Origin of the sequence: Ochrobactrum sp. CGA5 (assembly GCF_006345815.1) — a bacterium.
In the GTDB taxonomy this organism is placed as follows: domain Bacteria; phylum Pseudomonadota; class Alphaproteobacteria; order Rhizobiales; family Rhizobiaceae; genus Brucella.
This window is the reverse complement of record NZ_VCIG01000038.1, coordinates 1-450,574: the sequence shown is the minus strand read 5'-3', so window position 1 is coordinate 450,574 and position 450,574 is coordinate 1. Positions and strand designations below refer to the sequence as shown.

Here is a 450,574-nt window from a genome sequence, read left to right as displayed (position 1 = left end):
GGTCTTCCTTCTTGCGAAGGCGAATGATTTCCTTGAAGGCTTTAGCGTCGAAACCGCTGCCCTTCAGTTCAGCAATGATTTCTTTCTGGTCATCGCTGATAGTTTTCTTTTCTTCTTCAAGGCGCTCGTAACGTTCAATGAAAGCCCGAAGCTGGCCAACGGCAATCGTCTGCGCTTCCGATGTGATATCGTCGCTCATTACACTGTTCCTGATAGGGTTGAAGGTTGCGGTTGTCGCGTAGAGGCTCGGACCTCTTTGCGGGATCGATGCGAGGCGAGCCACACATACGTGACGCCCTTTAATCCTCGCTTTGAACACGCTGAAACAACCTTATCCCAATGCTCAGGAGCGATACTGTCGCGCCGTCGCATCTGCCTCGCCGCTTCGTATCCGCAGCCAACATCCCGGGCGAAATCGGAAATTTTGCCCCAGCTATCAATCAGGTCGGTAATAGTGTCTGGCGTGTTCATCATGGCTGCATCGTACATAACGTACGACAGCAATGCAACATAAATCGTACACTATGAACGACAATACTAAGTCATAATGTACGAATGGAACCGAAAGACCGTTTGAAAGAAGCGCGCATTAAAGCCGGGTTTGAAACCCCGAGTGATGCCGCACGCGTGCTCAAAGAGATCAATAAGAACACTCTGATAAGCAACGAGAACGGAAATCGTCCAATCTCGCGCAAAGCAGCCGAAAAATACGGTGAATTGTTCGGCGTTGATCCCGGTTGGATACTTTTTGGTGAAGGTGGATCACCCGAAGATAAAATTAGCGGGGCAACACAGATAGAAGCCATGTTGCGCCGCATCAAAGGGCTTAACGATCAAGACATACTTGTCGTGATGAGCGTCATTATGAACGCAATTCGCGTGAATGGCGACGAACAAGAACAAACTCAGCCTGATGATCAATCTGGACTGACCACTGACCACCATAAAGTGAAGCCATAGTTTCAGCTAACTCGTTGGCTTTGAACTCAGCCTTTCTCATTGCGGTAAGAAGGCCACCATTCAGCGTGGCAACTCGCAAAAGCTCCAGCCTGTCACCTTCCTTACCCGGCTGAATGGTTACGAATTTAATCATTCATTCCTCCCGCCTATATCTTTTCCATTTCCGCCACTTCAGGCGGCAATCTGTCACCATGTGCATAGATGAGCTTCGGTTCTTCATAATCGCCGGTATCGGCATCGCCCTTGCTCACAAAGGCAACGACTGCGGGTTTGATTGATGCCAGCTTTTCCGCGATCCGGCGCGCATGGCTTACATCTTTCGCCAGAAATGGCGCATCGGCATTGATTTTGCCCTTGGGTGCCTTGCTATATGCCTGCACCACATACTGCGTTTGCATGCTCATACTCTTACTCCCTGTACGCTTGTTATGTGCGACAGGATGACTCAGATATGAGAACGAAACAAGAACATTTCTTAAATGAAGATCAATGGGGGATGGTCGACGCCTAAAACACTGTTCAGCGCTACTCCGTCCTGACGGCGCGCCGCCTCTTTCATTCCTATAACCGAAGGTTGCAAAGGCGACCAAGAATCATGTTACCACCCGTAGAATCATTGCGGGAGGACCGGATTGCTCTCCGGAAACATAATTTGAACAATCTCGACTGGACTAAATCAGTGTTCGAGGCGGTGAAGGGGCACCCTAAAGAAGCTCTTGCATGCCTCGCCATGATAATCGCCTGCATCCTCTACGCCCTGGATGCCGGTCCGATTGTCGCAGCTGGGATTCCAGCCACAATCTATTTACTTTACTTCGCTAACGGTTATATGGACAATGCACACAACCAGCGGCTGGCTGAATTAGACGTCGAGAAGACCGAAATAACACACGGTCAAAGGGCGCGAGCCAAGGCGCATAGGGCGCTTGAAAAGCGGAGAAATGCCAATGCTAAACGTTGATGCTACTTTGGTTATCGTTTCGATTGCCAGCGCAACGGCTGGTGCTGCAATGGCTTTGCATCTGGCTTCTTTGAAGGCAAAACGGCGAGCATTTGATTTGCGCACGGCCAACAAAGCCATGCGCACATATTACACTTTGATGGAAGAGATCGTTGATGATCCAGCTCTTCCGCTCGAAGCAGCTGAATTTCTCGCGTTCTTTTCTGAAGTATTGCCTGACAAAACAGGGTGCGCACACATTACTAGCTCGGTTGCCCACTCGCGCCGGAATCCTGCAAAGGGGAATGGGTCTAGAGAAAAGGCAAAAAATATGTTCGACACGATAGAAGAGTTGGGCGAGCATAGACCTGATTTACGCGATAAGTTTCATCGGGCCGTAGCCAGCGGTATTGTTGCAATTTTTCACAGATGGCCTGGGAACTCGTGGAAATTCTCCCAAGTTATGCAGGAGATTGCTTCAGACCCGAGAAAAGAGTTTCAGCTCGTCTACAGGTTCGCTCGGGACCGCGATATGACTAACACACAAAATCACCATGCCTTAGCTTAGGAGAAAGGATCGGCATCCACTCCTAGTTAGGACACTAAAACCCCGCTTCGGCGGGGTTTTTCATTTGCATCTGCTAAAACGGCATTTTGCCGCCGCTAGATGTTGTGGCTGATTTCGGAGTGAACATATAGACAGTTTTGAAAGCGGCGCTATCGCCGGAAGATTGGGAACGTATTAAGTGCGAATAGGGGCGCGCTTTTGCGCGTCCCCCTTAATGACAAGAAACTACTTCTCAATTTCGTCAAATATATCCCACTGATGATTTATCGGAACGGCTTGGGGGAATGCACGGTAGAAGCTTCTATCAAATGCGCCCCTGTCCTTAGCGCCTTCTCCTATACCGATAGTCTTCCATAGATGCTGACGAAAAGCGTTAATCCCAATTTCGTCACTTAAGAACTGAAAAAGTTTGTGCCGTCTTCCACCATTCTCGTACACGACAGGGTTTTTCTCATCGAGCTTTTCAAGGATGGCTCCCCGGCTATTTGCCAGTGGGTAATAAATGTATTTCCTTATGAAATGGCCGAAAAACTGTGGGTGCTTATTGCTATCTGGGCTGTGGCGCTTCAGGCCATGGAGCCTGTAAATCATATCGAAAAAACTGGGCGGGAACTCTTGTTCCCATTGCCTAAATTCATTTCGTACAAAAGTATCGAATAGCTGCCTATACTCATCTTTGCGCTTATCGACATACCCAACCGCTTCATCAACAAGTGCGATAATGCCGATCTTTGCAGCGGACCGCACAATGATCTCTGCCTGTTTTCCCAAGAACTCTTGAGACGAATGAAGCGCGAGCCTGTTTCTAGCGTCAATCAGCGCATCGCAAATTTCTATCAGGTCCTCGACATCGTATCCGTCTGCTAAATCCCCCTTTAAGGGCTTGAAATAAATAGGATTTTCGATCTTTTTTATTAGTTTTTCGCTGAAAACGGATCGTATACCTTTCCGAGACATGGTCCGCATGAAAGCGTTCCCACCTTCAGACTTCAATCCAAGTGCAGCTGCCATTGCCTTCTTGCTGATAACACGCCGCTCATCATCAAGTCGGTAAACGTCTAGGGCAACATCGCCAATCCAAAGTATGCCGTCGCTTTCTGCCTCGGGGATACGGTTCGGGTCCTTGATTTTCGCCCATCGTTCTTTTGCTGCGCGAATTGCGATATCGCGGCGCTCCTCGCTTGTTAGTTTTGCCGCCCTTGCCTCACCGCCGAGGCTCTGTGGCGTCTTATCATCATCCATTTTCGCACCTCATGCTTGCTTTGGTCGATGCAAAGTATGCATGCTGAATTCTGCGTTTGCAAGCATGACGCGCAACAAACATGTGAATATGCTTGCTACAAGTCCTGCTTCGTCGGGGTTTTTCATTGCTGATTTCCTTTAAGCGGAATCGCTCTAGCAAACCTTTGTTTTATATGAAAAAAATACTGATTTCCTCGCGATAAATGCCGAGTGGAATCACCCCATATTTTGGGCTTTGTCTCGAAGGTACTTTCTTAAAGCCGCATTATGTGAGCCGGTCGCTATATAGATATTATCTAACGAATAAGGTCCGGCATCTCCGAAGCGGCACATCATGTAGCCAGTACCGCGCCCACGCATATCCCACTTGCCAGACCACTTCCAGACCATCCACCAATCCCATAGGGATAACTCCCATTCAATATTTCGAACTCTCGCCTTTTGGCGTTGGGCCTGCCAAGCGCGTGTAGGGGTTTGGCCGATTGATGCCCCTCCCTTCATCATTGAGCGCCCAATCTCTAAAAGTTCTTCATGCTGCTCGGCAGTGCAGCCAAATAGCTCCAGTGCCGTCACGTCTCTTTTTGCCAGTTTCTCCTGGTGTAGTCGCAAGGATTCCAGCCTTCGGCGCGCCTCATAACGAGTTCTCGCGTCCTTCACCCCGGCTCTTCTGACAATCTGAGAGACGCGCTGGCGCGACACTGAGAACGAAATTCCGATCTCTCGCATACTCGCACCTTCTTGGAAAAGGCGAACCATTTCTCGATGAGCATCATGATGAATCTTCATTTTCTGTAACCCTGTTGATTCCCCTCATGATGACCACGGCGCGGGCTGGTGTCAAAAATAATCGTACATTTTGCACTATTATCGTACATTTTGTACTTGACTGCCGTTCGTACGTTTTGTACGGTTATCTCAACAAACGAGTTGGGAGTTTCCAAATGAACATTGCGGTTCAACTTACACATACCGACTTTGCCAATGCCCTTTCCGGGTTGACGAGCTCTGTCAAGAAGCCCCGCTACCTTTCAGACGTTCTGGAAATAAAACAGGCTCGCGGCGACGACGATATTGTCTTCTTCAAGCTGCAATGCCGCATGTTTCAGTCCCGCTTTGGCGCGACGATAGAAGGCGCTCACAAAACAGCCCTCAAGGGTGACGCAGCCCTGCGCATCTTCGCGGAAATGCTTGAGGAGTTCATGTGATGCCGGACCACCTCACCGAAACCGAGGTCAGGCGGCTGATCGCTGAAATTGAGCATCGGCTCAAGACCGATCCGCATGTACCGACCCGCCGCTATCTCGCTGAAAAGCTTTTCGAACTAACCGACCTTCTACAGGAACAGGAAGGAATTGCAGCATGACGCATACATACGAATACTGGACCGCCGCGCTTGCTAATCCTGAACAGATCGGGAAGGGCCTGCCTGTTCACGAAGGCGATGCGCAGCCCGGTTTTTACCGCAAGCGCAACGGCAAGGATGGGCCTTGGCTACCGGTCGCAATCTGGGAACAGGACGGCCAGCTTGTTGCAAAAATTGGCGACAAGATGGGCGACCCGATTGACCTCTGGTCATGGGTTTGCCGTTTCCCTGTTTCCGAGGCGGCATATCGCAAGTCCGTCGATGGCAAAGGTTGGGATGATGACGCGCCCGTCGCGTCTATCGGTCATAATCTGCCGGATGATCCCCACGAAGCTCTTAAGCTAGAATTCCAGGCCGAGAAGGAATTGGCCGATACCTTCCTGAAAACGCCTATCACCACTCAGGAGCAGGCCGATAGGGCGGCGGTTTGGTCGAAGAAGCTAGCCGGGATCGCCAAGAAGGCGACAGACCTGCACAAGGTCGAAAAGCAGCCTCATTTGGACGCGGGCCGCGCTGTCGATGACAAATGGCGCGACCTCAAGGAAGAACCGACCGACCTATCCAAGAAGCTCAAGCGCCATATGGACGCATTCCTGATCGAGCAGCAGCGCCTTGAAAACGAGCGCCGCCGTAAGGAGCAAGAGGAAGCCGACCGCCTGCGCCGAGAGGCTGAGGAACGCGCCCGCGAAGCAGAGCAAGGCAACGACGAAACGGCCATGGCCGAAGCCGAACAGCTAAAGGCAGAAGCTGCCGAGCGTGAAAAGGCCGCGCAGGCTACAAATGCTCACGCCGGTCGCACTGGCGCAAAGGTGAGCCTTCGCACGTTCGTCTCTGCCCGGATCGTTGATTACGACAAGGCATTGGTCGCCCTGAAAGACCACCCCGAAATGAAAGCTCTTGTCGAGCAGCTTGCCAACCGTGCTGTTCGCGCAGGTGTCGAGGTTGCTGGCGTCGAGCGCTTTGAAGAACAGAGGGCTGCATAATGAGCGCTGTCATCGAAATGCAATCGCGCCCGTCAAATGTTCCGGCCTTCATGGCCGGAGCGCAGGTTGGCGCAATCATTCCACGCAGCATCGAAGAAATGTGGCGCGTATCAACGATGGTCGTTCGTGCTGGTCTGGCACCGCAAGCGCTTGTCGGCAAGAAGGAAGGCGAAGAAGCTGTAAGCGCCGTGGCTATCGCCGTGATGGCTGGTGCCGAACTTGGCCTGCCGCCAATGGTAGCCCTTCGCAGCTTTACCGTTATCGGCGGACGCCCTGCGCTATATGGTGATGGCATCATCAATGTTGCCCGCCGATCCCGTAAGGCTGCTTATATTCGCACCGGATATGATGAAGCCCGAAAATGCGGATGGTGTGAAGCCAAGCGAGCAGACAGCGGGGAAGAAAAGCGCGTTGAGTTTTCTGAAGCTGATGCTCGGTCTGCCGGCCTGTGGGATGACCGCAAAATGGTTAGGCGCAAAGTTTATGGAGAATTCAAGGAAGTCCCGAACGATGCGCCTTGGTTCCGTTATCCGAAGCGTATGCTTGCTTGGCGCGCTGCCGGTTACTGCCTGCGCGAACTTTTTGCAGATGTTCTTGGTGGCATTACCGACGAATTCGAAGCAAACGAGATTGCCGGGAGCGATGAACCAGTAAACGTCACACCTCCGTCGCCGCCTAGCCCACCGTCCCCGCCTTCGCCGGCTATCGCAGCGCCCGAACAGGAACCCATTGAGGACGCTCATGTCATTGACGATGACGAAGCATTCGACCTTGAGGCTTTTCTGTCTGAACTGGACGAAGCCATGGCGACCGGCAAGACAGAGGACGAAATTGTAGAAATCTGGGATGGTTTCGACGTTGAAGCCACCTTGACCGAGGATGAAGAAGCGCTTCAGCGCGCCTTTGATCTTCGGAAGCACCAGATCGCCCGCGTTCTTCGCACGATGCTTAACTCTCACCCTGTCAATGCGGGGTGAGCCATGAGCAAGCGAGAAAAGCCCGTTTATGGTTTCGTCCGCAGGGGAAACGCTCTTGTTCCGGCCATGGAATTCGACATGGCCGCGCTGGACAGCATCCGCAACGGCGAACTGGTCAAGGTTGAAATCAAGCAATTTCGGAACGTCTCCCGCCATCGTGCCTATTGGGCAATGATACAGGAAGTCGTTGACGGGTACGGCCTCGACTATACCGCCGACCGTCTGCACGAAATCATTAAGCTTGAGAACGGCGTAGTTGATTTGGTCCGCCTGCCGGACGGCTTAAAGGTTCAACTCCCCGGCTCAATTTCCTTCGACAAGATGAGCGAAGCTGAATTCCAAGCTTTCTTCAAGAAGGCCGAGAAGTGGCTTGCCGAAACCTACGGCTATGTCCGTGAGGAGGTTGCGTGATGATCCCCTCTTTCATTGCAAAATTCTTCAACTGGCTTTTCCCCGAACCCGAGCGCCGCGACCTTCAGGCCGAGATTAACGCCAAGATCGCGGAAATCGAGAAGGCTACACGCCAGCACCGCCCGCGAAGCCACCTTTACGACGAACTCAACGGCCTGATGGCCGAGCAACTGGCCGAAGAACTCGGCTATGCGAGGCACTGATATGGCCCGGAAAGAATTCACCCGAAAAATCCGTAATGCCGCCATCGAGCGCGCTGCCGGTCACTGCGAAAAGTGCAAGGCCGCTCTCAAAAAGGGTGAGGCAGAAGTAGACCACATTTTGCCTGATGTTCTCGGCGGCGAGCCCGTATTGGCTAATGCTCAGGTGCTTTGCCAGCAGTGCCATGCTGAAAAGACGGCAGACGATATTCGCCGCACCCGCAAGGCCGACCGCCAGCGGGATAAGAACAACGGCGCGATCAAGCCTTCTTCCAAGCTGGCGAAAACCATCAAAGAGCCGAAGCGCCTTTCCAAGCCCCTCCCCGAATGGAAACGCCGCATTTACGCGAGCACGGAGGTCCAGCCATGACCACCCTACCGGAAGAAGCCGTGAAGGCGGCAATAGCCGCGCACAACAAATACTACGACGATCTTGCTATCTATCCTTCGGAGGAACCTACGCCGGAAGGAGCTTTCCACGCGGCGTTGAAGGGCGCACTCCCCTTCCTCCCCGTGCAAGGGGCTGTGAAGAAGCTGGAGTGGGACGAAGACGGGTGCGCGAAGACGCCGTTCGGAATGTATACCGTCGCGGAAAACGCCGAAGACACTTGGTCATTTACGTTCTACGACTACCCGTATGGCATTCCAGAAGGTGAGTTTGGCACACTTGATGAAGCCAAAGCCGCAGCACAGGCCGACTATGAGGCTCGCATCCTCTCCGCGCTAGAGCCATCCGCTCCCGATATCGGAAAACCGATAACGGCCCCATCCGCAGCGCGTGAGCTGGCATTGGAGGAAGCGGCACAGTTTATCGAAAGCCACATTTACACTTCGTCTCCTGACGGGGTTCGCTTGGTTCCGTCAAGGCGAGCCGGTCTTGATTTGCACCACCAAACGATTGCCTCCGCCATCCGCGCCCTATCCTCCCCGGACCATGCCGACGCCGTCAAGGTCGAGGGGGATGGAAGCCGTTGGCGCATTTTCGAAGCGGCATGTGCCCGAGGCTACTGGGGCATTGAGCTTGAACAGGCGAGCAACGATGATGAGCCGATTTTGTACCCCATTAAGGTGCATCGCGACACGCTTGCCCGGATAGTTGAAGCCCATAACGCCGGTCTCCCCTCTGCACCAGCTTCGGAGGGCGCGGAATGAGCCTCACGCGAAAAGAAGCAGATATGCTCGATCGCTATATCAGCGCAACACTGGCGGCGCGAGCATATCTCGAACCTCATCCGTCATGGGATCATGAGCGGCTTAGGAAGAAAGCTTTGACGGCAATTGCCAAAGCCTGCGGCCCTACTGCTGGAATGGATCATCATTACCCATCAGGAGGCGACCGTCATGGCTGATCACTATGGATGGCGCGCGCAGGGAGCAATCGGAGACTATCACCTTCCGCCACGCCCATTTCTATATCGCGTCCCTGTCATCAAGCGTTTCAAATATGCCTACGACATGTGGAAACTTGATCGATGGTATTCCGCCGTCCCAGGCATTCGTACCGGATATGACGAATGGTGCCTTTACGGCTGGTGGTATGGCCTGACCATGGAGGACTGTCATGGCGAGTGAACGTGATCGCGAAATCTGGGACGATGCGACGAACGCCGTCTGTCAGGCCATGCAAGAGCAGAAGATGTGCAATTGTCCTGATGGGGATTGCCTCGCGGCGAAGATTGATTTTTCGCCTGAGAAGATCGCAACAGCCACCCGCCCCGCGCCTGCCGCTACAGATACGGGACTGGAGACGGTCGAGCATCAGTATTGGCGTGACCAGACGCAAGAGTGGCTCCCGACTGGTTTCCCAGATCGATATCGTAAGGACGGTTTCCAGGTCCGCGAACTCGTCACCCGCTCGCAGGCCGAATCGGAGATTCGTAAAGTCAGTGAGGACGTCGAGCAGCTATTGGCGGCGAAGGACGAGCAACTGCGAGAAATCAATGAACTATTAGACGCCGGTCAAGGGGATGATGACGGAGCGCAAATTCTCCCTGATTTTGAAGATGGTATGTCGATACTTGGTAAAGTTGAAGCTTGTCTTGCCCTATTAGAAGATCGCCGCGACGTAATCGAAGGGTATGAAGCCAAGCTCGCGGCTACTGAAAAGGACGCGGCGACATGGGAAGCTAATTTCAAGGCGCTGAATGCTAAGACTGCCCGCGCCGTGCTGGGAGGGAGGCCGTCATGAGCCCGAAACTGAAGCGCGGGAGAACCATAGGCGATAAGTTATCTCGGTTCAGAAAAATCATTCGAGCAACCGGCGCTTGTCGCTTTTATCACAACGGAGACGGCGCTGGATTGGTCTGGAGATGGTGGCATCCGGTCGCTTGGATATGGGCACCTTTTAGTTTTCTGCTTCTTTGCGTCGTTGCAGGAGTGCCGGAAGCCATTCGTTGCCGCCATGAAATCGGCTTTGGCATGGACCCTTACTTTATCAAACACCCTGACAAACTCATTTGGGAGAGCGACGAATGACTTCTGACCTCATTATCCGCCTCTCCAAGCTAAACGCGCCTGACAGGGAAGCGGATGCGGAAATTGATCGCTCTTTCGGTCTTTTGGTGGATGAATATCCATTGTCAGGTCCGATGACGGATTATCCCGAACCGGTTGGATATGTAGAAACCAAACACTACACCGCCTCTGTAGACGACGCTATAGCGCTGGCTGAAAGGGTATTGCCCGTCGCTAACGTCCTTATCGGATGGGGCCAGACCGACGAGACCAAGCCATGGGCGCGGATCGGCGTCACACCTTCACACGATGCAACTGGCTTCAATCTTGCCACCGCCCTTCTGATCGCCCTCTTGCGCGCAGAGGAGGCCAGCAAATGACCAGCAAAGTCGCTCAAATCCGTGAAGCCATGAGCATCGCACAGGAGATGACCAAGGCGGGCATTCTGTTTGTAGCCGTCCCGGTTCTCAGCGACGCGGACCATACGAAGCTGAAGCTGTTGCAGGCTTCGAGAGTGGTGCAAATAGATCAGGAGGCCAGCCATGCCGAGTAAAGAACTGAAAACACAGCAGGCCAAGGCTTTCGTGATGATAGCACCCGGCAATTGGCTCATTGTTCCAAGCGCTCGATCCCGGCGACGGGAAGTTACTGCTTGGGCTGACAAACATATGCGAACTGGCGGATGGGAAGCATTGCGCAAACGCGGCTATCGGATCGAGAAAATGCTTCTCGTGCCACTTGGGGAGCAGAGCGATGGCTAAGCCCGAACTGAACGAATACGACCGCAAAATGCTCAGCATCTTCAACGGAGATTTGCCTGATGAAACGTGGGGTGCGTGGTGGACACCGTGCCTAGAATTTCTGTCCGGTCTTGGACTTTGCACCAAGGGGCCAAATTTCCAGATCACGAATGAGGGTCGCCAAGCCCTGAAAGGCGGTGAGTAGATGAATATCTCATCACAAGAATTTCGCACATTGCGCCAGTTGGATCGCCGACCAATCAAATACAGTCTGTGGTCTGCGTATGCCAGGGAGCAGTTTGCAGTTCGCAGGTGCTTATATGCACTGCGGCAGCGCGGTTTTGCCGAACCGAAATACGCCGGTCAGAGCACAACACGTTGGTTTATCACCGAAGCAGGCCGCGCCGCACTGCGGGAAAGGGAGTGAGGATGTCAGCGATCTTTTCCATGAACGAAGCCGCTGACCGTCTCAGGATTGGCCGGCGAACACTGCAAGAAATTATCAAGCGCCATGCGTTCTACTTCACAGTCGGTCACAAGAAGTTCTTCACTGAGAAGGACCTGGACGCGATTGTTGATGGATTAAGACGAGAAACGAAATGCCACTCAAGCTCATCCCTCCCCGTGCGGGCAAATCGCCGTACTACTACGTTCGCGGCACCCACTTCGGGGTCGCAATGGACAGAAGTACAAAGACGACTGACAAAGCTACGGCAGCAAAGCTCCTCAAACTCTGGAAAGAAGAAATCGAAGCAGGAGTTTTCAGGAAACCCGGAGAGCCGACCTTCTTAGATGCGGTGACGGATTACATCGCTGCTACCCATAATGAACGTTTTATAGAGCCGATCGTTGAAAGGATCGGCCATTACCGTTTGGCCGACATTGATCAGCAGTTAATTGATACGACGGCAATTGCCCTCTACCCCACCGCAAGCCCAGCAACGCGCAATAGGCAGGTCTACACGGTCATTTCAGCCATCCTGAAGCATGCAGGGCTTAACCAGCAATGGAAGCGTCCGAAAGGCTCCAGAGGCCAGATGAAAACCGATTGGATGACGGACAAGCAGGCATTCAAGATTCTGGACGCTGCTTACAAGAAGGATGCCGAGTTCGGAATATTCCTGCATACCCTGCTTTATACCGGCATGCGGCTCAGTGAGCTAACAACGCTTGAAATTGCCAGGCTGGATTTGACCGAAGGAATGGCATACCTGCCAGCAACAAAGAATGGGAAGCCCAGAGCGGTTCACCTGCCGCCGACTGTGATTGCGGCTATTGCGAATCATCCACGTGGGCTTGATCGAGAAGGAAAGCTATTCCGGTTCAGAAAGTCAGGACGACTTTACACATGGCTGGAAGAAGTGAAAACGAAAGCTGGCCCCGACGTGGACTTTGTGACGTTCCACGTTTTCCGGCACACATGGGCTACTTGGATGCGCAAGTACGGGGGATTGGACGTGCGTGGATTGGTAGGAACTGGCGCTTGGACAGATATGGCATCTGCTGCCAGATATGCGCACGTAGTGGCAACGGATGAGGCGAAGCGCTCGAATCTCTTACCGGTGTCAAAGAAGCTGGAACGGAAGAAGAACTAATCCCACGGATTTTACCCGCTTGGCTCGGCCATGTTCTGCTTTCGTTTTCCAGTGTTTGCCGAGATGACAAATTTGAAAACAACAAATTATGATTATATATCAATTAGATAAATGGTGGGCGTGACAGGGATTGAACCTGTGACCCCTCCCGTGTGAAGGGAGTGCTCTCCCGCTGAGCTACACGCCCGTTGAGCTGCGCTCAATCAAGGTGGTGCGGATATACTGGCCAGCGGCTGTCTAAGTCAAGCGTCTCGCATGCCTGTCTCCAAAGAGATTTCGATCTTTCCCTTGATAGTTGACGCCGCCAACGAAAAACGGCAATCGCCGAGGGACAATTGCCGTTCTACGTTGATGCGAAAGGGATTTCAGAGCGCTGCGAGGCGCGAAGCTGCGGTCTTGTCGAATGCTTTCTGCAATCCGGAATCACGGCCGTATACATCGCCGTAATAGTGGACTTTCCCGTCGGCTTCCGGCCATGCTGTGAAATAGGAAATAAAGACAGGTACTGGGTCCTTGACCTTGATGCCACGCTCATTCTTGCCGAAATATTTCCCGAGATCTGTCACCGATGTTCCCAGAACTGCCGCCGCCATGTCGCGCGGACGTTCCAGCCGGATACAGCCATGGCTCAAGGCGCGCATATCGCGGCTGAAATAGGATTTGGCCGGCGTGTCGTGCATGTAGATATCATGCGTGTTGGGAAATAGAATTTTGAGCTCACCTAGCGCGTTGTCGAGGCTCGGCTTCTGGCGAATACCGACATGCGCCTGGCCCGCAGCAACCGCTCTCCAGTTGACAGCACTTGCTGAAACTTTCTTGCCGTCTGCATAAACTTCATAGCCATTGCGATCGAGATAGCTCCTATCACGCATGACCTTGGGCAGCATCTCGTTCAGAATGATCGAACGCGGCACCCCCCAAGATGGGTTGAAAACAACCGTCTGGACTTTGTTGTAGAAGAAGTAGGTCTGATGCGTCGGAGAGCCGATGACCACATTCATTGCCAGCTTTTCTTTTCCACCCTCATAATATTCCGCCCGATAGGCTGGCTGATTGACCATCACGTAACGCGAGCCAAAATCATGCGGCAGCCAGCGCAGGCGCTCCATGGAATAAAGGATACGGTCACGTTTGATGGTAGACTGCTCGCCTTGAAGGGCTGACACTGTACTGCGGCCAATAATGCCGTCGGGCACCCTGCCCGCAAGCTTCTGGTAGTCCTTGACGGCTGCAACCAATTCCGGACCGTAGACGCCGCCGCTCGCATGGGTGTCCAGCACTTGCTTGTGCTCTGCCAGATAGCTGGCGGGCGCGTGTCTTGAAATCAGCGCAATCACCTTGCTGAGCTCGTCATTGGTATCACCCGGCTTGATAATTCCATTCAGCGAGATGTGAATTGGCTCCGCAGATGGTGGCTCGGTATTTGCCAATTCACGCTTCAATGCCGCATATTGCTCATTGCTCGGCTGGAAACTGTGGAGATAGGCAGCCGGATCATTATCCGATGCGAGTTTTTCGAGAACGGCCTTCGGATCGACCCGGTCACGCGGCAGATCGTGGAAGCCGCTGAGGCGGTCGGCGACTATGCGTCCTTCGCCTGCGTCTATGGCATAGCGCAGCGCGCGGGCGGACATGCGGATTTCGAACTCCGCGAGCTTCTGCTGACGTTCGGCTTCGACGGTGGCGTCAAAACTGTCAGCCGGAATTGTGACAGCATATTCATCTGGATTAAGTCCATCCTCATCGGCGCGGGCAAAGAAAGCTGCAACATCCTTGGCGCGCTCGAGTACCTTGTCGTCCGCCGACCACATGAAAGAACGATGGTTCGAATAATAATCGACAATCGCCTGAGCGATCTCTTTCTCGGCTTTGATATTGACGGATTTCAGATAATTCGTCGCCGCATCGAATGCCCGTTCGCCCGGAGTTTTTTCTTGAACTTGTGGGCGAATCGGCGACATGCTCGGTGTCCGTGGATCGCCGCTCGCTGGTTCGGTGGCCGCTGTTACCTGCATATCGAGCGCGCTGAAATCAACATTGACCAGAGCATCCGGCTTGTAATCGTAAACTTGCGGCCCCTTGACTGTTACCCGCTGAACTGGCGGAAGACTGCGCACGGCAGCGCGAGGAGCAGAGACAGCTTTCGGCGCTATATGAGCACGAGGCGCGACTTTCGGCTGGACGGGCTGGTCTGACTGCATCTGCTGCTGGCGGCGCTGCTGAAAAAGCTCCATCAGGGAGTTAGCGGCTTGAGCCTGCGTCATGGGGAAAAACACCGAAGCTGCCAGAGCTATCACGGTTGCGCGGCGAATGTATTGTCCGCGCCCGGCGCTGCTTTTCTGATCCATCTGCGAGTGCCTGGAAAACTGCATTTCAAACCGCCAAAGTTGATGCGTTCGCTCAAAAAGCGAAACCGTCCGAATCTGCCCGTAGAATTTATCAATCTCGTATAGAAACTTTTAACGCTGTTGTTTCCTGACGCAATTTTGCGATTTGCGCTTATCACAATTGTTTGAGGTATCGATCGAACGGAAAGCCACGAATGCCGGAATGAACAATGTGACGCAGTGGCATCCACCCCGCATCGCGCTAAAAGCCCCGGACTATGGTTCCGAAACTGATATTCGGAGCTTCGATCAACATATCGCGCGAGCCGGAAACAATCACGACCTCCGGCTGCGTAGCTGGCAAGCAAGCGAGGTACCGCGATGGCAGAAGCAAGCGCCGCCGATCTTTTTCCTCTTGGTGAAGACGACACCCCTTACCGCAAGCTGACATCCGATCATGTCTCTGTCGATACGTTCAAGGGACAGGAGGTCTTGACGGTTGATCCAGAAGGGCTTCGCCTTCTTTCAGAAGCGGCCTTTGCCGATATCAACCATTTGCTGCGCCCCGGCCACCTGCAGCAGCTTGCCCACATCCTTGAAGACCCTGAAGCAACCGACAACGACCGTTTCGTTGCATACGATCTTCTGAAAAACGCCAATATCGCCGCTGGCGGTGTGCTTCCCATGTGTCAGGATACAGGCACGGCGATCATCATGGGCAAGAAAGGCCGTCGCGTCTGGACCGAGGGCGGCGACGCCGACGCACTCGGAGCCGGTGTGCTGGATGCCTACAACAAGAAAAACCTGCGTTATTCGCAGTTAGCGCCGCTTTCGATGTTCGAGGAAAAGAACACCAAGAACAATCTTCCCGCACAGATTGATATCTATGAAGAAGGCGAAGACGCCTACAAATTTCTTTTTGTTGCCAAGGGCGGCGGCTCGGCAAACAAGACATTCCTCTATCAGGGAACGCCGTCTCTCCTGACGCACGACCGCATGATCGACTTCCTCAAGGACAAGATCCTGAGCCTGGGAACAGCCGCTTGCCCACCTTACCATCTGGCAATTGTCATCGGCGGCACTTCGGCTGAGATGAACCTGAAGACAGTCAAGCTTGCCTCTACGCGTTATCTGGACAGCCTGCCGACCAAGGGGTCGGAAACCGGCCACGCCTTCCGCGATCTCGAAATGGAAGCTGAAATCCATAAGCTGACGCAGTCTCTTGGCGTCGGCGCTCAGTTCGGCGGCAAATATTTCTGCCATGACGTCCGTGTCATACGCCTGCCGCGCCACGGCGCTTCGCTGCCAATCGGGATCGGTGTCTCCTGCTCTGCCGACCGTCAGGCCAAGGGTAAGATCACCAAGGACGGCATCTTTCTGGAAAAGCTGGAAACCAACCCTGCCAAGTACATGCCGGATATCGATGAGGAAAAACTGTCGTCGCATGTGGTCAAGATCGACCTCAACCAGCCGATGCAGGACATTCTCAAGGAATTGTCGAAACATCCGGTCAAGACGCGCCTGTCCCTCTCCGGCCCGATCATTGTGGCTCGCGATCTGGCCCATGCCAAGATTCGGGAGCGGCTTGAAAACGGCGAAGCCATGCCGGATTATTTCAAGAACCACCCGATCTATTATGCTGGCCCGGCCAAGACCCCTGCCGGTTATGCCTCCGGCTCGTTCGGGCCCACCACGGCGGGCCGCATGGATTCCTATGTGGACCAGTTCCAGTCTTTCGGCGGCTCGATGGTGATGCTCGCCAAGGGTAACCGTTCGCGTCAGGTGCGTGAAGCCTGCGGCCAGCACGGCGGGTTTTATCTCGGCTCCATCGGCGGTCCCGCTGCCCGTCTGGCGCAGGATTGCATCAAGAAAGTCGAGGTCGTCGAATACCCAGAACTCGGCATGGAAGCCATCTGGCGCATCGAAGTGGAAGATTTCCCAGCCTTCATCGTCATTGATGACAAGGGCAATGATTTCTTCAAAGAACTCAATCTGGGCTAAGAAAAGTTAAGGGCGGCGCGAGCCGCCCTTGTCGTTTCATGCTCCGTCTTGTTTCAGGCGTTTGCCCCACCGTCAACGGTGAGCGTGGCTCCCGAAACAAAGCGTCCTTCGGCGCTTGCAAGCCAGGCCACCAGATTTGCTATATCGTCAGGCGAACCGAAACTGCCGGTAGCGATGCGTTCGCGTTGCGGCTCCGCATGGTCACCTGCTGCCGGATTCATGTCGGTGTCGGTCGAGCCGGGCTGAACGACATTGACCGTAACGCCTTTTGGACCGAGGTCGCGCGCCAGACCTTTCGTCAAACCGATCAGCGCGGCCTTGCTTGCCGCATAAAGGCTGATGCCCGGCCATGGCACGCTTTCGGCCAGGTTGGAACCGATAGTGATGACGCGCCCGCCGGAACCGAGGTGTGGTCTGGCCGCTGAAACAGCAGCAAAGACAGCCCGAAAATTCACAGCCATCACTTCATCGAAGTCAGCAAGTGTGACCTCTTCCAGTGGGGCTGCATGCCAGATGCCAGCGCTATTGACCAATATATCCAGACGGCTGAAATCTTTGACGGTTTTCTCGATTGCAGCAACTATCTGGCTTGCATCGCGATTATCGGCCTTCAGTGCCTGAGCCTTGCCACCCCTGGATATGATTTCGGAAACCAATGCTTCGGCTTTTTCCTTGCCGTTCACATACGTTACGACAACTGCCGCGCCATCTTTCGCCAGCCGCTGTGCAATCGCTGCACCGATGCCACGACTTCCGCCCGTGACGAAGGCAACCTTTCCGTTCAAAGCTTGCGCTGACATGCCATTTCCTTTCTGTATCGATTGATACATAATTGCTGACAGGCTTGCGAAGAACCGTCAAGTGATTTATTTAATGATCGATACAGAAAGGTTCGGACGTGGCAGAAAAAGGACGGCCCCGCAGCTTCGACCGTGAAACGGCGCTTCGTGCTGCGATGTTTGTATTTTGGGAGAAAGGCTTCGACGGATCGTCGTTGGCCGATCTCACAAGGGCTATGGGTATCAATGCGCCAAGCCTATATGCCGCATTCGGAAGCAAGGACGAGCTCTATCTTCAAGCCCTCACCCTTTACGCCGGTGAAGTCGGTGTTGGAATCTGGTCAACACTGGACGAAACGCCGGATGTTCATAAGGCTTTCGAGCGTTTTCTGCATGCAACGATAGATGCCTATTGCGAGGAATCCGTGCCGCGAGGCTGCATGATTGCGCTGGACGCTCTGCATCGCACGCAGTCATGCGACAAGGTTTGCAACGTGCTGCGCAATCGCCGCCTGAGCAATATTGAAATCCTCAAAAAGCGGCTTGAGCGCGGCATTCGTGATGGAGATATTCCTGCGTCCGTCAATTGTGAAGCGGTTGCAACCTTCTACGCGACTGTCCAGAACGGCATGTCCATTCTCGCGCGCGATGGCGGAACACGAGAAGACCTCGCTGCAACGGCTTTGGGCGCCATGGCGGGGTGGGATAAACTGGTTTCCCCCAACGCACAATCAGGCGACCAGCCTTAACTTCGGGGCATCGTAGAGATAATCCGCCACGAGCGACGCCACTTCGGTGTTTGCGATGATGCGACGATGCCCTAGACCGTCCGCCCAGTGCACCTTGACGTGGGAGCCTGCCCTACCAGCCATTTCCGCGCAGATGGCGGGTACTTCCTTATCGTCATGCGCGTGGATGACGAGCGTCGGGATCCTCATGCGACGCAAATGAACATCAGTGTCGAAATCCGTGATCGGACGCGCCGCAATATAACGGACTTGTTCCTTCATCGCATTGCGCACGTCACGGTCAAGTCCGAGCACCTTGCCGAAACCGTCAAAGACGCCCGCCATGGAGTGAGGGGAAGCAATCGTCACAAGTTTTGTCGGGCGGTGTGACTGGTAGCACCCGAGAGAACCCGCAGCGGCATTGACGACGACCGCGCCGCCGAATGAATGACCGATCATCGAATTGAATGGACCATACTGCCGCCAGGCCACATCAACGGCCGCGATTGCCTGTATCATGTTGAGAGTACGGCCCGCCGAAGCGCCATGCCCTGGCAGGTCGATGGAAACAACCCGTTCGCCACGCGCAACAAGCTCGCGGATGATCGTCATCATATCCGCGCTGCGCGATCCCCATCCATGGACGACAAGCGACGTTCTTCCAACATAAACGTCAGGCTCGAACAGATAAGTTGCGATAAACCCGCGGTCTATAATCAGATCGAGCCGCTTTGCTTGTCTCAGTTCATTGCTCGCCTGCTGAAGCCGCGCAGCATAAGCCTTGTTCTTCGGCTTTCGGCTTGGCGTTCGACAGAAAATCCTGAATGCTGTGCGGCCTGCGGTGTTGGGATCGATGCGGCCGAGCAAACCTAGGCCGAATCGCGTAACCTTCAATGAAAACGATGTCATGACAGGGCCTCAATTATGTTCAATCCTGAACAAATAATTGTACAAGAATGAACAAAATGCAAGACGATACTCCAAAACTGCCTTGGGACAATCCGCGTTTTAAGAATTGGATTGCTGTTGCACGCGCTGGCAAGGCGGTGGAGCGCGCCCTCGCTCAGGGGCTGTCGGCCTTCGATCTCAAGATCGCAGACCTCGACGTACTGATGAATATTTATCGTCATCCCGGCGAATCCCAGCACGATCTTGCGCGCCGCATCCTTGTCGGGCGTTCGAACATCACGATGCTGCTGCCAAAGCTCGAAAAACGCGGCTTGCTGGTGCGCGAGGGAGACCCGGCGGACAAGCGCGTGATGCGACTGACGCTAACAGCCAAGGGCGAAAGGCTTCTGGGGCATGCGCTGACGGTTTACACTGACCTGATTGATCGTGTCATGGCGCAATCGACAAATGCGCAGTGCAACGCGATGGGTGATGTCATGCGCCGTATATCGGAAATGCTGGAAAAAGATTGATTGGCAGAGGCGATCAGCGATCTCGCTTCAGGCCTTTTTCGGCAAGCTCATCGAGATAGGTTTGCCATAACGTGTCCTTCTCGGTGCCAAGCTTGTGGAGATAAGTCCAAGAAAACAGACCTGTATCGTGCATATCGTCGAACGTTATGCGAACAGCGTAATTGCCGACCGGCTCCATCTTCATGATTTCGACATTGCGCTTGCCACCGACTGTTATACGCTGTTCCGGCGAATGCCCCTGCACTTCTGCCGAAGGTGACAGAACACGCAGCAACTCCGCGGTCAGCTCAAATCTCTGACCGTCCTCAAACGCTACAGTCAACAGTTTGCGATCTTGCGAAACACGCAACTCGGTTGGCCAGAACTCACTCATCACCGTTCTCCAGCTTGGATTTTCGCCAGCTTTTGATAGGCTCCGCGTTAAAATATCGCAATAGTCACGGTCATCATTGAAAGAGCTTCGCGCGCGTGAAACTGGACATTGACGCTCGCACATCCTATTTTTAGTGAGACGACGCGGATATTCCTCCGCATCCTGTGGAAACAACGGCTTAATGATGTACACAAACCGAGCCCAGCCACTTGTTTCCCCGACTGGACCCATGATTGATCCTTTCGGGCGCGCCATCACTTATCTTCGCGTTTCAGTGACGGATCGCTGCGATTTTCGCTGCACCTATTGCATGGCGGAACATATGACGTTCCTGCCCAAGAAGGATCTACTGACGCTTGAGGAACTGGATCGGCTGTGCACCGCCTTTATCGACAAGGGTGTGCGGAAACTGCGCCTGACCGGCGGCGAGCCTTTGGTGCGCAAGAATATCATGCACCTCATCCGGCAGCTTTCGCGTCATCTGAACTCGGGTGCGCTTGATGAATTGACTCTCACCACGAACGGATCGCAGCTTTCACGCTTTGCCGACGAACTGGCCCAATGTGGGATACGCCGTATCAACGTCTCGTTGGATACGCTTAACCCTGAAAAATTCCACCAGATCACCCGCTGGGGTGAGCTCGCCCGCGTTCTTGAAGGAATTGAGGCTGCACAACGCGCCGGCATCAGCGTCAAGATCAACGCAGTCGCTTTGAAGGATTTCAACGATCAGGAAATTCCTGAGTTGATCCGCTGGGCGCATGGCCGTGGCATGGATATGACGCTTATCGAAACAATGCCGATGGGCGAAATCGAGTTCGACCGTACCGATCAATATTTGCCGCTCTCGCAGGTGCGCGAAAACCTTTCGCAGCAATTTACGCTTTCCGATATTCCTTACCGCACAGGCGGCCCTGCCCGCTATGTAACGATTGCCGAAACAGGCGGTCGGGTCGGCTTCATAACGCCAATGACGCATAATTTCTGCGAAAGCTGCAATCGTGTCAGGCTTACCTGCACCGGCATGCTCTACATGTGCCTTGGTCAGAACGACGACGCCGACTTGCGCAAGGCGTTGCGGGAAAGCGAAAGCGACCTGCTGCTCAATCAGGCGATTGATGAAGCCATTTCGCGCAAGCCGAAAGGTCATGATTTCATCATTGACCGCGATCACAATCGCCCGGCGGTCGCTCGTCACATGAGTCTTACAGGCGGCTGAGCCATTTATACTTTAAAGTGCTAACGGCCTGAAATAATTGTCGCAAGATCGACTTTAAAACGGTATGCAGTTGCAAGGCTTAGAGCCTAAACTGGATTCTGTATCGTGCCGCAATCAGCAAACTTTCGTGCAAGTATTTTCATGCTTCTCGCCATGGGGACTTTTACCATCGGCGATACGATTACAAAATACCTGCTGACCGAGATGAACAGCGGTCAGTACATGTTGATCCGAGGCATATTCGCAACGGTTCTGATCGGTTTGTTGGCCTGGCGCCACGGCGCGCTGCGCGGTCTTTCACTGGAAAAGATGACCGTTTTGCGCGTTGCAGGAGAAGTCGCTGCCACCATCACCTATATTTATTCCCTCGGCCACCTGTCGCAGGCATTCTGTTCGGCTGTTTTTCAGGCAACGCCGCTGGTCGTGACGACGGGAGCCGCACTTTTTCTCAAGGAAAAAGTAGGCTGGCGTCGCTGGTCCTGTATTCTTGTCGGTCTTGTCGGGGTTCTCATCATAATCCGGCCAGGAACGGATGGTGCCGCAAGTCTTGTCGCTATTGCCGTCCTTCTTGCCAGCGTCGGGTTTGCAGCCACGCGGGATATTGCTACGCGCCGCGTGCCCGCCCACGTACCAACCCTTTACCTTTCCACGTTGACTGCCGGCGCTATCACGTTGACGGGCGGCGCGCTGACAGTGCCTATGGGCGGATGGCAGCCCGTTGAAGTAACAGCAATCGGCGCCATGGCCATTGCCGCCGTTCTCCTTCTGGTCGGTTATCATTTCATCATTTTGGCCATGCGCGAGGGTGAGGTGTCGTTTGTTTCACCGTTCCGCTATTCCAGCCTGCTTTGGGCAATCGGTCTCAGCACGCTGGTTTTTGGTGAAGCGCCCGACATATATACGATAGCTGGATCAATTCTGGTGGTCGGGAGCGGTGTTTACATGGTTTATCGCGAGAATGTCCTTAAAAAGCGGGAGCGCAATAAGAGCACGCTTGCGACGATTCCGACCGGCGTGGAACCATCATGATTGCAGGTGCCATTATCGCTGGTGGGCTTTCCAGCCGCATGCAGGAAGGTGGGGTCGCAGGAGACAAATTCCTTCAGCCGCTTGGCAGTAGCGGGACCATCATTTCTCATGTCGTCAAAAGGATCAAACCACAGGTTGACGCTCTGGTGATCAATGCGAATAGCAACGATTCGCGCCTGACTGATCTCGGTGTACCAGTGATGAAGGACCTGCCGGCGGAAAATGGTGGACCATTGGTCGGCATCCTGACCACGCTGAAGCAGGCAAAAGAGGCTTCGCTGTTGATTACGACGGCAGCGGATACGCCGTTTCTGCCCCGTGACCTCACCGCCCGCCTCCTTTCGCGCCGGCATGAAAGAGGAGCGCGGATCGTTCTCGCCAGTTCCCTTAACCGGGTTCATCCGATTTTCGGCCTGTGGGAAACCGCGCTTGCCGACGAACTTGCAACCTGGCTCGCCAATACCCGTAGGGCCAGCGTTTTTGCATTCGCAGAGCAGATCGGGTTTGAGACGGTCGATTTTCCGCTTGCCTTCATTGGCAGTAGCCAAGAAACATATGATCCGTTTTTTAACATCAACCGGCCAGACGACCTCGTCGCCGCCCGAAAACTGGCTGAGGTAATTGAATGAACCAGAAGCTGTTTGGTATCACTGGCTGGAAAAACTCCGGCAAGACGACGATGACCGAACGCCTGGTCACATGCCTCACCGCGCGTGGATACCGCATCGCCACGATCAAGCATGCCCATCATAATTTCGACATCGATCACGAAGGCACCGATTCCTGGCGACATCGAAAGGCAGGGGCAGCGGAAGTAGCTATAGTCTCATCGCAACGTTACGCAATCATGCACGAAGGTTTAGGTGAAGCAGAGCCTTCCCTATGGGAGATTGCGGCCAAGCTTGCACCTTGCGATTTGATTCTGGTTGAAGGTTACAAGCACGAGACACACAAGAAAATCGAACTGCGCCGCGCAGATGGCCATGCCGGACCATTCCTCTCAGCCGAGGATCCCGCCGTTGTTGCCATCGCCAGCGATAATCCCCAGCAAGGGGAAACAGTGCCAATCTTCGGTATCGACGATATCGAGCAAATAGCCGATTTCATCCAAGGCGAAATGCGTCTTTGAGGAAATCTCTATCATTGTCTCTTTCTACGACACAATTCCCCATACTATGGCAACGCTCTGCAGAAAACGCCGAGAAACTCCCCCTTGAGTCGCACAATTTAATTACACGGACCATCTTGCCAATCATCTCGAAATGGTGGGAATATTGTGGTCAGATTTGATGGTGGGGATGGAAGCGCGAAAAAATATTGCGCATGATCGGCTCAACCATCTATTGGTAGTGGCCTAGGGGAAGCCGCTACCAAACGTGTACTTTATGGTTTCACGGTCGTGACTACCCCTTAAGCGGCTGAACCAGAAGAAATAATCAGGGAACCAGCCAGAACAAAACGAGAGGACTGAAAATGCGCGTATTCAAGCGTATCGCCGCTGCTGCATCTGTTGCCGCGCTGGCAATCACAATCGGCAGCATGGCTGGCGGTGTTGCAAATGCAGAAGAGCCGCTCAAGCTCAAGATCGGCACCGAAGGCGCCTATCCTCCCTTCAACTTCATCAAGCCAGACGGCACCCTTTCGGGATTTGACGTCGATATAGCCAAGGCACTTTGCGATGAAATGAAGGCGGAGTGTGAATTCGTCACCCAGGAATGGGACGGTGCCATTCCAGCCCTTCAGGCTGGCAAGTTTGATGCCTTCATCGCCTCCATGTCCATCACGGATGAGCGCAAGAAGCAGGTCGACTTTTCCAACAAGTATTACAACACGCCTCCAGGCATTGCTGCTCCGAAAGACACCGACATCAAGGGTGTGACCAAAGAAGACCTTGCTGGCAAGACCATCGGCGTTCAAGTTTCCACTACCCACGCCAACTACTCGGAAAAGACCTTTACCGACAGCACGATCAAGGCCTATCCAACTGCTGAAGAATACCGTCTCGATCTCGCCAACGGTCGTCTCGACGCCGTTAACGATGATAGTGTAACCTTGGCGGAATGGCTGAAGACACCGGATGGTGCCTGCTGCAAGATGGTCGGCACCTTCCCGCCAGTTATCGAGATCCACGGCCCGGGCGCCGGCGTTGCCTTCAAGAAGGGGCGTCCAGAGCTGGTTGAAAAGTTCAACGCAGCCATCAAGGCCATTCGCGAGAACGGCAAGTATAAGGAAGTCAACGACAAATACTTTGACTTCGATGCTTACGGCGCCGAAAACTAATCAGAACTCACACCTATGCGCCGGTTTGCTTTCCCGCAAATCGGCGCAAAACATTTGCATGGGCTTGCCATACAAGTCTCGCTGGGCCAGTCCTCGCAGGCTATAAAAACACAGGCAAATGCCTTCAGAAAAAAGAACAGGCGCATGGAACATTACGCCACTTTGTTGAGTTTCGGTCCCAACGGTTGGGGCGCAAGTATTGCCTGGGGCCTTCTGGTTACCGTCTCGCTGGCGCTCGCGACACTTCCCATCGGTCTTGCCTTGGGGTTTCTGGTCGCGATCGGCAAACAATCCAGCGAACCATCGATCAGGCTTGCTTCAAACATATACACCACGATCTTCCGCGGTTTGCCCGAACTTCTAACCCTCTTTCTCGTCTATTTCGGTGCATCGCTTGGTCTCCAGCGGCTTTTGAGCTTGCTTGGCATTGAGGCCAACGTGGAAATCAATGCTTTCGGCGCAGGTATGGTCGCGCTGGGTTTTGTCTTCTCGTCATATTCGAGCGAAGTCTTTCTTTCGGCATTTCGTGCGATCCCTCGCGGTCAGTATGAAGGCGGATATGCAGTTGGCCTCTCGCACTGGCAGACCATGCGCAAGGTCATCCTGCCGCAGTTGATTCGCATCGCCCTTCCCGGCCTGGCCAATCTTTGGCTGGTGCTGCTGAAGGATACGTCGCTGGTTTCGGTCATCACTTTGTCGGATATTCTGCGGCAGACCTCCATCGCAGCTCGTGTGACCAAGGAACCGTTTCTGTTCTTTGGCCTAGCCTGCCTGCTCTATCTGGTCCTCGCAATCATCTCCTCTTACTTCATCGATCGTATTGCCCGCTGGGCCGATGCGGGCGCCAACCGTTCGCGAGGTGCATGATATGACCCAGACGGTTTCCAATATGACAATTCCTCCTATGGCTCCGCCGCCGGTAGTCAGGCAATGGACACGGACGCGCGTTGCTGGACATATCATCGTTGCTTTCTGGTTCCTTCTGTTCGCTGGCCTTGCAATCTATCTCTACAATGCATGGCGCATCGATCTGTTTGAAACCTATGGACCTCGCTATTGGTCAGGGCTTCTTATAACGCTGAAGCTGGTCTCGATATCGATTGTCATCGGCGCCCTGCTCTCGCTGCCGATCACGGCGGCGCGCATGTCCAAAAACCGATGGCTGCGCGGAATTGCTTTCGGCTACGTCTATTTCTTCCGCGGCACGCCGCTGCTGGCGCAAACATTCCTTATCTACTACGGCTTCGGAACTTTCCGTCCGTTTCTTGAAAGCATCGGACTCTGGGTATTCTTCCGCGATGCTTGGAATTGCGCTATCCTGGCGTTTTCTCTGAATACGGCTGCCTATCAGGCAGAAATTCTGCGCGGTGCTATCCAGAGCGTGGCACCGGGGCAATGGGAAGGCGCTGCGGCGCTTGGTATTTCCAAGCGCGTAACTTTCTGGAAGATCATTCTTCCTCAGGCTCTTATCGTAGCATTGCGTCCTTATGGCAATGAGATCATCCTGATGATCAAGGGCTCCGCGATTGTGGCCATCATTACGGTCCTCGATCTGATGGGAGAAACGCGCCGTGCATATTCACGGACATTCGATTTCCAGACCTATCTCTGGGCAGCGGTCATCTATTTGCTGATTGTCGAATGCTTGCGACACATCTGGGATTTCCTTGAGCGACGCCTGACCCGGCATCTCATTCGCTAAAAATTCCTAAACGAGCACAAAGCCAAAATATCGCCCTCGGCAGCCTTGCGGCTTCCGGGGGCGATCTGCTTAGAATGCACCCTCCAACATAACGTAACAGGTTGAGTCATGCTGAAAATCTGGGGCCGTATCAATTCCACGAATGTGAAGAAAGCGCTCTGGACAGCGCGTGAACTTAATCTCGACTATGAACAGATCGATGTCGGCGGCCAGTTTGGTGGATTGAATGACCCAGCCTACCTCGCCCGCAATCCGAATGGGCTGATTCCCTTGCTGGAAGATGGCAACACGGTGCTGTGGGAATCCAATACTATTACGCGTTATCTAGCAGCAGCTTACGGCAAGAATACGCTGTGGATCGAAGACCCGGCCAACCGTGCGCAAGCCGAAAAATGGATGGATTGGGCTTCCTCGTCCTTCTATACGAATTTCAGCAATGTCATGAAGCATTTGATCCGCTTGCCGGAAGCCGAGCGTGACCCGGCAATTCTGGAACACAGCCTTGAGGGTCTTGCTCATTCCATGCAGATTGCCAATGAGGGTTTGAAGGACGACCGATGGTTCTCTGGCGAGACGTTCGGTATCGGTGATATTCCCACGGGATGCTACGCTTATGCTTGGTTTGAGTTTCCAATTGAGCGCCCCTCTCTTCCGCACCTTGAAGACTGGTATGGCCGCCTCAAGCGGCGTCCGGCCTATCAGGCGGCCGTTATGACGCCTCTTACCTGATTTTAGAATTATCCAGAGGAATGAACGAATGACGACACCCGCTAAAGTTGCCTTTCTGGGCCTGGGTGTCATGGGATATCCCATGGCAGCTCACCTCAAGAACAAGGGCGGTCACGATGTCACGGTTTACAACCGCACGACGGCAAAGGCCGAAAAATGGGCAAAGGAATTCGGTGGCAGCTTTGCCGCAACACCTGCCGAAGCCGTGCGCGATGCAGACTTTGTTTTCGCCTGCGTTGGCAATGATGACGATCTTCGCGCCGTGACCGTCGGTCCGGAGGGAGCCTTTTCAACCATGAAAAAGGACGCGATTTTTATCGACAACACGACTGCATCCGCTGAGGTTGCTCGCGAACTGGATGCTGAAGCGCAAAAGCTCGGTTTCCATTTCATCGACGCCCCTGTCTCCGGTGGTCAGGCGGGCGCTGAGAACGGTGTGCTGACCGTCATGGTCGGCGCACCGGAAGCCGTATTTATGCGCGCCAAACCAGTGATCGACGCCTATGCACGCATGGTGGGCCTCATGGGACCGGTCGGCTCCGGGCAGCTCGCAAAGATGGTCAACCAGATCTGTATTGCCGGTCTTGTTCAGGGGCTGGCGGAAGGTATCCATTTCGGCAAGAAAGCGGGTCTCGATATCGAAAAACTGATCGCGGTGATCTCGAAAGGCGCGGCTGGGTCCTGGCAGATGGAAAACCGGTCTGGAACCATGAACCAAGGCAAGTATGATTTTGGTTTTGCCGTTGACTGGATGCGCAAGGATCTTGGCATTTGCCTTGAGGAAGCGGATCGCAATGGCGCGCTTTTGCCGGTTACGGCGCTGGTGGACCAGTTCTACAAGGAAGTGCAGAAGATTGGTGGCAATCGCTGGGATACGTCTTCTTTGCTCGCCCGGCTTGAACGGTCCTGAGATACGCAATCCCATCAAAAAAAGCCCGGCATTGCCGGGCTTTTTCATGTCTCATCCGTCAAGTTTAGAACTTGACCTTTGCCGTGAGCGACAGACCGCCGACAAAGTCGTTACCAAACTCGCCCTTGGAGCCGGTCAAACTAGGCTTGCCACCGACGACAGTATCGTCAAGTTCACCGGAGGATAGCCAGCCAGCAGCACCGGCCAAACGAACCTCGAAGTGTTCATTCGGCTTGTAGTTGGTGCCGAGACCAAACAGCCATACGTCAGTCTGCGACGTCAGGCCCGTACTGGTACCGCGATCCCAGGTTACAGTACCGGCCACCGACCACTGTTCGTTGAGCTTATGACCAACGCCACCGCTCACTGTCCAGCCATCCTGATAGTACAGGTTCAAACTGGTGATTGTCCTGCCCTTGGGAGCAACATTGCTGTCGGATGCGTTGAAATCCACGCGGGTAATGGATGACCAATCAGTCCACTTGACCGAGCCAAACGCAAGCCAATCTGGCGCGATACCGGTCTGGAACTTGAATTCAACCGACTGGGGTGTTGAGACGTCGCTTTCGACATTGATTGGAACCGCGCGTCCACCGATAATTGCCAGATTATCAATCGTGCCTTCAAGATTATATTTGACCTTGGATTGATAAACGAGCGTAGCGCGCATCGCATATTCTGGAATTTCATAGGCAGCGCCAAGACGCCAGCCTACAGCTTCGTCCTCTACGTCCAGAGACGCTATACGAAACTGCCCCGGGAATGGGAAATTCGTCGGATTGTTTCTTGGGTCTACGCCTGGAATCATACGGGTCTGCTCACCCCTAAGCTCCTGATAACTGACACCACCGAGAACGCGAAAATAACTTTTCTCGCCTGCCGCGAAGCGATATGAGCAGTTCACGCCGTAGTCCTGCGAAGATATTTTCTGATCGATGGCCGTATACATACGGACCGTATCCACACCAACGTCGGTGTGAATACCCCAAGGTTGGCGATATTGCGCCGCGCATGCAAGGTCATCGGTCAGATCGAACTTCGCGGATGCTTTCGGCACCCAGTAGCTCTTGGCCTCATCGACTTCGGTTTCGTATGGTTTCTTCGTGATCGGGTTCATTCCTCCCGACATCGCGCCAATACGGGAACCGTTGATATTCTTCAGTTTACGCTGAGGAGCAACATAGGTACCGGTCGTATCGACGACGTTGCCCTTCTCGAAGAGAATATCAAAATCTTGCGAGCTACGCTCGAATCCGCCCGCATTGGCCGCGACCGCGCTCCCAAGGAGAGCTGCAACCATTCCTGCCATTTTCGCGCGTTGTGCACTCATAAATGTCCTCCCACACAGCAACGATATTAACGTTGACGAAAACGTAAATCAGGAAGGATTCAGGCCGCAAGTCGCATTAATTTGGGTTGGTACACCGAACTTTCGATACATCTGTCAAAAATGGCTAAAACATCAATTATGTAGTCGTTTCATTGGAAAAAATCGGCCATGCACATGCCGAATTGGCGTAAATTGGCCAGTTTTATGCCTCTTTTTCGCCTTGTTGCGAAAGGGCAACATTGCTCAAAAACAATCGAAACCGCAGTTCGATTAACCGCTCTGGTGATTGAAACGCTCCCAAATCCGCAAAACCTGCAGCAAAACACCCGGCAGTGCAAAACACTGCCGGGTGGCTGATTCGGGCTTAAATCTCTTTCTTCAGTCAGGTCAACTCAGCCTGCATCACGGATGCGTGACTCGGCAGTCGCCACGCGCTGCGCGGCTTCCTTCAATTCAACCAGTCGCTCGCGCTCTGCCTCAACAACGTCTTCGCGCGCATTTGCGACGAATTTCTCGTTGGAGAGCTTTTTCTCGATACGGTCCATTTCGGCGGCAATCTTGCCAGCTTCCTTGGCGAGGCGCGCGGCTTCAGCCTTGAGGTCGATCAAATTGCCGAGCGGGATACAAATGGTCGCCTCCCCCAGCAACATCTGCGCCGAACCCTTGGGAGCTTGTGCTTCGAACGAAACACTCTCCACGCGCGCAAGGCGTTTGATCGCCGCGTCGTGACGAGCAAATCGATCGATGCTTGCGGCATTTGCATCCAGCACTACAACCGGAGCAATTGCTCCCGCCGGAACATTCATTTCGGAACGAACCGAACGAATTCCGGTAACGAGATCAACCAGCCAGTTGATGTCGGTTGCAGCTTCCTCGTCCTCGAACGACAATTCCGGCCAAGCTGCAAGTGCCAGCACCGTATCGCGCTTCTGCCCTTCGCCTGCGGTCAGGGTCCAGAGTTCTTCCGTCATGAAAGGCATGAAGGGATGAAGGAGCTTGTAAATCTGATCAAGGCAATAAGCTGCCGTAGCCTGAGCTTCAGCCTTCGCAGATTCATCGTCGCCCATGAAGATCGGTTTCAGCAATTCCAGATACCAATCGCAGAACTGGTTCCAAACGAAGCGATAGGCGGCGCCCGCCGCTTCGTTGAAGCGATAGGTGTCGATCCCTTCCGTCACGGCGCGGGTTGCCTTGGTCAGTTCGGTCAGAATCCATCGATTGACGGCAAGCTTGGCGTTTTCCGGCTTGAAACCGGTATCAAGCTTCACGCCATTCATCTGGGCAAAGCGCGTCGCATTCCAAAGCTTGGTACCGAAATTGCGATAGCCCGCAATACGTGCCGGATCGAGCTTAACGTCACGACCCTGAGCAGCCATGATTGCGAGGGTGAACCGCAGTGCGTCTGCGCCATATTCATCCATCAGCTCTAGTGGATCAATGACGTTACCTTTGGACTTCGACATCTTCGCGCCATGCTTGTCGCGAACCAGAGCATGCAGGTAAACCGTATGGAATGGAATCTCCTCCATGAAATGGAGGCCCATCATCATCATGCGGGCAACCCAGAAAAACAGAATATCGAACCCGGTGACCAAAACGCTGGTTGGATAATAGGTTGCGAGTTCTGGCGTCTTGTCGGGCCAACCGAGTGTCGAGAATGGCCACAGTGCCGATGAGAACCAGGTATCGAGAACGTCGGTATCACGCTCCAGTGCAACATCTTCCCCATAGTGAGCGCGCGCAGAAGCCTTCGCTTCCTCTTCGCTCTTCTCCACGAAACATTTGCCATCCGGGCCGTACCAAGCCGGAATCTGGTGTCCCCACCAAAGCTGGCGTGAAACGCACCACGGCTGAATGTTTTCCATCCAGTCGAAATAGGTCTTTTCCCAGTTCTTCGGGACGATCTGCGTGCTGCCATCGCGAACTGCCGCCATTGCAGGCTTGGCAAGTTCGGCTGCATTCACGTACCACTGGTCGGTCAGATAAGGCTCAATCGGAACACCCCCGCGATCGCCATGCGGAACTGCGTGGGTATGATCTTCGATCTTGTCCAGATAGCCGCGTTCGTCCATCAGCTCGACGATGCGCTTGCGAACAGCAAATCGATCCTGACCATCCAACTCCGCGATAAGTGCCTTCAACTCCGGCGTCAGCTGCAGGCCTTCAAGGAAATCATTATTGTCCTTGAGGGTTACCGCCGCCGCTGGCGTTAGAATATTGATGGCGCGCAGATCATTGCGTTTGCCCACTTCAAAATCGTTGAAGTCGTGTGCAGGTGTGATCTTGACTGCGCCGGAACCGGCTTCCGGATCAGCATAATCATCGGCAACAATTGGAATATGACGACCGACAAGCGGCAGCACAACATCGTTTCCAACCAGAGCGTGATAACGTTCGTCCTTCGGATTGACCGCAACACCAGTGTCGCCCAGCATGGTTTCCGGTCGGGTCGTCGCAACAACAATGTAAGTGTGTGGATTTTCCGGATCGAACGGGACATTCTCAAGCGGATAACGGAAGTGCCAGAGATGGCCTTTCGTTTCGCGCGACTCGACCTCAATGTCGGAAATAGCCGTCAACAGTTTCGGATCCCAGTTGACCAAGCGCTTGTCGCGATAGATGAGTCCCTGCTTGTAAAGCGAGACAAAAACTTCCCGAACCGCGCGCGATAACCCTTCATCCATGGTGAACCGCTCACGCGACCAGTCGCAAGAGGCGCCAAGACGGCGCAGCTGGTTGGAAATCATGCCACCGGATTCAGCCTTCCACTGCCAGATCCGCTCGATGAATTTCTCGCGGCCCATAGCATGACGGTTCGGCTCCTGCCGCTCCATCAACTGGCGCTCGACTACCATCTGCGTTGCAATGCCCGCATGGTCCATGCCGGGTTGCCACAACACGTTCTTGCCGCGCATGCGCTCGAAGCGAACCATAATGTCCTGAATCGTGTTGTTGAGCGCGTGGCCCATATGCAGCGATCCGGTAACATTCGGCGGCGGAATAACCACAGCGAACGGATCAGCTCCCGGCTTCGCGCCTGCACCCGCCTTGAATGCACCCGCTTCTTCCCAGCGTTCAGCAATTTTCGGCTCTATCGCCGCGGCGTCATAGGTCTTCTCAAGCATGGAAATATCCGGTCTTTATGCGCGATGAATGGATTGAAGGCTCAATAGCAACTAACAGCTGACAAATCACTTTAAAAGTGACTGTGCCCCTGACTGCCATCTTAAAATTGAAAACCCGCCTGTTGCACAGACGGGTAACATTTTAATAGATAAGCGAATGCCTGTTATCGTTCGCCGCGAACCACGCGTTCAATTTCTTCCCGAACGAGTCGCTCAACAAGCGTCGGCAGATTATTATCGAGCCAGTCTTGCAACATCGGGCGCAAAAGTTCCGCAGCTATATCGTCAAACGAACGGCGCGGTTCGGCCCGGACTGCATGGTTCAAGTCCTGAAATGCCGCAGCGACCTGACGTTCGGCGATCTGAGACAACATATGGGCAGCAGGCTGCATCTTTGCAACAGGCTCCACGACTGGTGCTGCGGCCTCGGGCTGAGCCACAGTCTCCGGCTCGGCGCCCGCAGGTTGAGTTGGTGCCTCAAGTTCGGGTTCGAGCAAATCATCGACAGCTTCTGCAATCCCGGATTCAACGGAAAGGTCGATTTCATTCAGCGATATGTCCACCTCGTCAGCCAGACCCAAGGGGGAGTTAGCCTGGGCGTGGGAATTATCGTCGTTCTCGGCGTTGAGGAAGACTTCATCCTCATCCTCGGCATCGATTTCCGATTCAGGCGTTACCTGTGACGGCTCACTGATCGGGCCTCGAAATGTCGGCTCATCCTGGAACACATTGCGCATCATTGCAGGCTTTTCAGGCTGTGCGATAGGCTGATCGGCAACTGGACGACGGAATTCCGCGACTTCACCACGAACAGGTGACGCCGCCACAACCGGCGCGGGCTGACGCGTGACATCGCTATCCTCAATGATCCTGCGGATGGACGCGAGTATCTCTTCCATCGACGGTTCACGTGCTGCGCTGGATGTCTGTGCCATGGCTACTATCCGCTTTCCTGTATTGCGACATTGTCTGCAAAAGACAGAGAATCAATGGATTAAGGGTAGCGAACGATCCACTGTTTGAGAATCCCCGGCCGAGGTGCAACAGTCCAAACTCACAGCTTTATGGATTTGTTAAGAATTGAAAGTGCCGACGAACACCGAATCAACGACAAAACAAAAAGGCACCCGAAGGTGCCTTTTGAATCTCATACAATAACGAACAATCAACGGCCGTCCGGCGTACGCAGACCGAACCACTTGTCCTTGACGGCATTGTAATGTTCTTCCGGCTTGTACTCGGCAACCTGCAAGCCCATCTGGCTGGCGGTCATGCGTCCGGTAGCATTCAGAAGAGCATAGCTGGCAACAACGACATTACGCTCGGATTCGACCAAAGCGATCTGTGCCGTGATGAGATCATTCTGCGCATTCAAAACGTCGAGCGTCGTGCGCTGTCCAACCTTACGCTCCTCAATAACGCCATCAAGAGCAAGCTGGGCGGCGGCAATACCGTCGCGATTTGCCTTGACCGACGCACGTGCAGCTTCGAGCTGCGACCATGCCGAGCCGATTGCCTGACGAACCTGATCGCGGACAACATCAACTTCGATGCGTGCCTGACCGAGCTGTTCCTTGGACTGACGAACCTGAGCCGAGTTGCGTCCACCAGTATAAATCGGGATGCTGACGCCGACGCCCACGGAGGCCGAGTTGCCGTCCGTTTGCGAGCCACCTTCTCCTGCATAGGTATCGAGTCGGCTGGCGCTTGCCGTTAGACCAACGGAAGGAAGCAACGCACCCTCCTTGGCCTTAACGTTATATCCAGCGGCATTAACGGCATATTGCGTAGCAAGAATGCCTGGATGCCCCGCCATTGCAACGTTGAATGCCTGGTTAGGCGAGCTAGGCAGGTTCTTGGCGGCAGATGCAGTCGCTAGTTTGTCAGGCTGAACGCCGATCACTTGTATATAGGTCGCTTCTGCCGACTTGACGTTTGCGCGCGCAGAATTCAAAGCCGCGACAGCAGTCGAACGACTGGCATCTGCCTGCGCAACGTCGGTGCGCGTACCTTCACCAACATCAAGGCGGGCGCGAGCAGCACGAACCTGTTCGTTCAGGGCTGCGAGGTTACGTTCACGCAAAGCCGCAATCTTTCGAGCCTGATATACATCCATATAGGCGGTTACGGCCTCGTAGAGTCGATTCTGCTCTTCGTTGCGGAGATTTTCGCGTTGGGCGAAGACCTGCGTTTCTGCGGCGGCAACGTTGTTTTTGGTTTGAAACCCATCAAACAACATCTGGTTCAGCTCGATGCCAAACGTACCAGTCGTACGATAACCCTGACTGGATGGTGTCTTGCCACGCCCTACATTATAGGAACCGGTGATCTGTGGACGATAGCCAGATTTGGCAATGGCCACGCCCTCATCCGTGACACGGACGCCTGCGCGGGAGTAGTTCAAGTTGGCATTGTTCTTGTAGGCTTTCACGAGAGCGCCGGTCAGCGTTTCCGAGAACGCCGCCTGCCCCGTCAAAATGGTGCCAGACAACAATGCTGCGGCCGCTACCAGTCCTTTGCACGTTTTGAACACCAGGTACCTCATTATAAGAACAAACGAATCCAATTATCGAACCGATCGGTTCGGACAAATCCTAATAACCTCTAAAATCGGTTATTTCCATCGTCCCCGCCAGAGCTTGCACAAAGAAATTCCACAGCGTTGCAGAATTGTATCATCCGCTAAAATTAAAACTCGAACTGCGCAACGCGCTCGAATCCTGGTAACGGACGAACCGCAGTGTTGAACACACCGCGTCCCGATGCAACACCATTTTCTTTAACGTAAATCCGCGCAACGCCGGCGTTCCCGCGGCCTTCAACTGCGACGAGGCGCCCGCCATCTTTCAACTGGGTGAGAAGTGCATCTGGAACGAAATCAACAGCACCTTCAATGACGATCACATCGTATGGGGCTTCGGATGGATAGCCTGCCGGCATGCCACCTGAAACGATCACAACATTGTCATAACCCAACTCAGCGAGACGGGCGGTAGCAGCAGCAGACAATACGGAATCACTTTCCAGACCGATCACCGAGCCAGCGAGCTTGGAGAGGATGGCTGCCGAGTACCCGGTTCCACAGCCGACATCGAGCACCACGTCGGTGTTCTTGATGCGCGCGAGCTGTACGAGCTTGGCGAAAGGAGACGGTTCCATGAGGTAGCGCGGCTGCGATCCTTCGCTTTCAAGGAGCTGATCTTCGTCGATATAGGCAAGAACCTGACGGGCAGCGGGAACGAAAGCCTCGCGCGGGACGGTCAGGAAAGCATCGATAACCGCCAGATCGGTTACGTCCGTCGTGCGGATCTGATTGTCGACCATCTTTGTGCGAAGATCCTGGAAATCGGCTGCCATAGCCCTGAACCCTTCCTTGTCGCGGAATGCGATGTTTTATGCCAATGGAGCCCGTGCGTCCTTTTGGAGCACAAGGGCCACCATAAACGAGATTTGCCGTTGATGTGGCAAAATTTGCGGGTCCAGTCAATGAAACACCGTGTTTGCGGCACTTATGCTCACGAATACCCACTTTTGTTACCAACATCAGGACATGAGAATGCCGGAAAGCTTGCGCCTCCCGACATCTCGGTGTCTGCTTTGACACACGGCCTGCCCGAAACGGTTTTTCACTTTGGGGCTCTACCGTTCGCAGCGCTTTGAAACAAGCACCCGTGAAATCACATTATTGAGCGTTCGATGCCGGATACCCGGCTGCAGCCAGTGCTGAGAGAACGGCCTCCGGCGAAACCTTGCTGTCGAATTCAATCTCTTTCTTGTCGAGATCGATTTCAATCGGTGCAGTCGCATCAAGCTTACGCAGCGCGACGGTAATGTTATCGGCACAACCGCCGCACTTCATCTTAGGAATGGAAAACTTCATCAACTCAGTCACTCCTCTTTAGGACCAACTATAAGATGGAGCTTCCCATCGTGGTAAGGTCAAGAGAGAATCCGCCAATTCTATCTATGGCGCCTCGCAAGTTTCCGGCACGCTCTTTTCCAGCTCAAGAGGCGATTTGGACAGCGACCCCGTCATGATCTGCATCGGCTTGAAAGGCGGTTCTTCCTGCATCGCGGGATTTGTGAGGCGAATGGTGTAGCAGCCCGTAAAGACTTGTTTTTTGCCATCCTTCATTTCGGCTTCGATGGCCAGCGGCTGACTCCAGTAAATCTGGCCTGCGCCCGGATCTGGATCAGTCTTGCGCAGCGCGACCTTTACGCTTTTGGTATTCTCATAGCCCTTTACGAAGGTCTCGAAGTCGGGCTCCCGCCCTTCCTCGGAGTAATAACCATAAGCTCGGGTATATTCCTTCCGATTGATCGCATTATAATAGGATTCGATCAGCGTCTGCGGTGTGGAGCGATCATCACGATAGTCCGGGACTGTTACGCCGCCAGCCGCATCCAGCGTCTGCTCGGAAGGTTTGGTTTCCTCAATCGGCTTCACGGCTTGATCGTGCTTTTCCTCAACGTTTCTTGGTGTTTCTTCGGGCGCGGCCTTCGGCGGATTTTGCGCCAGGGCCGTTCCTGTCGAAAGGCCTGCAAGTCCCGCACCCAGAAGGCCGAGCATGGCAGCCAGCATCAGAGGTTTCATCCCGCCATTCGACATTCGCTTCTCCTCTTCCTAGCAAACTTATTGTGGAACGCTTCGGCGGCGCTCCCGACTTGGTGTATTGCAGTAATGATGTTACAACACTAACTATAGTGAAAACGTGGCAGGCGCAGAGGAATCTCAGCCTGTTGCAACATGATTGGACGATTCTCCGTCCATATGCCAGCACGATACCGGAAGAGAGAAAATGGGCCGTTTCGCAGTCATGACCCTAACTGACAAGGCAGCTGATCGCGTTCGCGAGATCCTTGCATCGCGGGACGGCGCGCTTGGTATCCGCGTGGGTGTGAAAAAAGGTGGGTGCGCCGGGATGGAGTATACCATCGATCTCGTCACGGAAACCAAAGCAGGTGATGATGTGATCGAGAAAGATGGCGCAAAGGTTTTCATTGCGCCTGAAGCGGTTCTTTTCCTGCTCGGTACCCAGATGGATTTCGAAGTGACGACGCTTCGTACGGGATTTGTGTTCAACAATCCGAACCAGACATCAGCGTGCGGCTGTGGCGAATCCGTCGAGATCAAAGCTGCCTCTCCAGAAAGTCTGCGCCAGATGCAAGGCGCAGCTTAATTCAAGACAAGGTGTTCGCCGATGGATGACGAAGGCCTTCGCGATTTGTTGCAGGACTTCGGCCCCATCTGCATCCGCCGCATGTTCGGCGGCAAGGGCATTTATCATCAAGGCCTGATCTTCGCACTCGTCGTCCGCGACGAATTGCTCTTTAAGGCTGACGAGTTCACCATCCCGGAGTTCATTGACGCTGGCGCGACCCAATGGACCTATGAAGGTCGCAGAGGTGGCGATCCAATTGCGATGCCTTACTGGAGCGTACCAAGTGAAGCTTTTGATGACCCGGAAGTGATGACTCACTGGGCGCGCCTTGCCTATGACGCAGCCCTGCGGAGCGAGAAAAACAAGCCCAGAAAGAAATCGGCTGCGAAGCGCTAGCTTCGCAGCCGATCAATCCGCTTCCATTCTGCTGCAATCAGATTCCTGTCGGAATCAACATAAAGGCCGGAATGTCGTTGCCGAAACCAACAGGGGTCGGGCCGTCGTCGTCACGGTCACGACGACGCTTCTGTTCATGCTGCGGCTTGCCACGGCGCTCGTCATTGGAAGCGCGGATCGCATCGCGGCGATCACTGACTTCGAAGACTGGCTGCGGCTGCTCGGCAGGATCGAGAGCTTCGGCAGGCTTCGCCTTAACCTTGTCTTTCGGCTTGTCCTTGCTCTTGGCATCCTTACCTTTGCCGCGTGCATTCTTGCCCTTGCGTTGATCATCTGCCTCGTCAGAGGCTGGCAAGGTCGACAGATCACCGTCTAGCCATTCAATCTTTTCACCGATCATATTCTCGATGGCTGTCAGATACTTCGTATCGGAAGGCGTCACAATGGTGAATGCCTTTCCCGAACGCCCCGCGCGACCGGTACGGCCAATACGGTGAACGTAATCTTCCGAGTGGATTGGTACGTCAAAATTGAAAACGTGGCTTACATCAGGAATGTCGAGTCCGCGCGCAGCAACGTCGGAAGCCACCAGCAACTGCAACTTGCCTTCCTTGAAATTCGCCAACATGGTCATGCGAGCGCGCTGATCCATATCGCCATGCAAGGCACCGGCGTTGAACTCGTGTCGCGTCAGCGAGCGGAACAGTTCAGATACATCTTTCTTGCGGTTGCAGAAGATGATCGCATTCTTGAGTGTATCACCTTCGGCACGGATGAGATCGCGCAGGACCGCGCGCTTGTCCCAATCCTTCTTGCTGGACTTCACCAGACGCTGGGTTACGGTCTTGGCCGTAGACGAAGCTTTTGCAACTTCAATGCGCGTTGGCGAATGCAGGAACTGTTCGGTCAGTTTGGTGATTTCTGGCGGCATGGTGGCCGAGAAAAATAGGGTCTGACGTGTAAACGGGATCAGCTTGCAGATGCGCTCAATGTCAGGGATGAAACCCATGTCGAGCATACGATCCGCCTCGTCGATGACGAGAATTTCAACTCCAGTCAGGAGCAGCTTGCCGCGTTCGAAATGATCGAGCATGCGACCGGGAGTTGCAATAAGAACATCGGCGCCGCGCTCGAGCTTGCGTTCCTGTTCATCGAACGACACACCGCCAATCAGGAGGGAAACGTTCAACCGATGATTGACGCCGTATTTGGTGAAGTTTTCCTCCACCTGCGCCGCCAGTTCACGGGTCGGCTCCAGGATAAGCGTACGCGGCATACGCGCCCGCGCCCGGCCCTTTTCCAGAAGCGTGAGCATCGGAAGCACGAAAGATGCAGTCTTTCCCGTGCCCGTTTGCGCAATACCGAGAACGTCTCTGCGTTCAAGAGCTGGAGGAATGGCTCCTGCCTGAATAGGGGTGGGCGCAGAATACCCCGCCGCTTCTACAGCAGCGAGCACTTTCGGGGAAAGACCGAGTTCGGCAAATGTCGTCAATGGAGGCGCAGCTCTCTGGTTTGGAAATGATTTCCACCCATCCTGTCATTGCAGCCGCGTCATCGGGCGCAGGAACCAAGGCAGAATAAGGTGTCTGCAACGCAAAATGCGTTTTCTTGCAGCATCGCGTACGTCTACAGCGTGCAAAAGTCAACTAAAATACCATCGAAAGATATCAAATTGCTTCAATAGTGCTGCAACAATCGAAATCAATGCGAAACATGAACAAATTTATTCAAATTATCAAAAGCTAAAGAGCATTTGCGCGACTGAACCAGTCCAGCATTTATCTGCCGAAACTAGTGCCTGAACTGTTCTGTCAGGATGCGCTCATCCCAGGAATGATTTCGGTCGAAGAGGATGGCGACCTGGCTATTCGGTGCTTCTCGCACGGTTACAGACTTTACCGACTTGACCTCATTGTTGTCAGCGACCGCATTGACCGGGCGTTTTTCTGTCTCCAACAAATCCATACGAACAGTCACGTGCTTTGGCAGTAGTGCGCCGCCCCAACGGCGCGGACGAAATGGACTTACCGGCGTCAATGCCAGAAGCGGTGCTTCAAGCGGCAGAATGGGGCCTTGCGCCGAAAGATTATAGGCCGTGGACCCGGCAGGCGTCGCGACCATAACGCCATCACAAACGAGTTCGTTCAGCCGCACCTTGCCGTCAATCGTAATCCTGATCTTGGCGGCCTGATAAGACTGGCGGAAAAGAGAAACTTCGTTGATCGCCAAAGCCTCGAAAGAATGCCCCGATTCAGTTTCTGCGATCATCACAAGCGGGCGAATGGTTTCCATTTGGGCGGCCAGAATACGTTCCGGCAGATCGTCCACGCTGAACTCATTCATCAGAAAGCCGACAGAGCCCCGATTCATGCCATAGATCGGCTTACCGCTGTTCATGAAATCGCGGAGCGCCTGAAGCATGGTTCCATCGCCCCCAAGCGCGACGATAATATCGGCATCTTCTGCGGACACGTGGCCATAACGAGCAACAAGCTCTTTCTGGGCGACAAGTGATTCTTCGGTCCCCGATGACAGAAAATGAAGCGCGAGCGAACTATCTTCCATATTTAAAGTCCCGAATCTGGCCCAACTCTGACAAGTTTGCCACTGTTTCCCCAAGCTGCTATTGGCTATCACATGAAAAACTCGGTTGCCATGACCTGCATGCGATGAATTTTCGTTTTACACTCGCTGCATTTGTGCTAATCGGGCGCATGTGCCCTTATAGCTCAGTTGGTAGAGCACCTGATTTGTAATCAGGGGGTCGGGAGTTCGAGTCTCTCTGGGGGCACCACTAATCCTCTTCTTTTGAGGATAACTAGCGCGCTGAAACAACCGGTTATGGTTTGTTACCGCTTTTCAACCCACCTCGCCTACAGGCCCAGAATGGAATACGTATTCCGTTCAAGCGGTTGCGTGGGAAAATGCGCACTGCCACAAAACTGAAATGTACGTGCCTACCAGGAGGGCGATTTAGCGCGGCCGCAAGGCGCCACTGAAAGACTGTGGAGTCCCGTCACAGGTAATCGAACCTGCCAATTTTGGCTATGTCGATTGGGTTTTCTCCGGGCTGGGCGCTGAAAGGGCCTTTTAGAGCCCTTTTTTTCCACTACGAATCAAAATGCAGCCCAAAGAGCCGCATTTTGTGATCCCTGCAATATTTCAATACCAGCCGACGGCCACCTGCGCCTCTTCGGACATACGGTCCGGTGTCCACGGCGGATCGAATGTCATTGTGACTTCCACCATTGAGACGCCCTCGACTGCACTGACTGCGTTCTCGACCCATCCCGGCATTTCGCCTGCAACCGGGCAGCCTGGAGCCGTAAGTGTCATCTCGATCTTCACGGAGCGATCATCTTCGATGTCGATCTTGTAGACGAGGCCAAGCTCGTAAATATCAGCCGGAATTTCCGGGTCATAAACCGTCTTTAAGGCCGCGATGATGTCATCCGTCATGCGAAGGAGATCTTCCTGCGGGATAGCAGAAGCAGAAAATACCGAATTGCCTTCGGCCTTTACCCCGCCATCGACAGGCGGAATCTCGACTTTGTCCTGAACTTTCTGTTCCATATCGGTCATCCGAAAAACTTCCTTGCCTTTTCCAAGGCTTCCGCCAATGCATCCACTTCGGCGCGGGTGTTGTACAAGGCGAAGGATGCACGGCATGTAGAGGTGACGCCGAAACGTTTCAAGAGCGGCTGCGCGCAATGTGTTCCAGCACGAACAGCAACCCCTGCCCGGTCAATCACCATCGATACGTCATGCGCGTGAATTCCCTCAAGCGCAAACGAGATGATCGCTCCCTTGTCCGGTGCATTGCCAAAAATGCGCAATGAGTTGATCCGGCCGAGTTGTTCATGAGCATAATCGCGCAGATCTTCCTCATGCGCGAGGATCGCATGACGGCCGATTCTTTCCATATATTCGAGCGCGGCGCCAAGACCGATAGCCTGAACGATGGGCGGTGTTCCTGCTTCAAAACGATGGGGCGGATGGTTGTAGGTGACGTTGTCTTCCGTCACTTCCTCAATCATCTCGCCGCCGCCCTGGAAAGGACGCATCTTCTCAAGCATTTCCGAACGACCATAGAGCACGCCGATGCCGGATGGCCCGTAAACCTTGTGACCAGTGAAGACATACCAGTCGCAGCCGAGATCCTGCACGTCGACAGGCAAATGCACAGCGCCTTGGCTGCCATCCACCAGCACCGGAATGCCGCGTGCATGGGCAAGTTCTACGATCTTCTTGATCGGCGTAACGGTCCCGAGCGCATTCGACATGTGCGTGATCGCAACGAGCTTGGTGCGCTCTGTCAAACGCTTTTCAAACTCTTCAATGTGAAAGATGCCTTCATCATCCACCGGCGCGAAGACCAGCTTTGCACCCTGCCTTTCACGAATGAAATGCCACGGCACTATATTGGAGTGATGCTCCATGATCGACAAGAGGATTTCATCCCCCTCACCGATATTCGGCATGCCATAGCCATACGCGACAGTGTTGATCGCCTCTGTCGCATTTTTCGTGAAGACGATCTCGTCTACCGAACCGGCGTTTAGAAAGCGCCGTACCGTTTCACGCGACTTTTCATAAGCATCGGTCGCCGCATTCGACAAAAAATGCAGGCCGCGGTGAACATTGGCATATTCATTGGAATAAGCATGCGTCACAGCGTCGATAACGCTTTGGGGCTTTTGCGCCGATGCACCGTTGTCGAGATAGACGAGCGGCTTGCCATGCAGTTCTCGCGAAAGGATCGGAAAATCCTGGCGGATCGCTTCGACGTCATAAGCCGCAACAAGCGGATTTTTCTGGTCCATGATCGTTCCTCTTGCCGCTTCGGCAGGAAAAGGCAGAGCACGCACTTGCACAACTCTGCCTCAATCAATCAGGCGTGGGCGGCGAGCCAACTGGACAGCACTGCTTCCAGTGCCTCAACCAGCTTTTCGTCTTCCAGCTCCTCGATAATCTCAGCGATGAACGCCTTGATCAGCAGGCCACGCGCCTCGTTTTCCGGAATGCCACGGGCCATCAGATAGAATAGATAGTCCTTCGACAACTCAGTAACCGTCGCACCGTGACCGCAGGCCACGTCATCGGCGAAGATTTCGAGTTCGGGCTTGGCATCGAATTCGCCATCATCCGACAGCAAAAGCGTGTTGCATGCCATACGGGCATCCGTCTTCTGGGCGATCTGCGCAACGCGGATCATGCCCTGAAAAACCCCGCGCGCGCGATCCTTGACAACATTGCGGATGACCTCGGTCGAACGGGTGTTCTCTACCAGGTGACCGACCGTCATGGTCACATCTGTATGACTGTCATCAGCCAGCAGATTGAGACCGCGGAGTTCAAAGTCGGAGTCTTCTCCGGCAACGTTGACGTGCACTTCCTGACGCACGAGCTTGCCGCCCGCATTGACGATGTAGAGCGTGAGCTTGGAGTCCTTGCCCATCGTAGCATTGAACTGGGAAAGCTGTGTTGCCTGACCAAAATCACGCAAGATGATCCAGAGGATTTCGGCGCCATCGCCAACGGTCACGTGGTTGACAGAGGTTGAAAAGGCATCGCCCTCTCCACCATTCTGGCGTTCCACGATCGTGGCCTTGACATTGGCACCTATGCGAACCGGAAAACGTGTGTGTCCCTGTCCGGTCTTCTGGATGTTCTGAAGCTCCAATGGCGCTTCAAGTTCCGTGCCGTCGGCGATCGAAACCATCCAACCATCGCTGACATAGGCAGCATTGATCTGGCCGATCGTATCATCAAAGCCGCGTGGCCGAAGTTGAGTGACGAGCGAACCGTCAGCCAACGCCTCGCGAACCGGGGTCAGTGACACACCCTCAGGCGCTTTCGCAGCAAGAGCCACACCATTGCTCGCGGCAACGACGGACGAGCCGGAGATGAGCGCAGCCACTGCCTGTGTTCCAGCAGCAGCGTCGAAAGGCGCCACCCCCTTCAAAAGCGTACGGAAATCCGTGTAATGCCAGCTTTCGACACGGCGGGACGGAATGCCATTTTCCTTGAGCGTTTCAAGCGCTGCGTCACGTGCAACGACCACATCGCCATTCCCCGGCAAGTCGCCCATGCGGTCGGCAAAACTGTCGATCAGCGCGCTTTCAGCCGGCGTTCGCGGCTTGGCAGCCGGGGCGGTCTGGATATTCATGATCCATCCCCCCTCAGGCAGCTTCGCCGATTACATCGGCATAACCGTTTTCTTCAAGGTGCAGCGCAAGGTTCTTGTCACCGGACTTGATGACCTGCCCCTTGTAAAGCACGTGCACGCTGTCGGGAACGATGTGCTCAAGCAAACGCTGATAGTGCGTGATGACGATCACTGCACGATCCGGTGAACGTAGTGCATTAACGCCTTCGGACACAATCTTCAGCGCATCGATGTCGAGGCCGGAGTCGGTTTCGTCGAGAACGCAGAGGCTAGGTTCCAGAAGCTGCATCTGAAGAATTTCAGCACGCTTCTTTTCGCCACCCGAAAAACCGACATTGAGCGGACGTTTCAGCATGTCCATATTAATGCTGAGCTTGCCGGCAGCGTCTTTCACGCGCTTGATGAATTCCGGGATTTTCAGCTCCGGTTCGCCGCGCGCCTTGCGCTGGCTGTTCATCGCAACTTTCAGGAACTCCATCGTGGCAACGCCGGGAATTTCCATCGGATACTGGAATGCAAGGAAGATGCCCTTGGCGGCGCGTTCAGCCGGATCGAGTTCAAGGATCGACTCGCCGTTATAGAGAATGTCGCCCTCCGTCACTTCGTAGTCTTCGCGACCAGCGAGGATATAGGAAAGCGTGGACTTGCCCGAACCGTTCGGACCCATGATCGCAGCAACTTCACCCTTGTTCACGGTGAGGTTCAGGCCGCGGATGATCTCGGTATCCGTGTCAGCGATCTTTGCATGGAGGTTCTTGATCTCAAGCATGAATGTAAACCTTGTTCTAATGCCAGGAAAAGGCTGGCCAGAAAATCTGATGCGAGATGAAAGGAGCTCGTCGGTTAACCGACGCTGCCCTCTAGCGAAATACCGATAAGCTTCTGGGCTTCGACGGCGAATTCCATCGGCAGTTCCTGAATGACTTCCTTCACGAAGCCATTGACGATGAGGGCGATGGCCTCCTCTTCCGGAATGCCGCGCTGCATCACATAGAACAGCTGGTCCTCTGAAATCTTGGAGGTGGTTGCCTCGTGCTCGAACTGCGCCGTTGCATTCTTTGCCTCGATATAAGGCACCGTATGCGCGCCGCAATCATTGCCGATCAGGAGCGAGTCGCACTGGGTAAAGTTACGGGCATTTTCGGCCTTGCGGTGCGCAGAAACCTGCCCGCGATAGGTGTTATTCGACTTGCCAGCCGAAATACCTTTGGAAATGATGCGGCTCGACGTGTTCTTGCCGAGGTGCAGCATTTTAGTGCCCGAGTCGATCTGCTGATGACCGTTCGAAACAGCGATCGAGTAGAACTCGCCGCGCGAATTATCGCCACGCAGAATGCAGGACGGGTATTTCCAGGTGATCGCAGAGCCGGTTTCAACCTGCGTCCACGAAATCTTGGAATTATCGCCGCGGCAGTCGCCACGCTTGGTAACGAAGTTGTAGATACCGCCCTTGCCGTCCTTGTCGCCGGGGAACCAGTTCTGGACCGTCGAATATTTGATTTCGGCGTTTTCGAGCGCAATCAGCTCAACGACAGCCGCGTGCAACTGATTTTCGTCGCGCTGCGGTGCGGTGCAACCTTCCAGATAGGAGACATATGCGCCTTCATCCGCGATGATGAGCGTACGTTCGAACTGGCCGGTATTCTTCTCGTTGATGCGGAAATAGGTCGAAAGCTCCATCGGGCAGCGAACACCCTTCGGAACATAGACAAACGAGCCATCCGTGAAGACCGCCGAATTCAGAGTCGCGTAATAGTTGTCCGAAACAGGAACCACAGAAGCCAAATACTTCTGCACCAGTTCAGGATGTTCGCGGATCGCTTCCGAAATCGAACAGAAGATCACTCCCGCTTTGGCGAGTTCCTCCTTGAAGGTCGTGACGACGGACACGCTGTCGAATACGGCATCAACGGCAACGCGACCGGACGCATAAACGTTGTCAGAAGGATTGCCATCGATTTCGCTCGGCTCGCCCTGCTTGCGAACGCCGGCAAGGATTTCTTGCTCGCGCAGCGGGATACCAAGCTTTTCGTAGGTCTTAAGGAGTTCTGGATCGACTTCATCAAGAGACTTCGGGCCGGACTGGTTTTTCGGCGCCGCATAATAATATGCGTCTTGGAAATCGATCGTGGGGTAGTCGACGCGAGCCCATGTTGGCTCTTCCATGGTGAGCCAACGCTCATAGGCTTTCAGACGCCATTCCAGCATCCATTCCGGCTCGTTTTTCTTGGCGGAAATGAAGCGAATGATATCTTCGTTCAGGCCCTTGGGAGCCCTCTCGGCTTCGATCATCGTCTCGAAGCCATACTTGTACTGGTCCACGTCAAGGCCGCGGACCTGATCAATGGTCTCCTGCACTGCAGGCATTGGCGTTCTCCATCCTCGTCGGGGTCAAGGCCCGACAGTTGCAAACGTCAAGGTGATATGTCTTGAACAATACCGCCTCAATATAGTGTGCGTGGCCCTTCTTTAAAACCTCTCTAAACTGAATTTCAAGCACCGGGTTCAAATTTGCCCCTAAAAATGCCGATTAAAATGATCAACTTAATAAAAAGTCCGATCAAACGGCAATAGCGGCTGATCCGCCCTTAGTTTCAGGCCTTGATTTCCTTTGAAGAATTGCGCTGGCAGGGTAGCAATTCAGAATCATGCCTGCCCTTGCCTTGTATATGTAGGAACATAGATAGCCAAAGGAAGAGAGACTATGATGAGCATCCAGAACCTGCAGGACTATGTAAAGTTTCTCGAGCAACAGATAAATGACGAGGGCCGCACCGTCGTGCAACTGAAAATCTTTCAGAATGCCCATCACAAGTTCAAAATCTAAAATTCCAACGCCTCGGAGGATATCGCTGCCGCAAAGCAAAAGATGGGCCTCGTTCTTTGAAGCGCGATCACGTCTTCTTGGCGCGGCGCTCTATAATTTTGCGGAGAACTTCGAGAAACGTATCGACATGATCCGGCGTTGCTGTTGGCTCCAGCGAAACCCGGATCGCTCCGAGGCTTTCTCCGTGCCCCATGGCGGACAGCACATGGCTGGGACCGACTTTACCCGACGAGCAGGCCGATCCCGCAGAAAGGGCAATTCCGCCAAGATCAAAGGCGATCTGAACTGTTTCCGCCTTTTGATCCACAAGAGAAAAGAACGTGGTGTTCGGCAATCTGTCGACCGATTTTCCGTATATCACCGCGTCCGGGGCAATAGCCTCAAGACCGGTTTCCAACCTGTCACGCATCGCCGGAGACCAGCCATCGGCGTCCAGTCGTGCCTTGGCAACATCAGCCGCAGCGCCGAAGCCTGCGATCTGTGGCAGAGCTTCCGTTCCGGCTCTATGCCCCTTCTCCTGACCGCCGCCGCGAACAAGCGCGCGCGGCATCATGAGATCAGAAATGGCGATAATTGCGCCTACGCCTTTCGGCCCGCCAATCTTGTGCGACGAGACTATAAGATAATCACCGCAATTATCTGAAATATCTAATCTAATACGCCCTGCGGCCTGAACCGCATCAACAATATAAATGCCACCCGCATCCTTTACGATGGCAGCGATTTCCGCGACCGGTTGGATAACGCCAGTTTCATTGTTAGCAGCCTGTATCGCCACAAGCGGAAGCCCCTGGCTTTTGTCGTGACTGGCGAGAGCTGCCTTGAGAGCATTGAGTTCTATGATGCCATTCGCATCAACCGGTAGAACGGTGACATCCTGCGGTGGGAACTGGCCGCCGGACAACATGCACGGGTGATCCGTATCGCTCACATAGAGATGTGACAGACGGACCGGTGAACGCCCCATCACATAGTTAGGCGTCAGCAGCGTCGATGCGGCTTCCGTTGCTCCTGATGTAAAGAAAACATGGTCTGGCTTGGCATTGACCAGCGCTGCCACGCTACGACGCGCGGCTTCAACAAGGGCGCGCGCGGCGCGACCTTCACGATGCACGGAGGACGGATTGCCAGTAATGCCTAGAGCATTGATAACTGCTTCTCGTGCCTCATCAAGCAACGGAGCACTGGCGTTATAATCCAGATAGAGCCTCTTGCCGCTCCCGTTCACCGTACCTATCTCCTAAACAAAATACTGGAAGCGCAATTTTCTTGAAATTTCAATCAAGAAAAGCCTATTAAGCCCACATAGGAACTGAAACTCGCTTTCAGTCTGTCGAAATTCCAAACCGGTTCTAGAAGCGGCGTCCAACGACGTCAAGTTTCGTCGCCCCAGGCCCGGTCTTCCCGTTACGAGCGGAGTACACATGCCAGAAGTCATTTTCAACGGTCCTGCCGGACGCCTCGAAGGCCGCTATCAGCCCTCCAAAGAAAAGAATGCTCCAATCGCGCTTATTCTTCATCCACACCCGCAGTTCGGCGGAACGATGAACAACAAGATCGTTTATGATCTGTTCTATATGTTCCAGCAGCGCGGCTTCACCACGTTGCGCTTCAACTTCCGCGGTATTGGACGCAGCCAGGGCGAATTCGACCATGGCGCAGGTGAACTGTCGGATGCAGCCAGCGCGCTCGACTGGGTGCAGGCGCTTCACCCCGATTCCAAGACGTGCTGGGTTGCCGGTTATTCGTTCGGTTCGTGGATCGGCATGCAGCTTCTGATGCGTCGCCCGGAAATTGAAGGATTCATTTCCGTCGCACCGCAACCGAACACCTATGATTTCTCCTTTTTGGCGCCTTGCCCTTCGTCCGGCCTCATCATCCATGGCGATCAGGACAAAGTTGCTCCGCCGAAGGACGTGCAGGCTCTGGTCGATAAACTGAAGACCCAGAAGGGTATCACGATCACCCAGAACACGATTGCAGGCGCGAACCACTTCTTTACTGGACAGGGTGACGAACTCATCGAGGATTGTGCGGAGTATCTTGATCGCCGTTTGGCTGGCGAACTGGTAGAAGCGCGCCCGAAGCGCCTGCGTTAAGTTTACACGAAATAAGCAAGTCGTTTTCGCGATTTGCGGCGTCTCATCCGGCGGGTCTCCCGCCGGATTTTTTTGCGATTCTAGATCGAAATCCAGTGATTCGTTCCCTCCAATCCGTTCCATGAGCGTGACATGCCGGTTTATGCCATACTTGCTATCGCCATCGTGTCCGAAGTTATCGGAACGCTCAGCCTCAAGGCATCGGAAGGTTTTACACGGCTTGGACCGTCTTTGATCGTGGTCGTCGCTTACGGTCTGGCCTTCTATTTTCTCTCCATGACCTTGAAGAGCATCCCTGTCGGTGTAGCCTATGCAGTCTGGTCCGGGATTGGTGTTACACTTGTGGCGCTTGTCGGCTGGCTGCTGTTCGACCAAAAGCTCGACTTGGCCGCAGTGATCGGCATGGGATTGATTATTGCCGGTGTCATTGTGCTCAATCTGTTTTCAAACACGGCGCAACACTGAGACTGATGCCGAGCTCTTCCAATCGATGAAGCGAAATTACTGGTTCGCAACGCGCCTATTCGGGAGTTTCCTTGTTATTGGCGGTTGATTGGTGCTAAAGGCGGGCTTATCACATCGATGTAAGCAGCCGCTTGCGACTAGTTTCAACGTCGCCTTATCAGTCAGGGAAAAGGAATGTCCGGTTTCAAATCCGATTTTCTTCGCACGCTTTCCGAGCGTGGCTTCATTCATCAGATTTCGGATGAAAGTGGCCTCGACGAATTGATGGCCAAGGAAACCGTGACGGCCTATATCGGCTTCGATCCTACGGCTCCAAGCCTTCACGCAGGCGGCCTGATCCAGATCATGATGCTACACTGGCTCCAGCAGACCGGACACAAGCCTGTCGCGCTGATGGGTGGCGGCACCGGCATGGTGGGTGACCCCTCCTTCAAGGATGAAGCCCGCAAGCTGATGACGGAAGATACGATTGCCGAGAACATTGCGGGAATTAAGCGTGTTTTCGCCAACTACCTCACCTTCGGTGATGGCCCGACCGATGCTCTGATCGTCAACAATGCCGACTGGCTGCGCAACATTAATTACCTGGAATTCCTGCGCGATGTAGGCCGTCATTTCTCGGTCAATCGCATGCTTTCTTTTGATTCGGTGAAGACACGCCTTGATCGTGAGCAGTCCCTGTCATTCCTCGAATTCAACTACATGATCCTTCAGGCCTACGATTTCGTGGAACTGAGCAAGCGTTACGATTTGCGCTTGCAGATGGGTGGCTCGGATCAGTGGGGCAACATCATCAACGGTATCGATCTCGGTCACCGTATGGGAACGCCGCAGCTTTACGCTCTCACCTCACCATTGCTGACGACGTCCTCAGGCCAGAAGATGGGCAAGTCACTTGGCGGCGCCATCTGGCTGAACGCAGATATGCTGAGCGCGTATGATTTCTGGCAGTACTGGCGCAATACCGAAGATGCCGACGTTGAGCGTTTCCTGAAGCTCTATACAACGCTTCCGCTGGACGAAATCGCAAAACTGGCCGCGCTTGAAGGCGTCGAAATCAACGAAGCGAAGAAAATCCTCGCGACGGAAGTGACCGCCATGCTTCATGGTCGCGACGCAGCAGACGAAGCCGCAGAAACCGCGCGCAAGACTTTCGAGGATGGCGAATTGTCGGAGAACCTTCCGACAGTCGGCGTTCACAAGGCTACGCTGAACAGCGGCATCGGCGTATTGGCTTTGATGGTTCTGGCCGAGCTTTGCACGACCAATGGCGAAGCCCGTCGCCATGTCGAAGGTGGCGCCGTGCGCATCAATGACGAACCTGTCAGCGATCCCCGTATGACCATCGATGCGAGTGCCTTGAATGATCAGGGCGTTATCAAGCTGTCACTCGGCAAGAAGCGGCACGTGCTGATCCGTCCGGCTTAAACAAGACGGCGACTGAACGAACAAAGCCGGGCCTTGCGCCCGGCTTTTTGTTAGAACGCTCGCACCAATTCGCTTCCCGGAATGCGTCCTAGTTTCTTTTTAAAGCATAATCTTATCGGCGCTCGTTTCGCCCCCGGTCACGTTATGCTCTAGAACTCAAAGATCGAGCGGAATATGCCCGGCGCGATGACGGAGATTGGATTGACGATCACCTGCGGCTGCTTGGCGCTGCCCGCAAGCTTATAGGTAATTCCGATCAGGCCGCGATCACGCCCATTACCAAGCAAAGCGCCAACGATAGGGAGTTCTCCAAACAGCCGGTTGACGCCATAGGCAGGCATGAACGTGCCGGTAATCGACATATTGCCCTGCTTGTCATAAAGCGTTCCTTGAAAGGTGGTGCCGACAGTCGGGCCGCGCACCACGCCCTTGGACAGGTTCAGATAGCCGTTGCCCTTTTCAATCAGCGAGAAGCCACGTTCTATGTCAACACGCGAAACATCGATTTCGCGTTTTACAGCCTGACTTAGACTTGTTCCGCCGTTCGATGGTGAACTTGAAACGATTTTCGCAAGACGCGGTTCATTGATAATCGCGAAGTTGCGCGCATCGATCTGGCCACGCAATGGGCCATTGCCCTGTGCCGCCAGCCCAACCGTGATTTTGCCGCCGCGCATCTTGTCGTAAAAATCAAAGAAACGAAGAACTGCTCCTGCGTCGTTGGACTGCAACGAGATGGAGCGCGCATCGCCTTGATCGTTATTCGTGGCCACAAAGGGCTCCCCGGAAGACGTGACGGCATTGACCGACAAGCCCGAAACTTTGCTCCCCGAGCTTTCATAAGAAACAGCAACGTTGCGCAGCGTTTCACTGTTAAAGCCACTGACTTCATCGATCTGGGCACTGACAACCACGCGCGGATTGTCGGATTTATCACTGGCGCCCCCCTTCTCGCCCAGATCGGAAAACTGTTTGATGAGCGCTCGTGCATCGAACTGCGAACCACGCACATTGACCCGATAACCACCTCCGCTTTTGGTCGCCTTGACTGCGAGATTATCGTTTCTGTTCAAGCGTATTTCGCTGAAATTCGCCGATTGAAAGTCACCTTTTGCAATAGAAAGATCGCCCTTCGCTCCAAAGGCGTCGCCGGAGAAGACGAGATTACTAATGTCCATCCTGCTTTTATCGTCGCCGTTTTGAACCAGATCGAACGTCGCCTTAGCCGGTATACCCGCGCCCTTGCGCCAGCCGAGCCAGGGGAGATCAATCTGTGTTTTGCCGAGGTCGGCTGAAACATGGCGTTTACCACCTTGCTCCATGCCGAGATCAACCGACATGGGACCAGAAAAGATGGAATTGAGACCAGGAAAGACAGCATTGCGGGTCTTGTCGTCGATAGCCAACTTGACCTTCTGTTCGCGCTTGACCGGCCCGGAACGATCTACGGGTTCAACCATGTTGATCTGTGCAGGAACACCATCAAGCTTCGCGTCGGCAGTAATAATAGCTGCCGACTGATCGACTTTGATACTGCCCGTCGCATCGCTTACCGACGAACCAGCTATCTGCTTTGAAATATCCAGGCCGGTGAAGCCGATATCCGCGCTCCAGAGAAGCGTACCGGGCGGAGGGTCCTTGGAAACCGCAAAGTTCACCTTTACGCGCGACTTTACGTTGCCGGTCACGTCGTCAGGCAGAAACGGCACATTCTTTAGAACGTCGATCGGCTTGTTTCCGGCAACTTCTGCAATTGCCGAAGCCTCGCCGGAGACCCCCAGATCCAGTTCTGCAATCACCGGACGTTGCGGCCCCCAGGGAATGATCAGCGTACCGTCGGAAACATCAACCTTGCGATTATTTGGCGTGTAGGCCACACCATCCAGAAGTTTGATCGTTGTATAGGCACCACGAACCGATATTTCGCCATCGGCATCGCGCACAGGCGGCAACTCACCGACGACGTCAAAGCGCGTATCAAAAACTTTGAAGTCGGCTTTGATTTCATCGCCCGTCAGCGGCGGAGGCAGGCCCGGACCGTTGAAGCGACCACCTGCAAGCGAAATATCGATACGGCTGTCCTTCAGGGTTCCTCCGAAAAGGTTCTTTAAAACCCATTCACGTGCACCATCTGCCACATCAATCGGCCAAAGATGTTTGGCATCGGCAACCGGCATTTTGGGAATACGTAGCAAGAAAATCATTTCCGGCGAACCTGCGCCAAATCCCATGCTTCCCTGGCCAAACAACTCCCCGGTTTCCGTCTGCACATCGAGGTTGGCAAACTGGATGCGTTGCTGGTCCGCCAGATAACGCCCAGCTATCCGTGTAGCGAAGGACAATGGCGGATCGGTCGATTCCGAGGGCATGCTCGTCGCCGACGTTGTCAAAACCTCGAAGCGATACGTCGGTCCACCGGTATTGTTTTCGGTTTCCGGTTCTGGACCGAACGCACCGTTGAACTGTGCCTGTATTCCGCCAAGTTGCAGCCGTGACGACTTGATTTCAATTTTACGGCTACCAACCGTATGTTCGAGATTGAGACGAATACCACCACGCACATCCTCGACTTTGCCGAGTTGCATATCTATGCCGTCGACCGACAGTTCAGTCGCAAGACGCTCCGGCTGATCACCATCGGCTGCCGATCCCGTCAAGGATAAATGTGCCGATGCTTCCAACTCAAAATGGGCTGGATTGACGCGATTGCCGTTTATAACAGGTGCAACTTCTGGCGGAGAGCCCAATGACACGGGGATATTGCGGATATTGAGTTCAAAGCCGGAAAGACTGTTATCATCTTCATGGCGGTCGATCCTGCCGTTAAGTGCAATTTTCTTGCCTTTCCAGATGACGCTACCGGTGATGCCGATCTTTCCTCCACTTTCGACAAGGCGTGCCCGTTCGATATTCAGAACCTGCTGCTCGTCGCCGACCTTGAAAGCAATAGTACTGTTGAAAATACTGATGCCATGTGTTTCCTGCGCGCGCAAAAGCTCCAAACTGCGGCGCATTGCAGCGAAAAGCTCACCCGAAACGGCGTCGAAATCCAGAATACCATTTTCGTCGTAGGGCAGCGATTTCAAGAATCCTGGCCCTTCCGTTTCCGGCACCTCAAAGGAAACGCCGTCCACCTCAAGCTGAGCCACGCGCACCTTGCCCGCCAGAAGTGGCAATGGCGCCAGCCCTAGACGCACAGATTTGATACCACTGATTTCGACGCCTTGTTTCGGATCGGCGATCGAAACATCACGGGCTTCCAGCGCCACGTGGCTGTCCTGATCCAGCGACAGCGCTGCACTGCCAATGGAGGTGGATGCACCTTCACCAAGAATATGTGTCAGGCTTTTCTGCGCTTCATCGCGCAAAATATCGCTGTCAACACCGTTACGGAGGATTACAAAACCGGCGCCGATGATGAGAACCAGAAGAATACAGATCGACAAAGCTGCATGGGAACAGCGCAATAGCAATGAACGGCTCGACCGTACCGGGCCGGGCAAAAAGCCGTCTTCGCCGTCGGCGGCGAGGCGTTCGATTCTTTTCATCTCCCGCCTGCTGAAGCGGATCTTCTGCGATTTCTCTGTCAACAACCCAGCCAGAAAAAGAGTATGTTTCAATACGATCTTTTATCATTTACTTCATAAAGTGATCGTACTTGTCTGTTTTTAAATTACTTTCCACCCGTATCATACACTTGAAACGGCAGTCATGCGCCTCTCGGCCAGCAATATAATGAAGCCAGCATCAATGGTTGCACAAGCCTTACCTGAATGCGATAGCTCAAACTGTAACAGGTGGTTTCCATCCTAATCCACAAAAGAAAGGCACAGATATGGCTCATCCCCAAGTTGGCGATCCGGCACCCGATTTCACTTTGCCTTCGGATAATGGCGAAATCTCCCTTTCGTCCTTCAAAGGCAAGCCAATAGTTGTCTATTTCTACCCGAAAGACGACACTTCCGGCTGCACTAAGGAAGCTATTGCTTTCTCGCAACTGAAACCGGAGTTCGACAAGATCGGCGTTCGTGTCATTGGTCTCTCTCCTGATAGCGCGACAAAGCATGCTAAATTCCGCAGGAAACACGACCTAACTGTCGATCTTGCTGCTGATGAAGATCGCGTGGCGCTCGAAGCCTATGGCGTGTGGGTAGAGAAAAGTATGTATGGCCGCAAGTATATGGGCGTGGAGCGCACAACATTCCTGATTGATGCGGAAGGGCGTATCGCGCAGGTTTGGAACAAGGTAAAAGTCGATGGCCATGCCGAAGCTGTTCTGGAAGCTGCCCGCGCGCTTTGAAAAATGACAAGCAAGCTTTCCTACGAGCAAACGCTGCGCGGTAATGCCATTCGCGCCATATCTGCTGACAACCTCGACGAAAAAGTCCGACTGACAAGAGAAACCGCTGCTCGCTGGTTCGGGCGCACGCTGTCGATTCGTAGCCCCCTCGACCCGCCTTTGCCTGAGCGTCCCGGACGCCCTGAAAAGCCGGAACTCGTACCTCCCCGTATGTTGAGAAAGCGATCGCTCAACACGGAACATGGGCGTATCGCGCTGATGCATGCGCTTGCTCATATCGAACTAAACGCTATCGACCTTGCGCTCGACATCGTCGCCCGTTTTGCCGCCAAACAGATACCGCGCAGTTTCTTCGATGGCTGGATGAGAGTCGCCGACGACGAAGCACGGCATTTCATGCTGCTGCGTGATCGTCTGAGGTCGCTTGGGGCAGACTACGGCGACTTGCCCGCACATGACGGGCTTTGGCAATCGGCACACCAGACCCGCAACGATCTGGAAGCCCGCCTCGCTGTCGTACCGCTTATACTTGAAGCACGTGGTCTTGATGTGACCCCCTCTTTGCTTGAGAAGATGAATGAGGCCGGCGATCATGATACGGCAGCAATTCTTGATGTCATCTACAACGACGAGAAAACCCATGTCGCCGTCGGCGCTAAATGGTTTCGTTTCTTCTGCGCCCAAAACAAAATCGATCCGGCTGCTAGATTCCGCGAACTGGTTCGCGCCAACTTCCGTGGCGAACTCAAACCGCCCTTCAACGAGCTGGCGCGCGCCGAAGCTGGATTAACGCCATCCTTCTACCGCTCTCTGTCGCCGGTTTCTATCTAACCCGCACATCAAGAGCTTCTCCGTAAAAGTAAAAACTGCTCGAATGGCCCGCGCAAGCCTCGAATGTAAAAGTCTGTTAACCCTAATAAGTTGTAATCAAATGAAGGAACTGGGAAGGGGCATGCAGCGGGTATGATTGGGAAGCAGGCGAAAACATCGACCAAAAAGGTGTTCGGAGAGCGCAAGGAACCGCCTGTTCTGATTATTGCGCGCGGAGAGAAGATCAGCCATTTTACGTTCCGTCCATGGATGGCCGCTCTTGGAGGCGTTGCTTTTCTGACGCTTTCGGTGGGCTATCTTGGAGCAACCGCCTATCTGGTGCTGCGCGACGATCTGATGAACGCCGGTATCGCGCGTCATGCCCGCAATCAGCAGCTTTACGAGGATCGCATTTCGGCTCTCCGTACCGAAGTTGACCGAATTACCAGCCGGCAGATGCTTGATCAGCAGGTGATGGAGCACAAGGTCACAGAACTGATGCAGCGCCAGCGAACGCTGAACGCGCGCGACGGAAAACTTGCCCCTCTTCTGGAACGAGCCGCGCAAATGCAGCCCATGCCGGAAATCCCGAATGAAAGCGCCCCGACTCTTGAACAGCATAGCCAGCTTATCCCCGACGAAGCGATGGCGGGTCGCGATTTTCCGGGTATTGATCCAATCATAACCGGTCCCGTCCCTGTGAAATCGCAAGCAGGAAAGCCCGACCGTCGTGCTGATGCAGGCTCCATCGGGCTGCGCCTATCGGGTGGACCTTCGGGTGAATCGACACTTGAGACTTCCGACAAGATACTAGCCACGATCACCCAAAACCTTCATCGCATCGAAAGCGAGCAGAATACCAAGCTGCGCGTTCTGGTTGACGCAGCCTACGACAAAGCCGACAGCATTATCGACACTTTGAATACTGCCGGACTGCGTATCGAAACGCCAGCAAGTGCCGCCATGGGAATGGGCGGGCCGCTTATCCCGGTTTCGTCACCGGGTATGGTGATCAATGATTTTGACATGCAATTGCGCAATCTCGATGGCGCGCTTGATCGGCTTGATGAGGTGCGCAAACAGGTAAGCGCCCTGCCCTTAGCCAACCCGGCACCAGGTAAACCCGTTACCAGCCTGTTCGGTGTTCGTCGCGACCCCTTTCTCGGAACCGCTGCCTTCCACTCCGGTATCGACTTTCGCGCAGCCTACGGCCAGACAGTTAGATCTACCGCGGTTGGCAAGGTTGTGAAAGCTGGTCGTTTCGGCGGATATGGCAACATGGTCGAAATTGATCATGGCAATGGATTCTCGACCCGATTCGCCCATCTGAGCCGTGTACTTGTACGCGATGGCCAACAGGTTGCGGTCGGAACCGTTGTCGGCGAGGCAGGGAGTTCTGGACGCTCGACTGGTAGTCACTTGCACTACGAAGTTCGCGAGAACGGACGAGCGATCAATCCGATCAATTTCCTCAAGGCGGGTAAACAGATAGAACCGTTGCTCTGAGTTGCTGAAACGAGAAAACCCGGCCTTTGGCCGGGTTTCTGTATTTGATAACACTTGGCCGCGACCAATCAGTCGATATCGTCGATCATTTCGCCACCACCCTGGATACGGTGCGCCAGTGCCGCTTCCATGAAAGGCGTAACGGCGCCGTCCAGAACTTCCTGCGGATTAGTGCTTTCAACGCCGGTGCGCAGATCCTTGACGAGCTGATAAGGCTGCAAGACGTAGGAGCGAATCTGGTGCCCCCAACCGATCTCCGTTTTTGTGGCATTCGCCGCATCCGTCGCCGCTTCGCGCTTTTTCAGCTCCTCTTCGTAGAGACGAGCACGCAGCATCGACCATGCCTTTTCGCGGTTCTTGTGCTGCGAGCGCTCCGCCTGGCACTGCACTACAATCCCGGTCGCAATATGCGTGATACGTACTGCTGAATCGGTTGTGTTGACGTGCTGTCCTCCCGCACCGGAAGCGCGGTAAGTATCAATACGAACATCTGCCTCCGTAACCTGCACATCAATATTGTCATCGATAACAGGATAGACCCAAATGCTGGCAAAGGACGTGTGGCGACGGGCGTTGGAATCATAAGGCGAAATTCGCACCAGACGATGAACACCCGATTCCGTTTTCATCATGCCGTAAGAGTTGTGTCCCTTGACGAGAATGGTCGCGGACTTGATGCCCGCTTCTTCGCCTTCATGCACTTCCATCACTTCGACCTTGCGGCCATTGCGCTCGGCCCAGCGCGTATACATGCGCAGAAGCATCGACGCCCAGTCCTGGCTTTCCGTGCCACCGGCACCAGCATGCACTTCGACATAAGTGTCGTTCGCATCGGCTTCACCAGACAGGAGCATATCGATCTGGCGACGATCGATCTCTTCTTTCAATTCACGGATGGTGGTTTCCGCATCCTGAATGATCGACTTGTCGTCCTCTTCTTCGCCCATGGCGATGAGTTCGACACTGTCATTCAGTGTCTGCGTCAGATGGTTTATGCCATTGATGCTGTCTTCCAATTGCTGGCGCTCGCGCATCAGCTTCTGGGCTTCCTGTGCATCATTCCAGAGTGTGGGATCTTCAGCTCTCTGGTTCAGATAGCCGAGACGTTTAATTGCCTGATCCCAGTCAAAGATGCCTCCTCAGCAGGCTTATGGCCTGCTGGATTTCGTCAACCAGCGTCTCGATTTCCGCTCGCATGGGCAAATCGTTCCTTCAATATCAGTCTATTTATTTTGAGAAGCTGAACCGATCGTTACGAGGCTCAGACTTTCCGGCATGGACGAACAGTCCAAGCGCCGCGGACCATAGTGAGCACGCAGCACGGTGTAAAGCATAAAGCCCTGCTTTCCCGATCAGTAAAGTCCGCCAGAACCCGAGTTGATTGCACGTGTTGCCTGTGGTGACTGCGGCGCAACAGGAGAACCTTCGCGGAAGGTGCCCATGCCGATAACCGAATAGCTGTCCGATGGACCGGTCCCTGGCTTGAAAGCTTCCATGATGACATTCGGACCACCTGGATTGGCACGCATGCCAGTTTTGCGGTTGATCGCGATGACCGTCATGCCTTCCGGCACGCGGAAGTCGACTTTCGCCGTGCCAACCAAAGCCTGCTCCATGAAGGATTTGAACACAGGCGCTGCCAAACCACCACCGGTATTGCCACGACCAAGCGGCGTCGGCGTATCGTAACCCATGAAGACGCCGACCACGAGATCGGGAGTGAAACCAACGAACCAGGCGTCCTTTTCATCGTTGGTCGTACCGGTCTTGCCAGCAATCGGCCGATCAAGACTCTTCAAAATCTGTGCCGTACCGCGCTGGACGACGCCCTCCATCATCGACGTGATCTGATAGGCAGTCATGGGGTCGAGCACCTGATCGCGATTATCGATCAGCGTCGGTTCATCTTGATTTGCCCATTCCGGCGCATTGCAACCTTCGCACTGACGGGCATCGTGCTTAAACACGGTCTTGCCGTAGCGGTCCTGAATGCGGTCGATCATCGACGGCGTTATACTCTGACCGCCATTCGCAATTATGGAATAGGCCGTCACCATGCGCAGCACCGTCGTTTCGCCCGCCCCCAGCGCCATTGAAAGAACCGGCAGCATCTTGTCGTAAATACCAAAGCGCTCGGCATACTCAGCCACAAGCTTCATGCCCATGTCCTGTGCAAGACGTACGGTCATAACGTTACGCGACTGTTCGATGCCATATCGCAGCGTAGACGGACCGGAGAACTTGCCCGAATAATTCTTCGGTGCCCAGACGCCTAACGAACCACCTTGATCAACTTCGAGTGGGCCATCCAGAACCACTGAGGCAGGCGTATATCCGTTGTCGAGCGCGGCAGCATAGACGAACGGTTTAAACGAGGAACCTGGCTGACGGTAGGCCTGAGTTGCGCGGTTGAACTCCGATTCTGAATAAGAGAAGCCGCCGACCATGGCCAGGACACGGCCTGTATGCGGGTCCATGGCAACCAATGCGCCTTCAAGCTTCGGTGGCTGCTGCAGACGGAAACGGGATTCACCAGTCTTGGAGACGTAAATAATGTCGCCGACTTTCAGTACGCCTTCCGGGGACTTCGCGCTGGTACGCTTGCCAGCGATATTTACGACGCGCATCGCCCACTTCATATCTTCGGCAGCAATGAATGCGCGCTTGCGCTCCTTGCTGCGCGCACCCGATGCCTCTAGCTGCGGCTGCAAACCAATGTCTGCACCAGCTGCAGAAACATTGAGCACAATAGCGAGCTGCCATTCCGGCACATCAGCATAGGACTGCATGTCACCGAATGCAGTTCCCCAGTCATTGCCAAGCCCGACATTTTTCATCGGACCACGCCAACCGCGCGCTTCGTCATAGCGAATCAATGCCGCCTGCAAGGACCGCCGAGCTTCAACCTGTAGCTTCGGATTCAGTGTGGTGCGAACCGAAAGACCGCCTTCGTAAAGCGCATCCACGCCATATTTCTGGATTATCTGGCGGCGCACTTCCTCGGTGAAATATTCCGATGCGAACACATAATGAGCGTCTGAACGTTCCTTCACACCGAGCGGCTGCTTCTTGGCTTCAGCCGCTTCTTCAGCCGTGATGTAACCGTTCTCGTTCATCCGGTCGATCACCCAGTTGCGGCGTTCAATAGCGCGCTCTGGCTGACGGAATGGATGATAATTGTTCGGGCCTTTAGGCAGGGCAGCAAGATATGCGCTCTCTGCGATGGAGAGTTCACCGACCGACTTATCGAAATAGGTCAAAGCCGCGCTGGCAATACCGTACGAACCGAGACCGAAGAAAATCTCGTTGAGGTAGAGTTCGAGGATGCGGTCCTTGGAATAGGCCTGCTCGATGCGCATCGCCAGAATGGCTTCCTTGATCTTGCGATCATAAGTCTGCTTCGATGTCAGAAGAAAATTCTTGGCAACCTGCTGTGTGATCGTCGATGCGCCAACCGGACGGCGACCGGAGCCCATATTCTTGACGTTTGTTATCATGGCTCGGGCAAGACCCGCGAAATCGAGACCATGATGTTCGTAGAAGGTTTTATCTTCAGCAGAAACGAAAGCCGCTTTAACGCGGTTTGGCACGGCCTGTATCGGCAGATACATGCGGCGTTCCCGTGCGAATTCCGCCATCAGGCTGCCATCCGCAGCATGAACGCGTGTCATCACGGGTGGCTCGTACTTTGCGAGCACCTCATAATCTGGCAAATCCTTCGTGAGACTTCCGACGTAAAGGGCAACGCCACCTGCCACGAGGAGCATCAGCACCGTTCCGATCCCGAAGAAATATCCGATAAGCCTTACCATAAATGCGGAATCCTGCCTTCAGATTTTTGTATGATAAGGGTTCAGCCATGAAAGCCAACCCTTTAGCCCAATATGCCCTATGGCAACCATCGGCTTAGTGACCAGCAAATGAGTCAAAGGCAAGATGGTTTAGGTGTTTTTACCAATTTAACACGGTCACTTTGATCTGCACGACGAAAAACCGCAAAACTGTTGCATGCATGCATCTTATAAGCGGGAGCAAATTAAAGAAATCTCCTTGGTTGCCCCTACCCTTTACTCATGTTGGCAGGATGTTTCAATGTTTCGAACGCCTTGACCGCAATCGCCAAGCGGTCCGCAAGCTTCTTGCGCCATTCGGGATTGCTGATGAGTTTCTCATCCTCGGCATTGGACAGATAACCAATTTCGATCAGAACGGACGGCACATCCGGCGCGCGCAGCACCTGGAAGCCTGCAAAGCGATGCGGGTTATTGATGAGATTCACCTGCCCTTGCAGGGAATGAATAACCTTTTCGGCAAAACTCAACGAGAATGTATGCGTTTCGCGCCTTGTGAGGTCGAGAAGAATGTCGGTGACCTCGGGTTGCTCCTCTGGCACCGCGCCTGCGAGAGCGTCAGACTTGTTTTCACGCTCTGCCATGGCGCGCGCGACAGAGTCCGAAGCCTTATCGGAGATTGTATAAACGGTCGCGCCACGAATATCGTGTTGGTTGATCGTATCAGCATGGATGGAGATGAACAAATCTGCTTCGTGCTGGCGGGCAATACGCACTCGTTCTGACAGACGCAAAAAAGTGTCATCGTCGCGAGTCATCAACACTTTAATGTTCTGGTCCTGCGCCAGACGATCCCTCAACTCTCGCCCGAAGGCGAGCGTCAAATCTTTTTCCTTTATGCCACTAAGGCTCTCGGCACCACTATCGATACCTCCGTGTCCGGGATCGATCATAACTGTGAAAGGTCGAGCCGCTCCATTCTTTGCAGATGCTTGAACGGGTTTTTCACTGCGATCCGTGGAACTTGTTATTTCGGTGCGCTCCTTCAACAGGTCCGCAAACTCACGATCCGAAGTCGCAACAATATCAGCCACAAGGCGATAGCCCGATGCGCTTTCATTCTTCAGAACGCGCAGCCCCTCGACCTTGAACGGGCCTCTCAGCGTAAGAATGAGGCGCGAACGCCCCTTGCCCACCAGCCCATAACGAACCCGAGTTACGAGCCCCCGTGCTTCCAAGCTCTTATCATCGAAACCGAACCGCGTTTCTGGCAGATCAACAACAAGTCGATGCGGATTGTCGAGAAACATGGTCGACAGCTTTGGCTCCCGATCAAACATGATGACAATGCGCGTTCGAAGATCATCGCCAGCCATACGGAACGTCAGAGCTGATAACGGAGATGTCAATCGATCGGCAGCGGAAGCGGACACCGCTTGCAAAAGCAAAATCGACGAGAGAACAAACAATGCCAGGAGGCATCGTAAGCCCGACAATCGTGTCGTTGCGTTATCAGCGCTTCGAAAATGCATCGGCTGCCACAATCAAGAATCTCATTGAATGACCGGTATCAGAAACTGCCATACCGGCACGCTCGCCCCAGCACCATCTCGCCCGAATATCCATAAAACACTCGTACAGAACTATAATTAATGAAGGATTTCCAGCCGTAATTCGACCCTGAACACGACCTATACTCAGCTTTCGGCAAAATTGAGATGCGAATGTCAGATGATATTCGTACTTGTCATCGTTCAAACGACGCCATAAAAGCTATGAAAGGTTTTGGGTGAACTATCAGAATCGTTTGCCGGTTCTCTAAACGAGCCGCAAGGAATAATAGTGAAAACAGCGGCATATTTATTCGCCGCCCCCGATAACCAGCACAGAATTCAGCGGAGATGTGGCTCCCCCGCCCTCCGTTTCTATCGGCCGACTGCGCATCTTTAAGCGCTGTCGCCAACGCTCGAAAAGAGCAATGAGGTCGGCCCGGCTTTTTCGGGTCATATATGAGGTCGTTTCGTTCGGAACAGCTATGGGTCAAGCAAGACTGACCACTGCAAGCCTGAAGACCGTGATCGCCACGAGGCCATCGCGCGCGGAGGCAGCAGCTTTTATTCCGGCGAACCCAGAACCATCCGGCAGACGCAGCGCAGTGAGTACGACAGCCCTAAGGGTTTCGTCCGGCGCACGCGTTTTGCGTCTTCTCGCCGGCAGGAAAGACAATAATGTCCAACAAAATGCTTATAGATGCCTCCCACCCGGAGGAGACCCGGGTTATCGTCACTCGGGGCAACAAGATTGAAGAATTCGACTTCGAGTCGGAACACAAGAAGCAGCTGAAAGGCAATATTTATCTCGCACGTGTTACCCGTGTCGAACCCTCGCTTCAGGCTGCGTTCGTGGAATATGGCGGTAATCGTCATGGTTTCCTCGCCTTCTCGGAAATCCATCCGGATTACTACCAGATCCCGGTAGCAGACCGGCTTGCGCTTCTTGAAGCGGAAGCAAACGCCGCGCGCGCGGAAGACGAGGAAGACGAACCTCGCACCAAAAGCGAGCGCAGCGACCGGAATGATCGTTCACGCCGCAACCGCCGTCGCGGTCGTCGTGATGGGCAGGCCAATGCTGCCGACAAAGCACTGCCCGCCGCTGAGCCTGTCGGCCCAGCTTTCGAGAACTATGTGCCCGGCACACCAGCCATTGCCCTTTCGCAGAAAAGCGATGTGATCTCCGAAGCCATCGACAATGGCGACGAGGATGACATCGAACATGAAGAGGACATGGTTGAATCCGTTGGTTCGGAAGATGCGCTTGAAGAGCTCCCATCCCCCGCCCGCACCAATCGTCGCCAGTACAATATTCAGGAAGTGATCAAGCGTCGCCAGATTCTGCTGGTGCAAGTTGTCAAGGAAGAGCGCGGCAACAAGGGAGCGGCTCTGACGACCTATCTTTCGCTTGCCGGACGCTATTCGGTACTGATGCCGAACACCGCGCGTGGCGGCGGCATTTCGCGCAAAATCACCCAACCCCAGGATCGCAAGCGCCTGAAAGAAATCGTCAAGGAGCTCGAAGTGCCGCAGGGCATGGGCGTGATCCTGCGTACGGCTGGCGCGAACCGCACCAAGGCCGAAGTCAAGCGTGACTACGAATATCTGATGCGTCTTTGGGAAAACGTGCGCACGCTGACGTTGCAATCCACGGCGCCCGCCCTCGTCTATGAAGAAGGCAGCTTGATCAAGCGGTCGATCCGCGACCTTTATAACAAGGATATCTCGGAAATCCTCGTTTCGGGCGAAAACGGCTACCGCGAGGCTAAGGATTTCATGCGCATGCTCATGCCGAGCCATGCAAAGGTCGTCCAACCTTATCGTGAACAGGTTCCCATCTTCACACGCAACGGCGTGGAGGCACAACTCGACCGTATGTTGCTACCACAGGTCACGCTCAAATCGGGTGGCTACCTGATCATCAATCAGACGGAAGCCCTTGTCGCCATAGACGTGAACTCTGGTCGATCGACGCGCGAACATTCAATCGAAGACACAGCGCTCCAGACCAACCTGGAAGCTGCGGAAGAGGTTGCACGCCAGCTCCGCCTGCGTGACCTTGCCGGTCTGATCGTCGTCGACTTCATCGACATGGAAGAAAAGCGCAACAACCGCGCTGTCGAAAAAAAGATGAAGGACTGCCTGAAGGATGATCGCGCGCGCATTCAGGTGGGCCGCATCTCACATTTCGGCCTTCTGGAAATGTCACGCCAGCGTATTCGTGCATCTGTTCTCGAAAGCACGATGCAAGTCTGCCCCCATTGCGGAGGAACCGGCCATGTTCGCTCGGATTCTTCCATGGCGCTGCATATTATTCGCGGCATTGAGGACTATCTGTTACGTCACTCCGGTTTCGACATTCATGTCCGCACCCCGGTTGCGTCAGCACTGTATGTTCTTAATCACAAGCGCCAGCTCCTTGCCGATCTGGAAGGGCGCTTTGGCGTAGCGATCAGCATTGACGCCGATGAGAGCGTCGGTCACCAACATTTTGTCATCGACAAGGGCGCGCCGTCAACACGGCCGATCACCCAGCCGCCGGTTCAACCGATGGCCTATATTGAAGATGACATCGAAGACCCGGAAATCCCGGTCGATGAGGACGAAGCCGAAGAAGAAACCACGACAAGCGCTCCGGCTCGCGAAGATCGGGGCGAAGAAGGTGACCGCAAGCGTCGTCGCCGTCGCCGTCGTCGCGGTGGCCGCGATCGCGAGAACCAGGAACAATCTGGCAAGACCGATTCCGTTTCAGAAGACGATTCCGATGAAGAAAGTGAAGCAGATGATGCACAGGAATCATCTGCGAATGTTTCGCTAAGCGAAGAAGACCGCCGCAAGAAGCGTCGCCGCGGTCGCCGGGGCGGACGCAAGAACCGTCGCGACGACGAACCGCGTACGCGCAAGGTTCCTGATCCGGAATTCGTCGGTTACACTCCGGTCTTGCCAGTCAAGGCGGAGGAAGCCGTTGCAGAGGTAGCGGTGGAACAAGCGGCTGAAGCCCCCGAAATTACGGCTCCAGTTGCTGAATCTGCAGGCGAAGAAAAGCCCGCCAAGGCGGTCCGTAAGCCACGCACTCGCAAGTCTGCGAAGACTGAAGAAGTGGCTGAGGATGTCGTCGCCGCTGAAACAGAGGAAAAGCCTGCCAAGCCTGCTCGCAAGTCCCGCAGCCGAAAGAAGGCACCCGAAGAGGCTCCGGAGGAACCTGTAGCGGTGGCCGATGCACCGGAAGCGGAAATGGAGAAGCCAAAGCGGCGCACCCGCAAGGCCGCTGAGAAGCCAACTGTTGAACTGGAAGAAGCTATCACGATTGAAGCCGAAACAACGACTATTGCCGAGCCGCAAAAAAGCGCTGATCCTGTCGTGACTTCAAGTGAGAGCGATGACCAGAAACCCAAGCGGGCAGGCTGGTGGCAGAAGAAGGGCTTCTTCTGAGACCGGTTTCACAACCACAATTAAAAGAAAACCGGCGGAAACGCCGGTTTTTCTTTATCTTGTGATATTGATGAAAGGTTGGAGAAAGCCTGAACCGGCTCAGGCTTTCTGTTCTGGCAGCCAGCCTTCAAGGCGCTGGACAGCCTCTTCCATTTCCTCAATCTTGCCAGCATAGGAAAAGCGCATCGTACGATGCCCGTCCAGTGGATCGAAATCGAGTCCCGGTGTTGCTGCAATATTGATCTCAGCAATCATCCGGCGGGCAAATTCCATGCTGTCATTGGTGAAGCGCGAGACGTCGCAATAGGCATAGAAAGCACCATCCATAGGTGCCGCCAAGCTGAGGCCAATGCGTGGAAGATGATCCAGCAGGATGCGCCGGTTCTGGCGATAGCGATCCTTTACCCGCTCGAGTTCCGTCGTTGCATGAAAGGCTTCGATGGCTGCGCGCTGTGAAAGCTCCGGTGCAGAGATATAAAGGCTCTGGCTCAGTCGCTCGATTGCGCGGATATCGCTTTCAGGCAGAACCATCCAGCCGATCCGCCAGCCAGTCATGCAGTAATATTTGGAGAACGAGTTGATGACCGTTACATCGTTGGACATCTCCAGAGCCGTCATATCATCCGTTTCATAAGAAAGCCTGTGATAGATTTCGTCGGAAATGACGCGGATATCCAGATCACGCGCCGTTTCGATGATGGCTTTCAATTCCGCCTTGTCGATGACAGCGCCGGTGGGGTTGGCCGGACTTGCAAACAATACGCCCTTCAGAGGCTTTTCAGCATGTGCGGCGGCAAGTGCCTCAGCAGTCAGAGACGCCGATTTTCCACTGCCGGTCGGTATTTCCACAACCTCAAGCCCCAGCGCCATCAATATGTTGCGGTAAGCGGGATAGCCTGGACGTGTAATGGCAACCCTGTCACCCGGATCAAAATAGGCCACGAAAGCCAGATTGAAAGCAGCCGACGAACCGGTCGTGACCGCTATGCGCTCCGGCAAAACTGAAACACCGTAATGATCGGCGTAATGCGTAGCAATCGCCTCTCTCAGTTCAGTCAGTCCCAAAGCGTCAGTGTAACCGATGCGCCCGTCCTTCAAAGCACGTTCTGCAGCTTGTCGAACAACTTGCGGTGCCGGGTCTGCAGGCTGGCCTACTGCCATCGAAATGATCGGATGCCCGGCCGCTCGACGACGATTAGCCTCTGCCAAAACGTCCATGGCATGGAAGGGTTCGACTGCGCTGCGGCTGGAAAGGGTGACCAACTTTTACCTCCAGAAAATTGCGACTTTCGCACTCTGCATTCGCCGTACAATTGCCGGATTGGTAAAGCAACAGCACGTTGTGAGAAAATACGCCAAACTCGATATGGAGATTATCTCTCGTTCGCCTATCGATGCCGCCTATCGATGATTGAATGCAAAGGCTATAAGATTCGGACCAGTTTGAAGAAGGAAGAACAACACGATGGGGACGATGACCACACCATTCCCACCCAGAAGATTTTCTTTCCATAATTTGGTTCGCCGTTCTGTAGCAGTCGTGGCCGCAATGTCCATAGCTGTTACCAGTGTCCTGCCCGCGTTCGCACAGTCGCGCGGCGGTGGCGTACCCATCGTGCGGGATGCCGAGATCGAGGCCCTTGTTGCCGATTATGCTGCGCCGATTCTAAAGGCTGCTGGGTTGGGCGGTCGGGGTGTTCGCGTTATTCTGGTCAACTCGCAGAGCTTTAATGCTTTCGTCGACGGACGGCGTATTTTCATCAATACGGGCGCCATCATGAAGGCCGAAACGCCCAATGAAATTATTGGCGTGATCGCGCACGAATCGGGACACTTGGCAGGCGGACATCAGGAACGTTTGCGTGAACAGTTGAGCCGAGCCCGCAATATGGCGATCATCGGTATGTTGCTTGGTGTTGGTGCCGGTGTCGCAGGTGCAGCAAGTGGCAGCGGCAATGCAGCGGGAGCAGGTGCGGGCATCGCCATGGGCTCAGGCGAAATAGCTATGCGCAGCGTGCTCAACTATCAGCGCACCGAAGAAATGACCGCCGATCGCCTCGCCGTGAACTATCTCAATGCCACAGGGCAATCGGCCAAGGGAATGCTCAATACGTTTGAACGCTTCGCGTCGGCTTTATCGCTTACCGGTACGCAGATCGACCAATACCGCATCAGCCACCCCCTCCCGCGTGAGCGAATTGCCAATCTGGAAGAGCTTGCGAAAAAAAGCCCATACTTCAACAAAACCGATTCTCCGGCCTTGCAGATGCGCCACGATATGGCGCGTGCAAAGATTGCGGCCTATTCGGGCAACATGGGCGCACTTCAGCGCATGTTTCGCGGTAATCCCGGCGGGCTCCCTGCCCGTTATGGCAACGCAATCACGACATTCCTGAACGGATCGGCTCGTTCTGCGCTGCCGAAGTTCGATGCCTTAATCAAGGAACAGCCTAAGAACCCGTATTTCCAGGAAATGCGCGGTGAAGTCTTACTGAAAGCCAATGATGCTGCGGGAGCGGCAAAAGCATTCCAGAAGGCCGTTTCGCTCGATTCACGCAAGTCGCCCTTGCTGCGCATGAGCTACGGGCGCGCCCTCATGCTCACCGGCGCGAAGGCAAATATGCCGACGGCGATCAAAGAGATCAAGGCGGGCATAGCTTCAGATCCCGAGTTCCCAGGGGGGTACGGTTATCTGGCACAGGCTTATGGCCAGCAAGGTGACATGGCGCTCGCGGACCTCGCCACGGCGGACATGAACTACTATTCTGGCAAGCTTCAGCAGGCCAAGATCTTCGCCATCCGCGCACAGAAGCAGATGAAGCCCCGTTCACCGGAATGGCTTCGCGCGCAGGACATTATCAATACCAACAAAAGCAAGTAAGGTAGCAGTTTGCGCCTGAAACCGGTATTCTAGACAGATTGGAATTTGGAATGAAGAACGCAGTTTCCATAACAGTTGCCAGCGGCATTGTGGGCATAGCAGCTCTGGCAGTGGGTTATTATGCTGGCACTGTCCGGCAGACTCCAACTACCGTGGAAAGCTCTGCCGCCCCTTTAGCCTCTATGGTGATGAACCAGCAGGCCATTGAAAACGTCGTGCGGAACTATCTCATCCAGAATCCTGAACTGATGCTGGAAGTGCAAAGCGCACTGGAAACCAAACAGGCACATGCGGCGCAGGAACAGATCAAGCAGGTGCTGACCGCCAATCGCGCTTCCCTTTACGATCCAAAACATGACGCAGTCTTCGGTAATCCAGACGGCGATGTGACAGTCTACGAGTTCTTCGACTACAATTGTGGTTATTGCAAGCGGGCGTTACCGGATATGAAAGCGATCCTGAAAACTGACAAGAATGTCCGATTTGTCATGAAAGAATTCCCGATTCTTGGTCCAGACTCGGCGAAGGCGCATATCGTGGCACAGGCATTCAGAGCGCTGATGCCGGAAAAATATGCCGAGTTCCACCAAACGCTACTCGGCGCCCAGGAGCGCGCAACGGAAGATTCCGCTATCGCCGATGCAGTAAAGCTGGGGGCCGATGAAGCACAGCTGCGCGAGAAGATGAAAGATCCGGCCATTACCGGCTCATTCCAGCAGACCTATCAACTGGCACAGCAGCTCAACATTACCGGCACACCATCCTATATCATCGGCGATGAACTGATTCCTGGTGCGATCGGCGTCGATGGTCTGGCTGAGAGAATCGCCACTGCGCGCGCTGCTGCAAAAAATTGAGCTAACCAGCAGTGGTTTGACTGATCACTTTTGTGAAACAATTTAGGCGGTAGCATCAACTGTCTATGTTGCGAGAAGGGAAATTACCGTATTGCCTGCTTATTTTGCAAAGAATGGCGGGAAAAACCGGTACGGCAAAACCTCTGCAATGATTTAGAGGGTTTCGACTTGCGTCCAAGCCCTCTATATGAAATGCGAAGTGTACCGAAATTTCGCGGAAGCGCGTTATCAGTCGCGGACGGATATGACAAAAACGGTTTTTGTTTTGAACGGCCCCAATCTCAACCTTCTCGGCAAACGAGAACCGGGGATATACGGTGTTGCGACGCTCGAGGATATCGAAGCGGACTGCAAGCGTGAGGCTGAACAAATTGGACTTGATGTCGACTTCCGTCAGTCGAATTACGAAGGCGATCTGGTGACCTGGATTCAGGAAGCGGGCGAGAAAGACGCTTATGTCCTTATCAATCCTGCTGCCTATAGTCACACTTCGGTTGCTATTCATGATGCGATCCGTTCGGCCAAGGTAACGGTCGTGGAGGTGCATCTTTCTAACATTCATGCGCGTGAGGCTTTCCGGCATCACTCTTATGTATCCGCAGTCGCCAAAGGTGTTATTTGCGGCTTTGGCGCGGAAGGATATCTGCTCGGTCTGCGCGCGCTTGCGGCAATTGCCAAAGAAGAAGAAAACAACGGGCAAAGCGTTAAAGGGGCCTGATATGTCCAACAAAAATTCCGTTATTGATAAGGAAACGATCCGCGACCTGGCGGACATTCTCAACGAAACCGACCTGACCGATATCGAAGTGGAGCACGGTGATCTTCGTATCCGCGTTTCGCGCAAGGTCACGGTTCAGGCCGCAGCTACCGTTATGCCAGCAGCAGCTCCTATCGCCGCTGCGCCGGTGGCGTCGGCTGCTGTAGCCGCCGAACCTACCAAGGCCGATCTTTCGAAGAACGCCGTTCCGTCGCCGATGGTTGGTACCGCCTATCTCGCTCCTGCTCCGGGCGCCCGCAACTTCATCGAGGTTGGTGCTCAGGTCAAGGAAGGTCAGACGCTTCTGATCATTGAAGCCATGAAGACAATGAACCAGATCCCGGCCCCGCGTGCTGGTACGGTCAAGGCCATCCTCATCGAAGACGCTCAGCCGGTGGAATTCGGTGAGCCGCTCGTTGTAATCGAATAAGATTACAGATTACGGCTTATTCAATGAACGGGCAGCAAAGCGCAATGTTTCAAAAGATACTCATAGCCAATCGTGGCGAAATCGCTCTTCGCGTGCTCAGGGCTTGTAAGGAACTGGGCATCAAGACAGTCGCCGTTCACTCCACGGCAGACGCCGACGCGATGCACGTGCGTCTGGCAGATGAAAGCGTCTGCATCGGACCGCCGCCGTCGCGCGACAGCTATCTGAACATCCATCAGATCGTTGCTGCATGCGAGATCACAGGCGCTGACGCAATCCATCCAGGTTACGGCTTCCTGTCTGAGAACGCCAAGTTCGCGGAAATCCTCGAAGCACACGACATAACCTTCATTGGCCCTACCGCCTCACATATCCGCATTATGGGCGACAAGATCGAAGCCAAGCGCACTGCAAAGCGCCTCGGTATTCCGGTTGTTCCCGGTTCGGATGGCGGCGTAACGGATGACGCTGAAGCCGCTCGCATCGCGAAGGAAATCGGTTATCCGGTCATCATAAAGGCTTCGGCCGGCGGTGGCGGACGAGGCATGAAAGTCGCGCGCAGCGAAGAAGATCTTTCGGTGGCGCTGGCAACTGCTCGTTCCGAAGCGGGCGCGGCATTCGGTGACGACGCAGTCTATATCGAGAAATATCTCGAAAAGCCGCGGCACATCGAAGTTCAGGTCATGGGCGACGGTGCAGGTAATGCCATCCATCTAGGCGAACGCGACTGCTCGCTGCAGCGCCGCCACCAAAAGGTTTGGGAAGAAGCCAATTCACCGGCGCTCAATGCCGAAGCACGCGAAAAGATCGGAATGGTCTGCGCCAATGCCTGTGCGGAATTGGGCTATCGCGGTGCCGGAACGATCGAATTCCTATATGAAGACGGCGAGTTTTATTTCATTGAAATGAATACGCGCCTTCAGGTGGAGCATCCAATTACGGAAGCAATCACAGGTATCGATCTCGTTCACGAGCAGATTCGCGTCGCGGCCGGTCTCGGCCTGTCGGTAAAGCAGAAGGATATTCGCTTCTCTGGCCACGCCATTGAATGCCGTATCAACGCTGAAGATCCGCTCACCTTTGCGCCTTCGCCGGGCCTGATCACGCATTATCATACGCCAGGTGGCCTTGGCATCCGCGTGGATTCAGGTGTTTATTCCGGCTATCGCATTCCGCCTTATTATGACAGCCTTATCGGTAAGCTCATCGTGCACGGTCGCAATCGCGTCGAATGCATGATGCGTCTGCGCCGCGCGCTGGACGAGTTCGTGGTCGACGGTGTGAAAACCACCCTGCCGCTTTTCCAAGACCTGATTGCCAATCAGGACATCGCCAATGGCGATTACGACATTCATTGGCTGGAGAAATATCTGGCCAAGAAAACCAAAAGCGAAAGCGCCTGACGAAAGTGACCGCAGGAGTGTCCCCGGACGACTATTCAATCGAACCGGAGTTACTCCTGCGGGCCTATGCCACGGGAGTATTTCCCATGGCTGAAGAAGCCGACGATCCCGAGGTCTTCTGGGTCCGTCCAGAGAGGCGTGGTGTTATCCCCCTTGACAGCTTTCACATGCCGAAAAGCCTTCAGAAGACAATCCGCCAGGGTATTTTTGATATAAAGCTCGATAGCGATTTCGAGGGTGTGATTGAGGGCTGCGCCAGCGGAACGGGCGAGCGAGCGCGTACCTGGATCAATGGACCGATCCGCGAAGCCTATAAGAAACTATTTGAAGTCGGACATTGCCACACAGTCGAAGCCTGGCATGACGGACAGCTCGTCGGTGGACTTTATGGCGTCACGCTCGGGCGCGCCTTTTTCGGCGAGAGCATGTTCACGCGTAAGCGGGATGCTTCAAAGGTCTGCCTCGCCTATCTGGTCCAGCATCTGATCAGTCGAGGCTTCGTGCTTCTTGATACACAGTTCACCACACCACATCTCGAAAGATTCGGCGCTGTGGAAGTTCCAAGAGAAAAATACGAGAAACTACTGGAAAGCGCGCTCGAAGGAAACGCTTGCTTCTAATGAGCTACTGTCAGTTACGCTGATCCGGTGGTGGAACTTCCGACTTCTGCTTGCAGTCCTTCAGCCAGACATCATAGATCGGATGCTCGACAGCGTTCAGACCTGGACTATCAGCGAACATCCAGCCGGTAAAGATACGTCGAATCTTACGATCCAGCGTAATTTCGTCGACTTCAACGAAAGCATCCGTACGAGGCGCTTCGTTCTCCGTGCGGGAATAGCACACTTTCGGCGTTACCTGTAGGGCGCCGAACTGAACAGTCTCATTGATATAAACGTCAAATGTAGTGATGCGTCCGGTGATTTTATCCAGACCTGAGAACTCAGCAACCGGGTTGGTGATGCGTTCAGCCATGGCTGTCTGGAAGCTGCTGGTGGTCGCAATTAATGAAATCAGGGCAAGCTGAACAACCCTTTTGATCAAGTTTTTCCCGTTGCCAGCCGCGCCGTGAGATTGCTTCGTCAAAACGGAGATCCGCATCCAAAGGGTTTAAATTGAGCCGGAATAATTCCTAAGCATGAAATGTGACGATTCGTTGCCATGCCGCAAGCCGCAATGCTTCCATCGGTAGGCAGCGAGCCAACTATCCTCAAACCTTTTCCGCAATAGCGTCAAAAGGCTGACATATAAGAAATCCGGCGCGAATTAATGCGCCGGACAAATAACAAGCCTGATTATCAGTTGCCCGGCGTCCAAGCATCATACTCGCCAGTCACACGGGGGCGTTCCGCAGGTTCTGTACCTGGACGGGCGATAGCACCCTTGGGACGATAAGCCAACGGAGAACCGGTCAGGTTCTGCAGGTGCGGCTTCTGCCAGTCACGCGGCTTGTAGTCTTCCTTGGTAGGCGGCGTGTCGACGCGATGATGCATCCAGCCATGCCAGCCGGGAGGAATAGCACTTGCTTCCGCATAGCCATTGAAGATTACCCAGCGACGCGTGCGACCTTCAGAGTCCTTGCCGCCCTGATAATAGATATTGCCGAACTCGTCCTCACCAACCCGCTCGCCCTTACGCCACGTATGAAACCGTGTGCCTAGAGTCTGGCCGTTCCACCAGGTGAACACTTGCGTAATAAATTTCTTCATGACCTATTCCAGATCCATTATTGCCACGGGTGACCGAAACCACCGGGTTTTCTTGCTTATGGCCCTATCGACCGGCCAAGGCAAGGGTCAAGTTGCCGCTGTCACAAGAGTATGATGAGCTGCAAGCGTGCCCTTTCAGGCTTTCGAGTTCTCGCATATCCTGAACCCTAAACCGGTCCCAGTTGCGGAAAACTTATTTTACATATTCCAGCTTTCGAGCGATTTTTCCATCACCAGCACCGGTTCCTTGCAATTGGGATCACCCCAATCTTCGTTTCGGCCGACTTTGGCATAACCTTTGCGCTCGTAAAAATTTACCGCTTTAGCGTTTCTCTCGATCACTTCGAGCTTCATCGTACGAACATCGGGAAAAGCCATTTCGATTTCAGCGAGAAGCATCGTCCCGATACCCTGAACCTGTGTGTCGGGACGAACATAAAGCTGATGCAGCGAAGCCTTGCCTTCTTCCGACTGGCTGGCAAAAGCCATGCCGTCAATGCCACCATTACCGTTATCGGCGACGATGAATTCCGAATAGGGCTTCTTCAGATTGGCCTTCAGAACAGCAATGCTGTGCCATTGGGCGGTAACGGCATCCACCATTTCCCGCCCAAGGATATCATCAAAGGTCGCGTGCCAGGTCGATACAAGCAGTTCATGCACTGCCTTGAGATCGGCTTCGGTCGCGCTCCTGACCCACATCACTCTTCAATCCCGAGCTTGGCCTTGACCAGTTCATTGACGGATTGCGGGTTGGCTTTACCGCCAGTTGCCTTCATGACCTGACCGACGAACCAACCAGCCAATGTCGGCTTGGCCTTCGCTTGCTCAACCTTGTCCGGGTTGGCGGCGATAACGTCGTCAACGGCTTTCTCGATGGCACCGGTGTCCGTGACCTGCTTCATGCCACGTTCTTCAACCAGCTTCCTCGGGTCCCCCCCCTCATTCCAGACGATCTCGAAAAGATCCTTGGCGATCTTACCGGAAATCGTGCCTTCCTTGATAAGATCGATGACCGCACCGAGCTGTTCGGGGCTGACGGGCGATTCCTCTATGTCCTTTCCGGCCTTGTTCAGCGCACCAAGAAGGTCGTTGATCACCCAGTTTGCCGCAGCCTTGCCGTCACGACCGGCAGCAACTGCTTCATAATAGTCAGCAATGGCCTTCTCGGTAACCAGAATCGATGCATCGTAGATTGAGATGCCCTGCTTCTCTACGAGGCGCTGCTTCTTGACATCCGGTAGTTCCGGCAGATCGGCTGCCAGCGCATCCACGAATGCCTGGTCGAACTCCAACGGGAGAAGGTCAGGATCGGGGAAATAACGATAATCATGCGCTTCTTCCTTGGAGCGCATAGACCGGGTTTCGCCCTTTACAGGATCGAACAAGCGAGTTTCCTGATCGATGGAGCCACCGTCCTCGAGAATGGCGATCTGACGACGCGCCTCATATTCAATTGCTTGACCGACGAAACGAATCGAATTGACGTTCTTGATCTCACAACGCGTGCCGAATTCACCACCCGGACGGCGTACGGAGACGTTTACGTCAGCGCGCATGGAGCCTTCATCCATATTTCCGTCGCAGGTGCCGAGATAACGGACAATCGTACGGAGCTTGGTCAGATATGCGCGTGCTTCATCCGACGAGCGCAGATCCGGCTTCGACACGATTTCCATCAAGGCGACGCCAGAACGGTTCAGGTCCACATAGGACATCGTCGGATGCTGGTCGTGCATGGACTTGCCCGCATCCTGTTCCAGATGCAGGCGCTCGATACCGATTTCCACGTCTTCAAACTGGCCCTTATTGTCCGGGCCGACCGAAATCATGATCTTGCCCTCGCCAACGATTGGCTGCTTGAACTGTGAAATCTGATAGCCCTGTGGCAAATCGGGATAGAAATAGTTCTTGCGGTCAAAAACCGACTTCAGATTGATCTGAGCGTTGAGCCCGATGCCCGTACGAACCGCCTGCTTGACGCACTCCAGATTGATGACGGGCAGCATGCCCGGCATGGCAGCATCAACCAGAGAAACATTCGAATTCGGCTCCGCACCGAACGAGGTTGAAGCGCCGGAAAACAGCTTCGATTCTGACGTGACCTGCGCATGGACTTCCATGCCGATGACGACTTCCCAGTCGCCGGTCGCGCCGGAGATAAAGCGTTTAGGTTCAGGTGTACGCGTATCGATTAGGGACATTACTGGCTCGATAATACTGTGATTGGGCTGAAACTGATTGTTGTATTGGCTAGAGCAAAGCCCCACCGGATGCAAGCTTTTCAGCCACCAATTCCATGAACGAAAAACGAAAAGGCCGCGCTATGCGCGGCCTTTCCAAATTCATACCATAAGCAAAGATCAAGCCTCTTCAGACTTACCTTCGTCAGCTTTCTTCTTAGGAGCAGCCTTCTTCTTGGCAGCAGCCTTCTTGGCTGGCTTTGCCTCCGAAGCAGCATCTTCGTCTTCAGCCGTCAGCTCTTCCTTCGACACCTTCTTGTCGGTGACGTTGATGTTTGCGAGCAGATGGTCAACGACCTTCTCTTCAAAGATCGGGGCACGCAGGTTGGCAACGGCATCCGGCGTCTTGCGCAGGAATTCGTAGATTTCCTTTTCCTGCCCCGGATAGCGACGAACCTGATCATATACAGCGCGCTGCAGTTCTTCTTCAGAAACTTCTACACCTGCCTTCTCACCGATCTCCGACAGAACAAGGCCGAGGCGTACGCGACGCTCAGCAAGCTTGCGATATTCTTCGCGAGCAGCTTCTTCGGTGGTTTCTTCGTCTTCGAAGGTGCGACCAGCCTGCTGCAGGTCAAAATTGATCTGCTGCCAGATGTTATTGAATTCGGCATCAACAAGCTTCTGCGGCGTTTCGAACTGGTAATCACCGTCCAGAGCGTCGAGAATCTGACGCTTGACCTTCTGGCGGGTAATCTGACCGTACTGGCTTTCGATCTGCTCGCGAACAACCTGACGCAGGCGCTCAAGCGATTCGATACCAAGCTTCTTCGCGGTTTCGTCATCGAGAACGAGTTCATTTGGCTTGGCAACTTCCTTGACCTTGATGTCGAAGGTCGCTTCCTTGCCAGCCAGATGAGCGGCGCCGTACTCAGCCGGGAAGGTCACGGTGATGACCTTCTCGTCGCCAGCCTTGACACCGACGAGCTGTTCTTCAAATCCCGGAATAAACTGGCCGGAACCGAGAACGAGCTGCGCATCATTGTCCGCACCACCTTCAAACGGCTCGCCATCGAGCTTACCGAGATAGTCGATCGTGACGCGGTCTTCGTTTTCAGCCTTACCCTTCTTGGTTTCAAAGGTGCGGGTCGAAGAAGCGATGCGCTTGACCTGATCGTCGACTTCTTCATCTGAAATATCGACGACTTCACGGGTAACCGCGATCTTCGAGAAGTCTTTGACTTCAATGGCCGGGAGAACTTCGTAGTTCAGCGAGAAAACGAAATCGGCCTTGCCGTCGAGAACCTGTTCGGCCTCTTTTTCATCTTCCGACATGATAACTTCAGGCTGGGTAGCTGACTTTTCGTTACGTTCAGCGAGAAGCGAACGCGACGAGTCGTTGAGGATTTCGTTGACGATCTCGGCCATGAAGGATTTGCCGTACATCTTGCGCAGATGACCTGCAGGCACCTTGCCCGGACGGAATCCGTTGATGCGTGCGCGACCACGCGCAGTTTCGAGCCGCTCCGAGAGCTTGGCTTCGAGGTCCTTGGCCGGAACCACGACTTTGATCTCGCGCTTCAGCCCTTCATTGAGCGTTTCGGTAACCTGCATGTTCAAACCTTCACTTCTTGTCATTATCCCGCCGTCACCGGCTTGTTTGCCTTGTCGCGGGAGAGAAATTCTTTTGCCTTATGGCAGTTGGTGCGGATGGAGGGACTCGAACCCCCACGGTCTCCCGCCAGAACCTAAATCTGGTGCGTCTACCAATTTCGCCACATCCGCTTCTGAACCGAAGAGCATTCCTCAGAACGCACTATAATTCGTCTCAGATATTGAACCGCCCCTCGAAAGCGCGCGTCTCTATATCATCCAATTTTCCCGGTTCAAAGGAAAAAAGCCGCTTTCCCAGTAGAGAATTACCAGGCTCGATCAGGCTGAGCTCTTCCTACCCTTTCCGTCTCTATATAGCGATCTTGTCGCGTCAGCCAACCCTTATGAAACGAGGCATCATCACAGGATCAGTAAAGTGGCTCCTGATAAAGCTGCCGTCCATCTTCCTGCAAGGCTTTAATGACCGGCATTCCGTTCGGATCGACAGCCACTACGGCAGTGATCCGCTGCTCCCTCTGTCTGTCTTCGATCGCACGCCCCTGTCCCTCGGGTATATAATATCGTTCAATGCCGAAATTGAGACGAACACTTGATTCTGGATCATCGGAGATGGAATAGGCGGCCTCGCCGCGAATCTGCACTTCGCCCGCGTCGAGCCGTAAAATCGGAACGAATGACGCGCGTGAGAAACGCGCTATCCCAGTCGCATCGGGCTTCACCGCCACATAGACGGTTCGCGAACCGGCAGGACGCTCGCCTTGTATGTCCTTTCGTGACAGAGCAGAAATAGCGTAACGCAGTACAACGTAATCACCACGCATCAGATCGCGTGGGTCGAAAGGTTCCGTCTGAAGCGTCAGTTCCGTACCCGAGCGCAAAACAGAAGCGCGTCTTTCTATACCTGCATAAAGAATGCCGGTTTGCAGCAACGCCGTGACGGTCGCTCCGACATAAAGCCATTTGAGTCGAATAGTCATGGGCGAGACTCCATGCTGCTTTTCCTTCCGAAGCGATTTTCCATGCGCCTCACAAAAGCAGCAAGCAGCAGCACGAGAATGCCCGCAGTCAAAAAGAAGCCGGATGTTCCGATCATGGTGCCAACCGTCTCGAAAGCCAAATAGAGAACCTGAAACGAAAACGCAGCATAGGCGATAGAGCGTAGGCCACCATTGTTTCGACCGGCTACAGCAATAGCTCCGATCGCAAGCGCCAGTGTAAAGATACTATATAGAGTGTCCTTATCCAGATTTGCTGTGTCGCCAGAATAGGAAAACACCTGGTTGACCTGAAGCGTGACAAGCGCCAGCAGCGCGAGAGCCAGGCCGTAAGCGGCGAGCGGACGAGCAAAGCGAGTCAATCGTTGCACTGTGTCATGGGCAAAGCCGTCAGCCAGTATCAGGCCGATTCCCACCATCAGCATAAGGAACAGCACCGTATTGCTTTCATGCTCCGCATAGATGAGCAAAGCCCAGCCGATGGAAAACATCGCCCATAGATGTGCGGCATGTCGCGAGCGCGTGAACAAGGCCGCCCCAGCACCAAACAACAAAAGCAGCGGACCGATCCACCGATAGCTCAAATCGTCATAGGACGACGTATCAAATACGTAGGTCGAAAGATAAAAGCAGGCAACGCCGGCACCGAAAGCCGCCAGTACCGGTGCGCGTAAAAGAAAGGCCGAAACCAGAACGCCGACAGACCAATAGATTGCGGCGGAATGAATATCGCCGGACAGATGATACATTTGCCCCACAAGTGCCAGCCCGGCCCCGAATGACGCTGCACCTACAATATAGAGTGCCGCCGGCAACATCTTGTCACCACGAGATTGCCGCCATGCTCCGCCGAGATAACTCACCCATATCAGAACGAATATGAGGCCGATCCGCATGAGGCGTGGCATTTCCTGCCAGTTCGCAGCAACCAGCATGATAACCGCTGCGCCGAGAAGCAGCCCGCCAAGCGTGGCCAGTACGGAACCAAGGCTAAAAACAGAAGCACGCTTCTCAAGGTCGGCATTGAGTTTCGATGCGGTTTCCACATCGATCAGACCGTCCCGTTGCCATCTCTCGATCAGGCGTTCAACAGAAATGGAAAATGACAAATTAGCTCCTGGTCATTCTGTCAGTTGTCGGTATCGCAACCGTAAGCGTTTGAGAACATATAGGAAACTATACCGACGGCAAAGAGTGGGATCAGATCGCTTTGCGGCAATTTTGTGCCCCGCCAGTCTAATCGATTTAACGTGTCGTGCAGGACCCGCACAGCAGCTATGCAAACTCGGGTCTGCAACCTGCGAAAACAATAGCTTATATCATGGACAACAAACGAGATGAATTGAACAGAACTCCAGTTCCTCAACGATGAAGGAATAGCAAGATGAACCTCCTCCGCTCTTACAACAACTGGCGCCGTTATCGCGACACCGTCAATGAACTCAGCCAGCTCTCTACCCGTGAGCTGAACGATCTTGGCATCTCCCGCGCGGACATTCCGTTCGTGGCTCGCCAGACCAAGGCTCGCTAATTTAACGAGTCCCGCAGTTTCTCCCGATACGGGTTTCACCGAGTCTGGCTCCTCCTCCCACCAGGCTTGGTTCATCGCAAAGCCACCCTCCTCCCAGGTTTTGCGATAACAAGACCGGTTCTCCTCCTCCCAACGCCGGTCTTATTATAATGGCATCCGTCGCTCCTCCTCCCGCGACGGATGCCATTTCTTTTTCCGGCACGATTCCCCTTAGTGATGAGCCTTCTCCATTGAAGGCATCCAGCAAAGGCGATAAGGGAATGGCCCATGTCAAACACATCCGATCTCTCTCCCGTTCACGTCGTCGGCGGCGGTCTTGCCGGTTCTGAGGCTGCATGGCAGCTCGCGCAGGCGGGTGTACCCGTCATCCTGCACGAAATGCGCCCGGTGCGTGGCACCGATGCCCATAAAACCGAGCAACTGGCTGAGCTTGTATGCTCCAACTCTTTCCGCTCGGATGATGCCGAAACCAATGCCGTCGGTGTTCTTCATGCCGAAATGCGCCTTGCCGGATCGCTCATCATGGCTTGCGCCGATGCGCATCAAGTTCCTGCTGGCGGCGCACTGGCTGTCGACCGCGAAGGCTTCTCACAAGCTGTCACAGCTCGGCTTGAAACCCATCCGCTGATTATAATCCTTCGGGAAGAGGTTACCGGCCTTCCGCCAGAGGAATGGGGAACAACCATCGTTGCCACTGGACCTCTGACCGCGCCTTCGCTGGCTGAAGCCATTCAGAAGCAGACCGGTGCGGATGCGTTGGCCTTCTTCGATGCCATCGCGCCAATCATTCATTTTGATTCGATCAATATGGATGTCTGCTGGTTCCAATCGCGCTATGACAAGGTTGGCCCCGGCGGCACCGGAAAAGATTATATCAACTGCCCCATGGATAAGGAGCAGTATGAAGCGTTTGTGGCCGCATTGGTTGAAGGCGACAAGACCGACTTCAAGGAATGGGAAGGTACGCCGTATTTCGATGGCTGCCTGCCCATAGAGGTGATGGCCGAACGCGGGCCAGAAACCCTGCGTCATGGTCCAATGAAGCCTATGGGTCTTACCAATGCCCATAACCCGACGGTAAAACCCTATGCCGTCGTGCAGCTCCGCCAGGATAATGCACTCGGCACGCTCTACAACATGGTCGGTTTCCAGACCAAGCTGAAATACGGCTCCCAGACTGGCATATTCAAGATGATTCCCGGCCTGGAAAATGCGGAATTCGCCCGACTCGGCGGCCTTCACCGCAACACCTATCTGAATTCTCCCGTACTGCTCGACGGCACGCTTCGCCTGAAATCACGCGAAACATTGCGGTTTGCCGGTCAGGTGACGGGTTGTGAAGGTTATGTCGAATCGTCAGCCATCGGTTTATTGGCAGGTCGTTTCACCGCCGCAGAAAAGCTGGGTCAGCCGCTGACGCCGCCGCCGGGCACAACCGCGTTCGGTGCTCTGCTCGGCCATATTACAGGTGGACATATTGTAGCCGATGACGAACCGGGCAAGCGCTCGTTCCAACCAATGAATGTGAATTTCGGCCTGTTCCCACCCGTCGACGTTCCGAAACCGGAAGGAACGCGCCTGCGCGGCAAGGAAAAGACGGTTGCCAAGAAACGCGCGCTTTCCGCACGTGCGCTGGCAGATTGCCGTCAATGGTTGGGACTTGCCGATTAAAATCAACATAGGCTTCAGTTTGAATCGACTGAAGCCTATCTGCTCCCGCCATTCAGAAGTTTGCCCTGAACATGAGCCATTGTTTTCTGACGGCTGAAATATCTGCCACCTTTTCCGCAGCCTGCGCGCCTAGATTCTCAATTGCCCGCAGATAGGCTGGAACAAGCGCCAAAGGCAAGAATGCCGGAGCTAGACTCTTCGGTAACTCTGACTTGTTCTTCTCGAAAATCGCCAGATGTTCACGCGCGAAAGCCAGAATGATGCTAATGACGCGCTCTATCGCTGCTTTGTCTTCGCCCGCTATAAAAGTTTCGCGTGTGACTCCGACTGCCTGCAACATATCAGCGGGAAAATAAAGTTGCCCGCGCCGCCGATGAATAGGCATAAGGCGAAGCAAGCCGGTCACGGCTTGTGTTACTCCAGCATGGCCGGTTATTTCGGTCTGCGCCTGTGCGGCGTCTCTGTCCAGCACAAAACCCGCTAATTGGATTATAGCCGATGCGGTTTCGCCGCAATACCCCTCCAGATCATTGCGGCTAGGCATCGGATCGTCATAAAGATCGAAGATGCGTGCTTCGCAATAATTGTCAAAAGCAGTTTTAGGCAGCTCATATTTTTCAATGGTGCTTGTCAGCGCTGCCGCAATGGGATGCGCTTGCGCACTGCCCCTCGCCTCGCCGTTGATAAGATCGCGCCACCATTGCAGCCGAACTTCGCCGGGCAATGGCTCGTGCACGAGATCACGGATACGCGCAACCTCGGCGTTAAAGGCGTATAATGCAGCCAGACCGCCACGCCGATCTTCCGGTGCATAGAGCACTGAAAGATAGCGATCCCGGTCAGCTTCGCGAAGCAATGCCAGGCAATGTGCCTCATTCTCGTTCATGATGTTAGTCTACAGCAATCAAAGCCGCCGCGACCGCACGATCTTCGGCAAGTAGCACATTATAGGTACGCACGGCGGCGCCCGTGCTCATGGGATCAGAAGAAATGCGGTGTTCGCGCAAGATGGCGCGCACCTCTTCGGGGATACGGCGCAGGTCCATGCCCGTGCCCACCAGCAGAATCTCAATATCTGATGCCTGCTCTAGGACCATCTCCAGGTCGGCTTTGGCTAATACCGGCGGCGTCGCAGGTTCCCAGCCGTGAATTCCCGAAGGCAGGCAAATGATAGACCCGCGATGCGACATTTCGGCGAAACGGAAGCCTCCATTGCCATAGGCATCAATGGGAGCACGGCCTGGATAATGGGCTTCGCGTATCTCTATCCCTTTGGCCATTTTCAGCTTTCCAAATTCAGTGATTGCGCCAGTTCATCGTCCATAGAATCGCCCTTTTCGGGACCGCGCGGCTTGAGCCCGAACTGCACGAGCAATGGGGCGGCGATGAAGATCGACGAATAGCTTGCAACAATAATACCGACGCTCAGCGCCAGCGCAAAACTGCGTATATCAGCGCCACCGAAGGCGTAGAGCGGGATATGAGCGAGAAATGTCACGAAGGACGTCAACAGGGTACGCGAAAGCGTCTGATTAATAGAGGCATCGATGATGGCAGGCAGTGGCGCACTTTTATAGACCCGCAGATTCTCGCGCACACGGTCGTAGATCACCACCGTATCGTTGAGCGAATACCCAATGATCGTCAAAATTGCGGCAACGCTCCAGAGATTGAATTCCATGCGGAACACTATGAACATGCCTGCAAGGATGATGACATCGTGCAAGGTTGACAGCACTGCGCCAAGAGCGAGTTGCCAGCGGAACCGAACCCACACGTAGATGAAGATGCCGATCAGCGACAGAATAACCGCCATAATACCGGCGCGGGAAAGCTGTTCCGAGACCGTCGGTCCGACGACTTCAACACGCTGGAACGAATAATCCTCCTCGAATTCTCCGCGTAGCTTCACCGCGACGGTTTGTTCGGCATCATCACCGACTTCCTGGCTGCCGATAATGACAAGGGCAGAGCGCGGGGATTTTGCTGGTAAAACACGGGCGCTGTCGATGTTGAGTTCGCTGAGACGCTCGTTGATGTCTTCAAGGTTGGCGTCGCCGCTCCGGGCCTGCAATTCGACCATCGAGCCGCCACGGAAATCAATACCGTAATTGAAGCCTATATTTATGAATAGGGCGACTACAATAGCGCACGCCAGAACAGAAATACCAAGTGTCACAAACTGCAAGCGCATGAACGGAATATGCGTTACGGTCGGAACCAGTTTCAGACGACGCTTAGGCACTTCCTTCGGTTTGGCTGTACGCACCCATTGCGCGATAAGCAGCCGCGTGAATGTGAGCGTGGTGAAAAGTGTTGTGCCGATACCGACCGCAACTGTCAGCGCGAAACCGTGAACTGTTCCCGATCCAAGCAGGAACAGAACAAGCGCTGCGATAAGTGTGGTGAGATTGGCATCAATGATCGTAGAAAGAGCGCGATAAAAACCGGATTCCATAGCTTGAACGACGGAATAACCTTTGCGACGGTCTTCGCGCACACGCTCGTATATCAGGATATGAGCATCAACAGCCAAACCGATGGTCAGTACCAAACCGGCGATGCTGGCGAGACTGATCGAAGCGCCGATCAGTGATAATATGGCAGTGAGGATGATGATGTTGACAGCCAGTGCGACCATGGCAATCACACCAAGGATCCCGTAGGACAGGACCATGAACAGGCCGACCAGCAATGCCGCAAGCAAGGCTGCCAATGCGGCGGCGCTGGCATAGTCTTCGCCGAGAGCCGATGCAATCGTGCGTTCTTCCAGCACAGTAACATTCTGCGGAAGCGCGCCCGACCGCAGCACGACCGCCATGTTATTTGCGGCCTGAAGATCGAAAGCGCCTGAAATCTGGAGCTCATTCGTATCAAGCTTCTCGTCGACGGCGGGCGCTGAAACGACCTGATTGTCAACGACGATGGCAAAATTACCGCCAACGAGATGCGATGTTGCCTCTGCAAGGCTTTTGCGGCCTGCGTCGTCCAATGTCAGCGTAATGACGGGTTCGCTATCATCGTCGGAAAGTGTCGCCTTGGCGTCGGTTACATTGGCACCTGTCAGGATCGGTTGCTTCTTGACGAGGTAGCCGACAGGCGGGTCATCGTAGGAGTAGATGACTTCACTATCACCTGGTGGCGTACCACGGATGGCATCGTCCGGCGACATGGTGCTGTCTACAACGCGGAAAGAGAAATTGCCGCGAACGCTAAGAATGTCTTTCAGAAGTTGCGCATCATAAACGCCGGGAACTTCGACTCGAATCTGGTTGCGATTCTCCTCCCCCACGAGAGGTTTGCCATACCCGAGTTCTTCCAGGCGCTGCCGCATAATATTCGCGGTACGCTTGAGGTCATCTCGTCCAGGACTTTGCACCTGTAGCACCAGACGAGAGCCCCCGGAAAGATCGAGTCCTAGGGCGATCTGCTGCTTCGGCAGGAAGTTTGGTAGCTTTGCTAGCGTTTCACGCGAGAAAAAGTTAGGGGATGCGATGACGAAACTCACGAGAACCGCGAGCCAGATCAGGGCAGATTTCCAGCGTGAAAAATAGAGCATAGAGCAGCTTCCGTATCAGCTTGGATAGAGCAAGCCGGAGTTCGCCGATTGCGAACCGCTTTCCGGCGTCGTGGTACGCGCATCAGCGCTTACCGGATAATGCGCAGGCCCCGGTTATGGAAATCTTACCAGGGCCAGCGCGCCGTAAAAGATTACTTGTTCTTGTTGTCGGCGACGGGCTCGCCCTTGACACGAACATCCATCAACGTGCTGCGCATGACGCGAATGCGAACGCCTTCAGCGATTTCGACTTCCAGTTCGTTGTCGTCAACGACCTTCTGAACCTTGCCGACAATGCCGCCGCCGGTCACGACAGTGTCGCCGCGACGAACTTGACCCAGCATTTCCTGACGCTTCTTCATCTGGGTCCGCTGAGGACGGATGATAAGGAAGTACATGATCACGAAGATCAGGATGAACGGCAGAATGCTCATGAGCATATCTGGTCCAGCAGCGCCGCCGGATGCTTGAGCGAAAGCCGGTGTTACGAACATTAGGAACTCCTCTGAAGTCTCGAAGACAAATTATTAACGGCATTACAATGGTTAGCGCGCCAAATGCAACCGGCGATGATCCCGCCTGCGCCAAGGTCGCACACTTTTCGCCTCCGCTGTGACATGTTAAGCCGTTAGCCCTATCATCAGGGGCATGAAATGACGACCGAAGACATCCTCAGCCAAAAGCTGGACCGTTTGATCGCCGCTCTGGAACGCATTGCGCCGCCGGAAGCCAAAACACCCGATCTTGATGCTGCAGACTGCTTTGTCTGGGCTCCCGAACGACTGGCACTGGATCCGGTAAAGCGCGTTAACCGAGTGGATATCGCACTGATCCGTGGCGTAGATTTGGTACGTGACCAGCTCGTGGACAATACCCGGCGTTTCGCAAAAGGCTTCCCGGCCAATAACGTGTTGCTCTGGGGTGCGCGCGGCATGGGTAAATCCTCCCTCGTCAAGGCTGCACAGGCAAGCGTGAACGCAGAAATGCCGGACCGCGCTCAGCTCAAGCTGATCGAGATTCACCGTGAGGATATTGATAGCCTTCCGATATTGATGAACCTAATCAAGGACACAGACTATCGGTTCATTTTGTTCTGTGATGACCTTTCATTCGATCATGACGATACGTCCTATAAATCACTCAAGGCCGCGCTTGAAGGTGGTGTGGAAGGTCGCCCCGATAATGTGATCTTCTATGCGACCTCGAACCGACGTCATCTGATGCCGCGTGACATGATCGACAACGAGCGATCGACGGCAATCAACCCTTCGGAAGCCATCGAGGAAAAAGTATCGCTTTCTGACCGTTTCGGTCTTTGGCTTGGCTTCCACAAATGCAGTCAGGATGATTATCTCGCCATGGTCGACGGCTATGCAACGCATTTCAAGCTGGCTTACGATCCAGCCAAAATGCAGGCCGAAGCGCTGGAATGGTCGACAACACGTGGAAACCGTTCGGGACGTGTTGCATGGCAATATATACAGGATCTGGCAGGTCGCCTCGGAATTGCTATTTGAAACGACGAACTAACCATAAAAAGAAAGGCGGGCTTCTTGCCCGCCTTTTTGTTTATTCTTAGTCACGTTTCCAAGTACTTGGAAGGATTGACGGGAGCCGAATTCTTGCGCACTTCAAAGTGCAGCTTCGGAGATTTCGCGTTGCCGCTCATACCCGATTTCGCGATTTCTTCACCACGGCGAACCTTCTGGCCGCGCTGGACCAGTATCTGGCTGTTATGACCATAGACAGTGACAAGGCCATTGTCATGACGGATCAAAACCGTCTGACCAAATTCCTTGAGACCATCACCGGCATAGATAACGACGCCATTTTCAGCGGCTTTAACAGACGTTCCTTCTGGAACCATGATATCGATGCCGTCGCTCACCGATGTGCCGTCGCGCTGGCCGAAGCTCGCGAGAATGCGGCCACGTACCGGCCAACGCATTTGGGAAATGCCGGTTGAGGAAGGCGCTGCCGCCTGATCCTTTTCCGCTTCTTCAATGACTTTGTTGCTTGCCTGTGGCGGCGTATAAGGTTTCACATCGGCTTTCGCGGCCGGTGCGGTAGCCGTTTTTGCCGGGTTTTCTGGCTGCTGCGAAACCGCTGCTACCTGCGTTGCATTGCCTACTGCGGCAGAAGGAATGACGAGTGACTGACCGACCCGAATAGCGCCATTCGACAGACCATTTGCCTTCTTCAACTGTTCGACAGGAACGTTATGCCTCTGCGCGATTGAGAAAAGCGAATCACCGCTCTTAACCGTGTAGGTACCGTTTGGCGCTGGTGGCGTCGTAGCATTTGCGCCCGCCGAAGCCATATCGCTTGCCGAAGGCTTCTTGCCGTTGACTGCAGGCGCCTGCGGGACAACCGCAATATTGTTATCCGCTGGCCTTGGCATCGTTGGATTCGCCGGAAGCTGACCAAGCACCTTTTCCTGCGCGCCATTTACTGTATTGCGCGTAGATGTTGCCGCGCTGGCCACCTTGGTGCCTGCAGCATTGACCGTATTGTTCATACGGCTTGCGGCCATGTCCTGCGCCTGCCCGACATGATTCTGGATACTATTGGATGCCGTTGCGACTGGAGCCTGAACTGACTGTCGTGCTGCTGCGACAGGTGCTGCCATCGGCGCCGAAGACACCGGCGGCAACGAATTGCGCTGAACAGAACCACTCGAAGCAGGAGCCACGGGAGCCGCAGATGCATAAAGATCGCCGGCCGGCTGCTGCGCGACACGCTGACTGGACGTAGAGCCCGTACTGATACCATCAGTGAAGCGCATCGTATCGGCACTGCACCCGGCACCAAAACCGGCAATCAGAACGATCGCGACATTCCGCAGAAGACGTTCAGACGTGTGCTGCAAAATTTTTAAACGCATGTTCAACTCGCCCATACTCGAAACTCAGTAAGGTGATTAAAACGCGTTAATGTTACTCTCTGGTTAAGAACCGCAATTCTTCGAGAAAAGATTCACCAATTAAATACCATAAGCCCAAAAGAGGCTCATTACTCTCCCCGGCGTTTCCGATGAGAGCCTGATAGCCATCAACATGACGAATCGATACGCGTCGGTCACAAGACAGACGAGACACCTTCTATGAAAGGCTGGTAGCGGACCGTCATCAAGTCTTCCTGCTCGAATCGGCTACCGACCTTGGCGATGCGTGTCATAACCTGGGGACCGTCTCCTGGGCCAATGGGCGCGATCAATACGCCATGCGTAGCCAATAGATCAACGAAGTGACGCGGCACTTCATCGCAGGCGAGCCAGATCAAGATGCGGTCGAACGGACCGCCCGGCATTCCATGGCGACCATCGGCATGCTTCACCATGATGTTCTCGCGCTTCAGCGACACAAATTGCTGTAAAGCGAGGTCGCAAAGCTTTCGGTAACGTTCAACGGTCGTCACGCGACCGGCTAACGAAGACATAACAGCCGCCGTGAAACCGGAGCCTGTTCCGATTTCCAGCACCCGATGACCGGGTTCCAGCCTGAGCGCAGCAATGGCGCGCACCTGTTCATCGATACCTTCCATATACTCACCGCAATCAAGCGGTGCAGTACGTGGACTATAGGCGAGATGAGACCATGAGGACGCGAGAAAACTCTGGCGCGGGGTGGCCTCAATGACCGAAAACAGACGCGGATCGTCAATACCGCATCCTCGCATCCGCATGACGAAGGACGCAAATCCTTCCCTGTCCGAAAGCCGTGGGCGCTCAGACGTCGCCTGCCTCATGCTTCAACCCCAAGTGCTGCGCTCAATTCTGCTCGAACCTTATGCGCGGTCAGGTCCAGGTGCAACGGAGTTACCGAAATGCAATCGGAACGGATGGCCGCGATATCGCTGTCATCTGCGACCGGCGCTTTGCCCCGACCGAAATGCAGCCAGAAGTACGGGAAACCGCGCCCGTCACGACGTTCATCAAGGCGGGCGTCGTGGCTAAGCTTACCTTGAGCCGTGACGCGCGTTCCCTTGACTTCGTCCGCGCCGCAGTTCGGGAAGTTAAGATTCAGAAGCACACCTTCCGGCCATCCGGCTGCCATCAGCTTACGGATAAGGTCTGGTGCGTGGGTTTCCGCCGTTTCCCAAGGTACGATGCGGCGGTCGCCTTCGTATTCGTATTCCTGGGACAGCGCGATGGAACGGACGCCGAGCAGCGTGCCTTCCATGGCACCGGCGACGGTGCCCGAATAGGTAACATCATCTGCAATATTAGCACCGGAGTTCACGCCCGAAAGAATAAGATCAGGCGCACCCGGCAGAACGCGGCGCACACCCATGATAACGCAATCCGTCGGCGTGCCACGCAGGGCGAAATGGCGTTCGTCTATCTGGCGCAGACGGAGCGGTTCCGACAGCGTCAGCGAATGCGCGAGGCCGCTCTGATCGGTTTCCGGCGCGACCACCCAGACATCGTCGGAGAGCTTGCGTGCGATCCGCTCCAGAACTGCGAGGCCTTCAGCGTGGATACCATCATCGTTCGTCAGCAGAATTCGCACGTCGTCACTCCTTCATTAAGGCTATCAATAATTGTGATTCACGCAGCTTTTTCTATGCGCGTGAGGCCGCCCATGTATGGCTGCAATGCTTCAGGAATATGAATGCTGCCATCTTCTTCCTGATAATTTTCCATAACAGCGATCAGAGCACGACCGACAGCGACGCCTGAACCGTTTAGCGTATGCACGAAACGGGTCGATTTCTCGCCTTCCGGACGATAACGGGCATTCATGCGACGGCCCTGGAAATCGCCACAGACAGAGCAACTGGAGATTTCGCGATAGGTGTTCTGGCCGGGAAGCCATACTTCGATGTCGTAGGTTTTCTGTGCACCGAAACCCATGTCGCCAGTGCAAAGCACCACAGTACGGAAGGGCAGACCAAGACGCTTCAGCACTTCTTCGGCACAGGCAGTCATGCGCTCATGCTCTTCAACCGAGCTATCCGCATCGGTGATCGACACCATTTCCACCTTCAGGAACTGGTGTTGGCGCAGCATACCGCGCGTGTCACGACCAGCAGAGCCCGCTTCCGAACGGAAGCAAGGAGTCAGCGCCGTGTAGCGCTGGGGAAGCGACTTTGTATCGACAATTTCATCCGCGACTAAATTGGTCAGTGGAACCTCAGCCGTTGGAATAAGCCAGCGGCCATCCGTGGTGCGAAAAAGGTCTTCCGAAAATTTCGGCAACTGACCAGTTCCGTACACCGCCTCATCGCGCACCATCAGCGGCGGCATGGTTTCGGTATAGCCATGCTCGATAGTGTGCAGGTCGAGCATGAACTGGCCGAGCGCACGTTCCAGACGCGCAAGCGGCCCCTTCAACACTGTAAAGCGCGAACCTGCAAGCTTGGCAGCGCGCTCGAAATCCATGTAGCCAAGCGCTTCGCCCAACTCGAAATGTTCCTTGGGCTGGAAGGAAAAGTTGCGCTGATTGCCGACGCGGCGGACTTCGACATTGTCGCTCTCATCCTTGCCGAGCGGCACATCTTCGAGCGGAATATTGGGGATGGCTGACAGCGCGTCGTTCAGTTCCTTGGTTAGCCGACGTTCTTCATCTTCGGCCTGAGCAAGAAAATCCTTCAACTCGGCAACTTCGGCCTTCAGCTTCTCAGCCGTTGCTGCATCCTTCGCAGCCATGGCCTTGCCGATTTCCTTCGAAGCGGCGTTGCGACGCTCCTGGGCAGCCTGAACCTTGCCCACATATTCGCGGCGTCTTTCGTCCAGCGCCATCAATTCGGACGACTGCGACTGAGCCCCACGCTTAGCGAGCGCTTTGTCGAGGGTTTCAGGGTTTTCGCGTATCCATTTGATGTCAAGCATGGGAAAAGCCGTTTCGTGAAATTGAACAGAAGCGAGGCCGCACACCCTGCGACCTCACAGAATCAACGTGACAAATCAGGACGATGAAGTGTTGTTTTCGGCGTCGGTCGATTCCTGAGCCTCATCCCGCTTCTTCTCGATCATGCGCGCCACGATGATTGAAATCTCGTAGAGAAGGATTGTCGGCAACGCAAGGCCGATCTGGCTTGCCGGATCGGGCGGTGTCAGCACAGCCGCGACGATGAAAGCGATGACGATTGCGTATTTGCGCTTGTCTTTGAGGCCCGCCGAAGTCACCAGCCCGACCCGCGCCATAAGGCTGGTCACGACCGGCAGCTGGAAGACCAGACCGAAAGCGAAGATGAGCGTCATGATGAGGCTCAGATATTCCGATACCTTCGGTAGCAAAGAAATCTGGACTTCGCCGCTGCCGCCGGTTTGCTGCATTGCAAGGAAGAACCACATCACCATCGGCGTGAAGAAGAAGTAGACGAGCGCGCCGCCAGCCAGAAAGAGGATCGGCGATGCGATCAAGAAAGGTAGGAACGCCATGCGTTCGTGCTTGTAGAGGCCGGGCGCCACGAACTTGTAAATCTGTGCGGCAATCACCGGAAATGCCAGCACAATACCCCCGAACATGGCCACCTTGACCTGCGTAAAGAAGAATTCCTGCGGTGCGGTATAGATCAACTCGGCTTTCGAACGATCCATACCCGCCCAGTCGAGCGCCCATTGATAAGGCACAACAAGCAGGTTGAAGAGCTGTTTGGCGAAAGCGAAACAGACAATAAATGCCACGAAAAATGCCAGAATTGCCCAGATCAGGCGGCGGCGCAGCTCGATCAGGTGCTCAAGCAGAGGTGCTGCACTCTGTTCGATTTCGTCCTCGTCGCGTGTCACGCTTTGGTTCCTGTCTTCTTCGTGGTCTTTTTGGCGGGTGCGGCAGCAGCCGTGGTCATTCCACCCCTTGCTGTTTCCGACTTCGCTGCTGCGGGCTTCTTGGAAGCAGGTTTCGCGACGGAAGCCTTCTGCGGAGCAACTTTCGTTTTGGCTTCGCCCTCTGCCTTCGGTGTAGTCTTGCGAATTGTCTTCCTAGGCGCAGCGGCTTTCTCCGCAACAGCCGGAACCGGGGCGCCACCAGCATCCACCGGCGTCGTTACTTCAGCGACTTTATCAGGCGTTGCCGCAGACATGGACGACGTGGACTGAAGGCCCGCGCGCAAATCCTCGCCGGCACTACGAATCGGATCGAACACTTGCGTGATTTTCGACCGCGGATCGAGCTTGCGGGTCTCATCAATGATGGTCTTGACGTCATCAAGCTCAGCTTCTTTCAAGGCTTCGTTGAATTGTTGCTTGAACTCGTTGGCGGTTGCACGCATGCGTGCGGTTGCTTTGCCGAATGCGCGCAGCATTTTCGGCAAATCCTTGGGACCGACCACCACGATCATCACGATCGCAATAATCAGAAGTTCAGACCAACCGATGTCGAGCATTTTCTTGATACCCCGCGCAATTCGCGCGCGCGTCCCGTCTTTCGGCGGAAAACCGCACTTGTAAATGGCAAAATATGCTGCGTGCGACTTCTACGCACGCAACATGCTTTATCCGTTAGATCAGGACTTGGTGGTTTTCTTGACGTCGTTGGCCGTTTCGTCAGCCTTGGCATCGATTGTACGACCCGAATCCTTGGCGTCTTCGTCGGACATGCCCTGCTTGAAGTTCTTGATGCCCTTGGCAACATCACCCATCAGCTCGGGAATCTTGCCGCGGCCAAACAGAAGAAGCACAACCGCCAGGACGATCAGCCAGTGCCAGATGGAAAAGCTACCCATTTTATTCCTCTCATTGCCGCGAACGCGCGGCATGTTCCTGCAATGCCAGTTATGATTTAAGCGCTTTCAACAAATCTTTCAAACAGAAGTGTGACAGTGAACGGCTCTCCGGCAAATAAAATTCACTTGAAAGGCGAGACTGGGACTATTCACCACGTGGTGCAAGCAAGCCGAGGCTTTCCAGATCTATGTCTTCAAGCGGCTCTTCGTCTTCAGTCAGCTCATCTGGATCGACATTCGGCACCGGAACGGCAAAACTCGATGGCATACGCGCAGAGAGCAGCCCTGCCCCACGTAGCTCTTCCAGTCCGGGCAAATCGCGGATTTCAGGCAGGCCGAAATGGTCAAGAAAAGCATCCGTTGTTCCGTAGGTAACCGGACGGCCGGGAGTCCGGCGCCGACCGCGCAACTTGATCCAGCCCGTTTCCATGAGGACATCCAAAGTCCCCTTCGAAGTCTCCACGCCGCGAATGTCTTCCAACTCGGCGCGCGTGACCGGCTGGTGATAGGCAATGATGGCCAGCACTTCGATCGCAGCACGAGACAGTTTGCGTTGCTGCACGGCTTCGCGGCTCATGAGAAAGGCTAGATCGGGCGCCGTGCGGAACGCCCAAGCGCTGCCGACCTGAACAAGATGCACGCCGCGCGTTTCATATACTTTCTGTAAATGCTGCAAAACAGGAGCAACGTCCACATTTGCAGGCAGGCGTTCAGCCAAAGCACGTTCGGAAACAGGCTCGGAGGAGGCAAAAACGATGGCCTCGACAATGCGTGCGAGATCGGCAAGTCCCTGTGTCGAGATATGAGCCTCTGCTTCTAGCTGATCGCCGTCATTATCGATTTCAGCCAGATTTCGACGTTCCGCTTCAGACATCTTCGTCCTCATCCAATTCGCTTACATCTCCTGTCGCCCTTATGTAGATCGGCTCGAAAGGAGCACTCTGTCTGACTTCCAGTTTGCCTTCACGCACAAGTTCAAGACTGGCAGCAAAGGAACTCGCAAGCGCCGAAGCTCTTTCGCGGGGTGAAAGGGCATAATCAATCAGGAAGCGATCAAGCGATATCCAGTCCCCGACTGCCCCCATCAAACGCACAAGCGCCACCCGCGCTTCTTTCAATGACCAGACCGCTCGCTTGGCGATCTGCACCTGCGAAACAGACTGGCGCTGCCGCTGCGAAGCATAGGCGGTGAGAAGGTCGTACAGTGTCGCGGAAAACTGACTGGTCCTATCTACCATAACCATTTCCGGCATACCACGCGCGAAGACATCCCGCCCGAGCCTATTGCGATTGACGAGTTTTGCCGCCGCATCGCGCATGGCTTCAAGCCTTTTCAAACGGTAATGCAACGAGGCGGCCAGCTCTTCGCCGGTTGCTCCATCGTCTCCTTGCTGTTTCGGGATAAGCAGTTTCGACTTGAGATAGGCAAGCCACGCCGCCATGACGAGATAGTCGGCGGCGAGTTCGAGACGTAGCGCCCTTGCCTGCTCTACAAACTGAAGATACTGCTCCGTAAGCGCCAGGACTGAAATACGGGCAAGATCGACTCGCTGGCTTCGCGCCAGATGAAGCAATAGATCAAGAGGTCCTTCAAACCCCTGCACATCGATGAGAAGCGAAGGTTCACTTTCGTTGCCGCCGGAATCACCTTGCCACAGCGCGTCCATCGGCACGAGTGTGCCGTCTTTGCCGTCTGTGTCTGCCCCCGATGCTGCCAAACCCGTTTCCCTACTGATAAGATTTCACCGGCGGACGGTCCGCCGACGATCTCAGTTTACCAAGTTTTGACGATTACGCTATCCGTTCAAACATGGCGTTGAATTCTGCACGTAGTTCGTCCTCATCAGAAAGATCGGGATCGCCAGCATAAACTTCCGCCAAGTCGGCGCGGTGCTTCGATTTGCCCTCAAGAACCGGCACACGCGCTGCGACTTCTTTGAGTTCTTCCATCACACCTGCGCAATAGAGAACCATATCACAACCGGCACCGATGATGCCGTCTGCAATATCACCAAGTCCGCCGGAGAGCGCTTTCATGGAAATATCATCGCTCATGACAAGGCCGTCGAACTGGATAACGTCACGAATAATCGTATTGATGACAGTCGGCGACAATGTCGACGGGCGCTGCGGATCAATGCAATCGAACACGACATGCGCCGTCATTGCCATCGGTAGATCATTGAGTGCCTTGAATGGCACAAAATCATGCGCAACCAATTCGTTCAGTGGAACGGTGACCCGCGCCAGTTCCTTGTGCGTGTCTGTAAACGCACGGCCATGTCCGGGCATATGCTTGACCACAGGCAGCAAACCACCTGCTAGCAAGCCTTCCGCAGCAGATCGCCCCATCTCAGCGACAGCATGCGGATTCTTTGAATAGGCACGCGCGCCAATGACATCATGTGCACCTACGACGGGCACGTCCAGAACCGGCAGGCAATCCACATTGACGCCAATTTTCAGCAAATCGAATGCATGCAGGCGAGAATGCAGCCAAGCGGCGCGCACACCGGCTTCGCGATCACGCGCATAGATCGCGCCAATTTCCGAGGCCGAGGGATAATTGGGAACGAGCGGCGGACGAAGACGCTGCACGCGCCCGCCTTCCTGATCGATGAAAACAGGCGTCTGGTCCCGGCCCGTCAGGTCGCGCATATGCGCGGTCAGCTCGGAAACCTGTTCCAGACTTTCGACATTGCGAGCAAAGAGAATAAAGCCCCAAGGCCTTTCATCGCGGAAAAACGCAACTTCGTCCTCGGTAAGTTTCGTTCCTGATACACCGGCAATCCATGCCTTGCACTCTTTCATGCGCTCTTCCCCAAAACTGTCTGGAAATGCTTTATTCAAACAACCCTGTCCCGGTTTAACCGAAAAAACCCGGGCTTGGTAGTGGACCATAAAAAAGGGCGACCAAAGTCGCCCTTTCGAGTTTTTTGTCCAAGAGATTACCGCGTTACCAGACAGCTGCCACCGGTAGACTTAAGGCGCGCGCAGAGCGCAGACGCTTCTTCCTTGGAACCGGCTTGAACGCGGACACGATAGTAAGTGCCCTTGCCTGGAATATCGGCTCGCTTGATGTCGACGCTGCGTCCGCCGATCACGCTGCCATACTTCTGAGCCATGTTCGCATAAGACTTCTGCGCCAGCTCAGCAGATGGCTGCGAAGCAATCTGGATGAAATAGCCACCTGCTCCCGCTGCCGAAGCCACTTGAGGTGCGGCGGAAGCCGAAGTGGCAGCAGACGGAATCTGCGTGCGCTGCGGAACATTGCCAACAATGTTGACAGGCTGTTCAGCAGGCCTTGATCGTACCACTGGAGGATGAGCAGGAAGACGCGGCGCTTCTGTCGCAGGCTCCGCCTGCTGCGTCGGTGTTGGCGCAGCAGGTTCCGTAGGTGCATTGCCAGCGGCCAGCGCGGCGATCTCATCACCGCCAGCAGGAGCTATTGGCTGCGCAGTGTTCGCCGGAGTCAGTTGGGAAGCGGTTTCTTCCGGTGCCGGAGATGGCTGAACGATAGAGCCATCAGGGCGAACGATCATGGTTTCTACTTCACGTGGCTGAACCAACGGCTCATTATGGTTATTCTGGTTCTCGAGCGGAGCCTGGTTCGCCACTGGTTGCTCGTCTGACGTATTGCCGTCATTCGTGCTGGAAATGTCCACCGGCTCTTCACCGGAAGTGATCAGTGATTTTTGTTCCGGATTGTTCGGCAAGGTACCCGCAACGCGGTCGTAAACTGCCTTATCCTGATTTGGCACTGTTACACCGCCCGGATTTTCCGGCTGCACCTTGATCGGCTGATTGTCGGCCCGGATCACGACCGGTTCGCCGGAACTGCTACCCCCGAGAAAATGATAGCCAATCCCCCCCAAAAGCACCACCACACCGGCCACGCTAGCCAAAATGAGGCCGCGACGGCCCCGAACCGGGCGATTACGATAGGCTTCAGCGGCACTCCCAAGATCGTGTTCCGCTGGCATCGCCGCCCGGTCACCATAGTCGCCACCCTCAAAGGTCTGTGCCCCCTGAGCGGCCCAATGGTTGTAGAAATCGTCTTGATTACCCAATGGGTTAGAGGCTTTTGGCTGTACTGATTCCTGTGCCGTTGCCTGTGAGCGGCCATATACCCCGGCAGCTGCGGCAGCACCGACACCGGCAGCAGCAGCGCCCACGGCTGCACCGAGGCCGGCCCCGGAGTTAGGCAGATAGCTTGAAGCGCTTTCGCGGAAGATGTCTTCAAAAGCCCTGTCAGCTTCGCTCTGCGCGTCAGTTTTAGACGAGTCATCGACGCCAACCGTATTGAAGACCTCGGCGAATTCCGCTTCGAGATCAGTCAAACCGGCGTTAGCTTCTTCTTCGCCATAATTGACTTCCGGCAAATCGAGCGAATGCGTTTGCTCAACCTTTTCTTCGGCCACGCTCAACGTCTCGACTTCGGGCGCCGGGGCGCTGGCTGTGGCTGTATGAGCATTTCCAAACGGCAAAAACGAAGCCTGGGAAGAGTAGTGACTATCGTCCGCACGCATCGCGTGGGCATAGGTGGGTATTTCTTCCTCAGACTCGTTGTTCAGATTGAGATCGTCTTCAGTGAAAAAATCATCCTCATTGAAAGCGTTCTCATCCTGAATGCCGGAAACATCACCCGAAGTTTCATAACCAAAGTCATCCTCCGAAAGGCCGATTTCACCCAGCTCTAAGAGGTCGTCCTCAGTTCCTTCTGCAGCAATTACAGCGGTTGTTTCCTCAACATCGAACGAAAAATCATCATCGAAAGAAAAATCGTCTTCATCATTAAGCGCAGGGGCTGCGACTGCAGCAGGCGCTTGATCGGCCTGCGGTGCGGTTGCTACCGTATCCTGTGAAGCAACGCCCGAGGAAAAATTGCTCCGTGTATAGTACGGATATCCTGCATACGTAAATTGCGACAGAGGCTGAGCCGCATAAGATTCAACAGGTGTGGCGGCTTGCAGCGCAGAATCATAAGCCGGCTCGTTAAGCTGCGGATTCTCAAGATGCAGCTCTTCCAGCTCCTGTTCATCCTGGTATCTGGTATTCTGAACCGCCGCAGCGTCCTGGTGGGTGTATGTTTCCTCTACAGGCGCAACATGGGAAAAGTGCGCTTCCTCGTGGGAGACTGATTGCGGCTCATCGCCGAAAAGAAGATTCTGTAGTTCGTCCTCAAGTGATACCGGCGCCGTGACGGCAGCATAGGACTGCTCTGTGGGCTCAACCGCCTGAGCGTTCCAGTCATCATCGCGCGCAAGCTGGTAAGCTTGTTCATTCGGTTCTATGGCTGGCTGATAGATCGTCGGATCGTAATCGGTCTGATCGATGTGAAGCGTCTCGACGGTTTCTCGGCGAACATAGACCGACGAGGATGCGGCATAATTTTCTGCACTCGATTCACGCGCAGCCGAATAATCATTGTAATCGAATTGCGGTACGGGCTCTGTGCGATCGATTTCTTCGAACTCAAGTGCCTCAAATGAGGGTGCTTTCAATTCTGACGTCAGCTCAACCTCATCCATCTGAAGATCGAGTTCATCTTCGAGAGCCGAAGCAAGTTCGTCCTCATGTATCAGCGGGGCATCATCCGACAGATGAGAATCATCTCTCGTGCGGAGCTCCGCGAACTGTGACTGATCCGTAGGCTGAGAATAATCATTGAAGTCACCAAGCAATTCGCGCTCCAGATCCAGCGATGGATCGAAACCCGGCTCTGTCCGGCTCTCTTCACGATAACCAGATCGACGCTCATTCCAAGCGACGTTGTCACCAGCAGGCGTGCCGAAATCCATGATCCGCGACAGTTCCATCAGTGGATCGTCTTCGTGCAACGGACGCTCGCCGTAATTACGGGGATTTGCACTGCTGTCCGTCATAGCGTGTTCCTAACTCAAACCCTGGACGTCGCAAGACGTCTCCATACATTGCTTTGTAGCGAGGCAATGTGGGCAAAAGTTGACGGAAGTTTCCTGCGCCAGAAGGAAGACCGATGACTTGCATTCATCATGGCCTTCCGCCTGTTCAACTTGCCAACTTTTGCCTTTCAATCAGTCTTTCGACCTTAAAAGGCTTTGTGACAACCGTCTGAGCTCCGCAGTCATCTCGAACCGCATGGCGCGACCCGCACACTTTGGAGACCATCCTTCAAGTATAGTCCGTCTCGAAAGATATTCACCTTCAAACTATACTCTAGCGCATTTCCGCTGGAGCATCCGCACCGATTATCGTCAATCCGGAAGTCAGCACATCAGAAACAACCTGTACCAGCCCTAGCCTGGCTAATGACAAGTTTGGATCGTTAACCTTAATAAAACGTAAGTCCGGGTTCTCTGTACCCCTATTCCATTGCGAATGGAACGCGCTGGCGAGATCATAGAGGTAGAAAGCAAGCCGATGCGGCTCTTGATGAACGGCCGCAGCCTCGATCAGGCGCGGATATTCGGCCAGCTTGCGAATGAGTGCAATCTCGCTTTCATCAGTCAGCTTGTCGAAATGCGCAGCCATGCCGACTCGGTCGAGATCGGCAAGACCAAGCTGGTCCGCCGCCTGACGGAAAACCGAATGGCAACGTGCAGAAGCGTATTGCACGTAGAACACTGGATTATCTTTCGACTGCTCCGTCACCTTTGCAAAATCGAAATCCAGGGGCGCATCGTTTTTCCGGTAAAGCATCATGAAACGAACCGGGTCGCGACCAACTTCGTCGACGACGTCGCGCAGCGTGATGAATTCGCCGGCCCGCTTCGACATACGCACCGGCTCGCCATCGCGGAACAGCTTCACCAGCTGGCAGAGCAATACCGTTAGCTTTGCCTTGCCGTCGGAAACGGCCCTTGCAACCGCTTCCAGGCGCTTGACGTAGCCGCCATGGTCGGCACCCAACACATAGATCATCTCGTTGAAGCCGCGGTCATATTTGTCCTTGAAGTATGCCACATCGCCTGCAAAATAGGTGAAAGCGCCGTCAGACTTCATCAGTGGACGGTCAATATCGTCGCCCACTTCCGTCGAACGAAACAATGTCTGCTCACGATCTTCCCAGTCTTCTGGAAGCTGGCCCTTCGGAGGTGGCAGCTTGCCTTTATAGACGTGCCCTTTGAGCGTCAGATCATTGATTGCGTTGCGAATCGCCCGTGCATGATCGACATGCAGCTTGCGCTCGGAGAAGAACACATCGTGGTGCACATTGAGCGCATCGAGATCGGCGCGGATCATCGCCATCATCGCGTCAATCGTGCGATCCTTCACCAGAGCAAGCGCTTCAGCTTCCGGCATTTCCAGAAGCTTGCGGCTAAACTCCTTCGCAAGTTCCTGTCCGACTGGAACGAGATAATCGCCCGGATAAAGACCAGCCGGGATTTCGCCAATATTTTCACCAAGTGCTTCGCGGTAGCGAAGCATAACGGACCGGGCCAGCACATCAATCTGCGCGCCCGCATCGTTAATGTAGTATTCCTTGACCACATCATAGCCTGCGAACTTGAGCAGATTGGCCAGAACATCGCCGACAACGGCACCACGACAATGGCCGACATGCATCGGGCCGGTAGGGTTTGCCGAAACATATTCCACATTGACTTTCGATCCTGCACCAAGCTTGGAGCGACCGAAATCCGTGCCTTCGTTCAGCATCGAAGAGAGTTCGCGCTGCCAGTAAGCTGCCTTCAAACGCAGATTGATGAAACCCGGACCGGCGACATCGACAGTCTCAACGTCTTCGTCCAAGGCAAGAGCCTCGGCAATACGACCGGCAAGCTCCCGCGGGTTCTGACCGACAGCCTTGGAGAGCACCATCGCAGCATTGGTCGCAATATCACCATGGGAAGCATCTCGCGGCGGCTCGACACCGATGCGCGAGAAATCGAGTTCGCCACCATCTTTCGATTTTAGATCAATATCTTGCAACGTCTTTTTGATACGTGCGTCGAAATCTGCAAAGATATTCATGGTCTATCCTGTCAGGCTTGCGCCGGGATTCAAATTTTCTGCGAACTCGGCGTGTTTGCCGACTATGTCGCTTCGTTTGGCCCCGATTAAGCTAAATCGGGAGTGCGGTCAAACAATCGTCGGTGTTCTCGCACGGCATAATTGTCAGTCATCCCCGCCAGATAGTCTGCAATCCGCCGCGCTCGTGCCGCCTCATCCAACGTCTCGCAGCCCGATTGCCATTCCGGCGGCATGTTTGTCAGATCGGCAAAGCAGGCATCAAAAAGGTCTTGCAATATCTTATCAGCCGCATGCCTGCGTACCACGACGCTGTCGTGGAAATAGAGGTTCTTGAACAGGAACCTCTTCAGTACTTTTTCATCAGTACGCATGGCATCGGAGAAAGCCACCAATGCGTGCGAGTGGCCGTGGACGTCTTCCACGCTCTGTGGCTTTGCCACTGCCAGACGACGCTGTGCTTCTTCGATCACATCTTCCACCATGATGGTGATCTGCCTGCGGACCAGCTCGTGTCCGGTTCGCACGGGATCGAGATCTGGGTAACGCGTCCGCACGACATCGAGCAGACGTTTCGTCAACGGCACTTCATCAAGAGCGTCAAGGCTCAAAAGTCCTGCGCGTAGACCATCATCGATATCATGAGCGTTATAGGCAATATCGTCGGCAATTGCTGCGCACTGCGCTTCGAGACTGGCAAACCGCGTGAGCTCCAGATCATAGCGTTCATTGAAATCGAGAATCGGTAATGGCACAGCGGCATTCGGATGTGTCGCGTTTGCGCCCAACAGAGGCCCGTTGTGCTTGACCAGTCCTTCCAACGTTTCCCACGATAGATTGAGCCCGTCGAAGTCGGCGTATCGGTGCTCGAGTTTGGTCACGATCCGCAGCGACTGCGCATTATGATCAAACCCACCAAAATCCTTCATGCGCTCATTGAGGGCTTCCTCACCTGTGTGTCCGAAAGGCGTATGTCCAAAATCATGGACGAGCGCCACGGCCTCAGCGAGATCTTCATCAAGCCGCAACGCACGCGCCAGCGCACGAGCAATCTGGGCTACTTCTATCGTATGCGTAAGCCGCGTTCGATAATGATCGCCTTCATGGGCGATGAAAACCTGTGTCTTGTGCTTCAGACGACGGAATGCTGTCGAATGGATGATACGGTCGCGATCACGTTGAAACGGGGTGCGCGTCGGGCTTTCTGGTTCTGGCACCAGACGGCCACGGCTTCGTGCAGGATCACAGGCATAGGGCGCGCGTTCGCGATAACCAAAGCCTATTCCTTCCAGCGACATTGCGATGCTTCCTTCACTGTAATATGATTACATAAAACTGGTGCGGCCCCGGTACAGACATTGACTTCCGCAGTTCGCGTTCATAGCTATCAGCTAATCATGAAGGCAAGTATGCGGCTATCGGAAATCTGGAAAATCGCCCGGTTCGATATTCGCAATTGCAAACGGAACAAGGCAGATGACAGGCATTACCGTTTCAGATTCCGCAGCAAAGCGGATCGCCAAGATTCTCGGATCGGAACCGGGAAAGACTGCCCTTCGCGTTTCGGTCGAAGGCGGTGGGTGTTCCGGTTTCTCCTATAAATACGATCTCGTCGATGAGCAGACCGACGACGACATTGTAATCGAAAAGCTGGGCGCCAAGGTGCTGATCGATTCGATTTCTGTTCCCTATATGGATGGTTCGGAAATCGATTTCGTGGATGATCTTATGGGGCAGTCGTTCCAGATTCGCAATCCGAACGCCACTTCGGCTTGCGGATGCGGAACAAGCTTCGCAATCTGACTGGCGCGTCAAACAGGACGTTCAAAACCGGCTGCCGAATGGCGGCCGGTTTTTTATCGGTGCCGGGAAACAACCAGCCTTAAACCTTTATCGAAGCGACGGTCGCTTCGATGTGGTCCACCAGAGCATCCGGCAGACCAAGCCGACCGGCCAGCATATCCAGATATCCCCGTTCAGCCCGGTTGTCCGGATCTATAGCGAGACGTGACGCTGTATAGAGCTCAACCTTCTGCTCTTCAGTCTGCGCGGCTGAAACCAGAGCCTCGATATCAATGGGATCAGCGAGTTCTTTCTCCAGGAAGGTTTCCGCCTCATTGTCCAGACCAGAAATCCTGACCTTCTCCATGATGCGAGCCCGCTCAGCGTCATCGATATGGCCATCTGCCTTTGCAGCCGCGATCATCGCCTGCACAAGCGTCAGCGCAAAACTGTTGCTCATTGCGGGAGATTGCGGATGAAATGGAGAATCGGCTGGAGGTGAAGGAAGAAGTTCCGGCTGCTTCGCCGCTGGCTGTTCTGCCGTCTGCGGTGCCTGACCTGACTTGTAGTTCTTGTAGGCAAGATACCCCAGCCCGGCGATCGCAGCGATGCCACCGACGGTCGCAACATTGCCTGCGAGCTTGCGACCGGTCTTCGTGCCAAGGATGGCGGCGGCTATGGCACCCGTTGCAAGCGGGTTCTTCTTTGCCAGGTCTGTTACCTGCCCGGCCTTGTCGCGGACACTTCCCGATGTGCCGGGTATTTGTGATCCCAGAAACTGTTCGAGAAGTTTCTTGGCGTCGAACATTCGAATATCTCCTGTTTGGCTCCTGTCCAGAGCAAATAGGAATGCAAAACCGCCAATACAAATGATCCTGCTCCAAAATATAAGCGGATATTGAAATTGTAGCCGATGAAAAGCTGTGACGCGCAATCACACCGGCTTGCCCTCACCTCCCCAAGCGCATAATCATAATATTATGAAAATCGCGACCTGGAACATCAACGGCGTCAAAGCCCGCATAGACAACCTCCAGCATTGGCTGAAGGAGTCCTCTCCCGACATTGTCTGCCTACAGGAAATCAAGTCGGTCGATGACCAGTTTCCGCGCCTGGAGATTGAAGCGCTCGGCTATCACGTGGAAACACATGGTCAGAAAGGCTTCAATGGCGTCGCGCTTCTATCCAGGAAATCGCCGGATGAGATCAATCGCGGCCTTCCCGGCGACGAGAGCGATGAGCAGGCGCGTTTCATCGAAGGTGTCTATTCAACGGACCAGGGCGTTGTTCGAGTCGTTTCGCTTTACCTACCGAACGGTAATCCCGTGGACACAGAAAAATTTCCCTACAAGCTTTCGTGGATGCAGCGGCTTGAGCTTTGGGCGAAAGAGCGCCTTGCTCTAGAAGAGCCCCTGGTACTTGCCGGCGACTACAATGTCATTCCAGAGCCAGTTGATGCCAAAAACCCGGAGCAATGGGCTGGTGACGCGCTCTTCAAGCCACAATCACGCCAAGCATTCCGTAGACTTGAAAATCTGGGCTTTACCGACGCGATCCGCGCATCAACCGACGAGAGCGGCATTTACTCTTTCTGGGATTATCAGGCTGGTGCCTGGCAGAAAAACAACGGCATCCGTATCGACCATCTGATGCTGTCGCCGGAGGCCGCCAACCGACTCATATCAAGTGATGTGGAAAAGCACGTCCGTGCTTGGGAAAAGCCATCTGACCACGTGCCAGTGACGGTCAGGCTTTCGAACTGAGAATTGCCGCTAGCTCGAAACGAAGATCAGAAATCGCCCTTGGCGACATAGTCACTGGAAAGGGCGATCGCGTTACGACGGTCCGCTTCACCGGCAATCGAAAACGCCTGTTCCTGCATATCACGTATCCAGGGGCAATCCTCCGTGGGGCAGCGTTCAAAGGCCGCTGTCATCATGGCCAAGCCGCGAACGGTCTTGCCTGCCTGAAACAGCATATTGCCGAGCATGGCCTGCGCACCAGCATTACCTTTCTTGGCTGCAAGCTGGAACCACCGGGCGGCTTGCACGGAATTGCGTTCTCCGCCGTCGCCATCAAGCAGCATCTTGCCAAGCTCGAACTGGGCCGCTGAATCACCGAAATTAGAGGCAGCCTGCACATAGAGGTTGCGCGCCATACCCGGATTGGCGTGAACAGGTGAACCCGGAATGCCACGCTTCACATAACCGGCGAGCGCAACGAGGGCGTCAGCCACGTAGGAGTCATTTTCCGATCCCGGCTCCGCCCCTTCTCGAACGATTTTTTCAAAAATCTTGTAGGCTTCGTAGTCATTTTCCGGCACACCATCGCCATCGGCATACATGCGGGCCAGTTTCCACTTGGCGCCCTGATGACCGCGATCCGCAGCATAGCGCAGCGCCTTGATTGCCTCGTCCTTGTGACCGCTCTTGTATGCGGAGAAGCCAAACTTGAAGAGTTCGAACGGACTTCTCGACTTTTCGGAATCGTCATTAAGGTCGAAAGCAAAGGCGCTGTTACAGGCAAGGGCCAAGCCGAAAACCATAGCAAGCGCTCTATATGAAAAACTGCGGATACGCATCACAACGCTGGTCTTTCACACTCAGTGGAGGAAACAATCATAGAGGACAGAATGCACGCTATTTTCGTCAAGACTGAGACCCGATCTTGGCCGAAAAAAGCCTTACCACCATTGGAAAGAATAAAGGGGGCGCAAACAGGAAACATCCTGTTCCCAATCTGTTTGTTGTACAACAACGCGCCCTTCGTCATTCCTGCCTATCCTGTTGGAGCTTATCTGCTCCCAATACGTTGGTGGCCTCTGCCTTTCCATGATCGGTGACGCCAGTTTGTGGCGGGAAATGGGCAAAATGTGCCTGAGCTCTTTCTAACCTAAAGCAACGGTAAAGACTGTTGCTAATTGACAACAAACTGACTGTTGTTCCGATCAGTGATCTGCTCTTGTTGACGCAAACAACACCAACTCACAGTCTGTCACGCGATCAAGGACGTGAAGGATTCGGGAAAACTCCATGAGAAGATACCGTCCCCCCTATCGGCCTGCCCGCAAAAGCAACGGCATAAGTTTTCGCGGCATCTTGTTGACTATATTGCTTTTTTCCGTTCTCGTTACACTCATTGCCTATCTACCGATACCGTCCGGACCCCTAAAAACTTTGAATGGGCCGGTCTATGTGATCGACGGTGACACCCTGGTCCTCGGCAAAAAGCGTATCCGTCTCAAGGGCATCGATGCACCGGAGATTCAACAGCAATGTGTCCGGGCAGGAAGCGGCTACGACTGCGGCCAGGAAGCTCGCAACATATTGCGAGGCAGAATCGGCCGTTCCCCGATTCGATGCGAAACGGAAGGGCGAGATCAGTACGGTCGTGATCTGGCGCACTGCTATCTCGGTCAAACCGACCTTAACGGCTGGATGGTTGAACAGGGTTGGGCCGCTTCCTATGGAGACTATCAGCGCGAAGAAAGAGAAGCTCGCCGCAACCGACGCGGCATATGGGCCGGACAGTTCGAGCAGCCATCCCAATGGCGCAAGGAACATCGCAACGAGGAAGCCGATGACAAACCACTGCCGGATGTAATCGGCGACGCCTATACCTATATCAGGAAGCGTATTCGGACCTTCATTGAAATGATCCTGCCCCGAAACTGATACTATTGATGGAAAAACTAGACGTACTCACTCGCTCAATCCGGGCCTGCCGCATCTGTCGCGACACACCAGAATTTCTACCCCCCCTGCCGCACGAGCCCAATCCGGTCTGCATCGGCTCTGACACAGCGAGGGTTGCCATTTGCGGTCAGGCGCCAGGAATTCGCGTGCACAACACCTCCCTGCCATTCAACGATCCGTCCGGCGATCGCCTGCGGCAATGGCTCGGTGTGTCACGCGAGGAGTTTTATGATCCATCACGCTTCGCGATTGTCCCGATGGGCTTTTGCTTTCCCGGCTATGACAAACATGGCGGCGATCTTCCCCCACGTCGCGAATGCCGCCAGACCTGGCATGACCGTATTTTTGCGGCAATGCCGCAACTGAAGTTCATGCTTGTCGTCGGACAATACGCTCTGGCCTATCATCTGCCTGATTATAGTGGTCGCAATCTCACTGAAACCGTCAGGAACTGGCAGCGTTTCATCGATACGCCCAATCCGGCAGGCAGAATCACCCTACCCTTGCCGCACCCATCCTGGCGCAATAGCGGCTGGCTCAAGCGAAATCCATGGTTTGACGCAGAAGTTGTGCCTGCGATTCAGGCAAAAGTGCGAGAGCTCATCCAAGACGATAAATAATTTTTACTCCTCTCGTTTTCATAAGAATATTTTTCCTGTAAATTCGGATCATTGCGAACCATAAGGTATGACGTTTCATCTATTCGCAAAGTTCGGGAAACGATTTCTAAAACCGGGAACGGGAACGCATGGACAGGCTCGACAGGAAGATACTGCGCTTATTGCAGGAAGACGCGACACTTGCGGTGGCTGATGTTGCCAAGAAAGTTGGCCTTTCCACGACGCCATGCTGGCGCCGCATCCAGAAACTCGAAGAAGATGGCGTCATCAAGCGCCGTGTCGCCATTCTCGATCCCGTCCGCGTCAATGCACGGGTGACGGTGTTCGTGTCGGTGCGTACAAGCTCCCACAGTCACGAATGGCTCAAGCGCTTTTCCGAAGTGGTTCAGGAGTTCCCTGAAGTCATCGAGTTCTACCGCATGAGCGGTGATGTGGATTACCTGCTTCGTGTGGCTGTACCGGATATCGCCGCCTACGATGCGTTCTACAAGCGCCTTATAAGCAAGATCGAAATTCGCGATGTGTCTTCGTCCTTCGCCATGGAGCAGATTAAGTATACCACCGAATTGCCACTTGATTACATGGTGCTAGACAAAGACAACAACTGAGACTTTCAAGTTGTTGATTTAAAAGAAAAGCCCGCCATAGAGCGGGCTTTTTTGATGATCCTGAAGGTCGTTATTTCGAGCTGGATATTCCAGCCTGTTCAAACGTGGCCATACCGCTATGGCACAGTGCCGCCGCCTTGACGATCCCGGCTGCAAGCGCCGCACCGGTTCCCTCGCCGAGGCGCATTCCCAGATCTAGAAGTGGTTGCTTGCCCATTTTCTCAAGAAGCTTGCGATGGCCCGGCTCTGCGGAAACATGACCGAACAGACAATGGTCTATGGCTTCTGGATTGGCGACATAGAGTATCGCCGCAGCAGCGCTTGCCACGAATCCATCGACGATCACCGGAATTTTCTCCATGCGCGCTGCCAGAATTGCACCAGCCATGGCTGCGATTTCACGCCCGCCGAGACGGCTCAGCACTTCCAGCGGGTCTTGCAGATGTGCCTGATGGAGAGCGACAGCCTGGCGAACGGCGGCAAGCTTGCGCTCCAGCAGTTCACCCGTTGAGCCGGTGCCGGGGCCAACCCAGTCTTCCGCCGCCCCACCGAAGAGTGCCAGCGCGATTGCCGCCGCAATCGTGGTATTACCTATACCCATTTCACCGATGCACAGGAGATCGGTTCCACCGGCAATCGCTTCCATGCCGAAAGCCATGGTCGCGGCACAGGTGCGCTCGTCCATGGCAGGCTCTTCGGTGATGTCTCCGGTCGGGTGTTCCAGCGCCAGATCGAAGACCTTCAGCCCAAGATCGTTGGCGATGCAAATCTGATTGATTGCTGCACCACCAGCGGCAAAATTCTCGACCATCTGCGCCGTGACGCTTGGCGGAAACGGGGTGATATTCTTGGCTGTAACGCCGTGATTGCCAGCAAACACCGCCACCAGCGGGCGACTGATCTGAGGTGTGCGCTTGCCGGTCCATGCGGCCAGCCACGCCACGATCTCTTCCATGCGTCCGAGCGAACCGGCTGGCTTGGTCAGTGTAGCCTCACGCTCACGTACGGCCCTTTCCGCTCCCAGGTCGGGGCCCGGAAGATTTCGGATCAATTCTCGGAAATCGTCAAAAGGTAGGCCGCTGGCGCTCATAAGTTCAGTCCAATCAATGATGGGAGGTGTAAATTCGTTGGGCTCGTCCTATAAGCACTGACGCGAATTTTCAAATCACCTCTTTGAGTTGAAGCAATATTGAGGCGAATTATCGCGGGAATCCGTTTCGGGAAACAAAGTGGAACAGTCACTTGCAGCGAAATAGTCTCATTGGCGACACGATCCGGAGTCTGGGTTTTCTGAGCCGCCTGCCGCTTCCGCAGCGCTGGTTTGGAAACGGTGATGATTCGTTGCCCCGCAATGCCCGCGCCTTTCCGCTCGCAGGAGCGGTGCTGGGCCTGCTGGCAGGCGCTGTGCTTTTCGTGGCCTATAAAATGAACCTCCCGTCCCTTGCCTGCGCGCTGCTCGCGATTGGCGCCCTGGCGGCGATGACCGGCGCGCTCCATGAAGACGGGCTGGGCGATACTGCCGATGGCTTCTTCGGCGCATCTTCCGTGGATCGCAGGCTGGACATCATGAAAGATTCCCGTATCGGGACTTTCGCCGCGCTGACGCTGATTGTCTTCGTCGGTTTGAAAGCGGTTTTCCTGATGGCGATCATCGACCGTGCGGGTGCAGGATATGCGGCGCTTGCGCTGATCGGCAGCGAAGCAGCGAGCCGTGCAGCCATGCTGGCATTCTGGCATGCCCTGCCCTCCGTGCGTCCCGGCGGGCTTTCCGACAGTCTCGGCCAACCGCAATGGGAGACGGTTGTTTGCGGGTTCGTGATCGGGCTGGTCTTTCTTGTCTTCACGCTCATACCTGCGGGTGGGTTTCTTTCGTCCATCAATGCGCTTGTGCTGGTAGCAGTTCTGCTTATCGGCTTTGCCCGACTTTGCATGGCTAAAATAGGCGGGCAAACAGGCGATACACTGGGCGCAGTACAGCAGATCGCATCGGTTGCCGTCCTCGCCGGGCTTGTTATGGCCCTTTAACGCAACCACATTCCAGTCATGGACACGACAACCATCGAATCCCCGTGCATACTGGTTTGCACGATAGATACGGAAACCGGCTTCTGCCTCGGCTGTGCCCGGACGCTGGATGAGATCGCACGCTGGTCCAGCATGAGTGCGGAAGAGCGATTGGCCGTATGGGCGCTTCTCGCCGACAGGCACGAGATTATTGTAGAAAAGAGAATTGGCTGATGGGGCGCTTTTTCTGGCTCATTATTGCGGCAGTTGCGATTGTTGTCCTGCTGCTGATGTCCAACAATGACAGCGGCTCAACGCTTGGCATGGAGAATGACGTGTTTGCCCGCGCTGCCTATCTCGGCATATGGGGTGTCGTGCTTGCTGCCGGTCTGCTCGGCTCCGGCATCAAACTGACCGACTTTGCGCGCAACATGGCGATGTGGGCTGTGATTATTCTTGGCCTCGTTGCAGGCTACCAGTATCGATATGAGCTACAGGACGTCGCGAGCCGCGTCACAGCCGGGCTAATTCCCGGAAGCCCTATTTCTGGGCGCAATGCCGATGGCACCCTGACCGTTACGCTTGCAAAGGCTGCGAACGGCCATTTCGAGGTCAACGGGCGCGTGAATGGTGAACGGGTTCACTTTCTGGTCGATACCGGTGCTTCATCTGTCGTCCTGTCCCAGCAGGATGCAGAGCGCGCAGGCATAGACACCGCCTCGCTAAACTATTCCGTCCCGATTATGACGGCCAATGGCACGGCAACTGCAGCAGTCGTCAACATTGCCACATTGCAGATTGGGGATATCGAACGCCAGAATGTGCGCGCCATGGTGACGAAGGAAGGTTTGATGACCGGCAGCCTGCTCGGCATGAACTTCCTGCAAACTCTCGGCGGATTCACGGTTCGCGGCGACCAGCTTATTCTGATTGATTAAGCAGATTCTGTCGCCGCTTCAGTCACGACGGAATAGGCCTGACGCAGAACGTCACTGGCTGCTCCCGGCTTGGTGGCGTCTGTCGAAAGGATCTGCCGCCAACGCCGCGCGCCCGGCTGCCCGGCAAAAAGCCCGACCATATGGCGGCTCACATGCGAAAGCCTGCCGCCTGCCGCGATATGGCGATCAGTATAGGCGCACATTTTATCAATGATATTTGCTATCGAAATGTCGGATTGTTCGTCACCGTAAAGACGTGCATCCACCTCTGCCAGAAGTTCTGGATTGTGGTAGGCAGCGCGACCGAGCATCACCGCGTCGACAATCTGCAAGTGCCGCTCTGCTTCATCCAGTGTATTGATTCCTCCATTGATGCCGACGAAAACGTCACCAAGCCGTGCCTTGAGACGATAGACGCGATCATAATCAAGCGGTGGAATCTCGCGGTTCTCCTTGGGCGACAATCCTTTCAGCCAGGCTTTGCGGGCGTGAACCCAAAGCGCATCGGCGCCAGCGTCAAGCGTCAGATCGGCCAAAGTATCGAGCGCAACCTCCACGTCCTGATCGTCAACGCCAATACGACATTTGACGGTAACTGGCACGGAAACGGCCTCCTTCATGGCTGAAACGCAATGCGCGACCACGTCCGGGGTCTGCATGAGACAGGCTCCGAAGGTACCGGACTGCACACGATCCGACGGACAGCCGACATTGAGGTTGATTTCATCATAGCCGTAATCGGCACCGATCTTCGCGGCCTCTGTCAGTTTTGCCGGATCGGAACCACCCAACTGTAGCGCCACGGGATGCTCGGCGGCGTCGAAACCAAGCAACCGGTCACGTGGGCCGTGAATGATGGCATCCGCCACGACCATTTCGGTATAGAGCAATGCGTGCCTTGAAAAGAGCCGGTGAAAGTACCGGCAATGTCTGTCCGACCAATCGATCATGGGGGCAACGGCAAAGCGCGCGTTCGGATAGTTGGTTTTTTTTGATTTTATTTCAGTCATTTATACAACAATCCTGAGAATGCGATTCAGTCGCAATCGGCGCTTTCGACATTAACTTGAAACCGGAAAGGTGCCAAAAGCCACAATTGATCGAAATGATCAAGTTACGCTGATATTGCAGTCACCACTCGATATAGTGAGCCGAAGCGAGTTTTCATACCCGGTGTGGGGAGACTGGCTGCTCCAAAGACTGTCTTCTCACCCAATAAACATTATGATCGCTTGTAGAAGTATTCTACCGATTCTCATCTGCGTAATTAAAGGAAATTCGGCGTGACCTCCTTTTCCCCCTTCGGCAAATCATTCGATGCGTTCCTGTTCGACATGGATGGCACGATATTGAGTTCTATCGAAGCGACCGAACGCGTGTGGAGCGAATGGGCAATAGGCCATGGCATCGATCCGGTCACATTCCTGCCGACCATCCACGGTGTTCGGGCGGTCGAAACCGTCCGCCGGCTCGCTTTGCCGGGTGTGGACCCGATCCGCGAGGCACAGAGATTGCTTCAGGCCGAAATGGCAGATCTGGAAGGTATCGCACCTATCGATGGCGCATATGACTTCCTCAGTTCATTACCAGAAAACCGTTGGGCAATCGTGACCTCGGCACCGCTTGAACTCGCTACCCGTCGCGTTGCAGCGGCAGGATTACCAATGCCGAAGACCATTGTGTCCGCTGAAGACGTGGAGCGCGGCAAGCCTAGCCCTGAATGCTTCCAGCTGGGCGCGAAACGGCTTGGCTTCGATCCGCACAATTGTCTTGTGTTCGAGGATGCGCCTGCCGGTATCGTTGCCGGAGAAACAGCCGGAGCAAGCGTCGTCGTGGTGACCGCAACCCATCCGCATTCACCCAAAACATCTCATCTGAGCATCGAAAGCTACCGCTTCTTGCAGCTCGATATTCTGGATGACGGCAAACTGGCTCTGGAACCGACCGCTCCCTTTCCTGTCGGCTAAATCACTCGCCGTCCTTCTCGCCAGACGGTGCGGATGATCGGAACGTGATCAGCAATCTGCACCCTGACCAGATCGGCCCGTTTTTCGGCAACAATCTCGCCGCGATCCTCCAACCCTACCGCTTTGGCAGGGTTGGCGGCAACCAGACGAATGGCTTGCGGCAGCGAAATATTCTCGACGACATCGGCGAGAAAGAACGCAGATTGCATCATGCTGGCCGGAATATAGTCCGATGATATAATGTCGAGATTTCCAGCTTCAACCAGTTCACGCGCGGATACATTGCCCGAATGCGAACCACCGCGCACGACGTTTGGCGCCCCCATAAGCACTGACATCCCGGAATCCTTCGAGGCCTTAGCCGCCGTGTGTGTCGTAGGAAATTCTGCAACCCTTATTCCCTGCGCCTGCGCCTCTGCGACATGCTCTATCGTCGCGTCATCATGGCTGGCTAGAATTACTCCGCGTTGATGGCACAATTCCGCAATCGCCTTCCGTGTCGGCGCGGAATATTGCTGGGACTGACCGATACGTCGCTCGCAATAGAGCCGGAACTCCTCTTCCGAGAATTTCAGCTTGCGGATGAAATAGGTCTTGTAGGTTTCGATATCAGTAAATTGACGCTGTCCCGGCGCGTGATCCATCAGCGATACCAGCCTGACCAGCGCCTGATTGCCGAACTGCTCGAAAGCCGGAAGACAATCAGGTGCAGAAACTTCGCAACGCAAATGCAGGAAATGGTCAGCGCGCAGACGGCCCGCATCGCGCCCCTCGGCAATCGCGGACGAAAGCTTGCGCATGTCATCGATACCTGTCTCGGCGTCGTCATCGAAACCTATGCGCAATGCGTCGAAAACAGTGGTGATCCCGGAGGCGGCAATCTGCGCGTCGTGCGCCTGCACGGCGGCGATGGGGTTCCAACGCACTTTCGGACGCGGAGCATAGTGTCCTTCGAGATGATCCGTGTGCAGTTCTACCAATCCTGGGGTCAGGAAGTCGCCTTCCATATCGTCGCCAATAATGGATGCGCCGGTGGAAATATCGGCGATCTTGCCGTCAACAATCTTGAGGGAACCGAGAACGACATCGTCAGAGAGCACGATGCGGGCATTGCGCAGAACCGTTTCACTTCCCATTGCCTACGGCCTCCCAACCGCTCGCGGAGCCCGAGCAGCCCCTATCTTGCCGCCGGTCAGAGGATGCAGCGAATGAATCTCGAAAGGAGCCCCTTTCTCAGGTTCCACGAACAGAGCAAGATTCGCAACCTCTACCACATCGTCCAGCAGCGGTGTGAAGAACTCGTCCAGCGTCCGCTCCACCCGAGCGCGGTCCTTCTCCTCCACCGGACCGGTCAGGGTCATATGAAAGCGGAACTCTTCAAATACATAGGGATAGCCCCAGCGTTCGATGTTGTGGCGTTGTGTTTCGCTGAGACGCTCCGGCCTCCGCTTCGCAATTTCTGCCTCGGTGAGAGGAGCGCGAAAACGATCGAAGGCCACGACAACATCATTGGCAAGCTGATTCAGCTCGGCAACCGGCTCTTCCGGCACGAGAGCGAAAAACGGGCCAATTGCGTGAAGCTTCAAACGAGGAATGACAACCGGTGATGCCGACGACGCGAAATGCATCAATGCGGAAAGCAGGTCGTTTTCAGTGTGTTCGCCACCCAGACGGAAGGGAGCCTTCATCGTCGCATGGAAGCCATAACGCCGCGGCTCTTCGGTCAGCTGGAAGATTTCGTCGGTCGCAAGCGAGCGAATCGCCGGCATCTTGACCGGCTCGCCGCTGAACGCATTTCGCCCGAGCCAGTTTGCGGCAACCTTCAGAAGCGCATCATTGGATGGCGGCGTGAAATAAATCGCATAACGCATGTCAAATCCTTAGGCGAGGTTCGCTACACGACGTCAGCGGAACTCTAAATCAGGTAATGCATCGCGCTTCTAAAAATCTATCGCGATTTTGAGGGCGATGCAGTCGGCGGATGCTTACACAATGAATGTGGCAAGTCGATAAAGGCTGTATGACTGCCGACAAACCAATTTTACATAGCCGCAAATTGGTATAGGCGTTAGCCCCATCAGAATTGAGGAGACTGACATGGGCGGATTTGCGGCTATCGGCGAATGCATGATCGAGCTTTCTGGTAATGAAGGCGACCAATGGCGCATGGGTTTTGCGGGCGATACGCTCAACACCGCCTGGTACATGCGGGCACTGACGGATAAGTCCTACCCCGTCGAATATGTAACCGCTTTCGGCACAGACAGCTTTTCACAGAAACAGCGTGTATTTCTGACGTCGAACGGTATCGGCATCGCGCACAGCCCCATTATCGACGGGCTTCATCCCGGCCTTTATGCAATCACCCTCGACGGTGCCGAGCGCTCCTTCACCTATTGGCGCAGTGATGCCGCCGCAAGACGCCTCGCAAGTGACCGCGATGCCCTGGAAAAGAGCCTGACAGGCTGCGATATCATCTATTTTTCGGGCATTTCAATCGCCGTGATCCTGCCGGAGCATCGCGCTACATTTTTCAACGTCTTGCGGAAATGTCGCGCAGACGGTTCACGAATCGCTTTCGACCCGAATTTCCGTCACCAGCTCTGGCCCGACCGGAAAGTTGCGCAGGAGATCATCAGCGAAGCGATGCGCATTGCTGATATTGCCTTGCCAACATTTCCAGATGAACAGGCGCTCTTTGGCGACAAGGACGCTGGCACCTGTGCAGATCGTCTATCCGCACTCGGCGTAAAAGAGATCGTCGTCAAGGATGGCACGGAGCCCGCTCTGGTCGTCTCAGACAATAATAGAGAAACCGTACCGTCCGTGGTGGCCCAAGCCGTGGACACCACTGGCGCTGGTGACAGCTTTAACGGTGCTTATCTTGCAGCACGATTGAAAGGACTTTCTCCGGTCCAAGCCGCCCACAAGGCGCACCGGGTTGCAGCCCGTGTCGTTGAGATACGCGGCGCGCTCGCTCCCATGGAAACCGCACGCGCCGCTTTTGCTGACTAGCCTTCCTCGCGCGTGAAACGGAAATGACTGGTCTGGGCGTAAATCTCGCCCGGGCGTAATATTGCCTGCGGGAAATAGGGATATTCCAGCGATCCCGGCCATATCTGCGGCTCCAGGCAGAAACCTGCATGTCTTCCGTAGGGCTTGCCCGTGAGGCCGATACAATCATTGGCCATGGTATTGCCCGCATAGAACTGAATGCCCGGCTCGGTCGTCGAAACATCGAGACGAATGCCGGAACGAGCGCCTTTGACCGACGCACAGCGGCGTAATGGTCCTCGCGCTGCGGCTAAACAAAAGTTGCTGTCGTATTCAACCTGACGGCCATTTTCCTCGCAGCGAATCGGACGGAACTCACGGAAGTCGTAAGGCGTCCCTCTGACCGGCAGAACGCGCCCATCGGGAATGAGAGCATCGTCAACCGGCATATAGGCATCTGCTTCGATCTTGAGCTGATGATCGAGAATATCGCCCTCACCGCCGTCATCCAGATTGAAATAGCTGTGATGCAGCAGATTACAGACAGTCGGCTTGTCAGTGACTGCCTCCAGCCGCACGATGAGCGTCCCCTCGTCCGTAAGCATATAGGTACAGCTCACATTCAAATTGCCGGGGAAACCCATCTCGCCGTCAGGCATCACAGTCGCGAGCGTCACGAAATCCGGGCCGTTTCCGGTGATCTTCCAGACGCGGTTGCCAAGTCCTTTGCTGCCGCCATGCAGATTATGACGCCCCTGAAAATTCGGCTCAACCACGTAAGTCATCCCATCCAGATCAAACCGCGCATTGCGAATACGATTGGCCGACCGACCCGCAATTGCGCCCAGATGTGGTGAATGGGCCGGATAATCGGGAAAATCGCGATAGCCGATCACAAGCGGAGCAGCATGGCCCTTCATGCGCAGATCCTGAATCGCTGCGCCCCAATTTATGATCCTGGCCGTCAGCGGGCCGTTGGAGATCGTGAGCCGGTGAACCGCCTGTCCGTCCGGTGCATATCCAAAGATTTCCGAATTCACTTTTGTCCGCCTGTACATGATGCAGCGATGAGATGCACATGAAGCCGTATCATTTTGCGGGACGCAAGACGCATCATGATCAAATAATGATTTTGAACCAACTTTGTGTAGCCGCATGAGCGCGTAGTTTTCACACTATTTTCACATAAAGGACCGGTGCTATTCTGAGGGTATAACTTACTGCTTATTATCAATATTTACTAAATAAGGACTATTTCAATGAAAACAAATTTTCAAAAATTAATGCCCTATATCTTTAGTGAAGAAGGCGGGTACGTGGATAATCCCGCTGATCCCGGTGGTGCAACAAATATGGGCGTCACCATCGCAACCCTGTCGGCGTGGGAGGGGCATCGGGCATCGCCTGAAGATATAAAAGAGATGACGCAGGCGACCGCGACCGAAATCTATCAGGCCCAATTCTGGAATAAGATCGACGGAGACAACTTGCCCTCGGGACTCGACTACGCCGTGTTCGACTTTTCGGTCAATTCAGGTCCTGCACGTGCGGCACGAATGCTTCAAAGCGTTCTGGGCCTGCCTGAAGATGGAATAATCGGCGCGCAGACGGTTGCCGCCACCAAGACGCGGCCCTTGGATGAGGTAATCAATGCTTTGTGCGATGCGCGTACATCATGGTTGCGAGGATTGTCTACGGCATCCACGTTCGGAAGAGGCTGGCTTGCCCGTGTAGAACGGGTGCGATCCCGTTCTCTGGCGCTCGCCGCAAAATCACCGGTCACCCAACCGGCGGAACCGGTTAAGGATATAGCACCCAAGGCACGTCAGGGCGACATGGCAGTCACATCCGTTCTGAAGCATCCTGAGGCCATCAGTACGATGGGCAGCGTTGCATCAGGCCTCGTAGCGATTGCATCAAGGAATGGTCCCGTACAATACGCGCTGGCAATTGTGATGATGGCTTGTGCTGTTGCTGGTCTTTGGTACTTTGTCAGGCGGGTCAGAAATGAACCCTGATCTTGCCGCGATAACTCAGTTTTGAGAATATTTCCAAAACTAGAGTTAGCCTTTATGTTGCGCATCGCATGTTGCGCGCCTTATATGCGCTTTTGAAAGCTCGGTGCTTATGAAAGTAATATGACTTTCCCTATCACCGGAAAAACGCTAGACACGCGCAAACAGTCAGCTGCGTGCCAACTGTGGCACAGCCATGAATAAAGGAATCGAAACTTGTCCTCTACTTTTGACAAAGTCGCCGACATCATCGCCGAAACCAGTGAAATCGACCGTGATACCATCACGCCAGATAGCCACACTATCGACGATCTGGGCATCGACAGCCTCGACTTCCTCGACATCGTCTTCGCTATCGACAAGGCTTTCGGCATCAAGATTCCGCTTGAGCAGTGGACCCAGGAAGTCAACGAAGGCAAGGTTCCAACTGAAGAATATTTCGTTCTCAAGAACCTCTGCGCGAAAATCGACGAGCTGGTTGCAGCCAAAAAAGGCTGACCTGGCACATAATATGGCGGTATTGAGGGGTGAACAGAAATGTTCGCCCTGATTCCGTTTCTGGCAATACGAAATCTTCGTGTGCCGGGGCAGTCTCAGCATCGATGGACGAACGGGACCCATGCAGAACAATAAAGTCGTCATCACAGGTATCGGCATCATATCATCGCTTGGCGAAGGCGTTGATGTCCACTGGAATGCTTTCTCGAACGCAGGCACTGAGCCGCGCCTCGAAAAGGAAGCCTTTGCGCCCTACACTGTTCACCCTCTCGGTGAAGTAGACTGGAGCTTGCAGATTCCAAAGCGTGGGGACCAGCGCCAGATGGAAACCTGGCAACGTCTCGGCACCTACGCCGCCGGACTGGCGTTGCAGGACGCAGGCATGAAGGACGACGAAGCGCTTTGCGCGACCATGGATATGGTCGTGGGTGCCGGTGGCGGCGAACGCGATATTACCGTCGACATGCAGATTCTAGAGGAAGGCCGCACCCGTAACGACCGTGGCGTCATGCTGAACGAGAAGCTGTCTACCGAACTGCGTCCGACGCTGTTTCTAGCGCAGCTTTCCAACCTGCTCGCGGGCAATATCTCGATCGTCCACAAGGTGACTGGTTCTTCGCGTACCTTTATGGGCGAAGAAGGTTCCGGCCTTTCGGCCATAGAAACGGCAGCCGCGCGCATCCGCACCGGTCAGAGCACTCATGCGCTCGTCGGCGGTTCTTACAATGCTGAACATTTCGACATGATTCTCGGTCACGAGCTTGGCGGACTGCTCAAACATGACGGCTGGGCTTCGCTCTGGCAGCGTGATGGCTCCGCAGGCGGCGGCATGGTTTCCGGTTCCGGTGGCGTATTCCTCGTTCTGGAAAGCGCCGACCACGCGGCCAAGCGAGGCGCGCGCGCCTATGCGGAAGTGACCGGCATCGAAAGCGCACAGATTCGACGCGACAGCGCCGATCTTGCAAGAGCGATCCGCGAGCTCATCCTTGCTGCCAATGACGGCAAGGCGCCCTCCTATGTTGTCTCAGGTGCGTCCGGAGCCCATGACGCGACCGGCGCCGAGAAAACCGCGCTGGATGCTCTTTCAGCGACCTATCGCGGCATTTCAGGCATGACCGGTCATATGCGCGAAGCGCAGTTCCCACTGGCATTGGCCCTTGCGGCCATATCAGTCTGGAAGGGCGAGGCTTTTGCACCGCTGGATGCATCCGAAAAGGACGCTGAAGGCCCAATCAGCGAAGCAATTGTCACCATAGTTGGCGCTACCCGTGCCGAAGGCGCAGCAAAACTGGTGAGAGTATAAGATGACGAAATATACAGACCATCTCGGCCGTCCCATTGTCGCCATCACCGGCGCTGGTGTGGTCTCCTCGCTCGGTCAGGGCAAGGACGATAACTGGGCTGCATTGACCGGCGGAAAATCGGGCATCCATACCATCACGCGCTTTCCGACCGACAATCTCAACACGCGCTTTTCCGGTACGGTTGATTTCCTGCCGGAAAGCGAGGTGGGAGCATCGGCGCTCTCCGAAGCTCTGGCGCGGCTCGCCGGTGAGGAAGCTATCGCACAGTCCGGTCTTTCCGCGACCGATTTCGGCGGCCCGCTTTTTCTTGCAGCACCCCCGGTCGAACTGGATTGGAAAAGCCGGTTTGCGCTTGATGCGACCGTAAAGAATGAAGGACCGGCAAGCTATCAGCTTCTGCTGGAAGCCTGCCGCCGTGCGCGTCAGGATGATCTCTTCAACACGACCCAGTTTGGCTATATCGCCGAACGCCTGTCGGAAACTTTCGGCACGCGTGGCCTGCCTATCACGCTGTCGACCGCATGTGCCTCAGGCGCGACTGCAATCCAGCTTGGCGTCGAAGCCATCCGTCGCGGTGAAAGCGATCGCGTTCTGTCCATAGGAACCGACGGTTCCGTCTCTGCCGAAGCCCTGATCCGCTTCTCGCTGCTATCGGCTCTCTCCACGCAGAATGACAAGCCGGAAAAGGCTTCCAAGCCCTTCTCCAAGGATCGCGACGGCTTTGCCATGTCTGAAGGCTCCGGTGCGCTAGTGATGGAATCGCTTGAAAGCGCTGTAGCGCGTGGTGCCGAGGTTCTGGGCATTCTCGCCGGTTGCGGCGAAAAGGCCGACGATTTCCATCGCACACGCTCTAAGCCGGATGCCTCACCTGCCATCGGCACGGTGCGCGCCGCATTGGCCGATGCAGGTCTGACCGAAGAGCAGATTTCATACGTCAACGCCCACGGCACCTCTACGCCGGAAAACGACAAGATGGAGTATCTGGCGCTTTCGACCGTATTCGGCGATAAGCTTGCCTCCATCCCGGTTTCTTCCAACAAGTCGATGATCGGCCATACGCTCACCGCTGCTGGCGCTATCGAGGCTGTATTCTCCCTTCTGACGATCCAGACCGGAACGCTGCCGCCGACCATCAACTATGACAACCCGGACCCGGCTATTCCGCTTGATGTTGTGCCGAATGTGAAGCGTCAGGCCGAGGTTTCTGCCGTGCTTTCCAACTCGTTCGGTTTCGGCGGGCAGAATACGAGCCTTGTTTTGGCGGCAAATCCGAATTAATCGGTCCGGCTAATACGAATTTTCCCATGATCCCGGACGGTTCACCGTTTCCGGGATTATGTCTTGAAGAGGATTACTTCATGCGCGCCTTGCAGCTTCTTGATGACCGCCGCCTCGAAATCACCGATATCGCGCCGCCGCCTGCCCCTGGCATTGGCGAGGTGACGGTGAAGATCAAGGCTGTAGCGCTCAACCACATTGACGTGTGGGGCTGGCGCGGTATGGCGTTTGCCAAGCGCAAGATGCCGCTGGTTATCGGCGCGGAAGCTTCTGGTGTGGTCGATGCCGTAGGTCCCGGCGTTTCCAATCTCCTACCCGGCCAGCTCGTCTCGATCTATGGCGCACGGACCTGTGGACTTTGCCGTGCCTGCCGCGAAGGCCGTGACAATCTGTGCGAGCATGTCGGCGGCGTGCATGGTTTCCATCTGGACGGCTTTGCTTGCGAAGCCGTAAACCTGCCTGCCCGCTTGCTCGTTCCAGCACCTCGCGGTGTGGACGCCATCGGCGCAGCCGTTGCGCCTGTAACCTTCGGTACGGTCGAGCATATGCTGTTCGACAATGCCAAGCTGGAACCCGGCGAAACAGTGCTCGTTCAAGCCGGCGGTTCTGGCATCGGGTCAGCCGCCATCCAGCTTGCCAAGAAAATGGGCTGTACCGTCATCACGACAGTCGGTTCCAATGACAAGATCGAGAAAGCCAAGGCGCTCGGTGCCGATCACGTCATCAATTATCGTGAAGACCGTTTCGAGGGCGTGGTGCGCAAGCTGACCAAGAAGAAGGGCGTGGACGTGGTGTTCGAGCATGTGGGCGCGGACACTTGGGCCGGTTCGATGCTGTGCATGAAACGCGGCGCGCGTCTTGTCACCTGTGGTTCGACCTCAGGCGTTTCCACGAGCATGAACCTGATGCAACTTTTCCAGCAGCAGCTCAAGATCCTCGGTTCGTTTGGTTGCCGCATGGAAAACATGGCTGACGCCATGCAGAAGATGGCACGCGGCATCGTACATCCGGTCATCGACACTGTCGTCGGCTTCAATGATATCGATACGGCTTTGAAGCGCATGGAAGGTCGCGACGTCTTCGGCAAGATCATTCTCGAGATCGACTGAGTTGCCCACGTCCATGATGTTCAAGCTGAAACTTCTGCTCTTCCGCTGGACCCGCAAGCTGAAGCAGTTCAACTACTGGCTCTGGGCACAGGCCGTGTTTCTGCTGCTTGGACTACTGCGCCTTTTCCCGGCGAAGGCAGCAATCAGCTTTTCGGCTAAGGTGGCCCGCCTGGTCGGGCCGCTGACGCCGCGCCACAAGGTCGCCACCGATAATCTGCGTCAGGCCTATCCAGAGAAAAGCGACGCGGAAATTGAAGGTATCGCCCGCGAAATGTGGGATTCGATGGCGCGCCTCTTCGCGGAATATATCTTCCTCGACGCCGTTTTCGATTTCGATCCCTATTCCACGACGCCAGGATTGGTCGAGGTAGAAGGTATTCCGATTTTTGAACGCCTGCGCGACGAGAAGAAACCGCATATATTCTTCACCGCCCATACCGGTAATTTTGAGCTTCTGCCGATCTGCGCCGCGACGTTCGGTCTGAACGTCACGGCTCTCTTCCGTCCGCCTAACAATCCCTATATCGCCGACAAGGTTCTGAAAGCTCGTCGCACCAATATGGGGCATCTGGTGCCGTCGAAAGCCGGTGCGGCCTGGTCGCTTGCGCATATTCTCGATGAAGGCGGCAATGTGGGAATGCTGGTGGATCAGAAATTCCGCCGCGGCGTGCCTTCCACCTTCTTCAATCGTCCGGTGAAGACCAACCCGTTGTTGGCCAAGCTTGCACGGCAATATGATTGCGACGTCTACCCGGCGCGCTGTATCCGCCTTCCCGGCGGGCGTTACCGCCTCGAACTCTATGAGCGCATGGAATTGCCACGTGACGACAAAGGCGAGATTGATGTTGCCGCAACAGCACAGCTTCTGAACGATACCGTCGAGGCATGGGTGCGCGAATATCCCGGCCAGTGGATGTGGTTCCATAAGCGCTGGGGATAGGATTCACCGCTTTCATGTGATACGGGCATCGAACTGCCAAGGAGACAACCATGCGCCCCATCGCCATCGCCCCGTCCATCCTTTCTGCCGACTTCGCCCGTCTTGGCGAAGAAGTCGACGCTGTGCTGGAAGCCGGTGCCGACTGGGTGCATATAGACGTCATGGATGGCCATTTTGTGCCGAATATCACTTTCGGCCCGCAGGTGGTGAAGGCAATCCGCCCGCGCACCAAGGCATTCTTCGATGCGCATCTGATGATTGCGCCTTGCGATCCCTATTTGGCACCGTTTGCTGACGCCGGTTGCGATCTCATTACAATCCACGCCGAAGCCGGTCCACACACGCACCGTTCGCTGCAATCGATCCGCGCTCTGGGCAAGAAGGCCGGTCTGGCGCTGAACCCGGCAACACCTGCCGAGGCGCTGACGAACGTTATCGAAGATGTCGATCTCGTTCTCGTCATGACCGTAAATCCCGGTTTTGGTGGCCAGAAATTCATTGAGCCAATGCTCGAAAAAATCAAGCGCGTCCGCGAAATGGTTGGCGACCGTCCTATCGACATTGAAGTTGACGGCGGCATCACGCCGGAAACCGCAGGCTCTGTTGTTGCTGCTGGGGCCAACATTCTCGTAGCCGGTTCGGCAGTTTACAAGGGTAATTCGGTCGAGAGCTACCGCGCCAATATCGACGCCATTCGTGCCGCGGCTGAAGCTGCCCGCAATCGTTAAACTCCCACTTTCTACAGGATGCACCCATGATCCCGCGCTATTCCCGGCCTGAAATGGTCGCCATCTGGTCGCCCGAAACGAAGTTTCGCATCTGGTTCGAGATCGAAGCCTATGCCTGTGAGGCACTCGCGCAACTCGGTGTCATCCCGAAGGAAGCAGCAAAGACCATTTGGGAAAAAGGTAGCGTGGCGAAATTCGACGTCGCCCGCATCGACGAAATCGAAGCCGTCACCAAGCACGACGTTATTGCCTTCCTGACGCATCTGGCCGAATTCATCGGCCCGGACAGCCGTTTTGTGCATCAGGGCATGACCTCCTCGGACGTGTTGGACACCACGCTCAATGTCCAGCTTGTACGCGCTGCCGATCTGCTGCTTGCTGACATGGATCGCGTTCTGGAAGCACTCAAGAAGCGCGCTTTTGAACACAAGGATACGGTCCGCATCGGTCGCAGCCATGGCATCCATGCCGAACCGACGACGATGGGCCTCACCTTTGCGCGCTTCTATGCCGAAATGGCGCGTGGTCGCGCCCGCCTCGTTGCCGCCCGTGCGGAAATCGCAACCGGCGCCATTTCCGGCGCTGTCGGCACGTTCGCCAATATTGACCCGCGTGTAGAAGAATATGTCTGCGCAAAACTCGGCCTTGAAGCAGAACCGGTGTCGACGCAGGTGATCCCGCGTGACCGCCATGCCATGTTCTTTGCGACACTCGGCGTCATTGCATCTTCGATGGAAAACATCGCCATCGAAATCCGCCACATGCAGCGCACGGAAGTTCTGGAAGCCGAAGAATTCTTTTCGCCGGGCCAGAAGGGCTCGTCTGCCATGCCGCACAAGCGCAATCCGGTTCTGACCGAAAACCTGACCGGCCTCGCCCGTCTGGTGCGCATGTCGGTAACGCCTGCGATGGAAAACGTGGCTCTCTGGCATGAACGCGATATTTCGCATTCCAGCGTCGAACGTGCGATCGGCCCGGACACCACCATCACGCTCGACTTCGCGCTCAACCGCTTGGCTGGCGTGATTGAAAAGCTGGTCATTTACCCGGACAACATGCTTAAAAACATGAATAAGTTCCGTGGTCTGGTGCACTCCCAGCGTGTGCTTCTGGCACTCACGCAAGCAGGCGTGTCGCGTGAAGACGCTTATCGTCTCGTGCAGCGGAATGCTATGAAGGTCTGGGAACAGGGTGCCGACTTCCTTGAGGAGTTGCTGGCTGACGCGGAAGTACGTGCGGCTCTTTCCGAAGAACAGATCCGCGAGAAGTTCGATCTCGGCTATCACACCAAGCATGTGGACACGATTTTCAAGCGCGTCTTCGGTTGAGATTTCGGCTCACCATAACCAAAATCTGCGCTGCACCCTTTAATTGGTTCATAATTTGAATCCGAAAAAAGCCCCATGTTTATGAAAACATGGGGCTTTTTTACATTCTGAAGATCGGCTGGTTACGCCTTGGTCTTGACCGTGTTGACCACGTTGCCCCATGGGTCCACGAAAGTGCTGTTATTGCCACCACGCGTGTCTTCCAGCTCAATCCAGCCGAGGCCGGTCCGATCCTCATCACGCTTGCCCGCACCGGCGCTCTGCCAGGCATTGGCAGCGATATGGTGATGGTAGCGCCCGGTGGACATGAACACTGCCCGATCACCATAGGTTTGCACGGTTTCGAGGCCGAGTTCGCTGTGCCAGAAGGTTTCTGCTTCCTGGGCATTACCGACGCGCAGATGTACATGACCAACCACGGTGTTCTGTGGCGCGCCGTCCCATTCTCCACCCTCGCGGTTGATGACATCGAGCAGATTTCCGACATCGAGCGGATCAGTGCTCATTGCAACGCGGTCGCCATTCCATTGCCACTCATCGTTGGGACGGTCTGAATAGATTTCGATGCCGTTGCCTTCCGGGTCGGTCAAATAGATTGCTTCGCTCACCTTGTGATCCGATGCACCGCTGACCGCCAACTGCTTGTCGATGGCGCGGCGCGACCAGCGCGCGAGATCGCCACGGGTCGGCAGCAGGAACGCGGTGTGATATAGGCCGGCGCTGCGGGGATCATCCGGTTTGGCGGCTGAAAACTGCTCAATCTCCATCAGTTCGCGGTCGCCAGCACCTAATACAATCGATGCGCCACGGCGTGTCATCTCGCGCAAGCCCACGACGTCACGATAATACTCAGCCAATGTTTCGGCGTCGCGTGCCCTCAGGCCAACACGTGCCACACGCATTGGGGTGGTCATTGCGAATGGAAGCGGAGCAACCGGACGTTCGGCGTCGATTTCGCCTGCTCTTAAATGCTGTGTCATGACGCCCTCCTTCGACGGCATTTCTGCACGAACAGGAAGAATGCTGGCCATTGCAGCAGTCCCGGCAGCGCCGAGGATCTTACGTCTGCTGATTGCCATGTCATTTCTCCGTCGCGTTTCAAATCTTGCCTAAACATCACCATTTGGGGCGCATTTCACAAGATAGCGATCAGCGAACAGGCTGTTCATCATTCGCATACCTTCCATGCTAAGCATACAACAAGCACGGCTTGAAGAAATTACCAAGCCTCTCTAAATGGGAAGCCATGAAAGTCAAAGACGCAGATATCCTCATCATCCCCGGCTATACCAATTCCGGCCCCGACCACTGGCAGACCCGTTGGGAAAGCAAACTCTCCACGGCGCGACGTGTCCAGCAGGCCGAGTGGACCAAGCCTGTTCGCGAAGACTGGATCGGCGAAGTGGTCAAGGCCGCCGATGCAGCAACCAAGCCAATTGTTTTGGTCGCGCATTCGCTGGGCGTTGCAACCGCAGTTCATGCGTTGCCGCATTTCCAGCACAAGGTAGCCGGGGCCTTTTTCGTCGCCCCACCGGATGTTTCAAACGACAAAATCCGCCCCAAACATCTAATGACGTTCGGTCCCTACCCGCGTGAACGCCTGCCGTTTCCGACGATCACCGTGGTTAGCCGCAATGACCCTTTTTCCAGCTTCGAAGCTGCGGAGGATGTGGTCAAGGATTGGGGTGCAATGCTGATTGATGCCGGTGAATCCGGGCATATCAATTCTGAATCCGGGCATGGACCTTGGCCGGAAGGCTCCATGGTATTCGCCGAGTTCATGACACAACTGCAGGCGCCCAAGCATCACTGATGTTTTCGCATTGCATGCAAAAAGGCGGGCCATGGATCCGCCTTTTTTCTCCTATTCCGCGATGAAACTAGCCGAGAACCGCTTTCGTCAGCGTTTCCGCTGCTAGCCGGATATAACCGCCATCATTGCTGAGCGTCAGAAAACGGAATCCGAGCGGAATATAACGACGCGCAAATTCCGGCGACGGTGAATAGATGCCCGCGATCTTCCCGACCGCAGCGGCCTTGCGGGCAATATTGCCAATCGGCTCCACAATCGCATCGGAATTCGGATTGGCCTCACGCCCATTGCTCCATGCGATGGAAAAATCCGCCGGTCCCACGAAAACACCGTCAATACCGCGAACATCCAGAATGGCATCCAGCGCATCGTAGGCATCGCGCGTTTCAATCATCGCGAAGGCAAGTGTGTCATGATTTGCGGTGGTCAGATAATCGTTGGAACCCGGCGCACCATAATCCGCATTGGCCCGGAACACGCCCCACGAACGTTCGCCCACCGGCGGATACTTCATTGCGGCCGCAAACCGACGGGCATCCTCGACCGAGTTGATCATCGGAGCAATGACCGCCTGCGCGCCAAAATCAAGCGCGCGGCTCGCCATGTCAAAGCGCCCGACAGGAACGCGCACGACTGGCGGCTTTCCAGCGCTCAGGATGAGACCGAGAGAACGAAGAACACTCGCCTCGTCGTGACCTCCATGCTGCATGTCGAGCGTTACGGCATCGAACGCGCTATGAGCGAGAATTTCGACCGTCAGCGGTTCTGGAAGGGAAGACCATGCGGAAAGCACAGTTTCCCCGGCGCGAAGGCGCGAAGACAACGACATTCGAACTTCCTTCATTTCATGGCGCCGGGGCAGAAGTGAGCGAGGATGGAATTTGAGGTTTGATGCGCGTCCGATATTAATCTCGCGTCAAACGTCAAATTCGACAAATCCCCTCGCACTTCTGCCCCGGAACGTTCATCAATCCTGCTTCACTTGACGGATTGCCTCTTCAAGGAAAGCTAACATCTTCTCGCGGATGACGTCATCTGCAACGCTTACGCCTGCAGCATCAAAATCGGCGCGAACTTTGCGGAAAACATCCTCGTCGCCAGCTTCCTCGAAATCAGCGGCAACGACTTCCTTGGCATAGGCTTCGGCATCCCCATCCTTCTTGCCAAGCTGGTCTGCGACCCAGAGCCCCAGAAGCTTGTTGCGGCGTGCCTCCGCCTTGAAGCGCAGTTCCGCATCAAGCGCGAATTTCTTTTCAAAAGCGTCGCGGCGATCATCCATGCCAGTGGTCATTCGTAAAGCTCCCAGACTTACAAGTTAGACGAGATCGTCATTCGTTCTCTTGCCTAAAGCTGGCAAGGGGCGCAAGATTATACAAGAGCTAAAGAGTACTTTCTTGCGACTCATCCATAAACTTGCATCAGAAACAGCGAAAACGGGGGAACGGGCACAAAGCAGGATTGTTAAAAGCCCACAATTGCTATAGGTAGCCCGCGAGAATAGCGGCTTAGAGCCGATCACCATAAATATGGAAATCCGAGAAAAGCCATGAACCGTCGCCGCCGTATTTACGAGGGCAAGGCCAAGATTCTTTACGAAGGCCCTGAACCCGGTACGCTCGTCCAATTTTTCAAAGATGATGCAACCGCTTTCAATGCGAAGAAGCATGAAGTCATCGACGGAAAAGGCGTGCTGAACAACCGCATTTCCGAGCATATTTTTACCCAGCTCAACCGTATCGGTATTCCAACACACTTTATCCGCCGCCTCAACATGCGTGAGCAGCTGATCAAGGAAGTGGAAATCATTCCGCTTGAAGTGGTTGTGCGCAATATCGCTGCCGGTTCGCTGGCCAAGCGTCTTGGTCTTGAAGAAGGCACCGTTCTGCCGCGCTCGATCATTGAGTTCTACTACAAAGCCGACGCACTCGATGACCCGATGGTCACCGAAGAGCATATCACGGCTTTTGGCTGGGCTAGCCCGCCGGAAATCGACGACATCATGGCGCTCGCCATCCGCGTCAACGATTTCCTGACTGGTCTGTTCCTTGGCATCGGCATCCAGCTTGTCGACTTCAAGATGGAATGCGGGCGTCTTTGGGAAGGCGACATGATGCGCATCGTCGTCGCCGACGAAATCTCTCCAGACTCCGCGCGTCTTTGGGATATCACAACCAATGACAAGCTCGACAAGGACCGTTTCCGCCGCGATATGGGCGGTTTGGTCGAGGCTTACCAGGAAGTGGCACGCCGTCTCGGTATCATGAACGAGAACGACACGCCGCGCCCGGCTGGCCCTACGCTTGTGAAGTAAAATGATCCGCCCAGCCCGGGAGGGCACGACACCGAAAAGCGGGAACCGGTTTTCGGGATCATGCCAGATACGCCTTCCGGGCTGTTTCATTCGTTCTAAAATTGCAGGAACCACAGAGTGATCAAGGCACGCGTCACCGTTACACTGAAAAACGGCGTTCTCGACCCGCAGGGCAAGGCCATCGTCGGCGCACTCGGCAGCCTCGGTTTCGACGGCGTCAACTCGGCACGTCAGGGCAAGGTTTTTGACCTCGAACTCAATGGCTCTGACAAGAGCAAAGCCGAAGCCGACCTCAAGGCCATGTGCGAAAAGCTGCTCGCCAACACAGTGATCGAAGATTATTCCATCACCATCGGCTGATCAGGTAAAGGACAGAGACGCTCATGAAATCCGCAGTCATTCTCCTTCCCGGTCTCAATCGCGATCGCGACATGATCGCTGCGCTCACCAAGATCACCGGTCAGGCTCCGGTGACCGTCTGGCAGACGGATACGAGCATACCCGACGATGTGGACCTGATTCTGATTCCAGGCGGCTTCTCATACGGTGACTATCTGCGTTGCGGAGCGATTGCAGCCCGCATGCCTGTGATGCAGGCCGTTCGCGAGAAGGCCGATAAAGGCGTCATGGTCATGGGCGTGTGCAACGGTTTCCAGATTCTCGTCGAAGCCGGGCTTTTGCCGGGCGCATTGATGCGCAATGCTTCGCTGAAATTCGTCTGCCGCGAAGTAAAGCTCGAAGTCACCAACGCCAACACGTCGTTTACGCGGGGCTATAAGCCAGGTCAGATCATCCGCTGCCCGGTCGCGCATCATGACGGTAATTATTTTGCCGATGCCGAGACACTGAAGCGTCTTGAAGGTGAAGGCCAGGTTGTGTTCCGCTATGCCGAAGGCACCAATCCGAACGGCTCGATCAACGATATTGCCGGTATCGTCAACGCGCGCGGCAATGTGCTCGGCATGATGCCGCATCCAGAGAACCTGATCGAAGCCGCGCATGGTGGCGATGACGGCCGGGCGCTCTTTGCAGGCGCATTGGGCGTTGCCGCTTAAACTGGCAAAAAGATAAATGGAAAAGGCGGCTGCCATCGAGCCGCCTTTTTTGTTGCGCTTGCCTCTGCTCAAAACTGCACTGGCAAAGCAGCTATTTTCGTGGCAGCTTGGCTCCGGGAGGGTTCAGACCGAGATAAACGTCGGGATCATCCCATATTTGTTTCATGCGCATCCAAGCAAAAGCGTTCACATTTTTGCTGGCAATGCCTCGCACATTTTAGCGATAACGAATCAGGGGAACTTCATTTATGCAGCTTTATTCCAGACCTCTTTCCCCTTACTCGGCCTTTGTCCGCGGGGTTCTTTATCTAAAGGACCTGCCTTTCAAGCCGGTGAGCATGCCGTACCCGTTTCCAGCCGATTTTGGCAATGTAACGCCGCTTCGCCGTGTGCCGGTGCTGATCACCAGTTCGGGTGAAACGCTGTTCGAGAGCGCGGTCATTGCCGAATATCTCGAAGATCACTTTCCAGAAACACCCGTTCTGCCTGGCACACCGAGGGAGCGTGCACTCATCCGCCTGCTGGCGCGCGTGACCGAGATCGATGTGCTTGGCCCTGCGATGAAGCTTTTCATCCTTCTGAGCAAACCCGAGCGCGATCATGCAACCATCGAACGCCTGTTCGATAAGATGTATACCGGCCTGAAAGTGGTCGAGAGCCGTCTTTCAGACAAAGCCTATGCCGCCGGAGACGAACCAACGCTTGCGGATTGCTGGCTCTTGCCTGTGCGTTTTCTGATGGACCCGTTGAAGAAACTCTCGGACAAAGCGGATTTGCTGGACGAATTCCCAAAATTTGATGCATATGCCGCCAAGGCAAAGCAGCATCCAGTTTTTGAGCGCATCTGGAACGAGATGAGCGACGGACTGAAGGCTTTCATGCCCCAACTAGCCTGAATTCTGCCTATTCTTTCCATCTCTCATGCGTGCCTTTTTAAAGGCACGCACTATTGGAGCTCCTCCTTGAAGACCAAGTCTTTCGCTATTCTGACCCTTCCGGCCATTGCTTTGCTTGCAGCCTGCACCTCCAGCAAGCCCACAGGGCCCATCGCCGTCGACGCCAGCAAGGCGGCGCTGCCTACCATGGAGCGTATCGCCCTGGCAGCCAATAGCTGCTGGTTCAAATCCAAGGACAAGGATTTCCGTGGTTACTCCCTCGCGCCGGAATTGAATTCCTTTACCGGACGTCCGCGCATTCTGGTCGTACCTGCGCGTAACCCCACATCGCGTCCGCTGCTCGTCGTGCAAGCGCAAGGCAATCCCGCGCGCGTCGAGGCTTTCGGCCCCATGATGGGAGAGAGCCATGGCGGACGTATAGCCGCGGATGTCAACCGCTGGGTTTCGGGCCAAAGCGGATGCCAGTAATATCAAGCTGCATCGCGGAAACGCAGAATTCAGGCTTCCGCGATGCGGTTCAGCGAAGATGAAAGCGCACCTTGCGCGCTTCGCGCTCAGCTTCGTCGCGCTGTAGTCCGATGTCGCGTAACTGATCGTCTGTCAGCTCACTTAGTGCGATCCGGGTGCGCCGAAGCATCATTCGATAAGAGAGCCAATCCAGCACCTGCCGCACGAATCCAACTTTCGGCTGGGACGCCTCCGTCAGGTTGAGCTGCAATGCTTTTGGCAAGTCTGTGACCCTATCTGCCACAGGCACCGGAAGAATTGTATCTATTGTCTCGGTCTGCGGTCTAAAGTAGAACATTGGCTCTGTCCATTCATTGCTAGTTGGCCAATTGGGAACTGGAAGGCAGCCGAGGCAAATGACAATTTTGCCCACAAATCCGCCCATGCAGATGATTGTCACCAGATAGCGACGAATTGACTCTATAATTGACTTAGAAATAGGTACAATTTATATGTTGTCACCATGACAAATTGGATTCCAGATCTTGCCGGCAAATCCGGCCCATTTTACCTGCAACTCGCTGACGCCATCGAAGAGGCTATCGGAAGCGGCGGTCTGCCGGCTGGTGCCAAGCTTCCACCGCAACGCAATCTGGCGTTTGATTTAAAGGTAACAATCGGCACAATCGGGCGCGCCTATGCGCTGGCCCATGAGCGTGGCCTCGTGACCGGCGAGGTCGGTCGGGGAACTTATGTTCTCGGCGAAGAACCTGCAAACAATGCGCTAGCCGTCTCCGGTATCGCCGGCACAAAGCCTGCCGACATCCCGTCCGGGAAAATACGTTTCGACACGACGGCGGCGCCGAATGTGGGTCAGCACGAAGTCCTGGCCAAAATCAACGCTGACGTTCACCGGGATTTTCCGCAAGATATTGCGAGCTATTCGCGCTACTTCCCGCAACACTGGCTCGAAGCCGGGCAGAAATGGCTTTCGCGAGCAGGTTGGCAGCCAGAACTGGACAATATTGTCGTTACCAATGGCGCGCAGGCTGCAAGCATCGCCATTATCACAGCCTTCACCAATCCGGGTGACCGGATCCTGTTTGAAAACCTGACTTACGCCCAGATCAGTCGCTCCGTTCGCCTTCTGGGTCGTCGTACTATTCAGGCAGGCCTGGACGAATATGGTCTAATCCCGGAAGAGTTTGAACGCGCCTGCCGCCAGCAGCATCCGACACTCGCCTTTCTGATGCCAACCCTGCACAACCCGACACTATCCGTCATGCCGGAAGAAAGGCGTCGCGCAATTGCCGACATCGCAAGGCGTTACAATGTCTGGCTTATCGAAGACGATATCTATGCCGTTATGTGCGACAGCCAGATACCGCCACTGGCAAGCTTTGCACCTGAACGCACCTTCGTCGTCTCTGGCTTGTCAAAAGCTGTTGCGGCAGGGATACGCAGCGGATGGGTCGCCTGCCCTACGCATTGCGCCCAACGTGTGAAGGTAACGCACAAAATGGTCACGGGCGGCGCGGCGTTCCTGCTTGCAGAAACCGGCGCTCAACTTGTCTTGTCTGGCGAGGCAGAAGTTATTCAGGGCAAATGCCGAGAAGAAACGGTCATTCGCGAGAGAATGGCGAGGGAGATCTTCGACGGTTTCGATTTTGTATCGCAACCGACGGTGCCATTCCTGTGGATGGGACTGCCCGAGCCATGGCTTTCGGGCACATTCAAAGCAGCCGCCTATGAAAGCGGAATCCTGATTGATGACGAGGACGAGTTCAAGGCCGGACGCGTCGATCAAATCTATCATCGGGTGCGCGTCGCCTTTTCTTCTCCGGCTGATCGCAGTATCGTCGAAAACTGTTTTCGGACCCTTCGTCGCCTGCTCGAAAATGAACAGGCGGGATATGAAGGGAGCGTCTGACCGGCCTGGCCTCTTTTTATAGTTATTGATATATGATTGAGGCCGGGAAAGCGGTATTTTCCTGTCGCACTTCATGAAAACTTAGGTTAAAGAGGCGCCTTGAAACCTTAGGTGACCGTCCCTTAGGCATAGGGCGTCGGACGCCGCAGCCTGCGACGGGGTTCCCCATTTCCATGACTATTTCCAATACGCGAGACATCACGCCGGAATTGATCGAAGCGCATGGTCTTAAGCCGGACGAGTATCAGCGCATTCTTGAACTGATCGGACGCGAGCCCACCTTCACAGAGCTTGGGATTTTCTCAGCCATGTGGAATGAACACTGCTCGTACAAGTCCTCCAAGAAATGGCTTCGCACGCTTCCGACTACCGGGCCGCGCGTTATTCAGGGGCCCGGTGAAAATGCTGGCGTGGTCGATATCGGTGACGGCGATTGCATCGTCTTCAAGATGGAGAGCCATAACCACCCATCCTACATCGAACCTTATCAGGGCGCGGCGACCGGTGTGGGAGGCATTCTCCGTGACGTCTTCACTATGGGCGCGCGCCCTGTCGCTGCAATGAACGCGCTGCGCTTCGGCGAACCCGATCATCCGAAAACCCGTCACCTCGTATCGGGCGTCGTGTCCGGCGTTGGTGGCTATGGCAATTCTTTCGGCGTGCCGACTGTCGGCGGCGAAGTGAATTTCGACAAGCGCTATAATGGAAATATTCTCGTAAATGCCTTCGCTGCCGGTCTCGCCAAGACCGATGGCATTTTCTATTCCAAGGCCGAAGGCGTTGGATTGCCGGTCGTTTATCTCGGCGCAAAGACAGGCCGCGACGGCGTCGGCGGCGCGACGATGGCTTCGGCTGAATTCGACGAGTCGATTGAGGAAAAACGCCCCACCGTCCAGGTTGGCGATCCCTTCACCGAAAAGTGCCTGCTTGAGGCCTGTCTTGAGCTGATGGCTTCCGGTGCAGTTATCGCAATTCAGGATATGGGTGCTGCCGGTCTTACCTGCTCCGCCGTCGAAATGGGCGCAAAGGGCGATCTCGGTATTGAACTCATTCTCGATCATGTTCCTGTCCGCGAAGAGAACATGACAGCCTACGAAATGATGCTTTCGGAAAGCCAGGAGCGCATGCTCATGGTTCTGAAGCCTGAGAAGGAAGCCGAAGCACAGGCTATTTTCCGCAAATGGGGCCTCGACTTCGCCATCGTCGGCAAGACGACCGACGATCTGCGCTTCCGCATCATCCATCAGGGGGAAGAAGTCGCCAACCTTCCGATCAAGGATTTGGGCGACGAAGCACCAGAATATGATCGCCCATGGATGGAGCCAGGCAAACATGCGCCGCTCCCTGCCAGCAATGTGCCGCAGGTAGAGGATTATTCGGCTGCCCTTCTCAAGTTGGTGGGTTCGCCCGATCTTTCATCCCGTCGCTGGGTCTATGAACAGTACGATACGCTCATTCAGGGCAATTCACTACAGGTCCCAGGCGGTGACGCAGGTGTGGTTCGCGTAGAAGGCCATGACACCAAGGCACTCGCTTTCTCTTCCGATGTGACCCCGCGTTATTGCGAAGCCGACCCATTTGAAGGCGGCAAGCAAGCCGTTGCCGAATGCTGGCGCAACATTACCGCGACCGGTGCAGAACCGCTGGCTTCGACCGACAATCTGAACTTCGGCAATCCTGAAAAACCCGAAATCATGGGACAGCTCGTCAAGGCTATCGAAGGTATCGGTGAAGCCTGCCGTGCACTCGACTTCCCGATCGTTTCGGGCAATGTCTCGCTTTACAACGAAACCAACGGCCAAGCCATTCTGCCAACACCGACCATTGCAGGCGTGGGTCTGATCCCGGATTGGTCGCAAATGGCAAAGATCGGCGGCATGCAGGATGGCGATGTGCTCGTTCTGCTTGGCGGCGATGGCACACATCTCGGCCAGTCGATTTACCTACGCGATTTGTTTGACCGCGCCGACGGCCCTGCTCCGGCAGTTGACCTCGCGCTTGAAAAGCGTAACGGCGAGTTCGTCCGTTCGGCCATCCGTAACGGTCAGGTTACAGCGTGCCATGACCTTTCCGATGGCGGTCTGGCGATTGCCGTCGCGGAAATGGCCATCAAGTCCGGCAAGGGGGCAGAACTCGATGCCGGTGACGGCCTGCCGCACGCGATTCTTTTCGGTGAAGATCAGGCGCGCTACGTCGTTGCAGCTACGGCGGAAATGGCAAAGCTCATTGCCCTTAATGCCGAAGGCGCAGGTGTGCCGTTCCGCGTGCTCGGCACGGTTGGCGGCGATCGCTTGAAAATTGGCGATCTGGTCGATGTGAGCGTGGCCGACCTGACCGATAGCTTTGAAGGCTGGTTCCCAACCTTCATGAGTGGCGAACCGGTCAGCGATAACTGATCTGGTTTCCATTGTTGATACCTTTTGCCGCCCGGATAGAAAGCCTCTCCGGGCGGTTTGCTTGTCGGCTATTTAAGCGTTAGACAGATGTTAGTTGACGTTCCACGATGGCGCGTTACGATTCGACAGAACGATAAGAAAAGGCCGGAAACGGCGGGAGATTTTGCATGGCTATGGACGCACATGAGATCGAAAAGCTGATACGCGAGGGGATTCCCGACGCAAAGGTGACGATCCGCGACCTTGCCGGAGACGGAGACCATTATGCCGCAGAGGTTGTTGCGGAAAGTTTCCGTGGCAAGTCCCGTGTGCAGCAGCACCAGATGGTCTATGATGCGCTGAAGGGTAATATGGGCGGCGTGCTTCACGCACTTGCTTTGCAGACAAGCGTACCCGAATAACGGAAGGCCGTCTTGGGAAGTAAAGCTTGCTGCGGCAAGATGCAGCTCCCTTGGATGCGGATTTTCTGCGCATTTGACTTGCATTCACCCAAACGGGGTGGTTACCAGCATTCAAATGACTATATTGGGGAAGACTTCCCAGTTCGCGTCGAAATTTGCCTCGACGTGTTTGTTTAGCGCATAATCCTTTCCGAAAAGTCAGGCAACTTTTCGGAGTTATGCTTGGAAAGGACCACAAATGACCGGCATCAACGATTTCATCGCGAATGAAGTGAAGACCAACGACGTCGTGCTTTTCATGAAGGGCACGCCGGGTTTCCCGCAGTGCGGTTTCTCCGGTCAGGTCGTCCAGATCCTCGACTATCTCGGCGTGGAATATAAGGGCGTCAACGTTCTGTCCTCGGACGAGCTGCGTCAGGGCATCAAGGAATATTCGAGCTGGCCAACTATTCCTCAGCTTTATGTAAAGGGTGAATTCGTCGGCGGCTGCGATATCGTGCGCGAAATGTTCCAATCGAGCGAATTGCAGGCACTTTTTACCGATAAGGGTATTGCCACCAAGGCTGCTTGAGGATTAATTGCCGGTTATACGGCTTCAGCCTCACCTTTTTCCAAAGGCGCCGTTCTACGGCGCCTTTTGCTTTTGCTAGATGCTGCAAAGACGGATTCCATCTGTCTGCTTCTGCTTTGTAAATTTTGTCTTTCGCATCGTGTCTTTCAGACGCGATGCGTCACTTTGCCAGGGAATGCCAGTCATGCCGCTCGACATCAAGAACGGTTCATCGGACCAGAAGACCTCCATGCGTGGACGCGGCGAATTTATCGCGCTCATCGCAGCGATCATGGCCATCAATGCGCTGGCTGTAGACATCATGTTGCCGGGCCTACCGCAGATCGGTGCAAGCCTCGGCGTTCAGTCGGAAAACCACGTCCAGTTCGTAATCACTGCCTATCTGCTTGGGTTTGGCGTTTCGCAGCTCTTCTACGGTCCATTGAGCGATCGCTTCGGTCGCAGGCTGCCGCTGTTCGGCGGGCTCGTCATTTACATTCTGGCGGCTTTGGGATCAGCCATCGTCACCGATTTCACGACACTTATCATCCTGCGCGTATTGCAGGGACTTGGCGCTGCGGGAACACGTGTCATTGCCGTCTCCGTTGTACGCGACAAGTTCGCCGGTCGCCAGATGGCGGAAGTCATGTCGCTCGTCATGATGGTATTCATGATCCTGCCGGTCGTTGCCCCTGCAACTGGCCAGCTCATCATGCTTTTCGGCGAGTGGCACTTGATCTTCCTGTCGATGGCCCTGATGGCGCTTATCATTGGCATATGGGCTTTCGTTCGCCTGCCCGAAACCCTACCCGCATCCAACCGGCGTCCGCTGACGTTCAAGAGCGTAATCGGCGGCTTCGGGATCGTTCTCTCGAATCGCGTCGCCCTGTTCTACATGCTCGGCACGTCGTTCATCCTCGGCGCGTTGTTCGGCTACATCAACTCGGCGCAGCAAATCTTCGTTGATATTTACAAGCTCGGCGCTCTGTTCCCGTTGGCTTTCGCTGCTGTCGCCATGACCCTGGCGCTTGCGTCATTTCTGAATTCGCGTCTGGTCGGTCGATACGGCATGCGGCGAATTTCCCAAACCATGTTGCTGGTCTTCACTGCTTTCAGCCTTGTGTGGATGATACTGTCGGTCACGCTGGAAAACCCTGTGCCCTTTCCGATCCTGATGGCGATTTACATGGTAATCATGTTCTCCTTCAGCCTTGTGACCGCCAATTTCAACGCGCTGGCTATGGAGCCACTCGGCGAGGTTGCCGGCACAGCTTCCTCTGTTCTGGGCTTTGCCCAAACGGTGATCGGCGCAGCGTTAGGCGCAATTATCGGTCAGGCATTCGACGGCACCACAGCGCCGGTTTCAATAGGCTATTGCGTGCTCGGATTCATCGCTATCGGCTGCGTTCTGATGGCCGAACGCGGTCGGTTGTTCAGGGTTCAAAACCCGCCTGCAGAACATGTGATCTAATCAATCTTGCCATGCAAAACAGGAAAGGCCCGCCAGTATGGCGGGCCTTTGCATATTGTCGTTAATCAGCTTTATTCTTCCCAGAGCGCGGCCTGAATGGACTGCCAACTGTCCCTGCTTGGTGCCACGAGCAGCCCCCCGCCGGTGTGAGACGGCCGATAATCGCTTCCGTCCCAGCGGGCGAGATAGCCGCCCGCTTCCTGATGGATCAGGGCGCCCGGCAGATGATCCCAAGGCATCAGCTTGTTGTAGACAGCGAAATGCGCCCCGCCGGTTGCAATGATGCGATATTCGTGCGCGGCACAACGATAGCCGATCTGCGACAGAAACTTCGTATGATTGCGCGCCAGACGCGATCGCATCGGCTCAGCGGTGTATTGCCAGGAAATCGAGCCGGTCATCTGGTTGATTGAAGCCGGTTCAGCAACGCTGACCTTGGTCACATCTCCACGGGCATGGCGAATATAGCTTCCACCACCCTTGGAAGCCATAATCCAGTCATTGCCGACGGGATCATGAATGATACCGGCCACGGTTTCGCCTTTCGACACCACCGCAAGCATGACGCCAAAGAGCGGCACGCCGGATGCAAAGTTGAAAGTGCCATCGACTGGATCAATGGTGAAGGCAAGGTCCGCATCGTCGAGACCGGCCAGCAATGCTGGATTGTCAGAGCAGGCTTCCTCGCCGACGATCACCGCATCGGCAAAGCGCTCCTTGAGTCTGGCGGCGATCAAACGTTCAGCGTTCACATCCGCCTCCGTCACCAGATCGGCGGGGGAAGTCTTCTGCCGGATATCACCGACTTCCAGCCTGCGGAAACGGGGCATGATTTCCTGACGCGCCGCATCGGCCAGCAAATCGGCCAGCCAGTCCATTTGCCCTTCATCAAACCGCATGGTCACCCTCTCCCTCGCCATTTGGCGTCAATCCTGCAAAATCGAACAACTTGCGATCGAGCAGATGGCTCGGACGAACATTGGTCATAGCGCGGATCATCGTGTCCTTACGCCCCGGCATACGCTTCTCAATGTCGGTCAGCATGGCTTTCATCGCATTGCGCTGAAGCCCTTCCTGGCTGCCACACAGGTCACATGGAATGATTGGGAACTGCATTGCAGTCGCAAATTTCTCCAGATCGTCCTCCGCCGCATAAGCCAGCGGGCGAAAAACCATCAGGTCTCCTTCATCGTTCAGCAGCTTCGGCGGCATTGCAGCCAGACGCCCGCCATGGAACAGATTCATGAAAAAGGTTTCGAGAATATCTTCCCGGTGATGACCAAGAACAATCGCCGAGCATCCCTCTTCACGCGCGATGCGATAAAGGTTTCCACGGCGCAACCGCGAGCAGAGCGAGCAGTAGGTGCTGGTTTCGGGCAGCTTGTCGGTGACGATCGAATAAGTGTCCTGATATTCGATGCGATGCTCGATTTCATACCGTTTCAGAAAGTCCGGCAGAATGTGCTTGGGAAAGTTCGGCTGCCCCTGATCCAGATTGACTGCCAGCAACTCGACCGGCAGCAAACCGCGCCATTTAAGATCGAGCAAGAGTGCAAGCAGACCGTAGGAATCCTTGCCGCCGGATAGGCAGACCATCCAGCGCTCGCCGGGCTTTACCATCGAGAAATCCTCGATAGCCTGCCGCGTCAGACGCAGAAGACGTTTGCGCAGCTTGTTGAACTCGACCGTGGTCGGCACATCGCGAAAAAGCGCGTGGCAGCCGTCGCTGCCTGCGCCTTCCGCGATATCTGGATCGAAAGCGTTCATGATGCTTCCCGAAAAACGATTGAAGATGTTGAAGGCTTAATAGCGAAAACTGGCGGCGGGGAAAACCGCGAAACAACATTTGTTGACGAAAGACGCAGGACTGCTTCGCATTTCTGCTTGAAATGCTCAAAGAAAAAGCCGCGCTGCATATACAGCGCGGCTTTTCGATTTCGGCATAGTTCCGGCGCGCCAGAGCGCGCCTGGAAATTAACGCGAATAGAATTCGACGACGAGGTTCGGTTCCATCTGAACAGCGTAAGGCACGTCGGTCAGGGTCGGAACGCGGGAGTAGGTCGCAACCATCTTGTTGTGATCAACTTCGATGTAGTCTGGAACATCACGTTCTGCGAGCTGAACAGCTTCGAGAACGATAACCAGCTGCTTCGACTTTTCGCGAACTTCAACAACGTCACCGACCTTCAGGCGGTAGGACTGGATGTTGACGCGGCGGCCGTTCACATTCACGTGGCCGTGGTTAATGAACTGACGCGCAGCGAAGATCGTCGGAACGAACTTGGCGCGGTACACAACAGCGTCAAGACGCGATTCCAGCAGACCGATCAGGTTTTCACCGGTGTCGCCCTTGCGACGAGCGGCTTCTTCGTACGTCTTGCGGAACTGCTTTTCGGAGATGTCGCCGTAGAAACCCTTGAGCTTCTGCTTTGCGCGAAGCTGCACACCGAAGTCCGACAGCTTGCCCTTGCGGCGCTGACCGTGCTGACCCGGGCCATATTCACGACGGTTTACAGGGGACTTCGGACGGCCCCAGATGTTTTCGCCAAGACGGCGATCAATTTTGTACTTAGCGGATTCGCGCTTGCTCATCGCATTTCCTTCAAAATGTTATAGCGCCCGGAGGCGCTGGAGGAAACGCGCCCTCCTCTGCCCTCCTTTCGGAAGACTGACAGGATGAAGCGCGCGAGCGCAATCTTCATCCACGGGACACGTCAAATGAAACGCCGGCACGAAACGCACCAGCGATGGGCGGCTTTTAGTCATGCAGCCGTTGTCTTGTCAAGCGCCAGCAGCCGAAAAAGCCTGAAATACTGGCCCGCAAGGTCTGTTCCCTACCATTTGCTACGACCTGCCATCAAGCGTGAAGGAACGCCATGGCGTGTCTCAACATTGGGCATGACGGAACTGCTATTCATGAGGCGTCAATGGCTTTGTCTTTTTTCCTGCCCGGCAAGGGTGCATTCACCACTCTGATTACGCTCAGCCTTGTCGCGACGCCGTGTTTTTCCGGCATCGATTCCGATGAGGCACAGGCGCAAACTTTCATCGAACACATTCTGAAGCAGGACGCCCAAAAGGCAAAAAAACATCGTAAACGCCCGGCGGCAAAGCGCAGCCAGAAGAAACCGGCTCCGAAACAGCAGACAACAAAACAGCGGGAACCTGTCCCGGCAAACGCCGAGAGTAAACCCGTTCCCGGCCTCACAATCCCCGTTCCGATGCCTGCTCCGCGCCCGGAGGATACCGAAAACAAGGCTCCGCAACCGGAAACTCCACCCGTTCCAACGGCAAAGCCGGAAGCAGAGCCCGAAAAGCAACCGCTGGCCAAGCCTGGCCCTTCCACTCCGACAGAGGCAGAACCGCCAAAGCCGGAAAAGGACGAGCGTGTCTATCAGGTATCCTGCCCGGCACTGATCTCCGGCGATGTTACGGGCAAGCTGCTACCTCCGATCGAGGATGGCGAGCAATGCGGCGCCCACTCTCCTTTGTCCCTATCCGCCATTGGCAAGGACAATCCTTTGAAATTCGCCAATGCCGTCACTACAAATTGCGCCATGGCTGTCACGCTGGCTGAATGGAGCAGCGAGGTAACCAAAGCCGCCAAGGATGTTTACGGTCCGGATTTGAATATCTCGGAAATCGGCACCGGCTCGGATTACCAGTGCCGGAAGGTCAACGGCGCTTCCACAGGACGGGTGTCCGAACATGCTTTTGCCAATGCGCTCGACATCATGTCGTTCAAGTTTTCGGACGGCAGCAAGACGGAACTTGAAAGCGGATGGAACGGCTCCGACAAGGAAAAGGCCTTCTGGCGCGCAGTACATAGCGCAAGCTGCAAGCTTTTTATGACGGTCATCGGCCCGGAAGGCGATGCAGCCCATCGCACCAACATGCACCTCGATCAGGGGTGTCACGGCAAATCCTGTCTTGCACGTATCTGCCAGTAGGATATCGTCGTAAGCGTTGGAAATTCATAAAAAAATCAGAATCACGTCAGTAGTCTCTATTTCATTATCGATTCAATCCCGTCTCTCGTTTGCGAGTGACGGTTTCCAGAAGGACATTGGGCATGAAATCGACCAAATTTATTGTTTCCGCAATTTTCGCGCTTGGCTTTTCCGCCGCAGCCCATGCCGATGCAGTTCCGAAAAGAACGAAGGATTTTACGGGCAATTACCAGACATTGGTGAAAGATCAGCAGGCGGCTCCGCAAGTCGCTGACTGCATTGCCAGCGCCTATGATTACGTGAAGAAAAGCAAGAAGTATGACCGTCTCGGCTTCACCAAGGATGATATTTCTTCGGCTGAAACCAATGATAAATCTTCAAAATTCAGCACAAATGACCCGCGCAAGGTTTCCGCTGTTATCTCGGTCCCCGGAGAAGCACGCGCCAAGGGTGCTTCCGCGAAGTGGGACAGTATCACGTTGCGCTGCGGTATCACCAGCGGCAAACTGAAAGCAATCGAGCTTAAGCCAAACAAAGCGAGCAAGTAATCGTTTTGTTATTTGCGGCGAGTGCCATCTGGCACTCGCCAATTCCGTTCAGTGTTTTTTCTTGTCGTCTACGTGTTCCGGCAAGCCTTTGCGCTTGGTTTCGGCAAACTCTTCCAGTTCCTTCTCGGTCATCGATTCAAACATTTCCTTCGACGCACCGAAGAGTTCGCTTTTCTTGATTTCACCGCGCTTGGCAGCAAGTGCAGCACCGGCGGCCTTCTGTTGAGCCTGGGATTTTGCGGGCATCAGACTTTCTCCTGTTTGAAAGCCAAACGCAAATGGAGTGACGCCGGTTCCTTTCTATTCGACGCCTCCATCAAAACGTGATCGCGCGTCGCGAAGCAAATCGCGATTCCTGACGGCCCATTGCCCCAGCACATCAATCGGCACCGCCAGAGAATGTCCAAGTTCGGTGAGAGAATATTCCACCTCCGGCGGAGATGTCGGGCGAACATGCCGAGACACGAGGCCATCCCGTTCCAGCGACCGCAGCGTAACGGTCAGCATACGTTGAGAAATACCCTCAATCGTTCGTCGTAACGCATTGAAACGCATGGAGCCTTCCTGAAGATTGAAAATAACAAGAATACTCCACGTGTCCCCCACTCGGTCCAGTACTTCGCGGATCGGACAGGCGCCGTCCTCATCGGTTTTGAAAGCAGGTGTCGAGGAAAGCAACGGCGTCTTGCCATCTGGACGTGTCGGTATTGTCATCTTTTTCTCCAGGACAAGCGTTTGCCGGGTAATGCCTGAAACAAGCAGCGAGAGCGATCCTACGGTACCGTATCCGCTGGAGCCGCTCTGAAGCTTGCTTTTATAGCGGTTACTTCCATGTATCCTGCTCATGTAAAAGTGCGTTCTTCACAAGCACGATGGCACCACATATGTAGTTATCAGAAATAACCTGATTATGAAACATACCTTAATTCGTTCGATACGAGAAGGTTGAATAGGAGAATGCCATGACTAAGATCGCACTGATCGGCGCAACAGGCTTTGTGGGCGCTGCAATCCTCAAGGAAGCCGCTGCCCGCGGCGACCGGATTACAGCGCTTGTTCGCCACCCGGAGAAAGTCGAAAAACTTCCTCATGTGACGCCGGTAAAGGCTGACGTGTTCGATACTGAAGCACTCGCAAGTCAGCTCGTGGGGCATGACATTGTAATCTCTGCCTACAATCCAGGCTGGGCCGACAAGAACATCCGCGAAAACCACATCAATGGCAGCCGCTCCATCACCGAAGCCACCAAAAAGGCAGGCGTAAAGCGTCTTATAGCAGTGGGCGGCGCCGGCAGCCTTTCGATCGACGGGAACCAGTTGGTCGACTCGCCTGAATTCCCTGCCGAATGGAAAGAAGGTGCGCTTGGTGCCCGCCAGGCGCTCGAAGACTTGCGCGGCGAGAAGGAATTGGAATGGTCGTTTGTGTCACCGGCGATCATTCTTCAGCCGGGCGAACGCACCGGAAAATACCGTCTTGGCGGCGACGAACCCGTTTTCGACGCCAAGGGTGAAAGCAAGATTTCAGTTGCCGATCTGGCTGTTGCAATTCTGGACGAGGCAGAAAAAGGCCAGCACATTCGCAAGCGTTTCACAGCCGCCTACTGATAACAATCACAAAAACGACCTATTTTTGACAGGTGCTCGACACAAAATTCGGCGGTGAAACAACCACATCGCCACCGATTTTCGAGCAAAAAGGAGGGCAAAATAGGCATGTCCCTGCTTTGCCTCAATTATCGTAGAGCGCATCCCGAACAGTGTGAAACGGTGTTCGGGATGCGCGTTAAAACCAATAGTGAGAGCGACGATCTGACCCAATCAGATCGGCGCTCTAAACCAGCTCTACGTCCACAACGCCCTGAATGGATTTCATGGCGCTGGCGATCTGCGGACTGACCCGATAGCGATGCGGCAGCTCAATCTCGACTTCCCGCTGACCGTTATCCTTGATGACGATGAGGCTGACCTGCCCGTCGCCGCGCGTGTTGAAATGCGGTGCGATATGCCGAACCGCATCGGCCGAGCGCAAGTAAAGTCGCATCGCCTTCTGCATGCGACAGGCCTCGTCTTCAAGCGACTGCACCGTCTGGATACGCAAACCTATACCTTCGGGGCGATCTTCGGCCTGAACAGTGATCACCACCGATTTGCCGCTTTCCAGAAGATCACGATACTGCGCGAGCCCTTCGGAAAACAGGACTGCTTCGAACTGGCCGCTGGCATCCGAGAGCTGCACAATGCCCATTTTATTACCGGTGCGGGTTTTGCGCTCCTGGCGAGCGGTCACGGTTCCAGCCAGACGACCGGCATTGGCACCGCGCTTCACGGCTGCGGAAAAATCCGCCCAGCTTTGAACACGCATGCGGTTCAGCACGTCACGATATTCATCGAGCGGATGCGCCGACAGATAGAAGCCGACCGCTTGAAACTCTCGATGCAGCATTTCCGATGGCAGCCACGGCGCCGCCTGCGGCAGGATAAGCTTTTCCTTTGGCGCACCTGACAGGCCGAAAATATCGGACTGACCACTTGCGGCATTCTCCTGGGTGCGCTGGGCAAAGCCCATGATACGGTCCATGCCCGCACTCATGGCCGGGCGCTCACGACCGAAACAATCCATTGCCCCGGCATTGATGAGGCTTTCCAGCACACGCCGGTTGACGATGCGCGGATCAACCCGCTCGCAAAAATCTTCAAGGCTTTCAAAAGGCTTTTCGGCCCTTACATCGACAATATGATCAACCGCTGCCTCGCCCACGCCCTTGATGGCGGCAAGCGAATAGAAAATCTTTTTCTCGCCGACTTCGAATGCGCGGAAGGAAGTCATCACCGAAGGCGGGACGACCTCAATACCAAGACGGTTCGCTTCGCGACGGAAATCATTGAGCTTGTCGGTGTTCGACATATCGTAGGTCATCGACGCGGCGATGAACTCGACTGGATAATGCGCCTTCATATAGGCCGTCTGGTAGGAGACGATAGCGTAGGCGGCGGCGTGCGACTTGTTGAAGCCGTAGTCAGCGAACTTGGCAAGCAGATCGAAGATCATGTTGGCCTGCGCCTTGTCGACGCCGCCTTCAATCGCACCCTCCACGAAACGGACGCGCTGCTTGTCCATTTCCTCGCGGATTTTCTTGCCCATGGCGCGGCGCAGAAGGTCGGCTTCGCCGAGCGAATAGCCGGAAAGGACCTGCGCGATCTGCATCACCTGTTCCTGATAAACGATAACGCCCTGCGTTTCCTTGATCAGGTGATCGATCTTCGGGTGAATGGAAGCGATCTCCTCCTCGCCATTCTTACGTGCATTATAGGTTGGGATATTCTCCATCGGGCCGGGACGATAGAGCGCCACAAGCGCAATAATGTCTTCGATCCGGTCCGGGCGCATGCCGAGCAGCGCCTTACGCATGCCCGCACTTTCAACCTGGAACACGCCGACGGTTTCGCCACGCGACAGCATTTCATAGGTCAGTTCATCGTCGAGCGGCACGTGGGACAGATCGATTTCAACGCCCTTGCGCGCCACAAGTTTGACCGCTGTTTCAAGAACGGTCAGCGTCTTGAGACCAAGAAAATCGAACTTGACCAGTCCCGCCTGCTCGACCCATTTCATGTTGAACTGGGTGACCGGCATGTCGGAACGCGGATCGCGATACATCGGAACCAATTCCGACAACGGACGGTCACCGATCACGATACCGGCGGCGTGGGTCGAGGCGTGACGATAAAGCCCTTCGAGCTTGAGCGCCATATCGAGAAGCCGCCCGACGACCGGCTCTTTCTCGCGTTCCTCATTGATCTTCGGCTCGGTTTCGATGGCCTGTGCCAGTGAAACCGGATTGGCCGGGTTCTGCGGCACCAGCTTGCAAAGACGGTCAACCTGCCCGTAAGGCATCTCCAGAACACGGCCCACATCGCGCAGCACGGCGCGCGCCTGAAGGGTTCCAAACGTTATGATCTGCGCAACCTGATCGCGCCCGTACTTGCCCTGCACATAGCGGATCACCTCTTCACGGCGGTCCTGGCAGAAGTCGATATCAAAGTCGGGCATCGAAACGCGATCAGGGTTCAGGAAGCGTTCAAAAAGCAGCGAGAAGCGCAAAGGATCGACGTCGGTAATTGTCAGCGCATATGCGACAAGCGAACCGGCGCCCGAGCCACGGCCCGGCCCCACCGGAATGCCATGGGCTTTGGCCCATTTGATAAAGTCCGCAACGATCAGGAAGTAGCCGGGAAACTTCATGCGCGTGATGATGCCGATCTCATATTCGAGGCGTTCAGCATATTGTTCTGCCGTGTAGCCTTCGGCGAGACCGATGGTCTCCAGGCGCATCTTCAGGCCTTCGCGCGCCTGCCGGGCAAGCTCATCGGCTTCTTCCTGAACGGCAGCCTCCGGATCATCGGATTCGCCGGTAAAGCGAGGCAGGATCGGCTTGCGGGTCTGCGTGTACCAACTGCAACGCTCCGCAATTTCGACCGTATTATCGAGCGCTTCCGGCAGATCGGCAAAAAGCGCGGTCATTTCCGCCCGGCTTTTTAGATGATGGTCCGGCGTCAGACGGCGGCGGTCATCATTTGAGAGAATCTGACCTTCCGCAATGGCAAGAAGCGCATCGTGGGCTTCAAAATCTTCCGCCTTGAGAAAGAAGGCCTCATTGGTGGCCACGAGAGGCAAATCCATCTCATAGGCAAGCGCAACCGTTTTTGCTTCCAGCGCACGGTCGTAGCCTGCCTGACGCTGCAATTCGACATAAAGCCTGTCACCGAAAGCTTCCCGCAGGAAAGCGAGCCGCGCCTCTGCCCTGTCGGGGCGATCAGCGGCAAAGGCGCGACCGATTGGTCCCAGTGCGCCGCCGGAAAGAACAATGACGTCTTTCGACAATGGCGGCAGCCAGCCCGCTTCAACATGCACCGGATCACCTGCCGGTGTTTCCAGAAATGCGCGACTGACAAGCCGCACGATATTCGCATAGCCCTCTTCCGTTGCCGCGAGCAGCACGATTGGAGCAAGGTCAAGCGCGACCCGACGATTGGCGCTGCGGCCGTTATCGTTGTGATCGCCGAAGGCAACATCGACCTGACAACCGATGATGGGTTGCAACCCATCTTTCGATGCCTTCTGCGCAAACTCGAGAGCACCAAACAGATTGTTGGTGTCTGTGACAGCGATAGCCGGCGCATCGTCGGCAATCGCCTGCTTGATGATCTTGCCGAGCGGCAATGCGCCTTCCAGCAAGGAATAGGCCGAGTGTACCCGCAGATGCACAAAACCTGGCGTCAAAGCACCGCCATTTGCTGCATTGCCTGCTGCTGCGTCACTCATTCTCTATACCCCGATCAAACTGGATCAACGCGAGTGAAATACACCCGGTTGATGCGACCGCCAAATGAAATGGTTCCGGTCGCAAGCGACTCTGTCGCTTGAGGCTTTCAGTTTCGGGGAATGCTCCGGCGATGTCCAGTAAGACCGTCGCCGGTATTCCAAAGGTTCACAGAAGAACCCTCCCAGTCATTTCAGATCGCACTGACCCAGATGGCGAAAGTTGCAACAAACAGGCTGACGGAGACGAATGACAAAACGTCGTGGACGAGATCGGTCATGTGGAAAACTCCTCTTTGTTCACGTCTGTTTGTTTTTTGTTCTATTTTTGTTCCGAAGTCAACACCCTGTTTGAGCCGCCAGTTACTTTATGGTTTATGAATAATAAATATAGAGCCACAGGCGATGCGATCCGCCTGTGGCTTCAAAAGTTTGGAAAATGATTAGGCTGGCGTTTGGACCGATGGTCCTTAAAGGTCTACGACCTTGCCGTCCCTCAACGTCACGCGACGATCCATGCGGCGGGCGAGCTCGTGATTGTGGGTGGCAATCAAGGCTGCAAGCCCCGACTGACGCACAAGGGCTTCCAGAGCGCCGAAGACGTAAGACGATGTAGTCGGATCGAGATTGCCGGTCGGCTCGTCCGCCAGAAGAACGAGCGGCGCATTGGCAACCGCCCGCGCGATGGCCACACGCTGCTGCTCGCCGCCGGAAAGTTCAGACGGGCGATGCGAAGCGCGCTTGCCGATCTTCATATATTCAAGAAGCTGCTGCGCACGCTCCGCTGCGGCTTTCTTGGACAACCCGCGTATCATCTGCGGCATCATCACATTCTCCAGCGCGGAAAATTCCGGCAGGAGATGGTGAAACTGATAGACGAAACCGACGTCGTTGCGGCGCACTGCCGTGCGCTCATCGTCAGAAAGCTTGCTGCAAGAGCGCCCGTCTAGAAAAACATCCCCATGGTCGGGACGTTCAAGGAGACCTGCCGTGTGCAGCAAAGTCGACTTGCCTGCGCCCGATGGCGCAACGAGCGCAACCATTTCGCCGCGACGAAGCGTGAAATCGGCATCCTTCAGAATGACCAGTTCGCGGTCGACTTCTTTATAGGCGCGGCTGACACGCTCCAGCCGCATGATGATTTCTGCCGCCATTATTCGTACCTCAATGCTTCGACCGGATCGAGCTTGGCAGCGCGCCAGGCCGGGAAAATGGTGGCAATGAAAGACAGCACCAGAGCCATGACGATAACGGAAATCGTTTCGCCAGGGTCCATCTTCGCAGGCAACTGGCTCAGGAAATAAAGTTCCGGATTGAAGAGAGTTGTTCCCGACAACCACGAGAAGAACTCCCGTAGACGCTCGACATTGAGGCAGACGACAACACCAAGAATAACACCGGCTATAGTGCCAGTGACGCCGATGGCGGCGCCCGTCATCAGGAATATGCGCATCACTGCCCCACGGGTCGCGCCCATAGTTCGCAGGATCGCTATGTCATGTCCCTTGTCCTTCACCAGCATGATGAGGCCGGAAATGATGTTCAGCGCCGCCACGAGAACGATCAGAGTCAGGATCATGAACATTACATTGCGCTCGACTTCCAGCGCCGAGAAGAACGTCTGGTTACGCTGACGCCAATCAACAAGCGAGAGCTGGCGTCCAGCAGCCTCTTCCACAGGCGCGCGCATCGCGTCGACCTTGTCAGGATTATCGACGAAGATTTCAAGCGACTGCACCTTGCCTTCCTGATTGAAGAAAAGCTGTGCCTCGGAAAGCGGCATCATGACAATTGACGAGTCGTATTCCGACATGCCGATCTCGAAGATCGCGACAATCGGATAGGCCTTCACACGCGGATTGACGCCAAACGGGGTCACATCTCCATCCGGCGAAATCACCCGCAGCGTATCACCTATGGAAAGGCCTAGATTTTCCGCCATACGGGTTCCGATGGCGACACCGCCACTCTGGTCAAAACCTTTAAGCGTGCCCTGACGGATGTTCCCGGAGACGAGCTTGAGCTTGTCGAGATCCTCTTCACGCAGGCCACGCACCAATGCACCTGTGCCCGCGCCGATATTTCCTTGAACAAGCGCCTGCCCTTCCACCACGGGAATGGCGAACTTGATGCCGGAAATTCCGTCGATCCGCTTGATAAGATCGGCATAATCATCCAGCGGACGATCGATCGGCTGCATGATGAGATGGCCGTTGATGCCAAGAATCCGCGAAAGAAGCTCGGCGCGAAAACCATTCATCACCGCCATGACGATGATAAGGGTCGCCACGCCCAGCATGATGCCAGTGAAAGAAAACCCGGCAATCACCGAGATGAATGTCTCGCGGCGGCGCGCTCGCAGATACCGCCACGCGATCATCCGCTCATAAGCCGAGAATGGACCTGACTTCGGTGCCTTTTGAGCACCCTTTGCCTGATCCCCGGATTTTGCTGCCGCCGCGCTGCTCATGCGTCTGCCGTCAACAGATTGATTGCGGCTTCAACGCTCAGGTTCTGGCGCTCACCAGTCTTGCGATCCTTGATTTCGACTTCACCGGCGGCAACGCCGCGTGGTCCGACGATCACCTGCGTCGGCAGGCCGATCAGGTCCATCGTGGCAAATTTCGCGCCCGGACGATCATCCGTGTCGTCGAGCAGAGGATCGACACCTGCCTTGGTCAGCGCTTCATAGATCTTCTCGCTTACGCTGTCGCAGCCTTCGTCGCCCGGCTTCATGTTGACTATCCCGGCACCGAACGGCGCGATGGCCTTTGGCCAGATAATGCCCGCATCGTCGTGGAAGGCTTCGATGGCTGCCGCGACGAGGCGCGACGGACCGATGCCATAGGAACCCATGGAAACCAGATGTTCCTTGCCATCCGGGCCCTGCACTTTCGCGCCCATCGGTTCGGAATATTTCGTACCGAAATGGAAGATGTGACCGACTTCAATACCGCGTGCCGAAACCTGATCCTCCGGCTTGACCTTGGCCCAGTCGGCCTCATCGTGCATTTCGTCGGTCGCCGCATAAGGCGCCGTCCAGCGGTTAACGATATCGGTCAACTGTGCATCGTTGCGGAAATCGGTGTCCGCACCCGGCACGGCAAGATCCAGATAGGCCTTGTCGCAGAAAACCTGGCTCTCGCCGGTTTCGGCCAGAATAATGAATTCGTGGCTAAGATCACCACCAATCGGCCCCGTATCGGCGCGCATCGGGATAGCCTGCAGGCCAACACGCGCAAAGGTGCGCAGGTAAGACACGAACATGCGGTAGTAGGCCATTTTCGCGCCCTCATAGTCGAGGTCGAACGAATAAGCATCTTTCATCAGGAACTCGCGCGAACGCATAACGCCGAAACGTGGGCGCACCTCGTCGCGGAACTTCCACTGAATGTGGTAGAGGTTGAGCGGCAGATCCTTATAGGAGCGCACATACGAGCGGAAAATGTCTGTGACCATTTCCTCGTTGGTCGGACCGAAGAGCATATCGCGCTCCTGACGGTCCTGAATGCGCAGCATTTCCTTGCCATAGGCATCATAACGACCGCTTTCGCGCCAAAGATCGGCGGACTGGATGGTCGGCATCAGAATTTCATTGGCACCTGCGCGGTTCTGCTCTTCGCGAATGATATCGCAAACCTTGTTGAGAACCTTGAGACCGAGCGGCAGCCAGGCATAGATGCCCGCCGACTGTTGACGGATCATGCCCGAACGCAGCATCAGCCTGTGGGAGACGATTTCCGCTTCCTTGGGGTTTTCCTTCAGAATAGGCAAAAAATACCGCGACAGACGCATCATAACCACCAATCAAGAGGGACTGCCTGAGTGCTTCAAGAATCAGGCAAAAATTAAGCATATTCGTCGGTTTCTTACCGGGTTATACACCGGTTGGAAACCCGCCCCGAAAAGCTTTCGCGACAGCGGATTTCCCCATCCACAACCATAATAGCTTGCCGAAAGAACCAGAGACGGAGAATACGCTCTCCAGATTCACATTCAATTTCAATATATTACAGATATATCACGCTCACCGAGGAGAAATTACGAAAGAAATATGACGTTGCAGAAGATTTTTCGTGACAAAAGCTGTGCAGTTCGCTATTTTTTTCATCATAAGAGCAACAACGGAATAAAACCGTTGGTTACACGCGGTCAAAGTCTTGGGAGGATGGATCCAGGCGCGACTTTCGCAGCCGCCAGTCAAATGGAAACGGGTCGAACGCGTATTTGATTAGCAAGGCGAAAGCCTTGCTTTTTTTTTGGACTTGCACAATCTCCCCGCTTTCCGCAGCACTCCTATTTTGTACACCTCAATAACACATTGATTCTGTGGGATTTATCCCAATGCCCCTGCAGCCATCCAGATAGTGAGTTTCACTTAAGTATAAATCGATTTATTTGAAGAATAGTGCATACACGATCGGATCAGCGTCAGACATGATAACAGGTTGCGTGCGTCGAAAGTTCAATACGTCATGCGGAGTGGCTCAGTACCCAACACAACCCATGATAGTCGCGTCCACTTTTCTTTAAACAAATAAAGACCCGCCTATTTTTTAGGCAGGCCTTTCATTTCAAACCAGAATGCGCACCGGCTTTCAGGTCAGGTCCGGGAAGAAGTGCGGAATATTATCAAGGCCGAAACCTCTGATCTGCGTCATATAGTAATAGAGCAGGAAGATTAGTGTTGCGACGATGGTTGTCCGTAAAAAGGCCCGGCCGATGCGCGGCTTGGCCGGCGCGCTGGCCACGGTGCCCAAAGTCACTTCGTTTTCTTCTGCCTGCGTGCGCAAACCAACAGGCAGGAGAGCGAACAGCGTCGTCCACCAGATGATGAAATAAATCGCGATTCCCGAAACCAGAGACATGATTACACCTCTTCCAGTTCTATCAGCGTACCGTTGAAATCCTTGGGGTGCAGGAACAACACCGGCTTGCCATGAGCACCGGTCTTTGGCTCGCCATCCCCAAGGATACGCGCGCCTTCCGCCTTAAGCCGATCGCGAGCGGCAATAATATCCGTGACCTCGTAACACAGATGGTGCATCCCACCGGACGGGTTCTTTTCCAGAAAAGCCGAGATAGGAGACCCCTCGCCCAACGGTTCCAGTAATTCGATCTTGGTGTTGCCGACGTCGATGAAAACCACGGTTACGCCATGTTCAGGCAATGCCAGCGGCTCGGTGACCTTCGCGCCGAGTTTGCCGCGATAAAGCGCTGCCGCGGCATCAATATCCGGTACGGCAATCGCAACGTGGTTCAAGCGTTCGAGCATCAGCACCTCCCAGGCCGGTCATTTTGCAAGTTTGTGGAACTAACGTATCCTATTCACGAATACGGTCACCACCGGCTTTTTGCCCCATGCTTCATTTGCCGCAGCGCGAACAGCACGGCGAACGGATTCCCGAACGATCTCGATATCCTTGCGGCGAACGCGCGGAATGCTGTCGATGGCCTCGATGGCCGCATCCAGCAGAATGTCTTCCAACAGGTCACCCTGCGCGTTTTCTTCCGGCACACCGAAAGTCACGAGATCAGGCTCATCGATGATCTTGTGTTCGCGGTCCAGCAACACCGAAACAGCGACATGGCCGACATAGGCAAGCTTGCGGCGCTCGACCATGCCGATCTCTTCCTCGTCACCGATCAGTTTCCCATCCTTGTAGATGCGGCCAACCGGCGCCTCGTCGATGATCTCAGCTTTGCCGGGCGCCAGACGCAGCATGTCGCCATCACGCACCTGCGCGACCTGCTTGATGCCCTCCATCGCGCCAAGCGACCCTTGGGCCACCAGATGAGCGGCTTCACCATGCACCGGCACCAGAATCTGTGGCCGAACCCAGGAATACATGCGGCGCAATTCGCTGCGCCGCGGATGACCCGACACATGGACCAATGCATCCTCATCCCCGATAATCTTGATGCCGCGATCGATCAGGCGGTTCTTGATATCGAGAATGGATTTTTCATTGCCCGGAATGGCGCGCGATGAGTAGATCACCGTATCGCCCGGAGAAAGGGCAAGACTGCGCATCTCGTCACGTGCCAGCTTGGCGAGTGCCGCACGCGATTCACCCTGGCTACCGGTGAGGATCATCACCACGTTTTCGCGCGGAATATAGCCGTAATCCTCTTCGCTAAGATATTCCGGCAAGCCTTCCATATAGCCAAGTTCGGTTGCGACAGAGATCGCGCGTTTCATCGAACGCCCAACCACCAGTACCTGGCGGCCAGCGTCACGCGCTGCTTCTGTAATCGACCGGATACGACCGACATTAGAAGAAAAGGTTGTGATGGCCACGCGGCCACGCGCATTCTCAATCAACTCGCGCAGGCTTTCACCTACCTGGCGCTCCGAAGGAGATTCGCCCTCGCGCAAAGCATTGGTGGAGTCACAGATCAGTGCCAGAACACCCGCATCGCCGATGGCACGGAAACGCGCCTCATCAATAACCGGCCCCAGCGATGGTTCCGGGTCCATCTTCCAGTCGCCCGTGTGCACGACCGTGCCGAGCGGTGTCGTAATAGCCAGCGAAACCGGCTCGGGAATTGAGTGTGTTACCGCGACAGCCTCGACCTTGAAGGGGCCAATTTCAAACTTCTCGCCTGCCTTGTAAATCGTGATCGGAATTTCAGGTGCACCGTGCTCCGACTGCCGCTTGGTTTCGAGCAGGCCAGCAGTAAATGGCGTCGCATAGACTGGAACCTTCAAGCGCGGCCACAAATCGAGCAAGGCACCAAAATGATCTTCATGCGCGTGCGTGATAACGATGCCGCGCAGATTGTGCTTTTCAGCTTCGAGATAGCGAATATCCGGCAGGATGAGATCGGCGCCCGGCTGTTCCGGCCCCGCAAAGCTCACGCCCATATCTACAACCAGCCACTCACGGTTGTCCGCAGGACCGAAGCCGTACATAGCCAAATTCATGCCGATTTCGCCTACGCCGCCGAGCGGCAGAAAGACGAGTTCCGAAGTATTGGATCGGGCCATGAAATTTCCTCTGTGATTAATCCAGCCTTGCGGCATCAACTGGACCTAAACTTGTCCTGTTGCAACCCTATCAAGACAAACAAAGCAATTATTTGCGTATTGTAGCGGCAGTTCCGAAATAGACATCGCCAGCCGTTACTGCAACCCGCGGACCTTCATCTTCGCGAATAACAAAACGGCACATCTCGTCGATCGTCTCAAAACGACCTTCGATAATGCGGCCTTCCACTTGCATGGTAACGTGCTGGCCAAGACCGTGGGCGCGTTGTAGCCAGCGCTTGCGAATATCGTCAAGGCCGCGCCCCTCGTTCCAGACGCGATAGTTGATCGACCAGGCATCAGACAGGGCAGCGAACAACATCTCGGCATCGCATTTACTGCCGAGCGCCCGCAATGAGGTTGCCGGATAAGGCAGATCATCCGGGAAGGCGACCACATTGGTCCCGATACCAATAGCAATGGCGAACAAATCCTTCGCCAGAATGGAAGATTCAAGCAGGATGCCGGTGAGTTTGGCGCCGTTGAGCAGAACATCGTTCGGCCATTTAAGGCCTATTGTCGGCGGAGAAGCAGGACCGGCTGCAGCGAACACCGCGTCAAGGGCATCCGCAAGCGATAAACCTGCAACAAACCCAAGCGTTGCCGCCGTCTTCATTTCATAGGATTCAACGAGAAGAAGCGTGGAGGCGAGATTGCCCTCGGGCGTAGACCAAGCACGGCCTCGTCTTCCACGACCGCTTTCCTGTCTCTTCGTAACAAGCCAAAGCTTGCCCGGATCACCGCTAGCTGCCCGTTCCAGGGCAACTGCATTGGTGGAACCTACCGTCTCGAAAATTTCGAGACGGTAACCTTCATTTGCTGCCACAGGCGAAAGCGCAAAACTCATCCCAGCTTCCGCCTATAGCTTTGATTAGAAGAACGTCTTGGCCGCTGCTTCGGCGAATCCACCAATCGGACCGGCAAGGAAGACGTAGAAGAGTACGAAGGCACCCGTCACACCAAGCACAAGGCGAAGCTCGCCGGCGACAGGAACGAAACCACCCGTCGGCTCGTCGAACCACATGATCTTGATCATGCGCAGGTAGTAGAAGGCGCCCACGACCGAAGCCACGATGCCGATGATGGCAAGCGGATAGAGCCCCGCTTCAACGGCAGCCAGGAAGGTGTACCACTTGCCGAAGAAGCCAGCGAGCGGCGGGATTCCAGCGAGGGAGAACAGGAAGATGGTCATGATCGTTGCCAGCACCGGATTGGTGCGGGAAAGACCTGCCAGATCCTCAATGCTCTCAACATTGCCGTCCTTGGTGCGCATGGCGAGAATGAATGCAAAGGTGCCGAGCGTCATGGCAAGATAAATCGCCATGTAGATCATCACGCCCTTCACGCCGATCACCGTTCCGGCGGCCAGACCAACAAGCGCATAACCCATATGGCTTATCGAGGAATAAGCCATCAGACGCTTGATATTGCGCTGGCCGATAGCGGCAAAGGCACCGAGGATCATCGACGCCAGAGCGATGAAGATCACCACCTGCTGCCAGTCATGGGTGACCGGAGCAAAGGCTTCCGACACGACGCGGATGATAAGCGCCATGGCGGCCATCTTCGGAGCGGCAGCGAAGAATGCCGTTACTGGGGTCGGCGCGCCTTCATAGACGTCCGGCGTCCACATGTGGAATGGGACTGCAGAAATCTTGAATGCCAGACCGGCCAGAATGAAGACGAGACCGAACACCAGACCGAGTTCACGCTGACCACCGGAGATGGCCTGTGCGATTTCAGTGAAGCCGATATGGCCGGTGTAACCGTAGACGAGCGAGATGCCGTAAAGCAGCATGCCCGAAGAAAGCGAACCGAGAACAAAGTATTTCAAGCCAGCTTCCGTCGAACGGACGCTATCGCGGTTGAACGCCGCCAGAACATAGAGCGCCAGCGATTGCAGTTCGAGGCCGAGATAGAGCGACAGCATGTTGGAGGCCGAAACCATCAGCAGCATGCCGAGCGTGGAAATCACGATCAGGACCGGGAATTCGAACTTGTCGAACTTTTCCGCCTTGGCGAAACCGACCGACATGATCAGCGTCACGATGGAGCCGATCAGCGTCAGCACTTTCATGAAGCGGCTGAAACCGTCATTGACGATGGCTCCGCCGAATGCGGCGCCGTTCGTCGGGAAAAGGATGACCAGTGCCAGCGCCGCAATAAGCACCGCGACGGATAATCCGTTGACGAGCGTGGTCGCCCGTTCGCCGGAGAACACGCCAATCATGAGCAGTGCCAAGGCGCCGACAGCAAGGAGAACCTCCGGTGCTGCAAGGGTCAGATGAGCTATCAGATCAGTCTGCATGACCTACGCCTTTATTTCTTACTGTGCCGGCACGGCGCTCGCGGTGCCCGCGAGTGCTGCGTCGTAATGTTGGACCAGAGCGTTCACGGCACCGGCAGTCACATTGAAGACCGGGGTCGGATACACACCGAAGAAGATGGTGAGTGCCACAAGCGGGTAGAGAATGATCTTCTCACGCGGGCTCAAATCGAGGAGCGCCTTCAGGCTTTCCTTGGTCAGCGCGCCGAAGATCACCTGGCGGTAGAGCCACAGCGCATAAGCCGCCGAGAGGATGACGCCCGTGGTTGCGAACAGCGCCACCCAGGTATTGACCCGGAACACGCCGAACAGCGTCAGGAACTCGCCGATGAAGCCCGAAGTACCCGGCAGGCCGACATTCGCCATCGTGAAGATGAGGAAGGCCACCGCATATTTCGGCATATTGTTCACCAGACCGCCGAAAGCTGCGATCTCGCGGGTATGCATACGGTCATAGATTACGCCGACGCAGAGGAAGAGCGCGCCAGAAACGATACCGTGCGAGAGCATCTGGAAGATTGCGCCCTGGATACCCTGCTCATTGGCTGCGAAAATACCCATGGTCACATAAGCCATGTGCGCAACCGACGAATAGGCGATCAGCTTCTTCATGTCTTCCTGCACCATCGCGACAAGCGAGGTGTAGATGATGGCGATGACCGACAGCGCGAAGATGAAAGGTGCAAAGTCGGCAGAGGCAAGCGGGAACATCGGCAGCGAGAAGCGTATGAAGCCGTAGCCGCCCAGCTTCAGAAGAATACCGGCCAGAATGACCGAGCCCGCCGTCGGTGCTTCAACGTGCGCATCCGGCAACCAGGTATGGACCGGCCACATTGGCATCTTCACCGCAAAGGAAGCGAAGAAGGCGAGCCATAGCCATGTCTGCATACTTGCGGGGAAGTCATACTTCAGAAGCTCGACGATATTCATCGTGCCAGCCTGCCAATACATGGCCATGATGGCGATGAGCATCAGCACGGAGCCCAAGAGCGTATAGAGGAAGAACTTCAAGCTCGCATAGACGCGACGCTTGCCGCCCCACACGCCGATGATGATGAACATCGGAATAAGGCTTGCTTCGAAGAACACGTAGAACAGGAACAGGTCAAGCGCGCAGAACACGCCGATCATGAGCGTTTCCAGAATAAGGAAAGCGATCATGTATTCCTTGACGCGCTTTTCAACCGAAACCCAGCTTGCGAGAATGCAGAAGGGCATAAGGAAAGCGGAAAGCACCACGAACAGGACGGAGATACCGTCCACGCCCATGTGGTAGCTGATGCCGCTGCCCATCCAGTCGACTTGCTCGACCATCTGGAAGCCCGGGTTTGAATTGTCGAACCCTGCCCAGACAACAAGCGACAGGATGAAGACGAATATCGTCGTCAGCAAAGCGACATTGCGGATATTGCGGCGCGCCGCTTCGCTGTCGTCCTTGATCAGAAGGATCAGTAACGCGCCGACGAGCGGCAGAAACGTGACCGTTGAGAGAATTGGCCAGTCGGTCATCAGAAAGAGCTCCCGAGCATCATCCAAGTGACGAGCGCGGCGACGCCGATCAGCATCGCGAATGCGTAGTGATAAAGGTATCCGGACTGCATCTTGACGACGCGGTTGGTAACATCGAGCACACGAGCCGAGATGCCATCCGGGCCGAAGCCGTCAATCAGCCAACCGTCGCCCCCCTTCCAGAACACGCGGCCAAGCCAGCGAGCCGGACGTACGAAGAGGAAATCGTACAGCTCGTCGAAGTACCACTTGTTGAGAAGGAACTGGTAGAGGCCCCGATGACGGGCAGCCAGCGCCTTCGGCATTTCCGGCGAGCGGATGTAGAAAATCCAGGCGACGATGAAGCCGAGAACCATCGAGATGAACGGCGACAGCTTAACCCACAGAGGAACATGGTGGTATTCCTCAAGGATCTGGTTGGCAGCCGAGGTGAACAGCGCGCCCTTCCAGAACTCGGCGTATTCGTGACCGAAAAAGAATTCCTTGAACACGACACCGGCGAAAAGTGCGCCGACACCGAGGATCAGCAGCGGAACGAACATCACCGCCGGCGATTCATGGACGTGATGCATGACTTCGGCGGAAGCGCGGGGCTTGCCGTGGAAGGTCATGAAAATCAGACGCCATGAATAGAAGCTGGTGAAGAGTGCAGCAACGATGAGAAGCGTCGAAGCGTAGCCGCTGGCAGCGCTGTGCGAAGCGAAGACGGATTCGATGATCGCATCCTTGGAGAAGAAACCGGCGGTGCCGATAACCGTTCCCGGAATGCCGAGGCCGGTAATGGCAACCGTACCGATGACCATCATCCAGTAGGTGATCGGGATAAGCTTGCGCAGGCCACCCATACGGCGCATGTCCTGTTCTTCCGAAACGGCGTGGATGACCGAACCGGCGCAAAGGAACAGAAGCGCCTTGAAGAATGCATGGGTGAACAGGTGGAATACGGCGGCACCGTATGCACCCACACCAAGCGCTGCAAACATGTAGCCGAGCTGCGAACAGGTCGAATATGCGATCACGCGCTTGATGTCATTCTGCACGAGGGCAACCGTTGCCGCAAAGAAGGCAGTGGTGGCGCCGATGATTGTCACGACCAGAAGTGCGGTCTGCGACAATTCAAAGATCGGTGACATGCGTGCGACCATGAACACGCCTGCGGTAACCATGGTAGCGGCGTGAATGAGAGCCGAAACCGGAGTCGGGCCTTCCATGGCGTCCGGAAGCCAGGTGTGCAGCAGGAACTGCGCCGACTTACCCATCGCGCCCATGAAGAGCAGCAGGCAGGTGATTGTGATCGCGCTCTGCTTGTCGAGCTGATAGCCGAGGAAGTTCAGAACGACCTGATTGGCATCGGCAGCGCCTTCAGCCGGCAGATAATTGGCTGCGGCTGCGAAGATCGTGTTGTAGTCGACAGACTGGAACAGCGCGAACACACCGAAAATGCCGAGCAAGAAGCCGAAGTCACCAACACGGTTGACGACGAACGCCTTCATGGCGGCGGCATTGGCCGAAGGCTTCTGGAACCAGAACCCGATCAGGAGGTAGGAAGCCAGACCCACGCCTTCCCAACCGAAGAACATCTGGACCAGATTGTCCGACGTGACCAGCATGAGCATGGCGAAGGTGAAGAGCGACAGATAGGCGAAGAAGCGCGGACGGTGCGGATCGTGGTGCATATATCCAATGGAATAGATGTGCACCAGAGCCGACACCGAGTTCACCACCACCAGCATGACGCCGGTGAGCGTATCGATGCGCAATGCCCAGTCGAAGGAAAGCGTGCCCGACGTCACCCAGTGAAGAACCGGGATGCGGACGGTTTCCGCGTCGTGGCCGAGCGGAATCTGGAAGAACACGACCCAGGACAGGATCGCGACGATGACCATGAAACCGGAAGTGATGTATTCGCTCGCCTTGGCTCCGATCTGATTGCCGAAAAGACCGGCAATCAGGAAGCCGAGAAGCGGAAGGAAGACGATCGCGTAGTAGAGCATTTGCCCGTCAACCTTTCATAACATTGACGTCTTCCACCGCGATGGAACCGCGATTACGGAAGAAAACAACGAGAATTGCCAGACCAATCGCCGCTTCAGCAGCAGCAACAGTCAGAACGAAAAGGGCGAAGACCTGCCCGACCATGTCGCCGAGCTGGCTGGAGAACGCCACGAAATTGAGATTGACCGACAGAAGGATCAATTCGATCGACATCAGGATAACGATGACGTTCTTGCGGTTCAGGAAGATGCCGAATACGCCAAGCGTGAACAGGATGGCCGAAACGGTGAGATAATGGGAGATACCGATTTCCATATGCTTATCCTCAGATGCCTTTGCCCGTCTCGACCTTCTTGATCTCGATCGCCGTTTCCGGCGTGCGAGCTACCTGGGCCGGGATGGACTGGCGCTTGACATTCGGCTTGTGCCGTAGCGTCAGAACGATGGCGCCGATCATCGCAACCAGAAGGACAAGACCGGCAACCTGGAAGTAGAAGACGTAGTCGGTGTAGAGAATGTCACCGAGAGCAGCGGTATTGGTCCGCTCAGCGATATTCGGGATCGGCACAGCACCCTGCCCTAGCTTCGGCGCAAACATATTGCTTGCAAAGACGAAGATGAGCTCTCCGAGCAGGATAAGGCCGACAAGAGCGCCGACCGGCGCATATTGCAGCGCGCCGCGCTTCAGTTCGGCAAAGTCCACATCCAGCATCATGACGACGAAGAGGAAGAGAACCGCCACTGCGCCGACGTAAACAACGAGCAGGATCATGGCGAGGAACTCGGCCCCCGTCAGCAGGAATAGAGCTGCCGCATTGAAGAATGTGAGGATCAGAAACAGCACCGAATGCACGGGGTTGCGTGCCGCGATCACCATAAACGCGGATGCGATCATGATGAAGGCGAACAGATAGAAGAACGCTGCCGCAATACCTGTCAGCATGGGGATCCCCCAACACCTTTCCGTGAGCAAAGCCTTATTGCCTCGCTCGCTCTAGTCTTTGTTTGCCGCGAATAATCGCGAAACTTAAATTCCAGCAACAAGATGGGCCGCCCTTCATGTTGCCGCTTCTCAAACCGGATGCCGAAACGGGGTTTCAGCAAAACCAATCAGCGATATGGCGCATCCATCGCGATATTTCGCGCGATTTCGCGTTCCCAACGGTCGCCATTGGCAAGGAGCTTGTCCTTGTCATAATAAAGTTCTTCGCGGGTTTCAGTCGCGAACTCGAAATTCGGACCTTCCACGATGGCGTCCACCGGGCATGCTTCCTGGCAGAAACCGCAATAGATGCACTTCACCATATCGATGTCGTAACGCACCGTGCGGCGGGTTCCGTCATTGCGACGCGGTCCAGCCTCGATGGTGATGGCCTGCGCCGGGCAGATCGCCTCGCAAAGCTTGCAGGCGATGCAGCGTTCTTCGCCGTTGGGATAACGGCGCAGTGCATGCTCTCCGCGAAAGCGTGGAGAAACCGGACCCTTTTCATGCGGGTAGTTCAACGTCGCCTTCGGCGCGAAGAACTGACGCATGGAAAGAAAGAACGCGCCGACGAATTCCTTGAGCAGGAGCGATTTGGCTGCTTGAGCGAATGAAGCCATGTTTATTACTCCTTACGCCAGACCAAAGACTTTGAGGAACGTCGCTGTCGCGACAACCATGAAGAGCGAGATCGGCAGGAACACCTTCCAGCCAAGGCGCATCAGTTGGTCGTAGCGATAACGCGGAACGAAAGCCTTCACCATTGCGAAGAGGAAGAAGCAGAAGCAAAGCTTCAGCATGAACCAGATGATGCCCGGAACCCAGTTGAGGAACCACACGTCCACCGGAGGCAGCCAGCCGCCAAGGAACAACGTCGTCATCAGGGCGCACATCAGCGTGATCGCCACATATTCGCCGAGGAAGAACAGAAGGAACGGCGTGGACGAGTATTCGATCATGTGACCAGCCACGAGTTCCGATTCAGCTTCGACCAGGTCGAATGGCGGACGGTTCGTTTCAGCAAGCGCCGAAATGAAGAAGATCACGAACATCGGGAACAGGCAGAGCCAGTTCCAGTCGAGGAACGAAGCAGGCAAACCGAGCATGGTTCCAAGACCGGTGTTCTGCGAGAGCACAATGTCGGTGAGGTTGAGCGAGCCAACCGTCAGCAGAACCGTGACAATCACAAAGCCGATGGAGACTTCATAGGAAACCATCTGCGCAGCAGAACGAAGAGCGCCAAGGAACGGATACTTCGAGTTCGATGCCCAGCCGCCCATGATCACGCCGTAAACTTCAAGCGAAGAAATGGCGAAGATATAGAGAATGCCGACATTGATGTTGGCGATTGCCCAGCCTTCATTGACCGGAATGACCGCCCAGGTTGCCATTGCGAGAACAGCAGAAACGAAAGGCGCAAGGAGGAAGACCCCCTTGTTTGCGCCAGACGGAATGATCGGCTCCTTGAAGACGAACTTCAACAAGTCGGCAAAGGCCTGGAAAAGACCCCAGGGTCCGACAACGTTCGGACCGCGACGAAGCTGTACCGCTGCCCAGATCTTGCGATCTGCGTAAAGCAGGTATGCGACGACGATCAGCAATACAACGAGCAGAACGACCGACTTCAGCGCTATGATAAGCGCGGGCAAGACGTAAGCTGCAAAAATTCCTTCCATTGTTCCGTCTCTCTCTCGCTTACTCAGCTGCCTGTTGGAAGCCGCCGGCCGCGAGCGCCGAGCATTCGGCCATAACGGCGGAAGCGCGCGCGATTGGGTTCGTCAGATAGAAGTCCTTGACCGGGGAGACGAACGCAGCGCCGCCGCCCAGGTTGGATGCCTTAGCTGCCAGCGTGACGAGATCGTCGGCGGAAGCAGGGGTAATGGTGTCGATAGCCAGCATATGCGGGTAGTCTGCATAGAGCTTGGAGCGAAGCTGTTGCAACGAATCGAACGGCAAGCGCTTGCCGAGGGCGTCGGAAAGAGCACGCAGGATTGCCCAGTCTTCCTTTGCCTCGCCCGGTGCGAAACCGGCGCGACTGCCAAGCTGCACACGTCCTTCGGTGTTGAGCCAAGTGCCCGACTTTTCCGTGTAGGCTGCGCCCGGCAGGATCACGTCGGCAGCGTGTGCACCGGCATCGCCGTGCGTACCGATGTAAACGACGAAGCTCGAACCCTTTTTGGTCATGTCGAGTTCATCTGCACCAAGCAGGAACACAACATCCAATTGGCCAAGCATATCTCCAGCAGCCTTGCCGCCCTCACCCGGCACAAAGCCGAGGTCCAGAGCGCCAACGCGCGAAGCGGCGGTGTGCAGAACGGAGAAGCCGTTCCACTCGTCCTTGATCGCACCGACGTCCTGCGCAAGCTTGGCGGCAGTTGACAGAACTGCCCGACCGTTCTCACCGGTGAGTGCGCCCTGACCGATGATGATCAGTGGACGCTCAGCCTTGACGAGAACGTCGCGGAATGGGTTCTTGCCAGCAGCTACGGCAGCGAGCGTCTCAGCGCCAGCGCCCAGATAATCGTAATTGTAACGCAGTTCAGCCTGTTCACCGATCAGTGCGACCGGGAAATGCCCCATGCGCTGACGCTTACGGATGCGGGCGTTCAGAACAGCAGCCTCAATACGGGGATTGGAACCGATGATGAGCAAAGCATCAGCGTTTTCAATGCCTTCGATCGAGGCGTTAAAGAGATAACTTGCGCGTCCCAGAGCCGGATCGAGAGCAGCGCCGTCCTGGCGGCTGTCGATATTGGCAGAGCCGAGCGAGGTCATCAGGCCCTTTAGCGCATAGATTTCTTCAACCGAAGCCAGATCGCCAGCCACTGCGCCGATCTTTTCAGCCGACGTTGCAGAGACCCTGGCCGCAATCGCAGCAAAAGCTTCTGGCCAGGTTGCCGCAACCAGACGGCCATCCTTGCGGACATATGGGCGGTCGAGACGCTGTGTGCGCAGGCCATCCCAGATGAAGCGGGTCTTGTCGGAAATCCACTCCTCGTTCACCGCTTCGTTGACGCGCGGCATGACGCGCATCACTTCACGGCCACGGGTGTCGACGCGGATGTTGGAACCAACCGCATCCATCACGTCGATGGTTTCGGTCTTGTTCAGTTCCCACGGACGCGCCTGAAACGCATAAGGACGTGAGGTCAAAGCGCCAACCGGGCAAAGGTCAATGACATTGCCCTGCAATTCCGAGGTCATGGCGCGTTCGAGATAGGTCGTGATTTCAGCGTCTTCGCCACGGCCAATGAGGCCGAGTTCGGAAATGCCCGCAACTTCCGTCGTGAAGCGGACGCAGCGCGTGCAGTGAATGCAGCGCGTCATCACCGTCTTGACGAGCGGGCCGATATATTTGTTTTCAACGGCACGCTTGTTCTCGCGATAGCGCGAACCGTCAGTGCCGAAGGCCATAGCCTGATCCTGCAGATCGCACTCGCCGCCCTGATCGCAGATCGGGCAATCCAGCGGGTGGTTGATGAGCAGGAATTCCATCACGCCTTCGCGGGCCTTCTTGACCATCGGCGTGTTGGTGAAAATTTCAGGCGCTTCGCCATTCGGGCCGGGACGCAGATCGCGTACGCCCATAGCGCAGGATGCCGCTGGCTTCGGCGGCCCGCCCTTTACCTCAACCAGGCACATACGGCAATTTCCGGCGATGGAAAGCCGTTCGTGGAAACAGAAACGCGGCACTTCCGCGCCCGCGGCTTCGGCAGCCTGAAGGAGCGTATAGTGATCGGGTACTTCGATCTCTGTGCCGTCAACCTTGATCTTTGCCATCGCTTATCCAAACCTGCGGCTTAAGCCGCATCTTCCAGATCTCAAACTCTAGTTCCTGCCTTTGTATTGGCATGGCCTTTTCCGAAAACCGCCAGGCACTTTTCGGGGCCATGCCCTGCCGGGCAGGCTCACAAAACCTATTCAGCCGCTTCCAGACGGATATTGCGGCTCTGAACGGCGTTGCGGGTATAATCGTCAATGCGCTTTTCAATTTCCGGGCGGAAATTGCGGATCAGTCCCTGAATAGGCCATGCAGCAGCATCGCCAAGCGCGCAGATCGTGTGACCTTCAATCTGCTTGGTCACGTCGAACAGCATGTCGATCTCGCGCTTCTGCGCGTTACCCTTGACCATGCGTTCCATCACGCGCCACATCCAGCCGGTGCCTTCACGGCACGGCGTGCACTGGCCGCAGCTTTCATGCTTGAAGAACGCTGCCAGACGGGCGATTGCCTTGATGATGTCGGTAGACTTGTCCATCACGATCAGCCCGCCGGTGCCGAACGACGATTTCTTGTCGCGCATACCGTCAAAGTCCATGATGGCGTCCATCATGTCTTCGCCCTTGATAACCGGGCACGACGCGCCGCCGGGAATAACCGCCAGCAGATTGTCCCAGCCGCCGCGAATGCCGCCGCCATGCTTTTCGATCAGCTCACGGAACGGAATGCCGAGGCCTTCTTCGATGACGCAAGGCGTGTTCACGTGCCCCGAAATCTGGAACAGCTTGGTGCCGACATTGTTCGGGCGTCCGATGGATGAGAACCATGCTGCGCCACGACGCAGGATCGTCGGCGCCACGGCAATCGATTCCACGTTGTTCACAGTGGTCGGGCAGCCATAAAGGCCCATATTTGCCGGGAATGGAGGCTTCAGACGCGGCTGGCCTTTCTTGCCTTCAAGGCTTTCGAGCAGAGCCGTTTCTTCGCCGCAGATGTAAGCACCTGCGCCGTGGGATACGAGAACATCCATATCCCAGCCGCACTTGTTATTCTTGCCCAGAAGACCAGCTTCGTAGCACTCATCGATTGCGGCCTGAAGGGCTTCACGCTCACGCATGAACTCGCCGCGAATGTAGATATAGGCAGTATGTGCGCCCATGGCGCAACCGGCGATCACGCAGCCTTCGATCAGCGTATGCGGATCGTGGCGCAGAATTTCGCGGTCCTTGCAGGTGCCCGGCTCGGATTCGTCGGCATTGACGACCAGATAATGCGGGCGACCGTCGCTCTGCTTGGGCATGAACGACCACTTGAGGCCCGTCGGGAAGCCAGCGCCACCACGGCCACGCAGGCCCGAAGCCTTCATCTCGTCGATGATCCAGTCACGGCCCTTCTCGATCAATCCCTTAGTGTTGTCCCATTGGCCGCGTGCCATGGCACCCTTCAGGGACTGATCCTTGAAGCCGTAAATATTGGTGAATATGCGATCTTTATCAGCCAGCATGTCTCACCTGTTTCCGTTCGTGTTTGCCAATATCGAAGTCATCATACCGGCTTCTTTCCGAATACCTTGATGTATTCCTCGACGCCGCCCTTGGCCAAAGCCTTAGCCTGCTTTACCCAGTCTTCACGCTCGATACGACCGTGGAAGCTGAGATAGCCGTCGACCCATTCGCGCTCGGCCTTTTTCCAGGACGCGACCTGCTTGAAGGTGAAGATGCCCAGCTCATGCAGGGTTTCCTCGATCTTCGGGCCAACGCCCGAAATAAGCTTCAGGTCATCGACGGCCTCCGGACGCTCCATGGCAACCGGACGGTTCTTGTCGTCGAGCTTGAAATTCTGCTTGGTATCAACCGAAGCGGCCTTTTCGGCAGACTTCGACACCTTTACATCCGACGGCGTCTTGAGCGCTGGATCTGTTTCCGGTGCATTGGTCACGGGCTTTGCAGCATTGGACGGAGCGACGCTCTTCGCTTCCTCGGCAGCTTTTGCAGCGGCTTCCGCTTTTGCCTTCTCGTCAGCTTCGGCCTTCGCCTTGGCTGCGGCGGCATCGGATGCCTTGCGGGTTTCAAGACCGACCTTCTTGTAGTCTAGATCTTCGGTCAGGGCTGTCAGACCGCCGAGCGGCTCAGACGTCACGCGGTCGATCTGCGGACCCGGCTTGACGGTGTCGCCCTTGCCGGCTTCAAAAGCGTCGATGATTTCGGCAAGACGTTCCGGCGTCAGATCTTCATAGGCGTCCTTGAAGATCATCACCATCGGCGCATTAGCGCAGGCGCCTTGGCATTCAACTTCTTCCCACGAAAGCGTTCCCTCGGCATTCAGCTCGAACGGATCGTGGTTGATCTTGTGACGGCAGACATCCATCAGCGCTTCCGAACCACGCAGCATGCATGGCGTCGTCCCGCAAACCTGAATGTGAGCGCGCGTGCCCACAGGCTTAAGCTGGAACTGCGTATAGAAAGTCGCGACTTCCAGAACGCGGATCAACGGCATATCAAGCATGCCTGCGACATGTTCGATAGCTGCCTTCGTGACCCAGCCATCCTGCTCCTGCGCACGCATGAGCAACGGAATGACAGCCGACTGCTGACGGCCATCAGGGAATTTTGCAATCGTCTTGTGCGCCCAGTCCTGATTTTCCGCGTTGAACGCGAAAGCGGCTGGCTGGACGGCATCATCTGCGAGACGGCGAACGGACATCAGCGGTCAACCTCACCAAACACGATATCGAGCGAGCCAAGAATTGCCGACACGTCAGCCAGCATATGGCCGCGGCACAGGAAATCCATGGCCTGAAGATGGGCAAAGCCCGGAGCGCGCAGCTTGCAGCGATAAGGCTTATTGGTGCCGTCCGACACGAGGAAGACGCCAAATTCACCTTTCGGAGCTTCGACTGCTGCGTAAACTTCACCGGCAGGCACGTGATAGCCTTCCGTATAAAGCTTGAAGTGGTGGATGAGCGCTTCCATCGAGCGCTTCATCTCGCCGCGCTTCGGCGGCACGATCTTGTTGTCGGCATTGGAAACCGGACCGACGCGCTCCTTGCCGAGCAGAAGATCGACACACTGGCGCATGATACGCGCCGACTGGCGCATTTCTTCCATGCGGATCAGGTAGCGATCATAGCAATCGCCGTTCTTGCCGATCGGAATATCGAATTCCATCTCGTTGTAACACTCATAAGGCTGCGACTTGCGCAGATCCCATGCAGCGCCCGAACCACGAACCATGACGCCCGAGAAGCCCCATGCCCATGCATCTTCCAGCTTCACGACGCCGATATCGACGTTACGCTGCTTGAAAATACGGTTCGGCGTGATGAGGTCATCAAGATTGTTGAGCGTCTTGAAGAACGGATCGATCCATTTGCCGATGTCTTCAACGAGCTGATCCGGCAGGTCCTGATGGACGCCGCCCGGACGGAAATAGGCTGCGTGCATACGTGCGCCACAAGCGCGTTCGTAGAACACCATCAGCTTTTCGCGCTCTTCAAAGCCCCAGAGCGGCGGCGTCAGTGCGCCAACGTCCATGGCCTGCGTCGTCACGTTGAGAAGATGGTTCAGGATACGGCCGATTTCGGAATAGAGAACGCGGATAACCTGACCGCGCTTCGGCACATCGATGCCAAGCAGGCGCTCAACAGCAAGCGCGTAGGCGTGCTCCTGGTTCATCGGTGCAACATAATCGAGGCGGTCGAGATAAGGTACAGCCTGAAGGTAGGTCTTGGCTTCCATCAGCTTTTCGGTGCCGCGATGCAGCAGACCGATATGCGGATCGACGCGCTCGACGACTTCGCCGTCGAGTTCAAGCACCAGACGCAACACGCCGTGCGCGGCAGGGTGCTGCGGACCGAAGTTGATATTGAAATTGCGGACCTGAGTCTCAGCCATGTTCAGCTTCCTGTTTGGCTGCAAGAGCCGCCAAGAACTCCTCACCGGTCATCCGGTGGGTGTCGTTGGCAAAATCGTAATTCGCAGGCTTGTTATCGATGAAGATTTCTTCGGCGAAATGGAAGCGTTCCGGCTCGGCAAAAGCCTGCATCGAAACGACCGTCATCCCATCATGGATACCGCGCCAGAACAGCGACGAACCGCACTTCGAGCAGAAGCGACGCTCACCCCATTCCGAAGACGAAAAGGTGGACAGGGCGGCTTCATCTTCGATTTCAACTGAAGTGCCGCAGTTGACGGCCATGAAAGCACCACCCGACCAACGCCGACACATGCTGCAATGACAGACATCCATTTCCATCTTTGCTGGAACAGCGGTGAATTTCACCGCTCCGCAAAGACACTGACCATTCAATCTTTCGCCTGCGCCCATGAGTATGCCCTCAGTTCGCCTTAGCTTTCTCGTCGCCCGGCAGAACATAATCTGTCCCTTCCCATGGCGAGAGAAAATCGAAATTGCGGAATTCCTGGCGGAGCTGCACAGGCTCGTATACGACGCGCTTCAGCTCGTCGTTGTAACGAACCTCAACGAAGCCAGTGAGCGGGAAGTCCTTGCGCAGCGGATGGCCTTCAAAACCGTAGTCCGTCAGGATGCGGCGGAGATCCGGGTGGCCGGAGAACAGAACGCCGTACATGTCGTAGGTTTCGCGCTCAAACCATTCCGCGCCGACAAAGACAGGCACTGCGGAAGGCACCAGCGTATCTTCATCGGCCTGAACCTTGACGCGGATGCGCTGGTTCTGACGCGGAGACATCAGTTGGTAAACGACATCAAAGCGCTTTGCGCGCTGCGGATAGTCCACACCCGAAATATCCGTCAGGTTGACAAACTGGCACTGCACATCGTCACGCAGAAAAGTCAGAACGTTGATGATGCTTGCTACCGGAACCGACAGCGTCAACTCGCCATAGGCAAGCTTCGCCTCTTCGATCGCGTCGCCGAGACGTTCCTTGATGTAGCCGGAAAGTTCACCGAGAGCTTCTTCGCTCATAATCAAATGTCCTTGTCTTCGGCCTTAGCGTTCAATGGTGCCGGTGCGGCGAATCTTCTTCTGCAGGAGAAGAATGCCGTAGAGCAGCGCTTCAGCAGTCGGAGGGCAGCCCGGAACGTAAATATCGACCGGAACCACGCGATCGCAGCCGCGCACCACCGAATAGGAATAGTGGTAGTAGCCGCCGCCGTTGGCACAGGAACCCATCGAAATAACGTAACGCGGCTCAGGCATCTGGTCGTAGACCTTGCGCAGAGCGGGCGCCATCTTGTTGGTCAGCGTACCGGCGACGATCATAACGTCGGACTGACGCGGCGATGCGCGCGGCGCGATGCCGAAACGTTCGGCGTCGTAACGCGGCATGGAGATATGCATCATCTCCACGGCGCAACATGCCAGACCGAAGGTCATCCACATCAGCGAACCCGTACGCGCCCAGGTGATCAGAGCGTCAGCGGACGTGACGATGAAACCTTTATCGGAAAGCTCGCTGTTCAGATCGTTGAAGAATGCATCGTCGGAACCGACAGGCTTGCCCGTGCGCGGGTCAAGAATGCCCTTCGGCTGCGGAGCCACGAGCGTCGTGTTGGCTGAGGTCAATCCCATTCCAGCGCTCCCTTCTTCCATTCATAAATGAAGCCGATGGTCAGAACCCCAAGGAACACCATCATCGACGCAAAGCCGAACCAGCCGATTTCACCAAAGGACACAGCCCATGGGAAAAGGAAGGCGACTTCCAGATCGAAGATGATGAAGAGAATCGACACCAGATAGAAGCGGATGTCGAACTTCATACGGGCATCATCAAAGGCATTGAAGCCGCACTCGTAAGCAGAAAGCTTTTCGGGGTCAGGCTGTCTATAGGCGACAAGAAACGGCGCAACCAGAAGGGCTACACCAATTACCATCGCAATGCCGAGAAAAATGACGATCGGCAGGTAGGAACTTAAAAGCTCGTTCATGGTCCTTTATCCGGCTTGAATACGAGGCTGCGCCGCCTGTCATAAGCTTTTTGGAGCTGACGACCATGCGACACATTGCATCTGTTGCAACCCCGTCGCCCCAAGCAGCTTCAAAAGGCATGCCGTGCGAACTAAGCGCTTTTCGCCGGGACGGTTATCGCAGCGCGTGCGCAAGCGCAACCCCTCCGGCACGATCTATTGGGCAAAGACGAGCCAAGATGCTTAACAAGCCATGGCATCAAGCCCGCTTACCCCCTGAAAACCCGTATAACATGAAAAGATCATAATTTCGTGAGGAAAAGTCGCATGGACTCATCAGCTTGGCAATTGCCGGGAGAATCAATTGCCTGCAAGCCGGTAATGAAAGTTGGGGGTTTCAGCACTCGCTTTAAAATGAACTCATGGAGCAGCCGAAGCACCTGCCCCAACCAACCTGCCCGGCAGATAAAGCACAAGCGAAGCGGCGCCCTTGATTGCGGAAGCGCCGTCTGCCAGCACCGCCTGTCCCGTCGGCTGGTTCTCCCGTCCGTTCAAAGCACCCAGCGATAGAGTACCGTCATTGACCAAAGCCATCAGCGATGGCGAAGACGCAAAGACATTATGTGCGCCACCATCCACATCTGTCGCGTCTATCACAGCGATTCCGTATCTCTGAAGCGTGGGAATACTGGTGCCGTCCCCTACCCGTGCATGGCCGCCGGTGATGAAGGAGGAGACCCCAAGCGCGCGGTCGCTGCGCGACGTCATCACCGCCGTCGGATGCGGCATGGGATCAATATCCTTGACCTGCTTTTCAAACACGTCCAGATCGATGTCGGGCGCGGCCAGCAACAGTGCACTGATGCGGCGCAGCACATTCTTTTCGCCACGCAGGGATAGTGTTCTTAAAGCTTCCATGGTGACGAAGCTACCCATGGAATGCCCGACGAGAACGATGCGCTCCGCCTTGCTGCGGGCGACGAGCCGCAGCAATCGCGCCAGACCGTCGCGCGCGAAATCCGCGCTATCACGATCATAGACATAAAGCCCCAGATCGCCACCCGATGGCCATGCATATTCAACCGCCACCGACTTCATTTTGTAGTCATGGACAAATTGTGCAGTACGAAACGTACTGTCGGCAAAATTATTGTTGTAGCCATGCACGAAGATCAGGATTTCCTTATCTTTCGGTCCCTGCTTCGCGAGGGCGGCATTTAGCTGTGCGAGAAACTGTTCTGAATTGTCGTAAGGCTGGAACGATGTGGCCGCGAAATGCTTGGTGGGATCAGGCTTATAGCCGGTTGACTCAACCTGTCCTTTGACATGAGCGGCAGGAATACCAACGTCGACCTGCGCAAAATTCAGCGTGTCCGAGCGCTTTGAACTGTAAGGTTGCGAGAAATTATCCGAACGCTGGCGGCTCGTGGCAACGTAGATAGGGACCACCGCCGCCGGTTTCGCAGGCTTGACGATGGCGGCTTGAGCTGCCGCCACCGATTGCGGGCTTGAATTCGGTCCGTGCCACAACACAGCGCGGGGCGCGCCGCATCCGGCCAGAATCAAAAACATTGCAAGCAGAGCAAGATAGGCGTGCCTGGTCATCGTCACAGCGATCCATCCCTGTCATCCGATTCCAAGCGATTGAAAACAGGAAATTCGCCCTGTGGCAATGCATTGGCGCAGCCTCTGGGTTTTCATCATGCAAACCGCTCTAGAAGACAAAAGGTCCGCAGATGAAAATTCCGTCCCCGTTCGCGGGTAAAGTTGGAATGGAAACGTTGTCAATGCTGAAAGCTTTGCGAAGCCATGCCTTCAGATCGGATTCGCCCCAGTTATCATGAAACAAATTGCCGGCCAAAGCATCGCAAGGAGGTGACGCATGAGCCATTATCTGCTCGCCAGCGGCGATCTTCTCGTCATTGCAGCGATCATTCTTTCGGTCGCATATCTGTCCTGGAGACAATTTTCCAAATAGCAAACATGCGGTTCGGCGAAGTGACTGCGCCCCGGCAATTCTCATGAAATTTCTTGAAGAGAAGACGGCACCATAACACAGGCGGTGGGCGCCACTTTCGTGTCAACGTTCAATCTATCGATTTGTTGAGAGGAAAGTGGCGCGAGTGACGGGGCTCGAACCCGCGACCTCCGGCGTGACAGGCCGGCACTCTAACCAACTGAGCTACACCCGCGCATTTCTCGGCAACCTTGCGGCTGCGTCGCACCAGCGTTTCCGTCCGGTGTGAGCGGTCGTTTAAGGGGTTCTAGAACAAGTGTCAAGCGCGTGTTTCGTGAAGAAATGCGATATTGCAAAAATCATTCACAGGGCATTCAGTGCCTGCTCACGATCAGCAATTCCAACTTGATGAAGAAGCGAAAACGACGGTGGGCGCCACTTTCGTGTCAACGTTCAATCTATCGATTTGTTGAGAGGAAAGTGGCGCGAGTGACGGGGCTCGAACCCGCGACCTCCGGCGTGACAGGCCGGCACTCTAACCAACTGAGCTACACCCGCGCATTTCTCGGCAACCTTGCGGCTGCGTCGCACCAGCGTTTCCGTCCGGTGTGAGCGGTCGTTTAAGGGGTTCTAGAACAAGTGTCAAGCAAGGGTCATGAAGAAAGAATAAGAATTTTCGATTTTGCTGTCGAACGCCTGATTTCCGGGCTTTTTCATTGAAATCAAACTTATCCACAAACCCGGCCAACCCCTCGATATCGCTGCGGCTTTCAGAATCATCCACATCGCGCCTTCCAAAAGCCCCGCCTTACGGCAACGAGCAAACTCCGATTACTTGCTTGATTTAATACCAACCGGTTGGTATTGTTTAATCAGGAGCAAGATCATGGCACGCAAACAGAACCCGCAGACCCGTTCCAACCTGCTTGATGCAGCGTTGAGCGTTATTCGCACCAAAGGCTACGCTGCAACCACGGTGGATGACATCTGTACGAAGGCCTCACTGTCGAAGGGCGCTTTCTTTCATCATTTTTCGAGCAAGGAAGATCTGGCCGTCGCCGCAGCCAACTACTGGTCGGAAATGACCGGCGCGCTCTTTGCGGATGCTGACTATCATGCTCCCGAAGACCCGCTGGAGCGCGTGCTAGCCTATGTCGAGTTTCGCAAGCAACTGATTCAAGGCGAGCTGCCAAACTTCACCTGTCTCGTTGGTACCATGACGCAAGAAGTTTATGAGACCAATTCCGTAATCCGGGATGCCTGCTGGAACAGCATTTCGAGCCATGCGGACACGCTTGTCCCCGATATTGCGGCTGCCATGGAGCGTTATGCCGTTCCAGGAGATTTCACCGCTGAAAGCCTCGCGCTTCATACGCAGGCGGTGATTCAGGGTGCCTTTATCATCGCCAAGGCCAGTGGCGACCCGCTGCACGCGATCGAAAGCATCGACCATCTCAAGCGATATATCAGCCTGCTCTTCAAACCGTCTGCCAACACCCACTGAACTGAGAATCAACAAAGGGAGGAAACCATGCCCAACACCATTCGCCTGCACCGCGTCTTCGCCGCCAAGCCGGAGAAGGTTTATCGCGCATTCATCGAGCCGGACGCCGTGGCAAGCTGGCTACCGCCATATGGGTTCACCTGCACTGTCCACGAGCTGGACGCAAAGGTCGGCGGCAAACACAAAATGTCGTTCCGGAATTTCACGACCGGCCACAGCCACTCTTTCGGCGGCACATATGTCGAACTCGTTCCGGGAGAACGGCTGGTTTATACGGACAGTTTCGACGATCCGAACCTGCCGGGCGAAATGAAAGCCACGATAACGCTGAAAGCCGTTTCAGTCGGAACGGAAATCAACATCGAACAGCAAGGCGTCCCCGACATTATTCCCGCTGAGGCCTGCTATCTCGGCTGGCAGGAAAGCCTGGAGAAATTGAAGAAGCTCGTTGAGCCGGAAATCAACCAATAATACTGTTCAGGCAGTAACGTGCAAGGAGTGGGTATTCGAGATCCCACGCGTCGAAACGCACATAGGTAGGGTCTCGATCTGATTGGATCAGATCGAGACCCTACCTAATTCAATTTCAAGCACAGTCTTGGTCATCCTCGTTCCGCTCAAGTCGGATTATGCTCTCAACAGGATATCTGACAGAAATTCCGATCTTCTTTGAGATACAACAAATCCGTTTTGCGCCTGTCACTCTAGAATGGCTCGAATGATGATACGGCTGTCATCATCATACTTCGAAGCCTGACAGCCATGGAACAATATGATGTCGGCAGAACCTGTCCCAATATCCCCCGTACTTGATGTGCGCACCATACCGCCCATTTCGCGGCATGCGACGATCTTCTCGATGATCGATTCGCTTGAACCCGGCGAAGCACTGGAAATCGTCAACGATCACGATCCCGTCCCGCTGCGCCACCAGCTTGAAACTCGCAATCCGGGTGCATTCTCGTGGGTCTACAAGGAAACTGGCCCGTTGTGGCGGGTCGAGATCGGTCGCCGGAAAGGCCATCATGGCGCTGACCATGAGTGCACCTGCGGCAATCACTGAAGTCTTATAGGCACAATGTCCGGGACGAACTGAGATGATCGGCGCGACGCTTTCCCGTTGGACCCTCTCCTACTTCGCCGCTTCGCTTGCTTTCCTCGTCTTTGGACTTGCGTTGATGGCAGGCGGTTTCGGCTATCCGAGTCACGGAATTCGCGCGGCTGAAACACTTATAATCGTGCACGCCATCTCCATTGGATGGCTTGCACTGCTCATGAGCGGCGCACTTCTACAATTCGTGCCCGTTCTGGTGAACCGAACCCTGTCGGGAAGCAGGGCAAGCCTCCCCGCCTTGCTTCTGCTGGTGGCCGGACTTTCCGGTCTGCTCGTTGGCTTTGCAGGCATGGCCGGACTTACGGAAAGCCCGGCATGGCTGCTACCGGTCTCCGGCATCCTGTTGACCTGCGGATTTTCCATCATTTTCGCAATACTGGGCATGACGCTCTGGCTCGCTCGCCCGATCGCCATGCCCGCACGGTTTGTTGCGGCAGGCATCTGCTGTCTTCTGATAACAGCACTGCTTGGCAGTATTTTCACCTTCGCGCTCTCTGGCTTCACGGAGCAAGCCGTTCTGCTCGATATTGCGGGTGCGGCATTGCCGGTTCACGCCGCACTTGGCCTTGGCGGCTGGATGACATTCACGGCTATGGGCGTGAGCTACAGATTGCTGACAATGTTCATGCTGTCCCCCGATGCAGCGCGGCAGACAAACAGAATTATCTGGTGGGAAGGCGCTGCGGCCCTGACCATCCTCGCAGTCGGAATTGTCGTTGTGGCCTTGGAAATGGGATCAATCGAGACAGCCGTGACAGCGGCCCTCATTCCCGGAATCGCCTGCATCACGCTCTATATCGTCGATATTCAGATGATCTATCGGCAGCGCAAACGCAAGACGATAGAATTGAACAGCGCCGCCAGCATTCCAGCCTTCATCGCGCTTGGGCTTTCGCTTCTTTTGGCAATTGCACTGTTCTGGACGGGCGCCACCGATGCGATGGTTGCCGGACTTGTCTATCTGTTCACCTTCGGTTGGCTGACCGGCCTCAGCCTTGCCCAGCTCTACAAGATCGTACCGTTTCTGACCTGGCTCGAATGTTACGGCCCCGTCATGGGGCGTGCACCGACCCCGCGTGTGCAGGATATGGTCAGCGAACGCCGCGCACGACAGTGGTTCGCTCTTTATTATACTGGCGTTGCAGTCGCTACGCTGGCTTTGATTGCCGAATATCCAACCGTATTTCGTTTGGCCATTATGCTGAACCTCATGGCGATCCTTGCATTGATCGTGCACTTCTTCCGCGCCCGGCGGCTTCTCGATGTACCGAACGGCCTGCGCCTGCCAAAAGGGGCAACCCTGCCGCATCTCATTTATGCCGGTGAACCAATTCTCAGGAGATCGAAATGACAATCTCAGTTCAGGACATCACGCACCATGTGCTGGACGTACGCCCGCTGATCAAGGGCGGCGTGGAGCCATTCAATGCCATCATGGAAGCAGTCGATGGTCTTTCGCCGGGACAAAGCCTCCTGCTGATCGCCCCGTTCAAACCGGCACCGCTTTTCAGCGTTATGGAGCGAAAAGGGTTTTCGGCAGAAGCGGAGCCTCTGGATAATGGTGAGTGGCAAGTCCTTTTCAGCCCAGTGATGAATGCCACGTCCGAGCTACAGTTCTCTGACAATGTCGTATCGCCGGATGTCTGGCCTGAACCATCGCGCTATCTTGATTGTTCGGACATGGAGCCGCCGGAACCGATGGTAAGCATTCTTGCAGAGATCGAAGAGATGCCTGCGGGGGCGGTTCTGTTCGCGCTGCTGCATCGCGAACCTCTGTTTCTCTTTCCCGAACTCGAAAACCGCGGTCATGAATGGGTCGGCAATTTCGATGAGACCGGAACAGCCTATCGTATAATGATCCGGGTTGGAAACGCGAGGTAGCGGTCATGTCACACGAAACACATGGCCAGATGGAGAAGCAGATCATCGAAAGCCTTCGCCTGGTGCTCGACCCCGAACTTGGTTTTAACCTCGTTGACCTTGGCATGATCTACAGCATCGACATTCGTGATGGCGGGAATGTCTGTATCAGCATGACAACCACAACACCCGGCTGCCCGGCTGCCGGTTACCTGACCGATGCCGTTCGTGCGAGCGCGGCATCGGTTGAAGGTGTTCATGCAGTGAATGTGGAACTGACCTACGAACCGGAGTGGATTCCAGAGATGGCGATGCCTGAAGTGCAGGCTCGATTTGGAGATTAGAGCGCCCTGAACTGCGAGAAACTGCTTAAAGAAGCCCCGTAATCGAAACCAGTGAACAGTGCCGATCTGTTCGCTGGTTTCTCTTTTGAACACTCCCTTTGTTCCAGCGCAAACATAGATCGAATACATTCACTATCTATTTGAAATTTAATAATAATTTCTATCAATCTTTCTGCGTCACCTTGATCGCAGTCAAGGAGCACTGAAGTATCTCTTTCTATAGTCGATGTGACAGAGCAGGAAATGCTCGGTCCTATCGTAAAGGAGAGTATCGATGGCCGACCAGATGCAAATCAGCCGCCGCAGCATATTGGCAGGAGCTGCCCTCGCAGGCGCGCTTGCGCCGATTCTGGCAACCACATCCGCCTGGGGACAAGGCGCAGTGAGGAAGGCTACCGCCGCAGAAATAGCGGCACTCCCGCGCCAGAAAGTCGAGTTAGTGGACCCTCCCTTCGTGCATGCCCACAGTCAGGTTGCGGAGGGCGGACCCAAGGTGATCGAATTCACCATGGTGATTGAGGAAAAGAAGATTATCATCGATGATGCGGGGACCGAAGTTCACGCAATGGCGTTCAACGGCACTGTTCCGGGACCGCTGATGGTCGTGCATCAGGACGATTATGTGGAGCTGACCCTCATCAACCCCGAAACCAACACGTTGATGCACAATATCGACTTCCATGCTGCGACCGGTGCATTGGGTGGCGGCGGACTGACCGAGATCAATCCGGGTGAGAAGACCATTCTACGTTTCAAGGCGACCAAGCCCGGTGTCTTCGTCTATCATTGTGCACCTCCCGGAATGGTTCCCTGGCACGTCGTATCGGGCATGAACGGCGCTATCATGGTGCTGCCGCGTGAGGGGCTACACGACGGCAAGGGAAAGGCACTGACCTATGACAAAATTTATTATGTCGGCGAGCAGGATTTCTATGTGCCGCGCGACGAGGACGGGAAGTACAGGAAATACGATGCGCCCGGCGACGCTTATGAAGATACGGTCAAGGTCATGCGCACCCTCACCCCGACCCACGTTGTTTTCAACGGCGCGGTCGGCGCCCTGACCGGGGATAAGGCCATGACGGCAGCGGTCGGCGAGAAAGTCCTGATTGTCCATTCGCAGGCCAATCGCGATACCAGACCGCATCTGATCGGGGGGCATGGAGATTATGTCTGGTCGACAGGCAAGTTCAACACGCCGCCCGACGTCGATCAGGAAACCTGGTTCATTCCCGGTGGCGCGGCGGGAGCGGCATTCTACACGTTCCAGCAGCCCGGCATCTATGCCTATGTGAACCACAACCTGATCGAGGCTTTTGAACTTGGCGCCGCAGCCCATTTCAAGGTTACGGGTGAATGGAACGATGACCTGATGACCTCGGTTCTCGCGCCATCCGGCACGTGAGGCAGATGCAAAGGCGCTTTGCCTCCCAGGGCGCCTTTGGCACACCCTCCCTCACTTATATGTTGCTTTGCAAAGAAAGGCTCGGGGCTGCGTCCGCCCACCTCCCGGAGGGACGCGCCCCGTGATTTCCGATGAACGAAGGCAAAGGAAAAAAGTGCCTGCGTGACCTTGCGGTGGCCGTTCCGGCGGTTGCGCTGGCAGTCGTCGCAGGATTGTTTATTGTCGATGCCGTCGGGCGTCCCGGTCATTCAATGCCGGTGGTGTCGGCTGTTGGCCCTGAAACAATTGTCATCACGCCACGAACCATGACTTATCGAGCGGATGGTGATTTTCAGAAGAACAATTATTCCGTCGATGCCCCATTGACGACCCGAAAGCTGCAACGGGCATTCGAGATCATGAAATATCAGGTCAGCACGGCAGATTATGAGCGCTGTGTCATTGATGGTGACTGCCAGCCTGCCGAGATATTGCCACACAATCACGATGCATCTGGTACAGACGGCCCGATTGTCGGCGTCAGCTATGACGACGCACAATCCTATGCCGACTGGCTTTCACGCAAGACCGGCGAAAACTGGCACCTGCCGACAGACGAGCAGTGGGCTTTTGCAGCCGGCTCGCGCTTTCCCGACGATGCGCTCGGTATTGGCGAAGATGCTGCGACCAATCCGGCCCTGCGCTGGTTGAGAGACTATGAAAAACAAAGTGCCCGCAAGCTCGACAGGAGCCCAGCCATCCGCCCTGCCGGTGCTTTCGGCGTCAATGAACTGGGTGTAGCCGACATTGCGGGCAATGTGTGGGAATGGACCCAGACCTGTCACCGTCGAGTCAACATTGATGCGTACGGCAAGCAGGTTGCCGAAATGCCGTCCTGCGGGGTCTATGTCGTCAACGGCAAGCACCGCGCGGCGATGAGTTCCTTTATTCGCAATCCGAAAACCGGCGGTTGCAGCGTCGGCGTACCACCCGACAATCTTGGTTTCCGGCTGGTTCGCGACAATCGCTGGTATGCCGTGATGTGGAAACGCATCCAGAACATCGGCGCATGAGGGATTAACTGTGAATGCACGGTCCCCGGCCCCGAAAACAATTCCAAGCCTGCTTTGCTGTGCTAAAGTACCCGCAGGATTTTGGAGTGTGAGAAACGCAATGTCCATGATAGATCGCGGACTTGTCAGGAAACTGTCCTTGTTCGCCAAAATGAGTGATGGCGAACTCGATAAACTCGTTTCATATGCAACTACAAAACGTGTTCTTTCGGGAGAGGCGATTTTCGAACAGGGCGACGATGCCGTTCTTTTTTACCTCCTCCTGCACGGGCGATTGAAGGTCAATCAGGTGACGCCGGACGGACAACAGATCATCGTCCGAATGGTGCATCCGGGCGATCTTTTCGGATTTGCCAAAGCCTTGCAAAGGAGCGACTATCCCGGCACGGCGATCGCAGTCGCGGAAAGTATTGTCCTCGCCTGGCCCACAGAGCTTTGGGACTATTTTGTCGAGCAGAATCCCGGTCTGGCGATGAACGCAATCCAAACGATCGGCAAAAGGCTGGAGGAAGCACACACGCGCATCCGTGAAATGTCGACGGAAGAAGTGGAACGGCGTGTCGCGCATACGGTTCTGCGCCTTGCGCGTCAGGCCGGACGGAAAGAAGAAGACGGCATCCGGATCGATTTTCCGATCACGAAACAGGATATTGCCGAAATGACCGGAACGACGCTGCATACAGTGTCACGCATTCTCACCGGCTGGGAAGCACAAGGGTTTGTTCGCGGCGGTCGCCAGAAACTGACCGTTCTCAATATGTCTGGTGTGAGGCGACTTGCCGACGGCGAGCAATAAAGTCAGTAGAAAAGCCGGAATTTACAAGCGGAAAACGCTCTGCAGCGCACCACCAAAATAAAATAAAAACAATTAGATAATCTGACTTTCTTCCAAAGAGATTCGGATGGTGTATTTGCGTTATCCGAAAACTTCCCGTTCTTCGGATTTCGCTGCCAGCAGTGCCTCTATCATCAGCTTTTCCGACAGAATATGACGACGCACGCTCTCCATAAAGCCGCGCACCATGTATGAGATCGTGTCGCGAGCGAGGCTGCAACGATCTTCTGCAATTGCTATCAGTGTTTGTGACAGTTCCTCGGCGGCCAGCCGGTCACAGCGGTGTTCCGCCTTCAACCGCTCGATAGTGGCAGTGGCAAAATGGGAATGAGCCTGACGGCTGTAATCGGGGAAAAGCACCCCTTCTTCAAGCGCGTGGGTTTGGCCGACAAGACGCACCATGCCCATGGCGGTTCGCCGATACTCCACCATTGTTCCACCGGTTTCGAGGTCCTCTGCGATCTCCTCCAACCGCAGACACAGCTCCAACAGATCATGGTGGTGGGCTTCAAGACGGCTGATGTCGGTCGCGCGCAGGACTGGCGATTCGTTCACGGCCCTTTCCCTCCCTATCTACTGACCCAAGAAAAGCACGGCTGCGATCACAATGGATGCCGCAACGGCAGATAGCGTGCCAGCGCCCTGCAACGCCCCCATGCGATAGAGAGCCAGTGAGAATCCGATAATCGCCGGTGTCGCGACCATAAGCCCGATTTGTGCATCCGTCATTGAAACTTCCTCTGGTTTGGCGGGGATAGAATGTCGCCGCCAGTGCATTTCTTCTTTGCCAAAACGCAAAGAAGGTCCGAATAGCGAGCGCTAGGCATGTCTCATGTCTGAAACCGAAAATTTGTCCGTAGTTGCAACGAATTCAGAGGATCGTGCTGAAGGCGATCTTCTGCTCTGGATTCTCGTTTGGAGCGAACTCGCCGCCTTCGCGATCCTTCTGATCGCATTTATCGTAATGTCGGTCATCAATGTGGAAGGTGTTGCGCAAATGCGCGCGCATCTGAGCCCCGGATTTGCCGCAACGAACACTGTTGTGCTGCTGATGAGCGGTTGGCAGGCAGCGATAGCGGTGCGGATGCGCCACAATGTGAATCGGGCTCGCCGACCGCTTTTATATGCCACCTTTTTCGGCCTCGTATTTGTTGCGATCAAGCTCATCGAATATTCGCATGAAATCCAGTTTGCGAGCGATGAAAGCGCTGGATCGTTCTTCGAGCTTTATTTTCTTCTGACAGGGTTTCACCTAATGCATGTGGCGTTCGGCTCTGTCGTGCTGGCGCTCGTCGCCTGGCGACCGTCACCCGCCAACATTCTGCTGATTACGACGCTCTGGCACGCCATCGACCTTGTATGGCTGGTGATGTTCCCTGTTCTTTATCTCGCTTGAGGCCCGCAGTGTCCGGTCGCAATCACTCTTCCCTGATCCGCACATTCGTCGTTCTGATTATTATCGCTGTAAGCAGCGCATTCGTCGCAGGCACCAGCGCCGGACTGCTTGCAGGCATTGTCGTCGTATTGATTCTCGCTTTTGCGAAAGGCTGGCTCGTCATTCTCGATTTCATGGAAATGCGCGAAACCAGCGGCCCATTGAAGTTCGCCTTGATTGCCTGGCCTGCCCTTCTGCTGGCGCTGGCTCTGGCGCGTTCGGTCCTCGTGCGTGTTCTCTTTTGAACAACTGTGGCGGTGTTTGCCAAATCGCAAAGAAGCCCTTCGCCCAACCGATAGAACGGTCCAGTCCCGTGATGCTGGCGAGGGGATTGACCAGCCGCATTGTCGACGGGGGGATTTGTTGCCGGGCCTTGTCCCCGGCAGATGAAAGGACGAAGGGATGGCAGAACGCCTAACCAAGACCGGCGCACGAAACGTCTTCTACGGCGGGTCTATTTTCTTTTTCGCGATCTTTGTGGGGCTGACGGCGCACAGCCACTACTACATGAAAACGACTTCCACGGATGAATCCACGCTGACGGCCTCGGTCGCCCGCGGCAAGCACATCTGGGAGAAAAACTCCTGCATCAACTGCCACACGCTGCTTGGCGAAGGCGCTTATTTTGCGCCCGAACTCGGGAATGTCTGGAAGCGCTGGGGCGGAGAAGAAGACCCCGATGGCGCACGCGAGACAATGAAAGCCTGGATGCAGGCTCAACCCACCGGGATCGAAGGGCGTCGCCAGATGCCCCAGTTCAACCTGAGCGAACAGGAACTCAACGATCTGGCTGATTTCCTCGAGTGGACCAGTCGCATCAAGACGCAGGACTGGCCGCCCAACGAGGCAGGCTGAGCGCGGGATGAACGGAGTTACACAATATGAAATATGAAAGCCAAAAGGTCGCGATGCTCTATTTCTATGGAGCGCTCGTGCTGTTCATCGCACAGGTTGCATTCGGCGTTCTCGCCGGTACGATCTACGTTCTGCCTAATACGCTCTCGGAGCTTTTGCCCTTCAACATCGTTCGTATGATCCATACCAATGCGCTGGTCGTCTGGCTGCTGATGGGATTCATGGGTTCGACCTACTATCTGCTGCCGGAAGAAACCGAAACCGAACTGTACAGCACCAAACTCGCCGTTATCCAGTTCTGGCTGTTCTTCGTGGCGGCCGGTGTCGCCGTTATCGGATATCTGTTCCATATTCACGAAGGGCGTGAATTTCTCGAACAGCCGTTCATCATCAAGGTCGGCATCGTTGTCGTCTGCCTGATCTTCCTGTTCAACATCACGCTGACGGCGCTCAAGGGCCGCAAGACCACTGTAACCAACATCCTTCTGTTCGGTCTGTGGGGTCTTGCCCTGTTCTTCCTGTTCGCCTTCTACAATCCGATCAATCTCGCGCTCGACAAGCTCTACTGGTGGTATGTCATCCATCTGTGGGTTGAAGGCGTGTGGGAACTTATCATGGCGTCGATCCTCGCATTCCTGATGATCAAGCTCAACGGCATAGACCGTGAAGTCGTCGAGAAATGGCTTTATGTCATTGTCGGCCTGGCGCTGTTTTCCGGCATTCTCGGAACGGGCCACCACTACTACTGGATCGGCGCACCGGGCTACTGGCAGTGGATCGGTTCGCTGTTCTCGACGCTGGAAGTTGCTCCTTTCTTCACCATGGTCATCTTTACCTTCGTGATGACATGGAAAGCGGGACGCAAACATCCAAACCGTGCGGCTCTCCTCTGGTCCATCGGTTGTTCGGTCATGGCCTTCTTCGGGGCGGGCGTATGGGGCTTCCTGCATACGCTTTCGTCGGTCAACTACTACACACACGGCACGCAGCTTACCGCCGCCCACGGACACCTCGCCTTCTTCGGCGCCTATGTCATGCTCAATCTCGCGGTCATGGCCTATGCGATCCCCGAACTGCGCGGACGGGCGCCATATAACCAGATGCTCTCCATGGTGAGCTTCTGGGCCATGTGCACGGCCATGTCCGTGATGACTTTCGCACTCACCTTCGCAGGTGTTGTCCAGACCCATCTGCAGCGTGTTCTGGGAGAGAGCTTCATGGTCGTGCAGGACCAGTTGGCGCTGTTCTACTGGATACGCCTCGGCTCCGGCGTCGTGGTGGTGATTTCGGCCTTCATGTTCATCTGGGCCGTCTTGGTTCCAGGCAAGGAACGCCGCGAAAACACCTCCAGCTTGGTGCAACCTGCTGAATAGTCAATGCGAGAGCCCCGCCATTCGGTGGGGCTTTTCCCTTAACTCAAAGGAAGACGGCCATGAGCTCCATTCTCAGAAATGTAGGAAACGCCAATGTCTCGATCCCACCATACAGCCCGTCCGGTAATGAATGCACGCTCTTTGAAATGGCCTGGACGCGTAAACTGCCATTGCTTCTCAAAGGACCGACCGGTTGCGGCAAGACGCGGTTTGTAAGCTATATGGCCGCAAAACTCGGCCTGCCGCTCTCGACGGTTTCCTGCCATGACGATCTGGCTGCTGCCGACCTGACCGGGCGTTATCTGCTGAAAGGCGGAGATACGATATGGGTCGACGGCCCGCTGACGCGCGCTGTGCGTGAAGGTGGTATCTGCTATCTCGACGAGATCGTCGAGGCCCGTAAGGACGTGGCCGTAGTTCTGCATCCGCTGACTGACGACCGCCGCCTTCTGCCATTGGAACGCACCGGCGAACTGCTCGAAGCACCCGACCGCTTCATGCTCGTCGTGTCGTACAATCCAGGTTACCAGAACTTGCTGAAATCACTAAAGCCCAGCACACGCCAGCGCTTCGTTGCCATCGAGTTCGATTTCCTGCCAAAGGAACAGGAAATCGGAGTAGTGAGCGAAGAAAGCGGCCTTGCCGCCCATAAGGTTGCACCATTGGTGGCGCTGGCTCACCGATTGCGTGGGCTGAAAGGCCATGATCTGGAGGAAGGCGTCTCAACCCGTCTGCTAGTCTACTGCGCCACGCTGATCGATGCCGGTATGTCGGAACGCGAAGCTGCACGCGCCGCGATGATCGAGCCACTGACTGATGAGCCGGATGTCAAAGCCGCTTTGATTGAAGTTGCCGATGCAATGCTGAAATAGGCCGATACACCATGCTGGATTTTCTGGAACTGGAGGAAACGGTTGGCCGCGCCTGGCACCGTCTGATCGGCAAAACCGGCTCGTGGCCGCACTATCCCCAGCACGCCGTAAAGCTTAGCGACATTCGACAGAAGCTTGCAATCTGCTTTCGTGGTTTTGGTGGCGATGTCGCCGTGCAGATTGCCCCTGCCCGTGCTCGAACGTCCGGGCACAGACTGGGATTGCGGCAGCGCATGGCTCTGGGCGAAGAGAAACTGAACCAGCCCCTGCGGGATGAATCGACATTGATGCTGCCGCCGGAGATTGCGCTTTTTCCCGATCAGATGCTCAATTACGATCTCTATGTCTGGCTTGCCGGTTACATGGCGGTCATGCCCAGCGAAGCGGAAGAGCTTTCTCTTGACCCATTACGGCGTAATCTGGCTGCCCTCGCAGCCGCATCGGATACGGTTGCGAAGACGTGCCAGGTATTTCCCGGCCTGCAGAAACGTTATGCGCGACTGTGCGAAGCGGTACTCGCTGTCCGTCCCGAGCGTCCGCTCTATGGTCTTGAACAGCAGGTGGAAGACCGCATTCTGGCCCTGCTGAAACAGGGTGCAGGGCTGCCGGATGAGGGTCTTTCCTCCATCTTTCCACACTGTGCGCCCGCAGGCTATCTGCCCGCCCTTCCCGTTCCGCTTTGGCCAGAATTGGTAAGACGCGAGGAAACCGCACCACGCAACAGCGATGACCAGCCGGTGCTCAACAGCAAGGCGGAAGGTGTCGAGACCGGACGGCAGATCGCAAACCGAGAGAAGCAGGATCCAAGGCTGGCTGACAGGAGCCCGTTCATTCTCAATCGCTTTGAAAAAATTCTCGCTATGGCAGAGATGGTGAGCATTGACCGACCAACGGACGATAGTGACGAACAGAACGCAAAATCCGCCGATGAGCTTGATGATCTGACATTGGGCGAGCGGAAAGGCAGACCCGCTGCTCGCTTTCGTTTCGATCTCGATTTGCCGCCGGAAGCTGTGAACCGAACGGCGCTTACCGCCATAGTGACCTATCCAGAATGGGATTATCGCAAGGCAGTCTATCTTCAGGATCATTGCAGTGTTCTGGCAACATCGGCGCAAGGCAGCGATGTGCGAATGGAACTCGATGACGAAGCAACGAGCCTCGTACGCAGGGTGCGCCGACAGTTCGAAATTCTGCGTCCCGGTCGTGAATTGATGCGAGCGCAGCTTGATGGCAACGATCTCGATCTTGATGCTGTGGTTCGTTCAAGGTGTGACTTTGCCGCCGGTGGTCAGGGTAGCGATCATGTGCATCTGATGAGCCGACCCAAGGCAAACGACCTTGCTGTCACCATCCTGGTCGATGTCTCGCTATCCACCGATGCGTGGATCGACAATCGGCGTGTGCTGGATGTGGAAAAGGAAGCGCTTCTGGTTCTGGCCAATGGCATTGCCGCATGTGGCGACCGTTGTTCCATCCTGACTTTCACCTCGCGCCGCCGCTCGTGGGTGCGGATCGAAACCGTGAAAGATTTTGACGAACCTTTTGGTCCTGGGGTCGAACATCGGATTGCGGCGCTGAAACCCGGCTTCTATACTCGTATGGGGGCCGCCATCCGCCATTCAACGGCAAAGCTCGCCGAACAGCCCAACCGAAAGAAGCTTCTGCTGGTTCTAACGGACGGCAAGCCGAACGATGTCGACCATTATGAAGGCCGGTTCGCACTTGAGGACAGTCGCAGAGCGGTCAGTGAGGCGCGCACCGCAGGGGTCAGCGTCTTTGCCGTGACGGTTGATCGTGAGGCAAGTGCCTATCTCCCCGCACTTTTTGGTCGGAACAATTATTCTCTGGTCGCCAAGCTATCGAAGCTGCCCGTCGCTCTACCGGCGATCTATCGAATGATGACTGGATGAACCGGACAGGTGCAATAGACTGTCCGGCCAAATTGCGAAGCGCACGGCAGCGTCTGTTACTTCACGCGCATCCCGGAAACCGTTTCGCACTTTTCGGGATGCGATCAAGCCGGTTGAGGCGATCGCACTGATAAGAGATGCCGGACCACCACAGGTACCAGCAACGCCAGTCCCATAAGCGAAGAGTAAATCTCCGGGACAACCAGCAAGATCGCGGCGACGATCATCAGGATGTTTTCCCAGATTTTCGTGCGCACCAGGAAAAAGCCCGACAGAGCGGCACCGATCGCGGTAATGCCGATCGCACAACCGAGGAAGGCGACGAAGAAATCCGGCCAGTTGAAATTGGACGTCACCAACAGCAGCGATGGAGAAAATACAAAGACGAATGGCACGAGCACCTTGCCGAGACCGAGCCGGAAGGCCGTATTGCCGGTCTTGAACGGATCAGCTCCTGCCATACCCGCCGCCGCATAAGCCGCGAGCGCCACAGGTGGCGTAATATCTGCCAGCACCCCGTAATAGAAGACAAAGAAGTGGGCAACGATCGGCTCGACGCCCAGAAGCCCCAGCGCAGGTGCGGCAATTGTCGCCATGATGATATAGTTGGCGGTCGTTGGAATACCGCAGCCCATCAGAATGCAGACAATCCCCGTCATGATGAGTGTGAATAACAGCGTCAGTGTCTGCGGTCCAAACCATGCAGCAGGCAAAATGGTGCCGAAATAGGTCGCAAGCTGCCCTGCAGTCGACGTCACGATATAGGAAATCTTGAAACCTACACCCGTGAGCGTCACCACGCCGACAATGATGCCAACGGTCGCCGCCGCCGCACCCACAGCGAGCGCGTATTTGGCGCCGTCGCGCAATCCGTCGAGAATCTCGCCTATCGACATGCGCTTGCGCGGATTGAGCAATCCTACGGCGATACAAAGTGTAATGCCCCAGAATGCGGCCAGATAAGGCGTATAACCGGACAGTAGAATGCCGATCAACACGATCAACGGAATGACGGTTGGCCAGTCACGCTTGAATGCTTCCTTCAGATCAGGCAGCTCTTCCTTCGTCATACCGCGCAAACCATTGCGCTTGGCTTCAAAATGGACCTGCATCAGAACACCAAAGAAGTGCATGAAAGCAGGCACGATAGCCGCGAGGATGATAGTTGTATAAGGCAAATTGAGAAATTCGATCATCAGGAATGCGGCTGCACCCATGATCGGCGGCGTTATCTGTCCGCCTGTCGATGACGCGGACTCAACAGCGGCTGCAAAGTGGCGCTTGTAACCGAGCCGGATCATTGCCGGAATCGTCAGTGAACCGACTGTCACCGTATTGGCGACAGACGACCCGGAAATCATGCCGAACAATGCGGATCCGAAAATCGAAACCTTTGCCGGACCACCTGCGAAACGGCCCGCTATCCACGCCGCACAATCTAGAAAAAGCTGACCGAGACCAATACGGGTGGCAAAAACCCCGAACAGAACGAAATGGAAAACGTAAGTTGCCACCACGCCAAGTGCGATGCCGTAGATACCCTGTGTCGTCAGATAAAGATGATTGACGAGCTGGCTGAACGTCGCACCAGGATGGACCAGGATACCCGGCATATGTTGCCCGTAAATGGCATAGAGCATGAACAGAACGGATATGATCGGCAGTGGCCAGCCGACTGACCGTCGTGTTGCTTCCAACAGAACCAGAATGAGAAGACCGCCCAGCACAACGTCCGTCGTCGTCGGATTGCCGACGCGAAAAGCCAGATCGTCAAGCGGTATCAACGGAACATGGACAACGGACACAACCGCGATGATCGCCAGCGCCCAATCGATGATCGAAATACCGAGAGGTCTCAACCAAGACGATGTGCTGGGTTGGTCGTACCCCTTGCGAGAGAACGGGAAAACAAGGAAGACCAGGCCGAGCACAAAGGAAAGGTGAATACCGCGATGCACCATTTCCGAGAGAAGGCCAAAGCCGGCCGTATAGTAGTGGAAAATGGAAAGTGCGATCAGCAGAGCACCGACGATGCGCGCTGCGAAGGGCCCCAGCGGGCGAAAGCGAATCTCGGAATCGAACTTCTCTTCGAGCTCGCGCGCCTTGGCTTCGTCCAGTTCCATGGGCGACAGTTTCGCCTCTTGCTCGCTCACCATACGGCCTCTCTATTCAGAGCGTGGCTGATCCAGTTAAATAAAAAACGCTCTGACCACTTATCTAAACACATTATACATCTGAAGAATGCCTTGTATCGACCGGAAGAAAATGCACGGAGTTCTGTTGAAACTCCGTGCATTTTCAACCAAACAGGCAGGCAATCTACTTCAGAACGCCAGCTTCCTTGTAAAAGCGCTCGGCACCCGGATGCAGCGGAATGCCAAGACTGGTCGTCGCTGTATCAAGCTTGATAAGCTTACCCTTTGCGTGCCCGGCATCGAGCGCTTTTCTGCTGTCCTCGTTAAACAGGGTCTTGGTTATGTTGTAAACGAGTTCGTCCGGCTGCTTGGCGCTCGTCACCCACTGTGCTGCAACCGCCAGTGTTTCCGTTGCGCCGACATCCTTATAGGTATCGGCTGGCACGGCATCCTTCGAGAAGAACGAATACTTTTCGAGAATCTTCTGTGCTTCAGGCCCGGAAATCGGGACCAGCGAAATGCCGTTCGATGTGGCCAGCTCCGAGATCGCGCCCGTTGGATATCCGCCAACGAAGAAATAGGCATCGAGTGCACCATCCTTCAGACGCTCACCCGCCGGCCCCGGCTTTAGATGCTCGGCCTTGATGTCGTCTTCGCTCAATCCATAAGCCTCCAAGACGATGCGAGCGTCAACGATCGTCCCCGACCCCGGCTCATCGATGGAAACGCGCTTTCCCTTGAGATCCGCAACGGACTTGATTCCCGCATCTTTGCGGGCGACGAGATGGATGGTTTCGGGATAAAGTGTAGCGATCAGGCGCAGATCCTCTACCTTGCCCTTACCATCATAAAGACCCGTACCGGTATGCGCCCAGTAAGCTACATCCGACTGGGTGAAACCCGATTCCAGCGATCCCGACTGTATAGCGTTGATATTAGCCACCGAACCATTCGATGAAACAGCCGTAGCCACCAGACCCGGAACCCCTTTATCCCCCGCGCCGGAAATCGCGTTGGCGATCAATCCGCCAATAGGGTAATAGGTGCCTGCAGTCCCTCCGGTACCGATGCGAAAGAAAGCTGGAGCCTGCGCAAAGGCAATGCTGGCCCCTACGGCAACGATTCCCGCAAATGCAGCAACCACACCGCGACGGGTGAACTTTCCCATTGTCATAACTGCTCTCCGTTCCCTGGATGATTTTGTTCAAATTGTGTCACCGAACATGGAAAGCCAAGCGCAGCTTGTCAAGCACCCCCTACAACGCGGTGTATATGTGCCAGTATCCGACCCTTATATTAAATCCAGAATATTTATTATATAAAATCATGATATCTATGATAATATTAATATGTTCAATATTTAAACATAATAATACTTGATATAAAATCGTAATAATAAATATTATATTTTATTTATTCGAATAGATTGACTTCTTATTCAACAAAGAATTCAAAGGCACATAAAATGACTTGAAACCGCTGAATTTGTCGCTATTTTGGCCTTATGGCGTGTGCTGCGTGCGCCCAGGGAATACCCTGAATACGGAGACTGTTTTTAACCGTTTCTTTCAGGGAGCTGCCATGGCTGGTCGCATTCAAAATACTATACGCAATTTTCTTGATAGCGAATCTTCGGGTGGCTTGCTGCTGATAGCATCAGCTATAGCGGCATTGCTGGTAGCTAACTCACAGCTTTCCGACGCCTATTTCAGCGCTCTTCATGCATATCTCGGTCCGCTTTCTGTTCAGCACTGGGTGAATGACGCTCTAATGGCGGTATTCTTTCTTATGGTCGGACTTGAGATCAAACGCGAGATGGTCGATGGTCATTTATCGTCCTGGCCGCGCCGCATCCTGCCCGGCGTTGCCGCCGCCGCAGGCATGGCGGTACCCGCCCTGGTCTATCTATCCTTCAACCTGAATAGCGGAGCTTCGCACGGCTGGGCAATTCCGGCTGCGACCGATATCGCATTTGCGCTTGGTGTCATCTCCTTGCTGGGGCCAAGGGTTCCCACCTCGCTGAAAGTGTTTCTCGCCGCCCTAGCGATCATTGACGACCTCGGCGCGGTAATTGTTATAGGGTTGTTTTATACGACCGGCGTTTCACTGATGGATCTTGGGTTGGCAGCGGCTGTCGTCGCCGCCCTGATTGCCTTGAACCTCGTCGGCGTGAAGCGCCTCACACCTTATCTTCTCCTGGGCCTTGTGCTCTGGTTCTTTACCTATCGCTCTGGCGTTCACGCGACCATTGCAGGCGTCCTGTTGGCACTGACCATTCCGATCAAGCGTACCCCCGCGAAACCAGAAGCGACCGTCTCCGAAAGCCCACTGCACCTGCTCGAACACAGCCTGATCAAGCCGGTTTCGTTCATTATCGTACCCATTTTCGGCTTCGCCAACGCTGGCGTCAGCTTCTCCGGCCTCGGCGTGGAAGCTCTGGTCGCGCCGGTTACCTTGGGTGTAGCCACCGGCCTGGCCGTCGGCAAGCTCGTCGGTATTTTCGGCGCCGTGCTGCTTTTGGTGAAAAGCGGAATCGTCGATTTGCCAGCCGGTGCAAGCTGGCCGCAGATGCTTGGAACCACGCTTCTTTGTGGGATCGGCTTCACTATGAGCCTGTTCATTTCGCTTCTGGCTTTCAACGAAGTCCTGCTACAGAACGAAGCGAAGATCGGCATATTGATTGGCTCGCTCATTGCCGGGCTTGCCGGTTTCATCGTTCTGCGTTTTGCAAAACGCGCAGATGGGCGAAACTTTAGCCAGTAATACAGGGATAGGAAACATGCCCGAATTCCTCGCATTCGGGCTTTACTCCTTCAATCAATTCGCTATCCGCGTTGCGCTGTATGCAGTTCGTTGAACGGCTTCAGACCCCATCACCGATTCCGTAGCCATCTTCCGCTTAGATGGCGATCGGACACCGAATGTTGTATTGGAGCATGAAGTCATCTCTCAAGCGGCACGATATCGGTCCGCTTACTATACTCTGGATGGCCATTATCAGTGCAACCGAGCGAAAGCATTGTGCTCTTTCCTGCTTTATGGTTATGCGAGATGTGCGCCTTTTCCTCGGCCTGTCTGCTCGAGCACTCGTTGAGACGCTGGATGGCAAAGGTAGAGGGAATCAAGAAGCAGTCGGAGCGTGGCTGCTGCCAGTCTCGCGCTGTTTCTTGGGCGCACTCCATAATGAGAATTGCGTCCTTTGCCAATAAACCGATAAGCAGCCTCCACAATCGGAAAACATCCCTATCTTGGTGGCATTGTAAGCATCTCGCTTTAACCACACCTGGCAGAGAGAACAGCCCTCAATTCATAAGGGTTCCATATCCGTGCATCTTTGTGAAAACGAACGGTGCTTTATATTCTAAATGTATATGAAGAGAGAGAAATGGTGGGCGATGAGAGACTCGAACTCCCGACATCTTCGGTGTAAACGAAGCGCTCTACCAACTGAGCTAATCGCCCGACTGCTTCGCCAAGTTTCTGGCCAGTCGCTGTGAGAGCCGTTTAGGCAATTCGCGCGACAAGCGCAAGTGCAAAAATCAGCATTCAGCGTCTTTCTTGTGATTTTTTACAACCCCTTCCATGCTTCCACCACGAATACGCCGACGATAGGAGAGCCAACCAAAGAACGCCGCAAAAAGGTTCAGCGAAATCATCAATCTGACAGCAACGATGCCGTTGGAAAGCGTGTAAGCGAATTGTCTGGGCGGCGGGTATTCTGCCGCCGCCCTGACCGGTTATCCAGCCAGCCGATCGGGCGAACGCAGAATGGATGCGCCCCCCGGGGCCTGTACAGCGAGGCTTCCATATTCGATACCTGCTGCTAGTGCCCGACGGGCATCGTGACCTTCCAGCCATGCATCGATGAAACCGGCATTGAAGGCGTCGCCTGCACCAGTCGTATCAATGACGGTCACATCCTTTGCCGCCATCTGAAGGTCTACCTCAGCCGTACGCAACCAAGCCCCTTCTCCACCGCCCTTGAGAGCGACGACCGGGAAGTGACGGGCAAGCGCGTCAAGCGCGTTTGCCGGATCGTCGTGGCCGGTGATGGCCTGCGCTTCCTCGCGATTGGGAAGGAATATATCCACGCCCTCGCAGGCCGCGAGCAGTCCGGGATCGTAGATAAGCATTTCATCCCAGCTTGGATCAAGCGAAACGGACAGGCCTGCAGCCTTTGCCTGTTGTACGAGGTCAGGGATTTCATGTAGCGTGGCGAATTCGGCGATATGCAGATGCCCCGCATCCCTCCATTGCAACGCAGCTTTGAGCGTCGATGGAAGTGCAGAACCGGCGCGACGCGACAGGAATGCCCGGTCATTGCCGATCACGCTCGCCACCGTCACCTGCGGCCCGGCATCGTCGGCCCGCTCCAGAAAACGCAGATCAACGCCATCGATCTTCAGGTCCGGCTCCAGCCCGCGCGAAAGGCCGTCAAAGCCGAGCCGCGCAACCAGCGCGACCGCCCTGCCCGCATGAGCAAGATGTGCCGCGGAAATGAAGGCTCCACCTCCTGCCGCCATCTTCATGCTTTCGGCAAAAACCTCGCGCCCGGGCTGCGGCAATGACTGCAGCCCAGTAAAGATGAGGTCACAGTAAATCCGCCCGATACTGAGAACAGCCGGAGACTTGAATTGCCGTTTGAATTGTTGCGGCATCATAGGCGGCCCAGACTTTTCTCAGTCTTGGCGTCGAAGAGATACAGGCTGCCAGCAGGTGCAGACACGACAAGCGTGGCACCCGTTTCGGGAATAACCTTGCCCGGTGCGGTTGCGATCACCGAAACGCCGTTAACGTCCAGATGGACCAGCGTTTCCGCACCGAGCGGTTCTACCGCCGTCACAACACCCGTGAGCGAAAGGCCACCGGCTTTGCCTTCTCCGACTTTCAGATCATGTGGGCGCACGCCGACCAAAATGTCGCTATCGGACGAAAGTTCAACGCCTGATCCATTGCGGCGCCCCGCAATCAGATTCATCGACGGGCTGCCGATGAAGCGCGCCGTGAACACGTCTGTCGGACTTTCATAAAGTTCGGTTGGCGTTCCAGTCTGGAGAATACGACCATCACGCATAACCACGATGCGGTCGGCCATAGTCATAGCTTCGACCTGGTCATGTGTAACGTAAACGGTCGTCGTCTTGAGACGCTGATGCAGACGCTTGATTTCGATGCGCATCTGCGCGCGAAGCTGGGCATCGAGGTTCGACAGCGGCTCGTCGAAAAGGAAGGCTGATGGGTTGCGCACCATAGCGCGACCGATTGCAACGCGCTGGCGCTGACCACCAGACAATGCGGCCGGGCGGCGGTCGAGATAGGGTTCCAGCCCGAGCGCCTTGCCGGTTTCTTCAATGCGCTTGTCCTTCTCGGCCTTCGATAGGTTCGACGTGTAAAGCCCAAAGCCGATATTCTGGCGCACGGTCATATGCGGATAGATCGCATAATTCTGGAACACCATGGCGATGTTGCGCTGCTTCGGATCGCGTTCGTTGACAACTTCGCCACCGATCTTCAGATGTCCGCCGGAAATGTCCTCAAGCCCGGCGATCATACGCAAGGTCGTGGACTTACCGCAGCCTGAGGGGCCGACAAAAACGACGAATTCGCCGTCCTTGATCTGGAGATCAATTGCCCGGACGGCCTCGACCTTGCCATAGCGCTTGACCAGCTTTTCAAGTTCGATGGTTGCCATCAGCGTGCCTCCACAAGTGCACTGAATTTTTCATTGAGTTCGCGGACAGCCTTTGCTTCGTCGGCTGCATGCTCAAAAGCGACTGCCTTGAAGTGATCGGCTGCTGCCTTGTGCCGCGCAAGCGCTCCGTTCATCGCGGTCGGTGCAGGGCCACCGAGACGGTCGCGTACCGCCACGAAATGCTGCGGCGAGACCAGTTCTTCAAACTTCTCACGCCCGAAGGATGGTTCCCGTCCGGCGGATTCGCGGAAGGCTTCAAGGAAAGGTTCAAAACCATCCTTTTCCAGACCGCCGCCCATCGACACGACAGCACGCGCAACCTTGGCCGCGATTTCATGCGCCTGTCGGAACGAAAGACCTTCGATGCGTACCAGAGAGTCGGCGAGTTCGGTGATCGTGATGCATGAGCGGCGGATATTTTCCGCCACACGGGCCGGATCGATACGGATCGCGCCGATGAATGCAGCCAGCAGATCGAGTACGCGACCAGCGGAGGCGAATGCCTCATAGCCCATCTGTTGAGTCTCGCCCTCACTGTCATTCATGTCCGTAAAAGGCGTATTGTGCATGACGTCAAGAACGGTGCGGGCGCGGCCCATGGTCTGGCTTGCCAGATGGCGCATATGTTCAACTGGCACCGGATTGCGCTTCTGCGGCATGATCGATGAAATCTGAACGAAGGCATTTGGCACGTAAATCTGGCCAACCTCGAAACTGGTCCAGAACTGGAAATCCTGGATGAGGCGTCCCAGATGCAAGAACATCAGCTCCAACGCCGAATAGGTCGAGGTGATGTAATCCACCGCAGCGATGCAGCTATAGGAATTGGATAAGGGGGCGGCAAAGCCCAACAGGTTCGCCACTCGTGCGCGATCAATCGGGAAACCTGAGGTGGTGATGGCCGCCGCCCCCATGGGTGACAGGTTGACGATGGCACGGGCGGCTTCCATCCGTTCCATGTCCCGGATAAGAACCTCCACTGCCGCCGAAAGATAATGACCGAAAGTCGATGGCTGCGCAGGCTGGCCATGGGTATAGGCGACAATCAGCGTCTCTTTTTCACGCTCAGCTGCCACGATCATCGCATCTAGCAGATTGCGGGCCTGCGTCATCAGCGCATCGATACGATCCTTCAGGCCAAGCTTGAACAGTGTGTGGTCAATATCGTTGCGCGAGCGAGCCGTGTGAAGGCGACCGGCAATATCCGCACCGATACGCGCTTTCAGCTCCTTCTCGATGAGGAAGAAAAAGTCCTCCACCTCGCCGGTATAGGTGAGCTTCTCAGGATCGATTTCCTTGTCGATGGCTTCCAGCGCGCCCGCTATGGCAGTGGCCTGCTCTCGATCGAGAATGCCGGTTTCAACAAGCATGACAAGATGCGCGCGATCGATGCGGCGAAAGCCGTCGACATGATGGGTCTTGGCGCCGTCAAAAAGCGGGCGAAGCACGGTTTCCTTGTAAACCGGATCGGGGAAGACGCTTTTATCGGACAGCCGTGGATCGAGATTGGACATGGTTCAACCCTTGAGGCCAGCCAGCATGACACCACGCACGATGTAACGCTGGAGAAGAAGAAAGACGATGAGCGTGGGAAGCGTGGCGATTGCCGCGCCGGTCATGATCATTTCCCACTGGATGGACTGCTCGACGGCGAAACTGGAAAGCCCGACCGGCAGCGTATAAAGCTCGGGGCTGGTGGCGACGATCAGCGGCCAAAAGAATGCGGTCCAATTGCCAAGGAAGGTGAAGATCGCAAGCGCCGAGAGCGCAGGCGTCACCAATGGCATGGCAACTTTCCACCAGATCTGGAACTCGTTGAGGCCATCGACGCGGGCTGCTTCCAGAAAGTCGTTGGGAACGCCTTCAAAGAACTGCTTCATCAGGAACGTGCCGAACGCCGTCATCATTCCGGGAAACATGATACCCCAGTAGCTGTCCAGCCAGCCAAGCTTGCTCGACATCAGATACCACGGGATCACCAGCATTTCGGTGGGGATCATCAGCGTGGACAGGATGGCGAGGAAGATGAAATAGCGACCGCGGAACTGGAATTTCGCCAGCGTGTAGCCGACGAGACTGTCGAAGAAGACGTTCGACAGCGTGACCACGACCGCAACGATCATGGAATTCAGGAACCAGCGGATAAAGCGGCCATCGGCAAGGATGGTGACATAGTTCTGCAATGTCGGCTCTGCAGGGATCAGGCGAAGGTCATAGACCTGTCCTGCCGTCTTGAGCGAGGTGGAGAACATGAAGGCCAGCGGCGTGACCATGATGAGACCGCCGATGAGCAGCAGCGTCCATGTCAGGATACGACCGGGCCGTAGATTCTGGAAGGGGAGCGGTTTCGTTTGAGCGGACACTGTCATTTCTTTTCCCTCAGAATCCAGAGCTGCAACAGCGAGACGCAAAGCAGGATGGTGAAGAGGACGACGGTTTGCGCTGCCGCATAACCCATCGCATAGGAGGAGAAGGCCGTCTGATAGATCATCAGCACCAGCGGCTTGGTGGAACCGAGCGGTCCGCCGGGATCGTTCGTGGTCATGTTGTAGACCTGATCGAAAATGCGCAGGAAACCAATAGAGGAGAAGACGACCAGAAACACCGTGGTGGGTTTCAGAAGCGGGATCGTGATCTTGCGAAGGATCGCCCATTCGCCGAGGCCATCAATGCGCGCGGCTTCATAGAAGGTGTTGGGGATAGCGCGCAGGCCCGCCATGAAGATGATGATCTGGAAGCCGAGGCCAGCCCAGATGGATGTCGCCATGATGGCATAAAGCCCCTGATCGACCGACCGCAGAAAACCTTGCTGCGGAAGCCCCACCGCACTCAATATATTATTGATGAAGCCGATGGGTGCAGGTTGGTAAAACCAGCGCCAGACCCATGCCATGGCCGCTGCCGTAGTAAGATAAGGCAGGAAATAGAGTGCACGGATGAAGCCATGCATAATGCGCACGCGATCCAGAAAATAGGCGATTGTGAACGCCACCACGAGGCTGATTGGTGTACCGACCAGCAAATAGGTGAAAGTGTTCTTGAACACTTTCCAGAATTCTGGATCGGCAAAGAGCTTTTGGTAGTTGGCGAGGCCGATGAACTTCGGTGGGTTCATCAGGTCCCAGTCCGTGAGAGAGAGCCAGAAGGCCTCTATCGTCGGGTAAAAGCGGATGACCGAATAAAACAGTATCGGAAGGGCCAGAAAGCTCCATACCCAGATCAACCGTCTTGTGCGCATGGAAAGGCGATCCATCAGGCGGTTACCAAAAGGCCCCTTTCCTGTGCCGCCTGTTTCAGCCGTTCCGGCCTCTACAGTGATTGTCATGTTCAAGATCCTTCGGCTACGGATGAGCCGCGCCGCGAGAAGAGCGGCGAGGTCTGCCCCGCCGCATTTCAAGCCTGTTACTTGGCAGCGTCGAGTACGTCCTGCTCGGCCTTGGCTGCCTGATCGAGAGATTCCTTGACCGGCTGTTTTTCGAGAATAACGCGGTTGGCCATATCGACCGCGACCTGGCGCTGTTTCAGCTCGTCCACGAACATGGTCGTGTGCGCATATTCCAGACCTTTAAGGAACGGGCCGTAGATCGGATCAGCAAGGTTCGTTTCCGTCAAGGCTGCCGAACGGCGCGCAGGCAGTTCGCCCACATCCTTCAGCCAGATTTCCATGGCTTCAGGCGATGAGATATAATTCAGGAATTTCTTGGCAGCTTCGAGTTTCTCGCCGCTTGCCTTGGCGCTGATGCCATTGGCGAAGTAACTCGCGTAGTTGGAGCGCACGCCTTCGGCATTGGCCGGCAGCTCGGTCACACCCCACTCGAAGTCCTTGATGGTGCGGAACGAACCGAGACGGAAGGTGCCGTCTATGGTCATGGCTGCCATGCCAGCGCGGAAAGCCGCCTGACCTTCATCCATAAACTTGACTTCACCCACCTTATGTTCGGTCTGGAGGCCGGTATAGAAGGCCAGCGCCTTTTCACCAGCGGCGTCGTTATAGGCGACCTTGCGATCATTATCCGTATATGGCTGACCGCCGAACTGGCGCACCAGAACTTCACGCCACCAATGCTGGTCCTGACCCGGCATATCGAGCGTGATGCCTTCGGCAAGAAGATTGCCGGAAGCGTCGCGCTTCGTCGTCTTCTTGGCCACTTCGACCATTTCATCCAGCGTTTTGGGCGGATTGCTCGGGTCGAGGCCCGCGTCAGCGAACAGCTTCTTGTTGTAGAACAGCGCCAGAGAACGCACAGCGGTTGGCAGACCGTAATATTCATCGCCGCGCTTCATCGCCGAAACGATCGGGAAGAATTCGCTTTCGATCTTGTCGTGCGGGAACGTGTCCTGCGGCAATGGCTGTAAGATGCCGCCAGCCACAAACTTGTCCAACCAACCATAGAAGAGCTGCATCACGTCAGGGCTCTTGCCAGCCATCTTCGCTGCGATCACGCGCGTCTGATAGTCGTCGTAAGGGAAAGTAACCTGCTTGACCTTGATGTCGGGGTTGGCCTTCTCGAAATTCTCGATCAGCTTGTCCATCGCCTTGACGCGCGTTTCGAAGACATACTGCCAATATTCGATTTCAACGGCCTGAGCCGCATTGATCGCAAAGGTGCTGAGCCCCGCAACCAGACCTGCCAATAACAGCTTACGCATTTAAACCTCCCTAATGCCCCGCTCACCGGTATTCGAATGCGGTCGCCAGGCACGGCTGCGGCAGCGCCTTGCACCATCCGCATATTCCACCACATGCCGCGCATATCCATGCACAGCGCCCATTGTTCCCATGCAGGAACCCACTTCCTGCCATGAGCCAGGGCGGTCTTCGCCACCCTGCCCTTACGGTTCAATGTTGCGAGCATTTTGTCAATAAGATAATTTAGTTGAATTAATATATTGCTGTTAAAAGCGGCTGGCGTTATCTCTTTTGATAGAGACAGGAGGGACTATGACATCGAAATCAGATGTGCCGTCCGAGAATGAACGAAGCATTGCATCTGCGGCTGCACAGGGTGGGTCGCTTGCCGTTACCCTCGGCAAGAATCCTGAACGAATTCGTGATCATAACCGGCGCGTCGTGCTGGATGTCGTTCGTCGTCACGGTCCCCTTGGCCGGATGCATATCGCCCGCCTTACCCATCTGACTGCGCAGGCCATAGCCAATATCGTCGATGAGCTGGTGGCGGAGAACCTGCTCATGCAGCTCGGCCGACTGAAAACAGGGCGTGGCCAGCCGCCAATCCAGTTTGCCGTCAATCCAGAAGGCGCGATGACCATCGGCGTCGAAATGGGTTCGACGCATATGGTGACGACGGTGCTTGATCTATCGGGTGAGCCGCGCATGCAGCATGTGCGCCCCATTCAGGATGTCAGTCCCGACAGGCTTTCTGCCCAGTTGCGAACAGAAGTCGAAGCCGTGAAAGCTTCGTTCCCCGCGCGTCTGCTCGGCATAGGCGTCGTGATGCCGGGCCCGTTCGACATTGAAGGCATGAGTTCGGTTGGTCCAACGACCCTGCCCGGCTGGTCCGGGATTGATGCGGCAGCGGTTCTGAGCAAAGCCTGCGGCGAATCCGTTCTGGTCGAGAACGATGCCAATGCTGCTGCCGTCGGGGAACGACTTTTCGGTGCAGGCCATGCGATTTCCAATTTTGCGATGATCTATTTCGGCGCCGGTATCGGGCTTGGCATGATTCAGGACGGCGCACCATTTCGCGGCGCTTTTGGCAATGCCGGAGAAATCGGCCATATCGTCATCACGCCCCACGGACGCAGTTGCGCCTGCGGTCAGAAAGGCTGCCTGGAAACCTATGCCTCTCTTCATGCCTTGCGAGAGAAGCTTCACGCTGCGGGTATCGAAGACAGCGATTTCGACACTCTTGAGAAGCTGCACCAAGTCCGCAACCCGATATTGATGGGTTGGGTGCAGGAAGCCGCTGACCATCTGGCACCAATGATTGCCATGATCGAAAATATTCTCGATCCCGAGACGATCATCTTGGGTGGCATGTTGCCGGATGCGATCATTGACGACCTGATCTGGCATATGGGTGGACTGCCGATTTCAGTTGCAAGCCGCCGTGCCCGCGCATTGCCCCGCGTCATCCGCGGACAGACTGGCCAATTCACGGCCGCCTTGGGTGCGGCATCGCTACCCATGTTCGAGGCCATGACGCCGAAGCTCGATACAAGTTCGGAAACCTGACCATGCTCACCGCCCGCCGGCGCATCGAGCGCCAGAAGTTGTCCCCTGCTCTTGTCCGCCTGCACCGTGCGCTCAGCAGGCTGCGTTCGACCGTTACGCTGATGCATACGGGCGCACATCCTGACGATGAGCAGAGCGGAATGATCGCCTACTTGCGGTTTGGACTTGGTATTCGCGTGGTGATTGCCTGTTCGACACGCGGCGAAGGCGGGCAGAATGCGCTTGGCCCCGAACGTGGTGGTGCGCTCGGCGTGATCCGCAGCCGCGAGATGGAGGAAGCAGCCCGCATTCTCGATTGCGACGTGCATTGGCTCGGCCACGGTCCCGATGATGCCGTCCACGATTTCGGCTTCTCCAAGGATGGTGATGGAACCTTCGCCCATTGGGGAGAGGAGAAAACTGTCGAGCGGCTGGTCCGCGCCTATCGCACCGAACGTCCAGACATAGTGCTGCCGACTTTTCTCGATGTATCCGGTCAGCACGGTCACCACCGCGCCATGACACGGGCGGCAGAAACGGCGATACAGCTCGCAGCTGATCCCAATGCCTTTCCAGAGCATTTCGCTGAGGGACTGATGCCGTGGCAGGTGGCGAAGTTCTATCTTCCCGCCTGGTCCGGCAGTGGCGACACTTACGACGACGAACTTCCTCCACCCGATACGACATTGATGATTCATGCTGTTGGTCGCGATACGGCAACCGGTGCCGATTACGACCGTATCGGTGAATGGTCGCGTGCCTGCCACGCCACACAAGGAATGGGGCACTGGCCGGAAACACCCAAGAGCAAATGGCCGCTGCATCTGAAATTGCCAGAAAGCCGTTATGAAGCGGCAATCTATGAAGGGATTCCAGAATCTCTGATGGCGCTTGCTGAGATTAAGGGGCTGGAACTTGAAAGCCGTAAACAGCTTCTTGATGCTCATTTGTCTGTTGAGGGCGCTATCGCTGCCTTCCCTGATCGCGAAGCCATTATCAGCAATCTGGTCGGGGCTGCAAAACGTCTGAAAGCCGTTCTGGCCAGCACCTCCGAAGTTTTCCTTTTGCAGCACGGGCACAGGCTGAAACGCAAGCTGGATGAAATCGACGCTGCTCTGATGGAAACGGCCTCGCTTTTCGAGCGGTGCTATCTGGAAGAGCCTATGATGCAGACAGGTGGGCAAACCCGTCTTGTTATCGAATACGGCCCCGGAGCGGCAGAAGTCGCGATAACAGCCCAGCCAATGTTGCCGAAAGGCTGTTCTATCGCCTGCGAGCAGCAGACGCCTGAGCGGGAAATTCTTACAGTTTCGCTGGCAAAAGACGCAGCGCTCTCCCCGCTTTTTGAACCCGCATGGCGATCTCTTGGCGGCAATGGGCAGGCCTATATCAGGCTAAAGGCACAGTTTGACGGGCATCTGGCAGCCTGTAGCTTCGACCTTGAAGAGCCGCTCGTCATCGTGCCGCCTGTTTCATTGACGGTCGATCCGCCCACTATCATCATAGCGGGCCAAAAGAAACCATTGCCGATCCAACTTCAGGCCAAGGGTCCGGCAAAAGAGATTACCTTCACGTCACTGAATGGCTGGGAAGCCAAGCTGAGCGGAAGAAGTGCGGTTTTGCATGGGCCGTCCGATCCTGCACCCGGTCTGACGCGCCTACAGGCATTGGTTGACGGAACTTCGGCGTGGAAAATACACGTGGCCAGCTATCCGCATATCGGTGCAACTGTCTGGCGTCAGCCTACAGTGCTGCCCATCTTGGCGCTCGACTTGAAATTACCAGATGCACGTATCGGCTATGTCGGCGGCGGTGCCGACAATGTCAGCCCTTGGCTGAAACGCATGGGACTTGATGTCACCGACATCGAACCGCATCATCTTACCGACGATCTGTCAGAATTCACGACCATCGTCGTCGGCATACTCGCCTTTGGCTTGCGCGATGATCTTGCTGCGGCAACGGAAAAGCTGCGCCGCTTTGTTGAGGATGGTGGACATCTGGTGACGCTCTATCATCGCCCATCCGACAATTGGCACTCAGACCGGACACCACCGAGAAAACTCACTATCGGCTCTCCGTCATTGCGTTGGCGCGTAACAGATCCGCACGCCCCCGTCACCATGCTGGCGCCTGACCATCCCCTGCTCGTCAGCCCCAACCCAATTAGCAAGCACGATTGGGAGGGTTGGCACAAGGAACGGGGCCTTTATTTCGCCTCCACCTGGGACGACACCTATCAGCCACTGCTTTCGATGCATGATGATGGAGAACAACCGCTTTTTGGTTCGCTCGTTTCGGCCCAGATCGGTAAGGGGCGCCATACCCATACGGGCCTCGCGCTGCATCACCAGCTCGACAATCTCGTGCCGGGCGCCTTCCGCATTATGGCCAATCTAGTGCAGCCCGGGAAAAACAGCTGAGGTACGCTGCATAAATAACAGATGCTACTTAAATAAGGCGGAAGCCCCAATTCGCTATTCTTGTTTTACATTCAGCACTTTATTAATCATATACGATACTCATACTCCGTTTACCATGCAACTTAAGAGGGTGAACATAATTGTTGCGTAATTTGCTCCCAGGTCACAGCGACCAACAAATAAGAAAGAACGATCTCAGGAGCACAACACATGACCAAGCTTTTCGCACGTTTCCGCAAAAGCGAATCCGGCGCGACCGCCATTGAATATGGCCTCATCGCGGCTCTGATAGCTGTCATCATCATCGGCGCGACGACTTCTCTTGGCAACAATATCCGCGACAAGTTCCAAGAAGTTGCCGATGCCATCAGCGGCGCCGGTGATGGTAGCTAATAATCCGGTCGACACAGGAGACGAAAAATTCAACCGCCCTTTCGGGCGGTTTTGCTTTTGGCGTCCTGTTATTGCTTTCCCCTGAAACTTTTGAAATCCAAAGGCGTTTAGTGAGCGTGGGGGAGCATATTTAACTGCCTGACGCGGAGTTTTGATCGGAGCAGACCGTGCTAACGCTCTGCAACCTTTGTTGATTATGGGATTCAGGGAGAAGCGCGCATAATCCCTCTAAATAGTGGTTCGCCGCGTGGTTGTTGCGTATTCCAGCGCTGACCCCGGCCTTTCGGGAGTAGCGGACATGTCATTGAAATCCATATTACTGGCGCTTGGTATCGGCGTTGCCGGAGTGACACTCAGCGGCTGTGTTTCCGAGAGCTATTATGGCTCTGGCTATTACGATCCGTATTATGTTCGCGGCGGATATGTCGGTACGGGTGTCGTCTATAATAGCGGTGGCTATTATCGAAACTATCCACGTCATTACCGAAGCTCGCGCTACTATCGTGACCGCGATCACTACCGTTATCGCGACCGGGATCGTCCAAACCGCCCGCCTCACAGCAAGCCTGATCGCCCACGGCCATCACGACCGGATCGTCCGCCATCAGGCAATGACGGGGCAAGTCGTCCAAATCCCGGCAACCCCTCGATTATCCAGCAAATCAAGCGTGGACCGAACAACTAAAACAAAAACACCCGCCGGTTGGCGGGTGTTTTGTATTGAAGGAACCTTCATCAGAACTTGACGACATATTCCTTGCGGGTGGTCTCGATGACTTCCCAGCTTCCCTTGAAACCAGCCCGGATAACAAAACTGTCTCCGGCTTTGACTTCGCGGGCTTCGCCGTCCTGTTCAGTTATGACAGACCGGCCTGACAAGATGTGACAGAACTCCCATTCGTCATACTCGATACGCCATTTTCCGGGCGTGCTTTCCCATATGCCTGCAAAGAGGGTGCCTTCGGCATTCTCCTCCAGATTCCATGTGCGGAATTTCGGGGTCCCGGAAAGAATGCGCTCCGGTAACGGCGCGCCTTCCTCCGGCTCGATGCCAGTCAGGTCAAAATCGAGAAACCGGCTCATGAATCAGACCTTTGCCAGCGCCTGCTCGATATCAGCAATAATGTCGTCCGCGTCCTCGATGCCGATAGACAGACGCACCACCTCTGGTCCGGCACCGGCCGCCACCTTCTGCTCGTCGCTCAACTGTCGGTGGGTGGTGGATGCCGGATGGATGACCAATGAGCGCGTATCACCAATATTCGCAAGCAGCGAGAACAGGTCGAGGCTATCGACAAACTTCACGCCCGCTTCGTAGCCGCCTTTGAGGCCGAAGGTGAACACCGAACCGGCACCTTTCGGTGCATATTTTTGCTGGAGCGCATGGAACTTATCATGCGGCAGTCCGGCATAATTCACCCACGATACTTTCTCATGACCACGCAGCCATGTTGCAACCTTCAGAGCGTTATCGCTGTGGCGCTGCATGCGTAGCGGCAAGGTTTCCACGCCGGTGAGAATCTGGAAGGCGTTGAACGGCGAAATTGCGGGGCCAAAGTCCCGCAGCCCCAGCACGCGCGCAGCGATGGCGAAGGAAATATTGCCAAAAGTCTTGTGCAGTTCCAGACCTGCATAATCCGGGCGCGGTTCTGTCAGAAGAGGGTAATTGCCGGACTTGGCCCAGTCGAACGTGCCGCCATCGACCAGAATGCCCCCCATGGAATTGCCGTGACCGCCGATGAACTTTGTGAGCGAGTGGACGACGATATCCGCACCATGTTCGATCGGGCGCACCAGATAAGGCGATGCAAGCGTGTTGTCCACGATCAGCGGCAAGCCGTTTCTGTGCGCGATTTCGGCGATAGCCTCGATATCCACCACGATGCCGCCGGGATTGGCAAAGCTCTCGATGAAGATGGCGCGCGTTTTGCTGTCGATCTGCTTGACAAAATCGGTCGGGTTGGTGGCATCGGCCCAACGAACCTGCCAGCCGAAGGACTTGAACGACTGACCGAACTGATTGATCGAACCACCGTAAAGCTGGCGCGCGGCGATGAAATTGTCACCCGGCTGTAGCAAGGTATGGAACACGAGCAATTGTGCAGCGTGACCGGACGCAGTTGCGACTGCTGCCGTCCCGCCTTCGAGTGCGGCAATGCGCTCTTCCAGAACAGCAGTCGTCGGATTTGTGATGCGCGTATAAATATTGCCAAATGCCTGCAAACCGAACAGCGAAGCGGCGTGATCTGCGTCGTCAAAGACAAAAGAAGTGGTCTGATAGATCGGTGTTGCACGGGCACCGGTCGTCGGATCTGGCTTTGCCCCTGCGTGAACAGCAAGCGTTTCAATTCCGGGAGAGCGTTTCGACATTATTTCCTCCTGTGTCCCAAACCCCAATTCAGGTCCGGACGTTAGGCGTTGCCGTCAGGAAAGCAAAGGAAGATTTTTTGCCAAATAAAGGATTTGCAGAAATTAAATCCGAAAGTTCTCACTTGCCAATCAGGCGGGGATATTCGATGGCCGGACAGCGATCCATGACGACAGTAACACCTGCTCCTCTGGCCCGGTTTCCGGCCCCTTCGTGCACCACGCCGAGTTGTGTCCACAAAACTTTCGGGCGAAACTTCATTTCAAGAACTTCGTCCACGATGCCCGGCAACGAATAAGGTTCGCGGAAGACGTCTACCATATCCACCGGTTCTTCGATATCAGCCAAACGAGCCACGACACGCTGACCGTGTATATCCTTTCCTGCCTGCCCCGGATTGACCGGAATCACATGATATCCCTTAGAAAGCAGGAATTCCATCACACCGTTGCTTGGGCGCTCCGGTTTCGGCGATGCACCGAGAAGCGCAATCGTTTTCACGGAAAGCAGGATTTCGCGGATCTGGTCGTCAGAAGGGTTTTGCATCTTGTCCTCTTCGGTCGGTGGGGCAAGCGCTTGCATCACGCCTGCCGGTTCCTCTATTGATGAACAGATTTGGGAGGAAAGCATGAATATCAATACTATTCAGGAGCTCAATGTCGATGTAGCGACGCCTCATTCCTTAAGCCCTGTTATGAAAGTTGAAGAGCTTCGCGGATTTATGCAAAGCGAGTTTCCGCAACTGGGAGACGCTTTTGAGATCACGGCAATTAATGACGGCTCCGCATCCATGCGGCTTTACGCCGATGAACAACATCTGCGTCCCGGCGGCACCATTTCCGGCCCATCGCTTTTCGCGCTCGCCGATGTGACAGCCTATGTCGCTATACTGGCTCATATCGGCCCAGTGGCGCTGGCGGTCACGACGAACCTTAGCATCAACTTTTTGCGCAAACCCTCACCCGGCACCGTCGATGCCGTTGCCCGCCTTCTGAAACTTGGCAAGCGGCTTGCGGTGCTCGATATCAGCCTGACCGATGGTGCCAACGGCGAGCTTGTGGCTCATGCAACTGCCACCTATTCGATCCCGCCGCGATAAAAGCGTAAAAAAGATACGGTATTATAATACCAAGCCTTTAATGCATTGATTTTACTAAGTTTTTAAAACAATGCTCTGAATATAGAGCTTGACGATCACTCGGACATTGTGTATCGACCCGCCAGCAGCGAGTGAAACTATCTTTTGCCCGCTCGTTCGGGTTGGACGCGATCCAACACAAGCAACAAAAAAAGCCCTGATTCTCAAGATCAGGGATTAAGTCAAGGAAGACTTCAATGGCAACTTTCTCCCAGAAGCCGGCTGAAGTGGTGAAGAAGTGGGTGCTGATCGACGCCGAAGGCCTCGTGCTCGGCCGTCTCGCCACCATCGTCGCCAATCGCCTGCGCGGCAAGCACAAAGCAACCTTTACCCCGCACGTTGACGATGGCGACAATGTCGTAATCATCAATGCCGACAAGGTTGTTCTGACCGGCAAGAAGTACACAGACAAGAAGTATTACTGGCACACCGGTCATCCGGGCGGCATCAAGGAGCGCACCGCTCGTCAGATTCTCGAAGGCCGTTTCCCGGAACGCGTCGTCGAAAAGGCCATTGAGCGCATGATCCCGCGCGGTCCGCTCGGTCGTCGCCAGATGAAGAACCTGCGCGTCTATGCAGGCCCGAACCATCAGCAGGAAGCTCAGCAGCCGGAAGTCCTCGACGTCGCCGCGCTGAACCGCAAGAACAAAGGGAATGCATAATCATGGCTGAGCAGCTCAACTCGCTCGAAGAACTCGGCACTGTTGCCAAGACCGAAGCTGCCGCTCCGGTTCACGTCCAGAAGCTGGACGCACAGGGCCGCGCTTATGCCACCGGCAAGCGTAAGGATGCCGTTGCGCGCGTATGGGTCAAGCCGGGCACCGGCAAGATCACCGTCAACGACAAGGAATTCGAAAAGTATTTTGCACGTCCGGTCCTGCAGATGATCCTGCAACAGCCGATCGTTGCTTCGAATCGCGCTGGTCAGTTCGACATTGTTGCCACCGTTGCCGGTGGTGGCCTCTCCGGTCAGGCCGGTGCTGTTCGTCACGGCATCTCCAAGGCCCTCACCTACTATGAACCAGGCCTGCGCACGGTTCTCAAGAAGGGTGGCTTCCTGACCCGCGATAGCCGCGTCGTTGAACGTAAGAAGTACGGTAAGGCCAAGGCTCGTCGTTCGTTCCAGTTCTCCAAGCGCTAATGCGCTTAGGGCAAGTTCTCGAAGCGTTAATATTCTTATCGCTTTGGACTTACAAAAAAGCGGGCCTTCGGGTCCGCTTTTTTGTTATGTAGTAGGAGACTCAGCCAGCATGGAGCCAGCCGAATGTCGTCCAGTCGTTTTGCAGTCACACCGGAGCCTCCTTATCTGATTGTCACCTTTGCATCGCAGCGTGTCAGCGGTGATGACAACGGCTATGGCGACATGGCTGTGCGGATGGGCGAACTCGCAGCGAAGCAACCTGGTTATCTTGGCATCGAAAGCGCTCGCGACGCAGAAGGCTTCGGCATCACCAATTCTTTCTGGACCGACGAGGAAAGCATTCGCGCGTGGAAGCGCGACGTAGATCACCTGGCGGCACAGAAGCTTGGGCGCCAGCAGTGGTATGAAGTTTATCGTGTGCGCATCGGTCGTGTAGAACGTGCTTACGGATTTGATGCCAAAAGCGAATGAAAGCGCTATAGAAGCCAAACTATCATCCGGGAAGCGCCATGCCTTCAAAAACGATCGACCACGCTATCACTGCCCGCAGTCTGACAAGTGCCGCAACGGACCCAACGCATGCTGGTCTGCTTTCGTTCATGCGGCGCGTGTACACAAAGTCGCTGAAGGGTGCAGAAGCGGTGGTCTGGGGCATTCCTTTCGATGCAGCGGTATCCAACCGGCCCGGCGCACGCTTCGGACCGCAGGCGATCCGGCGCGCCTCGGCGATTTTCGACAATGATCCGCAATACCCGTTTCAACGCGACCTTTTCGAGAATCTCGCCGTCATCGACTATGGCGACTGCCTGCTCGACTATGGCAATCACCATAAGACTCCCGCCACCATCGAGCGCGAAGCGGCGAAAATCCTGAAATCGGGTGCCTTCCTGCTGACACTCGGCGGCGATCATTTCATCACATGGCCGCTACTGAAGGCTCATGCCGCGAAATATGGTCCGCTGGCACTCGTGCATTTCGACGCACATCAGGATACGTGGTTCGACGATGGCAAGCGAATCGATCACGGTTCGTTCGTGGCCCGTGCGGTACGCGACGGCATTATCGATCCTGCTCACTCGATCCAGATTGGCATCCGCACACATGCCCCAGAAGATTGCGGCATCCAGATCATTTATGGTCATGAGGTCGAGGACATGCCGGCAGTGGCAATTGCCGATGCAATCCTGAAACGCACCAATGGTCGGAAGACCTACCTGACTTTCGATATCGATTGCCTGGACCCGGCCTTTGCGCCAGGAACCGGTACGCCGGTTTCAGGAGGCCCATCGTCGGCAAAGATGCTGTCTGTGCTGCGCAAGCTGACGGCCCTTGACTTTGTTGGCGCCGATGTGGTGGAGGTTGCACCGGCCTATGACCATGCCGATATAACAGCAATCGCGGGAGCGACGATCGCAATGTATTATTTGGGCCTTCTGGCCGAACGGAAAGAACGACGATGAAGCACGCGGTGCTTGTTCAAAGATCGATTCAAGCAGCTCGAAAACTGATTCCGAATATTGTCGTAACTTTCTGAATTCCAAGGCAAAAGCATGAAACCGAAAATCTTTATCGATGGCGAACACGGCACCACTGGCTTGCAAATCCGCACCCGACTGGCCGAGCGCGACGATATTGAAGTGATTTCCATTCCGGAAGCCGAGCGGCGCAACAGGGACTTGCGTGCCGACTATCTGCGCGCGGCCGATATCGCGATCCTGTGCCTGCCGGACGATGCCTCCAAGGAAGCGGTTTCCCTGCTCGAAGGTCATAACTCGACACGCATCATCGACACTTCCACCGCCCATCGTGTGCATCCCGACTGGGCCTATGGCTTTGCAGAACTAACTAAGGGACAGCGTAAACGCATTGCAGAGGCCCGCTTCGTCGCCAATCCGGGCTGCTATCCGACAGGTGCGATTGCGCTTGTTCGCCCGCTGCGTGATGCAGGCCTGCTGCCTGCCTACTACCCGGTGAGCGTCAATGCCGTTTCCGGCTATACAGGCGGTGGCAAGCAGATGATTGCGCAGATGGAAGACAAAAGCCATCCCGAGCATCTTGCTACAAATAATTTCCTCTATGGCTTGCCGCTCAGGCACAAGCACGTGCCGGAACTGCAATTGCATGGCCGCCTGGATCGGCGCCCGATCTTCTCCCCCAGCGTCGGACGCTTTCCGCAGGGCATGATCGTACAGGTTCCGCTGTTCCTGACTGAACTTGAGGGAACGCCATCGCTCGCAAAAATTCATGCCGCGCTGACAGAACATTACGCCGGCCAGGATATCGTCGAGGTCGTACCACTTGAAGTAAGCACCAGTCTGGCGCGTGTCGATGCGGAGGACCTGGCCGGGAAGGACGGCATGAAACTCTTTGTATTCGGCACCGAGGGCGATGGAGAGGTCAATCTGGTGGCGTTGCTCGACAATCTCGGCAAGGGGGCATCGGGCGCAGCCGTCCAGAATATGAACCTTATGCTCGGCAAGGCTTGATGGCGAAGGAGCCGATCTTTCCTGGCGAATGGAATATCGGCTCATTCGAGCCTCTTGCAGATACGCATTCAAGCCTCGTCTGGAAGGTCGAACGCAACGATCGTCCGGGCGAGGTTTTTGTCGTCAAACAGTTGAAACCAGCCGGAATGGAAGAGCTGCGCGGAGCGCATTATCTCGACTGGCAGGATGGCCATGGTGCCGCACGACTGTACGGCGTCAAAGGCACGTCGATGCTGCTCGAATATGCGGGTGACTATCACCTTGATGAGCACCTGAAATGCGGCAAGGACGCCGAATGTCTGCAGATATTCGGCGAGGTTCTGACGGCGCTGCATACACCCTCGCCCGCCCCGATCCCGGTTGACTTACAACCACTGGAAAAGCACTTTTCCAGTCTTCTTGCGTTAGCGCATGAGATCCCGGGCTACGCAGAAGGCGCGGCAGCCGCCAAGTGCCTGTTGGCGACACCGCACAAGGCCATTCCGCTACACGGTGACATTCACCACGAAAACATCATCAGGGGGCCGCGCGGTTGGCTCGCGATCGACCCGCACGGGCTCGTCGGTGATGCTGCCTTCGATGCAGCCAACATATTCTACAATCCGCTCGATCGGGACGATCTCTGTCTCGACCTCGAACGCGCAAAGGGCATGGCCGAACATTTAGCCCCGGTCATCCAGTGCGAACCGGCCTACATTCTGGATTATGCCTTTGCCTATGGCTGTCTTTCTGCCGCATGGCATCGTGAAGACGGCAATGACGCGTACGAGGTGCGGGAACTGAAGATCGCGTCCGCGCTACGTCAGTTACGCCTGAAAGTTTACCCTTCATAAGCACCCTTGGTTGCACGCCAGTGCGCAACCGCAAAAGCCAACACGACCAGCGCAAAGAACTGATGCGTCAGGCCCAAATGCAGCGGCACGCTCATCAGAAGCGTCATAATTCCAATCACAGCCTGCACCACGACCAGTCCGATCAGCACAATCGTACGGCGCGCATGGGTGGTACCGGGCGCGTACTTCCATACCTGTAGGGAATGCAGGACGGCCAGAACCAGAACCGTATAGGCGAACATGCGGTGCACAAACTGCACAGTCTTCGGGTTTTCAAACAGGTTGCGCCACCATGGCGACTGGATGAACAAATCGGACGGGATGACAGCTCCATCCATCAGCGGCCATGTATTGTAGGTCAGACCGGCATGAAGCCCGGCCACGAGACCACCCAGATAAATCTGGACAAGGACGGCAAACACCATCCATCCGGCAAAGCGCTGGATCGACCTCTCGGCCGGTCGTTCACTGTAGGTGACGAGCCCGCGCGCAATATAGAAAACCGCCGTTATGATGATACATGCCGTCGTCAAATGGATCGCCAGACGGTACTGGCTGACACTTGTCAGATTACTCAGACCGGATGCTACCATCCACCAGCCGATAGCTCCCTGGAGACCGCCGAGCGCAAGCAGACCCAGCATACGGTATTTGAGGCCACCCTTAAGCCGCCCGGTTACCCAGAAGAAGGCCAGCGGAACAGCAACCAGAAACCCGACAAAGCGCGCCAGCAGGCGGTGCGCCCATTCCCACCAGAAAATATACTGGAATTCTTCAAGAGACATGCCCTTGTTGATCTGCTGGTATTGCGGAATCTGGCGATACTTATTGAACTCTTCAACCCATTCGGCGTGGTTGAGCGGCGGAATGACACCGTGAATGGGCTTCCATTCGGTGATGGAGAGGCCTGAACCCGTCATGCGGGTAGCACCGCCGACCATGACGATGGTAATCAGCACCGCGAACACCGCATAAAGCCAGTAGCGCACAAAGCGACGGTCGCGATCCTCTTTCGATGACCCGGAACCCTGCCCTATACGTCGCGCCGTTGCTGCCGTCATGCCATTCACCCTTCGATAAAAAGATGAAGGATACATGCCGCATAGGCGAACCGGTTACAAGTTCGCCTCACGCGACATGCCGCCGCGTTTTTGCCCTTTCACTACCTCTTCTCACGCGGTAGTGATGAGCTGGGAAAAGGAGAGCTGCGCTATGCCCGTTCGGCTGAAAAAACTGATCGGCACTTTCTTGCTGGTTTCACTGGTCATTATCTACGCGGTGTTCGCGACCATTATCGCAGTCGCGCACCTCGCTGAATCGAGCGCTTGGGTGCATCTCCTGTATTTCTTCGTGACCGGCATTCTGTGGGTGCTACCAGCCATGGGTATCATCTGGTGGATGGCCCAGCCACCACGCAAGAAACAACATTAATCCCTTCTGAGGATGCCGCAGACGATGGCGAGCGTAGTTGCAGCGCGCATTCTGACGGATTTCAGCGAGATCGGCCAAATTTGGAACGATACTGGTGCCATTCACGGTGCGCCGCAATCGCTTGCGTGGATCGACAACTGGCATGCAATCGTGAATGCCGACAGTTTTGTCGTGGGGCTTTTTGACGCCGATAGCCCAATGCTGCTCCTGCCGCTGGAAGTCGTCAGCCAGAACCGCGCGAAAATTGCACGCTATCCCGGTGGGAGTCATGCCAATTGCAATTTTCCGTGGCTGCGAAAAGAATGTGGTGACGCCCTCGATGAGGACGCGGTCGTGCAATTGACCAAGTTCATCCGCAAAGCGCGGCCTGACATTGACGCACTGTCATTGACGCGACAGCTTTCTGAACTGCAAGGCGTGACCAATCCGCTGTTGGCTCTAGGAAAAAAGCCCAATCCAAATCCAGTTCTCGCCGCTTCGCTTCGTGGTGGCTTCGATGTGGTACTTGATCGCGCCAACCGCAAGCGAAAACTGAAGAAGCATCGCCAGCACAGTCGCCGGTATGAAGAAAGCGGTGGCTGGAGAGTTTCCCGGCCTCAAAACCAGGCGGAAACGGACAATATTCTCGATCTCTATTTTGCAATGAAGGCACTGCGCTTTCGGAAGATGGGGATCCGAAATCCTTTTGCCGATGAAAATGTTCGCGTATTTTTCAAAGCTTTCTTCGGTGAAGGATTGGCGAGCGGACAGGAACTGAATGAACTGCGCTTTCTCGAAGTTGGCGGAACAGTGCGTTCGATCATCGGAAAACTGTTCGGCCAAACCGGCCCCACTGTCGAGTTTGCCGCGATCGCAGAAGACGAGCTGATGACAGCAAGTCCCGGCGAATTTCTCTTCTTCGAGGATATAAGCCGCAGTTGCGATGAAGGTCGTTCGATCTACAGCTTCGGCATTGGTGATGAGCCATACAAGCGCGAATGGTGCGATATCGAGCTCATGATCTATGACACACTGATACCGCTTTCCACCGAAGGGAAGCTCTTTACAGCGCTGCAAGCAACCCGTAATGCGATTGCCCGAAGTCTCAAGCGCAATCCACATCTCTGGCGCTTGGCCAAGGCGTTGCGCAGCAGGTTCGCAAAAAGGTAGAGGGCGTTAGCAATCTGATTCAGGAGCGTGGCCTAAGCCACTGTTTCGGAGTCACATTTAGCAATCAGGTAGCGTCGTCCATCAGAATGACGACGTCTTCGTAACCACCCTGATCGAGATCGAGAGCGGACAGCGCTACGCCTTTATCATCCGGATCGACAATACTCATGACGACGGTTGTTGGGCCATCGGCGATGCGTCTTATCTGTTGCGAAGATGACGGACCGCATTCCACCAATACAAAATCGTAGACTGTTTCCAGCGCATCCAGAATGAGCGGGAGACGATCAGCAGAACGCATGGCGGTTTCTGGATCGGCCTCTCCCAGCGGAACGACGTGAGCCTGCGAGAACCGGTCACTGTGGATAACTTCGTTGAAGCGGCGCTCGCCGGACAGAAGTTCGGTAATGCCAGGCAGATGAGCACCGTCCAGCATCGCGAGGCCAACAGTTCCCTGTGCGGTCATGTCCACGAGAATCGCACGCTTGCCACGGTCCGCGAATTCACGGAGCAGACGTACCGTGCCCGCCGAGGCTCTATCACCTTCTGGAGATACGACTACGATACGTTTCAACTTTCCGCCGGACAACAGATCGGCAACCGCCTCCACACCGTTTGGATTACGCGGTTTCGTATCAGGCTGCTTAGTCTCGCGCTGCTTGACCATGGGAAACTCCTCTATGGATTTCCTTGTTCCGGGAACCGGCGGCTTCGCCGCAAACGGCATAGTCCAAGTACGGCGCGGCACCGCAATTGTCTCCTCGGCAGCCGTATCGCGGCGTTCGGCTCTGGACGGCGGCACGGCAGCAGCCTCAGCGGCGGCAGCGATGACCGGCATCTCAATTTCATCAACGGCTTTAATTCTCCGGCCATCGACCGTCTCGAAAGCACGTCCGCTGAACAACTCTCGCAGGAGAACGAAAATCGACAGCAGGAGCAATCCAGCCGCAAACGTCGCGCCGACAATCGGCAATATCATTGGATAATAGGGCACTGCGGGCGCTTCGGCGGTTGAGAAAACCCGGGCATCAACCGGCACATAATTGCGGTCGGTGCGCGACGCGGCTTCGCGATAGCGCGTCAAATAGGTTTCCAAAAGCTGACGCTGGGCCGCCGCCTCGCGCTCCAATGCCCGTAATTCAACTTCCTGATCGCCCGCTTGCGCCGCCTGTGCCTTCACGCGGTTAAGCTCGCGATTGAGTTCGTCCTCGCGAAGCTTTGCTGCGGAGACTTCATTATCGAGACTGACAACCAGCTTGCGGCCTTCGATCCTGATCTGCTGGTCGAGATCGGCAAGCTGAGAGCGCAGTGCCTTGATGCGAGGATGACCGTCCAGAAGTGTCGTGGAAAGGTCGGCAATCTGGGCATTGAGCTGGATGCGCCTTTCAGCGAGACGCTGCATCATACTGGAAGCGACAACATCCGGCAGCGTATCGATGGGCGCACCCGAGGCAAGCACCTTGCGAATGCTTTCAGCCTTTGCCTCCGCCGAAGCGCGGCTGGTGCGAACGCGTGTAAGTTCGGTCGAAACTTCCGATAGCTGTTGCGTCGCAATTGTGCTGTTGCTCTGCCCTGTCAAAAGTCCCCGTGAAGCGCGATAATCCGCCACCTTCTTTTCCGCATCGCGCACACGGTTGCGCAAGTCGTCAATTTCGGGTGCGAGCCAGCTAGTGGCATCGTCGTTCGATTCCAGCTTCGCGGCCTGTTGAAACAGAATGTACTGATTGGCCAACGCATTGGCGACTTTCTTGGCCGTTTCAGGGTTTGCCGAATTGTATTGTACAACGATCACGCGCGAAGCGGAGACAGCGAAGACCTCCATGTTCTTGCGCAGCTTCCGCAAGACCCGTTCTTCCGGGGTCAGTCGTGCGGGATCGGTCCGCATACCAAGCATGATGAAGGCGCGGGTCCACGGCTTCACATCCGTCGCCGTAAAGGCTTCATCGCTGGTCAGCTTGAGTTCGTCGGAAACTTTCTTGAGAAGGTCGCCGGAAGAGAACACCTCGACCTGGCTTTTTACACCTTCGGCGTCGAAGACGGGTCGCTCGGCTGCTGTTTCGCCATTGGGGCGGGTATAGATGGATTCGCGAGCCTCGATCATGATACGCGCTTCAGCGCGATAATCCGGCGTGAGAAGAAGGCAGATGGCCCATGCAAGCGCCGCCATGAGAAGCGCGCCAACGACAATGAACAGCCAATGACGGCGCAAGCTGAAGAACAGCGCGCCGATATCAATATCTGCATCCCTTGATAACGGATCGACTTCTGCCATTCCCCATTCTCCATGGACTTCGCGAGTGCGCCTGCGCGCATGATCGCTCTCGCCCGCATGGGGTAATGCACCCCCGAACCTGGCCGGAAGGTAAAGGAACAAGGTAACCAGAGGGTTAAACAGGATAAGCCCCCGGTGACAGGTGAGACATAAAGATTTTGTGCCAACCTCTGTCTTCTTTACCAGCCATTAACCCTAATCAATCGATAACGCTTGCAACCGATATTCGTAATCGCGCTGTCAATACTGCGTCGATTGCGTTCGTAAGACATATTGCTTTTCGGAAGAACCGAGGCGGAAGATGACGGCGAAGACAACTCATAACAAGCGCAAAGGCCATGTTCTGCTTGTGGCGCTAGGCCTTGCCGCCATGACGCTTTCCGCCTGTTCCAGCTATCGCCCTGCCCCGCCTGCTTTCCACGAAGCGCTGAACCAGCCTTACATGCTGGACGCCGGTGATCGCGTGCGCATCACGGTTTTCGAACAACCAAGCCTTACAAACACCTATAGTGTCGATCAGGCTGGCTATATCGCCTTCCCGCTCGTCGGCAGCATTCCGGCACGTGGCAAGACATCCAAACAGCTCGAAGGCATGATCGCATCAAAGCTGCGCGGCGGATATCTGCGTGATCCAGATGTCAGTGTTGAAATCGACCGCTATCGCCCGATCTTCGTGATGGGCGAAGTCGGCGCCGCTGGCCAGTATTCCTATGTTCCTGGCATGACCGCGCAAAAGGCAATCGCCGCCGCGGGTGGTTTCAGCCCTCGCGCCAATCAGGAGAACATAGATATTACGCGTCAGTTCAACGGCAAGGTTCTTACCGGGCGTGTGCTGATTTCCGATCCTATCCTGCCGGGCGACACGATATATGTGCGCGAACGTCTGTTCTGATGGCGATTGATGGCTGATGACACCAATGCCTCCCCACTGCGTATCGTCCACTGTTTTCGCGAGCCGACCGGCGGGCTCTTCCGTCACGTTCGCGATCTCGTGGGCCTGCAAGCGGAAAATGGCCACGCAGTCGGCATCGTGTGCGACGCAACGACAGGTGGTCCGCGCGAAGACGCACTCTTGGAAAAGTTACGGCCCAAGCTCGCGCTCGGCCTTCATCGCATTGCCATGCAGCGCCACGTCGGACTTGGCGACGCAGCGGCAGCGTTTAAAACATATCGTATCATCAAGAAATTGCGGCCGGACATATTGCACGGACACGGCGCCAAAGGCGGTGTCTATGCGCGATTGTTCGGCTCAGCCTTACGGGTTTTCAGGTCTCGCGTAGCCCGTATCTATTCGCCGCATGGCGGTAGCCTGCATTTCGATCGCAAGACGCGCCGCGGCGGCGCCGTCTTTCTGGTCGAGAGAATGCTGGCTCCGATCACCGATGCGGTGATGTTCGTTTCCAACTTTGAAAAGCGTATATACGAAGAAAAGGTAGGACGGCCCTACGGCCTCTATGCCGTCGTTTATAACGGCTTAGGCGAGGACGAATTCATACCTGTCGCAGACGCGCCCGATGCCAGCGATTTTCTCTTTGTCGGCACCATGCGCGAACTGAAGGGGCCGGACCTTCTGATTCGTGCCCTTGCGCGGCTGCAAGACCAGCATCAGCGCAATTTCACCGCAACAATGGTGGGAGACGGGACGGAAAAGCCCGATTTCGTCAATCTTGCCGCCAAGCTGGGAGTTTCCGGGCAAATACGCTTTCTGCCCGGAATGGCTGCGCGAGACGCGTTTGCTTTGGGGCGGATAATGGTAATTCCATCGCGCGCCGAAGCGTTCCCCTATATCGTTCTCGAGGCACTGGCCGCCGCGAAGCCCGTCATCGCCAGCAATGTCGGCGGCATTCCCGAAGTCTTCGGACCACAGTCGGCGGCACTGGTGGAGCCTGAGGAAGATACACTCGCGAACAAGATGCAGGATGTTGCAGAAGATATGGCAACATTTCGCGCTGCGATGCCCGATATGACACGGCTGCATGAGCGTTTCAGCCTGCAATCCATGGCGCACTCGATCGAGACGATATACTACGAAGCCCATCCAGACCGAACAGCACCGGAAGATTGAAGGGGCTTCCCTCAGTCCGCCATTGCAGCGAAAGGTTCTGATGCAGAGAGCGACCGTTCAAACTGGGATCGAAATCCACCCCGCGCGGCAAAGTAGATATGGTGGAAGGCATCCGCACGCCCGCCAATGAGCGAGATGTCCTCCCGCTGCCATTCCCAAGGCAGCGTATCGAGCTTGTCTTCAAACGGGTCTGATATGGTTGCCGACCAAAATGCGGCGATGCCGTTTGGTTTCAGCGCCCTTTTCACCAGTCTCAGACCATCATCCTGGTAGATTGCTCCATTAGCCGACCGAACAGTAAAGTCCGGCCCGTTATCCGTATCCATCAATATGGCATCGTATTTGTCTGGTTCCGTGCGAAGAACATCCATAACGTCGGCAACCCGGACCTCGACGCGAGGATCGTTCAATGGATGATCAGCGAGATGCCCAATATAGGTCCGGTTCCAGTCCACGATCTCCGGGACGAGTTCGCAAACAGTGACCCTGGAATCCGGGCACAGCAAATCGAGTGCAGCCCGAAGCGTGAAGCCCATTCCAAGTCCACCGATGAGCATATGCGACACTGGCCGTCCGTGCAGACGAAGCGATCTTTCGGCCAGCACCGTCTCTGACTGAAAATTGACATTAGACATCAATTCCAGGCCGTTATAACGGATTTCGTAGATGTAACCGCGTTTTCGCAACAAAATTTCATCGCCGGCATGATTGCCCGCTCTAGCCAGTTCGGCCCAGATAGTCATGATCAACCCTTGAGCGCCGTCCGAAGCCCCAGAACCGGGATGGATAAAGCGCATTAAAACAAACAGTTAATGCGACCTTGCAAGATCGCAGCGTGAATTGCTCTCGTCAGGATTTTTTGGGTCGCTGTGCGGTCAGGCGCGCAGCAACCCCATGACATCGTCCGATCTGGTGCCGATCAGGAGTGGAAACAAAGCAGGCCTGTTGACGGCAACATGTGCCGAACAGTTCGACGGCAAAATGCCGCTTGCAACTTTATCGTCCAACGGTTTCATATCACCGTCCTAGGCAATATAGTTATACAAGGCAAGTCTTGCGTTGGCTTGGATTGCGACAACCGCCGTAGCCTCGTCTCGTCGCCAATGCTATGGCGGTATGGGCATCACGCATGTTATTTTAGTAATTGCTAACAATAATGGCTTTCAATTGAGTATTTAATTGAGTGTTTACCTAAGCAAAAAGCTTGACATGCGATGTTTATATTCTGCTTAGGACTCTCGGTCTAATTAACAGGCTATCAGTTCACGATCAGGGGCAATGTTGTGCGAGACAATGATGCGCTTTCTCCTTTTGGCCGCAAAGCCATAGAAGCCAGCAGCAAGCCAACTTCTGGGCAAGATTCCAAACCGAAGGATCCAGTAGAACTCAGCCCACTGGCACGCCAGATGGCTGAGCAATATCAGCGCGATACGTTTTCGCCACTGATGTTGAGCGGCGTCATGCGTATGGTGGAGTTCGGGATTGTCTTTTTCTGCGGCATTCTCAGTTTCCTGCTCTATGTCGGTATCCGCACGCATCTGATCCTCTATTACCCGCTGATCATGCTGGCCGGGGGCGCGCTTTTCGTCTTGCTGATGGAATTCAATGATGGCTATCAGATAAACGTGTTACGCAGCCCCGGTCGCTATCTGCGACGGCTTTTCATTAGTTGGGCAGCCGTGCTTGGCACCCTTGCCATTGCCGGCTTCCTGATGAAAGCTTCGTCCGATTTCTCACGCGGCTGGTTTGTCTACTGGGCGATCAGTGCCTGTGTAGTGCTGTTGATTTCCCGTGTTTTCATCGCATGGAAGATCAAGCGCTGGGCACGTAACGGCACTATGGAGCGCCGCGCCGTTATCGTGGGCGGTGGTCCCAATGCGGAAGCACTCATTCGCTCGCTCGAACAGCAGCCCGACAATGATATCCGCATCTGCGGCATCTTCGATGACCGCGACGACAAGCGCTCTCCACCTATCGTTGCGGGCTATCCGAAGCTTGGCAATATCAACGAGCTGATCGAGTTCGCCCGTATCGCTCACATCGATATGCTGATCGTGTCGCTCCCGATCAGCGCCGAAGCCCGTGTGCTCGCCCTGCTCAAAAAGCTTTGGGTTCTTCCGGTCGACATCCGGCTGTCCGCGCTCAATAACCACCTGCGGTTCCGTCCGCGTTCATATTCCTATGTCGGCGCGGTGCCGATGTTGGACATTTTCGACAAACCCATCAATGATTGGGATTCCGTCGCCAAACGAGTCTTCGACGTTGTCTTCAGCATTTTTGGTATCATTCTTCTGTCGCCGATCATGGTCGGCACCGCAATCGCCATCAAACTGGACAGCAACGGCCCTGTGATCTTCAAACAGAAGCGGCATGGCTTCAATAATGAAGTCATCAATGTCTGGAAGTTCCGGTCTATGTACACCGAGATGTGCGACCCGACCGCCAAGCAGGCTGTTACGAAGGATGACCCTCGCGTGACCCGCGTCGGGCGTTTCATCCGCAAAGCTTCCATTGATGAACTGCCACAGTTCTTCAATGTTCTCGCCGGTTCTCTATCGCTGGTCGGTCCGCGCCCGCACGCGGTCGCAGCCCATTCACATAATGTGCTCTATAACGAGGTTGTCGACGGCTATTTCGCGCGTCACCGCGTGAAGCCAGGTGTTACCGGCTGGGCGCAGATCAATGGCTGGCGCGGCGAAATCGACAATGAAAACAAGATCCGCATGCGCACGGAATTCGATCTTTATTATATCGAGAACTGGTCGCTCTGGCTCGATCTCAAGATTCTGTTCCTGACGCCGATACGTCTTCTCAACACGGAAAATGCCTATTGACCAGCGCGGCACAACGGTTTGACGGCAATTCACGTCCAGCCGTGATGCTGCTGGCGGATGTATCGCGCAAACGCGCGCTCAATCGTCTTGTCGCCAATATTGCAATAGGCTTGGGCGTTTTTCTGCTCGGTTTCGTGATGAGCGAACCGGCTCCCTATGAACTCTACATGGTTTGCCTGATTGCGCTGGCATTGCTGTGCGGATTGCGATTGACGCGCACCAGTCTCGTGCTTCTCGCTCTGTTTGTCGTGTTCAATTTCGGCGGCATGATATCCGTCATGCAGATGGCTGACGTCAAGAAAGCGCCGCTCTACATCGCCGTTTCGCTTTTTCTGGCTATCACGTCCGTGTTCTTTGCCGCCGCCATCGAGGGGGACTACCGGCGTTTGAAAACCATCTTCAATGCCTATCTCCTTGTCGGCGTGCTTTCTTCCATCCTCGGTATTGCTGGCTATCTGGGTCTTTTTCCGGGCGCCGAAATCTTCACTCGCTACGGACGTGCGCAGGGCGCATTTCAGGACCCCAACGTTTACGGACCTTTCCTGATTTTGCCTCTGACTTGGACGCTTTACCGCATCATGCGCGGCGGCGTACGTGATGTCATGGTTTATCTGCCGTTCTGCTGTCTGCTCACGCTCGGCGTTCTGGTATCCTTCTCCCGTGCGGCATGGGCGATGGTTCCCCTTTCCTTCGCGATCCTGTTCGGCGTCCTGTTCCTACAAAGCAACAGCGACCGCTTTCGGCTGCGCCTGATACTGATCGCTCTGCTCGCAATCGTGACAATCATTCTCGCGATCCTTATTATTCTGCAAATTCCCGGCATGGGCGATTTCTTCCGCGAGCGCGCGCGTCTCGAACAAAGCTATGACAGCGCAAGACTTGGTCGCTTCGCCCGGCACTGGCTTGGAATGATCCTCGCCACACAACATCCGCTCGGCATAGGCCCGCTCGAGTTCGGGCCGATGTTCGGTGAGGATACACACAACATATGGCTTAAGGCAGTGCTCGACTATGGCTGGATCGGCTTCATCGCTTTTCTGACGCTGACATTCCTTACGCTCGGGATAGGTCTCAAGCTCCTGTTCCGCAATCGTCCGTGGCAGCCTTTTCTGCTGGTCGCATACGCAACCTATCTCGGGCATGTTCTGATCGGCAATGTCATCGATACCGATCACTGGCGCCATTTTTATCTACTTTTCGGGATCATATGGGGGTGTGCAGGGCTGGAACATAAATATCACCTTTCACTCAAGCTCAGAGAACGATCAGGAGAGCAGCAATTTGCAACTCGCGGTATGCGCCACGACAGCCCTCATTGATGTTGCCGGATGCTTCGCCTTTTGAGGGCGGCTAAAACTTGATAGATCACTAATCTGGCTAGCACCTGCTATGGTCTAGCCTGCTTAGGGCGCCAGCGCTGATCGTGGATTTGTTGGCTATCTCGTTAAGAGCCTTAAGCTCTTTCTTGGAGGGCTTGAGCATGGATGCTCTCTCCAATGGAAAAGCCGCCACCACAAGGCGACGGCTGGCCGATCTTGCTGATCGGAGAGGAATGTTAAATTCTCTAACTTTGCTCGGAACCGTTCAGAAGTGTTTTGCTTCGCGTCTTCGCATCCCGAATTTCGCGGTCGCTACACTAAGCTAACAACTGCCATCAAGGCTATTTCTTACGTCCCATGCAAAATCTATCCACTTCACTCAAAAGTAGACAAACGTTCGCCGTAATCTAAGAGAGAATAGAACTATTCTAAACTGGAGAAGCCAAATGCCACGCCCCGCATACACTCTTGTTCAAAAGTTTCTGCACTGGTCAGTCTTTTTACTAGTGATCTGTGCGTATCTCGTAACTTTTGGTGAAGACTTTTATCCTCATGGGTCTCCTGAACGCAGCACTGTATGGTGGCTGCATATTTCGATAGGGCTTCTGCTACTGGTCTTCGTAGCCTACAGAATTATGGTCCGGGCTTTCGTCGGCACGCCTGCGATGCCTGATACGATGTCGCCACTAGAGAAAACAGCGGCAAAATCTGCGCATCATCTTCTCTACATTCTTCTAGTTCTTATTCCTATTCTCGGAGTTTGGCTTGCCCAGCTTCGAGGAAATGAACTTTCGTTCTTTGGAATATTCACCATTCCCCAATTCTTGGCTCCTAATAGGGAACTTTCTGGAACAGTGAAAGAAGTCCACGGATTTCTTGCGAATTTCATTCTTATCGTTGCAGGTATACATGCTCTTGCTGCTCTTTGGCATCATTTCTACAAGAAGGATAACGTTCTAAAAGGAATGCTCCCATGACGGGGCTACTATGGGAGGATTCACACCTCCCACAATTAGGCGAATTATCGCCATCTGCCACTGGCGCCTGCTTAGCACTACAGTTGCATTCTTCGTGATGCCGGCCTGACGAATTTGCAACTGTAGTGTTAGCGCTCGTGGACAAAGGGTATCCATAGTTTGACTGCAGCGATTGCGACGAAGCCGAGGTACGATATCCGATCTGCCATGGATGCAATGAAACCGGCTGGTGACGAATCGTCAATCAAGCCGAAAAAACGGAAAGCAGAATGACGCTGAGGGCCGGAACAGAACGCGAAGCTCCGTGGGGATTCGCGTGGGCCTTTTAGTGCCGAACTGTTCCACGCCGCGCACCTGTGTGCATTTTGTTCTTTTTTGAGGCTTTTAGAGCTTGCGGGAAAATCCTTTATATTCTAAGGCTTTCCCCGGTTCGGAGCGTAGCGCAGCCCGGTAGCGCACTTGACTGGGGGTCAAGGGGTCGTGGGTTCGAATCCCGCCGCTCCGACCATTTTTCTTCCCTATACATTTATTTTCATATGATCTTTCCTTTGCACACAACGTGCAAATCGGATTAGCTCTGCCATGCATTGCATGGAGGAGAGCATGAAGAATGCCCTGATCACTGGTGGCAGCCGCGGCATCGGTCGCGCAACCGTTCTGCGCAGTGCGGCGCAAGGTTGGTCTGTTGCTCTCAACTACGCAAGAAACGAAGATGCAGCCCACCAAACGGTGGCCGAAGCAACAAAGCTCGGCGCGATGGCGATTGCGATCCGGGGCGACATATCCAGCGAACAAGACGTGCTCGCCATGTTCGACAAGGCAGAGGCCGATCTTGGTACGTTAGATGGCGTCGTCCTTAACGCTGGTATCGTGGCTCAAACCATGCCTCTTGCGGATATGAGCGCCGATCGTCTGAAAAGCATCTTCGACGTGAACATTTACGGCACCTATCTATGCGCCCGCGAAGCCGCCAGGCGCTTGCAGCCTGGCAGCGCCATCGTCATCGTTTCGTCCATGGCCTCGCGGCTTGGATCACCGTATGAATACGTGGACTATGCCGGCGCGAAAGGCGCTGCGGACACGCTGACTACTGGTCTGTCCAAAGAGCTTGCGCCAAAAGGCATTCGCGTCAATGCAGTTCGTCCCGGCCTGATCGATACCGACATTCATGCCAGTGGCGGTAATCCACATCGCGCGGCGCGGCTGGGCGCCGGTACACCGGTTGGAAGAGCTGGAAAGGCGGAAGAAGTCGCGGAAGCCATTTTCTGGCTGCTGAACGACGCCCCCGCCTATGTGACCGGAACATTCATCGACGTTGCCGGGGGGCGTTAAAAGAACGCAACGCTCTACTTCTCGCGCAGTTGATAGGTTTCAGCAACGTAGCGATAGCCTTCGCCCTCTCGCTTGAGATAGGCGAGCGCCGGAAACGGCATATGATAGCCGATAAACGGTAGCCTGTCCGTTGCGATCATATCAAACATGCGCTTGCGGGTCTGTACAGCGGCTTCCTTGTCAATATCAAAGGAAACATGCCATTCGGGTCGCTGTAATGTGATGACAAAATGATTCGCTGTATCCGAAACCAACATCAACGATTTGCCCTCCGTCTCGACTCTGAAAGCCAGATGGCCCGGCGTATGGCCATAAGCTGCCACAGAACGAATCCCGGAAATGATTTCGCTGTCGTCACCCAGAAACGTCATTTTCTCGGCCAGTGGCTTCACGTTTTGGGCAACCATTTCAGCAACCGTCTTGGCGGGACTGTCGAGCCTTGCGGGATCGGTCCAGAAGTCGAATTCCTTTTGTCCTGCGGCGTAGCGCGCATTGGCGAAGGTTGGCTTGCCGTCCTCCATTAATCCACCGATATGATCGGGATGAAAATGGCTGAGCACCACCAGAGACACATCGTCCGTCTTGTAGCCCGAAGCCTCGAGCGCACTGGTCAGTTTGCCTAATCCCGCTTTGCGGGCACCTTCTCCCATGCCGGTGTCAAACAGGACAAGCTCGTTACCCGTATTGATCAACACCGGCGTGAAACTGTTGACGAAACGGTCGGCTGGCAGAAGATTTTCCTCAAGAAGTGCAGCAACCGCTTTCGGGTCCTGATTAATCGCATACGTCTTTTCGGGCGCTTCGCCTGCCCGGCGTCCATCAGAAAGAGTAGTGATCTCGAAATTGCCAAACTGAAAACGATAAAAGCCCGGATTTCCGACCTCTGAAGGATGTTGCACTTTGGAACTGCCTGTTTCTGCTTCGGCCTTTGTGAGCTCCAGAGGCGACAAGGCCAATCCGGCGCTGGCAGCAGATGCTGTTACAATGAAATTACGTCTTGAGATGGTCATTGATCGATCTCCCGGCATAATCTTTGGTGAGAACGACAGAATACCCGAAAAAGCTCCTTGATACATGGGATGTTCGATCAAGTTTTTGTTGGCTCTATAGGACCGGCACCGCTCTTGCCTCTCCGCCGAAGAATCACTATTTACAGTTTCGTGCGGGACGACCCGTGCCAGTGTTCGCATCGGGGACGGCCCCATAGGAAAATGTCCTATGTCAGGGTCGATCGAACAATTCGCAATCAAACCTATCGGTAAACTTGGTGAAATCGGTGATCAACCGGTTACCATTCCGATTTTGCATTTTTCAGACTGCTCAAGAGCGCATTGATCCTGTTGCGGGCATCGAGAGTCCAGCGGGAAGGACGGCCTTCCCGCTTCCTCTACCAACGGGACGGCCCGTTTAGAAACCCTGTGAGGGAGCATTGAAATGGCATGGCTTTATCTGATCGTGGCCGGCATTCTTGAAGTCGTCTGGGCCTACTTTATGAAAAAATCGGAAGGCTTTTCCCTTCTGACACCGAGCGCTATCACCATCGTGACGATGATCGGAAGTTTCATTCTGCTGTCTATCGCCATGCGCAGCCTGCCCCTCGGAACGGCCTATGCAATCTGGACGGGTATCGGTGCGGTCGGTGCGTTTGTGGTCGGCATCTTCATTCTTGGCGAGGCAGCAACCTTCTTCCGCGTCGCCAGCGTAACATTGATCCTCGCTGGAATTATCGGATTGAAGCTCTCGTCCACCTGATCTGGTCGGCTAAAATAACAAGGGAGGCAAAAGCCTCCCTTTTATGTGGTCCGACGTAGATCAACGAACTTGGTCGAGAAGACGTTTGCACTCCAGAAGGTCGAACAAGGCCTCCTGAAGGAGCGAGCGGTTATCTTTTGAAGGGCGCTTCCCGTCGGCTCCGATGGGACCGTCTTCTTCACCTTTCAGCAAGCCAAAGAGCTTGCGGGCCGGTTGCGGCGCTTTGATACCGCTTGGCAGAGCCATGTCATTATCGGCCGCCTCTTCCGCTGCGCGCTTATCGGAGACAGCCTGCTTCTGGCGTGTGATCGCCTCAATGGCTTGAACATCGCCATTGCCGAGCGCGATTATGAACTGCGCATTGTTTTCACGGAGCAGACGTTGCACGCCCTTGATCGTGTATCCCTGATCGTAGAGAAGATGGCGAATTCCCTTGAGCAGTTCGACATCAAGCGGTCGGTAATACCGCCGACCGCCGCCGCGCTTCATGGGCTTGATCTGGGTAAAGCGCGTTTCCCAGAAACGTAACACATGCTGCGGAAGATCGAGCTCGTCCGCCACTTCGCTGATCGTCCTGAATGCATCAGGGCTCTTGTCCATTCCACTTGCCCTTTCCAGTGGTTCAGGTTTCGCCGTTGCGGCGCAACCTCGCCGATCCAGATAGTTCAACTCGCTGCCAACGCGGACGCGTCTGTAACACGAAAAGCGCTTGTTACCATCGGATTTTAAAAGACGGGAGTTAACAAACTCCAGCGTGTGGAAAGACACGGCGCAAACGTCATTCAAAACCGGACGGCATGCAACACGAACTCCCTCTGAAAAGCCAGTCGCTTTCCAGATTTGAACATCAGCGAAACGATTCGCTTCACTGCATGTATTATATAATATCAGAGCTTTATAAGCATCCCTTCAGGCATGGCGGAAGGGAACGTAGCAAAATTATAGTCGACAAATGCAATTAGCGACCGCCCGCCCGAAGAGCCTGACGATCAAAACAAAAGAACTTCTCCGCGCATAATCGTCAACCGGACGCAGAAAACCGTCATAGGTTTGCGCTGATCACTGCCAAAATAAAATGCTGCCCGATGGGCAGCACTCTAGCAATTATTTCTGGCCTTTGGTTTCGCGCTTCTGATGTTCTTGCAGAATACGCTGCTTGAGAACATTGGAAGCTTTGAAGGTCATTACGCGACGAGGAAGAATTGGAACCTCCTCGCCTGTTTTCGGATTACGGCCAATGCGCTCGTTCTTGTCGCGAACCTGAAATGTCGCAAAAGACGACAACTTCACGGTTTCGCCGTTGACGATAGCGTCACAGACTTCGTCGAGGATCATCTCGACAAGAGCCGCCGACTCCGTTCTGGAAAGGCCTACCTTTCGGTAAACAGCCTCTGCCAGATCAGCTCGCGTGACCGTTTTACCTCCCATGACCGAACCTGCCTGGTTAGCGTTTGAATAAATAATATCCTTGCGTGACAGGACGTTACACAAATAAAAGCGCAACGGTCAAGCCGCGAGTTCCCTCACGGTCGATCATTTTTGCGTCTACCAGCGCAACAGAACCGCTCCCCAAGTGAATCCACCGCCCATAGCCTCAAGAAGAACGAGGTCGCCCCTCTTGATACGGCCGTCCGCGACCGCGGTCGCGAGCGCCAGCGGAACCGACGCCGCAGAGGTGTTGCCATGGCGATCGACGGTGATAACCACCTTGCTGTCAGCTATATTCAGCTTCTTGGCGGAAGCATCAATAATGCGTTTGTTGGCCTGATGCGGGACAAACCAGTCGATATCCTCAGCGGTAAGGCCGGTTTCCGCGAAAGAAGCCTCGATAACGTCCGTAATCATGCCGACGGCATGCTTGAAGACTTCGCGGCCTTCCATGCGCAGATGACCGACCGTCTGGGTCGTGGACGGGCCGCCATCCACAAAAAGTTTTTCCTTGTGATTGCCATCCGAGCGCAGATTGGCGGCGAGAACGCCGCGATCCGAGGTCAGCCCGTTGCCTTCAGCAGCTTCCAGAACCAGTGCACCCGCACCGTCGCCGAAAAGAACGCAGGTCGTGCGGTCATTCCAGTCGAGGATGCGCGAGAAAGTTTCGGCACCGATGACCAGGACACGCTTCGCCATGCCGCCGCGGATATAAAGGTCAGCCGTCGTGATAGCGTATATGAATCCGCTGCAGACAGCCTGCATATCGAACGCAAAGCCCTTGGTGATTCCAAGTTCACGCTGAATTTCCACGGCACTTGCAGGAAAAGTGTGGTTGGGAGTCGAGGTCGCCAGAAGGACGAGGTCGATATCGGTCGGCTGCAAACCCGCATTCTCGATTGCGGCGCGCGCTGCATCCGCACCGAGCGAAACCGTCGTTTCGCCCTCGCCAGCGATGTGACGCTCACGAATACCCGTGCGCTGCACGATCCACTCGTCCGAGGTTTCGATAATACCTTCGAAATCGGTATTCTTCATGACCCGCTTCGGCAACGCCGAACCGATACCCCGTACGACAGATCTTATCATCTCTTATTTCCTGTCCTCACATGCGACCGGCGCGACAAGCATTTGCGCGCACAGTCGTGAATTCTGACCCTACACATATTCGGTAAAAGTTACTTCACCGCTTCGGCACCGAAGAACAATCGGCGAACCGTAGATTTTATCCAATTCCACCTTCCGGCTGGCATAGCCGGAATTAAGCCTTTGCAGCCTCGCCACCTTCATTCGAAACATGCGGATGACTGTGGTGGAAATGCGCCAGATCGGCTTCGATCTTTTCCAGAAGGCGATTTCTCACCATGTCATAGCCGACTTCTACTGCCGAGCAGAACCCTTCTGCATTCGCGCTGCCGTGACTCTTGATGACAATTCCGCTGAGACCGAGGAAAACGCCGCCATTGACCTTGTTCGGGTCCATCTTCTCGCGCAATCGGTCGAACGCACCCTTGGCAAAAACATAGCCGATCTTGGCAAGCAACGTGCGGCTCATGGCCTGACGCAGGAGTTCAGCCATCTGTCGGGCCGTACCTTCCGCCGCCTTGAGCGCGATATTGCCGGTGAACCCCTCGGTTACGACCACATCCACCGTACCCTTGCCAATGTCGTTGCCTTCAACGAAACCGGAATAGGCAAGACCATCCAGTGGCGTGTCGCGCAAAATCTGGCCGGCTTCCTTGATCTCGTCGAGACCCTTCACCTCTTCCGTACCGACATTGAGGAGCCCGACCGTCGGCTTGCGCACCTCAAACAAAGCGCGCGCCATACCAGCCCCCATAACGGCATAATCGACGAGCTGACGGGCGTCAGCACCAATCGTGGCACCAATATCAAGCACGATGCTTTCACCGCGCAGCGTCGGCCAGATACCCGCAATCGCCGGGCGTTCGACGTCCGACATCATGCGCAGGCAAAATTTGGACATGGCCATCAGCGCGCCGGTGTTGCCGGCAGAAATACACGCCTGTGCGTCGCCGGTCTTCACCGCTTCGATCGCCTGCCACATGGATGATTTGCCGCGACCGGCGCGCAGCGCCTGACTCGGCTTGTCGTCCATGCTGATGGCAACCTGGCTCGCGCGGAACTCGGATGCGGCCTTCAGCTTCGGATAACGTGCCAGCACGGGCTCCACCTGTGCGGGGAGACCGAAAAAAATGAAGCGAATGTCAGGATGACGCTCAAGCGCCTTCGCTGCGCCGGGGATAACGACTTCAGGGCCGAAATCACCGCCCATCGCGTCGATCGAAATTTTGATCACTCTTGATTATTCCTGTGCGATCCCTGTCCCTGCCCTGGTTTTGGAGCAGACAGGTTTTCGGCGAAAATAGTGTTTTTGCGTTTCCGCACAACCAAATTCTATCAAACTCATCGTGAATTACGGCTTCTTTTGCCATTCCGAAAGCTTCGCAAACGGCGAAACAGGCTTCTCAGCACTATCGTCATCCCCAAATACCTTAGGCTCACTCTCGTCGGTCAGCCCCGGTTTTCGGGGATATGGATCAATAGCGAGATCAAAGAATTCTTCAGCAATCGCGCCGACATCGATCTTATCGCCGACGAAAACTTCCGGACTGTCAGCGCCTTCCGCATCGAGCAGCATTTCACCGCTTTCATCAAGCTGAATCCGGGCAAGCCGCGAGTTTTCCGGCACGAAGATCGTGTCGACCTCTTCGGCAACACTGTTAGTCAGCGGTTCGAGTGTCACGACGCAGGACTGCACAATTTCCGCGTCGATCCGACCGCGCACCCGGATACCGTCCTTTTTCCAAGGCGTAATCAAGAATTCCGCAGCAAAGGAATTCACGGCTTCAAGCCCGTGGTCTGTCGCGAGCGCTGTGCGTTCCCTTTCATCCGTGCCTATTTTCACCATCACCCCTTTTTGCGGCAGGTGAAGAACCGGAACAGGATAGGTGAGTGCCGGTTTGTCAGTCATTCTCATTGGCCTTTTCAGCATTGTTTATGGCGCAAATGATGCGCATCTTGTCCGAAAATCGTTTCATACTTTTCAGGATACGCTCTTATCTGCATCCATATAGGAAATGTTGCCTGCCGCCAAAGCATCGTCTGCAATTTTTTGCAGCCGGTCACGGCATCCCAGAACATATTCACTTAAATGGTGGGCATGCGGCCAGAATTCGAGGTCCGGGCGGATATTCCTGGTCAATGCTGCTGCCAGCGCGTCTGAATCATTCGCGTCCAATGCTTCACTATAAGCCGCAACGCGACCATAAAACATGCGCGCGAGCTTCTTCATACGCTTCGGCACACCCTGATCGCCAATACCGAGCTCGCGCAGTGAATGGTCGACATCCTTGAAAAACTCGTCCGCAATTTCCTGTGCAAGATCGGCAAGGGCCTTGTTTTCTCCCCTCATGCGGTGAAGGGCGAGAAAAATATGCAGTGAAAGCATTTCATAGCGACCAAGCGGCGTATCGGGCACCTGAAATTGTGCATAAAATGGTTTTTGCCGCGCCGCCGCCACGATCACCTCGTAAACGCGAAGCATAATTGCCTCGTTTGCTTTCGATTTGCGGCGGAATAGTTGGAGAATCATGTCCGTACGACCGTTCCAGTTGCATAAATTAGCAAGGTGGTTTACCGAAGTTCTCCCGACGGCGAAAGTGCCGCGCTGATTTAGAATGTATGGAGAGGTCTTTGTTGCAGCGAATTTTTCCAAGTGCATCCTCTGGCGTACGCAAGCAAGGTGCCCTTCTCGCAGGCACGGCAATTCTCGTCGCAGTGGCTCTTGCAGGGTGCAACACTGCATCCACGCTTAACCCGTCCGAAACGCTGACGGAGGGTTACGTACTCGATCAGAGTGCCCTTGATTCGGTTCCTGTTGGTTCCAGCCGCGAGCAGGTGCTTTTGGCGCTCGGTACGCCATCCACAACCGCGACCTTCGACAACGAAGTGTTCTATTACATTTCGCAGAAGCGTTATCGCGCCGCGCAATTCATGAAGCCCAAGATCATAGACCGGCAGATACTTGCCATCTATTTCGACAAGGACGGCAAGGTCGAGCATATTGCCAAGTATGCACTGAAGGATGGAAAGCTGTTTGACTTCGTGTCACGCACCACCCCGACAGGCGGCAAGGATCAGACCTTCCTGGGCCAGATCATCCAGGGCGTTTCCAAGGCTCCTACATCGTTGCCGGGCGCTGCAGGCGGCCCGAACAACTGATCTGATCCGGTCTACACCTTCAAAAGAAAAAACCCGCCGTAAAGGCGGGTTTTTTTGAGTGTTCATTCTATCAAGACATATGCGCCAACACGGCCAACAGAAGAAGGGCTACGATGTTGGTGATCTTGATCGCTGGATTGACAGCCGGACCGGCTGTATCCTTGTAGGGGTCGCCAACCGTATCACCCGTCACCGATGCCTTGTGCGCTTCCGAACCTTTCAGGTGTTTCACGCCATCAGCATCGGTAAATCCATCCTCGAAGCTTTTCTTGGCGTTGTCCCATGCGCCACCACCGGACGTCATGGAAATCGCCACAAACAGACCGTTGATGATGACGCCAAGAAGCGATGCTCCCAGTGCCGCAAAGGCCGCAGCTTTGGAACCGGAGATGAGTAACACGCCGAAATAAACGACAATAGGCGCCAGCACGGGCAGGAGCGACGGAATAATCATTTCACGGATGGCCGCCTTAGTCAGCAGATCGACCGCGCGCGCGTAGTCCGGGCGTTCCTTACCGGTCATGATCCCCGGCTTCTCGCGAAACTGACGGCGTACTTCCTGCACGACCGCGCCCCCAGCCCGGCCCACGGCCGTCATCGCCATGCCACCGAACAGATAAGGGATCAGGCCGCCGAAGATCAGGCCCGCCACCACATACGGGTTGGAGAGATCGAAAGAGACAGGTCCCATATCCGCAAAATAGGGATAGGTTTGCCCATTGGCCGCAAAATAGGCCAGATCGTTGGAGTAAGCCGCGAACAGCACCAAGGCACCAAGGCCCGCCGAACCGATGGCATAGCCCTTGGTGACCGCCTTGGTGGTATTGCCGACAGCGTCGAGCGCATCGGTGGCTTTGCGGACCTCTGGATCGAGACCGGCCATTTCGGCAATGCCGCCCGCATTGTCCGTCACCGGACCGAAGGCATCTAGCGCCACGATCATGCCCGCAATACCGAGCATGGCGGTGACGGCAATGGCTGTGCCGAACAGGCCCGCAAGCTGGTAGGTCGAGATGATGCCGCCGACGATCACGATTGCAGGCAGGGCGGTCGATTCAAGCGAAACCGCCAGTCCCTGAATGACGTTCGTACCATGGCCCGTGACTGAAGCCTGCGCAATGGAGTTGACGGGGCGCTTATTGGTCCCGGTATAATATTCCGTGATCACGACGATCAAACCGGTCACGATCAGGCCAATCAATCCGCAGATGAAAAGATTGGTGCCGGTAATGCTTCTTCCGGCGACGGTCCCGATCTCCCCCCAGCCAACGGTCAACGTGTTGGCGACGGCAAGACCGACAATGGAAAGCAGGCCCGTCGCAATCAGCCCTTTGTAGAGGGCCCCCATAATAGAGCCGTCGACGCTGAGCTTAACGAAGAAAGTGCCTATGATCGACGTAATCACGCAGGCGCCGCAGATCATCAACGGATAGAGCATGACACTCGGCAGAATGTCCGACCCGCTGAAAAAAATCGCCCCAAGAACCATGGTAGCGACGACCGTCACTGCATAGGTTTCAAACAAGTCAGCGGCCATACCCGCGCAGTCACCAACATTGTCGCCGACATTATCCGCAATGGTCGCCGGATTGCGCGGATCATCCTCGGGAATACCGGCCTCCACCTTGCCGACAAGATCGCCGCCCACGTCAGCACCCTTGGTGAAGATGCCGCCACCAAGACGCGCGAAGATCGAGATCAGCGAAGCGCCGAAACCGAGCGACACCAGCGCATCGATAACCGTGCGGTCAGAAGGCGTGTAACCAAGCCAGACAGTGAGAATGAAGTAGTAAACGGAGACGCCAAGCAGCGCGAGCCCTGCCACCAGAAGCCCGGTAATTGCCCCGGACTTGAATGCCAGCTCAAGCCCACCAGCGAGACTGAGCGAAGCGGCCTGCGCGGTACGCACATTGGCGCGGACCGAAACGTGCATTCCGATGAAGCCCGTGACGCCCGACAGAACCGCGCCGATCAGGAAGCCGATTGCGGCGCTGATCGACAACAGATACCAAGCGGCCAGAAAGACCACGACGCCGACGATCGCAATCGTTGAATATTGTCTTGTGAGATAGGCTGAGGCACCCTCGCGGATAGCTTCAGCAATTTCCTGCATGCGCTGCGTCCCCTGATCGGCTGCAAGAACCGAACGGATCGCCCATATGGCGTAAAGAACGGAAACCACGCCGCAGGCAATGACGAGAACTAAAACTGCCACTCCCATTTGCATAAAGGCCAACTCCCATTGTGCGCATCCCGAAAAGTGTGAAATCGTTCTCGGGAAATATGCGCGGCCAATCAGACAATTGGAGCGCCCGCCTGTTGCAAACAGACCGAAACACGCTCCACAGCTCGCGCCAGCTACCATCAGACCGCAAGCCGCGATTGTCGGCAGCAAATGCGCAGGATAGGCCCGAAAACCCCTCCCCGGACCCGATTGAGCGGCATGGAAGTGCCTGAAGCCAAAACAAGATACCGGGCTTCTTCGGTATATTCACGTCTCAAAGTTACGCCTTGGAATCAACTCATTGGCGCGATTCTTTGCATTTCAGCATTCTCAATGCCGCCCGCCCAACATGCGAAACGGTTTAACGAACGTCAAGTCGTTCTTTGCCAACATACAATCAAAGAAGGGCTGCGATTTCTCACAGCCCTTCTTTAATCAATATTGTAGGGGAACAGGATCAGCGTGGCTTCACGCCGCGGCTCTCGCCACGAATAACAAACGCCAAGCGATCAAGTACGGCATTAACCAACTTCGGCTCATCTTCCGTGTAGAAGGCCTTGGCGATATCGACATACTCCGACACGATAACGGCAGTCGGTACGTCTTTGCGTGTCTGCAATTCCCAGGCACCTGCACGGAGAATAGCGCGCAGCGTTGAATCGAGGCGCGACAATGGCCAATCTTCCGTCAGCGCCTGATGGATCATCGGATCGAGCTTAAGCTGTTCATCGACGACACCGGCCACGATTGCCCGGAACCATTGTGGATCAGCATCCAGATACTGCGTGCCGTCCACCTCCTTGCCAAGACGAAAAGCTTCGTACTCAGCCACCACTTCCAGAACACCCGTGCCAGCAACATCCATTTGATAGAGTGCCTGAACCGCAGCGAGACGGGCAACGCCGCGCTTGTTCGCCGTGCGTGGAAGATTGGGGGTCGGGCGGCCTTCGGTAGAAGAAGTCATGATGATCAGACTCCAAACTTCTTGCGCAGGTCGATCATGGTCAGCGCGGCACGAGCGGCAAAACCGCCCTTGTCCTTGTCTTCACGCCGAGCGCGAACCCATGCCTGCTCTTCGTTTTCGACTGTCAGAATGCCGTTGCCGATGGCGATGCTTTCCTCGACCGCAAGATCGGTAAGCGCACGGCAGGATTCATTGGCCACGATATCGAAGTGATAGGTTTCGCCACGGATAACGGTTCCAAGCGCGACAAAGCCATCATATTCCTTGCCCCCATTGTCTTCGCCGTCGAGTGCGAAAGAAATGACCGCCGGAACTTCCAGTGCACCTGGGACAGTCACGACATCGTAGGTCGCCCCAGCCTCGTCCAAGGCTGCCTTTGCGCCATCCAGGAGCGCGTCGGCGAGATCATCGTAAAAACGCGCTTCGACAATAAGCAAATGCGGCGCATGCGCCTCGTGCTTGGACATGAGAGACTCCATGACAAATTTTGCGGACCGCAAAACTGCGGTCAACGCTCAAAATCGGGAAATGCTGTTACAGCTTTAGAGTTCTAGGCTCTAAGCCTATTTCTGATATTGCGCAAGCCTTGCTGCGTATCGAGCAAGCTGGTCGATCTCGATATTCACCTTGTCGCCCGCTTTCCGTTCGCCCCATGTCGTGACTTCAAGCGAGTGCCGGATCAGAAGCACATCGAACTCGTTTCCGTTAACACCATTGACCGTTAGCGACGTTCCGTCCAGGGCGACCGACCCCTTCTGAGCAATAAAAGGAGCCAGTTCTTCCGGTGCACGCAAGGTGAATCGCACCGCGTCGCCTTCTTCCTTGCGCGCGACAATTTCAGCCTGCCCATCGACATGGCCAGAAACGAGGTGCCCCCCCATTTCGTCACCAAGTTTCAGCGAGCGTTCCAGGTTGATATTCTGTCCGCTCTGCCATTTGGCGATCGTGGTCAGACGCAGCGCTTCTTCCCACGCCTCAACCTCGAACCAGCGGGCATTCGTTCCCTTTTCAGGCAGTGCTACGACGGTAAGGCAAACACCAGAACAGGCAATTGATGCGCCAAGCTCGATCGTTTCGGGATCATAGGCGGTTTCGATACGCAGAAGAACGCCTTCATTCAGGGGCTTGATCCGATCAACCTTACCGATATCCGTGATTATGCCTGTAAACATCAAGTTTTCCTTACATATTCCGCATAGGCATCATCAACATAGCGAGCCTGCCTCAGAATTTTGAATTCGTCTGCGATATGGGTTTCGAGCCCGTCCACGGCAACCCCGTATTGGCCACCGATTTCCGCCGGCGACCGGAATATGGCAAGCCGATCAACAAGTCCCTCTTCGAGGAAGCTCTTCGCCACGCCCGCTCCGCCTTCAACGAGAACCGAGGAGATGCCCTGCGCAGCGAGATCGTCCATCAGTTCGGGCAAAGCGATGCGGCAGTCATAAACTTCGGTCGCGACGATGCGGCAACCTGCTGCCTGCAATTCGTAGCGCCGTTCCGGAGATGCCTCCTCACTGCAAGCAACCCACAAGGGTTGGGCATGAGCTGTCTGCACGAGTTTCGATGAAAGCGGAAGGCGCAATCCGCTGTCGAGCACGATGCGTACAGGCGAACGCTGTTCCAGCCCAGGCAAACGGCAGTTCAAAACCGGATCATCGGCGAGCGCGGTTTCGATACCAATCAGGATCACATCAGTCTGGGCGCGCAGAATATGTGACTGGGCGCGTGCAATCGCTCCCGTTATCGCAACCTGCCCCTCACCCCGACGGCCGATCATGCTGTCGGAGGAAAGCGCAAGTTTCAGAATCACTTCCGGGCGCTTTTTCGTAGATCGATTCAGATAGCCTGCAAGATCATCAGCGGCCTGTTCGGCGAGAATCCCCGGCACAACCTCAACCCCTGCTTCGCGCAGAATGGCGAAACCTTTTCCGCTGACCCGTTCATCCGGGTCGGTCGTGGCAACCACGACACGTGCTACGCCTGCCCGCACCAGCGCTTCCGCACAAGGCGGCGTGCGTCCGTGATGCGCGCATGGTTCCAACGTTACATAAGCAGTTGCTCCTCTGGCAGCGTCTCCAGCATCGGCCAACGCCTGTGGCTCGGCGTGGGGTCTGCCGCCCAATGCAGTCACACCGCGCCCGACTATGACGCCATCCTTGACAAGGATCGTACCCACGGAAGGGTTGGTGGCGGTCAGCCCCTTATGAAGCCGCGCATAGCGGATCGCTGCTTCCATGAAGCGAACGTCATCCGAAGTTGCGCCAGAATGCGAAAATTTGCGTCCATTCATGCTAGGCGTCCAGATCGTCCTCGGTTTCAGCAACTGTCAACTCGTCGATGACGTTGTGAAAATCGACGGCCTTGCTGAAATTACGATACACCGACGCAAAGCGGATATAGGCAATATCGTCGATGCCTTTCAGCGCATCCATTGCCAAACGCCCGATTTCATCGGATGTCACCTCCGCCTCGCCCGAACTTTCAAGCTGGCGAACAATGCCGGAAATGGCACGTTCAACACGGTCATTGTCGACGTCACGCTTGCGCAGCGCTACCTCAATGGATCGCGTCAGCTTGTCACGATCAAAAGGAACACGGCGCCCGCTTTTCTTTACGACCATCAGGTCACGCAACTGCACGCGCTCAAAGGTCGTGAAACGGCCTCCGCATACAGAACAGACCCGGCGCCGACGAATAACCGCACCGTCTTCCGCCGGACGGGAATCCTTCACTTGCGTATCTTCAGACTGGCAATAGGGACAACGCATAGGACACTTTCAATTTCAATATCGGCAGCTTCAATACTGGCAACGTTGACACTGGCGACGGACAGCGCGAATGTGGGGATACCCCGTCAAAAACCCAAGAGCTGTGCCGCCCACCGCCGATTCCCGGCGATCATAGCTCATAAGCGTTAAGCTACCTACCAGATGTGAGAGCGAAAAAGCCCCGCCCAACAGAGTTGAACGGGGCTTCGTCTTAATCATGGAAACAGGTTAGCCCTGATAGCCATACATGGGGAAACGGTTGGTCAGCGCGATGACCTTTTCCTTCACGGCCTGTTCCACTGTGGCGTTGCCTTCATCGGAATTGGCGATTTTGAGGCCATCCAGAACTTCGGCAATCAGCGAACCAATTTCCTTGAATTCCGTAACGCCAAAACCACGGGTCGTTCCGGCAGGCGTACCGAGACGGACACCGGAGGTCACAAACGGCTTTTCAGGGTCGAACGGAATGCCATTCTTGTTGCAGGTGATGTTGGCACGACCAAGAGCAGCTTCCGCACGCTTGCCGGTTGCATTCTTCGGACGCAGATCGACCAGCATCAGGTGGTTATCAGTGCCACCCGAAACAATGTCGAGACCATGCGACTTCAGCTCTTCGGCCAGAGCGCGGGCATTGTCCACGACGTTCTTGGCGTAGAGCTTGAACTCCGGCTTCAACGCTTCGGCGAAAGCGACAGCCTTACCGGCAATAACGTGCATCAGCGGACCGCCCTGAAGCCCCGGGAACACGGCCGAATTGATCTTTTTGGCAATGTCGGCGTCGTTGGTGAGGATCATTCCGCCGCGTGGACCGCGAAGCGACTTGTGCGTCGTCGTGGTGCAGACATGCGCATGCGGAACCGGCGAAGGATGAACGCCGCCGGCAACGAGACCGGCAATATGTGCCATATCGACCATGAGGTAGGCACCGACTTCATCCGCAATCTCGCGGAAGCGCTTCCAGTCCCAGACGCGCGAGTAAGCAGTACCGCCGGCAAGAATGAGCTTCGGCTTGTTTTCACGTGCCAGACGCGCAACTTCGTCCATGTCGAGCAGATGGTCGTCCTTGCGGACGCCATAGGACACCACATTGAACCACTTGCCGGACATGTTGACCGGTGAACCGTGTGTAAGGTGACCGCCCGAATTGAGGTCGAGGCCCATGAACGTGTCGCCCGGCTGAAGCAAAGCGAGGAATACGGCCTGGTTCATCTGGCTGCCAGAGTTCGGCTGAACGTTGGCGAACTCGGCGCCAAAGAGTTTCTTGGCGCGTTCGATGGCCAGCTCTTCAACGACATCGACATACTGACAGCCGCCGTAATAGCGTTTGCCCGGATAGCCTTCGGCATATTTGTTGGTGAGGATGGATCCCTGCGCTTCAAGAACAGCGCGCGAAACGATGTTTTCCGAGGCAATCAGCTCAATTTCATGGCGCTGACGACCGAGTTCGTTGCGGATTGCTCCGAAAATCTCGGAATCGATGTCCTCGAGGCTTGCATTGAAGAAAACGTCGGACGACGCATTCTTGGCGGCGGCGTTGGCTTGAGACATGTTTCACACCCTCCGGGTTAGCCGGTAAAAGCTATATGGATGAGGCGCATTATCACACTTGAACGCACAAGGCCAATGGCCGCAAAGCGAAAAGCTTGTTCCAAAATGCGGCAAACCGATTTGATAAATGTATCACAACTAAAAAGCCGCCTGGAGCAGGTCCAGGCGGCTTCGAAAACCCGGGGTCGAGATAAGAATCAGGTGTCGGTGCCAAGTGCAAGTTCAGTCGCGCCATCCATCTTGTAGATGTCATCGCGGAACTGCACTACGCCGTCGCCAGTAGACCAGGCGGTGATATAGACGAAGTGAAGTGGAACGGGATCAGCAAGCTGGATGGGTGTGTTGATGCCCGACTTGATTGTGCTTTCGATGTTCTGGCGATCCCAGCCAGCTGTGTTCTTCAACAACCATACGTCGAGATCACGCACGTTCTGGACGCGGACGCAGCCGGAGGAGTCGAAGCGCATGAGCTTGTTGAAATAGCTCTTCTGCGGCGTGTCGTGCATATAGACGGCATACTGGTTGTGGAAGTTGATCTTTGTCGAGGACATGGCGTTGATCTTGCCCGGATCCTGACGAAACATCAGCTTCACCGCATCGTCCGTATTCCAGTCCACACTTTCCGGCGCAACTTCCTGACCAGACTGGTCGTAAAGGCGAATTTTGTTCTTCGTTAGATATTGCGGGTCCTTCCGCATCAGCGGAATGATGTCTTTCTGGATGATCGACTTCGGCGCGGTCCAGTAAGGGTTAAGAATGACCTCGTGGATTTTCGAATTGAGGATCGGCGTCTGACGGTCGATCTTGCCGACAACTGCCGTATGACGCTGAACGACGCTCCCGCCTTCAACTGCCTCAATACGAGCGGCCGGGATGTTGACCATCACGAAACGCTGTTCCTGCATGCCCTGATTGGCCAAAGGAGAAAGGCGTTGCAGATTGGTTTGAAGCTGTCCGAGGCGTGTGTTGGCATCCACATTGATGGCCGCATAGGTAAACTGCCCCATGACGCCGTCGGCAGGCAGACCATGACGGGACTGGAAGCGCTTCACGGCGGCATCGACATAAGTGTCGAAAGAGCTGGAAAGCCCCGCTTCCTGCGGCAGGTCACCAGAGATCATGAGGCGCTTGCGCAGTGCCTGCACGGACGGATCGGTAACCCCGATCTGGAGCTTTGCATTACCGGGAACCTTCGGCCAGCCGCCGCGACCGGCAATGTCGGTATATTGCGCGATAGCTGTCTGGAGATAGCCGACCGTCTGCGCGCTCAAAACCGGCTGGTTGGTCGCGATCCGCTGGCCACCCGTCGCGCGGGCATCGAACTGATCAGCCCAGTTGCCGCGCCGCGACGACGCGATAACGTCAGTCAGAGCTTGTTGAGCGTAAGCAGAAGAAACCATGGCGGAGGCAGCCACGGAAAGGCCGGCGGTCGCCGCACCGCGCAGAAAACTGCGGCGATCTACTTTGAAAGCATCGGCTGGTCTGTCGGTCTTGGTCATTTTGCTTAGTCCCAAAAGGCTAACCGCTTGCGCGGGATATTCCCAGAGAATATCAGCAATAGGCCAATAACGCGACATGCGGATTGCAAGCAATGCAAAGCTGCTCGCTTATCCGAAATTCGATTTCGAGCCTATTCCTGAGTGAAGGTGGCACAGTATAGCCCACGCCACTCCAAAACGCTTATGTCGTTTTTTATGGCTTAATCATGTCGCATGGCCGGAATTTCAAGCCATGCGCCTTACGATTGGGAGTTCCGCCGCACCTTATTCTTTCCAATGGCACTCCGTTGTGACAGTTCTGCAACAAAGCATTCAGTCAGCAGCACTCAATTTATTTAGAGCCGATATGCGATGCTGTCATTCCAGAAGCGATCAAGACGCTGCAGCGACTTGTTCATCGCAGTGAATTCTTCAACCTGAATGCCGCCGACCTGTTCGATCGATGAGATATGACGCTCGTAAAGCGAAGCCACCTGATCGGCAATCGCATTACCCTTGTCCGTCAGGCTGACACGTACCGAACGACGATCGACGCGCGAACGCTGATGATGGATAAAGCCCATTTCGACCAGCTTCTTCAGATTGTAAGAAACGTTGGAGCCGAGATAGTAACCGCGCGAGCGCAACTCACCGGCAGTAAGTTCAGAATTGCCAATGTTGAAGAGCAAAAGCGCCTGCGTCGCATTAATGTCGGTCTGGCCGTTGCGGTCGAACTCATCCTTCACGACGTCGAGCAGGCGGCGATGCAGGCGTTCGACCAACTGGAGAGCTTCCAGATAAAGCGAACGAAGTGCGGTTTCCGGTGTCGTGAGCGGAGTGGATATTTCCGTCTTGCGCTGTGCGTTGATCATTTCTTTTGCCTCTCTGTCGGAGTCGCATTCCATGAATGCCGTGATGCAACTCTCTGTCCTGTTATATGCGGTGCTTGTTTCTCACCGTGTCTTGAGAGGAATTTACGGGAGATGCATAAAATTCGACTTAAAAGTCAGCCTTAACAGTAACTTACCGGAGAGATTGATTATTCAGGCTTAATGTTTGCTTACTCTGCGCCATTTGCCGAGCTTAACGCGGAAACGCCATTCCAGCCTCAAAGTGCCGGTTTTCCGGGCGCTCGCAAAGTCGCCACATTAAACTTTCGTCATTTGAGAAGAGCCTCGATAGCGGCTAGATAAGACTCATCAACAATCCATTGGAGGGACCATGGCGCTTCGTCTTGCACAGTATCTTGTGGTCGGCGGGCTGTTAAGCTTTACCGGTTTCACAAGTTTTGCTCACGCGGAACCAGCGACCGCGGCTCCGCGGATGACGATGTATAAAGATCCCTATTGCGGCTGCTGCGAGGGCTGGGCTGAACACATGAAAGCCGCTGGCTTTGATGTGACGGTGAAGGTCGAGCAAGCGGTGGACACCGTAAAGGCAAAATATGGCGTCGACGGCAATCTGGCCTCTTGCCACACGGCAGTCGTAGATGGCTATGTCATTGAGGGGCATGTACCCGCCAGTGCAGTGAAGCGACTACTGGCGGAGCGTCCACAGGCAACGGGACTGACCGCGCCCGGCATGCCGATGGGGTCGCCAGGTATGGAAATGCCAGGCAGCAAGGCTGATACCTATGATGTCCTGCTTTTCAACGGCCAGATGACGAAGCCCTTTGCCCGCTATGAAGGGACACAAGCGCTCTAGAAGCCAAGGGCAGAACCTATACCGACAGGCTCGCACGGGCCTGCCGTCTCTTCTCGAAGAAGAGTACAATACGAAAAGCGATAAAAATAACGATGCAAACCGCGTTGAAGCCCACGGTCAGCGGCTTGTACTCGAAATGTCGCGAAAAAACAGAATAGATAGCGATTTCGCCGAGTGCTGCCACAAACCAGAGCACGGGCCCCCATGGTGCACGCATCCACAGCCCCGACGCGGCAACGGGCATCAGCACCGCCAGAGCCACAACTGCCGTCTGCCATGGCCAAGGCATGAGATCGAAACGCCAAAGAAGTCCTGGATGAATGCCTATCAGCCTGATCCAATAGAAAACACCACTGGCCAGCGCCACAAGAGCCAGTATCCGAACGAACCATGTGAAGGTCCACTCGGTTCCGCTCGGCTGAGAGTGCTGGCGCAACTCGTTCATATGCATCAGCCAATCCTCATCACAAGGCCAGTTCCTTGCCGCCCAGATTTGCAAAATAGGCATTAACCTGTTCAGGCTGCACTTCATCGAGCGTTGCAGGTTTCCATGCTGGCGCACCGTCCTTGTCTATAAGCAATGCGCGAACGCCCTCATAGAAATCGTGCGCTTCCAACATGCGGTTGGCGATACGATACTCCATGCGCATGCAACCATCGAGATCGAGCGGGCGGCCATCGGCAATCTGACGGAAAGCCACCGCGACACTGGTCGGCGAGCGGGTAGCGATAACCTTCAGGATGTCCATCGCAGCCTTGCTACCCGATTCGGCTTCTTTTTCGAGCACCGCCATGCAATCGCCAAGCGTTGCGCCTGAAAAGCATTCAGCGATGAGCTTGCGCATTTCGATTGACGTCTCAAAATCCGGATACTGGCTGCGGGTCATCAGTGTCGCGTCAATATCAGCGGTTGCGATAATATCTTCCCGCAAATCATGCAGATCGCTTGCGGCTACGGCATGTGTTGCAATTCCACTCTGCAGGCAGTCGCCCCAGCGGATGCGGTTGCCGGTCAGCGCCAGATAATAACCGAAATTGTCATGCAGATGTGGCAGGAAAGCGCTACCGCCCACATCCGGGAAGAAGCCGATTCCTGTTTCCGGCATGGCAAACATGGTGTTTTCCGTCACGATGCGGTGCGAACCATGAACAGATATTCCGGCACCGCCGCCCATGATGATCCCGTTGATCAGCGAGACATAGGGTTTTGGAAAACGGCCAATACGTGCATTGAGCCGATATTCGTCACGGAAGAACTCGTAGGCAGGCGTTCCGGCCTGACCGGCTTTATAGGCGGCAACCACATCGCCGCCTGCACAAAATGCGCGGCCATCGCCCTCCAGAATCACGCAGGCCACTTCGGGGTCGTCTTCCCAGGTCTGCAACGCGCGGTCGAGCGCCAGAATCATCTTATGCGTGAGGGCGTTGAGCGCTTCCGTCCGCGTAAGCTTCACAAGCCCCGCTTTTCCCTTGCGTTCAAAGCTGATTTCGCTGCCACCGCCGAAGTCAATCTGCATGTCGTGTCTCCCGTTCCATCAATGGGTAGAAAGTGAGACGCCCCGCGTCAATCCTGCACAGGTCAATGTCCTTGGTTTCATCACTTTTCCCATGATAAACGGTGCGCATCCGATATCAGCCTTGAGATTTCACATTCCAAGGCATCAATTCTCGGGAAGAGCTCCATGACCGACCGTCAGTCCAAATATCTGCCCGCCAATATCAGCCAGCATGTCAATGATGTCACCGGCAGCAGACGACTGCGCCGTATGCGCAAGGCCGGCTGGTCACGCAGGCTGGTGCAGGAGACCCGTCTGACGGTTGACGATCTCATCTTGCCGTTCTTCCTCACCTATGGGACGGGTGTGGCAGAACCTGTAGAAGCAATGCCTGGTGTCGAACGCTATTCGGTCGATATGGCTGTTCGCATCGCGGAAAAAGCCGCCAAACTTGGCATTCCTGCCATTGCTCCATTTCCCCGCGAAAAGCTGGAAGTGAAGACCGAGGACGGTGCTTTTGTTGCAAGCCCAGACAATCTGATCAACCGCGCGGTACGCGCAATCAAAAAGGAAGTACCGGAAATCGGCATCATCACCGATGCGGCGCTCGATCCTTTCACCACACACGGTCATGACGGCATCCTGAGGAATGGCGAGATCGTCAATGACGAATCGGTCGCCATGGTAGTGCGTGGTGCACTTTCGCAGGCTGAAGCCGGAGCGGATATCATAGCGCCCTCCGATATGATGGACGGTCGCGTCGGAGCTGTGCGTCAGGCACTAGACGAACATGGGTTCTGCCACCTGCCGATCATGTCCTACGCCACCAAGTTCGCCTCGGCCTTCTATGGCCCTTACCGTGATGCCATTGGCACGCAGGGCCTGCTAAAAGGCGACAAGAAGACCTATTATCTCGATCCGGCCAATCTAGAGGAAGCCGTTCGCGAGGCAGAACAGGATATTGCCGAAGGAGCGGACATGCTGATGGTCAAACCGGGACTGCCCTATCTCGATATCGTCCATCGCCTGAAGAGCGAGTTCCGCCTGCCCACCTATGCCTATCAGGTGTCGGGCGAGTATGCGATGATCAAGGCCGCGGGCATCAACGGCTGGATCGACGAAGAAAAGGTGATGATGGAAAGCCTTCTGGCGTTCAAGCGCGCTGGTTGTGACGGAATTCTGACTTATTTCGCAATCGAAGTGGCTGAAAAGCTCAGACAGCAGGGTTAAAAGGCAATTCTGGCTCATAGGAAATCTTCAAGTTTCCTTGAAACCGCCGGTTTTGGTTCCCATGTTGATGACTGTTCCGCCAAGGTGGCGGGGCAGCGCCCGTTGTCACAAGCCCCCGGACGCTTCCTTGGAAACGACTGGAAGGAAAAATGTCCGACCAAATTCTGCAAGGCGAAGTCATGGGTCCGCGTTATGAAAGCCGCGCATTCTTTGAAGGCGTTCGCACGCGCCGCATTCTAGCTTTTCTTATTGATTACCTCATTGTCTTTCTGCTGTGCATCCCGGCAGCAATCGTCATTGCAATCCTCGGCATCATTACGCTGAGTCTTGGCTGGATGCTCTATGGCATCATGTTTCCGATGGTTGCGCTGTTTTACATCGCGCGAACACTAGGCGGCCCGCAGCAGGCCACCAAGGGCATGCAGTTGATGAACATCAAGCTCGTCCGGCTTGAAGGCGGCACAGTCGATTCCATGCTCGCAGTCGTTCATACGGTGCTGTTCTGGGGTCTCAATGTGGTGCTGACGCCTTTGATCCTGCTTGCCTCACTTGTCCTTGACCGCAAGCGCACGGTGCACGACCTTCTGCTTGGGACGGCTGTGATCCGTTCGGATCGATAACCTCATAGGTCAAAAAAATTCAGAGCCGGCAGCACAAAATGCCTATTGACGTTTTGTGCTGCCGGCTCAATCCTTAGAGACAGTATCGTGATGGTTTCGGTATTGCCATTTCGTGGATATTGAATGACCCATCAACCGCAACAGTCTCCGCAGTTCTTTCTGACAGCACCGTCGCCCTGTCCGTATCTTGAGGGCCAGATGGAGCGCAAAGTATTTACGCATCTGGTCGGAGACAAAGCGAACGAGATCAATGATCTTCTGACCCAAGGCGGTTTCCGCCGTTCCCAGAATATTGCCTATCGCCCGGCCTGCGAATTGTGCAGGGCTTGCATATCCGTTCGCATCCTTGCCGGGGAGTTCAAGATGACGCGCAACATGCGCCGCGTCTGGACACAGAACAATGACTTGATCGGACGTGTGCACAGCGCACAGCCCAGCACCGAGCAATATGCGCTTTTCCGCGACTATCTTGATGCACGCCACCGCTCCGGCGGCATGTCGGACATGACCGTCCTCGACTATGCGATGATGATCGAGGATACGCATGTGAACACGCAGATCATCGAATATCGCAAGCGCGGCCCGGAAAGTTTCATCGATCCGAAAGGTGATGGCGAGCTTATTGCTGTGGCTCTGACCGACGTGATGGCCGACGGTCTCTCAATGGTCTATTCGTTCTTCTCACCGCACATGCACGAGCGCTCACTTGGCACCTATATGATCCTCGATCACATCAAGCGTGCGCACGCCGCCGGTCTGCCCCATGTCTATCTCGGATATTGGGTCGAGGGATCACGCAAGATGCAGTACAAAATCCGCTTTACCCCGCAGGAGCATCTCGGCCCCCGCGGCTGGAAGCGATTTGAGGGCTAGACACGAAAAGGCGGCAAAACCGCCTCTATAATGTGCAAGCCAATCTAGAATTTACCCGAACGCGGAAAACCCTTCGGCACCAGACGGCCCGCAGAGGCGCGGGCGCCGACCCATTCGACCAGCTCTTCCTTGCTGCGATTGAAGGTGCGATCCGCCGAATCCTGCCAGGAAAGCCCCTCGGCAATTGCAAAGGTGCGGACGTCGGACACACCACCGTCCTTATATTTTTGCAGGCGCACGCCTTTACCGCGGTTCATTTCTGGAATGTCCGAAAGCGGGAAAACCACCATTTTGCGATTCTCGCCGACGACGGCGATGTGATCGCCGGAAACACGCTGGCAGAGCTTTGCCTCATCCGGTGCCTTGACGTTCATCACCTGCTTGCCTTTGCGGGTGTTGGCGACCGCCTCGTTCTCGGGAACGATAAAGCCATTACCTTCGTGGCTGACGAGCAGCAGTTTCGCAGATGGGTCGTGCACAAAGGCCGTCAGAATATCCTGATCGTTCTCCATATCAACAAGGATGCGGATCGGTTCGCCATGGCCGCGGCCTCCTGGAAGCGTGTTTGCGCCAATGGTGAAGAACTTGCCGCCCGTCGTGAAGAACAGAAGCTTGTCGGTCGTCTCGGCATGGAAAGCGAGCTTGAGCTTGTCACCCTCCTTGAAGGCGAGCGTGGAGAAGTCGGCCAAATGCCCCTTCATCGCGCGCAGCCAGCCCTTTTCCGACACCACGATGGTGACGGGTTCACGCTCGATCATCGCCTGATGAATATCTTCCAGGTCATGGGTCGGTGCATCAGCAAAGGTCGTACGACGTGCGCCAAGCTTGGTCTTCGGACCAAACTTTTCCCGCACCGCCTTGATTTCGGCGCTGATCTTCTTCCATTGGCGTGTACCTGAAGCGAGCAGGCCTTCGAGGTCTGTCTTCTCGACGGTAAGGTCATCAAATTCCTTGCGTATCTCGAATTCTTCGAGCTTGCGCAACGAACGCAGGCGCATATTAAGGATCGACTCGGCCTGAACGTCGGTCAGCTCGAACGTACGCATCAAGTCCTGTTTTGGCTCATCCTCTTCGCGGATGATGCGGATCACTTCATCCAGATTGAGATAGGCGATCAGGAAGCCGCCAAGAATTTCCAGGCGTCTTTCGATTTCCGCAAGACGGAATTGCGAACGGCGCACAAGCACTTCCTTGCGATGGTCCAGCCATTCGCGCAGAACACTGCCAAGCGACAGTACGTTCGGCACTTTGCCATGCGAAAGCACGTTCATGTTCAGCGAAACACGGCTTTCCAGCTCGGTCAGCTTGAAAAGCGATTCCATCAGCAGTTCAGGATCAACCGTCCTGTTCTTCGGCTCCAGAACGATACGTATGTCTTCCGCCGACTCGTCGCGAACGTCGTCAAGCAATGGCAGCTTCTTTGCCAGCAACAGTTCTGCGATCTTTTCAATGAGGCGCGATTTCTGGACCTGATACGGAATTTCGGTGACGACGATCACCCAGGTGCCGCGATTGCCCTCTTCCTTCTCCCAGCGGGCTCGAACGCGAAATGCGCCACGGCCCGTGCGATAGGCTTCAAGGATATTGCCATGCTCTTCGACAAGGATGCCACCGGTTGGAAAATCCGGGCCACGCACCTTGCACTTCAGAAGAGCAGACGGATCTGTCTCGGCTTCGCGCTTCAGTTCTTCCCATTGTTCCGGCGAGGTAACAAGTTCCTCCACCGGCGCGTCGGGATGATTGATGAGATAGAGCGCCGACGAGCAAAGCTCCGCCACATTATGCGGCGGAATATTGGTCGCCATGCCAACCGCGATGCCCGCCGAACCGTTAGCCAGCAGGTTCGGGAAAGCGCCTGGAAGAACGATTGGTTCCTCGTCCTCCTCATTATAGGTCGGACGGAAATCGATGGCGTTTTCGTTGATGCCTTCCAGCAGCAGCGTCGCCACCTCTGTCATGCGCGCTTCGGTGTAACGCATGGCAGCCGCATTGTCGCCATCGATATTGCCGAAATTGCCCTGCCCGTCGACGAGCGGATAACGCACCGCAAAATCCTGCGCCAGACGCACCAGCGCATCGTAGATGGACGCATCGCCGTGCGGGTGGAATTTACCCATCACGTCACCGACGATCCGGGCGCATTTTGCATAAGCCTGATCAGGATTGAGACGCAGCAGACGCATGGCGTGCATGATGCGGCGATGCACCGGCTTCAAGCCGTCACGTACGTCCGGCAGCGCACGATGCATGATCGTCGACAGCGCATATGCGAGGTAACGTTCTTCGAGAGCCGACTTGAGGTCGACCCGCTCGATGTGTTCTTCGCCGTCATCCGGCGGAATCAGACTTTTTCCCATGCCTCTCAGTACCAACTGCGCGATTCGCCAGCAAGACTTCAGGAGAACCAATCCAGTACATTAGTGTGCAATAGTCGCAATCCTGCCGCCATTTGTGTTCTATAGAGCTATCGGGAGCACATTTCCCCGGCTGCAATCGCAGGCTGAGGAAATCATGTTGTTATTGCGGGTGATTTCCGCCTATGAATGCCGCGCTATATTAGAGATTAGGCAGGAGCTTCGAATGCAGGTTTTCGTCAACATCAAGCCAGCGGTGCGTGTTTTGGCTGCCGGTACAGCGCTTTCGCTGATTTTGGGCAGCGCCGCTATGGCAGCAGACGCCAATGCAGTCGCCGAGCGAATCAAGACACTTTATGCGAAACAGGGCGGCGAGCTGAACTTCGCCAATGTTCAGGCGAATGGCTCCGACATCGTGCTTCAGGGCACCACGATCAAGCTTCCAACGGTCGGTGAAAAAGAGACTGCCCTTGGCGATGTGACGCTTCAGAACGTTCAGGATGAACCGGATGGCGGCTACAACATCGAACAGATCACCGTTCCCGATCTCGCCTTCGCCGGTCAAAGTGACAAGAACGACAAGGCCGAAATCAAGGGTCTTGCCATGCAGAACGTGCGTATTCCGTCGGCAACCGCCAAAGGCCCGCTCGACAGCATGGTCATGTATGACAAGCTGAAGATTGATGAAATCCAGTTTGGCACGCCCGGTACGGACGGCGCTACGGTGAAGGGTTTCGATCTGTCGCTCGATACCTCGAACAAGGCCGAGAAGATCGGCTACGTCTGGACTATTGCCGATATTGACGCGACTTTTGAAAAGGGTGGCAAAAACCCGCTTGCGCCGCTCGACATGAATACACTCAACGGTTCGCTGAATTCCAAGGGCAGCTGGTCGCCATCGTCCGGCGATACTTCTTTGGACCAGCTTGAACTTCAGGCAAAAGAACTCGGCAAGATCAACATCACCGGCAGCCTCGGCGGCTATGATCTGGCTTTCCTCGAAGCGGTCCAGAAGACACAGGAAAACATGAGCAAGGCTGACGCCGACAAGGACGCTGCCGGTCTTGCAATTCTCGGGCTTGCAGAACAGCTAAACCTCAAGAGCCTGTCAATCCGTTTCGACAACGAAACCCTGACCCAGAAGCTTCTCGACTATTACGGCAAGCAGCAGGGCGCCGATGGCAAGCAGCTTGGCGAGCAGATGAAGATGATGGTTCCGCTGATGGCGACCCAACTCAAAAACCCTGAGTTCGTCCAGCAGCTCAAAGCCGCGTCCGACAAGTTCTTCGACGATCCGAAATCGCTGACCATCAGCGCATCCCCGGACCAGCCGGTGACCTTCGCATCTATCGTCGCAACCGCATCTCTGGACCCAACGAAGATCATTCAGCTTCTGAAGGTCAGCGTCGACGCCAATAACTAAAATGAAGAAGCCCGGCGACTTCCTCGCCGGGCTTTTCTTCGCCTAGTAAAAACCCGGCTCAAGGCCGGGTTTTTGCTTTTCATAAAGATCGCTTAGCTCTTTTGTACGGGAGCCAGACGAATATGCAGATCGCGCAATTGCGCGGGCGACACCTCCGAAGGGGCATTCATCAGAAGATCGAGCGCCTGCTGGTTCATCGGGAAAAGCGAGATTTCGCGCAGATTCTTCGCACCGACCAGCAGCATGATGACGCGGTCGATACCGGCAGCCATCCCGCCATGCGGAGGCGCGCCATATTGGAACGCACGATAGAGACCACCGAAACGCTCTTCCACGTCCTGCTGGCTGAGACCAACCTTTTCAAAAGCCTTGACCATGACGTCCGGCAACTGGTTACGGATCGAACCGGAAGCAATTTCAAAGCCGTTGCAGACGAGATCGTACTGGTAAGCCTTGATCGCAAGCGGATCCTGGTTTTCCAGCGCGTCCATACCGCCCTGCGGCATGGAGAACGGGTTGTGTGCGAAGTCGAGCTTCTTGTTGTCTTCATCCCATTCGTAGAACGGGAAATCGATGATCCAGGCCAGTTCAAAACGGTCACGATCAACGAGGTTCAGTTCTTCACCAGCGCGGGTGCGGGCATCGCCTGCAAACTTGTAGAACTTGGACGGCAGACCAGCCACGAAGAAACAGGCATCGCCATCACCGAGACCAAGCTGCTCGCGCAGCGCTTCTGTGCGTTCTTCACCGATGTTCTTGGCAATCGGGCCAGCGCCTTCAAGCTTGTCGCCTTCCTTGCGCCAGAAGATATAGCCGAGACCCGGCTGGCCTTCGCTCTGCGCCCAGGAATTCATACGGTCGCAGAATGCGCGCGAACCACCGGTCTTGGCCGGAATTGCCCAGACCTCGACCTTTGGATCGTTGGCGATCATGTTTGCGAAGACCTTGAAGCCCGAACCGGCGAAATGATCGGTCACGGCCTGCATTTCAATCGGGTTGCGCAAATCCGGCTTGTCGGAACCGTAAGTGCGGATCGCATCGTCATAGGCGATGCGGCGGAACTTCTGCGTCACCGGCTTGCCTTCGGCAAATTCTTCAAAGATGCCGCGCATGACTGGTTCCATCGTTTCCCAGACTTCTTCCTGGGTCACAAAACTCATTTCAAGGTCGAGCTGGTAGAACTCGCCCGGCAGACGATCTGCACGCGGATCTTCGTCGCGGAAGCAAGGCGCGATTTGGAAATAGCGATCGAAACCAGCAACCATCAGAAGCTGCTTGTACTGCTGCGGTGCCTGCGGTAGCGCGTAGAACTTGCCCTCATGAATACGGCTCGGCACGAGGAAGTCGCGCGCGCCTTCCGGCGAGGAAGCCGTCAGGATCGGTGTGGTAAACTCATTGAAACCGATCTCGGTCATGCGGCGACGCATCGCGGCAATGATCTTGGTGCGGCTCATGATATTCTTGTGCAGAGTTTCACGGCGCAGGTCGAGGAAGCGATACTTCAGGCGGATATCTTCTGGATAATCCGGTTCGCCGAAAACCGGCAGCGGCAATTCCTTGGCGGCTGCAAGCACTTCGATTTCGGTTGCGAAGATTTCGACTTCGCCGGTCGGCAGGTTGGCGTTGACCGCATCGTCTGCGCGGGCTTTCACTTCACCGTCGACACGAATAACCCACTCACCGCGAACGGTTTCGGCAACCTTGAAGGCGGGCGAATCGGGGTCGGCCACGATCTGGGTAATGCCGTAATGATCGCGGAGATCGATGAAGAGAATGCCGCCATGGTCACGGACGCGGTGAACCCAGCCGGACAGACGGACGTTCGAACCGACGTCCGTTTTGCGAAGGGCTGCGCAGGTATGGCTGCGGTAACGGTGCATGATTTCTGCCTTTTGGAATAGGATAAGTCAGTGCAGGCAAAGCGCTGCAAATTCTGGCGGAAAAGCGCATTTTGACCGGGTTTTGTCAAGTCTGCACTGTATGCAAGCGTCAAGGTTCGGGCAGCTTGACGCAACGTATCGACAAAAAACACGATTTGCACTTGTTATGCAGCGGGTTTTGCGCATTCTTCGCGACAATCCCCATTGCTTTGTCTAAAAGAAAATTATGCAACTCATCACGACCACCGAGGCCCTTGAAGAGGCCGTATCCGCCCTGTCCAAGTCCGATTTCGTTACGGTCGATACGGAATTCATCCGCGAAACGACCTTCTGGCCGGAATTGTGCCTTATCCAGATGGCCTCGCCAGATCACACGGCGCTGGTGGACGCCCTTGCGCCCGGCCTGGATCTCGCGCCGTTCTTCCGTCTGATGGCCGACGAGAAGGTCGTGAAGGTTTTCCACGCCGCACGGCAGGACATCGAAATTGTATTCCACCTCGGCAACCTCATCCCTTCACCTGTTTTTGACAGTCAGGTTGCGGCAATGGTTTGCGGGTTCGGTGATGCCATTTCCTATGACCAGCTTGTACAGAAGGTAACCGGGAAGCACATCGACAAGTCATCCCGGTTCACCGACTGGCGCCGTCGTCCGCTTTCCGACAAGCAGCTGGACTATGCGCTGGCAGATGTCACCTATCTGCGCGACATTTACCTCTATTTGAAGGAAGAACTTCAGAAGGAAGGCCGCAGCGAATGGGTGAATGAGGAAATAGCAGTGCTGACTTCCCGCGAAACCTACGACCTGCATCCAGACGATGCATGGCGGCGGGTCAAGGCGCGTGTGCGCAAGCCGCTGGAACTGGCAATCGTGCAGGCCGTTGCCGCCTGGCGCGAACGCGAAGCACGCGAGCGCAATGTGCCGCGCGGGCGTATCATCAAGGACGACACCATCGCAGAAATCGCTCAGCAGCAGCCACGCGATGCCGAAGCGCTGGGTCGCCTACGCTCGATCCCGAAAGGATGGGAGCGTTCGGCGCAGGCTGCGGGGCTTGTCGCAGCGATCCAGTCCGCGCTTGAAATCCCCAAGGAAGATTTGCCAAAATTGCCCAAGCCCTCGCATTCGCCCGAAGGCAGCGCCGCCGCCGCGGATATTCTCAAGGTGCTTCTGAAGCTCGTGACGGAAGAGTATGGCGTCGCAGCGAAGATTGTTGCCAACTCGGACGACATCGACAAAATCGCGGCAGAAGGCGACAAGGCCAATGTGCCTGCTCTGCATGGTTGGCGTCGCGAGGTTTTCGGTCAGAAAGCCCTTGACCTCATCGACGGCAAGATGGTCATCAAGTTCGAGAACCGGCGGATCAAGGCGGTTGAGTTAGAACAATAAGGCAGTATGCTTAGCGCGAGCGTGAACATATAGCCTTAACAGTCCGCCCACCGACTGCCCTATTCCCGCGTCCCCTCAATCGCCGCATCTCCAATCGCGAAATAGATATTCTTGCCGGTCAGCTTGGAAAGCTGCTGCAAGCGGCCTTCGGGGCGATCCGAAATGAGATCGGCAAGGTCTCCCGGCACCACAAGCGCAATGCCGTTTTCCTCCCCGCGCCAGACAAGGCGCGGGATGACGCCGGGCATCGAAGCCGACAGAAGGTAAACCACGCGCAGCAAAGCGCCGAGCAGCTTCGCCCTTTCACGCAGGCGCGGCGTGGCGAGCTGCATGATCTCCGGTGCAATCTCGTCTTCGATCAGCCCTTCGTGGCGATAATAATTGGCCAGCGCCATGAAAGAACGCCCGGCATGGTCAATGCCGCCGAACGAGCTGTGAGCGATGATGTTCAGCGCCTGCGATCCGCGATAGTCAGGATGCGCACGCCAGCTTATATCGGCCACGAGGCAGGCCGCCTGCCTGTAGCGCGCTTCGTCTTCGGTTTCATCGAAACCCAGTACCGGCAAAGACAATGTGGTCCAAGCCGCCAGTTCGCGGGCGTGACGCGGAGACCGTGAGCGCAAAATGGATAGTTCGTCTGCCGAGGCCAACAGTGGATCGAGCCGCTGTTCGTTTTTGGGCAGAAGCGAATAAAGGTAGCCCTCGCGGACACCGAGCGCCGAGAAAACGATCTTAGAAGGCTTCATCAGACGGATCGTCTCGAGCAGCACCGTGGCACCGTACGACAAAAGCTGGCGACGGTTTTTCGAAACCGCTTCAATGCCGCGCATTGTGTCAAGATTCCCCTTGGCAACACGCTTGAGGAAGCTTTGCGCCTCCGCCGGGTCCATCTCGTAGCCGTGCATGACGTGCAGCGGATAGTTCTTCGCCGTCATATGCAGCTTGGCAAGGTTACGCCACGTACCGCCGACCGCATAGAACACCTGGCCCTGGTGCGCTTCCAGAAGCGTCGCCTTTGCCAGCTCAGTGCGTGCAATCTTGGTTGCCTCTGGTAGCCGTCCATCGGACATATCTTGCAAGCGCAGACCACCGAGCGGCAAAGTGATCCCCTCGCCGACCTCGTGATCGTCCACAGCGATCAGCTCAAGGCTGCCGCCACCAAGATCGCCTGTCACGCCCTTGGGCTGATAGAAGCCGGAAATGATGCCGAGCGCCGAATAATGGGCTTCTTCCTTGCCAGACAAAACTTCGATGTGACGACCGAGAATGGCCTCTGCCTGAGCGATAAAGTCCGGGCCATTTTTCGCTTCACGCGCAGCCGCAGTCGCCAGCGCGTGGATGGAAACCGCGCCAGCCTGTTCCGCCAATGCGCGGAAACGCTTCAGCGCACGAAGCGCCGCCTCAACAGATTTTTCGTTGAGCTTACCCGTTTTCGCGAGGCCCTTTCCGAGGCCGCAGAGAATCTTTTCGTTGAAAAGCACCGTCGGAGAACGGACGATACCTTCATAGATGACAACACGGATCGAGTTCGAGCCAATGTCAATGACCGCGACGGGCTTGAGCCCCTTGAGACGGCCCTGTGCTAGAGCTGCGCTCATGCAGTGGTTTTTCTTTCCGCCTGCACACGCTTGCGATGTGCGATAAGGCGGGGGGCCGAAGACTTCAGCGACTTTCCGCGACCCGACAGGCTAGGATTGGTCATGAAATATTCCTGCGCGTTGAAAGCTTCCTCTCCTGCTTCTTTTTCTATCCGGCGAGAGGTGCCGTCCGCAAGTAGCTGATAGCTCTGTTGGTTATCAATTATGTTGGCAAACATGATTTGTGACAGGATTTGCTGGTGAACTGTGGCATTTGTGATCGGAACGAGGGTCTCCACGCGCCTGTCAAGATTGCGCGGCATCATGTCGGCGGACCCAATATAAACGATCGCCTTGTCGGAAGGCAGATCATTACCATTTCCGAAGCAGAATATGCGGCTGTGCTCCAGGAAGCGCCCAACAATCGACTTTGCGCGAATATTGTCGGAAAGCCCCGGCACACCGGGACGCAGGCAGCAGATGCCACGCACGACCAAGTCAATCTGCACCCCCGCCTGGCTCGCTGTGTAGAGCGCGTCTATTATCTGCGGATCAACCAGCGAATTCATCTTCATCCAGATCGCAGCCGGACGCCCCGCCCTCGCATGCGCAACCTCGTCCTCTATGTGCTTGAGGATACGCGCCCGGAGCGTAAAAGGTGAGATCGCAATCTTCATCTCTTCAGCGGGCTGGGCATAACCAGTGATGAAATTGAAGATGTGCGCCACGTCGCGCGCAATATCCGCATCCGACGTGAAGAACGACAAATCCGTATAGATGCGCGCTGTGATCGGATGATAATTGCCCGTACCCAGATGCACGTAGGAACGCAGTTTTTGGTCTTCACGGCGCACCACGAGCGACATTTTCGCGTGGGTTTTCAATTCGATGAATCCGAACACCACCTGAACGCCTGCGCGCTCCAGATCGCGAGCCCAACGAATATTCGCTTCCTCGTCGAAACGCGCTTTGAGTTCGACCAGCGCCGTCACAGACTTCCCGGCTTCGGCAGCATCCACCAACGCGCGCACGATCGGGCTGTCATTGGAGGTGCGATACAGCGTCTGCTTGATCGCCAGCACATCCGGGTCGGCTGCTGCCTGTCGCAGGAACTGCACCACCACATCAAAGGATTCATAGGGATGATGGACCACAATGTCCTTTTCACGAATTGCTGCGAAGCAGTCGCCCCCGTGCTCGCGAATACGTTCCGGGAAACGCGGATTGTAAGAAACGAATTTGAGGTCCTCACGCGGGATCGAAACGATCTCGGAAATCATGTTGAGCGCCAGAAGGCCCTCATGCACACTGATGCGGTTTTCCGAAACACCAAGTTCCGTCGCCACGAAGCCGCGCAGCGCTTCCGGCATTTCCCCGTCGAATTCGATGCGTATCACCTGGCCGCGCCGGCGTCGTTTCAGCGCCGTCTCAAAGAGACGGACGAGATCTTCCGCCTCTTCTTCCACTTCGATATCGCTGTCGCGAATGATGCGGAATGTACCGGCACCGCGCACTTCATAACCGGGGAACAGACGCCCTATAAACAGGCTCACGGCATCCTCGATGGTGATAAAGCGGTAGACATTGGCCTGATCTGTCGGCAACTGGATAAAGCGCTTCAGCGCAACCGGAATGCGCAGGAGCGCCGTCATCGGATGATTATCAGCGCGGCGCGCAAGCTGTAGGGCGATGGAGAAGCCAAGGTTCGGAATGAACGGGAACGGATGCGCCGGGTCGATGGAGAGCGGCGTCAGGACCGGGAAGATCGTTTCAAGGAAATGGTTTTCAAGCCATTCCTTCTCCAGCTCCGAAAGCGCGGACGGGCGAACGATCTCGATGCTTTCCTGTTCCAATTCCTCGCGCAGTGCGCGCAGGCGTTCCTGCTGTTCTCCCTGCAGGCGCCCGACTTCGTCGAGAACGAAGTCGAGCTGCTCCTGCGGTGTGCGTCCATCGGCGCTGCGCAGCGCCACACCGGCGCGCACCTGTGCGGCGAGGCCGGCAATGCGGACCATAAAGAACTCATCCAAATTGGCGGCGGAAATGGACAGAAAGCGCAGACGTTCAAGCAAAGGCTGCCGCATATTCGCAGCTTCCTCCAGAACGCGCCTATTGAATTGCAGCCAAGAAAACTCGCGATTGACGAAGCGGTCGGCGCTTTGCATCAGCTCCCCGTTCAAAGCTTTGTGAACGTCGGGGGCTGCAGCCATATCCGGCACGACGGTTCGGTTGGGGACCAGTCCGGCTGTCATCTCGTGTGTTCCACCTTGGGATGTGGAGGCTTCGCTCGCCATAACGCTGTTTTCGCTCATTTTTCCTGTCCCGACTTCCACCGGAATGTTCCGGTTCTGCCTTAAGCCTATGGCTGTCATATGACAGTTTGATAGCAATTAGCTGGAAATGTCCTCAGAATTGATGAAAACGCTTCCGAAAACAAGACTTTCGCGGTACACGCATGCCAATGTCTAAGCATGATCCTGTCCCGCAAACGGTTTAGGACCATGCTCATACCGCCATCGACCAGCACCGGAGCATATTATGTCCGATCACATCATTCCTCATTTTCAGAACGACGCGGGCCATGCTGCCATCGAAATCGGCGTGAAGGAATTCATGTGCGTCGGTGCAAATCCGCCTTTCGATCACCCGCACGTGTTTCTCGACATGGGTGATGAAAGCGAAGTGGTTTGCCCGTATTGCTCAACCCTCTATCGCTACAACGCCAAGCTCCATGCCGACGAAACCGTTCCTGCTGGCTGCGTTTACGAAGCGCCTGCTGACAAAGCCGCTTAATCTGCGCCGCTTAATCGGAGCAGCCTCACGAGGGGCTGAAGGCCGGAAGACCTCACAGACATGAGCAAAGGGCGTGTATTGATTGCCGGGGCCGGAATTGCCGGTCTGTCGGCAGCGCTGGAACTGGCAGCACGCGGCTGGAATGTCCGGCTTGTCGAAAAGGCAGAAACCCTTTCGGAAGTCGGCGCTGGCCTGCAACTTGCCCCCAATGCAATGCGCCATCTGGAACGGCTCGCCGTTGCTGACCGTCTTTCTACCCAGGCCGTAACGCCGGAAGCGCTCTATCTCATGGATGGACGCAAAGCCCGCCCGCTGATGGAAATGACGCTCGGCGACAAGGCTTGCCAGCGCTGGCACCATCCCTATGTCGTTTGTCATCGCGCCGATCTGCAATCCGCTTTGCTTGCCGCCTGCCGCGAAGCGCCCGGTATCGAGATAAGCCTTGGTGCTGAAATCACAAATCACCGCGTCGAGAACGGGGTCGTTACTGCCACTATCCGCCATAACAAGTCCGAAGAACCTGTCGACGCCGCATATTTGATAGCCTGCGACGGCGTCTGGTCGGCAGAGCGCTCGAAGGCAGGTTTCGACAAGGCACGGTTCAGCGGCCATATTGCCTGGCGCACAACACTTGCCGCCAGCACCCTCCCTGCTTCGTTCACATCTGCCATGGGGACGAAGAATGCCGTTTCGGCATGGCTGGGCAAGCAGGCGCATTTCATCGCCTATCCGGTCAAAGGCGGCAGTTTCTTCAATTTCGTCGCCATCACAACAGGTGAGAATCCAGGAGAAGTTTGGTCCAGAACCGGCGAGCCGGCGCGCTTGCGCTCCATCTACGCGGATTGGAGCGCTCCCGTTCGCGATGTTCTGGCCACGGCTGATGAGTGGACCTACTGGCCGCTGTTTGAAATGGCAGACGCCCAATTTGTCGGACCGGACCGGACGATTTTTCTGGGCGACGCATCGCATGCGGTCACGCCGTTTGCGGCGCAAGGTGCAGCGATGGCAATCGAGGATGCGGCGGCCCTTGCCCAGGCGTTGGACGCTAGCGACCACGATACAGGATTGAAGCGCTTCGATACCGTCCGCAAGCAGCGGATCGCAGCCGTTGCCAAGCGCGGTCAATTGAACAGGTTCGCCTATCACGCCACTGGCGTTTTTGCGCTTGGCCGTAACACGCTCTTCGCCATACGCAGCCCGGAAAGTTTCCTGAAGGATCTGGACTGGCTTTATGGGTATGATGCCATTGCGGCCGTACAGAATTAAGCCGCGTCACGCGCTGCTTCAAGCGTCGCAACGTCGAGCTTGACCATCTTCATCACGGCATCAGCCACCCGCTGACGCTGTTCAGCAGTACCCTTTTGCAGGACCTCCAACAACATCTGCGGCACAACCTGCCACGAAAAGCCATACTTGTCCGTCAGCCAGCCGCATTCCATCGGCGCACCGCCCTCCAGCAGCCTTTCCCAGAACATATCCAGTTCCGCCTGATCCTTGCATTGGACGAAGAGCGAGACCGCCGGGGAAAACTTGAAGTTCGGCCCGCCGTTAAGACCGGATATAGCCTGCCCATCGAGGGTAAAGTTTGCAACCACCACATCGGTGCCTTCGGGGCGATGGGCATGCTCAAACCGAATGAACCCATCGATGGAAGCCGCTCTTCCACAGGCTCGGAAGATCGAGACATAATGGTTCGCCGCTTCTTCTGCTTGTCTATCGAACCAGAGACAGATCGTCAGACCTGACATTTTTCCCTCCCTGCCGCATCGCTCCGAAAATCGAAATCGATTTTCGGAGTGCAAAATGCGTTATTCTAGTAAGTTAGAAGAGTGGAGTGTTCTTTCTGCATCCGCAGGGATGCTGGGCGATCCAGTAATTTTTATCGCACTATCCTGCGAAAAACGCTCCGTACTTTTCTGTAATTGCACTAACCCATGACCTTCTTGGCTTCTTCCATGTCCATCCACATGATCTCCCAGATATGGCCATCGAGATCTTCGAAGCTGCGCCCATACATGAAGCCGTAATCCTGTTTCGGACCCGGATCGGCCTTTCCACCCGCGTTCACCGCCTTTTCGACGATGGCATCGACTTCAGCCTTGCTTTCCGCAGACAGACAGATCAGCACCTCGCTGACCGTATTGGCATCGGCGATCTTCTTCGGCGTAAACTGGCTAAACTTTTCATGATCAAGGATCATTACATGGATTGTATCCGAAATGACCATGCCGGAAGCAGTCTCGTCCGAAAACATCGGGTTCTTGGTTGCTCCTATGGCTTCATAGAAGCTGGTCGACTGCGCAACGTTCTTCACCGGCAGGTTCACGAATATCATTTTAGGCATAAAATTTCCTCCGTTGGACGGTCCGATATGCAACCAAATGCTTAAGCCTTCCCGGCGTAATGTTCGCGCAATTGGCATCGGAAGAACTCAAAGTTCGCTTGTACATAATGGCACATAAGTTATAATTGGCAACCATGGAGTTAGAAAAAATAACTATCACAGAGAAATCCGTAACCAAGCGCAGTTATGACGATGCCTGCGCTGCTGCCCATGCCCTTGATTTGATTGGGGAGCGCTGGTCTCTTCTGGTGATGCGCGAACTGATGTTCGGCCCCAAACGCTTCAGCGATCTTCGGGCCGATCTGCCGGGCGTCAGTGCAAATGTCCTCACGCAGAGGCTCGCTGGGCTGGAAGAAGCCGGCATTCTCCGCAAGACGAAACTTCCTCCTCCCGCATCGGTGCAGGTCTATGAATTGACCGACTGGGGCCATGAAAGCGAACCTATTCTTCAAACGCTGGGCCGATGGGCCGCACGTTCGCCAAAGCATGACCCCAATCTACCGATTTCTACTGCTTCTTTCCTGCTGTCGCTCCGAACCATGATGGACCATGACAGGTCTCTCGGTATGCGCGCGGTGATCGGTCTTCGTCTGGATGGAGAGGATTTTACTGCCCGACTGGACGATGACGGAATTCTGATCGAGCGCGGCACAGCACCGGAATATGACCTCCATTTCGAAGGTTCGCCGCGCATGCTGGCCGCAGCCATCTATGGTGGACAGCCCATATCAGCCCTGGAAAGAGCCAATGTTCTCAAGGTTCTAGGCAACCGCACCCTGGCGGAGAAGTTCGTTACATTGTTCCCGCTTCCCGACAAAGCTCCGCTGCCCGAGTAAAATATGCAACTTTTTAGTTGCATATTTTTGCAACCATCCTATATTCGCAACCATTAAGTTGCCAATTACGGAGGATGCATATCGTGACCGTTTCAAGCAATACTGACCGCATCGTGAAGACCATCGACATTCATGCGGGCATCGACCGCGTATGGCGCGCCCTCACCGATCATGAAGAGTTTGGAAGCTGGTTTCAGGTCAAGATCGACGGACCATTCATCGTCGGCACCCGTTCGACCGGCCATATCACCTATCCCGGTTTCGAGCACGAGCCGTGGGAATCCTTCATCAAGGAAATGACGGCGCCCACTTATTTTGCCTTCACATGGCATCCCTATGCCGTTGACCGAAGCATAGACTACTCCGAGGAACCGCCGACTCTGGTGGAATTCAAACTGCAAACGGTCGAGGCCGGAACGCGGCTGACGGTGATTGAAAGCGGTTTCGATGCCCTGCCTGCCGAGCGCCGCCCGCTGGCGTTGCGAATGAACGACGGTGGATGGGAAGAACAGGTCGGTAACATCAAGAGACATGTCGAAAATGAACGATAGCCCAGCGGTGAGCGGTACGAATATGTCCGCAGTTTTCGCAGCGCTCGCTGATCCGACCCGGCTGGCGCTCATAGAAACCTTGAGCGATGGTGAAAGCCGCTCGATTGTGGCCCTGTCGCAAAATGGCAGCATCACACGCCAAGCCGTCACCAAGCACCTGATGGTGCTGGAAGAGGCAAAACTGGTCGAGCGAGAAAAGGTCGGACGCGAGAGCAGGTTTCGCCTGCATCCAGCGCCGTTGGTCGATGCCCGTGCCTATCTCGCGACCGTTTCCGCCCAGTGGGATGATGCCCTGCAACGCCTGCGCCAATACGTTGAGGATTAGAGCATTTCCAGAATTAGGGCGAAATCGCTTTGCGCAGGACGATGCAACAAAGCAAATACTAAGAGCGTCGACCGGATTGACGCTCTAAAGCTGATTGAAAAGCAGCGAAGAGGTCCTCTTCACGAAGCCAAGCTTCTCATAAAAAGGCACAAGCCTTTCCGGGCAATAAAGCTCGAAGCTTTTCACACGCTTCAGCTTTTCATGGAGGAGGATACGCTCGACCAGGGCCTGCCCTAGCCCCCGACCTCGATGTTTCTCCGACACAATCACGTCGAAAATCAGCGCCTTGAAGATGAAGTCGCTGAGAACCCGAGCGAAGCCAGCTATTTTGCCTTCCGCGTCAAGGCAGAACAGAAGCAGATCGCAATGGGCCAGCATCTGCATGACGTCATCAAATGTCCGTTCGCGCGTCCACCATTCATTACAATAGAATGCATGGAACTCTTGGTGCTGTTCGACCGGAAGCTCTTCCGCCCACCGGAAACTTGTCACAATGCCCCTCCAGTTGCTGTAAAAACACCCGCCAGATCGTCTGACGGGTGTTTTCAAGTTACAGCATTGAAATGACGGATCAGTGCAGAATCTGGCTCAGGAACAGCTTGGTGCGTTCATGTTGCGGATTGTCGAAGAATTGGTCCGGCGAGTTCTGCTCGACGATCTGACCCTGATCCATGAAGATCACGCGATTGGCCACCTGACGGGCAAAGCCCATTTCGTGCGTCACGCAGATCATGGTCATACCTTCGGCGGCAAGGCTCACCATCGTATCCAGCACTTCCTTCACCATTTCCGGGTCGAGCGCAGAGGTCGGCTCATCGAACAGCATGACCTTCGGGTTCATGCACAGCGCGCGGGCAATCGCCACACGCTGCTGTTGGCCACCTGAAAGCTGACCCGGATATTTGTTGGCCTGCTCCGGAATCTTCACGCGGGCCAGATAGTGCATGGCGATTTCTTCCGCCTGCTTCTTCGGCATCTTGCGAACCCAAATAGGCGCAAGCGTGCAGTTTTCCAGAATGGTCAGATGCGGGAAGAGATTGAAGTGCTGGAAAACCATGCCCACTTCACGGCGTACTTCATCGATCTTCTTGAGGTCGTTGGTCAGTTCGATGCCATCGACGACAATCTTCCCCTTCTGATGTTCTTCCAGACGGTTGATGCAGCGGATCATGGTCGACTTTCCCGAACCAGACGGCCCGGCAACAACGATACGCTCGCCGCGCATGACCTTCAGATTGATGTCGCGCAGCACGTGGAACTCGCCATACCACTTATGCATATTGGTGATTTCGATGGCGACATCGGTTGTGGAAACCTGCATCTTTGAGCGGTCGACATCGCCACCGAACTCGGATTGCGGGAGGGCGCTTTGTGCACTCATTTCCATTATTCCCTTTATTCTTATCGTTTATGACCCGTGTCGAGCCGTCGTTCCATGAATATAGAGTATCGCGACATTGCGAAACAAAAAATCCAGAAAACAAAGCCCGCAAAGATCAGACCGGTGGCAGGCGTCTGTGGAGAAGCCCAATTGGCATCGGAGAAGTTCTGACGGACGATGCCCAGCAGATCGAACATGCCGATGATGTAGACAAGGCTCGTATCCTTGAAGAGACCGATGAAGGTGTTGACGATTCCCGGAATGACCAGCTTCAGCGCCTGCGGGAGGATGATCAGTCCGGTTTTCTGCCAATAGCTGAGACCCAGTGCATCCGCGCCTTCATACTGCCCGCGCGGGATAGCCTGAAGACCGCCACGCACGACTTCCGCCATATAGGCCGAGGCGAACAGCGCCACGCCGATAAGCGCACGCAGCAACTTGTCAAAAGTCACGCCGGGCGGCAGGAACAGCGGCAACATGACACTGGCCATGAACAGCACAGTGACCAGCGGAACTCCACGCACCATTTCGATAAAGATGATCGAGAAGGTCTTTATGACAGGCAGGTTCGAACGACGTCCGAGCGCAAGTACGATACCAAGCGGCAACGACACAGAGATGCCGACAAAGGACAGTACAAGCGTAACCAGAAGCCCGCCCCAAAGCGGCGTTTCGACATAGGGCAGACCAAACCAGCCGCCAACCAGAAGGAAAAACGCCACAATCGGGAACAGAAAGAAGAACAGGATCGCATTGAGAGCCTTCTTCGGAGCCTTCGGAATCAGTAGCGGCACCAGCAGCACGAAGAAGATCAGCGCCGTCAGGTTGACGCGCCAGCGCTCGGAAATCGGATAGCGGCCATAGAGGAACTGCTCGTATTTCGCGTTCACGAATGCCCAGCAGGCACCCGACCAGCCTTCCGGTTGCGTGCCGCCTTGTGCGACAGTGAGGCAGGCTGTGCGGTCCGCTCCGGTCCAAACTGCCTTAAGGAACAGCCACTCGATGATTGACGGAAGAAACCAGGCTACGGCCAGCAAGCCAAGAATGGTCAGCGCTGCATCGACAGGCGTTGCAAACAGGTTGACGCGTAGCCAGTGTGAAACACCCTGAACGGAGCGCGGAGGCGCTTCGCTGTCGACCATCTGCGCGCGGACATATTGGAGATCTGCGTTTTCCATAGTCACCTCTCCACCAGCGCCATCTTGGCATTGAACCAGTTCATCAGACCGGACGTAATCAGACTGATGCCCAGGTAGATCACCATCCAGATTGCGACGACTTCCACCGATTGGCCGGTCTGGTTGAGGATAGTACCGCCCACAGCGACAAGATCGGGATAGCCGATGGCAATGGCCAGCGACGAGTTCTTGATAAGGTTGAGATATTGGCTCGAGAGCGGCGGAATGATGATCCGAAGCGCCTGCGGCACAATGATAAGCCGCATCGTCTGGCCGGGGCGTAGACCAACCGCATAAGCTGCTTCGGTCTGCCCCTTACTGACGCCCAGAACGCCGGCGCGGACCGTTTCTGCAATGAAGGACGCCGTATAGAAGGAAAGCGCCAGAAACAGAGCTAGAAATTCCGGTTTGACCTGTGCACCGCCCGTCAGATTGAAAGTTCCGAGCTTCGGCAAATCGAATGAAACCGGAAAGCCGGTCGCAATCAGCGCCAGTATCGGCAGGCCGATAATCAAGGCAGCGGACACACGTATGATGTGAAAGGGCTGGCCGGTTGCCATCTGGCGGCGTTTTGCCCATCCTGCAATTACCACCGAAGCCACAATGCCGACGAGAAGCGCCACCGGCAGAAGCCATGCTCCCTCACCCCAGACAGGCGACGGCATGAAGAAGCCGCGATTGTTCAGGTAGGTACCCAGCGGGAGTGCGAAGCTGTCGCGTGCCTGTGGCAGAACCGACAAAACGCCGAAATACCAGAAGAATATCACGAGCAACGGCGGAATGTTGCGGAAGATTTCCACATAGACCGTGCAAATCTTGCGGATAAGCCAGTTGCGCGAAAGGCGCCCGATACCAACCAGAAAGCCGATAATCGATGCGGTGACGACACCAAGAGCCGCAACATAAAGCGTATTTACAAGGCCAACCAGAAAGGCCCGGCCATAATTCGAATCGCTGTTGTACTGAATAAGCGTCTGACTGATATCAAACCCGGCGCGCCCATTAAGAAAACCAAAGCCGGACGCAATGTTTGCGCGCTGCAGATTGGTGATCGTATTGCCAACGATCCAGTAGATTGCGCCAATGACTGCGCCAAAGACGATGACCTGATAGAAGATGCCGCGAATCCGCGGATCATACAGGAACGAAGTTCCGCCGCTGTCCTGGCGACGTTCAGTTGCAGAATAGGAAGCCATATGTTTCCTGTGCCTCTCGGCTGGTTGCATCGACGTCGATCAGGAAAGGCAGGCCGTATCTGGGGGCAGTTTCCTGAGATCGCGGCATCGAATGCCGAACCATTCGGTCTTCCGTCCCTTGTTCAAGCCCATATCGAGCTTGCGGGCGCGCAAGACGCGGTTGAATTCAAAGCAGCTTGTCAGCATTCAAAGACCTGCGTGATGCAGGGGCATTCGCAAACGGACAAACTACAGAGCTGACAAATCAGGCGGGCGCTGCTGCACCCGCCGATGATCAGTCTGGACAGCAAGGCCCATTAGCGCACGGGGACGCCATACTGTAGGCCGCCCTTGTTCCACTGGGCGTTCAGGCCACGTGAAATCTTGAGCGGGCTGCTGGTGCCGATATTGCGCTCGAATATTTCGCCGTAATTGCCGACGCCCTTTACGATCTTCACCACCCAGTCATTGTCGAGACCAAGATCGGTACCGATCTTCGTGTCAGCTTCAACGCCAAGAAGACGCTTGATGTCCGGGTTGTCGGACTTTTTCATCTCTTCGACATTGGCTTGCGTAATGCCGTATTCCTCGGCGTTGAGCAGCGCGTTATGAGTCCAGCGAACGACATCCGCCCACTTGGAATCGCCCTGGCGAACGGTCAGACCGAAGGGTTCCTTGGAGATGATTTCTGGCAGAATGACGTGATCGTCGGGATTGGCAAGCGCCAGACGAACGCCATAGAGGCTGGACTGATCGGTCGTATAGGCGTCGCAACGACCGGAATCGTAAGCAGCGTTGGCTTCCTCAATCTTCTCGAAGACAACCGGATTGTATTCCATCTTGTTGGCGCGGAAATAGTCGGCCATGTTCAGCTCGGTTGTCGTACCAGCCTGAACGCAGATGGAAGCGCCGGAAAGCTGCAACGCGGAATTGATGCCCGACAGCTTCTTCGAATTGATCATGAAGCCCTGGCCGTCATAGTAGTTGATGCCGGCAAAATCGAGACCGAGCGCAGTATCGCGGCTGATGGTCCAGGTCGTGTTGCGGATCAGGACGTCCACTTCACCCGACTGCAGAGCGGTAAAACGCTCTTTTGCGTTCAGCGGTGTGAACTTTACCTTGGTTGGATCGCCGAAAATCGCGGAAGCCACAGCGCGGCAATAGTCCACATCGAAGCCGGACCACTCGCCCTTGTCGTTAGGCGAAGCAAAGCCAAGCAGACCCGTATTAACGCCGCATTGCAGAAAACCTTTCGCCTTCACATCGGAAAGCGTGTCAGCGGATGCTCCCGAAGCGACGCTAAACAGCGCTGCCGCACCCAATACACCCGTCATAAGAGTTTTTTTCATCTGGTCTGCAACCTTTTTGTTCCCTGTAGAGCACCGAGCCGTTGGCTTAAGGCGTCTCTTGTTGCTTTATTTTTGCATAAACCGGTGGAAAAGCCGCGTGACCTCCCCAAGCCCATGCCCTACGACAGATTGCCCTCGCCCGAGACCGCTTTCGGTCTTCCATTATTATTTTTGAGCGCAGTGACAAACCTGTCGCCTTCACAAGTCTTATCGAAGGCGAAATTTTGCCTTTGGTCAAGGCATTAACGCAGTCTGGTGGACAGGCTTACAAAAAAGATGACGGAGAAACATTTGAAAATTTACAGGGTTTCCCGATTTCTGGGTAGGCGATTTCACGATTGAAACCGATACCGCGCCACATCAAAGAACTGCAATAGAGTTTAATTATTACAAACCTTTAGATGGAACCGCCATCCTAGGGATGCACACCATACGGCAACTTATGCGAGAAATCACATGCGGGGCATTGCACTATCGTCATCCAAAGAAAAAATAATATTTCGCGTCGCCATATAGCGGGCGACCCACCATGTCGTAACGAATCCGATTGTCAGACCGGCGACCACGTCCGTTGGGTAATGCGCACCGGCGGCAAGCCTGCTGATGACGAAAAGAATGCAGATCGGGAGTGTCAGTATGCGCCAGCGTGGCAGGAATATCCAAAGCGACACCATCATGATGCCAGCCATCATGGAGTGGCCGGACGGAAAGCTTTCATAGAGAAACTGGCCCTTGAAAGGCGAAAAATATGCAGCTCCCACCTCATCCAGAAGAAATGGGCGCGCACGGCCGATGGCGAGTTTACCGATTTCCACCGGCACGCTTGCGACAACGATCGAGATCAGCATGAGTGTTGCCCAGCCATGAAGCTTCACGAGCCACGATCTGGCGTTGGCGCGCAGTTTCGGTGAAAGCAGTATCGCGGTTACAAGCCATAAGACGATGCCTATTGCTAGCCAGACGACAGTGCGAATCGCATCCGTAACAGCACGCAGGAATTCCATAATGAGATTGGTGCTTTGCGCCGTGACGCGGATGATGTCAGCATCCCATAGGTGCAACACGAGAATAATGAACGGCAGGAGAACGACAATGGCCGTCATTTCAAGCGTCCAGGAGGACGGCGCGCCCTTGTAAGCCGGACGTATGAGAGCTTGAAGGAGTTCCAGTGCGGCGCGAAAGGGATAAAGAAAAATGCTGCCCGTGCCTAACTCCATCATAACAGAAATATCCTTTCAAATGCATCTTACGCAATTAATGGCACGTGAGGTTGCATCCAGAACGCGCGCATCCTATCCAAGTATTCAAAGTTTCCGCCGCAAGCGGAATCGCAGATCTTCTTGCCGCAGCCGATTTTGATGTGACTAGGCAGAATTCTCTCTTTCGAGAATCAGTGGGCGAGAATCAGTGGGATAGCATGCAACATGGTCTGGAGGCATTTTCGTGACTAAGCAGCAGGGCAAGGTAGAGAAGCTGGGTATAAACACACGGCTGGCTCACGACGGGTATCAGCCGCGCGATTATCATGGTTTCGTCAACCCACCGGTTGTCCGCGCCTCGACCGTGCTTTTTCCTGATGCGGAAACAATGGCAACCGGCAATCAGAAATATACCTACGGAACGCGCGGCACGCCGACCAGCGATGCACTATGTGCAGCCATCGACGCACTGGAAGGTTCGGCGGGTACGGTCTGTGTGCCCTCCGGGCTTGCGGCTGTAACAATTCCGCTTCTCGCCTTCCTGTCGCCGGGTGATCACGCGCTGTTCGTCGATTCAATCTACAATCCAACCCGGCATTTTGCCGATACAATCCTGAAGCGCATGGGCGTGGACGTCGAATATTACGACCCGGAGATCGGTTCCGGCATTGCGAAGCTGATGCGGCCGAACACCAGGGTCGTGTTCACGGAATCGCCAGCGTCGAACACATTTGAAATGCAGGACATTCCAGCCATCGTTGAAGAAGCGCACAAGGGCGATGCCGTTGTCATGATGGATAATACCTGGGCCACTCCGCTTTACTTCAAGGCGCTTGATTTCGGCGTGGATATCAGCATCCACGCCTCGACCAAATATCCGTCCGGTCATTCGGATATTCTGTTCGGCACAGTTTCGGCCAACGAAAAATGCTGGCCGCAGCTTCTGGAAACGCATGGAACACTCGGACTGTGCACATCAGCAGATGATACCTACCAGATTCTGCGCGGCATGCGCACGATGGGCGTTCGACTGGAACATCACCGAAAGAGCGCACTGGAAATCGCTCGCTGGCTTGAAGGCCATCCGGCAGTCGATCGTGTTTTGCATCCGGCACTGGAAAGCCATCCGGGCCACGCTATCTGGAAGCGCGATTTCTCCGGCTCCTCCGGCATTTTCTCCATCGTGCTTGCAAGTGGCGGGCAGAAGAAAGCCCATGCCTTCCTCGATGCGCTGGAAATTTTCGGTCTGGGCTATTCCTGGGGCGGCTACGAAAGCCTCGCGGTTCATGTCCGCCTCAATGACAGGACTGTAGCCAAGGGGGACTATCCGGGACCGGTGATCCGCCTCCAGATTGGTCTGGAAGACGTGCCGGACCTTATTGCGGACCTCGAAAAAGGGTTTGCGGCGATCTAGAACAGCCTGGCGAAAGCTGCTTCACACTTTTGATAGCGCCCGATCTAAGTTTGTTTTGCAGCGGTCACTTTGCGTGATCGCGCGCGAACCGTCTTCGAGGATACAGATTCTATTTCGGAGAGCCCTTCCACAACGGCCTCAATCATCGTGCAGGCGACAAAATCCGCCTGCATTTCTTCCTGTAACGCCGCCCGATCAACCGACCGTATTTCGCTTGGGTCGTGCCAGAGCACCACACCGATGCGCAGAGAAGGACGCAGCCGTCGCAAACGGCGAACTGCAAACCGGGCATGACGTGCCGCCCGACGATCCAGAAAGCAGATCATCACCGTATCTCTTTCTGAAAGCTCCAGCGCTCTTAGACTGGCGGGCTTCAACACATCGTGCGCGGCGGCTTCTGCTGAAGCGCCCTGTACCGCAAGCACCTGCGCCAACATGATCGCCGCCGTGTCATCAAGCCCTTTTCGCCCTCCGAATGTCAGAAGCGACCGCCCTTCGCCAGAAGGAAGCTCCAGATCGGATGCACTGCCATCGCCATCGGGATTTTCAATCGCGATCTCTTCATCATCCCCCTCCTCTTCATTCGCAATCTGCTCCAGATTGGCCACCAGCGTTTTTGTGCTTTCGGCAACGATCTGCAACTGCGGCTCGGTCAAAACCCCGCGAAGGCGATCCCGCTCTGCCATCAAGAGTGCCGGAATCGCGACTGAACCGTAAAACTCGACGAGATATTTGCGTTCCAGCATCTCTTCGGCATTGTCCGTTGCTTCATCCGGGTCGCCCGCCAGAAGACGCTGATAGAGCCGTTCCTTCGGGTCGAGGACTGGCTCGTTACCGAACAGGATTTCGAGAAACTCAAATTGCGGCACATGACGCCCTAGTACCACGAGACAAACTGTTAGAGGTGTCGACAGAACGAGCCCGACCGGCCCCCAGAGCCATGTCCAAAAGATAGCCGATATGATGATCGCAAGCGGTGAAAGGCCAGTGCGGGAACCATATAGCCATGGCTCGACTACATTGTTTATGAGAAGTTCGATGACGACGAAAAGCCCGATTGTCCATAGTAGCAAGTCCCAGCCAGGCGCGACCGCGAAAGCGAGAAACAATGGCAGGATCGCCGCGATGACCGGGCCGATATAGGGAACGAAGCGCAAAACAATAGCCAGTATTCCCCACAGCACAGCGTTGGGAATACCCAGAATCCACAATCCGAAGGCGAGAGGCACGCCATAGGTGACATTCACCAAAAGCTGGGTCAGCAGATATTGGCCGACCCGCTTTCCGGCATCTTGCAAGGCCTCGGTCGTGCGGTGAAGGTCACCATAGCCGACTAGCCTTATGAAGCGGTCTCGCAACTCTTCTCGTTCCAGCAGCATGAAGATAACAACGACCACGACAAGACCCGTCGTCGCTAGCGGGCCTATGAGCGGTTCGATTATGCTCCTGAGCGTTTCTACCGGATGGCGCGGCGCGAATATCTGGACGAGGAGCGGCTTCTCTTCGGGTTGATCCGATGGCAAGGCCTGCGTTTTCTGCTCCGGCCTATTGATTTCCGCACCGACACGCTCCGCAAAACTATTGAGCCTTTCGAAGAAACTGTTGTCGGCCCCAGCTTCTTTGAGCGTCCTGATCTTCTCGATGATGTTGTATTGATAGATTGAGATATTCTGTGCAACTTCTGAGACTTGAAAGGCAACCACAGCGCTGAAGACAGCCACAATCAGGAAGCCACCCGCCACACTTGTAATCACCGCGAACAAACGCGGAAGACCGGCCCGGCGCAGAAAGGCAACGATCGGCGCCAGCGCGAATGTCAGCAGCACTGCTATCGCGAGCGGAAGGAAGACATCTTTTGCAAAATAGAGAATTGCAACAGCCACAGCCATTGCCGCCAAGGTTGGCAGACGTGGCGGTGCTGACGTGATGGGACGCATCGCGGAATCCAGATTGTCGATGCTCTCCATGACCCCTCTTTTGCCCTGTTATGATCTTCGGCTTGTTAGCCGAAATAACTGAGCAACATGGCGTTCGGTTCCATGCACAGGGGATGAGATTTTAAACTAAATTAGTATTCACTAATTATAGTATCTCCGATTATAAAATCACTTCTTTGGTAGTAAATATTAATTTAAATGAAATATCGACACAATCAAAATTACGTTACGTACTCACTATATGTGGAGAGCTGCTTTGTCGCCAACGCCGCTGAAGAACTTCAACAATCACAGCTTATATAAGTTTTTTCTAACTCTACTATTGGTGGCGGTTTCGACAATCTCACAGGCCCAACAAGCAACGACGCCTGTGCAGGTGGGCGTGTATGTCAGCGAACCATTTGTCAACAAACAAGGCAATTCTTATTCCGGCATGGCCATAGATATCTGGCAGGATATTGCCGCACGTTTGAACCTTGCTTCAAAGTATGTCGAATTTTCCAACTATGCTGAACTGGTAAAAGCTGTTTCTGAAGGCAAAGTCGAAGCTGCGGTCACCAATCTGACCATTACGGAGAGCCGTGCTGAAATCGTCGATTTCACTCATCCATGGTTCGATGCAGGACTGCGCATCATGGTCCACACCCAGGCCGGAAGCGGCTGGGACGATCTAATCAATCGCCTCAACGATGCCGGACATCTCGTAACCTATGCTTGGATACTGGGCATCCTCATTGCCGCCACGGTCTTGCTCACTATCTTCGATAGACGTTTCGATAAGGGGTTTCCGAAGCGCTGGCGCGAGGGGCTTGCCGAGAGTTTCTATCACGTGGTTTCCATCGCAACCTCGGGAAAAACCTCGCGTAAAAACCTTTTCGGCTGGGCAGGACGCATCTGGCAGACATTCTGGATGGTGTTCGGCATAGCGATCATCGCCTACCTGACCTCATCGATCACAAGCGTTATGACCGTCGCCCATATCGACAACACTATTTCCAGCCTATCCGACCTGCAGGGAAAGTCCGTTGGTGTGCGAGCGGGCAGCGTTGCAGAACAATTCCTGAAATCGCGCTCAATTGCGACGGTAGCTTTCGATCACTTGCCGGAAGCGGTAAACGCGCTGGTCAATGATGAAATTGCAGCCGTCGTCGGCGACGGCCCTGTGCTGAAGCATTACGTCCACCGGCATGCAGACCAACCTCTCGAGGTTGTCGGCAATGTGTTCAGCCCCGACAAATATGGCTTTGCCTTTCCGCGCCAAAGCGAGCTTGTCAAACCCGCCTCGGTGGCGATCATCAGTGCGCATGAAAATGAAGAGATCGCCAAGTTGAAAGCCAAATATTTTGGCCCTGAGAATTAACAATCGATTTCAAAAGGCGGCCATGGGCCGCCTTTTGATTCATCCCACAGATGGTTCACCGACCCGCCACAATAGATGATATGATCCCGGTCGTGATACCTATCAACATATAGTCATTATTGACCTTGACCCATTGATAGCCGCGCGGCGGCTTGCGCAGCTCATAGCTCGCATAATTGTTCACGACATAGCCGCGATAGTTTGCCGGCAGACGGCTGCCCCTCTTCCAGCTCTGATGACGGCTGTTGTCATGCTTGCGCGCATCGTATTTTGGACCGACTTTATGCATCTGACTGTGAGACGGCTTGTCGCCTTGTAACGGATAAGGTTGCGCGATCGCAGCAGGCGCAGCAAGAAAGGAAAAGACAGTAAGAGCAATGATGATTGGCTTCATATTCGGCTTCCTTTGTTCAACTCTGTAAAAGTAAAATGTACCCGCCAATGTGAACGCCGAATGAATGCCACCATTAAATAAATTTAATGATTTCATTGGCTTAGATTAAATACACTCTCATGCGTTTCCCATCCGGTTAAAATGCGCTAGGTAGAAGCCAAATTCGTACGCGCCTCTCAACGGGGTAAGCAGAGGATTGCATCATGATGAACTGGGTTTTCATTCTGCAAGGTATTATCGCGGTTGGACTGGCTGGACTGGCCATTGCAGTTATCTTGCGTCATCGCCGCCATTGACGCTGTCTCTTGTGCGATATTTTTCGCACGGAGTTGCCGGTTCCAAAGCAACCGAACACGAGATCAATCGTTTAAGCTTAGTCCGATTGTTCTCAGGAGGAGATAGGGATGCGGAAAACTGCGCTTGGATTGGTTGCCTTGCTTGTGATAGCAGGCTGCACGACCACGGAAAAGGACGTCTCCATCGGCACCGGTGCAGGTGCAGTCATCGGTGGGATCGCCGGCGGCGGACGCGGTGCACTTATTGGCGCCGGTGCGGGTGCGCTGGGTGGGTTGCTGGTACGCGAACTGCGCAATGGCAATTGCGAGTATCGTGACCGTCATGGCCGCATATATGTGGCTCGCTGCAAACGTTAGTCCCCGCAATGTGCGATGTTCAACGAAAGCGCCGGTTTTCCGGCGCTTTTATTTTGTGCCGTTTCGGCCTGTCTGGCCGAGCTGCTCACTTGACTTGATGGGAACCTTCACCCGCCGATCTCGTTTTGCAAACAATAAAGACAATTCAGGGAGAACTCTGATGAAGCTTGTTCTCAAAGCCGTCCTTGTTGCCTTCGGCGTGTTTGCGGCGGGCGCAGCGCAGGCGGCAAACGCCATATCCACCGCCAACCTCAATATTCGCACAGGTCCCGGCACACGCTACGCCACTTTGGGCTCCATCCCTAACGGCGCGCCCGTAAACGTGCGGGGCTGCACATCAAGTTATGGTTGGTGTCAGGTTAGCTATGGCCCGACCTATGGATGGGCATCATCGCGCTATCTGGCATTCCGTGAGGGAACATCTGGCAGGTATTCCAATGATTTCGGTCGAACCGCTGCACTGATCGGCATTCCGCTCATTGCTGGCCTTGCTATAGGCTCCGCCCTCAATGATCGTGACGACCACTGGCACGGTGATCGTCGCTACTATCGCGACAGACATTGGAAACACCGTGGATGGCACGACCGCCGAGGCTGGCATGGGCGCCCTGGCGATCACGGCCCGCGCGTCTATATGAGACACCGCGTTCCAGATGGCCCGCACGGACAGTAACGGAAATCCGAATAGTACTGGAAAACGCCGCGAAGTGTTCGCTTCGCGGCGGCATTCATGAGGAACTGAAGGCGACTTTCGGCTGGACGACTGACGCCGTTGCGGCGCAAACAATCGAAGAAGAACATGCCATCCCCTCACCTAGAAACCAAAGCCCCACACCTCAAAAAAGCATAAGGTTTTTCAGAGGTTTATAAGAGGCGAAAAGTGAGATGGCGATCCCGACAGGATTCGAACCTGTGACATTCAGCTTAGAAGGCTGACGCTCTATCCAACTGAGCTACGGGACCTCGCCTTCCGAAAAAGATCGAAGATATTTCAATGAATGCAGGGCTTTGCCAGTAAAGCCCTGCCGATTTATCGCATCACCTGGCCTGAAACAAGTGCGAGGCGAAACAGACAATCAATGCGTCCAGGGCATTGTCCGGTCGAAGCGGAAATTATCCGAATAGGAAACCTTTCGGCGCTTCGGCTCATTCGGTTCGATAATGCGGTAGGCGATACCATTGCGCTTTGCATAATCGACTGCTTCTGCCTGTGTGTTGAAGAACAGACGAATCTGGCTCTTCATATCGCCGGAGGAAGTGTAGCCCATCAAAGGCTCAACCATACGCGGGCTTTCCGGCTCATACTCCAGAAGCCACTGGTCTGTCTTGGCCTGACCGGACTGCATCGCGGTCTTAGCTGGACGGTAAATACGTGCAACCATTTGAAGAACCCTGAACTACTCTCTTGCCCCGCCGGGAGCTAAAAATCCATCAAGCCAATAGTTTACACGGGAATGTATGTCAACGCGATAAAGACACACGCCACAGCAGAGGCGTCCATATACAACAAATTCAAATATTGGGGAAAATGGTCGGAGCGGCAGGATTCGAACCTGCGACCCCCTGATCCCAAATCAGGTGCGCTACCAGACTGCGCTACGCTCCGTCGCTTTCAAGCGGTGCGGCTTCACTAAATAATCCAAGGAGATAAAGCAAGAGGCAAATTCGTCAGTTTGTATTTTTTCCCTTCGATAAAAAAGGGAGGACGTATTTTTTGTGACCATCACCTTCTGCGGAACCAAATCACATGCGCGAACGTTCCCGCTTCATCACTAACAACCTGGAGACTGAGTGTGAACAGAAACGGGCTTTATCTGATTATTGGCGCGCTGATTGTCGTTGCCGCAGGTCTCGCGGTTTATGTCTATCGTGAAGAGACCAAACCCGCAGGGATTGAGATGAAAATCGGAGAAGGTGGTGTTTCCATTCAGGAAAATTGAAAGCTAAGCGAAGTTATAAACATATAAACCGATTAAGATTTCAAACGCTTACGCTTTGTGATGCAACATTTTCGTCTTCGCTATGTTATTTGGGGCACCAGGTAAAACGGAGGACCAAAATGGGTATCCAGACTGTTTCCGACGAGCTTTATCGTCGTCATGAACGCGAGTGGGCAGAGCTTCGCAACGCAGTTGAAGCAAGCGAAGCCAATCAACAGCAGCAGGATAAGGCTTCAGGCCAAACCTCATGCGATGACAAGACGTCTGGACACCAGTAAGTCTTCACCGGCCCAACAAAAAACGCCGCGAAAGCGGCGTTTTTTGTTTCCGTTTCATCGCCCCAATCGTTCGCTCCACACGCTGCGGTAACCAAATGCGAAGGAACAATTGGTAGCGTCTCCCCATCGCGATTCGAACAGGAGACAGACGATGGCTGCACGCAAACGCACCACACGCTCGCCCAAGCGCTCCACAAAGCGTCCAAGCAAGTCGTCGGGCAAGTCGTCGGGCAAGTCTTCCGGTTCGTCCACCCCAGTGCTCGCGCTTGCTGCAATTTTGGGCCTCGGTGCGTTCAGCCTGTGGGCAACCTCCCAACACAAGAGTCCGCAAGCCGCGCTAACAGCCCTGTTCCAGCGCCCTGCTTCCAAGCCTGTTTCGCAGCCCGCGGCGAGAACGGAACCGAAGGCGGCCGTCACCAGCAAAGCGTCTGAAAGCAAAGCGCCGTCGAAGGATTATGGCACCGCCGTCGGCCCGGTGCCGCGCCCCCAGGCGCCAGTTATGGCCGTCAAACCGCAAAATCCGGTGCAACAGGCAGCAATCCAGACTGCCGCCCCACCCCGGACCACAAATCAGATTGTCGCATCGCCGCCCGCCGCTGCGCTACGCTCAATGCCTCCGCGTGGCGTCAATACCCCGGCAAGCTCTCCATCGGTAATTTATGCAAAGACGCGGCTCACCATCCATAAGAATGCCTGGGACAAATCACCTTCCATGGGCGTCGTGGAAAAAGGTCGCGAGATGCGCTCCTACGGAAAGACCGGACGCTGGCATCGCGTGATCGTCCCGAAGACCAACATGATCGGCTGGGTGCATGAAGATCATCTTATCGGCGGGCGCAACAAGCCGGACAGCGCAAGCTTGATCACCGGTTCTATCGCCAAGCCGCAAACTGCAACGGCAGCAGTGCCGAGACAGGCTCCTAATCCAGCGCTCTCGCGCATGGAACCACCTAAGGCCGTCGGCTCCAAAAATTAGTCGAGACCAAACGCCATGGCTTCTAGCTGCCGGTCGCCCGGCAGATAATCGAAGCCTGCTTCAATCAACGATGAACTGTCCGCGACCAGATCACCATAAAGCTGATCGTAAAGTCCGCTTTTGCCCACTGCCGCAAGCAACACATTCATGAGGATCGGCGGAACGGGAACGAGACGCAAAGGCTTTCCCAAGGCCGTACGCAGCTTCGTCACGAGCTCTTTGGTAGAACGGGGTTGTGGCTCGGCAAGATGAAACACGCGCCCAGCAACCTTTTCCGTGGGCGCAAGACTCAAGAACGTCAGCGCACGTGCGACATTTTCAAGCGACACGAAACTGCGCCTGTTGTCTGCCAGACCGAATGGCAACGGCAATCCGCTGTTACACAGCTTTATCAGAGCTTTCAGGTTAGCCCGAGCGCCGGGACCATAAACCAGAACCGGGCGTGCGATGACGATCTCAATCCCGCTGATTTCGCGCAGATCAGCTTCCGCTTTTGCCTTGGCGCGCCCATAATCATCGCGCGGGTTCAGCGGCATATCCGGCTTCAGCGGCAACGGATTTCCGGCAATCGTGTAAATGGTGGATACGAAAACGAAACGTCTGACACCGGCTGCCTTCGCCTTGATGGCAAGTTCGATCGCAAGTCGGTGATTAATGGCATGGAACGTGGCGGCATCCGGTCGTTCCGCGCCAGTACGGTGAGCGAGTGCGGCACAATGGACGACTGTTTGAACGCCCGAAAAATCGGGATCAGAAAGTTCATTCCGTGAAAGAGGCTGGACCTTATGCCCCTCCCCGAGCAGCATTTTTGTGAGAGCGTTTCCTATAAAACCACCCGCTCCGGTAACTGCTATCTTCATCCTCAGCGTTCCGGCTGTTCGTTGCCCGCCAGAACCTGCGCGGCCAGCGTCCGCGTGATGCGGCTTTTCTGCTCAAGCGCCGCCCGGTCAAGCTTGTCAACGATCAGGATTGCTGAAAGAAGCGAGCGTTCGATCCGGCTTACCAGATAGGCGACGACATGCGGCTCGACGCTCACCTGCCGGTCCGCGAAGAGCTTGTGAATGACACCGGAAAGCAACAGATCGTCCGGCTCCGAAATTTCCACGACGGTTGCGGCCTTGAGACGCGAGGCAAGATCGGGAAGCTTTACGTTCCAATTGGCTGGCCACAGACGAGAGGTCATGAGCAGGGAAGGCCCAAGCCCCTGAGCCGCATTCTGCCGAACGCTGTTGATGAGATGGAAAAGTCCGGTTTCATCGAAAGGCGCAGCACCAATATCATCTATCAGCGCCGGATATTCGGCAGCACCGTTTACGACTTCCTCGGTAATGTTCGTCGGATCGACCAGAATCGCACCCGTGCCGGCGCGCCAGATTTCCGACAGATGCGTCTTGCCCGATCCTGTCGGTCCGGCAAGAATTGTGACAGGCGACAGCCAGTTCGGCCAGCGATCGATAAGATCGACAGCGGCACGGTTGGAATCCGTGATGATCAGATCGTCCCGATGATAACCGGGTTGATGCTCAAGATTCAACGGAATCTGGCGCGGTGCCTCACGCATCGCGGCCTCCCGCAAATTCCGTTCCAAATCCTGCCCGGTTGCGACCCAATCTCATTTCCCTTTGCCCGCATTCTCGCCTGCTTCGATCAACGGCCCAGCGTCGGGGTTCGGCTGATGGTAGGCAGGATCATACATCGGTGAGTGGAGATAGCTATTCAATGCAAACCGCACAAGCACCCCGACAGCAGCCGCTGCGGGTACTGCTACCAGCATTCCGGTGAAGCCGAACAGTGAGCCGAAGGCAAAAAGCGCGAACATGAGCCAGACCGGATGAAGCCCTACCGACGACCCAACGAGCTTCGGCTGGAGGATGTTGCCTTCCACGAACTGACCAAGGAAGAACACGCCCGCGACGGCGCAGATCATGATCCAGTCGGGCCAGAACTGAACCAGCGCCACGCCGATGGCCAGCGCCAGTCCGACAAAAGAACCGATATAGGGAATAAAACTGATGAGACCGGCGAAAAAGCCAATCAGCAAGCCGAAATTCAGTCCTGTCAGCGTCAGGCCGATAGCGTAGTATGTTCCGAGAATAAGGCAGAGCGTCCCCTGCCCGCGAATGAAGCCTGCGACCGCCGCGTTCATCTCACGTGCGATGCGGCGAACGGTATGGAGCTGGCGGCGCGGCACCCATGAATCGATGCTGTCAACCATGCGATCCCAGTCCAGAAGCATGTAGAATGCGACCACCGGCGTGACGACGAAAAGACCCGCAATATCGATCAGCGATTTCCCCGAATTCCACAGGGACTGGAGCAAGGTCGAGAGGAAACCGGCACCCTGCTGGAGCAGCGAACTCAGATTCTGCTGAATGACGGAACTGTCAATGCCGATATATTTCTTCAGCCATTGCGAATCCTCATTCGCCAGAAGCGATTGCAGCTGGGTGATGTATTCGGGGATCTTGGAAATGAAATCCGCGAGCTGAGTTGCGAGAATCGGTACGACGATCATTAGACCAAGGATCAGCGCCATCAGGAAGATAAGGAGGATGACGATCGTAGCCGCAAGCCGCGACAGGCCGAAGCGTTCCAGCCGGTCTGCAACGGGATCAAGGAAGTAGGCCAGCGCCATCCCGGCCACGAAAGGCAGCAGGACGGAACTGAATACAATAAGGAACAGAATGAAGACCGCGACAGTCCCAACCCAGAACATTGCCTGACGGCGCACCGAAGAGCCTGTCAGCGCACCGACTTCCACATTGACGTGAATGTCGCCATCGCGAACCGTCGCTTCCGATTGACGGATCGTTCGGCTGGCGCTCGTGCGCGTGGGTGTCGGCTTCTTTACCATGGGCTTCCATTTTCCAGGGAATGAGCTGATAGGCCTGTCCTGATAGCAGAACGGCGTTACGGATATCTTATTGCGGCCGGGGACAAGTTAGAACGGTTCGCGTGAATTGCAATGTCTGTGCGAAAAGCAAGCTGGAACACAACCTCTTATCGCAACAAGAATGATGCAGCGGGATTCTGGGTAGAATTCTGCTCTGTTTCGCTCTTTTCACGCTTTGTGGCCTTGCAGGGAGCGCCGTCTCGTGCCATTGCGCGCACATTCTCTGTTTATCGCATTTTTCTTGAGCAAAACCGTTATAACGCTTTTGCCGAAAATGCATTAAACAACTGCGTGGATAAGCACAGGAGCAGGCCATGACTATGGAAAACAAGCCCGCCGGCCAAAATGGCCTGACCTATGCGCAGGCGGGTGTCGACATTGATGCCGGCAACCTGATGGTTGAGAAGATCAAGCCGCTCGTGCGGTCCACGCGCCGCCCCGGTGCGGACGGAGAGATCGGCGGGTTTGGCGGCCTGTTCGACCTCAAGGCCGCAGGCTTCAAGGACCCGGTGCTCGTTGCCGCCAATGACGGCGTCGGCACCAAGCTGAAGATCGCCATTGACGCCGACAAGCATGACACTGTGGGCATCGATCTTGTTGCGATGTGCGTCAACGATCTCGTCGTTCAAGGTGCTGAACCGCTTTTCTTCCTCGACTATTTTGCGACTGGCAAGCTTTCACCAGACCAAGGGGTCGATATCGTTGCGGGCATTGCCGAAGGATGCCGTCAGGCCGGTTGCGCGCTGATCGGCGGCGAAACCGCTGAAATGCCGGGCATGTACCGCGACGGCGATTACGATCTAGCCGGCTTCGCAGTTGGTGCGGCTGAACGCGACCGTCTGCTGCCGCGCGGCGACATTGCCGAAGGCGATGTCATACTCGGCCTTGCTTCGTCCGGCGTTCATTCCAACGGATTTTCGCTCGTGCGCCGCATTGTCGAGCTTTCCGGTCTTGGCTGGAAGTCCGATGCGCCATTCCAACCCGGCGCGACGCTTGGTGAAGCGCTGCTCACCCCGACACGTATTTATGTGAAGCCTCTTCTCGCCGCGATCCGCGCTTCGGACGGCATCAAGGCGCTGGCGCACATCACTGGCGGTGGTTTTCCCGACAATATTCCGCGCGTGCTGCCGGAAGGTCTTGCCGCCGAAATCGATCTCACGTCCATTTCTGTTCCGCCGGTTTTCTCTTGGTTGGCCAAAACGGGCGGCGTCGAGCCAACCGAAATGCTGCGTACATTCAATTGCGGCATCGGCATGATCACTGTCGTGAAGCCTGAAAAGGTCGATGAAGTCGTGGCAGCGCTTGCCGCCGAAGGTGAAAAGGTCGTCACGCTCGGCCAGATGGTCAAGCGCGAGAAGGATGGCGTCGTCTACAAGGGCCAGCTTGCGCTATGAGCCGTAAGCGGGTCGTCATCTTCATCTCGGGCGGCGGCTCCAATATGGAGGCGCTGATACGCGCCACCCAAGCCACTGATTTTCCAGCCGAAATAGTGGCTGTATTCTCCGACAGGGCAGAAGCTGGCGGTCTTGCCAAGGCGCAAGGCGCAGGCATTGCCACGCAAGTCTTCAAGCGCAAGGATTACGCCTCGAAGGATGAGCATGAAAATGCAATTCTGGAGGCGCTCGCCGCGTTGAAACCGGATATCATTTGCCTTGCCGGCTACATGCGACTCCTGTCAGGCCGGTTTATTACCCCCTATGAGGGACGCATTCTCAACATTCACCCTTCCCTGCTCCCGCTTTTTCCCGGACTGCATACCCATCAACGCGCATTGGATGCGGGCATGAAAGTCGCAGGCTGCACTGTTCATCTGGTAACAGAAGGGATGGATGAAGGTCCGATTCTCGCACAAGCGGCAGTGCCGGTGCGTGCTGGTGATGATGCCGAAGAGCTTGCGGCTCGTGTTCTGAAAGCCGAACATCAGCTTTATGCAGCCGCCCTTCGCAAATTTGCGGGCGGGCAAGCAGACGCGGCAGAAACGGCCAGCGGTATGATCGTCAGTGCCTGACCGCGGTAATTTCATCACACCCCAATTTTTTTATTAACAAAACTTTAAATTCCCCCAAAAAGCTCTAATTCCCATTCGTAACGGAACTTGCTTCGGCAAATCTCGTTAAGAGACGTATAGGCGTCTCTTTCAATATGTGTTTTAGAAGAGGACAAGGACATGTCTCTCCGTTTTTCGACTTCCTTCCTTTCGGCAATGGCCGTGGTTTCGGGCATCGCTGTTACAGCTCCAGCCATTGCTGCCGACTACGTAGCTCCTCCCGCTTCGGGTCGCACCCAGCCGCGTTCGGAAGTCGGTATGCTGTCCTGCGATATTTCTCCTGCCATCGGCGTCATCATCGGCAGCCAGCAGGATGTGGATTGCGTATTCCGGCCTGCCCGCGGTCGCGGTCCGGTTGAGCGTTATACCGGCACGATCACCAAGCTCGGCGTCGATGTCGGCTTCATCAATGGTGGCCGCGTTGCCTGGGCCGTGTGGGCTCCGAGCGTTCGTCCGGAAGGCGCGCTGCAGGGCCGTTATGTCGGTGCTTCCGCCAATGCAGCCATCGGCGTCGGTTTCGGCACCAATATCCTGACGGGCGGTTCGTGGAAGACGATTTCGCTTCAGCCGGTTTCGCTTCAGGGGCAGCGCGGACTAAATGCTGCTGTGGGCGTTTCCAAGCTGAAACTGCGTTACGCAGGCTAACAGGCAGTACGAACAAACAACGCCGGGGCGGATATATTCTATACCCGCCCCGGCGTTGTTTGATAAATATTTATGCGTTTATTTTGCGAATCCAGATTTTGGTATCGTGCACCGCCAGCCCGCCATAGGGAGCCGCAGGTTCGGCCCCAACCAAAATGTTAATCCCCTCGCCGCGCTCGAATGTCGAGTTCGGGAAAATGCCTTCCGACACGACAACACCGCGTTTTTGGCCTGCACGTAGAACGGCATGGAGCACCAGTTCGCCACGATGATTGCCAATCTCGATCCGCTCACCATTCTCAATGCCAAGCTCTGCCGCATCTTCGGGATGGATAAGCAGTTCAGGCCGGATTTCCTTGGCAAGCGACGTAGGCGTCTCGGCAAAGGTCGAGTTCAGGAAATTATGCGCTGGTGAGGTCGTCATACGGAAGGGATGCTCGACATCCGCCGTTTCGATCACTTCCCAATGGTCCGGAAATTCAGGTATCGAGTGAAACGGTCCCTGAAGCCCCATGACTTCCGGTGGTTTGTTAGGCGACGGGCTTCCGGTCCAGTCCGGGCGAAAGCGGAATTTGCCATCCGGCCATTTGAAGCCATTGATATAATGAGCTTCTTCAAACGGCGGTTGCAGATCGACAAACCGCTTTTCCTTCAACTCGCCAAACTGCGGAAGATCGCTGTTGGTGTTCATGTTGTCGATCAGCGTGCGTTCATCCAGATCGAAACCCGGCAGATGCCCAACGCCCAGGCGCTTTGCCAGTTCGTTGATAACGAAGATATTCGGACGCGCATCGGCAAGAGGCTCGATCAGCTTCGGCCCCAAAACCACATGTTGCTGTCCGCCGCCGCGATAGATGTCGTCGTGCTCGAGAAATGTGGTGGCTGGCAGGACAACATCGGCCATCTTCGCCGTATCAGTCATAAACTGCTCGTGTACGGCGACGAAAAGATCCTCGCGCGCGAAGCCTTTGCGAACCAGCCGCTGTTCCGGCGTCACATTCATCGGATTGGTGTTCTGGATCAACATCGCCATGACAGGCGGACCGCCATAAAGCGCCTCACTGTCACCAGTAAGAATGCGACCAATCTTCGACTGATCAAGAAAACGAAGACCAATATCCTGCATTGCGCGGCCTTCGATCTCGCGCTTGTCCATCTTGAAGATGCCGGAATTCGAGTGAAATGCGCCGCCGCCCTCATAAAGGAAAGCACCTGTTACACAGGCAATCGAGGCGGCTGCATGCATGTTCACAGCCCCGTTGCGCTGACGGGTGAAACCATAGCCAAGACGGAAATAGCTGCGCTTGGTTTTGCCGACGAGATGGGCGAATGCCTCGATCTCTTCAACGGACAGGCCGGTGATCGCGGCGGCCCATTCCGGGGTCCGGCTTTGAAGGTGCGCTTCCAGCCCCTTCGGATCGTCGGTGTAGCGCTCCAGATAATCCCAGTCGGCAAGGCCGTCACGAAACAGCACATGCATGACCGCGCAGGCAAAGGCGCCGTCGGTTCCAGGTTTCAGCACGATGCCCATGTCCGCCTGACGGACAGTCGCATTGGAGTAAACATCAATGACGACGATCTTGGCGCCGCGTTCCTTACGCGCCCGGACCGCATGTGTCATCACATTGACCTGTGTGGCAGCGGCATTGGTGCCCCAGATCACCACCACATCCGCTTTCGCCATTTCACGCGGATCGGGGCCAGTCAGGCTTCCTGTTCCGGCAAAATAGCCGGTCCAGGCCATGTTGGTGCAGAAACTATCGAACTGATTGGAGTAGCGTTTGGCAAAGCGCAAGCGGTTGATCGAGTCGCGCTGCACCAGCCCCATTGTCCCCGCGTAGTAATATGGCCAGATGCTCTCACTGCCATATTCCCGCTCGGCTTTCAGGAAGCGTTCGGCAATGAGATCAAGTGCGGTTTCCCATGAAGCTTCCTTCCACTGACCCGCGCCCTTCGCACCGGCGCGAACCAACGGATGCTTGAGGCGGTCGGGATGATGAACCCGCTCCGCATAGCGCGCCACCTTGGCGCAGATGACACCAGCCGTGTAGCTATTGTCCTTCGCGCCACGCACACGCCCGATGGTGCGCTCGTCGAGAATTTCGACGTCGAGTGCGCAGGTTGACGGACAGTCGTGCGGGCAAGCCGAATGACCTGTTTTGGTGTTCGAGATGGGAGCCTGCTGGTTCATACTGTCTTATTATCTCAACCCAGTTCTGGCAGAAACGAATTTCTGCAAGATGATTGTCACCGTGACGAAATATATTTTCAAGACAGGCGCAGTGCGATCGCACCGAGAACAATAAAGCCGGCAGCCACGAAACGTGGTAGCCCGACTTTCTCTTTCAACACGAGAGCCGAGATGAGGACACCGAAAAGTATTGCCGTTTCGCGGAGTGCCGCCACGACGGCAATCGGAGCCATGGTCATAGCCCAGAGCGCCAAACCATAGGAACCGAGCGTACCGACCCCACCAATCATGGCCGGCCGCCAATGGTTGCGCAGATACTGGATGAAACGGTCCGGTTCACGGTAAAGGGCCCAACCCGCCAGCGGTATGGCGTTCATCAGGAATAGCCATAGTGTATAGGCGATCGGGTCACCCGAGACACGAACGCCGAGCCCGTCAATAATTGTGTAGCTCGCTATGAACCCGGCATTCGTCAACGCAAGCAAGGCAGTACGGCTGGAAGCCCCGCGATTTCTACGCCGCGCTTCCAGTGCCATCGCCAGAACACCGGAACAGATCAGCACGATGCCTAGCCAGCTCTGCCAGCCCATGACCTCTCCGACCAGCGGTGCACTGACCAAGGCCACAAGTAAAGGCGGCGTGCCACGCATGATTGGATAGGCTTCGCTCATGTCGCCTGATTTATAGGCTGCCGCAACGAGCGACATATAGAAGGTCTGGGTGACTGTCGAGAGAAGCATGTAAACCCAGCTTGCCGGGTTTGGCAGTGGCAGAAAAGGTAGCGTGCAAAGAGCGATCAAACCCGCCGCGCCAGTCACACTGGCCGCGCTGAAGAATTTATCTCCACTTCCCTTTACGATGGCATTCCAGCTCGCGTGAAGGAACGCACCAAAGAGGACGATCAGAAGGACGCCACCAGACATTTCAGACTCGACTCAAAGGGTAAGAAGCGGATGATGAAAGTTGTATGTCACATTTGTGACGGTAGAGATATTGCAGGAACGACGCAGACCGGGGTCTTTTCAGAGGTCACAGCCTCTTGCCGAAAACTGGCTGACATGAAACAAGCGCAACCATGAATTATCGTCACGCCTATCACGCCGGAAATTTTGCGGATGTCGTCAAGCATGTCATCCTGACGCGGCTCGTTGAGTATCTGAAACGCAAGGATCAGGCCTTTCGCGTTATAGATACCCACGCTGGCATCGGCCTCTATGATCTGAAGGGGATCGAAGCCGGCAAAACCGGCGAGTGGACAGGCGGCATCGAACGCATCATGGACGCGGTGAAAAAAGGGCAAATCGAGCAACCCGCGCTGGATTTGCTGGAGCCTTATCTAGCTGCCGTCCGCGCGGTCAATGAAGGCGAAAAGCTACGCCATTATCCAGGGTCTCCACTTCTCGTGCGACATTTGCTGCGCAAGCAGGATCGCCTGTCCGCGCTGGAACTGCATCCGCAGGACTCAACTAAACTGGCGAAACTTTTCGATGGTGATTATCAGGTTCGCGTGACCGAGCTCGACGGATGGCTGGCACTGGGCGCTCATCTTCCGCCGAAGGAAAAACGCGGCATGGTGCTGGTCGACCCGCCTTTTGAAAAGGAAGGCGAGTTCGATCGTCTGGTGGCTGGGCTGGCCAAGGCATACAAGCGTTTCGGTGGCGGCATCTATGCTCTGTGGTATCCGGTCAAGGATCGCAAGGAAACGGAGCGTTTCACCCGACACCTACGCGAAACTGGCATCCCGAAGATCATGCAGATCGAGCTTGCGATTCGTGCACCCTCCGCCGAACCACGCCTCGATGGCACCGGTATGATTGTCGTCAACCCGCCCTATACACTTGAAAGTGAGATGCAAACGCTTCTTCCCTGCCTTACCAAGCTTCTGGCTGAGGAAAAAGGGAGCAATTTCAGCATCAAGTGGGTGAGAAGCGAGACGGATCGCACTTGACCCGCGTGAATTGCTGACGGAAACTGCGCCTCAATGCTTCGGCTATCATAGACTTGAACGGGTGCCAGCCCGCAATTTGGGACAGGACAGAGATATGCAACGAACCCTGGAACGTATCGGACAGTATTCACGCGCGGCACTGTTTGCAGCGTCTGTCCTCCCCCTGACGCTTGTGTCTTTGCCGGCCAGCGCCGCAGACTATCTCACGCCCGCTCCGGCAGGCGTTGTAGATGCAGGCGCTTGCAGCCAGCAGAGCGTTTTGCGTTCGGTGGTTTCCGATTTCGGCTATCAGGTGCGCCATGTCCCGAACCTGCCGCAGGTTGGAATTTCAGCAATGAGCGATGTTCAACTTACGCGCTATGAGCCGAAGACCAATCCGGCCCAGATTGAACGCACTTATTGCAAAGCAACCGCCGTTCTCACCGATGGTCAGTATCGCTCGGTCTGGTATATGATTGAAGAAGGTCAGGGCTTTGCCTCGATGGGACGGAACGTTGAATTCTGCGTCGACGGCTTCGACCGCTGGTATGTGTATGACGCAAGCTGCCGCGTTCTTCGCTAAAAATTGAGGGCTTGATACGGTCAGCCGTTGATTGAGTGGAGGGCACATGCTGCAGAAGTTTGGTGCGGCTGCGGTTACGTTGCTCGCAGCGGCAGTTGCGAGTGTTTTAACAATTGCGCCCAGCCGGGCTGACGATGTTCCGGGCCAGTTCGATTTTTACGTCCTCGCCCTCTCCTGGTCGCCCAGCTATTGTGCATCGGAAGGCCCCCGCGCCAATAAGCAGCAATGTGGCACCAACCGTCCCTTCGGCTTCGTGGTGCATGGCCTGTGGCCTCAGAATGAATGGGGTTACCCAGCAAACTGCCAGCTCGATAATGCCCGCAGCCGGGGCAGCTATGTACCTCGTCCGATCATCTCTCTCCTGTCCGACATCATGCCTTCTGCCGGTCTTGTCGCTTATCAATGGCGCAAGCACGGCAGTTGTTCGGGCCTGTCGCAGGACGAGTATTTTTCCACACTGCGCAACGCTTACGATCAGGTTCGCATTCCGCCCAGCCTGCGCAATCTGGCGAACAGTCGGCGTGTTGATCCTCTCCTTGTTGAAAAAGCCTTCATCGCAGCCAATCCAGGCATGAAGCCGGACGGAATTTCGATCAGCTGCAAGCGGAACTATCTTCAGGAAGTTCGCATTTGCATGACCAAGGATCTGCAATACCGCGCATGCGGTCAGGTAGATGCCAACGCCTGCCGAAGCCGCTCGGTCACGATGCCCGCCACGCGATAATGTATCAGGCACTAATCAGGAATTTATGATGACACAGATTCTCTATTCGCCCGCTTCGCCCTATAGCGCGAAAGTCCGTATGGCCGCTCACTATGCTGGCGTTCCGTTTGAAAGCATCGTGGTCAATACCTCGGCGGAACCGGATAATCTGATCCACGCCAATCCGCTCGGAAAAATCCCGACGCTTGTGGCGGATGACGGCAAATCGGTTTTCGACAGTCGTGCGATCATCCAGTATCTGAACCGGGTTTCGGGTAACAAGCTGTTCCCGCGCAACGCCGAAAAGCGCACAGATGCAGAGCGTTATGAAGCCATCGCCGATGGACTTTGCGACGTGCTTCTGGCGCATGTCTACGAACGTCGCATGCGCCCGGAAGAGAAGGTCCATCAGCCGTGGCTCGACCTGCAATGGCGCAAAGCCGAACGTGCGCTCGATCTTCTGAACGAAGCGCCGCCGCGCCTGGCAGGCAAGCTTCATGGCGGCCATATCGCCGTTGCTGCCGCACTTGGCTATCTGGCACTGCGCTTTGAAGGCAAGTGGGAGCGCAATCGCCCCAAACTCAAGCGCTGGATGAAGCGTTTTCAGGAAGTACACCCGGAGCTGACGGAACTGCTACCACGTGGCTGATCAGTCTGGAACAAATGAAGCCCCGGATTTCCCGGGGTCTCATTTTACGTATTATTGCTTGTTGTCGAGCGCCTGCAGTATCCGATAGGCGGTCTTTATGCGTTCACTGATCGGATAGTTCCGATTGGCAAGCAGAACAATTCCAGTCTTCTTCGTGGGAATAAAGGCCACATAGGCGCCAAAACCGTTGGTCGAACCTGTCTTGTTGATCAGGACATCCCCGGATGGCTGCAAGGGCTGACTGAATGTCTCAATCTTGTGCGATTTCAGCGCCATATCCGACGAATTACCTGCAAGAAGCGTCTTAAGCGTGGTCGGATAGCTGTAGAATTCCCAGCCAAGCCCCTGATTGTTCGCACCGACATGATAGTAACCCGTATGCGTTGCGGAGACAGCCTTCTGGAAATCAGGCTCCAAAGATGAGCTGTCGATATTCAGTTCGACAAAGCGGGCAAGATCTAGCGCTGTGGTTTTGATGCCATAGGCCTGCGCATCCAGTGCGCCCCGCGATACCCGGATCGGCTTGTTGGCTTTGGAATATCCGTAAGCGTAGTTTTTCATCTGGCTTTCCGGCACATTCACAAAGGTATTCTTCAGACCGAAAGCGGGCAGAAGCTTCTGCTCAATCAGGACATCGAACGGCTTGTCCATGCTTCGCGCCGCCAGATAGCCAAACAGGCCAATGCTGGGGTTTGAATAGCGGCGCTGCGTGCCTGTCGGATAGTCCGGCTTCCATTTTTTGAAATATGCCAGCATCGAACTGTCGTCGGTCACAGCATCGGGAAATTGCAAGGGTAATCCTCCCGGTGTGTATGTCCCGAGATCGAGCATAGTGATTTTGTCGAAGCTGCTGCCGGCCAGTTCGGGAGCCCATTTGGTCGCAGGATCAGACAAGGAAAATGCACCGGTCGCCAATCCATAACCACCGAGCATAGCGGTAAATGTCTTACTGACCGAACCGATCTCGAAAATCGTGTTTTCGTCGATTTTCTGTCCGCTTTCCGTCGATGCCACGCCATAGCCGAAGAAGCGGCTCTTGCCGTCAATGGTTAAGGCAACGGCCATACCAGGGATTTTCTGCTCGGCCATGAGTGGGCGCACGGCTTCTTCGACAATACGGTGCAGATCGTCGTCGTTCAACTTGCTCGCAGCCAGCGCATCGCTGTTCGAGATAATAGTGGCGGTGGTGAGGAGACCGATCAAAAGTGTCGTAAATTTTCTCATGACAGATAAATAAACCTCATGGCTATGCATTCCGCTGCATCTTATTCAAGATATAGTCGGCATTGCGCGATCCATTATATTGAAGCCCGCTTGCAGCATTTTCATCGCTTTTGCAGGATATAAGCCTTTCAGACCCTGCTGATATACGATGCTTGCGCCGAGAGAACAAACGACGTTATCTAGCATTTGGCATTAGAAAAATTTGGGGCAACATGGTTCGTCCGCATCTCCCGCTCAATTCCCTGCGCGCCTTCGAAGCTTCGGCACGTCACTTGAGTTTTACGAAGGCCGCGATTGAACTCTGTGTCACACAGGCGGCTGTCAGCCATCAGGTCAAGAGCCTCGAAACCCGCCTGAATGCGACTTTGTTCGAGCGCTTGCCCCGCGGCCTTATGCTGACCAGCGAAGGAGAAACGCTGCTCCCCACGTTGAAGGAGGCATTTGACCGGATTGCCGGAACGCTTGAGCGTTTTGAGGCGGGGCATTATCGAGAAATCCTGCGTGTGGGTGCGGTCGGGACCTTGGCGGTCGGCTGGCTTCTGCCACGTTTGCGCGACTTCCAGAATCGCTACCCGTTCATCGATCTACGGCTTTCGACCAACAACAACCGGGTGGACATCGCAGCAGAGGGCCTCGATTACGCCATCCGTTTCGGCAGCGGCGCCTGGCACGGCATCGACGCAACACAATTGCTTGAAGCACCCTTGTCACCGCTTTGTATTCCCGATCTGGCGCGCGAATTACAAACACCGGCCGATCTCGCGCGGCATACTTTATTGCGCTCCTATCGTGCCGATGAATGGTCGCAATGGTTTCTGGCGGCCGGCGTCACGGGCGACATGCCCCTGCCCCGAAGCATTATGTTCGATTCGTCCCTCGCGATGATGGAAGCAGCCATGCAGGGGGCAGGCATTGCACTTGCCCCGCCCCTGATGTTTTCCCGGCAATTGCTCTCGGAAACGATCGTCCAGCCGTTCGACGCGACGGTGACGATGGGCGGCTACTGGCTGACAAGGCTGCAGTCGCGAACGGAAACCGAGGCGATGGCGGCTTTTCGTGGCTGGCTGATAGACGTCGCGAACAACTGAAAAAACGCAACAAAAAACCGGGCAGTTGCCTGCCCGGTTTTCCGTGTTCAATTATCAGATAATTAGAACTTGTAGCCAACGCCAACGCGGATGTCCTGCGTGTCGAGCTTGTTGCGAACCGAACCGCCATCCAGATCATAGGTCTTGTTGCCGTACTGAGTGTAACGGTATTCAACGCGACCCAGGATATTGTCCGTGAGCTTGGCTTCCAGACCTGCACCAGCAGTCCAGCCAACGCGGAACTTGCTTTCGTCGTCAACGCCGTTGCTGACCTTGATCTGCGAACCGGCAACACCGGCCGTGATGTACGGCATAACCGGGTTCAGGTCATAGCCAAGACGGCCACGCAGCGAGCCTTCAAAGCCCTGCTTGACTTCTACACCGTCCTTGGATTTGTTGGCCCAAGAATAGCCGGCGTCACCTTCAAGACCATATACAAACTGGTCCTGCTGGAAGTTCCAACCAGCGTAGGCGCCAGTCTTCCAGTCGTTAGGCTTGATGGTGCCAACGGCGTCGGTCTTGGCCTTGTTCCAGCCGTAGCCGAGGTACAGACCGGTGTAGCCACCAGCCCAGCTGTACTGCGGAGCCATTTCAACCGGAGCCGGAACAGGAGGCTGTTCCTGGATAGCATCAGCAGCGAAAGCAGTCGCAGAGAACGGCAGCAGCGCAGCCGAGGCGATTACGAGAGACTTAAGAGTGCGCATAGCATTCTCCTTACACAAATTACCTTTTGCGCGGTCCCTTATCGGGTGGACGATGTTGGGAGTAAATCGTCCATGCCGCGCTGACAGGACTGACATATCGGCGGTAATTGCGGCACGAAATGCCCGCTTCTGTGGAGAGAAGCTGACGACAACATGGCAAAAATGCGATGTTGCATTATCGCAACGCCGGATTCGCCGTCCTATATAGTGGGGGGAGTTTCGATTGGAGCGACCACAACGCCCGGCGGAACGGGCCGAAGTCGCTGAAATATCTACCAATTTGTCAGTTATGAATATTGCGGGTCTTGTTTTTAGCTGAAATCTTCCGGCCAAAATGGCATGAAAAAGATCGAAGAATCTCAATAAGAAAGTATTTACCGTGTTGAACGATCACGAGCCCCGCCTGTTTGCTGAATGTCCGGTATTGGTCACCGGCGGCGCACGGCGTATTGGCAAGGCAATTGTCGAGGACCTTGCCGCCCACGGCTTTCCAGTCGCAATACACTACAATCATTCCAATGATGAAGCAGCGGCGCTTGCCACTTTCATAAACGAACAAGGCGGGAAAGCCTGCCTCGTGCGTGGAGACCTTTCATCCGAATCAGATGTACGCAATCTTGTGGAAGATGCGTCGCGGCAGATCGGGCCGATCCGGCTTCTGGTCAACAATGCATCGCTGTTTGAAGACGACAGCATTGGCCAACTGGACATGACGCTGTGGGACAAACATTTTGCAATCCACCTCAAGGCGCCAATCCTGCTTGCTGAAGAAATGGCAAAAGCCCTGCCCGGCGGCGCGGATGCACTTGTCGTCAATGTCATCGACCAGCGTGTCTGGAAGCTCAACCCGAACTTCTTTTCCTATACGCTTTCAAAGACCGCCCTGTGGAATGCGACCCGAACCATGGCGCAGGCGCTTGCACCGCAAGTCCGGGTCAACGCAATCGCCCCCGGCCCGACATTGCCGAGCGAACGGCAGAAGCAGGGTGATTTCGAGCGGCAAGTTGAGAAACTTCTTTTGCGGCGTGCACCGGAATTGTCGGAATTTGGGCGTACTATTCGTTATTTCTGGGAAAGCCGTTCCGTCACCGGCCAGATGATCGCGCTCGATGGCGGGCAGCACCTAGCCTGGGAAACCCCTGATATTGCAGGAATTACGGAATGACTGGAAACCGCAAGAACAATGAGAATGCCGTCGCGGACCTGCCCTCCGATGAAGAGCAGGATGTGGCCGGTATTATCATTGGTGACGCGGAAACCGAAGATGATGACGAGATCGACGATATAGTCGACGTTCCGGCCTCGCTGTCCGCTGCCGGTTCCATTCAATGGGATTCCTCGGATGGCCTACCGGACATTGCCGGCCTAAGCGGTCAGGACATAATCAACGCTTTCGTGAAGCGCCTGCCGAACAATCCGGGTGTCTATCGCATGTTCAACAGCGATGGCGATGTGCTCTATGTGGGCAAGGCACGCAATCTCAAGAAACGCGTCTCAAACTACGCGCGCGGTATCGGCCATTCGAACCGCATCACCCGGATGATCCGCGAAACGGTGACAATGGAATTTGTCGTCACCCGGACGGAAACCGAAGCCTTGTTGCTCGAAGCCAATCTCATCAAGAGATTGCGTCCACGTTTCAACGTGCTGATGCGTGATGACAAATCGTTTCCCTATATTCTCCTGACCGGTGACCATCGAGCACCCGGCATCTTCAAGCACCGTGGCGCACGGTCCCGCAAGGGAGACTATTTCGGTCCCTTCGCCTCTGCCGGTGCTGTCGGTCGCACGATCAACGCGCTTCAACGCGCCTTCTTGCTTCGGACCTGCACGGATTCAGTTTTTGAAACCCGTACGCGCCCGTGTCTTCTCTTTCAGATCAAGCGTTGTTCGGGCCCTTGTACTCATGAAATCAGCGACGAGGACTATGCCGAACTTGTTAACGAGGCCAAGGCGTTTCTTTCCGGCAAGAGCCAGTCGGTGAAAGACCATCTTGCAACGGCGATGCAGGCCGCATCGGCTGACCTCGATTTCGAGCACGCCGCTGTTTACCGGGATCGTCTGGCTGCGCTTTCTCACGTGCAATCCCATCAGGGCATCAATCCGCAGACAGTGGAAGAAGCCGACGTGTTCGCCATTCATCAGGAAGGCGGCATGACCTGCATTCAGGTCTTCTTCTTCCGCACGGGTCAGAACTGGGGCAATCGCGCCTATTTCCCCAAAGCCGACAGCTCGCTTGGCCCGGCGGAAGTTCTGGGGGCATTTCTGTCCCAGTTCTACGACGACAAGCCATGTCCGCGTCTCGTTCTATTGTCCGAGGCTGTTGAGGAACAATCGCTTATCGCCGAAGCACTCTCGACACGCGCAGGGCACAAGGTACAGGTCAATGTGCCCCAACGCGGAGAGAAGAAGGACCTTGTCGATCACGCGCTCACCAATGCGCGGGAAGCGCTTGGACGGCGGCTTGCCGAAACCTCGTCGCAAGCGCGACTGTTGCAAGGAATGGCCGAAACCTTTGGCCTGTCCCAGCCACCGCGCCGGATTGAGGTCTACGATAACTCGCATATCATGGGTACGAATGCTGTCGGCGGCATGATCGTCGCCGGGCCGGAGGGCTTCGTCAAAAATCAATATCGCAAGTTCAATATCCGCTCGATCGATATTACGCCGGGTGACGATTTTGGCATGATGCGCGAGGTGATAGAGCGGCGTTTCTCACGGCTGGTAAAGGAACATGGAACACCAGAAGAACCTGTCGACGCAGAAACAACCGACACCTTTCCTGCATGGCCGGATGTCATTCTGATCGATGGCGGACAAGGTCAGGTCGGCGCGGTCAGACAAATTCTCGGCGAGTTGGGGATCAGCCATCTTGTCAATGCAATCGGTATCGCCAAAGGCGTTGACCGTGAAGCGGGACGCGAGCGCTTCTTCGTGGAAGGCAAGAACCCATTCACGTTGCCGCCACGCGACCCCGTGCTCTATTTCATCCAGCGCCTGCGCGACGAAGCGCACCGCTTCGCCATCGGCACACACCGCGCTCGGCGCAAGAAGGAGATGGTCAAGAATCCGCTCGATGAGATCGCGGGAATCGGTCCATCGCGAAAGCGTGCGCTTCTGCACCATTTCGGGACCGCCAAAGCGGTCTCCCGGGCTGCTGTCGCCGATTTGATGCAAATTGAAGGCATTTCGGAGGCCATGGCCAAGACGATTCACGACCATTTTCGTGACAGATGACGTAATTTTGTCCTGAATTTAGGCGCAAGCGTCATTACGTCCCGGTAGAATATATGCGCAGGTGTTGATTTTATCGGTCATCCCTGTTGATGTGCACGGATGCGTCTCCGACGAACTGTGAAGTCGTTTTGGCGGAGACACGTAAAAACAAATAGTTAGGGCGGGCCTGGCATTTTCCTTGCAACAGGGATGGCTCTGACAGCGACGCGGCGGAACAATGCAGAACAAACATACCCTCTCCTTGCCCAATATCCTCACTTACGGTCGGATAATCGCCGTCCCCCTTGTGGTATTGTGCTTCTTTGTCGAGGGTAAACTGGAATCGAGTGACTTCGCCCGATGGACCGCTCTGGGTTTGTTTGCCGTGGCGAGCATCACGGACTTCTTCGATGGCTATCTCGCCCGTATCTGGAAGCAGACATCGACCATCGGTCGCATGCTTGACCCGATTGCTGACAAGCTTCTCGTATCCGCCATTCTGCTGCTCCTGGCTGCTGACGGCACCATTGCCGGGTGGACGCTTTGGGCTGCAATCATCATCCTTTGCCGTGAAATCCTGGTTTCGGGCCTGCGCGAATATCTTGCCGAACTGAAGGTCAGCGTTCCCGTTTCCCGTCTTGCCAAATGGAAGACCACCGCGCAGATGATCGCACTGGCATTTCTGCTTGCAGGCCCTGCCGGTGACAAAGTTATGCCCTATGTAACGGAAATTGGCATTACCCTGCTTTGGGTCTCGGCACTTCTTACGCTTTATACGGGCTGGGATTACTTCAAGGCGGGCCTGAAACACGTAATGGATTGATCAAGTGACGGTAAAGCTCGTCTATTTCGCATGGGTGCGTGAGAAAATCGGTAAGGGTGAAGAGATGATCGAACTCCCCTCACCCAAAACTACTGTGGGTGATCTGATCAGCCACCTGAAATCGCGCGGCGAGGAATATGAAGCGGCCTTCGAGCACGAGCTCGTCATTCGCGCTGCGATCAATCAAGAACATGCCGAGCATATTGAGCTCGTGAATGATGGCGATGAAGTTGCGCTCTTTCCACCTATGACGGGAGGATGAAATGGGCGGATCAGAGCATTTCCAGAAAAAGTATGGAGCGGTTTTCCATAGGATAATGCGTACAGACAAAACATAGGGCATCTTTTATGATTCAAGCAACACTGGAAATGCCCAAATGACATGCCCAGTTTTCGTCGGAATAAGAAGCGATGACTTCGATACGGCTGCAGAATTGCGCAAGCTTGCGCATGGACGCGCGGATATCGGCGCCATCGTCACCTTTACCGGCCTCTGTCGCAATGAAAGCGGCACGCTTTCTGCTCTGGAACTGGAGCATTATCCGGGCATGGCCGAAGCGGAAATCACCCGCATCGCCCGACAGGCCATCGAGCGCTGGCCGATAACAGCCCTTACGATCATTCACCGTTATGGGCTTATCAAACCGGGCGAAAACATCGTTCTGGTCGCAGCAGCGTCATCACATCGACATGCGGCTTTCGAAGCCGCCTCTTTCCTGATGGATTACATGAAAACTGATGCTCCATTCTGGAAAAGGGAGCATCTTGCAGATGGCTCGGTCGGCGGCTGGGTGGCATCCAAAGAGGAAGACGAAAGGTTGCGCGAGCGCTGGGAACAGCCATAATCTTTCGATTACTGGCTATTCTATTGATCGCACTTCTCATTTTAATTGCGAATTAACTATTCAAATCCCTAAAATAAAGGGTAATTTTGTCAGTGCATGCTTGCGCTGCCACAATTTTCACATGAAGATTTCGCTAATGTCGGCTTTCTGAATCAGATGCTGACAAGCAATGATGACAGACAGATTGGAATCCGCATCAGCGCCATCTGTCTTGCAACAAACAACGCGTGCGGGAACGAAAGTTTCGGGCTATAACGATGCGAAATGGACTGGCGAAAACCCTTTCAATTGCTGCGGCACTTGTGGTCGGCATTGGCGCGCTCGGTGGCGCTGCCTTGTTCCTGACCACCTCCATGCCGACAAGCAGTATGGCAGCGGAAAAAATAATCAGCGGCAAGGTCATGTACCGCGAGCGTATCGCGCTGCCACCGGAAGCAAACCTGACGGTTCAGCTTTCTGACGTTTCGCTGGCGGATGCTCCATCCAAAGTCATTGGCGAAACACGCATCGAATCCGTTCAAGGGTCGCCTATCCCGTTTGCCATCAATTTTGATACGGACCAGATTCAGCCTGGCCATACTTATGCCCTGCAGGCACGTATCTCGGCAGGTGATACGCTGTGGTTTGTCAATGACGAACGCTACACCATCAATCCCCAGACCCCCGACGAAGCTGCCGAAATCAAAGTCGTGATGGTTCGCAAGAGCGGTGATGAAGGCGCGGCCATCGGTATTGAGGGCAAGGACTGGCTCGCGGAGGACATTCAGGGCGGCGGGGTGATCGACAACGCGCAAACGACCCTGACGGTTTCGACCGACGGTGCCGTCAGCGGTTCAGGCGGCTGCAACCGTTATTTCAGCAAGGCGACCGTGGCCGGGGAGAATATTTCCTTCGCCGATATCGGATCGACCTATGTTCAATGCCCGCCTGCCCTCATGAATCAGGAGCGTAAGTTCCTCGACGTGCTCGGTAAGACTAAGTCCTACAAGATCGATATGGGCAAGCTTGTTCTCTTCGATGACGAAGGGAAAGAAATGGCAAGGCTCGCGCAAAGTCTCTAAAGCAAAAAAGCCCGGCAATGCCGGGCTTTTTCTTTGAATTCCGGACGGGATCAGCCGACGATCTCGGTGCCCGAGAACCAGTATGCGATTTCTTCTGCGGCGGTTTCAGGAGCGTCCGAACCGTGCACGGAGTTTTCGCCGATCGACAGGGCGAATTCCTTGCGGATGGTGCCTTCGTCAGCGTTGGCCGGGTTGGTCGCACCCATGACTTCGCGGTTCTTGGCGATAGCGTTTTCGCCTTCCAGAACCTGAACGACCGTCGGACCGGACGACATGAATTCGGTCAGTTCGCCGAAGAACGGGCGATCCTTGTGAACAGCATAGAAGCCTTCAGCTTCACGCAGGCTCATCCAGACGCGCTTCGAAGCGACGACGCGCAGTCCCGCTGCTTCGAGCTTGGCAGTGATTGCACCGGTCAGGTTGCGGCGGGTCGCATCGGGCTTGATCATGGAGAAGGTACGTTCGATTGCCATTATGACACCTTGTTCGCTGGGAAATTTCGGAAAAGTGAGGCTCTATACCGTCGATATGCCGAATTGCCAAGAGGCCGTTCAATTTAGAACACATCGCAGATCGCCTAGCAGCTTGAGACGACGGAAATTTGAAGGCATAGATAATGCCACTCTGATTCAGGCTATCGGATAGCGAGGGACTGCTATGGAACAGCATTTTCAAATGTTCTCGTGTTACAATCGCTGGGCCAACGAACTGCTATATGCCGCTGCCGCCAATCTGAGCGACGAGGAATATCGTCTCGATCTCGGGCTGTTTTTCGGTTCGATCCATCGCACGCTCAACCATCTTCTGGTCACCGACCGAATCTGGATGAAGCGGTTTACCGGTGAAGGCGACCATCCAAAGCAACTCGACGCCATCATCACCGATAATTTCATCACGCTGCGAGATCTGCGTAATGCCGAAGATGAACGTATCTGCCGATATACCGAATCCCTCAACGCCGACCAACTCGCTGGCCGCTTTACCTATACAACCATTTCGGACATGCGCACGATGAGTCAAAGGCTTGCACCTTCGCTGGCGCATCTGTTCAATCATCAAACCCATCACCGCGGACAGATTCACGCGGCTTTGACGCGGCTCGGCACCGACGCTCCGTCGCTCGACCTTTCGCAGTTTCAGCGATCCGAAGGCGGGCGCCGTTTCGCTTGATACTTGCAGAAACAGTTCAAGCCGTGCAAAAGCGCTTTCACCATGCTTATCCTTGACGATATTTCCGTACGAATTGCCGGGCGCCTCCTAATCGATCATGCCAGCGTAACGCTGCCCGCCGGATCGAAGACGGGCTTCGTCGGCCGCAACGGCACCGGCAAATCTACACTGTTTCGTGTGATAACGGGCGATCTTGCATCGGAAACAGGCAGCATCTCGCTTCCCAAAAACACCCGTATCGGCCAAGTGGCGCAGGAAGCGCCCGGCACTGAAGAACCGCTGATCGAAATCGTCATGAAGGCCGACAGGGAGCGCACGGCCCTGCTTGAAGAGGCTGATACGGCGACCGACCCGCACCGTATTGCCGAAATTCACACCCGCCTTGCCGACATAGACGCTCACTCCGCGGAAGCGCGCGCAGGGGCTATTTTGTCTGGCCTCGGTTTCAATGCCGAAGCACAATTGCAGCCTGCATCCGCCTTTTCAGGCGGCTGGCGCATGCGCGTGGCTCTGGCCGCAGTCCTCTTCGCGGAGCCGGACCTGCTGCTGCTTGACGAGCCGACCAACTATCTTGACCTTGAAGGCGTGCTGTGGCTGGTCGACTATGTAAAGCGCTATCCGCACACAGTTATCATCATCAGCCACGACCGTGATCTGCTGAACTCGGCGACCAGCTCGATCATGCATCTCGACCAGAAGAAGATCAGCTTCTGGCGTGGCAATTACGATCAGTTCGAGCGCCAGCGTCATGAAATGCTGGAATTGCAGCAGAAGGCCCACGCAAAGCAGGAAGCCCATCGCAAGCATATGGAAGCCTTCGTGGAACGGTTCCGTGCCAAGGCAACGAAGGCCCGTCAGGCGCAATCGCGCATGAAGGCTTTGGAAAAGCTCAAGCCAATCGAGCTTTATGTTGAAAGCAATGTGCAGCCGTTTCGTTTTCCAGATGCTGACAAAAAGACGGCATCGCCTGTCATCGCACTTGATAATGCCGACGTCGGTTATGTGCCGGGCAGGCCCGTCCTTCGTAATGTGACCCTGCGTATCGACAATGACGATCGCATTGCGTTGCTCGGCTCGAATGGCAACGGCAAGTCGACGCTGGCCAAGCTGATTGCCGGACGATTGCAACCGGAAAAAGGCACGCTCACGCTTTCGCCGAGCCTGAAAGTCGCGTTCTTCGCACAGCATCAGATGGATGATCTGATCCCCGAAGACAATGCCATCGAGCATGTGCGCAAGCTCATGCCGACGGAACCGGAGGCGAAGGTGCGCGCGCGTGTTGCGCAGATGGGCCTTTCGACCGAGAAGATGCTGACACCGGCCAAAGACCTGTCCGGTGGCGAGAAAGCGCGTCTCCTGATGGGACTTGCGACCTTTCATGGCCCCAACCTGTTGATCCTCGACGAACCGACCAACCATCTCGACATCGACAGCCGCGAGGAGCTTGTGCATGCGCTCAACGCCTTCAACGGCGCGGTTATCTTGATTGCCCACGACCGCCATCTTATCGAAGCCACGATGGAACGGCTCTGGCTAGTCCGCGAAGGCGGCGTAAAGGCGTTTGAAGGCGATCTTGATGAATACCGGCAGATCGTTCTGGCCGATGCCAAGGGTGAATCGGTCGCCGACCGCGACGATAACGCCAAGGTCAATAAGGCCGAACAGCGAAAACTCGCCGCCCAGAAACGCGAAACCATGGCGCCGTTGCAGAAAAAGATCAAGGAAACCGAAGGCTTGATCCAGAAACTACAGAAACAGATTCAGGTACTCTCGTCACAACTGGAAGATCCGGCGCTATACGAAAAGGAACCTCAGAAGGCGATCCGCATCAACAAGGATATGAGCGATGCCCGTTCTGCACTTGCGGATGCTGAAGACAAGTGGCTGGAACTTTCCACCGAATACGAAGAAGCCATGGCTGATTAAAGCAGCCACGGCTTCGAGCAATATTCTAGACGAGCCCTAGGACGATAGCGATCCCGAGTACACCCCAGCCAATGACGCGCACGACAACCGGCAAAGGACGGGGCATGAGCCGCACCGCCAGAAGCGCGAAAACAACTGTCAAAACGGGAAACCCAAAGTAAAAGGCAGCGTAACCGCTTTCACCTTCAAAGGAAGAGCCAAAAAGGCCCAACTTTTCGAGCGGTATCAGCGCAACCAGCGCTGCGAGAGCCGAAAGTAGCAACAGCAGCAATCTGTCGGAAATTTTGCAGAGCATCGTCATCAATCAGCTCTGGGGACGCAGGCGCGTGCGCATTAAAGCATAAAGACCGAATGCGCCAAGGATAAGACCTATGGTCGTATAAATCTCGTCAGGCGTTTCGGCTCCCCGACGCAACACCAGATCGGCTTTTGAAAGCTGAAGCCCGTCCGTGTTTCCCTGAACCAGACGAAATGCATAAAGCCCCGGAATGACTGGGTCGATGTCCCCAGCGCTCTGACGCAGAACACTGCCATCCTGCGGGCTGTCCCTATTCATGGAACCGCTAGCGGAGACAAAATCGAGTCCCTGGGAGAGAACCGGCTGGCCGTCACGGCTGACTGCAAGCGTCACCGCCGAACGCCGTTCCGCTGGCACGTAACCCGGCAGAGGGGTTGCATCAATGAAGACGCGAACAGGACCATCATTCGCCGACAGCCTGACTTCCTGTATCTTGAAGCCGCTTTGGCGGCTTTCAAGCATGGTCCAGCGACCGATTTCGCTACCGGTGAAATGGCGCATATACCATGGATAACCGATGCCAAGGCCAAAACCGGCGGCGATCATTAAAATGAATAGCGCGCGCATTACGCTTTGCGCTCCCAGCGGCGATCCGGCGTTTGCTGCCAATAGGTCAAGTCGTGATTTCCTGCCTTGAAATTCTTCCATTGCCCTCGGGCAATATCGAGCTGATCCTGATCATGCCCGTCGAACATGACGACAAGACGCTCATAAGCATCCGCCTGTTCCAGCCCGGCGCCTTCAACGAGAAAGCGTACCGTTGCTCCATTCGGATTGGCTTCACTGGTGGTCAACAATACCGGCTGGTGTTCGGGATGAGGCTCTTTATCGGTGCCATGCGCCACGAAGGATGTATCGGAGAAGGTCCAGAGCAAACTGTCTAACGCATCGCGTCTTTCTTCGCTGACAGTCTGTATCGTGACGCGCCAGCCGCGCCCGAGCGACCGCTCGACCAGACCGGGCAAAGCCTCATCGAGTGTCGATTCAGTCAGATGGTAGAAGAGAATTTCCGCCATGCATTATCCGTTTCGGGAACAGGTGAAGAAACTGATTCCGCTTCTTCACCTATCCTGTTGTTCAGAAAGAGTTTTAACTTTCAAAATGATCACGGACAAGACGGTCAAGCAGGCGCACGCCATAACCGGAGGCCCATGTCTGGCTATACTCGTTTGCGGGCGATCCCATGGCTGTCCCGGCCACGTCGAGATGCGCCCAAGGAGTCTCGCCGACAAAGCGCTTCAGGAACTGGGCCGCTGTAATCGATCCGCCATAGCGGCCGGCGCTGTTTTTCATGTCGGCAAACTTCGAATCGATCATCTTGTCGTATTCGGTGCCCAGCGGCAGACGCCACAGCTTTTCACCGGTCGACTGACCCGCATCATAGAGCTGGTCTGCAAGCTCGTCGTCATTGGAGAAGAGGCCAGCGTGATACTGGCCGAGGGCGACCATGACGGCTCCCGTAAGAGTGGCCAGATTGATGATGAAGCGCGGCTTGAAACGATCATTCGTATAGTGCAGCGCATCCGCGAGGACGAGACGGCCTTCAGCATCAGTATTGATGACTTCAATCGTCTGCCCCGACATGGACGTAACAATGTCGCCCGGGCGCTGCGCATTGCCGTCCGGCATGTTTTCGACAAGGCCGATAATGCCGATGGCGTTGACCTTTGCCTTGCGACCGGCCAGAGCGCGCATCAGGCCCGTGACGGCTGCCGCGCCACCCATGTCGCCTTTCATGTCTTCCATGCCCGCGGCAGGCTTGATGGAGATACCGCCTGTATCGAACACCACACCCTTGCCGACGAATGCAACCGGCTTATCCTTGCTCTTCGCCCCCCGCCATTCCATGATAACCAGTCGCGGCGGGCGAACGGAACCCTGTGCGACGCCCAGAAGCGCGCCCATGCCGAGCTTCTTCATTTCCTTCTCACCAAGGACTTCAACCTTTACGCCAAGCTTTTCGAGCTTTTCGGCTTCCTGTGCGAACTCGACCGGACCGAGAATGTTCGCAGGTTCATTGACGAGATTGCGCGCCTGAATAACGCCGTCCGCGACGGCTTCGGCAACTTCAAAACCACGCTTTGCCGTATGCGGATCGGCAACGCAAATGCTGATCTTGGCAGCGTGTTTCGGCTCGCCATTTTCCTCATTGTTCTTGCGCGTCTTGTAACGTTCGAACTTATAGGAACGCAGAATCATGCCGAGCGCGAGATCAGCCGCTTCGTCACCGGCGATGGTGGTTTCAGGCAATGCAAGCGTCACGGTTACGCGCTCGGCTTTACCGATTCGTGAGAACGCCGCGCCGCCGATCTTGAGCCAATCGTCATTGCCAAGCTTTCCGGTTTCGCCGACGCCGACCAGAACGATCTTGTCGATACCGCTGGAAGTCGTCTCGATCGCTTCCGCCGTCTTACCCAGAGCACCCGTGAACCCGGAAATTTCTGCAATACGCTTGATCTTTTCCGCACCACCCACGGCCAGCGCCGCTTCGTCTGCAAAACCGCCGCCCTTCGCGACGAGGACAATGGACACGCCTCTTGCCGGTGCTGCAAAATCGCTGAAAGAGATCGAAGGACGTTTAGACATGATAACTCCAAACTTGGTGTCGATTTGAGAATGACACGATTGTGTCGCGACTTTTCCCCACTCATGTGAGACGAATATGGCGAAACAGCAAGAGCAGATCCCAGATTGCCCAGTTTTAGATCGAGGAAAACGCTGCAGGATACAATTGCAACTCCGTCATACATGCTTTCCGCAAAAACTGGTTGCCTTGGCCCCACGCATCAACCATTAAGGAAATGGCAGAGCTGGCCTCTTCATGATGGTGTTAGTAATCTGTTAACTGCGTTTATTGGGCTAATCTTAGCCAAGCGTCATTAAGTTTGATGATTATCACGAGTGCCGCAGCCATTTTTCAGGTGCGCACTCTTCAACGGAACCGGGATGTAGACTCCACCTATGCGATTGATTGAGTTATACATCTTGCGCCGGGTGGCGATCATGTTCCTCGCAGTGCTTGGGGCGGCAGTCGGCATTACCTGGACCGTGCAGGTGCTTCAGCGCATCGACTTTCTGACCACAAGCGGCCAGACATTCCAGACCATCATCCAGTTCAGTTCACTGTTGATTCCGTCAGCCATCCCGCTTGTGATGCCGTTTGCGCTGATCATTGCGATTACGCAGACGCTGTCCACTATGAACCAGGATTCCGAGCTGGTCGTCATCAATGCATCCGGTGCCCCGCGAAGCGCGGTGATGCGCCCCATTCTGATTCTCGCCGCCGTTATTTCCGTCGTGTCGTTTCTCGTCGCCAATTATGTTGATCCTTATGCACGCATGAACATGCGTGCGATGATCGCCAATGCCAGCGCCGACCTGATGAATGTCATCGTTCAGGAAGGCAATTTCCGCAAGCTTGCGGACAATCTCTACATTCAAGTCGCGGAACGACGGGCCGACGGCAGCATTGGTGGGCTCTTCATCGCCGATTCCCGTGATCCATCGCTTGACCTCATCTATTATGCTGCAGATGGCGCGATTGCTTCAACGCCAAGCGGCGACATGCTCTTGATGCAAAATGGCGAAGTACAGCGGCGTGACGTATCGGATGGCACGGTTTCGATCATCAAGTTTGATTCCTATGCATTCGATCTCAGCCAGTTCGCCTCGGCTGGCGACGATTTTGTTATCTACGCGAAAGACCGCCCTCTTTCCTATCTGTTGAACCCTGACCCGAACGACCCGATCCTCCAGACCCGTCCGTTGCGCTACAAGGCGGAATTGCACCGGCGTCTGACGCAATGGCTCTATCCGGTTGTCTTTGCGATGATTGCACTGGCATTTGCGGGTGATTCCCGTTCGCATCGCGAAGCTCGCGTCTCTGCATCGTTCTCGGCAATAAGCACCGCACTTCTTGTCTATTGGGCAGGTTATTTCGCATCTGACCGGGCGGACAAGGACGCAGGGTACATGGTTGTTATGTATCTGGTTCCCGCCGCTGTTATTCTTGTCACAGGCTTTGCGCTCGCCACCGGGCGACGGATCGGCTTGCCGGACAAATGGAACGACCGCATTCTCGATAATTTCGACCGGGTGAGAAACCGCGTTTCGGAACTCTATGCCCGTCTCACCAGACGTTCCCGCAATAATGCTGGAGGTCAGGCATGATCGGCTGGACACTCGGACGCTATTTCTTCATCCGCTATGTGCAGATTACATTCTATTTTCTGCTGGGCATCTTCGCATTGTCGTTACTTCTCGACTTCACTGAGAACGCGAGCAAGCTTTCAAATCTGCCAGACTATTCGGTGTTGGCGGCGCTTGGCCTTTCCGCCATGCGTGTGCCATTCATCATGCAGCAGATGATCCCGTTCGTTGCCCTGTTCTCTGCAATGGCGACGCTCATTTCGCTGAACAGAAAATACGAACTGGTCATAGCGCGCTCGGTTGGGGTATCGGCCTGGCAGTTCCTCTTGCCTGCCTGCTTCGGCGCTTTCCTGTTTGGCCTGGCGACGATCTTCATCCTCAATCCGTTCGCCGCTTACGGATTTGCCAAGGCCGACGAAATTGCATCAACGTGGAAGACGGGCAAGGTTACCGACGTTTCTGCCTTGCGCGATCCATGGCTGCGCCAGAAAACCGACGAAGGCGAAACTATTATCGGCGCAAAGAGCATTCTGGATCAGGGCGCGACACTTGCTGACGCGACATTCATTCAGTTCGATGAAAAAAAGAATATCAAGGTACGCTACGACGCGCGAACCGCACAGCTGAAGAACGGTTACTGGGAGCTTACCGACGTGACGCGATTCGCGCGCGGCGAAGAACCCCAAAAAATATCGAGTTTTCAGATTGAGACGCAGCTTCGTCCAGAATATGTGGAAGAGAAGCTGGCAGCTCCCGACACAATTCCCTTCACGCAGTTGCGCCACAAGATCGAGGTCGCACGTTCCTTCGGTTACTCTGCAAACGCATTTGACATGCAATACCAGTCACTTCTGGCATTGCCGGCGTTGCTGATGGCGATGACTCTCATTGCTGCAACAGTGTCGTTGAAATTTGTGCGATTTGGTCAGTCGGGAGCTATGATTCTGGGTGGCGTTATCGCAGGCTTCATGCTTTATGTCGTTTCGGTGCTAGTAAAGGCATTCGGGAATGCGGGATTCGTTCCGCCATTCGTGGCTGCCTGGGTTCCGGTTATTATCGCGACATTCTTTGGTGTCTCCTTTTTGTTGCATAAGGAGGATGGTTAGTGGGTTCGAGTAACGCCCGCATGGTATTGCCCCATTCGCTCTCGCGCCTGACGCGCGGGACGGCCTTGGCGTGCGTCCTTGCTTTGCCTTTCATTTCTGTCGCAGCCCTGCCCTCGCCCGCATCGGCACAGGAAGCTCTTGCTGCCAATTACACGAGCGATCCAAACGCACGCATGCTTCTGCAAGCTGACGAGCTTGTCTACGATCGCGACGTCAATACCGTCACGGCTCAGGGCAAGGTACGCATCGAATATGACGGCAATCGTCTCGTTGCGGATAAGGTAACCTATAACCAGCAGACGCGGCGCATGACCGCTTCGGGTAACGTTGAGGTCGTCGAACGTGACGGCAACAAGATCTACTCCGACCATATGGACGTCACCGATAGTTTCCGCGACGGCTTCGTGAACGGCCTTCGCGTCGAGACAACGGACAACACCCGCTTTGCGGCTGAAAGCGCTGAACGCAGCAACGGTGAAATCACGACGTTCAACAACGGCGTTTATACGGCTTGCGAACCCTGCGCAAAGAACCCGGACAAGCCTGTTCTCTGGCAGATCAAAGCCCGCAAGATAATCTGGAACAGCACGACGAAAACGGTCCGTTTCGAACATGGCCGCTTCGAGCTCTTCGGCATGCCGCTTGCCTATTTCCCGGCGTTCGAGATGGCTGACCCAACGGTGAAGCGCAAGAGCGGCTTCCTGTTTCCGGGTTTTTCCTACAAGGATGACCTGGGTGTAGGCATCAAGAACTCATATTTCTGGGCACTTGCCCCTAATTATGATCTCACGCTTTCCACGACAGCCTATACGAAGCAGGGTTTCCTGACTGAAGCTGAATGGCGTCATCGTCTGGAGAACGGTACCTACAATCTTCGCATCGCTGGCATTCACCAAAACAAGCCGGGTGAATTCGATCCCAACACCGTTGATCGCGAAGAAGACAATCGCGGTATGATTGCCTCGAAAGGCGATTTTGACCTCAATTCGCGCTGGCGTTTTGGCTGGGATGTGATGGCGCAGACCGACCGCAATTTCAGCCGCACCTATGGCCTTGAAGGCTATAATGCTGAAACTCAGGTGTCGAAGATATATCTTACAGGCATCAACAACCGTAATTATTTCGATCTGAATTTCTATCGCTTCAATGTGCAGGAATCGCTGCTGGCGAATGATCCTAACGAGATGCACTCGAAGCAGCCTTGGGTTTTCCCGAGCCTTGATTATTCATACACGATGCCGGAACCCGTCTATGGCGGTGAACTGAATTTCACCACCAATCTGCAGGTTCTCTATCGTCAGAATGCGAATTATACGCCTGCGATTAGGGATGCCGACAACAATCTTATCGGCCCTCGTTATCCTCGCATTCCCGGTTTTGATGGAACCAACGCACGCCTGACCACGGAAGCAGAATGGAAGCGCACCTTCATCACGCCTGCCGGTCTGGTCATCACGCCTTTGCTGGCATTGCGCGGTGATGCAATCGGCGCCAATACCAATTTCGATCCGGCGGCCGCCGGCTATACGGACGCATTGGTACGCTCGGAAGCGCTTCGCGCCATGGCAACCGCAGGACTTGAACTGCGCTGGCCAATCCTATTCTCGACCACCAGCTCGACCCATATCATCGAGCCGATCGCACAGCTTTATGTTCGCAACAACGAGCGCTATGCGGGCGAGTTGCCCAATGAAGATGCCCAGAGCTTCGTATTCGATGCGACCAACCTGTTCTCGCGCGATAAATTCTCGGGTTATGATCGTGTTGAAGGCGGAACTCGCGCCAATCTCGGCCTGCGTTATTCGGGCAACTTCAACAACAGCGACTGGGCCCTGTATGCCCTCGGCGGTCAGTCGTTCCAGTTGGGTGGCGTAAACTCCTACGGCACGAGCGATTTCGTCAATGTCGGCGCAGAATCCGGCCTGCAGGATGCGCGCTCTGACTATGTGGCCATGATCGGAACGTCCAATTCGACCGGCCTTGCTCTGGCCGCTCGTGGACGCTTCGACAAGGACAGTTTCGCAGTGCAGCGTGGCGAACTTGAAGCCCAGAAGAGCTGGCAGAAGCTGACCGTTTCAGCACAATACGCTTACATCGCCCCGCAGCCTGCCTATGGTTATAGCGACCTCCGTCAGGAAATTACAGGGTCGGCAACGGCCCGTATCAACACAAACTGGCGTGTCTTTGGCTCAGGCACATATGATATGGTTTCCGAAACGCTGGTCCGTGCGTCGTCCGGCCTCGCCTATGATGATGAGTGCTTTACGTACTCCATGGCTTATGTTCAAACCCGTAATCCGGGCGATGATAAGCCATCCCATAGCGTCGGCTTCAACATTTCGCTGCGCACTCTGGGCGACATAGGCAGCGGTAGTCAGACTTTCTAAACTTGACGGACCGGAAGCGTTGGAAATGCTTCCGGTCTTTTCATTTTATTCGTCAAAGAAATTTGCACTTTAGAACCTGATTTGGCTTTCTTTCTGTAGTATTGAGACGATACAAGCTTCGCAAAATAGCTTTTGGGTCATTGTTTCGCCGCACTGGGTCATCTATACAAGCAGTTTATGATCAGCCTCTGATATGATGAATTGTCTGGCTGACCAACGATAATGACCATAAAGGGATACGTCCGATAAGGATTGTCGTTCATCGACCGGAAGGAATCGGGAAAGAAAAATGATGATTGCAAGACCTCTCTTCGCCTCCATGCTGAGCGCCGCAGTCTGTCTGACGTCGCTTGGAACCGTTGTGGTTCCTGCATTCGCGGCAGGTGCAGCGTCCGAGGTCAAGATCATCGTTTCTGGTAACGCCATTACCAACGGCGACATTGGGCACCGCGTGGCCTTTTTGAAGTTGCAGCGCAAGGGCGGCAATCTCAACGAGATTGCCAAGCAGGAGCTGACGGACGAAATGCTGAAACGCATCGAAATGAAATCGCGCGGCATCAACATTTCCGACCGGCAGGTTGATGAGGCCTATGCGGGATTTGCCAGCCGCAACAAGATGAGCCTTACTCAACTCAACCAACTAATGAACCAGTCGGGCGTTACACCGGATCATTTCAAGAAATACATCATGGTCCAGATGGGCTGGGGCCGCCTCGTCAGCGCCCGGTTCCGCGCCACCGGTATGATAAGCGAACAGGAAGCCGTTCAGCGCATGCTGAAGGATGGTGGCAAAAAGCCAGTGGCAACCGAGTATCGCCTGCAGCAGGTTATCTTCGTGGTACCGTCCTCCAAGCGTTCTCCGGCCCTACTCGCCAAGCGGAAACAGGAAGCCAATGCGCTTCGCTCGCGCTTCCAGAATTGCGATGCAACCCGTCAGCAAGCCAAGGGCATTCTTGACGTGACCGTTCGCGATCTCGGTCGTATCATCGAGCAGCAGTTGCCGAACGAATGGTCGAAAGCGGTCAAGGCCACGTCGGTTGGCCGCACCACTCCGCCTCAAGAAACTGAAAAGGGCGTTGAATTCCTGGCCGTGTGTTCAACCCGGCAGGTGTCGGATGACCGCGTCGCCCAGCTCGTCTTCTCTATGGAAGATACGGGTTCCGCTGCTGGTCAGGAAAAGAAGGCCGAACAGCTCAGCGAGAAATACCTCAAGGAACTGCGCGAAAGGGCGAAAATCGTCAATCGCTAAACTTACCTGACGGATTCGTCCGTATTTATTGGACTATTGACGCGATGTCCGCAGTGCCCGTTCCTCCTCTCGCCGTCAGCATTGGCGATCCATCTGGCATAGGCCCCGATGTAGCGCTTGTTGCCTGGTTGCAGCGCGACGAGCTTTCGTTGCCGCCCTTCGCGCTGCTGGCCGATCCGGTGCAGCTTGCCGCGCGTGCTCGGCATCTCGGACTTGACGTCGACATTGAGGCCATCACCACCATTACTGAGGCAAACCGCGTGTTTTATCGAGCATTGCCGGTGCTTCCCCTCTCAAACAAGCTGGCGGATAGCGCCGGCAAACCCTTGCCGGAAAACGCCGCAGGCATCATCGAAGCCATTGAGCGCGCAGTCGAACTTACATTGAACGGGGATGCTTCTGCAGTTGTCACCTGTCCAATTTCAAAGAAGCCGCTTTATGAAGTTGGGTTCCCGTATCCGGGTCACACGGAATTCTTGGCAGAGCTCGCCAGCAAGTATCTGGGCAGGCCTGTTACGCCAGTCATGATGCTGGCTGGTCCGCAGCTTCGCGCCGTTCCGGTCACCATACACATTCCGCTTTCTGAAGTGCCTGTTCGGTTAAGCACTACCGATATCATCGAAGTTTCGCGGATCACCGCCATCGCACTGCGAGAACGTTTCGGAATTCTCGCGCCGCGTCTTGCCATATCTGGACTTAACCCGCATGCGGGTGAAGGCGGGGCAATGGGCAAGGAGGATGATGCCATTATCCTGCCTGCAATTGAGACACTACGCAGCGAGGGAATAGACGTTCGAGGACCCCTGCCCGCCGATACGATGTTTCACGCGTCGGCCCGTGCAACCTATGACGCTGCGGTCTGCATGTACCACGATCAGGCTCTTATCCCGGCCAAGGCACTAGCTTTCGATGAAACTGTGAATGTGACCTTGGGCCTTCCCTTCGTTCGCACCTCGCCGGATCATGGCACGGCTTTCGACATTGCAGGCAAAGGCATTGCCCGCCCGGACAGCCTTGTCGCAGCCATTCGTCTTGCACAGGAACTGGCTGAAAACACCGCCAACGCACATTAACGAGTACAAATGGCATGAGTATTGATGGCCTTCCCCCGCTTCGCGAGGTAATCGAACGGCATGATCTGATGCCGAAGAAATCACTCGGCCAGAACTTCCTTTTCGACCTCAATCTGACATCGAAGATCGCCCGTCAGGCGGGCGACTTGCAGGATCAGCCTGTTATCGAGGTTGGCCCAGGCCCTGGCGGACTGACCCGCGCGCTTCTGGCACAAGGCGCCTATGTCACTGCAATCGAGCGGGATGAACGATGCCTGGATGCGCTCGCAGAGATCGAAGCGCATTACCCGGGGCGTCTACGCATCATTTCTGGCGACGCTCTTGAGCAGGATTTTTCAGCGTTGTTTCCAGACGGACCGAAGCCGCGCATCGTTGCCAATCTGCCTTACAATGTCGGCACGCAACTTCTTCTCAACTGGCTGCTGGTCGAGCCATGGCCGCCCTTCTATTCATCCATGACATTGATGTTCCAGCGGGAAGTCGCCGAGCGTATCGTCGCGACGCCGGACAGCGATCATTATGGACGTCTTGGGGTGCTTGCCGGATGGAGAACCGTTTCCAAGATCAGTTTTGATGTACCGCCGCAAGCATTTACACCACCACCGAAAGTCATGTCGTCGGTCGTCCATATCATTCCACGTGAAGACCCGCTGCCTTGCAATGCCAACGCGCTCGGCCAGATAACGCAAGCAGCGTTTGGGCAGCGCCGCAAGATGCTGCGCCAGAGCCTGAAACCGGTTGGCGGGGCCGAACTTCTCGAGAAGACCGGTATCGACGGAACGCGCCGCGCGGAAACGCTCAGCGTCGAGGAGTTTGTCGCGCTGGCAAACGCCTATCGCCCAACGAAGTAACTATTGATGGCGCTCGTCCTTTCCCGAATCTGACTTCGTGGTTTCGGGTGCAACAGTCATGACTGGCAACTTCATTTCCTTGACGATCTGATCCACATGGTGGATTTCTTCGCGGAAGCTGCTCAGTGATGAGCCGGTCAGTTTTTCACCAGCGTTGAGCCGTGCCTTCAATGGATCGACATATTGATCGCCAACCTTCAGCTCATAATAGAGATGCGGGCCAGTGGAGTAGCCCGTCGAGCCGACATAGGCGATAACCTCGCCCTGCGTGACGTGCTCACCAACCTTCAAGCCTTTTCTGGCCGCTGAAAGATGCGCGTAGGTTGTGCTGTAGCCGCCCTGATGGCGAATACGGACATATTTGCCATATCCCTTTTGATAGGAAATCAGTTCCACGACGCCGTCACCGGCTGCAACGATCGGTGAGCCTATGGGGGCATCGTAATCGACGCCATTGTGGTGTTTGCGAACATGCAGAACGGGATGAATCCGCCAACCGAAACCGTCATTGAGACGGCCATTCGGCAAAGGCTTCGGCATGAGATACTTGGTCATGGATGAGCCGTCTTCGTTAAAATAATCGGCGCCGCCGTTGCCTTCATGCCGATAAAGGCGGCGGCTTTTTCCGTCCACCATAAACTCGACAAAGACCAGTTCCGGTTTCGTGTCGGCACTCTTGCGGAAAAGAAGGTCAATAAAGTCGGGAGTTTTCAGACCTTTCAGCGCAATATTGTTTTGAGAAGCCAACTTCTCAACCTCTCCGACGATCACGTCGGGCGCTCCCGCCTGCTTCAGCCGCGATGGAATGGAGCCACTGTGAGCCACGATATTCTGCGGATGATAGGCCGTCAGCATCGCATCGCGGGAAAGGCGCGCAAAAAGGCGCTCATTTCCCGTTGCCCGAAAAACACCATCGTCAGCACGACCATAGACGGCTTTGCCTACGTCGCCATGTTCAAAACGCGCGAGCGTGACGTGCTGCTGTCCATCCGAACCGGCGACCATCTCCGACTTCGCGACGAGCAGCTCCAGCCGATCACCTGCATTCAGCTCAGTCTTGCCTAATGCAGCTTCCAGACGCTGGCTATCCTCAACGGCAATGCCGGCAGCATGGAGCAGCGCATCCAGTTTCTCCCGGGACTGCGGAGCGACAACAATCTCATGTACTCTCGCCGAATTACTGACATCGGGCCTCGCCAGACTGACGTTGATCGGCACGCCGCGTTCCAGTTCGTCCTTGGATGGGCTAGCCTGTACTTCCGTCGAGGAATCCTCTTCGTGGAGGACATTATCAACTGCATCACGTCTCGTACCCCTTAGGTCGAGAACGACATGCTGATAGGTGTAGAGCCGCGCTGCGCCATCCTCAAGACCCTCAGCTATATCGATGCGCCGCGACACATGGATAGCCTGATCCCCACTGCCAGCCGGCACCAAGCGCGCTTCTTTTGCAGCCGCCTTTGTTCTAACCAGTCTGGTCGGATTTGCCATCACGGGTTGCGCGGGGCGACTATGCCGCATCAGCCGGCCAGTAGTGAATAGAAACCCGCCCCCAGCAATGACGATTGCAACGGTCAGCGCCAGACAGAACCTCAGATGTGTATGCAGTGAGAACCGAACCTGCCGGAATGGTTTCAAACTGTGGGCCGAGAGCGGTGCACCCCGCGGAGTCGTCACGAAGGCCGCAAAATCTGGCTCCGCAGTCCCAGCAACTTTCCTTCCGTTTGCTGGCGCTGACCAGAAGACCATATTAAACAATTCTCCGCTTTAGGATTACTGGCGGGAGACTGGCAAAGACAGCGGCCAAAATAAGGCTTTCGGTGCAATATCCACCGGAAGGGGATCGTATTCAGCAAATCGTGAACATCAGCCCTTTGCCCGCCCCCGGCGGTGTTCAACCAAAATTGACCAAGTATAGAGCGCAAGCCCTGCCCAGATCAGCGCGAATGCCCCCAGCTGTGCACTTGAAAACGGTTCGTGGAAGATGAAGATCGCAAAGAAAAACAGCATCGTCGGTGTCATGTACTGCATGAGGCCTAGCGTCGTGTAGCGCAAAAGCTTCGCGCCACCGGCATAAAGGATCAGCGGAATGGCCGTGAAAGGCCCAGCCAGAAGCAACATTGACACATTAAACGTCGAGCCGGTGGAGAAATGGTCCTGGCCGGTTGCCGCCAGCCACAACACATAGCCCAGTGCCGGAATGCATAGAAGGAGAACCTCAAGCGTGAAGCCCTGCAGAGGCGGCATTGGCAAGGATTTACGGAAGAAACCGTAGAGACCGAAGGTCAGCGGCAACGCCAGCGATACCCATGGCAGACCGCCTGCATTGACGGTCAGTAGCAGCACGGCAGCGAAGGCAAAACCGACGGCGACATACTGAACCCTAGTCAATCTTTCACCGAGGAAGAGGCCCCCGAGAACCACATTGAACAAGGGATTGATATAATAACCCAAGGCAGCCCCCATCACCTGATTGTTAGCAACGGCCCAGACATAGATCGACCAGTTGATAGTTATGAGCGCGGCGGTCATAGCAGCCATCGCCAACAGGCGCGGCTGGCGAACAGCATGAAGAATATTCTTGAACTGCCCCAGAACCAGCAAAAGCATCAAAGCGACAGGAACCGACCAGATCACGCGATGCGACACGACTTCCATTGCCGGAATGTGACCGAGTGCCTTGAGATAGAATGGCAGGGCGCCCCAGAGCCCATAGGCTCCGATAGCCATCAAAAATCCGCGCGACCCGTCAGAAAGGCGCGTATCGGTGATGGTCTGATCGGACATGCGTCCCTCCCCTAGTCGAAACTGAAGGCGTCGCAAGCCACTTACAGCATGCGAAGCATCGAACTTCACCTGCTATGCGCTCAACAATCCATAAAATCCATTCAATTAAACTGATTGAAGCATCAATCGCCGTGAACAGACGGCTTTACTCCGCAGCAGCCAGTCCGGCCATCGAACGGTTCTTCATCAGCTTGTAGTTGACCGAATCCATCAGTGCCTGGAAGGATGCGTCAATGATATTGTCCGACACGCCGACCGTGCGCCAGCGGGCGCCAGTCGCATCCCCGGACTCGATCAGGACGCGCGTAATGGCCGCCGTACCGCCATTAAGGATACGCACCTTGAAATCGACCAGTTCAAGATCCTCTATCTCGACCTGAAAACGACCAAGATCCTTGCGCAACGCGATATCCAGCGCGTTGACCGGACCGTGCCCTTCGGCGACCGACATGCGAACCTCGCCGTCCACCTCCACCTTGACTACGGCTTCGGAAACAGTCTTCAACATACCGTTGGCGTCGAAGCGCCGCTCGACGAGACAGCGGAAGGATTCGACCTTGAAGAATTCCGGCTGCGGCGTCAGCATGTTGCGCGCCAGAAGCTCAAAACTCGCATCCGCGCCTTCATAGGCATAGCCTTCGGCTTCGCGTTCCTTGACCACGGCAATCAATGTATCCAGACGGACATCGTCCTTCGCAACCCGAATACCACGGCGTTCCAGCTCCGCGATGAAATTGGACTTCCCGCCCTGATCCGACACCATGACGCGCCGACTGTTGCCAACTGCTTCCGGTGGCACATGCTCATAGGTCTGCGGTTCCTTGAGCAAAGCGGAAGCATGGATTCCGGCCTTGGTCGCAAATGCGGAAGTACCGGTATAAGGTGCCTGCTCCATAGGCGGTCGGTTTAGAATATCCTCGAAGGCGCGCGAGATCCGCGTGATCCCTTTCAGCGCGGCCGGCTTGATCCCGAGCTCAAAACGCTGTGCCCAATAGGGTTTCAGCGCCAGTGTCGGGATCAGCGAAACGAGATTAGCATTGCCGCAACGCTCTCCAATCCCGTTGAGGGTCCCTTGCACATGGCGCACACCCGCATCGATGGCCGCGAGCGAGACGGCTACCGCCTGCTCGGTGTCATTATGAGCGTGGATGCCAAGGCTCTCGCCCGGAACTACAGCCGTCACGGCGGCAACAATTTCGGCAATTTCCGATGGCTGCGTACCGCCATTCGTATCACAGAGCACAACCCAACGTGCGCCTGCAGAATAGGCAGCCTTTGCACAGGCAAGCGCATATTCGGGGTTGGCCTTGTATCCGTCGAAGAAATGCTCGCAATCGACCAGCGCTTCCCGTCCCGCCATGCGAGCAGCCGTGACAGAAGCCGTGATCGACTCCAAATTTTCCTCGTTGGTACAGCCTAGTGCAAGACGGACGTGATAGTCCCAGCTCTTCGCAACGAAACAGACGGCATCGGCAGAGGCTTGAAGTAAGCTGGAAAGACCCGGATCGTTGGATGCCGAAACGCCTGCGCGCTTCGTCATCCCAAAGGCCGCGAACTTGGCGCGTGCTGTCTGGCGACGCTTGAAAAAGGCCGTGTCGGTCGGGTTGGCGCCCGGATAACCGCCTTCCACATAATCGACGCCAAGTTCTTCCAGCAGCGCGACAATCGACTTCTTGTCCTCCACTGAAAAATCAATCCCAGGGGTCTGCTGTCCATCCCGCAGAGTGGTGTCGTAGATATAGATACGTTCGCGTGCCATTGTGCCTGCCTGTCGGTGGGTATGCGGTCCGGTCAATCTTGCTGTTGCGGCCAGCTTTCAGTTTCGTAATCAGGATGCTGATAGGAGATCATCGTTCTTACAAATTCGATGCTTTCCGGGTCGCGTTCCGTTGTATAGCCAGGGAGACTCGTAAGTTGCGGTACATAGGGCAGTTGCTTTTCGATACCCCATTGAATGGTCGGCTCGATTTCCTCCGGCGCATCAAACGCGCCGATAGCAAGCGCTATCCCGTCGGGTGCTTCGTAGGTAAGCGGCGTGCCGCACTCAGGACAGAAGCCCCGCTGAACGTGATTGGACGAGCGGAAACGCTTCGGCTCTCTGCGTGTCCATTCCAGCTTCGCATCGTTTACCGAGACCAGCGGTGCGTAGAAATTGCCAAACGCTTTCTGGCACATGCGACAGTGACAGATCGATGCGGCCCCCATAGCGCCGTCCACACGAAAGCGCACCGCACCGCACTGGCATCCGCCGGTATAGATCGGTTTGTTATCAAGCGTCATACCGTCCTCCCTACTCCACAAGCTTGCTAGCCTACCACATCCCAGTTGGTTATGCGTTCGCCGGTTACCGGGTCCTTGCTATCCTTGAGCTGAACCCCTTCCTGAAGCAGTTCATCGCGAATGCGATCGGCCTCGGCCCAGTTCTTCTCATTGATAAAGCGCAGACGCTCGGCGATGCGTGTTTCGATCACTTCGCTGTCCACCACTGCCTTTGCAAAAACGGGGATGTCTTCAGCAGAGACGAAATGCGAATCGAACAGGCCCAGCAGGGCCATTCCCTCGCCCAAACCGGCGGCATCTTGTGCCTTGAAAGCCTTGCGCAAAGCCGTGATCGCCGTCCAGCTGTTCAGATCGTCAGACAGGGCCTCCACCACCTCGCCAACAGCCGTCAGCGCTTGCGGCAATTCAAAACTCCTGTCACGCAGCAAGCCATACCACCGGTGCAGTTCATCGGCAGATTCTGCCAGACGCTGCGCCGTCCAATTGATTGGTTCACGATAATGCGTCTGCAGCATCGACAGGCGTGCCGACAGTCCGACCCAACGATCACGCGCATCAGGGTCGTCCCACCCACCCAGTTGCGGGAGTCCATCGTTCAACACATCGCGAATGGTGATGAAATTGCCGAGCGATTTAGACATCTTCTGCCCTTCGACCTGCAAGAAGCCGTTATGCATCCAGATGCTTGCCATCCGCTCGGTGCCGAATGCGCAGCATGATTGCGCAATCTCGTTCTCATGATGGGGAAAGACGAGATCGATACCGCCACCGTGAATGTCGAACTGGTTCTTCAGAGGATCGTCGCATTTCAGGCCACCGCCAAATGGCTCGAGCAGTTTTGCCATCGACATGGCCGAGCATTCGATATGCCAGCCCGGACGTCCCAATACCGCGATCCCCGCGGGAGAGGACCAGCCAGGCTCACCCTCCTTCGACGGCTTCCATAAGACAAAGTCCATTTCGTCCCGTTTGTAGGATGCCACGTCGACGCGAGCCCCCGCCAGCATCTCGTCCAGCGAGCGACGAGCAAGCGCGCCATAGCGCGGCCCCTTGCGCTCGTTCATGGCGGACGGCGAAAAGAGGACATGATCCTCGGCCACATAGGCCACTCCGAGCTTCACCAGGCGATCGATCATGGCACGCATCTCGGCCATATGTTCTGTCGCACGCGGCTGAACGCTGGGCGCCAGGTTTCCAAGTGCCGTCACATCGGCCTGAAACTGCGCATTTGTGCTCTCCGTCACCCGGCGAATTGCTTCGTTGAACGGCAGGTCGGGGTAATCCCGGGTAGCACGGGCATTGATCTTGTCGTCGACGTCAGTGATGTTGCGCGCGTAGGTGACATGATCCTCGCCATAGACATGACGCAGCAAGCGGAACAACACGTCGAAAACGATTACCGGACGCGCATTGCCTATATGCGCGAAGTCATAAACCGTCGGTCCGCAGACATACATGCGCACATTGTCGGCATCGAGAGGGGAAAACTCCTCTTTCGTGCGGGTCAGCGTGTTGTACAGACGCAGTTGCGGCGCATAAGCCATTGTAAATATTCCCCCAAAGGATCGTTGAAATCAGTGCGCAACTGACCTCAGCCGACTGACCGGGGCGTTATCATCCAATTTTTATGAAAGGGAGACGAAAACGGCCGGGCCAGCAGGCTGCTAGCCAATAATAATCGCACAAATACAAATGATCGTGGTCGGCGTTTTCATGATTGCACTTATCATCAGCAAGAGTGCTTCCGTCAAGAACTTTCGCGGACCCGCTTATAGTTTAGTGAGATCGCCGCGCTTGTTGTATTTTTGCAACCTGCGAACCCCCTCTCCAGCGTTAACCGGAAAACCGCAAAACCGGCTCCAAACAGCCTTCATTCGGTCTCAATCAATCACAAAATGGTGATCAGGCATTATCGAAAGGAAGGACCAATGTCTAAAAGTGAACTGCAACCCCGCCAAGACCGACTGGTTGATAAATACCGCGAAATCGGGCCTGCCGTGCTTGTTGCAGCATTGCTGAATGCAACGCGGTGCAGCAGCGACGGTCGCAACGACAATCGCCGGCGCTCCATTCTCGCTGTCAAGAAGACAGGCTGAAGGCGCTGATGTTGTTCAGTGCCAAGCCGCACAGGCTCGGCGATCAAAATCGGTAAATGCGTAACAAATAGCGCCAGTCGAGCAAGACTGGCGATCGCTGTCAGAACATCGAAAGCTGGCCGCCATTTCCGTCACCGGGCCCACGATCGGGTTTAGGTTTACCCTTTCGGTTGAGCGCCGCGCGCTCCGAAAGAGGTTGTTCTTCCACACGATCCTGCAAGTCGGGCGTTGTATTGGCGACCTTGTTTACTTTGTCCGATATTGGAATAGCTTCAAACAAATCGTCTTGGGCCGGACGCATGATATCCGCCACTTCGCGAGGCAGGAAACGCTTGCAGTCCAGCCAGCGGGCAAAGTCTTCCGGCTGCACGACAACCGGCATCCGTTCATGGATCGGCCGCAACAGGTCATTGGCGCTCGTCGTCAGTATGCCTCCCGTGTCGATCTGTGATCCGTCCGCACTGCTCCATGTCTCGATTAGCCCGCCAAAAGCGACGATGCCGCCCGTACGCGGACGCACCCAATAGGCTTGTGCCTTGTTCTTTCCCTCGCGACGCCACTCATAAAAACCCGATGCCGGAATCAAGGCGCGCCGGTGGTTCAGCGCTGCGCGGAACGAATTCTTCTCCGCAGCCGTCTCGGAGCGGATGTTGAACATCAGCGGCCAGTCATTCGGGTCTTTCACCCATGACGGGACAAATCCCCAGCGCACCAGCAATCCGACCCGATCCGGCCTGTTGCTTCCCGGCGGCGGCGTTTCCCCGCCGATGATGGTCAATATTGGTTGGGTCGGCGCGATGTTATATCGTGGAGGAAAATCCTCTGCGATCAATGCGGCCACGAAAGCTTCCAGTTCTTCCCGGCTTGCAGTCAATGAAAAACGTCCACACATGGCACGCATGTTTAGTGTTTTCCGACGCCGGTCAAGGGGTGCTTTTCCATTGCCAACCGGTGTCTGCACGATCATAGCTAGAGCATGATGAAAACAGTTCCCGTACTTCCGATTCCTGCGAAGGTTCATGGTGTATCGCTGATCTGCCGACGCGAAGGGCGCTTTCTTCTGGTCGAGCGTGGAAAAGAGCCATGGAAAGGCTGGCTTGCTTTTCCAGGCGGCAGTATCGAAGCGGGCGAAACGCCGGAACAAGCCGCGATCCGCGAACTCAAGGAAGAAACTGCACTTTATGCAAAGTCGCTGGCGCACGTCATAACCGTAGATCTGGCGCTTGAAGGAAATGCCTATGACAGAAGCTATTATCTGTCGGTCTTTAGGGCCTGGCAGGTTTCTGGTCAGGAAGCCCCCGGAGATGACGCTGCATCCATTCACTGGCTGACGGTCGAAGAAATGGCCTTGGCAAAGGTGACGGACAGCACACTCGATGTCGCCCGTGCGGTGGCGGAGAATGAAGACGAACGTTCGGTTATTAATCCTGTTTAGCAATCTGCCTTGAAGCGGCCCCGATTTTTGGCAATAGCTCATTTTCAGGTGAGAGGTTTTCGATTGAAAAACATTCCGTTTTTTCGACCGGCTATCTGCTTCTCGATCGCTCTCTGGGTCGGGACGGCGTCTCCGGCTTTCGCTCAAGACGCGCCCTATGAAGGGAAGATGTTGCGGCTCGCCGAAATTCTCGGCTCGCTGCATTATTTGCGCAACCTGTGTGGTGAAGCTGGGAGCGAATGGCGTGATCAGATGAACGCGATTGTGTCAGCAGAAAAGCCTTCCGAAGCCGAACGGGTGCGGCTCATTTCAAGCTTCAATCACGGATATCGCGTGTTCAGCGACAATTATACCCGCTGCACCCCTTCGGCGCTTGCGGCGATTGATCGCTACATGAAGGAAGGTGAGAACTTGTCGAGCGAGATCATCTCACGCTATGGAAATTAACCAATCATACACTCTTGTGCGGATTGACGGGATTAGTTCGTTCAAATCCGTGATAATCTGTTAACACTGTTTTAAGAAGGCAGTCACGTTGCCACTTGGTTGAGCTCCCGCGAAACGGTGAGACACCAACAGTGCAACAGAAAGGCGAAAGCCAGGATGAAGTCTATGGAACATGCACCGGCCGATTTGGACGAAATGATCGCGCGCGAGAAGAAGCTCGTCGCCATCGAATATCATAACGAGGCCTGGGCTGACGGTATATCCGAAGGTATCGAACCGGAGATCCTTGCCGAGGCAGCCTTCACGACAGCGCTTACCGAACTGATCCGCGAAGCCGGGGACGACTGTGCACTGGAACTGATCGAAAAAATGCGCGAACAGATCATAGCCGGAAACTTTCTGCCGCAACGCATTCTTCAATAGCATCGACAGAACGCCGGTCGCGGGACCCGACCGGCGCAGCGGTTTCCTCCCGGCGTCCCTTCCCTCTTGCGCCCAATGTCATTTCCCATCAGGATTTCCACCTCGCTCCGAATTTTATTGGCAGTGATGTTTCTTGCCTGTGGCATCGCCTTGCCCGCCAAAGCTGCGACTTCCCTCGAAATCGCACTGGCAGATCAGACGGATTTCCTGCAACGGCCAAGTGCCCGTACGGATGCCGATGAAGGCGACAACTTTTCTCCCATTCCCCTGCCCGGTGCCCCCCTCGGCGCGGTGCCTAAGCTCTCACCCGACAGCGCGCCTGTTCCGGCTTTTGCCTCGAAACCTCTTCCAGAAATCCATCGCGATTTCGACAAGCTGCCAGAGCCTGTGAAATTGACACGCGAGCGCATGTTGGATGCCGCCCGCTCCGGGGACATTGAGCGGCTGAGACCGCTTCTCGGCGTCGAGGACAAAGCCACGCAGCTCTCGCTGGAAGATCACGAGGAAGACGTTATCGACTTTCTGAAGTCGCTCTCCGGCGATGAAGCCGGTCGGGAAGTTCTCGCAATCATCGCAGATCTTCTGGAGACAGGTTATGTGCACCTAAATGCAGGCACGGAGAACGAGGTCTATGTCTGGCCCTATTTCTACGCCATGCCGCTCGACAAGCTGACGCCGCCACAGATCGTGGAACTCTTCCAGGTCGTCACTGCCGGTGATTTTGAGGATATGAAGAAGGCAGGCGGCTATATCTTCTATAGTATCGGTATCGGGCCAGACGGCAGCTGGCGCTTTTTCACGGCGGGGGAGTAATCACCACCCAAGGCGAAGCCGGCTCGGTGGTTCCTTGTAGATGCGCTGCCAGACCCGGCGGAACTGCCGCGCAGAAGCAAAACCTGCCTGCGTCGCAACATTCTCGATATCAAGCTCTGAATTTAGAAGCATCTCTCGCGCCAGGCTGATCTTGAGCCGATTCACATAATCCGTCACCGTCATTCCGGCATATTCATTGAACAGGCGCGAGAAGTTGCGCGGGCTCGCCCCGCCAATACTGGCCAGTCTTTCCACCGACCAATCCGCTGCCGGATCGTGTGCTATGGCATCCTGTGCACGATGTACGACCGGGTTCATATGATTTCGCCCTTCAAGCCAGGGCGATAGTTGCGGGTCATTGCCACTGCGCCTCAAATAGACAACCAGATAGCGCGCGACGGCCAGCGCCGTGGCGTGATCGGTCAGCCCCGCAACGATGTGCAGCATTAAATCGATGCCTGCGGTGATGCCCGCACTCGTCAACCGCTCACCATCTTCGACGAAGAGCCTGTTTTGATGGACACGCGCTGTGGGGGCCAACTGTTCGAGTTCACCGAGCGCCAGATGGTGAGTGGTACAGGAATAGCCATCGAGAAGCCCGGCACGCGCTGCGAGCAGCGCACCGGAACAGATCGTCACGAGCCGCACGCCAGGGCAGACTATCCGGCGAAGCCATACGACGATTTCTTTTTCCAGGATGGCATCGGCGCACCGGTCGGTTTCCGCATTTCCAAGCGGAACGTCAGCCGAACCCGAAACAATGACCAGCGCCTCATCGGGCAACACTTCGGGCAAAGGCTCCACCCCCGCCACTGGCAAGCCTATGGAACTGAGCACAGTTTGGCTGGGCCCTATATAGCGAACGTCGAAACGCACCTTATGCTGTTCAAGATTTGCCTTGCGCAAGACCTCAAGCGGCCCCGCCACGTCGAGCAAAAGCACGCGTGGCGGAATAACGACATAAACCGGAACTAACCGGACAATGTCCGCCTGGTCGTTCATGCTGCCTTCCGTTCTCCAGACGTTGCGAGCGCCTGTTCCACGGTTACAATACGGGCAAAGCGATTGGCCAGAACAAGCTCGGTGCGCGCCTTGATATCGGCAGCGCTCCACTCGTGGCCGCTTGCGTCGGTCATAGGAAAGGTCAATGTCGCTTCACTGACGAAATCAACAAGATATCCAAAATCGGATGCCTGCCGTGTTGTGGTCTCGCAGCATTGCTCAGTGCGGATACCGGAAACCAGCACGCGACGGATGCCATTCGCAACCAACCAGACATTAAGTCCGCTTCCGACCAGAGCACTATGGCGATGCTTGCGGAACACTGCATCTGGTTCAATCAAGAGTGGCGAAATTGCCTTCACCAAACCTGACGATTCTGAGAACGGCCCCTCATTCTCGACATGAAAAATCTGCACCACCGGAATACCGGCGCGCTTGGCACCATCGATCAGCGCCTGCTGGCGTTCCATATAGGCGCCAACCTCCTCGTCCCGGTAGTAAGGCCTGTGGCGGAAGGATTCCTGAGCATCGATAACCAGCAATGCTGTAGCTTGATCGGACATTTTTGATCTCCCTATAAAAAGACTATAGGGGGAAATTACACTTTGCAATTGGCGCCGAAAGCCCGCTTACGGACAATCAGCGGACAAATCACGCCAATACGTAACCAGTTCTTCGCCCTAGAGAAAACCATCGAGAGAAGGCACAGACTTCACTGGGGTAAACTCAATGACGTCATAAGTTGCCAGTCCGTGTTGCCTGAAAGGATCAAACCTCAGTATTGCGTCCAGCTCGCTCTTGCTGACTTTACCGCTTGCGAGAATCACACCGCCGTCTCTTGGGTTTTTCGGCCCGGATGCCAGAAAAACGCAATCGGCATATTGCCTGTCCAGAAACTCTCGATGCGCCTGAAGATGCCTCTCGATCTCTTCAAGAGGCTTGAGGTAGATCAAGGTGACGACGAACATGTAGCGGCCTTCACCGATGCGGCAGAGCCTCGAGAAACTCAACCGGCTCGCCCTTGTTAGCGTTCACGATTTCCGCTTCCCACATTACCTTGATGCCGCGCACGAAAGTGCCAATTGGCCATCCAGTAACGGTCTTGCCATTATAAGGGGTCCAGCCAGCTTTTGAACCGGCCTGCTCATGCGTAATCGTTTCGCGCCGCTTCATATCCACGATGGTCAGATCGGCATCATAACCGACTGCGATACGCCCCTTGCGGGCCATGCCAAAAATGCGGTTCGGGCCATGGCTTGAAAGATCAACGAAGCGCTCCAGCGTGAGCCTGCCCGCATTGACATGATCGAGCATGATCGGCACCAGCGTCTGCACACCGGTCATGCCAGAGGGGGAAGCCGGATAAGGCTTCTGCTTTTCTTCCAGCGTATGCGGCGCATGGTCAGAGCCGAGCACATCGACAATACCTTGATCGATACCCTTCCAAACCCCATCTCGGTGGCGCTTGTCACGGACGGGCGGGTTCATTTGGATAAGATTGCCGAGCGTCTTGTAGTCATCTGCTGACAAAGTGAGATGATGCGGCGTTGCTTCACACGTCGCGACATCCTTGTGATCCTTCAGAAAGTCGATTTCTTCGGCAGTAGAGATATGCAACACATGAATGCGGGCGCCGGTATCTCGCGCAATGCGAACAAGCCGTTCCGTGCACTGAAGCGCCGCAGTTTCATCACGCCAGACCGGATGGCTGGACGGATCGCCCTGAACGCGCAGACCTTCACGTTCCTTCAGCCGGAACTCGTCTTCGGAGTGGAAGGCCGCGCGGCGACGGGTGTTCTTCAGGATTGAGCGGACACCGTCATCGTCTTCAACAAGCAGATCGCCGGTGGACGATCCCATGAAAACCTTGATACCCGCCGCACCGGGCAAGCGCTCCAACTCAGCAACATCCTTCGCATTGTCGCGCGTGCCGCCAACCCAGAAAGCAAAGTCGCAGTGCATGCGATGACGGCCGCGACGAATCTTGTCTTCGAGCGCATCAGCGGAAGTGGTAAGGGGCTTGGTATTCGGCATCTCGAAAACTGACGTGACCCCACCCAGAACGGCTGCACGTGAGCCGGTTTCGAGATCTTCCTTGTGTTCAAGGCCTGGCTCGCGGAAATGGACCTGACTATCCACCACGCCGGGCAGAATATGCAGGCCCGTGCAGTCAATCACCTCACCTGCCATATGTGTGGAAAGAGAGCCTATGGCAGCGATGCGGCCATTACGAATACCGATGTCGCGTTGGCCTATACCGTCGTGATTGACGATGGTTGCACCCTTCAAAATCGTATCGAATGTTTCGGCCATAGTTGTCTCCTGCCAGATTGATAGGACTTGCGAGCCTTCCCATTGGGGCTTACGTAACGAGGGCGCGAAAGGCAAGGACGAAGCGATGACGACGGCAGTGGAAACGGTAAATCTTTCAAACAGGGCTTTGGTTCACATCACGGGCGACGACGCGGAAAAATTTCTGCAGGCCGTGATAACAACCGATCTCGACAAGCTCGGACCGGACGATCTGAAACCGGGAGCATTGCTCGCTCCACAAGGAAAAATCCTGTTCGATTTTCTCGTTTCACGCATTGATGGCGGTTTGCGTTTCGATCTCCCGGCAGGCATCGCCGCCGATTTCGTCAAGCGCATCACCCTCTACAAGCTGCGCGCGAAGGCCGAAATAGCACAATTGCCAGAATCGCTTGTCAGTGTCTCCTGGCAAACTGAATCACATTCTTCACACAATGATTCAATCAAGCGGGACAGTCGCTTTCCAACCGAACTGAACGTTTACCGGATTTATGGTCAGGCAGACGGCACAACCGACGAAAGCGCTTGGACGAAGCTGCGCGCGGAGTATGGCATAGCGGAAGGCGAAGCGGATTTCGGTTACAATGACGTCTTCCCGCATGACGTCAATTTCGACCAGTCCGGCGGCGTGTCTTTTCCGAAAGGCTGTTTCATCGGTCAGGAAGTCGTGTCACGCATGCAGCATCGTGGTACGGCGCGGCGGCGCGTCCTGGTGGCTCGTTCCGGGGGAACTCTCCCGCCAATGGGTACGCCTCTCACCGTCGATGGGCGCGAGGTCGGAACGATGGGTAGTTCCGCTGACATGATCGGCATCGCACTTGTGCGCATTGATCGAGTCAAGGATGCGATGGATGCAGGTGGTATCATACTGGCGGGAGGGACACCTGTAACGCTCACCTTACCGCCTCACGTGCGGTTTGGATTCCCGGAAGCGGAAGCAGGTAACGCCTAATGGCCAGCGCCGACCGATCTTCCGGCAAGACGCGTGCCTGGCAACGCATGTTGTCGGGACGGCGTCTCGACCTGCTCGACCCGTCACCGCTCGATATTGAAATCGAAGATATTGCTCATGGCCTCGCCCGTGTTGCGCGGTGGAACGGACAGACAGTCGGCGAACACGCATTTTCGGTCGCGCAGCATTCGCTGCTTGTTGACCAGATATTCAACCGGCTGGTGCAGGATGCAAGTATTGAATGGCAGCTATTGTCACTCCTGCACGATGCACCGGAATATGTGATCGGTGACATGATCTCACCTTTTAAGGCGGTGATGGGCGGCAACTACAAGATCATCGAAACGCGGCTGGAGAACGCTATTCATCTGCGTTTTTCGCTGCCGATAACCGTTCCCGCCCAAGTCAAGACGCTAATCAAGCGTGCCGATCAGGTTGCCGCGTTCTTTGAAGCCACGCGACTTGCCGGTTTTACAGAGACTGAGGCCGTCAAATATTTCGGGCGTCCGCGCGGTTTCGATCCGACAGGACTTGATATAACACCGCGACCCACGCAGGACGTGCAGAAGGATTTCCTTGCACGGTTTGCGATACTGGAAAAAACACGGCACGGCTGATGAGTCGGATTGTTGTCACGCCCTTGTCCCAACTTGCGACGCAACTCGCGTTGCACCAGCCCAGCCATGTCGTGACGCTTGGAAGCGAAGAACCGGCGGCTCTGCCCGACGGCTTTGATGCCGTCCGTCTGTCACTCACATTCAATGATATTGTTGAACCGCGCGCCGGATTGGTTGCACCCGATGAAAGTCACGTGCAGGCGCTTCTGGACTTCGCGAAGGGCTGGTCCATGGATACGCCTTTGCTCATCCACTGTTATGCCGGTATTTCCCGTTCCACGGCTACGGCTTATATCATGGCATCTGCTGTGAACCCTGCATTCGATGAAAGCGAACTTGCCGGGCTTGTTCGCAGCCTCTCGCCATCCGCGACGCCAAATTTACGACTCATATCGCTCGCTGACGAAGTTCTGGGACGTCAAGGGCGGATGGTTGCGGCTATACGCGCGATTGGGCGTGGAGCGGATGCGTTTGAAGGCGAGGTTTTCAGCTTGCCGGTTGGATGTTGATTGCCCGCCCGAGGGCATTCAAAAACCCGCCGCGTGCGTCAGGCGGCGTCACAGCGCGCGGCTCCCATACATGCCGCATCAGGAAATAACCCGTCATCGTGAAGGCATGATCGATGTCGTCATAAGACGTTGCACGAACGGCCGTGTTGTTGACAAAACCCGGCAGAACCAGAAGCTTGTCGGCCCAGGGCGCGCCCGCATCACGACAGACGGCACGCCCGGATTTCGGCGACACATAGATCAGGTCTTCCTTGAGCCCTGTTGCTGCGCATTCCTTGAGATCGAGGCCGAAGCCCAGCTCTTCAAGCATCATGACTTCAAAACGCAACAGCAATTCGCCAGAGGCCAGCGGATCGTCAAAATGTTCAATGATGAGCCGTAACGTCTCATAAAGACCGCGATGCGGATCGCGTTCCGGCAACAGGCGCAAATGGGAAGCCACCAATTGAATGCCGTATAATGCCACCGGTGTTTCGATGAGGCGCGCGGCAGCGAATTCCAGCGGTTCGATGGTAAAGCTGCCCATATGCTCATCCAGCCGCGCCCACCATGTGACATCCACATGATTGCCCGGCTGCAACAAAGGCTGCATGCGACGGGATCGCCCGCCGCGCACCATACCCATATGGCGGCCATGCTCACGGGTCATCACTTCCACGATGGCGCTTGTCTCGCCATGGCGTCGTGTCCCGAGAATTATGCCTTCATCGCGCCATTCCATGGCCGCCAGCTTTATGAATTAGGTCGGAAAATCAAGACCCATTTCGCGATAACGTTCCGGGTCATTGCCCCAGTTCTCACGCACTTTCACGAAAAGGAAGAGATGAACCGTTTGTTCCAGTATCTCGGCGATTTCCTTACGTGCGGATTGCCCGATTGCCTTGATCGTCTCGCCCTTGTGACCGAGCACGATCTTCTTCTGGCTTTCGCGCTCGACATAGATCACCTGCTCTATGCGGACCGATCCATCCTTGCGCTCTTCCCAGCGCTCGGTTTCCACCGTCGACGAGTAAGGCAGTTCCTCGTGCAGGCGCAGATAGAGTTTTTCGCGCGTGATTTCGGCTGCAAGCTGCCGCATCGGCATGTCGGAAATCTGGTCTTCTGGATAATACCGAGGGCCATTCGGTACGCTTTCGGCCAGGTACTTTGCAAGGTCCTTGCAGCCAGATCCGTTCAGCGCTGAGATCATGAAAGTCTGGTCGAATGCAACCCGCTCATTGGCCTTGCGCGCAAGATCCAGCAGGACTGGCGGATCGACACGGTCGACCTTGTTGAGCACCAGAACCTTTTTCTGGCGCACATCCTTCATACTGGCAAGCAGCGCTTCGGCGTTCTCGTTCAGGCCACCTTGCGAATCGAGAAGAACAAGAATGATGTCGGCGTCCTTCGCACCGCCCCAGGCCGTTGTGACCATGGCGCGGTCGAGCCTGCGCTTCGGCCTAAAAATGCCGGGCGTGTCGACCAGAACGATCTGCGCCTGCCCCTCAATAAATATGCCGCGCACAAGGGCGCGTGTCGTCTGCACCTTATGCGTGACGATAGAAACTTTCGTTCCCACAAGCTGGTTAACCAGCGTGGATTTCCCCGCGTTTGGCGCCCCGATCAACGCCACGAAGCCGGACCGGGTCTGGCCGGCTTCGTTTTCGCCGTCAGCCGGCGTCGTCCGATTGTTCATTGTTTATCCTTCCAGACGATATTTCACTTCAGAACACCGCCGTCCCCTGCGCACGGCATTCCAGATACGACACAATCGCGGATGAAAGCGACATATCATATTGGACTAACTATAACCGATCTCGATTTAAAAAACGCCAACTCTTGCATCAACCGGAATTGTCGCGCTTCCAGACGCCTTCACGATAAAGCATCGCTTCCGCCGCGTTCTGCTCGGCTATTCTTTTCGAACGCCCCTCGCCCGTTTCCGTGGCAAAGCCCTTCACCGTAACCTCCACCGTAAACAGCGGATCATGGTCTGGACCGGTACGGCCGACGATGGAGTAGGAAGGATGGACATTGCCCTGCTGATGCGCCCATTCCTGCAACTCGGTCTTCGCGTCACGGCGAGCGGCACCCGTTTGCAGGGACCTCTTTTCCCAGTAGCGCTTGACGAAAGGCCGTACTGCCTCCAGTCCGCCATCGAGATAGATCGTGGCAATCAGCGCCTCTACGACATCGGCCCGCACGTTCAAAAGGCGTTTGTCATTCAGCGACTTGATATCGGAGCCGGTGTGAATGAGATCGGCAAGGCCGATCTCATCGGCGATCGCCGCACAGGTTTCTGCATTCACCAGCGCATTAAGACGAACAGACAGTTCACCTTCGGAGGCTTCGGGAAATTCGTCGAACAGCATCTCCGCGACGGTCAGTCCGAGGACGCGGTCGCCAAGAAATTCGAGACGCTCATAATTTGCGCGCGATGGCGCCTGCACACTTGAGTGGGTGAGCGCACGATCCAGCCGTTTCAGATTGAGAAAACGGTGTCCGGTGCGCTCCTCCAGAATTGCTGCTGCCTGATTTGCCGAAGCCATTTCAGTTTCCGGTTACGGCCGTATGCGGCGCAGCATTCACTGAACTCAACAGTCGGCCAAAGCGTACATCCGTCGGCCATTTCCAGATTTCAAGCGGGCTTGCCTTATCAGCAATGGAGAAGAAGATGATGTTCGCGCGACCGACCAAATTTTCAAACGGAACATAGCCGACACCGAACCGGCTATCGGCCGAGTTATCACGATTGTCGCCCATCATAAAGTAATGACCGGCAGGAACCTCGAAGACGCGCGTGTCGTCACCGATAGAGTTAGGCGCAAGATCGAGCGTGTCATAGGTCACACCGTCCGGCAATGTTTCGCGATAGACCTCGACGGGTCGGTTCACTTCGGTCACATCGGGATTGTCAATCGTGCCGATCCGTTCACGCTTGACTGCCTTATCGTTGATATAGAGCACACCGCCACGCATCTGCACGCGGTCCCCCGGCAGGCCGATCACGCGCTTGATATAATCGATGGAAGGGTCACTCGGCAGTTTGAAAACCACCACATCGCCACGCTTCGGCTCTGCACTCCAGATTCGACCTGAAAACAGATCCAATCCAAACGGCAGCGAATAGCGCGAATAGCCATAGGCATATTTCGAAACAAACAGATAATCGCCTTCCAGAAGCGTGGGACGCATGGAGCCCGACGGTATGCTGAAAGGTTGGAAAAGCAGGGTGCGAATGACCAGTGCCAGCAGCAGCGCCTGCACGATAACGCTGATGGTTTCGCCGAGGCCGCCGGATTTCTTTGTCTCACTCTTGCTGGACACGCTCATTGTATCTCCGCTTCCGATAACGCGATCTAATAACGACTATGAAAGCATGACGCAATCAGGCCGCCGGCAGAACGCCGGTTTATCGCACGATTATGAGCAGGAGTTTACCTCTCACAATCACAATTATTTCGTCTCAGGCAGGGCTTCGATGATGACGAAGGCCTGCGCGAGAGGAAAATCATCGGTAATTGTCAGATGTATGGCAGCGCGTGTTCCGGCGGGCAACAGTTTCTGCAACTGTTTCGCCGCACCGCCGGTCAAATGCATTGTGGGCTTTCCGGAAGGAGCGTTGACCACCCCCATATCCCGCCAGAAAACACCTTGCGCGATACCGGTTCCGAGCGCCTTCGCACAGGCTTCCTTTGCAGCGAAGCGCTTTGCATAAGACGCCGCACGTTGCTTGCGTCCTTCCGACTTTTTCTGCTCGATCTCTGTGAAGACGCGATTGCGGAAACGGTCACCATGTCGCTCGAGAGTACTTTCGACACGGCGAATATCGATAAGGTCGCTGCCTATGCCGACAATCATATTTTCTGAAGCTCCTGCTCGCGGTGCAGGCGATGCTTTTCCGCAAGCCGTTCGATACGGCGGCGACGGAAAGCCGAAATGGCAAACCGGGTAACGAAATAAACCACGACAGCGAACACAGCGCCCAGAATCGTAGAGCCGAACAGCATTGGCTTCAGAAGCGGGGTCCAGATTTCATCGAAGTGCATGGTTTCGAGCGCCCGCCCGAAATGAACCGGCGGAGCATTATCGATACTGCCATTCATGATGAAGCGACCAAGCTCGAACGTGCTACCCCAGATAAATGGCAAGGTCAAAGGATTGGCAAGTGTCGTTCCAAGCGCTGCAGCAGCAATGTTGCCGGCAAGGAAATAAGCCAGCACGATTGCGATGATGAGATGGAAGCCGAAGAAAGGCGTAAACGCCGAAAACACGCCAACGGCCAGACCAGCTGCGACAGCATGAGGCGAGGCCGTGATGCGTAGAATCCGCTTTCCACCGTACCGGAAGGAACGGGAGAAGGAGCGGCGCGGCCAGACCAGAAGCCTTAAACGCTCTTTTCTGGTCGGAGGATGACGGCGTTGAAACAGCATGCGCTTCTATTAATGCTCTCTCATCGTGGACACAATTGTTATTATTCGGCCAAAGCTGCCGCGCTATCGCTGCGCTCAAACGGAGCAGTGTCCAGCCTCGGTAAATAAAACCGCGGCGAAACGCCAAGCATCCTGCGGAACATCGTCGTGAAAGCGGAAACGCTGTCATAACCCAAATCCAGTGCCACGCTCGTTACCGGCTCCCCTTCGCTGAGACGGGGCACCGCGGCGAACAGACATGCCTGCTGGCGCCAGACTGAAAGGCTTACTCCGGTTTCCCGCTGGAAATGTCGGGTGAATGAGCGTCTGCTCATCGCCATCCTGCTCGCCCATTCATCAATAGTGGCGCGCGAAGAAGGCTTTTTCACGAATTCACGACATAGTTTCTGCAAACGCGGATCAGATGGAAAAGGCAACCCGAGAGAGCGTTGCGGCAATGTGTGGAGATCCCGCAGAATAAGCTCGATCACCAATGCATCGCGGCTATCCGGCTCCGGCGTGCTGTCTTGCGCAGTTGCGTCGGAGATCAGGCATCGCATGAGATCGGTAAGCCCAACCACATGAAGATAATCCGGCACACCCGACACGACGTCGACGCAGATATAGATCGACCGCATATAGACTTCACCGAGAATCTCAACCGAATGCTCCACACCTGCCGGTATCCACATGGCGTGGTCACTTGGAATCATCCAGCGTCCCGCATCCGTCGTCACCAGAACCACACCTTGCGAGGCGCAGAGAAGCTGTGCGCGGGTGTGACGATGGCGCGGCACAAAATAGCCGTCCGGGTAGCGCGTCGGCAGGGCGATCACCGGACCGCTCATGCCTTCCAGCATCGCGATACGCTGTTCGTGGAACTTCTGCAGTTCCTCGCTCCCCGGCAATAAAAGCCCTCGCGGAGACTTTGGTTTCATCGCTTCCCTGCCCTATAATTGGCCCACTCTCGAAACTATTGGACCAAAACACGAAAGCGGGCGCGAGGCAATAGTCCTATTAATGACTTGCTGAGAATGGGTCGCGACATTCGCTGGCGGAACGAGTTTGATGTTTGAAGAGGTAAGCAGCCTGTCCAAACGCCGAATTCGCAAATTTTCGCCGGCTTCTCATCAACACACCGTAATTTCCCTGAGTGCCTTATTTCCTGTGCTTGGATAATATCTGCAGGAAATACGCCTGAAGACCGGCTTTCATCTTCGGAGTATTAGTATGAGCATGAGCGCTGCACAGCAGCCATCAAACAGCGGCGCGGACAATACTGTCCTCGCCATTATTCTGGCCACCAGCATGGGCCACTTTCTGAACGACATGATGCAGTCGCTCCTTCCGGCCATCTATCCGATGCTGAAGGACAATTACAGCCTGTCATTCTGGCAGATCGGTCTTTTGACATTCACCTTCCAGATGACGGCATCAATCCTCCAGCCGCTTGTCGGCATTTATACCGACCGCAAGCCAATGCCCTATTCCCTGCCTTTTGGCATGGGGTGCACACTTGTCGGGCTCGTCTTTCTGGCGACAGCGCATCATTATTCGATCCTGCTTCTCGGTGCGGCCTTTGTTGGCTTCGGCTCGTCCGTATTTCACCCGGAAGCGGCCCGTGTGGCACGTCTTGCTTCCGGCGGGCGTCATGGCTTTGCGCAATCCCTGTTTCAGGTGGGCGGCAATTTCGGCTCGTCGATCGGTCCTCTACTGGCAGCATTCATCGTTCTGCCTTTCGGCCAGATCAGCGTGTCTTGGTTCTCCGTTGCAGCACTGATCGGCATGATGCTGCTCTGGTATGTCAGCAACTGGTATAACCGCTACCGGATTGCCAATGCCAGCAAAGCAAAGCCGGACAAGACCCTTCCGCTTCCACGCAACAAGGTTCTGGTGTCCGTCGGTGTTCTGGCGATGCTCGTTTTCACCAAGTACATCTACATGGCCAGCCTGACGAGCTACTATACCTTCTACACCATCAGCCATTTCGGCGTGACGGTGCAGGCATCGCAACTGCTTCTGTTCCTGTTCCTCGGTGCAGTCGCTGCGGGCACGATCATCGGAGGTCCGATTGGTGACAGGATCGGTGCGCGCAAGGTGATCTGGGCATCAATCCTCGGTGTCCTGCCGTTCACACTTGCCCTACCCTATGCGAACCTGGAAATGACAGCGATCCTGACGGTTATCATTGGCCTGATTCTCGCCTCAGCCTTCCCGGCAATCGTAGTGTTCGCGCAGGAACTGCTGCCGGGACGTGTCGGCATGGTGTCGGGCCTGTTCTTCGGCTTTGCTTTTGGCATGGCTGGCATCGCAGCCGCCGTTCTCGGTGTTGTCGCCGATCACAAGGGAATCGAGTATGTTTACAATATCTGCTCGTATTTGCCGCTGCTCGGGCTACTGACGATTTTCCTGCCTAAGCTGGAAAAGAACCGCAAGTTCTGACGCATTTAAAGAACGCACAGCCCGAAAGCATTTCAAGTTTCCGGGCTGTGCTTAAAATAGTGGAGCACCGCACGTCCCCCAACGGCGGTGCTCCCATGCCACTGACCTTTTGACGGCCCGGTGCAGCAGCATTCTCTTGATAGAGTATTTTTCGCTCTATCTCTTTGTTCCAACGCAAGCTCAGACGGCGAAACTGAAGCCGTGCATCGTTTCCCTGCGAAATTCATCGAAAGCAGCCGCGACCAGACGGATAAGCGGCTTACCGTCGTTTGTTGCGCTGATAACACCGCTGCGAACTTCCACCAGCCCGTCAGCCACCAGAGGGCGCAACAAGGCCAGTTCATCAGAAAACTCCACGCCGGGTGCTGTGGCGTTCAGATCGACCCGGAAGTTGCACATCAGAGCTGTGATAATACCAGCACGGATACGGTCGCTCTCGCGCATCGCATAGCCGCGAACAGTTGCCAGTTCACCCGCCTCAACACGTTTGGAATATTGCTTCACATCCGAGATATTCTGAGCATAGCCGCTGGGAAACTGCGAAATCGATGACGGTCCGAGACCAATCAATGTCTGGCAACGATCATCCGTATAGCCTTGGAAATTACGATGAAGCGTTCCGTTGCGCGCAGCGATAGCCAGATTGTCATCCGGCAATGCATAGTGATCGATCCCCACCGGCTCATAGCCGAAACCGATGAAGCTGTCCGCAACCACACGCGCCTGTGCAAAGCGTTCGTCAGCATCTGGCAAAAGGCTTGCATCGATCAAGCGCTGATTGGCGCGCCGTTGTGGAAGATGGGCATAGCCATAGCAGGCGACGCGGTCCGGCTTGAGGACTGCAACTTTTTCGCAAGTCTCGCGCAGCGTCTCGACAGTTTGCAACGGCAAGCCGTAGATAAGATCGAAGTTGAGACGATTAATGCCGACTTCGCGCAGAAGGCTGGCTGCCTTGGCAACTGTTTCTATTGGCTGTATTCGGCCGATAGCTTTTTGGACTTCAGCATCAACATCCTGTACGCCTAGGCTAGCGCGATTAACCCCCATAAGAGCAAGCGTTTGGGCCAGTTGCGGCGTGACTGTGCGCGGGTCAAGCTCAATAGCGTGCTCCATATCAGGCGCAAAATCAAACGCGATGCGCAGAGCGGCCAGAATACTGGTAAACTGGCGCGGGTTCAAAATGGAAGGTGTCCCGCCGCCCCAATGAAGATGGACCACACTGGGTCGCGTGGTCAGACTCTTGCTCACCGTTTCGATTTCGTTCAGCAGCGAGGTGCAGAAATTTTCGACCACGTCATTGCGCACGGCCATTTTTGCGTGGCAGCCGCAATAATGGCAGAGCTGCCGACAATAAGGGACGTGAATGTAAAGGGAGACACTTTCTTCCGGTCCGATTTGGCGCAACCAACGATGCGTCGTCTCAGCTCCGATCGGTACAAAGTCTGCAGCAGTCGGAAAAGACGTATATCTGGGTACGGCCAACGCTGCGTAGCGTCTTATCGCTTCTTCATGCATAGCGCGTCCACCTTAAGCGTTGGTCGCTCCGGCGAGGCCCTTCCGGATATACGCGCACCCGAACCAGGGCGACATTCCGCAGGGCAAGACGGCATGATGCGGCAAGGAAGCCCGCATGCATGACAGCCGATATTGCAATTCCCAGCCACAACAGCACCTGTTTTCCCCATTTTGAACGGCGCGATCCCAGCATCGGCCCGAAAATCAAGTACAATTTTCGGAAAGCTCGATGTCTGAACTGATCGGCTCAGAGCGTCCTTTGTGCGTTCACAGACGCACGGCGCTCTGATGCAGATCGCATCAATCTCGATGATTAAAAATAGGCTGCCCTACCGGCCGCTGCATTGATTTGAATCAACGGAAATACACCCGGCTTTTAGGGGTGACGGCTTGAATTCAGAGGCTTTCCGGGTCCATCCCGGCAACGGCAGACAGCGAGCGACGCGACAGGATTTCCACCGTATTGGCGTCAAGCAACTGGATCAGCCCCTGGGTCTTCAGCTTGGTGAAGCTGCGGCTGACGGTTTCAATCGTCAAACCGAGATAGTCAGCAATATCGGTGCGATTCATTGATAGATGAACCGGATTGGGCTTCTCTCCGCGCTTCTCGGCCCGAGCCGACAAAACCAGAAGAAAGCTCGCAAGCTTTTCCACCGGTGCGAGGCGCCCAAGCACGAGCTGATTGTCGCGTGCCGTACGAAGGGCTGCCCGGGTCATCTGATGCAGGCGTTCCTTCAACTTCGGAAAACGCTCCATCAGATCATCCATCTCCTTGGTGGAGAAAGCGCACAAAACCGATGGCACTACGGCCTCGGCTGACTGGGAATAGGTCTCGTCATCAGCCAGACCGAGATAGTCGCCGGGAAACAGGAAACCCGCGATCTGCCGACGCCCATCTGGAAGCGATGTGTAGATGCGCAGCATGCCCGAGGTCAGGCTGAAGACGCGGCGCTTCGGCTCGCCTTCTTCCACAAGCAGCTCATTGGCATCAAGACGCTTGGAGGTCATGATCGCCTCAAGAGCGCCAAGGTCGCCATCATCCAGCGCAGCACAAACCGCCGTGCGCCGGACATCGCAATCCACACACACTCCACATGGCGCACGATAAGGCGATCTGGGATCGAATATGATAGGCGCTAAACTCACGATGGGATCCTGTTTGTGGAAGCCGAAAGAACCTCCTTGCGGCCATCCTAAAATAGGCAACTAAAACGCATCCCGCAAAGCGGAATTTCGCCGCAGGGGTGCATGCCTCCCCCACTGCGTGTTGAAAGCCTCAGTCCTGCTTGGTCAAATGTTGCGGCTACCCGGCTTTACAGCCGGAATTGCAGCAAGCTCCGGCGGCAATTTATCTACAGAGTAGGCTGGAACTTCATATTCTGCGAGCGAAATCAGCTTCGTGCCGACATCAGCCTTGCCCGCTGAACGGTCAACAATGCAGGCGGCAGCCACGACTTCGATGCCGAGGTCCTTCATGCAGTCGATTGTTTCACGAATGGAAAGTCCCGTCGTGACGATATCTTCCACGATAACGACCCGCGCGCCCTTCGGAACGTCGAATCGGCGCAAACGGAACACACCATTTTCACGCTCCACCCAGACGGAAGGGACATGCAAATGACGCGAGGTTTCATAGGAAGGAATCAGACCGCCAATCGCCGGTCCGACCACGTAATCGATGGTGCCCAGATTTGCCACCTTGATTTTCTCAGCGAGCGCTTTGCAGAGCTTTTCCGTCTTGTCGGCATGCATGAAAACCCGGGCCTTTTGGAGGAAGACAGGGCTGCGCAAGCCTGAGGTCAGAATAAAGTGTCCTTCAAGGATAGCTCCCGCTTCGCGGAAGACGGCAAGCACATCTTCGGTATTCATCTTAGTCCTATCCGTTCACGCGTTTTGCGCCACTGACGCTTGCGCTTTCTTTCAATTGGGAAATGATACGGTTGAGATGCTTGAGGTCCCAAACCTCGACATCGATAATCATCTCGGTGAAATCCGGGGCAGTTCGCACCATGGAAAGATTGTGAATATTGGCATCGTTGGCCGCCACAATCTGCGCTATCTCCGCCAGCGAACCGGGCGAATTGATAGCCGATACGCTGATGCGTGCCGGGAAACGCTCGCTCATCTGCTCGTCAATGTCCCAACGCACGTCAATCCAGCGTTCCGGTTGATCGTCATAGGCCGTCAGCGCAGGCGACTGGATCGGATAGATCGTGATACCCGCGCCCGGTTGGAGGATACCGACGATACGATCTCCAGGCACGGCCCCTTCCGGGGCAAAGCGCACAGGCAGGTCTGAATTGGTGCCGCGAATCGGCAGGGCCTTTTTCCCGGGCTTCGGCACAGCCCCGGCTTCACCGTTCGTAGCATCCTCGCTACCTTCAGGCACCTTGAAGATCATGCCGGCGGCATTCTGAATGTTAAACCAGCCCTTTTCGCCAGTCTTGGCGGGACTGTTCTGCGAGGTGACGCGGGTATCCTGATAGTCTGGATAGACTGCCTTGACCACGTCGGTTGATGGCAGCTCACCCCTCCCGACTGCCGCCAGCACGTCCTCCACATCCTTACGCGCCAGACGCGGAAGTCCCGGCTTGAGAATATCCTTACTGAACGGCTTCCCGGCACGTTCAAAAGCGCGTTCCAGAATACGCATGCCAAGCCCGGAATATTGTTTGCGGACGGCCGAACGTGTTGCACGTCTGATGGCAGCGCGGGCCTTGCCGGTCGCGACAAGTGACTCCCAGGCTGCGGGCGGAACCTGCGCCTTGGAACGGATGATGTCCACTTCATCGCCGTTCTTCAGTTCGGTCATCAGCGGCATGATACGCCCGTTGACCTTCGCGCCCACGCAGCTATCGCCGATATCGGTGTGAACCGCATAGGCGAAATCGATCGGCGTCGCGCCACGAGGCAAGGCGATGAGACGCCCCTTCGGCGTGAAGCAGAAGACCTGATCCTGAAAGAGCTCAAGCTTGGTGTGTTCGAGAAACTCTTCTGGATTATCGCCTTCGGAAAGCTGCTCTATCGTCTGGCGCAACCAGGCATAAGCATTGGTTTCGGTGGAAATCTTGTGCGGATTGTTGGCGCTGCCACGATCCTTGTAGATCGAGTGCGCGGCAACGCCGAACTCCGCTATCTCGTCCATTTCTCGCGTACGGATCTGCAGCTCGATACGCTGCCGCGACGGACCAATGATCGTGGTATGGATTGACCGGTAATCGTTCTGCTTGGGCGTGGAAATATAATCCTTGAACCGTCCCGGAACCATCGACCATGTCGTATGAATAAGACCGAGTGCCCGATAGCAGTCCTGTAACGTATCGACCATCACGCGGAAGCCGAAAATATCGGAAAGCTGCTCGAATGACAGGCCCTTAGTTTCCATCTTACGGAAAACCGACCACGCCTTCTTCTGACGGCTCTTCACACTGGCCTTGATGCCGTGTTTCTCGAAAATTTCGGACAAGTCCTTTTCGATTTTCTGCAACAGGCCCCGGTTTTTCTCCAGAAGCTCGGCCAGGCGATCCGTCACGGCCCGCCATGCATCTGGATTGATATAACGGAAGGCCAGTTCTTCCAGCTCTTCGCGCATATCCTGCATACCCATGCGGCCCGCGAGCGGCGCATAGATATCCATGGTTTCCTCTGCGATGCGCAGACGTTTGTCTTCCCGCATCACGCCCAGCGTACGCATATTGTGCAAACGGTCAGCAAGCTTGACCAGAAGAACGCGCACGTCTTCGGAGATGGCTAGCAGCAGCTTGCGAAGGTTTTCAGCCTGCACCGCCTTCTTAGAAACAAGGTCGAGCTTCTTGAGCTTTGTCAGTCCTTCGACGAGCTTGCCGATTTCAGGACCGAAGAGCTGATCGATTTCCTGCCGGGTGGCCGTCGTGTCTTCGATCGTGTCGTGCAGGAGCGCGATGGCAATCGTCGCTTCGTCGAGATGCATATCGGTGAGGATCGCCGCGACCTCGAGTGGATGGGAAAAATAAGGGTCGCCCGAAGCGCGCTTCTGGCTGCCATGCTTTTGCATGGCATAAACATATGCCTTGTTGAGAAGCGCCTCGTTCACGTCAGGCTTGTATCGCTGTACACGCTCCACAAGCTCATATTGGCGCATCATCTACAAGAACTCCCATTCAAACCGATACTTGGAACCATACCGGGCATTGTGACCCAAAATCGCTGAAAATCGAATAGTTCTCGACGTTTAGGCTCGATTTTCTGCTGACAATATTAATTTCCTGCAGAAATCGCCCGTCATCGATGCCTTCTACACGACGTTTACGAGCATATAAAAACCTACGCGACAGGGCGGCCTGCACGGTTGATCAGCCAATAAAAACATGCGCCGCGACCGGGCAGTCGCAGCGCATGCAAAAGAGAATTGGTTCAAACGACGATCAGAAGTCGTCGTTTTTCTCCGGTGCAACGAGTCCTTCGATACCCGCAAGCAGCTCTTCTTCCGACATACGGTCGAAAGCAACTACGTCTTCTTCGGCAGCATCTGCAATGCCTTCGGCAACTTCTTCCGAAGAAGACGTAATCTGTGCCGGTGCAGCGGCTTCCGGCTCGTCGACTTCCACGTGCTTCTGCAGCGAATGGATGAGATCTTCCTTCAGATCGTCCGGCGAGAGGGTTTCGTCGGCGATTTCGCGCAGAGCAACAACAGGATTCTTGTCATTGTCGCGGTCGATGGTGATCTGTGCACCCTGGGAAATTTGGCGAGCACGGTGACCAGCCAGCAGAACCAGTTCAAACCGGTTCTCGACCTTATCTACGCAGTCCTCAACAGTGACGCGGGCCATGCGCGGTCCCTTTCATTTCTCGAACTTTAATGGATTTTTCTCCACATAACGCTTGTGGAGCCAAATTACAAGCAAAAGCGGAATTGCTCGTGCCTCGCTTCGTCAAATCTGCCAAAAGAACGTCAAGTTCATGGATTCGCCGCATAAAACACGGCGGCGTGTCGAAATGGCACAATATTTTGTAATTCGGCCACCGATTATAGAGGCGGGAATCCCGTATGAGTAATTTAGTTCGGCCAAATAACAACCAATGGTTGCTTGTTTTTCTGTAATATGTCCTTAGAAGGCAATAAACGCACTGGTAAAATTTGTTACCACCCGCCGTTAAGAAAACAAACTGAATAAGCGGTCGTCGGTCCACTCCCGCCCGGCCGTAGAGTGGATATATTGCACGATGTTCGATTCTCGTGAAAAGATTGCCCTTTTTATTGACGGCGCCAATTTATACGCCGCCTCCAAAACGCTGGGGTTCGATATTGATTATCGGAAGCTCTTAAAGGCGTTTCAGAAGCGTGGCTATCTGCTCCGTGCATATTATTATACTGCTCTCGTTGAAGATCAGGAATATTCCTCAATACGCCCTTTGATCGACTGGCTGGATTATAACGGCTATAAGGTCGTCACCAAGGCTGCCAAGGAATTCACGGATTCTACCGGACGCCGCAAGGTGAAGGGCAATATGGATATCGAGCTGACAGTCGATGCGATGCAGCTCACCGATACAGTCGACCATTTTGTTATTTTCTCTGGTGACGGGGATTTCCGTTCGCTTGCCGAAGCTCTTCAGCGCAAGGGCCGCAAGGTTTCGGTCGTCTCGACTCTCACTACCCAGCCTGCCATGATCTCTGATGAACTGCGCCGCCAGGCAGACCATTTCATCGATCTGGTCTCACTCAAGGCTGAGATTGGTCGCGACCCGTCTGAACGCGCACCGCGCCGCCAGGATGATGATCTCGACGACAGCTATTGACGCCGTCGTCGTCCCGGTTCATGCAGAGGCATGATTTCCGAACCATCTCCCAATTGCGATATCTGTCCGAGGCTGCACGCATTCCTACAGGAATGGCGTCGCAAGGAACCATTGTGGCATAATTCACCGGTTCCACCGTTTCTGCCCGTACATGATGACGATGTCCGGCTCCTGATTGTGGGGCTGGCGCCGGGTTTACGTGGCGCCAACAGGACCGGGCGACCGTTTACCGGCGATTATGCTGGCGACCTTCTCTACAGCACGCTGTGTGAGTTTGGATTTGCTACCGGTAAGTTTGAAGCGCGTCCCGACGATAGTTTGCGCCTGGTGGATGCCTGTATCGTCAATGCGGTGCGCTGCGTACCACCGGAAAACAAACCCATCGGCTCTGAGGTCAACAATTGCCGGCAGTTCCTGTCGCCGATGCTGACCCGGTTTCAGAATCTGCAGGCAATTGTCACGCTGGGAACGATTGCGCACCAATCCACGGTGCGCGCCCTTGGCGCGCCGGTTGCGCGACATCCGTTCGGTCACGACCGGGCGAGTGACATCGGCAGCCTGCGCATTTTTTCCAGCTATCACTGCTCACGCTATAACACGAATACCGGGCGACTGACGGATGCGATGTTCCGCACCGTATTCCGAAATGTACGCGATTATCTGAATCAAAAGAGCGCCTAAGGCGCTCTTTTCTTTGCAGATATTCATCCCTTATCCCGCATCAAGCGAGCCTTTTCGCGATTCCAGTCGCGTTTCTTTTCCGTCTCGCGCTTGTCATGAGTCTTTTTGCCTCGCGCCAATGCCAATTCCAGCTTGGCCCGTCCTCTGTCATTGAAGTAGAGCTTCAACGGCACCACGGTCATCCCATCGCGGGATACAGAGTTGAACAGGCGCGACATTTCACGCTTGCTGATGAGCAGTTTGCGCAAGCGCCGCGGCTCATGATTGAAACGATTGCCCTGCGTATATTCTGGGATATAGGAATTGATGAGCCAAAATTCGCCATTCTCAAAGCTCGCATAGCTTTCCGCTATGTTGGATTGATTGGCGCGCAGCGACTTGACCTCGGTGCCTGTCAGGACGAGACCGGCTTCGAGTGTATCAAGAATTTCAAAGTTGAAGCGCGCCTTGCGGTTTTCCGCGATGATCTTGCGCACGGGAGAATTCTTCGGCTTGTTCATGATGGCACCATATAATGTGCAATGCCTGAAATGAAAACGCTCCCGAAGCTACGGGAGCGTAAAAATTGGCGAAAGCACTAAAATTGACAGGTCAGTTGACCAGGCCCGCATGTTTCATGGCCTGATCAATTTTCTCTGCTGTGGCTGCTTCTACGGTCACCATAGGCGAACGCAGCACGTTTTCCACGCGACCAAGCCGCGACAGCGCATACTTCGGACCCGACGGATTCGGTTCGATGAAGAGCGCCTTATGCAGCGGCATGAGACGATCCTGAAGCTCGAGCGCCCTGGCAAAATCGCCAGCCTGACATGCATCCTGGAATTCGGCACATAGACGTGGCGCGATGTTGGACGTCACCGAAATGCACCCTACCCCGCCATGGGCGTTGAAACCCAAGGCAGTGGCATCTTCGCCGGAAAGTTGGATAAATTCCTTTCCACACGTTGCTCGTTGTTCCGATACGCGCTCGATCTTGCCGGTCGCATCCTTGACGCCCACAATATTCTTGTGGTCGCGAACGAGAGCGCCCATCGTTTCCGGTGTCATGTCGATGACCGAACGGCCGGGAATATTGTAGATGATGAGCGGAATTGAGATGGAACGTGCCACGCGCGAGAAATGCTCGTAAAGGCCGCGTTGGTTCGGCTTGTTGTAATAAGGCGTGACGACGAGAACAGCATCAGCACCAGCCTTTTCGGCATGCTGTGCCAGTTCGATCGCTTCGACCGTATTGTTGGAGCCCGCACCGGCAATCACAGGAACACGGCCTGCCGCAACCTCGATACAAACCTCAATAACGCGCTTGTGCTCGTCATGCGACAGGGTCGGCGTTTCGCCAGTCGTGCCGACCGGAACCAGACCTTTGGTGCCTTCTTCGATCTGCCAGTTTACAAATGCGCGAAAGGCTTTCTCGTCGAACGCTCCTTCGGAATCGAATGGCGTGACAAGCGCGGTAATTGAGCCCTTCAGCATTAGTGAACTCCTGAAAAAAGAAAGACTGGACCTCATTCCACGGATCAGCTTGGGTTACCCTTGCTTCTGATCGGGTTGAGGCGTTGCACAATAGTCTTGCAGCACGAGTGGAGCAAGCGGGGTACGCTGGCAAAACAAGCGGAATACGGCAGTTTTGCGGCAAAAAATGCAGCATCGTCCATGCTTCACCGGCTATTCGTCGAATTGCCTTCGGAAACATTGGAGATCTGCCCCGCCAAACTCCATACAGCGACACACGATAAGGCTTTATTAAGGATGATTTCACTCCTTGAGCTTATCCTCATTGTCGAATACCGCCGCTCTAATGCCGGGCTAAGAAAAGCCGGATTTAAACAACATATTGCGTATCAACCAAGTCTTTGTTCTAGTTAGCCAATGTCAAAACAAACCGCAGCGATATCCTTGAAAAGAAAAGCCCTCCTCACGAGCTGCATTGTTGCGGTTGCCTTGCAGCCAATGATTTCTCTCGCCCAGTCTTCGCTGCCAACTGATGTGCCAACGCCACTTGCACGTCCCTTTGCGCCGACAACGACACACCAGTCGCCAATGAACCTGGTGACGCCGAAACCTCGCCCCGCCGCGCCCGACCCGATCATGACGTCGGCGGTCAGCCGCATGGAAAATCCGGCAGCAATTGGCGGAACACTGAAAAGCGGGCTTGATGCCCTTTCCGCTCGTGACGCGGCAAGTGCGATCGCATTTCGCAACGCTATGCCCCACGGCTCGCTCGACCGTCAGATTTTGACCTGGGCAATAGCCACGTCCGGTCTCGCTGGTGTCTCAAGCACAGAGATTGCTAAAGCGGCATCGGATTTGCGTGGTTGGCCTGGAATGTCGGTTCTGCGTCGCAACTCAGAACGCGCCCTCTTCAAGGAAAACCCCGCGGCGGCAACCGTAATCGCTACATTCGGCAAAACGCGTCCGCAGACCACTGAGGGTATGATCCTGCTCGCCCGTGCCTATGTCAGCACCGGCAACGCAAGCAGAGCACACGGATTGCTCTCGCCTTGGTGGGCCAAACAGCGGCTTTCCGCCGATGATGAGCGAACAATTCTGAAGGAGTTTTCGGGCGTTCTGACTCGCGAGGACCATCAACGCCGTATTCTGAACTCTCTCTACAATGACCGCATGCAGTCCGCAAAGCTGCTCGCAGGGCCTGCGCAGGCCCAATCGCTCTACAATGCCTTTGCGGCCGTCGCACAAAAATCTCCGAACGCAGCGAGAGCGATAGCGGACGTCGACCGCACATGGCAAGGCAATGCAGCCTATCAGTTCCTGAAAATTCGCTATCTGCGTCGCGCCGAACGCTATAACGAGGCGGCGAACCTTATGCTCAATGCGCCCCGTCAGGCATCAGCACTTATCGATCCAGACGCCTGGTGGGTCGAGCGCCGTATCCTGTCACGGGAACTGCTCGACCTTGGCAAACCGCAACTCGCCTACAAGCTGGTTTCGGCTCATGCAGCCGAATCACCTACAATGGCCGCAGAAGCGGAATTCCATGCTGGATGGTATGCGCTTCGTGCTCTGAACCAGCCGAAGGCGGCCGCACCGCATTTTGCGAAAATCGCAGAAATCTCCTCACGTCCGATTTCCGCTTCTCGCGCCTTCTACTGGCTGGGACGGTCGGCTGAAGCCGGTGCAGGCGGCAATGCGCGTGACTATTATCGTCGCTCCGCTCATTTCGGCACGACATTTTACGGACAGCTTTCAGCGGCCAAGCTGAGCGAAAAGGCACCAGAGCTTATCTATCCACGACCTACTGAAGCGGATCGTGCTCGGTTTGCGGGGCGCCCCGCCGTACAGGCCATCAAGCGATTGGAACAAGTCGGATACAGCAGTCGCGCGACGACGCTCTACAACCAACTATCACAGGAACTGGACAGCGTCGGTGAACTGGCCCTGCTTGCGGTCATGGCCGAGCGCAACGAGAATCACTATCTGGCGCTGCGCGTCGGCAAGAATGCTGCGCTGCGCGGCCTCGATGTGGGTGCTCTGTCGCATCCGCTCGGCGCGATTCCCGCCACTGCCAATATAAGCGGCTCGGGCAAAGCCCTTGCCTATGCTATTGCGCGGCAGGAAAGTGAATTCAACGTCGGTGCGGTTTCAAAAGCTGGCGCGCGTGGTCTGCTGCAGCTTATGCCCGCAACGGCCAAAAGCGTCGCTAGCCGCAACGGTATGAGCTTCTCCGCACCGCGCCTCACGAGTGACGCAGGCTATAACGCAACGCTTGGCGCGCATTTTCTCGGTGAGCAGCTTGACCGTTTCAACGGGTCTTACGTACTTACCTTCGCTGGTTACAATGCGGGACCCCGCCGGGCATCGGAATGGGTCGAGAAATATGGTGATCCACGTGGCAAGCCCATCGATCAGGTTGTGGATTGGATCGAACGCATCCCATATTCAGAAACACGGAACTATGTTCAGCGCGTAATGGAAAACTACGAGGTCTACAAAGCCCGCTTAACTGGTAGCGCCGATATTCAGACCGATCTGATTTACGGTCGGCGCTAGAGCGGTCCCCATTTTGGGAAGACCGCTCTAAAATGAAAAAAGCAGGCTATTCGCCTGCTTTTCTTGTCCGTCGCGATTTTGGTTTAGTGGCTGCTTTTCGGGTTTTTGCCGCTTTCTTTACGCTGGTCCTGTTCGCTGCATCAATCAGCATGATGGATTGCCCAATCCAACCTTCACGCTCCACACGGCGCGGGAATCCTATGTTTCGCTCGATCCATCGCGATTCGTCTTCGTTCCAACCGGCAATCTGGTCGTAGTGAAACACGCCGATTTCATTGAGCAACCGCTGAACCGCCCTACCGATACCATTTATAACCGTCAGGTCATCTGGCTTTCCAAAGCGTGCAGCTTCCAGAAGCTCTGGACGGCCCGGATCGCAAACCGGTTCTATCTTGGCATCCGGCTTTTCAGCCTGCGAAGGCCAGGTTCCGACCACTTCCGCCTCTGGCACAGCCTTCACCTCAGTTTTTTGCCGCTCGCTTGGCTGGAATGAAGCCCTGGGTTCCTCTGCTTTAGCCTGTGCTTCGGCCTCTTTGGCGGCTTCCGGCTTCGCATCGGCAGGCAACGTAGCGTGTGCTGCGGCTATGATTGTGCGTTCATGGTCCGAAACCACCGCGCTTCTACGTCTTGCGAAGCGGCCTAAAAGACAGCCGACAACAAAAGCGATGGCGACAAGAACAGCCAGTTGAACAATCAGCAACGGCATATAGTTTCCTCGTACTCCAAATTACTCAAGCCCGACGACCGCATCCGCCGTCAACTTTCCCTGCCCTCAATGTGCTGCCACTACTTCAAAGCGGTCAGCCAACCCACGCCAGCGCCGATCAGAACCGCCGCGACCAGAACAGGCCAAAACGATATGGCTAAATAGAGCATTGCCAGGTCCGCTTTCTGTTACGGGAACGGAACATATGATCCGCTATGCCTACTCATAAAGGGAAAGGAAAGACCCGAACAGGCAGGCTGTCAATTCCGAACAGAAAACTGACTGGGGGCAGAACTCCAAATCCGGTCAACCTTCCTTGCTGTCGAAGCTAGGGGGTGCCGATCGCCACCCGCCCTTTCTTCAGAGCGAACGGAAGCGGGGCGTTCAACTGGGATTCTATCTTTTGATAGCTGTTATCGTCTTCTGGCGTGCCTTTGACAGAGATGTTGAGATCTGAAATCTCAATTTCCCCTTCCCGCAGACCCGATAGAAGCTGCAACGCAAACACCACCGAATCCACAAAGCTCACCGGACTGCCACGGCTTACGGCCATCTCGTCATCTAGCGGAATGCCGGGAGAAGCACTTTCAGCCGCCGCCATGATACGGTCTCTGGCATCATTATCTGGAACGGAACCAGACAAAATGATTCCGTCTGCGCTCTTTTTGATCTTTAGAGCGTAGGGCGACACGAGCGGGAGGACACTCGTCAGATCGATGATTTCCCGAATCCCTCTCACCTGATCCAGTGCTGCTTTTGCGGCGGACCGAGCCTCAGGATTGGGCGCTATGCCCTTAAGCGTCACATCACGACCGTCCACATCGAAGCCCGTCCAGATATATGGAGCCAGTGCTTCGCCGGCGCGCGTCGCGATATCCGTCTCCACCCGATCGGCACCGAACCAGAGCGCAAGCGCCGTCAGCGCTGCGGTCCAGGTCACTCCGGGCCAAAACCATTTGAACATGTCGTAGCATCCCCAGGCTGGTAATCATCGAATATGAAACGGCAAAATACATGCTGTTCTCTATTCGTACAAAGACCGAGTTTCCGGCGAAAGCAAGATCGCAGCTATGAAAATCCGCAAACAAAAAACCCGGCAGCGACGCTGCCGGGTTCTCTTTGAACAATCCCAAAAGGATTAGAACGAGCGCTGGAAGCGAACCATGCCCTGGAAAGCATCCTTGCCGTCGAGGCTGGTGTTCTTGTCGTTCCACTGTACGTAGGTAACTTCCGGCGTAATGGTGAAACCAGGAACCAACTGGTAAGCAACGTTTGCAGTTGCTTCGAAGGTTTCGGAGTCATCGTAAGCGAGCTGCAAGTTGAAGGTAGCCTTTTCGGTTGCCTTGAACGCAGCGCCACCCCAGACAGCCCAGTCGCCGCCCCAGGTGCCGTAGAACGAGTCGATTACGCGGTAGGATTCACCGTTGGCGATAGCGTAATGGTCGTCATTGGACTTGTAACCACCCATTACCCAGACCGAGAAACGATCCGTGATGTTTACGTCGCCGCGAACCTTGCCGGCCCACTCTTCGTTACGGGCGTCATAAGCCGCAACTGCAGCGATCGAGCCCCAGCCGCCAGCGTACTTCAGGCCGCCAACAACATGCGGCATGTAGTCCTTGAGCGTAACGTCAACGTCAGCGTCGCCATTGCCGCCTTCTTCGAACGACAGGATGGCCGAGAAGCCGTTGCCGCCGGTGAAGGTGTAGCTGATGAGGTTGGTGCGATAGCCGCCGGCGAGGATCACGTCGTCATTGATGACGTTGCCGAGGTAACCAGGGAAGGTCACGAAGGCCGATTCATCAAGACCAACGCGCAGACCGCCGAGTTGGATGTAAGCGTAACGCAGCGAGCTGTTTTCGCTCGAACCGTATGCGTCTTCTTCGCCGTCGCCACCGCCGTTCCAGTTGTAACGCAGTTCGGTGTAGGTCTTCAGAGTGCCGAGTTCGGTTTCCGAAGCGGTCGAGAAACGGAGCGTCGCACGGGCGTTCTTGCCCCAGGTGTCACGATCAATGTCGCTAGCCGTACGGGCATAAACGCGATCGCCACCCTTGGCGTCGTAACGAACATAGCCATGGATACGCAGGCAGGTTTCGGTGCCCGGGATGTAGAAGTAGCCAGCGCCGTAAGCATCGCAGACGCGGACATATTCAACGGCTTCTGGCTCTGGCGCGACGATTGCGTCGGCAGCCTGAGCGCCGGAAGCTGCAACCAGAGCTGCAGCGGAGCCAAGGAGAAGGCTCTTGATGTTCATTTCTGACCTCCAGTCAAAGTTAAAAATGGGTCTGGGCATTCTGATTTGGCTGAAGGACAACCTGTCCCCATCCCCTTTTGAAAAAGTCGCCCCGAAGCGCTCCTTCTTCTGGATGTGAAGATACTCGCCCGCTTTCTCGTTTCAACATCGAATGCACTCTCCCAACCTTTCTCGTGCTTCTATGAGGGAGGGTTGTTGCAGAAAAGACACGAAATTGCCCGTTTCCAGGTAACTCATTTACAGCTTATTAACATGAGTAAAGGCGAATTAACGGGTCTTAACGCTTGAAAATACGCGATATTTGACATCGACACTGCTTCCGGCATGCGAATCTGTAAATTGACCTGCTCCGGACTCAGAATATGTCAAAGTACCATCGCGAACCGCCACATTGGTTGAATTCAAGGCGAATCTCCGGCCTTATATATCTGCGAAATGGTCTCCGCGGCTTTCCGTGAAAGCCTCTGATTCCTGCTATATTTCAGATCGCGTATATATAAAGTGCGATAATTCGCAGGAAAAATTACCAGTTGGCGCGCAATTCGCTTGAAATGACAAAGCGTACCGGCTATCTCGCCCTTACCGGAGAGGTGGCCGAGTGGTCGAAGGCGCTCCCCTGCTAAGGGAGTAGACCTCATAAGGGTCTCGTGGGTTCGAATCCCATCCTCTCCGCCATTTCTTCCAAGCAAATCCGTTCAAGAAATACAGTTCCAGTTTGGCTAGCCAACTGCGATTCGTTGCGTTGTCGCACCCTGTCCGACATGTATCGGACTGACTTCCAGTTTCCTGACTTTTCTGATGCTGCGTTGGTCGTCCATCCAAGTATTTGAAAATATTCACTTATCTCTAGAACCTCCGACTCTTGACTGGAGGTCAGAAATGAACATCAAGAGCCTTCTCCTTGGCTCCGCTGCAGCTCTGGTTGCAGCTTCCGGCGCTCAGGCTGCCGACGCAATCGTCGCGCCAGAGCCAGAAGCCGTTGAATATGTCCGCGTCTGCGATGCTTACGGCGCTGGCTACTTCTACATCCCGGGCACCGAAACCTGCCTGCGTATCCATGGCTATGTTCGTTACGACGTAAAGGGCGGTGACGACGCCTACACTGGCGCTGAACGCGGTGGCTGGGATAAGTCTGCTCGTTTTGCTCTGCGTTTTAGCACGGGCTCTGAAACTGAACTTGGTACCCTGAAGACCTACACCGAGCTTCGTTTCAACTATCTCGGTCTCTCCAATGACGATGAAGAGTTCGAGACCTATGGCGCGGCAAGCGATAGCAGCTATGTTCAGTTCGCCTACATTCAGCTTGGCGGTCTGCGGGTTGGCATCGATGAGTCTGAGTTCCAGACCTTCACCGGTTACCTTGGCGACGTCATTAACGATGACGTGGTGGACGTTGGCGCATACCGCACGGGCAAGATTTCGTACACCTTTACCGGTGGTAATGGCTTCTCGGCTGTGATCGCTCTCGAACAGGGCGGCAACGATCACCTGATCACCGACTATGTTCCGCACATCGTTGGCGGTCTGAAGTATGCTGGTGGCTGGGGCTCGATCGCAGCAGTTGCAGCCTATGACTCTGTTATCGAAGAGTGGGCAGCCAAGGTTCGCGGTGACGTCAACATCACTGATCAGTTCTCCATCTGGGTTCAGGGCGGTTACGCTTCCGCTGAAACGACCGATCAGAACTACGGTTCTTGGGGTGGTGATTGGGCTGTTTGGGGTGGCCTGAAGTACAAGGCTACCGAAAAGGCAACTTTCAACCTGCAGGCAGCTTACGAAGACTGGGGCAAGACCGCAGTTACCGCAAACGTGGCTTACCAGCTGGTTCCTGGCTTCACGATCACGCCAGAAGTTTCCTACACCAAGTGGGATGACGATCATCCGGTACGTGAAGCTGGCTTGGTCGGCAAAGATGCTTTCCAGGGCATGATCCGCTTCCAGCGTTCGTTCTAATAAGATCGACGCTCAAGCAAAAGGCGCCAACGGGAAACCGTTGGCGCACATCTATTTGAGAAACAGCTCACAGATGCGTGAATTTTGATCTTTGTAGAATGGGGAATTCGAAAGGATCAGAAACCGAGGGGAGTAACGGGGACGACAGAAGATGGGGGCAAACATGGTCTTTTAGAAAGGTCCAATCATGTCTCCGCATAAAGTTAGCTCACTTATCTTGTGTTCCGAGAACTATTCCATTAGTTGTGCGTCTCATATATCAAAGGGGGGCGTGCAATGATCGTCGTTGGGGAAACGAAGATCGACATGGGCGACAAGTTCGCACCTATAGTCGACTACAACTTAAAGTACACATCCAACAAGAGTCCAAACCACCGGCTTGTCGAACAATTTTCGGTGGCGGAACTGACGGGGAAGTATATCAACATCCTGTGGGATGACGGGTCACACAAGTATAACGTGAAGTCGTTTCTCGGCGAAATAGACGAGATTTTGAAAGGTGAACGCTTTTCAGGTTTCGATCAGGAAATGCTCGACTCCGTCATCGGTTCGCTCCGTGAGCGCGGCAACAGCAATGCAACCATCAATAGAAAGATGGCTGCACTGAGCAAGCTGCTGCGAAAGGCGCACAAGATGGGAGATATCTTCAATCTACCGGAATTCGTCCGGCAGAAGGAGCGTGTAGGACGCATTCGATTCCTTGAGTATGAGGAAGAAAAGCGTCTGTTCGCGGCGATCAAGTCGCGCTGTGAAGATAGTTACCGGCTTTCCCTGTTTCTCGTCGACACAGGCTGTCGCCTCGGCGAGGCAATCGGGGTAACCTGGAACGACATTCAGGATCAGCGAGTTACGTTCTGGCTTACCAAGTCAAATCGCAGCCGTACGGTCCCTCTTACCCGCCGTGCCCGCAAGGCAGCTCATGTTCCACATGAAAAGCTTAAAGGCCCCTTCTCGATGCTCAACCAGGTCCGGTTTCGCCAGATCTGGAACGAAGCAAAGATGGAAGTTGGCCTTGGCACAGACGACCAGGTTGTTCCGCACATTCTCCGTCATACCTGTGCATCTCGTCTGGTTCGCGGCGGAATCGATATTCGTCGTGTTCAAATGTGGCTGGGACATCAGACCCTGCAAATGACCATGCGCTATGCTCACCTTGCGACACACGATCTCGACTCATGCGTGAAGGTGCTCGAGGTCCACTGAAACCGGTTCGGGGGAAGTTGAACCGATTTTGGAATAGAGACATGCGTAGAATCTAGGATGATAGAGCATTTCCAATCATTCAATCAAAGCAGGAAATGCTCTAGCACTCTCGTCTGGTTATTCAGATTAAATGCGACTGCGGTAGGTTCACGCACGGGACTTCAAAGCTAGCATCATCAAAGCATGGCTGCGGTTATAATGTTCGTCGACATTCGAGCGCAGGCCCGGAAATTATATTCCGCATAGCCCAACGTCTGGATCGCTTAACGGCGGTATGTCAGAATATTCGTTCGCCTTACTCAACTGACGCGGAATCATTGTGATAGCAAGGGTGCATACAAGTTGCTATGCCTTTCCATGCAGGACAGGCATAGGTGACTGACGGCGTTATTCACCCCTTCGATTTGTCCTCATCATATTGTGCTGGACTGAGAAACGACTGGAAATCGCCATGGGATCGCCGCGCCTTACACCGCTCGTCGCAAGCTTGCCATCTACCGTCCCCTTCACCGGACCCGAAACATTAGAGTTGCAGCGCGGTAGGCTTTTCAAAGCACGAATCGGTGCCAATGAGAGCAGTTTTGGTCCGGCGCCATCAGTTCTTGAAGCCATTCGGACGGAAGCGACTGATATCTGGAAGTATGGCGACCCTGAAAACTACGAGTTGCGTCAGACCATTGCAGCACACCATGGCGTGAAACCTGAAAACATCATGCCGGGGGCCGGTGTCGATGCATTGCTCGGGCTGGTAGTCCGGCAGTATGTCCAGAAAGGTGATAGTGTCATCAACTCGCTGGGTGGCTACCCGACCTTTAATTATCACGTTGCAGGTTATGGCGGGAAACTTGCTACTGTTCCTTATATCAACGACAGATCAGACCTCGACGGCTTGCTCGACGCAGCACGCAAGCACAAGGCTGCAATCCTATATCTAGCAAATCCGGATAATCCGATGGGAAGCTGGCATGAGGGGACGGATATCCAGTCTTTCATTGAAGAGGTCCCTGAAACTACGATGCTCGTTCTGGATGAGGCCTATTGCGAAACGGGGCCCGCCTCTGCCTTTCCGCGATTCGAAACCGCCCGACCGAATATTTTACGGATGCGTACTTTCTCCAAAGCCTACGGCCTAGCGGGAATCCGGTGCGGTTACGTGGTTGGCAGCCCCGAAGCCATCAAGTCGTTTGATAAGATTCGCGATCATTTTGCGGTGAACCGACTGGCGCAGGCGGCAGCGATAGCCGCCCTCAAGGATCAGGCTTACCTGCACGACGTTGTAGCCAAAATTATAGCCGGGCGAGACCGCATTGCGGCAATCGCTACAGCAAATGGCCTTGCAGCCATCCCCTCTGCAACCAATTTTGTGGCTATTGATTGCGGTGAAGACGGAGCATTCGCCACGGCAGTTCTTAACGGCTTGATAGCGCGTGACGTCTTCGTGCGTAAGCCCGGCGCCCCCGTTCTTGACCGCTGTATTCGTGTGAGCGTCGGTATTGATGAACAGCTCGATCTTTTTGAAGCAGCCCTACCTGCAGCTTTAGAGGATGCCCGTAAGCAAGCAACGATTCGTGAAACTGCCTGAGCGGTGGAGCCATAGAGGTAGATGCAATCATATCGCCGATCTCAAAACATTCTATTCAGTACACTTGCCGGGCTGTGCGGCGCGCTGGCGATCGCAGCTTATGCGGGCGCCGCCCATGGCGGACAGAATCATCTGGGCAGCATTGCCCCGCTGCTTCTCGGCCATGCACCCGCATTTTTGGTACTTTCGCTCATCGTACCGAGTAGCCGCACTGCCTATCTCGCCGGCACATTGCTTGTCGTCGGCCTAGCCTTGTTTTGCGGCGATCTCTTCATGCGCGACTTGACCGGCGACCGACTGTTTCCCTTGGCTGCACCAACTGGTGGATCGTTGATGATTCTCGGTTGGCTTGCGGTTGCTGTCACCGGTTGGTTTTCAGGAGCCAAATAAAAAGGGGCCAAGAGGCCCCTTCTCTTAAAGGTCACCCTGATCGGATCAGGAGTTGCCCTTCAGGCGTGCATTGCAGAGGCTGTAATAACCACCGCCCTTCTGCACCCACTTCAGTCCGCCCAGCGCATTGGCATCCTTCAGGGCATGGTACTGCTCAAGGCAGGTGTGCATACGAGCCTTACCGGCGGATTCGTTGGAATACTTTGCCGAAACGGCGGTCGGGAACTTCACACCCTTCGGCGCAGCAACTGTCGGTGCCGCAGGTTCGGAGTTGCCGTCTGTACTAAGCGCCACCGGGTCAGCGCCCGGACCACACTCGGCCTTGCGGAAATCATTCCACTTCGCGCCATTGTCTGTGCCAGCGTCCTTCGCCGCCTGATACTTAGCACTGCACTGCTTCATCGTCAGGCCCTTGGCGCTTTCATCCGCTGCGGGAGCGGCAGCACTCTTGGCTTCCTTTTTGGCTGGAGCTGCGGGTGCCGGGGCTGCGGCGGCATCTGCATCGTCTCCGCATTGCGCCTTGCGGAAATCATTCCACTTCATGTTGCCGAGCGTACCAGCGTCTTTGGCCGACTGATACTTTGCGCTACATTCCTTCATCGTCAGCGCGCTGGCAGGCGATGAAAATGCTAACGCTGCCGCACTCATGATGATAGCTGTGCCGGTTATTGCTGTGATGGATCGAATGGACATCTTGTTGCTCCCTGTCAAATGCAGCCGTTTCGATCGCTTGGTATGTCTTGCACCTTGCGATCTTGCTAATATAGAAGAACGGTAGATGTCATCGTTGCTCTGGTCCGTTCTGCTTATACGTCGACCTTGCGCTTCACAAAGTTGACTGTCAATCATTTGGTCAATATTACCTCAGGCCCCAATACAAATTTTCTAACGGGCTTTCTTTGCTCGTTATGGTCATGCAGGTGCCATGAAGTAACGTTATAGTACTTCTCCCCTCATGTCCGCTTTTTATTCGAAAAGAGTTAAAATCCGGAGCGATGCATATGACAAGGCGGATCATGATCATTGGCGGCGCCGGTTCGGGGAAGTCAAGCCTCGCGCGTGCGCTCAGCGATATCACCGGTCTACCGGTCATTCATATCGATATGCTCTACTGGCAGCCTGGTTGGAAGATGCGCTCGCGCGACGAAATCGGGCGTCTCGCCAGTGAGGTCGCAAATCAGGACAGATGGATATTCGAGGGAAATCATAGCGAAACTATGGATTACCGAGCCTCGCGGGCAGATATGCTTGTTTTTCTCGATATATCGACCATACGTCGTCTATGGCGCGTGATCAAAAGAACAGCAATCCATTACGGACGCTCGCGCCCAGACATGGCTGAAGGATGCGTAGAACGTTTCGACTGGGATTTCCTGAAATGGGTGGCAGGTTATCACAAGGACGGCCGTATTCGCGCACTGGCATTTCTGGAAAAGGCACCTCAGCATCTAGCGAAGCACCACTTGCGTCGTCCAAAGGACGTAAAGCGTTTCCTCGCGCAAATGGCGCGCGAAATAAAGTAAAACAATCAGCCTTTCCAATTTCGATAAATCTCCAAAGACGACCACAAAATAACAATATTTCGAGCCGTGCGCACCAACGAAATGGCTGTTATATTCAATCGTCTCCCAAGACGTTACGCTGCGCGCTATGCTCAACCGCCTGCGCAACACGAATGCATATCACGTCGGAACTCATTCCGGCGCCGTAAACTTTTATGCCGGTCTATCGGCTTCCCGCTGTTCTGGAGCTTCCAAGTGGCCGATATCACTGATAACGCCGCCCCGCTGATTGACACACCGAAACCTACCGCATTCGACCGCCACCGCCTTTATGAAGATGCGTTGGCGATGCTGATCGGAACATCCTTCATTGCGCTCGGGATTACGCTTTACAGCCAAGCCATGCTGATGACTGGCAGCACTGCCGGCATCGCGCTTCTCATCCAGTATGCAACAAGCACGGAATTCGGCTTGCTGTATTTCCTGATTAATCTGCCATTCTATTATTTCGCCGTGCGCAGAATGGGCTGGGCTTTTACGATCAGAACCTTCGTCGCAGTTGCCATGATGTCGGGTTTCGCGCGACTAATGCCTTTGAGCGTCGATTTTTCAAGCGTTAATCCGCTTTTCGCCGCGCTCATGGGCGGCACTTTGATGGGCATGGGCGTACTTGCACTCTTCCGACATCGCTCCGGTGTCGGCGGCGTCAACATATTGGCACTCTATTTGCAGGATGCTTATGGGGTAAGGGCTGGCTGGTTTCAGCTTGGCCTTGATATCGTGATCATGATGCTCTCTCTGTTCTTTATCCCTTGGGCGAATATGGTGCTATCTTTGGCCGGCGCGGTTGCCATGAATCTCATCATTGCAATCAATCACAAACCGGGTCGGTATCTCGGTATAAGCTGAGAAAAAAAGCCGCCTTATAGGCGGCTTTTTTCACAACGACTGTTTGTCGCTCAGTGGGCGGTCATCCACTCGCGTGCGCCGCGCAGCGCCGCTGCCAATTCGCCCTTGCTCATCGTGGCAGCCACTTGATTACGCATACGGGCGGCCTTCTCGTTGCCGCGTATAGCGGCGATATTCAGCCATTTGTGGGCTTGCACCACATCGATCTCGCAATCGCGACCGATGGCAAATTTCATGCCCATTTCCAGAAGAATGCGATCCTGTGCGCTTGCGTTGTTCTTATTCGTAAAGCTCTGAAACTGCGCCATATTCTTTTGTCCCTGTTAAATCCCGAGAACCGTCCGGTCTTTATTTCAAAGCTTGATTTGGTTGCTATGAAACTGCCGTCTCTGTCGTTCCGTTCATGTTTTCAAATCTACGGGAAAGGATTGAAATGCGCGTTAAACCAGATGCTTAACAGGCAACCAACAAAATCCAAACAAGGGGTAAACTTGGGATTTTGTTAAACATGCAAGTGCCGCTGATTGCTGAACTTTCGCAAAAATTCGATTCAAATCCGCATGATTGAACGAAACCAGTTGCTAACTATAGACAACGTTCGAATGCGAACCTGCGTGAAAAAAGGGCAGCTTTCAGGGCGCTCGACGAGACACAAATACCCTCTTCCGCTTCTTCGAGAACTGGTTTACGCTTACGTTTGCGTAAGTTTGATGAGTGGTCTAGGAGGCCCCACCTCAAACTTGAGAGCGCATCACAGCGGTTTCATCGTTGCGACCGGCAATGCCGGGGCCGACGGCGATTTGGGAGAAAAGAATGATCCGCACACTTATTCTTGGAATGACGCTTACAGCCACTTTTGCCGCCCCCGCCCTCGCCGAAGAAGGGATCGTCGGCAAATGGAAGCGCCCGAACGGCACCATCATCAGCTATGCGGCCTGTAGCGAGGATACTTTCTGCGGCACAGTGCAGACTGGCGAATATAAGGGCAAATCGATTGGCAAGATGTCAGGTGCTGGCGGCAACTATGAAGGTGAAGTTAAAAAGCTAGACGAGGGTAAAACCTATTTGGGCAAAGCAACTGTCCAAGGCAACACGCTCAAGCTGTCAGGCTGCGTGATGGGAGGCTTGATCTGCAAGAGTGAAAGCCTGACGCGGCAGTAATATCCGGCGTTTTGAAATCAAAAAGGGCGACCCGAGGCTCGCCCTTTCGTTCATCACTTGTTCAGCGTGCCTTCTGGCCGAAAAGTATCTTGCGTTCCTCTTCCTTGTTTACGGACGCATTTGCCTGTTCACGCTCTTCTTTACCGACCACGAGACCGCGCTGTACCGCCGGGCGCGCATTCATCGTCTCATGCCAGCGCTTCAAGTTCGGGAAGTCATCAAGATTCTGATCATAGTTCTTGTAGGCATTGATCCAGCCAATGGAGGCCATGTCAGCAATTGAATATTCGCCTGCAATATACTCTTTGCCCTCCAACTGCCTATTCAGGACACCGTAGAGACGGTTGACTTCGTTGGTATAGCGGTCGATGCCGTACTGAATTTTCTCCTGAGCATAGATACGGAAATGCCCAGCCTGTCCTGACATTGGGCCGAGCCCCCCCATCTGCCACATCAGCCATTCGTCCACAGCGACGCGCTTGCGCTCGTCGGTTGGGTAAAATTTCCCGAACTTCCGCCCGAGATATTGCAAGATAGCGCCAGACTCGAACACCGAAATTGGTTCGCCGCCCGGCCCTTCTGGATCGATGATCGCGGGCATACGGTTATTTGGAGCAATCTTCAGAAAATCCGGCTGGAACTGATCGCCTTTGCCGATATTGATATACTTGACCTCGTAAGGAACGCCCAGTTCTTCCAGCATGATGCTGATCTTGAAGCCATTTGGTGTGGGCCAATAGTACAGTTCGATGGGTTTGGTCTGTTCGGCCATGGGCTCTCTCCCGCTGATCCTGAAGTTGCGCGGGACGTGTTCCCGCATTCCAATGATGGGAAACATAAGACCCTTTCAGGCAGGCACAAGGGCCATGCGCCGCAATAAACCAAACATCAATATTTTTGAACGCCGCATGAACGACACCCTCAGAGACGGTTCAGGAGGCATCGCTAAATTGGCAAGGGAGAACAGAAATGAGAACGGCTTTGGGGATCAAGCGGTATGCTTCGTCGTTTCACAATTGTTTGTCTAATGATCGCCGGCTTTGCCGCAGTCGCCAGCATTTTCGTTGACCAGAGGTACAACGTCTACCGGGACCAACCAGTGATCGGCCCTGTCGCGGAAATCACTCAAAAGCACGCTGGAGAACTGCCATGAAAAGAAACAGAATCCTTGCCGTGATGGCATTTCGGGTGTTCGTCTTCACTGCCATCTTCACCGGTCCGGCAGCGACCTTTGCCTATACGCAGATTGGTCAGCATTCCCAGATGAGCGGCATTGGCCTCGTACTTTACGTGAGCTTGCAGCGCGCCGCATAAACTGGGTCATGTCACAGTCATAGACTTTGCTATACTAGGCCATGACACAGCGAATCGAACATCCATTTCTGACCGAGATCAAAACACCTCCGACTGTTGACCCTGAGGTTTTCAACGACGCCGGTGCGGCGGTTGCCGCCCTGCAAAAGCTCTATGATCGCAATACGGCCTTCCTGCGCGACGCATTCGAGAAGGTTGCGCGCGGCGAAGTACCTCCGCAGCGCTATCGCGCTTATTATCCCGAAATCTGTTTGTCCACGTCCAGCTTCGCGCATGTGGATTCACGATTGGCTTATGGCCATGTCTCGACGCCCGGTGATTATTCCGCAAACATCACGCGGCCCGACCTGTTCGACCATTATCTGAACGAGCAGATTCGCCTCCTGATGCGCAATCATGGTGTGAGCGTGACAGTGAAAGAATCCTCGACACCGATCCCCATCCATTTTGCCTTCAAGGAAGGCACGTATGTCGAGGCATCCGTCGCCAATGCCTTCACCCATCCGCTGCGTGACCTCTTCGACGTGCCCGATCTGGCCGCAACGGACGACAAGATCGTCAATGCTGATTTTGAGCCTGCTCCTGGGGAACCGATGCCGCTTGCACCTTTCACAGCGCAGCGCGTTGATTACTCGCTACACCGATTGGCACACTACACGGCGACAAGCCCGGCCCATTTCCAAAACTTTGTGCTATTCACCAATTACCAGTTCTATATGGACGAATTCTGCGCTTATGCCCGCGAATTGATGGCAGAAGGCGGCGGCGGTTATGAACAGTTCGTGGAACCGGGCAACCTGATCACCCGTGCCGGCGAGACCGAGCCAAGCAGCGGCAACCCTCTGCCCCGCCTGCCGCAAATGCCGGCCTACCACCTGCAACGGGCCGACCACTCGGGGATCACGATGGTCAATATTGGCGTGGGACCGTCCAACGCCAAGACCATAACCGACCATATTGCAGTGCTTCGCCCTCACGCATGGTTGATGCTCGGTCACTGTGCTGGCTTGCGCAACAGCCAGCAGCTCGGCGATTATGTCCTGGCACACGCCTATATGCGTGAAGACCACGTCCTTGATGACGATTTGCCGGTCTGGGTGCCGTTGCCAGCGCTTGCCGAAATTCAGGTGGCACTGGAAGAAGCGGTTGAAGAAATCACCGGTCTTGAAGGGTATGATCTGAAACAGATCATGCGTACCGGTACAGTCGCAACAATCGACAATCGCAACTGGGAACTGCGTGACCAGCGCGGCCCGGTGCAGCGCCTTTCGCAGGCGCGCGCTGTCGCGCTTGATATGGAATCAGCGACAATTGCGGCCAATGGTTTCCGTTTCCGCGTACCTTACGGCACTTTGCTCTGTGTTTCCGACAAGCCGCTGCATGGCGAACTGAAACTGCCCGGCATGGCGACAGAGTTCTACAAGCGACAGGTGGCGCAACATCTGCGCATCGGTATTCGCGCAATGGAAAAGATTGCGGCCATGCCGGATGAGCGGCTGCATTCGCGCAAGCTCCGCAGCTTCTATGAGACGGCGTTCCAGTGAAGTCAGCTCGGTAGGGAATTAAGTGAGCAAAGCAGAATGTTGGGCTGTCCTGGAAACAGCGGCTCAATCAATGTGTGTTGCTAGAAACCTATTCCCCTACCTTCCAGCCTCTTCATCATCGCGCCGCAATCGATACCTATGGGAAATTTCATGTCGAAAAGCCGTGAAAACCTTTCATTCCTGTTGTTGCTGGTTGCTGTCGCGCTGTCAGTCCCGCTCGTGCTCGGATTTCTCGGAGCTGTGCATCCGGCCTTGGATTCCTTTTCACATTTTCGAGCCCACCTCGCCGTGTTGCTGACGGTGATGACGATCCCCTTGCTGTTCACCAAAATGCGGCGCGAGGCAGCGATGCTTCTGCTTTTTGCCGTCATGGCTCTTAGTACGACTGTTGGTGCAGCACGTGATTTCCTGAGCGGTTCGGTCGGTGCACAGGCACGGGAACCGGACGGCGCACGCTACAGTCTTATCCAGATCAATTTGCGCGAAGACAATCCCGAGCCGAAACGTATTCTTCAGATGATCGCGCGGGAGAAGCCCGACATCATCACCTATGAAGAAGCGAGTAATCAATGGACCAAATGGCTCAATATTCTTCAGGGCTCCTACCCCTATCGGCTTAACTGCGCTGACGATCCCCAAACTTGGGGTGTGGGCATACTTTCAAAAAGACCTTTCAGCGAAAATGCACAGACAGTCTGCGTCGGAGATGGTTTGCTCGCAATTGCGCCGATCAATTTCGGCGGAACGACTGTGCATGTCGCAGCCCTACACTTTTCATGGCCATGGCCGCGCTGGCAACCGTATCAACTCCGCTACATCGAGCCGGAACTACAGAAGCTGAAAGGTCCGCTGGTCGTCGCCGGTGATTTCAATGCAGCGCCGTGGAGCAATGCCGTGCGTCGTGTCGAGCATGCCTCTGGCACCCGTCATATGACCGGTATCGGCGGCACGTGGATGACGCACCTGCTGCCTGTTATGCTCGCGCCTTATGTCGGCCTGCCGATTGATCAAATACTCGTGAGCCCCGAAATCGAGGGGGCGAGGGTTTCGGCACGTGAAGATGCTGGCTCCGATCATCTGCCGGTGCGGCTCGATTTTTCTGTTCCGCCGACCATTCGACCAGATGAAGAAGAACCGGAAACCCGGTCCGTCATGCTTCAATAAAAAAGGCGGTCCCATACCGCCTTTTTCTTTTACATGTTCACGTAAACAGGTCCTTCGCCGACTCTCTTTTAGCCGCATTTCCGGAACACAAAACCGGTGCCCGCTTTTGCTGGAAATGCTCGCACGGCGGCCGAGACGGACACTGTTTTCCGCAAACACTACATGTTTACGTAAACAGGTCCCTCGCCGCCTTGTGGCGGCACCCAGTTGATATTCTGGTTTGGGTCCTTGATATCGCAAGTCTTGCAGTGCACACAGTTCTGCGCGTTGATGACGAACCGTACATCCTTTGCCTGCGGATCGGCAGCGGAGTTGCCGTCGGCATCCACCCATTCATAGACGCCAGCGGGGCAGTAACGCGTCGATGGACCAGCGAAAACGTCATGTTCCGAAGTCTTCTGCAGTTCCATGTCGCGGACCTGTAGATGCACCGGTTCGTTCTCATCGTGGTTCGTGTTCGAGAGAAACACCGACGACAGACGGTCGAACGTCAAAACACCGTCCGGCTTCGGATAATCAATCTTTGCGTATTTCGCGGCTGGCTCCAGCGACTGCGCGTCAGTCTTGCCATGCTTGAGCGTTCCAAAAACGGAGAAGCCGAAAAGTTGGTTGGTCCACATATCAAGGCCGCCGAGCGCCACGCCAACAACTGTGCCAAACTTCGACCACAGCGGCTTAACGTTGCGAACGCGCTTGAGATCCTTGCCAATCAGGCTCGAACGCCAGTTGTTCTCGATCTCGACCGGCTCGTCATTGGCACGTCCTGCGGCAATTGCCTCGGCGATCTTGTCGGCGGCGAGAATGCCGGACAGAACCGCATTATGACTGCCTTTGATGCGTGGCACGTTGACCAGACCAGCCGAGCAGCCAATGAGCGCACCACCCGGGAACGAAAGCTTCGGCACCGACTGGAAACCACCTTCGGTAATCGCACGTGCGCCATAGGAAAGACGCTTGCCGCCCTCGAAAACGTCACGAATGGCCGGATGTGTCTTGAAACGCTGAAACTCTTCAAACGGCGACAGATACGGGTTCTTGTAGTTGAGGTGCAGCACGAAGCCAACCGCGACCATATTGTCTTCCAGATGATACAGGAACGATCCACCGCCGGTCTTCATGTCGAGCGGCCAGCCGAAGGAGTGCTGAACCAGACCGGGCTTGTGCTTGGAAGGATCGACCTGCCACAGTTCCTTGAGCCCGATACCGTATTTCGCGGGTTCACGACCCTCGTCCAGCTTGAACTTTGAGATCAGTTGCTTGGCAAGCGAACCACGTGCACCTTCGCCGACCAGCGTGTACTTACCAAGCAGCGCCATGCCGCGCGTATAATTTGGGCCATGTGTTCCGTCGCGCTCAACTCCCATATCGCCAGTGGCAACACCGATGACCGCGCCTTCGTCATTATAAAGCACTTCAGTTGCCGCAAAACCCGGATAGATTTCAACGCCGAGCTCTTCGGCCTTGGTGCCGAGCCAGCGGCAGACATTGCCCAGGGACACGATGTAATTGCCATGATTGTTCATCAAAGGCGGCATTGCGAAATTCGGCAAACGCACCGAGCCTGCAGGCCCCAGCACGAGGAAATGATCGGCAGTAACCGGCGTCTTGAAGGGATGCCCCTCCTCCTCGCGCCAGCCCGGAAGAAGCTGGTCGATCCCCACCGGGTCGACAACAGCGCCAGAAAGAATATGCGCGCCGACTTCCCCGCCCTTTTCAAGGACAACGACAGAAAGCTCGGGATTCGCCTGCTTCAGGCGGATCGCCGCAGCAAGGCCAGCCGGACCCGCGCCGACGATCACAACGTCGAATTCCATGCTCTCGCGTTCGGGAAGCTCCTGGTTTGCATATTCTGGGGCTTCAGACATTCATCCCTCCGTCCGGTGTAACATCGTCTTCTCACTAAGATAGCCCAGACGACGCATCCAATTGTTTTTGCGCATGATCTAATCGCGAATACCCATGAACCAACGGCCCGTCAGCACTCATGGCACTCGAAAAGACATGCCGTTTCCCCGTAGTCCGCCTTACCCTGTCGCAGAGTTATAGACTGTCGCAAATGCGTCCAATTGTCCAAAACAGGCGTTCCACGTCCTGATATTTATTTACCTTAACGTAAACGTCAAACCTAATCTATTCAAGAAGCCGCGATGAGGATTTGTTTGTGAGTGTGGAAGAAGCAACGCTCCCCAACACATCAAGGGCAGAAGAGAGCCATAGCTGGGCCTGACTTGGGTAGGGTGGCGTTAAATCGGGCAGGAACTGTCACTTACCATTGAAACAAGTTCGAAATCCAAACCTGGCTCTTGCATTCACCTACAAAATTCGTCACCTCAGAGGTGAGGTACAAAATGGCTGACAATCGCGAAACGCTGGATATTGAAGGTTTGCTCCGCTTCTATGCGGAAGCAGGCGTTGACATGCCGCTTTCGGAAACGCCGATAGACCGCTTTGCAGAGCCTCAGCGTCCCGCCGCTTCGCAGCCAACTGCGCAAGTGTCAGGTGTGCCTGAGCGGACCCGGCAGCAACAACCGCGCCCTGCCCCGACACCCGCCCCCACCAGCAGGCCCGTGCAAGCCGCAGCCGACCTTCCCGATACGGCACAGATTGCGCTCGCACGCGAAGCGGCAGCGCAGGCTTCAACGCTGGAAGAATTGCGTGAGAAACTTGCTGCGTTTGACGGCTGTAACCTGAAATTTACGGCGAAGAACCTTTGTTTCGCTGACGGCGATCCGGCCTCCGACATCATGTTCATCGGCGAAGCGCCGGGACGGGACGAGGATATGGAAGGATTGCCATTTGTCGGAAAATCTGGACAGCTTCTTAACCGCATGATCGAATCTATCGGCCTAAAGCGAGAAAACGTCTATATTGCCAACACCATCCCTTGGCGTCCGCCCGGTAACCGCACGCCGACGCCACTGGAAACCGAGCTCTGTCGGCCATTCATCGAACGACAGATCGAACTTGCCGCGCCGAAAGTCCTGGTTGCGCTCGGCGGGCCGGCGGGCAAGGCACTCACTGGTGCGACGGAAGGCATCCTTCGGCTGCGCGGTAATTGGAAAATTCATCGGTCACCCTCCGGCCTCGAAATTCCCGTTATGCCGACCCTGCATCCGGCCTATCTTCTGCGGACCCCGGCGCAAAAGCGTTTTGCATGGCGCGATTTTCTGGCTGTGAAGTTGAAATTGACCGAACTGATTAGTTGAAATATCCGTAATTCAGTGGCATCGGCACGCGGCATTGTCACCAACATGCCGCAAACTTGTTCTATTTCGCCGCTTGCCAAAACGTCTCGCGGCGACAAGTAGCTCTAAATTCAGTTTCCTGGAGCGGAAAGCGCTCTATCTGTTTGCCTTTTACGCATTATCCGACGCAAAACCGCTTCGCACTTTGCTGGAAATGCTCTAGTGGAGTTTTTCATGGCTGGCCAGCTGCTGCCCATAGCCGCGTTGCTCGCAAGCACCTTTCTGATGCTGCTTGCCGGTGGTCTTGCCGGTATTCTTCTACCCCTGCGCGGCGGCATGGAGGGGTGGTCTACCACGACCATCGGCTGGATGGGTACAAGCTACTCCCTCGCCTTCACGATCGGTTGCATTGTGGTGCCTCATCTGGTGCGGCGAGTGGGTCATGTGCGCGTGTTCTCTTCGCTTGCGACGCTGCTTTCGATGGCGCTTCTTTTCCACGCATTGGTAGTCAATCCCGTCGCATGGATGATCTTCCGTGGCGTCGCAGGTTTTTCGCTCGCAGGCAGCTATATGATTATCGAAAGCTGGCTGAACGAGCGTGTGACCAATGAATCGCGTGGCCGCATCTTCTCGATCTATATGATCATCACCATGCTCGGCCTGCTGTGTGGTCAATATATTCTGCCGTTCGGCGATGCGGGAACGCAGACGCTCTTCATCATTTGCGCCATCATCTATGCAAGCGCACTGCTTCCAACCGCCCTTTCAAGCGCGCAGTCACCCAATCCGTTGACGCAGGTATCGCTTGATCTGAAGGGCCTGTATCGACGTTCGCCTGCGGCCGCTGTCGGCTCGCTGATCGCAGGTATTGTTGCAGGCACCTGGAACTTCCTGGCTGCCATTTACGGTGAGATGAACGGTCTTTCGACTTTCGGCATCGCCACGATGCTGGCTTGCGCTATGGTCGGTGGGGCTATCTTCCAGTATCCGCTCGGACGGGGATCGGATTTTGTTGATCGTCGCTATGTCATGCTGATCGCCGGTGTCATCGGCTTTGCCCTGTCGATGGTGATGGTGCTTTTCCACCCGACATCACCCTATGCACTTTATATCATGATGTTTCTGTTCGGCTCGGTGATTTATCCGATCTACAGCCTCAACGTCGCCCATGCCAATGACTATGCAGATGCCAGCGAATTCGTGAAAGTTTCTGGCGGATTGCTAATTATATACGGTGTGGGCAGCGTCATCGGACCTGCCCTTTCCGGCCCGCTGATGGACCTGATCGGTGCATCTGGATTCTTCGTCACCATGGCCGTCGCTTACGGCATATATGGCTTACATGCTTTCTGGCGCATCCGTCGCTTCGAGCGTCCGGCCATCAGTGAGCAGAAGACCGAGTACAAGTTCCACACGCCGGACGGACAGTCCACGCCGGAAACAATGCAGCTCGATCCCCGTGCGGAGGGCGCGCCCGGTCAAAGCTAGGTTTACTGTGTCTGTGGAGCGTTGACCTTGTGGGGCGCGATGGAAAGCTTGTGCTCGCGATAGATGATGAAGCCGCCAGCCGCCATGACGATGGCACTGCCCGCCAGCATTTCAAAGGTTGGAATGTCGCCGAACAGCAAAAATCCGATCGCAAGCCCAAGCAGCATTGATGTGTATTCAAAGGGCGCAATCGTAGACATTGGCGCATGGCGATAGCACTCGGTTAAAAGAATCTGGCCGACACCGCCTGCAAAGCCAGCACCAACCAGCATGGCAAGCTGTGACCAGTTCGGTACGATCCAGCCGAATGGAAAGCTTACCAAAGAGATGACGCTCGCGGATATGGAAAAATAAATCACGATGGTCGAGGTGCGTTCCGTCTGCACGAGGCGACGTACAAGCATCATGGCGACGGCGGATAAAATAGCCGCACCAAGAGCGGCAAATGCACCCAGGGCCTCGTCATGGCCCAAGCCACCGCCGGAAAACACCGTCAATCGTGGCCAGATAATAACCATCACGCCGCCAAGCCCGATGAAAACTGCGCTCCAGCGATAAAACCGTACAACCTCATGCAGGATGACCGCACCGAGAATGACGGCAATCAGCGGCGAAGCATAGTTAATGGCGATTGCTTCCGGTAGCGGCAGCTTGGTCAGAGCGAAAAAGCTCATCGACATGGAACAGACGCCCACCAGCCCGCGCCAAAAATGGCTGAAACCGTTCTGTGTGTGGAATACGCCCGAAAGTTGCCCGCGCCATCCCAGATAGAGCAGTATCGCGAAGATTGCGAAGAAAGACCGGAAGAAGATCAGTTGCCCCACCGGCACACCCTCAGCCGCCTTCAGCAATGTGGACATGGCAACAAAAACGGCAACGGAAGCGATTTTGAGACCGATGCCAAGCATCGGGTTCGTTTCAAGATGGGCAGCCTCGACAGGCCTGCTCGTGCGAGCGTTCACGACGCAATTCCTTAAAACATCAAGCGCAGATTCACCCAAAGTATTGGGTGTTCTTTTTCTTATTCCTGTTTGTGACACAGCACCAGTAGCACAAAGGGCCCGCTGAAAATTATTTGGCAAAGAGCTCACTGCACCAAAAAGGCTGATTGGCTGTTCTGGAATTGAGTTTCCCTTGGCGGCAATTCCGGGTACGAATCCCGCATCGTGAGTTCAGAGAGAGAGTTTCGCTATGCGTACTGAAACCGGCCAGACATTCCGTCTCGAAGATTACCATCCAACCCCATACGCTATACCCGAGACGAAACTGGACTTCTCACTGGAACCGGAAAAAACCATCGCCCGCGCGACGCTGACGATTGAACGCCGGGATGGCATCGCGGCTGATATGCCATTGGTCCTCGATGGGGACGAACTGAAGCTCGTCACCATCGCCATTGACGGCAAACCACTTGCCGCCAACAGCTACGTCGCAACGCCCGACCAGCTCGCAATCAGCGACCTGCCGGAAAGCAAGCGCTTCACACTTGAAATTGTGACGGAAATCAATCCGACGACCAACCGTCAGCTATCTGGTCTCTATCGTTCAAGCGGCGTTTATTGCACACAATGTGAGGCGGAAGGCTTCCGACGTATAACCTATTATTATGATCGCCCGGATGTTTTGTCCGTTTACACGGTGCGTATTGAAGCCGACAAGCAAGCCGCTCCCATTCTTCTCTCCAATGGCAATCCCGTTGACAGTGGATCGGTCGAAGGCAAGCTGGGCTGGCATTTTTCCGTCTGGCACGATCCGCATCCAAAGCCCTCCTATCTCTTCGCGCTTGTTGCAGGATCTCTTGGCGTCGTGAAGGATCAGTTCACCACGCAGTCGGGGAAACCGGTCGATCTGGCGATCTATGTGGAACACGGCAAGGAAAGCCGCGCATTCTACGCGATGGACGCATTGAAACGCTCCATGCGCTGGGACGAGGAGACTTTTGGGCGGGAATATGATCTCGACGTCTTCAACATAGTTGCCGTTTCCGATTTCAACATGGGCGCGATGGAGAACAAGGGACTTAACGTCTTCAACGACAAATATGTGTTGGCTGACCCGGAAACAGCTACTGACGTCGATTATGCGGGCATCGAGGCAGTGATCGCGCATGAATATTTCCACAACTGGACCGGAAACCGCATCACCTGTCGCGACTGGTTCCAGCTCTGCCTCAAGGAAGGCTTGACGGTCTATCGCGACCACGAATTTTCCGCCGATCAGCGCTCGCGCCCGGTGAAGCGGATCGCCGAGGTGAAGATTCTCAAGGCGCAGCAATTCCCGGAAGATGCCGGGCCGCTCGCCCATCCCGTGCGCCCGCGCGAATATCGCGAGATCAACAATTTCTATACGGCGACCGTCTATGAAAAAGGTTCGGAAGTGGTGCGTATGATCCGCACGATCATCGGGCCTGATCTGTTCCGCAAGGGGATGGACCTCTATTTCGAACGCCATGACGGTGAAGCCGCAACCATCGAGGATTTCGTCAAGGTCTTTGCCGATGTTTCGGGCCAGGACTTTTCGCAATTCGCGCTCTGGTACGATCAGGCCGGAACACCGAAAGTGGAAGCTGCCTTCACTTATGACGCAGCGAAAGAAGCCTACACAATTGAACTGGTACAGTCGCTGGGAGCGACGCCAGGACAAACAGTCAAGAAGCCGATGCATATCCCGATTGCTTTCGGCCTTCTGGGTCGTGACGGCAAGGATATGGTTCCAACCTCAATCGAAGGTGGGGATGTGCGCGACGACGTTATCCACCTGCATCGCTCCTCCGAGAAGATCATTCTTAACGGCATCAAGGAACGCCCAGTGCCGTCTCTGTTGCGCGGGTTCTCGGCTCCCATAAACCTCTCAGCGCCTTTATCGGACGATGATCGGGTTTTCCTCGCACTGAACGACAGCGATCCGGTCGCGCGCTGGCAGGCATTAACCGGAATTTTCAACAAGGCTCTGCTCGAGGGCGCCAAGCGTGTTCGCGGCGGTCACGCTCCGGCGGTTGAAGACAAGATCATTGAACTTGCCGGAAAAGTGGCATCCGACGAAACGCTAGATCCGGCCTTCCGTGCGCTCTGCCTCACGCTGCCGAGCGAAAGCGATATTGCACGCGAGATGGGTAATAATGTCGACCCCGATGCGATCCTCGCCAGCCGAAACCATCTGGTGGAGGCCATTGCCGCCCGTTACGCCGGCGACTTCGCCAGTCTCTACGATGCCCTGAAACAGGATGGCGCTTTCTCGCCAGATGCGGGCGCAGCAGGCAAACGTGCCTTGCGGAATGCGCTGCTCGATTATCTGAGCCGCCACGAGAACAGTCAGGAACGCGCCACTAGGCAATTTGCCAATGCGGACAACATGACCGACCGCTTCGCGGCATTGGCCATTCTGGTACACCGCTTTGGTGACACGAACGAGGCGAAGGATGCACTCGCAGGTTTCGAACGCCAGTTCGGCAAAGACGGTCTTGTGATGGACAAGTGGTTCAGCGTGCAGGCGAGCCGCCCTGGTGACGAAGCCTTGCAGGTCGTGCGCGATCTTACGAAACACGCCCTTTTCTCACTCGACAACCCGAACCGCGTCCGCTCAGTGATCGGTTCGTTCTCTGCATCCAATCCAACCGGATTCAACCGCAAGGATGGCGCGGCTTACGAGTTTTTTGCAGATACGATCCTGGCCATAGATCCAGAAAATCCGCAGCTCGCAGCGCGGCTTCTGACGGCGCTTCGTTCCTGGCGTTCGCTTGAGGATACCCGCCGCGAGCATGCAAGGGCAGCGCTCGCGCGTATTTCAGGCGCAGGCAAACTGTCGACCGACCTGCGCGATATTGTGGACCGCACTCTCGCCTGATTCGCAATCTATTCTTATTGTCGTGATAATTCGCTCGTTACAGCTGCTTAACCAGCAGTCGGAACGAGGCTTTTTATGCTGATGATCGGAATGACTGCAAACAGTCGGCTTTCATGAGTCTTTTCATGCCTTTAGCCGAATCGGGTGCCATGCCGATTTCGCTTAAGAGCTTGAGATTCATGAACAAATTGGCTGATAAAACTCCCGATTTTTACGTCTCATTAACGAATTCGCTGGACAGCGCGAATCACTTTTGATTCATTGATGACATTCGGAGGTGGCGTATTCCGAATCACTTCACTCGCAGGGAATTCACGAGGGACCATTATATGGCGAGCACCGACGCGTATGGCGCGCCGGCGGGGACGCATTGCGAATCCGGTCGGAAAAGAAAGAAGGGCAAGCTTTCGGGCCACGTCAGTCTTCTTGCTGGCCCGGCCTATGGCAAGTTCATCTCAATCGAGCCCATACTTAGACGTCTCGTTCCTGCACTTATCATCATTTTCCTGATTATTCTCGGCATTGCCCGCGTCTTTTCGATGCTGGCATGGCGCGAGGATATCGAGCAGCAGCATAGGGCTTTTCTGTCGGCCGCGACCGCCAATCTTGCACAGATGATCGAGCGAGTTGCCAACGGCACCGACACTGGCGCCCAGATCGCCACGAAAGATATTCAGGAGACTATGGCGGAGTTCCGTTCGCGAGGGCTGTCTTCGTCCGGTATGACGCTTGCAGTCATCGACACGCAACAGTCCTCCGTCGTAGCGGCTTCTGGTCCGATATCCGATCTATCCGGCAAGCCGGTCGAGACGTTCCTTTCGGAAGCGCAACCGCTGTTCCTGTTTGCGGAACGTGCAGGCGTACTGAAAGTCATGCTGCAAGGTGAGCCCGCTTTCGGGGCCCTGTCAAAACCGATGACCCTGCCCTACTCCGTTATCGCCGTCGAACCGGAAAGCACGATCTTTGCGGAATGGCGCCGGGCCGTGTCGCTCAATGTGACGCTTTTTGCCGGAACGACCGGGGTTATGTTCGCCATTCTCTATGCCTATTTCAGCCAGGCAGCGCGGGCCCGCGAGGCCGATGATCTTTCCGGCCAGATTCAGCGTCGCATTGATCTGGCGCTTGGGCGTGGTCGCTGCGGACTGTGGGATTGGGATATGGCCCGCGGCCGTATCTATTGGTCACGCTCCATGTATGAGATGCTGGGATACGAAGCGCAGGATGCGGTGCTGCCATTCGGGGATGTGGCGGCCATCATCAATACGGAGGATGGCGACCTTTACTCCATCGCCGAGCAGGCAGCCGCGGGCGATATTTCTCACGTGGACCGTGTCTTTCGTATGCGCCATGCTGATGGTTCATGGGTATGGATGCGTGTCCGTGCGGAAATTGCCAGCGAAGGCGATCTTCATCTTGTCGGAATCGCCTTCGACGTCAGCGAACAGCACCGTTTTGCGCAGCAGACGGCGGAAGCTGATATGCGTATCCGCGAAGCCATTGAGAACATTTCGGAAGCCTTTATCCTGTGGGATTCCAACAATCGCCTCGTCATGGCGAACTCCAAGTTCAGCGAATATGCCGGTCTTCCGGTCTGGACACTGAAACCCGGCGTACCGCGCAACGAAGTCGATGCCCATACACGCCCGTTCACCTTCGAACGTCGCATGGCCAATGAACACAACCGCGCCGGTGGTCAGACCTTCGAACGTCAGCTCAGCGACGGACGCTGGCTCCAGGTCAACGAACGCCGTACGCAGGATGGGGGGCTGGTCTCCATTGGTACTGACATTACCCAGCTCAAGCTCCATCAGGAACGTCTGGTCGACAGTGAACGCCGCCTGATGGCGACAATTCACGATCTGTCCATTGCACGCAAGGGCGAGCGGGACCGTGTACGGGAGCTGTCCGAGCTTGCGCGCAAATACGGTCAGGAAAAGGAGCGCGCCGAGGCTGCGAACCGTGCAAAATCCGAATTCCTCGCCAATATGTCCCATGAGTTGCGCACGCCGCTCAATGCGATCATTGGTTTCTCAGAAATGATTCAGGCGGGCACGTTCGGCCCACTCGGCTCCGACCGTTACGAAGAATACATCAATGACATCCATACGAGCGGCAACTTCCTGCTCAACGTCATCAACGACATCCTCGACATGTCGAAGATCGAGGCTGGTCATTTCTCGCTTGATCGTGAACAGATTGATCTCTGCCCGCTCATCAACGAAACGGTACGCATGATCTCGCTTCAGGCGGATGAAAAGAATATTGCGGTCAATACGCGCATTGAAGAGGCGATGCAGCTTTATGCTGATCGGCGCGCAATCAAGCAAGTATTGATTAACCTTCTGTCCAATGCGGTGAAATTCACTTCCTATGGCGGGCAGATCACGGTGCGCGCGCGCAAGACCAGCTCGGCCCTGTTCATGACGATTCAGGATACCGGTGTCGGCATCCCGAAATCAGCCATCAAGAAAATCGGACAGCCCTTCGAGCAGGTTGAGAACCAGTTCACCAAAACTCACACGGGCTCCGGCCTGGGACTCGCCATTACCCGTTCACTGGCTGAGCTTCACGGCGGCTGGCTTCGCATTCGCTCGACCGAGGGCGTTGGCACAGTGGTTTCGGTCTGCATTCCTGATCGTAAATTGAGTCATGCTGGCAATCACAGCGCGGAAATCCATGCCGCCTGATCAGAGCGGCTCCAGTTAAAACAGAGCTGCTGGAACCGCTCTAAGTCTTTGTTTCATCGCATTATCCCACGCAAAACCGCTTCGCACTTTTGCTGGAAATACTCTAGATATTCAAAAGCTTCTCGAAACTTGTCCGCACGTCAACGGCGACTTCTGCCAGATGATGTTCTACGCGTTTTATGTCTGGCATGTCCGCTGCGCGGCATAGCAGATCGATCATTCCGGGTATGAATTCTTCGCGTTTGGCGTCGCCGCCAAGACACAGACGAATCGTCTGGCTCAGATTGGTATAAAGGCGATGGGCACCGACAAGATTATCGGCAAGCGCCGGATCGGCAAAGGATGGGTCGAGGGCTGAAAGGATTTCTTCCGTACCCAAGGGGCGAGACTTCCGGTCAAGCTTGTTTGCCAATACGGCAAACTGTGCGATGAATTCCAGATCGACAATGCCGCCGGGCTTCAGCTTGAAATCCCAATCATCGGCGGGTGGCTTTTCCTGATAGATAAGGTCACGCATCTCGCGTACGTCTTTCGCGATTTTCTTTACATCACGCGGCGCAGACAGTACCTCGTCAATCTCGCGCCTGATCTGATCCATAAAGGCATCGTCGCCATGGATCGGACGCGCGCGGGTCAAGGCCATATGCTCCCATGTCCATGCTTCGCTGCGCTGATACTTGCCGAAGGATTCGATATGGGTCGCGACCGGTCCCTTGTTGCCTGAAGGACGCAGCCGCATATCGACTTCGTAAAGCACACCTTCCGCCGTTGGCGCGGAAAGTGCCGCAATAAGTCGTTGTGTCAGGCGGATATAATATTGCGACGGAGCTAACGGCTTTTCGCCGTCGGATTCATCAGTCACCTTGTCATGATCGTAAAGCAGGATGAGATCGACATCGGAACCAGCTGTGAGTTCGCGACTGCCAAGCTTGCCCATAGCCAAGAGAGCAACCCTAGCGCCCTTCACCTTGCCGTGGCGTCGCTCCAATTCGGTCGCTACAACCTCAAACGCTTTGCCGATCATCAACTCGGCCAGATCGGAGAAGGCCCGGCCAGCGCGCACGCCGTCAATGGCGCTTGTCAGTAGTCGGATACCGATCAAAAAGCGATGCTCGGCAGCAAAAATGCGCAGCCGGTCCAGCACTTCCTCATAGTCGGTCGCAGGTCCCAGAAATACACGAAGGCGCTCTTCCAGATAGGCGCGTGTCGGCATTTCGGAGAAAATCGCAGGATCAAGCAAACCGTCGAAAACATGTGGGTTGCGGGTAATGATTTCGGCAAGTCGGGGGGCGGCGCTCATAATCATTACGAGGAGATTGAGGAGACGCGGATTGGACTGCAAGAGGCTGAAAAGCTGGATGCCCGCAGGCAGACCTTTCAAAAACCCATCGAAACGCAAAAGCGCCTCGTCCGCGCGCTTGGTTTCGGCAAATGCCTTGAGCAAAGCAGGCGTCAGTTCGGTCAGACGCTCGCGTGCCTCTGCAGATTGTGTGGCACGATAACGCCCGAAGTGCCATGTACGGATCACTCGGCATATATCGCTCGGACGCTCATAGCCCATCGCGGCAAGCGTCTCCAGCGTACCGGGATCGTCAACATCGCCGGTAAAAACCAGATTTCCAGAAGAACTTCCAAGTTCGGGGGCCTGCTCGAACAGGGCCGCATAGTGCTTTTCGACGACCTTGAGCGCATCAAAAAAGACGTCTGAGAAGGCCGCCGGATCGGTATAACCCATCATATGTGCAACACGCACAAAGCCTTCATCGTCTTCTGGCAGAATATGCGTCTGCTCGTCAGCAATCATCTGGATGCGATGCTCGACATCGCGGAGGAAATAATATTCCTTGGCCAAAGCATCGCGGGCCGTCTCAGTGATCCAGCCCCGCTCTGCGAGCCGTGCAAGCATCGGTACCGTCTGGTTACCGCGCAATTCGGGAAAGCGTCCGCCAGCGATGAGCTGCTGCGTCTGAACGAAGAATTCGATTTCACGAATGCCGCCGCGTCCCAGCTTCACATTATGGCCGCGCACCGCAATATCGCCGTGCCCCTTGTGGGCGTGAATCTGGCGCTTGATCGAATGCACATCGGCAATGGCCGCATAGTCGAGATACTTGCGCCAGACATAAGGTGAAAGCTCCGCTAGCACCAGTTTTCCGGATTCAAGGTCCCCCGCTACGGGCCGCGCCTTTATCATGGCTGCGCGTTCCCAATTCTGGCCGCGCCCCTCGTAATAGTGAAGCGCCGCGCCAACAGGAATGGCCAGCGGCGTGGAGCCGGGGTCCGGGCGCAAGCGAAGATCGACGCGGAAGACATAACCATCGCCGGTCCGGTCTTGCAGAATGCGGACAAGGCGGCGCGTCAGCCGCGAAAAAGTCTCGACACATTCATAGGGATCACCGATGGCCGGTCGGGTTTCATCGATGAATACGATGAGATCGATATCGGAAGAGTAGTTGAGTTCACGCGCACCGAACTTACCCATGCCCAGAACGATCCAACCACTATCTATGTTCGGGTGGTTTCGGTCGGGCAGTTTGATCTTGCCCGTGCTATCCGCGTCAAGCAGCAAAAACCTGACCGCAGCACCTGTGCAGGTTTCGGCCAGATCGGTAAGCCAGCCGGTCGTTGCTTGCGTGTCGAAGGTACCAGCGAGATCGCAAAGCGCAATCAGCACATGCGCCTCGCGTTTCAGAACACGCAAGCTGGTCATCAGGGAGGCTTCCGTCACGTCTGCACTTGAAGCACTGACCGAGATTTCCGCCAGAATATCCTCTAGTGCAGCCTCCGGCGCTTTGGCGACGATGCGGTCAAGAATACCCGGATGACGGATCAGCGCTTCGCGAATGAACGGAGAAAGATCGAGAACGGCGGAAAAAAAAATTGCTGCCGGTGCCTTTCGCAACAAGGCTACGACATCTGTAAGTTCCTCCTCTCCGGCGCGTGCCGCAAGATCGGCCAGGAAGGTCTCCGCCCTTGCGGGATCAAGCGGCGTCAAAGCACGAATCTCTCTCTCGAAGAATAGTGCCGTTGCGTTTTCTGCCGCCATGATCCCCTCTTATGTCACGTCCTTATTCGACCTTGTCCGACGGCAACGGGAACTCAAGCACAGCGCGCAGGCCCGGATCATTGCCTTCAAGACGAAGTGCGCCACCGTGCAATTTCATCACAGCCTTGGCAAGACTTAAACCGAGTCCCGAGCCGGGCTGTGTGCGACTTTCCTCAAGGCGAACAAACCGTTCTGTCGCCTGTTCGCGCTTGTCTTCGGGAATGCCAGGACCATTATCGGCAACAATGATGCGGACCCAGTTCGGATCGCGTTCCATAGAAAGGCTCACGGTCGCGTTCCGCTCATCGCCGCCAGCATATTTGATTGCATTGTCGACGAGATTGGAAATTGTCTGCCCGACCAGTTCGCGATTGATATGAAGCGCAACTTCATCCAAATCGCCAAGTGTGAGGCTCACGCCAACATCCTCGGCAACAGGCTCGTACATTTCGGCCACGTCGCGAAGTATTGGCGCCACCGGCATGTTTTCCAGATTTTCGGACGAGTAGCCTGCTTCCAGACGCGAGATCATCAGAATCGCGTTGAAGGTTCGGATCAACTGATCCGACTCGCCAATGATATCTTCAAGCGCCGCACGATATTCCGGTCCTGCTTTCTTGCCGGAAAGAGCTTCTTCCGCGCGATTGCGCAGGCGCGTCAGCGGCGTCTTAAGATCATGCGCAATGTTGTCGGAGACCTGCTTCAGCCCTTCGTTCAGTTCGAGAATTCTACCGAGCATGACATTGAGATTGCCTGACAGGCGGTCGAATTCATCGCCTGAGCCATTCACCGGAAGTCTGCCCGTCAGATCCCCATCCATGATGCGCTGTGACGCGCGCGAAACCTCATCAATACGCTTCAATGCACGCCGTCCAACGAACAGCCAGATCAAGAGCGCACCGACGCCCATGATACCGAGCGCAAGCATTAGCGACCGACGAACGACATAACGGAACCGCTCAGGTTCACCCAGATCGCGACCGACCAGAAGCCGCATACCGTTCGGCAATGCGATCACGACCGCAATGGCGCGGTGCTCCGTCTCCGTGCCCTGTTCGCCATAGCGCCTGTAATTAAAGGCTCGTTCGATAACGCCGTCGGTATCAAGGACTCCCGGCTCGACACTTTCAACATTACCCGCAAGAATACGCCCTGCCGGGTCAGCGACCAGATAGAGGTAGGCGCCCGGCTGACGTGAGCGATAATCGATTGTCCGCACGAGTTGCGGAATACCGCCCCGCGCATAGCTTTTGCCGATACTGGCAACTTCCTCGCCAAGCGCTTCCTGTGTCTGCCCGGCAAGCATGGATGCCGACAGATTGGTCATATAGAAGACCAACGCAACCGCGCCCACAATGAAGAGCAGCAGATAAAGCGTTGATAGTCGAACGGCGGTTGTGCGCATGAGCGCTGAAAAGCGGCTCATCAGTCCACCTTGGCGGCTGCAGATTGTTTTGCTCGTCCAGCCTTTAACATGTAGCCGGCGCCACGCACCGTATGAAGTAACGGAACGTCGAAGCCCTTCTCGATCTTGGAACGTAAACGCGAAATATGTACGTCAATCACATTGGTCTGTGGATCGAAGTGGTAATCCCAGACGTTTTCAAGCAGCATCGTGCGCGTGACAACCTGTCCCGCATGACGCATCAAATATTCGAGAAGTCGGAATTCGCGAGGCTGGAGCGTAATATCCACGTCCTGTCGGCGGGCCGTATGCGCAAGCCGATCAAGCTCCAGATCGCCAACACGATAAATCGTATCGGCCTCGCGGGGGCTGGAACGACGCTGGAGAACCTCCACGCGAGCCAATAGCTCCGAAAATGCATAGGGTTTGGTCAAATAGTCGTCACCACCAGCCCGCAAGCCCGTAACACGGTCGTCCACCTCGCCGAGAGCAGAAAGGATCAGAACCGGTGTTTCCATACCCTTGGCGCGTAACCCGGCCACGACTGATAAGCCATCGCGTTTCGGCAACATGCGGTCTACGACGAGGACATCGTAGCTTCCATTCTCGGCCAGCGCATAACCGGTCTCGCCGTCACCGGCAATATCGGCAGAATGTCCGGCCTCGGTGAAGGCCTTCTCCAGATAGCGGGCCGCTTCGCGGTCATCTTCAATAACGAGAATCTTCATGGCGCTACTATATACTGTTTGTTGATAAGGCGATGCCAGGCGGAGAACCGCCTGGCATCGAGTTGCTCAGAGCCTTCCAGGGCTGCCGGTCATCATCCCTGATCAATCGGCAATGCCACGAAGCGGCTCTGATCGTTGCTCTGCAACTGCAGCAGCACGGCCTTGCGACCCGACTTGGCGGCTTCGCGGATGGCGCTGTTGATATCCTTGGCGCTTTTCACAGTCTGGTTGTTGACACTTACAATGATGTCGCCGGAACGGATACCGCGATCGGAAGCATCGCTGTCGGGGTCGACATCGGTTACCACCACACCATTACCGTCTTCAGACGGCGTAACGGTCAGGCCATAGGAGTCGAGAGTCTCGTTCTGGCCACCGCCATTGTCGCCAGACGGGCTGGCCGACTTACCAAGATCGCCAGGCATAGCCTCAATGGTGACCTTGATTTCCTCAGCCTTGTTCTTGCGCCAGACGGTGAGTGCCGCCTTTTCGCCTGGAACGATGCCAGCAACCTTGCGAGCGAGATCGCGCGGGTCCTGAACAGTCTCGCCGTTCACGGCCGTGATCACATCGCCGGACTGAATGCCGGCCTTGGCGGCGGGGCCATCCTTCTGCGGCGACGCAACGATTGCGCCCTTCTCTTCGGCAAGGCCAAGTGAAGCAGCAATATCCTTCGTCACTGGCTGAATCTGGACACCGATCCAGCCACGCTCAACCGAGCCCTTCTTGATGAGCTGGTCAACAACCTGCTTTGCAGTCGAGGCCGGAATTGCAAAGGCAATACCCACGCTGCCACCCGAAGGCGAGAAGATGGCGGTGTTGATACCAATGACCTGACCGGAAAGATTGAAAGCCGGACCACCGGAATTACCCTTGTTCACAGCCGCGTCGATCTGGATAAAGTCATCGTAAGGACCCGCGCCGATATCGCGGCCACGAGCCGACACGATACCGGACGTAACCGTGCCGCCGAGACCAAACGGATTGCCAACAGCCACGACCCAGTCGCCGACACGAATCTTGTTATCGTCGCCGAATGCAACATATGTGAACTTCTTCTTGGGATCGTTGACCTTCAGCACGGCCAGATCGGTGCGCGGATCGGTACCGATCAGCTTCGCGTCAAGTTCTGTACCGTCATCCATGACAACGCTATATGCATCGCCGTCGGAAACCACATGATTGTTGGTTACGACATAGCCGTCTTCAGAAATGAAGAAGCCGGAACCCTGAGCGACCGGACGTTCATGACCGGGGCGTGGGCCTCGCTTGCCGGGGCCACGACGGTCCGGGCGGGCATCGGGACGTGCGTCGCCACGCGGATCCACGCCGAAATCGCGGAAAAAGCGCTTTAACGGATGATCGTCGGGAAGCTGGTCGAAGCCGGGAGGGCCGAAAAACTGGCCGCCGCCGCCGCGGTCGGCAGTTTGCTGCACGTCTTTCTTTACACGGACACTGACGACAGCAGGACGAACCTTCTCAACCAGATCGGCAAAACCCGCCGCCTGCGGCGGCGGCGTTATCTGCACAGCTTCCGCGCGGGCATCGTTGAGTGCGCCGAGCGGACCGGTTGCGACAAAACCACCGGCTAGAGCAGCCGACAATGCAATCGCGGCAACGCCCTTGCGATAGTTGGAAATCCTGGCTCTGGACATGTATTTCTCCTTACGAGCAGTAATCCGGTCGTCGCCCTGATTATCCAGGAAACGTGGACCTGTGAAACCTTTATAGAGCGTAAGATAGTCGGGGCTACCTTACCGCTCCGTTTCCACAACATGAAAGTTTCGTAAGGTTGCGAATAGGATCCGCAAGCACATGACGATTATTTGCCGTCAAGCAGCCGTGAAAGCTCCGCCTTTTCGCTATCGGTAAGTGGCTTCGGCGCCTCGCCCGCCTGTTTGCGTCCACGAAAAGCAAAAACCAGCGCTACTGCACCGATCAGAAGGATGACAACCGGAAAGCCCCACAGGAGCACCGTGCGCGCATTGAGACGCGGCTTCAAAAGCACGAACTCACCATAACGGTCTACGATGAAGTCCATCACCTGTTCGTCACTATCGCCTTCTTTTAGCCGGTCACGCACAAGGATACGAAGATCACGAGCAAGCTCGGCATTGGAATCGTCTATAGATTCGTTCTGGCACACCATACAGCGCAGTTCGCTGGAGATCGTACGGGCGCGCTTTTCAAGCGCCGGATCGGATAAGACCTCATCCGGATTGACCGCAAGTGCCGCTGTTCCATGAATTGCCAAAGCAGCGCCGAGCAGGAGTGCCGCCAATGCCGAGCGCGTCCTCATGCTGCGGCCTCCGCTTCTTTTGAAGTGGATTTGCGACTGCGCGAAGGCGCCCCCACCCGCAGACGACGGTCAGCCAGAGAAAACAACGCACCCACCATCATGATAAGCGCGCCATACCAGATAAGCGTCACGTCAGGCTTCCACCATATGCGCACCACGACCGAACCGTCGCCCGGTTCATCGCCAAGCGCGACATAGACCTGGCTGAACCACAGCGTTTTGATGCCTGATTCTGTCGTCGGCATCTGGCGTGCCGGGAAGAATCGCTTGGACGGTTCGATCTGCCCAAGGCTGCGCGAGCTGGAATCCAGCAGCGTGAACGTGCCGCGATTTTCGGTAAAGTTCGAGCCGGTCAGCGGGCGAAGTCCTTCAAAGCGCAGCGTGTAGTTCTGCACCTTGGCGGTATCGCCCGGACGCATGATCAGCACATTCTCCGTGCCGAAGGTGGTCACGCTTACAATGCCAAGCAGCGTCACGCCAAGCCCGATATGGGCAAGTGCGGTACCGAAGACCGAGCGCGGCAAACCCTTGAACCGCGAAAATGCTTTACCAACGGAAACCTTGCTGATGCCAGACTTGAAAAAGAGGTCTGTCAGACTCCCGAAAATCAGCCACGCGGCAAGCCCGATCCCACAGGCGGCGAGAACCGATTTCGCCGAGGTGCTCCACAGAACGATTGCCGCAGCCACAAGTGAGAGCGCGAAAGCCGTCATCAGCCGCTGCGACACGCCGTAAAGATCGCCGCGTTTCCAGGCGAGCAGCGGCCCGAAGGGAACCGCAAAAAGAAGCGGTATCATCAGCGGGCCGAAGGTCATGTTGAAGAAGGGGGCACCCACCGAAATCTTGTCGCCGGTCATCACTTCAAGCAGCAGTGGATAAAGCGTACCGATCAGCACAGTCGCGGCAGCCGTCGTCAGGAACAGATTATTGAAGACGAGCGCGCCTTCGCGGGAAATCGGGTGGAATATACCGCCCGCCGTCAGGCTTTGAACGCGAAGTGCGAAAAGCGACAACGACCCGCCAATGAAGATTGCAAGGATCGCCAGAATGAAAAGGCCACGTCCCGGATCGGTAGCGAAGCTGTGAACCGAAGTCAGAACGCCGGAGCGGACAAGGAAGGTGCCAAGCAGCGACAGCGAAAAGGTGAGAATCGCCAGCAGTACGGTCCAGATTTTCAGTGCCGAACGCTTTTCCATCACGAGAGCGGAATGGAGCAAGGCCGTACCAACCAGCCACGGCATGAACGATGCATTTTCAACAGGGTCCCAGAACCACCAGCCGCCCCAACCAAGCTCATAATAGGCCCAGTAGGAGCCCATGGCGATGCCACCGGTCAGGAACATCCAGGCCACGAGCGCCCAAGGACGCACCCAGCGCGCCCAAGCAGCATCGAGACGTCCTTCGATCAACGCCGCCACGGCAAAGGAAAAACATACCGAAAAGCCGACGTAACCGAGATAAAGCAGAGGCGGATGGATCGCGAGACCAATATCCTGAAGAATCGGATTGAGGTCTCCCCCTTCCATCGGAGCCGGGAAAATACGGGTAAACGGGTTCGAGGTGAACACGATGAACGCCAGAAATGCGGCTCCGATCCAGCCCTGCACAGCAAGAACGTTGGCGCGAAGCGTTTCGGGTAGATTACCGGAAAATGCAGCGACCAGCGCACTGAAGAAGGTGAGAATGAATACCCACAGCAGCATAGAGCCTTCATGATTACCCCAGACGCCTGTGATCTTGTAGAGGAGCGGCTTTTGCGAGTGCGAGTTCTCGACCACGTTCAGGACCGAGAAATCTGACACGACATAGGCGTGAACAAGCACGGCCGATGCAAGGCAGATCAGTGCGAAGACGGCAATAGCAGTCGGTACCGCGACAGCCATGAGCTGCATATCCCGGCGATGCGCGCCGACCACCGGCACGATCGATTGGACAATCGAAAGAGCCAGTGCCAGAATCAGAGCAAAATGGCCAATTTCGACACTCATCTGCAATCTCCATCAAGCATCCTGCCGGACCGCAGGTCCGATACGGAATGCTCTAACCTCTACTTGCCTTCCCAGACGCCCTTTTCCTTCAAGCTGTCGGCAAGGTCCTTGGGAACGTAGTTCTCGTCATGCTTCGCCAGAACATTGTCGGCACGGAACACACCGTCGTCTCCGAAACGTCCTTCGGCTACGACGCCTTGCCCTTCGCGAAAAAGATCGGGCGGAATGCCTTCGAACACGACTTTCACGGTCTTGATCGTATCTGTCACCGTGAAACGCAGTTCGCTGCCGTCGCGGCTGACAGAGCCTTCCTCGACGAGGCCACCGAGACGGAACCGCGAGCCGGAGGCCATATCCTGCTCCGTTAGATCGGCGGGTGTGCGGAAGAAACGGATGTCCTGACTGAAAGCCATCAGCATCAGCCCCACCGCTACGGCCAAAACTGCCAGTGCGCCGCCGATAAGGAACAGGCGCTTGCGCTTTCTCCGGCTGACGGTCCGGGCAAAATTACCCGCCGGTTTGCCACCCCTTGCATTGTCGTCTGCGGTCGCGCTCATTTTTGTGCGTTCCCTGTTTCCAGTCCAAGACCGGCTGCGAAGCTCTGCAGGTTCGTCCGGCTTTCGCCCTGAAGGGCTGTCATGCCGCGATTTAGCGCGTCCAGCGCTGCATCGCGACGGTTGAGGATGATATAGGAGCGCACGAGACGCTTCCAGCCTTCGACATCCCCACTATTCTGGCGAAGACTTTCATCAAGACGTTGAACCATGCCTTCGATCATCGCTTGCCGGTCTTCCGGGCTTAGTGATGAAGCGGCATCAACATCGTCCGCCGTCGGCCCTTTCGGTTGCTGTACGCCACCGGAAATAGGGTTACGAAGCCGGGCGATAGCCTGTTCGATCTGGCCGCGCCATGGGGCATCAGCCGGCGCCTTGTCGAGAAACGCCTGTAGCCGATTGGCAGCCATATCCATGCGACCGTCCTGCATCTCTCCCTGTGCAAGATAAAACTGCGGACGCACATCATTTGGTTCGAGATCGGCAGCTTTATTGAAGAAGCTTTCTGCCTCCGCGGTCACGGTACCACCCGAAGCGGTTGCCAGTGCTTCACCCAAGCCCAGAACACGCGGGAAGTTCTCTCCAGCAATGCGAATGGAAGTGCGATATGCATTGACGGCATCTGTAGCACGACCAAGCCGCAGATAGATCGGCGCCAGCACATCCCATCCACGCACATCGCCTGGGTTTTGTGCCAGATGCGCTTCGGCACGCGCCACAAGCTCATCGACAGAACCGCGATCCGCAGCGGCCGAAAGCCGTTCGGCCAGCGGCATGGATGGCATGTCCGGTTTACCGAGAAGCGGATAGATGCCCCAGGCGATCAGCGGCACGGCAAGGACCGCGATAAAAGCCAGCAATCGGCCCGGTGCGGCTCTGCCCGCGGCTTCTGCAGCTTCCTTAGCTGACTTTTCAGCATTCAAAATGCGACGTGATATTTCAATGCGTGCCTGTTCGGCGCTCTGAGGGTCGATCATACCGCGTGCAGCGTCGGCTTCGACCTCACGCAACTGGTCCCGATAGACCTCGAGATCATTCTTTTCAGCGGGCAAGAATGCCTGCTTGCGCCACGTGAGAGGCAACAAAACAGCCAAAGTAGCTGCCAATGTCAGTAATGCTGCAACAAGCCAGAATCCCATGGCTACGACTTAAGCGCAGCCAAGGGAAAAACCAACTACTACCTGCAGTAAGTTGCTACCTAGGGCAATTCGCCGCAAAGGCCTGATGTTAGGTCAACGGCGTCCAGCTACCGTCCGGATTGCGACATGCCGTTCCGCGGGTAGTCTGCAGCGATCCGCCAATGGTAAAGCTGTGTGAATACTGGCGGCAATTCTGAGAGCCAACCTGGTAGGGTTGCGCCGCCGTCACATCGCCGGAATTCGACCCACTTCCACTCCAGGATACGGTCTTGCCCGCCGGTGAATATTCGAGCGCACGATATTCAGCTTCGAGCGCTTTCTTGCGATCACCTGCATTCAACTGATTTGCAGCGTTGCCGAGAAGACCGTTCCCAAGAGACGTCAACAGGCTGACTTCCGGTTTCTGTGCTGTAGAACCGCCGCCCAGCGCACCGAGACGTGTCCCCTTGTTAGTCGCGCCGCAAGCCGACAATGCAAGCGCTACAACAAGCATCGTCGAAGCAACTGAAACAGGGTGAGAAAACCTGGATACAATCATCATAACAACCGGCCTTCATAAACAATTAGCATGCTTACCATCGCATCATACGACTTTTATACTTAGTATTCTTCTAGTTCGCTTTCGATCAAACACAACCGTCAATCTTCCGTCAGCGGCAACACGGCCCGGACGCCCAATCCACCTAACGAGCTCTTGCCCAGATGCAAGTCACCGCCATATTCGCGAACTGTATCCTGCACGATTGCGAGTCCGAGCCCAGTTCCCGGTTTTGTTTCATCGACACGGCTACCGCGCTTGAGCGCCGCTTCGATCTTGTCCGATGCCAGCCCCGGCCCGTCATCTTCTATCAGGACTTCAAACCGTCGTTGCTCCCCAGAAACACGGGCAAGCTTGATATTGATGCGTTTACGTCCCCATTTGCCCGCATTCTCCAGCAGATTGCCGACGATTTCTTCCAGATCTTCCCTCTCGCCAGCAAAGACGGCACTGGACAGATCATTCCTGAAGGTAACATTCACAGTCGGGTTGAGTTTGGCGGTCACGCGCTGCATACGTTCGAGAACCGGCGTCACCGGCGTACGGAACACGACACTGTCGCGTTGTGCCGCAATACGCGCACGCTGTAGATAATGTTGTATCTGTATCTGCATCGCTTCGCTCTGTTCCTGCACAATGCGTCCATGTTCTCCCCCCATACTTCGTGCTTCATTGACCAGCACAGAAAGCGGGGTTTTGAGAGAATGTGCGAGATTGCCGACCTGTGTTCGTGAACGCTCGACAATGCGGCGATTGTTCTCGATGAGGGCATTCATTTCGGTGGCGAGCGGCGCAATCTCGACGGGCAGCGAAGCGTCGAGCTTTGACGAGCGCCCCTCGCGAATATCAGCCAGCGCCTGCCGCACCTTGTCGAGCGGACGCAGACCGAACAGGATAGCGGCGGCATTGATGAGAATACTGCCAATACCAAAGATCGCAAGATAGGTCGCGAGGCTGGTTCTGAAATCGGAAATCTCTTTCAGAACCTCGCTGAGATTGCCCATGACGCGAAAACGCGCAACGCGGTTGGCATTATCGAGAACCACTTCCGTTTCAACGATGAAAAGCTCCTCGCCGTTGAGGCCGGGCAAGGTGTAGCTGCGCATGAAGGAGCTGTCGAACGGTGCCTGCGCCACCGGCATTTCCGGCACGATACGGCCGGTCAGTGATGGCGATTGCAGCTTTCCCGTCAGGTTCGGAGTGACGGGATCAACAGACCAGTACCAGCCCGAGAGCGGGCTGGAATAGCGCAACTCGCCCAGTTCTGGACGCCCCTGCAGCACACCTTCGCCCGACGTGCTGACCGCACCTACCAGACTGAACAAGTGAGCGGTCAGCAGGCGTTCAAAATTGCTGCGTGCCGCATCGCCATAAAGTGACCCGATGAAAGTGGCCACCACCACAAGTGCCACGATGACCCAGATCGTCGAAAGCGTGACGACGCGGACCGCGAGCGAACGCAAAGGGGGAAACACGCGAAGAAGCTTCAGCTGTCGTTGCCTTTCGTTTCGCTTTCGATCTCCCCTTCGGAGCGGATGCGATAGCCCATGCCGCGCACTGTTTCGATCAGGTCCACACCCATCTTTTTGCGCAGGCGGCCGACAAAGACTTCAATCGTGTTGGAATCGCGGTCGAAATCCTGATCATAGAGATGCTCGACAAGTTCCGTACGCGAGACCACCTCATCCATGTGGTGCATCAGATAGGATAGAAGCCGATATTCGTGCGAGGTAAGCTTGAGCGCAACGCCGTTGACGCTCGCCTTAGACGTTTTCGTATCGAGATAGAGCGGCCCACAGACCAGTTCCGACGAAGCATGTCCGGCAGCACGGCGGATCAGGGCGCGCAACCTCGCCAGCACTTCCTCAATATGGAAGGGCTTGGCCACATAGTCATCGGCACCGGCGTCGATACCGGCAACCTTGTCGCTCCAACGGTCGCGGGCGGTCAGCATGAGAACGGGCATGGTGCGTCCGCTGCGCCGCCAGCGCTCCACAACGCTGATGCCATCCATGCGCGGCAGACCAATATCGAGCACCACAGCGTCGTAGGGCTCGGTATCGCCGAGATAGTGCCCTTCTTCGCCGTCATAGGCGCGGTCGACCACATAACCGGCAGCAGCCATCGCCTCGGAAAGCTGTCGGTTCAGGTCCTTGTCGTCTTCAACGATCAGGATTCGCAAGCGGACATTCTCCCTCAATCTACACAGAACAGCGGCACAAGCCGTTGTTATTGAGCGGGAACGGCCACTTCAACACGGCGCGGACGCTCGCCATCGCGGCCTGGCACAAGCACCACGACTACACACATCGGACGACCGTTCTGAGTCGTGGCGGTTGCCTTGGCAAGTTGGCCGCCCTGCTGGGCAGCCACTTGTTCGCCGATCGCCGCACAATCTCCGGCGGCAGCGACGACGAGACTGGACTTCTGCGGCGCAGTCATCGGCAGGGCACCGGCATCGACCGGCAGCAAGCCAATACTAACCGCGAGAAGCGCGAAAACTTTGAGTGCAGAATATTGTTTCATCATGCCGCCTTTTATAGCGCCCCACAGCTGAACGATGCATGAACAACCATTCCTCTTCCGGGCCCAAAGGAAAAATCTGCCTCTGACTATCACGCTTTGTGAAATTATGAAATGCGTGAAGTTGCCCCGATACGCCCGATTATCGTAACAATTCCGGCAATTGCAGTCGCCAGTTGCAGCAGAACATCCGTTAAGGCACCCTGATCGATCAGGTCGGTTGCCACACCGAACATGCCTGCAAGGGAGAGCAAAAGTGCGACAAGACCCGCCCAAACCGTGCGTGAAAGATACCATGGTTTATCAATGTTCATAATTTTTCCTTTCAGTTGATGATGGCCGAGATGTCGAGACGCGCGTAATCGCCAGGCCCGCTCTTTGCACCGATCATTGCGACGTGAAACTGGAATGCAGCATCGCCGAGATCAGCCTGTCTTTCGGATAATCCATATGTCCATGACGGCGCCGAAGTCTGGATACTTCTTACCACGTCTCCATCCAGCCGGATTTCGATGCGATAGGCTTCGCGCTCCTCGCCAAGTGGAATATCTTCACCAAGCCAATCGTCCGCATCGATCCGCCCACGCCTGATCCAACTGAATAAGAGATCGCCATTTGCGAGCCGCGCCATCTTTGGATGAACGGGGCTGAGTGGACGCAGGCTGCGCATACCGCCACTCGACCGAACCGTATCGAAGTAGTCATCCGAAAAAGTCTTGCCTGCCGTTCCCACGCGCCAATTGAGTTCAAGTCCGGCTTCCGAAGCTTGAAGGCCAGCGGGAACAATCGAGCTATCCAGCAATATGAAGGATGTCTCGATTTCCTTCCTGACCGATGCGGCCCGCTCTGTTCCCAATTGACCGCGCAAAAGGCGGCTAAGCTTCCAGCGGTTAGAACCTATTTCCTCTGCGTCCAGAAACTGGAAGACTTCCCATTCGCCATCGGGTGCGCGCAACAGGGCCGTGTTGGCTCCGTTCAATATCTGCGCCATTGGCCGCGATTGCAGTTCGCCCGAATAAAGAGCAACCTCCATCGACTGCCCTTCGATCACGCGTCCGCTTGGAGCACCTTCAAGTGCAGCGGTCAGCTCACCTATGATTGCCCTGTCCTGAACAATAACCCGCTCCGCAAAGCCGTCCTCTGAAGGCGAGACGAACACTGCCGCCCCGCGCCATGGTTTTGCATGACAGGCGATGCGGAATTGTCCGACGGCATCCTCCGAGCCGGGCCAGAGCGGCAGATCTACGAGGTGAAAGATCGGCTTCATATCGAGAGCCGGACCACCGCCGGGACTGGTCGGCGTTTTACCATGATCTGCAAAGGCGATGTTCGGAGCCAGCGCGATTGCGCGGACGGTGCGGATTTCTCCGTCTTCCAGCCCCGTAACAATATAATTGCGTTCACCGCCGCCCAGAATGCCAAGGCGCATACGGTCCCCGACATGGAGTGCGGCCACCGACCATGGCAGAGCAAAATCCACCGAACGCCGTTCCGCATAGCGCCGCGCCATCCATGCTTCGGCCAGCGCCGTTGCCTGTCCCTGTTCCATGACCCCGGAAAGACTGAGTGTTTGTATACCCTGCCCCTCCTCGCGGCGGACCGATGCGCCAGCGATCTGGAAATCCCGCAGCGGATCGTTGCAATAAAGCTCGGCTATGGACGGCAGATCGTCCTGATCCTCAACGGTAATCGTGAGCGCTTCCCGATCATCCAGTTGAACGAATTCAGACAGCTCAAGCACTGGCCCCGCACGCGCAATACTTTTGAACACGAAGTGCCCGGCTTGTTCATAAGCATGAATGCCAAAGACGTTCAGAAGTGGTTCCAAAACGCCCCGCGCACTTGATGGTTCACTGATGAGAAAGCCTGAAAGATAGCCATCAGCACCGGCGCAATCAGCTTCCGGCAGACCGAAGTCACTCAGAATGCCAGCAATCAGCTCATCCAACGACACGCCGCTGACACGCCCGTTCAACCAATGACCGAGACGCCAGTTTTCCGTATCGCCCCAGGTATTGGCCGCCAGTGGGAACTCTGGAAACGGCCTCGTGTCCCAAGACCAGAGATAAATGCGGTCCACATCCAGCATCGGCCCGCCATAGTGTGGGGAAACGGGATTATTGTTCTGCCAGTGGCGATAATGCGCACGCAGAAAGCGATCCATACCGATATCCGCACGGGACCCGTTTGAAAAATAGGGCGTTGCATCTTCCGACGATTTTGGATCGGGAAAGACATTGGGCTGGTTTGGCCCCTTGTCGACGGCGGGACAACCAAGCTCCGTAAACCATAACGGCTTGGAATGAGGCACCCAAGCGGTCGGTTGCGTAGCTTCGGCTCCTGCGAGGCGGTTATAATGCCGGTTGCTCCACCAGCTTTCGAGGTCCTTGTAGCGATAGACCCACGGCTTGCCTGCCAGACCATCCGCAATAGGCGAACGCCTGCGGGTTTCGCGGTCTTCGACACTCGCATAATACCAATCATAGCCCTCGCCTGAAACCACCTGGCGGGTGAGACCATCCAGATCATAAGCCGTCTCGAAACCATCTGGATTGCCTTCGTCGAGATCACTGTCACGCCAGTCGGCAAGCGGCATGTAATTGTCGATTCCGATGGCATCGATGGCCGGATGCGACCATAGCGGGTCGAGATTGAAGAACAGGTCGCCACTGCCATCCTGCGCCTGATAGCCAAAATATTCCGACCAGTCGGCCCCATACGTAATCTGGCAACCGCTACCGAGTATTGCCCGCATCTCAGCGGCAAGTGCGCAGAGATGCGTGACGAATGGAAAGCTATCCTGTCCGTCGCGTATGCCGGTCAGCCCGCGCAACTCCGATCCAAGGAGAAAGGCGTCCACGCCCCCCGCCTGCTGAGCCAGATCGGCGCAATGGTTGAGAAAGCGGCGATAGCCCCACGGTCCATCGACAAAGGCTTGCACCTGTTCGCCAGCAACAGCCGTCTTGTCCGGTGAACCGGCGACACCGGCGGCAGGGTGACAGGTGATGCGTCCCCGCCATGGATAGGCAGGCTGACCAATGCCGCCATAAGGTGACGGTAACTGATTGTCAGGCGGCACGTCCATCATGATGAAAGGATATAAAGTTACCTTGAGGCCCCGCGCTTTCAGGTCGCGAATGGCAGCAATTACGCTTTGATCGGACGGCGTTCCTCCATAGGCCGCCCCATCGCCGCTTCTGGAGATGAGATGCGCGTCGGCTCGCGTTACATTTTCTGCCTTCCAGGCTTGGCTCGGCTTGCGGGCCGAAAGCGCGGTGACACCGGGCCTGATCCGGCAGGAACCGGCGCGCAGATCATCACCGAACCATGGCAGCACAATCGCAACATGATGGAGGTCAGGGCAAAGGGCCTGCAACTCGTCCAATGAAGCTGTCCAGTCGCTGCGGGCGCGCAGAATATTGCGGTTGATCCAGCGTTTCTGACCGGCAATCGGTTCGTCGCTCACCGGATCGGGCGATAGTCCGAACTCCGTCGAACCTGGGATCAGTGCCACCGCCCGGACGGATTGCGCAACCTTGCCGACGGGGCGCATCACTTCGAACTGGAACTGCGGCAGGCGATTGCCGAACCGGTCGAGCGGAATGCGCTCGAACACCACATAGGCCGTGCCGCGATAGGCGGGCGCATTTCCTGCTCCCTGCTTGGCTTCAATCAGCGGATCGGGAGCCTGCGTATCCGTGCCGCGATAGACACGCATTTCAATCTCGGTCAGATCAAGTTCCTGCCCATCGGCCCATATGCGACGAATACCGGCTATCGAGCCTTCCGAGACAGCATAGGCGGCATTGCCGTAATAGCTGTAGCTCGTGACTTTCGGCCCGCCCTTGCCGCCCTGACGTTCCGTGGTCTTCTGTTCCTCGAACCGCGTCGCCCAGATGAGCGTGCCGGAAACCCGGACCGTGCCATAGACAAAGGGCAGAGCGGCCCCTTCTTCTGCGGTAGCGACACGCCCGCCGTTCAGGCGCGCACCCTCGACATGACGTGTGGAATTGATGAGTGCGTTGTCGATGGCATAGCCGCCCATCGCGCCAAGACCAGCGCCGATTGCAGCGCCGACAGGTCCGAAGATGCCGCCCACCGCGGCGCCCACCGCCTGCAAAACGATTGTGGCCATGAATCAGATTTTCCGTTCGGGAAAGATGAAAATTCCAGCGATGCGATTTCGCCATTGCGGCACCAGAGCCGACGCCATCACGCTGTGTCCCTCATAGGCATGGATAAAACGGTTGTCATGGGCCATGATCCCTAGATGTTTGGCCGCAAGACCTACTCGCCAGCGAAACACAAGAAGGTCACCGGGCATTGGCTCGGAAGAACCCCGCCGGATCATGTGGCGGGACGCAGCCTCCAGCATGGGATCGCCGGGCGAAACTTCGGCCCAGTCGGGCGCATAGATGCCGGGGGCTTCCGGCTCGCAGCCGTAAAGTGAGCGCCAGACACCCCGCACCAGACCGAGGCAATCGCAACTGACGCCCCGCGTGGAAGCGCCGTGGCGATAGGGCGTTCCGATCCACCGTTCCGCCTCGAACAAAACATCCCCGGCGGTTGTCATGGAACCAGCACGCTCCCGTCATACTCACTGCCGCCATTGACGTAGGCATAGGCCGCATCATTGCCCGGCAGGTGCGGGAAACCACGAAAATTCGGTCCATTCACGAACTTGCCCTTGCAGGTCGCAAAGCTCTTGTCGCAACCAGCAATGATACGAAACGCATCGCCTTGCACGACAGGCAGCACCGGCTGCTCGACAAGTCTGAGGACTGGCCCGGCATGAACCGTCACGCGGACGGTCCGACCGAAATTCGCACCGCCAATCCAGCTGAGCATACCTAAGGCAAACCAGCCCGGAGCAAAGCGATCGAGACCTGTCACTGTCAGGTTTGGACCGTCCGCCGCCAGTACGGTACATTCAGCAAAGTAACGCGGATCGTGGACATCGACGCCGCAACGGCTGTCACCCAGACCGGCATCGCAATGGCGCAGCACGCGGCGTCCGCGCACTGCGTCAAACGCTGCCGCCGCCCCTTTCAGTTCCATCACGAACCGGCTGCCGGACCGGCTGATCTTGCCAGACGTCCAGCGACGCAGGAGCATATTCTGTGCCGGCGCTGTCCAGTTGACCAGATAAGCCTCGATGGAGGCGCCGTCATAGCGGCCCTGTTCAATATCTGTATCGCTGATCTTTGATGAAGACAGAACACCCTCGACCTCCCCACCTGCCACGGACAGGCCGAGCATGGTTGAAGCTTCGCTGCTGTTGAGACCGGTCAAAGGTTCGCAGGCAATTCCGTCTACGGGCACAGTGCAATCATGATCGGTGAAGCCAAGAACAACGCCATCGCTTCTTCTGATAAGCCAGGCGAAGCAATGACTTGTCACCTCGCGCTGCAAATGTGATTCAAGTTCTGCCGGAACCGGGATCATATCTTAACCTCTATGATCGGTATCGAAGGAATTTCGCCTGCCTGAAACGAGGCGATGCTTGCCGTCAGGCGATCTGTGTCGAAACGCACCGGTACATCGAACAGGAATCCTGCGGTGATGATTGCGCCCGAAGCGGGCACGTAATCCGATGAAAAGCTCACCGTTCCTGCAGTGTGATCCACGCTGAATGCCTCGCCTTCCGGGAGGGGTACGCCGTCTGCTGCAACCAGAACGGAACCGGCTATAGGATGCGTGATCGGGCGGTCGTAACTCTCATAATGCTTGATGAGCTGAAAGCTGACCTTCGCCCCATCGCCAACCCCAATCCGCTGATCGGTCGCCTTGGGCGGCACACTGCCCGCAGCAGACGAAAAATCGAACGGATCGCGAAACCGGAACGCGTGAAGCGAACCGCGCCGCGCCTCAAAGAAGGCCAGCACCTGCCGCAAATCATCCAGCGAACGCAAACCGGTTCCGGCATCGAAATGCCTGCGGGAATGCGCCCATCGGGCATTGCGTTTTTCCATACCGGAAGTGAGCGTTACGATTTCGTTGCGCCATTCCGGCCCGCCCGTCGCTCCGAAAGAAACGCCGAGCGGAAAGCGCACATCATGAAAGGCTTCGATCATGTTCTTATTTCCTCACGCATGATCAGTCCCTGAAACCGGTTCCCACTTTTCGGGATCATGTTCAAAGCCTCCTTGCGCCGCGGCGCACCGCGCCTGCCAGCATCGTCGAAAGTTGCGCTTCCGACTTGCGGAAGGACGAGGCGTCTGGCGAGGTCATGTTGAACACGACCTGTACCGGCTTGCCGCCGCCGCCCGTCGCAACGCCCAAACGGCCATCCGCACCGCGTGCAAGTGGCAGGATGGCTTCGGCGCCCGCCTCGCCCGTCAGGCCAAGCGAGCCATTGCCCATACCGAAATAGGTGGGGCTCGACACCACCCCGCCCTTGGCAAAAGGCATGATGCCGCGAATGCCGCTGAAAAGCCCGCCCATCATAGACGAAGTCAGGCTTTGCAATGGCTGCATGCCTGCCGAAAGCGCAGTCCCGGCCAGATTGGTCGCGAGGCCGCGCAGCACGTCTTCCAATCCCTTGCCGGATGTAATCGCGCCTTTTAGAGCCGAAGTCAGGCTATTGCCGAAGCTCGACGAACGCTTTTCAAGATCGGTCAGAGCGCGGTCAAAGGCGCTCGTATCCGCATTGACGGATACGGTAACGGTTTCATCTGTCATCATTCACCTGTCAGGAAAGGCGCGCATCAGCGTCTCGAGCGACTGGCGCGAAGGCGCATCGAAAACCGGTGCGGTTGGGCCAAGCGCAGCGTTCAGTTCACGCGGCGTCATCGACCAGAATGCCTGTGGGGAAAGCCGCAGCAGACCGAATCCCGCTCGCATTGCCTCATCCCAGGGAAATGGCCAAGGAAGCGGCTTTTGCGGTGCAGGTTTCGATTCAACTGCGGCCCTCAAGGGTTTGGCGTGGAATCCTTTTCAGGCGATCCGAAAGTAACTGTCAGCAGCGATGCGACGATGCGGGCAAAGCCCGCAGCCCCACCTTCCGCACGCATCTCGGCCACATCATCCTCGCTGACCATATGACCGCCACCGCGAAGCCCCGCGCAGAGAATACGCTGCATGTCGCGCGCAGAAAGTCGTCCCGTCGAAAAGCGTGCGGTCAGGTCTGAAAGATTATCGACTTCAAAAGCCGTTTCGAGTTCTGCCAGAGCACCAAGCGTCAGGCAGAGTGTCCAGTCACGGCCATCCAGTCGGGCCGCGACCTCGCCGCGATGGCGATTAACCATCACAGGGCCTCGCTGAAGGCAATGAGGCTTGCCGATTCCAATGCGATCTCGAAAGTCACTTCCGCATCGTGATTGCCGCCATATTCCAGTGCCGTTATCTGGAATGGCCCGCTGACCGTGCCGAAGTCCGGCAGGACAATCTGCCAGTCGCGTATCTCGCCCTCGAAGAAAATCCGGCGGACCAGCGCATCAGACGCCGCGTCCTTGAAAATGCCCGATCCGCTGACAGACGCGCGCTGAACCCCGCTGCCTGCCAGCAATTGCCGCCAGCGCCCCGCAGAATCGGCGTCCGTCACATCCACGGTTTCGGTGTTGAACGCGATACGTTTGGTGCGCAAGCCCGCGCAGGTTTCAAACGCGCCGTCGTCCCGCACCGTCTTGAGCAAGATGTCCTTGCCTCTCTGTGCTGCCATTCAAATCTCCCAGATTTTAGTTTGCAGGCTCTGTCACGGCGCGATAGCGCATGGTGCCGAGATAGCTACCCATTCCGTCGGTGTTGCGTGCCAGAACTTCTGTCAGCATAAGGTTCACGAGGCGATGACCGTTCACCTCGACGGGCTTTTCGTCGAGTGTCGTTGCAATCCTGGCGGCAATGTCCAGCACGCGTTTGCGCCCACTTTCCTTCGCCCATATCTGAATATTAAGAAAATGCTCGCCGCCCTTTTCCGTCGACGTATCCCAGTTGCGGCTGGCGGTCTCGCCGAGCGTCACATAGGGAAAAGGTGCTTTTGGGGGAACATGATCGTAGATGCGTTCTCCGCCAATCGATTCAATGAGTTCATCATCATTCTTCAAAGCCTCAAATAGAGCCTTCTGCAATGCTGCCGCGCCATTCCTCATGCTTGCCCCCGCCTGCACTGTTGGCTGTACGAATGCCGGTATCAACCGATGCCAACACCTGTTGAACTGCGATGGTTTCCCGGGCCGACAACGCTTTCCAGCGCAGCGCACGGACAAGACCATCGAATGTAAGTTGCATTGAAATATTCATCGCCCCTGCTCGCTCGCCAGACAGACGAGATAGCGTTCGCTTTCATCGGGATCGTGGATGGAACGCAGCGAAAATATCCGCCCAGCCTTGCGCAGCCGCATGGCGGTCGAAACATCGGAACGGAACCGCAGCAGGATGCGATGCGTCACTTCCGGTTGCGGGCGCGTGCCGAAATCCTTCTGCGATGTTGAAAGCGGTTCGATCCGCCCCCAAACCATGCCGACCTCGGACCAGTTCTCGGCGTAACCGCCCATGCCATCCGCTATCGGCTGCATGGCTTCCAGCACCAGCTCGGAGGTAAGCTGGCCCGGATCTATGAAAAGCACGTTGTTCATAGAGACACTCTCTTCCAGCTATCTATCATCTGGCTGATGACCGGTGGAAAGGAGCGCGATGCGGCATCGGCATCGACCCCTGCGCGTGACTCGTAAAGATGCGCCACGAGCGTCAGGATCGCATGTTTGAGAGCGTCTGGAACTTCCACGCCAGTTTCTCCGAAACCGGCCACGAAATCGACCTCGAGACCAACGAATTCCGCCGCATCTGGATATTGCGCCATATAAAGACGCTGCGGCCTGCTGCCATGGTTGAGGACGAATTCTTCCGGTGAAAAACTGATTGCGGTTCCATCCTGCCTGTATGCCACCACAGCCGCCACGGACTTGACGGGATATTTGAACAGGGCAAGTCGACCCGAGCGTGGCCAGCGATCCACACGCAAACGCCAAGTCTGGTCGATCAGCGACAACCCGGTTTCGGCTTCAATGATTTCACGGGCGGTCGCGATGAGACGATGCAGAATTTCGTCCTCGCTCTCAGTGGAAATTCGTAAAAATGCGCGTGTGTCTGCGATCGTCACCGGCTCCAGCGCCGGTGGCGTGACAAGAAACATTGTCATGGGCTTTCCTCTAAATGATAACTTTCAAATCAGACAGTTAAACACGAACTCCGAACGGAGATTCACTTGCTTTGGAGCAGGAAACTACCTGCCAAAACCGGCAGGATAGCTCCAAAACCCCCAGAGAAAATTGACAGGTACGACGTGATCGAAGATGTCAGGCAGAAAATTTCAGCAGTTTGATTGCCTCGAAATCCTGTACGCCGCCGCCGACACGCTTCGTGGTGTAGAAGAGCACGTAAGGCTTGGCCGAATAAGGATCGCGCAATACACGCACGCCAATGCGATCCACCACCAGATAGCCCCGTCCGAAATCACCGAAAGCAATTGCCGGGCTGTCGGCTGCGATGTCCGGCATGTGCTCGGCTTCGACCAGTCCAAAGCCCATCAGCGAGGCCTTTTCGCCAACGGAGGACGGCGGCTGCCAGAGATAGTTGCCGTCCTTGTCCTTGAGCTTGCGCAATACGCTTTGCGTTTTGCGGTTCATGACGAAGTTGGCATTCTGTCGATAGCCGGCCCGCAGACCGTAGATAAGCTCGATCAGCTTGTCCGATGGATCTTCCACCGGCAGCGCGCCTGCAACGCCGGTCGCGATATGGCCGATCTTGCCCCATGCCCAGGCATCATCCGTGACGCTTTCATAATTCAGGAAACCGCGCGGCTTGTTGACGCCATCGCCATTGACGAATGCTGCCCCTTCTTGCTCGGCGAAGGCTGCTTCCACTTCCTCGGCGATCCACTGTTCGACATTGATCGCCGCATCGTCGAGGAGCGAGGAAGTCGCTGCTGGCATGGCGTAGATTTCCATGGTCGGGAACTGCAGCTCGGCCAGCTTCGCCGATGCAGTTTGCGGGCGCGCATCGGTTTCACCGACCCAACCCGTGGCCGGGCCACTGACCGAGAACGGCTTTTTCAGAACCGCACCTGAAACCTGCCTTACGCTGGAAATGCCACGGATCGGCGACAGGATAGCCAGCCTGCGTCCAATCTCTGTTTCCAGTTCGGCTGGCACCAGATAGCCGCCATCTGGACCGGATGCATAGGAATGCGCCTTCTGCTCCAGGCCGCGCAGCGTCTGCTCGTCGCCACGGCGAACATAACCATCGAAAGCCTGCTTGTGCTCGACATTGTTGGCGAGCGGTGCGACACCAACCAACGGCGGACGCACCTGTTTGAGAACATATTGGTCGAGCGCCGCCTTCTGTTCGTCAAGCGCACGGTTGATGCGATCAACCTTGTCGCGCAGCAGCACATCGGCATCCACACCCTTTTCGACCTTTTTCAACCGTTCGTCATTGGCCTCGCGGAAAGCCGAAAATGCCGTCATAAACTCGTCGAAAGCCTCGGAGACATCGCCATCATTGTGGCCAAGCGCCTTCGTTTCCACGCTCTTGGTTTCGAGCGGGATGGTCTGGTTTTCTTCCATATCGGTCCTGTGGTTTCGTTGTTTCAGATCATTCCAGAGCATTTCCTGTTTGGCTGAAACATTGGAGATGCTCTATCTATTTGTTTTTACGCACGTCTTACGCCGAAGCCGGTTCCCGTTTGCGGGAGACATGCTCTAGCGGCATCGCGCATACGTTGCGCGAGGCTTCTATCATCGGATGACAGGCCAGCGTCCCGCCCCTGCCCTTGGCCGGCAAGCGCCGCATAGCCTTTGGCTATGACAGTTTTCGCGGCAGTTCGGCTCAGCCCCGCATCCCGCGTGAGCCAGCGTTCGAATTCACGGATCGTCGGCAGTGTCGCCTTGACGCTGCTGACCCGCGCCTGCGGCAGCATCGGAAAGGTGACAACCGAGATTTCCCAAAGATCGGCTTCGATGATGTGACGCAGGCCGGTGCGCGCGTCCTTACGCGCCTTGACAGTGCGGAAACCGATGGACAAACCATCCAGCCCACCGCCGCGCATCAGTTCCAGCGCATCGCGAGCCCGCGCGACGCCCTTGGCCAGCCTGCCCTCGACATATAGGCCTCGCGCATCCTCGCGGATCGCGGTCCATACACCGATCGGCTCACTCGCATCGTGCTGCCAGAGCATACGCACGCCCGACACACCGGCCTTTGCGAGCGAGCGGGCGAAAGCGCCCCGTTCGATCACGTCGTTGCCGAGATCGGGAAGTCCGAAGACGCTCGCATAACCGGAAAAGCTGCCATCAAGTTCCACATCCTTGATGGCAAGTGCGGCCTGTTTCGTTTCCAGCCGCATATCATGCATCGCCATTGCGCCCCCTTTCCTCTGGAAGAATTCCCGGGATGGGCGCATGCTTCAGCCGCTCGGAAAAGCGCTTGAAGATGCCAAGCGCAGACCAGGCGGCAAGGCTTGCCGCTGCCGATCCCATCAGCATCAGTTCCGCCCGACCGAGCACCCCCCCCAGGGCAAGCGTTTCCGAAATCTTGACGCCAGCGGCACCACCGAAGACCATGCCGCAAATGATGCCGACCGCGAAACGGATCGCTGCTTCGCGCTTTCCGTGCGGCAGCATATAGGCAAGCGACACAGCCGACCCTGCCACTGCACCGGCCATCTTGGCGAACCATATCCATGTCGCCTCAGAGGTGAATACTGCATCGTTGAAGTTCGTCATGACGACCTCCTTCCTTGTTGCAGGGCTGAATGCGGCTGATAGCCGACCGCATCACGTTTTTCTTCATCGGTTAGGAAAGGCGCATCGGAAATGCGCCGCCACAGCGATTCCCGCTCGGACGACAGCCCGTCTATCCGGTCGATATCGTGATCGAGCCGAAGCTCGTCGCCAAAATGCGGACCGAGCCATCCAGACAACGCCTTGGCGGCACGGCCTATCAGCGGCAGCACCGTCAGCCTGTAGAGGGCACGATTGGCCTCCGCATAATTGGCATAGGTATTGTCGCCCGGGATACCGAGCAGCATCGGCGGCACGCCAAAGGCAAGCGCAATATCGCGGGCGGCGCCGTTCTTGGCTTCGATAAAATCCATGTCCTGCGGACTGTAGCCCATCGCCTTCCAGTCCAGACCGCCTTCCAGAAGTAGCGGACGCCCGGCACCGGAAGCGCCGGTATAGCCCTCCTCCAGCTCTTCCTTGAGACGCTCGAACTGCTCCTCGGTCAGGTTGCCGCCGTCCTTCGGCGCATAGACCAGCGCACCGGAAGGCCGGGCCGAATTGTCGAGCAGGGCCTTGTTCCAGGCACCTGCCGCATTGTGAATGTCGAGCGCCATGAGTGCTGCTTCCAGCGGCGGAAACCCGTAATGGTCATCCAGCGGATGAAACAGCTTGAGTTGCAAGGCAGCCGCACCGTCACTTCCCAGAGAAAGTCGTCTGGCCGCATTTCCCGATCGATAGACCAGCGCCTGCGGCCAACCGTCAATATCGGTCTCGACGCTGACCCGCTCCGGGCGCAAGAGATGCATTTCCATACGACCGCTCGGCAGATCGACGCGTTCGACATAGGCATTGCCGGAAATCAGCAAATGCCCATAAAGCCGCTCGAAGAATGTCGCCCCGTCCAGCCCGCTCTGAGGGCGGGTAAGCAGATCGAGCAGCGGATGCGTTTCATGTTCAGTTGTACCTTCGTACAGCAGCCACGGCACGCTGCTTGCTGCTTCAGCAATCATGCGCACGCAGCGATGGGCGACCGGATTGCGCATGAACCCTTCGCGCGCCAGCGATGTATAATCCCGCGCAATCCATGATGCGCCATGATCCATATGCAGGGCGACAAAACCGTTCGCCATTTTGGTCTGACGCGGCGCGTCAGACTTTATGGCAGATATGGGCGTGCTTCGTCGCCCCGGCCATTTTCGGACCCAGTTCCATGCCATTCGATGGCTTCTCCAAAATTAAGATTGTTCAGCCAAACCGGCGGATACGCGGTTTGCGATCGGTGCCAAGCATCAGTTCACCCAGCGCCCAGACCAGCGCGTCGAGCCGGTCCGGCGACCGACCGTTGGAAAGACCGCCCGGCGCAAAATCGCACATTTCGTCCTCCAGCGCCGGAAATCGTCCAGCATGACGAATGCGCCCCTGTTCATAGAGTGCGGCCACCGGCTCTGCCCGCAGAAATTTGCCTCTGGACGCATGGCGCTTGAGAACAGGCACGCTCGCGTCCTCCGCAGCCAGCACGGCTGCCACCATCTCGCCGCCCTGATTGACCTCCGCGACAATAGCATCCGCCTGATGCGCGTGGAAAAGCGCAATGGCTTTTCGCGCCCATTGATGCGGCTTCGCGGCACCCATGCTGGCATCGACCAATACGTGGCCAATTCCTTCATCGTCGATACCGGCAACAACGATACCGCAGGCATCCGATGCCTTACCCGACGAGGCAGGCGGATCGACGGCCACGACAATTCGCACCAGTTCCGGGGCTCGGGCCTCGAAACACCGCTCGATAAGATCACGTGACCATAAGGCATCCGCACGTTCCTCGATCAGTTCACCGTCGAGTTCCTGCCGTCCAAGACGTGTGCCCGCGTAGCGATGGTTGATCGTCTGCATAAAGCCTTGCGCCAGATTGGCCGCGTTTTCGTCCGTCCGCATATGCGTCATCGAAACCGTGGCATCCCCAACCAAGGCTTTCAGGAGCGGAACCGCGCGCGGCGTCGTGGTCACGACCTGGCGGGGAAATGTTCCCAAACGCAGGCCGAATTGCAGCATGTCCCAGGTCTCCTGCGGGTTTTTCCATTTCGCAAGCTCGTCACACCATGCTGCGTCGAATTGTGGACCGCGCAGACTATCGGGGTCCTCGGAGGAGTAAAGCGACGCTACCGCGCCGTTCTCCCATAACAGCCTGCGGCGCGTCGCTTCATAACGGGGGCGCGCCAGCCGCGACACCGCCAGAATACCGGACGGTCCGTCCACCATCACTTCGCGCGCATCACCGAAGGTTTCGCCAACCAACGCAATATGTCCGCATGCCGCCTTGGCGAAGGGCGGCAGTCCCAGCGCCATACCGGATGCCCATTCAGCCCCGGCCCGCGTTTTGCCCGAGCCGCGGCCACCCACGATGAGCCAGGTTCGCCAGTCACCATAAGGCGGCAATTGTGCATCACGGGCCTGAAACAGCCACTCCGCCTCCGCCGCCTCCACTTGTTGCGGCGTCAGGCCTGCCGTCCAGAATCTCCCGCGCCCGCCTTTCTGCAAGTTCGTTTATCCTTCTGCTGATCCGCGTCAGCGCCTTGCGAGTCTCGCCCAATGAAGCGACCGCAGCACCGGAGGACGACCGGCCGACCGGTTTTTCCTCGGCAGTCAGTTCGCCCACGGACTTCACAGCACGGGCAAGCGCCATCAGCGCTTCCGACTTGCTCTTGTCCGGCAGATTCTCGCCGTCAAGCAACCGCTTCAGCTCTATCTGCATACGCTCCAGAATTGCATCGCGTGTATTCTTCTCCGAATCAGGCGCTGCGGATGAACTGACCAGATTCAGGCGATTGAGACGGTTAAGATATTGGCTTACCGAGATAGACAGCAATTCCGCTATATCAGCAGGGTCGATGCCGTATGCAACCTGTAGCTGGTGCGCCAAGCGAATGCGCGCTTCACCACGCGCCGGGGTTTTCACAATTTTAGGATGTATCTTCACAATCTTCACAATTGCATTTAAAGACATAATCCCAGAAAGCCGCTATAGCCTTCTGGGATTATGCACACCGGTATCGGCTGGGGGTATATAGCCTAACCAGCAACAGTCACAATTTCTTGACTGTAAATGAAACCTAGCAAAGCACCGTTACGCAGTCAAGGACTATTTTCCTATTATTTGATTTTTTTCCTAGAACCAAAAAGCGGTCTGCCGTTTAACCATTTCACATGAGCTGTGGCTTATTTATCTGCTATGATGAATGGACAAGTTCCAGCAGTCTCCGAAACCGAACGTGCCGAAGTTAGTGTTTATGCGTAAAACGGCAGAAAAAGATTCCGGGAGCGAAGAGCGCAAACCTTTCAGGGTTTCGCGCCTTATCGGCCTTGATGCGTGGATTGATTCCACGCTCTATAGGTCGTGCTACAATTTCGGTGAGTGGTGGGAAAACATCACCATTGCCTCACGGCGGCTTGGCGTGCGCGGCTTCCGGCGTTTCGTGGTCGAGGTTCTCGATGAAGGATTTACGCTCGGCGTTGGCGGTGCGGTGCTGATGCTGGCTCTGGCCTTGCCTGCCTTCGAGGAAACCAAGAAGGACTGGCGCGCGCAGGACGACTATGCCGTTACCTTCCTCGACCGCTACGGCAACGAAATCGGCCAGCGCGGCATTCTCCACCGTCAGGCCGTACCTATCGATGAGTTGCCGGATCACGTCATCAAGGCCGTGCTCGGCACCGAGGACCGACGCTTTTTCGACCATTATGGCATCGACTTATGGGGGCTAACCCGTGCGCTCAGCCAGAATATGCGCGCGAATGGCGTCGTTCAGGGCGGCTCGACTATCACGCAGCAGCTAGCCAAAAACCTCTTCCTTTCCAACGAGCGCACGATCGAACGCAAGATCAAGGAAGCCTTCCTTGCACTCTGGCTGGAAAGCAATCTCAGCAAGAAGGAAATCCTGCAGCTTTATCTCGACCGCGCCTATATGGGCGGCGGAACATTCGGCATCGCTGCCGCTTCGGAATTCTATTTTGGAAAGAACGTAAAGGACGTCTCGCTGGCGGAGGCCGCGATGCTGGCAGGCCTGTTCAAGGCACCGGCGAAATTCGCGCCGCATGTCAATCTGCCCGCAGCCCGTGCGCGCGCCAATGTCGTGCTTTCCAACATGGTTGAGAGCGGCTTTCTGAGTGAGGGACAGGTGGCCGTTGCGCGTCGTCATCCGGCAAGCGTTATCGACCGCGCCAAGAATGAAAGTCCCGACTATTTCCTCGACTGGGCCTTCGAGGAGGTAAAAAAGGTCGCAGCCACTATTCCCCAGCACACATTGATCGTGCGCACCACACTCGACCGCAACCTGCAGAAGGCAGCGGAGGAGTCGCTCGAATATCACCTGCGCCAGTTTGGCAAGGATTATAATGTTTCGGAAGCAGCGACGGTCGTGCTCGCTAATGATGGGTCCGTTCGCGCACTGGTCGGCGGACGAGACTATGGCGAAAGCCAGTTCAACCGCGCCACCAGGGCACTGCGGCAGGCTGGTTCATCCTTCAAGCCCTATGTCTATGCGGCAGCGATGGAAAAGGGCCTGACGCCCAGCACCATAGTGTCGGATGCCCCTATCAGCTGGGGCAACTGGTCGCCGCGCAACTATGGCCGCAGCTTTGCGGGCCGTGTGGATCTGACGACGGCACTTGTTCGTTCTTTGAACAGTGTGCCAGTGCGGCTGGCACGCGACTATCTGACCACAGCTCCCATTGTTGCCCTGACAAAGGCGATGGGCGTGGAATCGCAAATCTCCTCGCACAAGACCATGGTGCTTGGTACATCGGAGATGACGGTGATGGATCAGGCTACCGGCTTCAACGTTTTTCCGAATGCGGGCATGGCCGGGAATCGTCACGCTTTCACTCAGATCGTTTCGTCGGAAGGCAAGGTATTGTGGGATTTCAGCCGTGATGCACCGAAACCGCACCGGGCGCTGTCGGAGAAAGCTGCACTCGAAATGAACTCCATGCTGGTGCAGGTGCCCGAACGCGGCACCGCACGCCGGGCTGCACTGCCGATGACCCGAGTGGGTGGCAAGACCGGTACGACGCAGAATTATCGCGATGCCTGGTTCGTGGGCTTTACCGGCAATTTCACGGCGGCGGTCTGGTTCGGCAATGACAATTTCACGCCGATGAAAGACCTGACCGGCGGTATTCTGCCTGCGATGGCCTGGCAGCGCATGATGGCCTATGCGCATCAGAACATCGAACTGAAACCGATACCGGGCGTGACCCCACCATTCCCCGCGCAGCCCAAGAAGAGCCAGCCGCAAGTGGCGAATGCTAAGCCGGAAGAAACAATGGCTGCTCCACCGCGGGTTCTGTCCCCATTATCGACAAAAATTATCAAGGAGCTGCACGACCGCTTCCTTGCGGCCCCGCCTCTGCCTAAGATCGCCGAGCGCACAAAAGTATCGGCACTCTGAGGGGCGATGTTCAAGACAATATTCAACACGGCGATTGTGCTTGTGCTGGCGCTGGGCGGCGGCATCTGGAGCGTCGACAAGGTTCTCGACCGTTTTGAGGGTTTCGGTGAACTCCAGGTCGGGGTCTGGAGCGCCTATCCAGCGGCAGGAACGCCCGATGCCGACCCCTATTCCAAGGCCCGCGCGGCCCGCAAAGCCTATCTGGCGCTTGGAACGGCAGAGGGCCTTCCCTTCTATGCACGCACCGACAGCAGCGGTCGCATGCTTCGGCGCGGCTGCACTTACCGCCTTAGAGGCATGACACCGCCTGCCCGCTTCTGGACCATCTATCCCTCCACACCTGATCTGGACCCGATCAAACCGCGTGAAGGATTGCAGGAAGCTCTGCATTCCCGTGAAGTGCTTTACGACGACAACGGCAGTGTTACGATCACAATCGGCCCCGATGCCGCGCCGGGTAACTGGCTGCCCGTCCAAGGCAACGGCGATTTCGTTCTGGTCATGACGCTTTACGACACCCCTGCTGCATCATCCGCAGGGCTTTCCGATCTGGTGATGCCAAGTGTCACCCTTGTCACGAGTGCGGACAAGGGGGCCTGCCGTGGCTAGAGTTTTCCACCTCGTTCTCCTCGGCATTGTGGGCGCTGCGATCGTTCATATCGCGGTTCTTTTCCTCGTGCCTTTTTATTCGGACAAGAACGCATGGTCGCGGATCGAAGCTGCAAGCGAGCCGTATCGTTTCCACAGGCTGGACGAGCATACCGGCCCGGTCAGCGACAGTGACCCGCTGGTGCAGGAGGCCACCTGTCGCTTCGATCTTGCCGATGGGCCTGTACACATCACCACCGGTTCCAATGTGCCTTATTGGTCGCTCTCGATCTATGCGCCCAACGGAGACAATCTCTATAGCCTCAACGACAGCGTTTCCAACGAGCGCAAGCTCAATCTGATCATTACCGATCCGATCGGCATGGCAAGTCTACGCTCGGATGGTTCGCAGGCCGATGCCCGGTCGATCCTGATTGAGCAGAATATCGGCGAAGGCGCTGCTGTGCTGCGGGCTTTCGTGCCCGATGCGACTTGGAACAGGGAGGTGCGGCGCTTCTTTGCCGAGGCGCAGTGCACGCCGTTTGAAGGGCCCTAATTGCCTGACCCGAAAGTTGCCTTTCCCGCTACGGCTGACGACTTTTGGATTCAGGCATTACCGAAATCGATGCTGTTTCTGTATGGCACGGTTAATGAGTTGCTAAGGCTTCAACGCTATTATCCAGAATACCGACCCATGCGGGGTGCATTTCCGCATCACCGGCGTTGCCGGATGCGTGATCTGCAATTTGGGGCGGGTGAGTTGTGTGCCTACCGGAGTATTCTGCGTGACAAATGATCAGTTCCGCGCCCTGGAGGATATTTCAGGCCACCGGAGCCCATCGAATTCAAAAGCGGGGAGCAGCAAGGCGGACGACCTTTTGGCGGCCGCGATTTCGGCGTTTGCAGGTATCACGCGCCCCGGACGGCAGGATATGCAGCAGCTTGAAGATCTTGCCATGCCGCTTCTGCAATGCGCTTCCACCCGTGGCAAACGTCATGCGGCCAATGCACTGGCGCAATTGGAGGACGCACCGCGTCGTCTTATTCTGACTCTGGCCAACGAACCCGTCGAAATCTCCGCACCTATCTTGCTGCGTTCTCATCTTCTGCGCCCTTCCGACCTCATCGAGATCATCGGCAAGAACGGCCTTGCCCATGCGCGCGCCATTGCGCGGCGTCAGTCCGGCGATGTTCTTCTGCAAGGCGTGCTGCGCAGTTTCGCCGATCCGGTCATCGACCGCACGCTGACGCTTCAGGAAAACCTAGCCAATATCGAGGCTGAACCGCTCGAGAGACCGAAGGTACCTGATCTTTCTGCGGCAAAGGCGCCGCTTATGAAAGAAGACAGTTCCGAACGACTGGCACGCGCGCTGCAACAGCCTTTCTTCGAGGCCGGAGCTACCACCGGCTCACAGCATCTGATCGATACTGCGCTTCTGATTGACAGCCAGTTTTTTCGCAATGCGCTTGCCGATGCGCTCGACCTGTCATTCGAACGATCCGACGCGATCATCGGGCGATGGCCGGATTCGCACCTGCCGATTGCGCTCAAGGCGCTCGGATTGTCGCCGTCGGAATGTTATCTGGTCATGACCGCTATTCTGGGCCCTATCGACGCCAACCGCGACAGCTTGCGGGAGTTTGTGCATATCTATCGCTCCATCGACCGCGAGAAAGCGATGGCACTTGTACGGCGCTGGAAGGCGGAAGACATGTCCGCGATGCTGCGCGGAAAACTGCGAGAAATGGCCGAGTCCGAAGACGACACCCCGCTCGTGGATGCTGCCAACTCCGACCATCCGTCGTTTCAACGATCGGCCAAATAGAGTTGATCAGAAAAAAGTTTCAGAACGCTTCGCCATCCTGCGAAATCGAGAACAGCGTCGACGTATCGGCTATGTCCTCCAGCTCGACCAGCCACAGATCGGGGTCGAAGCGGGTTTCCCGCGCCATACGGTCGCTTGCCGCCATCTCATCGGCGTCGTGAAGAATGCGCAGAAACATGCGCTCCCCGTCGTTATCCTCTTCATAGGAGGTCTGCGGTGCAGGCGAATATAGGTCGCATGTACCAAAGCGCGAACTTACCTTGATGAAGATCGCTCCCGCCTCAGGCGAACCGCGACGAGCGAGATAGGCAAAGCCGCCCTCGCCCTGCACCTTGCGTATCAAGGCGGAAACCCAAAAATCAGACGTCAGGCGCATCGGATGCCCATCAGCTAATCAGGCCGATCTCACGCATCTTGGCGATCAGCGTTGCATCTATTTCACCGGTTACCGGCATGCTGAACAGTTTCTGGAATTCACGCACCGCTTCCTGTGTCGTCTTGCCCGGTTGTCCGTTCACGGGCACAGTATCATTGCCGAACGCCTTCAATCCCGCCTGCACGCGGATAATATCCTGTGAACTGACTTTGCCCGACTGTACAGCGGGCGTGGCTGCCATATGCTTTCTAGATACCGGTCTTTCATACGATACGAGGGCAGGTTTCGGCTTGGAATCCGTTTCCGGCTTCAAAACAGCGGGCTGCGGGCGCGGCGTCGGAACGGCCACCTCGATAGCTTTGGCAACCTCGTCCTGAACCGTGGCGCCCGAGTTACTGTTTTGGGTATTAGCCAGCAATTGTGCGGGAATGTTTACCTCCTGCACGCCGAGCTTCTGCTGTAGAGCGCGCCAGCGTTCCACCGCTTCGCGGGTCTGCGGTCCAGTGAAACCGTCCACCGGCCCCTTGTAGATTCCGAGCGTCGAAAGACGTTGTTGCAGCCGCGCGATTTCCAGATCGGCGTTGGGTGCCAGCGCAGGCAGCATGTCGTCAACCGATGCATTCATGTTGATCCGGTTCACCGACAGGCTGGCGGCTTCCAGCGGCCGGGCGGGCTCGTTGCTTGCAGGTTCGGCAGCGGCAGTCGCGGTCGGTTTCGGGGCGCTGTCGCTTGCCTTCGCCGTACCCGGCAGAACTGCACGCGGCGTCGGCTTGAACACGAAATCCGGTCTGGTGCGAAAAAACACGGCGTTGTGCGCTTCCGGCTGGTACCAGAGCGCATTGGCCGAGACGAAACTCATCACAACCAGAAAAGCAGTCGCCCCGCCGGTCAGGACAGGGTTGCGCACAATGAAATCTCCGGCGGCAATCGCCAGCTTGGAAGCCGACGTGAAGAAGAAATGCAGGAGCCGCGAGCCGAGACTACGCCGTTTTGCGGGTTTGCGCATCTTTCTGCTCCCGGTTTTCGTCCCAGACCTGTCCATCGGCTTCGTCGTTCTGCCAGTCATTACGCCTTTCTCCCTGGTGACGGTGCATGTCGATCACCGTGCCAAGTTCCTGATACTCATCTTCTCCCGTAACAAACTGCGGACCTGCCACCGGAAGGCGGATAGTGACAATCGTGCCTTCGCCGGGGCAACTTTTCAGCTGCATTGTTCCTTGGTGCAGTTCCACCAGCCCCTTGACCACCGAAAGGCCGAGGCCGCTTCCCTCCTGCGCGCGCGTATAGTTATTGTCGGCGCGCACAAATGGTGTGCCGATGCGCTGCATATCTTCCGGCTCAATGCCAATGCCCGTATCCGATACGCTGATTTCAAGCATCGGGCGGCCTTCGGCCATCACGCGGGTTGCATCGATGGTGACGCAGCCGCCGCTTTGCGTGAACTTCACCGCATTACCAGCCAGATTAAGCAGAATTTGCTGGATGGCGCGCCGGTCCGCGACCAGTTCACCAATGCCCGTCCCGACGCGATGGCAGAAGGCAATGCCTTTCTTCTCAGCCTGCGGCAGCATAACCGCGGTGCACATTTCAGCCGCTTCACGGAAAGCAAAGCTTTGCGGCTCGATGCTGTAATTGCCGGTTTCCAAACGCGAATTGTCTAGCACGGCGTTCACGAGTTCCAGCAGATAATGGCCGGACTGATGAATGAGACCTGCATATTCGCGCTGTTTTTCATTGGCCAGCTTCCCACCCATTTCATGCGACAGCATGTCCGAAAAGCCGATGATCGAATTGAGCGGCGTACGCAGTTCATGGCTTACAGCTGCAAGCAAACGGCCTTTGCCGATGCGCTCCGATTCCAGTTCCGCTTTCAAGGTTGCTATTTCGTCGAGAAGCTTCTGTTCGCCTTCGAGCGAACGCCCGATCAGTGTGATGGCGTTAGCGATTGCTACACCTTCCAGGCGATAGGCGCGGAAGATCGTATCGCCGTTTTCGACAGAACGCAGTCGCACGTCGATCTTGCGCGAAGCGGAACCGGCGCGAAGATCGGCCAGAAGTGAAAGATACTGCACACGGTCGGCCACATGAACGCGGTCAATGAGCGCCGTACCTTCCAGCATTTTGGGCTGTACGCCCAAAAGCTTTGCCGAACTCGGATCGACCGATGACACCACGCCGTCCGAATCGAGACTGAACTGCACGTCGCCTCCGGCAACAGCGACTTGCGGCGCGCTGACCCTGATCTGCGTGGACCTGGAGGCACTCGCAAAACCGCGCGCGACAAGGCTTGCCGCGTAAAGCACGAGAACAGCGACAGACACATAGCTTCCGCCGGAAACGGCGCCATCGCTTGCCGTCGCAAAATAGCCGAGAATTATGGCCGCCGATGCAGCGCCCGCTGCTGCGGCCTTAGGCTTGCGGGTCGCGAACCAGACTTCAAGCGGCAGACCGGCTGCCATCAGCCACAGGACCGCATTGCCATGAGAAAAAGTACCAATGGCAGCAAGACCCGCACCATAGGCAGCGAAGTTCAGAGCAGCCAGAACAGATGCGCCAACACCCATCAGCGAGAGCGCACACAGGATCATGGCGACGCCGGCAAAACTTGCTGCAAGAATCGCAAACTCCGTAAAGCCCGGCGTTACGCCGGACGCGAGCACGGCAGCGCAAAGCAGGACCGGTACAGTGATGACCGAACCGATAACACGTATGGAGGCCGCATCAGGATTGGATACCCAGCGGCGGCAGAAGCGTTCGTAAAAACTGCCGATCGCCTGCACATTCACGCGGACGGTTTCGGCTGTTTTCAAAAGAATGGCGTTCAACGTGCCGTACTCACTCAATACTCTTGCATAAACAAAACCGGAAAACCGACGGGGCTCTTCCAGTCAGCAACAGATTGCAGCCGAGGCTTTAAAGAAACGATAAAACGAGGCCGCCCAAAGCGGATAAGTGACATGCCGGGTCTCCTTTTCCGCCTATGGTAAACAGAGAGTAGCGATCAGGAGGGTGAAACATAGCGACAGCACAATTTTGACGTTCAAATGCTTTATCATGACGCGCATCCTGTCCGAAAACCGTTTCACAATTTTCGGGATCCGCTTCCTTAAACCGAACAGTTACGGAATCTTTTCCAATTCATCGGACATTGACGCAAACTGAGAGCACGCAAACGCAAGAAGGCAATGATCCGTTTTCTCATCAAATCCGTATTCTGGCTGTCGTTGGCATTCATCGTGATGCCGCGCTTCTTCCCTGCGGATGAGCAAAGCAAGCCGCAGGAGAAGCCCATCACTGCCGAGACGAAGCGGGAGCCGGATTCGATCGACCAGCTTCTCGCCAATGGCAAAACCGCCGTGGAACTGGGCAAGCTGTGCATCGACAACCCGTCCTTCTGCCAGAAGGGCACATCGCTTGTTTCCAGCGCCGGAAGCGGCCTTCTGGAAGGGAGCCGCGCGGCCCTCGAATATCTGAATGACCGTTTCGGCTCCAAGTCACAACCGTTGGCAAAAGTGGAACCGACAACCGCCACACCGGCACAGATCACAATCGGCATTCCCATCCCGACATCGCGGGACGCGGCCCTGCGCGCACTTGACCGTCGCCCGACTGGCGCGATTGCCCCCTAGAGCGCCTTTTTTTTCGCGCATCTTATCCGACAACCGCTTCACACTTTTCGGAATGCGCTTGAGTTTTCCGTGACCTTGCGGCGTTTCGTGACTATATAAGCGGCAAGAAACTTCTTTCAGGCGAGTATTATGACCACGACCATCGATAGCATAATGTCCGATTTCGAATTTCTCGATGATTGGGAAGACCGCTATCGCTATGTCATCGATCTCGGCAAGGAATTGCCGCCCTATCCTGACGATGCACGCGATTCTGTGCACAAAGTTCAGGGTTGTGTCAGCCAGGTATGGCTGAAGACGCTGCCGCAAGATGGCAACGATCCGATTATTGAGTTTCTCGGCGATTCCGACGCGCATATCGTGCGCGGTCTGGTGGCTATCGTGCTTGCGCTCTATTCAGGCCGCAAGGCTTCGGAAATTCTGACGATAGACCCCGAAGCTATTCTCAAAAAGCTGGGCCTTGATGAACACCTCACGCCACAGCGCGCCAATGGCCTGCGTTCTATGGTGGCGCGCATCCGCCGTGAAGCAGAGCTGGCGAAAGAATCAGCCTAACAATTCTTCGACCGACAGGGCTGCCGCCAGCAGCCTCTTGTCTGTACCGCCCCGCGCGCTGAGCATGAAACCGGTCGGCAGTGTCATACCCGGCATCGGCACGGTAATACTGCACAGGTCGAACTGGTTTCCGATCTGCGTATCGCGCAGCAACAACCCTTCCACACGGTCATATTCAGCCTCGTCATTGCTGACTGAAGTGATCGTTGGCGCAACAATCGGCGTCGCAGGCGTTGCAAACATATCGAAGCCGCTCAGGCGCTCGTCCATTTCCCGAACAAGCGTTGCGCGCGTTTCCATAATCCCGCGATAGATTTCCATTGGAACCTTGACGCGGATGGACAGCGGGCGCTTCACACGGATATCGACATTGGCATCAGGATCGCCAAGCCAGGTCGCTGCGTGGACATGGCTTGCCTCGATCCCGGCGATGGAGCCGACGCGCGTTGCCTCGCGCAGGCGCTGGATCAGATCATCCACTTCCAGATCCGCAATGATTGCTCCTGCTTTTTCGAGAAGCGCGACCGTTGCCTCAAAGTGTTTTGCGACATCCGGCTCCATTTCGGCCAGAAGATAACCCTTTGGCAATGCGATGCGCAGCCCCTTGAGCGGCAAGGCATTAGGCAGGATCGGCGCTTCGCCTGCCATAATCGCATCGGTTATAATGGCATCGGCCACGGTCCTGGTCAGCGGCCCGATGGAATCGAGCGATGGCGCCAGCGGAAAGGCACCGTCGAGAGGAATACGCCGGGCCGTCGGTTTGAAACCGACAATGCCGTTCAATGCCGCCGGGATGCGCACAGAACCGCCGGTGTCCGAACCGATGGCAATTTCGCTGGTACCTTCCGCAACCGAGACTGCCGCACCCGACGACGACCCGCCCGGAACGCGCGCAGGATCAATCGCATTGCCCGGCTCGCCATAATGCGGATTGAGACCGACCGGCGTGAACGCGAACTCCGTCATGTGGGTCTTGCCGACAATAACCGCACCCGCCTCGCGCAGACGCCGGACGATCGTGGCATCCTGCATTGCCGGAGCCGCATCGCGCCGGATGACCGAACCGGCGAGTGTCGGCTCTCCGGCAACATCGAAGAGATCCTTGATTGAAACGATGCGCCCGTCGAGCGGTCCAACAGTACGCCCGTCACGCAGACGTGCATCGGCGGCATCCGCCTCCACCCGCGCCTTTTGTGCATAAATCTTGCTGAAAACATGTTCGCTCGCTGCCCGCGCTTGCAAACGCGACAGGATGTTTTCCACTCGATCCCGTACCGAAGCCATACGATTTCTCCCCCACTTCCCCAATGGTTACAAAGCCCTTGAGAAAGAGGCGATAGACCCGCCTCCTGTACCTGTCAATGCGGGAGAGATTTTACATGTTCTGCGGTCGCATCTGGGGCCGATAGTCGTCGGTTCCCCAATGCAGAACGACGCTGGCGCCCCGCTCCTTTTCAAGGTGAGGATTGTAGTGCCGGTGCAGTGCGGCCAAACCGACCTTGAGCAGCATCTTGGCCGAACGAACCGGCCATCTTCGCTCACGCTCCACGGTTTCCAGACCTTTCAGGAAACAGCAGACATCAACAAGAACGCCATTCAGCTCTGGCCCGACCGCCTCGAGCGCCCGCTCAACACGAATACGGCTGGCCAGCGCAATATCCGTCAGCTCTGCCATGCCACCCGGCCCGCTACGCCCTCCTCCGACCCCCGTGTCCCAGCGCATTGTGACTGATGGCATCAGCGATCCGCGTGTGTAGTCGGCACGCAGCCTTTCACCGGCCAGAAACTCACTTTCCGAAATGAAGGAAGAGCCATTCGCATTCTTGCGCCTGTAGAGCATGGCAAGCGGCGACTCTTCGAGATTGATCTCAACCTTTTCGCCCTGCTCATATTCGATGAATTCCAGAGCCCTCGTCGGACGGGGCAACGGCTTGCCGCCATTTTTGGACCCCTGGGCGGCGGGCTGCGATGAAACAAGCCGCTCCTCCTCCCAATGCAGCAACCCCTTTTTCTGCATGGCCTCCAGTTCGGCACGGGAGGCAGCGATTGTCCCCTGTTCCGTCGCAAGCAAAACATGCGAAGCGCGAACGGAATCCTGAACCTCGCAGCCTCCATTCTTCAAGAAGCGCATGATCCTCGCTTCAGAGGCTGATAATTGCATGGTCATGCCGCCATCCTCCAGGCCCAGAAGGCACTTTGTGCAATCCGTTCAAACTTAGAGACGATTGCATCGAACTCCGTATCATCCCGCATGTCTTCCACCAGATGGCAGGCATGCATGACCGTTGTCCGGTCCCGCGCAAATCCGGCGGCCACTTCACGCATGGCCAACCCGAAGGCCGTATGCGCGACATACATGCCAATCTGCCGCACGCGCGCGACCTCCCGCCGACACCGCAACGGCGACCGCAATTCAGTGCCGGATACCCCAAACATGGCCACCAACAGATCGATAAGGGCATCACACAGCTCTATATTCTGCTGCTCTCGCGAACGGTCGGTGACACCCTCCACCCTTTCGAGGTTAAGGCTTCGCCCATGCCGCGCAGCAAGCACTTTCAACGCTTCGAAAGCTTCCGCCCGCGTATGAATGACATCCCACAGTTCCAAAGACATTCATCTTCCCTCACCAGAATAGGAATATCTTCTTATACAGAGGAAAATGCAAGTGTGGATAAGTTTCGTGGAAAAGTTTACCGTCTTTGATTGTCTTAGGCGCCTCTAATATAGGCCAAGACCTTGTCATCGCGGCACTAATTTGCATTTGTCGATCGCGATGAATTGATATCTTACATAAAAATCCGGCAGAATCTAGGAATATTATCCAACACGCGTGTGCGTGGCTCATGCTCTTTCGCATCAGGAAAAGAGGATTGCCGCCATGGAAGCCGATCTGAAAAGCGCCCGCACATTTTTTTTTGCCCGGCAAAAACAGAATCAACTGACCGCGATGCAGCGTATTGCCTTGCAGATCATCGCCGGTATCGATCTCGATGAAGTTCTCAGAGCGCCGCAGGAAGAAAAAGACCGCACCAAACGACGACTGACGCGCCTTATGGAAAGGGAGCGGTTGAAGGGAATGCGCGGTCACTGGAGTTATGACCTGAACCGGCATATAGCATTGAAGCAGGCTTTCGACCGGATCGGTTGAGAAAGTATCCTGTTCTGGAAAAGAACAATCCAAAACAAAATGGCCAGTATCAACGAGCGTCAGCTCACAATACTGGCCATTTCCATAAAGTTCTCAGAACAAACGCGGCAAAGCGCAGTCTGCCCGAAAGTCGGAGTGATTAAGCGTCCTTAGGCTTGCGACCTAGGCCCATCTTTTTCGCCAGACGCGAACGAGCAGCAGCGTAGTTCGGAGCGACCATCGGATAGTTCGGGTCGAGATCCCACTTTTCGCGGTACTGTTCCGGTGTCATGTTGTAGTGGGTCATCAGGTGACGCTTCAGCGACTTGAACTTCTTGCCGTCTTCCAGGCAGATGATGTAGTCGTCATGAACCGACTTCTTAGGATTGACGGCAGGCTTCGGCTTTTCGACGACAACCGGCGCTTCTTCGCGTTCGACGTGACGCTTGAAAGCGGCATGTACTTCAGCGATCAGCAGCGGCAGTTCACCAGCGCGAATCGAGTTATTGCCGACATATGCAGCTACTACATCCGCAGTAAGGCTCAGAAGCAGTTCTGCGCTCTCGTCGTGCGTGTCCAGATTTTCCATTAGATTTCCTTTTTTACTTCTTATTGTTGCGTAATCAACGACTGGAGATCCCCGCCTGCCATCGTTGTTACGTATTCCAGAACTCTGCCCAAACCGTTCTCGGTTGCGAATATCAGTTGATAATGTCATTTGCAATAGAATTGTCAAACCACATTACATTACCGACAAGACTTTCTTCTTGAAACCGTAAATAGAAAAACTCGATCTTAACCTTACAAAGATAGGGAAACTTTGAAACGCGATGTGTTCGCGTCGCTGCCCCTGTCATTTATTGAAGGATATGGATGAAGCCGAAGTTCACTGCCGCGCTTCCTTTAATTTGCCCGGGCAGCCTTAGCAATAGTTTTCTCCCTCAAGTTTTCTTGTACGTAGCGCAAGAGTAACATGTTTCCGTTACGTAGCTTTTGGCCGCAGAATCGGGCCTCAAAAAGGCACTGTTCAAATATATTTCAATGAAATCAACTCGCTTTCGCCTTTTCGGCCAACTATATAAATATCACTATCGCTCACCAGAAGGCATGGCTTACAGGCCTTGCAGCAAATCGAAACTGTTTTCATCGGAATTGTGGATGTCTCAAAACTCCTCCCAACCTCAACAACCGCGTGCAGCCAAACATCCGGTCAGTGAAACCCGCCACGGGATCGTGCGCACCGACGATTATGCTTGGTTGCGCGCAGATAACTGGCAGGAAGTATTCAAGGACCCGTCTGTTCTGTCCCCTGAAATCCGCGCACATCTGGAAGCGGAGAATACTTATCAGGCAGCGCTGATGCGGGACACCGAAGCATTGCAAAAAAGCCTGTTTGCTGAAATGCGCGGACGGATCAAGGAAGACGACTCTTCCGTTCCCGCCAAGGATGGTCCTTTCGCCTACGGTGTCTCCTATCGCACTGGTGGCGAGCAGCCCTATTTCATTCGCACGCCGCGTGATGGCGGCGCGGAAGCCATCCTTCTCGACGGCGATGTCGAAGGTAAGGACAAGGCCTATTTCCGCCTTGCATCAGCCGATCATGCGCCGGATCATAAGCTTTTGATCTGGGGCTATGACGATAAGGGGTCAGAGTTCTACAAGTTGAAAGTCCGTGACCTGTCTTCGATGAAGGACCTTGAAGACATAGTCACCGATACGAACGGCGGTGGCGCCTGGGATGCCGAGAGCAAAGGCTTTTTCTATACCCGTCTTGATGAGAACCACCGCCCCTCCAAGGTTTTCTATCATAAGGTCGGCACTGACCAGTCAGAGGACCGGCTGATCTATGAAGAAAAAGACCCCGGCTTTTTCCTTGGCGTCGGCGGATCGTCGCTCGACGACTACATCTTCATCGACATACATGACCATGAAACGTCGGAATGCTGGCTCCTTCCCGCCAATGACCCGGCGGCAAAACCGCAACTCGTCATGGAGCGCAAGAAGGGCACGGAGTATGACATCGCGCCGGGCGGCGATGTGTTTTACATCCTCACCAACGCGGACGATGCCAAGGATTTCAAGATATGTCAGGCGCCTGCAAGCGCACCGCAGCAGGAAAACTGGGTGGAGGTCGTGCCGGAAAAGCCGGGACGGCTCATCCTCTCACACTCAGCCTATAAACATCATCTTGTCTGGATGGAACGCGATAACGGCCTGCCGCGCATCGTGATCCGTGATCGCGAGACTGGTGAAGAACACGCCATCGCCTTCGACGAAGAGGCTTATTCGCTCGGTCTGCATGGCAGCGCCGAATATGATACGGATGTGATCCGCTTTTCCTATTCGTCCATGACAACGCCGGAACAGCTCTTCGACTACAATATGCGGACGCGCGAGCGGAAGCTATTGAAGACGCAGGAGGTGCCTTCGGGTCATAATGTGCAGGATTATGTCACGCGCCGGGTCTTCGCCAAAGCCTCGGACGGCGAGCTGGTGCCAGTGTCCCTGCTCTATCACAAGGACACGAAGCTCAACGGCTCGGCGCCCTGCCTCCTTTATGGCTACGGCTCCTATGGCATCAGCATTCCCGCAAGCTTCAGCACGTCACGCCTGTCGCTCGTGGATCGCGGCTTCGTCTATGCGATTGCCCATATTCGCGGCGGCAAGGACAAGGGTTTCGCCTGGTACGAAAACGGCAAGCGCAACAAGAAGGTAAACACCTTCACCGACTTCATCGCCGCCGCGAAACACCTCGTCGCGGAGGGCTTCACCAGCCATGACCGCATCGTTGCCCACGGCGGCTCCGCCGGCGGCATGTTGATGGGCGCAATTGCAAATATGGCTCCCGGTGCATTCGGCGGCATCATTGCCGAAGTGCCGTTCGTGGACGTGCTGAACACGATGCTGGACGACACTCTGCCGCTGACACCACCGGAATGGCCGGAATGGGGCAATCCGATCACCTCGGAAGCGGATTACCGGACCATCGCAGGCTATTCGCCCTACGACAATATCAGCCGTCAGGCCTATCCGGCCATTTTGGCGGTGGCCGGGCTTACCGATCCGCGCGTCACTTACTGGGAACCTGCAAAATGGGTCGCCAGATTGCGCGAACTCAAAACCGACGACCATCCTGTCCTGTTCCGTATCAATATGGATGCGGGCCATGCAGGGGCATCGGGCCGCTTCTCGCGGCTGGAGGAAGTTGCCTATACCTATGCCTTCGCGCTCAAAGTGACAGGCAAGGCGGGCGACACTCTCTAATCGCCTGAAACCGGCATCGCATCCATGTTTTACGGGTGCGATGCTTTCCGCTGGGAGAAATCGCACTATTTCGTTTATAGTATTGTTTTACATCTATTCTTTTTAAGGAGAGACCAATGCTGCGTCAGGTCATTGCTGTTTGCCTCACTTCCGCATCGCTTGCGGTTTCCGGCCTGTTGGCGCTGCCGATGTCGGCGGAAGCGCAGGTGCGTAAGGATGTCAGCGAGTATGCGGGCCAGCGCTGCAGCGTGCCTCCAAGAGGCAGCGGCATCATCGTCGGTCAGTTCAGCGGCGTGGATGACTCGCCCTTTATCACGGGCGGCGATGGATTGGTCCCGATAGACCGTGTCCGGTGCTTCAGCAGCATGTCTGAATGCAAGGGCTGGCTCTATACGATGCAAAGCAAATACACCAATGCCGGTGCCGCGACTCTGGTGCGTTGCACCAAACGCTGAAACTGAGCGAGAGATTTCCGGTTTTCAGGAAGCCTCACCAATCCCGCTTCGTGGAACGATATCTGATGATCGTAACCGGCAAGGTTCAGTCATGCGTCGATTATGATCAACGCCCCGGAATTGGAGGAAACTCGGGCAGCATATGTCTTGTCGTCATATAGCCCGGCCATAGGTCATATTCTCCTAATATTTTCACTCGTGGCGGCTTGCAAAGCACGGTCGAGAATGCATATTACGTAAACGTAAGTTTTTTGGGAGAATTTCTATGGAAGAACTGATCGCACGCATCACCTCCAAAGTTGGCATTGATGCTGCAACGGCAGAAAAGGCAGTTGGCATGATCCTCGCCTTCCTGCAAAAGGAAGGTCCGGCGGCAGAAGTCCAGAAGCTTCTTGCGGCATTTCCCGGCGCTGAAGAAGCAATCGCGCAGGTCAAGGGCGGTGGCTTCCTTTCCGGTCTGATGGGCGGCGTGATGGGTCTCGGCTCCCAGCTCATGGGCGCAGGCCTCGGAATGGGTGAAATTTCTGGCGTTGCCAAGGAAACCATCCGCTTCGCCAAGGAAAAGGCCGGCGACGAACCAGTTGATGCGGTCATCGGCGCAATTCCGGGCCTCGGCCAGTTCATCTGATCAGATTTCGATACTCGTAGAAAGCCCAGGAAATGTGGGCTTAGGGCGGTACTAAGCCGCTGATGCTCCAGAGTATCTTTTTTCAAACGATGTAGAGACGCCAGTCCATTGAACTGATGTCTCTGCAGCGCCGTTTTTTCGGAATAGACATCCAAAGCAGGCTTTCCAGAAGCGGAAAACGATTTCAGTCGGAATAGTATCTTACTTCCGTTAGAACGAGGAAGATAGACCGCAGGGCGGCTTGAAAGAATAAATCTATTTCGTATCTTAACATAATATTTAATCATAGTCATCAAGAAATTCCACATTATCGGCAAAATAATTAACGCTTAATATCTACGCCATACCCTTCAATTGCAATAAAGATAACCTTAAATGAGATTTCCACTATTGCATAAGTTTATAGATTTTCTTGTATTCTTATAGTATTGATAGTATTGGATTGTACTTATGATCAATTTATCATCCCCATATACCCATGAATACCGCTCCGTAAACTGGTGGCGCCTTATCGCGGGCATGGGTGTCACACTCGTTCTTGGTCTCAGTGTTCATGCTGTAATTCTGCAAATACTCCATGTCGCTGTACCATCACAGGGAATCAAATCCTGGCTACCGTTCCGACTTGTGAGCGATATAACGATGGCCGGCGGATTGATCGTTTTCTTTAAACTGGTGTCAAACAGCGCACTTCACATTAAGCGGCCACGTATTACTCTGATTGCTTTTCTTGCAGTCTGCGGTCTAAACGAAACGCTTCGTGGCTGGGCAATGAACACTTATTGCACCGGACCGCTTGCCTCTTCAGCATTTTTCCTGGGCCTAATGACAGTAGCAAATTCTCTTTACTACGGTCTCGCTTTCCTGATAGTCGTTATTGCATCTCCGAAGGTTCGAACATTTGCACATTATGTCTTGGCGAGTGTGATAACCGGCATAGTCTTGGCATTTCTTGCACCGTTGCTAACGGGGAAGATCCAGTCATTTTTCGGTTCTGTATTTGAAACCCTGGCTCCCCAGCGGGGATGGTGTACTTTGCCCTACGGAGCCAATGTACTAATTCCCGCTTATCTAAGCTTTATAGAGCCAGTGATTTCTACAGTCGTCTGCGCGGCTCTCACTTGGCGTTTTTTGAAGGGAAGCACGATACTAAAGCTGATGCAGTTTACATTGCTCATTCTCGCACTGAAGAAGCAGTTATTCGCCGCTTTTCTTTACGTGGTATATGCAAGGACAGACTTTTGGCTTGCATTTGCCAGCATGGGTCAATTTACTCTGGAAGCCGCGGCGCTTGGCATACTATCTGCTTTGACGTGGGTATGGTCCACGGGAGCGATCCCGACACAACCTCTTAATGACCATTAGAAATGGTCCTATTAAAATAGAGTGGCTCAGAACACTCTGTTTATTGCGTGCGTCGTTCTCCAACAAAACAGAACTCGAAATCAGCTTAAAGATCACCTCCACAAAATGATAACTGTCCTGGGAGGACAACTCGAAACAACGAAAAAGAGCATTTTTGGCGCTTCAATCAAAGCAGAAAATGCTCGAGCATAAACAATAGTACTCAAGTCATATTTTTCACGATAACGTGATATGAGTGTAATAGTCCCTATAAATTCGGGATGATACTTGCTGCATTGGGGATTTACTCGATGCGATGATTGCAATGTTCCTGATTGTATCGGATAGTTGAACCAAGGGACAAAATCTGTTCGATTTTTAAATGCGGAGGATCGCATGCGTTTGTTTTTCCTGACTGTCAGCTCTGCGGCGGCATTGGTTGCGGGTGTCGCACATGCCGATGTCATTGCCGATCGCCAGGCAATCATGAAGGACCTTGGGCGTTCAGTCGGGTCGATTGCTCCCATGGTCAAGGGCGAGAAGCCATTCGACGCCGCCACAGCGCTCGCAGCACTGGAAAAAATCGATGCCGATGCCAAGAAGCTGGACGTGGATACGCTCTTCCCGGCAGGTTCTGATCAGGGCGACACCGAAGCCTCACCGAAAATCTGGGAAAACAAGGAAGACTTCGTCAAACACGTCGAAAAATTCCGGTCCGATGCCGCAGCAGCACTGGCTGCCAAGCCGCAAGATCTGGATGGTCTGAAGCCAGCCTTCCAGCAGGTCGCAGCCAATTGCGGCGCTTGCCATCAGGTCTATCGCGTCAAGAAGAACTGATCTCCACTGTTGACACTGAGCACACCAGACGAAAACATCTGGTGTGAAAGGCATTTCCAGCAAAGCGCGGTGCTGTTCCAGCGCCTGCGCTTCTCGAAACTGCCCCGTTGAATGACAGCCATAAGAGCGGTCCGCAATTGTCGGAACCGCCACACGGGAACGGATGGAATGGTCCGAAAACTGGCTTATGCCGCAGGTGCCGTGGTCGTACTTGGAGCCGCAGCTTTCTGGATTCTGACTGCGCCACAGAAGGTGGACACCACCGTTCTGGACGCAATGAAGCCCGGCGATCCCGTCAAGGGCGAACAGGTTTTTTGGGCTGGCGGCTGCGCTTCCTGCCATGCCGCGCCTGGAGCCTCGGGTGATGCGCGCAAGGTTCTTACCGGCGGGCATGAACTGGTCTCGGACTTCGGGACCTTCATTGCGCCGAATATTTCTCCGTCCCCACAGGGTATCGGTACCTGGACCATCCAGGATTTTGCCAATGCGATGCTGAAAGGCATCGGAAAGCGGGATGAGCACCTCTATCCGTCCTTCCCCTACACATCCTACACAAGGATGCAGCCGCAGGATGTGGCCGATCTCTTTGCCTTTATGAAGACATTGCCACCGTCCGACAATGTCGCAGCGCCGCATCAGCTCTCCTTCCCATTCAACATTCGACGGGGGCTCGGCCTTTGGAAGCAGCTTTATCTGACCGATCGGCCTGCGGTGGAAATCGCAAGTGCATCCGATCAGCTGAAGCGCGGCCAATATCTGACCGAAGCACTTGGCCATTGCGGCGAATGCCACACGCCGCGCAATGCGATTGGCGGGCTGGATACCGGCCAATGGCTTGCCGGTGCATTGTCACCTGAAACCGGCACTGACGGCAAACGGGGCATTGTTCCCAACATTACGCCTGATAAAGCGGGCATCGGCGGCTGGAGTGAGAAAGACATCTCCTACGCATTGCAAAGCGGTTTTACCCCGGATTTTGATTCGCTTGGCGGATCGATGGCCGACGTGGTTACGAATATGGCCCATCTCACCGAAGCTGATCGCAATGCGATTGCCGCCTATCTGAAAGCCATTCCGGCGCACCCGAACGGCTATCCTGCTCGCTGAAGTCCAGTTACAGGCTTCGTCAGCGACCTCGTACATGGTTTTTCCCAAAGGCTTTTTCTTGTCGTGACGACGAGCGATGTTTATATCGTTAGGTATAGTTGAACAGAGGGAGCAAGCTGCCTGATGACCGCCGAAGACGCTATTTTTCTAGGCGCGAGCCGCAAACCTGACGACTCATACCAGCAGCCGGAATATTTAGCGCTGAAATATGGCAACCGGCACGGCCTCGTGACCGGCGCAACCGGCACGGGTAAGACGGTCACACTGCAGGTTCTGGCCGAAAGCTTTTCGGCGGCTGGCGTTCCGGTTTTCTGCGCCGACATCAAAGGTGACCTCTCCGGTATCGGCGCGATCGGAGTTCAGAATGACGGTCTTCTCAAACGTGCGGCGGAAGTGAAGCTCGCCCCGTATGAAATGCGTGCAGCGCCTGTAATCTTCTGGGATATATTCGGCGAACAGGGCCATCCCGTCCGCGCAACCATTTCCGAAATGGGGCCGCTGCTCTTGTCACGTCTGATGAATCTCACCGATGCGCAGGAAGGTGTGCTGAATATCGCCTTCCGCTTGGCGGATGAAGAGGGTTTGCTGCTTCTGGACCTCAAGGATTTGCAGGCCATCCTCGCCGAAATGGCGGAGCGCTCGGCGGAACTGTCCGGCAAGTATGGCAATGTGAACAAGGCTTCAGTGGGCGCGATCCAGCGTTCGCTTCTGGTTCTCGACCAGCAGGGCGGATCGAAATTCTTCGGGGAGCCGGCGCTCAAGATTTCAGACCTGATGCGCACCACGACCGACGGGCGTGGGGTCGTGAGCGTGCTCGCCGCCGATAAGTTGATGATGAGCCCGCGGCTCTACTCTACCTTCCTGCTCTGGCTGATGTCGGAACTGTTCGAGGAACTGCCGGAAGTCGGCGATCCCGATAAGCCAAGGCTCGTCTTCTTTTTCGACGAAGCCCATCTACTGTTTGATGAAGCGCCGAAGGCGTTGGTTGACCGTGTCGAACAGGTGGTGCGCCTGATCCGATCGAAGGGCGTCGGCGTCTACTTCGTGACCCAGAACCCGCTCGACGTGCCGGAAACAGTTCTGGCGCAGCTCGGCAATCGCGTGCAACACGCCTTGCGCGCCTATACGCCGCGCGAAACCAATGCCGTGAAAACGGCCGCCGATACGTTCCGCCCCAACCCGGACTTCAACACGTTTCAGGCGATTACCAATCTCGCCACCGGCGAAGCGCTGGTTTCCACGCTCCAGGCAAAAGGCGTGCCTTCCATCGTGCAGCGCACGCTCATGCGTCCGCCTGCTTCGCGCATCGGCCCGCTGACACCGGAAGAACGCGCGAAGATCATCGCCGCAAGCCCCGTCGCAGGCCAGTATGATCAGGTTGTAGACCGCGATTCCGCTTTTGAGATGCTGGCCCGCAAGGCGCAGAATGCAGCGGCAGCCCAACAAAAGACCAAGGAAGAGGAAGAAAGCGGCGGAAGTATCCTCGGAGACCTCGTCGGGACCGCCCTGGGAACTGGCCGCCGTTCCGGTCGTCAGACGGTCGCGGAAGCCGCGATGAAATCCGTTGTCCGCTCGGTCGGCAATTCGCTCGGCCGCGCACTCGTGCGCGGCATTCTCGGCAGTTTTAAACGATAGCGCAACCAACAGGGACAAACTCAATGAGCGAGTTGACTGTCGTTGACTACGCAACTCTATGGACGGCATTTTTAGCGACAGTCGGCTCCATCGCTGGAGTTTGGGTCTATTTTAGAAAGGGTCCCGTGTTGGTGGTAAAAATTATACCGCCAACACGAAACAGGAAAAATAAATCTTCATCAGATCGAATTATAACAATCGAAATCACGAATAAGGGTGAAATTCCTGCAACGATAAGCCGGATTGACGTGCAAACCACCGTAAGGAAAGCGTTTTTTCGAAGAGGTGTTTTACAAGAAGCTATTTTCGATGATTCCACCCCGTGGCGCCCAGACTATTTTTTGGAACCTGCAGCCAGCAAAGTTTACGATCTGAAATTCTTCAACGACTGGGATCCAGATACACAGCGCATTGACGTCCTTGTTTATTTGCGTGGACGAAATGCTCCCATTTCCACCCACGCTCGCGGCTAATGTTCGCGCCGATGCATGGTGTTAGCTAGTCGCCGATTTGGCGAGGGCGTAGGCCACAAGGGTATTGGCGTGGCCGTGCCCCATCTCGAATTCCGATTTCAGCCAATTGACGATTTCCATATGCTTGTCGCCCTTTCGCTGCTCGATCAGCGAAAGCCAATGCTGGACGGGCTGTCCGTACTTTTTCTCGATGGACGGAAAATAGGATGCCGGGCCCTTCACGACTTCCTTGGCAGCTTTTTCTTCGGACACGACTTCCCTCCCTTTGTTCCGATGATTTTCATGCGGAAACTGACTGATTTTCAAGGCGGCGGCAAGCCACAGAATGGTGCAATAGAAAAGCCCTGGATAGCTCGCTATCCAGGGCTTTTGCACTCTGTCATTCAAGCAATCGCTATTACATCACGAGAATTGGCGACTTTGCAGGCACGCGATCATAGAGATCGATGATGTCCTGATTCAGGAAGCGCACGCAGCCTGAAGAGACCGCCTTGCCGATGGACCACCACTCTGGATTGCCGTGCAGGCGGTACAGCGTGTCCTTGCCGTCCTGGAAAATATAGAGCGCGCGGGCGCCGAGCGGATTCTTGAGGCCCGGAGCCATGCCGCCGTTCTTGGCGCTATAAGGCGTGAGTTCCGGCTGGCGGGCGATCATTTCGTCCGGCGGAGTCCAGCGCGGCCACTGGCGCTTGTACTGGATCACAGCACGGCCCGACCATGCGAAGCCTTCGCGGCCGATGCCGACGCCGTAGCGCATCGCCTGTCCGTTCTCGAGGACGAGATAGCAGAACCGGTTGGCCGTATCGATGACCAGCGTACCGGGCATTTCTCCGGTCGGGTCCTGCACCACCTGCCGCAGATAGCGCTTGTCCATCTTCTGGATCGGGATTGCAGGAAGCTGGAAGCCGCCATCTTCGACGGCAGCATACATTTGCGCCCAGCCGCCATAGGAAGAATCGACATTGGCCTGCGGAGTGCGGTTAATCGGATTGCCCGACTGATCCACATCAATGATTGGAACACTCTGCCCCAACTGAGCGCAACCGGCCAGACCGGCGGCCGCTGTTGCTGTCATTGCCGTCAGAAAGGAACGGCGGGTAAGGGTCGTTTGCATATGAAAACCAGTTTAGTGACGGGAGGAGTTACAGATACACATTCAGGGTTAACGAATTGCGACCCGGCCAATTGTGGCAGATGCGCGGTGAGCAGCCGAAACCGCCTCAGACGGCTTTTTCCGGTGTTTTGTTGCGTGGAAAACGCCCGAAAAATGTGGCGTGCACCCGTTCGCAATGCGGCCTAAAAGTGGCGAAAGCCCACCAGCATGGCTCGTGTTGCAGCCACGACACAATTTTGGGTAAGGAACCCCGCCCACACTAAAACAGCAGCGTTCAAATTTTAGTGAGAACTCAATCAAGCAGTTGGAGGCTTGGCAAAATGAGCGCCGGTGCGAACTGCTTGTACTCGTCGGGCTGGTTGGTCCGATTGATCCAAACCCCACGCATACCGAAGCGTACCGCGCCCGCCACATCCCAGCGATTCGAGGACTGGAACGAGATTGCGGACGGATAAAGCCGCCATTGCATGGTGATGAGTTCGTAGACAGCCGGGGCGGTCTTGTATTTCCTGACTTCATCGACCGAGATCACATCATCCAGCAGGACGTCGAGCGCCGCCGAACGGACAGCAGATTCCAGCATTGCGGGCGAACCGTTGGAAAGAATTGCAAGCCGTGCGCCCTTCTCTTTCAAGCTTTTAAGGGCGGCAGGTACCTCCGGGTAGCAATCGAGCTTCCAGTAGGCGTCAAGCAGGTCATTGCGCAGTGCCGGATCGACGGAAGGGTAGCGCGCGAATGCGAAATCCAGCGAATCCTCGGTCAACTTCCAGAAATCGCTGTAGGCGCCCATGAGACTGAGGACCCAGGAATATTCGAGCTGTTTTGCACGCCACAGTTCGGAGAATGCCCGCCCGTCCGGCCCGGCTTTGTCCGCATGTCGCCGCACCGCCGAATGGACATCAAACAATGTGCCATAGGCATCGAAGACATAAGAACTGTAGGACACCATTGCCTCCCTTTAAGTGCGACACATGCCGCAGTGTGGAAAAATCGTCTTTGCGCATCCTACTGTGATTTCAATAATAATTCATTGTCTCGAAGCTGATTTGCTCATTCGCGCCATTGCCGCCCGCACAGATGCGGCCTATGTAGATTGCGCACGCAAGTTTTAAGGCAGCATTTGCTCGGCCCGCCGCAAGCTGCCCATATAAGCTGAAAGAAAAGAGGAGAGTTTCCAATGGCTTTCGAACTGCCCGCCCTGCCGTATGACTATGACGCCCTTGCGCCGTTCATGTCGCGCGAGACGCTTGAGCTTCATCACGACAAGCACCATCAGGCCTATGTCACCAACGGCAACAAGCTGCTCGAAGGCTCCGGCCTCGAAGGCAAAAGCCTGGAAGAAATCGTCAAGGAAAGCTACGGCAAAAACCAGGGCCTCTTCAACAATGCCGGCCAGCACTACAACCACATCCTGTTCTGGAAGTGGATGAAGAAGGGCGGCGGCGGCAAGAAGCTGCCGGGCAAGCTTGAAAAGGCAATCGAGTCCGATCTTGGCGGCTACGACAAATTCCGCGAAGATTTCATTGCTGCCGGTGTCGGCCAGTTCGGTTCGGGCTGGGCCTGGCTGTCGGTCAAGGACGGCAAGCTTGAAATTTCCAAGACCCCGAACGGCGAAAATCCACTGGTTCATGGCGCAACGCCGATCCTCGGCGTCGATGTGTGGGAACACTCCTACTATGTCGATTATCGCAATCTGCGTCCGAAGTATCTTGAAGCCTTCGTCGACAATCTCATCAATTGGGAATTCGTCGAAGAGCTGTACGAAAAGGCTTGATGCCTTTCATATCGCTATGAAGAAAAACCCGGCTTTGCCGGGTTTTTTGTTGCCTTCATTGTTGTATCACCTGCACGCCCACATGCTGCGCGCGCCCTGCTCCCCATCCGGCGGTAGCGGCCCCCACCCCCAGCGCGGCGAAGAAAAGGCCACAGGCGGTGAAGCTGCCCGTTGCACTGTGGATCAGTCCTACGATGAGGGGACCGATCGCAGCCAGCGTATAACCGACGCATTGCGCCATGCCGGACAGATGCGCTGCCGTGTGTGAATCCGGCGCGCGCAGCACGATCACCATCATCGCGGCGGCAATAAGACCGCCCTGCCCGATGCCCTGAACGATCGCCAGACCCCAATAGGTCCATAGCGGCAGATACAGAAAGCCAATCAATGGTAAGGCCGCACAGGCACAGAGAACGACATTGAGTAGGCTCTGGTTTTTCTGGCGGGTGGCAATGGAAGGCACCGCGAGACAGGTGATGACCTGTGCCAAGATTGAGAAGGAAACCAGACCACCTGCCGCCGCCGGGCTCAGGCCCTGTTCGCGCAGGATCGGCGCCAGCCATCCGAAAACGATATAGGCGGTGGAAGACTGCAGCCCCATGAACAGTGTTACCTGCCAGGCCAGCTTGTCTTTCCACAGACCGATCACCTTGAAACCCGAATGCGCCACATTGTGTTTGGCACGCATGGCCTGCGGCAGCCACAACAAAAGAACGACTGCCGCGGGGACAGCCCAGAATGCCAGAGCGAGATTCCAGGAACCGCCGAGCACCCCTTTGATCGGGATGGTGAAACCGGCTGCGGACGCAGCGCCGCCACATAGGGCCATCGTATAAAGACCGGTCATGATGGCGGCTGTTTTTGGAAAGTCGCGCTTGACGACGCCCGGAAGCAGCACATTACCCGTAGCAATGGCGGCACCGGCCAATGCTGCGCCAATATAGAGCGAATAGAACGAACCGAAGCCGCGCATGGCAGTGCCGACAGTCAGCACCGCCAGCACGAAAAGCAGGACACGTTCCGCGCCAAAGCGCTGCGCCAGCCGTGGCGCGAATGGCGCGAAGACGCCAAGACAGACAACCGGCAATGTGGTCAGAATACCGGCCGCAACGGAAGACATGCCGGTAGCATCGATAATTTCCGGCAGAAGCACGGAAACGCTGGAAAATACAGGTCGCAGATTGGCGGCGATGAGCACGAGACTCAATCCCAGCAAAATGCGCATCGCCTTGCTTGGCAATTGCTGGACAGGCGGCGGCGGAATGCTGTCAGCCTCCGCATCGACCAGCGCCTCAGCCTGCAATATCGCCTCGCTTTCTGCCGCGTTCGGCAGAGCTGTATTCGTGTGGCTCATGATGCCAGCAACCTTTCAAGTTCTTCAATCAGTGGCGCCATGAAATACCGAACCGTTGCGCTGGCCTTGTCGGGATCACCCGTGGCGATGGCTTCGACGATCTGGCGGTGTGCTTCATGACTTGGCTCAGGCAGTTCACCGTCGAGCGTGGCTTCTATGGATTCGCGGATGGAAGCAGAGAAAAAGGCATAGACCTCGATCAATGCGCTGTTGCCCGAGGCCGCAACGATGGCCTCGTGAAAAGCAAAGTCTCGAGCGACAAAAGTTGCCCGGTCGATTTCATCACGATTGCACCGCTGTGCCAGCATCTTCTCCAGATGCACAATCCCCTTGGACGTGATGCGCAACGCGGCAAGCCGTGCCGCTTCCGTTTCCAGAACTGCCCGGGTTTCAAAGCGGTCGCGCAGACTGGTATGGCGAATACGGTCAAGGCTGCGCGCCGTGTCGGCAGTGGAGCGCACGTAAGTCCCTGAACCCTGCCGGGTTTCCAGCATTCCTTGCGCCACCAGCGCCCGCACGGCTTCGCGCACCGTGCCGCGGCTGACATCCAGCGTTGCAGAAAGCGCCGCCTCATTCGGCAACTGGTCGCCTATCGCCCAGCGGCCCGAAGTGATTTCCACACGCAATGCCTGCGTGGCCGAATCCGTCAATGTCTTGCGGGATATTGCCTTCATAGCGCTACCAAATTCATCTGATGACTTGATGAATTAGACTTGCGTAATGGAGCTGTCAACAGTCATGAACGAAGCTGACCGTTGGCCGTTAAGACTGGTAACCATTGCCGCATTCCGTTAACAATTTTCGCGCAAAGTGCCCCATAATCCAGCCGCCCGAAATCCGGGCTAGACTTCAGGTGCCAGTATGATCACACTTTACAGCCTTTCCGGAGATCATCTCGAACAAGTGGAAGTCGAGCCCGGCACTCCGTTGCCCGAGCATGTGATCTGGATCGATCTGTTCGCTCCCGGCGTCAATGAAGACAGTATTGTCGAGGCATGGATGGGTATCTCAATCCCGACACGCGAAGACATGACGGAGATCGAGGAATCGAGCCGCTTCTATACGGAAACTGGCGCGCAATATCTCACAGTCCCAATCCTGCACGCGGTCGATCTCGACCATCGGGAGCTTGCTCCGGTCACCTTCATCTTGCACGGCTCGCGGCTGATAACGGTGCGTTATGCCAATCCGAAATCGTTCAGCACCTATATCCTTCGCTCGACCAAGCCCGGCAACGGGTTGATATCGCCCAAATGTTCGGGCCTGTCGATCATGCTCGGTATCACCGAAGCGACGACAAACCGGCTTGCGGATATTCTGGAAGGTGTAGCAGGCAAGATCGATGCGGCCTCGCACTCCATCTATCGCCGCCAGCCGAAAGCCCGCCCGATGACGACGGAGGATTTTCGGCACATACTGACCCAGATTGGCGGGCAGGGAACTTTCCTCTCGCGCATGCGAGAAAGTCTGGCCGGTATCAGCCGTATGCTGGTCTATCTGTCGGCCACCAGCAATCCCGCAGCTGGCAAGAAGGAAACGCGCAGCTGGATCAAGTCGCTGGAGCGCGACACGCAATCCCTGACCGCCTATGTGGATTTCCTGTCCAACAAGGTCACGTTTCTGCTCGATACGATCGTCGGGCTGATTTCGGTTGAACAGAACGCCATTATCAAGATTTTCTCTGTAGCGGCAGTTGGTTTCATGCCGCCAACGCTCGTGGCTTCCATCTATGGCATGAACTTTTCCTTCATGCCGGAGCTGCATTCACCCTGGGGCTATCCGATGGCGCTTGGCCTGATGATCGCTTCTGCCCTGCTGCCGCTCTATTATTTCCGCCGCAAAGGCTGGCTGTAGCTTGTGGTGACAACACAGGTGCTCCACGTGATATCACGCGTATAACTAGGAGAACAGCCATGGATGTCCACCTTGCGCAAGATCGGCAATTCCGAAGGCGTGATCATCCCAAAGGAAGCGCTGGAACGATAAAACTTGCAGACCGGAGCCAAACTGCAGCTCATTGAGACACAAAAGAGCTTCTTGCTGGAGCCAGTGGACGACAGCTTCGAGCAGCAGATGGAAGCCGCAACGGCCATGCACTGACCGCAGACGATGGATTGCTTTACAGTTTCACGATGGGCATTGCTTCCGGCGAAATCGATGAAACCGGCGCCGCAGCGCTTTTCCGTGACCATACGGTGGTGACAGAAGATTAGACAATCTTCAGCGACACGATTTCCCATTCGACATTATTGATTTTCACGACATCGCCAACCGGCTTGCCGAATAACAGAATGGCAACGGGCGCTACATGGGAAATCTTGCCGTGTGATGGGTCGGCCTCGTCCTCGCCCACGATGGTCCAGCGGCGAACCTTGCCGTCATCCAGATTTTCCAGTTCCACCGTCATGCCGAAACGCACGACATCACTGTCGGGGGCCGGAACCGAAAGCTCGGCATTTTCGCGCCGCGCCGTCCAGTAGCGCAGATCACGCGAGATACGCGCAATCGCCGAACGCTCACCCGCGACATTGGCATCTGCCAGCTCGCGCTGAAGCCGGGCGATTTCGTCCTCTATCCTCTTCAGACCTGCCGGCGTGACGAGATTGCGATGTGGACTAACCGGACGCTCACCGAGATCGGTCGGCGCGTCGTCCTGTTCTTTGGTGAAGGCTCTGCTCATCGTCTGAATGTAAGCAGTTGGCACCTTCCCGACAAGCCTCCGTGTCATAGCCGCCTTCCCCTCTGACGATGGCAAATGCAAGATTTGCATGCCCGGTTTTTATTGATTGATGAGTCAATCAACGTTAGACTAACCAGTAAATAAGCTAAGAACGGACCACAATCATGCCCAAGATCGGGATGGAGCCTTTGCGGCGACGCGAGCTGATCGACGCCGCCATTCGCACTATCGGCCAGCGCGGTTCGCTGGACGTGACCGTCGCGCAGATTGCGCATGAGGCGGGCGTTTCGCCTGCGCTGGCGCATCACTATTTCGGCGGCAAGGATAAGCTCATTCTCGCCACCATGCGGCATCTACTGCGTGAACTGGGACAGGATCTCAACGCCGCCATCGGTAAGGCTGAGACGCCGAGGGAACGTATCGCGGCCATCATCGCGGTCAATTTTTCCGCATCGCAGTTCGCACCGGAAACCGTTGCCGCCTGGCTAACCTTCTATGTGCATGCACAGCAATCGGAGGACACGCGTCGGCTTCTGCGCATCTATGCGCGCCGCTTGCATTCGAATCTCGTTTTTGCGCTTGAACATCTGACCACGCGCGAACGGGCCAGCCGCATCGCCGAGGGCGCGGGTGCCATGATTGACGGTCTTTATATACGTCACGCGCTCGGTGCGGATGCACCGGATGCAGCCTCGGCAATTGCACTGGTGGAGGATTACATCGCAGTTCAGCTTTCAAGACAGGCTTCGGGGGAAAAATGAGTATGGAAGCGGACTTCATCATCATCGGCTCTGGCTCCGCCGGATCGGCCATGGCCTATCGCCTGTCGGAAGACGGTCGCTATTCGGTGATCGTCATTGAATATGGCGTTCCAGACGTTGGCCCTTTGATCCAGATGCCAGCCGCCCTCTCCTTCCCCATGAATATGGAAACCTATGACTGGGGCTTTTCTACTGAACCGGAACCGCATATTGGCGGGCGTAGCCTTGTGACGCCCCGCGGCAAGGTGCTGGGCGGATCGTCCTCCATCAACGGCATGGTCTATGTGCGCGGCCATGCCCGCGACTACGACCATTGGTCGGAAAGCGGCGCCCGGGGCTGGGCTTATGCCGATGTGCTGCCCTACTTCAAGCGCATGGAAAATTCGCGCGGCGGCCAGGAAGGCTGGCGCGGCACCAGCGGCCCGCTTTATGTCCGGCGCGGCAAGCGCGACAATCCGCTGTTCCATGCCTTTGTCGACGCAGGCCGCGAAGCCGGCTTTGAAGTGACCGAAGACTATAATGGCGAGAAACAGGAAGGCTTCGGCCCGATGGAGCAGACGATCCATAATGGGCGTCGCTGGTCTGCGGCCAACGCCTATCTCAAGCCGGCGCTCAAGCGCCCGAACGTCAAACTGGTCAAAGGCCTGGCACGCAAGATCGTGCTTGAAGGAAAACGTGCCGTCGGCGTGGAAATCGAGGCAGGGCGCACCTTCTCGACCATCCGCGCACGGCGCGAGGTCATCATCGCCGCTTCTTCAATCAATTCTCCGAAGCTGCTGATGCTTTCGGGTATAGGACCGGCAGCACAGCTCAAGGAACATGGAATTGAAGTGGTCGCCGACCGCCCCGGGGTCGGCCAGAACCTGCAGGACCATCTGGAAGTTTATATCCAGCAGGAATGCACACAACCGATCACGCTCTACTCCAAGCTGAACCTGTTCTCCAAGGCGATGATCGGGGCGGAATGGTTGTTCTTCAAGTCCGGCCACGGCGCGACCAACCATTTTGAATCCGCCGCCTTCGTGCGATCCAAGGCCGGTGTGGAATATCCCGATATACAGTATCACTTTCTGCCCGTAGCCATCCGCTATGACGGAAAGGCAGCGGCACAATCGCACGGCTTTCAGGCCCATGTCGGGCCGATGCGGTCGAAATCGCGCGGCAGCGTGACACTTCGCTCGGCCAACCCGCGTGAAAAGCCTGTCATCAAGTTCAACTACATGTCGCATGAAGACGACTGGGCTGACTTCCGGCATTGTGTACGCCTGACCCGTGAAATCTTCGGACAGGCGGCATTCGATCCCTATCGGGGAGCGGAAATCCAGCCTGGCGCGCACGTTCAGAGCGACGATGAAATCGACAATTTCATCAAAGAACATGTCGAAAGCGCCTTCCATCCGTGCGGCACGTGCAAAATGGGTGCGGTTGACGATCCAATGGCGGTGGTGGATGCTGAATGTCGGGTTATCGGTGTTGAAGCGTTGCGCGTTGCGGATTCGTCCATCTTCCCGCGCATTACCAACGGCAATCTCAATGGCCCATCGATCATGGTTGGCGAAAAGGCATCCGATCATATTCTCGGCCGCACGCCACTCGCGCGCTCCAATCAGGAGCCGTGGATCAATCCGCGGTGGCAAGTATCAGACCGCTGAGGCGGTCAGGGCTACAGCGCGTTAAGGCAGTAGGGCAATATGTGTTCCCCGCGCATAGAAGCATGCCGCCTTATTACCTGACACAAGGAACACACAATGAAAGCACAACCCAAAGCCTCGCATTTCATCGGCGGCGCATTCTTGGAGGACAAGGCAGGTAAGCCTTTACCGGTCATCTATCCCGCAACCGGAGAGGAAATTGCCCGGCTCTATTCGGCCACGCCGGATGTGATCGAAGCGGCTTATGCGGCCGCGCTGAAAGCGCAAGGCGACTGGGCTGCGCTGAAACCTGTTGAACGCGGGCGCATCCTGCGCCGCACAGCGGAAATCCTGCGCGAGAAGAACAAGAAGCTGTCGAAGCTTGAAACACTCGACACCGGCAAGGCGCTTCAGGAAACGCTGGTGGCAGATGCCGCTTCGGCAGCAGATGCTCTGGAGTTTTTTGGCGGCATCATTTCCGGCTTCAACGGCGAGTTCGTGGAACTCGGCGGCTCGTTCGCCTACACGCGCCGCGAAGCGCTTGGCATCTGTATTGGAATCGGCGCTTGGAATTATCCAATCCAGATCGCTGCGTGGAAGTCCGCTCCTGCGCTCGCCATGGGTAATGCCTTCATTTTCAAGCCCTCCGAAAACACGCCGCTTTCGGCATTGGCTTTAGCCGAGGCCTATAAAGAAGCGGGACTCCCCGACGGCTTGTTCAACGTCGTGCAGGGTTTCGGCGACGTCGGTGCCGCGCTCGTCAATCATCGTCTGACGGCCAAGGTGTCCCTTACTGGCTCGGTCCCGACCGGCAAGCGCATCATGGCGCAGGCCGGTGAGCACCTGAAGCATGTCACTATGGAGCTTGGCGGTAAATCCCCGATTATTGTGTTCGATGATGCCGATCTTGAAAGCGCCATTGGGGGCGCAATGCTCGGCAACTTCTATTCGACCGGGCAGGTCTGCTCGAACGGAACCCGCGTCTTTGTTCATAAGAACGTGCACAAGCGCTTTGTAGAACGGCTGCTCGAACGCACGCGGAAAATCCGTATTGGCGACCCGCTGGATGAAGCGACCCAGATGGGTCCGCTCGTTAACAGCGCCCAGCGCGACAAGGTGCTGTCCTATATCGAAAAGGGAAAAGCTGAAGGTGCGACACTCGCCTATGGCGGTCGAGTTCCGAAACTACAAGGCTTCGATAAAGGCTTCTTTATCGAGCCGACCATCTTCACGGATGTAAACGACGACATGACCATCGCCCGCGAGGAAATCTTCGGGCCAGTAATGAGCGTTCTGGAATTTTCCGATGAAGATGAAGTGATTGCGCGCGCCAACAATACAGAATTCGGCCTGGCGGCGGGCGTGTTTACGGCAGACATCGCACGTGGCCATCGTGTGATTGGCCAAATCAAAGCCGGCACATGCTGGATCAATGCTTACAACCTGACGCCGGTAGAAGTGCCTTTCGGTGGTTACAAGCAATCCGGCATCGGGCGCGAAAACGGCATTGCCGCACTCGCTCATTACAGCCAGATCAAGACCGTCTACGTGGAGATGGGCAAGGTCGACAGTCCTTACTGACCGCTGAAATCGGCCCGCGGAACCGTATTCGGTTCTGCGGGCATTGGCGTGCAGTCGTAACGATAAAGCTGCGGCGACGGCACTGCCTGCGGATAGATAATGGCGCGCTGCGACCTTTGGCTGGCGGGAACTGACGGTGAATTTCTCAAGGGCATAGCCCAAGACGGCCTCACCGCTGTGTCGGAAGACCCCGTCCCCTGAATTGCAATGCGTCGACACTCGGTCCCAAGGGTACCGTTCAATCCGGCGGCTGTCGCAACACTTGTGTAGCTGATCAGGGCAAATGCCAAAGCGGCAAAAAACAGTCTCATATCAAAACACTTTTTCACATAACGTAGATATCAGTTGGAACCTCGTCGGGCGCGTTCGTCCTGTCATAGGGTAAAACGCACCGCATAGACAGGACGAGCCGACGCGTTGATACCGTCGCCGCAGTTGAGGCTTTGAGCCCGTCAATCGCAGCTACAGTATAGATATAAGTCACTCATGTTTATATAAGTAAATCCTTGCGCGAATGGAACATACTCCCAACGCCTAAGACCGTATCGACAAATCGAATTACAGACCATAAGAGTGCAACCGAAATTTATTGGCGAAAGAAAAATTAGCTAACATATTATTGATTTTTCATGCATAATCATTCTGGTATCAACCGCCATGACCATCGGCTAAACGGTTAGAAATGAATAAAGAGACTACAATTTCGACCGACATGATAGAGGACAAGCTGCGCAATGAATTCTGGCGTGCTGTTCTCAAACCCATGTATGAGATCACAGACGAAGACAATGATTACCAGTTCTCAGGATCAATTGTCGCACGTTCCATCGGTTCTATCCAGATTGGCACCACCTCGTTCAATTCACAAACCTATTCACGTGCCCCGAAGCTCATCGCCCAAGGTGGGCTAAACCAGTATATCCTGCAGCTTATCACTGGCGGTGATCTGCGCGGAGATTTCAACGGTGTCAATGTCGAAGCAAAAAAGGGCGACATCGTCATCATTGATCTGACACAAACCGTTGAAAGCCACGCATCCGGCGGCTCGCGCATCACCGTGATTATCCCCCGCGACGAACTGGAAAAGATCGTGGGTTGGCGCAATCTGCATGGTCTGGTGATGCGTGCAAGCAGTCCCATCACGCGCCTTCTCTTCGATTATCTCCGAGGGCTCCAGTCGGTCAGCGGAGAATTGAACGCGACCGAGACCCATTCCGCGCAAGAAGCGATGATGTCCCTGCTTGGCGCCAGCATCGCGGGTGGAGAAGGCGGCATGGTGGAAAGCCTTCCGATCAACCTACCGATGCGCAAGCGCATCCTTGCCTATATTGACGAGAATCTGGCCAATCCGCTGCTCGGGCCACATTCGATCATACAGAATTTCCGCGTTTCCCGCTCGCATCTCTACCGCGCATTTGAAACGGACGGTGGCGTCGCCAAGGTTATCCGCGACAAGCGACTGGATAACGCCTATCGTATTCTCGTAAGCCAGCGCGGCAAACCCGTGTCATTCAAGGAAATCGCCTATCGGTGCGGCTTTCATGACGGCACACAATTCACCAAAGCGTTCAAGGCCCGCTTTGGTATCTCGCCCAAAGATGCCAGGCTGATTGGTGCGCCTCTGCTTGCGACCTCTCCCGCCGCTTTTTCCTACACAATCCATCTCGCGGAAGAGGCCGCCAAAGCTGGCATCCTTAAGTTTTAGCCGTACCATCAGGCGGGAAGAGACGGTTCAGGAAATCGTCGCACCAGCGATGGACATCGTGTGTGTTCAGAAAACCCATCATGTTTTCAAATCGTTCCTTGCGTTCCACCAGCGGCATGGCGAGCGCGCGAGCCATGGCATGGGCCATCGCCTCAGTATCATAGGGATTGACCAGAAGTGCGCCATTGAGTTCCTGCGCGGCGCCCGCAAAACGGGACAGCACCAGAACGCCGGGATTTTCGGGGTTCTGTGCAGCAACATATTCCTTGGCGACCAGGTTCATCCCGTCACGCAGCGGCGTGACCAGCCCAACAGCCGCCAGCCGATAAAGCCCTGCCAGCACCTCACGGTTCAACGAACGGTTGATGTAGCGTATCGGCGTCCAGTCGACTGTAGCGTTTGCGCCGTTCACCCGACCGGCCAATTCTGCCACCGCGCGCTGCATGTCCTTGTACTCCGGTACTTCGGAGCGGGATTTCGGTGTGACCTGCAGAAAGGTGACCTTGCCGCGATTGCCAGGATCGACCCTCAGAAAGTGCTCGAAAGACTCCATGCGATTGGTAATACCCTTGGAGTAATCGAGCCGGTCCACGCCGATGATAAGATCACGATCCAGCATGCTTTCACGCATGCGCTTTACGGTTGAATGACGCTGCGCCTTCTCAGCTATCTCCGCGAAGGAAGCCGTCTCAATACCAATGCCGAAGCGCTCGGCACGAAACTGATGTCCGAACGCTTCAAACAAGCCGGCATCATCGAGCGGCTTGCCGATCTTTTCACGCCGCAGGCAGCCAATGAAGTTATCGACATCGTTCTCTGTCTGAAAGCCCACCACATCGTACGATGCCAGGCCGCGCATGATCGTCTCATGCACCGGCAGGGTGAACAGAATGTCGGCGGGCGGCCAGGGAATGTGCAGAAAAAAGCCGATGCGGTTCGTGACACCAAGATTTCGCAGTTCGGCTGCCAGAGGAATAAGATGATAGTCGTGAATCCAAAGCACATCATCCGGCTCGATCATCGGCAGAAGATGCTTTGCGAACAAACGATTAACCCGGAAGTATCCCGCCATGTCCTTGCGGGTGTAATCGATCAGGTCAAGGCGATAATGACAGAGCGGCCATAGCATGCGATTAGCAAAGCCTGCATAATACTCATCGATATCCTTCTTGTGGAGATCGAGCAGCGCATAGCGAATAGGCCCCACATCGCGGATCGCCAGTTCCTGCGCCTGACGATTTGGAAGGGTCTTGCCGGACCAACCAAGCCATATGCCACCGCGTTCGCTGAGTGCTGCCTGCAATGCTACTGCCAATCCGCCCGCGGGGGCCTTGCCTTGTTCGTCGGGCAACGGAACACGATTGGAGACCACGATCAGCCGACCCATGCATCAAATCCTTTCATTGCGTTACCTGTTCATCATCGGAGATGCGGGATAGCCAGAGGCGAAGTTCTTCCGGGTTGGCCAGCTGTGTAACCCCCGGACGGTCGATTGCACGACCGACCACGACAGCCGTGCCACCAAGTTCGTCCGCGGCTTCGAGCATCGATAAATCCGTCAGATCGTCACCGAACGCCAACGGCGTCCTGCCCGCGAACGGTACGTCCTTCATGAAACGGCGCAACGCCGCGCCCTTGTCGCTGATCGCCGGGCGCAGCTCGAAAACCATCTTGCCCGACTGCACGACCCATTCCGGTCCGGCAAGCTTCAATGCCTTGCTGACGAGGTCATGGGCCAGATCGGCTTTTTCAGGTGCAGCACGATAGTGAAGTGCAACAGCGCTTCCCTTATCTTCGGCAAGAAAACCGCTGACCCCCAGCGCAGTCTGGTGCAGAAAATCCTTTGCAGTCAGAAATTGCTCATCTGGTTCGATCAGTTCAACCAACCCGGATGCGTGCCGGAACTCGGCACCGTGCAGCGCGGCTATCGGGCCATGATAATCGGGAAAGCGCTCCTCTATGAACGCAATTGCCCGCCCTGTAACCAGCGCCATCGCGCCGGACAGCCGCGCAGAAATGGACGAAAGTGATTTTTGCAACCCGTCGGGAACGATAACGCGATCTGGATTGGTGGCGATATCAAGGAGGGTTCCGTCCACGTCGAAGAAAAGAGCAAATCTTTGAAAGTCGATTAGCGGCATACCGAACCGATCGGTAGCCGGGTCTTGTTCCTTACTGGCCATGTTAAGGCAAACATCCGAGACGACGAATGGTTCCCGATTAAGTTCGGCCAGCTCCGACTCGCTACATAGTCTCGCCAGTCGCCAGGCTGCCTTATGCCAAAACTCGTTGAGCCAAACTCATCGAGTTTTGGTTAAGTCTGTGCGGCGATTGAGCATTTTCAGGGCGCGTGCGTTAGCGTCTGAACGCCCTATTATTATGTGCGGCCATAGACGTCATCGAAACGCACGATGTCGTCTTCACCCAGATATTCGCCGCTTTGCACCTCGATGAGTACGAGCGGCAGGATGCCCGGATTCTCCAAGCGGTGACGGAAGCCACAGGGAATGTAGGTGGACTGGTTGGTCGTCAGTAGAATCTCGCGATCACCATTGGTGACTTTCGCGGTACCGGAAACAACAATCCAGTGTTCGGAACGGTGGTGATGCGCCTGCAAGCTCAGGCGACGCCCCGGTTTCACTTCGATCCGCTTGATCTTGAAGCCGTCCCCTTCCTCAAGCACCGTATAAGTGCCCCAAGGACGATGGGCGGTACGGTGGAGCTTGGCTGCTTCATGGCCGTTCGCGCGCAGCTTATTGAAGACCTTGCGCACCTCCTGCGCCTTGTCGCGATGGGCTACGAGCAGCGCATCAGGCGTGTCCACGACAAGAAGATCGCGGACGCCGACCAGGCTGACCAACCGGGTTTCGGACAAGACGAAGCTGTCGGTCGTGTCTTCGATCACCGTTTCGCCGCGCAGACGATTACCGTTGTCATCCGGTGTGATGAGATCCGCCATCGCGGCCCAGGAACCAATATCGGACCAGCCACAGGAAACTGGAATACAGGCAATGTTCTCGGCCTTTTCCATAATCGCGTAATCGATGGAAATTGCAGGAGCAGCCGCAAAATCGTCCTTTGCGATTTCGATGGTCTTGGTTTCACCGTTTACGCCGCGCCGGGCATGTTCAAGCGACGCCCGCACTGCACTGAATATTTCCGGCGCAAAATGCTGCATCGCCGCAAGCATGGTTCCCGCCGTGAAACAGAACATGCCGGAATTCCAGAAATACCGACCACTTTCGACGTAGGTCTGCGCCGTCTCGACATCGGGCTTTTCGACAAAGCGCAACACATCCCTGCCGTCGGTTTCAATATAACCAAAACCGGTTTCCGGGTGATCGGGCACAATGCCGAAAGTGACGATGCGACCGGTCTCAGCTATCTCGCGGGCCTTTGAAACAGCTTCGGCAAAAGCGGCTTCATCCTCGATCAGGTGGTCGGCTGGCATGACAAGCAATGTCGCATCCGGGCCGTAAGTCGCCGCGGCATGCAAAGCCGCAACAGCAACCGCAGGCGCCGTATCGCGTCCGATTGGCTCCAGCAAAAATGCGTTGTCGACCTTGGGGGCCTTTGCATCGGCATAGGCATCAAGTGTCAGGAAAAGGAAGTCGCGATTGGTCACGGTGAGGATATGGTTCACACCGTCGAGCTGCGCCGCGCGCTTGTAGGTCTTGCCGATCAGCGTGCTGCCGTCGGGCAGTTCGATGAATGGTTTCGGGTGTGCATCGCGCGAAAGCGGCCACAATCTGGAGCCGGAACCGCCGCTGATAATGACAGGAATAAAGCTCATTGCTCAGTTGTCCTTCGTTGCGTTGCGGGCGACAGCAAGTCCCGTTTCCAGAAGCGTCTCGGCCTGGCTCTCCTCTGAAGCTTCCACATAGCATCGCAGTTCCGGTGCATTGCCAGAAGCGCGATAGTGAATCGCATTACCGGAATGGAAGAAGAGTTTCACGCCGTCAATCGTTTCAAGCCGGATAACGCTATCGCTTACAGGGAAAAGCTGAGTGCGCGCATCTTCCTGCGTAATGACAGAAAGAAAAGCTGCGCTCTTTTCCTGCGACACTTCTGTCAGGCGATCACTCAGGGCCACGCGGAAACCATAGCTTTTCGCGATTTCCGAAAAAGGTTTCTGCATTTCTTGAATCGTGCAGAGGCAGGCCAGAATAGGCAGAAGCGCATCGCGTGTTGGAAGCGCTGAAAGCGTATGGCCTGATTTTTCAACCGTGCTGCCAAGAAGCACGCCACCATTGGCCTCAAACCCCACAACCACCGACCTGCCCTCAGTGATGGCCTGCGCCATGCCTTCAATGACATAAGGCGAGCCGACGCGTGTTCTGATGACACGCTCAAAATTTTCCTCAAGAGCGGAATTGGACGTCACCGGCGTCACGATCGTTTTGATGCCAAGCCAGGTGGCAGTGATCGCCCCAACAAGATCACCCCGCACGAAGTGTCCTTTTTCATCCGCGATCAAGGGGCGGTCTGCATCCCCATCCGTGGAAACAATGGCGTCGAAGCGGCTTTCCTGCGCCCACTGGCGGAGAAGTTCGATATCCTCGGAGCGCAGCGCCTCCGTGTCGACAGGCACGAACACATCGGATCGACCGAGCGGTACGGCTTCGGCGCCCAACTCAGCGAGAATACGGACGATGAGATCACGCGCCACAGACGAATGCTGATAGACCCCAACACGCAGGCCTCGAAGGTATTCACGCCCGACAAACTCAACATAACGCTTCACATAGATGTCGACGGCATCGCTATTGAGGGGCGCGTCGTGCAGATGACGAAAGGCGAGATTTTCAGGCAGGGCGGCGTAAACCCTGCTGATGGCGCTCTCATCGTCCTTGTCGATTTCGCCGTTCTGGCGATAGAATTTAAGCCCATTACGATCATCTGGAATATGGCTGCCAGTGATCATTATGCTCGGACCATGCTGCGAAATCGCATAATAGCTCAACGCCGGAGTTGGCAAAACACCGCAATCGACCGGCTGAAATCCCGCATCCTCAATTGCCGCCATACAAAGTGCTGCAATGGCAGGGCTCGACAGGCGAAGGTCGCGACCGACGAAGACCTTGCCGCCCCTCTGTAGCTTTCCGGCTTCCAACAGCATTTCAACGAAAGCAAGAGAATAGGCATAAGCGGGTAAACCATTCAATTCATCCGCTAGTCCCCTAAGACCGCTTGTGCCAAATTTTAGGGATGTACCGCTCATGCTTTCCGCCAGTTCTTTTCCAATGTCGAAGAAACAACGCCCGCAAGCGCCTCCCAGCTTAAAAGTTTTGTCATCTTATAACGTGAACCTGAGAACCATGATCCCTACAATAGTGCAATCACATGCACCTTATTGTGGGTCATAATCCTTATAGGCAGGCAATTTCAAATCCTTAAGGCCGTCTGCGTTAATAATTGCTGTTCTGCACGCAACAGTGCGAATTATTGTCGCCAGAAACGAAAAACGCGACACCGATCACTGAACGATGCCGCGTTGGAAAAATCGTCACTCACAATACTATACAAGCCGGACCACAACGTCCCGTAGCGACGACTGCCAATGCGGCGCAGACCAGTTGAACATCTTCTGGAATTTGACTGTCGACAGGCGAGAATTGGCAGGGCGGGCAGCCTTAGTCGGATAATCGGCTGTCGCAATATCGGTGACAGTCGCGGTTGGTCCACCGAGCTTGGCGCTTTCACTGAATATGGTGCGCGCGAAGCCGCTCCAGTTCGTGTCACCCGTACCGACCAGATGATAAACACCATAAGCGGAAAAGCCCGGCGTCGCCGCCAAATGATCCGCTACCTGGATAATTGCGTCAGCGATATTGAGCGCACTCGTTGGATTGCCCCACTGGTCGGAAACCACGGAAAGAGCATCACGCGTCTCAGCAAGCTTCAACATCGTCTTGACGAAATTTTTGCCAAAGGGGCTATAGACCCACGCAGTTCGCAAAATTATGTGTTGCGGATTGGCTTGCGCAACCAGACGCTCACCTTCAAGCTTGGAGCTTCCATAGACGCTGCAAGGTCCGGTGACATCCGTTTCAACATATGGTTCGTCAGCGTCGCCCGCAAAAACATAATCCGTCGACAGGTGGATGATGGGAACACCGCGGGCCTTTGCTGCTTCGGCTACTGCTTCAGCGCCAATAGCATTCACCATAAAGGCAAGTTCCTGCTCATCCTCGGCTAAGTCCACCGCCGTGTAGGCGGCGGCGGAGACAACGAGGTCGGGCTTGATTGCCTCCATGGCGCGACGCACTGTATCCGGCTTTGTCAGATCAAGTTCCGGGCGACCCAGCGCTATCACCTCGAGATCGGGGCGTTGAGATGCCTTCTCAAGAAGGCTTTGGACAACCTGCCCTTCCCGTCCGGTGATGAGAATTTTCATGCGTTAGCCTCTTTTGCTGACGTGCTGCCCAGACGCTCGCCAGCATAGGTACCGCTGCGGATCGGCTCCCACCACCATGCATTATCGAGATACCATTGAATGGTCTTTTCCAATCCCGTCTCGAAGGTCTCCTGCGGCTTCCAGCCCAGTTCACGCTCGATCTTCGAAGCGTCAATCGCATAACGGCGGTCGTGGCCGGGGCGATCAGTCACGAAGGTGATCAAATCGGCGTAGCTCTTGCCGTTTGCGCGAGGCCGCTTCTTGTCGAGGATAGCACAGATCGTTTCAACGACACTCAGGTTGGTACGTTCTGCACGTCCGCCGATATTGTAACTTTCGCCCAGCTTGCCGGTGGTAGCAACCAGTGCCAGAGCACGCGCATGATCCTCGACATAGAGCCAATCGCGCACATTCGCCCCTGCCCCATAAACCGGCAATGGCTTTTCATCGAGCGCATTGAGAATGACTAGCGGGATCAGCTTTTCCGGGAAATGGAACGGTCCATAATTGTTCGAGCAGTTAGTAAGCACCACAGGCAGGCCATAGGTTTCATGCCAGGCACGCACCAGATGATCCGAAGAAGCCTTTGACGCCGAATAAGGAGACGATGGCTTATAGGGTGTCTCTTCCGTGAAAATACCGCTGTCGAAAGGCAGGTCGCCGAACACTTCATCTGTAGAAATGTGATGAAAGCGGAAGTTCGACTTACGTGGTTCCGCCAGTTCGCGCCAATAAGCGAGTGCAGCATTGAGCAAGCGGAACGTGCCTATGATATTGGTTTCAATGAAAGCCGCAGGCCCGTCGATGGAACGGTCAACGTGGCTTTCCGCCGCCAGATGCATAACCACATCGATTTCGTTGGCGCGCAAAGCTTCCAGAACACCAGTGTCATCACAAATATCGGCTTGCAGAAAGCTGTAATTCGGATGGTTTTCGATCTGGCGGAGAGATGCCAGGTTGCCTGCATAGGTCAGCTTGTCGAGATTGACGACATTGATCTTGGGATCAGAAGCCAGATGGCGACAGACAGCCGAACCAATGAACCCTGCTCCACCCGTGACAAGAATATTCATATAATTTCCTCAAGCAAAAACTTCAGCATCAGCAAAAAGCGGGGCCTTCTGATCCTTATCGGAAAGCTGGACGCCTGAAGATGCTGTTGGCCAATCGATACCAATGGCCGGATCATCAAACCGGATCGAACGGTCATGCTCAGGAGAATAATAATTCGTGACCTTGTAGATGACCTCGGTGTTCTCAATGAGTGTCATGAAACCGTGTGCGAAGCCCTTGGGCACCAGAATCTGGTTCCATTTTTCAGCCGAGACTTCCAACGCAACCCACTTTCCGAAAGTTGGCGAGCTTTTGCGGATATCAACAGCAACATCCAGAATTGCGCCGCGCGTAACGCGAACCAGCTTGTCCTGCGCAAATGGTGGCAACTGATAATGAAGCCCACGAACAACGCCCTTGGCAGCCGAAAAAGAATGGTTGTCCTGAACGAAATTCAGGTCAATACCGGCTTCGGTGAATGCCTTTGCATTATAAATCTCGGAGAAAAACCCACGGTCATCACCGAATTTACGGGGGCAGATTTCAAAAACACCGTTTAAACCTAAAGGACGAATTTGCATTAATCTTTTCCTAACTCGGCAACACGGCGACGAAGATATGCAGCATATTCGGTTTTACCAAGCTTGGCTGCGCGCTCAAGCACCGCTTCACTGCTCAACCAACCTTTATCAAGGCCTATTTCCTCTGGGCAGGCGATCTTTATACCCTGACGCTTTTCAATGGTCTGAACAAAAGACGACGCTTCGTGAAGACTATCGTGTGTACCCGTATCCAGCCAAGCATAGCCTCGTCCAAAACGCTGAACATTCAGTTCTCCGCGCTCAAGATAAACGTTATTCACCGTAGTAATCTCCAGTTCACCACGCGCGGATGGCTTGATCGAACGCGCAATATCGACGACCTGATTATCGTAGAAATAGAGACCGGTAACAGCCCAATGAGATTTCGGCTTTTCGGGCTTTTCCTCAATGGAGATTGCCTGACCTGTCTCGCTATCGAATTCCACAACGCCATAGCGCTGCGGATCATCCACACGATACGCAAAAACAGTTCCGCCTTTCATTGGCTGAGAGGATAGTTGCGACAAGTTCGACAGACCGTCACCAAAATAAATGTTGTCGCCAAGGATCATGGCCACGCTGTCGTTACCAATGAACTCTCTACCGATGATGAAAGCTTCGGCCAGACCGTTCGGATGAGCCTGTTCGGCATATGAAAAATTCACACCGAATTCGCGGCCATGGCCGAGCAATTTCTGGAAGAGAGGCAGGTCGTGTGGCGTCGAAATGATTAAGATATCCTGAATCCCTGCGAGCATGAGCACGCTCAGTGGATAATAAATCATTGGCTTATCGTAAATCGGGAGAATCTGCTTAGAAACCGCGATTGTGAGAGGGTACAGCCTTGTACCACTGCCGCCCGCGAGAATAATTCCCTTCATATCATTTTCCTTGAATGGTATCAACTAACGTTTCTGCTGACGATCAGATAGCTGTACCGTATAAAGAATATTAGGTCGCTCTTTTCATGATTTTTATAGCACCAGCTGAAACTTCTCTCTAACGTAAAAATGCCTTCAACTTTTAGATTATCCGCAACCAAACACACAATGTGATGCAAACGAAATAATGACCCAACTTAATTACGTAAGCGGCCACAATCAAAGCGATTCTTCCTTACTTATGACTGTTTCGATTGTAACTTTCAAACCAGACATCGCTGAACTCAGTGCAACCTTAGAAAGCCTTGTTCAAGCCCTCTCTAGGTTTGACCCTGGCTCATTCGCCATAACAATTGTTGACAACTCACCAGAGGATACGGTCTCCAAACTGCTGGAATTCAAGCTAAGCAGCTTAAATTACACCCTCTTCCAAGGGCATGGCAATGTAGGTTTTGGCTGCGGACATAATCGCGCAATCCAACGAACCGGGCGATATCATCTTATATTGAACCCTGACATCAAAATGGAAGCCGATTCGTTGAAGTTAGCTGTCAATTTCATGGAAGAAAATCCTTCTTGCGCACTACTATCGCCATATGCAACTTGGCCTGATGGACGCCGTCAGTATTTATGTAAGAGATTTCCAACAGTGGTTGATCTCTTACTACGCGGCTTTGCCCCGGCACTAATCCGCAATTTATTCCAGAAACGTCTTAGTAACTACGAAATGCGCGCCGAAACCCAAAATTCTGTATTCTGGGGGCCTCCGATAGTGAGCGGCTGTTTCATGTTTTTCCGTAGTAAAACTCTCCACAATCTGGGCGGATTCGATCCAAACTATTTTTTGTATTTTGAGGATTTTGACTTATCGATCCGGTGTGGGAAGGTTGCCCCGATTGCGTTTGTCCCCACTGTCAAGGTGATACATACCGGCGGGCACGCTTCGCGCAAAGGCATTTGGCACATTCGCAGATTTATCGAAAGCGCTATTCGCTTCTATTCAACACATGGACTGAAATTTTTATAATGTCGGCCAGCCAAAGGTAAAGTGCACTGGTAATCCCCCGGCAAATAGCAGGCTTCAAAAGTAGAATTTTCTCGGGCTATATGATCGAGGAGATTTTGATGAAGACGAGCAGATTCAGCGAACCGCAAATCCTTGTCATCCTTCGCGAGGCGGAAGGCGGCGTTCCTGTACCCGAGTTATGCCGGGAACATGGAATGAGCACTGCGTCATTCTACAAATGGCGATCCAATACGGCGGCATGGATGCCTCGATGATCAGCCAGATGAAGGCTCTGGAAGATCGAAGCCGGAAAAGCAATTGATCCAGTGAATCAATTGCCCGGCGGAGCAACCGTCGCCTGAAGAAGATGTATGCGGAGATGAGCATGCAGGCGGAACTGCTCAAAGAGGCTCTTGGAAAAAAGTGGCGCGGCCATCTCAACGCCGAGAAATGGCCGGGAAAGCATTGGCGTTGCGAGGGGTGAGCGTTGCGGTTGCCTGCCGCACCTTCGAGGTCAGTGAGACATGTTATCGTTACAGCGCCAGGCTGAATGACGAGAACGAGCAGATTGCCGATCTCCTGATCGGACTGACGCAGGCAAAGAAGACCTGGGGCTTCGGTCTGTGTTTCCTTTATCTGCGCAATGTCCGGAGGCATTACTGGAACCATAAACGCGTTTACCGCATTTATCGTGAGCTTGAATTGAACGTCAGGATCAAGCCGGCGCAAGCGGTTGAAGCGGGACAAGCCCGATGCTCTGACCGTGCCAGATGCGCCGAATATGGTCTGCTCCATGGTTTCCATGGCCGACCGGCTGGAGGATGGAAGGCAATACCGGCTGCTGAACGCGTCATCCGCAGCCTCAACCAGATCATCGAATAGCGCGGCAAACCATTCGCAATTCGGTAATCCCCCCGTTTTTAACGGGGCTCGTCAGTAGAATTCACGCGGCCCTTTTCAGCTTCTGTGCGGGCGTTACGCCGCCGGGGCCCATATTGGGACGTTCGTTGTTGTAGGCCCAGAGCCACTGCGTGGCAAATTCCTGCGCCTCCTCAATGCT

At 55.3% G+C, this 450,574-nt stretch carries 449 protein-coding genes, 10 tRNA genes and 4 pseudogenes (1 of these 463 cut by a window edge); 216 read left to right on the top strand and 247 right to left on the bottom strand.

Annotation, left to right across the window (positions count from 1 at the left end):
* Positions 1–199: the 5' portion of a DUF2312 domain-containing protein gene (locus FJQ48_RS15190; RefSeq protein ID WP_139975817.1), read on the bottom strand. Its footprint begins 62 nt before the window's first position; 199 of the gene's 261 nt are visible here — the first part of the coding sequence; its start codon is at positions 197–199; its stop codon lies beyond the left edge, outside the window.
* Between the two features lie 356 nt (positions 200–555).
* On the opposite strand from FJQ48_RS15190, the pseudogene FJQ48_RS15180 reads away from it, so the two are divergent.
* Positions 556–762 (top strand): annotated as a pseudogene (locus FJQ48_RS15180) (peptidase S24); the annotation flags it as partial.
* A 344-nt stretch (positions 763–1,106) separates the two neighbouring features.
* Here the strand turns inward: FJQ48_RS15180 and FJQ48_RS15175 are convergent.
* Positions 1,107–1,364, bottom strand: a complete 258-nt coding sequence (locus tag FJQ48_RS15175) for a hypothetical protein (protein ID WP_063621019.1) — start codon at positions 1,362–1,364, stop codon at positions 1,107–1,109.
* 248 nt (positions 1,365–1,612) lie between these two features.
* Here FJQ48_RS15175 and FJQ48_RS15170 point away from each other — a divergent pair, with 248 nt between their 5' ends.
* Entirely contained in the window at positions 1,613–1,921 is a 309-nt protein-coding gene (locus FJQ48_RS15170) for a hypothetical protein (RefSeq protein WP_139975816.1), read from the top strand.
* Positions 1,908–2,468 (top strand): hypothetical protein, encoded by a 561-nt coding sequence (locus tag FJQ48_RS15165; protein ID WP_139975815.1) that lies wholly within the window; start codon positions 1,908–1,910, stop codon positions 2,466–2,468. Before FJQ48_RS15170 ends, FJQ48_RS15165 begins: the two co-directional genes overlap by 14 nt.
* Before the next feature lie 225 nt (positions 2,469–2,693).
* Here FJQ48_RS15165 and FJQ48_RS15160 read toward each other — a convergent pair whose 3' ends face one another.
* Together FJQ48_RS15160 and FJQ48_RS15155 are read right to left on the bottom strand one after the other, a co-directional pair.
* A complete protein-coding gene (locus FJQ48_RS15160) occupies positions 2,694–3,710 on the bottom strand; it encodes a P63C domain-containing protein (RefSeq protein WP_139975814.1) in 1,017 nt (338 codons plus the stop codon).
* 216 nt (positions 3,711–3,926) lie between these two features.
* Positions 3,927–4,496, bottom strand: a complete 570-nt coding sequence (locus tag FJQ48_RS15155; protein ID WP_139975813.1) for a hypothetical protein — start codon at positions 4,494–4,496, stop codon at positions 3,927–3,929.
* 155 nt (positions 4,497–4,651) lie between these two features.
* Here FJQ48_RS15155 and FJQ48_RS15150 point away from each other — a divergent pair, with 155 nt between their 5' ends.
* From FJQ48_RS15150 to FJQ48_RS15080, 17 genes are all read left to right on the top strand, one after another.
* Entirely contained in the window at positions 4,652–4,915 is a 264-nt protein-coding gene (locus tag FJQ48_RS15150) for a hypothetical protein (protein ID WP_139975812.1), read from the top strand.
* Entirely contained in the window at positions 4,915–5,073 is a 159-nt protein-coding gene (locus FJQ48_RS22440) for a hypothetical protein (RefSeq protein ID WP_022570412.1), read from the top strand. The genes FJQ48_RS15150 and FJQ48_RS22440 overlap by 1 nt, the downstream gene beginning before the upstream one ends.
* Positions 5,070–6,056: a hypothetical protein gene (locus FJQ48_RS15145; protein ID WP_139975811.1), complete on the top strand. Its 987-nt coding sequence runs from the start codon at positions 5,070–5,072 to the stop codon at positions 6,054–6,056. The genes FJQ48_RS22440 and FJQ48_RS15145 overlap by 4 nt, the downstream gene beginning before the upstream one ends.
* Complete coding sequence (locus tag FJQ48_RS15140) at positions 6,056–7,033, top strand: hypothetical protein (protein WP_247870392.1); 978 nt, start codon at positions 6,056–6,058, stop codon at positions 7,031–7,033. Before FJQ48_RS15145 ends, FJQ48_RS15140 begins: the two co-directional genes overlap by 1 nt.
* Before the next feature lie 3 nt (positions 7,034–7,036).
* Positions 7,037–7,444, top strand: a complete 408-nt coding sequence (locus tag FJQ48_RS15135; RefSeq protein WP_139975810.1) for a DUF1367 family protein — start codon at positions 7,037–7,039, stop codon at positions 7,442–7,444.
* Positions 7,444–7,647 (top strand): hypothetical protein, encoded by a 204-nt coding sequence (locus tag FJQ48_RS15130; RefSeq protein WP_100652910.1) that lies wholly within the window; start codon positions 7,444–7,446, stop codon positions 7,645–7,647. The genes FJQ48_RS15135 and FJQ48_RS15130 overlap by 1 nt, the downstream gene beginning before the upstream one ends.
* A gap of 1 nt (position 7,648) precedes the next feature.
* Positions 7,649–8,014 carry an HNH endonuclease signature motif containing protein gene (locus FJQ48_RS15125; RefSeq protein ID WP_122003698.1) on the top strand — a complete coding sequence of 122 codons (366 nt, stop codon included), beginning with the start codon at positions 7,649–7,651 and terminating at the stop codon, positions 8,012–8,014.
* A complete protein-coding gene (locus FJQ48_RS15120) occupies positions 8,011–8,796 on the top strand; it encodes a hypothetical protein (protein WP_139975809.1) in 786 nt (261 codons plus the stop codon). Before FJQ48_RS15125 ends, FJQ48_RS15120 begins: the two co-directional genes overlap by 4 nt.
* Entirely contained in the window at positions 8,793–8,993 is a 201-nt protein-coding gene (locus FJQ48_RS15115; RefSeq protein ID WP_139975808.1) for a hypothetical protein, read from the top strand. The genes FJQ48_RS15120 and FJQ48_RS15115 overlap by 4 nt, the downstream gene beginning before the upstream one ends.
* Entirely contained in the window at positions 8,986–9,216 is a 231-nt protein-coding gene (locus FJQ48_RS15110; RefSeq protein ID WP_139975807.1) for a hypothetical protein, read from the top strand. The genes FJQ48_RS15115 and FJQ48_RS15110 overlap by 8 nt, the downstream gene beginning before the upstream one ends.
* Positions 9,206–9,832, top strand: a complete 627-nt coding sequence (locus FJQ48_RS15105) for a hypothetical protein (protein WP_139975806.1) — start codon at positions 9,206–9,208, stop codon at positions 9,830–9,832. The genes FJQ48_RS15110 and FJQ48_RS15105 overlap by 11 nt, the downstream gene beginning before the upstream one ends.
* The gene (locus tag FJQ48_RS15100; RefSeq protein WP_139975805.1) at positions 9,829–10,119 is read left to right on the top strand and encodes a hypothetical protein; all 291 of its coding nucleotides are present in this window, start codon (positions 9,829–9,831) and stop codon (positions 10,117–10,119) included. The genes FJQ48_RS15105 and FJQ48_RS15100 overlap by 4 nt, the downstream gene beginning before the upstream one ends.
* Entirely contained in the window at positions 10,116–10,478 is a 363-nt protein-coding gene (locus FJQ48_RS15095; protein WP_139975804.1) for a hypothetical protein, read from the top strand. The genes FJQ48_RS15100 and FJQ48_RS15095 overlap by 4 nt, the downstream gene beginning before the upstream one ends.
* Positions 10,475–10,651, top strand: a complete 177-nt coding sequence (locus tag FJQ48_RS22435; protein ID WP_180350215.1) for a DUF1382 family protein — start codon at positions 10,475–10,477, stop codon at positions 10,649–10,651. The genes FJQ48_RS15095 and FJQ48_RS22435 overlap by 4 nt, the downstream gene beginning before the upstream one ends.
* Positions 10,641–10,859, top strand: a complete 219-nt coding sequence (locus tag FJQ48_RS15090; protein WP_139975803.1) for a hypothetical protein — start codon at positions 10,641–10,643, stop codon at positions 10,857–10,859. Before FJQ48_RS22435 ends, FJQ48_RS15090 begins: the two co-directional genes overlap by 11 nt.
* Positions 10,852–11,043, top strand: coding sequence for a hypothetical protein (locus FJQ48_RS15085; protein WP_139975802.1), 192 nt, complete (start codon positions 10,852–10,854; stop codon positions 11,041–11,043). The genes FJQ48_RS15090 and FJQ48_RS15085 overlap by 8 nt, the downstream gene beginning before the upstream one ends.
* Before the next feature lie 394 nt (positions 11,044–11,437).
* A complete protein-coding gene (locus tag FJQ48_RS15080; RefSeq protein ID WP_139975801.1) occupies positions 11,438–12,433 on the top strand; it encodes a site-specific integrase in 996 nt (331 codons plus the stop codon).
* 112 nt (positions 12,434–12,545) lie between these two features.
* Here the strand turns inward: FJQ48_RS15080 and FJQ48_RS15075 are convergent.
* Together FJQ48_RS15075 and FJQ48_RS15070 are read right to left on the bottom strand one after the other, a co-directional pair.
* A tRNA-Val gene (locus FJQ48_RS15075) sits at positions 12,546–12,620 on the bottom strand.
* A 178-nt stretch (positions 12,621–12,798) separates the two neighbouring features.
* Complete coding sequence (locus tag FJQ48_RS15070) at positions 12,799–14,781, bottom strand: murein L,D-transpeptidase (RefSeq protein WP_247870391.1); 1,983 nt, start codon at positions 14,779–14,781, stop codon at positions 12,799–12,801.
* Positions 14,782–15,141: 360 nt separating this feature from the next.
* On the opposite strand from FJQ48_RS15070, the gene FJQ48_RS15060 reads away from it, so the two are divergent.
* Positions 15,142–16,761: a fumarate hydratase gene (locus tag FJQ48_RS15060; RefSeq protein WP_139975799.1), complete on the top strand. Its 1,620-nt coding sequence runs from the start codon at positions 15,142–15,144 to the stop codon at positions 16,759–16,761.
* Positions 16,762–16,814: 53 nt separating this feature from the next.
* Here FJQ48_RS15060 and FJQ48_RS15055 read toward each other — a convergent pair whose 3' ends face one another.
* Entirely contained in the window at positions 16,815–17,561 is a 747-nt protein-coding gene (locus tag FJQ48_RS15055) for a 3-oxoacyl-ACP reductase family protein (RefSeq protein ID WP_139975798.1), read from the bottom strand.
* A 98-nt stretch (positions 17,562–17,659) separates the two neighbouring features.
* Here FJQ48_RS15055 and FJQ48_RS15050 point away from each other — a divergent pair, with 98 nt between their 5' ends.
* Positions 17,660–18,289, top strand: coding sequence for a TetR/AcrR family transcriptional regulator (locus FJQ48_RS15050; RefSeq protein WP_139975797.1), 630 nt, complete (start codon positions 17,660–17,662; stop codon positions 18,287–18,289).
* On the opposite strand, the gene FJQ48_RS15045 is transcribed toward FJQ48_RS15050, so the two are convergent.
* Positions 18,272–19,177: an alpha/beta hydrolase gene (locus tag FJQ48_RS15045; RefSeq protein WP_139975796.1), complete on the bottom strand. Its 906-nt coding sequence runs from the start codon at positions 19,175–19,177 to the stop codon at positions 18,272–18,274. The genes FJQ48_RS15050 and FJQ48_RS15045 overlap by 18 nt on opposite strands.
* A gap of 47 nt (positions 19,178–19,224) precedes the next feature.
* Here FJQ48_RS15045 and FJQ48_RS15040 point away from each other — a divergent pair, with 47 nt between their 5' ends.
* A complete protein-coding gene (locus FJQ48_RS15040) occupies positions 19,225–19,689 on the top strand; it encodes a MarR family transcriptional regulator (protein ID WP_139975795.1) in 465 nt (154 codons plus the stop codon).
* A 13-nt stretch (positions 19,690–19,702) separates the two neighbouring features.
* Here FJQ48_RS15040 and FJQ48_RS15035 read toward each other — a convergent pair whose 3' ends face one another.
* Positions 19,703–20,062 (bottom strand): DUF971 domain-containing protein, encoded by a 360-nt coding sequence (locus FJQ48_RS15035; RefSeq protein ID WP_139975794.1) that lies wholly within the window; start codon positions 20,060–20,062, stop codon positions 19,703–19,705.
* A gap of 229 nt (positions 20,063–20,291) precedes the next feature.
* On the opposite strand from FJQ48_RS15035, the gene moaA reads away from it, so the two are divergent.
* The 9 genes from moaA (at position 20,292) to FJQ48_RS14990 (ending at position 27,931) form a co-directional block, all read left to right on the top strand.
* Complete coding sequence (gene moaA / locus FJQ48_RS15030) at positions 20,292–21,281, top strand: GTP 3',8-cyclase MoaA (protein WP_247870390.1); 990 nt, start codon at positions 20,292–20,294, stop codon at positions 21,279–21,281.
* 141 nt (positions 21,282–21,422) lie between these two features.
* Positions 21,423–22,310 (top strand): DMT family transporter, encoded by an 888-nt coding sequence (locus FJQ48_RS15025; RefSeq protein ID WP_139976305.1) that lies wholly within the window; start codon positions 21,423–21,425, stop codon positions 22,308–22,310.
* Positions 22,307–22,939 (top strand): molybdenum cofactor guanylyltransferase MobA, encoded by a 633-nt coding sequence (mobA, locus tag FJQ48_RS15020; RefSeq protein WP_139975793.1) that lies wholly within the window; start codon positions 22,307–22,309, stop codon positions 22,937–22,939. The genes FJQ48_RS15025 and mobA overlap by 4 nt, the downstream gene beginning before the upstream one ends.
* Positions 22,936–23,439: a molybdopterin-guanine dinucleotide biosynthesis protein B gene (mobB, locus tag FJQ48_RS15015; RefSeq protein WP_139975792.1), complete on the top strand. Its 504-nt coding sequence runs from the start codon at positions 22,936–22,938 to the stop codon at positions 23,437–23,439. Before mobA ends, mobB begins: the two co-directional genes overlap by 4 nt.
* Positions 23,440–23,783: 344 nt before the next feature.
* Complete coding sequence (locus tag FJQ48_RS15010; RefSeq protein ID WP_139975791.1) at positions 23,784–24,590, top strand: ABC transporter substrate-binding protein; 807 nt, start codon at positions 23,784–23,786, stop codon at positions 24,588–24,590.
* Positions 24,591–24,734: 144 nt separating this feature from the next.
* Positions 24,735–25,457, top strand: a complete 723-nt coding sequence (locus tag FJQ48_RS15005; RefSeq protein WP_139975790.1) for an ABC transporter permease — start codon at positions 24,735–24,737, stop codon at positions 25,455–25,457.
* A 1-nt stretch (position 25,458) separates the two neighbouring features.
* Complete coding sequence (locus FJQ48_RS15000; RefSeq protein ID WP_139975789.1) at positions 25,459–26,292, top strand: ABC transporter permease; 834 nt, start codon at positions 25,459–25,461, stop codon at positions 26,290–26,292.
* A 108-nt stretch (positions 26,293–26,400) separates the two neighbouring features.
* On the top strand, positions 26,401–27,021 hold the full coding sequence (locus FJQ48_RS14995) for a glutathione S-transferase (protein WP_139975788.1): 621 nt from the start codon (positions 26,401–26,403) through the stop codon (positions 27,019–27,021).
* Positions 27,022–27,049: 28 nt separating this feature from the next.
* The gene (locus tag FJQ48_RS14990; protein ID WP_139975787.1) at positions 27,050–27,931 is read left to right on the top strand and encodes an NAD(P)-dependent oxidoreductase; all 882 of its coding nucleotides are present in this window, start codon (positions 27,050–27,052) and stop codon (positions 27,929–27,931) included.
* A gap of 64 nt (positions 27,932–27,995) precedes the next feature.
* Here FJQ48_RS14990 and FJQ48_RS14985 read toward each other — a convergent pair whose 3' ends face one another.
* On the bottom strand, positions 27,996–29,048 hold the full coding sequence (locus FJQ48_RS14985) for an OmpP1/FadL family transporter (RefSeq protein WP_282183551.1): 1,053 nt from the start codon (positions 29,046–29,048) through the stop codon (positions 27,996–27,998).
* 381 nt (positions 29,049–29,429) lie between these two features.
* Here FJQ48_RS14985 and FJQ48_RS14980 point away from each other — a divergent pair, with 381 nt between their 5' ends.
* Entirely contained in the window at positions 29,430–29,618 is a 189-nt protein-coding gene (locus FJQ48_RS14980; protein ID WP_139975786.1) for a hypothetical protein, read from the top strand.
* Between the two features lie 35 nt (positions 29,619–29,653).
* Here FJQ48_RS14980 and FJQ48_RS14975 read toward each other — a convergent pair whose 3' ends face one another.
* The 6 genes from FJQ48_RS14975 to FJQ48_RS14950 form a co-directional block, all read right to left on the bottom strand.
* Positions 29,654–32,386, bottom strand: a complete 2,733-nt coding sequence (locus FJQ48_RS14975) for a valine--tRNA ligase (RefSeq protein WP_139975785.1) — start codon at positions 32,384–32,386, stop codon at positions 29,654–29,656.
* Between the two features lie 164 nt (positions 32,387–32,550).
* Positions 32,551–33,321, bottom strand: a complete 771-nt coding sequence (locus FJQ48_RS14970) for a PopZ family protein (RefSeq protein ID WP_139975784.1) — start codon at positions 33,319–33,321, stop codon at positions 32,551–32,553.
* A 230-nt stretch (positions 33,322–33,551) separates the two neighbouring features.
* Positions 33,552–34,931 (bottom strand): TolC family outer membrane protein, encoded by a 1,380-nt coding sequence (locus FJQ48_RS14965; protein WP_139975783.1) that lies wholly within the window; start codon positions 34,929–34,931, stop codon positions 33,552–33,554.
* A gap of 143 nt (positions 34,932–35,074) precedes the next feature.
* Positions 35,075–35,743 carry a protein-L-isoaspartate O-methyltransferase gene (locus tag FJQ48_RS14960; protein WP_139975782.1) on the bottom strand — a complete coding sequence of 223 codons (669 nt, stop codon included), beginning with the start codon at positions 35,741–35,743 and terminating at the stop codon, positions 35,075–35,077.
* Between the two features lie 325 nt (positions 35,744–36,068).
* On the bottom strand, positions 36,069–36,269 hold the full coding sequence (locus FJQ48_RS14955) for a heavy-metal-associated domain-containing protein (protein WP_139975781.1): 201 nt from the start codon (positions 36,267–36,269) through the stop codon (positions 36,069–36,071).
* A gap of 81 nt (positions 36,270–36,350) precedes the next feature.
* Positions 36,351–36,995 (bottom strand): hypothetical protein, encoded by a 645-nt coding sequence (locus FJQ48_RS14950; RefSeq protein ID WP_139975780.1) that lies wholly within the window; start codon positions 36,993–36,995, stop codon positions 36,351–36,353.
* Positions 36,996–37,185: 190 nt separating this feature from the next.
* Here FJQ48_RS14950 and sufA point away from each other — a divergent pair, with 190 nt between their 5' ends.
* Entirely contained in the window at positions 37,186–37,566 is a 381-nt protein-coding gene (gene sufA, locus FJQ48_RS14945; RefSeq protein WP_139975779.1) for a Fe-S cluster assembly scaffold SufA, read from the top strand.
* A 21-nt stretch (positions 37,567–37,587) separates the two neighbouring features.
* Positions 37,588–37,944, top strand: a complete 357-nt coding sequence (locus FJQ48_RS14940; protein ID WP_139975778.1) for a TfoX/Sxy family protein — start codon at positions 37,588–37,590, stop codon at positions 37,942–37,944.
* 37 nt (positions 37,945–37,981) lie between these two features.
* Here the strand turns inward: FJQ48_RS14940 and FJQ48_RS14935 are convergent, their stop codons facing one another.
* Positions 37,982–39,436, bottom strand: a complete 1,455-nt coding sequence (locus FJQ48_RS14935; protein WP_139975777.1) for a DEAD/DEAH box helicase — start codon at positions 39,434–39,436, stop codon at positions 37,982–37,984.
* Between the two features lie 299 nt (positions 39,437–39,735).
* The gene (locus FJQ48_RS14930) at positions 39,736–40,509 is read right to left on the bottom strand and encodes an NAD kinase (protein WP_139975776.1); all 774 of its coding nucleotides are present in this window, start codon (positions 40,507–40,509) and stop codon (positions 39,736–39,738) included.
* A gap of 153 nt (positions 40,510–40,662) precedes the next feature.
* On the opposite strand from FJQ48_RS14930, the gene FJQ48_RS14925 reads away from it, so the two are divergent.
* Positions 40,663–40,738, top strand: a tRNA-Thr gene (locus tag FJQ48_RS14925).
* A gap of 368 nt (positions 40,739–41,106) precedes the next feature.
* Here the strand turns inward: FJQ48_RS14925 and FJQ48_RS14920 are convergent.
* The 5 genes from FJQ48_RS14920 to sufB form a co-directional block, all read right to left on the bottom strand.
* Positions 41,107–41,526: an SUF system Fe-S cluster assembly protein gene (locus tag FJQ48_RS14920; RefSeq protein WP_139975775.1), complete on the bottom strand. Its 420-nt coding sequence runs from the start codon at positions 41,524–41,526 to the stop codon at positions 41,107–41,109.
* Positions 41,523–42,767: a cysteine desulfurase gene (locus FJQ48_RS14915; protein ID WP_139975774.1), complete on the bottom strand. Its 1,245-nt coding sequence runs from the start codon at positions 42,765–42,767 to the stop codon at positions 41,523–41,525. The genes FJQ48_RS14920 and FJQ48_RS14915 overlap by 4 nt, the downstream gene beginning before the upstream one ends.
* Positions 42,768–42,835: 68 nt before the next feature.
* Complete coding sequence (gene sufD / locus FJQ48_RS14910) at positions 42,836–44,113, bottom strand: Fe-S cluster assembly protein SufD (protein ID WP_139975773.1); 1,278 nt, start codon at positions 44,111–44,113, stop codon at positions 42,836–42,838.
* A 13-nt stretch (positions 44,114–44,126) separates the two neighbouring features.
* The gene (gene sufC, locus FJQ48_RS14905; RefSeq protein WP_139975772.1) at positions 44,127–44,882 is read right to left on the bottom strand and encodes a Fe-S cluster assembly ATPase SufC; all 756 of its coding nucleotides are present in this window, start codon (positions 44,880–44,882) and stop codon (positions 44,127–44,129) included.
* A 74-nt stretch (positions 44,883–44,956) separates the two neighbouring features.
* Positions 44,957–46,480: a Fe-S cluster assembly protein SufB gene (gene sufB, locus FJQ48_RS14900; protein ID WP_139975771.1), complete on the bottom strand. Its 1,524-nt coding sequence runs from the start codon at positions 46,478–46,480 to the stop codon at positions 44,957–44,959.
* 337 nt (positions 46,481–46,817) lie between these two features.
* On the opposite strand from sufB, the gene FJQ48_RS22855 reads away from it, so the two are divergent.
* Complete coding sequence (locus FJQ48_RS22855; protein ID WP_282183549.1) at positions 46,818–46,940, top strand: hypothetical protein; 123 nt, start codon at positions 46,818–46,820, stop codon at positions 46,938–46,940.
* Between the two features lie 67 nt (positions 46,941–47,007).
* Here FJQ48_RS22855 and FJQ48_RS14895 read toward each other — a convergent pair whose 3' ends face one another.
* Positions 47,008–48,168 (bottom strand): cysteine desulfurase family protein, encoded by a 1,161-nt coding sequence (locus tag FJQ48_RS14895; protein ID WP_139975770.1) that lies wholly within the window; start codon positions 48,166–48,168, stop codon positions 47,008–47,010.
* A 196-nt stretch (positions 48,169–48,364) separates the two neighbouring features.
* Between FJQ48_RS14895 and FJQ48_RS14890 the strand changes: the two genes are divergently transcribed.
* The 3 genes from FJQ48_RS14890 (at position 48,365) to tyrS (ending at position 50,932) form a co-directional block, all read left to right on the top strand.
* Positions 48,365–49,039: an alpha/beta hydrolase gene (locus FJQ48_RS14890; RefSeq protein ID WP_139975769.1), complete on the top strand. Its 675-nt coding sequence runs from the start codon at positions 48,365–48,367 to the stop codon at positions 49,037–49,039.
* 132 nt (positions 49,040–49,171) lie between these two features.
* Positions 49,172–49,504, top strand: a complete 333-nt coding sequence (locus tag FJQ48_RS14885; protein WP_139975768.1) for an SMR family transporter — start codon at positions 49,172–49,174, stop codon at positions 49,502–49,504.
* 174 nt (positions 49,505–49,678) lie between these two features.
* The gene (gene tyrS, locus FJQ48_RS14880; RefSeq protein ID WP_139975767.1) at positions 49,679–50,932 is read left to right on the top strand and encodes a tyrosine--tRNA ligase; all 1,254 of its coding nucleotides are present in this window, start codon (positions 49,679–49,681) and stop codon (positions 50,930–50,932) included.
* A gap of 149 nt (positions 50,933–51,081) precedes the next feature.
* Here the strand turns inward: tyrS and FJQ48_RS14875 are convergent, their stop codons facing one another.
* Complete coding sequence (locus FJQ48_RS14875; RefSeq protein WP_139975766.1) at positions 51,082–54,480, bottom strand: DUF3971 domain-containing protein; 3,399 nt, start codon at positions 54,478–54,480, stop codon at positions 51,082–51,084.
* Positions 54,481–54,767: 287 nt separating this feature from the next.
* On the opposite strand from FJQ48_RS14875, the gene bcp reads away from it, so the two are divergent.
* The 3 genes from bcp to FJQ48_RS14860 all read left to right on the top strand — a co-directional run bounded on the left by bcp (position 54,768) and on the right by FJQ48_RS14860 (position 57,548).
* A complete protein-coding gene (bcp, locus tag FJQ48_RS14870; RefSeq protein WP_139975765.1) occupies positions 54,768–55,232 on the top strand; it encodes a thioredoxin-dependent thiol peroxidase in 465 nt (154 codons plus the stop codon).
* A 3-nt stretch (positions 55,233–55,235) separates the two neighbouring features.
* A complete protein-coding gene (locus tag FJQ48_RS14865; protein WP_139975764.1) occupies positions 55,236–56,063 on the top strand; it encodes a ferritin-like domain-containing protein in 828 nt (275 codons plus the stop codon).
* A 132-nt stretch (positions 56,064–56,195) separates the two neighbouring features.
* Positions 56,196–57,548, top strand: a complete 1,353-nt coding sequence (locus FJQ48_RS14860; protein WP_139975763.1) for a M23 family metallopeptidase — start codon at positions 56,196–56,198, stop codon at positions 57,546–57,548.
* Positions 57,549–57,616: 68 nt separating this feature from the next.
* On the opposite strand, the gene prfB is transcribed toward FJQ48_RS14860, so the two are convergent.
* The 4 genes from prfB to FJQ48_RS14840 form a co-directional block, all read right to left on the bottom strand.
* A protein-coding gene (gene prfB / locus FJQ48_RS14855; RefSeq protein ID WP_139975762.1) for a peptide chain release factor 2 occupies positions 57,617–58,745 on the bottom strand; the annotation gives its coding sequence in 2 pieces (ribosomal slippage) (positions 57,617–58,675 and positions 58,677–58,745; 1,128 coding nt in all).
* Positions 58,746–58,900: 155 nt separating this feature from the next.
* Complete coding sequence (locus FJQ48_RS14850) at positions 58,901–61,360, bottom strand: penicillin-binding protein 1A (protein ID WP_139975761.1); 2,460 nt, start codon at positions 61,358–61,360, stop codon at positions 58,901–58,903.
* A 248-nt stretch (positions 61,361–61,608) separates the two neighbouring features.
* Positions 61,609–62,715, bottom strand: a complete 1,107-nt coding sequence (locus FJQ48_RS14845; protein WP_247870389.1) for an N-acetylmuramoyl-L-alanine amidase — start codon at positions 62,713–62,715, stop codon at positions 61,609–61,611.
* Positions 62,716–63,379: 664 nt separating this feature from the next.
* Entirely contained in the window at positions 63,380–63,565 is a 186-nt protein-coding gene (locus FJQ48_RS14840) for a hypothetical protein (protein ID WP_139975759.1), read from the bottom strand.
* 2 nt (positions 63,566–63,567) lie between these two features.
* On the opposite strand from FJQ48_RS14840, the gene FJQ48_RS14835 reads away from it, so the two are divergent.
* Positions 63,568–66,321 (top strand): ribonuclease E/G, encoded by a 2,754-nt coding sequence (locus FJQ48_RS14835; RefSeq protein ID WP_139975758.1) that lies wholly within the window; start codon positions 63,568–63,570, stop codon positions 66,319–66,321.
* A 99-nt stretch (positions 66,322–66,420) separates the two neighbouring features.
* On the opposite strand, the gene FJQ48_RS14830 is transcribed toward FJQ48_RS14835, so the two are convergent.
* A complete protein-coding gene (locus tag FJQ48_RS14830) occupies positions 66,421–67,584 on the bottom strand; it encodes an aminotransferase class I/II-fold pyridoxal phosphate-dependent enzyme (protein WP_139975757.1) in 1,164 nt (387 codons plus the stop codon).
* Positions 67,585–67,786: 202 nt separating this feature from the next.
* Here FJQ48_RS14830 and FJQ48_RS14820 point away from each other — a divergent pair, with 202 nt between their 5' ends.
* From FJQ48_RS14820 to aat, 6 genes are all read left to right on the top strand, one after another.
* Positions 67,787–69,202: a M48 family metalloprotease gene (locus FJQ48_RS14820; protein WP_139975755.1), complete on the top strand. Its 1,416-nt coding sequence runs from the start codon at positions 67,787–67,789 to the stop codon at positions 69,200–69,202.
* A gap of 50 nt (positions 69,203–69,252) precedes the next feature.
* A complete protein-coding gene (locus FJQ48_RS14815) occupies positions 69,253–70,059 on the top strand; it encodes a DsbA family protein (protein ID WP_139975754.1) in 807 nt (268 codons plus the stop codon).
* Positions 70,060–70,303: 244 nt separating this feature from the next.
* Positions 70,304–70,777, top strand: a complete 474-nt coding sequence (aroQ, locus tag FJQ48_RS14810) for a type II 3-dehydroquinate dehydratase (protein ID WP_139975753.1) — start codon at positions 70,304–70,306, stop codon at positions 70,775–70,777.
* Position 70,778: 1 nt separating this feature from the next.
* Positions 70,779–71,246: an acetyl-CoA carboxylase biotin carboxyl carrier protein gene (accB, locus tag FJQ48_RS14805; RefSeq protein ID WP_139975752.1), complete on the top strand. Its 468-nt coding sequence runs from the start codon at positions 70,779–70,781 to the stop codon at positions 71,244–71,246.
* Positions 71,247–71,290: 44 nt separating this feature from the next.
* Positions 71,291–72,649 carry an acetyl-CoA carboxylase biotin carboxylase subunit gene (gene accC / locus FJQ48_RS14800; protein WP_139975751.1) on the top strand — a complete coding sequence of 453 codons (1,359 nt, stop codon included), beginning with the start codon at positions 71,291–71,293 and terminating at the stop codon, positions 72,647–72,649.
* 5 nt (positions 72,650–72,654) lie between these two features.
* The gene (gene aat, locus FJQ48_RS14795) at positions 72,655–73,269 is read left to right on the top strand and encodes a leucyl/phenylalanyl-tRNA--protein transferase (RefSeq protein WP_180350214.1); all 615 of its coding nucleotides are present in this window, start codon (positions 72,655–72,657) and stop codon (positions 73,267–73,269) included.
* A 10-nt stretch (positions 73,270–73,279) separates the two neighbouring features.
* Here the strand turns inward: aat and FJQ48_RS14790 are convergent, their stop codons facing one another.
* The 8 genes from FJQ48_RS14790 to FJQ48_RS14755 form a co-directional block, all read right to left on the bottom strand.
* Positions 73,280–73,750 (bottom strand): DUF2155 domain-containing protein, encoded by a 471-nt coding sequence (locus FJQ48_RS14790; protein ID WP_139975750.1) that lies wholly within the window; start codon positions 73,748–73,750, stop codon positions 73,280–73,282.
* Positions 73,751–73,947: 197 nt separating this feature from the next.
* Complete coding sequence (locus tag FJQ48_RS14785) at positions 73,948–74,358, bottom strand: NADH:ubiquinone oxidoreductase subunit NDUFA12 (protein ID WP_010661260.1); 411 nt, start codon at positions 74,356–74,358, stop codon at positions 73,948–73,950.
* A 198-nt stretch (positions 74,359–74,556) separates the two neighbouring features.
* Positions 74,557–75,060 (bottom strand): GNAT family N-acetyltransferase, encoded by a 504-nt coding sequence (locus FJQ48_RS14780; protein WP_139975749.1) that lies wholly within the window; start codon positions 75,058–75,060, stop codon positions 74,557–74,559.
* Entirely contained in the window at positions 75,060–76,562 is a 1,503-nt protein-coding gene (gatB, locus tag FJQ48_RS14775; RefSeq protein ID WP_139975748.1) for an Asp-tRNA(Asn)/Glu-tRNA(Gln) amidotransferase subunit GatB, read from the bottom strand. Before gatB ends, FJQ48_RS14780 begins: the two co-directional genes overlap by 1 nt.
* A gap of 159 nt (positions 76,563–76,721) precedes the next feature.
* A complete protein-coding gene (tig, locus tag FJQ48_RS14770; RefSeq protein WP_180350240.1) occupies positions 76,722–78,155 on the bottom strand; it encodes a trigger factor in 1,434 nt (477 codons plus the stop codon).
* A gap of 88 nt (positions 78,156–78,243) precedes the next feature.
* Positions 78,244–78,326, bottom strand: a tRNA-Leu gene (locus FJQ48_RS14765).
* Positions 78,327–78,562: 236 nt separating this feature from the next.
* Positions 78,563–79,132, bottom strand: coding sequence for a GDYXXLXY domain-containing protein (locus FJQ48_RS14760; RefSeq protein WP_139975746.1), 570 nt, complete (start codon positions 79,130–79,132; stop codon positions 78,563–78,565).
* Positions 79,129–80,259, bottom strand: coding sequence for a DUF2157 domain-containing protein (locus FJQ48_RS14755; RefSeq protein WP_139975745.1), 1,131 nt, complete (start codon positions 80,257–80,259; stop codon positions 79,129–79,131). The genes FJQ48_RS14760 and FJQ48_RS14755 overlap by 4 nt, the downstream gene beginning before the upstream one ends.
* Before the next feature lie 275 nt (positions 80,260–80,534).
* Between FJQ48_RS14755 and FJQ48_RS14750 the strand changes: the two genes are divergently transcribed.
* On the top strand, positions 80,535–80,681 hold the full coding sequence (locus FJQ48_RS14750) for a DUF1127 domain-containing protein (RefSeq protein ID WP_006466676.1): 147 nt from the start codon (positions 80,535–80,537) through the stop codon (positions 80,679–80,681).
* A gap of 267 nt (positions 80,682–80,948) precedes the next feature.
* Positions 80,949–82,352, top strand: coding sequence for a methylenetetrahydrofolate--tRNA-(uracil(54)-C(5))-methyltransferase (FADH(2)-oxidizing) TrmFO (trmFO, locus tag FJQ48_RS14740; protein ID WP_139975744.1), 1,404 nt, complete (start codon positions 80,949–80,951; stop codon positions 82,350–82,352).
* A 52-nt stretch (positions 82,353–82,404) separates the two neighbouring features.
* Here trmFO and FJQ48_RS14735 read toward each other — a convergent pair whose 3' ends face one another.
* From FJQ48_RS14735 to yajC, 4 genes are all read right to left on the bottom strand, one after another.
* Positions 82,405–83,238: a phytoene/squalene synthase family protein gene (locus FJQ48_RS14735; RefSeq protein WP_139975743.1), complete on the bottom strand. Its 834-nt coding sequence runs from the start codon at positions 83,236–83,238 to the stop codon at positions 82,405–82,407.
* Positions 83,239–83,242: 4 nt separating this feature from the next.
* The gene (locus FJQ48_RS14730; RefSeq protein WP_139975742.1) at positions 83,243–83,632 is read right to left on the bottom strand and encodes an Mth938-like domain-containing protein; all 390 of its coding nucleotides are present in this window, start codon (positions 83,630–83,632) and stop codon (positions 83,243–83,245) included.
* Between the two features lie 2 nt (positions 83,633–83,634).
* A complete protein-coding gene (gene secDF, locus FJQ48_RS14725) occupies positions 83,635–85,911 on the bottom strand; it encodes a protein translocase subunit SecDF (protein ID WP_139975741.1) in 2,277 nt (758 codons plus the stop codon).
* Positions 85,912–86,063: 152 nt separating this feature from the next.
* A complete protein-coding gene (gene yajC, locus FJQ48_RS14720; protein ID WP_139975740.1) occupies positions 86,064–86,405 on the bottom strand; it encodes a preprotein translocase subunit YajC in 342 nt (113 codons plus the stop codon).
* Positions 86,406–86,564: 159 nt separating this feature from the next.
* Here yajC and FJQ48_RS14715 point away from each other — a divergent pair, with 159 nt between their 5' ends.
* On the top strand, positions 86,565–87,428 hold the full coding sequence (locus FJQ48_RS14715; protein WP_139975739.1) for an ATP-binding protein: 864 nt from the start codon (positions 86,565–86,567) through the stop codon (positions 87,426–87,428).
* Positions 87,429–87,490: 62 nt separating this feature from the next.
* Here the strand turns inward: FJQ48_RS14715 and dipM are convergent, their stop codons facing one another.
* The 13 genes from dipM to FJQ48_RS14650 all read right to left on the bottom strand — a co-directional run bounded on the left by dipM (position 87,491) and on the right by FJQ48_RS14650 (position 102,830).
* The gene (gene dipM, locus FJQ48_RS14710; RefSeq protein WP_139975738.1) at positions 87,491–88,810 is read right to left on the bottom strand and encodes a cell division endopeptidase DipM; all 1,320 of its coding nucleotides are present in this window, start codon (positions 88,808–88,810) and stop codon (positions 87,491–87,493) included.
* Between the two features lie 179 nt (positions 88,811–88,989).
* On the bottom strand, positions 88,990–89,658 hold the full coding sequence (locus FJQ48_RS14705; RefSeq protein ID WP_139975737.1) for a protein-L-isoaspartate(D-aspartate) O-methyltransferase: 669 nt from the start codon (positions 89,656–89,658) through the stop codon (positions 88,990–88,992).
* Positions 89,655–90,422, bottom strand: coding sequence for a 5'/3'-nucleotidase SurE (gene surE / locus FJQ48_RS14700; protein ID WP_139975736.1), 768 nt, complete (start codon positions 90,420–90,422; stop codon positions 89,655–89,657). Before surE ends, FJQ48_RS14705 begins: the two co-directional genes overlap by 4 nt.
* 38 nt (positions 90,423–90,460) lie before the next feature.
* Complete coding sequence (serS, locus tag FJQ48_RS14695) at positions 90,461–91,744, bottom strand: serine--tRNA ligase (protein WP_139975735.1); 1,284 nt, start codon at positions 91,742–91,744, stop codon at positions 90,461–90,463.
* A 75-nt stretch (positions 91,745–91,819) separates the two neighbouring features.
* Positions 91,820–92,644 carry a twin-arginine translocase subunit TatC gene (gene tatC / locus FJQ48_RS14690; RefSeq protein ID WP_139975734.1) on the bottom strand — a complete coding sequence of 275 codons (825 nt, stop codon included), beginning with the start codon at positions 92,642–92,644 and terminating at the stop codon, positions 91,820–91,822.
* Complete coding sequence (gene tatB, locus FJQ48_RS14685; RefSeq protein ID WP_139975733.1) at positions 92,641–93,240, bottom strand: Sec-independent protein translocase protein TatB; 600 nt, start codon at positions 93,238–93,240, stop codon at positions 92,641–92,643. Before tatB ends, tatC begins: the two co-directional genes overlap by 4 nt.
* 120 nt (positions 93,241–93,360) lie before the next feature.
* Positions 93,361–93,579 (bottom strand): twin-arginine translocase TatA/TatE family subunit, encoded by a 219-nt coding sequence (locus tag FJQ48_RS14680; RefSeq protein ID WP_139975732.1) that lies wholly within the window; start codon positions 93,577–93,579, stop codon positions 93,361–93,363.
* 145 nt (positions 93,580–93,724) lie between these two features.
* Positions 93,725–94,453, bottom strand: coding sequence for an SMC-Scp complex subunit ScpB (scpB, locus tag FJQ48_RS14675; protein WP_139975731.1), 729 nt, complete (start codon positions 94,451–94,453; stop codon positions 93,725–93,727).
* On the bottom strand, positions 94,446–95,297 hold the full coding sequence (locus FJQ48_RS14670) for a ScpA family protein (RefSeq protein ID WP_139975730.1): 852 nt from the start codon (positions 95,295–95,297) through the stop codon (positions 94,446–94,448). The genes scpB and FJQ48_RS14670 overlap by 8 nt, the downstream gene beginning before the upstream one ends.
* Positions 95,298–95,370: 73 nt before the next feature.
* A complete protein-coding gene (nagZ, locus tag FJQ48_RS14665) occupies positions 95,371–96,390 on the bottom strand; it encodes a beta-N-acetylhexosaminidase (RefSeq protein ID WP_139975729.1) in 1,020 nt (339 codons plus the stop codon).
* A gap of 137 nt (positions 96,391–96,527) precedes the next feature.
* Entirely contained in the window at positions 96,528–99,464 is a 2,937-nt protein-coding gene (locus FJQ48_RS14660; protein ID WP_139975728.1) for an SPOR domain-containing protein, read from the bottom strand.
* Positions 99,465–99,777: 313 nt separating this feature from the next.
* Entirely contained in the window at positions 99,778–101,535 is a 1,758-nt protein-coding gene (argS, locus tag FJQ48_RS14655) for an arginine--tRNA ligase (RefSeq protein WP_139975727.1), read from the bottom strand.
* A gap of 86 nt (positions 101,536–101,621) precedes the next feature.
* Positions 101,622–102,830, bottom strand: coding sequence for a deoxyguanosinetriphosphate triphosphohydrolase (locus FJQ48_RS14650; protein ID WP_139975726.1), 1,209 nt, complete (start codon positions 102,828–102,830; stop codon positions 101,622–101,624).
* Between the two features lie 178 nt (positions 102,831–103,008).
* Between FJQ48_RS14650 and erpA the strand changes: the two genes are divergently transcribed.
* Positions 103,009–103,335, top strand: coding sequence for an iron-sulfur cluster insertion protein ErpA (gene erpA / locus FJQ48_RS14645; protein WP_006471759.1), 327 nt, complete (start codon positions 103,009–103,011; stop codon positions 103,333–103,335).
* Positions 103,336–103,414: 79 nt separating this feature from the next.
* Here erpA and FJQ48_RS14640 read toward each other — a convergent pair whose 3' ends face one another.
* Positions 103,415–104,122 carry a tellurite resistance TerB family protein gene (locus tag FJQ48_RS14640; protein ID WP_139975725.1) on the bottom strand — a complete coding sequence of 236 codons (708 nt, stop codon included), beginning with the start codon at positions 104,120–104,122 and terminating at the stop codon, positions 103,415–103,417.
* Positions 104,123–104,294: 172 nt separating this feature from the next.
* Here FJQ48_RS14640 and xth point away from each other — a divergent pair, with 172 nt between their 5' ends.
* The gene (xth, locus tag FJQ48_RS14635; RefSeq protein ID WP_139975724.1) at positions 104,295–105,077 is read left to right on the top strand and encodes an exodeoxyribonuclease III; all 783 of its coding nucleotides are present in this window, start codon (positions 104,295–104,297) and stop codon (positions 105,075–105,077) included.
* 26 nt (positions 105,078–105,103) lie between these two features.
* Here xth and FJQ48_RS14630 read toward each other — a convergent pair whose 3' ends face one another.
* Positions 105,104–105,895: a tetratricopeptide repeat protein gene (locus FJQ48_RS14630; protein ID WP_139976302.1), complete on the bottom strand. Its 792-nt coding sequence runs from the start codon at positions 105,893–105,895 to the stop codon at positions 105,104–105,106.
* A 451-nt stretch (positions 105,896–106,346) separates the two neighbouring features.
* Here FJQ48_RS14630 and FJQ48_RS14625 point away from each other — a divergent pair, with 451 nt between their 5' ends.
* The 3 genes from FJQ48_RS14625 to FJQ48_RS14615 all read left to right on the top strand — a co-directional run bounded on the left by FJQ48_RS14625 (position 106,347) and on the right by FJQ48_RS14615 (position 108,237).
* Positions 106,347–106,988, top strand: a complete 642-nt coding sequence (locus FJQ48_RS14625; protein WP_139975723.1) for a thermonuclease family protein — start codon at positions 106,347–106,349, stop codon at positions 106,986–106,988.
* Positions 106,988–107,629, top strand: coding sequence for a uracil-DNA glycosylase family protein (locus FJQ48_RS14620; RefSeq protein ID WP_139975722.1), 642 nt, complete (start codon positions 106,988–106,990; stop codon positions 107,627–107,629). The genes FJQ48_RS14625 and FJQ48_RS14620 overlap by 1 nt, the downstream gene beginning before the upstream one ends.
* A gap of 128 nt (positions 107,630–107,757) precedes the next feature.
* A complete protein-coding gene (locus tag FJQ48_RS14615; protein WP_006466649.1) occupies positions 107,758–108,237 on the top strand; it encodes an Lrp/AsnC family transcriptional regulator in 480 nt (159 codons plus the stop codon).
* 70 nt (positions 108,238–108,307) lie between these two features.
* Here FJQ48_RS14615 and cobT read toward each other — a convergent pair whose 3' ends face one another.
* Entirely contained in the window at positions 108,308–109,327 is a 1,020-nt protein-coding gene (gene cobT / locus FJQ48_RS14610) for a nicotinate-nucleotide--dimethylbenzimidazole phosphoribosyltransferase (RefSeq protein WP_139975721.1), read from the bottom strand.
* A 152-nt stretch (positions 109,328–109,479) separates the two neighbouring features.
* Between cobT and FJQ48_RS14605 the strand changes: the two genes are divergently transcribed.
* From FJQ48_RS14605 to FJQ48_RS14595, 3 genes are read left to right on the top strand one after another with little or no spacing between them, the layout of a single operon-like run.
* A complete protein-coding gene (locus FJQ48_RS14605) occupies positions 109,480–110,262 on the top strand; it encodes an adenosylcobinamide-GDP ribazoletransferase (protein ID WP_139975720.1) in 783 nt (260 codons plus the stop codon).
* An 18-nt stretch (positions 110,263–110,280) separates the two neighbouring features.
* A complete protein-coding gene (locus FJQ48_RS14600; RefSeq protein ID WP_139975719.1) occupies positions 110,281–110,475 on the top strand; it encodes a DUF1289 domain-containing protein in 195 nt (64 codons plus the stop codon).
* Positions 110,475–111,179, top strand: a complete 705-nt coding sequence (locus FJQ48_RS14595; protein WP_139975718.1) for a TIGR02281 family clan AA aspartic protease — start codon at positions 110,475–110,477, stop codon at positions 111,177–111,179. The genes FJQ48_RS14600 and FJQ48_RS14595 overlap by 1 nt, the downstream gene beginning before the upstream one ends.
* On the opposite strand, the gene dusA is transcribed toward FJQ48_RS14595, so the two are convergent.
* Positions 111,176–112,189 (bottom strand): tRNA dihydrouridine(20/20a) synthase DusA, encoded by a 1,014-nt coding sequence (gene dusA, locus FJQ48_RS14590; protein WP_139975717.1) that lies wholly within the window; start codon positions 112,187–112,189, stop codon positions 111,176–111,178. The genes FJQ48_RS14595 and dusA overlap by 4 nt on opposite strands.
* A 273-nt stretch (positions 112,190–112,462) precedes the next feature.
* On the opposite strand from dusA, the gene FJQ48_RS14585 reads away from it, so the two are divergent.
* Positions 112,463–113,146, top strand: a complete 684-nt coding sequence (locus FJQ48_RS14585; protein WP_139975716.1) for an HAD family hydrolase — start codon at positions 112,463–112,465, stop codon at positions 113,144–113,146.
* On the opposite strand, the gene FJQ48_RS14580 is transcribed toward FJQ48_RS14585, so the two are convergent.
* Both FJQ48_RS14580 and FJQ48_RS14575 read right to left on the bottom strand, forming a co-directional pair.
* A complete protein-coding gene (locus tag FJQ48_RS14580; protein ID WP_139975715.1) occupies positions 113,143–114,282 on the bottom strand; it encodes an alpha-D-ribose 1-methylphosphonate 5-triphosphate diphosphatase in 1,140 nt (379 codons plus the stop codon). The genes FJQ48_RS14585 and FJQ48_RS14580 overlap by 4 nt on opposite strands.
* 3 nt (positions 114,283–114,285) lie before the next feature.
* Positions 114,286–115,017: a DUF1045 domain-containing protein gene (locus FJQ48_RS14575; protein ID WP_139975714.1), complete on the bottom strand. Its 732-nt coding sequence runs from the start codon at positions 115,015–115,017 to the stop codon at positions 114,286–114,288.
* A 226-nt stretch (positions 115,018–115,243) separates the two neighbouring features.
* Here FJQ48_RS14575 and FJQ48_RS14570 point away from each other — a divergent pair, with 226 nt between their 5' ends.
* On the top strand, positions 115,244–116,161 hold the full coding sequence (locus FJQ48_RS14570) for a sugar kinase (RefSeq protein WP_139975713.1): 918 nt from the start codon (positions 115,244–115,246) through the stop codon (positions 116,159–116,161).
* Here FJQ48_RS14570 and FJQ48_RS14565 read toward each other — a convergent pair.
* Complete coding sequence (locus FJQ48_RS14565) at positions 116,158–117,180, bottom strand: aldose epimerase family protein (RefSeq protein ID WP_139975712.1); 1,023 nt, start codon at positions 117,178–117,180, stop codon at positions 116,158–116,160. The two genes, FJQ48_RS14570 and FJQ48_RS14565, sit on opposite strands and share 4 nt — an antisense overlap.
* A 219-nt stretch (positions 117,181–117,399) precedes the next feature.
* On the opposite strand from FJQ48_RS14565, the gene FJQ48_RS14560 reads away from it, so the two are divergent.
* From FJQ48_RS14560 to purB, 8 genes are all read left to right on the top strand, one after another.
* Positions 117,400–118,158, top strand: a complete 759-nt coding sequence (locus tag FJQ48_RS14560) for a glycoside hydrolase family 108 protein (RefSeq protein ID WP_139975711.1) — start codon at positions 117,400–117,402, stop codon at positions 118,156–118,158.
* A 213-nt stretch (positions 118,159–118,371) separates the two neighbouring features.
* Complete coding sequence (locus FJQ48_RS14555) at positions 118,372–118,653, top strand: acyl carrier protein (RefSeq protein WP_006466638.1); 282 nt, start codon at positions 118,372–118,374, stop codon at positions 118,651–118,653.
* Between the two features lie 121 nt (positions 118,654–118,774).
* Positions 118,775–119,956, top strand: a complete 1,182-nt coding sequence (locus FJQ48_RS14550) for a beta-ketoacyl-ACP synthase (RefSeq protein WP_139975710.1) — start codon at positions 118,775–118,777, stop codon at positions 119,954–119,956.
* Between the two features lies 1 nt (position 119,957).
* Complete coding sequence (locus FJQ48_RS14545; protein WP_139975709.1) at positions 119,958–121,235, top strand: beta-ketoacyl-ACP synthase; 1,278 nt, start codon at positions 119,958–119,960, stop codon at positions 121,233–121,235.
* 80 nt (positions 121,236–121,315) lie between these two features.
* The gene (locus FJQ48_RS14540; RefSeq protein WP_139976301.1) at positions 121,316–122,344 is read left to right on the top strand and encodes a zinc-binding dehydrogenase; all 1,029 of its coding nucleotides are present in this window, start codon (positions 121,316–121,318) and stop codon (positions 122,342–122,344) included.
* 13 nt (positions 122,345–122,357) lie between these two features.
* Complete coding sequence (locus FJQ48_RS14535; protein WP_139975708.1) at positions 122,358–123,284, top strand: lipid A biosynthesis lauroyl acyltransferase; 927 nt, start codon at positions 122,358–122,360, stop codon at positions 123,282–123,284.
* A 50-nt stretch (positions 123,285–123,334) separates the two neighbouring features.
* Positions 123,335–124,012: a ribulose-phosphate 3-epimerase gene (rpe, locus tag FJQ48_RS14530; protein ID WP_139975707.1), complete on the top strand. Its 678-nt coding sequence runs from the start codon at positions 123,335–123,337 to the stop codon at positions 124,010–124,012.
* A 26-nt stretch (positions 124,013–124,038) separates the two neighbouring features.
* Positions 124,039–125,340: an adenylosuccinate lyase gene (gene purB / locus FJQ48_RS14525; RefSeq protein ID WP_139975706.1), complete on the top strand. Its 1,302-nt coding sequence runs from the start codon at positions 124,039–124,041 to the stop codon at positions 125,338–125,340.
* Between the two features lie 122 nt (positions 125,341–125,462).
* Here the strand turns inward: purB and FJQ48_RS14520 are convergent, their stop codons facing one another.
* Positions 125,463–126,320 (bottom strand): VOC family protein, encoded by an 858-nt coding sequence (locus FJQ48_RS14520; protein ID WP_337961870.1) that lies wholly within the window; start codon positions 126,318–126,320, stop codon positions 125,463–125,465.
* A 266-nt stretch (positions 126,321–126,586) separates the two neighbouring features.
* Here FJQ48_RS14520 and FJQ48_RS14515 point away from each other — a divergent pair, with 266 nt between their 5' ends.
* Positions 126,587–127,153 carry an alpha/beta hydrolase gene (locus FJQ48_RS14515; RefSeq protein ID WP_139975705.1) on the top strand — a complete coding sequence of 189 codons (567 nt, stop codon included), beginning with the start codon at positions 126,587–126,589 and terminating at the stop codon, positions 127,151–127,153.
* 67 nt (positions 127,154–127,220) lie between these two features.
* Here FJQ48_RS14515 and FJQ48_RS14510 read toward each other — a convergent pair whose 3' ends face one another.
* Both FJQ48_RS14510 and FJQ48_RS14505 read right to left on the bottom strand, forming a co-directional pair.
* Positions 127,221–127,982: an HpcH/HpaI aldolase/citrate lyase family protein gene (locus FJQ48_RS14510; RefSeq protein ID WP_139975704.1), complete on the bottom strand. Its 762-nt coding sequence runs from the start codon at positions 127,980–127,982 to the stop codon at positions 127,221–127,223.
* 138 nt (positions 127,983–128,120) lie between these two features.
* The gene (locus FJQ48_RS14505) at positions 128,121–128,444 is read right to left on the bottom strand and encodes a DUF1476 domain-containing protein (protein WP_139975703.1); all 324 of its coding nucleotides are present in this window, start codon (positions 128,442–128,444) and stop codon (positions 128,121–128,123) included.
* A gap of 255 nt (positions 128,445–128,699) precedes the next feature.
* On the opposite strand from FJQ48_RS14505, the gene purC reads away from it, so the two are divergent.
* The 5 genes from purC to FJQ48_RS14475 all read left to right on the top strand — a co-directional run bounded on the left by purC (position 128,700) and on the right by FJQ48_RS14475 (position 131,883).
* Positions 128,700–129,464, top strand: a complete 765-nt coding sequence (gene purC / locus FJQ48_RS14495) for a phosphoribosylaminoimidazolesuccinocarboxamide synthase (RefSeq protein ID WP_139975702.1) — start codon at positions 128,700–128,702, stop codon at positions 129,462–129,464.
* Between the two features lie 117 nt (positions 129,465–129,581).
* Positions 129,582–129,824, top strand: a complete 243-nt coding sequence (purS, locus tag FJQ48_RS14490) for a phosphoribosylformylglycinamidine synthase subunit PurS (protein ID WP_139975701.1) — start codon at positions 129,582–129,584, stop codon at positions 129,822–129,824.
* A 23-nt stretch (positions 129,825–129,847) separates the two neighbouring features.
* Positions 129,848–130,519, top strand: coding sequence for a phosphoribosylformylglycinamidine synthase subunit PurQ (gene purQ / locus FJQ48_RS14485; protein WP_139975700.1), 672 nt, complete (start codon positions 129,848–129,850; stop codon positions 130,517–130,519).
* A 248-nt stretch (positions 130,520–130,767) separates the two neighbouring features.
* Positions 130,768–131,415, top strand: coding sequence for a glutathione S-transferase family protein (locus FJQ48_RS14480; RefSeq protein WP_139975699.1), 648 nt, complete (start codon positions 130,768–130,770; stop codon positions 131,413–131,415).
* Positions 131,416–131,481: 66 nt separating this feature from the next.
* Positions 131,482–131,883 carry a hypothetical protein gene (locus FJQ48_RS14475; RefSeq protein ID WP_139975698.1) on the top strand — a complete coding sequence of 134 codons (402 nt, stop codon included), beginning with the start codon at positions 131,482–131,484 and terminating at the stop codon, positions 131,881–131,883.
* 49 nt (positions 131,884–131,932) lie between these two features.
* Here the strand turns inward: FJQ48_RS14475 and FJQ48_RS14470 are convergent, their stop codons facing one another.
* Positions 131,933–132,220 (bottom strand): DUF1127 domain-containing protein, encoded by a 288-nt coding sequence (locus tag FJQ48_RS14470; protein ID WP_139975697.1) that lies wholly within the window; start codon positions 132,218–132,220, stop codon positions 131,933–131,935.
* A 165-nt stretch (positions 132,221–132,385) separates the two neighbouring features.
* On the opposite strand from FJQ48_RS14470, the gene FJQ48_RS14465 reads away from it, so the two are divergent.
* The 5 genes from FJQ48_RS14465 to FJQ48_RS14445 all read left to right on the top strand — a co-directional run bounded on the left by FJQ48_RS14465 (position 132,386) and on the right by FJQ48_RS14445 (position 138,610).
* Entirely contained in the window at positions 132,386–133,792 is a 1,407-nt protein-coding gene (locus tag FJQ48_RS14465) for a PLP-dependent aminotransferase family protein (protein WP_139975696.1), read from the top strand.
* Between the two features lie 173 nt (positions 133,793–133,965).
* Complete coding sequence (purL, locus tag FJQ48_RS14460; RefSeq protein WP_139975695.1) at positions 133,966–136,188, top strand: phosphoribosylformylglycinamidine synthase subunit PurL; 2,223 nt, start codon at positions 133,966–133,968, stop codon at positions 136,186–136,188.
* A gap of 167 nt (positions 136,189–136,355) precedes the next feature.
* Positions 136,356–136,589, top strand: coding sequence for a BolA family transcriptional regulator (locus tag FJQ48_RS14455; RefSeq protein ID WP_006466620.1), 234 nt, complete (start codon positions 136,356–136,358; stop codon positions 136,587–136,589).
* A 238-nt stretch (positions 136,590–136,827) separates the two neighbouring features.
* A complete protein-coding gene (grxD, locus tag FJQ48_RS14450; protein ID WP_061345429.1) occupies positions 136,828–137,160 on the top strand; it encodes a Grx4 family monothiol glutaredoxin in 333 nt (110 codons plus the stop codon).
* A 184-nt stretch (positions 137,161–137,344) separates the two neighbouring features.
* Positions 137,345–138,610 (top strand): multidrug effflux MFS transporter, encoded by a 1,266-nt coding sequence (locus FJQ48_RS14445; protein ID WP_139975694.1) that lies wholly within the window; start codon positions 137,345–137,347, stop codon positions 138,608–138,610.
* A 71-nt stretch (positions 138,611–138,681) separates the two neighbouring features.
* Here the strand turns inward: FJQ48_RS14445 and FJQ48_RS14440 are convergent, their stop codons facing one another.
* From FJQ48_RS14440 to rpsD, 3 genes are all read right to left on the bottom strand, one after another.
* Positions 138,682–139,509: an inositol monophosphatase family protein gene (locus tag FJQ48_RS14440; protein ID WP_139975693.1), complete on the bottom strand. Its 828-nt coding sequence runs from the start codon at positions 139,507–139,509 to the stop codon at positions 138,682–138,684.
* Positions 139,499–140,377, bottom strand: coding sequence for a tRNA 2-thiocytidine(32) synthetase TtcA (ttcA, locus tag FJQ48_RS14435; RefSeq protein ID WP_139975692.1), 879 nt, complete (start codon positions 140,375–140,377; stop codon positions 139,499–139,501). Before ttcA ends, FJQ48_RS14440 begins: the two co-directional genes overlap by 11 nt.
* A gap of 207 nt (positions 140,378–140,584) precedes the next feature.
* Entirely contained in the window at positions 140,585–141,202 is a 618-nt protein-coding gene (gene rpsD, locus FJQ48_RS14430) for a 30S ribosomal protein S4 (protein ID WP_139975691.1), read from the bottom strand.
* Positions 141,203–141,537: 335 nt separating this feature from the next.
* Between rpsD and FJQ48_RS14425 the strand changes: the two genes are divergently transcribed.
* Together FJQ48_RS14425 and FJQ48_RS14420 are read left to right on the top strand one after the other, a co-directional pair.
* Complete coding sequence (locus FJQ48_RS14425; protein WP_139975690.1) at positions 141,538–142,560, top strand: extensin family protein; 1,023 nt, start codon at positions 141,538–141,540, stop codon at positions 142,558–142,560.
* A gap of 122 nt (positions 142,561–142,682) precedes the next feature.
* Positions 142,683–143,108, top strand: coding sequence for a hypothetical protein (locus tag FJQ48_RS14420; protein WP_139975689.1), 426 nt, complete (start codon positions 142,683–142,685; stop codon positions 143,106–143,108).
* Positions 143,109–143,156: 48 nt separating this feature from the next.
* On the opposite strand, the gene FJQ48_RS14415 is transcribed toward FJQ48_RS14420, so the two are convergent.
* Positions 143,157–143,354, bottom strand: a complete 198-nt coding sequence (locus FJQ48_RS14415; protein WP_139975688.1) for a DUF3008 family protein — start codon at positions 143,352–143,354, stop codon at positions 143,157–143,159.
* Positions 143,355–143,408: 54 nt separating this feature from the next.
* Positions 143,409–143,822 (bottom strand): helix-turn-helix domain-containing protein, encoded by a 414-nt coding sequence (locus FJQ48_RS14410; protein ID WP_139975687.1) that lies wholly within the window; start codon positions 143,820–143,822, stop codon positions 143,409–143,411.
* A gap of 248 nt (positions 143,823–144,070) precedes the next feature.
* On the opposite strand from FJQ48_RS14410, the gene FJQ48_RS14405 reads away from it, so the two are divergent.
* Positions 144,071–144,712 carry an NAD(P)-dependent oxidoreductase gene (locus FJQ48_RS14405; protein WP_139975686.1) on the top strand — a complete coding sequence of 214 codons (642 nt, stop codon included), beginning with the start codon at positions 144,071–144,073 and terminating at the stop codon, positions 144,710–144,712.
* A gap of 226 nt (positions 144,713–144,938) precedes the next feature.
* On the opposite strand, the gene dnaE is transcribed toward FJQ48_RS14405, so the two are convergent.
* From dnaE to FJQ48_RS14270, 26 genes are all read right to left on the bottom strand, one after another.
* The gene (dnaE, locus tag FJQ48_RS14400) at positions 144,939–148,430 is read right to left on the bottom strand and encodes a DNA polymerase III subunit alpha (RefSeq protein ID WP_139975685.1); all 3,492 of its coding nucleotides are present in this window, start codon (positions 148,428–148,430) and stop codon (positions 144,939–144,941) included.
* Positions 148,431–148,897: 467 nt separating this feature from the next.
* The gene (locus tag FJQ48_RS14395) at positions 148,898–149,581 is read right to left on the bottom strand and encodes an ABC transporter ATP-binding protein (RefSeq protein WP_139975684.1); all 684 of its coding nucleotides are present in this window, start codon (positions 149,579–149,581) and stop codon (positions 148,898–148,900) included.
* A complete protein-coding gene (locus FJQ48_RS14390; RefSeq protein ID WP_139975683.1) occupies positions 149,581–150,897 on the bottom strand; it encodes a lipoprotein-releasing ABC transporter permease subunit in 1,317 nt (438 codons plus the stop codon). Before FJQ48_RS14390 ends, FJQ48_RS14395 begins: the two co-directional genes overlap by 1 nt.
* Positions 150,894–152,222, bottom strand: coding sequence for a proline--tRNA ligase (proS, locus tag FJQ48_RS14385; protein ID WP_139976299.1), 1,329 nt, complete (start codon positions 152,220–152,222; stop codon positions 150,894–150,896). The genes FJQ48_RS14390 and proS overlap by 4 nt, the downstream gene beginning before the upstream one ends.
* A gap of 803 nt (positions 152,223–153,025) precedes the next feature.
* Positions 153,026–153,295, bottom strand: a complete 270-nt coding sequence (locus tag FJQ48_RS14375) for a DUF1467 family protein (protein ID WP_139975681.1) — start codon at positions 153,293–153,295, stop codon at positions 153,026–153,028.
* 2 nt (positions 153,296–153,297) lie between these two features.
* Entirely contained in the window at positions 153,298–153,702 is a 405-nt protein-coding gene (gene mce / locus FJQ48_RS14370; RefSeq protein WP_139975680.1) for a methylmalonyl-CoA epimerase, read from the bottom strand.
* Positions 153,703–153,741: 39 nt separating this feature from the next.
* Positions 153,742–155,418: a ribonuclease J gene (locus FJQ48_RS14365; RefSeq protein ID WP_139975679.1), complete on the bottom strand. Its 1,677-nt coding sequence runs from the start codon at positions 155,416–155,418 to the stop codon at positions 153,742–153,744.
* Positions 155,419–155,506: 88 nt separating this feature from the next.
* A complete protein-coding gene (locus FJQ48_RS14360) occupies positions 155,507–156,304 on the bottom strand; it encodes a biotin--[acetyl-CoA-carboxylase] ligase (protein WP_139975678.1) in 798 nt (265 codons plus the stop codon).
* A gap of 24 nt (positions 156,305–156,328) precedes the next feature.
* Complete coding sequence (nuoN, locus tag FJQ48_RS14355; RefSeq protein WP_139975677.1) at positions 156,329–157,765, bottom strand: NADH-quinone oxidoreductase subunit NuoN; 1,437 nt, start codon at positions 157,763–157,765, stop codon at positions 156,329–156,331.
* Positions 157,766–157,783: 18 nt separating this feature from the next.
* On the bottom strand, positions 157,784–159,292 hold the full coding sequence (locus FJQ48_RS14350; protein WP_139975676.1) for an NADH-quinone oxidoreductase subunit M: 1,509 nt from the start codon (positions 159,290–159,292) through the stop codon (positions 157,784–157,786).
* Positions 159,292–161,286: an NADH-quinone oxidoreductase subunit L gene (gene nuoL / locus FJQ48_RS14345; protein WP_139975675.1), complete on the bottom strand. Its 1,995-nt coding sequence runs from the start codon at positions 161,284–161,286 to the stop codon at positions 159,292–159,294. The genes FJQ48_RS14350 and nuoL overlap by 1 nt, the downstream gene beginning before the upstream one ends.
* Before the next feature lie 7 nt (positions 161,287–161,293).
* Positions 161,294–161,602, bottom strand: coding sequence for an NADH-quinone oxidoreductase subunit NuoK (gene nuoK, locus FJQ48_RS14340; protein WP_061345449.1), 309 nt, complete (start codon positions 161,600–161,602; stop codon positions 161,294–161,296).
* A 10-nt stretch (positions 161,603–161,612) separates the two neighbouring features.
* A complete protein-coding gene (locus FJQ48_RS14335) occupies positions 161,613–162,230 on the bottom strand; it encodes an NADH-quinone oxidoreductase subunit J (protein WP_139975674.1) in 618 nt (205 codons plus the stop codon).
* 167 nt (positions 162,231–162,397) lie between these two features.
* Complete coding sequence (gene nuoI / locus FJQ48_RS14330) at positions 162,398–162,889, bottom strand: NADH-quinone oxidoreductase subunit NuoI (RefSeq protein WP_007874549.1); 492 nt, start codon at positions 162,887–162,889, stop codon at positions 162,398–162,400.
* Between the two features lie 12 nt (positions 162,890–162,901).
* The gene (nuoH, locus tag FJQ48_RS14325; protein ID WP_006466595.1) at positions 162,902–163,945 is read right to left on the bottom strand and encodes an NADH-quinone oxidoreductase subunit NuoH; all 1,044 of its coding nucleotides are present in this window, start codon (positions 163,943–163,945) and stop codon (positions 162,902–162,904) included.
* A gap of 19 nt (positions 163,946–163,964) precedes the next feature.
* Positions 163,965–166,049: an NADH-quinone oxidoreductase subunit NuoG gene (gene nuoG, locus FJQ48_RS14320; RefSeq protein WP_139975673.1), complete on the bottom strand. Its 2,085-nt coding sequence runs from the start codon at positions 166,047–166,049 to the stop codon at positions 163,965–163,967.
* 137 nt (positions 166,050–166,186) lie between these two features.
* The gene (gene nuoF, locus FJQ48_RS14315; RefSeq protein ID WP_139975672.1) at positions 166,187–167,494 is read right to left on the bottom strand and encodes an NADH-quinone oxidoreductase subunit NuoF; all 1,308 of its coding nucleotides are present in this window, start codon (positions 167,492–167,494) and stop codon (positions 166,187–166,189) included.
* A gap of 41 nt (positions 167,495–167,535) precedes the next feature.
* Positions 167,536–168,693 carry an NADH-quinone oxidoreductase subunit E gene (locus FJQ48_RS14310; RefSeq protein ID WP_139975671.1) on the bottom strand — a complete coding sequence of 386 codons (1,158 nt, stop codon included), beginning with the start codon at positions 168,691–168,693 and terminating at the stop codon, positions 167,536–167,538.
* Complete coding sequence (locus tag FJQ48_RS14305) at positions 168,693–169,883, bottom strand: NADH-quinone oxidoreductase subunit D (RefSeq protein WP_139975670.1); 1,191 nt, start codon at positions 169,881–169,883, stop codon at positions 168,693–168,695. The genes FJQ48_RS14310 and FJQ48_RS14305 overlap by 1 nt, the downstream gene beginning before the upstream one ends.
* On the bottom strand, positions 169,876–170,238 hold the full coding sequence (locus FJQ48_RS14300; protein WP_273792583.1) for a GFA family protein: 363 nt from the start codon (positions 170,236–170,238) through the stop codon (positions 169,876–169,878). Before FJQ48_RS14300 ends, FJQ48_RS14305 begins: the two co-directional genes overlap by 8 nt.
* Positions 170,239–170,326: 88 nt before the next feature.
* Positions 170,327–170,935 (bottom strand): NADH-quinone oxidoreductase subunit C, encoded by a 609-nt coding sequence (locus FJQ48_RS14295; RefSeq protein WP_139975668.1) that lies wholly within the window; start codon positions 170,933–170,935, stop codon positions 170,327–170,329.
* 24 nt (positions 170,936–170,959) lie between these two features.
* The gene (locus FJQ48_RS14290) at positions 170,960–171,541 is read right to left on the bottom strand and encodes an NADH-quinone oxidoreductase subunit B (protein ID WP_112587865.1); all 582 of its coding nucleotides are present in this window, start codon (positions 171,539–171,541) and stop codon (positions 170,960–170,962) included.
* A complete protein-coding gene (locus FJQ48_RS14285) occupies positions 171,532–171,897 on the bottom strand; it encodes an NADH-quinone oxidoreductase subunit A (protein ID WP_006466588.1) in 366 nt (121 codons plus the stop codon). The genes FJQ48_RS14290 and FJQ48_RS14285 overlap by 10 nt, the downstream gene beginning before the upstream one ends.
* Positions 171,898–172,296: 399 nt before the next feature.
* The gene (locus FJQ48_RS14280) at positions 172,297–173,481 is read right to left on the bottom strand and encodes an alpha/beta fold hydrolase (protein ID WP_139976298.1); all 1,185 of its coding nucleotides are present in this window, start codon (positions 173,479–173,481) and stop codon (positions 172,297–172,299) included.
* Between the two features lie 510 nt (positions 173,482–173,991).
* Positions 173,992–174,068 (bottom strand) — tRNA-Asp (locus FJQ48_RS14275).
* A gap of 246 nt (positions 174,069–174,314) precedes the next feature.
* Positions 174,315–174,391: transfer RNA gene (locus FJQ48_RS14270), tRNA-Asp, on the bottom strand.
* A gap of 328 nt (positions 174,392–174,719) precedes the next feature.
* Here FJQ48_RS14270 and FJQ48_RS14265 point away from each other — a divergent pair.
* The 9 genes from FJQ48_RS14265 (at position 174,720) to FJQ48_RS14225 (ending at position 181,908) form a co-directional block, all read left to right on the top strand.
* Positions 174,720–175,337 carry a TetR/AcrR family transcriptional regulator gene (locus FJQ48_RS14265; protein WP_139975667.1) on the top strand — a complete coding sequence of 206 codons (618 nt, stop codon included), beginning with the start codon at positions 174,720–174,722 and terminating at the stop codon, positions 175,335–175,337.
* 27 nt (positions 175,338–175,364) lie between these two features.
* Positions 175,365–175,808: an SRPBCC family protein gene (locus tag FJQ48_RS14260; RefSeq protein WP_139975666.1), complete on the top strand. Its 444-nt coding sequence runs from the start codon at positions 175,365–175,367 to the stop codon at positions 175,806–175,808.
* A gap of 304 nt (positions 175,809–176,112) precedes the next feature.
* On the top strand, positions 176,113–176,400 hold the full coding sequence (locus FJQ48_RS14255; protein WP_139976297.1) for a DUF2249 domain-containing protein: 288 nt from the start codon (positions 176,113–176,115) through the stop codon (positions 176,398–176,400).
* Positions 176,401–176,434: 34 nt separating this feature from the next.
* A complete protein-coding gene (locus FJQ48_RS14250; RefSeq protein WP_139975665.1) occupies positions 176,435–177,802 on the top strand; it encodes a hypothetical protein in 1,368 nt (455 codons plus the stop codon).
* Between the two features lie 2 nt (positions 177,803–177,804).
* Positions 177,805–178,332: a DUF2249 domain-containing protein gene (locus tag FJQ48_RS14245; protein ID WP_180350239.1), complete on the top strand. Its 528-nt coding sequence runs from the start codon at positions 177,805–177,807 to the stop codon at positions 178,330–178,332.
* 5 nt (positions 178,333–178,337) lie between these two features.
* Complete coding sequence (locus FJQ48_RS14240; RefSeq protein WP_139975663.1) at positions 178,338–178,655, top strand: metal-sulfur cluster assembly factor; 318 nt, start codon at positions 178,338–178,340, stop codon at positions 178,653–178,655.
* A 274-nt stretch (positions 178,656–178,929) separates the two neighbouring features.
* Entirely contained in the window at positions 178,930–180,060 is a 1,131-nt protein-coding gene (gene nirK / locus FJQ48_RS14235) for a copper-containing nitrite reductase (RefSeq protein WP_139975662.1), read from the top strand.
* 131 nt (positions 180,061–180,191) lie between these two features.
* Positions 180,192–181,112: a formylglycine-generating enzyme family protein gene (locus FJQ48_RS14230; protein ID WP_139975661.1), complete on the top strand. Its 921-nt coding sequence runs from the start codon at positions 180,192–180,194 to the stop codon at positions 181,110–181,112.
* Positions 181,113–181,212: 100 nt separating this feature from the next.
* Positions 181,213–181,908, top strand: coding sequence for a Crp/Fnr family transcriptional regulator (locus tag FJQ48_RS14225; RefSeq protein WP_139975660.1), 696 nt, complete (start codon positions 181,213–181,215; stop codon positions 181,906–181,908).
* Between the two features lie 120 nt (positions 181,909–182,028).
* Here FJQ48_RS14225 and FJQ48_RS14220 read toward each other — a convergent pair whose 3' ends face one another.
* Both FJQ48_RS14220 and FJQ48_RS22430 read right to left on the bottom strand, forming a co-directional pair.
* Positions 182,029–182,502: a hemerythrin domain-containing protein gene (locus FJQ48_RS14220; protein ID WP_139975659.1), complete on the bottom strand. Its 474-nt coding sequence runs from the start codon at positions 182,500–182,502 to the stop codon at positions 182,029–182,031.
* Positions 182,503–182,520: 18 nt separating this feature from the next.
* Entirely contained in the window at positions 182,521–182,676 is a 156-nt protein-coding gene (locus FJQ48_RS22430) for a hypothetical protein (RefSeq protein ID WP_180350213.1), read from the bottom strand.
* Positions 182,677–182,779: 103 nt separating this feature from the next.
* On the opposite strand from FJQ48_RS22430, the gene FJQ48_RS14215 reads away from it, so the two are divergent.
* The 6 genes from FJQ48_RS14215 to FJQ48_RS14190 all read left to right on the top strand — a co-directional run bounded on the left by FJQ48_RS14215 (position 182,780) and on the right by FJQ48_RS14190 (position 188,395).
* Positions 182,780–183,343, top strand: a complete 564-nt coding sequence (locus FJQ48_RS14215; RefSeq protein WP_139975658.1) for a cytochrome c oxidase subunit 3 family protein — start codon at positions 182,780–182,782, stop codon at positions 183,341–183,343.
* Positions 183,344–183,351: 8 nt separating this feature from the next.
* On the top strand, positions 183,352–183,627 hold the full coding sequence (locus FJQ48_RS14210) for a cytochrome C oxidase subunit IV family protein (protein ID WP_139975657.1): 276 nt from the start codon (positions 183,352–183,354) through the stop codon (positions 183,625–183,627).
* Positions 183,628–183,784: 157 nt separating this feature from the next.
* The gene (locus FJQ48_RS14205; protein WP_139975656.1) at positions 183,785–184,237 is read left to right on the top strand and encodes a cytochrome c; all 453 of its coding nucleotides are present in this window, start codon (positions 183,785–183,787) and stop codon (positions 184,235–184,237) included.
* 26 nt (positions 184,238–184,263) lie between these two features.
* Complete coding sequence (locus FJQ48_RS14200) at positions 184,264–185,610, top strand: nitric-oxide reductase large subunit (protein ID WP_139975655.1); 1,347 nt, start codon at positions 184,264–184,266, stop codon at positions 185,608–185,610.
* A gap of 59 nt (positions 185,611–185,669) precedes the next feature.
* Positions 185,670–186,482 (top strand): CbbQ/NirQ/NorQ/GpvN family protein, encoded by an 813-nt coding sequence (locus tag FJQ48_RS14195; RefSeq protein WP_139975654.1) that lies wholly within the window; start codon positions 185,670–185,672, stop codon positions 186,480–186,482.
* Between the two features lie 11 nt (positions 186,483–186,493).
* Positions 186,494–188,395 (top strand): nitric oxide reductase activation protein NorD, encoded by a 1,902-nt coding sequence (locus FJQ48_RS14190; RefSeq protein ID WP_139975653.1) that lies wholly within the window; start codon positions 186,494–186,496, stop codon positions 188,393–188,395.
* 104 nt (positions 188,396–188,499) lie between these two features.
* Here FJQ48_RS14190 and FJQ48_RS14185 read toward each other — a convergent pair whose 3' ends face one another.
* A complete protein-coding gene (locus FJQ48_RS14185) occupies positions 188,500–190,551 on the bottom strand; it encodes a TRAP transporter permease (RefSeq protein ID WP_139975652.1) in 2,052 nt (683 codons plus the stop codon).
* A 163-nt stretch (positions 190,552–190,714) separates the two neighbouring features.
* Positions 190,715–191,704, bottom strand: a complete 990-nt coding sequence (locus FJQ48_RS14180; RefSeq protein WP_139975651.1) for a TAXI family TRAP transporter solute-binding subunit — start codon at positions 191,702–191,704, stop codon at positions 190,715–190,717.
* A 407-nt stretch (positions 191,705–192,111) separates the two neighbouring features.
* On the opposite strand from FJQ48_RS14180, the gene nhaA reads away from it, so the two are divergent.
* Positions 192,112–193,293, top strand: coding sequence for a Na+/H+ antiporter NhaA (gene nhaA / locus FJQ48_RS14175; RefSeq protein WP_139975650.1), 1,182 nt, complete (start codon positions 192,112–192,114; stop codon positions 193,291–193,293).
* A gap of 623 nt (positions 193,294–193,916) precedes the next feature.
* Here nhaA and FJQ48_RS14170 read toward each other — a convergent pair.
* The 7 genes from FJQ48_RS14170 to FJQ48_RS14140 all read right to left on the bottom strand — a co-directional run bounded on the left by FJQ48_RS14170 (position 193,917) and on the right by FJQ48_RS14140 (position 200,872).
* Positions 193,917–193,992: transfer RNA gene (locus tag FJQ48_RS14170), tRNA-Val, on the bottom strand.
* 275 nt (positions 193,993–194,267) lie between these two features.
* Entirely contained in the window at positions 194,268–195,191 is a 924-nt protein-coding gene (locus FJQ48_RS14165; RefSeq protein WP_139975649.1) for a sugar kinase, read from the bottom strand.
* The gene (ugpC, locus tag FJQ48_RS14160) at positions 195,188–196,222 is read right to left on the bottom strand and encodes a sn-glycerol-3-phosphate ABC transporter ATP-binding protein UgpC (protein WP_139975648.1); all 1,035 of its coding nucleotides are present in this window, start codon (positions 196,220–196,222) and stop codon (positions 195,188–195,190) included. The genes FJQ48_RS14165 and ugpC overlap by 4 nt, the downstream gene beginning before the upstream one ends.
* Positions 196,222–197,736, bottom strand: a complete 1,515-nt coding sequence (gene argH / locus FJQ48_RS14155; protein ID WP_139975647.1) for an argininosuccinate lyase — start codon at positions 197,734–197,736, stop codon at positions 196,222–196,224. The genes ugpC and argH overlap by 1 nt, the downstream gene beginning before the upstream one ends.
* Positions 197,737–197,739: 3 nt before the next feature.
* On the bottom strand, positions 197,740–198,591 hold the full coding sequence (locus FJQ48_RS14150) for a carbohydrate ABC transporter permease (RefSeq protein ID WP_139975646.1): 852 nt from the start codon (positions 198,589–198,591) through the stop codon (positions 197,740–197,742).
* Entirely contained in the window at positions 198,588–199,460 is an 873-nt protein-coding gene (locus tag FJQ48_RS14145; protein WP_348770743.1) for a sugar ABC transporter permease, read from the bottom strand. The genes FJQ48_RS14150 and FJQ48_RS14145 overlap by 4 nt, the downstream gene beginning before the upstream one ends.
* 164 nt (positions 199,461–199,624) lie before the next feature.
* Positions 199,625–200,872, bottom strand: coding sequence for an extracellular solute-binding protein (locus FJQ48_RS14140; protein ID WP_139975645.1), 1,248 nt, complete (start codon positions 200,870–200,872; stop codon positions 199,625–199,627).
* A gap of 292 nt (positions 200,873–201,164) precedes the next feature.
* Between FJQ48_RS14140 and FJQ48_RS14135 the strand changes: the two genes are divergently transcribed.
* The 4 genes from FJQ48_RS14135 to FJQ48_RS14120 all read left to right on the top strand — a co-directional run bounded on the left by FJQ48_RS14135 (position 201,165) and on the right by FJQ48_RS14120 (position 205,898).
* The gene (locus FJQ48_RS14135; RefSeq protein ID WP_139975644.1) at positions 201,165–202,418 is read left to right on the top strand and encodes an ROK family protein; all 1,254 of its coding nucleotides are present in this window, start codon (positions 201,165–201,167) and stop codon (positions 202,416–202,418) included.
* Between the two features lie 2 nt (positions 202,419–202,420).
* Positions 202,421–204,820 (top strand): PIG-L family deacetylase, encoded by a 2,400-nt coding sequence (locus tag FJQ48_RS14130; protein WP_139975643.1) that lies wholly within the window; start codon positions 202,421–202,423, stop codon positions 204,818–204,820.
* A gap of 210 nt (positions 204,821–205,030) precedes the next feature.
* The gene (locus FJQ48_RS14125) at positions 205,031–205,213 is read left to right on the top strand and encodes a Flp family type IVb pilin (protein ID WP_139975642.1); all 183 of its coding nucleotides are present in this window, start codon (positions 205,031–205,033) and stop codon (positions 205,211–205,213) included.
* 298 nt (positions 205,214–205,511) lie between these two features.
* Entirely contained in the window at positions 205,512–205,898 is a 387-nt protein-coding gene (locus FJQ48_RS14120; protein ID WP_139975641.1) for a hypothetical protein, read from the top strand.
* Between the two features lie 50 nt (positions 205,899–205,948).
* Here the strand turns inward: FJQ48_RS14120 and FJQ48_RS14115 are convergent, their stop codons facing one another.
* The 3 genes from FJQ48_RS14115 to FJQ48_RS14105 form a co-directional block, all read right to left on the bottom strand.
* Positions 205,949–206,296, bottom strand: coding sequence for a cupin domain-containing protein (locus tag FJQ48_RS14115; RefSeq protein ID WP_139975640.1), 348 nt, complete (start codon positions 206,294–206,296; stop codon positions 205,949–205,951).
* A gap of 3 nt (positions 206,297–206,299) precedes the next feature.
* Positions 206,300–207,583, bottom strand: a complete 1,284-nt coding sequence (locus tag FJQ48_RS14110; protein WP_139975639.1) for an O-acetylhomoserine aminocarboxypropyltransferase — start codon at positions 207,581–207,583, stop codon at positions 206,300–206,302.
* Between the two features lie 118 nt (positions 207,584–207,701).
* Entirely contained in the window at positions 207,702–208,163 is a 462-nt protein-coding gene (locus FJQ48_RS14105; RefSeq protein ID WP_139976295.1) for a CoA-binding protein, read from the bottom strand.
* Positions 208,164–208,209: 46 nt separating this feature from the next.
* Between FJQ48_RS14105 and FJQ48_RS14100 the strand changes: the two genes are divergently transcribed.
* The 7 genes from FJQ48_RS14100 to FJQ48_RS14070 all read left to right on the top strand — a co-directional run bounded on the left by FJQ48_RS14100 (position 208,210) and on the right by FJQ48_RS14070 (position 213,179).
* A complete protein-coding gene (locus tag FJQ48_RS14100) occupies positions 208,210–208,680 on the top strand; it encodes a PaaI family thioesterase (RefSeq protein WP_139975638.1) in 471 nt (156 codons plus the stop codon).
* A 236-nt stretch (positions 208,681–208,916) separates the two neighbouring features.
* Positions 208,917–209,381, top strand: coding sequence for a 50S ribosomal protein L13 (gene rplM / locus FJQ48_RS14095; protein ID WP_139975637.1), 465 nt, complete (start codon positions 208,917–208,919; stop codon positions 209,379–209,381).
* Positions 209,382–209,383: 2 nt separating this feature from the next.
* Positions 209,384–209,860 carry a 30S ribosomal protein S9 gene (rpsI, locus tag FJQ48_RS14090; RefSeq protein ID WP_006466519.1) on the top strand — a complete coding sequence of 159 codons (477 nt, stop codon included), beginning with the start codon at positions 209,384–209,386 and terminating at the stop codon, positions 209,858–209,860.
* Between the two features lie 123 nt (positions 209,861–209,983).
* Positions 209,984–210,331 (top strand): antibiotic biosynthesis monooxygenase, encoded by a 348-nt coding sequence (locus FJQ48_RS14085; RefSeq protein WP_139975636.1) that lies wholly within the window; start codon positions 209,984–209,986, stop codon positions 210,329–210,331.
* Between the two features lie 38 nt (positions 210,332–210,369).
* The gene (speB, locus tag FJQ48_RS14080; RefSeq protein WP_139975635.1) at positions 210,370–211,320 is read left to right on the top strand and encodes an agmatinase; all 951 of its coding nucleotides are present in this window, start codon (positions 210,370–210,372) and stop codon (positions 211,318–211,320) included.
* 90 nt (positions 211,321–211,410) lie between these two features.
* Positions 211,411–212,346 carry an N-acetyl-gamma-glutamyl-phosphate reductase gene (argC, locus tag FJQ48_RS14075; protein WP_139975634.1) on the top strand — a complete coding sequence of 312 codons (936 nt, stop codon included), beginning with the start codon at positions 211,411–211,413 and terminating at the stop codon, positions 212,344–212,346.
* On the top strand, positions 212,346–213,179 hold the full coding sequence (locus FJQ48_RS14070) for an aminoglycoside phosphotransferase family protein (RefSeq protein WP_139975633.1): 834 nt from the start codon (positions 212,346–212,348) through the stop codon (positions 213,177–213,179). Before argC ends, FJQ48_RS14070 begins: the two co-directional genes overlap by 1 nt.
* Here FJQ48_RS14070 and FJQ48_RS14065 read toward each other — a convergent pair.
* Positions 213,167–214,240 carry a COX15/CtaA family protein gene (locus FJQ48_RS14065; protein WP_139975632.1) on the bottom strand — a complete coding sequence of 358 codons (1,074 nt, stop codon included), beginning with the start codon at positions 214,238–214,240 and terminating at the stop codon, positions 213,167–213,169. The two genes, FJQ48_RS14070 and FJQ48_RS14065, sit on opposite strands and share 13 nt — an antisense overlap.
* A 151-nt stretch (positions 214,241–214,391) precedes the next feature.
* On the opposite strand from FJQ48_RS14065, the gene FJQ48_RS14060 reads away from it, so the two are divergent.
* On the top strand, positions 214,392–214,610 hold the full coding sequence (locus tag FJQ48_RS14060; RefSeq protein ID WP_010661115.1) for a DUF2842 domain-containing protein: 219 nt from the start codon (positions 214,392–214,394) through the stop codon (positions 214,608–214,610).
* A gap of 24 nt (positions 214,611–214,634) precedes the next feature.
* Complete coding sequence (locus FJQ48_RS14055) at positions 214,635–215,759, top strand: GNAT family N-acetyltransferase (RefSeq protein WP_139975631.1); 1,125 nt, start codon at positions 214,635–214,637, stop codon at positions 215,757–215,759.
* Between the two features lie 64 nt (positions 215,760–215,823).
* Here FJQ48_RS14055 and FJQ48_RS14050 read toward each other — a convergent pair whose 3' ends face one another.
* A complete protein-coding gene (locus FJQ48_RS14050; protein ID WP_139975630.1) occupies positions 215,824–218,031 on the bottom strand; it encodes an exopolysaccharide transport family protein in 2,208 nt (735 codons plus the stop codon).
* Positions 218,032–218,332: 301 nt separating this feature from the next.
* Here FJQ48_RS14050 and FJQ48_RS14045 point away from each other — a divergent pair, with 301 nt between their 5' ends.
* Together FJQ48_RS14045 and FJQ48_RS14040 are read left to right on the top strand one after the other, a co-directional pair.
* Positions 218,333–218,923 (top strand): polysaccharide biosynthesis/export family protein, encoded by a 591-nt coding sequence (locus FJQ48_RS14045; protein ID WP_139975629.1) that lies wholly within the window; start codon positions 218,333–218,335, stop codon positions 218,921–218,923.
* A 9-nt stretch (positions 218,924–218,932) separates the two neighbouring features.
* Entirely contained in the window at positions 218,933–220,096 is a 1,164-nt protein-coding gene (locus FJQ48_RS14040; RefSeq protein WP_139975628.1) for a glycosyltransferase, read from the top strand.
* 11 nt (positions 220,097–220,107) lie between these two features.
* On the opposite strand, the gene FJQ48_RS14035 is transcribed toward FJQ48_RS14040, so the two are convergent.
* Positions 220,108–220,839 carry a hypothetical protein gene (locus FJQ48_RS14035; RefSeq protein ID WP_139975627.1) on the bottom strand — a complete coding sequence of 244 codons (732 nt, stop codon included), beginning with the start codon at positions 220,837–220,839 and terminating at the stop codon, positions 220,108–220,110.
* Positions 220,840–220,971: 132 nt separating this feature from the next.
* A complete protein-coding gene (locus FJQ48_RS22425; protein ID WP_180350211.1) occupies positions 220,972–221,112 on the bottom strand; it encodes a hypothetical protein in 141 nt (46 codons plus the stop codon).
* Between the two features lie 267 nt (positions 221,113–221,379).
* On the opposite strand from FJQ48_RS22425, the gene FJQ48_RS14030 reads away from it, so the two are divergent.
* The 5 genes from FJQ48_RS14030 to FJQ48_RS14010 all read left to right on the top strand — a co-directional run bounded on the left by FJQ48_RS14030 (position 221,380) and on the right by FJQ48_RS14010 (position 226,558).
* Positions 221,380–222,930 carry an undecaprenyl-phosphate glucose phosphotransferase gene (locus FJQ48_RS14030; RefSeq protein ID WP_139975626.1) on the top strand — a complete coding sequence of 517 codons (1,551 nt, stop codon included), beginning with the start codon at positions 221,380–221,382 and terminating at the stop codon, positions 222,928–222,930.
* Positions 222,927–224,249: an O-antigen ligase family protein gene (locus FJQ48_RS14025; RefSeq protein WP_139975625.1), complete on the top strand. Its 1,323-nt coding sequence runs from the start codon at positions 222,927–222,929 to the stop codon at positions 224,247–224,249. The genes FJQ48_RS14030 and FJQ48_RS14025 overlap by 4 nt, the downstream gene beginning before the upstream one ends.
* A 446-nt stretch (positions 224,250–224,695) precedes the next feature.
* A complete protein-coding gene (locus tag FJQ48_RS14020) occupies positions 224,696–225,226 on the top strand; it encodes a cytochrome b (RefSeq protein WP_139975624.1) in 531 nt (176 codons plus the stop codon).
* A gap of 431 nt (positions 225,227–225,657) precedes the next feature.
* A tRNA-Pro gene (locus tag FJQ48_RS14015) sits at positions 225,658–225,734 on the top strand.
* Positions 225,735–225,829: 95 nt separating this feature from the next.
* Complete coding sequence (locus FJQ48_RS14010) at positions 225,830–226,558, top strand: SDR family oxidoreductase (protein WP_139975623.1); 729 nt, start codon at positions 225,830–225,832, stop codon at positions 226,556–226,558.
* Between the two features lie 14 nt (positions 226,559–226,572).
* Here FJQ48_RS14010 and FJQ48_RS14005 read toward each other — a convergent pair whose 3' ends face one another.
* Entirely contained in the window at positions 226,573–227,568 is a 996-nt protein-coding gene (locus FJQ48_RS14005; protein WP_139975622.1) for an MBL fold metallo-hydrolase, read from the bottom strand.
* Positions 227,569–227,992: 424 nt separating this feature from the next.
* Between FJQ48_RS14005 and sugE the strand changes: the two genes are divergently transcribed.
* Positions 227,993–228,310, top strand: coding sequence for a quaternary ammonium compound efflux SMR transporter SugE (sugE, locus tag FJQ48_RS13995; protein WP_139975621.1), 318 nt, complete (start codon positions 227,993–227,995; stop codon positions 228,308–228,310).
* Between the two features lie 60 nt (positions 228,311–228,370).
* Here sugE and FJQ48_RS13990 read toward each other — a convergent pair whose 3' ends face one another.
* The 6 genes from FJQ48_RS13990 to FJQ48_RS13965 all read right to left on the bottom strand — a co-directional run bounded on the left by FJQ48_RS13990 (position 228,371) and on the right by FJQ48_RS13965 (position 233,354).
* Positions 228,371–228,910, bottom strand: coding sequence for a MerR family transcriptional regulator (locus FJQ48_RS13990; protein ID WP_139975620.1), 540 nt, complete (start codon positions 228,908–228,910; stop codon positions 228,371–228,373).
* A 504-nt stretch (positions 228,911–229,414) separates the two neighbouring features.
* Positions 229,415–229,738 (bottom strand): integration host factor subunit alpha, encoded by a 324-nt coding sequence (locus FJQ48_RS13985; RefSeq protein ID WP_139975619.1) that lies wholly within the window; start codon positions 229,736–229,738, stop codon positions 229,415–229,417.
* 117 nt (positions 229,739–229,855) lie between these two features.
* Positions 229,856–230,827 (bottom strand): beta-ketoacyl-ACP synthase III, encoded by a 972-nt coding sequence (locus FJQ48_RS13980; RefSeq protein WP_139975618.1) that lies wholly within the window; start codon positions 230,825–230,827, stop codon positions 229,856–229,858.
* 172 nt (positions 230,828–230,999) lie between these two features.
* Positions 231,000–232,058 (bottom strand): phosphate acyltransferase PlsX, encoded by a 1,059-nt coding sequence (gene plsX / locus FJQ48_RS13975; protein ID WP_139975617.1) that lies wholly within the window; start codon positions 232,056–232,058, stop codon positions 231,000–231,002.
* A gap of 117 nt (positions 232,059–232,175) precedes the next feature.
* On the bottom strand, positions 232,176–232,733 hold the full coding sequence (locus FJQ48_RS13970; protein ID WP_139975616.1) for a DUF177 domain-containing protein: 558 nt from the start codon (positions 232,731–232,733) through the stop codon (positions 232,176–232,178).
* A gap of 72 nt (positions 232,734–232,805) precedes the next feature.
* Positions 232,806–233,354, bottom strand: coding sequence for a ubiquinol-cytochrome C chaperone family protein (locus FJQ48_RS13965; RefSeq protein WP_139976294.1), 549 nt, complete (start codon positions 233,352–233,354; stop codon positions 232,806–232,808).
* 101 nt (positions 233,355–233,455) lie between these two features.
* Here FJQ48_RS13965 and FJQ48_RS13960 point away from each other — a divergent pair, with 101 nt between their 5' ends.
* Positions 233,456–233,983 (top strand): outer membrane protein assembly factor BamE, encoded by a 528-nt coding sequence (locus tag FJQ48_RS13960; RefSeq protein ID WP_139975615.1) that lies wholly within the window; start codon positions 233,456–233,458, stop codon positions 233,981–233,983.
* Between the two features lie 70 nt (positions 233,984–234,053).
* Here the strand turns inward: FJQ48_RS13960 and FJQ48_RS13955 are convergent, their stop codons facing one another.
* From FJQ48_RS13955 to FJQ48_RS13910, 9 genes are all read right to left on the bottom strand, one after another.
* On the bottom strand, positions 234,054–236,210 hold the full coding sequence (locus FJQ48_RS13955) for a sodium-translocating pyrophosphatase (protein WP_139975614.1): 2,157 nt from the start codon (positions 236,208–236,210) through the stop codon (positions 234,054–234,056).
* 454 nt (positions 236,211–236,664) lie between these two features.
* Entirely contained in the window at positions 236,665–237,171 is a 507-nt protein-coding gene (gene nusB / locus FJQ48_RS13950) for a transcription antitermination factor NusB (RefSeq protein WP_139975613.1), read from the bottom strand.
* Positions 237,172–237,176: 5 nt separating this feature from the next.
* Positions 237,177–237,638 carry a 6,7-dimethyl-8-ribityllumazine synthase gene (locus FJQ48_RS13945; protein WP_139975612.1) on the bottom strand — a complete coding sequence of 154 codons (462 nt, stop codon included), beginning with the start codon at positions 237,636–237,638 and terminating at the stop codon, positions 237,177–237,179.
* A 96-nt stretch (positions 237,639–237,734) separates the two neighbouring features.
* On the bottom strand, positions 237,735–238,343 hold the full coding sequence (locus FJQ48_RS13940; protein ID WP_139975611.1) for a riboflavin synthase: 609 nt from the start codon (positions 238,341–238,343) through the stop codon (positions 237,735–237,737).
* Entirely contained in the window at positions 238,343–239,464 is a 1,122-nt protein-coding gene (gene ribD, locus FJQ48_RS13935) for a bifunctional diaminohydroxyphosphoribosylaminopyrimidine deaminase/5-amino-6-(5-phosphoribosylamino)uracil reductase RibD (protein WP_139975610.1), read from the bottom strand. The genes FJQ48_RS13940 and ribD overlap by 1 nt, the downstream gene beginning before the upstream one ends.
* Before the next feature lies 1 nt (position 239,465).
* A complete protein-coding gene (gene nrdR, locus FJQ48_RS13930; RefSeq protein WP_012092340.1) occupies positions 239,466–239,942 on the bottom strand; it encodes a transcriptional regulator NrdR in 477 nt (158 codons plus the stop codon).
* 228 nt (positions 239,943–240,170) lie between these two features.
* Positions 240,171–241,490 (bottom strand): serine hydroxymethyltransferase, encoded by a 1,320-nt coding sequence (gene glyA, locus FJQ48_RS13925; protein WP_139975609.1) that lies wholly within the window; start codon positions 241,488–241,490, stop codon positions 240,171–240,173.
* A gap of 197 nt (positions 241,491–241,687) precedes the next feature.
* Positions 241,688–242,989 carry a murein L,D-transpeptidase gene (locus FJQ48_RS13920; RefSeq protein ID WP_139975608.1) on the bottom strand — a complete coding sequence of 434 codons (1,302 nt, stop codon included), beginning with the start codon at positions 242,987–242,989 and terminating at the stop codon, positions 241,688–241,690.
* 335 nt (positions 242,990–243,324) lie between these two features.
* On the bottom strand, positions 243,325–243,840 hold the full coding sequence (locus tag FJQ48_RS13910) for a MarR family winged helix-turn-helix transcriptional regulator (RefSeq protein ID WP_139975607.1): 516 nt from the start codon (positions 243,838–243,840) through the stop codon (positions 243,325–243,327).
* Between the two features lie 349 nt (positions 243,841–244,189).
* Between FJQ48_RS13910 and FJQ48_RS13905 the strand changes: the two genes are divergently transcribed.
* A complete protein-coding gene (locus FJQ48_RS13905) occupies positions 244,190–244,672 on the top strand; it encodes a DUF411 domain-containing protein (protein ID WP_139975606.1) in 483 nt (160 codons plus the stop codon).
* Positions 244,673–244,688: 16 nt separating this feature from the next.
* On the opposite strand, the gene FJQ48_RS13900 is transcribed toward FJQ48_RS13905, so the two are convergent.
* Both FJQ48_RS13900 and FJQ48_RS13895 read right to left on the bottom strand, forming a co-directional pair.
* Positions 244,689–245,123: a DUF6163 family protein gene (locus tag FJQ48_RS13900; protein ID WP_139975605.1), complete on the bottom strand. Its 435-nt coding sequence runs from the start codon at positions 245,121–245,123 to the stop codon at positions 244,689–244,691.
* A 13-nt stretch (positions 245,124–245,136) separates the two neighbouring features.
* Positions 245,137–246,189, bottom strand: coding sequence for an enoyl-CoA hydratase/isomerase family protein (locus FJQ48_RS13895; protein WP_139975604.1), 1,053 nt, complete (start codon positions 246,187–246,189; stop codon positions 245,137–245,139).
* Between the two features lie 165 nt (positions 246,190–246,354).
* Here FJQ48_RS13895 and hemB point away from each other — a divergent pair, with 165 nt between their 5' ends.
* The 3 genes from hemB to FJQ48_RS13880 all read left to right on the top strand — a co-directional run bounded on the left by hemB (position 246,355) and on the right by FJQ48_RS13880 (position 248,891).
* Positions 246,355–247,398 (top strand): porphobilinogen synthase, encoded by a 1,044-nt coding sequence (gene hemB / locus FJQ48_RS13890; RefSeq protein ID WP_139975603.1) that lies wholly within the window; start codon positions 246,355–246,357, stop codon positions 247,396–247,398.
* 149 nt (positions 247,399–247,547) lie between these two features.
* Entirely contained in the window at positions 247,548–248,018 is a 471-nt protein-coding gene (locus tag FJQ48_RS13885; RefSeq protein ID WP_139975602.1) for an RDD family protein, read from the top strand.
* A 123-nt stretch (positions 248,019–248,141) separates the two neighbouring features.
* On the top strand, positions 248,142–248,891 hold the full coding sequence (locus FJQ48_RS13880; protein WP_139975601.1) for an arginyltransferase: 750 nt from the start codon (positions 248,142–248,144) through the stop codon (positions 248,889–248,891).
* Between the two features lie 44 nt (positions 248,892–248,935).
* Here FJQ48_RS13880 and FJQ48_RS13875 read toward each other — a convergent pair whose 3' ends face one another.
* Positions 248,936–251,248 (bottom strand): DNA topoisomerase IV subunit A, encoded by a 2,313-nt coding sequence (locus tag FJQ48_RS13875; protein ID WP_139975600.1) that lies wholly within the window; start codon positions 251,246–251,248, stop codon positions 248,936–248,938.
* Positions 251,249–251,471: 223 nt separating this feature from the next.
* Here FJQ48_RS13875 and FJQ48_RS13870 point away from each other — a divergent pair, with 223 nt between their 5' ends.
* Entirely contained in the window at positions 251,472–252,668 is a 1,197-nt protein-coding gene (locus FJQ48_RS13870) for a hypothetical protein (RefSeq protein ID WP_139975599.1), read from the top strand.
* A 92-nt stretch (positions 252,669–252,760) separates the two neighbouring features.
* Here FJQ48_RS13870 and aspS read toward each other — a convergent pair whose 3' ends face one another.
* Positions 252,761–254,548, bottom strand: a complete 1,788-nt coding sequence (gene aspS / locus FJQ48_RS13865) for an aspartate--tRNA ligase (RefSeq protein WP_139975598.1) — start codon at positions 254,546–254,548, stop codon at positions 252,761–252,763.
* A gap of 226 nt (positions 254,549–254,774) precedes the next feature.
* On the opposite strand from aspS, the gene rnd reads away from it, so the two are divergent.
* Positions 254,775–255,932 (top strand): ribonuclease D, encoded by a 1,158-nt coding sequence (gene rnd, locus FJQ48_RS13860; RefSeq protein ID WP_139975597.1) that lies wholly within the window; start codon positions 254,775–254,777, stop codon positions 255,930–255,932.
* 59 nt (positions 255,933–255,991) lie between these two features.
* Here the strand turns inward: rnd and ppx are convergent, their stop codons facing one another.
* Both ppx and FJQ48_RS13850 read right to left on the bottom strand, forming a co-directional pair.
* Positions 255,992–257,530 (bottom strand): exopolyphosphatase, encoded by a 1,539-nt coding sequence (gene ppx, locus FJQ48_RS13855; protein ID WP_139975596.1) that lies wholly within the window; start codon positions 257,528–257,530, stop codon positions 255,992–255,994.
* Complete coding sequence (locus FJQ48_RS13850; RefSeq protein WP_247870408.1) at positions 257,527–259,758, bottom strand: RNA degradosome polyphosphate kinase; 2,232 nt, start codon at positions 259,756–259,758, stop codon at positions 257,527–257,529. Before FJQ48_RS13850 ends, ppx begins: the two co-directional genes overlap by 4 nt.
* Positions 259,759–260,044: 286 nt before the next feature.
* On the opposite strand from FJQ48_RS13850, the gene FJQ48_RS13845 reads away from it, so the two are divergent.
* Both FJQ48_RS13845 and FJQ48_RS13840 read left to right on the top strand, forming a co-directional pair.
* Positions 260,045–260,299: a zinc-finger domain-containing protein gene (locus tag FJQ48_RS13845; RefSeq protein WP_010661074.1), complete on the top strand. Its 255-nt coding sequence runs from the start codon at positions 260,045–260,047 to the stop codon at positions 260,297–260,299.
* A 60-nt stretch (positions 260,300–260,359) separates the two neighbouring features.
* Positions 260,360–261,565: an FAD-binding protein gene (locus tag FJQ48_RS13840; RefSeq protein WP_139975594.1), complete on the top strand. Its 1,206-nt coding sequence runs from the start codon at positions 260,360–260,362 to the stop codon at positions 261,563–261,565.
* Here FJQ48_RS13840 and FJQ48_RS13835 read toward each other — a convergent pair.
* On the bottom strand, positions 261,562–262,047 hold the full coding sequence (locus tag FJQ48_RS13835) for a VOC family protein (RefSeq protein ID WP_139975593.1): 486 nt from the start codon (positions 262,045–262,047) through the stop codon (positions 261,562–261,564). The two genes, FJQ48_RS13840 and FJQ48_RS13835, sit on opposite strands and share 4 nt — an antisense overlap.
* Positions 262,048–262,226: 179 nt before the next feature.
* Complete coding sequence (locus FJQ48_RS13830; protein WP_139975592.1) at positions 262,227–262,643, bottom strand: VOC family protein; 417 nt, start codon at positions 262,641–262,643, stop codon at positions 262,227–262,229.
* A 134-nt stretch (positions 262,644–262,777) separates the two neighbouring features.
* Between FJQ48_RS13830 and FJQ48_RS13825 the strand changes: the two genes are divergently transcribed.
* The 3 genes from FJQ48_RS13825 to FJQ48_RS13815 all read left to right on the top strand — a co-directional run bounded on the left by FJQ48_RS13825 (position 262,778) and on the right by FJQ48_RS13815 (position 264,355).
* Complete coding sequence (locus tag FJQ48_RS13825) at positions 262,778–263,479, top strand: helix-turn-helix domain-containing protein (RefSeq protein WP_139975591.1); 702 nt, start codon at positions 262,778–262,780, stop codon at positions 263,477–263,479.
* Positions 263,480–263,562: 83 nt separating this feature from the next.
* On the top strand, positions 263,563–264,030 hold the full coding sequence (locus FJQ48_RS13820) for an SRPBCC family protein (protein ID WP_139975590.1): 468 nt from the start codon (positions 263,563–263,565) through the stop codon (positions 264,028–264,030).
* The gene (locus FJQ48_RS13815) at positions 264,020–264,355 is read left to right on the top strand and encodes a metalloregulator ArsR/SmtB family transcription factor (protein WP_180350210.1); all 336 of its coding nucleotides are present in this window, start codon (positions 264,020–264,022) and stop codon (positions 264,353–264,355) included. Before FJQ48_RS13820 ends, FJQ48_RS13815 begins: the two co-directional genes overlap by 11 nt.
* Positions 264,356–264,439: 84 nt before the next feature.
* Here the strand turns inward: FJQ48_RS13815 and FJQ48_RS13810 are convergent, their stop codons facing one another.
* The 4 genes from FJQ48_RS13810 to FJQ48_RS13795 all read right to left on the bottom strand — a co-directional run bounded on the left by FJQ48_RS13810 (position 264,440) and on the right by FJQ48_RS13795 (position 268,110).
* Positions 264,440–264,847: a GNAT family N-acetyltransferase gene (locus FJQ48_RS13810; RefSeq protein WP_139975589.1), complete on the bottom strand. Its 408-nt coding sequence runs from the start codon at positions 264,845–264,847 to the stop codon at positions 264,440–264,442.
* A 79-nt stretch (positions 264,848–264,926) separates the two neighbouring features.
* Positions 264,927–265,736 carry an amino acid ABC transporter ATP-binding protein gene (locus tag FJQ48_RS13805; protein ID WP_139975588.1) on the bottom strand — a complete coding sequence of 270 codons (810 nt, stop codon included), beginning with the start codon at positions 265,734–265,736 and terminating at the stop codon, positions 264,927–264,929.
* A 20-nt stretch (positions 265,737–265,756) separates the two neighbouring features.
* A complete protein-coding gene (locus FJQ48_RS13800) occupies positions 265,757–266,914 on the bottom strand; it encodes an amino acid ABC transporter permease (RefSeq protein ID WP_139975587.1) in 1,158 nt (385 codons plus the stop codon).
* Positions 266,915–266,916: 2 nt separating this feature from the next.
* Positions 266,917–268,110 carry an amino acid ABC transporter permease gene (locus FJQ48_RS13795; protein WP_139975586.1) on the bottom strand — a complete coding sequence of 398 codons (1,194 nt, stop codon included), beginning with the start codon at positions 268,108–268,110 and terminating at the stop codon, positions 266,917–266,919.
* Between FJQ48_RS13795 and FJQ48_RS13790 the strand changes: the two genes are divergently transcribed.
* Positions 268,111–268,350, top strand: coding sequence for a hypothetical protein (locus FJQ48_RS13790; RefSeq protein WP_139975585.1), 240 nt, complete (start codon positions 268,111–268,113; stop codon positions 268,348–268,350).
* 56 nt (positions 268,351–268,406) lie between these two features.
* Here FJQ48_RS13790 and FJQ48_RS13785 read toward each other — a convergent pair whose 3' ends face one another.
* Together FJQ48_RS13785 and lpxE are read right to left on the bottom strand one after the other, a co-directional pair.
* Positions 268,407–269,438 carry an amino acid ABC transporter substrate-binding protein gene (locus FJQ48_RS13785; RefSeq protein WP_139975584.1) on the bottom strand — a complete coding sequence of 344 codons (1,032 nt, stop codon included), beginning with the start codon at positions 269,436–269,438 and terminating at the stop codon, positions 268,407–268,409.
* Between the two features lie 452 nt (positions 269,439–269,890).
* Entirely contained in the window at positions 269,891–270,658 is a 768-nt protein-coding gene (lpxE, locus tag FJQ48_RS13775) for a lipid A 1-phosphatase LpxE (protein ID WP_139975583.1), read from the bottom strand.
* 223 nt (positions 270,659–270,881) lie between these two features.
* Here lpxE and FJQ48_RS13770 point away from each other — a divergent pair, with 223 nt between their 5' ends.
* Complete coding sequence (locus FJQ48_RS13770) at positions 270,882–272,051, top strand: cystathionine beta-lyase (protein WP_139975582.1); 1,170 nt, start codon at positions 270,882–270,884, stop codon at positions 272,049–272,051.
* A 44-nt stretch (positions 272,052–272,095) separates the two neighbouring features.
* On the opposite strand, the gene FJQ48_RS13765 is transcribed toward FJQ48_RS13770, so the two are convergent.
* Positions 272,096–274,018 carry an AI-2E family transporter gene (locus FJQ48_RS13765; RefSeq protein ID WP_139975581.1) on the bottom strand — a complete coding sequence of 641 codons (1,923 nt, stop codon included), beginning with the start codon at positions 274,016–274,018 and terminating at the stop codon, positions 272,096–272,098.
* A gap of 403 nt (positions 274,019–274,421) precedes the next feature.
* On the opposite strand from FJQ48_RS13765, the gene FJQ48_RS13760 reads away from it, so the two are divergent.
* Positions 274,422–275,348, top strand: a complete 927-nt coding sequence (locus FJQ48_RS13760; protein WP_348770741.1) for a transporter substrate-binding domain-containing protein — start codon at positions 274,422–274,424, stop codon at positions 275,346–275,348.
* Positions 275,349–275,403: 55 nt separating this feature from the next.
* Here the strand turns inward: FJQ48_RS13760 and FJQ48_RS13755 are convergent, their stop codons facing one another.
* Positions 275,404–275,742, bottom strand: a complete 339-nt coding sequence (locus tag FJQ48_RS13755; protein ID WP_139975580.1) for an RcnB family protein — start codon at positions 275,740–275,742, stop codon at positions 275,404–275,406.
* Between the two features lie 404 nt (positions 275,743–276,146).
* Between FJQ48_RS13755 and FJQ48_RS13750 the strand changes: the two genes are divergently transcribed.
* Both FJQ48_RS13750 and FJQ48_RS13745 read left to right on the top strand, forming a co-directional pair.
* Positions 276,147–276,395, top strand: a complete 249-nt coding sequence (locus tag FJQ48_RS13750; protein WP_139975579.1) for a YMGG-like glycine zipper-containing protein — start codon at positions 276,147–276,149, stop codon at positions 276,393–276,395.
* 160 nt (positions 276,396–276,555) lie between these two features.
* Positions 276,556–277,068, top strand: coding sequence for an SH3 domain-containing protein (locus FJQ48_RS13745; RefSeq protein WP_139975578.1), 513 nt, complete (start codon positions 276,556–276,558; stop codon positions 277,066–277,068).
* Positions 277,069–277,281: 213 nt separating this feature from the next.
* Here the strand turns inward: FJQ48_RS13745 and FJQ48_RS13740 are convergent.
* The 3 genes from FJQ48_RS13740 to FJQ48_RS13730 all read right to left on the bottom strand — a co-directional run bounded on the left by FJQ48_RS13740 (position 277,282) and on the right by FJQ48_RS13730 (position 278,001).
* Positions 277,282–277,358: transfer RNA gene (locus FJQ48_RS13740), tRNA-Arg, on the bottom strand.
* A gap of 113 nt (positions 277,359–277,471) precedes the next feature.
* Entirely contained in the window at positions 277,472–277,777 is a 306-nt protein-coding gene (locus FJQ48_RS13735) for an ETC complex I subunit (protein ID WP_139975577.1), read from the bottom strand.
* Positions 277,778–277,924: 147 nt separating this feature from the next.
* A tRNA-Pro gene (locus FJQ48_RS13730) sits at positions 277,925–278,001 on the bottom strand.
* 187 nt (positions 278,002–278,188) lie between these two features.
* On the opposite strand from FJQ48_RS13730, the gene FJQ48_RS13725 reads away from it, so the two are divergent.
* The 3 genes from FJQ48_RS13725 to FJQ48_RS13715 all read left to right on the top strand — a co-directional run bounded on the left by FJQ48_RS13725 (position 278,189) and on the right by FJQ48_RS13715 (position 279,589).
* Positions 278,189–278,335: a hypothetical protein gene (locus FJQ48_RS13725; protein WP_010661698.1), complete on the top strand. Its 147-nt coding sequence runs from the start codon at positions 278,189–278,191 to the stop codon at positions 278,333–278,335.
* Between the two features lie 119 nt (positions 278,336–278,454).
* Positions 278,455–278,613, top strand: a complete 159-nt coding sequence (locus FJQ48_RS22420) for a hypothetical protein (protein ID WP_180350209.1) — start codon at positions 278,455–278,457, stop codon at positions 278,611–278,613.
* A gap of 151 nt (positions 278,614–278,764) precedes the next feature.
* The gene (locus tag FJQ48_RS13715) at positions 278,765–279,589 is read left to right on the top strand and encodes a hypothetical protein (protein ID WP_139975575.1); all 825 of its coding nucleotides are present in this window, start codon (positions 278,765–278,767) and stop codon (positions 279,587–279,589) included.
* On the opposite strand, the gene FJQ48_RS13710 is transcribed toward FJQ48_RS13715, so the two are convergent.
* Genes FJQ48_RS13710 through FJQ48_RS13700 form a run of 3 tightly spaced genes read right to left on the bottom strand, consistent with a single transcriptional unit; the run spans position 279,586 to position 282,443 of the window.
* A complete protein-coding gene (locus tag FJQ48_RS13710) occupies positions 279,586–280,449 on the bottom strand; it encodes an NAD-dependent epimerase/dehydratase family protein (protein WP_139975574.1) in 864 nt (287 codons plus the stop codon). The two genes, FJQ48_RS13715 and FJQ48_RS13710, sit on opposite strands and share 4 nt — an antisense overlap.
* Before the next feature lie 2 nt (positions 280,450–280,451).
* Entirely contained in the window at positions 280,452–281,150 is a 699-nt protein-coding gene (gene hdaA, locus FJQ48_RS13705; RefSeq protein ID WP_139975573.1) for a DnaA regulatory inactivator HdaA, read from the bottom strand.
* Between the two features lie 51 nt (positions 281,151–281,201).
* A complete protein-coding gene (locus FJQ48_RS13700; RefSeq protein ID WP_180350208.1) occupies positions 281,202–282,443 on the bottom strand; it encodes an AI-2E family transporter in 1,242 nt (413 codons plus the stop codon).
* Positions 282,444–282,796: 353 nt separating this feature from the next.
* On the opposite strand from FJQ48_RS13700, the gene purM reads away from it, so the two are divergent.
* From purM to FJQ48_RS13685, 3 genes are all read left to right on the top strand, one after another.
* Positions 282,797–283,876, top strand: coding sequence for a phosphoribosylformylglycinamidine cyclo-ligase (gene purM / locus FJQ48_RS13695; protein WP_139975572.1), 1,080 nt, complete (start codon positions 282,797–282,799; stop codon positions 283,874–283,876).
* On the top strand, positions 283,873–284,490 hold the full coding sequence (purN, locus tag FJQ48_RS13690) for a phosphoribosylglycinamide formyltransferase (RefSeq protein ID WP_139975571.1): 618 nt from the start codon (positions 283,873–283,875) through the stop codon (positions 284,488–284,490). Before purM ends, purN begins: the two co-directional genes overlap by 4 nt.
* 159 nt (positions 284,491–284,649) lie before the next feature.
* Positions 284,650–285,174, top strand: a complete 525-nt coding sequence (locus tag FJQ48_RS13685; protein ID WP_139975570.1) for a DUF992 domain-containing protein — start codon at positions 284,650–284,652, stop codon at positions 285,172–285,174.
* A gap of 70 nt (positions 285,175–285,244) precedes the next feature.
* Here the strand turns inward: FJQ48_RS13685 and FJQ48_RS13680 are convergent, their stop codons facing one another.
* Together FJQ48_RS13680 and FJQ48_RS13675 are read right to left on the bottom strand one after the other, a co-directional pair.
* Positions 285,245–287,365: a molybdopterin oxidoreductase family protein gene (locus FJQ48_RS13680; protein ID WP_139975569.1), complete on the bottom strand. Its 2,121-nt coding sequence runs from the start codon at positions 287,363–287,365 to the stop codon at positions 285,245–285,247.
* Positions 287,366–287,442: 77 nt separating this feature from the next.
* The gene (locus FJQ48_RS13675) at positions 287,443–288,288 is read right to left on the bottom strand and encodes a DMT family transporter (RefSeq protein ID WP_139975568.1); all 846 of its coding nucleotides are present in this window, start codon (positions 288,286–288,288) and stop codon (positions 287,443–287,445) included.
* Between the two features lie 152 nt (positions 288,289–288,440).
* Here FJQ48_RS13675 and FJQ48_RS13670 point away from each other — a divergent pair, with 152 nt between their 5' ends.
* From FJQ48_RS13670 to FJQ48_RS13655, 4 genes are all read left to right on the top strand, one after another.
* Complete coding sequence (locus tag FJQ48_RS13670; RefSeq protein ID WP_139975567.1) at positions 288,441–289,313, top strand: 23S rRNA (adenine(2030)-N(6))-methyltransferase RlmJ; 873 nt, start codon at positions 288,441–288,443, stop codon at positions 289,311–289,313.
* 94 nt (positions 289,314–289,407) lie between these two features.
* Positions 289,408–289,875 (top strand): phage portal protein, encoded by a 468-nt coding sequence (locus FJQ48_RS13665; protein WP_139975566.1) that lies wholly within the window; start codon positions 289,408–289,410, stop codon positions 289,873–289,875.
* A 46-nt stretch (positions 289,876–289,921) separates the two neighbouring features.
* The gene (locus FJQ48_RS13660; protein WP_139975565.1) at positions 289,922–290,599 is read left to right on the top strand and encodes a ribonuclease T; all 678 of its coding nucleotides are present in this window, start codon (positions 289,922–289,924) and stop codon (positions 290,597–290,599) included.
* 28 nt (positions 290,600–290,627) lie between these two features.
* Positions 290,628–291,227 carry a glutathione S-transferase gene (locus FJQ48_RS13655; RefSeq protein ID WP_139976289.1) on the top strand — a complete coding sequence of 200 codons (600 nt, stop codon included), beginning with the start codon at positions 290,628–290,630 and terminating at the stop codon, positions 291,225–291,227.
* Positions 291,228–291,278: 51 nt separating this feature from the next.
* Here the strand turns inward: FJQ48_RS13655 and blaOCH are convergent, their stop codons facing one another.
* Positions 291,279–292,451, bottom strand: coding sequence for an OCH family extended-spectrum class C beta-lactamase (blaOCH, locus tag FJQ48_RS13650; protein ID WP_139975564.1), 1,173 nt, complete (start codon positions 292,449–292,451; stop codon positions 291,279–291,281).
* A gap of 212 nt (positions 292,452–292,663) precedes the next feature.
* Here blaOCH and FJQ48_RS13645 point away from each other — a divergent pair, with 212 nt between their 5' ends.
* Entirely contained in the window at positions 292,664–293,539 is an 876-nt protein-coding gene (locus FJQ48_RS13645; RefSeq protein WP_139975563.1) for a LysR substrate-binding domain-containing protein, read from the top strand.
* Between the two features lie 62 nt (positions 293,540–293,601).
* Here FJQ48_RS13645 and omp25 read toward each other — a convergent pair whose 3' ends face one another.
* On the bottom strand, positions 293,602–294,243 hold the full coding sequence (gene omp25 / locus FJQ48_RS13640) for an outer membrane protein Omp25 (protein ID WP_139975562.1): 642 nt from the start codon (positions 294,241–294,243) through the stop codon (positions 293,602–293,604).
* A 379-nt stretch (positions 294,244–294,622) separates the two neighbouring features.
* Between omp25 and FJQ48_RS13635 the strand changes: the two genes are divergently transcribed.
* From FJQ48_RS13635 to FJQ48_RS13610, 6 genes are all read left to right on the top strand, one after another.
* On the top strand, positions 294,623–295,408 hold the full coding sequence (locus FJQ48_RS13635) for an SDR family oxidoreductase (protein WP_139975561.1): 786 nt from the start codon (positions 294,623–294,625) through the stop codon (positions 295,406–295,408).
* Positions 295,405–297,480 carry an excinuclease ABC subunit UvrC gene (gene uvrC, locus FJQ48_RS13630; protein ID WP_139975560.1) on the top strand — a complete coding sequence of 692 codons (2,076 nt, stop codon included), beginning with the start codon at positions 295,405–295,407 and terminating at the stop codon, positions 297,478–297,480. The genes FJQ48_RS13635 and uvrC overlap by 4 nt, the downstream gene beginning before the upstream one ends.
* Before the next feature lie 217 nt (positions 297,481–297,697).
* Positions 297,698–298,282, top strand: a complete 585-nt coding sequence (gene pgsA, locus FJQ48_RS13625; protein ID WP_139975559.1) for a CDP-diacylglycerol--glycerol-3-phosphate 3-phosphatidyltransferase — start codon at positions 297,698–297,700, stop codon at positions 298,280–298,282.
* A 4-nt stretch (positions 298,283–298,286) separates the two neighbouring features.
* A complete protein-coding gene (moaD, locus tag FJQ48_RS13620; protein ID WP_139975558.1) occupies positions 298,287–298,544 on the top strand; it encodes a molybdopterin converting factor subunit 1 in 258 nt (85 codons plus the stop codon).
* A gap of 115 nt (positions 298,545–298,659) precedes the next feature.
* Entirely contained in the window at positions 298,660–299,127 is a 468-nt protein-coding gene (locus FJQ48_RS13615; RefSeq protein ID WP_139975557.1) for a molybdenum cofactor biosynthesis protein MoaE, read from the top strand.
* 257 nt (positions 299,128–299,384) lie between these two features.
* Positions 299,385–300,188 carry a YbaY family lipoprotein gene (locus FJQ48_RS13610; protein WP_139975556.1) on the top strand — a complete coding sequence of 268 codons (804 nt, stop codon included), beginning with the start codon at positions 299,385–299,387 and terminating at the stop codon, positions 300,186–300,188.
* A 50-nt stretch (positions 300,189–300,238) separates the two neighbouring features.
* On the opposite strand, the gene ndk is transcribed toward FJQ48_RS13610, so the two are convergent.
* A complete protein-coding gene (gene ndk / locus FJQ48_RS13605; protein WP_006466421.1) occupies positions 300,239–300,661 on the bottom strand; it encodes a nucleoside-diphosphate kinase in 423 nt (140 codons plus the stop codon).
* 184 nt (positions 300,662–300,845) lie between these two features.
* On the opposite strand from ndk, the gene FJQ48_RS13600 reads away from it, so the two are divergent.
* Together FJQ48_RS13600 and FJQ48_RS13595 are read left to right on the top strand one after the other, a co-directional pair.
* Positions 300,846–301,358, top strand: a complete 513-nt coding sequence (locus FJQ48_RS13600) for a DinB family protein (protein WP_139975555.1) — start codon at positions 300,846–300,848, stop codon at positions 301,356–301,358.
* Between the two features lie 42 nt (positions 301,359–301,400).
* Positions 301,401–303,284 carry an ABC-F family ATP-binding cassette domain-containing protein gene (locus FJQ48_RS13595; RefSeq protein WP_139975554.1) on the top strand — a complete coding sequence of 628 codons (1,884 nt, stop codon included), beginning with the start codon at positions 301,401–301,403 and terminating at the stop codon, positions 303,282–303,284.
* Positions 303,285–303,309: 25 nt separating this feature from the next.
* Here the strand turns inward: FJQ48_RS13595 and FJQ48_RS13590 are convergent, their stop codons facing one another.
* The 4 genes from FJQ48_RS13590 to FJQ48_RS13575 form a co-directional block, all read right to left on the bottom strand.
* Positions 303,310–303,585, bottom strand: a complete 276-nt coding sequence (locus FJQ48_RS13590) for a hypothetical protein (RefSeq protein ID WP_139975553.1) — start codon at positions 303,583–303,585, stop codon at positions 303,310–303,312.
* Positions 303,586–303,588: 3 nt separating this feature from the next.
* Positions 303,589–304,149 carry a hypothetical protein gene (locus FJQ48_RS13585; protein WP_139975552.1) on the bottom strand — a complete coding sequence of 187 codons (561 nt, stop codon included), beginning with the start codon at positions 304,147–304,149 and terminating at the stop codon, positions 303,589–303,591.
* Positions 304,149–304,598, bottom strand: a complete 450-nt coding sequence (locus FJQ48_RS13580) for a DNA polymerase III subunit chi (RefSeq protein ID WP_139975551.1) — start codon at positions 304,596–304,598, stop codon at positions 304,149–304,151. Before FJQ48_RS13580 ends, FJQ48_RS13585 begins: the two co-directional genes overlap by 1 nt.
* Positions 304,599–304,671: 73 nt before the next feature.
* Positions 304,672–306,168, bottom strand: coding sequence for a leucyl aminopeptidase (locus FJQ48_RS13575; protein ID WP_139975550.1), 1,497 nt, complete (start codon positions 306,166–306,168; stop codon positions 304,672–304,674).
* A 375-nt stretch (positions 306,169–306,543) separates the two neighbouring features.
* On the opposite strand from FJQ48_RS13575, the gene lptF reads away from it, so the two are divergent.
* The 6 genes from lptF to rsmA all read left to right on the top strand — a co-directional run bounded on the left by lptF (position 306,544) and on the right by rsmA (position 314,397).
* The gene (lptF, locus tag FJQ48_RS13570) at positions 306,544–307,752 is read left to right on the top strand and encodes an LPS export ABC transporter permease LptF (protein ID WP_139975549.1); all 1,209 of its coding nucleotides are present in this window, start codon (positions 306,544–306,546) and stop codon (positions 307,750–307,752) included.
* A complete protein-coding gene (gene lptG / locus FJQ48_RS13565) occupies positions 307,749–308,837 on the top strand; it encodes an LPS export ABC transporter permease LptG (RefSeq protein ID WP_139975548.1) in 1,089 nt (362 codons plus the stop codon). Before lptF ends, lptG begins: the two co-directional genes overlap by 4 nt.
* A gap of 20 nt (positions 308,838–308,857) precedes the next feature.
* Positions 308,858–311,224: an LPS-assembly protein LptD gene (locus FJQ48_RS13560; RefSeq protein WP_139976288.1), complete on the top strand. Its 2,367-nt coding sequence runs from the start codon at positions 308,858–308,860 to the stop codon at positions 311,222–311,224.
* A gap of 289 nt (positions 311,225–311,513) precedes the next feature.
* Complete coding sequence (locus FJQ48_RS13555) at positions 311,514–312,473, top strand: peptidylprolyl isomerase (RefSeq protein ID WP_139975547.1); 960 nt, start codon at positions 311,514–311,516, stop codon at positions 312,471–312,473.
* A 44-nt stretch (positions 312,474–312,517) separates the two neighbouring features.
* A complete protein-coding gene (pdxA, locus tag FJQ48_RS13550; RefSeq protein ID WP_139975546.1) occupies positions 312,518–313,546 on the top strand; it encodes a 4-hydroxythreonine-4-phosphate dehydrogenase PdxA in 1,029 nt (342 codons plus the stop codon).
* 14 nt (positions 313,547–313,560) lie between these two features.
* Entirely contained in the window at positions 313,561–314,397 is an 837-nt protein-coding gene (gene rsmA / locus FJQ48_RS13545; RefSeq protein WP_139975545.1) for a 16S rRNA (adenine(1518)-N(6)/adenine(1519)-N(6))-dimethyltransferase RsmA, read from the top strand.
* On the opposite strand, the gene FJQ48_RS13540 is transcribed toward rsmA, so the two are convergent.
* The 5 genes from FJQ48_RS13540 to cysS all read right to left on the bottom strand — a co-directional run bounded on the left by FJQ48_RS13540 (position 314,398) and on the right by cysS (position 321,008).
* A complete protein-coding gene (locus tag FJQ48_RS13540) occupies positions 314,398–316,146 on the bottom strand; it encodes a M23 family metallopeptidase (protein WP_139975544.1) in 1,749 nt (582 codons plus the stop codon).
* Between the two features lie 117 nt (positions 316,147–316,263).
* Positions 316,264–317,184: an EamA family transporter RarD gene (rarD, locus tag FJQ48_RS13535; RefSeq protein ID WP_139975543.1), complete on the bottom strand. Its 921-nt coding sequence runs from the start codon at positions 317,182–317,184 to the stop codon at positions 316,264–316,266.
* A 145-nt stretch (positions 317,185–317,329) separates the two neighbouring features.
* On the bottom strand, positions 317,330–318,943 hold the full coding sequence (cimA, locus tag FJQ48_RS13530; protein WP_139975542.1) for a citramalate synthase: 1,614 nt from the start codon (positions 318,941–318,943) through the stop codon (positions 317,330–317,332).
* A 32-nt stretch (positions 318,944–318,975) separates the two neighbouring features.
* Positions 318,976–319,464: a GFA family protein gene (locus FJQ48_RS13525; RefSeq protein ID WP_139975541.1), complete on the bottom strand. Its 489-nt coding sequence runs from the start codon at positions 319,462–319,464 to the stop codon at positions 318,976–318,978.
* Positions 319,465–319,490: 26 nt separating this feature from the next.
* Positions 319,491–321,008, bottom strand: a complete 1,518-nt coding sequence (gene cysS, locus FJQ48_RS13520; protein ID WP_139975540.1) for a cysteine--tRNA ligase — start codon at positions 321,006–321,008, stop codon at positions 319,491–319,493.
* 384 nt (positions 321,009–321,392) lie between these two features.
* On the opposite strand from cysS, the gene FJQ48_RS13510 reads away from it, so the two are divergent.
* Entirely contained in the window at positions 321,393–321,560 is a 168-nt protein-coding gene (locus FJQ48_RS13510) for a hydrolase (protein WP_139975539.1), read from the top strand.
* A 100-nt stretch (positions 321,561–321,660) separates the two neighbouring features.
* Here FJQ48_RS13510 and FJQ48_RS13505 read toward each other — a convergent pair whose 3' ends face one another.
* Entirely contained in the window at positions 321,661–322,452 is a 792-nt protein-coding gene (locus tag FJQ48_RS13505; RefSeq protein ID WP_139976287.1) for an SOS response-associated peptidase, read from the bottom strand.
* 87 nt (positions 322,453–322,539) lie between these two features.
* On the opposite strand from FJQ48_RS13505, the gene FJQ48_RS13500 reads away from it, so the two are divergent.
* The 4 genes from FJQ48_RS13500 (at position 322,540) to FJQ48_RS13485 (ending at position 324,678) form a co-directional block, all read left to right on the top strand.
* Entirely contained in the window at positions 322,540–322,995 is a 456-nt protein-coding gene (locus FJQ48_RS13500; RefSeq protein ID WP_180350237.1) for an NUDIX domain-containing protein, read from the top strand.
* A gap of 93 nt (positions 322,996–323,088) precedes the next feature.
* Positions 323,089–323,442, top strand: a complete 354-nt coding sequence (locus tag FJQ48_RS13495; protein WP_348770742.1) for a TIGR02301 family protein — start codon at positions 323,089–323,091, stop codon at positions 323,440–323,442.
* 156 nt (positions 323,443–323,598) lie between these two features.
* Complete coding sequence (locus FJQ48_RS13490; RefSeq protein ID WP_139975536.1) at positions 323,599–323,865, top strand: hypothetical protein; 267 nt, start codon at positions 323,599–323,601, stop codon at positions 323,863–323,865.
* Positions 323,866–323,940: 75 nt separating this feature from the next.
* Complete coding sequence (locus FJQ48_RS13485; protein WP_139975535.1) at positions 323,941–324,678, top strand: hypothetical protein; 738 nt, start codon at positions 323,941–323,943, stop codon at positions 324,676–324,678.
* On the opposite strand, the gene FJQ48_RS13480 is transcribed toward FJQ48_RS13485, so the two are convergent.
* The 4 genes from FJQ48_RS13480 to FJQ48_RS13465 all read right to left on the bottom strand — a co-directional run bounded on the left by FJQ48_RS13480 (position 324,679) and on the right by FJQ48_RS13465 (position 327,993).
* Positions 324,679–325,680: a helix-turn-helix domain-containing protein gene (locus tag FJQ48_RS13480; RefSeq protein WP_139975534.1), complete on the bottom strand. Its 1,002-nt coding sequence runs from the start codon at positions 325,678–325,680 to the stop codon at positions 324,679–324,681. It abuts the gene before it with no gap.
* Positions 325,677–326,243 (bottom strand): isochorismatase family protein, encoded by a 567-nt coding sequence (locus FJQ48_RS13475; protein ID WP_139975533.1) that lies wholly within the window; start codon positions 326,241–326,243, stop codon positions 325,677–325,679. Before FJQ48_RS13475 ends, FJQ48_RS13480 begins: the two co-directional genes overlap by 4 nt.
* Positions 326,244–326,360: 117 nt before the next feature.
* Positions 326,361–326,648, bottom strand: coding sequence for a YciI family protein (locus tag FJQ48_RS13470; RefSeq protein WP_139975532.1), 288 nt, complete (start codon positions 326,646–326,648; stop codon positions 326,361–326,363).
* A gap of 10 nt (positions 326,649–326,658) precedes the next feature.
* Positions 326,659–327,993 (bottom strand): dihydroorotase, encoded by a 1,335-nt coding sequence (locus FJQ48_RS13465; RefSeq protein WP_139975531.1) that lies wholly within the window; start codon positions 327,991–327,993, stop codon positions 326,659–326,661.
* A gap of 85 nt (positions 327,994–328,078) precedes the next feature.
* Between FJQ48_RS13465 and FJQ48_RS13460 the strand changes: the two genes are divergently transcribed.
* The 3 genes from FJQ48_RS13460 to FJQ48_RS13450 are packed head-to-tail and all read left to right on the top strand — an operon-like array spanning position 328,079 to position 330,068.
* Positions 328,079–328,942: a folate-binding protein YgfZ gene (locus FJQ48_RS13460; RefSeq protein ID WP_139975530.1), complete on the top strand. Its 864-nt coding sequence runs from the start codon at positions 328,079–328,081 to the stop codon at positions 328,940–328,942.
* Positions 328,942–329,559: an HD family hydrolase gene (locus tag FJQ48_RS13455; protein ID WP_139975529.1), complete on the top strand. Its 618-nt coding sequence runs from the start codon at positions 328,942–328,944 to the stop codon at positions 329,557–329,559. Before FJQ48_RS13460 ends, FJQ48_RS13455 begins: the two co-directional genes overlap by 1 nt.
* Positions 329,559–330,068, top strand: coding sequence for a tyrosine phosphatase family protein (locus tag FJQ48_RS13450; protein WP_139975528.1), 510 nt, complete (start codon positions 329,559–329,561; stop codon positions 330,066–330,068). Before FJQ48_RS13455 ends, FJQ48_RS13450 begins: the two co-directional genes overlap by 1 nt.
* On the opposite strand, the gene recO is transcribed toward FJQ48_RS13450, so the two are convergent.
* From recO to FJQ48_RS13415, 7 genes are all read right to left on the bottom strand, one after another.
* On the bottom strand, positions 330,046–330,789 hold the full coding sequence (gene recO, locus FJQ48_RS13445) for a DNA repair protein RecO (RefSeq protein WP_139975527.1): 744 nt from the start codon (positions 330,787–330,789) through the stop codon (positions 330,046–330,048). The two genes, FJQ48_RS13450 and recO, sit on opposite strands and share 23 nt — an antisense overlap.
* 18 nt (positions 330,790–330,807) lie before the next feature.
* Entirely contained in the window at positions 330,808–331,743 is a 936-nt protein-coding gene (era, locus tag FJQ48_RS13440) for a GTPase Era (protein WP_139975526.1), read from the bottom strand.
* A gap of 148 nt (positions 331,744–331,891) precedes the next feature.
* The gene (gene rnc, locus FJQ48_RS13435; protein ID WP_139975525.1) at positions 331,892–332,596 is read right to left on the bottom strand and encodes a ribonuclease III; all 705 of its coding nucleotides are present in this window, start codon (positions 332,594–332,596) and stop codon (positions 331,892–331,894) included.
* Between the two features lies 1 nt (position 332,597).
* On the bottom strand, positions 332,598–333,380 hold the full coding sequence (gene lepB, locus FJQ48_RS13430; protein ID WP_139975524.1) for a signal peptidase I: 783 nt from the start codon (positions 333,378–333,380) through the stop codon (positions 332,598–332,600).
* A gap of 123 nt (positions 333,381–333,503) precedes the next feature.
* On the bottom strand, positions 333,504–333,908 hold the full coding sequence (gene acpS, locus FJQ48_RS13425; protein WP_139975523.1) for a holo-ACP synthase: 405 nt from the start codon (positions 333,906–333,908) through the stop codon (positions 333,504–333,506).
* Positions 333,905–334,480 (bottom strand): DUF2062 domain-containing protein, encoded by a 576-nt coding sequence (locus FJQ48_RS13420; RefSeq protein ID WP_139975522.1) that lies wholly within the window; start codon positions 334,478–334,480, stop codon positions 333,905–333,907. Before FJQ48_RS13420 ends, acpS begins: the two co-directional genes overlap by 4 nt.
* Before the next feature lie 41 nt (positions 334,481–334,521).
* On the bottom strand, positions 334,522–335,367 hold the full coding sequence (locus FJQ48_RS13415) for a helix-turn-helix transcriptional regulator (protein ID WP_180350235.1): 846 nt from the start codon (positions 335,365–335,367) through the stop codon (positions 334,522–334,524).
* Positions 335,368–335,689: 322 nt separating this feature from the next.
* Here FJQ48_RS13415 and FJQ48_RS13410 point away from each other — a divergent pair, with 322 nt between their 5' ends.
* The gene (locus FJQ48_RS13410; RefSeq protein WP_139975520.1) at positions 335,690–336,901 is read left to right on the top strand and encodes an MFS transporter; all 1,212 of its coding nucleotides are present in this window, start codon (positions 335,690–335,692) and stop codon (positions 336,899–336,901) included.
* A gap of 180 nt (positions 336,902–337,081) precedes the next feature.
* Here the strand turns inward: FJQ48_RS13410 and hemN are convergent, their stop codons facing one another.
* The 5 genes from hemN to rpoZ all read right to left on the bottom strand — a co-directional run bounded on the left by hemN (position 337,082) and on the right by rpoZ (position 343,224).
* A complete protein-coding gene (gene hemN, locus FJQ48_RS13405) occupies positions 337,082–338,416 on the bottom strand; it encodes an oxygen-independent coproporphyrinogen III oxidase (protein ID WP_139975519.1) in 1,335 nt (444 codons plus the stop codon).
* Positions 338,417–338,812: 396 nt separating this feature from the next.
* Positions 338,813–339,562 (bottom strand): cyclic nucleotide-binding domain-containing protein, encoded by a 750-nt coding sequence (locus FJQ48_RS13400; RefSeq protein WP_139975518.1) that lies wholly within the window; start codon positions 339,560–339,562, stop codon positions 338,813–338,815.
* Positions 339,563–339,706: 144 nt separating this feature from the next.
* Positions 339,707–340,285, bottom strand: a complete 579-nt coding sequence (gene pyrE, locus FJQ48_RS13395) for an orotate phosphoribosyltransferase (protein WP_139975517.1) — start codon at positions 340,283–340,285, stop codon at positions 339,707–339,709.
* Between the two features lie 7 nt (positions 340,286–340,292).
* Positions 340,293–342,539: a bifunctional (p)ppGpp synthetase/guanosine-3',5'-bis(diphosphate) 3'-pyrophosphohydrolase gene (locus tag FJQ48_RS13390; protein WP_139975516.1), complete on the bottom strand. Its 2,247-nt coding sequence runs from the start codon at positions 342,537–342,539 to the stop codon at positions 340,293–340,295.
* 280 nt (positions 342,540–342,819) lie between these two features.
* Positions 342,820–343,224, bottom strand: a complete 405-nt coding sequence (gene rpoZ / locus FJQ48_RS13385) for a DNA-directed RNA polymerase subunit omega (RefSeq protein ID WP_061347279.1) — start codon at positions 343,222–343,224, stop codon at positions 342,820–342,822.
* Between the two features lie 394 nt (positions 343,225–343,618).
* Here rpoZ and FJQ48_RS13380 point away from each other — a divergent pair, with 394 nt between their 5' ends.
* Positions 343,619–344,194: an NYN domain-containing protein gene (locus FJQ48_RS13380; protein ID WP_012092419.1), complete on the top strand. Its 576-nt coding sequence runs from the start codon at positions 343,619–343,621 to the stop codon at positions 344,192–344,194.
* A gap of 30 nt (positions 344,195–344,224) precedes the next feature.
* Positions 344,225–344,875 (top strand): uracil-DNA glycosylase, encoded by a 651-nt coding sequence (locus FJQ48_RS13375; protein ID WP_139975515.1) that lies wholly within the window; start codon positions 344,225–344,227, stop codon positions 344,873–344,875.
* Between the two features lie 23 nt (positions 344,876–344,898).
* On the opposite strand, the gene smpB is transcribed toward FJQ48_RS13375, so the two are convergent.
* A complete protein-coding gene (gene smpB / locus FJQ48_RS13370) occupies positions 344,899–345,375 on the bottom strand; it encodes an SsrA-binding protein SmpB (protein WP_010661627.1) in 477 nt (158 codons plus the stop codon).
* Between the two features lie 91 nt (positions 345,376–345,466).
* Positions 345,467–346,348, bottom strand: coding sequence for a 4-hydroxy-tetrahydrodipicolinate synthase (dapA, locus tag FJQ48_RS13365; protein WP_139975514.1), 882 nt, complete (start codon positions 346,346–346,348; stop codon positions 345,467–345,469).
* Between the two features lie 477 nt (positions 346,349–346,825).
* Here dapA and FJQ48_RS13360 point away from each other — a divergent pair, with 477 nt between their 5' ends.
* Entirely contained in the window at positions 346,826–348,883 is a 2,058-nt protein-coding gene (locus tag FJQ48_RS13360) for a lytic transglycosylase domain-containing protein (RefSeq protein WP_139976286.1), read from the top strand.
* A gap of 46 nt (positions 348,884–348,929) precedes the next feature.
* Here the strand turns inward: FJQ48_RS13360 and FJQ48_RS13355 are convergent, their stop codons facing one another.
* From FJQ48_RS13355 to FJQ48_RS13345, 3 genes are all read right to left on the bottom strand, one after another.
* Positions 348,930–349,589, bottom strand: a complete 660-nt coding sequence (locus tag FJQ48_RS13355) for a 50S ribosomal protein L21 (RefSeq protein WP_139975513.1) — start codon at positions 349,587–349,589, stop codon at positions 348,930–348,932.
* Positions 349,590–349,917: 328 nt separating this feature from the next.
* Complete coding sequence (locus FJQ48_RS13350; RefSeq protein ID WP_139975512.1) at positions 349,918–350,553, bottom strand: BON domain-containing protein; 636 nt, start codon at positions 350,551–350,553, stop codon at positions 349,918–349,920.
* A 174-nt stretch (positions 350,554–350,727) separates the two neighbouring features.
* Positions 350,728–351,843, bottom strand: a complete 1,116-nt coding sequence (locus FJQ48_RS13345; protein ID WP_139975511.1) for a porin — start codon at positions 351,841–351,843, stop codon at positions 350,728–350,730.
* 584 nt (positions 351,844–352,427) lie between these two features.
* Between FJQ48_RS13345 and FJQ48_RS13340 the strand changes: the two genes are divergently transcribed.
* From FJQ48_RS13340 to FJQ48_RS13320, 5 genes are all read left to right on the top strand, one after another.
* Positions 352,428–352,518, top strand: a tRNA-Ser gene (locus tag FJQ48_RS13340).
* 204 nt (positions 352,519–352,722) lie between these two features.
* Entirely contained in the window at positions 352,723–353,796 is a 1,074-nt protein-coding gene (locus tag FJQ48_RS13335) for a porin (protein WP_139975510.1), read from the top strand.
* 276 nt (positions 353,797–354,072) lie between these two features.
* On the top strand, positions 354,073–354,999 hold the full coding sequence (locus tag FJQ48_RS13330; protein WP_139975509.1) for a site-specific integrase: 927 nt from the start codon (positions 354,073–354,075) through the stop codon (positions 354,997–354,999).
* 451 nt (positions 355,000–355,450) lie between these two features.
* Entirely contained in the window at positions 355,451–356,581 is a 1,131-nt protein-coding gene (locus FJQ48_RS13325; protein ID WP_139975508.1) for a pyridoxal phosphate-dependent aminotransferase, read from the top strand.
* 21 nt (positions 356,582–356,602) lie between these two features.
* Positions 356,603–356,971: a DUF423 domain-containing protein gene (locus FJQ48_RS13320; protein ID WP_139975507.1), complete on the top strand. Its 369-nt coding sequence runs from the start codon at positions 356,603–356,605 to the stop codon at positions 356,969–356,971.
* A 45-nt stretch (positions 356,972–357,016) separates the two neighbouring features.
* On the opposite strand, the gene FJQ48_RS13315 is transcribed toward FJQ48_RS13320, so the two are convergent.
* A complete protein-coding gene (locus tag FJQ48_RS13315) occupies positions 357,017–357,664 on the bottom strand; it encodes an antifreeze protein (protein WP_139975506.1) in 648 nt (215 codons plus the stop codon).
* Positions 357,665–357,972: 308 nt separating this feature from the next.
* Here FJQ48_RS13315 and FJQ48_RS13310 point away from each other — a divergent pair, with 308 nt between their 5' ends.
* On the top strand, positions 357,973–358,494 hold the full coding sequence (locus FJQ48_RS13310) for a DNA topology modulation protein FlaR (protein WP_139975505.1): 522 nt from the start codon (positions 357,973–357,975) through the stop codon (positions 358,492–358,494).
* Between the two features lie 234 nt (positions 358,495–358,728).
* On the top strand, positions 358,729–359,382 hold the full coding sequence (locus tag FJQ48_RS13305) for a YitT family protein (RefSeq protein WP_139975504.1): 654 nt from the start codon (positions 358,729–358,731) through the stop codon (positions 359,380–359,382).
* Positions 359,383–359,432: 50 nt separating this feature from the next.
* Here the strand turns inward: FJQ48_RS13305 and FJQ48_RS13300 are convergent, their stop codons facing one another.
* Positions 359,433–359,690, bottom strand: coding sequence for a sel1 repeat family protein (locus FJQ48_RS13300; protein WP_139975503.1), 258 nt, complete (start codon positions 359,688–359,690; stop codon positions 359,433–359,435).
* Positions 359,691–360,195: 505 nt separating this feature from the next.
* Between FJQ48_RS13300 and FJQ48_RS13295 the strand changes: the two genes are divergently transcribed.
* Positions 360,196–360,543 (top strand): DUF2147 domain-containing protein, encoded by a 348-nt coding sequence (locus FJQ48_RS13295; protein ID WP_139975502.1) that lies wholly within the window; start codon positions 360,196–360,198, stop codon positions 360,541–360,543.
* Positions 360,544–360,604: 61 nt separating this feature from the next.
* Here FJQ48_RS13295 and FJQ48_RS13290 read toward each other — a convergent pair whose 3' ends face one another.
* Positions 360,605–361,315: a glutathione binding-like protein gene (locus FJQ48_RS13290; protein ID WP_139975501.1), complete on the bottom strand. Its 711-nt coding sequence runs from the start codon at positions 361,313–361,315 to the stop codon at positions 360,605–360,607.
* A gap of 94 nt (positions 361,316–361,409) precedes the next feature.
* Here FJQ48_RS13290 and FJQ48_RS22415 point away from each other — a divergent pair, with 94 nt between their 5' ends.
* The 4 genes from FJQ48_RS22415 to FJQ48_RS13280 all read left to right on the top strand — a co-directional run bounded on the left by FJQ48_RS22415 (position 361,410) and on the right by FJQ48_RS13280 (position 364,565).
* Positions 361,410–361,571: a hypothetical protein gene (locus tag FJQ48_RS22415; protein ID WP_180350206.1), complete on the top strand. Its 162-nt coding sequence runs from the start codon at positions 361,410–361,412 to the stop codon at positions 361,569–361,571.
* Between the two features lie 121 nt (positions 361,572–361,692).
* Positions 361,693–361,857, top strand: a complete 165-nt coding sequence (locus FJQ48_RS22410; RefSeq protein ID WP_180350205.1) for a hypothetical protein — start codon at positions 361,693–361,695, stop codon at positions 361,855–361,857.
* A gap of 41 nt (positions 361,858–361,898) precedes the next feature.
* Complete coding sequence (locus FJQ48_RS13285; protein WP_139975500.1) at positions 361,899–363,401, top strand: AMP nucleosidase; 1,503 nt, start codon at positions 361,899–361,901, stop codon at positions 363,399–363,401.
* A 150-nt stretch (positions 363,402–363,551) separates the two neighbouring features.
* Positions 363,552–364,565 carry an endonuclease/exonuclease/phosphatase family protein gene (locus tag FJQ48_RS13280; protein WP_139975499.1) on the top strand — a complete coding sequence of 338 codons (1,014 nt, stop codon included), beginning with the start codon at positions 363,552–363,554 and terminating at the stop codon, positions 364,563–364,565.
* Positions 364,566–364,723: 158 nt separating this feature from the next.
* Here FJQ48_RS13280 and FJQ48_RS13275 read toward each other — a convergent pair whose 3' ends face one another.
* On the bottom strand, positions 364,724–366,430 hold the full coding sequence (locus tag FJQ48_RS13275; RefSeq protein ID WP_139975498.1) for an electron transfer flavoprotein-ubiquinone oxidoreductase: 1,707 nt from the start codon (positions 366,428–366,430) through the stop codon (positions 364,724–364,726).
* A 483-nt stretch (positions 366,431–366,913) separates the two neighbouring features.
* Here FJQ48_RS13275 and FJQ48_RS13270 point away from each other — a divergent pair, with 483 nt between their 5' ends.
* Both FJQ48_RS13270 and FJQ48_RS13265 read left to right on the top strand, forming a co-directional pair.
* On the top strand, positions 366,914–367,771 hold the full coding sequence (locus FJQ48_RS13270) for a uracil-DNA glycosylase (RefSeq protein ID WP_139975497.1): 858 nt from the start codon (positions 366,914–366,916) through the stop codon (positions 367,769–367,771).
* A 213-nt stretch (positions 367,772–367,984) separates the two neighbouring features.
* The gene (locus FJQ48_RS13265; RefSeq protein ID WP_139975496.1) at positions 367,985–369,238 is read left to right on the top strand and encodes an MFS transporter; all 1,254 of its coding nucleotides are present in this window, start codon (positions 367,985–367,987) and stop codon (positions 369,236–369,238) included.
* Positions 369,239–369,240: 2 nt separating this feature from the next.
* On the opposite strand, the gene FJQ48_RS13260 is transcribed toward FJQ48_RS13265, so the two are convergent.
* Complete coding sequence (locus FJQ48_RS13260; protein WP_180350234.1) at positions 369,241–370,146, bottom strand: DMT family transporter; 906 nt, start codon at positions 370,144–370,146, stop codon at positions 369,241–369,243.
* A 283-nt stretch (positions 370,147–370,429) separates the two neighbouring features.
* On the opposite strand from FJQ48_RS13260, the gene pepN reads away from it, so the two are divergent.
* Together pepN and FJQ48_RS13250 are read left to right on the top strand one after the other, a co-directional pair.
* Positions 370,430–373,081: an aminopeptidase N gene (gene pepN / locus FJQ48_RS13255; RefSeq protein WP_139975494.1), complete on the top strand. Its 2,652-nt coding sequence runs from the start codon at positions 370,430–370,432 to the stop codon at positions 373,079–373,081.
* A 329-nt stretch (positions 373,082–373,410) separates the two neighbouring features.
* On the top strand, positions 373,411–375,768 hold the full coding sequence (locus FJQ48_RS13250; RefSeq protein ID WP_139975493.1) for an ATP-binding protein: 2,358 nt from the start codon (positions 373,411–373,413) through the stop codon (positions 375,766–375,768).
* 103 nt (positions 375,769–375,871) lie between these two features.
* On the opposite strand, the gene FJQ48_RS13245 is transcribed toward FJQ48_RS13250, so the two are convergent.
* From FJQ48_RS13245 to FJQ48_RS13095, 31 genes are all read right to left on the bottom strand, one after another.
* Entirely contained in the window at positions 375,872–378,814 is a 2,943-nt protein-coding gene (locus FJQ48_RS13245) for a bifunctional [glutamine synthetase] adenylyltransferase/[glutamine synthetase]-adenylyl-L-tyrosine phosphorylase (RefSeq protein ID WP_139975492.1), read from the bottom strand.
* Between the two features lie 22 nt (positions 378,815–378,836).
* The gene (locus FJQ48_RS13240; RefSeq protein ID WP_180350233.1) at positions 378,837–380,243 is read right to left on the bottom strand and encodes a HAMP domain-containing sensor histidine kinase; all 1,407 of its coding nucleotides are present in this window, start codon (positions 380,241–380,243) and stop codon (positions 378,837–378,839) included.
* Positions 380,240–380,947: a response regulator transcription factor gene (locus FJQ48_RS13235; RefSeq protein ID WP_104755461.1), complete on the bottom strand. Its 708-nt coding sequence runs from the start codon at positions 380,945–380,947 to the stop codon at positions 380,240–380,242. Before FJQ48_RS13235 ends, FJQ48_RS13240 begins: the two co-directional genes overlap by 4 nt.
* Before the next feature lie 92 nt (positions 380,948–381,039).
* Positions 381,040–382,602 carry a Do family serine endopeptidase gene (locus FJQ48_RS13230; RefSeq protein ID WP_139975490.1) on the bottom strand — a complete coding sequence of 521 codons (1,563 nt, stop codon included), beginning with the start codon at positions 382,600–382,602 and terminating at the stop codon, positions 381,040–381,042.
* Between the two features lie 167 nt (positions 382,603–382,769).
* On the bottom strand, positions 382,770–383,246 hold the full coding sequence (locus tag FJQ48_RS13225; RefSeq protein WP_139975489.1) for a cytochrome c-type biogenesis protein: 477 nt from the start codon (positions 383,244–383,246) through the stop codon (positions 382,770–382,772).
* Positions 383,243–385,234: a heme lyase CcmF/NrfE family subunit gene (locus tag FJQ48_RS13220; protein WP_139975488.1), complete on the bottom strand. Its 1,992-nt coding sequence runs from the start codon at positions 385,232–385,234 to the stop codon at positions 383,243–383,245. The genes FJQ48_RS13225 and FJQ48_RS13220 overlap by 4 nt, the downstream gene beginning before the upstream one ends.
* A gap of 59 nt (positions 385,235–385,293) precedes the next feature.
* A complete protein-coding gene (gene ccmE, locus FJQ48_RS13215) occupies positions 385,294–385,791 on the bottom strand; it encodes a cytochrome c maturation protein CcmE (RefSeq protein WP_139975487.1) in 498 nt (165 codons plus the stop codon).
* A complete protein-coding gene (gene ccmI / locus FJQ48_RS13210; RefSeq protein ID WP_139975486.1) occupies positions 385,788–386,927 on the bottom strand; it encodes a c-type cytochrome biogenesis protein CcmI in 1,140 nt (379 codons plus the stop codon). Before ccmI ends, ccmE begins: the two co-directional genes overlap by 4 nt.
* A gap of 88 nt (positions 386,928–387,015) precedes the next feature.
* On the bottom strand, positions 387,016–387,468 hold the full coding sequence (locus FJQ48_RS13205) for a hypothetical protein (protein WP_139975485.1): 453 nt from the start codon (positions 387,466–387,468) through the stop codon (positions 387,016–387,018).
* Positions 387,469–387,566: 98 nt separating this feature from the next.
* Entirely contained in the window at positions 387,567–388,877 is a 1,311-nt protein-coding gene (locus tag FJQ48_RS13200) for an ATP-binding protein (RefSeq protein WP_139976285.1), read from the bottom strand.
* 74 nt (positions 388,878–388,951) lie between these two features.
* Positions 388,952–389,647, bottom strand: a complete 696-nt coding sequence (locus FJQ48_RS13195) for a response regulator transcription factor (protein ID WP_139975484.1) — start codon at positions 389,645–389,647, stop codon at positions 388,952–388,954.
* A 47-nt stretch (positions 389,648–389,694) separates the two neighbouring features.
* On the bottom strand, positions 389,695–389,991 hold the full coding sequence (locus tag FJQ48_RS13190; protein WP_139976284.1) for a hypothetical protein: 297 nt from the start codon (positions 389,989–389,991) through the stop codon (positions 389,695–389,697).
* Positions 389,992–390,095: 104 nt separating this feature from the next.
* On the bottom strand, positions 390,096–390,302 hold the full coding sequence (locus tag FJQ48_RS13185) for a hypothetical protein (protein WP_139975483.1): 207 nt from the start codon (positions 390,300–390,302) through the stop codon (positions 390,096–390,098).
* An 11-nt stretch (positions 390,303–390,313) separates the two neighbouring features.
* Complete coding sequence (locus FJQ48_RS13180) at positions 390,314–394,123, bottom strand: glycoside hydrolase/phage tail family protein (RefSeq protein WP_139975482.1); 3,810 nt, start codon at positions 394,121–394,123, stop codon at positions 390,314–390,316.
* Positions 394,124–394,126: 3 nt separating this feature from the next.
* Entirely contained in the window at positions 394,127–394,561 is a 435-nt protein-coding gene (locus FJQ48_RS13175; protein ID WP_139975481.1) for an NlpC/P60 family protein, read from the bottom strand.
* Positions 394,558–395,433 carry a DUF2163 domain-containing protein gene (locus tag FJQ48_RS13170; RefSeq protein WP_139975480.1) on the bottom strand — a complete coding sequence of 292 codons (876 nt, stop codon included), beginning with the start codon at positions 395,431–395,433 and terminating at the stop codon, positions 394,558–394,560. Before FJQ48_RS13170 ends, FJQ48_RS13175 begins: the two co-directional genes overlap by 4 nt.
* Positions 395,430–396,062, bottom strand: coding sequence for a TIGR02217 family protein (locus tag FJQ48_RS13165; RefSeq protein ID WP_139975479.1), 633 nt, complete (start codon positions 396,060–396,062; stop codon positions 395,430–395,432). Before FJQ48_RS13165 ends, FJQ48_RS13170 begins: the two co-directional genes overlap by 4 nt.
* A gap of 61 nt (positions 396,063–396,123) precedes the next feature.
* A complete protein-coding gene (locus FJQ48_RS13160) occupies positions 396,124–396,669 on the bottom strand; it encodes a phage tail tape measure protein (protein ID WP_139976283.1) in 546 nt (181 codons plus the stop codon).
* A 3-nt stretch (positions 396,670–396,672) separates the two neighbouring features.
* Positions 396,673–396,831, bottom strand: a complete 159-nt coding sequence (locus FJQ48_RS13155) for a rcc01693 family protein (protein ID WP_348770740.1) — start codon at positions 396,829–396,831, stop codon at positions 396,673–396,675.
* Between the two features lie 68 nt (positions 396,832–396,899).
* Positions 396,900–397,235: a gene transfer agent family protein gene (locus FJQ48_RS13150; RefSeq protein ID WP_139975478.1), complete on the bottom strand. Its 336-nt coding sequence runs from the start codon at positions 397,233–397,235 to the stop codon at positions 396,900–396,902.
* The gene (locus FJQ48_RS13145) at positions 397,235–397,648 is read right to left on the bottom strand and encodes a phage major tail protein, TP901-1 family (RefSeq protein WP_139975477.1); all 414 of its coding nucleotides are present in this window, start codon (positions 397,646–397,648) and stop codon (positions 397,235–397,237) included. The genes FJQ48_RS13150 and FJQ48_RS13145 overlap by 1 nt, the downstream gene beginning before the upstream one ends.
* 16 nt (positions 397,649–397,664) lie before the next feature.
* Positions 397,665–398,075, bottom strand: a complete 411-nt coding sequence (locus FJQ48_RS13140) for a DUF3168 domain-containing protein (RefSeq protein ID WP_139975476.1) — start codon at positions 398,073–398,075, stop codon at positions 397,665–397,667.
* Positions 398,035–398,214 carry a hypothetical protein gene (locus FJQ48_RS13135; RefSeq protein ID WP_139975475.1) on the bottom strand — a complete coding sequence of 60 codons (180 nt, stop codon included), beginning with the start codon at positions 398,212–398,214 and terminating at the stop codon, positions 398,035–398,037. The genes FJQ48_RS13140 and FJQ48_RS13135 overlap by 41 nt, the downstream gene beginning before the upstream one ends.
* An 8-nt stretch (positions 398,215–398,222) precedes the next feature.
* Positions 398,223–398,561, bottom strand: coding sequence for a phage head closure protein (locus FJQ48_RS13130; protein ID WP_139975474.1), 339 nt, complete (start codon positions 398,559–398,561; stop codon positions 398,223–398,225).
* Entirely contained in the window at positions 398,558–399,124 is a 567-nt protein-coding gene (locus tag FJQ48_RS13125; protein WP_139975473.1) for a phage head-tail connector protein, read from the bottom strand. The genes FJQ48_RS13130 and FJQ48_RS13125 overlap by 4 nt, the downstream gene beginning before the upstream one ends.
* A gap of 157 nt (positions 399,125–399,281) precedes the next feature.
* Entirely contained in the window at positions 399,282–400,550 is a 1,269-nt protein-coding gene (locus tag FJQ48_RS13120) for a phage major capsid protein (protein WP_139975472.1), read from the bottom strand.
* A gap of 86 nt (positions 400,551–400,636) precedes the next feature.
* A complete protein-coding gene (locus FJQ48_RS13115) occupies positions 400,637–401,344 on the bottom strand; it encodes an HK97 family phage prohead protease (protein ID WP_139975471.1) in 708 nt (235 codons plus the stop codon).
* Positions 401,331–401,708, bottom strand: a complete 378-nt coding sequence (locus FJQ48_RS13110) for a DUF6107 family protein (RefSeq protein WP_139975470.1) — start codon at positions 401,706–401,708, stop codon at positions 401,331–401,333. The genes FJQ48_RS13115 and FJQ48_RS13110 overlap by 14 nt, the downstream gene beginning before the upstream one ends.
* Positions 401,705–402,922: a phage portal protein gene (locus FJQ48_RS13105; RefSeq protein WP_139975469.1), complete on the bottom strand. Its 1,218-nt coding sequence runs from the start codon at positions 402,920–402,922 to the stop codon at positions 401,705–401,707. The genes FJQ48_RS13110 and FJQ48_RS13105 overlap by 4 nt, the downstream gene beginning before the upstream one ends.
* A 28-nt stretch (positions 402,923–402,950) precedes the next feature.
* On the bottom strand, positions 402,951–404,243 hold the full coding sequence (locus tag FJQ48_RS13100) for a DNA-packaging protein (RefSeq protein ID WP_139975468.1): 1,293 nt from the start codon (positions 404,241–404,243) through the stop codon (positions 402,951–402,953).
* Positions 404,149–404,661 carry a hypothetical protein gene (locus tag FJQ48_RS13095; RefSeq protein WP_247870383.1) on the bottom strand — a complete coding sequence of 171 codons (513 nt, stop codon included), beginning with the start codon at positions 404,659–404,661 and terminating at the stop codon, positions 404,149–404,151. The genes FJQ48_RS13100 and FJQ48_RS13095 overlap by 95 nt, the downstream gene beginning before the upstream one ends.
* Before the next feature lie 331 nt (positions 404,662–404,992).
* Here FJQ48_RS13095 and FJQ48_RS13090 point away from each other — a divergent pair, with 331 nt between their 5' ends.
* From FJQ48_RS13090 to FJQ48_RS13075, 4 genes are all read left to right on the top strand, one after another.
* On the top strand, positions 404,993–407,149 hold the full coding sequence (locus tag FJQ48_RS13090) for a penicillin-binding protein 1A (protein ID WP_139975467.1): 2,157 nt from the start codon (positions 404,993–404,995) through the stop codon (positions 407,147–407,149).
* A 6-nt stretch (positions 407,150–407,155) separates the two neighbouring features.
* Entirely contained in the window at positions 407,156–407,758 is a 603-nt protein-coding gene (locus tag FJQ48_RS13085) for a DUF1214 domain-containing protein (RefSeq protein ID WP_139975466.1), read from the top strand.
* Positions 407,751–408,293 (top strand): hypothetical protein, encoded by a 543-nt coding sequence (locus tag FJQ48_RS13080; protein WP_139975465.1) that lies wholly within the window; start codon positions 407,751–407,753, stop codon positions 408,291–408,293. The genes FJQ48_RS13085 and FJQ48_RS13080 overlap by 8 nt, the downstream gene beginning before the upstream one ends.
* Before the next feature lie 229 nt (positions 408,294–408,522).
* On the top strand, positions 408,523–409,563 hold the full coding sequence (locus FJQ48_RS13075; protein WP_139975464.1) for a DUF2336 domain-containing protein: 1,041 nt from the start codon (positions 408,523–408,525) through the stop codon (positions 409,561–409,563).
* 19 nt (positions 409,564–409,582) lie between these two features.
* Here the strand turns inward: FJQ48_RS13075 and FJQ48_RS13070 are convergent, their stop codons facing one another.
* The 3 genes from FJQ48_RS13070 to FJQ48_RS13060 are packed head-to-tail and all read right to left on the bottom strand — an operon-like array spanning position 409,583 to position 412,764.
* Positions 409,583–409,939 carry a DUF1491 family protein gene (locus tag FJQ48_RS13070; protein ID WP_139975463.1) on the bottom strand — a complete coding sequence of 119 codons (357 nt, stop codon included), beginning with the start codon at positions 409,937–409,939 and terminating at the stop codon, positions 409,583–409,585.
* Positions 409,940–409,949: 10 nt separating this feature from the next.
* Entirely contained in the window at positions 409,950–410,945 is a 996-nt protein-coding gene (locus tag FJQ48_RS13065; protein WP_139975462.1) for a peptidoglycan-binding domain-containing protein, read from the bottom strand.
* A complete protein-coding gene (locus FJQ48_RS13060; RefSeq protein WP_139976281.1) occupies positions 410,920–412,764 on the bottom strand; it encodes a PAS domain-containing sensor histidine kinase in 1,845 nt (614 codons plus the stop codon). Before FJQ48_RS13060 ends, FJQ48_RS13065 begins: the two co-directional genes overlap by 26 nt.
* Positions 412,765–413,124: 360 nt before the next feature.
* On the opposite strand from FJQ48_RS13060, the gene FJQ48_RS13055 reads away from it, so the two are divergent.
* Both FJQ48_RS13055 and FJQ48_RS13050 read left to right on the top strand, forming a co-directional pair.
* Complete coding sequence (locus FJQ48_RS13055; protein ID WP_139975461.1) at positions 413,125–413,568, top strand: hypothetical protein; 444 nt, start codon at positions 413,125–413,127, stop codon at positions 413,566–413,568.
* 129 nt (positions 413,569–413,697) lie between these two features.
* Positions 413,698–414,123 carry a SufE family protein gene (locus tag FJQ48_RS13050; RefSeq protein ID WP_139975460.1) on the top strand — a complete coding sequence of 142 codons (426 nt, stop codon included), beginning with the start codon at positions 413,698–413,700 and terminating at the stop codon, positions 414,121–414,123.
* Here the strand turns inward: FJQ48_RS13050 and FJQ48_RS13045 are convergent.
* From FJQ48_RS13045 to FJQ48_RS13035, 3 genes are all read right to left on the bottom strand, one after another.
* A complete protein-coding gene (locus FJQ48_RS13045; protein ID WP_139975459.1) occupies positions 414,115–415,407 on the bottom strand; it encodes an amidase in 1,293 nt (430 codons plus the stop codon). The two genes, FJQ48_RS13050 and FJQ48_RS13045, sit on opposite strands and share 9 nt — an antisense overlap.
* 91 nt (positions 415,408–415,498) lie before the next feature.
* Positions 415,499–416,290 (bottom strand): DUF6456 domain-containing protein, encoded by a 792-nt coding sequence (locus FJQ48_RS13040; protein ID WP_139975458.1) that lies wholly within the window; start codon positions 416,288–416,290, stop codon positions 415,499–415,501.
* Positions 416,287–416,733 (bottom strand): helix-turn-helix domain-containing protein, encoded by a 447-nt coding sequence (locus tag FJQ48_RS13035; RefSeq protein WP_139976280.1) that lies wholly within the window; start codon positions 416,731–416,733, stop codon positions 416,287–416,289. The genes FJQ48_RS13040 and FJQ48_RS13035 overlap by 4 nt, the downstream gene beginning before the upstream one ends.
* Before the next feature lie 271 nt (positions 416,734–417,004).
* Between FJQ48_RS13035 and FJQ48_RS13030 the strand changes: the two genes are divergently transcribed.
* Entirely contained in the window at positions 417,005–417,274 is a 270-nt protein-coding gene (locus tag FJQ48_RS13030; protein ID WP_139975457.1) for a cytoplasmic protein, read from the top strand.
* Positions 417,275–417,413: 139 nt separating this feature from the next.
* Here FJQ48_RS13030 and FJQ48_RS13025 read toward each other — a convergent pair whose 3' ends face one another.
* A complete protein-coding gene (locus FJQ48_RS13025) occupies positions 417,414–417,842 on the bottom strand; it encodes a MucR family transcriptional regulator (protein ID WP_010661576.1) in 429 nt (142 codons plus the stop codon).
* 569 nt (positions 417,843–418,411) lie between these two features.
* Here FJQ48_RS13025 and FJQ48_RS13020 point away from each other — a divergent pair.
* The 8 genes from FJQ48_RS13020 to FJQ48_RS12985 all read left to right on the top strand — a co-directional run bounded on the left by FJQ48_RS13020 (position 418,412) and on the right by FJQ48_RS12985 (position 426,996).
* Positions 418,412–420,517: a S9 family peptidase gene (locus tag FJQ48_RS13020; protein ID WP_139975456.1), complete on the top strand. Its 2,106-nt coding sequence runs from the start codon at positions 418,412–418,414 to the stop codon at positions 420,515–420,517.
* 116 nt (positions 420,518–420,633) lie between these two features.
* A complete protein-coding gene (locus tag FJQ48_RS13015) occupies positions 420,634–420,972 on the top strand; it encodes a hypothetical protein (protein ID WP_139975455.1) in 339 nt (112 codons plus the stop codon).
* Positions 420,973–421,237: 265 nt separating this feature from the next.
* Positions 421,238–421,600 carry a DUF2267 domain-containing protein gene (locus tag FJQ48_RS13010; RefSeq protein WP_139975454.1) on the top strand — a complete coding sequence of 121 codons (363 nt, stop codon included), beginning with the start codon at positions 421,238–421,240 and terminating at the stop codon, positions 421,598–421,600.
* Positions 421,601–422,050: 450 nt separating this feature from the next.
* Positions 422,051–422,965, top strand: coding sequence for a hypothetical protein (locus FJQ48_RS13005; RefSeq protein WP_139975453.1), 915 nt, complete (start codon positions 422,051–422,053; stop codon positions 422,963–422,965).
* 375 nt (positions 422,966–423,340) lie between these two features.
* Entirely contained in the window at positions 423,341–423,781 is a 441-nt protein-coding gene (locus tag FJQ48_RS13000) for a cytochrome c (RefSeq protein ID WP_139975452.1), read from the top strand.
* A 168-nt stretch (positions 423,782–423,949) separates the two neighbouring features.
* A complete protein-coding gene (locus FJQ48_RS12995) occupies positions 423,950–424,888 on the top strand; it encodes a cytochrome c (RefSeq protein ID WP_139975451.1) in 939 nt (312 codons plus the stop codon).
* Positions 424,889–425,011: 123 nt separating this feature from the next.
* Positions 425,012–426,523, top strand: coding sequence for a helicase HerA-like C-terminal domain-containing protein (locus FJQ48_RS12990; RefSeq protein WP_139975450.1), 1,512 nt, complete (start codon positions 425,012–425,014; stop codon positions 426,521–426,523).
* 23 nt (positions 426,524–426,546) lie between these two features.
* The gene (locus FJQ48_RS12985; RefSeq protein ID WP_139975449.1) at positions 426,547–426,996 is read left to right on the top strand and encodes a hypothetical protein; all 450 of its coding nucleotides are present in this window, start codon (positions 426,547–426,549) and stop codon (positions 426,994–426,996) included.
* A 21-nt stretch (positions 426,997–427,017) separates the two neighbouring features.
* Here FJQ48_RS12985 and FJQ48_RS12980 read toward each other — a convergent pair whose 3' ends face one another.
* From FJQ48_RS12980 to FJQ48_RS12970, 3 genes are all read right to left on the bottom strand, one after another.
* The gene (locus FJQ48_RS12980) at positions 427,018–427,248 is read right to left on the bottom strand and encodes a DUF4287 domain-containing protein (RefSeq protein ID WP_139975448.1); all 231 of its coding nucleotides are present in this window, start codon (positions 427,246–427,248) and stop codon (positions 427,018–427,020) included.
* Between the two features lie 145 nt (positions 427,249–427,393).
* Entirely contained in the window at positions 427,394–428,110 is a 717-nt protein-coding gene (locus tag FJQ48_RS12975) for a L,D-transpeptidase (protein ID WP_139975447.1), read from the bottom strand.
* A 292-nt stretch (positions 428,111–428,402) separates the two neighbouring features.
* A complete protein-coding gene (locus FJQ48_RS12970; RefSeq protein WP_139975446.1) occupies positions 428,403–429,056 on the bottom strand; it encodes a haloacid dehalogenase type II in 654 nt (217 codons plus the stop codon).
* A gap of 231 nt (positions 429,057–429,287) precedes the next feature.
* On the opposite strand from FJQ48_RS12970, the gene FJQ48_RS12965 reads away from it, so the two are divergent.
* Entirely contained in the window at positions 429,288–429,884 is a 597-nt protein-coding gene (locus FJQ48_RS12965; protein WP_139975445.1) for a superoxide dismutase, read from the top strand.
* A 55-nt stretch (positions 429,885–429,939) separates the two neighbouring features.
* Here FJQ48_RS12965 and FJQ48_RS12960 read toward each other — a convergent pair whose 3' ends face one another.
* Complete coding sequence (locus tag FJQ48_RS12960; protein ID WP_139975444.1) at positions 429,940–431,238, bottom strand: CynX/NimT family MFS transporter; 1,299 nt, start codon at positions 431,236–431,238, stop codon at positions 429,940–429,942.
* On the bottom strand, positions 431,235–431,912 hold the full coding sequence (locus FJQ48_RS12955; protein ID WP_139975443.1) for a FadR/GntR family transcriptional regulator: 678 nt from the start codon (positions 431,910–431,912) through the stop codon (positions 431,235–431,237). Before FJQ48_RS12955 ends, FJQ48_RS12960 begins: the two co-directional genes overlap by 4 nt.
* A 187-nt stretch (positions 431,913–432,099) precedes the next feature.
* Here FJQ48_RS12955 and FJQ48_RS12950 point away from each other — a divergent pair, with 187 nt between their 5' ends.
* Together FJQ48_RS12950 and FJQ48_RS22760 are read left to right on the top strand one after the other, a co-directional pair.
* On the top strand, positions 432,100–433,092 hold the full coding sequence (locus tag FJQ48_RS12950) for a magnesium transporter CorA family protein (RefSeq protein WP_139975442.1): 993 nt from the start codon (positions 432,100–432,102) through the stop codon (positions 433,090–433,092).
* 63 nt (positions 433,093–433,155) lie between these two features.
* Positions 433,156–433,221 (top strand): annotated as a pseudogene (locus tag FJQ48_RS22760) (AbrB family transcriptional regulator); the annotation flags it as partial.
* 226 nt (positions 433,222–433,447) lie between these two features.
* Here FJQ48_RS22760 and FJQ48_RS12935 read toward each other — a convergent pair.
* Positions 433,448–433,918: a GreA/GreB family elongation factor gene (locus FJQ48_RS12935; RefSeq protein ID WP_139976279.1), complete on the bottom strand. Its 471-nt coding sequence runs from the start codon at positions 433,916–433,918 to the stop codon at positions 433,448–433,450.
* Positions 433,919–434,082: 164 nt separating this feature from the next.
* Between FJQ48_RS12935 and betI the strand changes: the two genes are divergently transcribed.
* The 4 genes from betI to FJQ48_RS12915 all read left to right on the top strand — a co-directional run bounded on the left by betI (position 434,083) and on the right by FJQ48_RS12915 (position 439,596).
* Entirely contained in the window at positions 434,083–434,679 is a 597-nt protein-coding gene (gene betI / locus FJQ48_RS12930) for a transcriptional regulator BetI (protein ID WP_139975441.1), read from the top strand.
* Positions 434,680–434,681: 2 nt separating this feature from the next.
* The gene (betA, locus tag FJQ48_RS12925) at positions 434,682–436,331 is read left to right on the top strand and encodes a choline dehydrogenase (RefSeq protein WP_139976278.1); all 1,650 of its coding nucleotides are present in this window, start codon (positions 434,682–434,684) and stop codon (positions 436,329–436,331) included.
* 96 nt (positions 436,332–436,427) lie between these two features.
* Positions 436,428–437,891 (top strand): betaine-aldehyde dehydrogenase, encoded by a 1,464-nt coding sequence (gene betB, locus FJQ48_RS12920; RefSeq protein ID WP_139975440.1) that lies wholly within the window; start codon positions 436,428–436,430, stop codon positions 437,889–437,891.
* Positions 437,892–438,573: 682 nt separating this feature from the next.
* Positions 438,574–439,596: a helix-turn-helix domain-containing protein gene (locus FJQ48_RS12915; RefSeq protein WP_139975439.1), complete on the top strand. Its 1,023-nt coding sequence runs from the start codon at positions 438,574–438,576 to the stop codon at positions 439,594–439,596.
* Here the strand turns inward: FJQ48_RS12915 and otsA are convergent.
* The 8 genes from otsA to rfbA form a co-directional block, all read right to left on the bottom strand.
* Positions 439,586–440,983 (bottom strand): alpha,alpha-trehalose-phosphate synthase (UDP-forming), encoded by a 1,398-nt coding sequence (otsA, locus tag FJQ48_RS12910; protein ID WP_139975438.1) that lies wholly within the window; start codon positions 440,981–440,983, stop codon positions 439,586–439,588. The two genes, FJQ48_RS12915 and otsA, sit on opposite strands and share 11 nt — an antisense overlap.
* Before the next feature lie 13 nt (positions 440,984–440,996).
* Positions 440,997–441,779: a trehalose-phosphatase gene (gene otsB, locus FJQ48_RS12905; RefSeq protein ID WP_139975437.1), complete on the bottom strand. Its 783-nt coding sequence runs from the start codon at positions 441,777–441,779 to the stop codon at positions 440,997–440,999.
* Between the two features lie 194 nt (positions 441,780–441,973).
* Positions 441,974–443,389: a mannose-1-phosphate guanylyltransferase/mannose-6-phosphate isomerase gene (locus FJQ48_RS12900; RefSeq protein WP_139975436.1), complete on the bottom strand. Its 1,416-nt coding sequence runs from the start codon at positions 443,387–443,389 to the stop codon at positions 441,974–441,976.
* Positions 443,390–443,392: 3 nt separating this feature from the next.
* Complete coding sequence (locus tag FJQ48_RS12895) at positions 443,393–444,817, bottom strand: phosphomannomutase (protein WP_139975435.1); 1,425 nt, start codon at positions 444,815–444,817, stop codon at positions 443,393–443,395.
* A 297-nt stretch (positions 444,818–445,114) separates the two neighbouring features.
* A complete protein-coding gene (gene rfbD, locus FJQ48_RS12890) occupies positions 445,115–445,993 on the bottom strand; it encodes a dTDP-4-dehydrorhamnose reductase (RefSeq protein ID WP_139975434.1) in 879 nt (292 codons plus the stop codon).
* Entirely contained in the window at positions 445,990–447,066 is a 1,077-nt protein-coding gene (rfbB, locus tag FJQ48_RS12885) for a dTDP-glucose 4,6-dehydratase (protein WP_139975433.1), read from the bottom strand. Before rfbB ends, rfbD begins: the two co-directional genes overlap by 4 nt.
* A 9-nt stretch (positions 447,067–447,075) precedes the next feature.
* Positions 447,076–447,627, bottom strand: a complete 552-nt coding sequence (gene rfbC, locus FJQ48_RS12880) for a dTDP-4-dehydrorhamnose 3,5-epimerase (protein ID WP_139975432.1) — start codon at positions 447,625–447,627, stop codon at positions 447,076–447,078.
* A complete protein-coding gene (gene rfbA, locus FJQ48_RS12875; RefSeq protein WP_139975431.1) occupies positions 447,627–448,508 on the bottom strand; it encodes a glucose-1-phosphate thymidylyltransferase RfbA in 882 nt (293 codons plus the stop codon). The genes rfbC and rfbA overlap by 1 nt, the downstream gene beginning before the upstream one ends.
* 187 nt (positions 448,509–448,695) lie before the next feature.
* Between rfbA and FJQ48_RS12870 the strand changes: the two genes are divergently transcribed.
* Together FJQ48_RS12870 and FJQ48_RS12865 are read left to right on the top strand one after the other, a co-directional pair.
* Positions 448,696–449,535, top strand: a complete 840-nt coding sequence (locus tag FJQ48_RS12870) for a glycosyltransferase family 2 protein (protein WP_139975430.1) — start codon at positions 448,696–448,698, stop codon at positions 449,533–449,535.
* 98 nt (positions 449,536–449,633) lie between these two features.
* Positions 449,634–450,393 (top strand): annotated as a pseudogene (locus tag FJQ48_RS12865) (transposase); the annotation flags it as partial.
* A gap of 64 nt (positions 450,394–450,457) precedes the next feature.
* On the opposite strand, the pseudogene FJQ48_RS12860 reads toward FJQ48_RS12865, so the two are convergent.
* Positions 450,458–450,574, bottom strand: a pseudogene (locus FJQ48_RS12860) (IS3 family transposase); the annotation flags it as partial.

Excerpts from the sequence above, each read along its gene's own strand:
- FJQ48_RS15175 (WP_063621019.1), bottom strand. The coding sequence starts at position 1,364 with ATGAGCATGCAAACGCAGTATGTGGTGCAGGCATATAGCAAGGCACCC.
- FJQ48_RS15165 (WP_139975815.1), top strand. The coding sequence starts at position 1,908 with ATGCTAAACGTTGATGCTACTTTGGTTATCGTTTCGATTGCCAGCGCA.
- FJQ48_RS15160 (WP_139975814.1), bottom strand. The coding sequence starts at position 3,710 with ATGGATGATGATAAGACGCCACAGAGCCTCGGCGGTGAGGCAAGGGCG.
- FJQ48_RS15155 (WP_139975813.1), bottom strand. The coding sequence starts at position 4,496 with ATGAAGATTCATCATGATGCTCATCGAGAAATGGTTCGCCTTTTCCAA.
- FJQ48_RS15150 (WP_139975812.1), top strand. The coding sequence starts at position 4,652 with ATGAACATTGCGGTTCAACTTACACATACCGACTTTGCCAATGCCCTT.
- FJQ48_RS22440 (WP_022570412.1), top strand. The coding sequence starts at position 4,915 with ATGCCGGACCACCTCACCGAAACCGAGGTCAGGCGGCTGATCGCTGAA.
- FJQ48_RS15145 (WP_139975811.1), top strand. The coding sequence starts at position 5,070 with ATGACGCATACATACGAATACTGGACCGCCGCGCTTGCTAATCCTGAA.
- FJQ48_RS15140 (WP_247870392.1), top strand. The coding sequence starts at position 6,056 with ATGAGCGCTGTCATCGAAATGCAATCGCGCCCGTCAAATGTTCCGGCC.
- FJQ48_RS15135 (WP_139975810.1), top strand. The coding sequence starts at position 7,037 with ATGAGCAAGCGAGAAAAGCCCGTTTATGGTTTCGTCCGCAGGGGAAAC.
- FJQ48_RS15130 (WP_100652910.1), top strand. The coding sequence starts at position 7,444 with ATGATCCCCTCTTTCATTGCAAAATTCTTCAACTGGCTTTTCCCCGAA.
- FJQ48_RS15125 (WP_122003698.1), top strand. The coding sequence starts at position 7,649 with ATGGCCCGGAAAGAATTCACCCGAAAAATCCGTAATGCCGCCATCGAG.
- FJQ48_RS15120 (WP_139975809.1), top strand. The coding sequence starts at position 8,011 with ATGACCACCCTACCGGAAGAAGCCGTGAAGGCGGCAATAGCCGCGCAC.
- FJQ48_RS15115 (WP_139975808.1), top strand. The coding sequence starts at position 8,793 with ATGAGCCTCACGCGAAAAGAAGCAGATATGCTCGATCGCTATATCAGC.
- FJQ48_RS15110 (WP_139975807.1), top strand. The coding sequence starts at position 8,986 with ATGGCTGATCACTATGGATGGCGCGCGCAGGGAGCAATCGGAGACTAT.
- FJQ48_RS15105 (WP_139975806.1), top strand. The coding sequence starts at position 9,206 with ATGGCGAGTGAACGTGATCGCGAAATCTGGGACGATGCGACGAACGCC.
- FJQ48_RS15100 (WP_139975805.1), top strand. The coding sequence starts at position 9,829 with ATGAGCCCGAAACTGAAGCGCGGGAGAACCATAGGCGATAAGTTATCT.
- FJQ48_RS15095 (WP_139975804.1), top strand. The coding sequence starts at position 10,116 with ATGACTTCTGACCTCATTATCCGCCTCTCCAAGCTAAACGCGCCTGAC.
- FJQ48_RS22435 (WP_180350215.1), top strand. The coding sequence starts at position 10,475 with ATGACCAGCAAAGTCGCTCAAATCCGTGAAGCCATGAGCATCGCACAG.
- FJQ48_RS15090 (WP_139975803.1), top strand. The coding sequence starts at position 10,641 with ATGCCGAGTAAAGAACTGAAAACACAGCAGGCCAAGGCTTTCGTGATG.
- FJQ48_RS15085 (WP_139975802.1), top strand. The coding sequence starts at position 10,852 with ATGGCTAAGCCCGAACTGAACGAATACGACCGCAAAATGCTCAGCATC.
- FJQ48_RS15080 (WP_139975801.1), top strand. The coding sequence starts at position 11,438 with ATGCCACTCAAGCTCATCCCTCCCCGTGCGGGCAAATCGCCGTACTAC.
- FJQ48_RS15070 (WP_247870391.1), bottom strand. The coding sequence starts at position 14,781 with ATGGATCAGAAAAGCAGCGCCGGGCGCGGACAATACATTCGCCGCGCA.
- FJQ48_RS15060 (WP_139975799.1), top strand. The coding sequence starts at position 15,142 with ATGGCAGAAGCAAGCGCCGCCGATCTTTTTCCTCTTGGTGAAGACGAC.
- FJQ48_RS15055 (WP_139975798.1), bottom strand. The coding sequence starts at position 17,561 with ATGTCAGCGCAAGCTTTGAACGGAAAGGTTGCCTTCGTCACGGGCGGA.
- FJQ48_RS15045 (WP_139975796.1), bottom strand. The coding sequence starts at position 19,177 with ATGACATCGTTTTCATTGAAGGTTACGCGATTCGGCCTAGGTTTGCTC.
- FJQ48_RS15040 (WP_139975795.1), top strand. The coding sequence starts at position 19,225 with ATGAACAAAATGCAAGACGATACTCCAAAACTGCCTTGGGACAATCCG.
- FJQ48_RS15035 (WP_139975794.1), bottom strand. The coding sequence starts at position 20,062 with ATGAGTGAGTTCTGGCCAACCGAGTTGCGTGTTTCGCAAGATCGCAAA.
- moaA (WP_247870390.1), top strand. The coding sequence starts at position 20,292 with ATGATTGATCCTTTCGGGCGCGCCATCACTTATCTTCGCGTTTCAGTG.
- FJQ48_RS15025 (WP_139976305.1), top strand. The coding sequence starts at position 21,423 with ATGCTTCTCGCCATGGGGACTTTTACCATCGGCGATACGATTACAAAA.
- mobA (WP_139975793.1), top strand. The coding sequence starts at position 22,307 with ATGATTGCAGGTGCCATTATCGCTGGTGGGCTTTCCAGCCGCATGCAG.
- mobB (WP_139975792.1), top strand. The coding sequence starts at position 22,936 with ATGAACCAGAAGCTGTTTGGTATCACTGGCTGGAAAAACTCCGGCAAG.
- FJQ48_RS15010 (WP_139975791.1), top strand. The coding sequence starts at position 23,784 with ATGCGCGTATTCAAGCGTATCGCCGCTGCTGCATCTGTTGCCGCGCTG.
- FJQ48_RS15005 (WP_139975790.1), top strand. The coding sequence starts at position 24,735 with ATGGAACATTACGCCACTTTGTTGAGTTTCGGTCCCAACGGTTGGGGC.
- FJQ48_RS15000 (WP_139975789.1), top strand. The coding sequence starts at position 25,459 with ATGACCCAGACGGTTTCCAATATGACAATTCCTCCTATGGCTCCGCCG.
- FJQ48_RS14995 (WP_139975788.1), top strand. The coding sequence starts at position 26,401 with ATGCTGAAAATCTGGGGCCGTATCAATTCCACGAATGTGAAGAAAGCG.
- FJQ48_RS14990 (WP_139975787.1), top strand. The coding sequence starts at position 27,050 with ATGACGACACCCGCTAAAGTTGCCTTTCTGGGCCTGGGTGTCATGGGA.
- FJQ48_RS14985 (WP_282183551.1), bottom strand. The coding sequence starts at position 29,048 with ATGAACCCGATCACGAAGAAACCATACGAAACCGAAGTCGATGAGGCC.
- FJQ48_RS14980 (WP_139975786.1), top strand. The coding sequence starts at position 29,430 with ATGCACATGCCGAATTGGCGTAAATTGGCCAGTTTTATGCCTCTTTTT.
- FJQ48_RS14975 (WP_139975785.1), bottom strand. The coding sequence starts at position 32,386 with ATGCTTGAGAAGACCTATGACGCCGCGGCGATAGAGCCGAAAATTGCT.
- FJQ48_RS14970 (WP_139975784.1), bottom strand. The coding sequence starts at position 33,321 with ATGGCACAGACATCCAGCGCAGCACGTGAACCGTCGATGGAAGAGATA.
- FJQ48_RS14965 (WP_139975783.1), bottom strand. The coding sequence starts at position 34,931 with ATGAGGTACCTGGTGTTCAAAACGTGCAAAGGACTGGTAGCGGCCGCA.
- FJQ48_RS14960 (WP_139975782.1), bottom strand. The coding sequence starts at position 35,743 with ATGGCAGCCGATTTCCAGGATCTTCGCACAAAGATGGTCGACAATCAG.
- FJQ48_RS14950 (WP_139975780.1), bottom strand. The coding sequence starts at position 36,995 with ATGTCGAATGGCGGGATGAAACCTCTGATGCTGGCTGCCATGCTCGGC.
- sufA (WP_139975779.1), top strand. The coding sequence starts at position 37,186 with ATGGGCCGTTTCGCAGTCATGACCCTAACTGACAAGGCAGCTGATCGC.
- FJQ48_RS14940 (WP_139975778.1), top strand. The coding sequence starts at position 37,588 with ATGGATGACGAAGGCCTTCGCGATTTGTTGCAGGACTTCGGCCCCATC.
- FJQ48_RS14930 (WP_139975776.1), bottom strand. The coding sequence starts at position 40,509 with ATGGAAGATAGTTCGCTCGCGCTTCATTTTCTGTCATCGGGGACCGAA.
- FJQ48_RS14920 (WP_139975775.1), bottom strand. The coding sequence starts at position 41,526 with ATGACCGATATGGAACAGAAAGTTCAGGACAAAGTCGAGATTCCGCCT.
- FJQ48_RS14915 (WP_139975774.1), bottom strand. The coding sequence starts at position 42,767 with ATGGACCAGAAAAATCCGCTTGTTGCGGCTTATGACGTCGAAGCGATC.
- sufD (WP_139975773.1), bottom strand. The coding sequence starts at position 44,113 with ATGAATATCCAGACCGCCCCGGCTGCCAAGCCGCGAACGCCGGCTGAA.
- sufC (WP_139975772.1), bottom strand. The coding sequence starts at position 44,882 with ATGCTTGAGATCAAGAACCTCCATGCAAAGATCGCTGACACGGATACC.
- sufB (WP_139975771.1), bottom strand. The coding sequence starts at position 46,480 with ATGCCTGCAGTGCAGGAGACCATTGATCAGGTCCGCGGCCTTGACGTG.
- FJQ48_RS22855 (WP_282183549.1), top strand. The coding sequence starts at position 46,818 with ATGATGAGCATCCAGAACCTGCAGGACTATGTAAAGTTTCTCGAGCAA.
- FJQ48_RS14890 (WP_139975769.1), top strand. The coding sequence starts at position 48,365 with ATGCCAGAAGTCATTTTCAACGGTCCTGCCGGACGCCTCGAAGGCCGC.
- FJQ48_RS14885 (WP_139975768.1), top strand. The coding sequence starts at position 49,172 with ATGCCGGTTTATGCCATACTTGCTATCGCCATCGTGTCCGAAGTTATC.
- tyrS (WP_139975767.1), top strand. The coding sequence starts at position 49,679 with ATGTCCGGTTTCAAATCCGATTTTCTTCGCACGCTTTCCGAGCGTGGC.
- FJQ48_RS14875 (WP_139975766.1), bottom strand. The coding sequence starts at position 54,480 with ATGAAAAGAATCGAACGCCTCGCCGCCGACGGCGAAGACGGCTTTTTG.
- bcp (WP_139975765.1), top strand. The coding sequence starts at position 54,768 with ATGGCTCATCCCCAAGTTGGCGATCCGGCACCCGATTTCACTTTGCCT.
- FJQ48_RS14865 (WP_139975764.1), top strand. The coding sequence starts at position 55,236 with ATGACAAGCAAGCTTTCCTACGAGCAAACGCTGCGCGGTAATGCCATT.
- FJQ48_RS14860 (WP_139975763.1), top strand. The coding sequence starts at position 56,196 with ATGATTGGGAAGCAGGCGAAAACATCGACCAAAAAGGTGTTCGGAGAG.
- FJQ48_RS14850 (WP_139975761.1), bottom strand. The coding sequence starts at position 61,360 with ATGGTAAGGCTTATCGGATATTTCTTCGGGATCGGAACGGTGCTGATG.
- FJQ48_RS14845 (WP_247870389.1), bottom strand. The coding sequence starts at position 62,715 with ATGGCTGGCGATGATCTTCGAACGCGCATTGTCATCATGTTTGATCGG.
- FJQ48_RS14835 (WP_139975758.1), top strand. The coding sequence starts at position 63,568 with ATGTCCAACAAAATGCTTATAGATGCCTCCCACCCGGAGGAGACCCGG.
- FJQ48_RS14820 (WP_139975755.1), top strand. The coding sequence starts at position 67,787 with ATGGGGACGATGACCACACCATTCCCACCCAGAAGATTTTCTTTCCAT.
- FJQ48_RS14815 (WP_139975754.1), top strand. The coding sequence starts at position 69,253 with ATGAAGAACGCAGTTTCCATAACAGTTGCCAGCGGCATTGTGGGCATA.
- aroQ (WP_139975753.1), top strand. The coding sequence starts at position 70,304 with ATGACAAAAACGGTTTTTGTTTTGAACGGCCCCAATCTCAACCTTCTC.
- accB (WP_139975752.1), top strand. The coding sequence starts at position 70,779 with ATGTCCAACAAAAATTCCGTTATTGATAAGGAAACGATCCGCGACCTG.
- accC (WP_139975751.1), top strand. The coding sequence starts at position 71,291 with ATGTTTCAAAAGATACTCATAGCCAATCGTGGCGAAATCGCTCTTCGC.
- FJQ48_RS14790 (WP_139975750.1), bottom strand. The coding sequence starts at position 73,750 with ATGCGGATCTCCGTTTTGACGAAGCAATCTCACGGCGCGGCTGGCAAC.
- FJQ48_RS14785 (WP_010661260.1), bottom strand. The coding sequence starts at position 74,358 with ATGAAGAAATTTATTACGCAAGTGTTCACCTGGTGGAACGGCCAGACT.
- FJQ48_RS14780 (WP_139975749.1), bottom strand. The coding sequence starts at position 75,060 with ATGTGGGTCAGGAGCGCGACCGAAGCCGATCTCAAGGCAGTGCATGAA.
- gatB (WP_139975748.1), bottom strand. The coding sequence starts at position 76,562 with ATGTCCCTAATCGATACGCGTACACCTGAACCTAAACGCTTTATCTCC.
- tig (WP_180350240.1), bottom strand. The coding sequence starts at position 78,155 with ATGCAGGTTACCGAAACGCTCAATGAAGGGCTGAAGCGCGAGATCAAA.
- FJQ48_RS14760 (WP_139975746.1), bottom strand. The coding sequence starts at position 79,132 with ATGACTATTCGACTCAAATGGCTTTATGTCGGAGCGACCGTCACGGCG.
- FJQ48_RS14750 (WP_006466676.1), top strand. The coding sequence starts at position 80,535 with ATGAACCTCCTCCGCTCTTACAACAACTGGCGCCGTTATCGCGACACC.
- trmFO (WP_139975744.1), top strand. The coding sequence starts at position 80,949 with ATGTCAAACACATCCGATCTCTCTCCCGTTCACGTCGTCGGCGGCGGT.
- FJQ48_RS14735 (WP_139975743.1), bottom strand. The coding sequence starts at position 83,238 with ATGAACGAGAATGAGGCACATTGCCTGGCATTGCTTCGCGAAGCTGAC.
- FJQ48_RS14730 (WP_139975742.1), bottom strand. The coding sequence starts at position 83,632 with ATGGCCAAAGGGATAGAGATACGCGAAGCCCATTATCCAGGCCGTGCT.
- secDF (WP_139975741.1), bottom strand. The coding sequence starts at position 85,911 with ATGCTCTATTTTTCACGCTGGAAATCTGCCCTGATCTGGCTCGCGGTT.
- yajC (WP_139975740.1), bottom strand. The coding sequence starts at position 86,405 with ATGTTCGTAACACCGGCTTTCGCTCAAGCATCCGGCGGCGCTGCTGGA.
- FJQ48_RS14715 (WP_139975739.1), top strand. The coding sequence starts at position 86,565 with ATGACGACCGAAGACATCCTCAGCCAAAAGCTGGACCGTTTGATCGCC.
- dipM (WP_139975738.1), bottom strand. The coding sequence starts at position 88,810 with ATGGGCGAGTTGAACATGCGTTTAAAAATTTTGCAGCACACGTCTGAA.
- FJQ48_RS14705 (WP_139975737.1), bottom strand. The coding sequence starts at position 89,658 with ATGAGGCAGGCGACGTCTGAGCGCCCACGGCTTTCGGACAGGGAAGGA.
- serS (WP_139975735.1), bottom strand. The coding sequence starts at position 91,744 with ATGCTTGACATCAAATGGATACGCGAAAACCCTGAAACCCTCGACAAA.
- tatB (WP_139975733.1), bottom strand. The coding sequence starts at position 93,240 with ATGCTCGACATCGGTTGGTCTGAACTTCTGATTATTGCGATCGTGATG.
- FJQ48_RS14680 (WP_139975732.1), bottom strand. The coding sequence starts at position 93,579 with ATGGGTAGCTTTTCCATCTGGCACTGGCTGATCGTCCTGGCGGTTGTG.
- scpB (WP_139975731.1), bottom strand. The coding sequence starts at position 94,453 with ATGTCTGAAGCGGAACGTCGAAATCTGGCTGAAATCGATAATGACGGC.
- nagZ (WP_139975729.1), bottom strand. The coding sequence starts at position 96,390 with ATGAAAGAGTGCAAGGCATGGATTGCCGGTGTATCAGGAACGAAACTT.
- FJQ48_RS14660 (WP_139975728.1), bottom strand. The coding sequence starts at position 99,464 with ATGACGGACAGCAGTGCAAATCCCCGTAATTACGGCGAGCGTCCGTTG.
- argS (WP_139975727.1), bottom strand. The coding sequence starts at position 101,535 with ATGAATATCTTTGCAGATTTCGACGCACGTATCAAAAAGACGTTGCAA.
- FJQ48_RS14650 (WP_139975726.1), bottom strand. The coding sequence starts at position 102,830 with ATGTCGCTGGAAGGAATAGGCTTTGGTTATCGCGAACGCGCGCCCTAT.
- erpA (WP_006471759.1), top strand. The coding sequence starts at position 103,009 with ATGACAGGCATTACCGTTTCAGATTCCGCAGCAAAGCGGATCGCCAAG.
- FJQ48_RS14640 (WP_139975725.1), bottom strand. The coding sequence starts at position 104,122 with ATGTTCGACGCCAAGAAACTTCTCGAACAGTTTCTGGGATCACAAATA.
- xth (WP_139975724.1), top strand. The coding sequence starts at position 104,295 with ATGAAAATCGCGACCTGGAACATCAACGGCGTCAAAGCCCGCATAGAC.
- FJQ48_RS14630 (WP_139976302.1), bottom strand. The coding sequence starts at position 105,895 with ATGCGTATCCGCAGTTTTTCATATAGAGCGCTTGCTATGGTTTTCGGC.
- FJQ48_RS14625 (WP_139975723.1), top strand. The coding sequence starts at position 106,347 with ATGAGAAGATACCGTCCCCCCTATCGGCCTGCCCGCAAAAGCAACGGC.
- FJQ48_RS14615 (WP_006466649.1), top strand. The coding sequence starts at position 107,758 with ATGGACAGGCTCGACAGGAAGATACTGCGCTTATTGCAGGAAGACGCG.
- cobT (WP_139975721.1), bottom strand. The coding sequence starts at position 109,327 with ATGAGCGCCAGCGGCCTACCTTTTGACGATTTCCGAGAATTGATCCGA.
- FJQ48_RS14600 (WP_139975719.1), top strand. The coding sequence starts at position 110,281 with ATGGACACGACAACCATCGAATCCCCGTGCATACTGGTTTGCACGATA.
- FJQ48_RS14595 (WP_139975718.1), top strand. The coding sequence starts at position 110,475 with ATGGGGCGCTTTTTCTGGCTCATTATTGCGGCAGTTGCGATTGTTGTC.
- dusA (WP_139975717.1), bottom strand. The coding sequence starts at position 112,189 with ATGACTGAAATAAAATCAAAAAAAACCAACTATCCGAACGCGCGCTTT.
- FJQ48_RS14580 (WP_139975715.1), bottom strand. The coding sequence starts at position 114,282 with ATGGGAAGTGAAACGGTTCTGCGCAATGCCCGCATCGTGCTCTCTGAC.
- FJQ48_RS14575 (WP_139975714.1), bottom strand. The coding sequence starts at position 115,017 with ATGCGTTATGCGATTTATTTCACGCCGCCATCCAATGATGCGCTTCTG.
- FJQ48_RS14570 (WP_139975713.1), top strand. The coding sequence starts at position 115,244 with ATGGGCGGATTTGCGGCTATCGGCGAATGCATGATCGAGCTTTCTGGT.
- FJQ48_RS14560 (WP_139975711.1), top strand. The coding sequence starts at position 117,400 with ATGAAAACAAATTTTCAAAAATTAATGCCCTATATCTTTAGTGAAGAA.
- FJQ48_RS14550 (WP_139975710.1), top strand. The coding sequence starts at position 118,775 with ATGCAGAACAATAAAGTCGTCATCACAGGTATCGGCATCATATCATCG.
- FJQ48_RS14545 (WP_139975709.1), top strand. The coding sequence starts at position 119,958 with ATGACGAAATATACAGACCATCTCGGCCGTCCCATTGTCGCCATCACC.
- FJQ48_RS14540 (WP_139976301.1), top strand. The coding sequence starts at position 121,316 with ATGCGCGCCTTGCAGCTTCTTGATGACCGCCGCCTCGAAATCACCGAT.
- FJQ48_RS14535 (WP_139975708.1), top strand. The coding sequence starts at position 122,358 with ATGATGTTCAAGCTGAAACTTCTGCTCTTCCGCTGGACCCGCAAGCTG.
- rpe (WP_139975707.1), top strand. The coding sequence starts at position 123,335 with ATGCGCCCCATCGCCATCGCCCCGTCCATCCTTTCTGCCGACTTCGCC.
- purB (WP_139975706.1), top strand. The coding sequence starts at position 124,039 with ATGATCCCGCGCTATTCCCGGCCTGAAATGGTCGCCATCTGGTCGCCC.
- FJQ48_RS14520 (WP_337961870.1), bottom strand. The coding sequence starts at position 126,320 with ATGACACAGCATTTAAGAGCAGGCGAAATCGACGCCGAACGTCCGGTT.
- FJQ48_RS14515 (WP_139975705.1), top strand. The coding sequence starts at position 126,587 with ATGAAAGTCAAAGACGCAGATATCCTCATCATCCCCGGCTATACCAAT.
- FJQ48_RS14510 (WP_139975704.1), bottom strand. The coding sequence starts at position 127,982 with ATGTCGTTGTCTTCGCGCCTTCGCGCCGGGGAAACTGTGCTTTCCGCA.
- FJQ48_RS14505 (WP_139975703.1), bottom strand. The coding sequence starts at position 128,444 with ATGACCACTGGCATGGATGATCGCCGCGACGCTTTTGAAAAGAAATTC.
- purC (WP_139975702.1), top strand. The coding sequence starts at position 128,700 with ATGAACCGTCGCCGCCGTATTTACGAGGGCAAGGCCAAGATTCTTTAC.
- purQ (WP_139975700.1), top strand. The coding sequence starts at position 129,848 with ATGAAATCCGCAGTCATTCTCCTTCCCGGTCTCAATCGCGATCGCGAC.
- FJQ48_RS14480 (WP_139975699.1), top strand. The coding sequence starts at position 130,768 with ATGCAGCTTTATTCCAGACCTCTTTCCCCTTACTCGGCCTTTGTCCGC.
- FJQ48_RS14470 (WP_139975697.1), bottom strand. The coding sequence starts at position 132,220 with ATGTTCTACTTTAGACCGCAGACCGAGACAATAGATACAATTCTTCCG.
- FJQ48_RS14465 (WP_139975696.1), top strand. The coding sequence starts at position 132,386 with ATGACAAATTGGATTCCAGATCTTGCCGGCAAATCCGGCCCATTTTAC.
- purL (WP_139975695.1), top strand. The coding sequence starts at position 133,966 with ATGACTATTTCCAATACGCGAGACATCACGCCGGAATTGATCGAAGCG.
- FJQ48_RS14455 (WP_006466620.1), top strand. The coding sequence starts at position 136,356 with ATGGCTATGGACGCACATGAGATCGAAAAGCTGATACGCGAGGGGATT.
- grxD (WP_061345429.1), top strand. The coding sequence starts at position 136,828 with ATGACCGGCATCAACGATTTCATCGCGAATGAAGTGAAGACCAACGAC.
- FJQ48_RS14445 (WP_139975694.1), top strand. The coding sequence starts at position 137,345 with ATGCCGCTCGACATCAAGAACGGTTCATCGGACCAGAAGACCTCCATG.
- FJQ48_RS14440 (WP_139975693.1), bottom strand. The coding sequence starts at position 139,509 with ATGCGGTTTGATGAAGGGCAAATGGACTGGCTGGCCGATTTGCTGGCC.
- ttcA (WP_139975692.1), bottom strand. The coding sequence starts at position 140,377 with ATGAACGCTTTCGATCCAGATATCGCGGAAGGCGCAGGCAGCGACGGC.
- rpsD (WP_139975691.1), bottom strand. The coding sequence starts at position 141,202 with ATGAGCAAGCGCGAATCCGCTAAGTACAAAATTGATCGCCGTCTTGGC.
- FJQ48_RS14425 (WP_139975690.1), top strand. The coding sequence starts at position 141,538 with ATGGCTTTGTCTTTTTTCCTGCCCGGCAAGGGTGCATTCACCACTCTG.
- FJQ48_RS14420 (WP_139975689.1), top strand. The coding sequence starts at position 142,683 with ATGAAATCGACCAAATTTATTGTTTCCGCAATTTTCGCGCTTGGCTTT.
- FJQ48_RS14415 (WP_139975688.1), bottom strand. The coding sequence starts at position 143,354 with ATGCCCGCAAAATCCCAGGCTCAACAGAAGGCCGCCGGTGCTGCACTT.
- FJQ48_RS14410 (WP_139975687.1), bottom strand. The coding sequence starts at position 143,822 with ATGACAATACCGACACGTCCAGATGGCAAGACGCCGTTGCTTTCCTCG.
- FJQ48_RS14405 (WP_139975686.1), top strand. The coding sequence starts at position 144,071 with ATGACTAAGATCGCACTGATCGGCGCAACAGGCTTTGTGGGCGCTGCA.
- dnaE (WP_139975685.1), bottom strand. The coding sequence starts at position 148,430 with ATGAGTGACGCAGCAGCAGGCAATGCAGCAAATGGCGGTGCTTTGACG.
- FJQ48_RS14395 (WP_139975684.1), bottom strand. The coding sequence starts at position 149,581 with ATGGCGGCAGAAATCATCATGCGGCTGGAGCGTGTCAGCCGCGCCTAT.
- FJQ48_RS14390 (WP_139975683.1), bottom strand. The coding sequence starts at position 150,897 with ATGAGCAGCGCGGCGGCAGCAAAATCCGGGGATCAGGCAAAGGGTGCT.
- proS (WP_139976299.1), bottom strand. The coding sequence starts at position 152,222 with ATGCGTCTGTCGCGGTATTTTTTGCCTATTCTGAAGGAAAACCCCAAG.
- FJQ48_RS14375 (WP_139975681.1), bottom strand. The coding sequence starts at position 153,295 with ATGTCTCTGGTTTCGGGAATCGCGATTTATTTCATCATCTGGTGGACG.
- mce (WP_139975680.1), bottom strand. The coding sequence starts at position 153,702 with ATGCTCGAACGCTTGAACCACGTTGCGATTGCCGTACCGGATATTGAT.
- FJQ48_RS14365 (WP_139975679.1), bottom strand. The coding sequence starts at position 155,418 with ATGGCCCGATCCAATACTTCGGAACTCGTCTTTCTGCCGCTCGGCGGC.
- FJQ48_RS14360 (WP_139975678.1), bottom strand. The coding sequence starts at position 156,304 with ATGAGTTTTGCGCTTTCGCCTGTGGCAGCAAATGAAGGTTACCGTCTC.
- nuoN (WP_139975677.1), bottom strand. The coding sequence starts at position 157,765 with ATGCAGACTGATCTGATAGCTCATCTGACCCTTGCAGCACCGGAGGTT.
- FJQ48_RS14350 (WP_139975676.1), bottom strand. The coding sequence starts at position 159,292 with ATGACCGACTGGCCAATTCTCTCAACGGTCACGTTTCTGCCGCTCGTC.
- nuoL (WP_139975675.1), bottom strand. The coding sequence starts at position 161,286 with ATGCTCTACTACGCGATCGTCTTCCTTCCGCTTCTCGGCTTCCTGATT.
- nuoK (WP_061345449.1), bottom strand. The coding sequence starts at position 161,602 with ATGGAAATCGGTATCTCCCATTATCTCACCGTTTCGGCCATCCTGTTC.
- FJQ48_RS14335 (WP_139975674.1), bottom strand. The coding sequence starts at position 162,230 with ATGCTGACAGGTATTGCGGCAGCGTTCTTCTATCTGTTCGCCTTCATC.
- nuoI (WP_007874549.1), bottom strand. The coding sequence starts at position 162,889 with ATGGCTTCATTCGCTCAAGCAGCCAAATCGCTCCTGCTCAAGGAATTC.
- nuoH (WP_006466595.1), bottom strand. The coding sequence starts at position 163,945 with ATGGAAGGAATTTTTGCAGCTTACGTCTTGCCCGCGCTTATCATAGCG.
- nuoG (WP_139975673.1), bottom strand. The coding sequence starts at position 166,049 with ATGGCAAAGATCAAGGTTGACGGCACAGAGATCGAAGTACCCGATCAC.
- nuoF (WP_139975672.1), bottom strand. The coding sequence starts at position 167,494 with ATGCTGGCTGATAAAGATCGCATATTCACCAATATTTACGGCTTCAAG.
- FJQ48_RS14310 (WP_139975671.1), bottom strand. The coding sequence starts at position 168,693 with ATGTCCGTTCGCCGTCTCGCAGATGATGCCGTCCAGCCAGCCGCTTTC.
- FJQ48_RS14305 (WP_139975670.1), bottom strand. The coding sequence starts at position 169,883 with ATGGCTGAGACTCAGGTCCGCAATTTCAATATCAACTTCGGTCCGCAG.
- FJQ48_RS14300 (WP_273792583.1), bottom strand. The coding sequence starts at position 170,238 with ATGGATGTCTGTCATTGCAGCATGTGTCGGCGTTGGTCGGGTGGTGCT.
- FJQ48_RS14295 (WP_139975668.1), bottom strand. The coding sequence starts at position 170,935 with ATGAGCGAAGAAGCTCTCGGTGAACTTTCCGGCTACATCAAGGAACGT.
- FJQ48_RS14290 (WP_112587865.1), bottom strand. The coding sequence starts at position 171,541 with ATGGGATTGACCTCAGCCAACACGACGCTCGTGGCTCCGCAGCCGAAG.
- FJQ48_RS14285 (WP_006466588.1), bottom strand. The coding sequence starts at position 171,897 with ATGAACGAGCTTTTAAGTTCCTACCTGCCGATCGTCATTTTTCTCGGC.
- FJQ48_RS14280 (WP_139976298.1), bottom strand. The coding sequence starts at position 173,481 with ATGACCAGGCACGCCTATCTTGCTCTGCTTGCAATGTTTTTGATTCTG.
- FJQ48_RS14265 (WP_139975667.1), top strand. The coding sequence starts at position 174,720 with ATGGCACGCAAACAGAACCCGCAGACCCGTTCCAACCTGCTTGATGCA.
- FJQ48_RS14260 (WP_139975666.1), top strand. The coding sequence starts at position 175,365 with ATGCCCAACACCATTCGCCTGCACCGCGTCTTCGCCGCCAAGCCGGAG.
- FJQ48_RS14255 (WP_139976297.1), top strand. The coding sequence starts at position 176,113 with ATGTCGGCAGAACCTGTCCCAATATCCCCCGTACTTGATGTGCGCACC.
- FJQ48_RS14250 (WP_139975665.1), top strand. The coding sequence starts at position 176,435 with ATGATCGGCGCGACGCTTTCCCGTTGGACCCTCTCCTACTTCGCCGCT.
- FJQ48_RS14240 (WP_139975663.1), top strand. The coding sequence starts at position 178,338 with ATGTCACACGAAACACATGGCCAGATGGAGAAGCAGATCATCGAAAGC.
- nirK (WP_139975662.1), top strand. The coding sequence starts at position 178,930 with ATGGCCGACCAGATGCAAATCAGCCGCCGCAGCATATTGGCAGGAGCT.
- FJQ48_RS14230 (WP_139975661.1), top strand. The coding sequence starts at position 180,192 with ATGAACGAAGGCAAAGGAAAAAAGTGCCTGCGTGACCTTGCGGTGGCC.
- FJQ48_RS14225 (WP_139975660.1), top strand. The coding sequence starts at position 181,213 with ATGTCCATGATAGATCGCGGACTTGTCAGGAAACTGTCCTTGTTCGCC.
- FJQ48_RS22430 (WP_180350213.1), bottom strand. The coding sequence starts at position 182,676 with ATGACGGATGCACAAATCGGGCTTATGGTCGCGACACCGGCGATTATC.
- FJQ48_RS14215 (WP_139975658.1), top strand. The coding sequence starts at position 182,780 with ATGTCTGAAACCGAAAATTTGTCCGTAGTTGCAACGAATTCAGAGGAT.
- FJQ48_RS14205 (WP_139975656.1), top strand. The coding sequence starts at position 183,785 with ATGGCAGAACGCCTAACCAAGACCGGCGCACGAAACGTCTTCTACGGC.
- FJQ48_RS14200 (WP_139975655.1), top strand. The coding sequence starts at position 184,264 with ATGAAATATGAAAGCCAAAAGGTCGCGATGCTCTATTTCTATGGAGCG.
- FJQ48_RS14195 (WP_139975654.1), top strand. The coding sequence starts at position 185,670 with ATGAGCTCCATTCTCAGAAATGTAGGAAACGCCAATGTCTCGATCCCA.
- FJQ48_RS14190 (WP_139975653.1), top strand. The coding sequence starts at position 186,494 with ATGCTGGATTTTCTGGAACTGGAGGAAACGGTTGGCCGCGCCTGGCAC.
- FJQ48_RS14185 (WP_139975652.1), bottom strand. The coding sequence starts at position 190,551 with ATGGTGAGCGAGCAAGAGGCGAAACTGTCGCCCATGGAACTGGACGAA.
- FJQ48_RS14180 (WP_139975651.1), bottom strand. The coding sequence starts at position 191,704 with ATGACAATGGGAAAGTTCACCCGTCGCGGTGTGGTTGCTGCATTTGCG.
- nhaA (WP_139975650.1), top strand. The coding sequence starts at position 192,112 with ATGGCTGGTCGCATTCAAAATACTATACGCAATTTTCTTGATAGCGAA.
- FJQ48_RS14165 (WP_139975649.1), bottom strand. The coding sequence starts at position 195,191 with ATGATGCCGCAACAATTCAAACGGCAATTCAAGTCTCCGGCTGTTCTC.
- ugpC (WP_139975648.1), bottom strand. The coding sequence starts at position 196,222 with ATGGCAACCATCGAACTTGAAAAGCTGGTCAAGCGCTATGGCAAGGTC.
- argH (WP_139975647.1), bottom strand. The coding sequence starts at position 197,736 with ATGTCCAATCTCGATCCACGGCTGTCCGATAAAAGCGTCTTCCCCGAT.
- FJQ48_RS14150 (WP_139975646.1), bottom strand. The coding sequence starts at position 198,591 with ATGACAGTGTCCGCTCAAACGAAACCGCTCCCCTTCCAGAATCTACGG.
- FJQ48_RS14145 (WP_348770743.1), bottom strand. The coding sequence starts at position 199,460 with ATGCGCACAAGACGGTTGATCTGGGTATGGAGCTTTCTGGCCCTTCCG.
- FJQ48_RS14140 (WP_139975645.1), bottom strand. The coding sequence starts at position 200,872 with ATGCGTAAGCTGTTATTGGCAGGTCTGGTTGCGGGGCTCAGCACCTTT.
- FJQ48_RS14135 (WP_139975644.1), top strand. The coding sequence starts at position 201,165 with ATGACATCGAAATCAGATGTGCCGTCCGAGAATGAACGAAGCATTGCA.
- FJQ48_RS14130 (WP_139975643.1), top strand. The coding sequence starts at position 202,421 with ATGCTCACCGCCCGCCGGCGCATCGAGCGCCAGAAGTTGTCCCCTGCT.
- FJQ48_RS14125 (WP_139975642.1), top strand. The coding sequence starts at position 205,031 with ATGACCAAGCTTTTCGCACGTTTCCGCAAAAGCGAATCCGGCGCGACC.
- FJQ48_RS14120 (WP_139975641.1), top strand. The coding sequence starts at position 205,512 with ATGTCATTGAAATCCATATTACTGGCGCTTGGTATCGGCGTTGCCGGA.
- FJQ48_RS14115 (WP_139975640.1), bottom strand. The coding sequence starts at position 206,296 with ATGAGCCGGTTTCTCGATTTTGACCTGACTGGCATCGAGCCGGAGGAA.
- FJQ48_RS14110 (WP_139975639.1), bottom strand. The coding sequence starts at position 207,583 with ATGTCGAAACGCTCTCCCGGAATTGAAACGCTTGCTGTTCACGCAGGG.
- FJQ48_RS14105 (WP_139976295.1), bottom strand. The coding sequence starts at position 208,163 with ATGCAAGCGCTTGCCCCACCGACCGAAGAGGACAAGATGCAAAACCCT.
- FJQ48_RS14100 (WP_139975638.1), top strand. The coding sequence starts at position 208,210 with ATGAATATCAATACTATTCAGGAGCTCAATGTCGATGTAGCGACGCCT.
- rplM (WP_139975637.1), top strand. The coding sequence starts at position 208,917 with ATGGCAACTTTCTCCCAGAAGCCGGCTGAAGTGGTGAAGAAGTGGGTG.
- rpsI (WP_006466519.1), top strand. The coding sequence starts at position 209,384 with ATGGCTGAGCAGCTCAACTCGCTCGAAGAACTCGGCACTGTTGCCAAG.
- FJQ48_RS14085 (WP_139975636.1), top strand. The coding sequence starts at position 209,984 with ATGTCGTCCAGTCGTTTTGCAGTCACACCGGAGCCTCCTTATCTGATT.
- speB (WP_139975635.1), top strand. The coding sequence starts at position 210,370 with ATGCCTTCAAAAACGATCGACCACGCTATCACTGCCCGCAGTCTGACA.
- argC (WP_139975634.1), top strand. The coding sequence starts at position 211,411 with ATGAAACCGAAAATCTTTATCGATGGCGAACACGGCACCACTGGCTTG.
- FJQ48_RS14070 (WP_139975633.1), top strand. The coding sequence starts at position 212,346 with ATGGCGAAGGAGCCGATCTTTCCTGGCGAATGGAATATCGGCTCATTC.
- FJQ48_RS14065 (WP_139975632.1), bottom strand. The coding sequence starts at position 214,240 with ATGACGGCAGCAACGGCGCGACGTATAGGGCAGGGTTCCGGGTCATCG.
- FJQ48_RS14060 (WP_010661115.1), top strand. The coding sequence starts at position 214,392 with ATGCCCGTTCGGCTGAAAAAACTGATCGGCACTTTCTTGCTGGTTTCA.
- FJQ48_RS14055 (WP_139975631.1), top strand. The coding sequence starts at position 214,635 with ATGGCGAGCGTAGTTGCAGCGCGCATTCTGACGGATTTCAGCGAGATC.
- FJQ48_RS14050 (WP_139975630.1), bottom strand. The coding sequence starts at position 218,031 with ATGGCAGAAGTCGATCCGTTATCAAGGGATGCAGATATTGATATCGGC.
- FJQ48_RS14045 (WP_139975629.1), top strand. The coding sequence starts at position 218,333 with ATGACGGCGAAGACAACTCATAACAAGCGCAAAGGCCATGTTCTGCTT.
- FJQ48_RS14040 (WP_139975628.1), top strand. The coding sequence starts at position 218,933 with ATGGCTGATGACACCAATGCCTCCCCACTGCGTATCGTCCACTGTTTT.
- FJQ48_RS14035 (WP_139975627.1), bottom strand. The coding sequence starts at position 220,839 with ATGACTATCTGGGCCGAACTGGCTAGAGCGGGCAATCATGCCGGCGAT.
- FJQ48_RS22425 (WP_180350211.1), bottom strand. The coding sequence starts at position 221,112 with ATGAAACCGTTGGACGATAAAGTTGCAAGCGGCATTTTGCCGTCGAAC.
- FJQ48_RS14020 (WP_139975624.1), top strand. The coding sequence starts at position 224,696 with ATGCCACGCCCCGCATACACTCTTGTTCAAAAGTTTCTGCACTGGTCA.
- FJQ48_RS14010 (WP_139975623.1), top strand. The coding sequence starts at position 225,830 with ATGAAGAATGCCCTGATCACTGGTGGCAGCCGCGGCATCGGTCGCGCA.
- FJQ48_RS14005 (WP_139975622.1), bottom strand. The coding sequence starts at position 227,568 with ATGACCATCTCAAGACGTAATTTCATTGTAACAGCATCTGCTGCCAGC.
- sugE (WP_139975621.1), top strand. The coding sequence starts at position 227,993 with ATGGCATGGCTTTATCTGATCGTGGCCGGCATTCTTGAAGTCGTCTGG.
- FJQ48_RS13990 (WP_139975620.1), bottom strand. The coding sequence starts at position 228,910 with ATGGACAAGAGCCCTGATGCATTCAGGACGATCAGCGAAGTGGCGGAC.
- FJQ48_RS13985 (WP_139975619.1), bottom strand. The coding sequence starts at position 229,738 with ATGGGAGGTAAAACGGTCACGCGAGCTGATCTGGCAGAGGCTGTTTAC.
- FJQ48_RS13980 (WP_139975618.1), bottom strand. The coding sequence starts at position 230,827 with ATGATAAGATCTGTCGTACGGGGTATCGGTTCGGCGTTGCCGAAGCGG.
- FJQ48_RS13970 (WP_139975616.1), bottom strand. The coding sequence starts at position 232,733 with ATGACTGACAAACCGGCACTCACCTATCCTGTTCCGGTTCTTCACCTG.
- FJQ48_RS13965 (WP_139976294.1), bottom strand. The coding sequence starts at position 233,354 with ATGATTCTCCAACTATTCCGCCGCAAATCGAAAGCAAACGAGGCAATT.
- FJQ48_RS13955 (WP_139975614.1), bottom strand. The coding sequence starts at position 236,210 with ATGCAAATGGGAGTGGCAGTTTTAGTTCTCGTCATTGCCTGCGGCGTG.
- nusB (WP_139975613.1), bottom strand. The coding sequence starts at position 237,171 with ATGACTTCTTCTACCGAAGGCCGCCCGACCCCCAATCTTCCACGCACG.
- FJQ48_RS13945 (WP_139975612.1), bottom strand. The coding sequence starts at position 237,638 with ATGTCCAAGCACGAGGCGCATGCGCCGCATTTGCTTATTGTCGAAGCG.
- FJQ48_RS13940 (WP_139975611.1), bottom strand. The coding sequence starts at position 238,343 with ATGTTTACAGGCATAATCACGGATATCGGTAAGGTTGATCGGATCAAG.
- ribD (WP_139975610.1), bottom strand. The coding sequence starts at position 239,464 with ATGAATGGACGCAAATTTTCGCATTCTGGCGCAACTTCGGATGACGTT.
- nrdR (WP_012092340.1), bottom strand. The coding sequence starts at position 239,942 with ATGCGTTGTCCCTATTGCCAGTCTGAAGATACGCAAGTGAAGGATTCC.
- glyA (WP_139975609.1), bottom strand. The coding sequence starts at position 241,490 with ATGTCTCAAGCCAACGCCGCCGCCAAGAATGCGTCGTCCGACGTTTTC.
- FJQ48_RS13920 (WP_139975608.1), bottom strand. The coding sequence starts at position 242,989 with ATGACCAAGACCGACAGACCAGCCGATGCTTTCAAAGTAGATCGCCGC.
- FJQ48_RS13910 (WP_139975607.1), bottom strand. The coding sequence starts at position 243,840 with ATGATCAACGCACAGCGCAAGACGGAAATATCCACTCCGCTCACGACA.
- FJQ48_RS13905 (WP_139975606.1), top strand. The coding sequence starts at position 244,190 with ATGGCGCTTCGTCTTGCACAGTATCTTGTGGTCGGCGGGCTGTTAAGC.
- FJQ48_RS13900 (WP_139975605.1), bottom strand. The coding sequence starts at position 245,123 with ATGCATATGAACGAGTTGCGCCAGCACTCTCAGCCGAGCGGAACCGAG.
- FJQ48_RS13895 (WP_139975604.1), bottom strand. The coding sequence starts at position 246,189 with ATGCAGATTGACTTCGGCGGTGGCAGCGAAATCAGCTTTGAACGCAAG.
- hemB (WP_139975603.1), top strand. The coding sequence starts at position 246,355 with ATGACCGACCGTCAGTCCAAATATCTGCCCGCCAATATCAGCCAGCAT.
- FJQ48_RS13885 (WP_139975602.1), top strand. The coding sequence starts at position 247,548 with ATGTCCGACCAAATTCTGCAAGGCGAAGTCATGGGTCCGCGTTATGAA.
- FJQ48_RS13880 (WP_139975601.1), top strand. The coding sequence starts at position 248,142 with ATGACCCATCAACCGCAACAGTCTCCGCAGTTCTTTCTGACAGCACCG.
- FJQ48_RS13875 (WP_139975600.1), bottom strand. The coding sequence starts at position 251,248 with ATGGGAAAAAGTCTGATTCCGCCGGATGACGGCGAAGAACACATCGAG.
- FJQ48_RS13870 (WP_139975599.1), top strand. The coding sequence starts at position 251,472 with ATGCAGGTTTTCGTCAACATCAAGCCAGCGGTGCGTGTTTTGGCTGCC.
- aspS (WP_139975598.1), bottom strand. The coding sequence starts at position 254,548 with ATGCACCGTTACCGCAGCCATACCTGCGCAGCCCTTCGCAAAACGGAC.
- rnd (WP_139975597.1), top strand. The coding sequence starts at position 254,775 with ATGCAACTCATCACGACCACCGAGGCCCTTGAAGAGGCCGTATCCGCC.
- ppx (WP_139975596.1), bottom strand. The coding sequence starts at position 257,530 with ATGAGCGCAGCTCTAGCACAGGGCCGTCTCAAGGGGCTCAAGCCCGTC.
- FJQ48_RS13850 (WP_247870408.1), bottom strand. The coding sequence starts at position 259,758 with ATGACAGCCGGACTGGTCCCCAACCGAACCGTCGTGCCGGATATGGCT.
- FJQ48_RS13845 (WP_010661074.1), top strand. The coding sequence starts at position 260,045 with ATGTCCGATCACATCATTCCTCATTTTCAGAACGACGCGGGCCATGCT.
- FJQ48_RS13840 (WP_139975594.1), top strand. The coding sequence starts at position 260,360 with ATGAGCAAAGGGCGTGTATTGATTGCCGGGGCCGGAATTGCCGGTCTG.
- FJQ48_RS13835 (WP_139975593.1), bottom strand. The coding sequence starts at position 262,047 with ATGTCAGGTCTGACGATCTGTCTCTGGTTCGATAGACAAGCAGAAGAA.
- FJQ48_RS13830 (WP_139975592.1), bottom strand. The coding sequence starts at position 262,643 with ATGCCTAAAATGATATTCGTGAACCTGCCGGTGAAGAACGTTGCGCAG.
- FJQ48_RS13825 (WP_139975591.1), top strand. The coding sequence starts at position 262,778 with ATGGAGTTAGAAAAAATAACTATCACAGAGAAATCCGTAACCAAGCGC.
- FJQ48_RS13815 (WP_180350210.1), top strand. The coding sequence starts at position 264,020 with ATGAACGATAGCCCAGCGGTGAGCGGTACGAATATGTCCGCAGTTTTC.
- FJQ48_RS13805 (WP_139975588.1), bottom strand. The coding sequence starts at position 265,736 with ATGAGTGCACAAAGCGCCCTCCCGCAATCCGAGTTCGGTGGCGATGTC.
- FJQ48_RS13800 (WP_139975587.1), bottom strand. The coding sequence starts at position 266,914 with ATGGAAAACGCAGATCTCCAATATGTCCGCGCGCAGATGGTCGACAGC.
- FJQ48_RS13795 (WP_139975586.1), bottom strand. The coding sequence starts at position 268,110 with ATGGCTTCCTATTCTGCAACTGAACGTCGCCAGGACAGCGGCGGAACT.
- FJQ48_RS13790 (WP_139975585.1), top strand. The coding sequence starts at position 268,111 with ATGTTTCCTGTGCCTCTCGGCTGGTTGCATCGACGTCGATCAGGAAAG.
- FJQ48_RS13785 (WP_139975584.1), bottom strand. The coding sequence starts at position 269,438 with ATGAAAAAAACTCTTATGACGGGTGTATTGGGTGCGGCAGCGCTGTTT.
- lpxE (WP_139975583.1), bottom strand. The coding sequence starts at position 270,658 with ATGATGGAGTTAGGCACGGGCAGCATTTTTCTTTATCCCTTTCGCGCC.
- FJQ48_RS13765 (WP_139975581.1), bottom strand. The coding sequence starts at position 274,018 with ATGGAGAGCATCGACAATCTGGATTCCGCGATGCGTCCCATCACGTCA.
- FJQ48_RS13760 (WP_348770741.1), top strand. The coding sequence starts at position 274,422 with ATGGCCATAGATATCTGGCAGGATATTGCCGCACGTTTGAACCTTGCT.
- FJQ48_RS13755 (WP_139975580.1), bottom strand. The coding sequence starts at position 275,742 with ATGAAGCCAATCATCATTGCTCTTACTGTCTTTTCCTTTCTTGCTGCG.
- FJQ48_RS13750 (WP_139975579.1), top strand. The coding sequence starts at position 276,147 with ATGCGGAAAACTGCGCTTGGATTGGTTGCCTTGCTTGTGATAGCAGGC.
- FJQ48_RS13745 (WP_139975578.1), top strand. The coding sequence starts at position 276,556 with ATGAAGCTTGTTCTCAAAGCCGTCCTTGTTGCCTTCGGCGTGTTTGCG.
- FJQ48_RS13735 (WP_139975577.1), bottom strand. The coding sequence starts at position 277,777 with ATGGTTGCACGTATTTACCGTCCAGCTAAGACCGCGATGCAGTCCGGT.
- FJQ48_RS22420 (WP_180350209.1), top strand. The coding sequence starts at position 278,455 with ATGGGTATCCAGACTGTTTCCGACGAGCTTTATCGTCGTCATGAACGC.
- FJQ48_RS13715 (WP_139975575.1), top strand. The coding sequence starts at position 278,765 with ATGGCTGCACGCAAACGCACCACACGCTCGCCCAAGCGCTCCACAAAG.
- FJQ48_RS13710 (WP_139975574.1), bottom strand. The coding sequence starts at position 280,449 with ATGAAGATAGCAGTTACCGGAGCGGGTGGTTTTATAGGAAACGCTCTC.
- hdaA (WP_139975573.1), bottom strand. The coding sequence starts at position 281,150 with ATGCGTGAGGCACCGCGCCAGATTCCGTTGAATCTTGAGCATCAACCC.
- FJQ48_RS13700 (WP_180350208.1), bottom strand. The coding sequence starts at position 282,443 with ATGGTAAAGAAGCCGACACCCACGCGCACGAGCGCCAGCCGAACGATC.
- purM (WP_139975572.1), top strand. The coding sequence starts at position 282,797 with ATGACTATGGAAAACAAGCCCGCCGGCCAAAATGGCCTGACCTATGCG.
- purN (WP_139975571.1), top strand. The coding sequence starts at position 283,873 with ATGAGCCGTAAGCGGGTCGTCATCTTCATCTCGGGCGGCGGCTCCAAT.
- FJQ48_RS13685 (WP_139975570.1), top strand. The coding sequence starts at position 284,650 with ATGTCTCTCCGTTTTTCGACTTCCTTCCTTTCGGCAATGGCCGTGGTT.
- FJQ48_RS13680 (WP_139975569.1), bottom strand. The coding sequence starts at position 287,365 with ATGAACCAGCAGGCTCCCATCTCGAACACCAAAACAGGTCATTCGGCT.
- FJQ48_RS13675 (WP_139975568.1), bottom strand. The coding sequence starts at position 288,288 with ATGTCTGGTGGCGTCCTTCTGATCGTCCTCTTTGGTGCGTTCCTTCAC.
- FJQ48_RS13670 (WP_139975567.1), top strand. The coding sequence starts at position 288,441 with ATGAATTATCGTCACGCCTATCACGCCGGAAATTTTGCGGATGTCGTC.
- FJQ48_RS13665 (WP_139975566.1), top strand. The coding sequence starts at position 289,408 with ATGCAACGAACCCTGGAACGTATCGGACAGTATTCACGCGCGGCACTG.
- FJQ48_RS13660 (WP_139975565.1), top strand. The coding sequence starts at position 289,922 with ATGCTGCAGAAGTTTGGTGCGGCTGCGGTTACGTTGCTCGCAGCGGCA.
- FJQ48_RS13655 (WP_139976289.1), top strand. The coding sequence starts at position 290,628 with ATGACACAGATTCTCTATTCGCCCGCTTCGCCCTATAGCGCGAAAGTC.
- blaOCH (WP_139975564.1), bottom strand. The coding sequence starts at position 292,451 with ATGAGAAAATTTACGACACTTTTGATCGGTCTCCTCACCACCGCCACT.
- FJQ48_RS13645 (WP_139975563.1), top strand. The coding sequence starts at position 292,664 with ATGGTTCGTCCGCATCTCCCGCTCAATTCCCTGCGCGCCTTCGAAGCT.
- omp25 (WP_139975562.1), bottom strand. The coding sequence starts at position 294,243 with ATGCGCACTCTTAAGTCTCTCGTAATCGCCTCGGCTGCGCTGCTGCCG.
- uvrC (WP_139975560.1), top strand. The coding sequence starts at position 295,405 with ATGACTGGAAACCGCAAGAACAATGAGAATGCCGTCGCGGACCTGCCC.
- pgsA (WP_139975559.1), top strand. The coding sequence starts at position 297,698 with ATGCAGAACAAACATACCCTCTCCTTGCCCAATATCCTCACTTACGGT.
- FJQ48_RS13615 (WP_139975557.1), top strand. The coding sequence starts at position 298,660 with ATGACATGCCCAGTTTTCGTCGGAATAAGAAGCGATGACTTCGATACG.
- FJQ48_RS13610 (WP_139975556.1), top strand. The coding sequence starts at position 299,385 with ATGCGAAATGGACTGGCGAAAACCCTTTCAATTGCTGCGGCACTTGTG.
- ndk (WP_006466421.1), bottom strand. The coding sequence starts at position 300,661 with ATGGCAATCGAACGTACCTTCTCCATGATCAAGCCCGATGCGACCCGC.
- FJQ48_RS13600 (WP_139975555.1), top strand. The coding sequence starts at position 300,846 with ATGGAACAGCATTTTCAAATGTTCTCGTGTTACAATCGCTGGGCCAAC.
- FJQ48_RS13595 (WP_139975554.1), top strand. The coding sequence starts at position 301,401 with ATGCTTATCCTTGACGATATTTCCGTACGAATTGCCGGGCGCCTCCTA.
- FJQ48_RS13590 (WP_139975553.1), bottom strand. The coding sequence starts at position 303,585 with ATGACGATGCTCTGCAAAATTTCCGACAGATTGCTGCTGTTGCTACTT.
- FJQ48_RS13585 (WP_139975552.1), bottom strand. The coding sequence starts at position 304,149 with ATGCGCGCGCTATTCATTTTAATGATCGCCGCCGGTTTTGGCCTTGGC.
- FJQ48_RS13580 (WP_139975551.1), bottom strand. The coding sequence starts at position 304,598 with ATGGCGGAAATTCTCTTCTACCATCTGACTGAATCGACACTCGATGAG.
- FJQ48_RS13575 (WP_139975550.1), bottom strand. The coding sequence starts at position 306,168 with ATGTCTAAACGTCCTTCGATCTCTTTCAGCGATTTTGCAGCACCGGCA.
- lptF (WP_139975549.1), top strand. The coding sequence starts at position 306,544 with ATGCGATTGATTGAGTTATACATCTTGCGCCGGGTGGCGATCATGTTC.
- lptG (WP_139975548.1), top strand. The coding sequence starts at position 307,749 with ATGATCGGCTGGACACTCGGACGCTATTTCTTCATCCGCTATGTGCAG.
- FJQ48_RS13560 (WP_139976288.1), top strand. The coding sequence starts at position 308,858 with ATGGTATTGCCCCATTCGCTCTCGCGCCTGACGCGCGGGACGGCCTTG.
- FJQ48_RS13555 (WP_139975547.1), top strand. The coding sequence starts at position 311,514 with ATGATGATTGCAAGACCTCTCTTCGCCTCCATGCTGAGCGCCGCAGTC.
- pdxA (WP_139975546.1), top strand. The coding sequence starts at position 312,518 with ATGTCCGCAGTGCCCGTTCCTCCTCTCGCCGTCAGCATTGGCGATCCA.
- rsmA (WP_139975545.1), top strand. The coding sequence starts at position 313,561 with ATGAGTATTGATGGCCTTCCCCCGCTTCGCGAGGTAATCGAACGGCAT.
- FJQ48_RS13540 (WP_139975544.1), bottom strand. The coding sequence starts at position 316,146 with ATGGTCTTCTGGTCAGCGCCAGCAAACGGAAGGAAAGTTGCTGGGACT.
- rarD (WP_139975543.1), bottom strand. The coding sequence starts at position 317,184 with ATGTCCGATCAGACCATCACCGATACGCGCCTTTCTGACGGGTCGCGC.
- cimA (WP_139975542.1), bottom strand. The coding sequence starts at position 318,943 with ATGGCACGCGAACGTATCTATATCTACGACACCACTCTGCGGGATGGA.
- FJQ48_RS13525 (WP_139975541.1), bottom strand. The coding sequence starts at position 319,464 with ATGACGCTTGATAACAAACCGATCTATACCGGCGGATGCCAGTGCGGT.
- cysS (WP_139975540.1), bottom strand. The coding sequence starts at position 321,008 with ATGGCTTATGCGCCGCAACTGCGTCTGTACAACACGCTGACCCGCACG.
- FJQ48_RS13510 (WP_139975539.1), top strand. The coding sequence starts at position 321,393 with ATGTCTAAAAGTGAACTGCAACCCCGCCAAGACCGACTGGTTGATAAA.
- FJQ48_RS13505 (WP_139976287.1), bottom strand. The coding sequence starts at position 322,452 with ATGTGTGGACGTTTTTCATTGACTGCAAGCCGGGAAGAACTGGAAGCT.
- FJQ48_RS13500 (WP_180350237.1), top strand. The coding sequence starts at position 322,540 with ATGAAAACAGTTCCCGTACTTCCGATTCCTGCGAAGGTTCATGGTGTA.
- FJQ48_RS13490 (WP_139975536.1), top strand. The coding sequence starts at position 323,599 with ATGAAGTCTATGGAACATGCACCGGCCGATTTGGACGAAATGATCGCG.
- FJQ48_RS13485 (WP_139975535.1), top strand. The coding sequence starts at position 323,941 with ATGTCATTTCCCATCAGGATTTCCACCTCGCTCCGAATTTTATTGGCA.
- FJQ48_RS13480 (WP_139975534.1), bottom strand. The coding sequence starts at position 325,680 with ATGAACGACCAGGCGGACATTGTCCGGTTAGTTCCGGTTTATGTCGTT.
- FJQ48_RS13475 (WP_139975533.1), bottom strand. The coding sequence starts at position 326,243 with ATGTCCGATCAAGCTACAGCATTGCTGGTTATCGATGCTCAGGAATCC.
- FJQ48_RS13470 (WP_139975532.1), bottom strand. The coding sequence starts at position 326,648 with ATGTTCGTCGTCACCTTGATCTACCTCAAGCCTCTTGAAGAGATCGAG.
- FJQ48_RS13465 (WP_139975531.1), bottom strand. The coding sequence starts at position 327,993 with ATGGCCGAAACATTCGATACGATTTTGAAGGGTGCAACCATCGTCAAT.
- FJQ48_RS13460 (WP_139975530.1), top strand. The coding sequence starts at position 328,079 with ATGACGACGGCAGTGGAAACGGTAAATCTTTCAAACAGGGCTTTGGTT.
- FJQ48_RS13455 (WP_139975529.1), top strand. The coding sequence starts at position 328,942 with ATGGCCAGCGCCGACCGATCTTCCGGCAAGACGCGTGCCTGGCAACGC.
- FJQ48_RS13450 (WP_139975528.1), top strand. The coding sequence starts at position 329,559 with ATGAGTCGGATTGTTGTCACGCCCTTGTCCCAACTTGCGACGCAACTC.
- recO (WP_139975527.1), bottom strand. The coding sequence starts at position 330,789 with ATGGAATGGCGCGATGAAGGCATAATTCTCGGGACACGACGCCATGGC.
- era (WP_139975526.1), bottom strand. The coding sequence starts at position 331,743 with ATGAACAATCGGACGACGCCGGCTGACGGCGAAAACGAAGCCGGCCAG.
- rnc (WP_139975525.1), bottom strand. The coding sequence starts at position 332,596 with ATGGCTTCGGCAAATCAGGCAGCAGCAATTCTGGAGGAGCGCACCGGA.
- lepB (WP_139975524.1), bottom strand. The coding sequence starts at position 333,380 with ATGAGCGTGTCCAGCAAGAGTGAGACAAAGAAATCCGGCGGCCTCGGC.
- acpS (WP_139975523.1), bottom strand. The coding sequence starts at position 333,908 with ATGATTGTCGGCATAGGCAGCGACCTTATCGATATTCGCCGTGTCGAA.
- FJQ48_RS13420 (WP_139975522.1), bottom strand. The coding sequence starts at position 334,480 with ATGCTGTTTCAACGCCGTCATCCTCCGACCAGAAAAGAGCGTTTAAGG.
- FJQ48_RS13410 (WP_139975520.1), top strand. The coding sequence starts at position 335,690 with ATGAGCATGAGCGCTGCACAGCAGCCATCAAACAGCGGCGCGGACAAT.
- hemN (WP_139975519.1), bottom strand. The coding sequence starts at position 338,416 with ATGCATGAAGAAGCGATAAGACGCTACGCAGCGTTGGCCGTACCCAGA.
- pyrE (WP_139975517.1), bottom strand. The coding sequence starts at position 340,285 with ATGAATACCGAAGATGTGCTTGCCGTCTTCCGCGAAGCGGGAGCTATC.
- FJQ48_RS13390 (WP_139975516.1), bottom strand. The coding sequence starts at position 342,539 with ATGATGCGCCAATATGAGCTTGTGGAGCGTGTACAGCGATACAAGCCT.
- rpoZ (WP_061347279.1), bottom strand. The coding sequence starts at position 343,224 with ATGGCCCGCGTCACTGTTGAGGACTGCGTAGATAAGGTCGAGAACCGG.
- FJQ48_RS13380 (WP_012092419.1), top strand. The coding sequence starts at position 343,619 with ATGTTCGATTCTCGTGAAAAGATTGCCCTTTTTATTGACGGCGCCAAT.
- FJQ48_RS13375 (WP_139975515.1), top strand. The coding sequence starts at position 344,225 with ATGATTTCCGAACCATCTCCCAATTGCGATATCTGTCCGAGGCTGCAC.
- smpB (WP_010661627.1), bottom strand. The coding sequence starts at position 345,375 with ATGAACAAGCCGAAGAATTCTCCCGTGCGCAAGATCATCGCGGAAAAC.
- dapA (WP_139975514.1), bottom strand. The coding sequence starts at position 346,348 with ATGCTGAAGGGCTCAATTACCGCGCTTGTCACGCCATTCGATTCCGAA.
- FJQ48_RS13360 (WP_139976286.1), top strand. The coding sequence starts at position 346,826 with ATGATTTCTCTCGCCCAGTCTTCGCTGCCAACTGATGTGCCAACGCCA.
- FJQ48_RS13355 (WP_139975513.1), bottom strand. The coding sequence starts at position 349,589 with ATGCCGTTGCTGATTGTTCAACTGGCTGTTCTTGTCGCCATCGCTTTT.
- FJQ48_RS13350 (WP_139975512.1), bottom strand. The coding sequence starts at position 350,553 with ATGTTCAAATGGTTTTGGCCCGGAGTGACCTGGACCGCAGCGCTGACG.
- FJQ48_RS13345 (WP_139975511.1), bottom strand. The coding sequence starts at position 351,843 with ATGAACATCAAGAGCCTTCTCCTTGGCTCCGCTGCAGCTCTGGTTGCA.
- FJQ48_RS13335 (WP_139975510.1), top strand. The coding sequence starts at position 352,723 with ATGAACATCAAGAGCCTTCTCCTTGGCTCCGCTGCAGCTCTGGTTGCA.
- FJQ48_RS13330 (WP_139975509.1), top strand. The coding sequence starts at position 354,073 with ATGATCGTCGTTGGGGAAACGAAGATCGACATGGGCGACAAGTTCGCA.
- FJQ48_RS13325 (WP_139975508.1), top strand. The coding sequence starts at position 355,451 with ATGGGATCGCCGCGCCTTACACCGCTCGTCGCAAGCTTGCCATCTACC.
- FJQ48_RS13320 (WP_139975507.1), top strand. The coding sequence starts at position 356,603 with ATGCAATCATATCGCCGATCTCAAAACATTCTATTCAGTACACTTGCC.
- FJQ48_RS13315 (WP_139975506.1), bottom strand. The coding sequence starts at position 357,664 with ATGTCCATTCGATCCATCACAGCAATAACCGGCACAGCTATCATCATG.
- FJQ48_RS13310 (WP_139975505.1), top strand. The coding sequence starts at position 357,973 with ATGACAAGGCGGATCATGATCATTGGCGGCGCCGGTTCGGGGAAGTCA.
- FJQ48_RS13300 (WP_139975503.1), bottom strand. The coding sequence starts at position 359,690 with ATGGCGCAGTTTCAGAGCTTTACGAATAAGAACAACGCAAGCGCACAG.
- FJQ48_RS13295 (WP_139975502.1), top strand. The coding sequence starts at position 360,196 with ATGATCCGCACACTTATTCTTGGAATGACGCTTACAGCCACTTTTGCC.
- FJQ48_RS13290 (WP_139975501.1), bottom strand. The coding sequence starts at position 361,315 with ATGGCCGAACAGACCAAACCCATCGAACTGTACTATTGGCCCACACCA.
- FJQ48_RS22415 (WP_180350206.1), top strand. The coding sequence starts at position 361,410 with ATGCGCCGCAATAAACCAAACATCAATATTTTTGAACGCCGCATGAAC.
- FJQ48_RS22410 (WP_180350205.1), top strand. The coding sequence starts at position 361,693 with ATGAAAAGAAACAGAATCCTTGCCGTGATGGCATTTCGGGTGTTCGTC.
- FJQ48_RS13285 (WP_139975500.1), top strand. The coding sequence starts at position 361,899 with ATGACACAGCGAATCGAACATCCATTTCTGACCGAGATCAAAACACCT.
- FJQ48_RS13280 (WP_139975499.1), top strand. The coding sequence starts at position 363,552 with ATGTCGAAAAGCCGTGAAAACCTTTCATTCCTGTTGTTGCTGGTTGCT.
- FJQ48_RS13275 (WP_139975498.1), bottom strand. The coding sequence starts at position 366,430 with ATGTCTGAAGCCCCAGAATATGCAAACCAGGAGCTTCCCGAACGCGAG.
- FJQ48_RS13270 (WP_139975497.1), top strand. The coding sequence starts at position 366,914 with ATGGCTGACAATCGCGAAACGCTGGATATTGAAGGTTTGCTCCGCTTC.
- FJQ48_RS13265 (WP_139975496.1), top strand. The coding sequence starts at position 367,985 with ATGGCTGGCCAGCTGCTGCCCATAGCCGCGTTGCTCGCAAGCACCTTT.
- FJQ48_RS13260 (WP_180350234.1), bottom strand. The coding sequence starts at position 370,146 with ATGCTTGGCATCGGTCTCAAAATCGCTTCCGTTGCCGTTTTTGTTGCC.
- pepN (WP_139975494.1), top strand. The coding sequence starts at position 370,430 with ATGCGTACTGAAACCGGCCAGACATTCCGTCTCGAAGATTACCATCCA.
- FJQ48_RS13250 (WP_139975493.1), top strand. The coding sequence starts at position 373,411 with ATGGCGAGCACCGACGCGTATGGCGCGCCGGCGGGGACGCATTGCGAA.
- FJQ48_RS13245 (WP_139975492.1), bottom strand. The coding sequence starts at position 378,814 with ATGGCGGCAGAAAACGCAACGGCACTATTCTTCGAGAGAGAGATTCGT.
- FJQ48_RS13235 (WP_104755461.1), bottom strand. The coding sequence starts at position 380,947 with ATGAAGATTCTCGTTATTGAAGATGACCGCGAAGCGGCCCGCTATCTG.
- FJQ48_RS13230 (WP_139975490.1), bottom strand. The coding sequence starts at position 382,602 with ATGTCCAGAGCCAGGATTTCCAACTATCGCAAGGGCGTTGCCGCGATT.
- FJQ48_RS13225 (WP_139975489.1), bottom strand. The coding sequence starts at position 383,246 with ATGAGGACGCGCTCGGCATTGGCGGCACTCCTGCTCGGCGCTGCTTTG.
- FJQ48_RS13220 (WP_139975488.1), bottom strand. The coding sequence starts at position 385,234 with ATGAGTGTCGAAATTGGCCATTTTGCTCTGATTCTGGCACTGGCTCTT.
- ccmE (WP_139975487.1), bottom strand. The coding sequence starts at position 385,791 with ATGAGCGCGACCGCAGACGACAATGCAAGGGGTGGCAAACCGGCGGGT.
- ccmI (WP_139975486.1), bottom strand. The coding sequence starts at position 386,927 with ATGGGATTCTGGCTTGTTGCAGCATTACTGACATTGGCAGCTACTTTG.
- FJQ48_RS13205 (WP_139975485.1), bottom strand. The coding sequence starts at position 387,468 with ATGATGATTGTATCCAGGTTTTCTCACCCTGTTTCAGTTGCTTCGACG.
- FJQ48_RS13190 (WP_139976284.1), bottom strand. The coding sequence starts at position 389,991 with ATGAAACAATATTCTGCACTCAAAGTTTTCGCGCTTCTCGCGGTTAGT.
- FJQ48_RS13185 (WP_139975483.1), bottom strand. The coding sequence starts at position 390,302 with ATGAACATTGATAAACCATGGTATCTTTCACGCACGGTTTGGGCGGGT.
- FJQ48_RS13180 (WP_139975482.1), bottom strand. The coding sequence starts at position 394,123 with ATGGCCACAATCGTTTTGCAGGCGGTGGGCGCCGCGGTGGGCGGCATC.
- FJQ48_RS13175 (WP_139975481.1), bottom strand. The coding sequence starts at position 394,561 with ATGACAACCGCCGGGGATGTTTTGTTCGAGGCGGAACGGTGGATCGGA.
- FJQ48_RS13170 (WP_139975480.1), bottom strand. The coding sequence starts at position 395,433 with ATGATCCCGGTTCCGGCAGAACTTGAATCACATTTGCAGCGCGAGGTG.
- FJQ48_RS13165 (WP_139975479.1), bottom strand. The coding sequence starts at position 396,062 with ATGATCGAAGCCTTTCATGATGTGCGCTTTCCGCTCGGCGTTTCTTTC.
- FJQ48_RS13160 (WP_139976283.1), bottom strand. The coding sequence starts at position 396,669 with ATGACAGATGAAACCGTTACCGTATCCGTCAATGCGGATACGAGCGCC.
- FJQ48_RS13155 (WP_348770740.1), bottom strand. The coding sequence starts at position 396,831 with ATGCGAGCGGGATTCGGTCTGCTGCGGCTTTCCCCACAGGCATTCTGG.
- FJQ48_RS13150 (WP_139975478.1), bottom strand. The coding sequence starts at position 397,235 with ATGGTTAATCGCCATCGCGGCGAGGTCGCGGCCCGACTGGATGGCCGT.
- FJQ48_RS13145 (WP_139975477.1), bottom strand. The coding sequence starts at position 397,648 with ATGGCAGCACAGAGAGGCAAGGACATCTTGCTCAAGACGGTGCGGGAC.
- FJQ48_RS13140 (WP_139975476.1), bottom strand. The coding sequence starts at position 398,075 with ATGAGGAATGGCGCGGCAGCATTGCAGAAGGCTCTATTTGAGGCTTTG.
- FJQ48_RS13135 (WP_139975475.1), bottom strand. The coding sequence starts at position 398,214 with ATGCAACTTACATTCGATGGTCTTGTCCGTGCGCTGCGCTGGAAAGCG.
- FJQ48_RS13130 (WP_139975474.1), bottom strand. The coding sequence starts at position 398,561 with ATGAACAACGTGCTTTTCATAGATCCGGGCCAGCTTACCTCCGAGCTG.
- FJQ48_RS13125 (WP_139975473.1), bottom strand. The coding sequence starts at position 399,124 with ATGACAATGTTTCTTGTCACGCCACCGGCGCTGGAGCCGGTGACGATC.
- FJQ48_RS13120 (WP_139975472.1), bottom strand. The coding sequence starts at position 400,550 with ATGGAAGAAAACCAGACCATCCCGCTCGAAACCAAGAGCGTGGAAACG.
- FJQ48_RS13115 (WP_139975471.1), bottom strand. The coding sequence starts at position 401,344 with ATGGCGATGCATGATATGCGGCTGGAAACGAAACAGGCCGCACTTGCC.
- FJQ48_RS13110 (WP_139975470.1), bottom strand. The coding sequence starts at position 401,708 with ATGACGAACTTCAACGATGCAGTATTCACCTCTGAGGCGACATGGATA.
- FJQ48_RS13105 (WP_139975469.1), bottom strand. The coding sequence starts at position 402,922 with ATGGCATGGAACTGGGTCCGAAAATGGCCGGGGCGACGAAGCACGCCC.
- FJQ48_RS13090 (WP_139975467.1), top strand. The coding sequence starts at position 404,993 with ATGCGTAAAACGGCAGAAAAAGATTCCGGGAGCGAAGAGCGCAAACCT.
- FJQ48_RS13085 (WP_139975466.1), top strand. The coding sequence starts at position 407,156 with ATGTTCAAGACAATATTCAACACGGCGATTGTGCTTGTGCTGGCGCTG.
- FJQ48_RS13070 (WP_139975463.1), bottom strand. The coding sequence starts at position 409,939 with ATGCGCCTGACGTCTGATTTTTGGGTTTCCGCCTTGATACGCAAGGTG.
- FJQ48_RS13065 (WP_139975462.1), bottom strand. The coding sequence starts at position 410,945 with ATGCGCAAACCCGCAAAACGGCGTAGTCTCGGCTCGCGGCTCCTGCAT.
- FJQ48_RS13055 (WP_139975461.1), top strand. The coding sequence starts at position 413,125 with ATGATCCGTTTTCTCATCAAATCCGTATTCTGGCTGTCGTTGGCATTC.
- FJQ48_RS13050 (WP_139975460.1), top strand. The coding sequence starts at position 413,698 with ATGACCACGACCATCGATAGCATAATGTCCGATTTCGAATTTCTCGAT.
- FJQ48_RS13045 (WP_139975459.1), bottom strand. The coding sequence starts at position 415,407 with ATGGCTTCGGTACGGGATCGAGTGGAAAACATCCTGTCGCGTTTGCAA.
- FJQ48_RS13040 (WP_139975458.1), bottom strand. The coding sequence starts at position 416,290 with ATGACCATGCAATTATCAGCCTCTGAAGCGAGGATCATGCGCTTCTTG.
- FJQ48_RS13030 (WP_139975457.1), top strand. The coding sequence starts at position 417,005 with ATGGAAGCCGATCTGAAAAGCGCCCGCACATTTTTTTTTGCCCGGCAA.
- FJQ48_RS13025 (WP_010661576.1), bottom strand. The coding sequence starts at position 417,842 with ATGGAAAATCTGGACACGCACGACGAGAGCGCAGAACTGCTTCTGAGC.
- FJQ48_RS13020 (WP_139975456.1), top strand. The coding sequence starts at position 418,412 with ATGTCTCAAAACTCCTCCCAACCTCAACAACCGCGTGCAGCCAAACAT.
- FJQ48_RS13015 (WP_139975455.1), top strand. The coding sequence starts at position 420,634 with ATGCTGCGTCAGGTCATTGCTGTTTGCCTCACTTCCGCATCGCTTGCG.
- FJQ48_RS13010 (WP_139975454.1), top strand. The coding sequence starts at position 421,238 with ATGGAAGAACTGATCGCACGCATCACCTCCAAAGTTGGCATTGATGCT.
- FJQ48_RS13005 (WP_139975453.1), top strand. The coding sequence starts at position 422,051 with ATGATCAATTTATCATCCCCATATACCCATGAATACCGCTCCGTAAAC.
- FJQ48_RS13000 (WP_139975452.1), top strand. The coding sequence starts at position 423,341 with ATGCGTTTGTTTTTCCTGACTGTCAGCTCTGCGGCGGCATTGGTTGCG.
- FJQ48_RS12995 (WP_139975451.1), top strand. The coding sequence starts at position 423,950 with ATGGTCCGAAAACTGGCTTATGCCGCAGGTGCCGTGGTCGTACTTGGA.
- FJQ48_RS12990 (WP_139975450.1), top strand. The coding sequence starts at position 425,012 with ATGACCGCCGAAGACGCTATTTTTCTAGGCGCGAGCCGCAAACCTGAC.
- FJQ48_RS12985 (WP_139975449.1), top strand. The coding sequence starts at position 426,547 with ATGAGCGAGTTGACTGTCGTTGACTACGCAACTCTATGGACGGCATTT.
- FJQ48_RS12975 (WP_139975447.1), bottom strand. The coding sequence starts at position 428,110 with ATGCAAACGACCCTTACCCGCCGTTCCTTTCTGACGGCAATGACAGCA.
- FJQ48_RS12965 (WP_139975445.1), top strand. The coding sequence starts at position 429,288 with ATGGCTTTCGAACTGCCCGCCCTGCCGTATGACTATGACGCCCTTGCG.
- FJQ48_RS12960 (WP_139975444.1), bottom strand. The coding sequence starts at position 431,238 with ATGAGCCACACGAATACAGCTCTGCCGAACGCGGCAGAAAGCGAGGCG.
- FJQ48_RS12955 (WP_139975443.1), bottom strand. The coding sequence starts at position 431,912 with ATGAAGGCAATATCCCGCAAGACATTGACGGATTCGGCCACGCAGGCA.
- FJQ48_RS12950 (WP_139975442.1), top strand. The coding sequence starts at position 432,100 with ATGATCACACTTTACAGCCTTTCCGGAGATCATCTCGAACAAGTGGAA.
- FJQ48_RS12935 (WP_139976279.1), bottom strand. The coding sequence starts at position 433,918 with ATGAGCAGAGCCTTCACCAAAGAACAGGACGACGCGCCGACCGATCTC.
- betI (WP_139975441.1), top strand. The coding sequence starts at position 434,083 with ATGCCCAAGATCGGGATGGAGCCTTTGCGGCGACGCGAGCTGATCGAC.
- betA (WP_139976278.1), top strand. The coding sequence starts at position 434,682 with ATGGAAGCGGACTTCATCATCATCGGCTCTGGCTCCGCCGGATCGGCC.
- betB (WP_139975440.1), top strand. The coding sequence starts at position 436,428 with ATGAAAGCACAACCCAAAGCCTCGCATTTCATCGGCGGCGCATTCTTG.
- FJQ48_RS12915 (WP_139975439.1), top strand. The coding sequence starts at position 438,574 with ATGAATAAAGAGACTACAATTTCGACCGACATGATAGAGGACAAGCTG.
- otsA (WP_139975438.1), bottom strand. The coding sequence starts at position 440,983 with ATGGGTCGGCTGATCGTGGTCTCCAATCGTGTTCCGTTGCCCGACGAA.
- otsB (WP_139975437.1), bottom strand. The coding sequence starts at position 441,779 with ATGGCCAGTAAGGAACAAGACCCGGCTACCGATCGGTTCGGTATGCCG.
- FJQ48_RS12900 (WP_139975436.1), bottom strand. The coding sequence starts at position 443,389 with ATGAGCTTTATTCCTGTCATTATCAGCGGCGGTTCCGGCTCCAGATTG.
- FJQ48_RS12895 (WP_139975435.1), bottom strand. The coding sequence starts at position 444,817 with ATGAGCGGTACATCCCTAAAATTTGGCACAAGCGGTCTTAGGGGACTA.
- rfbD (WP_139975434.1), bottom strand. The coding sequence starts at position 445,993 with ATGAAAATTCTCATCACCGGACGGGAAGGGCAGGTTGTCCAAAGCCTT.
- rfbB (WP_139975433.1), bottom strand. The coding sequence starts at position 447,066 with ATGAATATTCTTGTCACGGGTGGAGCAGGGTTCATTGGTTCGGCTGTC.
- rfbC (WP_139975432.1), bottom strand. The coding sequence starts at position 447,627 with ATGCAAATTCGTCCTTTAGGTTTAAACGGTGTTTTTGAAATCTGCCCC.
- rfbA (WP_139975431.1), bottom strand. The coding sequence starts at position 448,508 with ATGAAGGGAATTATTCTCGCGGGCGGCAGTGGTACAAGGCTGTACCCT.
- FJQ48_RS12870 (WP_139975430.1), top strand. The coding sequence starts at position 448,696 with ATGACCCAACTTAATTACGTAAGCGGCCACAATCAAAGCGATTCTTCC.